This window comes from Marinagarivorans cellulosilyticus (assembly GCF_021655555.1).
Taxonomy (GTDB): domain Bacteria; phylum Pseudomonadota; class Gammaproteobacteria; order Pseudomonadales; family Cellvibrionaceae; genus Marinagarivorans; species Marinagarivorans cellulosilyticus.
In genome coordinates this window covers 1-461,373 of the sequence record NZ_AP023086.1, presented here as the reverse complement: position 1 = coordinate 461,373, position 461,373 = coordinate 1, and the positions used below count along the sequence as shown (strand labels likewise).

The window sequence follows — 461,373 nt, the reverse complement described above, 5'->3', positions numbered from 1 at the left end:
TCAGCTGCTCGACAACACGACGGAAATCAGCACCTGTACGGTCCATTTTATTCACGAAAACCATTCGCGGAACTTCGTACTTATTGGCCTGACGCCATACGGTTTCTGTTTGGGGCTGCACACCAGAGGAGCCACACAATACAACAACCGCACCATCTAGCACACGGAGCGAACGCTCTACCTCAATTGTGAAGTCTACGTGGCCAGGTGTATCAATAATATTGATTCGATGCTCATCAAACTGCTGCGCCATACCCTTCCAAAAACAGGTAGTCGCGGCTGAGGTAATAGTAATCCCCCGCTCTTGCTCTTGAGCCATCCAATCCATCGTCGCGGCACCATCGTGCACTTCGCCGATTTTATGTGAAACGCCAGTATAAAAAAGCACTCGCTCCGTTGTTGTGGTTTTACCCGCATCAACGTGCGCACAAATACCAATATTGCGGTAACGCGAAATTGGAGTTTTACGTGCCACTATGCCGTTCCTCAGAATTCTTATAAATAATTAGTTTGACTAAAAAATAAGCCAGATAAACAACGAAAAGGCAGCAAAAATAGCTGCCTTTTCGTTGCAAACACAACATAAAGCTTAGAAACGAAAATGCGAGAACGCTTTGTTCGCTTCAGCCATACGGTGTACGTCTTCACGTTTCTTAACTGCTGCACCTTTACTTTGAGATGCATCAATTAGCTCACCCGCTAAGCGGAAAGCCATAGACTTTTCACCACGACCACGCGAGTAATCAACCAACCAGCGCATAGCCAAAGCTGTGCGACGTGATGGGCGAACCTCAACAGGCACTTGGTAAGTTGCACCACCAACACGGCGAGACTTAACCTCAACCATAGGGGCAACATTTTCTAATGCTTCTTGGAAAACTTCCAATGGGTCCTTGCTGGTTTTTTCAGCAACGACATCTAAAGCACCATATACAATGCGCTCAGCGACAGATTTCTTACCGCTGACCATTACGTGGTTCATAAACTTAGCCAAAGTTTGATCTCCAAACTTTGGATCCGGAAGAATCTCACGTTTTGCGACGACGCGTCTTCTTGGCATATAACTACACTCACTTTAATTCAGGTTTGCCTGAGACTAAACCACCTAGATGGTACTAGCTCAGCCTTACTGGATCTTAAGACTTAAAAACGTTAAGCAACCTTATTTAGGACGCTTGGCACCGTACTTAGAACGAGCTTGTTTACGATCTGCAACACCAGAGGTGTCAAGCGAACCGCGAACAGTGTGGTAACGAACACCTGGCAAATCTTTAACACGACCGCCACGAATCAAAACAACACTGTGCTCCTGCAAATTGTGCCCTTCACCACCAATGTAAGAAGTCACTTCGTAGCCGCTAGTTAAGCGAACACGACAAACTTTACGCAAGGCAGAGTTTGGCTTCTTAGGGGTTGTGGTGTAAACGCGGGTGCAAACACCGCGACGCTGAGGACAGTTTTGCAACGCAGGAACGTCACTCTTCTGTACTTTACGTTTTCTCGGCTTACGAACCAACTGGTTGATCGTTGCCATGGAAAAAACTCCAAAATAAATTACGCTGCAATTAAACAGCTATTAAACAAAAACGGGTGCTAATAACCCGCCCGCAAAATGCGGGTGGCGCATTCTAAATGCGCCACCCAGCAAGGTCAAGCAGTGATTGCCTGAAAATTAATCATTACTTGAGCGCAGCGCTTCTGTAAGTGCGGCTTCAACTTCCGCTGCACTAACTGTCTCTGTAACAACTTCCTCAACTTGCTCACGCTTACGACGACGCTCTTTGTGATAAGCCAAACCGGTTCCCGCAGGAATAAGTCGACCCACAACAACGTTTTCTTTCAAACCGCGCAAGGTATCAACCTTACCGGTTACCGCAGCCTCAGTAAGTACACGTGTGGTCTCCTGGAACGATGCCGCCGAAATAAACGACTCTGTTGCCAAAGAGGCCTTAGTAATACCCAACAGCTCACGCACATAACGCGCAGGCTGCTTGCCTTCAGCACGCAGCTTTTCGTTTTGCTCAAGCACGCGTACAAATTCCGCCTGTTCGCCCTTAACGAAGTCAGAATCACCCATTTCTGTGATTTCAACTTTGCGCAACATCTGGCGAACAATAACCTCGATGTGCTTATCGTTAATTTTTACACCCTGTAAGCGGTAAACGTCTTGGATTTCGTTGGTGATGTAATCTGCCAACGCCGCCACGCCCTTCAACCTTAAGATGTCATGCGGGTTAGATGGGCCATCTGACACAACCTCACCCTTAGTTACCGCTTCACCTTCGAACACGGTTAACTGACGATGCTTAGGAATCAGCACTTCGTAGTGCGTAGAGCCATCTTCCATTACTTCACCATTTGGTGGCGTAATAACAAGGCGGCGCTTACCTTTAGTTTCTTTACCGAACGATACCGTACCGGATATCTCCGCCAAGATTGAAGGCTCTTTCGGTTTACGCGCTTCAAACAAGTCGGCAACACGCGGCAGACCACCGGTAATATCACGCGTTTTTGAACCCTCTTGAGGAATACGCGCAATAACGTCACCAATGCTAACCATATCGCCATTGGCCAAGCTCAAAATCGACTTGTTTGGCAGCATGTAGTGTGCAGGCTGGTTAGTGTTAGGCAAGTACAATTCATTGCCTTCGGCATCAACTAAGGTCACAGCAGGTTTCAAGTCTTTACCGGCAGATGGACGCTCGGAAGGGTCCATAATCTCGATTGACGAAAGACCTGTGATCGCATCTTGCTGGCGACGCACAGATAACCCATCTTCCATGCCACTCAAAATAACCTTACCGGTCATTTCTGTAATGATGGGGTGAGTGTGCGGATCCCATTTCGCAACAATAGCGCCACCGGCAACTTCAGCACCCTCTTTCGCACTAATTACGGCACCGTAAGGAATCTTATAACGCTCACGCTCACGGCCAGTAGCATCGGCAACAGCAATTTCGCCCGAGCGCGATACCGCAACCAAAGAGCCATCTTCACGAGATACAGTTTTAATGTTGTGTAAGCGAATAGTACCGTCTTGCTTAATTTGAACATTGTCAACAGCAGACGCTCGGCTAGCCGCACCACCAATGTGGAAGGTACGCATCGTAAGCTGTGTGCCAGGCTCACCAATTGACTGTGCAGCAATAACACCAATAGCTTCACCCACATTGGCACGATGCCCGCGAGCCAAGTCACGACCGTAACACTGCGCACAGATACCATGGCGGGTTTCACAGTTAATGGCAGAGCGCACGATAACTTCATCGATCGCCATATGCTCTACGCGCTCAACCCATTTCTCATCGATAATGGTGCCCGCAGGTACTAGGATTTCATCGCTACCTGGGCGAACAACATCCTGCGCGATAACACGACCCAAGATACGATCACCCAAAGATTCGATGATGTCACCACCCTCAATTACAGGCGTCATGGTCAAGCCGCGGTCAGTGCCACAATCTACTTCTGTAATAACAACGTCCTGTGCAACATCCACCAAGCGACGCGTTAAGTAACCCGAGTTAGCCGTTTTTAGTGCGGTATCCGCAAGCCCCTTACGAGCACCGTGCGTTGATATAAAGTACTGAAGTACGTTTAGGCCTTCACGGAAGTTAGCGGTAATGGGGGTCTCGATGATCGAACCATCTGGACGCGCCATCAAACCGCGCATACCGGCCAACTGACGGATCTGAGCTGGCGAACCACGAGCACCTGAATCGGCATACATAAATACCGAGTTGAATGAGGCTTGCTTCTCTTCTTCGCCAGCTTTATTAATCACAGGCTCAGTAGAAATACCTTCCATCATCGACTTCGCCACTAGATCGTTAGCTCGCGACCAAATATCGATAACTTTGTTGTATTTTTCGCCTTGTGTTACCAAACCTGAAGCATACTGGGTTTCGATTTCTTTCACTTCGGCTTCAGCACGACCAATAAGCTCGGCTTTCTCATCCGGTATTTGGAAATCATTCACACCAATCGATGAGCCAGACTTAGTTGAGAAGTCGTATCCCATGTACATTAATTGGTCTGCGAAAATAACTGTCGCCTTAAGACCAACAATGCGATAACAGAAGTTTATAACCGTTGAGATCGCCTTTTTAACCATGTTGCGGTTAATTAGTTCGAAAGGAACGCCGTCGGGAACAATTTCCCACAACAAAATACGACCTACAGTAGTCTCAACAAGTTTTTTGGTCTCTTCCGTTTCGCCATCTTCACTCATAATAATGTCGTTAATACGACATTTAATGCGCGACTGAAGATGCACCTTACCGGCGTAGAATGCACGCGATACTTCTTGTGCATCAGAGAAAGCCATGCCTTCACCTAAACCATTTACGCGCTCACGCGTCATCCAGTACAAGCCCAATACCACGTCCTGAGAAGGCACGATGATAGGCTCACCTGATGCTGGCGATAAAATATTGTTGGTAGACATCATCAAAGCACGCGCCTCTAGCTGCGCTTCGATAGTCAAAGGTACGTGAACCGCCATTTGGTCACCATCGAAGTCGGCGTTATACGCCGCACACACGAGAGGGTGCAATTGGATAGCTTTACCTTCAATAAGAACAGGCTCAAACGCTTGAATACCCAAACGGTGAAGCGTTGGCGCGCGGTTAAGCAACACAGGGTGCTCACGAATCACTTCATCAAGAATATCCCAAACAACAGGCTCTTCGCGCTCTACCATTTTCTTAGCGGCTTTAATGGTCGTCGCTAAACCGCGCAACTCAAGCTTACTGAAAATAAAGGGCTTAAATAACTCAAGTGCCATCTTCTTGGGAAGACCACACTGATGCAAACGTAGAGTAGGACCGGTCACAATTACAGAACGACCAGAGTAATCCACACGCTTACCAAGTAAGTTCTGACGGAAACGACCCTGCTTACCTTTGATCATGTCGGCAAGTGATTTTAAAGGACGCTTGTTAGAACCGGTAATGGCGCGACCGCGACGACCGTTATCTAACAGCGCATCAACAGACTCTTGCAGCATGCGCTTTTCGTTGCGCACGATAATGTCTGGAGCATTAAGGTCTAATAGGCGCTTCAAGCGGTTGTTACGGTTGATAACACGACGGTATAAATCGTTAAGATCCGAAGTCGCAAAACGACCACCGTCCAATGGCACTAACGGACGAAGATCTGGCGGAAGAACCGGTAAAGCTTCAAGTACCATCCACTGCGGCTTATTGCCAGAGTTGATAAAGGCTTCAACCAACTTCAAACGCTTAGAAAGCTTTTTAATTTTGGTTTCGGAATTGGTGTTCGGAATTTCTTCGCGCAACATTTGCGCTTCGGCATCCAAATCGATATCCATCATTAGGCGCTGAATAGCTTCGGCACCCATTTTGGCATCAAAGTCGTCACCAAACTCTTCCATCGCTTCGAAGTATTGCTCGTCTGTCAGCAATTGGCCGCGCTCAAGCGTGGTCATGCCAGGGTCGACAACAACATAAGATTCGAAATACAACACGCGCTCGATGCTACGCAAGGTCATATCAAGCAGCAAACCGATACGGCTTGGCAATGATTTCAAGAACCAGATATGCGCACAAGGTGCTGCGAGTTCAATGTGCGCCATACGGTCGCGACGCACTTTCGCCAAAGTCACTTCAACACCACATTTTTCACAAATGATGCCGCGATGCTTCATGCGTTTGTACTTACCACACAAGCACTCGTAATCTTTTACTGGGCCAAAAATCTTGGCACAAAACAAGCCTTCACGCTCAGGCTTAAAAGTACGGTAGTTGATGGTTTCGGGTTTTTTAACTTCACCAAATGACCAAGAGCGGATCATTTCTGGTGATGATAAACCAATACGGATACCGTCAAACTCGTCCGCTTGCCCTTGGTTTTTCAAAATGTTCAGCAAATCTTTCAAGGTGTTTCCTCCAGTGGGTGCCTTGCACAGTGGGTTGACGCTTACGCCAACCCACCACCGTTTTAGGGGTCTACTTTATTTAGTGTCCAAATACGGATTACGAGTCGTGCTCAAGTTCAATATTGATACCCAAAGAGCGAATCTCTTTGACCAATACGTTGAACGACTCAGGCATGCCAGGCTCCATGCGATGATCGCCATCCACAATGTTTTTATACATTTTGGTTCGACCATTCACGTCATCCGACTTAACCGTCAACATTTCCTGCAGGGTATAAGCAGCACCATAAGCTTCAAGTGCCCACACTTCCATCTCACCAAAACGCTGACCACCGAATTGCGCTTTACCACCCAGCGGTTGCTGAGTAACCAAGCTGTAAGAACCGGTAGAACGTGCGTGCATCTTGTCATCAACCAAGTGGTTAAGCTTCAGCATGTACATGTAACCAACCGTGGTATGACGCAAGAACGGATCGCCAGTACGGCCATCATGCAACTGCATTTGACCAGAATCAGGAACACCCGCTAAACGCAACAGTTCTTTGATTTCGCTCTCTTTGGCGCCATCAAACGCTGGCGTAGCCATAGGTACACCGGCACGTAAGTTCTGAGCCATTTCGATGATTTGCGTATCGCTGAACGAAGCAAGGTCTTCTTTATCTTTGGCAATACCCGACTTGTTGTAGATTTCCTCAAGGAAAGCTCGGATTTCAGCAACAGCGCGCTGCTCCGCCATCATGGTATCGATTTTTTCGCCCAAGCTCTTAGCCGCAAGACCTAGGTGCATTTCCAGCACCTGCCCAACGTTCATTCGAGAAGGAACACCCAGCGGGTTCAAAACGATATCAACAGGAACACCATGTTCGTCATAAGGCATATCTTCAACCGGCATAATTACCGAGATAACACCTTTGTTGCCGTGACGGCCGGCCATTTTATCGCCCGGCTGAATACGACGCTTAATCGCCAAGTAAACCTTAACAATCTTGAGGACGCCGGGCGCCAAATCATCACCGGTTTCCAACTTGCCTTTTTTATCTTCAAAACGGTCATCAAGCTCTTTACGACGCTCGGCAAGGCTTTCTTCGGCGCGGTCGATTTGCTCGCTTAAAGCGTCCTCATCCATACGGATTTTGAACCACTCTTTATTCGGCAATTCGTTTAGCTGCTCATCGGTAACTGGGCTGCCTTTAACAACACCTTTGCCGCCAGCTGCTACTTGACCAACCAATGCTGCACGCAGACGCTCAAAAGTTGCTGCCTCTACAATGCGGTACTCTTCGTTTAAGTCTTTACGAACCTGGTCGAGCTGAGACTTTTCAATGTCGCGCGAACGCTGGTCTTTTTCGAGGCCGTCACGGGTAAAGACCTGAACATCGATAACAGTACCCTTTGTGCTAGTCGGCACACGCAATGATGTGTCTTTTACATCACTGGCTTTTTCACCAAAAATAGCACGCAGTAGTTTTTCTTCTGGCGTTAACTGGGTTTCACCTTTAGGTGTTACCTTGCCAACAAGAATATCGCCAGGGCCAACTTCAGCACCGATATAAACAACGCCAGACTCATCAAGCTTAGAAAGCGCAGACTCGCCCACATTAGGAATATCCGCCGTAATTTCTTCTGAACCCAACTTAGTATCACGGGCAATACAGGTTAGCTCTTGAATGTGAATGGTTGTGAAGCGGTCTTCTTGTACAACGCGCTCACTTACAAGGATTGAATCCTCAAAGTTATAACCATTCCAAGGCATGAATGCGATACGCATGTTCTGCCCCAGAGCAAGCTCACCCATATCTACCGATGGCCCATCGGCTAGAATGTCGCCGCGAACGATGGTATCGCCAGTGCGAACAATCGGGCGCTGGTTAATACAGGTATTTTGGTTTGAGCGGGTGTACTTAGTGAGGTTGTAGATATCAACACCGGCATCACCGGCTTCAACCTCTTCTTGCGCCGCACGCACAACAATACGACCTGCATCGACGCGATCAATAACACCGCCGCGCTTAGCAACAACACACACACCTGAGTCAGAAGCAACCTTACGCTCCATCCCCGTTCCCACTAAAGGCTTTTGCGCCTTCAACGTTGGAACAGCTTGACGCTGCATGTTCGAACCCATCAAGGCGCGGTTAGCATCATCGTGCTCAAGGAATGGAATTAGTGACGCAGCCACCGATACAACCTGACGAGGCGACACATCCATATACTGAACATCAGATGGCGCAACCAAGGTAAATTCATTCATGTGACGAGAAGAAACTAGCTCGTCAATTAAATTACCGTTTTCATCTTGGGTTGCTGATGCCTGTGCAATAACGAATTTTGATTCGTTAATTGCAGAAAGATATTCAATTTCATCAGTTACTTTGCCATCAACAACTTTGCGCACCGGGCTTTCTAAGAAGCCGTAGCTGTTAGTTCGCGCATAAGTTGCCAACGAGTTGATCAAACCAATGTTTGGACCTTCCGGCGTTTCAATAGGACATACACGACCGTAGTGAGTCGGGTGTACATCTCGAACCTCAAAGCCTGCACGCTCACGCGTTAGGCCACCAGGCCCTAATGCAGAAACACGACGTTTGTGGGTAACTTCTGAAAGCGGGTTGTTTTGGTCCATAAACTGCGACAACTGGCTAGAGCCAAAGAACTCTTTAACCGCTGCGGCAACAGGCTTGGCGTTGACCAAATCTTGCGGCATTAAGCCTTCGCTTTCAGCCATAGACAAACGCTCTTTAACAGCGCGCTCTACACGTACCAAACCAACACGGAATTGGTTTTCGGCCATCTCGCCCACAGAACGAATACGACGGTTACCTAAGTGGTCGATATCATCCACAACGCCTTTACCATTACGGATATCAATCAAGGTTTTTAATACCTCAACAATATCTTCGCGCGATAAAGTGCCTTCGCCAGTTTCTTCTTCACGCCCCAAACGACGGTTGAACTTCATGCGGCCTACCGCAGAAAGATCATAACGCTCTTGGCTGAAGAATAAGTTCTGGAACAAAGCCTCTGCCGATTCTTTAGTCGGTGGCTCACCTGGGCGCATCATGCGGTAAATTTCTACCAACGCTTCTAGCTCTGTGCGCGAAGGATCGCTGCGCAAAGTATCAGATAAGAAAGAACCGCAATCGAGATCGTTGGTGTACAAGGTTTCAACATCAGAAACACCTGCCGCAATTAATTGCGCCATCACTTCTTCAGTGATTTCAGTATTACATTCAACTAAAACTTCACCAGTGCTCTCGTCGATAATGTCTTTCGCTAAAGCACGACCCAACATGTAGTCGGAGGGGACATCTAGCTCTTTAACATTCGCTTTTTCAAGCTGCTTGATATGGCGCGCAGTGATACGTCGAGTTTCCTCAACGATTACATTGCCTTCTGTATCGCAAATATCAAACGAAGCTGTATCACCGCGTAAACGCGAAGGTACTAGCTCAAGCTTCAAACCACCATCTTCTAAAATACGGAAATTACTGGTCTCAAAGAACATATCCAGCATTTCTTGCGAGCTATAACCCAAGGCACGCAACAAAATAGTTGCAGGCAATTTACGACGACGGTCAATACGCACAAAGACCAAGTCTTTAGGATCAAACTCAAAATCTAACCATGAACCACGGTAAGGAATAACGCGCGCAGAATAAAGCAACTTGCCTGATGAGTGAGTCTTACCTTTATCGTGCTCAAAGAACACACCAGGGGAACGGTGTAACTGAGAAACGATTACGCGCTCAGTACCATTGATAACGAATGTACCGTTATCCGTCATGAGTGGAATTTCACCCATGTACACTTCTTGCTCTTTAATATCTTTAATTGTTTTTGCGCTGGATTCTTTATCGTAAATAATCAAGCGTACTTTTACGCGCAACGGCACAGCATAAGTTGCGCCACGCAACACACATTCGTTGACGTCAAATACCGGCTTACCAAGCACGTAGCTCACATATTCAAGAGCAGCGCTGCCAGAGTAGCTTACGATTGGAAATACCGATTTAAACGCGGCATGCAAACCCATATCCAAACGCTTTTTGGGCGCGGTATCAATTTGCGTAAATTTTCTGTATGAATCGAGTTGTATTGCCAGGAGGAACGGCACATCCATGACGTGCGGCAACTTGCCAAAATCCTTGCGGATACGTTTTTTCTCAGTATACGAGTAAGCCATCAGATTTCCTCAGCTTTTCACGGGGATGCAATCTTTGCGAGACACGGGGAGGGTGAACTCCCAATTCACACTAATAAGCGCGAATATCAAATATCAGTTCCATTCTACAAACTCAAACACACTAGTCTGCAAACGGAAAAAGGCCAGCAGGTAAATTACCTGCCAGCCCTGCGCCAATCAGAGATTGGGCTTTAACTTCAAACTTACTTAAGCTCGACAGCTGCACCAGCAGCTTCAAGTTTCTCTTTAGCAGCTTCAGCGTCTTCTTTAGAAATACCTTCTTTAACAGCAGCAGGTACGCCGTCAACGATTGCTTTAGCTTCTTTCAAACCAAGGCCGGTGATTTCACGAACAGCTTTAATGGCGTTAACTTTCTTATCGCCAGCAGCGGTAAGGATAACGTCAAATTCAGTTTGCTCTTCAGCAGCACCGCCAGCGTCGCCACCAGCAACAGCAACAGCAGCTGCAGCGCTAACGCCAAATTTTTCTTCCATTGCAGTAACTAATTCAACAACGTCTTTAACAGACATTTCAGCAATGGCGTTTAAGATATCTTCTTGTGAGATAGACATTTTTCAAGTCCTATTCTTACGTGAGCTTTAAGCTCGGATAATTTTTTAAAAAACTCGGTAATTCAAATCGATTAAGATAATAAATTAAGCGGCTTCTTGTTCTTTTTGATCGCGAAGTGCTGCAAGAGTACGTACCAACTTGCCAGCGGCTGCTTCTTTCATAACGCTCATGAGTTTCGCAATAGCTTCGTCGTATGTCGGTAAAGATGCCAACAAATTGATATCAACTAATGCACCCTCAAAGGAGGCAGCTTTTAATTCCAACTTTTCATTTGTCTTAGCGAAGTCACGCAAGATACGCGCGCCAGCACCTGGGTGCTCGCTAGAAAATGCAATAATAGTTGGACCTACGAAGCTCTCAACGAGACACTCGTAGTCAGTGCCTTCAACCGCGCGACGAGCCAAGGTGTTGCGAACTACGCGTAACCATACGCCATGTTCACGAGCCTCTTTTCGTAGAGCCGTCATCTGACTAACAGTAACGCCACGTGAATCGGCTACTACTGCAGAAAGAGCGCTCTTGGCAGCCTCTGAGACTTCAGCAACAATCGCTTGTTTGTCTTTAAGCCCTAATGCCACGGGATTTCTCCTGGTTAATGACGGGAATGACCCCATCGTTTTGTACCAGCTCAAATGTTGCCATTTGAACCCTATGTCGGCGACAACAGGTTCAGAATTCTGAACAGGGTCCACCATCTGCGTAGGCTTTGCTTTGCTCAATTAAGAGGTTAATGACACACAAGATTGTAGACTAAGATTTGCATCTTGCCTTAATTCTGCTACCACTAACTTCACCTACGGTCTTTGACGACCTAGCCTAAAGGCTAGACCCCAAAGTTTTTTGCGCCCGAGGGCGCTACGCTAAAGCGCTATAAAGAGTTACGCTTCGAGAGACGAGGCATCCAAGGTTAAACCTGGGCCCATTGTCGTGCTCAAAGAGATTTTCTTCACGTAAACGCCTTTCGCAGAAGCTGGCTTTAACTTTTTCAAGTCAACCAATAACGCTTCTAAGTTTTCTTTTAATGCGTTTGCATCGAAGCTCAATTTACCGATGCCACCGTGAATGATGCCGCCTTTGTCAGCACGGAAACGTACTTGACCTGCTTTAGCATTCTTAACAGCTGTTGCAACATCAGGTGTTACGGTACCGGTTTTAGGGTTTGGCATAAGACCACGAGGACCTAATACTTGACCTAATTGACCAACAACACGCATAGCCGCAGGGTCGGCGATAACAACATCAAAGTCCATCATGCCGCCTTTGATTTCTGCTGCTAACTCGTCCATACCAACAAATTCAGCGCCAGCTTCTTTAGCTGCGTCTGCGTTAGCACCGGAAGTAAACACTGCAACACGCACTTCTTTACCAGTACCGTGCGGCAAAGTTGTCGCGCCACGAACAGATTGGTCAGATTTACGTGGGTCAATACCCAAGTTAATTGCCGCTTCTACGGTTTCAGGAAATTTAACTGCAGACAATTCTTTTAACAAAGCAACAGCTTCGTCGATACCGTACTGCTTAGTTGAATCAATTTTTTCGTTGATAGCGCGTTGGCGCTTAGATAACTTAGCCATTATTAAACCCCTTCAACATCCAAACCCATGGCACGAGCAGAGCCCGCGATAGTACGAACCGCTGCGTCCATATCGGCAGCAGTCAAGTCCGGCGCTTTAGTTGTAGCAATTTCTTCCAACTGCGCACGCGTTACAGTACCCACTTTCTTAGTATTAGGGTTGCTGCTGCCGCTGGTGATGCCAGCTGCTTTCTTCAACAAGAAAGATGCTGGTGGAGTTTTCATCGCAAAAGTGAAGCTCTTATCACTGTACACAGTGATAACAACAGGTACTGGAGCGCCAGCTTCAATATCTTGGGTCTGTGCGTTAAACGCTTTACAGAATTCCATGATATTTACACCGTGCTGACCCAAAGCAGGACCAACTGGTGGACTTGGGTTTGCCTTACCTGCGCCAACTTGCAGTTTAATATAGGCACTAATCTTCTTTGCCATTTTCAACTTCCTCTAGTTATGGGTTAAACGCCTCAATTAAGTAAAACTTAACGTCATTGGCTCCCCGTTTGTGGGCTTTTATTACGCAAAAAAAACGCAATGCCCAGAGACACAAAAACCCCCACTACCCAAAAGGTAGTGAGAGTCATAAAAATTCAGCTTTTAAATCAGCTTTTCTCGACCTGCCCAAACTCCAATTCAACAGGAGTCGAGCGACCAAAAATAAGCACCGCAACGCGTAAGCGGCTTTTTTCGTAATTCACTTCTTCAACAACACCGTTAAAGTCATTGAACGGACCATCAGTTACGCGGACCATTTCACCCGGCTCAAACAGCGTTTTGGGCTTAGGCTTATCAACAGAGTCATCAACGCGCTGAAGAATTAAATTCGCTTCTTTTTCCGTAATAGGCGCAGGCTTATCTGCCTTGCCGCCAATAAACCCCATAACGCGCGGAGTCTCTTTAACCAAGTGCCAAGCTTCGTCGTTTAGCTCCATTTGAACTAAAACGTAGCCGGGGAAAAACTTACGCTCAGACTTACGTTTTTGGCCATCCCGCATTTCAACCACTTCTTCAGTGGGAACAAGGACATCACCAAAATGCTCCTGCATACCTTCAAGCTCAATACGCTCTTTCAGTGCAGTTGCAACTTTCTTTTCGTAACCTGAATAGGCGTGTACCACATACCAACGCTTTGCCATGGGGAGAAATGTCCGTAGTTAACCAATAATAAAAGAGGCGATTTTTCCGAATAGAGCATCAAGCCCCCACAGGAGAATAGCCATCACGAACACAACCACTAAAACCATTAACGTCGTTTGGTTAGTTTCTGGCTTAGTTGGCCAAACCACCTTGCGCATTTCGATTTGGGCTGACTTCAACAGTTCCCAAAATGCAGCACCCTTGGCTGTTTGCAAAGCGACGAACGCGGCGGCCAAACCCAAAACAACCATTGCCAGCACACGATACAAAATCGCGAACTGATCGGCGTAATAAGAATTACCCACCGTGCCAGCAGCAATAATAGCGATAACAACCAACCATTTAAGGCCGTCTAGCTTATATTGTGGAGACTCTGCATTTGTACTCATGGTTTCTCTCTTCCTACGAAAGTGCGTAATACACAGAAAGGTTGAAACTTGCATTTCAACCTTTCGCGCCGCACGCATTCGTGCAAATAGTGGCAGGCCAGGAGGGACTCGAACCCCCAACTTTCGGTTTTGGAGACCGACGCTCTACCAATTGAACTACTGGCCTGTATCACTCATCACTAGAGCGTATTCTGTGATGAGGGTGTGAATTCAGTGCTCGATATCATAAGCCTGAATATCACAAAGGCCAGCGAGCCTTTAACTCTGCTGACCTTTATAAGAAAAAGTGGAGCTCATAAGCGGATTTGAACCGCTGACCTCACCCTTACCAAGGGTGTGCTCTACCAACTGAGCTATATGAGCCTTTGTTCACACTAAGTAGTATGGAGCGGGCAGCGGGAATCGAACCCGCATATTCAGCTTGGAAGGCTGACGTTCTACCACTGAACTATGCCCGCACAATTAGGGCCCACCGCGCGCTCAAAGCAATTTGTAACCTAGGCGCTACACTGGCCATCTGGCCGCAAGCTAAGCTAGCTTAATGGTGCAGGGGGGTGGATTCGAACCACCGAAGCTTGCGCGTCAGATTTACAGTCTGATCCCTTTGGCCACTCGGGAACCCCTGCACTTATACTTACCAAGCAATAATTGCTTAACAGCAAGCTTAAGCACCTTACTGACATTAGCCAGTAACGGCCTGCGAAAATGGAGCTGGCGAGAGGAGTCGAACCCCCGACCGGCTGATTACAAGTCAGCTGCTCTACCAACTGAGCTACGCCAGCATTCCTACCCAAAACATCAAATGCTTTGGCCTTCGCAACACATTAAGAGCTGCCTCTCAATGTGGAGGCGGGATTCTAGTGAATGTTGTTATGAGAAGCAACAGGCAATTCACATTTTTTTTCTATTATTGTCACGTCAGATTTATTTTTGAGCATTCTGGGCAAAATGCCTTCACCAACGGCATCCAACTGTTCTTTGCTCGCCGTTATCCAGCGCTGATTGACGCTGCGCGTATACGTATCCATTGTCGCCTCCCAACCGGCAGACCTAACTTCTGCTTCTCGGTTTTCCGCAAGCTCTAGCCGGCTAAACAATCCTAACGATATGCCATTTTTGCGCTCACCCTTATGAATGAGGTAGCTATCAATGCCTTTACTTTGCAGGGCGGCTAACTGGGCTTTCGCCTCCTCTTTCGAGCCTAACGGCGGCAAATAAACCCAATAACGCAGATCGCCCGTCGCTCGCGTCACGCGCTCCGATGCCACTATATTTAAACCCTTAAGGCGCCGCAGTAGTACATCGCGATCAGCATCATCAGCTAATGGGCCCGCCCAATAGCAAACATCACCACTATGCGTTACCTCATCAAAGGCCAGCCCAGAGGGGCTTGAAATCTCCCTCGAGGAGTCCAGCTCTTCTAATAAAGTAATTGAAGGGGAGTTATCGACAACGGGCTTAGGCAAGCTCGGTACTGCTGAAGGTTTTTTCTGCGGGCTGGGCAAAGCCTCTGCAGAGGGTGGCGCAAAGTAACGCCACGAAAAAAAAATCGCATTCATTAATACGAGGGATAAAAAGACCCACCTCACGCCAACACCTAACCTTATTGCCCCTCTTAAAAGCACTCTATCGCTATATCAGGGTAATGCAATCGCCAACCCGTCTAGAACGGGATTACTCACAAGAGACACTCTAAATTTGTGCTCTTGCGCACACATGGTTAGCATAGCCTGAGCATCCCCACCGGCTAAGATAATCCGCGCCCCAAGGCAGCGTGATGCGACATGATTTATAAAGCCCCGCAACAAAACCGCAACGCCCCCATCAACACAAGTTTCTGTCGATTGGCCAAGTGCAATATCAAGTAATTCCCCCGGCACCCGCGGGGTAAGCAATACATTTGCCACATCGCCATACAGCGATGCCAGCATACGCTCGCGCCCTGGCGCAATAAAGCCTCCTAAATGCTGTCCATCTTGGGCCACCCAATCAGCCGTCAGAGCACTACCCGCGCTCACCGCCACGAACTCATCACCCACCGATTTAAAAGCAGCCAGCATTGCTAACCAACGATCCACCCCCAAGCGGCTCACATCCTCGTAACACACCGCTAAACCGGCATAGTTACGCTGCACGCGAGCCAGCTCGATATCTATCCCCCAACGCTCACGCACCGCAGCGGCAAAACACTGCAGTACATCGGCGCCAGCCACACACGCCACTCGCACCCGCGTAATAGCTGCGCCACTATATTGCCACGCTTGGGGTAATGAGCGGGTTGACTGCACATAAATTCGACTGTCACCTTGGCAGCGCCACTTCGCATTAGTATTGCCAATATCGACATCAACAATCACGCACTCACCTTCACAGAAACCTCGCCACCATTTAAAACCTGCTCTCCCTCGTCGGTTTGCACGATAAGACCGCCGCCCTCGGTTAAGCCCACAACAGTACCTTGAACCAATTGCGCGCCAGTGGTGAATACCAGCTTGCCCGCCAAGGCATTACGCAACAACCACGCCTCACGATAAGCGCCGAAGCCTTTGTCTTGATAACTCGCCAGCATCAGCAATAACTGTTCGATAAGCGCTGCAGCCAGCGGATTGCGCCCGGCTCGATACCCCAAACCGGCAAGGTCAACCCAAGCCTGATCAATATCAGCCCCACCCCCAACCGGCATTGCCACATTCAAACCAACACCGATTACCGCATGGCAATCACCATTTACGTCGCCACCAATCTCAACCAACACACCACCAAGCTTTTTACCATCCACCCAGAGATCGTTAGGCCATTTAAGCTCAACATCCGGCACACCAAGCGCCGCCAAGGCATCAGCAAGCACAACGCCTACCGCAAGGCTCAACCCCTCAAGACAGGCAATACCCTGAGTAAAATGCCACCGAACGGATAAATAAATATTGGCAGCCAGCGGGCTCACCCAAACACGCCCTCGCCGCCCTCGTCCGGCGGTTTGCTGCTCGGCTAATACTGCCGCACCACAAGGATAACCTGGGCCGGCAATAGTCGTATTTGTCGAAGCTGTTTGCGGTAGCACATCCAGCCGAGAAAGAATCACTCGCCCGGCCTCTGACATATATTGTTGAATCAAATCCGCGCAGAGCAAATCAAGCCCTGCAGGTATGCGGTAGCCCTGCCCCTTAACCGACTCCACCGCCAAGCCCGCCGCCTCTAGCTGTTGAATCATTTTCCAAATGGCTGCGCGACTCACCCCCAAGTGCTGCCCTAAAAGCTCACCCGAATGGCTTTGCCCGTCGGCCAACAACGTTAACAACCCCCAGGGTAGGCCAGCCATTATTCCGCACCACTAAGGTAGGCGCGTCGCAGCCTATCGCCCAAACGCGTTAACACTTCATAGCCAATCGTGCCGGCAGCCGCGCCTTGGGCATCGGCAGATATGTAGTCGCCTAGAATTTCAATTTGACCGTTCTCGACATCGCCCTCAACCTCCGTTATATCAAAGGTTAATGTGTCCATAGAAACGCGCCCGACCAAGGGGACTCTTACGCCATTCAAACGCCCAACCATTTTAGGGAATGCCGCCCGAAAAATGCCATCAGCATAACCACCAGCAACAACGGCTAACCGGCGAGGGCCACTTACACAGGCCTCGGCACCATAGCCCACATAGTTTTCGCCACTGACATTACGCGTTTGCAATATTGGTAGCGCAAGCCGTACCGTGCTGCGCATGGGGTTTTTTGCTTCGGGGGTAGGGTTCAAGCCGTACAAAGCAGCGCCTGGGCGCGCCACATCGAAGCAGTAGCGCTCACCTAAAAATATGCCCGAGGAATTCGCCAGCGATGCTTTAATTTGCGCATTAACCTTGCGCACCCGCGCTAACGCTTGCTCAAAGCTAGCCAACTGCTGAGCATTCAAGGGGTGATGGGGCTCGTCAGCACAAGCTAGATGACTAAGCAGCAACCCCACCTGCTGCCCCCAAAACGCAGGGAATGCCTCCAATAATGCCGGTAACGAACCAACATCCACCCCCAAGCGATTCATGCCGGTATTCAGCTTTACGGCACAAGGCTCGCCCGCATGTTCTTTGGTGAAGCTTGCCCACCTGCGCACCATAGCTTCAGAGATAAGCACGGGCCGAAGGCGAAAATCCAAGCACTCCTGCTCGCTGCCGGCTTCAACCCCCTGCAGCACATAAATGCACACGCGCGAGTAGCTTTGTAAACAGCTGCGTAAGAACGCCCCCTCGCTGACATTCGCCACAAAAAAAGTACGGCAGCCAGCAGCAGCTAGGCAGCCGGCCACCTCCGCCATACCCAAACCGTAAGCATTGGCCTTAACCACAGCACCGCACTCGCGGTTTGCGCCCAACCGATGCTGTAGTTGCCGCCAATTATCCGCGATCGCACCAAGATTAATAGTTACTGATAGCCGTGAGCTCACACCGCCTCCTATATCGTTAGGCGCGTATTATGGCACAGGGCATGACTTAGATAAGCGGCAAATACCTGTTAACGCAAACACCAAAAAGCAATAGCGTGCGCAGGTAAATAATGGCTTAGGGGCGCAACAGGGAATGACGACAAAGCAGGCACTCGACCCTCTTCCAAGCGTGCTTTTTTACCGTTGATGCGCACTTTTTTACTGGTGAGCTTTTTCGCGGTAACTGTGTACTGAGCCACCACCTGCCCAAACGAGAACTCTCCCGTCATATCGACTTTGCAGGCTTTGCCCGACAAATTAATTAGCAGTAAGGTGCGTCCATTGCCCCGCTTTGCGCTATGGCAATAACTGCGCAGCTGCGCATGCGGGCTAGCCACATCAAACACATCCACCCCCATTAGCTGCTGCCACAGCCAAGTCAACCAGTAATCTGGCCTGGGCTTAAGTCCTGTGCGGCTGAGCAAGCCATAATCTCCACCTACAAGGCTTTGCCGAATCATCACCTCTTGCCCATGGCGCGCGCCCAAACCTAACTGATCTGCCCACCAAAAGCACGAGGCAAAACGGTCTGATAGCCTAGGCTCCCCACCACACTGAGCGGAGCCTGTTTCCCCTGTCCACAACTGCGCATTTGGGAAAAAGGCGTCCCGCATTTTTTTAAGCTGCAAGCAGTATTGCTTATATTCGTTTAACGCTTTGGGGCGCAACATACTGCTTTGGGTGGCGCGCCGCGTACGCACTGGCGATCGCCGGCTTTGGAAGGGGTAATAATGCCAATCCACAATATCCAACTTCATACCGCTGGCTTGGCACAATTGCAAAAACTTGTGCGAAATATTCGAAAAGGGCTTGATGGTCTCCCCTAAACGGGGCCAAAAGGCGCTGCCAGGGCCGATAATTTTGGCATCGGGAAGTAGGTGCTTTACCTCTGTGCTAAAAGTCAGATAATCATCAGCCAATTTACTAGCGCGCGGCTGAGACGATAGCCCATGAAAAGCCCAGTAGGCATTGAGCTCATTGCCCAATTCACACACATGAATGTGGTAGCCCTTGCGGTTGCTGTAGACCAATAAATCCAACACCTCGTTTGGGCACCAGCCGCCATGCTCCTTGCGCTTAAACAAACCGTACTTAAAGGTAAACGACAATTTAAGGTCGTGTCGCGCGATAAAATCGTGCAGACGATCCCATATTTGATGGGTTAACACCAGCGCACCGGGCTCATCCTGAGGCGCACGAAAGTAGTGGATTTTATCGGCCTCTGAACCACCTATTCTTAAGTATGCCGGCCCTAGCGCTCGCGTTAGGTTGTCTAGCTTTGTTCCGACCAGCTGAAAAGGTAAAACCTTTTGCCCACCCAAACCACCGATAACTTTATGGCTACCCTCCCACCATTGGCCACCAGCCAGCACTGAAATATCAATAGAAAAAGAAACATAGCGTTCATCCACTCGCGCCACAGGCAACATACTGCAAAGCGCAACCGGTGCGGGCTTTACCACCGTCGACTGACGCCAAAACGCATTAACCTGTAAGCGAGCAAGGGGGGCGAGCAAAAGCTTTAAAGTTGAGCCAGCGCCACTGAGCTTACGCCAAAGGGTAAAAAGAGGAGCCTGATAACGAGCAAGAGAAAAAGCCATAACGTGAAAAAGCACCAAAGCTTAGAACCTCGAGACCGTAACCGATAACTATGACACTTTAATCACAAGGTATAATTAATCACGAGGTACCGTTTACACACAAGGTACGGTTTAATCACAAGGTACACTTTAACCACAAGGCACAATGCAATTGAAAATCACTGGGTTTGATGAGCACCCGACATGTAGTAGCGAACCTTTTGTAGCACAAAGTCTTCATCAATGGGCTTAGGGATAAAATCATCCATACCAACCTCATCGCATTGCTGACGATCTTGAACCGCGATGCCCGCCGTCACAGCCACTATCGGCACATGACTACGCAAGCGCCCGCGAATTATCCGCGTTGCCTCCAAGCCATCCATTACCGGCATTTGTATATCCATTAACACTAGCTGGTAAACATCGGGGCTGGACTCCATTGTGTCTACAGCCTCTTGGCCGTTGTTCGCCACATCCACGCGGTAACCAGCATCCTCAAGTATGCACAAAGCAATTTCCTGATTAAGGCGATTGTCCTCTACCAATAAAATACGCTCGCCAGCTTTGCCGTTGACCGACTGCGATGCATTGGATTTTCCAGCAAGACCTTCCACCACATCCAACCATTCGTGCATAAGTACAGGCGCTTGCACACAAGTAACGTTTACCAACTGCTCGCGGACTGACGCTATATGCACAACGTCTTTTGAAGCCACCACTGCAACAGGTAACTTTTCGCTGCCAGCTTCTGCTAACCAATGCGCCAGCTGGCCAGATTCAGCCAAATCACAGCTAGCATCTATAACCAAGCCGGCTATTGGGGTTTGCCCCAACTGCAGAGATAGCGGAACTCGGTTATCAATACGGTGAATCGCCACACCCAAAAAGCGCAATGCGTTTTCGGTAATTAGCGCATCGCCCTGCAGCGACACCAGCCCTATAGCAGCTTCTACATTCGAAGCCCTGGCCGCTGGAGCATCTGATAACACAACCGGCAGACTCAAAGTAAATACACTTCCTTGACCTAAAACGCTTTCTACATCAATGGTGCCGCCCATTGTTTTCACCAAGCGATAGGCCAAATGCAAGCCCAAGCCCGCACCTCCATAAGCGCGGGTGTTCGATACATTTTGCTGGGTGAAGGGTTCAAAAATATCACCAATGAATTGCTGATCAATCCCCACGCCCGTATCGGCTACAGTAATCGTTAGCGAACCAACATCTTGCTCGCCTAGCGTAAAATCCATCTGTACGTGTATTTCACCCTTTTGCGTAAATTTAAGTGCGTTGCTCAATAAATTAACAACCACCTTTTGCACATGATGCTCCGCCATTAGCAACTTTGGGGGCACCGTAGGGGCAATGCTGTAACCAAACTTAATGGGCTTTTGTTGCAGCTGGCTGGCCGCCTGTTCGACAACATCGTCAAGTAGTTGATGGCTCAGAACATCTTGCTCGGGCAGCTCAACAATGCCGTCTTCTAAGCGGGAAAGCTCAAGCACATCGTTAAGCATTGTCATAAGTTGCTGGCCAGCATCGAGCATGCTTTGCACTTGTAAGCGCTGGCTTTGATTCAGCTCCGATTTTAATAGCATCTGACAAAAGGCCAGCATGGCATTCATTGGCGTCTTAACTTCGTGACTCATATTGGCAACAAAAGCACTTTTTACTCGGTTGGCCTTTTGCGCACGATGCCGGGCGTCACGCTCCTGCCTTGCCAGTAGCTGGTACTGCTCTTGTAACTTTTTACTTTTTTCAAGCTCGGCCTCTAAGGAACGCTGGGCCTGCGCACCCACAATTTCGGCGGCTATACGGCCAGAAAACACCGAGAAAAGCGTTTGTACGGGCTCTGGGTGTGCGATGGGCTTTTTAAATAGCGCAACAATTAACCCAAAAACACCGCCATCAGGGGCAAATAGCGGGGCACCTATGTAGCCCTGCACCCCTAGCTCGGCCAACATATTGTCCTCGGGGAAGGCATCGCAAACCCCCGACGTATGAATACATAAATTTTGCTCTACCACGCCTTGACAGGGCGTACCCAATAAAGCGTATTGAATGTTATCGATAATGCGCGTCCCCTCGCACAAACAAAGGGAATCGGCGCGTGTAAAGCTTGCGTCCACCAACCCCACAAAGGTGTAATCAGCCTGAATCGTTTCTGCCAGCAACGGCGTTATGCGCTCAATAAAAGAGTTACCGCGAAGCGTTTCTACTTGCTCCAATATGCGCACAAGAGTCGACGAAAAATGCTGCTTATCGCTATCGATCACACTGGCTCCACTTATTGCTTCGTGCGTAGGTGTATGATTTGCCATAAAAAAGAAACCTCTTCATTCTTTTAGCTTAGCCCAGCCTCCCTTCCCGCTAAGACTATCTGACTCTTAATTCAACAATTACGCATGCCGTTAGTTATAACGCTCCCCTCCTGATTACAGTTGGGCGTATACTGAACTTTTTTTCAGTTTTAGCGGAGATTTTTCGTGCCAGAAACCAGCCCGCAAGATATTCAGTGGTTCCGTCATTCAGCACCTTACATTCATGCGCACAGAGGCAAGACTTTTGTATTGATGTTGCCAGGCGACTGCATTAGCCAACCCAACCTTGGCAACGTCATTGCTGATATCGCCCTGCTTGATAGCCTCGGTATAAAGTTAGTGATCGTGCATGGTGCGCGTTCGCAAATCGATAGCAAACTATCGGAGCATGACGAGACCTCGTTAATGCATCACGGCCTTCGCGTGACCCGCAAAGAAGATATGCCAAAAGTGCTCGAAACTATTGGTGCTACACGCCTGCAACTAGAGGCCAGTTTCTCGCATGGGCTGCCAGACTCCCCCATGTACGGAGCCAAAATCAAAGTGCGCGGCGGCAACTTTGTCACCGCCAAGCCGCTGGGCGTTATTGACGGGGTGGATCTTCAGCACACAGGTAAAGTCCGAAGCGTCGATACCCAAGGCATTCAAAGGATTCTTGCCGACGGTGGCATTGTGTTGCTTTCGCCGCTGGGCTATTCCGCCACAGGGGAAATCTTTAACCTTAATTTCGCCGATGTTGCTGTTCACACCGCCCTAGAACTAAAAGCCGACAAGCTTATTGCCCTAAACGACGACGGCCCTATTCGTGATGAAAACGACCAAATCTATAGAGAACTTACGCTGCTAAAAAGTGAAAAGTTCTTATTACGCCAAAAAGCGGCAAGCAATTCAAACAACACTTATTTTTCGTTGAAGGCCTGCCACAAAGCTTGCGATGGTGGTATTTCAAGAGCACACGTCATCTCCTCAAACGAAGACGGCGCCTTACTCAAAGAGCTATTTACCCGCGACGGCTCCGGCACAATGGTCTACCGCGACAGCTACGAAACCATTCGCCGCGCACGCATTGATGATGTGATGGGCATACTCAATTTGATTGCACCGCTAGAGCACGAGGGCATTTTGGTTAAGCGCTCGCGCGAACTTCTAGAGCGCGAAATCCATTGCTTTACCGTCATGGAGAAAGACGGCGTGGTCATTGCGTGTGCCGCGTTATACCCCTTTAGCGACCAAGAGTCTGGCGAGCTTGCCTGCATGGCTGTGCACCCAGACTATCGCCGCGATGGCAAAGCCGCCAAGCTACTCACCCATATCGAGCGCCAAGCCCTAAAGCTTGAGATTAAAAAACTGTTTGTACTCACCACACAAACAGCGCATTGGTTTATCGAGCAGGGGTTTGTTGAAACACTCACCAGCAGCTTGCCTGTCGAGCGCGCAGCACTTTACAACTACCAGCGCAAATCCAAAGTGTTCGTCAAGAGTTTGTCCAGTAAAAGCTAACAATGCCGGCGCCGCTATTGCGCCGCAACCACCACTGATACCTGCGATTTAAACGCTTGGCGCGTAAATGCGCGCGCCAGCGGCAATCATGCTAAATGCGTCTAGACTGAAGCTATAAGGATTAATTTATTCAGTCACGCGGCGGGCGTGCCCCTAAGGCACGCGTGTTGTAATACGTAAGGCGCGCACATGAAAGCACATACACTCGACCTTGGACAAATATCCCCAGACGACGTCAAACAGATTGATATCGTTAAAATCTTCTCCAACAAGAAGTGCTTAGTGGCCGATGACTTTCCTGAAATTCGCGGCTCACTAAAGCGCTCGTTACGCAGTTATGGCGCCGAGCATGTCGATACCGCCGCCGACGGCACCGAAGCGGTGAAACTTTGCTCTACCAACAAATACGATATTGTTATTTGCGATTACAACCTAGGCACCGGCAAAGATGGCCAGCAAGTCTTAGAGGAAGTTCGATTTTTGCGCGTGCTTTTAATGACAAGCCTGTTCGTACTTTTAACCGGCGAGCAATCGCGCGAAATGGTACTAGGCGCCCTCGAATGCCAGCCCGATGACTACATCACCAAGCCTTATACCGAGCAATCTTTAAAATCGCGTCTTAACCGCGCCATTATTCGCCACGAAGCACTCATCTCCATCAAGCAGGCCATTGCCGACGGCAACTACCGCAAAGCGCTCGAAGGCTGCAACGAAATGATTGCCAGCGGCAGCCGCTACGCTAAAGACTGCATTAAAATGAAAGGCCAGCTGCTTTTTTTACTGCGCGAACTTAAAGAAGCAAAGTCCCTTTACGAAAGTATTTTAGGCAAACGTCCCATGGTTTGGGCCAAGCTTGGTCTAGGCAAAACCCTCGTTGAGCTTGGCGACCTCGAAACCGCCGAAGACTTAATGGAAGAAGTGTTGCAAGAAGACGAGCGCTACATTGAAGCCCACGACATGCTGGCTGAAATAAACGTCAAACGCAACGATATGCTCGGCGCCCAAAAAGCGATGGAGCGCGCCACACATATTTCGCCCAAGTCAGTCACCCGTCACCGAGAACTTGCCGAACTTGCCGACATTAATCACGATGATGACGTTTCGCTAAAAGCCCATCAAAGCGCAATTAAGTGGGGCAATAATTCCTGCCATGAATCAGCCCAAGACTATTTTAATTTTGTCCGCAAAGTTGCCGACACCACAAAAGGCGATAAAAGCACAGAATCCAAGCAATTAATAAAACAAGCCAATACCTTTTTAGATCGTGCGCGCAAACGCTATGGCAACTCGCCAGAAGTTGAAGCGCAAGCATTAATGGTGGAATCACAACTTGCCGTTAGCATGGGCAACAAAGACAAAGCCAAAACCATGGCCGATAAAGCCACAAAACTTTATAACAATGTGCGCGCGCCATCGGTAAATTCCAGTTTAGAATTTGCACGAACCCTGTACGCTATGGATGAAGAAGAGCAAGCTCGTGCCATTTTAACCTCTGTTGCTGCAAGTAACCCTAAAGATAAAAAACTACTGCGGATTATCGATGGCATCACCGGCGAACCCATTAGTGATGAAGGTAAAGGGCAAGCGGCAAAACTCACAAAATCGGGCATTAATGCCTACGACGAAAAAGATTTTGAAGCCGCCATTGAAGTGTTCAACCAAGCATTGGCAAGCTACCCCAAGCACATTGGTCTAAACCTTAACCTTGTACAAGCCATTACGGCATTTGATGAAGAAAACGGCGCGACCCACCAACACGAAAAAGTATGCCGCCGCTGTTTACGCGCTATTGGCGACTTAAAGTCTGACCACAAACAATTTAAACGTTACGCATATATCCAAAAACAGCTCAGTAAGCTTTACCCTAACTTACTAGCCAGCATTTAATTTATCGGGTAAATTTAATCACACTTAATATGGCGTGTTCGCAATCACTCAAATAGCCTTCGCCAAATAAATTAAAGTGATTAAGCTGGTGATAAATATTATATAACACCTGTCGTTGCACAACTTGTTCAGGCAGGCTCAAGGCTTGCGACGCGGCTATTGCATCTTTTGTTGATGCCCCCGCAAGTAAGCTGCGCGCATGGTTATACGAGTTATAAAAGTCGGCACCAAAGCCACCAAAAAGCCGCGTGAACGCGATATCGGTTTCTGGGTCACCATAATAACTAGCGGGGTCAAAAATAACAGGTTCCCCCGAAGCCAAATAAGCCTTATTACCACCCCATAAATCTCCGTGTAATAATGCTGGTGCTGGGTTGTGATGATCAAGCAATGCATCGCTGGCAGCAATAAAATCATCCACATATTTTGACAGCACATGCCCATGGCTACTTTGAAGCGCCATCGCTAATTGCGGCAGCAAGCGTTGCTCTCGCCAAAAAGTAGCCCAGCTTTCGCACCAAGTATTGTGCTGTACATTGTGACCAATAAAATTATCAGCCGCCCAACCAAAGCGATCACTACTATGCTGATGCATTTGCGCTAACTGTCGGCCAAGTGCGGTTTCATCGCCGCTAGTACTCAGCTCTAGCCACTCCAATACCAGGTAACAATAGCCTTCGCACTCTCCTGTACCGAGTACTTCCGGTACTTTTATGGCGCAGGCCTGCTGCAGTGCCGCAAGCGCATAATGCTCTTGCTCTAAGAGGTTGGCATAGCGCGCGTGGTTACACTTAATAAAAAAGTGGCTATTGTCAGCCAATACAATTTGATAACAATGGTGAATATCACCGCCGCCAACCGGCGCCGCATGCACTATTTTTACTGGCCGAGTAAATACTTGCTGCAACAACTGTGTAAAAAACGGCATATCGTGATTAACTTGGGCCACGCTCTCACTCCTCTAGCAATTGCTTATGCTGTTCTCCCTTATCCTTGATCAGCCCTTCTACGGCTTTTGCTTTTTCCAGTGCCTTTAGCTGGTGCGCAGGAATTACCCCTGTTGGCTCTGGTTGCTTAGCACACCCTATAAAAGCGACGACAAACAATAAACTGGCACATTTATAAACCATCACAACTCCTTAAACATTGGCTATTAAAAGAGGGTCATTTCAGCAAAGGCAAGTCACGCAACCTTACCTATACTACAGTTAACACTTTAGGGCATTTTACTACAGCCCTATTCAATTACTTACAAGACACTCAATCACTGAGCCAACATGTTTAGCACATTATTTCGCGAGTTGCGCTATTCCGTATTCACACTTTTGCACTTTTTTCACCGTGTAAAAGTGAAGCTAATGCTCAAGTTTTTGGGTTATGCCGGTAGCGTCTTTACCTTTGGCGTTGTGGGTATCAGCATCTTCGAGCTGCACACTAACCCAGCATTCCAACATATTGGCGATGTGATTTATTACGTAATTAGCACGATGTCGACGGTAGGATTTGGCGATAAAACCAGCATTACCACCGGCGGCAGAATCATCACCGTCATGATGATTCTCATGTCACTCGGGTTAATCGCCCTATTTTCAGCCTTAATGGCCGCGCTATTCATTGAAACCAAGCTTAGAGAGGAGATGGGGATGAATCCAATCAAGACAAAAAATCATATTCTGCTGATTGGCTGGAATATGAAAGGCCGGAAAATCATCGAACGCCTCCATAACGACCCGCACCACAAAGGAACAGAAGTCGTCATTATCGCCGACCTCGATAACAAGCCGATTCAAGACGATGCGGTCTTTTTTGTCCGCTATAAAAACTTACTCGACACGCAAATGTTATTGCGCGCATCAGCAGATACAGCACAGAAAATTATTGTTTTGGCAAATTACGAACAAAAGTTTGGTGCCGACGCATTTACTACAACCCATTGCATGCTGGCGAGAAAGGTCAATCCAGAAGCACAAATTATTGTAGAGATGTTAAATATCCACGCCCGTGAATATTTTGAAATTGCGGGCGCCAACGACATTATTGGCGTAGGAGAACTGGGAGGGTTAATGATTACCGAGGCATGCCTTGGTAATCAATCCGATGTGTTAGCCGTATTAGATAAACTAAAAACAGGTTAAGGGCCGCAAGCGCTGGCCGATACAAACGTTGAAAATATCATTCGCTAAGCCCCCTTAGGTATACCTCAGGGGGCGGCGGCGATTACTCTTTATATTTACCCTGTAATACCTTTTTAAAGAAAGCCCCCTGCTCGGTAGGCTCAAAATCCCAGTTTTTAATCATGGTCGGTGACCACTCAGGATCGAACGCCCATACCGTCCAGGATATGCCTTTTTTCGCTAAGTACTTAACGATATTAGGCCCGTAGGTGTGATCATTATTAATGGTTGGCACATGAGCACCGTGTTCATTTTCGTTTGCCCAGCCAATTTCTGTTGCAATCATTGGCGCGCGATCGGCCACAAAACCCCAATGCTCTTCCCATAAGCGAAAGAATTCCTCGCGCGATTCGTTCTCAGGCTTAGCCTTTTGTGGATAAGGGTGCGCGGCATAGGCAATGTTTTCGCGCTCAAAAGGTTGCGTTCTTACTGGCGTTAAATCGTAAGCCCAGTTAAACCCAGCAACCAACGGTATGACTTGTTTATCGTACGCTTGAATAAGGTCAATCATCGCTTCAACTTGGGTCTTCCATTGTGCCCACGTAATGCTGCCCAAACTATAATCGCCATTGCCTATATAGTTATGTGTCGGCTCGTTAAAAAGCTCATAAACCGCTACCGTTGGAACACCTTTATAGCGAAAGGCTGTTTTTTGCCAAAAGTCTTGTGTCTGTTGAAAATCGGTAACGTACATAGGGTGCTGGAACAAACCAGAATGCAAATTGCCAATAGAATGCCAATCGATAATTAAATACAAGCCTAATTCGTTTGCCCAAATAACGGCTTCATCCAACCAAGCGTAATATTGCCCTGGGCCGTGCTTAGCCCAAGCCGCGGGGTGAATGGGTAAGCGTATTGTATTTGCGCCCCAACGTTTTACTTCTTCAAACAGTGCTTTATTCCACTGCCCTTGCTGGGCCAGTTTGTCGGGGTCGGCAACGTTGACACCTTTAAAGAAAAAAACGGCGCCGTCTTCGTCGACAAATTTGTTGCCTTGAATCGTAATAGCACTTTGCTTTTTAGCAAGCAAACTGTGCTCGAAAGGTTTGGGGTAGCCGCCTTGCCACCAGCTGGCTGAAAGGTCAGCCCAAGCCACCGACGTTAGCAACAAGCCAACTAATGCTATTATTTTTTTCATGTTATTTCCTCGTGTCGCTATTTAGCGTCAAAATATACAACCAGCAGCTTAAGAAGTGTTGCCTGACACCACAAGCCATAAAACAGTGATCAAAAATAGCAGACACACAAATGGGATACCTTTTGCTGCGGCTCACAACATATACTCTATGGCGTCAAGCTACGCGCTATTTGCCCGTTAATAAAAATCAGGGCACCCGTATTCTACATTCGCAGCAGGCATTCATACATTTGTATTAATCGATAAAGAAGTGCGCGACAGAAAAATGTCATTTATGACTATTTGTTTAGAACACTGATTACTTTATATTTTTTTTTGGCACACTGGGGTTTCAGCACACTTTAAATACCGTTGATCTAGAAACGCGCATCTCGATAATAAAACATGAAAAACAATGCGCGTGTTTACCTTTTAAATGCACCGCTAGTCGCATCGCAGCTGCGTTTAATTCTTGATTAGGATTTAATGCAATTAACCCGGCAACAGGTGACAAAGGGCCTATGCTCAACACGTGCGACAACAAAGGAATTTGCCCGCCGACATAAATAGTACTCATCAGCATTCACGGGTACTTTTACAGTACCTCTCTCTGTACTCGGATGGCACATAAGAGCAATAAACCGCAATGACAGATGTAAACCACCAACAAGCCTCAAACTACAACGTAAGCAGCATACTAGAGCGCCGAGCAGCCCAATTAACACTATTGGCTCTGGGCGGGGCTGTTGCTATTGGGGCGGTTACGCTTGTCGAGCAAAACTGGCTGCCACTGTTTATGCTCTTAGCCAGCTTGCCCTTTCTGGGAGCTTGCTTTTGGCTTGCACAAAAAAAACAAACCAAAGCCGCCTCTGAACTACTGATTTGGACACTTGCCACCCTCGCGCTCTCTATACTTTGGGTGTCTAATGGTCATTACGACTCTGGCTTGATGGGCTTGCCCTGTATTCTTATTTTTGCCGCCATGGTCGGCAGCCGGCGTAGCTTTACCATTTTACTGATCGTTTTTATTGCGAATATCTTTGCCATGGGCTATGCGCAACAAAGCGGGCTATTGACGTTTAATAACTCTTTTAACGATGCCACACGCCCCGTCACTACGGCCATTATTCTGTTGATATCTGGGTTAGCGGTGCGCCTTCTTATTAACGACTACGTGAATACTATTCACAACCTCAATAGTGAAAACGTCAAGGTACGTGAGTCTGAAAAAGCGATTGCCTTTTTAGCCAACCACGACAACCTTACCGAACTCCCCAACCGAACACTGGCCAGCGACCGCTTCGAGCAAGCCGTACAGCGCGCGGCACGCACCCACTCCGATAAAAAAATCGCACTGATATTTATTGATTTGGACGACTTTAAAGCCATTAACGATTCGCTTGGGCACGAAACCGGCGACCGTTATTTAGTTGCCATTGCCGAACGCTTGCGCGATGCCACCCGCGCCAGCGATACCGTCTGCCGGTTGGGCGGCGATGAGTTCCTACTCATTTTAGAAGGGCTATCTGATGAGCGCGATGTGTCTAACATTGCAACAGTTATTCAAGAGCGCGTATCGCGCCCCGTAATTACCGGCCAGCATAAATTGGTTTGCAGTGCTTCGATTGGTATTTCTGTTTACCCCAACGATGGCGAGCGTTATGACGAGCTAGTCAAAAAAGCCGATATCGCCATGTACCGTTCGAAAGACCTCGGCCGCAACACATTCCACTATTACAACTCCTCGATGAACTCCGATGCCCTAGAGCGAATGCAGCTGCTAGAAGATTTGCGTACTGCATTAAAGGACGACGAGCTTTATGTGGAATACCAACCGATTGTTCTATTAGAAACCGGCAAAATTATCGGCGCCGAAGCATTAGTGCGCTGGCAGCACCCCAAGCGCGGCCTGATCCGCCCAGATATATTTATTCCCCTTGCCGAGAAGTCGGGCTTGATTGTAGATATCGGCGCTTGGGTACTAGAACGTGCCTGCCGCGACATATCCGGCCTACAAAGCAAGTACTTTCCCGAGTTCCGGGTAGCCGTTAATGTATCGACCATTCAGCTCAAACGTGACGATTTCAAAAAACGCGTCAAGAAAATATTAGCTGATGTGCCAATCTCGCCAAACTCCCTCGAATTAGAAATTACAGAATCTGAACTGCTGTCGGACTCGCCCGAATTTGATGAGTCGGTAGAACAACTTAAGCTAATGGGCATCAGCTTGGCCATCGACGATTTTGGTACCGGCTATTCCAACTTGGGCTATGTGCAAAAAATCAAAGTCGCCAAACTGAAGATCGACCGATCCTTTGTACATGGCATAGAGGGCAACTCAGACAACCAGGCGATCGTTCGCGCCGTTCACAACATTGCCGATGGCCTAATAATGAATACGGTTGCAGAAGGCGTAGAAAATGCCGAAGAGCTCCTATTTTTAAAAGAGCTTGGCATTACCCACGGCCAGGGCTACCTGTGGTCGCGCCCGGTTTCCATTAAATCGTTGATTCGCCTACTACAGGATGCGGCCTAGCCATCGGTTTTGTCCTCTGGCTCGAATGTTATTAAGTCACCGGGCTGGCACTGTAAAAACTCGCACATTTTTTCGAGGGTACTAAAACGCACTCCGCGCGCCTTACCCGACTTAAAGACCGAGATATTCTGCTCGGTAATGCCAACATATTCCGCCAGCTCTTTAGAGCGCACTTTGTTTTTAGCCAATACGGCATCTAAGGTTACAACAATAGGCATTAAATAATTTCCGCGTTTTCTTCGGCAAGCAATATAGCTTCTGTAAAAACCCATGCAATCACCGCAAACACGGCGGCAAAAAGTAATAGCAACAATTCATGGCTGCCAAAGCTTACATTCAGGGCCCGCAAACCTTCTGGGTTATTCCAAGTTGCCACAAGGCTTAGCGCCGTATTACTCAACATGCTGGCCACAACCGCGGCTAACAGGGCCAGCGCAAAAGCAAGCAGGTGGCTCACCGTACTGGCGGTAAAGTAAACACTGCGTGCAAATAGCTGAAACAAACTAAACAACCGATATAAGCCGTAGCATAAAACCACTAAGGGTACCGCCACCAAAGCACACACAAGCCCCCACTGCACAGCAGAGAAATCACCAGGCACAACAATCAAACCCCGCTGCGTCCCATAGGCCTCCAAGTGCATAGGTGCATGTATCAGCCCCCAAATCGCACCGCCAATTAATGCCAACACTATAAGTACACATACCAGTTGCATGGCCCTGCAAGTTAAAAAAACGCGTTTTTGCAGTGTTTGCTTCACGCTGAACCCTCCACGGTTAAAAACCTTATTCAAGCATATAGGTCAAGCCAAAACAACATTTTATTATCGTAAAACGATAACTTATTATTGAATAACAATCATATTCAACTAAAAGGATTAGCCATGCTCACGAACACCCGCCGCTCCAGTTTGTGCAAGGCCTTCATTCAAAGCCGGTTATTAAGCGCCTTTATCATCATGCTGGCAGCACCAACAACTGCCCAAGCTATGCCTTGGCAAGAACTGCAAAAGGAGATTTACAATATGGAAAAGGGCAAAAAAATCGACAAAGTCCAGATGGCCAAGCTTGTTGCCACAATGGATACCACGATGATTTACACCCGCGCACTCACGGCACAAGGGTTACCCGCTCTTATTTGCGTACCCGAAGGCACGCCAATGCAACTAAAAGATGTTTTATCGATTATCACTGGGCAGGCCAAAAGCCAAAAAGCCAAGCCTAAAACTCCGGTAGGCGAATTGCTAATCCGCGGATTCGCAGCACGCTATCCGTGCCAAACAACACAGTAGCATCACATATAATCTTCAATAAACCACGCCGAAAAAGCGTGGCGGCCGCTAACACCGGCCTTTTTATAAACGGCTGATGCCTGCTGGCGAACCGTCTTTTCTTTGGTTTCTCGCAGGCTCGCGATCTCGGCTAAGCTAAAGCCCTTTAATACTAAAAAACCGATATCGTGCTCGCTTTTGCTTAACCCCCATGCATCAAACTGCTCTGCAATCACTTTTGCAAAAGCAATACGGCCATCCTTTAAAGACTCACTCGCTTTTTCTATTTCTTGAGCAGCCGTCGCTAACTCTCGTTTGAGACCGGCGATTCGCTTAGATTGGCGGCGAACGCCTAGTAACAAATTGGCTACCGCAATTAAACACAAAAAAAGCACCACTCCCTCTTGTGCCATATGCTCAAAACCCGCACCTTCGCTATGGTCAACTATCAAGTCGGCAATACTCATAACACTTAACAATGTGAGTAAGGTAACGATGAAATAACGGTGTGTGAAAAATGCCTGCATGCCTAGCTTCCAAATACGTGGCGACTGATTCGCTATTTTATGATGGTACATATGCCCTATAAACGCATATTATGGGCTTGGCATGTGTTTATCCAGCATGCGTGCTATAGCGCTTTACGCTTATGCCGTCATAATTGGCCCGAGCTACGTTAGCTTGTTACTTTGCTTTATTACGAATAGAGGCCTTCATGCACAAGCCATTTATTGCCCTTGCACTTTCATTGGCAGCCAGCACATTGGTGGGCTGCAGCTCGCTAGGCGCCAAACCCTACCAACGCGGCACCCTCGCAAAAGATACAATGCAGCTCGATCACGATGCCATTACAGCAAGCTTCGACGATCATATTTACTTCAGCAAAGAAGCCAGTAGCGGTGGCGCAAGCTTTGGCGGAGGTGGCTGCGGATGCAATTAGATAAAACTAACAAGCCAAAAAGCAGCTGCACATCACGATACAGACACGCTACAAAATTGGGCGTAGCTGCAGGCCTAGCCCAAGCCACTACCGCATTACTCGGCACAGCCCCTGCGTTAGCCGGCGACAAAAGCTGGGACGTAGATACCGCAGTGCTCTACTACAGCGAAACAGATCGCGTTACCGCCGTAGAGCCTGTGATTAGCGCCACTAAAAAGCTCGAAGGCGACCGCTTTTGGAATATAAAACTGGCTATTGACTCCCTAACAGGCGCCACCCCCAACGGCGCCTCGCCTGCCGACGAAGTGCAAACTTTTTCAACGCCCTCTGGCAAAAACACCTACCAAACACCCGAAAGCGAGCTACCGTTAGACGATGTATTTAAAGATACCCGCGCCGCGCTTAGCACCCAATACACAGCACCACTGAGCGATACCTTGAGGTTTTCTGGCGGTATTGCAGCATCGCGCGAATACGATTACCAGTCGGTTGCTCTTAACGTCAATATTGCCAAAGACCTTAACCAGCACAACACAACGCTATCTGCCGGTTTAGCGCTTGCCGGCGACAGGATTAAACCCGTCGGCGGTAAGCCGATTCCGCTATCAGAAATGACTATCGGTTCGAACGGCAATAAAGAGGGCGAAGACGATAACAAAACCGTGACAGACCTTTTACTGGGTGTCACTCAAGTTATGTCCCCAAGGTGGTTAGTCCAGCTGAACTACTCATTCAGCAACCAAAGCGGCTACCTTAACGATGCTTACAAAGTTGTTTCATTATTGGATAGCGATGGCGCACCGCAAGGCTATGTTTATGAATCGCGGCCTGATAAACGCACCAAGCACAGTATTTTCATGCGCAGCAAATCTCATCACGGCAAAGATAATATTTTTGATATTTCGTACCGTTACCACACCGATGACTGGGGCATAGATTCGCACACCATCGATACCCGTTATCGCTGGCAGCTGAACGAGCACCATTACCTTGAGCCACATCTCAGGTATTACCAACAAGCCGGCGCCGACTTTTACGTGCAAGGCTTAGATGCTTCGCTAACTGAGCTTCCTGCCAACATCAGCGCCGATTCCCGTTTAGGCGAGTTCACCGGAACTACCTTTGGCGCGAAATACGGTTACCTATTTGGCGACAACAAAGAAATTAACTTGCGCATAGAACGCTACAAACAAACAGGCGAACACCAAACCCTACCGGGCAACCTACAAGACAGGCACAATACCTTCCCAGATCTAGATGCCATTATTGTTCAAGTGGGCTACTCGTTTAAATTTTAAACCTACCATCAATGTATTCATGCTCAGCTATAGGACTCCCAATCACAGACAACACGCTACACTTACATCACAATGACTGCACCTAACCGCTCCATTCACTTAACATTGCGCAAGCCCTTTTGGCTGGCGCAATTTTCCGCCATGGCGTGCCCCTGCGAAGCCTTAATTGCTGTAGACGATAAAACCCAAGCCAGCCAAATTGCACAAGTCATTGCCACCGAAGCCTGGCGTATAGAAGACAAATACAGCCGCTTTACTAAAACGGGCATTACGGCAGCCATTAACAATGCGAATGGCCAGCCTATTACACTAGACGACGAAACCACAGCCCTCTTCCATTATGCGCAACAGCTTTATGAACTTAGTGATGGGCTGTTTGATATTAGCGCTGGCGTACTAAAAAATATTTGGGCCTTTCATCAGAAAAAAACAGCTGGCCAGCAAGAATTACCCAGCCAAGCTTCGATTCAAGCCGTATTACCTTTAATTGGTTTAACAAAAGCCAAGCTCACCGGCAATACGCTTGCACTGCCCAAAGGAATGCAAATTGATTTTGGCGGCATAGGTAAAGAATATGCCGCCGACAAAAGCCTGCGCCTTGCGTTAGAAGGCAATGCCAGCAATGCCAGCACTGCCATACTCGTTAACTTAGGTGGTGATTTAGTGGCTAGCCAATCCTTACCGAAACGTCCATGGCATATTGGTTTTAATGATACAAAAGCCGATAACAATTTAACCGCAAGCGAGCGCCTTACCTTTCAAGACGGTGCCGTTACCACCAGCGGTACAAGCCAACGGCAGTGGGTTATCGATGGCAAAAGTTATAGCCACCTACTCAACCCCAAAACCGGCTGGCCAGTGCTTAACCCACCCAAAGCGGTTACCGTAGCCGCCCCAACATGTATGCAAGCCGGCATGCTCTCGACACTCATCATGCTACAAGGCGAGCACGCTGAAACCTTTGCCCATAACGAGGCTATAAAGTGCTGGATTACCCGTTAGCATCTTAAACCTAAAAACCGCAGTTGAACCATCAAAGTCTACGCATCCCCTTGGTGCACCTGACGCGTGATAAAAATGATTCATCACCAATAAGGTGACTACACATTTTTACTACACACCATGCACACCAACGGAATACGCATCTTTTTGACTCTCAACTGCGGTTTCTAGGTTAAAAAGTGCAATATCGTAAGAATATGAAGTACCCCTAATAAATCTAATGGTTTATTTCTTTGCGTGATGTCGCATTTCCCCTTATAAACAATAGCGCTTTGTTTAACGACTATTGATCTATGTCAATAGGTCGGGCACCATCAGAGTCAGATTTTCAGGGTTTAGGGCGCATAGTTATGGCAGACACTCAAGTTCTTACACTTGGCATTGATGTGGGTTCAACAACGGTCAAACTTGTTGCCGTTGATGCGAATAGCCAAGAGATACTTTGGAGCAATTACCAGCGCCACGAAACCAAGCAGGCCGAAAAAGTCCTAGAGATGTTAACGGCGGTTTGCGCCGAGCTACCGCAGCTAGACCTTAGTCAAACCCGCCTTTTTATTACCGGCTCCGGCGCTGGCCCCATCGCACCACATATTAATGCCAAATTTATTCAAGAAGTAAACGCCGTGACCATGGCGGTAGAAAACCTTCACCCCGATGTTGGCAGCGTGATTGAACTAGGCGGGCAAGACGCCAAAATCATCATGTTTAAAACCAGCGAGAAAACCGGCGAAAAGCGCGCCACCACTTCGATGAACGACAAATGCGCATCCGGCACCGGCGCCACCATCGATAAATGCTTTATTAAAGTCGGCATGCCACAAAGCGATATTGCCAAGCTAACATTCGACCCCACCAAGTTGCACCACGTTGCTGCAAAGTGCGGTGTATTTGCAGAGACCGATATTGTTAACTTAGTGAAAAGCGGGATTCCTTCTGCCGAGATTATGTGTTCATTAGCCGATGCCATCGTAGGCCAAAACCTGTCGGTGCTAACGCGTGGTAATACACTCAAGCCCAAGGTTTTATTGCTGGGTGGCCCCAATGCTTACCTTCCCTTTTTACGCGCTTGCTGGCGTTACCGCATACCCGAAACCTGGGAAGAACGCGGTTTTGATTATCCAAAAGATATTCCGCTAGAAGAGCTTATTTTCGCCCCCGATAATTCAGAATATTATGCTGCCTATGGCGCCGTTTTATTCGGCTTACACGAAAAAGACACCCAAGCTTGCGGTACTTTGGCCAAACTGGAAGATTTTATTAACAATGGCCGTAAAGCGCAGTTAGGCGCAGGCGCTGGGCCTGGCTTAGTGGGCAGTAGCGATGAAGCCAGCCAATTTATCGAATTGTATTCAGCCCCAACATTTAACCCCATCAAGGCTACCAGTAATACGATTCAAGGTTTCATAGGCTTAGATGGCGGGTCGACATCCAGTAAATGTGTGTTGGTCAACGCCGACGGCGAAATTTTGCAAAAGGTATATCAGCTATCTAAGGGCAACCCGCTTGAAGATATGAAGCAAATGTTCATCCAGCTAAAAGACTGGGCCGATGAACAAAAAGCCACACTGGATATCCAAGGTTTTGGCGTAACCGGCTACGCCGGCGACGTAATGGAAGCCGCATTAAAGGCCGATGCCAATATTGTAGAAACCGTTGCCCACATGAAAAGCGCGCAACATTACTTTGAGGATGTTGACGTCATTTGTGACGTTGGCGGGCAAGATATCAAAGTCATGTTTATGGAAAACAAAGTCATTAAAAACTTTCGTTTGTCCAATTCCTGTAGCGCCGGTAATGGCATGTTGTTACAAGCCATGGCAGACCAATTCGGCGTACCCGTTACCCGCTATGCAGAGACAGCCTTTAAAGCCGATTTATCACCCGAGTTCAGTTATGGCTGCGCAGTATTTCTAGATTCCGACCGCGTTAACTTTCAAAAAGAAGGCTACAACGGCGAAGAACTGCTCGCGGGTTTAGCACTAGTATTACCTAAAAATATTTGGCAATACGTTGTACAAATCCCCCGCATGGCAGAGCTGGGCCGCGTATTTGTTTTACAAGGCGGCACACAAAAGAACCTTGCCGCCGTAAAAGCCCAAGTCGATTACATTAAAGAGCGCGTACCTAACGCCGAAGTACATATTCACCCCCACACCGGCGAAGCTGGTGCATTAGGTGCAGCCTTTGAAGCCATTCGCGTTGTACAACGCGAAGGCCATTCGCGCTTTATTGGCCTAAACGAAGCCATTAACCTGCATTACACCACCCGCAACGACGAAGAAACCCGTTGCGATTTCTGCCCTAATAATTGCTCGCGTACTTTTATTGATGCTGATGTAGGCGATGTAAAACCCGTACGGTATATTTCTGGCTTTTCCTGCGAAAAAGGCACCGTTGAGGATCACGATGCACTGCGCGCATTAAACAAAACCCGCCGCGAAAGAATGCGCGCGTATCCTAACCTTGTCGATTACGAAGCAACCTGGGCTTATAAACGTTTATATACCCCGGAGGAAACACCTGCAGCGGGCACCTTGATCGACGATATAAAAGTTTCGCGTACGTTATTTGGCGGCATTAAACACAAGCCTATTCAACGCGCCTTTATTCGCTCGTCCGAGGAAGCACACAGCCACCGTCAAGACATTCGCATAGGCATTCCAAAAGCACTCAATATTTGGAGCACAGCACCATTTTGGCGAACCTATTTTGAAGCCTTAGGGGTAAAACCGCGCAATATTGTATTTTCTGACGATACCAGCGAAGAACTTTGGCAAGCCGGCGGCAAGTATGGCTCTGTCGACCCTTGTTACCCAGCCAAAGTCGTGCAGGCACATATTCATAATTTACTATTTGAACACCATGTAAAAAAGCCGCTGAACATAATTTTCTTCCCGTCCATTACCCACATCCCTACGTTTGTAGAGCAAGTCATGGATACCGCCTGCTGCCCCATTGTGGCCGGCACACCGAAGGTTATTGGCGCTGCATTCACCAAAGAGCAAGACTTCTTCGCACAACGTGACATCACCTACATTGATACCGCGGTAACGCTTCAGGAGCCCTTATTATTAAAAGATCGCATGTTTGAGGCCTTTAAAGAACAACTTCAAATATCGGAAGATGAAAATAACTTCGCGGTTGATCAAGCCTTTAATTCGCTCGATTATTTTGACAAGCACATGCAAGAAAAAGGGCGCATTATCTTAGATGCCGTCGCCGAGGAAAACCGCATCGCGCTGCTAATGACTGGCCGCCCTTACCACAACGACCCAGGAATGAACCACGGTGTACTGGAAGAATACCAAGCTATGGGCTATCCCATTTTATCCATGCGATCTATTCCAAAAGATAAAGACTATTTAACGCCTTATTTTCAGGACGACCTGAATAAAAAGTTTGTAGATTCACCACTAGAAATTCACGACATCTGGCCAGAAAATTACAGCGTAAACAGCGTACAAAAAGTGTGGGCAACCAAGTTTGCAGCACGCCACCCCAATGTAGCGGTGCTAGATTTATCCAGTTTTAAATGCGGACACGACGCCCCAACCTATGGCTTGGTAGACCGGATGATGAGCGCTAGCGGGTCACCCTATTCAGCGCTGCACGATATCGATGCCAACAAACCTTCCGGCTCTATAAAAATTCGCGTTAAAACCTACGGCTACACACTTAAGCTAGCAGAAGAAAAACTGGAAGATAACGCAAGAAAAAGCCTTGAGCATGAGTTACAGACGATAAATAAGCGTTTGGACTTTTTAGCGGTAGCCCCAGAAAAAATAAAGCAAGATTCACTATTTAAGGCCGAGCTCGAAAAATGGCAATTCGCCAAAGAACAAATACTGGCCAAGCTACCACAAACCGAAACGCCTGAATTAAATCCCCAGCAAGCAAGCACACCCTCAAAACCCAAAGCTCCACTTTATATTGATGCTGGCACTTCCAACCTTATCACCGCTGTTGAAATCGACTAGGAGATTACACCATGAATATGCAACAAACCGTTGACACACATTCATCCACATCAGCCATTGCGGACCTAGACGGTAACCTTAGCGCAGAAGATTATTTAAAACATGTGGATGGTGAAATTAAAGCCTTTGAAAATTCGCAAAATAAAGGGGAGGCAACCGAACACTGGCGAGACAAAAACCCCACGACCTTTACCGCATCACAACGCGCACACACCACGGTATTGCATGCAGGCCTAACCATGGCGCACGATTTATTTATTCAATCGGCATTTAGAGGATTAGGCTATAAAGTTGAAGCCATGGAAGTACCCGATACCGATGCACTACAGTTTGGTCGTGAATTTGGTAATAGGGGCCAATGCAACCCCACCTACTTCACGGTGGGTAATTTGGTTAAAAAACTCAAACAAATGGAAGCCAGCGGCATCAGCAAAGAAGACATTATTACCAAATATCTTTTTGCCACCGCAGGCTCTTGCGGCCCCTGCCGCTTTGGCACCTACGTAACCGAATATCGCAAAGCGCTACGCGATGCCGGCTTTGAAGGTTTTCGCGTTATTTTATTCCAACAATCTGGCGGCGCCAAACAAGCCACCGGCGAAGACCTAGGCTTAAAAATCGACAGTAAATTCTTTTTAACCTTCGGTAAAGCGGTAATAATTGGCGATATTTTAAATGCACTAATGTACCGCATTCGCCCTTACGAAGTTAACGAGGGCGAAACTAACGCTGTTATTGCAAACGCCAAACAACGGATAGCCAAAGCCTTCGAAACCCGCAAAGGCTTATGGAAAGCCCTTTGGCAAACTCGCAAAGAACTCGCAAAAATAAAAGTCGATAAATCCCAAATAAAACCCCGCGTCGCCATTATTGGTGAGTTTTGGGCCATGACGACAGAAGGCGACGGCAACTACAAAATGCAAGGCTTCCTCGAGAAAGAAGGCGCCGAAGTTGAGATTCAATTAGTTACCAACTGGATTTTATATTTATTCTGGTCCGCCAAATACGACACCCTACAAAGGCTAAAACTCAGAGGCACCGATAAAAACCTTAAGCACGATACCAAAGGCAGCAAGTTCGCCTTAGAAGGCGTAAGTATTCGCAAGCGCTTATGGGGCCTAAAAGCCGTAGAGCTATACGTACGCGGCCTATTTTGGACCGCCTCAAAAGTTGTAGGCCTACGCGATTACCACCTCCCAGATATGGACCACATCGCCGAAATCAGCCACGCATTTTACGACAACAACCTACGCGGCGGCGAAGGCCACATGGAAGTGGGCAAACTTATCCACAACGTAGTGGATAACACCATGACAATGACACTCAGCATAAAACCCTTCGGCTGCATGCCCTCCAGCGCCGTATCGGACGGAGTGCAATCCCTCATCACCGAAATGTTCCCACAAGCGATATTTTTGCCGATTGAAACCAACGGCGATGGCGCGGTGAATGTCTATAGCCGGGTGCAAATGCAGCTGTTTAAAGCTAAACAATCGGCGGAAAAAGAGGTGATGGCCGTTCTTGAAAAAGCCGGCATAAGCAAAGAGCAGTTTGAGCAGCAGCTATCGAATAGCAATATAAATACCCCACTGCATCGCAGCCCGCATGCGGGAAGTTGCTCTGTGGTGGATGTGGCAAGTGAACTAAGCAGCAACACTGGTTTGCTCACCCGTTTGCGCAATCGACTTAGACGCACACTTAGCACCGAAAATGCGCAAAAGCAAACGTTAGGAATTGTCGCCAATGTCTCGCGAAGCTATAAGAACCGGCATAAGGGGCAGACAGAAGATGTGGTTAAGATAGTTTCGCCGGTTTAGTGGGCTGCCATTTGAAACCTAATCGAACCGCACAGTGGGGTTCGATTAGTGAGGTTTCTCTATTGCCCTTTAATAAAGCCCTTCGAAAGACCTATGATCTCTAGCTTACAATTGTTATTTTTTGTATTCCATACTCAATTCCGAAGTTTTGAGCGCTTGACTTGCTCAGCAGGAACCTATTTAAAGGGTGCCGGTTACAATTCACGCTCCGAGCTTCCCCATGCAAAGCACAATCAATGCCTGAAGAGCAGCAGGCCGGCAAAGCATCTGCCCTTCGACAACAAAAAGAACAAGCCCCCCTATCGTGCTCATTCAATTTCTTCCTGCGCTACCACCTATATCGATCAACTTTTCGAAGCTCTGCGAGAACTTACAGCCTCCGCTAAAATTTCAAGGCCTCAAAAACTATGGCTAACCACTGTTTTAATGGGTATCGTTATTACACGAAAGTTAAACTGGGCGGTGATTGAGGGCAGCAAGCTCAATGAGTATCGCCAAGATGGATTGCGCTGGATGTTCAGCCATTCAAAAATGCCTTGGGAAAGCCTAATTTCTGCAAGCACTAGAGTATTGATCAAACATTACAGCATCACTTCCGGAACATTAACAATTGATGATAGCGACAAGCTGCGTTCAAGTAACACCCCCAGAATAGCCCATGCTCACAAGGTAAAAGATAAGTCGGCGGGATGTTATGGCAAGGGCCAATAATTTATTTTTATGCTCATTGTCACGAACACCGTTACTATCCCTATAGATTTTCTACTTTACACACCCGACCCGGCGTTGAGCGCTTGGCGACAATAAAATCATAGGCTTAAAAGGCAAAAAGTACCAGCAAAAATGCGTCCAAAGAGACCGAGCCCAAACTTAAGCCACCCAACACCCAACCAAAGAAACCTTAGCGCTTGAAATGCTAGAGAGCTTTTCTCGGAAGTATCCAGAGGTTAATGTTAAAATTATCACCGCCGATGCACTGTATGGTACCGGTAGTTTTATGGAAAAAAGCAATCAATACTTCCCTCATTCACAGGTCGTTACTCAACTCAGAAAAAACCAATCGGTACGCTGCAAAAATGGTTGCTGGGCGTCCCTTAAGTCGTACTTCTCTCGCAATGAGGGTGTTGAGGTTTAGCTTATTGTAAGAGGTCGGATAAGTAAAAAAGTCAATATGCTCGGGCATCGATTAGAGGTGAAAGCGCATGGAAAAAGACGTTTTGTTATTGCCTTAAAGTATGAAGGGGAAAGTGAATTATGCCAGGTTCATTTTATCCATAAAGTGGCAAAGAAATGTGTCCGGATCTATTGACCAGAACAGTTTGCCAGCAAATATTGCTCAAAACCTCTTATCATTCTCACTAACTCCAACAAGCGTTGCCCCTCTATACTTACCGCATTCCAATGTATTGAAAAGAACTTTATATTCCGCCCAGAAACGAGCAGGGTCCTCATCCCGCCAAACGCGAACAAGCATAGAGTACCTTTCATCGTTAATACCAAGCTCATTCGATAGCTCAATAATAAACCACATAAACTCATTTATTTCTGTACTTGAAGAGTGCCGCAACCAGCAACCAGCACTCTCTAACAAGCCCTTCAGCATCTCCTGTTGCACCGAAATATTTCCATATTTTATAGCCATTGTGTAACCGCTAATAAACCCAGGATCTTTTGTAACAGCTATTCTTAAATTATCTATCGCTAAATTTTCTTCGCCCATTCGATTTAAAAAATAAGCCCTGTAATAGTACGGCAGGGGTGTAAGTGGACGAGAATCAGCATAATCATTTGCAACCCTCAACCCATAATCAAGAAGTATCTCTTGCTGCCCACTTCCCCCGGTAGCTTCCAGCAACCCCATGAGTATATACGTAGAAGAAAACTCTTCGCCAGCATCTAGAGAGGCTATAATATTAGCATATAGATCTTTAGTGTTTTTTTCACCATACTCAAAAATATAGTATTTAACAGCATATAAGACGTAAGCAAACACTACACTGAAATAAAATATGCACAAGCACCTAACCAACCATTTTGCATGCGTTTGCAAGCTCATACTGAATGCCACGGGTTTATTAAAGTAACCTAAACTAGCACCCAGTAAAAACGCCAATACCGGCACATATATAGAGTAGTTGACCAATGAGAAGGCTAGAATTACGGTCGTAATTACTAAGTGAGTTCCCGCTTCATTAGTCAACCTATCTCGGGAACTAATCACCTTAATCCAACTTAATAATAGCCACCCAAAAAGCAATGCATACACCACAAAAAGCAGAAGCCCGCCTTCTAGTAAAATCTGTATTGCATCGGAATGAACGAAGTCCCCAGAGCTTACAAACTCGCCCCGTACAGAAGGATACAGCAAAATAAAACTGCCGATACCAGCTCCAAATAGCCACTCAATGAGCGTGAAATCAGAGAATAACTCTATAGTCCCTATGTATATTGGAATTCTTAAACCAAGGCTCGCAACTGAGCTTTGAGAAAACCCTGCACCCTCACCAATACTCACAGAATGAAACCACTGAATAAGCAAGATAGCTATAGCGGCAACAATTGCACTGAAAATTAGATTATTAAAAGATACTCGCCAACCGAACGAAGCTCGATCCAGCAACACCTGGCCAATAAAGGCACCCACCATTAATAATATTGCTGAACGAGAAAAAGCGGCAGCCAACCCCAGCAAAAAAACAAACAAACCGGCGTAATATACTACCCGAGAAAAACGACATTTGGCACACGTCACACTCCAGGCCAAAACACCCAATAGTGTAAAGACTGCGGCAACATTAGCATCTTCAAAAAATCCGTCTGCGCGGTGAGAATAATGCTTAATAAAAGCGAAATCGAATAGGATAACTAAAGAGCTTACGAGCGAAACAAGACATAAAGAAGGTAGTAAAAAATTTTTCGCCGTGTCTGACACAGACAATACTAGGTAACCTAGCACCATCAATACAAATGGAAAAATCGCAACCAAAGGAATCAATGAATCGTTATAAAGATAATTATGGCCAATCCAAAACGGGGCACCTAAAAAAATAGTTACACAAATCAAATCTAGCCGGCATTTCAGCTTAGCTAGCATCAATCCAATTAACATTATAACAAGGGGCGGGATATAAGGCTGTTTGCCTATGAATACTGCAGCCAACCAAATAGAGGAAACAAGCAGAAGCAGAAAAAAAACGGAGTGAGCGCTCACCTTAGACATAGCGTGAACGCCCAAAAAAGTGCATTTCAAGAATCGCTAGTTATTAGCGACAGTTTGATGGTCTGTAATTTGAACTCAAGTTTCCACCAGTGCACGTCCATGAAAGAGAGTTAGACGCGGGCGTGCCAGCAGTCAAGGCAGTCCCGGATGCCGTTGGAGTAAATATCATCGTTGCATTAGCACTGACTGCGGAGCCGAAGGTTATTGTAATTGCGCCGGTTGACGAGTTAATTGCAACACTAGTAACACTTGCTGTCGCCGTAGGAGCAGTCCACCCAGCAGCTAAAGACGATGCCCCTGCGGCGGCGTTCTCGGCAACAGTTACTTTTGCTGCCGCAGCAAAGCCAATACCTTCGGTTACTCTCGCCCTAATTGTATAATCTTGATAGGCGGGCAAAGCGACTGCAGCCAAAATACCGATAATAGCCACAACGATCATTAATTCGATTAGGGTAAAACCTTGTTGTACTTTCTTCATTGTTACACACCTCAAATAGTGTTTTTAGGGGTAAGGGTGATTAGGTCTTACAAGTTATATGCCAACCATGCATACCCTACACACAGGACATTTGCGGGGCTCTGGTTGTCGTTTCAGCACACACAAGCGACGCAATTTGTAAGCCGTGGACGTAAAACGGCAGATTTAGCCAAATAGACATCCCACCGCAGACAGTTATCAAGACTGTAAAGCGGCATGCTAGCAGTAGCTATAACCAGAAGAGCGATCATTTCACTTTAATATAACCAGCACCCCCTGAATGAACTATGTTAATCAAACACCCACAATGTAAAGGATTATTCTATGACCATTAAAACCTTATCCCACTGCGTTGCTAGCATACTTTTAACGTCAGGAATACTTTCAACCACCGCCTACGCTGCCAGTACAGCGAAAAGCACTGCAACAGAAACCACCTCTAATCAAACAGCCAACCGCGTCAGCATCAACTCCGCCAATGCCGCTGTGCTTGCTGAACACCTTATTGGAATTGGCCCCTCAAAAGCTGAGGCTATTGTTGCATGGCGATCAAAAAATGGACGATTCAGTAATATTGAGCAACTGCTGGAAGTTAAAGGCATTGGCGCCGCTACGCTTAATAAGAACAAACATCTGATTACGCTTTAACAAAAAGCTAATATTCACCTACACATTGATTAAAGGTTTTTGGGTAGCGCTATCACGCCCAAAAACCTCTGCGTAACAACACCTTTCCCTGTAAGCTATTTATTTCCATTTCATTATCCTCTAGACTGGGGCAGATATACCTGCCTTAACGTGCAGGGCTGCAATGGTGGCCTACAATGGGTATGTGTCTTTTGTAGTTAAGATGTGACGCCAGCTAATAACATAATAAACACAAGAATTAAGCAGCATGAATACTCCAACACTCAGCGGTCTCACCAAGCGATTGATTCGAGATGAAACCATCACCAGCGAAGTGGCTCAGCAAGCAACGGCAGCAGCACACGAAAGTAAACGCCCACTCCCCTTGTGCCTTATTGACGCCGGCGCCAAAAGCCTAGACATTGCCGCTGCCGATGAGTTCGGTTCGCCACTACTAAACTTAGGCAGCATCGAACTAAATCCAGCGCTTAGGGAAGTAGTCGACAAAAAACTGGTCGAAAAGCACTTTGCCCTACCAATATTCAAGCGCGGAAACCGCCTATTTATTGCAGTAGCAGACCCAACCAACCTACATGGCTTGGACGAGATTAAATTCAATACCGGCTTAAGTACAGAAGCTATTGTCGTCGAAGCCGATAAACTCGCCGTAGGTGTTGAAGCATTCCTGAAGGATTCCGAAGAGGATATTTCCGAAAGCCTTGGCGGGCTTGATGATGACGACCTTGACCTCGAGCTTGAAAACCCCGACGAAGCAAAACCCGTCGAACAGACTAACGACGTAGACGAAGCGCCCATTGTTAAATTTGTGAATAAAATCCTACTGGATGCTATCAAAATAGGCGCTTCCGATATTCACTTCGAACCTTACGAAAAAGCTTATCGCGTTCGCTACCGCACAGATGGAATACTAAAAGAAGTCGCAAGGCCCCCAACAAACCTTGCATCTAGGCTTTCTGCTCGACTAAAGGTCATGTCTCAAATGGATATTTCTGAGCGCCGCATTCCGCAGGACGGTCGCATTAAGATGAAAATATCCAAAACCCGCGCCATCGATTTTCGCGTCAACACGCTTCCTACACTATTTGGCGAAAAGATCGTACTAAGGATTTTAGACCCCTCAAGCGCCAAGCTTGGCATCGATGCACTAGGCTATGAAGATGATCAGAAGAAGCTTTACCTAGATGCATTGAAACAGCCACAAGGTATGATTTTAGTGACAGGTCCTACGGGGTCAGGGAAAACAGTTTCACTTTATACCGGCCTGAATATCCTCAACACTAAAGAAGTTAATATTTCTACAGCCGAAGACCCTGTAGAAATTAACCTTGAAGGCATTAACCAAGTCAACGTCAACACCAAAGTAGGCCTTGGTTTCGCGGAAGCTCTTCGTTCATTCTTACGCCAAGATCCCGATATTGTGATGGTAGGGGAGATTCGAGACTTAGATACAGCATCAATTGCCATCAAAGCGGCGCAAACCGGTCACATGGTGATGAGTACACTGCACACCAATAGCGCACCCGAGACATTGACTCGCTTACTCAATATGGGTGTACCGACCTTTAACGTCGCAACAACCGTTAGCCTTATTATTGCTCAGCGCTTGGCTCGACGCTTATGCCCAAGCTGCAAGCAACCGGACGATATTCCCAAGCCCATCCTTGAAGAGGAAGGCATGATGGATATAGGCATCCCACCAGAAGAATTTGAGCTTTATAAGCCCATCGGTTGCGATAAGTGCACCGACGGCTATAAAGGTCGTGTCGGCGTCTATGAAGTTGTTCGCATTACTCCAGCTATTTCTCGCATTATAATGGAGGGCGGCAATTCCATTGAGATTGCTGATGCCGCAAAGAAAGCTGGCTTTAACGACCTTCGCATATCTGCGCTTCGAAAAACAGCTCAAGGGCTAACCAGCCTTGCAGAAGCTAACCGTGTTACCAAGGATTAACCTATGGCTACATCCAGCACAAACCAAGTATACGTTTACAAAGGCGTTGACAAAAAAGGCAAAAAAATTCAAGGCGAAATATCTGGCAGCAGCCCTGCTATCGCAAAAGCAGCTCTCCTAAAGCAAGGCGTTAAGGCCACTAACGTTCGAAAAAAAGCCAAGCCTTTATTCGGGGACGGAGGTAAAAAGATAACCCCTCAAGATATTGCAATTTTTACACGACAAATGGCCACCATGATGAAGGCCGGTGTACCGCTAGTACAAAGCTTTGACATAGTATCTGACGGCGTTGACAATCCGTCATTAGCGAAGCTAATTAAAGCTATACGGGAGGATGTTGCAGCTGGCGGAGGGTTTGCCAACGCACTAAGAAAACAACCCAAATATTTTGATGATTTATTTTGTAACCTAGTTGAATCTGGCGAGCAATCAGGCGCGTTAGAAACCATGCTACATAGAATTGCAATCTATAAAGAGAAAACAGAGCAGCTTAAAGCCAAGATAAAAAAGGCACTGACATATCCAATTGCAGTAGTCGTTGTTGCCGTGATTGTTACCGGCATCCTCCTAGTTAAAGTCGTACCACAATTTGCTGAGACCTTTAGTAGTTTTGGCGCAAATTTACCCGCGTTTACCTTATTTGTATTAGGGCTGTCGAATTTGGCTCAAGAGTATTGGCTCCACTTCCTTGGTGTTGTTGGTGTCAGTATTTTTATATTTAGCAAGCTAAAACAAAGCAATAAGAAATTTCGCAACTTACTCGATAGGCTGACACTCAAACTTCCTATTGTTGGAAAAATTGTTTACGAAGCCATTATTGCGCGATTTGCGCGCACATTATCTACAACGTTTGCCGCAGGCGTTCCATTAATTGACGCATTAACCTCCGTAGCCGGTGCAACGGGCAATAGCATTTACGAAGATGCGACCATCAAAATTCGCGATGAGGTTTCAACCGGCACCCAATTGAACGTTGCGCTACGTCACGCAAAGGCATTCCCCTCAATGCTTATACAGATGGCGTCCATTGGCGAAGAGTCTGGCGCCCTAGACGAGATGCTCGATAAAGTAGCGTCTTTTTATGAGGAGTCGGTTGATAATATGGTAGATAACTTAACTAGCTTACTTGAACCTATGATTATGGCAATTCTAGGCGTATTAGTAGGCGGCCTACTCATCGCCATGTATCTCCCAATATTCCAGCTAGGCAACGTCGTTTAATGTCACTCGACCAATTCGTATCCCTCCATCAAACTGCGCCATGGTTCACTCTTGGCGTTGTTTGCATTTTAGGTTTAGTTGTCGGTAGTTTTTTAAACGTGGTTATTTATCGCATCCCCGTTATGCTTTTTAAGGAGTGGAAGGAAGCCTGCGATGAGATGATTGCGAACCCGGCAGAAGCGCCACTACCAGAAGGTAAGTTCAACCTCGCCATCCCCAACTCTCGCTGCCCTAAATGCAATAGCGCAATTAAGCCTTGGCAAAACATCCCCGTTGTAAGTTTTTTAATACTTAAAGGCGCCTGCGCTAAATGCGGGGAGAAGATTTCAACCCGCTATCCGCTAGTCGAGCTATTTACAGGCATTGCAAGCTTGATGGTGTTGTGGCTGCTTGGCGTAACGCCGCAGGCCGCTATGGCACTGATATTAGTCTGGGCGTTAATCGCGCTAACAATGATTGATATCGACCACCAGCTGCTACCAGATAACCTCACCTTGCCACTTATGTGGCTGGGCCTGCTGTGCAACCTAAACGGTCTTTATACCGATCTAAACAGCGCTGTTATTGGGGCTATGGCCGGTTATTTAAGCCTTTGGAGCGTGTATTGGTTGTTTAAGCTTGTTACCGGCAAAGAAGGCATGGGCTTTGGTGATTTCAAACTACTGGCTGCGCTTGGCGCTTGGATGGGCTGGGAGCAGCTGCCCGTCATTATTATTCTCTCCTCACTGGTTGGCGCTGTTTTTGGTATTGCAGGCATGATTATGGCTGGCAAAGATAAAGAGTGGCGCATTCCTTTTGGCCCCTATTTAGCTATCGCCGGTGCTATTGCATTTTTTTGGGGTGACCTAATTACCGAGAAATACCTTAGCCTTTCAGGCTTAAGTTAAAACCTGTGATAGTAGGACTTACTGGGGGTATTGGCAGCGGCAAAAGCACCGTCGCCGGCTTGTTTTCTAAGTTAGGTATTGAATGGGTTGATCTGGATATTGTGGCGAGGCAAGTCGTCGAGCGTGGCGAGCCGGCTCTTACAGCTATTACACAACGCTTTTCAGCCACTATCCCCAGCATTCAAAACGCCAACGGCGAGCTTAATCGCACCGCGTTACGCCATTATATTTTCCAGCACCCCGACGAAAAAGCGTGGCTAGAAACCCTGCTCCACCCGCTCATTCAAAAACGCAGTCAAATGTTGCTCAGCAAAACACAATCACCTTATGTACTATTAATAAGCCCGCTCCTTTTCGAGAAAAACACGCCTACCGACAAAAGCATCAGCATTGATGTTGACAAAGCCACTCAAATATCGAGAGCAACCTCCCGTGATGGCAACACGCCAGAACAAATCAAACGCATTATGGCCACCCAGCTATCCCGACAAGAGCGCAACCAGCGCGCCGATTATATTATTGATAATTCACACAGCCTTAGCGATACCGAACGACAAGTGTATGCTATTCACCAAATGCTAATATCCCTCCTCTAGCGATACCATCAATTATGACAACGCCATCCATCCCCTGCCCAACCTGCAAAAAAACAGTATTAATGAACGAGCAATATCCGCATCGCCCGTTTTGCTCCAAACGCTGCCAACTTATTGATCTTGGTGAGTGGGCCGCTGAGAGTCATCGTATTGCCGGAAGCCACAACGACGAAGATATTGAGCATTGGTCAGAAGGCGAACAACAATAGTCCAGCCCAGCAAGCCAAAAGAAAAAGACACTGATATTCCCAGCATTTAAAAGAGATTGGCGCCTAAGATTTCTTTTCCCGCGCCATGGCAGTGGCATTTATTGTAAGGTCGTGCAAAATAGCTAACCTGTTCGAAACTGCGCAACACAGTTATGGCTGCATTTAAAATAAGTCATTTCTCTTACTGCGCACCAAAGCCTAACAATACACCTGCTACCGCTGGGGATAAAAATGCCACTTAGGAAATCTCAGACACTTGCTTTCGTTATTAGCAGCCTTGCCGTCTACGGCTTGCCCGCTATAGCCCAAGACGCACCTGCACTTGAAGAAGTTTTAGTGACAGCCACAAAACGCGAGCAATCACTTCAAGAAATCCCGTTATCTGTTGCTGCCGTAACCGGTGAAAAACTCAATGATACTGGCACCAAAACGCTGGCAGACCTTACCACCTTAGTTCCCAATATTCACTTTACTCAAACAGGCCTTAGTACCCAAATGCGGATACGCGGGATTGGCTCAGATAACAGCCAAGGCTTTGAGCAATCGGTTGGCGTATACAGCGACGGTATTTTCCGAGGGCGCGCACAATTATTTCGCGCCCCCATGTTTGATATGGAACGCGTAGAAGTGATGCGCGGCCCACAAAGCACTCTGTTTGGTAAAAATAGTATTGCTGGCGCCTTGGACCTTATTACAGCCAAGCCGACTGAAGAGTTGACCGGTTACCTTACCGGCAGCTACGAAACCGAATTTGGCGCGAAAGAATTAACAACGGTTGTTTCTGGCCCGCTAACCGATACTCTGCGTGGCCGCATTGCATTAAGAAAGCTCGACGACCCAGGCTACTTTGAAAACACATTTAAAGGTACAGACGAGCCGGAGCAAGATGTAACCTCTGGCCGAATCAGCCTAGAGTGGGAGCCCAATGACCAAACTCGCATTTTATATATCGGTGAAAAAAGCGAATTTGATACGCTAGGTCGGCCCATCGAAATAACTAAAGACTCCCCCTCGGTTATCCCGCCAAGCACCCCTGGCTTAGGTGTGTTCAACGGCTTTACCTACCAGCAAATTCTCCCAGCGTTAGGGCAACCAACGTTTGATGCACAGCAGGACTATAAACGCCAAACTAACGACGCAGAGTTTAGTGAGAACAATACAAGTTCACATACACTGCAAATGGAATGGGACGTTAACGGTTATACCATTACCTCTTTGACCGGCGGCGTAGGTTACGACTACAAAGAAAATTGCGATTGTGACTTTACTGCGGCCAACATATTCAACTTAGGTATGGAAGAAGACTATTCACAATATAGTCAAGAAATACGTATTGCCTCGCCACTGGGCAAAACCTTTGATTGGATTGGTGGCGTATTTTTTCAAAGCTACAACCAAAACTTTAGTGACCTCCTTCGCGTACCAGGTAACTCAACGGAGTCTGCAGAAAACTCAATACTACCCGGACTTGTCGCTGGCGCTACGCCATTAGCGGCCTACGAAAAGCAATATCAAGCCTCCCTAGAAGCCGGTAGAGATGAAGCTTTGGCCAGAATGGACGCGCAGAGTGCTGCCGATCAAGTCACCGCCCTAATTCCAGTAACAACTGCCGAATTTGCCAACACCGGAGTACAAAGAAACTTTGAACAGGATTCGCGAGCACAAGCTATTTTTGGCCAAGTCACATGGAATATTAATACCGACTTCAGAATGATTTTAGGCGGCCGCTACACCAGTGAAACCAAAAAAGGACAAAAAGCTGTTCAAATTATGGACTTAGCAACTAATGATGTCTATAGCAGTGAAGGCGTAGCGCTACCGCCAGGCCTTCTCCCGCCCGCGCTTTATGCATCTGATAGCTTTAAAGTTAACGCGCATGACATCTCCAATGTCCGCAGTGAATCAGCCTTTACCCCGCTTGTGATTGGCCAATGGGATATCAACGAAGATACTAGCGCTTATGCGAGCTATACGAAAGGCTTCAAGGCAGGCGGCTTTGATCCGCGCTCGAATACACCTTTTGCGTTTGAGTTTGATGAAGAAAAAGCGACTGCGTATGAACTCGGCTTTAAAACAACAACATGGCAAGATCGTAACGAGATTAACGTAGCACTCTACTTAACCGATTATGAAGACTTACAAATCAGCCAGTTTGACGGTGCTGTTAGCTTTAACGTGGGTAACGCCAAAGAAACACGAGTGCAGGGCTTGGAAGTTGACGGCCGCGTTGCCATTAGCAACCACCTTGTCGCTAGCTATGGTTTATCGCTACTGGATTTCGAATATAAAGATTTCCAAAACGGTAACTGTTACTTCGGGCAAGCGGGGCAAGACACTAACAGCGACGGTATAAAAGAGTGCGATTACACCGGTAAATCAGGTGTCTATACTCCCGATTACACCGTGAATTTCGGTTTCGATTATCGCCGTAACTTAAACTCAGCGCTGGAGTTTGCCGCAATTCTTGACGGACAATTTGTCGATGGGCATCAAGTGCACGTCAACCTAGACCCTGCAGGCGAAATCGACGCTTACACCATGCTAGGGCTGCGCCTACAAATCGGTGGCGAGCACTGGAGCGCTGCAATTCTAGGGAAAAATTTATTAGACGAAGCCGTTCTAACATATTCGGCTAACGCACCATTGGCCGAAAGTACCTTTGCGACGAACACTTTTTACAGTTTTGTAAATCGCCCTCGCACTGTCGCACTCGAGGCATCCTTTAAGTTTTGAACAAGCCTAATCGCTGCCTGCACACACACTGCAGGCAGCGTCTTTCTTTAAGGTAAACTCGCGCCACTGAGCTTTTAAGCCATCAAAAAACTGCACCCTTCCAGCTAACACGCTACCGCAACCAGCCAATAATTTTATCGCTTCCAAAGCTTGATAAGCCCCAATAACGCCAACAACCGGCGATAGTACCCCAGCCTGTGAGCACGTTAGATCTTGCTCCCCCACAAAACCATACAAACACTGGTAACAAGGAGCATCTTTTTGTCGGCTATCGAAAACGGCAATTTGCCCTTCAAAACGAATCGCCGCACCAGAGACCAGCGGCACCTTTTGCTCAACGCAGGCGGCGTTGATGGCACAGCGGGTGGTAAAGTTATCGCTGCAATCAATCACCACACTCGCCTGCGCCACTTGCTCACTAAGTGCGCCACCCTCTAGGCGCCGATCAATAGTCTCTATGCGAATAGTAGAATTTAATGCCTGCAACTGCTCCTTAGCGGATGCAACTTTAGCGCGACCGATGTTCGCCTCGGTATGAGCAATTTGTCGCTGCAAGTTACTGCCATCGACAACATCATCATCAGCCAAAACAATACAGCCCACGCCCGCCGCCGCTAAGTACATAGCAACAGGGGAGCCAAGCCCGCCAACGCCAACGACCAACACCCGCGCATTTTTGAGCGCTAGCTGGCCTGCAACATCAAACTGGGGCAACAATATTTGCCGGCTGTAGCGTACAAGCTCATCATCACTTAAGGTATTTGTCACGAACGGTAAGCTCCCGTTACTCTTGAATTGCCGCCGTAATCTTTACGGGTTTCAACACGTTTAAAACCTGCCGCTAGCAACAAATGCTGCACATCTGCAGCCTGCTGCCAACCGTGCTCCAGCCATAGGCTACCAGCGGGTTTAAGGATGTTTAACGCTAGCGCGATTATCGCTTTTATATCAGCTAGCCCTTGCTCTGGTGCCACTAACGCGGCTTTAGGTTCAAAGCGAACGTCGCCTTCGCATAAGTGGGGGTCGTTTTCATCAATATAAGGCGGGTTGCTCACGAGTAGATCGAAAGGTTGCTGGCACGTAACTTGAGCTAACCAAGCCGCATCCAACCAGCTGCCTTGGCTAAAATGAACACGCTCCAAACCCAAGCGCTTTGCATTCGCCTTCGCCAAGGCCACAGCGTCGGCGCTTTGATCTACGCCTTTAACCGCCGCATTTGGGCGCTCAGTTGCTAGCGCCAAAGCAATTGCACCAGTGCCGGTACCAAGGTCGAGCACCCGAGCAGAATCTTCAGGCAAATGCTCTAGCGCAACTTCAACTAACACCTCGGTATCCGGTCTAGGGATTAACGTAGAGCTATCTACTGCCAAGTTTAAAGACCAAAACTCACGCTGACCGGTAATATGGGCAACGGGTTCGCCGGCCTCACGGCGCTTAAGCAACTTTAGGAAGCGCTCGGCCACTGCGCTATCTAGCTCGCGCTCCGGCCAAGTATAAAAATAGGTACGATCAAAACCAGAAACCGCGGCCAACAGTAGCTCAGCATCCAAACGCGGGGAATCACTCACCGTGCTTAATCGAGCGGCAAGCCGCAGCGCTTCAGAAATCGTCATAACTGCACCGTCTTTTGCGCGACTTTTTATTCCGCTAGTGCCGCGAGTTGATCGGCTTGATATTCATTAATTAGCGGCTGCACAATATCGTTTAACTGGCCCTGCATAACTTCATCAAGCTTGTAGAGTGTTAGGTTGATCCGGTGGTCTGTCACGCGCCCTTGCGGGTAATTGTATGTGCGAATGCGCTCCGAGCGGTCGCCACTACCGACAAGGTTTTTGCGCTCATCCGACATTTCTTTTGCGGCTTTTTCTTCGGCACTGTTGGCCAGTTTAGAAGCCAACAAGGACATCGCTTTCGCACGATTTTTATGCTGCGAGCGTTCGTCTTGGCACTCGACCACAACCCCCGAAGGAATGTGCGTTAAGCGAATGGCGGAATCTGTTTTGTTAACGTGCTGCCCTCCGGCACCACTTGCCCTAAAAGTATCAACGCGTAAGTCGGCCTTATTGATTGAAATTTCGGCCGTTTCGTCCGCTTCAGGCATTACCGCTACCGTGCATGCCGACGTGTGAATACGCCCTTGCGACTCGGTCGCCGGTACGCGCTGTACGCGGTGGGCACCCGATTCAAACTTAAACTTGGAATACACACCAGCACCCACAACGCGGGTGATTATTTCTTTAAAACCGCCGTGTTCGCCTTCGTTTTGGGAAATTACTTCGATTTGCCAGCGCTGCGCCTCCGCATAACGGCTGTACATGCGGAACAAGTCACCCGCAAAAATAGCGGCTTCGTCACCACCGGTTCCTGCGCGAATTTCCAAATAAACGTTTTTACCGTCTCGTGGGTCTTTAGGCAGTAAGAGCTTTTGCAGCTCGGCCTCTAAGGGCTCGACTAAAGCCTGTGCAGCATCCAGCTCTTCTTTCGCCATTTCGCGCATTTCAGGGTCAGATTCATCCAGCATCGCACGCGCCTCGTCCATGTCCGCTTGCACACCCTCGTAGCGCTCAAAGCACTGCACAACAGGCTCAAGCTCAGCGTATTCTTTCGAGAGTTCTCTAAACTTATTTTGGTTGCTGATGATTTCATTCTCACCCAGCAACGCGCCTACCTCCTGGTAGCGTTCGGTCAGGGTCTGCAGTTTTTCCAGAATACTGGGTTTCATGGTGTCTCGCTGTTTTGGTCTTCGCTGCCCTGCGCTGGTTTGTTAGGGTCACCAACATCAAGGTCAAATAAGGTTTGAAAGGTATTTATCACATCAAAATCCCCGTCTGCACTGGCTTTTCGCAATTGCGCGGTTGGGGTATGCATAAGTTTGTTACATAGGTTTCTAGCCAACTGATTTAGCACGTCAGCCGGGTCGCTACCCGCTTGCAGCGTTTTTATAGCTTTAGCCAATTCAGCTTCGCGTAGCTCATCGACCACCGAGCGGTAAGCTTTTACCGTCGCTACGGCATCAAGGCTATTAAGCTCCTGCTGATAACGAATAACGCCTTCATCGATAATTTCTGCCGCTATTTGTGCAGCTTGCTCACGTGAGCGCATATTTTCGTCGATAACTTCTTTTAAGTCATCGACGGTATACAAATAAACATCCGCTAAGTCGCCCACTTGCGACTCGATATCACGCGGCACGGCTATATCCACCATAAAAATGGGCTTATGGCGGCGCTTTTTCAACGCAGACTCAACCGTACCTTTCCCTAACACAGGTAAAGGGCTAGCGGTTGAAGAGATAACAATGTCCGCTTTATGTAGGTGATCGGGAATATCCGTCAGCAATATGGCTTCACCATTGAACTGCTGCGCCAGCTTGCTAGCGTTGGTTAAAGTGCGGTTAGCCACAATAATGTGCTTCAAGCCCTGCTCGACCAAGTGGCGCGCAACAAGCTCGATGGTTTCACCGGCACCTATTAACAATGCCGTATCATTTTTAAGGTCTGAAAAAATTTGCTGCGCCAAAGAAACCGCGGCATACGCAACAGATACTGGGTTTTCGCCAATGGCTGTTTCAGAGCGAACGCGCTTGGCAACCGAGAACACTTTATGAAATGCACTGTGTAAACCACTGCCCAAGCTACCAGCATCATTGGCTGTTGCGTAGGCTGACTTCATCTGCCCCAAAATTTGCGGCTCGCCCAAGACTAAAGAGTCTAAACCGCTGGCCACCTTCATCATATGGCGGGCAGCTTCAACACCTTCATGGGCGTAATGGCAGGCCTCTAAAGCGCTATAGCCGGTATTGTGATATTCGGCCATCCACTGCAATAACTCGGCATGCCCTACATCACCACCACCGGTATCGGCATAAACTTCCGTGCGATTACACGTCGATAATATCGCTACCTCTTTAATGCCTACAGCCGCAACTGCCGCCCGCAGGGCTGCCGTCATCTGTTCTGGCGAAAAGGCAACAGCCTCTCGCACTTCTACAGAAGCAGTATTATGGTTTATTCCCAATGCAATCAGGGTCATACGGTAACGATTCTTGTGGCAGTACAAAAAAGCAACGAAACTCTCACACTGTTGTAATTAGCAACATAGGTACAACAAAGCGACAATCAACGAGCAAAGCAGGACATTGTCAGCGTTCAAGCGCAGGCTGACAAGTAGTATGGTCGCAAATTGTGGTTTGCCAACAATTTTGCTGCAGCGCAACAACACCTTGGGCCAGCGCAGTCAGCGAAGTCATCTATGCTTTAACAGCTATACCTTAACAACACGCAGCACGAAACAGCCCATCAGCTGGAACCAAATAACATTTATTCAACCAACTAGTATGCAAGCCGCTCGCGGCCTCGATACAATGCCAATTCCTAAGCGATTTGACTGTCCATGAAATTACGCCAACAACATCCAGCCAGCCCCAAACAACGCTTTTTGTGCAACACCATTTGCGCCACAATGGTTCTGCTATTAAGCGGCTGTGCCAGCAACCTGCCGGTAACACAAGAAGCGCCCAAGCCCCTCGTTATTACTGAGCTACCGGCCAAACCCTTCGATACCGAAACACTTTATTCTTTAATGGTAGCCGAGCTTGCTGGTAGCCGAGACAGGCTCGACATAATGCTCAACAACTATGTCACCCAGGCCATCGAAACCCAAGATGCCGGCATCACCGAGCGCGCAGCTCACCTCGCGAATTTTATGCAAGACCCCGTAGCCACGCAGCAAATGGCCACTCAATGGGCTTCACTTGCCCCCGAAAATGCACAAGCTAGGTACATGGCTATGGCTTCGCTGTCTGATGCAGGCAGGTACTTCGAAGCATTTGAGCATGGCAAATACCTTATTAGCCATCAACACTTCCCGCATGGTTTAGATGCTCTTGCGGTAAAAGCAACCAGCAGCAACGCCAGCGACGATACCGTAAAAACACTGTTAAAGCTCTACAATGCATTACTGGCCAACCACCATAAAGACGCTGAGCTCACATTGGCGGTAAGCTTTTTAGACTACAAACTCGATATACTCGACAGCGCCATGGGCAACGCCCTGCAGGCACAAATCCTCAAAAGCGATTACGAGCAAGCCTACCTACAAGAACTTAGAATACTCGGTAAAAAAGACGCTAACGCAGCACAATTACGGCTCGCGCAAATAGTGGCGCTATTCCCTGACAACCAACGCCTGCGCCTTCAGTACGCCCGCAACCTCACACAAACGAATCTCGCCGAGGCAGCTATTCAATTTGAAGAGCTACTCAAGCAATCGCCTGGCGATGGCAATATTCAGCTCGCACTTGCACTTACCTATTATCAGCAAGAAGACCTAGAGCAAGCCAAGAAACACTTTTTACCGCTAGAACACGCCGCCGCACAAGAGGCCACAGCCAACTACTACCTAGGCAAAATTGCACAACAACAAGAATCACCGCACGATGCGATTCGTTACTACAGCCAAGTAAAACCCAGCAAAGAATTTTTGCCCGCTCTAGCCCGCGCAGTTGACTTGATGCATAAAACCGAGCAGCAAGACCTCGCATTACAGCTAATTGCTGGCCACCAGCTATCTGCGCAAGCAGAGTTCCAAGAGGGCCTAAGCCTGTTACTGGCCGACCACTACCGTCACATTGGCAACCAGCAACAAGCCGAGCGCGCATTTGACGAAGGCATCACCCGCTTTCCTCGCTCGCAAACACTGCTATTTAACCGGGCCATGTTTTTAACAACATTAAACCGGCTTGAAGATGCTGAGCGCGACCTTCTCACGGTTATCGCTATAGACCCGAATAATGCCGATGCGCTCAACTCACTCGGCTACATTCTTGCCGACGCCAATATTCGCTTGCCTGAAGCCATCTCTTATATTGAGCGCGCCTTAGCCATAAACCCCAACAACGCGGCAGCCATTGATAGCCTAGGCTGGGCGCTTTACCGGCAAGGCCAGAATCGCTCGGCCATTACACACTTGCGGCAAGCGCTCAAGCTTATGCCCAACGACGAAATTGCCGCTCATTTGGGCGAGGTCTTATGGGTAGAGGGGCAACAAGAAGAGGCATTGGCGGTTTGGAAGCAAGGCCTGCAACTACAGCCCAACAGCCGCTTCATTATGGAGCGTCTCAAGCGCTTCCAGCTTCTCGACGACGTGAATTCATAAGGCAACGCCATGCGTAAACTCCTGCACCTCTCACTACTTGCTTTACTGTTAAGCGGCTGCCAATCCTTTACCCCAAGTAGCACACCAATTACCGGCAACAACCTAAAAGCGGCAAAGGCGCACACAGCAAAGCTTAATCAGTTCAACCGCTGGAAAGCATTAGGGAAAATAAAAATCACCGTTGATGACCAACCTCACAGCGCATCTTTTGAATGGCAGCAATTTAAAGACAACTACGCGATTAATTTTTTTGGGCCTTTTGGTTATGGCTCTAGCTGGCTTAGGCGCACCTCAAAAGGCGTGACGCTTGAGTCACCTGAACATCCCATACAATGGGCACCCACACCCGAGCAACTTTTACAACAAACTGTAGGTTGGCAAGCACCAATTAACGAACTGCAATATTGGATTAAGGGGCAGCCGGCACCAGCAGCCATTATCGACAAAGTCACCACGACGCCAGAAGGCGCGTACAGCGCACTTACTCAGCAAGGGTGGGATATTCAATTGAGCCGCCACCAACAATATGGCGAGCTATCACTCCCCCACAAACTCATTGCCTCAAGGCAAGGGTTAAGCGTGCTGATTATCATCAAGCAGTGGGAGCGAAAATAGTGCTTACACTGCCCAGCCCCGCAAAACTCAATTTATTCCTGCATATTAATGGTCAACGGCAAGACGGCTACCACCAATTGCAAACCGTTTTTCAGTTGCTAGATTACGGTGATACTTTGGCCTTTAGCCCTCGGCCTGACGCCAAAATTGTTCTCACCCCAGAAATTCCAGGCGTGAGCACTGCCGACAATTTGATTGTGCGGGCTGCCGAGCTATTGCGCCACGCCACAGGCATTAACCTAGGCGCCAATATTGAACTTCAAAAACGACTCCCGATGGGAGGGGGCATTGGCGGTGGCAGCTCTAATGCCGCCACAACGCTACTAGCCCTGAACCGCTTATGGCAAACAAAGCTCGACTTGCCAAGCCTTGCCAAGCTTGGCGTGCAACTTGGCGCCGATGTGCCAGTTTTTGTACTGGGCAATAGCGCTTGGGCCGAAGGTATTGGCGATGTGATTTCGCCCGTTGATTTAGCCGCCAAGTGGTACCTTGTCATTCGCCCACATGCTCACATATCAACCGCTGAAATTTTTTCGCAAAAAAAATTGACAAGAGACACGCCCATCATTAAAGTAGCGGCCTTCCTTGAGGGGGGCGGTAAAAACGATTGCCAAGACGTAGTCTTGGAGCGTTATCCACAAGTGAAGGAAGCGGTTGATTGGCTTAACTTTTTTTCGCCAGCTAAGCTTACAGGAACAGGAGCATGCATCTTTGCAAGCTTTGATTCTGAAGCGCAAGCGAAATCGGTTTTTGCTAACAGACCTGAACATCTGGAAGGCTTTGTGGCCAAGGGTGTAAACAGATCACCGCTACACACCGCCCTTTCGAGATTAGATAGTGTTACTGGGGTGTCGCCAAGTGGCTAAGGCAGCAGGTTTTGATCCTGCCATTCGCAGGTTCGAGTCCTGCCACCCCAGCCATCTTCCAAAGCTTCCTGCCGCAAACTCTCATTAGTCATTCGTTCCACACTAGGTTTACAAGGTGACTCACGTGCCTGATTTAATGGTTTTTACCGGCAATGCAAATCCAGCGCTTGCCAAGAAGCTTGTCGACCAACTGGGCATCCCCCTTGGCGACGCCACCGTCTCACAATTCTCAGACGGCGAAATTTCCGTAGAAATCAACGAAAACGTACGCGGTCGCGACGTTTTTATCGTACAGTCAACCTGCGTACCCACCAACGATAACATCATGGAACTTCTGTTCATGGTGGACGCACTACACCGTGCATCAGCAGGTCGCATCACTGCCGTGATCCCCTATTTTGGCTACGCCCGCCAAGACCGCCGAGTTCGCTCTGCGCGCGTACCTATTAGTGCACGCATTGTTGCCGACATGATGGCCACCGCCGGCGTAGATCGCGTACTCACAGTTGACTTGCACTCAGAGCAGATTCAAGGCTTTTTCGATGTCCCCGTAGATAACGTCTACGGATCATCTGTTTTATTAAGCGACATCGAGCAACAAAACTTCGAGCACCTCACTATTGTATCGCCCGATATCGGCGGCGTAGTTCGAGCCCGCGCAGTCGCGAAAGAACTCGGTGTTGATCTGGCCATTATTGATAAACGTCGACCAAAAGCCAATGTAGCAGAAGTCATGAATATCATCGGCGAGGTCGAAGACCGCACCTGCTTATTAGTTGACGACATGGTCGACACTGCAGGCACGCTCTGCAACGCAGCAGCAGCACTCAAGACCCACGGTGCACGCAAAGTTATTGCCTATTGCACACACCCGATATTGTCGGGCCCCGCCGCCCAGCGCATTAGCCAGTCCGCCCTAGACGAGCTTGTCGTTACCGACTCAATCCCGCTAGACGACGGCGTGATTGAAACCGCTAAAGTACGCCAGCTGACGCTTGCCCCCATGCTAGCTGAAGCCATGCGTAGAATTAGCAACGAGGAATCTTTAAGCGCGATGTTCCGCTAAGCGATTACTGAAAGTATTCACTTAAAGAGCATCACAACACAGCGGTCGTCAATATTGGCGACCTTTTTTAGTCGTAGTGCGCAGGTCGCGGCGCACCACTTTAATTTTGAGGATACACCCATGTCTACTGAAGACTTTACTCTTATCGCATCTGTTCGCGAAGACTCAGGGAAAGGTGCGAGCCGCCGCCTGCGTCGCGAACAGGGTTTGCTACCCGCTATCGTATACGGCGGCGACAAAGCCCCACAAAACATCACCCTCGAGCACAAAGAGCTTGTTAAGCACCTTGAGCACGAAGCCTTTTATTCGCACGTTATCACCTTAAAAATTGATGGCGCCGAAGAAACAGTGATTTTGAAAGACTTGCAACGCCACCCAGCAAAAGCTGTTGTTCTCCACGCCGATCTCCTTCGCGTGTCAGAAAACAGCAAAATCACGATCAACGCCCCTCTTCACTTCATCAACGAAGCGACTAGCAAAGGCGTTAAACAAGGCGGCGGCATTGTGAACCACACAATGACTGAGCTCGAAATTTCTTGCTTGCCAAGCGCACTACCTGAGTTCATCGAAGTGGACTTAGCCGATGTTGACGTAGGCGATACCGTACACATCTCAGACATTAAACTGCCTGCTGGCGTAACATCTGTTGCATTAAGCCACGGCGCCGATCACGACCTACCCGTTGCTTCAATCAGCAAACCTAAAGGTAGCAGCGACGACGCAGAAGAAACCACCGAAGAAGCATAAGCTTCGCAGAGCTGACCACAGTGAATACACCCGTTCAGCTCATTGTGGGCCTCGGCAACCCGGGCCCACAATATCAAAATACTCGCCACAACGCGGGCGAAGACTTTGTGAGCGAGCTCTGCCAGCAGCACAACGGCAACCTTGCAAATACACCGAAATTTTTTGGCCACAGCGCACGCATTAGCGTGAATGGACACGATGTTCGCCTGCTGATACCAACAACCTATATGAATCGTAGCGGTCAAGCCGTTAGCGCCATCAGCCAGTTTTACAAAATCCCCACCGAAGCTATTCTTGTCGCCCACGACGAGCTCGATTTGGCACCCGGCGTAGCGCGCTTAAAAATCGGCGGCGGCCATGGTGGGCACAACGGCCTGCGCGATATTATTAGCGCACAAGGCAACAACAAAAACTTTGCTCGCCTAAGACTTGGCATTGGCCACCCAGGCAACGCAAAACAAGTGGCCGACTTTGTGCTCAAGAAAGCTCCAAAAGCTGAGTTCGAGCTAACCGAAGCATCCATTAAAAATGCACTCGCCGTTACCGACGATATAATTTCTGGCCAATGGAATCGTGCAATGAAAAACCTGCACACCCAAGCCTAACAACCTTCAACCACCAAGCCTTATAGGATCTCACCATGGGTTTTAAATGCGGCATCGTTGGCCTACCCAACGTTGGAAAATCGACTCTTTTTAATGCGCTCACCAAATCCGGCATCGCCGCTGAGAACTTCCCATTCTGCACAATCGAACCCAACTCAGGCATTGTCCCCGTCCCCGACCCCAGACAAGACGCCATATCGGCATTAGTAAATCCTGAAAAACAAATCCCAACCACCATGGAATTTGTTGATATTGCAGGCCTGGTCGCGGGAGCCTCCAAGGGCGAAGGGCTTGGCAATCAGTTCCTAGCCAACATCAGAGAAACCGACGCAATTGCTCACGTTGTGCGCTGCTTTGACGATGAAAACGTCATTCATGTAGATGGCGCAATCAACCCAGAAAGCGACATCAACACCATTAACACCGAACTTGCTTTATCAGACCTAGAAAGCGTAGAAAAGGGCATTCAACGTTACGCAAAGCTTGCCAAAGGGCAAGACAAGAACGCAATGAAAATGAAAGCGCTACTGGAAAAGCTTTTGCCCCACCTCAATGAAGCGCTTCCACTTCGGGCAATGACACTGAGCACAGACGAGCTGAAAGACTTAAAAAGCATGAGCCTGCTCACCCTAAAACCCACCATGTACATTGCCAACGTACAAGAAGATGGTTTTGAAAATAACCCACACCTCGATAAAGTGAGAGCGATTGCGGCAGAAGAGAACGCCGCTGTGGTTCCGATTTGCAATAAGCTAGAAGCAGAAATTGCTGAACTAGAAGCTGACGAAGTTGCGGAGTTCCTAGAAGACCTAGGCATGGAAGAACCCGGCCTAAACCGCGTCATTCGCGCAGGCTACGAACTGCTCGACCTGCAAACCTACTTTACGGCAGGCGTAAAAGAGGTTCGAGCATGGACCATCCCTGTTGGCGCAAGCGCACCGCAAGCTGCTGGCAAGATTCACACGGACTTTGAAAAAGGCTTTATACGAGCAGAGATTGTAGGCTACGACGATTTTATCGCACACAAAGGCGAAGCCGGCGCAAAAGAAGCCGGCAAGTGGCGCCTCGAAGGCAAGGATTACATCGTTGCCGACGGCGATATAATCCACTTTCGATTTAACGTTTAGCACAAAAAAGGGCGCCAACTTAGGCGCCCTTTTCACGTCACCAGCAAGATCTAAACACCAAACATACCTGCCAAACGCTTACTCTTTAAAAAACCAAACAAACCTTTTGCCTCTGCCGTGCGCTGAATATACTCATCACATATTCTCAGCACATCCACATCATAAGCACCAGGCTCGAGATCCTGCGCAATTTCGATCCACTCAACCTCTGTAGAGGTAAGCTTGCCAGCATCAATTTTGACCTGCTTTTGCTTATCGTCACCAGCCATATCCAAGTAGACAGGCTCACTAAGCTCGCGTTTATACGGATCCATCACCACCATCACGTGAGGCTTCAGGCGGCGCTCGAAGTTCTGCTCGACCACCACAGCCACCTCACCGGTATTCAACTCAACGAGCGTACCCGTTGGATACAAGCCAATAGCTCGAATAAACTCAACAACGAGATCCCCCTGAAAAAGACTGTCGCGGCCATCGTACAATTGTGCCACAGCCCTAGAGGGCGAAAGCGGGTACTTCTCGCCACGAGGGTTGGTCACCTCATCATAAAAGGTCACAACAGCTGCAACTCTACCCAACAAGGGTATTTTTTCGCCCCGCAAATGCGCCGGAAAGCCAGACCCATTGATGCGCTCTTGATGCGTTTTAACCACCGATATAGCTCGCGGAGAAACATCCGGAACTTGCTCTAAAATCTCAACACCAAGCGGAATAAAGCGCTCGTACTCAGCCTGCTCAGAAAGGGAACGCTCTTTCATGGCTAACAGCTCATTACTTAATCGCGTTTTGCCCACATCTTTTAGCAAAAGCCCCATCGCCAATACTTCTAGATCCCCCTTAGACAACCCCATATGGCGCCCAAGCAGAATACCCCATACAGCCGAGCGCACAGCGTGACTATAGGTGTGCTCATCCTTCTGCTTAACGCGGGTTAACCAAGTAAAAGCATCAGGGCAGCGCAATACACTACCAACCATTGCGCTCGCGGCGCGCTTTGTATCCAAAATAGCGCCTGCGGCATCACCGCCATTCAGCTGCTCAACGATTTGCGCCACCGCGCTGTACACCTCACGATGAAGCTCTCTAGCACCCGCCATTTCAGTGCGCAAAGTGGTGCTCACGGGGTACACATTAGCTCTTGTCTTCAGCGCAGGCATAGTAACCCTATCGGTGGCACTCGCCTTAACGGCCGGCTTATTACTCGCACGCGCGGTCGCGCTTAGGGTTTTAAGCCCTGCCTTAACCGGTCGCGCGCCCTTTAGTACATCAATGTAGATGTGATGGCAATGCGACTTGAGTAGATTGATCTCGTCCAGATCACGAACATAGAAGCCCTGCAAAGGAAAAGGCGTTTGCGTCCACGGGCGATCCAATCCCGACACAAACATGCCTATTGTCACTTCACCGACATCTATCTTAATTTGTTTAACGCCCACAGGCTTATCCTCAACAACAATATAATTTCACTTATGCATACGCAGACCATAACATCCGTTCGATTATAGGCCCGCCAGCAGGTGTTGATAATAACCCAATGAACGTTTTTTAATCAATATCTATTATTTTTGTCACTAGATGACACAAATCAGCATGTGAGTTACTTATCATCATGATACTGAAAAGATAACTCGTGCACGCACTCAATAAAGGCACCTGCATTCGCGGGGTCAACCTCAGGCGTAATGCCGTGCCCAAGGTTAAAGACATGCCCACTGCCATGACCGTAATCGGCCAAGATTTTGGCCACTTCCTGACGAATACGCTCAGGCTTTGCGTATAAAATAGATGGATCCATATTGCCTTGCAAAGCCACTTTATCACCTACTCGACGCCTAGCGTCAGAAATCGGCGTAGTCCAATCTAGACCTAAGGCATCTGGACCTGTATCCGCCATAGCCTCTAACGACTGCCCGCCGCCCTTGGTAAACATAATCACCGGCACCTTGCGGCCATCGTATTCACGGATCAAACCATCGACTATTTTTTGCATTGGCTTTAGCGAAAACTCACGGTAAGCATCATGAGCCAAAGCGCCGCCCCAGGAATCGAAAATTTGCACCGCTTGCGCGCCCGCTTTAATTTGCTCGTTAAGATATTCGGTGACCGAAATTGCAAGCTTATCAAGTAAAGCATGCATCAAGCCTGGGTCGTTGTATGCCAAAGCCTTTGCCTTGCGAAAATCTTTACTAGAGCCACCTTCCACCATATAAGTAGCCAGCGTCCAAGGGCTACCAGAAAAGCCAATCAACGGTACTCTACCGTTTAGCTCCTTGCGAATTGTGCGTACCGCATTGGGCACATAGGGCAGATCCTGCAAGGTATTAACAATAGGTAATGCATCCACATCCGCGGCTGTCGTCACTGTTTTTTTGAATTTTGGCCCTTCACCCGTTTCAAAATATAAGCCTAACCCCATTGCATCTGGAATGGTAAGAATATCGGAAAACAAGATTGCAGCATCCAGCGGGTAGCGTTCAAGAGGCTGCATAGTGACTTCACATGCAAGCTCAGGATTCATGCATAAGTCCATAAAGCTGCCAGCTTTGGCCCGCGAAGCACGATACTCAGGCAAATAACGGCCAGCTTGTCGCATCATCCACACAGGCGTTGCATCTACAGGTTCCCGCATCAATGCACGCAAAAAACGATCATTCTTTAATTCAGACATTCCAAAACCTTATTCTTTATTGATTTGTTCGGTACGCATCTACCACTACGCACTTAAAAGATAGTCGCTCGTTATACAACTGCCCCGTCGTTTTATAAAGGTTGTTTCGATATAAAAGCGAAGTTAGGGCCAAAAAAAACCGGCAAACGCCGGTTTTTAATATTTTTGATGGCAGCCAACGCTAAACATCCAAATAATCTAAGATGCCCTCAGCGGCTTCGCGACCTTCCCAAATGGCAGTAACCACCAAGTCTGAACCACGCACCATATCACCACCAGCAAACACCTTAGGATTTGTGGTTTGAAACTTAAACTCTTGCTTCTCTGGTGCAATTACTGTTTGCCAATCCGTTAGTTTCACACCGTTTGTCTCGAACCAAGGCTCAGGGCTAGGGCGGAAACCAAAGGCGATCAGCACTACATCAGCGGGCAGGATTTCCTCACTGCCAGCAATAGGCTCTGGCCTACGGCGGCCACGCTCATCGGGCTCACCCAACTGCGTTGTAACCACTTTTACACCTTCGACTTTGCCATCACCAACAATACCCACTGGCTGGCGATTAAATAAGAATTCAACCCCTTCTTCGCCAGCATTTTGCACCTCACGGCGCGAACCAGGCATGTTTTCTTGGTCCCGTCTGTAGGCGCATGTCACGCTTGCAGCACCTTGACGGATAGACGTGCGGTTACAGTCCATTGCGGTATCGCCACCACCAAGAACTACCACGCGTTGACCTTTTACACTGATGAAATCTGCAGGATCCTTCTCGAAGCCGAGGTTGCGATTAACATTTGAGACCAAAAACGGCAACGCATCATGTACACCCGGTAAATCTTCACCAGGAAATCCACCTTTCATATAGGTGTAAGTTCCCATCCCCATGAAGACAGCATCGTACTCTTCAAGTAGTTGCTCCATGGTAATGTCAGTGCCGACTTCGGTATTCAAGCGAAATTCAACTCCCATATCTTGGAAGATTTCGCGACGGCGAGTCATTACCGATTTTTCGAGCTTAAATTCAGGAATGCCGAAAGTTAAAAGCCCACCAATTTCTGGGTACTTGTCGAACACAACAGGTTTGACACCATTGCGAACCAAAACATCAGCGCAACCCAACCCCGCAGGCCCTGCACCAATCACCGCGACTTTTTTGTCAGTCCAAACAACTTTAGACATATCTGGGCGCCAGCCCATCGCAAAAGCTGTATCGGTAATATACTTTTCAGCATTACCAATTGTTACCGCACCAAAACCATCATTCAGCGTGCAAGCACCCTCGCATAAGCGATCTTGTGGGCAAACTCGCCCGCATACTTCGGGCAAAGAGTTGGTCTGATGAGAAAGCTCCGCGGCCTCGGTGATATTGCCCTCAGAAATCAACTTAAGCCAATTGGGAATGAAGTTATGCACAGGGCACTTCCATTCACAATAGGGGTTGCCGCACTCTAAGCAGCGGTGCGATTGATCTTGAACCTCTTCTTCATTGAACGGCTGATAAATCTCAACAAATTCCGCTTTGCGGACGTCAATGGCTTTTTTAGCAGGGTCTTGTCGTCCCACATCTAAAAATTGAAAATTGTTATTTAAACGCTTACCCATAACGATATCTCAAATAGCTACGGCCCAGCATGCTGGGCACTGGCTGATTATTCTCCGCGCGAACCCAGACTGGTCAGCAAACCTTGCAAGCTAGCAGCCTTAGGCTTAACAAGCCAAAAGCGCCCAACCATATAGTCAAACCGGTCTAGGATATGCTGACCCCATTCACTTTGAGTTTCAGCAACAAATTCATTGATAACACCACGAAGGTGGTTTCGATGCGCCTCAAGCGACTCGGTATTAACGCGAACGATGTCAACCAACTCATGGTTATAGCGATCAACAAAAGTATTGTCTTCATCCAATACGTAAGCAAAACCGCCGGTCATACCCGCACCAAAGTTAAGGCCGGTTTTACCGAGCACAGTAATCACGCCGCCCGTCATATATTCACAGCAGTGATCCCCAGCGCCCTCGACAACGGCAAAGGCACCAGAATTACGTACACCGAAGCGCTCACCCGCCCCACCAGCAGCAAATAACTTACCGCCAGTAGCACCGTACAAACACGTGTTGCCGACAATGCTGGTGTCCTGCGTAGCGAAGCTAGAGCCTTCCGGCGGGCGAATAACCAGCTTGCCGCCAGCCATGCCTTTACCCACGTAATCGTTGGCATCACCTTCAAGGCGCATCTCTAAGCCGCCGGCATTCCAAACACCAAAGCTCTGGCCAGCAATACCTTTTAAGTTCAACTTAATCGGTGCGCTATCCATACCCAAGTTGCCATAACGCTTAGCGATTTCACCACTTAAGCGCGCACCTATAGAGCGGTCACAGTTGGTAATGGTAAAGTCGAACTCACCACCGGTTTTTGCCTCAATTGCTGGCAACACTTTCGCCACCATTAATTCAGCCTTTTTCCCTTCATCATAAGGCGTGTTGCGCTCGACTTGACAGGATTTTGGCTTGCTCTTAATGAAGTCGTCAGTGTAGATAATTGGCGCTAAATCTAATTTCGAGTGCTTAGAAGTGGTACCTTCAATAACCTCTAACAGGTCAACTCGGCCGATCAACTCGGTAAGCGAACGCACACCCAATTTCGCCATCCACTCGCGGGTTTCTTCGGCCACAAAGCGGAAGAAATTCATCACCATTTCTACGGTACCGATGTAATGGTCTTTGCGCAGCTTATCTTGCTGTGTAGCAACACCCGTCGCACAGTTATTTAAGTGGCAAATACGGAGGTACTTACAACCCAGCGCCACCATCGGCGCAGTACCAAAGCCAAAGCTTTCAGCACCCAAGATTGCCGCCTTAACCACATCAAGGCCGGTTTTAAGGCCACCATCAGTTTGTACACGCACTTTGTCACGCAAATCGTTCGCACAAAGCGTTTGATGCGTTTCAGACAAGCCAAGCTCCCAAGGAGAGCCTGCATGTAAAATAGAGGTCAGCGGGCTCGCTGCAGTACCACCATCATAGCCAGAGATGGTAATTAAATCGGCGTATGCTTTTGCAACACCCGCAGCAATCGTACCGACACCCGGTCGCGATACCAACTTAACAGAAACAAGTGCACCCGGGTTAACCTGCTTAAGGTCGTAAATTAGCTGGGCTAAGTCTTCGATCGAATAGATGTCGTGGTGCGGCGGCGGCGATATCAAGGTAACACCAGGTACCGAATAACGTAAACGCGCAATTAATTCGTTCACTTTGCCGCCAGGAAGCTGGCCACCCTCACCAGGCTTAGCGCCTTGGGCAACCTTGATCTGCAATACTTCGGCATTGCTTAAGTAGGCAGGGGTAACGCCAAAGCGACCCGATGCAACCTGCTTAATTTTAGAGACTTTGATCGAGCCGTAACGAACTGGATCTTCGCCACCTTCCCCGCTGTTAGAGCGCCCGCCGAGGGTGTTCATTGCTTCGGCCAAAGCTTCGTGGGCCTCTGGCGATAATGCACCTAGCGACATACCTGCCGAATCGAAACACTTGAACAGGTTCTCTACGGGTTCGACCTCTTCAAGAGGTACAGGCTCGATATCTTTGCGGATAGCCAGTAAGTCACGCAGCGTCGCAACAGGGCGCTCGTTAATTAACTTGGCGTAATCGCGCCATGCTGAATACTCACCCGTTTGTACTGCGGCATGTAACGCCTGAACCACATCAGGGTTGTAAGCGTGGTATTCATGGCCATGTACGTACTTAAGAATGCCGCCATGGTTAATAGGCTTACGCGCTTTCCACGCTAGCTTAGACAAAATCTTTTGATCGACCTCTAAGTCTTCAAAGCTAGCGCCTTCAATACGGCTTGGCGTGCTATCGAAGCACAAAGACACAACTTCGCTACTCAGGCCAATCGCTTCGAACAGTTGCGCACCGCGATAAGACGCGATGGTTGAAATCCCCATTTTCGATAGGATTTTCAACAAACCTTTATTGATACCTTTGCGGTAATTTTTATACGCAGTATCAACATCGGTTAATAAGTCGCCCGATTCAATTAGGCTATTAATGATGTAATAGCTCAAGTAAGGGTATACAGCGGTTGCGCCATAACCGATAAGCGTCGCGATATGATGCGAATCGCGTGCGGTTGCCGTTTCAACCACGATATTGGCATCACAGCGCAACCCCTCGTTAGTTAACCGCTGGTGGACTGCACCTGTAGCTAATAAAGCATGAATAGGCACCAGCCCTTCTTTTAAGCCCGCATCGCTTAGCACAATGATCGCTTGCCCAGCTTTAACACCGGCAACGACATCATCCACTAATTTTACAAGTGCAGATTTAAGGTCAGTTTTGTCAGCATCATAGTGCAAGCTATAAGATTTTAGCGGGTACTTTTTGCTATCAACATCAGCTAAAACCCTGAATTTATCAGGAGACAAGACGGGGCTACTTAGAATAATGCGCTGAGCATGGGCCTCAGTCTCATCAAATACGCTCAGCTCACGTCCCAGGCAAGTTTCCAAAGACATCACTATCGCTTCGCGTAGCGGGTCTATCGGCGGGTTGGTTACCTGAGCAAATTGCTGCCGGAAGTAGTCATACAAAGAGCGCTGGTGCTGTGACAGTACGGCCATTGGAGTATCGTCCCCCATTGAGCCTACCGCTTCTTGGCCACCTTCGGCCAGCGGGCGCAACACCAAGTCACACTCTTCAAAGGTAACTTGGTTCATCTTCATGTAGGTTTTGACTTGCTCATCCGATAAGCTATCTTCCGCTTTATCGCGCGCTAAGCTCGACTCAATACGCGTTGCTTGCTCGTTTAACCACTTGCGATAAGGCTTGCTGCTTTTTAGCTGCTTATCGATATCCTCGGTATGGAAAAGCTCACCAGTTTGCGTATCAACAGAAAGCATTTGCCCCGGCCCTAAACGACCTTTAGCAACAACATCTTCCGGCGCGTAATCATAAACACCAACCTCAGACGCTACCGTGATTAAATCATCTTTAGTAATCACCCAGCGCGAGGGGCGCAAACCGTTACGGTCAAGCGTACATACCGCGTAGCGGCCATCAGTGACCACTAATCCAGCAGGGCCATCCCAAGGCTCGATATGCATTGAGTTGTATTCGTAAAACGCTTTAAGGTCTTGATCCATCGTCTCGACATTTTGCCAAGCCGGTGGCACAAGCATTCTTACTGCGCGGTGCAACTCCATGCCGCCAGTCAGTAGCACTTCAAGCATGTTATCTAAGCTTGAAGAGTCAGAGCCGGTGCGGTTAACCAAGGGCGCAACTTCATCAAGGTTAGGCAGTAAATCATTTTGGAATTTTGGTGTTCGCGCCAATGCCCAGTTGCGGTTGCCAACAATGGTATTGATTTCACCATTGTGAGCCAACATGCGAAACGGCTGCGCCAATGGCCAGCGTGGCAATGTATTAGTTGAAAAGCGCTGGTGAAAAACGCAGATAGCCGTTTCCATCCGTTCATCACCCAAGTCGATAAAGTACTTAGGCAGATCAACAGGCATCATGAGGCCTTTGAACGATACAACCGCGCTGCTCAAACTAGAGACATAAAAGTCAGCATCTTGAGCCAAGGCTTTTTCTATACGACGGCGCACAAGAAACAGCTTAGCGTTAAAAGCCTGCTCATCGGTTTCTGTTGTATTAACAAAAAGGTGAAAGAAGTCTGGCTCACTTTCTTTTGCAATAGGACCCAAGCAGTCTGAGTTAGTTGGCAGTTTCCGCCACGCGACATCACTTAAGCCTTCGCGCGCCAATTCAGCCACAATCACTTGCTTAGCAGCACTAGAGCGGGTTGCATCTTTCGCAATCATGAATGCGCCAACACCATACAGCGCGCTTAATTCAAAATTAGCATCTGCTTTTGCAACCGTACGCAAAAAACTGTCTGGCTTCTTGATTAATAGACCGCAGCCATCGCCTGTTTTTCCGTCGGCAGCAATACCACCACGGTGAGTCATGCAGGTCAACGATTCAATGGCGGTCAGCAACAACTTATGGCTAGCTTGGCCCTTCAGGTGGGCAATCAAACCAAAACCACAATTGTCTTTAAACTCATCTAACCGGTACAGGCCAGTATTCATAAGCAGGTTCACTTCACTAAGTTGTTAATACATCGAGCCGGATCGCCAGTCAAAACTGTGCACTAACGCGGCATCGGCAGTGGGTTTAACCGGCAAGTGTCGCATCGACTCTTCGATACTTAAGCTCACCGCAGTAACAGCCCCGATTGTCAGTCACTGATACCCTTTCATGTTTGCAATTGTGCGAACGATTATTCATCGCACATCTATCACCACCTCACTAGAGAGGCTGAGCTATGCGACTTTCGCGCCAATATTCCATATGGCGAATGGCAGCCTCAAATGCAACATTTTTGCTGCCAGAGACAAAAAAGCCCCTAAAGAAAGGGGCTTGCCTGATAAATGGGCGCTGAATGTTAACGGTTAAGACTCAAATTGGCAAGATCAGCGCACCTTAACTGACGAACTGCTTGGTGCTATTGCCCTCAATTAGGGCGATTGCTGTTTATATGCTGCTATCTCTAGCCGAACCGCAGCCATACTTTTTGGCCAGGGCCCCGCTTTTAATTGCCCGCTGGGCAAATTACTCATTGCCGCCAATGCTGAGTCTTTATCTGCGTAGTAACCCTCAACAACAACAAACCAGCTTTTACCTGAGCGCAAAGAGCGGTATATACGCAAAGATGATCGATTACGCTGACCATTGACAAACTCTTCTAATGCTGGCAACGACTTAGCCGCTGACACTTGCAAAACATAGCCTGTTGGCGCCATAGCCATTAACTCTGATTCATCCTCAGTCAAACCTTCTATTTCAGGCTTAGGGCGACTGGGTTTAACCGTCTTAGCAACTTTTGGCTGTACAGCCACTTGGGGCTCACTTGCCGTTCTGACAGGCTTAGGCGCCGCCTGTACACGCCCTTCACTGGCCGAAACATCTACGCTAATTGGCACCGCATGTTCGGTCACGCTAGTCGCGCGACTCGATGAGGATTTAGCCTCTTCCATTTCAGAAGTAGTGTTTACTTCGGCAGCACTCACCTTTTCAACCGGGGGTACCTGAGCAATTGCAGCAGCGTCTAATTTTGCCACAGACGAAGATGAATTAGCCTCAGCGGCCAATGAGGCTTCAACTACTGGCGCATCCTGAATCGGAGCCAATGGACGCTCTTTCGCGCCCTGAGATAAAAACCCCCAAGCCAGCGCTGCAATTAATGCAATTAAAGCCAACACATGCCAAATAGGCAGCTTGCTCCACCAAGCTTCTGCTTTAGCGGCAGCCGCCTCTTGCCAAGCCGCTTGCGCTAGGCGCAGAAGCTCCCCAGGCCTGCCAGAGGATTCATTCCATAAGGCGCATACTAAATCATCATCAAACGGGAAGGGTTGCTCGGCATGCGTACCCGCAAACTCTTCAGACAGTAACTCTGTAGCATCCGTGAGTGACAAGGCCGGCAAAACACAGTCGCGAACCTCTACATCAACAAGGTTAAGCGCATCAAGTCTTTGCGCCGTGCCAGGCTCACCAATAAACACCAAAGCCAAGCCCACTTCGGTATCGACTCCGCCTTGAAATACACTCGCCAAAGCCGCAAGGGCTTGGTCATCAAAATTATGCGCATCATCGATGATTAGAATTTTGCGTGACTGCTCGCGCTTCAGCTCAGAATCATAGTGGCGCAAAGCAATAATAGATTGCCCTACACTTTGACCATCTTTGACGTCAACACCCAAGGAGGTAAGCAAACAATCAAAGACCTGAGAAGTAGGCAGCCCTGCAGGCAAGGCCAATACGCCACAACTAACATCTTCAGGCAAGCTGGCGGCCATTCGATGAGCAAACACTGTTTTCCCTGAACCCGCTTGACCATCAACAACCTGTAAACCACCGGAGAATTGTGCCAAATGCAATAACTGCCTCATGACACCTTGCCATGTCGGCGGATTAACAAAACTTGCCCCTCCAACAAAAGGCATCGGCGCCTCAACTGCGCTAGACATGATGTGGTCTCCTTAATGTACAGGTGCAAATTAAATTCATATTAACCGAGCGCACTTAACTGTTTATCTAAAATATCGGCATCAAAGTCGGAGGTTACCACAGCCTGCCCCAACTGTTTGAGCAACACCAAACGCAACTGGCCATCCAGCACCTTTTTGTCCACCGACATGCCCGAGACAAAATCGCTCTTTGACATAGATTCTGGCGGCAAAATAGGTAGCTTCGCTTTAGCTATAAGGCTTAGAGATCTATCATAATCAGCTTGGCTAATCCAACCTTGGAGGCAGGATAGCTCGCAAGCCATTGCCATGCCCGCGCCAACAGCCTCACCATGAAGCCATGCGCCATAACCTTGTACATTTTCTATCGCATGTCCATACGTATGACCAAGGTTCAAAATCGCCCTAATGCCGCCCTCACGCTCGTCCTGCGCGACAACTTCCGCCTTGATTTCACAACTGCGATAAATAGCGTAGGCCAAGGCCTCTGGCTCACGGGCCAATAAAGTTTCCATGTTGTCCTCGAGCCAGCCTAAAAACGCAATATCAGCAATAAGGCCATACTTGATAACTTCCGCCAAACCTGCAGATAGCTCTCGCTCAGGCAAAGACTGCAAGACGTTAATATCAATAAGAACAGCCTTGGGCTGATAGAACGCGCCTATCATATTTTTGCCCAATGAGTGGTTAACGCCAGTCTTACCGCCCACAGAAGAATCAACCTGAGAAAGCAGCGTTGTAGGCACCTGAATGAATTCAACCCCCCGCTGATAACAAGCAGCAGCAAAGCCAGCCATATCGCCAACCACACCGCCACCCAAAGCAACAATCAAGCAACGCCGATCAAAGCGCTGCTCTAGCAAAGCATCAAAAACTTTATTGAGTGTTTCCAGGTTTTTAAATTTCTCGCCATCGGGCAATAACACCGATTGCAGTTTTTGCGGAGGGGCATCCAAAGCTTCAAGCGTCTTCAGCAAAGTAGGCAAAATGATCTCGCCAAGCGTTTCATTCGAAACAATCATCACTTGGCGATTCCCAACAAGCGACTGCCAATGCGCAGTCGAAGACAGTACATTTTCGCCAATCACAATGGGGTAGGAGCGGTCTTTCAGGTTAACAGTCAGTGTACGTTCGGTCATAGTCTAGGCCCAGCAATCATAAAAGGCCCAAAATACAGGCCATCAAAACGCTGAGCATGCTAAGCCGTTTAGCACATCAAAGGCAAGCTAAGCCTCTATTTGGGCGCATATCTGATGTACAACACCCTTCGCGCCACGCACATCAGTCATGATATTAGCGTGAGCGGCGGCCTCGTACAAAGGAGCTCGCAACTCGAGCAACTCTTTAATTTTTGCTTTTGGGTCTTTAACTTGCAACAGCGGGCGCTTTTTGTCTTTGCTCGTTCTTGCAGTTAATTGCTCTAAAGAAGCCTGCAGAAAAAACACCCTCCCAAGCTTTCGCAGCAACGCAATATTTTCTGGTTGCGTCACTATGCCGCCCCCCGTTGCAATAACCATTGAGGCATTTTCTTCAAGCAAGTCGCGCAATACTGCCGTCTCCCGAGCGCGAAAACCCTCTTCACCTTCCACATCAAAAATCCAAGGGATATCAGCCCCTGTTCTATCCTCAATTACCGAATCAGTATCGACAAAGCTAAAACCAAGTCGGGAGGCTAATAGCCTCCCGACGGTAGATTTGCCGGCCCCCATGGGGCCGACAAGAACAATATTAGAATGTTTACTCATTAGTTATTCGTCAGTGTGCTCGACATAATACGGGGGGTAACAAAAATGATGAGCTCTTTCTTATCCTCGCTCTTGGTATCTTTACGGAACAGACGACCAAGCACGGGGATATCACCCAGCAAAGGAACTTTAGATTGCCCAGTCACAACGTTATTTTGGAAAATACCACCTAACACTACCGTTTGACCATCAGCAACCAATACCTGCGTATTTAGCTCAGTCACATCAATCGTCGGAATACCAGCATTGGTCAGCTCACCCACATTATCTTGGTTAATCTTAAGATCCATAATGATGTTGTCATCGGGCGTAATTTGCGGAGTAACATCAAGCTTCAATACTGCCTCTTTGAATGCAACCGTAGTTGCCCCACTTGCAGAAGCCTCTTGATAAGCGATTTCGGTACCGCTTTCAATCGAGGCTTGCTGCTTATCACCGGTGATTACTTTAGGTTGACTCACAATCTCAGCGAACCCACTTTCTTCAAGAGCTGAAATCTCAAGTCCCAGCAATACATCGCCAGATACCACTCCCATCGTAAAATTGCCAAAGGACTCAATAACTCCTAGATCCACAGCTCTTGAATCAACATCAGTTATTGTCTCACCATAATCATCAGGGTCATTGTCACCCAAACTATAAACAGTGCCCGCCTCACCATTAGAGTTATTAAACAGTTCATCCATTTTCCCGCTATAGCCTATTTGTCCATTTTTGAAACGACTCTGGGAGGCAAAGTTTATTCTCGAGCCTAACTCTTTTCTGAAGTTATTATTAGCAATTACAATACGAGCTTCAATCATAACCTGCCTAATAGGCACATCAATTTGCTCAATTACTCGACGAAAATCATTAATCTTCTCTTCAGTATCCGTCAAAATAATTGAGTTAGTACGCTCATCAACAATTGCATGCCCCCGATCAGACAAAATAGTGCCCGTTGAGTTTCTTTGATTACCGCCACTACCGGACTGCCCACCAAGACCACCTTCTGGGATAAACAACTCGAATAATTCTCGAGCATTGGCGTAGCGTACGCGAATATACTCCGTACGTAATGGCGCTAACTCTTCTAACTGTTTCTGAGTAGCCAGCTCTTGGCGCTCACGCTCTGCAATTTCTGCCGCTGGAGCCACCATCAAAACATTACCCACCTGGCGCTTATCCAAGCCCTTAGTTTTTAGCACCAGCTCCAATGCCTGATCCCAAGGCACGTTATCTAAGCGTAAAGTAATGCTGCCTTTAACAGTGTCACTTGCCACTAGGTTTAGATCGGTAAAATCAGCAATTAACTGCAATACAGAGCGTACTTCGATGTTTTGGAAGTTAAGCGACAGTTTTTCACCTGTATAAGCAAATTTAGCGCGTTTCTCTTCTATCTCTGCCTTCGTTAGCGGCTTAATACTAACAACATATTCATTGTCGGCTTGATAGGCCAAGTAGTCATATTCGCCATTGGCATCAATTTTTAACACTGTACGCAAGCTGCCAGTAGTTGCATCAATCATCTGCACCGGCGTTGCGAAATCAGTGACATCTAGCTTCCTGCGCAGCGCGTCAGGCAAGTCGGTCTGTAAGAAGCCAACCTCAATACCACCGGCAACCTCTTCAACATCAATACTTACACCTGGATTGCTGAGCTGAACAATGACTTTGCCCTCGCCAGCATCGCCACGACGAAAATCAATATTCTGAATTTCAGAAACGGATTTATCGAAGCGATTCTTAGGCTTGGCCAATACAGGCGAAGCTGCCGTTGCAACAGTAGACTGAGGCTCAACCGCAGCCAAGGCTTTTGCAGAGCCACCTACTTCCATAACAAGATCAGTACCTTCAACTCGCGTGGCGTATGGCTCCAGGGTGTTCATATTAACAATCAGCCGAGTACGGTTGCCGCCAGCTACCACAACAGCGCTACTTACGCTTCCCATATCCATATTAAACTTTTTCTGCGCTAGTGCGTTTTCAACATCAGCAAAGTCCAGCACGATGCGAGCAGGCTGCTCAATGGTATAGCCTTGCGGGCTAGATGGCGCCTCATCAAACACCAAGCGGATTTCAACGCGATCACCTGGCAGCTCAGCAAACTTGACATCTTGAAGCTCACTTGACCAAGCAAGTGGAGTCATCATTAAACCGGATAGAACTCCAGCAATTTTTCGGTATTTTGTGAACATGCCAGTTATTCCTTCTCAGATAATTTTATTGTTCTAGGACGTTGGACCCAACCACCTAAACCATCACCGACAATCTCTACAAGATTGAGCTGAGTAGTCGTGGCAGCAGTAATCTTACCGTGGTTTTTACCAATATAGTTATTTACTGTAACCCGGTGAATGCCCCCTGTAGGATCTTTCACCAGAGCCCAAAGGGCCCCATTTTGTTCCAGAGTGCCTACCATGGCAAGCGAGTCTAAGTTAAACGACTCAAGAAAATCTTTAACCCTTAGCGGGTCAGGCTTTACATCAGGGTCTCTTGTACCCTCAATTGTCGTGACAATCACAGGCTCGTCAAATGGGCTTCGCATCGCCGTAGCGCCATAAATAAAAGGATCAAACGTTCGAACTGGAGGCAGAGGTTCAATTGAACCCTCAGGCCTAGCTTTCACCTCATCAATATAGCGGGTTAAATCAGCAGTATCTTTAGAAGACACACAACCCGATAACAGTAACGCGATGGACGGTAGCAATACTTTTCTAATTAACATAAATATCACTCCTGATCCTTGTAGCGGTATGTTTTTGCGACAACATCCATACTCAGGTTTGAGCCGTTTTTATCTCCATCTCTTTTTATGGAAAAATCATGCAGTGTCACAATGCGCGGCATACCCGCAATACCGCTCACAAATGCGCCAAATTCATGGTAACCGCCAGACACTTTAATATTGATGGGTAATTCTATATAAAATTCAGCAGGTTTCTCTGGTTGCAACTTCACACTCTCGATAACTAATCGGCTTTGAGTGCCTTTTTCATCGATATCATCAACAAGATCAGGCACCTCAGTATCATCGGGCAGCTGTTTTTTGAGCGCTTCAAACGAATCTTCCATTTCTGCAATTTGCTTGCGGTACTTATCAAGGTTGGCAGCCTCAAACGCTTTCCCCTCAAAATCCTTCTTCAGAGTAACCTCACTTCTCTCAGCAGACTCCAATTGAGCATTCTTATCCTTAACAACCCCAAAGAAGGTACCTACAATTATCACCACCACCGCAGCAACCCAAATAAAGATCCTGCCACCCAAAGGCCAAACGCCAACCCGCTCCCAGTCGAGCGCCGAAACATCAAAACCTTGGAGCTGTTCAACTAACTCATTTAAATTTGCCATACACCCTCCCCCTACTTATTTTTATTGTCTTCGCCAGAAGGGACAACAGTATTTAATACTACAGAAAAACGCACAGCCTGCTCACCATAAGCAGGGTCTGCCGTCACAGATTTAAGGTTGGATTCAGAAAACCACGTGGAGTTATCAATGTTACGCATCAATGAGGCCACTCGGCTATTGGACTCTGCCACGCCATCCAAGGTAATGCCGCGCCCCTTTCTGACCATTGACAAAATAAATACGCCATCAGGGATAGCACGCACAAACTCGTCAAAGTAACGCACAATAACAGGCCGCGTTCCCTGAAGATCTTGAATCACACGCATACGGGAAATCAAATCTTCACGCTTTCGCTTAAGCTCTTGAATCTCCTTAACCTGCTTATTTAAAACTGCAAGCTCATCCTTAAGGAGCTTGTTTCTGTATTCTTGATTATCAATGGCGCCATTAACCATGCTAATCCAGATAAATGCCGCTATACCGGCCAAAATACAGACAAAAACAGTATGTGATATAAACTCTTGCTTTTTCTCGCGGCGGTACTCTTCGCGCCAACTGAGTAAGTTAATTCTTGCCATCTTAATCAAAGCTCCTTAACGCCAAGCCCGTCACAATCATTAATGAAGGAGCATCATTAGCCAATGCAGCAGAATTCACTCTCGAAGACACCGACATATTAGCAAAAGGGTTTGCAACCGTTGTGTGGGTTTCAAGCTTATCTTCCACCATGTCAGATAAACCATCCATTGAAGCAACGCCACCGGCTAACAAAACATGATCGACCTCATGGTACTGGCTCGAGGAGAAGAAAAACTGCAACGAGCGCGTAACCTGCTGAACCACACTATCTTTAAAGGGTTCCAACACCTCAGCCTCGTAATCATCAGGCAAGCCCCCTTGACGCTTAGCTAAACCAGCCTCCTCTTCAGACAAGCCATAACGGCGCTGAATTTCCTCTGTAAGCTGCTTGCCGCCAAATAACTGCTCGCGAGCATAAACAATCTTGCCCTCAACCAATACACTCAGCGTAGTCATTGTTGACCCTATATCAACAATAGCAATCACTTTATCGTAGGCTCCGTCAATTTGGTCTGCTTGCAAATCAAAAGAACGCTCAAGGGCATAAGCTTCAACATCGACAACTTTTGCAGTAAGCCCAGCCAACTCCATAACCGCTTCACGTGTCTCAACATTTTCACTACGGCAAGCCGCTAGCAGAACGTTGACTTGTTCAGGAGATTTTTCAGAAGGGCCGAGAACATCGAAATCGATTGAAACCTCTTCTATAGGGTAAGGAATATACTGATCAGCCTCCAATGAAATTTGCAATTCCATTGCGTCGTCAGTTAAACCAGCCGGCATTTCGATGGTTTTTGTGATAACAGCCGAACCGGGCACTGCCAGTGCGACATCACGCACTTTGGTACGCGCTTGCTGAATCGTTGCTTTCACAACCTGCGCGACAGCATCGACATCACTGATATTTTTTTCAACGACAACCCCCGGAGGCAGCGGCCTCACAGAGTAGTTCTCCACACGATAGCTATCGCCATGCTTGGTGAGCTCTATCATTTTTACTGTCGTCGAGCTGATATCCAAACCGAGCAACGGCTTGCTTTTTTTGCTTAGAAAGCTGAGAACACTCATTTTAATATTCTTATCCGCTATTGAGCTGCTGTTAATGTTATAGCACTTGAGTTCGCACCTGCAACAGTACTCGACCTATGCAGAGATGTAAAAGGCTATATACTGTGAAGCCTTCGTACATCATAGCTAACCCTACAACGACATTTGCTGTCGTTTATATCCGCAAAGACAATGCTTAAATCATTATTACGTATTATTATTTGGCTCGCATTGACCTTGGTCGGCGGCACCACCTTAAGCTTAGCAGGGATGTTCCTATATCTCAGCCCAGCATTACCTTCTGTCGAAAGTCTTCGGGAGGTCAAACTCCAAACCCCGCTAAGGGTTTACTCAGCCGATAACAAACTAATTGGTGAATTCGGCGAGCAACGCAGAACTCCCATTCGCTACCAAGATATTCCCGAACGCTATATCGATGCCCTGCTTGCAGCAGAGGATGAAGAATTCTACTCCCATAACGGCGTATCAATAAAAGGGCTTATGAGAGCCGTTTCACATTTATTGATCACCGGTGAAAAAAAATCCGGAGGATCGACCATTACCATGCAGGTTACCCGCCACTTTTTTCTCAATAAAAAGAAGCACTTCAAAAGAAAGTTCAACGAAATTTTGTTAGCCCTGCGCATTGAAGAAGAACTAAGCAAGCCCGAAATTCTCGAACTTTACGTAAATGTAATGTTTATGGGCAGTCGAGCCTACGGCATCCAAGCCGCGGCAGAAACGTATTACGGAAAAGATATAGCCGATTTAAGCACCGCACAACTTGCAACATTGGCAGGGCTTTACAAAGCGCCTTCGATTTGGAATCCACTGAGTAACCCAGAGCGCGCCAAAGAGCGACGCGATTGGATTCTTCATCGCATGGCCGAGATAGGAAAAATTGACAACGACACGTTAAATCAAGCCTTAAGCGAACCTGTCACCGCACAATACCATCGCCACCAGCTGGATTTTAACGCCCCCTACGTAGCTGAGGTCGCCCGCCAACAGGCTATTAACTTGCTGGGGCCGAAGGCTTACACTGACGGCTATAGCGTCTACACATCGATCAATAGTGAGCGACAAGCCAGCGCGCAGAGCGCAATTCGCGCAGGCCTAAGCGCTTACGATAGACGCCACGGTTATCGCGGACCAGAGCGACGAACAGAAGCCACTGACCTCGAGCAACAATTAGAAGCCCTTGAGCAACGCCCTCTCGTTTACGACTTAACACCAGCCCTCGTATCCAAAGTCAACGACGACGCCATTGAGGTTTATTTTTCTCGCAACGAAACAGCAACGCTATCTTGGGCCAACCTTGCAGACGGGTTACGGCTGTACAAAAGTGAGAACATCACCACTCCAGCCCCAGAAACACCGCACGCCCTGTTTAAAGCTGGCGACATTATTCGCCTTCAAGCAACCACTAACGGCTGGACACTAACCCAAATTCCCGAAGCACAAGCAGGGCTCGTCTCAATTGATTCGTTTTCGGGTGAAGTGGTGGCGTTAGTCGGCGGTTACCATTTTGGGCTAAGTAGCTTTAACCGCGTTATTCAAGCAGAAAGACAACCAGGCTCAAACTTCAAACCGTTTTTATACACTGCCGCCTTAGAAAACGGCTTTACTCCAGCGACTCTTATCAATGATGCACCGGTGGTTTTTGACGATAACGAACTAGAAAGCACATGGAGGCCAGAGAACTCTAGTGGAAAGTTCTACGGCCCAACTCGCTTGCGCAAAGCACTTTATTTATCACGCAACTTGGTTTCCATTCGCGTATTGCGCAACGTGGGAATCAATAAGGCCATAAAAGATATCGCACGATTTGGTATCGACCCCGAAAAACTCCCCAGGGACCTCTCTCTAGCGCTGGGCAGTTATGCGATTACACCGTATGACATCGCAGCCGGCTATGCCACATTTGCCAATGGCGGTTACAAAGTCTCACCATTCATAATTGATAGCATCGTCAATGATACCGGCGAAGCCATCTTCCGTAGCGCGCGCTCAAATGTTTGCTTAACGCAACCCTGTATGAATAACGCGCCTTTCCAATTTGATAGAGACGCTTTCAGTTTAACTACGCGCACCCAAAAAATAACCCGAGCAACACCCGAATTAACCGAAGCACCTCGCGTGATCAGCGAAGAAGTCGCCTACCTCATGGATTCTATGCTGCGCGACGTCGTGCGCCGCGGCACCGCGACCAAAGCCAAAGTACTCAACCGCGAAGATCTGGCGGGCAAAACGGGCACCACTAACGGTCCGACTGATGCATGGTTTTCAGGCTATGCCGGTGGGCTTGTCACCACAGCCTGGGTGGGCTTTGACGATAACCGCAATTTAGGGGTGAGAGAGTTTGGCGGTTCAGCGGCGCTACCGATATGGATAGATTTCATGCAGGACGCCCTTGAAGAGCGTCCGATATACCGTCTGCCACAACCGGCTGGCATCGTTTCTGTGCGCATCAACCCTGAAACAGGTGAGCGCGCACGCATCGACGACCCAGATGCCATATTTGAGGTCTTCAGGGCCGAAAACGCCCCGCACCCAAAGCAAGAACAACAACAGAATATCCCCAGCGATGCCATTCGGTATCACGAGGAGGTGTTTTAAGCTCCCGCCCTGAGGGCAGCTATTCGATCAGCTAACGGCGGGTGCGTAGCCAAAGCACTGCCAAAGCGTTTAGAAAAACCACTCGTGATCCCAAAAGCGCTTAGGCTATCTGGCATGGTGCTCTTAGCTTGGGTTTCCTGCTGCAAGCGTTGCAGTGCCGCAACCATTGCACCAGAACCCGCCAACTGCGCACCGGCAATATCGGCCCGAAACTCACGCCGGCGAGAAAACCAAGCCACGATCATGCTCGCCAATATCCCCAGTACCATCTCGGCAACGAACGTTGCGATATAAAACCCAATACCGTGACCGTTGTTATCTCTGCTAATGGCGCGATCTACAACATGACCAATAATACGCGCAAAGAACATGACAAATGTATTCACCACACCTTGAATCAGCGCTAGCGTGACCATATCGCCATTCGCAACATGACCAATCTCGTGCCCCATCACCGCTTGCACCTCATCACGCGTAAAGCGGTCGAGCAAACCACGACTCACCGCTACCAAAGCAGCATTTTTATTCCAACCCGTCGCAAAAGCATTCGATTGCTGAGAGGGAAAGATGCCTACCTCCGGCATGCCAATGCCCGCTTTTTCCGACATCTGTCGAACCGTTTCAAGCAACCAGGCCTCTTCAGCATTGCGCGGTTGCTTGATGATGACTGTTCGAGTACTCATTTTCGCCATCCACTTCGATAGCAAAAGAGAAATTAGCGCACCAGAAAAACCAAATACAGCACAGAAAGCCAAAAGGGCCTGAAGGTCTAACCCGCCACTTTGATCGAGATAGCGTCCAACCCCTAATAAATTCAGCGTTAAACTCGCCACCAAAATAACCGCTAAGTTGGTCCCCAAAAAAAGCGCAATCCGCATCATGATCAATAACCTCACCTATTTTTTAGCCCGAACCATTTCAGGCTAAACACTTCATACCGCAAGCCAATATGGTTGCGACTAACAAAAACTCAAGCCAAAAAAAAGGCCGCAAAAGCAGCCTTTTCTTCAAATATTCAAACCAATTACTTTGCGCGTTTACGCTCATTTTCGGTTAATAGCTTTTTGCGCAAGCGAATGCTTACCGGTGTTACTTCAACCAACTCGTCATCCTCGATAAACTCTAAAGCTTGCTCTAATGTGTGCTTAATAGGCGGCACTAGCGTCAAGGCTTCATCAGTACCCGATGCACGTACGTTCGTTAACTGCTTACCCTTAATGGGGTTAACTGCCAAGTCGTTATCACGCGAGTGAATACCAATGATTTGACCTTCATAGACATCAATCGCATGCCCCAAAAATAAGCGGCCCCGGCTTTGTAGGTTAAACAACGAATAAGCTGCTGTTTTCCCTTTGACCATACTGACAAGCACGCCGTTTTGGCGACTCACAACATCACCCATTTTCACGGGACCGTAGTGGTCAAAGATACTTGTCATAATGCCCGAGCCAGATGTCATGGTTAAAAACGCACCACGGAAGCCGATCAAACCACGCGAAGGAATAATAAACTCAAGGCGTACACGCCCTTTGCCATCAGGCTCCATATTGGTCAGCTCACCTTTACGCAAGCCAATTTCTTCCATAATAGAGCCCTGATGCTGCTCTTCCACATCAATAACAACTTGCTCAAAGGGCTCATGAATTTCGCCATCAACGTCCTTCTGAACAACTTCTGGACGGGAAACCCCCATCTCGAAACCTTCACGGCGCATGGTTTCAATGAGTACAGACAAGTGAAGCTCACCACGGCCAGAAACAATAAACTTATCGGGCGTATCACCAGGCTTAACGCGCAATGCTACATTGTGGATTAACTCTTGATCCAGACGGTCTTTAATATTTCGCGTAGTAACGAACTTACCTTCTTTACCCGCAAAAGGTGAGTCATTCACGATAAACGTCATACTAACGGTTGGCTCATCAACACTCAGTGCTGGCAATGCTTCTACGTTTTCTGGGTCACACAGGGTGTCTGAAATGCTTAAGCCATCGATGCCGTTGATACATACGATGTCACCAGCCTGCGCAAGCTGAGTTTCAACCTGATCTAAACCCAAGTAACCTTTTACGTTTAGTACCTTGCCTTTGCGCTCTCTGCCATCAGCGGATTTCACAATCACCTGCTGGTTAGGCTTAAGCGTACCGCGGGTAATGCGGCCCACACCAATAACACCTACATAGCTATCGTAAGCTAGGGCAGAAACCTGCATTTGGAAGGGGGCTTCAGGGTCTACTTTAGGTGCCGGGCACTGATCAACAATCATTTGATACAAAGGCGTCATGTCTTCGGACATTTCTTCTGGGTCTAAACCAGCAATACCATTCAGCGCCGAGGTATAAACTACAGGGAAGTCTAACTGCTCCTCGGTGGCACCAAGAGCATCAAACAAATCAAAGATCTGATCCATAACCCAATCAGGCCGCGCACCTGGGCGGTCAATTTTGTTGATAACAACAATAGGACGCAAACCTTGTTCGAAGGCTTTTGATGTAACAAAACGTGTTTGCGGCATTGGCCCATCGACGGCATCAACCAACAAACATACGCTGTCAACCATCGACAGTACGCGCTCCACTTCACCACCAAAGTCGGCGTGACCAGGGGTATCCACGATGTTAATGCGGTAATCATTCCATTGAATAGCTGTATTTTTAGCCAAAATGGTAATGCCGCGCTCTTTTTCTTGGTCGTTAGAATCCATAACGCGCTCAGCACCTTGATCCTTACGGTCGAGGGTGCCAGACTGCTGGAGCAATTTGTCTACTAGCGTGGTTTTGCCATGGTCTACGTGGGCAATGATGGCAACATTGCGCAAATTATCTATCACAGAACACCTCAAGGAGTGTAAAAAAAGGACTGACTTTCGGTAAGAGCAGCTATGCTTGCTCTTATATGAAATAAAAGGAAGGATCTAGAGCGTTTTTCCGGCGCGCATTATAGCTATCTATCCGCGCCGGCGATAGCCACCATCCGACCTTTGTCGCATCTCTCTTAAGGTATGTTTGACAATCTCGTAAATTCACCGAATACTTGAGCTATTACTAGGCCAGAGTCTGGCGTGGGAACCTACAATAACGAACAGCGCAGAAGCGCTAACCCTTGGAGACACCAAAGTCATGAAAAAGCTATTGCTGATCGCCCTTTCTACCTCTCTGGCCATGGGCGCTAACGCTGCAGATGAACGAAAGTTTTACGCCGGCGCAGCCGGCAGTTTCTGGAAAGTGTCTGACAAATCAACCGGGGACACTAATTTTAATCTGTCTTCTTTAGAGGGGGCATTCGGTTATGAAGCTCTGCCATGGTTAGCTGTAGAAGCGAGATTCGGCTTCGGTGTAGAGCGGCAAACTGAAGACTTAGGCGGCAACTACTCATCCGAAGTCACTATCAACGATCCAGACTCAACGACAACGCCTCCAGAAACAATGGAGGCAATTCGGTACACAGAAATACGCATGCCCATCAAGGCAGAGCTCAATTATTACGGTAGCATTTACCTTAAGCCACAAATGAAAAATGACGTGGCAGTGGTTTATGGGCTGATTGGCTACACAATGTTTGATGCAGACTTTAGTGAAGCAAGCTCAACCTACCAAGGCGACTACACTGGAGATATTAATGACCCCGCAACTTGGTCTTATGTTGAGGGCTCAGGCAACACAACCACCAATGAACCAGTCGAATATTCTGAATCAGAGGGCTCTTTTTCTATGGGTGTGGGTGTAGGTTTCTATTTTAAAGACCGCTATGTATTTAACATAGAGTATAAAAACCTAGTTCAATCATTACCTGTTGGCGATAGCGATACGACCTTGAGAATTAACGGTGTCACACTCGGAGTCAACTATAGCTTTTAAACCGTGATAATGGCAAAGCAACAAAAAAGCCCTATGGGGCTTTTTTGTTGCCTGTGTAAAAGCTAGCCAATCTAAATCACACAACGATACGTAGCTAGGCAACAAGTCAGGAGAAACTTATGCGCAATAAAATCACCGCTCTCATCGCCCTGTTCGCCATCACAGCCACGGCAGGCGCCAGCGAATGCCCAGAGGCATTTGATCAGAGCCTTCGCAAACTCCACAGCAAAGAAAATGCAAATCTCTGTGAACTTCATAAAGAAGGCAAGGCAACGCTGATTGTGAATACTGCTAGCCACTGCGGCTTTACTAAGCAATTCGCAGGCTTAGAAGAGCTTCACAAACAATATGGTGAAAAAGGCCTGGTAGTCATTGGCTTCCCAAGTGCAGACTTCAAACAAGAAGAGAAAAGCGAAGAAGGTACTGCGCGAGTTTGCTATGAAAACTACGGCGTTACATTTGTTATGTTCGAACACACAGCCGTAAAAGGTGAAGCTGCGAATCCAGCCTTTAAATACCTTGCCGCCAAAACGCAAAAGCCAAGCTGGAATTTCAATAAGTACCTTATCGATAGCCAAGGCAATGTTACCCACTACGGCAGCATGACAAGCCCAATGGATTCAAAACTTGAAAAAGCCGTGCAACAATCACTTAGCTTTTAAGTAAAGGCACAGCAGCGCAATGATATCTATGGCTATGGCCAACCAAACATGCCGCCATCGTTGCGGCGCTGCACTTCACTTTTCCCGCCTTTATCTTCTAGCATGTCAAAGTCCCTCACCTTACCGGCGCCCCCACTCACATCACACGCGACCCAGTATTCACGCGTATCGGCAGGGTCTGGACCAGCCTGCATTGTGGCTGTAAAAAAGACCTTATAGACACCTAAGCGCTGCTCCCAGCGGCTAGAATGACTATCCATGGTTAAGCGCTTTAAGCGCGGCCCGTAGCGCTCAGCAGTAAAAGCTTGGCACTCGAGCAATGCATCTGTGAAGGTCACATTGCGATAAACTTTACGCCCACCGGCAGAAAAGTGCTGCATATAAAACCACGAAGCCACAGCCACGCTAATAATCACTAACGCCATAGCTAATGCGGTTCGTATGTTCTGATTAGCCTTTTTTGCACGAACCATAAGCGCCTTTTGTTGAAGAGGCGCTCAGGTAGCCGCCTCACTAATCTGGACGATACACCGCCACATTACGATGCCCCTCATCCTTCAAATAAGATGCATGCAGCTCACTCATTACACCGCGGTCACAAAACAGCAAATACCGCTTAGTGGCATCCAGCTTAGAGTAAGCCTCATTTAGATTATAGAAGGGGATCACAAGCGCTGCCGGATCGAGGACCAATGGCTTTATTTCGATTTCTTCAGGGTGGCGAATATCAATAACAACATCGCCTTCTAGCGGCTGCGCAACAGAATCGACCTGCGCCTGCCCTTTTTCGACATCCGCCATTACAGTGTCAATTAACTGAGCCTTAGCGTTTTCTAACGCCTCTTCGAGCACGGACATATCCATGGCCGCCTCCGCCTCCTCAACCTTATGCAAGCGTAATGAGGCCGATGGTTTAACAGATATCACGCCGCAATACTCAGGAATACTTGCCGCCAAAGCCTCGGCCCCTATATCGCGAGCCACATCAATAATGTCGCCCTTATTCATCAGCGCTAAAGGCCTTAAAACCAGCGCGCTGGTCGCCTGATCAATGCACTTTAAGTTGGTCAACGTTTGGCTTGATACCTGCGCAACCGCCTCACCTGTCACCAACGCCTCCGCCTTCGCTCGCTGAGCCACCTGCTCGGCAGCCTTTAACATTAATCGCTTTAGCACAACCCCCATACACGACGGGTCCACTTTTTCGAGAATTTCCTTAACGACTCCCTCGAAAGGTACGGTAATAAACTTAACCCGGTGCGACGACCCAAAACGGTGCCAAAGGTAATACGCCATTTCTTTCACCCCCAGCTCATGCGCTTTGCCACCGAGGTTGAAAAAACAATAATGCGTTCGCAAACCACGCTTAACGCATTGATAGCTCGCGACAGTTGAATCAAAACCACCCGAAATAAGTGAAATCACATCGCCTTGCGTGCCAATAGGAAAACCACCTAAGCCCTGATGCTTATCCTCAATAACGTACAAAACATCATCGCGAAGCTCAAGCTGCACCGTGATATCAGGGTCACGCAGCTTTACCCCTGCCGACTCAAAGTTTTGATTTAATCCGCCGCCGACGTATTGCTCTAATTCAGTCGAGCTAAAGGCATGATTCCCTGTGCGCTTGGCTCTTACACGAAAGGTATGCCCCTTAAGTGCAGCCCCCCATATAGAGGCTGTATCCTCATAAATCTTGTGCAGGTCACCCGCTTCAAACGTGCGTACACGGGCAAAGTTAGCGATACCTGGAATACCCGACAATAAACGGGTCATCGCTAAAGCTGTGGCATCATCCTCATGCCCCCGAACGTTAACATCCAGCTTATCCCAATCTTGGCGAACACGAGCAGAAGCAAACTCCCGTCGCACAATAATCCGAATATTATCGGCCAGTTGCCGAGCCATTCTTTTTCGGACAGAAGGGCTTTTAATCGTTATTTCGGGGAACAAGCGAATAATAAAATGCATAATAATCACCAAAATGATGCAAAAAATACAAAATGCACCAAATAGATACACTTAATTTACGAAGAATGAATACCTGCGCCGGAGTTTCAAGCCCCTGCGGCCAAACGCTTATTATGGCATACAACTTGCCACTCAACCGCCACCTGTTGTCTCTTGCTAATTCCCCCATAAACACTTAGATTGTGCGGCCGAAAGCCAGTGATAACTCGCCCTGACTTTTTAATACTAAAAATCCCGTTTGGACCATTACGGAGGCCACCAAATGTCAGAGAACACTCTGAATCTGATAAAAGAAAACGAAGCCCGCTGGGTTGACCTGCGCTTCACCGATACCAAAGGTAAAGAACAGCACGTAACCATTCCTGTTTCTGAAGTGGACGAAAGCTTCTTCACCGAAGGCAAAATGTTTGATGGCTCTTCTATCGAAGGCTGGAAAACTATTAATGAATCAGACATGATCCTTATGCCTGATGACGATGCCTCTTTATTGGACCCATTCACTGAAGAGCCTACCGTTATCGTTCGCTGTAACATTGTTGAGCCTGCTACTGGCCAAGGTTACGAGCGCGACCCACGTTCTATCGCAAAACGTGCTGAAGAGTACTTGGCTTCTACTGGCATCGGTGACACTGCATTCTTTGGCCCAGAGCCAGAGTTTTTCATCTTTGATGACGTAAAATGGGGCGCTGACATGAGCGGTGCTTTTTACAAAATCAATTCTGAAGAAGCAGCATGGACCAGCGGCCAGAAAGTAGAAGGCGGCAACTTAGGTCACCGTCCTGGCATTAAAGGCGGCTACTTCCCAGTACCTCCCGTCGATTCACTACACGACATCCGTGGTGCAATGTGTAACGCAATGGAAGCCATGGGCTTAACCATTGAGGTTCACCACCACGAAGTAGCAACTGCTGGCCAGTGTGAAATCGGCGTTGGCGCAAACACTCTTGTTAAGAAAGCTGACGAAGTTCAGGTTCTTAAATACTGTGTTCACAACGTTGCTCACGCTTACGGCAAAACTGCGACCTTTATGCCTAAGCCTTTAGTTGGTGATAACGGTTCTGGTATGCACGTTCACCAGTCTATTACTAAAGATGGCACTAACCAGTTCGCTGGTGACGTTTACGCTGGCCTTTCAGACATGGCTTTGTACTACGTTGGTGGTGTAATCAAGCACGCTAAAGCTTTGAACGCATTCTGTAACGCCTCTACCAACTCTTACAAGCGTTTGGTTCCAGGCTTCGAAGCACCAGTAATCTTGGCTTACTCTGCTCGTAACCGTTCTGCTTCTATCCGTATTCCTTACGTAACATCGCCTAAAGGTAAGCGTATCGAAACTCGCTTCCCAGACAGCACCGCTAACCCATACTTGTGCTTCGCAGCCTTGTTGATGGCTGGCCTTGACGGCATCAAGAACAAGATCCACCCTGGCGATTCAGCCGATAAGGACTTGTACGACCTTGAGCCAGAAGAGTTAGCAGAATACCCAACTGTTGCATCTTCACTAGAAGAAGCGTTGGATGCATTGGATAAAGATCGTGAGTTCTTAACCGCTGGCGGCGTATTCACTGATGACACGATCGATGCTTACATCGAGCTTAAGAAGCAAGATGTTGAAGCCATCAACATGACAACTCACCCAGTTGAGTTCGAATTGTACTACAGCGTTTAATCTGCACTTCGCAGCTAAAACGACTAAGGGCGCCATTAAGGCGCCCTTTTTTATGCTCGCGCGGGAAGCTTTCGCTCCCCGCCCTGTCAACGCTACCTAGAAGCTAACGCCTTTCCGTACGCCTCAGCTTTATCGCCTACAATCAAATGCAATGCATCGCCAGCTAGCTTCATAACGCCGGTAATGCCCAAGTCGCTTAACGTGGATTCGTCAACTTTCGAAGCGTCTTTCACCTCTACCCGCAAGCGCGTTTTTGCAAAGGCATCTAGCTGGGTCACGTTACCTTGCCCACCTAGCGCAGCCAATATGGCCGCGGCTTTTTCAGCGCTATCGGCATCCACTACAGTCTCGGCAATATCAGCAGCTGCCGGAATATGGGTGGGTTGATTACCTGAACTCAGCTCAGCTTCTGGCCCCGCGGTTTCTAAGTAAATTTCCATATCGGTTTTCAAGTTTTCTGATGGTGGGCCAAAAATAGCCTGCGCATTATTGCCCACGGTCACTACAGCCGTTGCCCCCAAGCCTTTTAACTGCTGCTGATTAACTAACCCCATGTCCACCACACTAACGCGTAAACGGGTAATACAGGCATCCAGCGCAGTAATATTGCTCTTACCGCCAAACGCCAGTACTAAGTCTTGTGCAATACCACCGGCACGATCTTCGCGCTCTAGCTCTGCGGTATCTAACTCACGCCCCGGTGTTTTTAAGTTGAAGCCAACAATGGCAACTCTGAAAGCCACGTAATACACCACCGCCCAAATCGGACCCAGAACTAAAAACCACAACGCGTTTTGCGAGGGCCCGAAAAGAATCAAAAAGTCCTGCAAACCGTGCGAAAAGGTTGTCCCGTGCTTAATACCCAACTCAATACACAACATGAAAGCCGCAGAGCATAGAACCGCATGAATCAAATACAGCACTGGCGCCACAAACAAAAAAGCCAGCTCAATCGGCTCAGTAATGCCGGTAATAAATGATGTTAGCGCTGCTGAAATCATAATACCGCCCACTTTCACCCGGTTTTCCGGTTTCGCGGTATGCCATATCGCAATCGCAGCTGCAGGTAAGCCCCACATTTTAAAAAGAAAGCCACCCGCCAAGTTACCGGCTGTTGGATCGCCCGCAATATAGCGCTGTATTTCACCCTTCACGACTTCACCCGTATCAGGGTTAACAAAGCTACCCACTTCAAAAAAGAACGGGCTATTCCAAATGTGATGTAAACCAAAAGGAATCAGCAAACGCTCTACAAAACCATAAATGCCGAAAGCCATTATTGGGTTACCTTTCGAGGCCCATTCGGAGAACGTCTCAATCCAACCTCCAATCGGCGGCCAAACCACACTCATCACGCCACCCACCGCAATAGCGGTAAAGGAAGCAATAATCGGCACGAAACGTTTGCCGGCAAAGAAGCCCAAGTAAGCCGGCAACTGAACTCGGTGATAGCGGTTAAACAAAAACGCCGTAACACCGCCCGATATCATGCCGCCAAAAACGCCGCTATCGATCGATTGGATACCCATAATACTTTTGGTTTCGTAACCGAGTGCACCGGCAAAAACCCCCAAAGACGCCAACATAACCGCATAAAACAGCGCGGCAGCAAAACCAGCCACACCATCATTTTTAGCCAGCCCCATTCCCACACCAACAGCAAACAGAAGCGGTAAATTACCAAAAATAGCGCCGCCGGCCGCCTCCATTAACTGCGACACTACCTGCGGCAAAATCGCGTAATCCGCAGCACCAATACCCAGCAATAAGCCAGCAGCAGGCAATACGGCCACGGGTAACATCACCGCCTTACCAAATTGTTGCAACATGCCAAAAGCGGCATCTAAAAATTTCATAGTCGTTTCCTCTAATGGAAATTTTATTATTTGAATAAGGTTTAGTGTTGCTTATGTGCCAATAGCAATTCGCGCACTTGCGCCGCGCTGCCTACGCGCAATATTTTTTGGGCTAGCGCCTCACACTCGGCAATATTTTGATCGCGCACAGCAGCCTTTATGCGCGGCACAGACGATAAAGAACCACTCAGTTCATCAACGCCCAGCCCTAACAATACCGGCACTGCTAGTGGGTCGCTTGCAATCCCTCCGCAAACGCCCACCCAAGTATTGTGCTTATGCGCGCCCTCTACAGCGCGACCAATCATGGCTAATACCGCAGGGTTTAATGGGTCTGCCGATTTGGCCAATTCGGGGTGGCCGCGGTCAATTGCCAGTGTGTACTGGGTTAAATCGTTTGTACCCACAGAAAAGAAATCAACATGCTCGGCAAATTGCTCTGCTAGCATCGCCACGCTCGGTACCTCGACCATAATGCCTATGGGTATCGGCTTAACTCCCAGCGCCACGCGCTCTTCTTCCAGCAAGGCTTTCGCTTGAAGCAAGTCGTCTAAGGTGGTAACCATAGGGAACATGATATGGATGTTGGCCAATCCACTGGCCCGTAAAATAGCGCGCAGCTGCACCCTAAACATCACTTGGTTTGCTAAGGAAACACGAATGCCTCGCATCCCCAAAAAGGGGTTTTCTTCTTTCGCGATTGGCAAATAAGCCAGCGGCTTATCGCCGCCAACATCCAAGGTACGAATAATAATATTTTGATTTTTACCAAAGGCCGCTGCAACCTTGCTGTAGGCCTCAAATTGCTCGTCCTCGGTAGGTGCCTGCGTGCGCTGCATAAATAGAAACTCCGAACGCAGCAGCCCAACCCCCTCAGCACCAAACTGGCCTGCATTTTCGACATCAGCCACGTTGCCAACATTACACACCACTTCAATATGTTTACCGCACTGGGTTTTCGCAGGCTCTGTTGCCACCATAAGCGCGGCTTCATCAAGAATGTCTTCTGCTTCGCGCTCACCCACTAAGCGATCGACTTCTGACTGCGCAGGCTCGATGTGCAACATGCCATCATCGGCACGCAGCATTACCGGCAAGCCATTGGCCAATGACAACGCACGCTTATCCATGCCGGCAACAGCGGGGATATTTAAAGAGCGCGCAATAATAGCGACATGGGACGAGGCCCCTCCCGTTGCAGTGCAAAAGCCAAGAACCCGCTTAGGATCCAACTTGGCAGTATCCGATGGTGTTAAATCATCAGCAATTAAAATTACATTGTCAGGAATAGTCCCACTTTGCTCCGCATCGCCTGTTAATAGCGAAAGCAAGCGGTGGCCAACATCGCGCATATCCGTCGCGCGCGCCGCGAGCAATACATTTTTAAGTTTGCTCAACTGCTCGGCTTGCGCCTCAAATGCGCTATGCCACGCCCAAGCTGCACTTTTGCCTTGAGCAATTAAATCGAGCACCTTAGTTGCTAGCTCTGGGTCTCCAAGCAACTCACGATGGGCGCTAAAAATCTCACGCTGCTCGTCACTAGCCGCCGACTGCGTTAATGCCTGTAAATCAGCATCGGCTTTGGCTTGTGCTTGGCTAAAATATTCTTGCTCTAGCGCTTTGCCTTCGCCTTGCTCTTGCAACGAAATCTCTGCCCGTTGTAACTGCCACACCTGCCCCACTGCAAGCCCAGGCGAAGCACACACGCCGAACAATTTGCCATCGTCTGGCAAAACAACATCATCTACCTTTTGCGCTGGTGCGTTATTTTGTGAAGCTTCGGGAGCCGATATTGGCTCACACTCTTCACCCAAGCCGCTATTGAGAAGGGCAGTTAACGTTTCTATCGCCTGCTCTGCATCTTCGCCGGCCGCCGATAAATACACGCAATCGCCACGATCTAACTCCAAGCCCATTAAGCTCACCACACTTTTAACATTCGCGCTGGCGCTCCCTTTGTGCAAGGTAATAGCACTGGAAAAAAACTTGGCTTTGCTTGCTAAAGTTGCGCTTGGGCGGGCATGCAAGCCTTGGTGATTAGGAATAAAGACTTTAGCCCCAGTAACTACCGAGGCGGCATCGCTGTGTGCAACATTAACAGGCGCTTTAAGCTTTAAAGTTAAAACTGGCGTAGTGCCTGCAACCGCTGCGCCTTTGCCATACTCCAATCCGCTAAGCAGCTCACCGTTGGTGATTAATATTTGCGTTAACAAGCTCGTCGCTTTAGTTGCGACATAATCTGCATCAAAGCTCAGCAGTAAATCACCAGGCACTACGTTATCACCCTCGGCCACGTGCGCTGTAAAACCAACACCCTTTAAAGCCACCGTATCAATGCCTACATGCATTAATATCTCTACCCCTTCTGGCGTTTTTAAAGTCACCGCATGACGCGCGCGATGAACTTGTAAAACAACACCGGCGCAAGGCGCAATTAGCTCCGAGGTTATCGGATCAATACTAATGCCATCGCCAACCATCTTTTGTGCAAAGACTGGATCTGGGACCTGTTCCAGTGGCACCATTGGACCACTCATTGGCGCCGTAAGCGTCAATTCCTGAATAAGCATGCAACCCCCCGTTCATACTTGGATTGTTATTGTTATGATTGGCGGCAACCATAGCCGGTGCCATAAAACGGCGCAAGGCACAGGCACTAGAATCGCTGAAAACTAAGGCATAAATAGGTTAAAAAACACATGGATACGCACAAAACTATCAAAACCTACCGTTCGCTGGCTGTCTTTGTTTTACTCTTTAGCCCAGTTAACTACAGTGCCGATACTTTCGCTGCGGTCTATAAATATCAGGACGCCAATGGCCGCTGGCAATTTAGCGATAAACCACCTAAAGACAAAAAAACAAAAATAGAAACGCTTGAATTCGAAGCCGCGCCAGAAAACCCTTTCGAACTTAAGTTTGATTACCGCATACACAATAAACAGCACATTGCCGATGTGCTCAACCCGTTCCATATTCCAATTGAGATACAGGTTAGCTTTGAAGAATATTCACAGCTTGATACAACCCTAATAGTACCGAGTAATAGCCGCGAAACCATTTATTCGGGCGCTGCGCCTACGCCACATTTTACTTACCGTTACGTATGGGGCGACCCCGCAAAAAAACCATCGCTAGCGAATTACCGGCTCCCTGTTCGCTCACCAAGCAAGCATTACATATCACAAAGTTTTCATGGCCAGTTTTCACACCACACACAACCCAGCCTGTACGCGGTTGACCTTGCGCTACCCATTGGCACCGATATTGTCGCCGCGCGTGAAGGCACTGTAATACACGTAAAAGATGATTACGCCTTTGGCGGCGCGCGCACCTATTTTTTGGATAAGGCCAATACGGTTTCGGTATTACATGAAGATGGCAGCTACGCCACTTACGCGCACCTACTTATGGGTAGCGCAGCAGTAAAAGCCGGGCAAACCGTGGCGGCGGGTGATATGTTAGGGCAATCGGGTACTAGCGGCTATTCCACTGGGCCACATTTACATTTTGTAATTCGCAAAAACGCTGGGTTTAAAACAGAATCTATTGCGTTTAAATTTGAAGACGCTCGCGGCGCTTTTACCCCACAGCGCAAACAAAAAATTTGCCCCTGCCCATAAATGGAAAAAGCCAATAGCGCGGTAGGCGCTATTGGCTTTTGGCTAGTACTCACTCATTTATTGTGTGACGGTGCAAACCTCAACGCTCACATCATTCACTTGAGCGGCTAGCTCGCGATTGGTTTCACCACCATAGCCACCAATACTGACATAATAATCATCGCAACCAACAAATTGATAAACCGGATACCATTCTTGCGCACAGCTGTAGGCGGTATTATTCGCTGCCAAACGCTGCATTACGGCAACTGGTGGAACTTTATCATTTAGGGTAGCTGCGCAACTGCCACAATTAGGGTCTGTCCAAGCTCTATAACTATTTGCCAAACGTATCCATCGCGTATGGATCGACCAATAAGAATGCTCGTCAGTGATTAGCTCTGCGTGATTAAAACCAACATCAGACGATGTTGCCAGCCCTTCCCATGGCGAACTGATTTGAATTTCAGGCCCAGAATTAGTACTGCGGCTCGCATCAACATGAAACAAGGTTTCTACATCGTTGCCACTGCCACTTGTAGCGCCTACAAACTTAGGAACAGGCTCATTGCCGTGCAATACATTTTTCAAATATAACCCGGCCAAATCTTCGCGATAAATTGTGGGACCATTACTTTTATCTTTAACCACTTTATTTTTAAAGCGCAACAAATCACCCACTTGCGGCGTAGTGCCATCCCAATCGACACAACTAATATCGACTTCTGGTGGAGGTGGAGGTGGCGGAGAAATAGAGTCCGTACTGCGGGCATAATGATCGTAAGGGTTACCCGAATAGGTAAATTTCAAACCAACATCCGCTGCACTTTTGATACTTAAATCACACTTATTTTGACTTTTGTAATAATCAAAAGACTTACAGATAAATTCAGATTCATCTTCACAGGCTGTTTTGCACTGTTCAACCGACACGTTGGTTAAATGCCGGTTGTTATAACCGCTAATGGCCGCCTTTGGAATACGAGAAAAGTCTGTTGTTTTAGCATAGTGATCGTACGGGTTACCAGAATAGGTGTATTTTAGCCCGCCAACATCCTCTGCACTTTTGGCGCTTAAATCACAAGCATTTTGATTTTTATAATAATCAAATGATTTACAGCTAAAGCTTGTTTCTGTAACACATGCATTTGAACACTGCTGTACAGAAACTCCCGTTAGATGTTTATTATTGTAACCGCTAATCGCAGAGTTAGGGATTTTAACAAAGCCGGCGGCAGAAGCCGGCATTACAATAAACAAAGACGACGATGCCAAAAGGCTCGCCACTAAACTTTTCCCATTTTTAATTGCAAACTGGGCATTAATCTTCGGCATAACGTTTCCTCTAATGTGGTGTGTTGGCTTGTATAAACAAGTTTCAACAGATTAGTTCACCAACAAAAAAACGTTATTACCGCACATTACAGCATTAGTTTGTCGAGGCGGATTAATCCCACGCTAATGCTTTTTTAATAACAGGGGCCAAAATAGCGGCAGCCTGCTGGTGGTATTGCACATTGGGGTGCCAGTCGCAGCCGAGCTGCTCCAACGCAGGTTTAGGTAGCACCACATAATGAACCTTGCTATTTGATGCATAATTTTTTTGATGGTAACTGCGATACAAATCCACAATGACTGGCATTGAATTGTCTGCCAATAAAAAGATCGGCGTGTCACCGTAATATTGCGTTACTCGATTGATTAAATCAGTGAGTGCCTGTTGAAATACAATATGATCAGGGTGCGGCTCCGTACTAAAGTCATTTGTGCCAAGCTTAATAACAACCGCATCTGGCTGCCATTGCGTAAAATCCCAAACGCTATTTTCATCATGGAAAAGCACACGACCGTACAGGCTAGGCATTGGCTCGTCAGACACACGGTTTTTATCGCCGTAATTGCGCACCAAGCCACGGCCCGATACCGCACTCATATGCGCTTCGGCCTCTAATGCAGAGGCTGTAAGAGCAGCATAAGATAGCGCATTGTTTTCATAGGGTCGCAGGCTATCGCACTGCGTCGATGTTCCCTCGTTACCGTAGCCTACCGTATAGGAATCACCGATAAATTCTATTTTCCGAGCTTTCAGCGCGGGCTTTGACAATAGCTCAGCTTGCGTATCAAGCGCTAAACCGCGAAAGGTTGTAACCCCAAAATGAGGATCATTACGGCGCTGAATAATCACTTCGTGCGACGTTGAATTAGCACTACTCGGTAACGCGATGATATGCTCTTGTATGCCAGCATCAGGTCGCAATATTTGCAAAACCTCACCATTAACTACAATATTGTAATCACTTCCGCCGCCATCCATAAGTAACGTAAACGCACTGCCTTTTATTGCAAAGCGTATTTCAACACCCGCCCAATCGAACCGCATTGCGCCATCTTTATATTGCATACGGCCACTATAATGAATGCGGGGATCACTCGCTTTAATGACATTGATTGAAGAAGCCGACATCGTTTTGCTTTCGCTTTTATTGCCTGAAAATGAACTACAAGATACAAGAGCAGTGGCCAATAGTATTAACGGTAATACGCGAGATATTATTTTCATATTCAACTCTGTTAAAGATTATTAAAATATTACCCTTCAAATTCTAGCTTAGAACAATGCGCTTACCACCCAAACGGGCCGACTCCAGTGCACCTTCCACAACACGAATATCCATTAAACCGTCTAAGCCCGGCACCATAACAGGAGAATTTCCCAGTATAGCGGCTGCATCATCATCCATTTGCTGGGCTTGCTGATTAGCAATCGTTTTATTCAGCAAAATACCATCGCTGGTTTTGCCTTTTACACCGCTGTAGCTTTGCATAGGGTCTAATTCATACCAACCTTTTGTGGCAGAAACCTTTAAAAGGTTGATATTTTTACCCACGTGGCACTCACATTCAGCGCTAATTCCACTGGGAAATTCTAAAGTGAATACACTGCTTTCGTCGCAGCGCTTAAAAATATCTGGCCTTGGCGTAACGTGCTTGGCGGTAATTGCAGTAGGCTCTAGACCTACGGCGTAACGCGCAGCATTAATGGGGTAAACGCCCATATCGTACATAGCACCGCCACCACGGGTGCGATCCATGCGCCAATGCAATGGGTTTTCAGATCCATTACCGGCATAACCTGCCTGCGCAACAACCGACTTAATCGCACCGTATGGTTTTTTCTTGGCGTAACTGATAACTGTGCGGGTATTAGGCTCGTGTTGCAAACGGTAACCTATACTCAGCTTCACTTTATTTTTTTCACACGCTGCAATAATATTTTGACATTGCGTAACATTCATCGCCATTGGTTTTTCACACCATACGTGCTTGCCGGCATTTGCTGCAATCACTGCATATTTTTCGTGTAAATAAGTTGGCACAACAATATACACAACGTCAATATCTGGGTTATCCGCTATTGAGTCTAAATTGTCGTAGTGATAAATATTTTTATCTTTAAGATTATATTTTTTCTTCCATTCAACCACTTTTTCTGGGCTGCCACTCACAATGCCACGTAACTCACAGTGCGAGGTTAACTGTAATGCTGGCGCTAACAAATCGCGACTATATTGCCCCAAACCTACCAGCGCGACACCCAACTTTTTCCCTTTACCAAAAGCAAACGCTCGGTTAGATAACGCCGTGGCGCCCAACAGTGTTGCACCGTTAATAAAGTTTCTTCGTGTTGCCATAGCAAGCTCCTCACAATTTGCGGTATTCGATTAAGGCATCATACCATTAAGCGCGCAAACGACTTTTCAGCGCGCATCAAATGAATAAAACTACAATACAGCTAAATACCACCAACCGGCCGCTCTATTTCATACAAGGCATCATCAATAGTTTCTAGCTTTGCCTGTAAGACCGCACGCGCATCTAAAATACCTTGATTGTAATAGTAAGCTCCCACTTCTTCTGAGAAAAAATCCAATAAGAATTCAGCATCAAATTGGCCAATATCTTGCCGAAGCTCTTCCTGGAAATACAACTTAATCTTCTTAACGATATCGGCTTTGCTATCTGCTGATAATTTAATAATTTCAGACAAAGAATTACCCTTTCGCTATTAATGCTTGTAATACGGTTAAAAACGCCGTCACCGATGCTATAGGCGCCGACTCTTTCATTGTGTGGTAACCCGAGGTAGGAATTTGCAAGGTGGAGCCATCAACTAACCCTTGCGACGCTGAAATAATGCGCCCCATCTCCGTCGAACCCAGCGAAGAAGGTTCCTCGCCACGCGCAATTAATATTTTATTATGCGTCTCAACATAGGCATCTTTGTATAGCACGCTATAACCCAAGCGCTCACAATGCTGTTGCAACGTTTTTGTTAACGGGGTATTAAACTCGGCGTTCGCATCTTTATTACGCAACACCAAATGCTGGTGCTGTGCGGCTTTAAAGTCTGGGAACGGGCTGGTATCAACCACGATTAACTGGTTGGTCGAGCCGCCAAAACGCCTGAACCACTCCAACAAATAACGCCAACTTTTGCCCGCCTCTTCTTGTGCTGTAAAGAAAGCTGTGCCCTCAAACCCTAGCTCAAACAAATAAACTAAAGCTGCCACCGTAAGCACATTATCTAACTGTCCGACTAGTGCGTGCTCGTCCTTGTATAACTTATCGCGAAACGCAATTGGAGTTCCGGCAACAACATGCTCTAAGCCCTCCAATTCAAAAATAAGGTTATTGCGGTATTCACAGATATAGGCGTTGGTGATTTTACCTTTGCCACGATACGCACCTGACCAAGGCTCATAGGCATATACATGGTTATCATTGAAGCGCGTAGCAATTTTTTTCATTAGCTCTTCGCTAATGGAATTGCCCAGCAAATCGGAGCGGGCCCCTGCAACAGAAGCCGCATATTGGAATTCATTTGGCCCGGTGCAGATCAAACCATGCCGATCAGCGTGGGCCGATAACATTAACGAATGAGGTTTAGCGCCTTGGGCCACCAAAAGGCCTTCGTACCAAGTGACCTTCGCGCCACGCTCTTCTAGCTCGCGCTGCAAAACTCGAAAGAAAGCGTGTTCCGCACCGACCACACTCGGCTCACGCAATAAAGTCGCTAATATATCGATAAAACCACCGGGCAGTGGCGAGAATGCAGAGGTCATTCAGTAAGCTCAAAATGGAAAAATGAAAGATGCACGCCTAAATGCATTTTAAACAACGCAGCAAAGCACGCTAGAATGCGCGAGTTTTGCACAGCATTCGCAAGCATACAATCAAAAAGTATCGCGCTCTTTACAAGCTAATAGTAGCCTAGGAGCAATACGGTTAGACGCCAGCCTATGAAGTTCCGTAGAATGCGTGCAAGCCTTGGGAGTACGCTATGCAGTATGAATTCTCTAACAGTATTAATTCAATTCCAGCCAGCCAGTGGCAAGCCCTTTGGCAAACAGATTACCCCTTTATTCAGCATGGATTTTTAGCGGCACTAGAAGATAGCAATTGCACCGGTGCCAAGTCCGGCTGGCAGCCCTACCACCTTAGCTTAAAAGAAAACGGCGCGTTAATTGGCGCTATGCCGCTGTATGTGAAAAGCCACTCCTACGGTGAATACGTTTTCGATTGGAGCTGGGCCGATGCTTACCACCAAAACGGTATTCACTATTACCCTAAACTGCTTAATGCCATCCCTTTTACCCCAGCAACAGGCCCGCGCTTTGCCGTACGCGATAACCACGCTATGCAACAAATGCGTGCGGTAATTAACGAGCAGCTTGTAAGCAACCGTTTTTCGGGCTTTCACTCGCTATTCCCTAGCGCAGAGCAAGCAAGTTTACTTGCCAAGGAAGCAGCGCCCACAGATACCAGCAGTAGCTTACAGCGGCGCTTAGGGTGCCAGTTTCACTGGTTTAACCACGGCTATTCTGACTTTGATGCCTTTCTATCAGACTTTAGCTCGCGTAAACGCAAAAACATAAAAAAAGAGCGAGCCAAAGTTTACCAGCAAGATTTTGTGATTACGCGCACCACGGGCACACAGCTAACCACGCAAGACTGGCACGACTTTCACCAACTTTATCAACGCACCTATCAAAAGCGCAGCGGCCACAACGGCTACCTTAATAGTGATTTTTTTCAACGCCTTGGTGAAGCCTTGCCACAAAACACACTTTTGGTTCGCGCTTATCAGCAAAGCCAGCTAGTTGCGGCCGCGCTTTATTTTTACGACAGCCAAACTCTCTATGGCCGTTATTGGGGTGCCACCGAAGAATTTGATGGCTTACACTTTGAATGCTGTTACTACCAAGGCATTGAATTTGCCATCGAGCAACAGCTACAGCGCTTCGACCCTGGGGCACAGGGTGAACACAAAATTCAACGCGGTTTTGTGCCCGTACTCACACAATCGTTTCATCAACTGGCACATCCCGAGTTCAATCACGCGATTAGCCAGTTTTTAGTTGAAGAAAAGCAACACAACCGACAGTATTGTGCCGACGCCCGTAGCTATCTACCTTTTAAAGAAACCCTAGAACTACCCAGCCCGAATATACTCACAGGGGCAACGGCATAGCGCGCATCACCCACTTCGATATAAGAGGAATATTTATGACAGCCACTCAACCAAAAAGCCTATTAAAAGCACTGTTACTTGGTAGCGTTATTAGCTCGCTCGCATTTGCGCAAAGTGTAGCCGCAGACTGGCGCATTAATAATGAAGCCTCCGACATTCAGTTTGTGAGCATCAAAAAGGGCAACATCGGGGAAGTTCATCACTTTGGTGAACTGGCAGGAACCTTTACCAAGGCCGGAGCCCTGACTGTGAATATTTCCTTAGCCTCTGTCGATACCGGTATCGATATTCGCAATACCCGCATGCAAGAGCACCTATTCGAAAGCGCAAAATACCCACTAGCAACCATTAGCGCTCAGATAGACCCGACATTACTCAAAGGCCTAAAAGCCGGCAAAAATAAAACGCTACAGGTACCGTTTGAACTTAACCTGCACGGTAAAAAAGTCAGCTTAACTGCACCTGTCACAGTAAATGCGCAAAAAGGTGGCAGCTTGCATGTGAATACCACCGCGCCGATACTGCTTAACGCGGCCGACTTCGGCTTTATTCCTGGTATTGATAAACTCAAAGAGCTTGCCGGCCTAGATTCCATCGCAAGTAGCATTCCCGTTACTGTCCAACTATCACTCGAGAAATAACGAGCCAAGGGTCAATGATGCAAATATCATCCACCGGTATCCCCCGCAATTTAGCCATGTTTTTGGCTTATCTGTTTAACTGGATTAGCGGCATTATTTTTTTACTAATAGAAAAGAAAGACGCAGAAGTACGCTTTCATGCCGCGCAATCTGTTATTTTCTTTGGTGCCTGCAGCATATTGGGTGTGCTACTGCCCGTTATTCCATTACTAGGGCCACTTAGCTTACGGATTATTGGCCTTATCGCCTTAGTCGTTTGGTTGATTCAACTAGTAACATCATTACTGGGGCGGCCATTTAAGCTGCCTTTTGTGAGCACGTTTGCAGCAATTTTGGTGATGAAGATATAAAAAAAGGGCTCTGAAATAAGAGGGTCTTCTCCGCTTTAGTGAGGTAAAAAGAGATGCTAAGACCCGCCATATCCGTTGAAATGTAAGGTTCTCACGCCACTACACTTAAACGAATATATGAGCCTTAACATCTCCAGCAAAATTTTGAGCCTTCCTGGTCAGCGTGTCAAACAAGTTCAGCATGACTTGGCCCTGCAAAGATTGACTATACACTGCAAGCGAGACCGTCGTTATAGAGCGATTGACCCGTCAAGTAATGAGGCGGCCAACATCAACCGATACTTGCGCAGAACGATCCGTGATGTCCCTTTGTGTGGCTTCGAGTGCTATTTGGAAGTTGAGCTCGCTCAAGTTGTGACGACTTGCGGTAGGCGTCTAATGGAGGCTTGCGAATTTGTCGATACAGGCAATCGCTATACTCAAAGATTTTGCCAGTTGGTGAGCGGATTGTGTCGCCATATGAGTATCAGCACGGTCAGTCGGCACCTAAAGCTACGATGGGAAACGGTGAAAAATATGGATAAATTTCACCTAGAGAAAACGTTGCCTGCACTTAATCCTGAAAAATTAATTGACTTAAAATATCTTGGGGTCGATGAAGTCGCTAGAGCCAAAGGCCATGATTATATGACGGTGATTTATGACATGGAATCCGGTCATTTAATTGGCGTTGAGACAGGCCGTAAAGCCGAGGTGTTGACAGCGTTTCTAAAGCGCTTACCAGCACAAACCGCTGAAAACATAGAGGCGGTAGCCATGGATATGGGGCCAGCCTATCAAAAATCGGTACGCGAATGCTTGCCTAATGCTGACATTGTTTTCGATCGGTTTCATGTGATGCAAAACTACAGTAAAGCCATGAGCAATCAGCGTAGGATCGAGTTCAGAAAGGCGGATCGCGCAGGCAAAGAGCAGCTTAAAGGTACCCACTACCTGTTGTTAAAAAATGCCGACAAGTTAAATGATAAACAAGCCAATAAACTCCAGACATTGCTCGAAAATAATTCCAATATCAATACACTTTATATACTCAAAGAGCAGCTCCAAGCTTTGTGGAATGCAGGGAATTATGACGCCATGATGAATGCATTGGAGCAGTGGTGCGACATCGCGGAACAGACGAATATGCTCTATCTCAAGAAATTTGCAAAGTCACTAAGGAAGCATAGCGTAGGCATTTGTAACTACGGAAAACACGGGCTGACTAGCGCCAGAATTGAAGCCGGCAATGTCAGCATTGGCATGATTCGCAAGCGAGCAAGAGGCATCAAGGATACCGAGTACTTCAAGCTAAAAATAAGGCAATCATCGATGCCTGACGAGCAATCCATGTTCTATGGAAGCCACTAGATCACCTCACTAAAGCGGAGAAGAGCCAAATAAGAGCCCTTTTCTTTTTACAATAAGGCTTTAGCTTTGCCGCTTGCGCAGAAATAACTTGGAGTTTTCAGCTCCTGTAGCCAATAATGATATTTCTTTATCGGGTACATATTCATCCAAAATCGTGGCTAACAGCGCTTCTGTCATTGGCTTTTGCACATAACCGTCCACATCGGATTCAACACATTTATCTTTAATTTCTTCTGTGTAAGGCTCTGAAGACACCAAAATTATTGGTGCTTTGTGTGGGCACGCATCCGAATTTTTCAGGTTATTAGCAATGTAAAAGCCACTAATACCCGGCATATTGATATCTAAAAAAATAAGATCGTAGGCGGTATCTAGTTTATCCACAATATCTAAGCCGCGCGCCTTAAATACCTCGCAGCCAAACTCTTCTAGCATGTTTTCTATCAGCGCAGCCTCTACGCGGTTATCCTCGGCTATCAGCACTTTGGCCATATAATGCTTGTGTACTCCCATAACACCCACCTCTAATTCAACGCCTGTTTCTATGAGTGTAGCCAAGCTAGCTAGGCGGCTAACCAGCTTCCGACAAAAGGTAATTAAAGTCGATACGAGATAGATCGAATTGTTCTTGTAACTGTTCCGTTAAAACCAAAAGCGTCTCAAAACTGCCTTCTTCCGAGCGAGCGAGCGATTCAATTTCTCGGGCTAAGTCCGAAACCGTAAAAGCCCCCATCTGCCGACTGGACGATTTTATTGTGTGCGAAGGTACAACAAGCTGGCTGTAATCCTTTGCCTCTAGGCCTTCTTTAATTTGCTCTAGGTAGTTCTGTGTATCTTCTAAAAAGTATTCAATCATCGTAGGGAAGCGCCGTTTCATCATAGACTTGGCCTTAACCACCGCTGCATCATCCAAGTACTGCAGTGCCAGCCCCGTGCTTTGCTCTTGCGGAGCAGCCTCACCTTGCGCTGCACTGTCGTCAGCGGTTTTAGCTTCACCGATTGGGCTGGCTGGGCTTGTGGTCGGTGCCAAAGGCGCTGGGGCTGCAGCGTCTTTGGGCCTACCAGGTGCCTCCTTAGGCATAGGAGCCTCTTTAGGCATAGGCGCTTTTTTAGGGGTAGACGCTTCATCCTGCTTTGCTTTCGCCGCTTCACTATTAACCGCTTCACTATTAGCCGCCTTGCTATTAGTCACATTGCGATTAGTAGCAGGTTCGTCGCGCTCTACCTCAGAGGAAACTACATTATGCGTATCGAGCGATAACGACATATCAAAGCCATCGTCTTGCATTCCTAACATGGGCTTTTTGGGTTTATCGCCTTCGACCGGCGAATCGACATCGGCAGGCTGCGCCGCAGCTAGTAACTGACTGTCCTTACCCTCAGGTGCCGCCACAGTATTTGACGTATTTTGAGACGTCGCCGAAGCATCGTCGGCAATAATCGACGATGCAGTCTGTTTAACAGGCTGGCGATGCTGGAGCCATTTGCTCATTGTTTGCTGTAAGTCTTTTTTGCGTACTGGCTTAGATAAATACGCATTCATGCCAGAATCTAAACAGCGCTCTTTATCCCCAACCATTGCGTTGGCTGTTAAGGCAATAATTGGCAGCGTTTTACCAATGGTTTGGGGTAATGCACGAATCGCCTTTGTTGCTTCAAAACCGTCCATAACAGGCATCATGCAGTCCATTAATACCAAATCAAAATGCCGCCCGCCGCGAATCGTATCCACTGCAATTTTTCCATTTTCGGCGAGCGTTACCGTCGCACCAAAATCCAATAGCATATCTTCAGCTAAAGCGGCGTTAATACGGTTGTCTTCGACTAATAGAATTTGTGCACCATCTAAATGATTAACATTGGCCGTATAGGTTCGCGTTAGAAGCTCGCTAGGTGCACTCGGCGCAGCTGTTTTGGCGGGTGATTTTTGGGTCGTTAGGAATTCGGTGAATAACTCTGTATCTGCCGGAAAAGAAAATATCCCGCTAAAACCTTGCTCTTTTAAACCCTGCGCTACCTGTTCATCATGTTTACGCGTAATGCAAACGGCAGGTATTTTATCGAATGCGGTATACGCTTTGGCGGTTTGTATCATTTTACTAGGTGATGCAGCCTTCACAAAATAATCAATCGCCAGTAGCGAAACAGCACCACCTAAGTTCATCGTATTAGTCATCAATTCATGCGATGTCACACAAACGACTTGCAAGCCACTCATACCTAATTCAGCTAAAACATTACCTTTAAACTCTTTATCGTCGCAAACAAAAACGATAGAACCCGAATGGCTTAACGAGGCCGGTGATTCTACACGCTGAATATTGTCGGCAAGGTTTAACGGTATTGTAAAGCTAAATGTAGCACCTTCGCCTAATACACTTCCAACGCGAATACTGCCGCCCATTAGCTCTACCAATTTTTTACAAATAGATAAACCTAAACCTGTACCACTGAATAAACGTTTAGTACCGCCATTACCTTGGACAAACTGTTCAAAAATAATAGACAATTTAGATTCTTCAATACCAATACCGGTATCTTCGACAGAAAATTTAAGGGCTAAATCACCTGTACCCAATGGCTCTGCTATATCTACAGTTACAACAATATAACCCGACTCCGTGAATTTAATGGAATTACTTAATAAATGATAAAGAACCTGACGAATCAAAGAAGAATCGCCACCGACCTCATGAGGCACGCCATCTTCATAACGCATAATTAGCTCTAGGCTTTTAAGCTGTGCGCGCTCTTCCATTATCTGAATAAGGTCTTGAGTTAATTCAAATAAATTAAAACGTGTTAGCTCTACTTGGGTATCACCAGTTTCCAAAGAGGAATAACCAAGAATGTCATTAACCACGTCTAGCAAGGCATCTGCAGACGACATAATCGTCTTAACGTAAGATTTTTGCTTGTTATCTAGCCGCGTAGAATCCAAATTTTCGCCGGCACTAATAATACCGTGCATCGGGGTTCTAATTTCGTGGCTTACGCTGGTTAAAAATTCGGTTTTAATCCTATTTGCTAGCGCAGCTTGTTCATAGGCCTGCTCTATATCATTTTGCAGTGGCCGCAATATATAAAAGAACATCGCCAGTGCAAACAAAGCAAAAACAACGACCAAGTAATGCCAATAACTTTGATTTTGCCGGCTAACTACATCCCCCAAGTGTTGATAGTAGCGCGTTACTGTTTTGTGTAATCTGTCATCAACAATTTTTTGGTACCTGGCAATAATGTCTATATGACGCTTGACATCATTTTGGTTATCGCTAGATAACTGCGAGAGTTTATAAGCCGAGGCAACATACTCCCTTACTAAAAAACTCGTCGAATGTTCGCCATCAAAGTACATACTGCTAATTGCGTCAGGGACAATATCTTTTTGTGCCTGCAAACTTGTATTAATAAATTCTAACTGGCGAGCTAAATCTCTAAGCTCGTTGCGCGCGTGGGATGTGTTTAGCTTACGGGGCAGCGCCGCCACATCTCCAACATAACCCGGTTCCGTCGTGTTATTGTCTCGCCGAGGTACGATATTGCGGTCGAAATACTGAGCCAATACAGAGATATGCTTAACAACGGATATTTGCTGGTTTAATTTATAGATAGATTCCGCATTGCGTTTGTTTTCTACCGCCTGTAATGAGGAGTACATAAAAATGGAAATAACGAGCGCAGCCGACACACCAAAAAGCACAACCACTTTAGACCAAAGACCGTTATGACCAACAGATGGGAACCAGGCTTTATACATTATTTAAGCGCCCCCGATGTAATAAACGCCTTTGTACCATCAAAAGCTTTAACTAACTTTTCAATATCCTGCTGTATTTCTTCAAGGCCTGTAGATTTCTTAGCATAGGTTTCTATATTTTTAGCCAGATCACCCACAGCACAAAAGCCTAAGGTATACGATGACGACTTCAACGGATGTGCATTTTCACGAATACGGTGGAAGTCTTGCTCGGCAAGACCTGAACAAATACATGCTAAATACTCTTCGCTATCTTCGATATATTCCCCCAAAATGGTATCAAACTTTTTCTTAAACACATTTTTGGTCGCGTCAAATGTTGCCTTATCCACCAACTCGTGTGATTGTTCTACTTTGTTTTCGAATACTTTTACTGAACTCTTATCATCAGACTTGCGATTAATAGAAGCGTTTGAAGGCGCCTTATTAATGCGAATTAATGCGCTAGCCGCATTAGCAGCTTCAGTAGCTCCCTCGCCAATAGGCGGATAGTCTTTTGAATCTTCTGGTAAGGTAACAACAATTTCGTTATGCAAAGACTGGATATATTCTTTCGTTTGCGTTGCAGTTTTAATCGAGGCCTGCAATAAGCCAGCAAGAATATCTGTGCGGCTAATCTTCTCAGCATGTAAATCTAAAGCAGCCTGAGAAAAACGGAGCATCTCACGTCTCAAACGTAAAAAACCAAAAGCCTCACAAACAGGAATAACAACCTGTGTAGTTTCATAAATAACACGCGCAGATTGTGACCGGAATTGTCTTTCAAGCAATTGCAAGCTCTTCTCTATGTCAACAATATAACGCTCCACGTCAATGCCCGCGCGGCTACTAAAAGCGAGCACTCTAGAGAACTCTTCATCATCGATTAGGTTATCTATATCTTGCTCACCCGAATGGGGCTTAATGGATATCTTGCTGCTATCAACACATTTAGCCAATAATGTTCGCAGCTTTTCTCGCTTTATCGGCTTTGTAATATAGTCATCCATGCCCGCGTTAAAGCAGCGCTCGCTATCGCCCTTCATTGCGTTTGCTGTCAATGCAATAATAGGGGTTGCACTGCGGTGGGCACTGCGTTCGAAGTGGCGAATATGGCGCGTGCTTTCAAAGCCGTCCATGATCGGCATCTGGCAATCCATTAATACGGCATCAAAACGAGCCTCGCGGAAACAGTCTAAAGCTTCCTTACCATCAATACACAATACGACTTCACAACCGAACTCATTTAATATTTCTGTGGTTATTTGCGCATTAACACGGTTATCTTCAACCAATAGTATTTTTACGCCCTCAAAATATACTAAGTCATTCTTTTGATTAATAATAAAATTGGGAATAAGTACCGATATCTTACTGACAAGTTGATTCTTTAACGATTGCTTATGAATAAATAAGTCAATACCGGCATTAACGGCATGAACATTATCAACAGCTACATCCCGCGCTGCCGTAGCGATTATAGGCGTATGACGTGCAGCCATTTCAGCCTGCATTTTTCTGAAAGATTTAGCTACATCAATACCATTAACGACGGGAAGCTCAATATCTAAAACCATTAAATCTACAGCGTGGTTCATGACATACTCAATAACAGCGTCGCCGTCACAAACCCTTACTACTTTACAACCGGCTTCTAAAAGAATCGTTTCTATAAATTTATAATGGGTGTCATTTGCTTCAGCAACCAAGATTTGCGGGCCAGCCAACTTGAAGTGACTAGCGCGATTATTAGAGCTTCCCCTAATTTCATCAACAGTTAAAACATTAGCGCCAGCAGTTTTCCCGGACAATATTGTTAACTCAATTAATGCCGTTAACTGTCTCAAGCGTATCGGTTTTTGAATATATGCCGATATACCCAACTTGGAATATACCTGTTCATGCTGCATGTCAGCGCTAATATCACTTAATATTATTATAGGCGGCGCGCTATCAACATACGTTAGTCCTATATTTTCAGCTAACGCACAACCATTAACCATAGGCATATTTTCATCAATTAATATGACATCAAATGGCTCGCCTTTTTCATCAAACCTACCGACTAGCCGAATTGCTTCTTTTGCGCTGCTGACACAGCTTACACGCAAACCAAAATAGCGAAGTGCTAGCTTTATATATTCTAAAAAATAGGGGTTATCATCAATAACTAACGCATGCAATCCTTCTAGCTTTTCAGTATTTTCGTGTACTGCCTGTTCTTTATCAATTGTAAAATCTAACGTAAAGCTAAAAGTAGACCCTTTACCCTCGACACTTTCTACATGAATTTCACCACCTAATAGCTCAACCAGTTGCTTGCAAATAGCCAAGCCCAAACCTGTTCCACCATATTGGCGAGTAATAGACGATTCGGCTTGAGTAAAACGCTCGAAAATCTTTTTCTGGGCACTTTCAGAAATACCAATACCGGTATCGACTACGGAAAACCGCAATTTCTCTTTCGCATCGTCACTAACGCTGCAACCCAATGGCTCCACTTCTATTAAGATATGGCCATTGTCGGTAAATTTAATTGCATTATTAACGAGATTGTTAAGCACCTGCCTAAGGCGGCTAGGATCACCAATGACCACCTCAGGAATATAAGGCGATATCGCCAAGATAATTTCTATATCCTTTTCATTCGCTCGCATCGTCATTAAATCTGCGACGTCTTCTATTTCGGCATACAAATTAAAAGGTATCGATTCTATTTCTAACTTTCCAGATTCAATTTTAGAAAAGTCCAAAATATCATTAATAATTGCCAGCAAACTTTCTGATGAGCGCAATATAGTACTGGCATAATTCTTATGCTTTTGTTTTTCTAACGATTCAAGCAACAGCTCGGTGGTACCGATAATGCCATTCATGGGCGTTCTGATCTCATGGCTCACCGAAGCCAGAAAATCACCCTTTAGCTCGTTGGCCTCATCGGCCTTGTTTTTTGCCTTGAGTAGCGCATGCTCTTTACTGCGCATATCTTGCAACAAGTGGTTAAAAGCCGCAGCTAAACGCCCTATTTCATCATCTGAGAAATGTGAAGCCCTGATATGAAAATCATTGCTCTTTAAGAATTTTACAACTGAAGAGCTTAGCTCTTCTAACGGGCGGGAGATAATAAATCGCAACCTTAACAACATTAAAAAAGAAACGATAAAAAACACCACCACTAAACAGGCTGCCACAATCAACTGCCTGTAAAGTATGCCATTTTCATATCCATTAGAGGCCTGAACATACAAATAGCCCTCAATCTGGCCATCGACGTTATGCACCGGCTCTACAAATGCCAACTCGTTAGCATGGCACTCACTCTTTAATGATTTAACAACAATCATTTCTTTATTAAACAAACAGAACGCCTCAACATCCAATGCTTGCTTAAACGAATCAACCGTACGCTCTATAGCCGGTAAGTCTATATTCAATAGCTGATCAGCCAACGGCACTTCAATCAATCGAGTAAGCGTCTTAGTTGTTTCGTGATGAAAATGATTTTTTAGTGTTACAGCCTCTATGTAAACAAAAGGCAGAGAAATCAATACACAAAGTACAATGGCCAGCACAAAAAGCAGCTGCATTTTGCCCTGCACACTTAAACGCTTCTCTGCTTTTATGGCTCGCTTAAGCCAGTTGTTGCGATCCTTCTCTGGCACGCGAATTACCAATCAATATCAGAATCATTAGCAACAAACGCGGTAACTTCGTTGCCCGCATCGTTATACGATATTTTATCGAAGCTCATGGAGTGGGCTTGCGCAATGCCTCGCCCATGATTTTCTAATGCACGAGAAGGGTCAACTTTAATGTATTTACGCCAATCAAAACCGTTGCCACAGTCTTTGATTTTCAAATAGAACCCATCCTCTTGGCGTTGATACAAAACCTCAACACTCTTGTTTTTATGTTCAGGGAATTCCGTTCTTCGCAAAACCTCATCGCGCCAAGTACCACTTTTAATCAACCATGTTTTCTCATCATAGCCAATGCCTAAATTTCCGTGCTCAACACCATTAATGAGTAGCTCTGCAATACCGGTAACCACTTTTTCTGGCTGGGGATAACAATTTGCCAAAAAGCATGCAAGGTCTTCAGCTTCTGGAATAGTACGCAATTTAAACTGGCATTTGCGAATAAGATTAAAGCTGGACTTATGGTGCTTTAATTCCTGATTAAGCAACTTTTGTTGCGATATATTGCGCACAGCCGCAGAGATAACCGACGCCAAAACTTCTTCGTCGATGGGCTTTGTTAGGTAATAATACACCCCGGCATCGATGCCTTCTCGGATTTGCTCCGCTCGATCAGATCCTGTCTGCATAATGACGGGGATATTCTTTAATAGCGGGTCGTTTTTCATTAACGACACAACTTCCAAACCATTCATGCCTGGCATTTCACGATCAATAACAACAATATCAATATCAGCGCCGTGTTCCTGTAACGCGGACCATGCTGTTTTTCCATCGTCCGCGGTTGTAACATTGTGGCCTAGATCTTCTAATTGCGTTTGTAACATCATACGCATAGAACGGTCATCATCCACTGCCAATGTATTGATCGTTACACCATTAGGAATTGCAGATGCCGCAAGGTTAAAAGATTCCATATTAATTACCTTTCTGAAAATGCCGTTTTAAGTGATAAATGAATAGGTTTAAATAGATAAGAAAGAATAGTCTTTTCTCCGGTAATAATGTCGCCAACAACAGTCATACCAGGAAGAATCGTATTTTGTTGCGCATCGTGCCCCACATAGGTTTTTGCTAACCCAATGCGCACTTTAAAATACGGTTCTCGCTTTTCGTTCATAAATGTTGTTGCAGAAACATAATCTAACGTTCCCGACACTGTGCCATAGCGTGAGAAATCAAAAGAGCTGACTTTCACACGTATCGGCTGCCCCACTTTAATATGGCCAACATCCTTGGGGGAAACTTGCGCTTCCACAATAAGCTTCGCACTTAAGGGGACTATTTCTAATAGCGCTTTACCGGGTTCGACAACACCGCCAACGGTATTAAGCTGTAAGCCTTTCACCACTCCTTTTACCGGCGCCCGAATGGTTAATCGATTGACGCGATCTTCTAAGCGAATTAGCGTTTCTTGTATTTGATCACGCTGGGATTGCAATTGATCCAACATCGAATACGCTTGGTCTCGAGACTTAGACCCAAGTGATGTCAAGCGGCTTTGATATTCGGTCAAAGACTCGCGAGCTTGCCCTAAAGCCTCTTTAGACTCTTTTAGATCACCTATTAATTTATGGTGGTCTTGCTCAAACTTGATATACGTTAGCCGCGATGCATAGCCTTTATCGAGTAATTTTTTTTGAATATCCCGAGCTTCGGCGGCCAATGCTAAGCTTTGCTTGGCGTGCTCTATACGATGCTGTAATTTTTCTATTTCAGACTCTTTTTGTGTTATTTGCTGGCTTAACACGTCCTCTTCCTGCGCAATAGACTGGCGCATTTCATTATAAGTACTGGCTTGAAAATTAAGCTCTTCCTCGGTTAACTTGGCGATATGGCTAAAATCTAGATCGCGCTTTTCAACAAACGCTTTATAGCGCTCTATTTGAAATTTAATAGACTTCATCTTTTTTCGCGTTTCTTCTAGATTCTGCGTTGCCGCCGTATCTTCTAGCTTAATTAGAACTTGATGCTGATCGACAAGGTCACCATCGCGAATCAAGACTTCTTTAACCAACGCCCCTTCTAAATGCTGAATAATTTGGGTATAACCACGCGGAACCACCTCTCCAACAGCACTCGTCACTTCACTAATTTTTGTAACAGCAGCCCAGATAAAAAAGACCAGTATGGCGGTACTAATCACTAACATAGTAATACGCACCATATGCGGATTAACCGCTTCCTCTAGCTTTACCGATTGCGGCATGTAAGCCAGCTGCTCCTGCTCGCTTTGCGAGAGCTGGTGCTGCCTTAAGTATTCTTTAATAGATATAACCATACCGTTACGCAGCTGCAATACACAGTCAGCGTTACCTCCGCGACTTAAAATACATATAAAGTTACCCTTCTATTTAGTCTAGTTAAAAAAGCTAGGCCTAGCTGGCAAACACAAAAAGGAATAGCCTTCTTTACATGCCATTTTGAAATAGGGTTATATCGATATTAAGTTTTTGGTTATATTGAAGGCATATGTAGTCAGGCTTAAAAATCAGCCCGCTTTATCGCTATTATTTTGGCAAGAATGCTAATGGAGGCAGGTATACAGGCCTACTTGCCTTTATTTATTACCAAAGCGAATAAAAAGGGCACACCAAAAGGTCAACCCTAGAATGGCTAAATTAGATGCGCTAGGTGTTGCTCTTATTGATCGCCTCTATAATTAAATCAGGGGAGCCCACCATGGGAAAATCTCCGGTGGAAAGCAAGACGACTGTATCGGCCATTTTTATGTAGTCTTCGCGGTGGGTTACTAAAATTACTGTGCGGTGCCCTTTCCAGCGCTCAATTGTCTTGCGGAAGGCATCGCCCGCACTACTGTTTAGCAATGCATAGGGTAGCTCATCGAACAACATAAGCGAGGTATTCTTGATGTAGGCCCGCGCCAAATTTAACTTATACGACAACCCTGAAGGCAACTGAAAACCATCGATGCCTATTTGCGTTTCTATCCCTTGAGGTAAGGCACAAATTTCCTCCCATGCATCTACTTGGTTTAACGCTACTTTAATTGCTTGCGCATTGACTAGTGGATCAGCCATACGTAGATTTTCTGCAATGGATCCGTTAAAGAAATGCGGGATTTGAGGCACGTAAGCAATATTTTTACGAAGGTCGATTAAATCAAGTTGGCGAATATCTAAATCGTCAATTCTAATATTTCCGGTTTGCGGTTTATAAAACCCGTTTATCAGTTGAAGAATTGTCGATTTACCCGAACCATTACCACCAGTAACGGCAACCAAATCACCAGGTTTTGCATTAAAGCTAAGACCGGTAAATACGGGGTCACTAATTTTACTATAACGCAGGCCCACTTTACTAAAACTAACATGCCCTTTTAATTCGTTAATGCGCGTATGCGATGCGGATTCTTGCGCCTCGGTATTAATTGCCATAAGGCGATTGACTTGATCCACCGAGTTACGCACTTGCTCGAAGCGGCTCATGGAATTACACAATATTTTAAAGGGCGTTAACACTCGCCAAACTAAAAGTGTGGTAGCGATTAATGCACCGGTAGTGATCTCGCCTGCCAAAATACCAATAACCCCAAGATAGATAATAGTAAGCCCTGCCGCCACAAACAACGCGTGCGATATTGTCTCGATACGTGCAGATAAAAAAGCTGTATTAAACGCCGATAACGATGCTTTGCCCGATACTTTTCGATATTCTTCAATCCATTTTTCACCGATGCCGCTAGAACGAATACCATGCATTTTTTGGAAAGTTTCAAATACCATTTGCTGGCGAAGCGAATGGTCTTTACCCGACAACTTAGTGGATGTTCTTAGCGATGTATTGGTAAAAAACAACAGGACTAAGTACAGCATACCAATGGCTAAAGGCACCAAGGCCAGTTTGCCAGCAATAATCGCAATGGCCAATAAAATGATAAGGGTAAAAGGCAGCTCTACAATGGCTAAAAATAAAGGTCCATTGAAAAAATCGCGAATACTTTCAAAAGCCCGGATACGTGAAATTTGTGCAGATACCGATGCGCGCTCGGTAAACGTTATTGGCATTAGCACCAATTGGGAAAATATATGGTTACTGACGATAGTATCTACCCGCGAGCTAAACCAAGATAATGCTCGCAGCCGCACCATACGCAATACACCTTCGCTGGCTAGCGCTAAGAACGCCCCGACAATCAAGGGCATTAATGTTTCTGGTGAATGCAAGCCTATGACACGATCGTATACCAGCATCACAAAAAGCGGGGCGGCAATGGCCACTAAATTAATCATAATACTGACAGAAAACACCTGCCAGAATAGGCTTTTAAAACGTTCGAGCAGCGCCCTAAACCAAGTAAACCCCGATGCCGCCATATACTCCGGTGTTAACGGCTGTGGCGATTCCGATTCTTTCGTAAAGACATACGCCTTGCCTTTGGGGATTACACTACTATTAACCGTCATGACGCGTTCAGCAGAACAGTCATAAATGGTAAACATTAAATTATCGTCTTGCGAATGCGAACCCAAGATCACGACAGGTTGTGCACCATTGAGTGTGCTATTCGCTGCGGCGTCAGTAGAATGCGTATGCGGCACATACAAACATGGGAAAAGCCGTTTATTTATAATTGGCGCATCAATAGTGATTTCGTTAGCCAAATAACCTAAGTTTGCAATAGCGTTCATGACATCAATTACATCTATATCACGCTTTGTACTTGGCAAATAATCACACAAGGTGCGCTCGCTTATCGGCAGGTCTAGCTCTACCGACAAACACACAATGGCATTTTCATAACAGCGGCTCAAATCACTCGAGTCAGATAACCACCCAGCAGCACGCAGCTGCGATAGCATAATCTCGATTTGATGCGCTTTTGTTATCCACGCTTGATCATTAAATTCCAAAGCCGCATTCATAAACGCAACACCTGATAAGGTTTAACATCATGCAGCTTACTGTCATCTACAAAGCGTCGCTCTTTTAGCTCGCCATTATCGAGAACATAATCCCGGTCAGATAGATGCAGTATGTTTTTATCGTCGCTCACTAAAATAAGTGTGACTCTATTTTTTAGTTTCGCTAAAAGCTTGTAAACCAGATGATAGCCTTCTTTATCCAGCCCTCTATCGGCATTATCAAACAGTAATATTTTGGGTTTTGCGGCCAATACGCGCGCAATGGCTACACGCTGCTTTAACCCTGGCGGAATGGCATCAGAGCTTCCACCTTCTAACATGGTATCGAAACCCGCCGGTAATTTTGCGATTTCTTTATCAATACCTAGCAGGGTCGAAATTTGATTAACGTTATCCGTGGTATTTAAGCCAAAAGCCGTTAGATTTTCGGTTATTGTGCCTTTAAAAATAGCGCCATCCATTGGCAAATAACCCAAGTGTTTGATAAGTTCTTCCGGTGGATGCAAGTGTGCCGCCACGCCATTAATTAACACCTCACCTTGCTTGGGCAGGTAAAGCCCGGACATCAACTTAAGCAATGTTGTTTTTCCGCAACTATGATCCCCCGAAATAGAAATAGCCGCACCGCGCTTTAAATTAAAGTTAATACCCCTAAGCAAGTATTTATCGTTTTCGGTGTAGGAAAAATGTAAATTGTTAACCGCGATGGAACCTTCAATAACCGTCATTGATTCTTCCGGTGCACGCTTTATTTTTTTAGAGGTAAAGATGCTATTAACTTGCTCGCGGCAGAGTTGATAATCCTGAAAACGCGTCCATATAGACAACGCTTTTTGTACTGGGCTCATTATTCGGCCAGATAACAACACGCAAGCAATCAAGGTACCCATTGTCACCTTGCCAGAAAGCACCATAGGCGCGCCAAAGGCAATCATGGAGACTGTCATCACTTGCGTAAATAGCGCGCTATAATTACTGGCCGTATTTGTTGCTTTAGATAAAAAATAACTGTAGGTACTGGTTGTTCGCTGCAGCTCCTCATATTTGCGCTGAAGCTGGTTTTCGTGCCCTAGCGACTTTGCCGTATGAATACCCGTAAGCACTTGAATAAAAAAGCTCATGCGCTTTTCATCGGAATCGTCGCGCTGCGATAAGATAGATTTTATTTTTTTACCTAAGGCCCATGCCAATAACGCAAATATGCTAAGTATCATGATAGGTACAACAACCAAAGAGCCTGCCAGCACAGCAATTAAAATGATGTATATCGCTACAAAAGGTAAATCGATTAATGTAATAAGAGCTTGGCCGCTGGTAAATTCACGCATGCGCGATATTGACCCCATGCGATGCAAGTGCTGGCTTACATCTTCTTGCTCCACCTCAGATAAATCGGAATGAAGAATATGACGCAGCGCATTACAACTTAGCGCATGCTCGTATACCGCGCTGCTCCAACTCACAATGTAAGAACGCGCCAAACGAATAAAACATTCCAATAATACGGCAATACTTACACCCATCGCTAAAGCGTTAAGCGTACCCATATTCTGGCTGACCAATATGCGGTCGTACACTTGCAGTGTTGTTACCGGTAAGCTTAACGACAATAGGTGTATCGCCAAACTCGCGATGATTAAAGTATTGGTTTTATTCTCAAATGTAATATCGGGGTGCTTGAGGTACTTAGCATCAACGGGGTGAAGAATAGCCCCAAGATACCGCCTTGCAGTCTCGTATTTATTTTTTAGATGTATGCCTGCATAGGCCATTCGAGCAACCCTTTTTAACAGGGGCAACACGCCACCCCGCCTAATTATATTTTCGCTTCTTTAAGCATAGACTCTGGGCGGAACAATGTTAGACGATAATTAATGGCGCCCTTAATGCGTTTAAGAAAAACAGCTTTGTAATATGCTCTAATGTATTTTTTTCATTACGCGAAGTATTACACTCACCTTTTTAGCCGCTTGATGGGGGTTAAGGCCGGTTATGGCAATCTGGGCATCCGAACGGTTGTAAGAATCCTGAAAATATTCCATATCGGTATAAATGGATTTCAAATAGCGCGCGGTTTGTTCTTTATTTAACGTTTTTTCTTTGGGGTTTGATTCTTCATCAAAGAATATTAGGCGTTTCAAGATGTTTTCTGGCGCATCGAACAGGGTAATCTTTGCGCATGTCTGCGTTTTTATGACATCCCAGTAGGCCTCCATAAAACCGCTGGGGGGCATGGAAATAACAGCTTCTTCGCTTTCTTTTTGCGCCAGTAAATACACTAATGCTTTAGCCGCTTCTACACGGTACTCTCGCATAATGGGTTGCGGCGTAAAGGGCGGATCTTCATGCCATGAAAGCGCTCTACCTCACGATCCATATCAAAGAAAGGGCGCTCTAATTGCTCGGCTAATAATGGGCCGACTGTTGTTTTACCTACGCAACTCACACCACTCATAAATACGCGCATACCTCAAAACGTCCTTATTCACTCGCCAACGGCCTAGAGAAACTGATCATCACCATAATCATCAAGATCGTCATTATTTAAGAAGCCATCATTATCATCCAGGTCGAATTCATCGTCGTCCTGCTGCCCGCTTCTTCCTCCCGAGCCGGAATCATCACTTGTTGCCTCAACCCAACTTACACCATCGTCGTTGCTAAATTCGTCGTCGGCCTCTTCGTCAACCTCATCTAGCCAACTATTGCCCGAACTGCTGCCATCAAGTGCTTGCTCTTCGTCTGGCTGGCCCCCTTTTCGCTGCGCGGCGATACCCACATTGCCATCATCGCTATCGCCTGTATCACTGCTGTTTCCATTGCCATTACTCCTTCCGTTATCGTTACTCCTTCCATTGTCATTACTACTTCCGTTATCGTCACTATCACCGTTGTCGTTACTGTCTCCTTGTTCAGAGCCAGACCCATTATTTTGATTTGCAACATCGGCATCAACGTCTATTACGCTACCGCCATCATCCGCATCTTCATCGCCACCTAATACATTGGGGTCTAGGTCTAAAAGGTCATCTTGGCCACCCAGGTCGTCGCCACCTAAAATATCAACATTGACATCAACATTATCCCCATCCTCGTTATTGCCAACGTCAACTTCTACATCCAGTAAGGCGCCATTGTTATCATCCTCGTCTTCGCCATCACCAAATACATCGAGATCTGCTCCAATTAAATCTGCATTCGCGCCACCTTCTGCGTTTTCATCATTCCAAACAATACGCTCGATATTATCGATATTGATGCGGGTGCCTTCGTCTAAGCGAATTTCACCGACGGCGTCATCGCTTAATACTATTTCGCCATTGCTGGTCGAAATGACCGAGCCTTGCGAAAGGTTTACCGTGAAATCATCTGCTGATGTGACTCGGCTTACATCTCTTAGGTCGATGGTGTCTGTTCCGTCGCCGCCATCCACCGTATCGGTGCCATCGGCGCCGTGGTACGTAAAGGTATCGTCGCCGTCGCCGCCTTCAAGGGTATCGTTACCGCCATCACCGCGAATGGTATCGTTACCGGCGCCGCCATCGATGGTGTCTTTACCGAGGCCGCCATCAATATTATCGTCGCCATCACCACCGTAAATTTCGTCTTTGCCGTTGCCTGCGGTAATGGTGTCGTTACCGTCCCCGCCCTCGATGTAATCGTCGCCATTGCCACTATCAATAGTGTCGTTGCCATCACCACCGTAGATGTCGTCTTTGCCGTTGCCGCCTGTAATTGTGTCGTTACCGCTGCCGCCGTGCAGTTCATCATCGGCATTGCCACCGTCGATAATGTCATCGCCGCCTTCGCCATAGATGGTGTCTTTGCCATTGCCGCCCGACAAATTGTCGTTGTAGTCGGTGCCGGTAATGTCATCGTTATGATTGGTGCCATCAGTGGTAACGCCACCTGAGCTTTGCTCATCAATATCATTAACGTTAATAGTGAAGGTTTTAGTCGTGGCGCCGCCACTGCTATCGGTGACTACAACCTCTACGTCGAGGGTTTGGGTTTGCTCGTAATCAATATCGGCGTCGTCTTTAACGACTAACTGACCATTCACAATCTCGAATGGGCTGTTTTGGTCTGCAATTTGATAGCTATGGGTATCACTAGAATCAGGATCTATCGCTGCAAGATCGCCGACGATAGTTCCACCTTCTGCATTTTCATCAACACTATTACTGCTCAGCGAAACATCCGGCGCATCATTGCTGCCGGTCACCGTAATCGTAAGATCTGCAGTACTGGTTTCGCCTTGTTCGTCGGTGACGGTGTAAGTGACTGTGACTTCGGCGGTTTCGCCTTCGGCGAGGTTGTTATGGGATTCGTCGGGGTTGAAAACGACTTTGCCATCAACAATACTCACGCTGCCTGCACCGTCGCTAACTTCTGCGGCTGTTAAGCTCAATGTGTCGCCCTCGGCGTCGGTGTCGTTGGCCATAACATCAAAGGCCACTGCACCACTCCCTTCAAGGGCGCTGCCGGCATCATCGTTTGCAACTGGGGCAGTATTTTCCTCTTCCGAGAAGTTCACAGTAAACGTTCGTACTGTGCTGGCACCTTGCGGATCGGTACTGAGTATTTCTACGTCAATACTCGTGGCGTCGCCGATATCCGCATCATCTTTTACGACTAGCTGATCATTTTCAATAACAAAGGGCGATTCAATCTCACTCACAACGACGGTTTGTTGGTCAATAAAGTCATTCCAAGCGCTGTGGCTAGAATCAACAACCTCTGCATTTTGAACTAACGAGTGCTCATTTGAGCCGATACGTATGTTCGAGAAGACCATTTCAAAGTGCACTTCATCGGCAACAAACAGGTCGCTATTGGGCGGCGCTTGGTAGTACTCAATATCACCAGTCACCTCATCTCTTAAACCGACGCTTTGTGTTTCGTCGGTGGTATTACGAATACGCCAAACCGTATGCGTATCGCTACCCCATTGGCTTTCGAGGCGACCAACAGCCGCTAGGCTGAGCGGCGTATCGTCAGCGCCGTTATAACTGGCAGAAAATGCGCCATCGGGGTCGTCATGCAACGCTTCGCTGACGGCAGCGGTTTCGTTCTCGGTGAGAATCTGGTACTGATGGGTATCGCTCGTATCGGGGTCTAAGGTCGAAAGGTCGCCAACCACTGCACCTTGGTAATTGTTCTGATCTACATTGCTGTCACTCAGTTGAATCTCAAGTGGTGCATCATTAGTACCGGTGACCGTGATGGTCAGCTCAGCGGTGCTCTGCTCGCCATCAGGGTCTTCGGTTGTATAACTCACCGTGACTTCAGCGGTTTCGCCTTCGGCCAAGTGATTATGGCTTTCGTCTGGATTAAACACGACTTTGCCATCAACAATGCTTACGCTGCCAGCGCCATCAGTGATTTGTGCTTCCGTTAGGCTGAGGCTATCACCATCGGTATCGGTATCGTTAGCGAGCACATCAAACGCCACGGCACCGCTCCCTTCGAGTGCATTGCCTGCGTCGGCTTGCGCATCAGGCGCTTCGTTATCGGAGGTGACCGTTAATGAAGCACCACTACTAACAATACTGCCATTGCCATCGCTCACATTAAAATCGAGCTCAAGCTCACCATGGAAATCTTGATCTGGGGTGACCCTAAAGCTGCGCTCACCCGTTGCAGGGTCAATTACGACCGTCACCGTTGCGTTATCGACCGTTAGGTTTTCTACGCTCAGGTCATCACCGTCAGCATCGCTCGCATTGGCCAGCAACGCCGCTTCTGTTATCAATACTGCGGTATCTTCACCGGTGGAGAATTCAAGAGCGCTGTCGGCGTCGATGACGACTGGGTCATTAACCGGTGTAACGGTAAAATTCAGCGGCGCTGTAGACGTTGCAGTATCGCCGTTATCACCTTCTCTACTCGTTGCCGACACGGTTAGGTTAACTTCGCCATTGAAGTTTTCAGCGCCTTGGAAGCTCAAGCTGTCTAAGTCCCAGCCGGTCACATCCGCGCTATTGCTATTTTCATCAGCAGTAAACGTATTTTGCCCGTCGGTTAATACTGCGCCTGCCGGTATGTCGCCAATGCGTATTTCGCTAATTACTTCATTGCCATTTTCATCAACTATGGATACATCTAGGTTTAGCCCTACCGGCTCATCTTCTAAATGAATTTGCTCCACTTTTACAAGGTCAAGTACGCCACCCACCGAATTGTCATCAGGGGCATCAAACTCTAAGCGCGGGTTATCGGTAGTGGCCGTGAGTTGATAACTGAAGCTTTCCCAACCGACTTCATCAGCTGAAATTGAATCAATCAGTTCACCTTCAAAATATACGTCGATTTGGCTATCGGCACCTTCGCTGTTTAGCCGCGCAGAATAGTCAAAACTCACCTCAACGGTTTCACCGGCCTGAATATTCAAATCTTGGTATAAATTAGACTCATCACCGTGATTCGCCTCCAACTCAATCACATCGCCACGGCCATCATCAAAACCGGTATACACATGATCTGGGTTATGATTTTCAACATAGTTGTTGGCGTTATCTGTTTGCCAATCACCAATTGGCGTATCGCCATTTAGCTCTGTGATAATGCTAGCGTCGGTCGATACGTTAAGCGCTGGCGCATTTGCCTGTACATCGTTAAGTTCGATAGTGAAGGTTTTGGTTGTGCTGCCATTATCAGAGTCGGTTACCGTGATATCGACATGAACAGATGTGTTGTCTTCATAATTTAAGTCTGCGCCATCTTTAACCACTAACTGGCCACCAATGATTTCAAATGGGCTATTTTCATCGGCAATAGAATAGCTATGGCTATTGCTAGAATCGGGATCAATCGCCGCAAGATCCCCGACGATAGTGCCACCGGAAGCATTTTCATCAATGGTATTACCATTTAGGGTGACATCGGGGGCATCGTTGGAGCCGGTTACGGTGATGGTTAAATCGGCTGTGCTGGTTTCGCCGTGCTCATCGGTGACGGTGTAGCTAACGGTCACATCCGCAGTTTCGCCTTCGGCGAGGTTGTTATGAGATTCATCGGGGTTGAAGACGACTTTGCCGTCCACGATTGAGACCGAGCCTGCGCCGTCGGTAACAGACGCTTCGGTTAAGGTCAGCGTGTCGCCATCTACGTCGGTATCGTTAGCCACCACATCAAATACTGTAGCGCCATCGCCTTCAGTGACTTCACCCGTATCGGCCACAGCCACAGGGCCATCGTTGGAGCCGGTCACGGTAATGGTGAGATCGGCCGTACTGGTTTCACCGTGTTCATCCGTAACGGTATAGCTCACAGTCACTTCAGCCGTTTCGCCTTCCGCTAAGTTGTTATGGCTTTCATCGGGATTGAAAACGACCTTGCCATCAACAATGGAAACCGAACCTGCACCGTCAGTGACGGAGGCTTCGGTTAAGGTGAGCGTGTCGCCATCGGCATCGGTGTCGTTGCTAACAACATCGAACGTCGTCGATCCATCACCTTCGGTCACCGCGCCGGTATCCGCAACGGCTACGGGGCCATCGTTGGAGCCGGTTACGGTGATTGTTAAGTCCGCCATACTGGTTTCGCCGTGCTCATCGGTGACGGTATAGCTCACGGTCACATCGGCGGTTTCGCCTTCGGCTAGATTGTTGTGACTTTCATCGGGGTTGAAGACGACTTTTCCATCGACTATCGAAACAGAGCCGGCGCCATCGGTAACTTCGGCACTGGTGAGTGACAAGGTGTCGCCATCCACATCGGCATCGTTAGCCACTACATCAAAGGTCGTAGCGCCATCACCTTCGGTGACCGCACCGGTATCCGCCACTGCAACAGGGCCATCGTTGGAACCGGTCACGGTAATCGTGAGATCAGCCGTACTGGTTTCGCCGTGTTCGTCGGTGACGGTGTAGCTCACGGTCACTTCAGCGGTTTCACCTTCAGCGAGGTTGTTGTGGGATTCATCGGGATTGAAAACCACTTTGCCATCAACAATACTCACGCTGCCGGCGCCATCAGTAACAGACGCTTCGGTTAAGCTCAGCGTGTCGCCATCGGCATCGGTGTCGTTGCCAACAACGTCAAACGTCGTCGAACCGTCGCCTTCGGTCACAGCGCCGGTATCCGCTATAGCGACAGGACCATCATTGCTGCCCGTCACGGTAATGGTTAAATCAGCGGTGCTGGTTTCGCCATGCTCATCAGTCACGGTGTAGCTCACCGTCACTTCAACGGTTTCGCCTTCCGCCAAGTTATTGTGGCTTTCGTCTGGGTTGAAAACGACTTTGCCATCAACAATGCTCACACTGCCGGCGCCATCAGTCACTTCCGCACTGGCGAGTGACAATGTGTCGCCATCGGCATCCGTATCGTTAGCTACGACATCAAACGTCGTCGAGCCATCACCTTCGGTAACTTCACCCGTATCGGCCACAGCCACAGGGCCATCATTGGAGCCGGTCACGGTAATGGTGAGATCGGCCGTACTCGTTTCGCCATGCTCATCCGTAACGGTGTAGCTGACCGTGACTTCCGCCGTTTCCCCTTCGGCGAGGTTGTTGTGAGATTCGTCAGGATTGAAGACGACCTGGCCGTCAACAACGCTCACGCTGCCAGCGCCGTCGGTAACTTCAGCGCTGGTAAGTGAAAGTGTGTCGCCATCCACATCCGTATCATTAGCCACGACATCAAATACGGTGGCGCCATCGCCTTCGGTCACCGCGCCAGTATCGGCTACAGCGACAGGACCGTCATTACTGCCCGTCACGGTAATGGTGAGATCGGCCGTACTCGTTTCGCCATGCTCGTCAGTCACTGTGTAACTGACTGTCACTTCCGCCGTTTCACCTTCGGCTAGGTTGTTGTGAGACTCATCGGGATTGAAAACGACTTTGCCATCGACGATGCTGACGCTGCCTGCGCCATCGGTGACGTCCGCACGGGTCAAACTTAAGGTATCGCCATCGGCATCAGTATCGTTAGCCACCACATCAAACACGGTGGCGCCATCACCTTCGCTGACTTCGCCGGTATCCGCCACTGCCACAGGGCCATCGTTGGAACCGGTCACGGTTATGGTGAGATCCGCCGTACTGGTTTCGCCATGCTCGTCAGTCACGGTGTAGCTGACGGTAACCTCTGCGGTTTCACCTTCCGCCAGGTTGTTGTGGGATTCATCCGGATTGAAGACGACTTTGCCATCCACAATCGAAACTGAGCCGGCGCCGTCGGTCACTTCGGCACTGGTCAAACTTAAGGTATCGCCATCCGCATCGGTGTCATTCGCTACTACGTCAAATACAGTGGCGCCATCGCCTTCGGTAGCTTCACCCGTATCGGCCACAGCGACAGGGCCATCGTTGCTGCCCGTCACGGTAATCGTGAGATCCGCCGTACTGGTTTCACCATGCTCATCAGTGACGGTATAAGAAACGACAACATCAGCCGTTTCACCTTCCGCCAAGTTGTTATGGCTTTCATCCGGATTGAAGACGACCTTGCCATCAACAATACTCACGCTGCCGGCGCCATCGGTCACTTCGGCTTCGGTCAGCGTTAATGCATCGCCATCCGCATCCGTATCGTTAGCGACCACATCGAAGGTCGTTGAACCGGCACCTTCAGTCACCGCGCCAGTATCGGCCACTGCAACAGGGCCATCATTCGAGCCGGTTACCGTGATAGTCAGGTCAGCCGTACTGTTTTCGCCGTGTTCGTCGGTGACCGTATAACTCACGGTCACTTCAGCCGTTTCGCCTTCGGCTAGATTGTTATGGGACTCATCAGGGTTGAAAACGACTTTGCCATCGACAATGCTCACGCTGCCGGCACCATCGGTCACTTCAGCTTCGGTCAGCGTTAAGCTGTCGCCATCGACATCAGTATCGTTGCTAATAACATCAAACGTCGTCGATCCATCGCCTTCTGTCACGCTGCCAGTATCAGCCACAGCAACAGGACCATCATTACTGCCGGTGACGGTAATCGTTAAGTCAGCGGTGCTGGTTTCGCCGTGCTCGTCGGTGACGGTGTAGCTCACGGTCACTTCAGCGGTTTCACCTTCCGCCAAATTGTTATGGCTTTCGTCTGGGTTGAAAACGACTTTGCCATCGACAATTGAGGCTGAACCGACGCCATCGGTGACTTCGGCGCTGGTTAAACTGAGCGTATCGCCATCCGCATCAGTATCATTCGCTACTACATCAAATACAGTAGCGCCGTCGCCTTCGGTAACTTCACCCGTATCGGCCACGGCTACGGGACCATCGTTGGAGCCGGTTACGGTAATGGTGAGATCGGCCGTACTGGTTTCACCGTGCTCATCAGTGACGGTGTAGCTGACCGTCACTTCCGCGGTTTCACCTTCGGCCAGATTGTTATGGGATTCGTCGGGGTTGAAGACGACTTTGCCATCGACGATTGATACGGAACCGGCGCCGTCGGTCACTTCGGCACTGGTCAGTGAGAGCGTGTCGCCATCCGCATCGGTATCGTTAGCCACGACATCAAACGCAGTCGCACCATCGCCTTCGGTCACTTCACCCGTATCGGCCACGGCTACCGGACCATCGTTGGAACCGGTCACGGTAATGGTGAGATCCGCGGTGCTGGTTTCGCCGTGCTCGTCGGTCACGGTGTAGCTTACCGTCACATCCGCGGTTTCGCCTTCAGCGAGGTTGTTATGGGATTCATCGGGGTTGAAGACGACCTTGCCATCAACAATACTCACGCTGCCGGCGCCATCAGTGACTTCAGCGCTGGTCAGTGAAAGTGTGTCGCCATCTACGTCGGTATCGTTGGCCACCACATCAAATACAGTAGCGCCATCGCCCTCCGTCACGGCCCCAGTATCGGCAACAGCCACAGGGCCATCATTCGACCCGGTCACGGTGATTGTTAAGTCCGCAGTACTGGTTTCGCCGTGTTCGTCGGTAACGGTGTAGCTGACGGTCACTTCGGCGGTTTCACCTTCAGCGAGGTTGTTGTGAGATTCGTCAGGGTTGAAGACGACTTTGCCATCGACGATGCTTACACTGCCCGCGCCGCCGGTCACCGTGGCTTCGGTTAAGGTGAGTGTGTCGCCATCTACATCGGTATCGTTCGCCACAACATCAAAGGTTGTAGCGTCATCACCTTCGGTGACCGCACCGGTATCCACAACCGCAACGGGACCATCGTTTGAGCCGGTCACGGTAATCGTGAGATCAGCCGTGCTGGTTTCGCCGTGTTCGTCGGTGACGGTGTAGGACACGACCACATCGGTGGTTTCGCCTTCGGCTAGGTTGTTATGGGATTCATCAGGGTTGAAGACGACTTTGCCATCTACGATTGAGACGGAGCCGGCACCATCGGTGACTTCGGCGCTGGTCAAACTTAAGGTGTCGCCATCGACATCCGTATCATTAGCCACGACATCAAACGTCGTTGAACCGGCACCCTCTAGGGCAGCTCCCGTATCAGCTACGGCCACGGGACCATCATTGGACCCCGTCACGGTAATCGTGAGATCGGCCGTACTGGTTTCGCCATGCTCGTCGGTGACCGTATAACTCACGGTCACTTCGGCGGTTTCGCCTTCAGCGAGGTTGTTATGGGATTCATCGGGGTTGAAAACGACTTTGCCGTCGACAATGCTTACGCTGCCCGCGCCATCAGTCACTTCGGCACTGGTGAGAGAAAGCGTATCGCCATCGGCATCGGTATCGTTGGCGACTACGTCGAACGTCGTCGAACCATCGCCTTCAGTTACGGCGCCAGTATCCGCTACGGCCACAGGCCCATCATTGGAACCCGTGACGGTTATGGTGAGATCGGCGGTACTGGTTTCACCGTGCTCGTCGGTAACCGTGTAACTCACCGTTACTTCAGCCGTTTCGCCCTCGGCCAGATTGTTGTGGAATTCGTCTGGATTGAAAACGACCTTGCCGTCAACAATTGACACGGAGCCGGCACCATCAGTCACGGAGGCCTCGGTAAGCGTTAAGGTATCGCCATCGACATCAGTATCGTTGCTAATAACATCAAACGTCGTTGATCCATTACCTTCGGTAACAGCGCCGGTATCCGCTACAGCAACAGGGCCATCATTACTACCGGTCACCGTAATGGTGAGATCCGCCGTGCTCGTTTCGCCATGTTCGTCGGTGACCGTGTAGCTGACGGTCACGTTCGCGGTTTCGCCTTCCGCCAAGTTGTTATGCGACTCATCAGGGCTAAAGACGACCTTGCCATCTACGATTGAGACGGAGCCAGCACCGTCGGTAACGGAAGCTTCGGTTAAGGTCAGTGTATCGCCATCCGCATCAGTATCATTCGCAACGACATCAAAAGTTTTAGCGCCATCACCTTCAGTGACCGCACCGGTATCCGCAACCGCAACAGGACCATCATTCGAGCCCGTCACGGTAATCGTTAAATCAGCGGTACTGGTTTCGCCATGTCCATCGGTGACAGTGTAAGAAACGACAACTTCAGCCGTTTCACCTTCCGCCAAGTTGTTGTGGGATTCGTCGGGATTGAAAACGACTTTACCATCGACAATGCTCACGCTGCCGGCACCATCAGTCACTTCAGCTTCGGTCAGCGTTAATGCATCGCCATCCGCATCCGTATCGTTAGCGACCACATCGAAGGTCGTTGAACCGGCACCTTCAGTCACCGCGCCAGTATCGGCCACTGCAACAGGGCCATCATTCGAGCCGGTTACCGTGATAGTCAGGTCAGCCGTACTGTTTTCGCCGTGCTCATCGGTGACGGTGTAGCTCACTGTCACTTCCGCGGTTTCGCCTTCGGCTAGATTGTTGTGAGACTCGTCGGGGTTAAAGACGACTTTGCCGTCCACGATTGAGACTGAACCGGCGCCGTCGGTCACTTCGGCTTCGGTCAGCGTTAAGCTGTCGCCATCTACGTCGATATCGTTGGCTACTACATCGAACGTCGCTGAACCGGCACCCTCAAGTGCAGCTCCCGTATCAGCTACGGCGACAGGACCATCATTACTGCCCGTCACGGTAATCGTTAAGTCAGCGGTGCTGGTTTCGCCGTGTTCATCCGTAAGGGTATAGCTCACGGTCACTTCAGCGGTTTCGCCTTCGGCTAAGTTGTTGTGAGATTCATCAGGGTTAAAGACGACTTTGCCGTCAACGATTGCGACGGAACCGACACCATCGGTGACTTCGGCACTAGTCAAACTTAGTGCGTCGCCATCCGCATCGGTATCGTTGGCAACTACGTCGAACGTCGTCGAGCCATCACCTTCGGTCGCTTCACCCGTATCGGCTATGGCTACAGGACCATCGTTGGAACCGGTGACGGTAATCGTGAGATCCGCCGTACTGGTTTCGCCGTGCTCGTCAGTCACGGTGTAGCTAACGGTCACGTCCGCGGTTTCGCCTTCAGCGAGATTGTTGTGGCTTTCGTCGGCGTTGAAGACGACTTTGCCGTCCACGATTGAGACTGAGCCTGCGCCATCGGTGACTTCGGCACTGGTCAAACTTAAGGTATCGCCATCCGCATCGGTATCGTTAGCTACGACATCAAATACAGTAGCGCCATCACCTTCGGTCACATTGCCCGTATCAGCCACGGCCACAGGGCCATCGTTGGAACCGGTCACGGTAATCGTGAGATCCGCGGTACTGGTTTCGCCATGCTCGTCCGTAACGGTATAGCTGACCGTGACTTCCGCCGTTTCCCCTTCGGCGAGGTTGTTGTGAGATTCGTCAGGATTGAAGACGACCTGGCCGTCAACAACGCTCACGCTGCCAGCGCCGTCGGTAACTTCAGCGCTGGTAAGTGAAAGTGTGTCGCCATCCACATCCGTATCATTAGCCACGACATCAAATACGGTGGCGCCATCGCCTTCGGTCACCGCGCCAGTATCGGCTACAGCGACAGGACCGTCATTACTGCCCGTCACGGTAATGGTGAGATCGGCCGTACTCGTTTCGCCATGCTCGTCAGTCACTGTGTAACTGACTGTCACTTCCGCCGTTTCACCTTCGGCTAGGTTGTTGTGAGACTCATCGGGATTGAAAACGACTTTGCCATCGACGATGCTGACGCTGCCTGCGCCATCAGTGACTTCTGCACTCGTCAAACTTAAAGTATCACCATCGACGTCGGTATCGTTAGCCACCACATCAAAGACGGTGGCGCCATCGCCTTCAGTCACATCACCCGTATCGGCAACCGCCACAGGGCCATCGTTGCTGCCCGTCACGGTAATCGTTAAGTCAGCCGTACTGGTTTCGCCGTGCTCGTCGGTCACCGTGTAGCTGACCGTGACTTCCGCGGTTTCGCCTTCGGCCAGGTTGTTATGGCTTTCGTCGGGGTTGAAGACGACTTTGCCATCGACAATGCTGACGCTGCCTGCGCCACCGGTGACGTCCGCGCTGGTCAAACTTAAGGTATCGCCATCGGCATCAGTATCGTTAGCCACCACATCAAAGACAGTGGCGCCATCGCCTTCGGTGACTTCGCCGGTATCGGCCACAGCGACAGGGCCATCATTACTGCCGGTCACGGTAATCGTTAAGTCAGCGGTGCTGGTTTCGCCGTGTTCATCGGTGACGGTGTAGCTCACAGTCACTTCCGCCGCTTCCCCTTCGGCGAGGTTGTTATGGGATTCATCGGGGTTGAAGACGACCTTACCATCAACAATACTCACGCTGCCCGCGCCATCGGTGACGTCCGCACGGGTCAAACTTAAGGTATCGCCATCGGCATCAGTATCGTTAGCCACCACATCAAACACGGTGGCGCCATCACCTTCGCTGACTTCGCCGGTATCCGCCACTGCCACAGGGCCATCGTTGGAACCGGTCACGGTTATGGTGAGATCCGCCGTACTGGTTTCGCCATGTTCGTCAGTGACGGTGTAGCTCACGGTGACTTCAGCCGTTTCGCCTTCGGCCAGGTTGTTATGGGATTCATCCGGGTTGAAGACGACTTTGCCATCGACAATCGAGACAGAGCCGGCGCCATCGGTCACTTCAGCGCTAGTTAAACTTAATGTATCGCCATCAGCGTCGGTATCATTCGCAACGACATCAAATACGGTTGCGCCGTCGCCTTCAGTGACTTCACCCGTATCGGCCACTGCTACGGGACCATCATTGGAACCGGTGACAGTAATGGTGAGATCCGCGGTGCTGGTTCCGCCGTGCTCATCAGTGACCGTGTAGCTCACCGTCACTTCAGCGGTTTCGCCTTCAGCTAGGTTGTTGTGGCTTTCGTCAGGGTTGAAGACGACTTTGCCATCTACGATTGAGATGGAGCCGGCACCATCTGTAACGGACGCTTCGGTGAGCGTTAGTGTGTCGCCATCCGCATCGGTATCGTTGGCGACTACATCAAATACGGTGGCACCATCACCTTCGGTAACTTCACCCGTATCAGCAACGGCCACTGGGCCATCGTTCGAGCCAGTCACGGTAATGGTTAAATCAGCGGTGCTGGTCTCGCCGTGCTCGTCGGTGACCGTGTAACTGACGGTCACTTCAGCCGTTTCGCCTTCCGCTAAGTTGTTATGGCTTTCATCGGGATTGAAAACGACCTTGCCATCAACAATGGAAACCGAACCTGCACCGTCAGTGACGGAGGCTTCGGTTAAGGTGAGCGTGTCGCCATCGGCATCGGTGTCGTTGCTAACAACATCGAACGTCGTCGATCCATCACCTTCGGTCACCGCGCCGGTATCCGCAACGGCTACGGGGCCATCGTTGGAGCCGGTTACGGTGATTGTTAAGTCCGCCATACTGGTTTCGCCGTGCTCATCGGTGACGGTATAGCTCACGGTCACATCGGCGGTTTCGCCTTCGGCTAGATTGTTGTGACTTTCATCGGGGTTGAAGACGACTTTTCCATCGACTATCGAAACAGAGCCGGCGCCATCGGTAACTTCGGCACTGGTGAGTGACAAGGTGTCGCCATCCACATCGGCATCGTTAGCCACTACATCAAAGGTCGTAGCGCCATCACCTTCGGTGACCGCACCGGTATCCGCCACTGCAACAGGGCCATCGTTGGAACCGGTCACGGTAATCGTGAGATCAGCCGTACTGGTTTCGCCATGCTCGTCGGTGACGGTATAGCTCACGGTGACTTCCGCGGTTTCACCTTCGGCCAAGTTGTTGTGAGATTCGTCAGGATTGAAAACAACTTTGCCATCAACAATGCTCACGCTGCCGGCACCATCGGTAACGGACGCTTCGGTAAGCGTTAGTGTGTCGCCATCGGCATCCGTATCGTTAGCGAGTACATCAAAGGTCGTTGCACCGTCGCCTTCGGTAACCGCGCTAGTATCAGCAACGGCCACTGGACCATCATTAGAACCTGTCACGGTAATGGTGAGATCCGCAGTGCTGGTTTCGCCGTGCTCATCGGTGACGGTGTAAGAAACGACAACTTCCGCGGTTTCGCCTTCAGCTAGGTTGTTATGGCTTTCATCGGGGTTGAAAACGACCTTGCCGTCCACAATCGAAACTGAGCCGGCGCCGTCGGTGACGGAGGCTTCGGTCAGCGTTAAGGTATCGCCATCTACATCGGTATCGTTCGCGACGACATCAAATACAGTGGCACCATCGCCTTCGGTCACGCTGCCGGTATCCGCAACGGCCACTGGACCATCATTGGAACCGGTGACAGTAATGGTGAGATCCGCGGTGCTGGTTTCGCCGTGCTCATCGGTGACCGTGTAACTCACCGTCACTTCGGCGGTTTCACCTTCGGCCAGGTTGTTATGGGATTCATCAGGATTGAAGACGACTTTGCCGTCCACGATTGAGACGGAACCGGCGCCATCGGTGACTTCGGCTTCGGTCAGCGTTAAGCTGTCGCCATCTACGTCGGTATCGTTAGCCACTACGTCGAATGTCGTTGAACCGGTACCCTCAAGTGCAGCTCCCGTATCAGCTACGGCCACAGGCCCATCATTGGAACCCGTGACGGTTATGGTGAGATCGGCGGTACTGGTTTCGCCGTGTTCATCAGTCACGGTGTAGCTCACGGTGACTTCCGCGGTTTCGCCTTCGGCTAAGTTATTGTGAGATTCATCTGGGTTGAAGACGACCTTGCCATCCACGATTGAAACAGAGCCTGCACCGTCGGTCACTTCAGCATTAGTTAAAGTGAGAACATCACCATCCGCGTCAGTGTCATTGGCGACAACATCGAATGTAGTCGCACCATCACCTTCGGTCACTGAGCCGGTATCCGCCACAGCGACAGGACCATCATTACTGCCGGTTACGGTAATCGTTAAGTCAGCCGTACTGGTTTCGCCATGCTCGTCCGTGACGGTGTAGCTCACGATCACTTCAGCGGTTTCGCCTTCCGCCAAGTTGTTATGGGATTCGTCAGGATTAAAGACTACCTTGCCATCAACGATTGAGACGGAACCGGCGCCATCGGTAACCAAGGCTTCGATCAAAGTCAGCGTATCGCCATCGGTATCCGTATCATTCGCGACGACATCAAAGGTTGTAGCACCATCGCCTTCGGTCACTTCACCCGTATCGGCCACGGCTACGGGACCATCGTTGGAACCGGTCACGGTAATGGTGAGGTCGGCCGTACTGGTTTCGCCGTGTTCATCCGTAACGGTATAGCTCACAGTCACTTCAGCCGTTTCGCCTTCCGCCAGATTATTGTGGCTTTCGTCTGGATTAAAGACGACCTTGCCGTCCACAATTGAGACAGAACCTGCGCCATCAGTCACGGAGGTCTCGGTAAGCGTTAATGTGTCGCCATCAGCGTCGGTATCGTTGGCTACTACGTCGAACGTCGTTGATCCATCGCCTTCGGTCACATTGCCGGCATCCGCTACAGCGACAGGACCATCATTGGAACCTGTCACGGTAATGGTTAAATCAGCCGTACTCGTTGCGCCATGCTCATCAGTCACGGTGTAGCTGACCCTGACTTCGGCGGTTTCGCCTTCGGCTAGGTTGTTATGCGATTCATCGGGATTGAAGACAACTTTGCCGTCAACAATTGAGACTGAGCCGGCGCCATCGGTGACTTCAGCACTAGTGAGTGACAAAGTGTCGCCATCGATATCGGTATCGTTGCTAATAACATCGAACGTCGTCGATCCGTCTCCCTCAGTCACGGTACCAGTATCAGCAACGGCCACTGGGCCATCGTTCGAGCCGGTCACGGTAATGGTGAGATCCGCCGTGCTCGTTTCGCCGTGTTCATCGGTGACGGTGTAGCTGACGGCCACCTCGGCGGTTTCACCTTCAGCGAGGTTGTTGTGGCTTTCGTCTGGGTTGAAGACGACCTTGCCATCCACAATCGAGACTGAGCCAGCGCCGTCGGTAACTTCGGCACTGGTCAAACTTAAGGTATCGCCATCAGCGTCGGTATCGTTAGCCACTACATCAAATACAGTAGCGCCGTCGCCTTCGGTCACTTCACCCGTATCGGCCACGGCTACGGGACCATCGTTGGAACCGGTTACGGTAATCGTTAAATCCGCCGTACTGGTTTCGCCATGCTCATCAGTCACGGTATAGCTGACGGTCACTTCGGCGGTTTCACCTTCGGCTAAGTTGTTATGCGATTCATCGGGATTGAAGACAACGTTGCCGTCCACGATTGAGACTGAACCTGCGCCATCGGTGACTTCGGCACTGGTCAAACTTAAGGTATCGCCATCCGCATCGGTATCGTTAGCTACGACATCAAATACAGTAGCGCCATCACCTTCGGTCACATTGCCCGTATCAGCCACGGCCACAGGGCCATCGTTGGAACCGGTCACGGTAATCGTGAGATCCGCGGTACTGGTTTCGCCATGCTCGTCCGTAACGGTATAGCTCACGGTCACTTCGGCGGTTTCGCCTTCAGCTAGGTTGTTGTGAGACTCATCGGGATTGAAGACGACTTTGCCGTCAACTATCGAAACAGAGCCCGCGCCGTCGGTGACTTCAGCACTGATGAGTGACAAAGTATCGCCATCAACATCCGTATCGTTAGCTACGACATCAAACGTCGTCGAGCCATCACCTTCGGTAACTTCACCCGTATCGGCCACAGCCACAGGGCCATCGTTGGAACCGGTCACGGTAATGGTTAAGTCCGCGGTGCTCGTTTCGCCGTATTCGTCGGTAACAGTATAAGAAACGACAACATCAGCGGTTTCGCCTTCCGCCAAGTTGTTATGCGATTCATCGGGATTGAAGACGATTTTGCCATCAACAATACTCACGCTGCCGGCGCCATCGGTCACTTCGGCTTCGGTCAGCGTTAAGCTGTCGCCATCGACATCAGTATCATTGCTAACAACATCAAACGTCGTCGAACCGTCGCCTTCGGTCACATTGCCAGTATCCGATACAGCGACAGGACCATCATTACTGCCGGTTACGGTAATCGTTAAGTCAGCGGTGCTGGTTTCGCCGTGCTCGTCAGTCACGGTGTAGCTGACAGTCACTTCGGTGGTTTCGCCTTCCGCCAGGTTGTTATGGGACTCATCGGGATTGAAAACCACTTTGCCATCAACAATACTCACGCTGCCGGCGCCATCAGTCACTTCGGCACTGGTGAGAGAAAGCGTATCGCCATCGGCATCGGTGTCGTTGCTAACAACGTCAAACGTCGTCGAACCGTCGCCTTCGGTCACATTGCCAGTATCCGATACAGCGACAGGACCATCATTACTGCCGATTACGGTAATCGTTAAATCCGCCGTACTCGTTTCGCCGTGTTCATCGGTGACGGTGTATGAAACGACAACTTCCGCCGTTTCACCTTCGGCTAAGCTATTGTGAGATTCGTCGGGATTGAAGACGACTTTGCCGTCTACGATTGAGACGGAACCGGCGCCATCGGTCACATCAGCACCGGTGAGTGACAATGTGTCGCCATCAGCGTCGGTATCGTTAGCTACGACGTCGAACGTCGTTGAACCGGCACCCTCAAGTGAAGCTCCCGTATCAGCTACGGCGACTGGGCCATCATTACTGCCCGTCACGGTAATGGTTAAATCAGCCGTACTGGTTTCGCCATGCTCGTCGGTGACCGTATAACTCACGGTCACTTCGGCGGTTTCGCCTTCAGCGAGGTTGTTATGGGATTCATCGGGATTAAAGACGACCTTGCCATCAACAATCGAGACTGAACCCGCGCCATCTGTAACTTCAGCGCTGGTAAGTGAAAGTGTGTCGCCATCAACGTCGGTATCGTTGGCGACTACGTCGAACGTCGTTGATCCGTCGCCTTCCGTGACGGCACCGGTATCCGCGACTGCGACGGGACCATCGTTGGAGCCGGTTACCGTGATGGTGAGATCCGCTGTACTCGTTTCGCCGTGTTCGTCGGTAACGGTATAGCTGACCGTCACGTCGGCAGTTTCACCTTCGGCTAAGTTGTTATGCGATTCATCGGGATTGAAGACGACTTTGCCGTCCACAATTGAGACTGAGCCGGCGCCACCGGTGACTTCAGCACTTGAGAGTGAAAGAGTGCCGCCATCGGCATCCGTATCGTTAGCTACTACATCAAATGTCGTCGAACCGTCGCCTTCAGTCACTGAGCCAGTATCCGCTAAGGCGACAGGACCATCGTTAGAACCGGTTACCGTGATGGTCAGGTCAGCCGTGCTGGTTTCGCCATGCTCGTCGGTGACCGTGTAACTCACGGTCACTTCTGCGGTTTCACCCTCAGCGAGGTTGTTGTGAGACTCGTCAGGGTTGAAGACGACTTTGCCATCGACAATCGAGACTGAACCCGCACCATCTGTCACTTCAGCGCTAGTCAAACTTAGGGTGTCGCCATCTACATCGGTATCGTTGGCTACTACATCAAATACTGTAGCGCCATCGCCTTCGGTCACATTGCCGGTATCGGCGACAGCCACAGGCCCATCGTTCGAGCCGGTTACCGTGATGGTCAGGTCAGCCGTACTAGTTTCGCCGTGTTCGTCAGTCACGGTGTAGCTGACGGTGACTTCCGCCGTTTCGCCTTCGGCGAGATTGTTGTGGCTCTCGTCAGGGTTGAAGACGACCTTGCCGTCGGCAATCGAGACAGAGCCCGCGCCGTCAGTAACAGACGCTTCGGTCAAAGTTAATGTGTCGCCGTCAGCATCAGTATCGTTAGCCACGACGTCAAATACAGTGGCGCCATCGCCTTCAGTTACCGCGCCCGTATCCGCTACCGCGACAGGACCATCGTTACTGCCCGTCACGGTAATCGTCAGATCTGCCGTGCTCGTTTCGCCATGTTCGTCGGTGACGGTGTAGCTGACCGTAACTTCGACGGTTTCGCCTTCGGCGAGATTGTTGTGGCTTTCGTCTGGGTTGAAAACCACTTTGCCCTCAACAATGCTGACGCTGCCGGCGCCATCGGTAACGGAAGCTTCGGTTAAGGTCAGCGTGTCGCCATCCGCGTCAGTATCATTCGCCACCACATCAAATACAGTGGCGCCATCGCCTTCGGTCACATTGCCGGCATCCGCCACCGCCACTGGGCCATCATTGGAACCGGTGACAGTAATGGTGAGATCGGCGATGCTAGTTTCACCGTGTTCATCGGTGACGGTGTAGCTGACGGTGACTTCGGCGGTTTCGCCTTCGGCCAGATTGTTGTGAGACTCGTCGGGGTTAAAGACGACTTTGCCATCGACAATCGAGACGGAACCCGCGCCATCGGTAACTGAGGCTTCCGTAAGCGTTAATGCATCACCATCCGCATCGGTATCATTCGCGACGACATCAAATACGGTGGCGCCATCGCCTTCAGTAACTTCACCCGTATCGGCCACGGCTACGGGACCATCGTTGGAGCCGGTTACCGTGATGGTCAGGTCAGCCGTACTCGTTTCGCCGTGCTCATCGGTGACGGTATAGCTCACGGTCACTTCAGCGGTTTCACCTTCGGCCAAGTTGTTGTGTGATTCGTCGGGATTGAAAACGACTTTACCATCGACAATGCTCACGCTGCCGGCACCATCAGTCACTTCAGCGCTGGTCAGGCTTAACGTATCGCCATCAACATCGGTATCGTTGGCTACTACATCAAAGGTCGTTGCACCATCGCCTTCTGTAACAGCGCCAGTATCCTCCACAGCAACAGGACCATCATTCGAGCCAGTCACGGTAATGGTGAGATCCGCAGTGCTGGTTTCGCCGTGTTCGTCGGTGACGGTGTAGCTGACGGTCACTTCGGCCGTTTCGCCTTCAGCGAGGTTGTTATGGGATTCATCAGGGTTAAAGACGACTTTGCCATCCACGATTGAGACTGAACCGACGCCGTCGGTCACTTCAGCACTAGTGAGTGACAAAGTGTCGCCATCCGCATCGGTATCGTTAGCTACTACGTCAAACGTCGTTGATCCGGCGCCCTCAAGTGCGGGCCCTGTATCGGCAACAGCAACGGGACCATCATTCGAGCCGGTCACGGTAATCGTGAGATCGGCCGTACTGGTTTCGCCATGCTCGTCAGTCACGGTGTAGCTGACGGTCACGTCCGCGGTTTCGCCTTCAGCGAGGTTGTTATGAGATTCATCCGGATTGAAGACGACTTTGCCGTCGACAATCGAGACTGAACCTGCACCGTCGGTAACGGAAGCTTCGGTTAAGGTCAGCGTATCGCCATCGGCGTCGGTGTCGTTCGCGACCACATCAAATACAGTGGCGCCATCGCCTTCAGTCACCGCGCCCGTATCCGCCACAGCAACAGGGCCATCGTTGGAACCAGTCACGGTAATCGTGAGATCCGCCGTGCTCGTTTCGCCATGTTCGTCGGTAACGGTGTAGCTGACGGTGACTTCGGCGGTTTCACCTTCGGCTAGATTGTTATGGGATTCATCCGGGTTAAAGACGACTTTGCCATCAACAATACTCACGCTGCCGGCACCATCGGTAACGGAGGCTTCAGTTAAGGTGAGAGCGTCGCCATCGGGGTCGGTATCATTGCCGACCACATCAAACACAACCGAGCCCGCGCCTTCAAGCGCTTCACCAGCATCCTCAAGGGCTACGGGGCCTTCATTCACATCATCAACATTAATGGTGAAGGTTTTGGTCGAGCTGCCGCCGCTGCTATCAGTAACTTGGATTTCGACATCAATCGTGGAGCCTGCCTCGTAGTCTATCTCGGCACCTTCGGCTACGACCAATTGGCCATCGACAATTTCGAAGGGCGATTCTCCGATGATTTCATAGCTATGACTATCGTTTGAATCAGAGTCAATAGCAGCAATATCGCCGATGATAGCGCCAGCTTCGCTGCCTTCTTCGATATTGACGGGGTTATTCAGTACAACTTCGGGCGTATCGTTAGTGCCCGTGACGGTAATTGTCAGCTCAGCGGTACTGGTTTCGCCGCTAGGGTCTTCCACGGTATAGCTGACCGTCACATCGGCGGTTTCACCTTCGCCTAGATAGTTGTGGCTCTCGTCGGGATTAAATATCACTTGGCCATCGGCAATACTTACGCTGCCTGCGCCGCCGGTAACCTCTGCACTAACCAGCGATACGCTATCGCCATCCGCATCGGCATCGTTCGCGAGCACATTAAAGCTGACGGCGCCTGAGTCTTCAGTGGCAACGCCGCTGTCGTCGTTCGCTTGCGGACGACGATTTTCTGTAGGATCTGTAGGATCTGTAGGATCTGTAGGATCTGTAGGATCTGTAGGATCTGTAGGATCTGTAGGATCTGTAGGATCTGTAGGATCTGTAGGATCTGTAGGATCTGTAGGATCTGTAGGATCTGTAGGATCTGTAGGATCTGTAGGATCTGTAGGATCTGTAGGATCTGTAGGATCTGTAGGATCTGTAGGATCTGTAGGATCTGTAGGATCGGTAGGATCGGTAGGATCGGTAGGATCGGTAGGATCGGTAGGATCGGTAGGATCGGTAGGATCGGTAGGATCGGTAGGATCGGTAGGATCGGTAGGATCGGTAGGATCGGTAGGATCGGTAGGATCGGTAGGATCGGTAGGATCGGTAGGATCGGTAGGATCGGTAGGATCGGTAGGATCGGTAGGATCGGTAGGATCGGTAGGATCTAGATCATCTTCTGGCTCATCCTCTGCTACATCATCCTCTGCTACATCATCTTCTGCTACATCACCCTCTGCTACGTCTTCACTTTCGTCATCCTGAGCTACTTCTTCCGCGCTACCGTCATCAGCCCCATCGAGCGTTTCTGGCTCGCCCTCTTCTATATTCTCGTTGGCAGTTGCTTGATTAGCTTGCGGCTGCCCATTATCGAGCTCCGCCTCACTATTTGCTGGCGACGCTGCGCGGCGATTATTACTGTTAACTTCGGGCTCGCTATTCGCCTCTTCGCGCGGAAGGTTTTGCTGCTGAATGTCGCTGGCGCTTAAAGTTTCATTTGAATCTTGAGCTCGGCCTGCCGCAGCATTGTCGTCGCTCTCTACGTCTTCAATAAATTTTGATGGCTTATTTCGAACCCGCTCGGTTTGCTCTAAGTCTTCAGTACTTGCCCCGCCCCGCTTACTCTCGCTTTCGGCCTCGCGCTCAAAGCGGTCGCCATAGGTTAGGTTACCGGCGGCAATGGCGCCTTCATCGCTGGCATCGGCATCGGCAGCTTCGCGCTCTTCGGCATCCAGGTTTACCCCTTGCTTGTCCTCCTCAGCAATAAACTGATCCAGCGCATCTTGCTGCTGTTGTTTTTTATTCTTGGGATCGTTCGTATCAGCCATTTCAGCAACCCTGATTAAGTCCAGCCACAACAGACTGGCGCATAAATAAACTTACACCTACCTATGTAGGCTAGTTCAGAGTTGCAACCAAAGAAGCAATATTTTTGAATAGAAAATGGCGAATGGCAGCCATTGGAGCATATAAAGAAAAATATTTAATGCTAATTAATTAAACACCCTACCAAGCCAATAATTAGCGTCAAAAAATAATCTATAAAATGAAAAGATGATTTTTCAGCCTTTAGTTATTCAACTTATTGACGGCTTCGATAACAGAATAATCACCTTTTTCAAAAGCCGCGATATTGTTAAAAGTCACCGTCGCAATTTTTTGCAATGCTTCGCGGGTAAAAAAGGCTTGATGGCCGGTAATAATCACGTTGGGGAATGTGGTTAAACGGGCGAAGACATCGTCTTGAATAATCGCATCGGATAAATCCTCGAAGAACAGTTCGGCCTCCTCTTCGTACACATCAATGCCTAAATAACCTAAGTGCCCCCTTTTTAGGCTATCAATCACCGCTTGGGTATCGATTAAACCGCCACGGCTCGTATTAACCAACATAGCGCCCTTCGGCATTTTGGAGAGAGACTCGGCATTTACAATATGGTGTGTTTGCGGTGTTAAAGGACAATGTAAAGAGACGACATGGCTTTGCGCCCATAGCTCCTCTAGCGTTACGTTCTCGGCGCCATTAACTGGTGCTTTAGCTGGGTCGAATATAATTACGCGGCAACCAAAGCCCTGCATTATGCGAATAAAGGCTAAGCCAATTTTTCCCGCACCAATCACCCCTACCGTTTTACCATGTAAGTCGAACCCCATTAAACCGTGCAAGGAATAATCGTTTTCACGAATGCGGTTATGTGCCCTGTGTATATGGCGGTTTAAAGTCATAATCAAACCTACCGTATGCTCTGCCACAGCATAAGGGGAATACTCTGGCACCCGGGCAATGCAAATACCCCGTGCTGCTGCCGCTTCGACATCCACATTATTAAAGCCCGCACAGCGCATTACAACCAACTTAATATTTAGCTCTGCTAAACGTTGCAGTACTTCTGCATTAACAATGTCGTTAACAAAACAACACACCGCATCGCAACCTTCAGCTAAAACGGTTGTTTCCGGTGTTAAGCCCGCTTTTAGATATAACAAATCGTGGCCAGGATTTAAGGCATCAAAAAATACATGGTCGTAAGGTTTGCTACTGTAAAATGCTATTTTCATAATTACCTCACACAATAAACACAAAATCTAACCAACACTCACACATCAATCACTGTTGTCGGTGCCACCTTGATTTAAATATTTACACATGGCCTCGTGCGGGTTCTCGCAATGGTAAATTTCACGGTATAACACCAACTCTTCAGTTTTTACATCAACCAATTGCTCGGCACCGTAAAACACGTAAAAGCGCGCATCATCATATTGATACTGGTAAACCCCATGCGGTTCTTGCTCTAGCACCAACCACTGCGCCTCGTTAGCATGGCAAGCATTCACCGTCACCAAAGTATCGTGCGCCAACTTCACCACCACAAAGGCTTTAGGCGCAGACATAAAATCGCGCTCGCGCTCGTAGGCAATATAAATGGCGTCATCAGTTGCCAGCGTGGCTAGGCTTGCCGCTGGCTGCGTGCAAAAAAGTGGTAAGTCTGTGGCAATCATGATTCACTCCCCTTTTCGTCTTCGTCGTTATTTTGTTGTTCAGCAGGGTTATTACTTACAGCATCCAAGCGTAAAAAACCATCGTCGTCTAAGCTGCCCATTAACCCTGTATCTAACCAAGTAATATTATTTACACAATAACAAGGGGATTCCTCCCCAATGTACCCCAGCATAACCTGTGGCCCAGCTACCCATAAACGCCCTAGCATACCTGTAGCCACTTCGGCTTGGTTGGCATCAACAATTTTTAAGCTTGTACCCGGCAAAGGCATACCCAATGTTTGCGCTTTAGTCCCCACTTGAACCTTCCAATTATGGGTGTCCATTGCGTCTGGAATATTACAACTCACCACCGGCGATGCCTCGGTAATACCAAAACCGACAAGCACCGGTAAATTAAATTTAAGCTGAAATTGCTGTAAAACATCGGGGGTTAAACCCAAATGGCTACACACTACTGCACGCACACTGCCTAGCATTAGCGCATGGGCTTTATCGTGTTGGCTTAGCTGCTGCAATACCTGTGCACTCACAAATAATAACGTTACATCATTTTGGCTAATAGCACGGGCATCGGCCACGGGGTTAGCCACCGGTTGCGGCACACACGCAATACCTTGTAGCAGCGGCATTAATAAATTTACAGTCAAACCATAGGCTTGATGCAATGGCATATTCGCCAAGGCAATATCATCGGGCTGTGCATTTAATACATCGGCTAGTTGTGCAATATTTGCTTGAATATTTTTATGGCTTAAATTAATGGCGTGCTCTTGGGTAAAAATAGCCACCGCTGCATTTTCTGGCGCTACTTTATTAAGCGACAACCAGCGCAATTTCCAAGTTGGTGTCCAGCGGCTATAAAAAGCCGTTAAACATCGTTCAAACCGTGTGACATGGAGCTTGTCCATATCTACAACTGTTACGCTATTGCTTAGGCCTGTCATTAAATCTTTGGCGATATACACGGTGTTACATTCTATTTTTTCTAACTGCTCGGCCAGTATTGCAGGCGGCAAGGCGCCATCTAAATTCGCAATACGCTTACCGGCAATAAACGCCGCCATATGTAAAATGGCCGCATCTACCGTAGGCGCCATCATTACGCCAATGGTCTGCGTTTTATGTAAACGCAGGCGGCGCGCCCAAATTAACGATAAGCTCAGTGCTTGGTAGCCCGTTAAATGGCCGCCATCGGGGTAAATCAATAAAGGTTGGCGCCCGACTTGTTTAGCGCGATTAATCCAACTTTCGCCCAGCGCAGGTTTTTGATCAATAAAGGCTTGCCACGTCACTAGCGATAAATCGTACACGCGCCGCTTTAAAATATCAGCTGTCGTAGTTTTAGGTAAAGGCTCGCCAAAGGCACATATTAAATTACGGTTTAAACCGCGTTTTTGCGATTGTTTAAAATGCTCGCTCGCGCGCGAAAACTGGCTGCCCCATAAACCCCGCAAATAAAACGGGACAATCACAACAGCGTCTTCGCACAACGCAGCGGCGCGTTCAAAGCCTTTTCTAAATTCGGCTAAGTGGCCAGTGCGGCTAATAGTACCCTCAGGGAATAAACATACCACTTCGCCTTGGTTTAAATACTCGGCAACCTTTTCGATAGAGCTTTGCGCACTGCTGCCCTGCGCTATAGGAATACAGCCCATTAAATCTAAAAAGCGCTTAAGGTACCAACGCTGGTAAATACTTTTTAACATTACAAAACGCACAGGCCGTGGGCTGGCCAATTGCAAAATAGCCCAATCGATCCAGCTAATATGGTTACCCAACAACAACACGCCGCCCGCCGAGGGCATATGCTCCAACCCTTGCACATGCACCTTGTAACGGCGCGAAATTACACTGGCTAATGCAAAGCGCACAAAGGCTTGCGGTAATTGTTTAAGGGTATAAATACTGCCAACCAGTGCCACTAACACCATTAACTGCAATAAGGTTTTGCTACTAAGCCCCATTAAGGCAAATACAACGGTTAAGGCCAAAAAGCTTAACATCGCGAGGTTTTGCACCCAATTATTAGCCGCCAAGGTACGGCCTAATGCATCACCTTTTGCGTTAAATTGAATCAACGCATTAAGCGGCACAATAAACAAACCACCGCTAATACCAATCCATAAAAAGCACCCGGCAAACGCCCACATGCTATTTAAGTGCGTTAGCACAATAAGGCCGCTCAAAATGCCTAACGCCCCAACAGGTAATAAACCAAGCTCTATATAATTACGCGATATTTTGCCAGCCGTTACAGAACCAATGGCAATACCAATACCCGTACACGCCAATACGGCCTGCACAACCAAGGTATTCAACTCGCCCGTGGTGGCTTTTAAAAACGATGGGAAAGCCGCCAGCAATACCTGCCCTATGGACCAAAACATAGCTAGCCCAATAACGCTCAAACCAATTGCGCGGCTATGGCCTAGAGGTTTTAAGTCTTGCCAGAATAGCCGGCCGCTAAAAAATGCTTTTTTATCGAAATGCGCTTGTGGGCTAGGCGTACCCACAGCCGGCAAACGGTACATCATCACCAGCTCGATAACGCTGTTAATTACCAGCAGCCAACCTACAGGCGCAATGGCACGAAGAATGTCTGCTTCATTAACGGGGTTTTCTGGGTACAGTAGCTCAAAGACAATGGTATACGCGAAGCTACCGGCCAAAATCGCCACAATGGAAAGTGCCGATATCGCGCCGTTGGCTTCGCTCAAACGCGCCTTACCAAATAGCTCTTTGATGTAGCCGTACTTTGCGGGGGAATAAATAGCCGATTGCGCCGCCAGTAAAAACGTCATGGCAAAGGCCAGCTCAAACATACCTAAGTAGTAACAGGCGGTAATGCACAGCGTTAATACCACCGCCGCCCAGGCGCTCATTTGCATGACGCGGCTTTTGTAGAACTTATCGGATAAAAAGCCTGCTGGGCTTAATAACAATAGGAAAGGCAGCAAAATCAAGCCGTTGACGATTGCCGTTAAAATGACTTGTTCGGCACCGTCGTAAAGCTTGTATACGGTATTTTGAATAACGATTTTGTGGCCCAAATCCACAAAGGCATTCAGGAAGGCCGCAATAAAAAACGGAATAGCACCGGCAAAGTGACGAAGTGATTGCTGCGAGTTAGAAGGCATAGTGATGAACGCGTTTACAGTCCGAAGGAAGCGCCATCATCGCGCAAACGAGAAGTTGGGTCTAGCACCGTAAAGTACTAGCCCCTATTCATCGACTAGGCTGTGCGCCAAATACAAACGGCCAGCGCCAACCAACCGGCAATAAAGGCCAAACCACCCAGTGGCGTAATGGGGCCAAGCCAACGCGGCCCGCCCAATGCCAGCCAATACAAACTACCGCTAAACAAAACAATACCCACCATAAAAGCAACGCCCGCCACCTTGCCTGCGGTATTTACACCCATGCCCTTCAGCAGTATCGCCAGCGCCAATAAAGCCAATACATGCACAAAATGGTATTGCACCGCCGTATGCCATATTTGCAGCGCGGTGGCACTAAGGCTTTGTTTTAAAGCATGCGCGCCAAAGGCGCCCAAAGTAACCGCCAGCGCACCATTAATAGCCGCAAAGAGTAAAAAGAGTTTAACCATGGATTTCTCGCTTAAGTAGTGTGACCAAGCCATGGATAATACCGCGAAAAGGCGGCGCCAAGGGCACCGGCGGGCGAGTTAGTTACTGTTGTGGCTCTAAATTGAGTTTGGGTCTTTCCAGCCTGCTGGTATTTACCATCCTGGCTGGGCCGTAGGGTTTGTTTTAAACGAGTGACTGTCCATACTAATCTTGATAAAGCCTTAGCTAATAAGCCCCTGGATAAAAAATCTTCTTAGTGAGTCTGTCTCGTATCAATGCTTCCATAACGCGTAAGAACTCCTGAGGCTGTTTTTCCAAAAGGCTCAATCGATCCACATATTCGCTAACCATACCTTCAATTAAAAAGTACACCATGTCTGCACCGTGTAATTTATAACGCAATTTTTTCCATGTGGTCGGGCATTTTTCGTTTAAGGTTCGACTTGACTTGGCTGCCGTTCCAATAAGACCCTGTGCCTTTAATAGGATTACGAGGGCTTTACCTAGCCCTCCCCCTGTGGATTTTGCGGCTTTCTTCAGGTGTACTAGTCGACGCTTTAGGCTAAATGTCATGGCAGGGTCGGACATGATTTTTTTGGAAATCTGAGTGGCGATTGCAGCAGATATAGCAATAGCGAGCTTTTTACCCATTTGCTTTCCAGCGATCCTTTTCCCTTTGTCTTTGAGCGCAGCAACAGCTCTATCAAGATCTTCGGACGGAATGCGATCAAATACACCTTTCGTTCCAGCCCTGAGTAATGTGGTTTTATCAATATTGTTAAATATAAACGCACCTGACTCTAAAGCCTGTTCCAGTACCCATTCAGGAATAACCGAAATATAGTCATTTATAATTGTCGTAGCTGCCTGCATTAGGGGGTTATCTAAAACACTAATATCAAATTCGACAATGTTTTTATAGGTTGTTTCGATTAATTCCAGTATGGCTAAGTTTTCACCGCCCACATCAGAAAACCGATCTGCACCCATTAAGTGTAAACCCTCTGCCGTTCTTTCCACGCCTGCGGCAATGCTCTTAGGCTTCTCAACTGCTTGATGTTGAATACCGTCGGCGACCCCTGCAACTGACGGGCTTATTTTGTCGATAAGTAAAAGTGTTTGATTCCAAGTAGCCGAGGGCCGAAACGTTCGGTAAGAGGGGCCGTGACAGCCAAAGCTACACTCCTGCCACTTTTTGTGAAGACTTGTCCCCCTATCAAAAAAATCAATATTTGAATATTGGCTGGCTCGCTTACCCTTTAGATATTTTTCTACACCCAGCTCACTAATTAATTTTCCGTTATAACCACTCATAATGCTTCCTTACAAATCTAGCTGTAATGATTTTAATACTGGTTCCAATTCCTCTTCTATAGCCACTTTATCTTCGGCGGTAATAAGCGACATAAAATAAATGTCTTTCGTATTACTTGGAATTTTCACCGAATAAAGTGTCGTGATTTCAGGCACACCAGCAAATTGAGATGTGATGTTCGTGATAATGACATCGTAACCAGCAACTTTCTTATTTAGTCTGTTTATTTGTGTGTCTGTATTCAAAATATTGGGCTGCGTTTTTTTCAAATAGAAATCAATAAAGTCCTCGAAACTAGACGGTTTACTTTGAACATAAAAAGCCACAAAAGAAATATCGCCCAAGCGAAAAATGATTTCCCGTTCACCAAATAAAGAGTCGTTCGTGTCTTTTGAAAACATCCAACTCTCAGCCGGTACAACGCTAAATCCTTCGCTTTGGTAGCGATTCTCTGCGTTTTGATCCGAGCAAGCGTTTAGAAAAAAGAGAAAAAGGGCAGTTAAATGGCAATATGAGAGAAGTTTCGGCATGTACGATTACATTCCATCGATTAAAAATACAGCAACTCAAGTTGCATCGATCATAGCATGCACAAATGAGCCAAGGCAATCGTCGCCAAATTTAAAGAACTGGTGCCAAAAATTAGGACGCCCAAAACTCGATAAACGGTAAGACAATCCCTTAACTCATCACAACTAGAGGGCCACGCCCCCTAACTTAAGCCCCCCTACCCCTGTAAATAAATGCGGCCCAAGCAATGTTCTGGTCAACTAAAGCCGGCCGCGTCACTTTAGTCTTTTACGCCATTAATTTGCGCTTGCCACACAGCCTAAAAAACAACAAACCGCATAACGTCAACAAAAGGTTAAAACCTACTCCCCCGCCTAATATGCTCCCTTGCGAGCTACTTGATGAACTTGCCAGCTCGCCGCTGGAAGAATTACTAGTACTGCTCGCCACACTACTTACAGCAGAAGAGCTACTATCGCTTGAACTCGAGCTTAATGAACTGCTATTGGCTGAAGGTTTGCTTTCACAATCTGGGCAGTAAATTTGGTATTTGCCACTTAAAGCCAACATGGCAAACATATAAAGACAGCCATCGTAGTAGCGATATTTACCGGTGGGTATTGGGGTTTTCCAAAAGGCTTCTACAAATTCCCAAGCGGCAGGCTCGTTCGAGGCTAAACTGGCCAGCGCATTCATGGCCACTAAGCCCGGCGAGTGGTCGGCATTATTTTCATAGGGTGTGCCATCCAACTCATACAGCGAAGAATAAGAATCTACACCTTCGCTCATAAAAAAGGCCTGCAGTGTTTCTGCATAGGTATTTTGCCAATCGTCTTTTTTCCACCAGTAATAATCCATTGCTGCATTACCCACCGTGCGCCACGCATCGTATTGAAAAGTGTCCTTCCAGTTTTGATAATCCCCGTGGGGGCTGCCGTCAAAATAGGCGTAATCGGGGCTAAGGCCTGTATCGGGGTGTACCGTTGTTTTCAAAAAGTCGCGGCTAGATTGGGCAAGCTCCAACCAAAAAGCATTGTTGTCGTCCGCCCAGCGGGCCCAAAGCTCGTAAAAAGCGGGCAAGTGGTATGAAGGGTCTGTCCAGTTTCTATCGGACGGCGTTGCTGGCGAAAACACCACTTGCATCTCGTTGTGATCAAACAAGCTAAAACTTTCGAGAATGCCACCATTGGCATAACGCGTTTGGCCATTATCGAACATGTCGTCCAGCAATATATTGGCCTGTGCGTTGTAGTCAAATAGCGCCTCGCCGTCGCCCCAGCGGTGGGAAGCAAAAAACAATGCCGTCGCCATATATTCTTCGCCGTCTGGGGCGGGGTTTTTATCGCGAATTTGGCCATCGGTCGTCACCTGCCAAGCATAATAACCTTTCATATCGCCTTCGCGATTTAACGAGTAGGTATTGGCCCATTTCCACAGGCGATCAAAATCTTCTTTTCGATCCATCAATACCGCCATCATCATGCCGTACGACATACCTTCGCTGCGCACATCGTTATTGCCGGTATCCCAGATATAGGCCATGTCCTCGCCCACGGGAATAAACAATGCTTCGTTTTCTAAATCTTCACTGTGAAACAACTGGTCATAAACCGCATTAACGCGGGCCTCGACCTCTTCCGCAGTTAAGCCCATTTCGACAAATAGATTGCGGTACTGCTGGGATTCAAAAGCACCTTGCGCAGGGAGGATGGGCGGTGGCGGTGGCGGCGGAATATCACCAAGGCGCTCAAGCTGAAATGCATCTAGCAAGGTATCGTTACTGCCATCATCGGTTTCTAGCACAAAGCGCAGCTCGCTTTCACTAGGTGCTTGCGTTAGCTCAAATTCCAACGTTTGCGATGTCGCGCTGGTGCCACTAAAACCCGGCGTGCCTAGGCGCTTACCACCTAAATAAACCCCAACCCGCGCCGTAGAATCATTACTGCTGGCGCCGGTTACCGTTAAGGCAAACACCCCAGGAATACCCGATAGCGCAGCAACGGTAGATACACCGTCACTGTTGCCATAAACGCCAACACCTTCAAAAGGCTCGTCGATTAAGCCCGTATGGCCACCCAATAACGTGCCATTTTCAAGTTCAAATTCTTGCAAAACTTGGCTATGCGCAAAGCTGCTACATAGTGCAAGGCTTAACAAGCCACACCGAATGAATGCGTATTTCATTATTATTTTCCCGCCTGTGTAGTTGTGACAAAACTCTCGGTTTGAAAGCAACCTAGGTCTAGCCATTAGAGTACGTTCAGGTTAGGGCGAGATAAAAACAGGAGGTAAACCATTTCTTGCTTGATGTGCAGCAATTTTTAAGCGGTAGAGGGTAAATGTGACGGGGTTGTTGAGTCATGCGGACTATTACATCCAGAAAAGGCCCCCACTCGTTAGAGTGAAGGCTTTACAGGGTTACCCAATTGGGTTGCTTTTAACGGCTCAGCTTTGTAACGGGCCTATTACTGCACTTTTACAAACTGCCATTGCTGGTTATCACCGCCGTGACAATCCCACTGGTGAATTTTTGCTGGCACATTAGGGTCTTGGGCATAATCTAAACATTTGCCGCTTGCTGCAGCGCGAATCTCAAAGAAGCCATTTCCCGTACTTGTGACTTGAAAGCTTTGATTCGTATTGCCGATGCACCCCCACTGCTGCATTTGCACACCATTAGCAGTATTACCAGCGGGTACGTCTAAACACTTCCACGAATGAGTTGCCGTGAGCTGAACGCCTGAGCCATTTGCGATCACATACCAGTGCTGATTATTATTACCGGCATAATCCCACTGATGAACAATGGCGCCATCTTCTTGGCTAAAGCCGCTGACATCAAGCGCTTTACCACTCATCTTGTTAATCAGGCGATAAGTTGTATCCATAGCGATCTGTGTGAGCCCTTGTGAAGCCGAAGAACTGCTTTGAGCTGATGATGAGCTTGGAGCTGACGGCTCCTCTGGCGAAGCAGCATCACATATTTCTGTCGCGCTACCCCAGGAATCTACGCGAATTTTAGTCGCAGTACTGGACGGATCAACATACAAATAAACGGTGCCCGTTAGATTCAGTGATGTATGGGCACCATTTGGCACCACGAAGTCCTGCTTGCAATCAGAGACATCCACAATCACTTCACCACCAAGCCACGTACTCAGTTTGATATCAGCACCTGCACTCGAAACCACTTTCAAGCACTCACCGCCAGCAATCGTATAGTCAGACCCTAGCTCTACTGCCACAGAATTTGAATCGTCACATACGCCACCCGAAGGCTGAGCAGACGCTTGTGAACTCGATGCGGCGACTACAGTGGCTGATGCAACCGTTGAATTATAAAACTGGCCTGCCGTATCGCGCACTTTTAGCCAGTAATAATAAGTCGTACCGGCTTCGCCGCTTGAGTCAAGGTAGCTTACCGTCTGCATGTTACTAAAGTTTGCAATGCGCGTACGCCCTGCTGTGGTTGAGTCCGTGTCGCGATACAACTCGTATTGGTTAGCATTCACATTGCTTGTAGACCAGCTAAGGCTTATACCCTGTTCACTGGCACTAGCTTGCAAGCTAAGCACTGGCGCTGGAGCAGACATTGACGCTTGTGCAACGTCTGAATTATAGAATTTGCTCGCATTATCACGCACCTTTAGCCAGTAGTAGTACGTCTTGCCTGGCTCTACGCCCGTATCTTCAAAGCTTGCCACATTCATATCACTAAAGATGGCGATGCGCGTGCGGCCAGAAGGGTCTGCGTCGGTATCGCGGTAAACCTCATATTGATTGGCGTTGACATTCGTTACGCTCCAGCCGACACGAATACCATTATCAGACGCTGCGGCATTTAGCGAAATGGCAGCAGCCTGCGGCAGCGCCGTCACATTCACCGTTAGCTCCGGCGATAAAGTCGCAATGCGGCCGGCATTGTATACAGCACGTGCATACACGCGGTGCAGGCCCGTCGCCGTTGGCGTGTAACTAGCACCGTAAGGCGCATTCGTTAAGGTCGCGACAACATCATCATCCACCACATACTGCACTTCGGTAATATCATTAAGGCTGGTCGAAATATTTAATGGAATGCTCGCGCCGTTAATCGACTGGCCATGTACCAAACCACTTAAGTTTATAGGGTTAGCTGCAGGTGCAGCCGCGCCTTCAACGCCATCAATTTGCTTGAGGTAATCAACTAGCGCAGCTTTATCATTAGCGCTCAGCAAACCGGTATCTGTTGTGCCGGCATTTAGGTGAACCTCGTTTTCGAGTACCTGTGACAAGCTCTGAACTGAGCCATCATGTAAGTACGGCGCTGTATCCCAAATACCGCGTAAAGTGGGTGTATCTAAGCCACCCAATACACCACCTAATCGCGAACCAGACGCATCCGACAAAGTGCCCACATCATGGCGGTTACCTTGCGGGCTATCGGTAAAGTGCTCGCCACCGTGGCATTTGTAGCAACCCTTCGCATTAAAAATCGCCTTGCCTGCTTCAGCATTATCACGGTAATCACCGTTCCATTTGCGAAACGGGCTCTGCGGGAACCTCGCCAACGATTCTACGTAGGCATTCATAGCATCAAGCGCTGCAGACTTGCCCGCTTTGGGGTAACCCAAGGTTGTATTAGTTTGGCCAAAATCCTCAACCGTCATAAAACCTGAGCCTAAGAACGCAAAGCGAATATCGTGTTCAAAATCGTGAATTTCGTCGAAGTTCGCTGACCAGTGCACGCGGCCATGCCCAGTGCCTGCACGGCCTTCAAGGGTAGTGGTATTGCGAAGTCCTTCGCCACGGTCAGTAAAATCGCGGGTACGGCCATCGTGGCGGCCATCGGTATGACAAGATGCGCAACTCATGTAGCCATCCATTGACATGCGGCTATCACCGGCCGAGTAGAAAATACGCTTGCCTTCAAGTACTTGCGCACTGAGTTTTTCATTGCTCACCGTGCGGGCCTCACTTAGCTCTTCAAACGATGACGCTGAACCACCACTGCCCGTAAATAAAGTGATACGGCTAACCGAGCGCGATAAAAAGTTATGGGTAAATACATCGCCATTATCTGCCACGGCAATACCCTGTGGCGCGGCACCCATATCGATTTGATCAAGCCCTTGCATGTTAGTCACGTTGTATGCCGACAAGCGGTTGTTGCCTTGGTGTGTGATATAAACAATATCGCCGCCACGGCTAAAATCAATTGCACTGGCAATTTCAGCGTTATCAATATCGAATTTTGAATTAGGGACTTCAGCGTTTTGTGAAATATCAATTTTAGCAATGACCGAGCGCACGGTATTTTGGAAATTACCGAAGTTACCATCGAGTGTTATACCGCGATAGGTATTGTCTTTTTTACCTGACACCCAAGCAATATCAGTACCTGGGGCAATGGTAATACCCATTAAATAATTCATTACACCGCGCGAACCGGTATTGGTATCGAGCGAAGTCGTGTCGGCAGCAATTTTAATGGTAGCGGCCAAAGTAAAGTTAGTTAAATCAACTTTATACACATGCGCTTCGTTTTCCGGTGAAATAAAGCGCGTTGCCAATAAGGTTTTACCATCGCTGGTCATCGCCATTGCGCGGGTTGTCGAGCCAACCGATAAGGTATTAATTTTATTGCGTGCAGCGCGATCATAGCGCAGCACATTCCCACCGCCTTCTACCGAAACATAAACATATTGCTGATCTGGTGAAATTAAAACACCGTAAGGCTTAGCGCCTGGGCTCATTTGAGTGACAGTTTGCAAGTGGTTGCCATTGCTATCGAGCACACTTAACGAACCATCATCATAATTGGCAACCCAAATTTCGCCATTACTGGCAATCGCTAAAGTACGCGGGTCATTACCGACTGGTTTTTCGAATATTTTTGCACCCGTGGTCGCGTTAATTGCCGTAATGGTGTTGTTGTCTGGGTTGACATTCAGTACACGGTTATTGGCTTTATCAAACACCACCGGCGACGTTTTATAGTGGTGTGTTAAGCCTGCCGCCTCAACAACCATTTGAATCACTTTTGTATCTTTATTACCAAAGTTATCAACGGCCTCAACGTTCACGTAATAAATACCAGGGGCGCTATAGCGATGGCTAAAGTTATCGTTGCTACCCGTACTTGTTGTGCCGTCTCCCCACTCAATATTAAAAGTCAGCGGGTTGCCTTGCGGATCTGACGCTTCAACCTCAAGCCCGACAGTATTGTTTACATTCACAACATTGCTCGAAAGCTCAATACCATTAATTACAGGTGCCTGATTACCGCCCGACAATGCATTACCTGTAGAGAAATAAAAGCTGTATACCTCAGCTAACCCATTGCCAGCCACATCTTTAACACCATCTTCACGCATATAAAACTCGTAAGTGGTATCAGCCTTTAATGGCTCTTTCGGGGTAACGTTAATAGTGCCGTTACTCCACCAGCTCACGTGCGCCGGTACGATGTTACCGTCCATTTTACGAATCTGAAAATTGGCCTCATTAACCGTATTAATATCTAAGGTTTCGTGAATTAAAACACCAATACGCGAGTTTACATGCAAGCCGGTTGCACCTGGTTGCGGCCAACTAAAGCCCACTTCTGGAGGGCGGGTGTCTGGCTGGCTTTGGTCACAAAAAACTTTCGAAGTGCCCGTACGGTATTGCCCAGAACCTACCAAAATATTACCGATAGGTAATAGAAACTCACCGTAAGCACCAGGGAACGAAGCCACCTCTTCAAAGGTATTCATGTCGACTTTTGCTTCGCCGACATACATATAATCGTCTTTAAAATTGGGGTAGCGCATGCTCGGGCCAGAATAGTCTTTTGACGAAACATGCACGAGATTAGTGGGGTCAGAATAATCAATTACGTCAACCGAACGCTGAAATCCGGTATCGCCGTTCATGGCATTAACAATGTAATGCTTGTACATCGGCATAGTGTCGTAGGCACGCCCTAGATCCCATTGGCCGCCAAAGGCAAAGCTGCGCTCACGAATTTTATCTAATAATTTAGGGTTGGCCGGGTCAGCAATATCGTAAACACCCACGCCAAAACCCGTTAGGTTATCGCCGCGCACAAACAGTAAGTTACCCACCATATTCACTCGGCCTTGAAAGCCAAGATCATCAAGCACGTTAATTTCACCAATTTTAGGGTTACCAGGCTTGCTAACATCGTGAATGGTTAATACAGGTTTATTGTCGAATTGATACGCTGAAGGCACATTGCCAAAACCAATCGGGTAAAAAGTAATAATTTCTGAATGGTGGCCATTTGAAGCGTCGCCCACCATAAAGGCTTCGTCAGTACCATCAACAATAGAGTCTCGCGAAAAATCTGGCACATCATCAAGGCGCGTTTGATTCATACCCGCCCAATTAAAGCCAATAATATTACCCACCCCCATATAATGGTGGTGCCCTGCATTACCGATATTCTGATCACCACCCACCTGCTTAGGATTACGAGGGTTTGTGAGGTCATAATTGCGCGTTACGCCACTAGCATGATCATGGCTAATCAAATAATCATTATGATAAAGCTGCACCATAACGCGATTATTGTTGTCAGGAAGCGTGCTTAAGAGCTCCCCTTCGGTACAGGTGAATGAACTAAAGTCCAAACCTGCATTGGCAGCTAGTGGGGCAGCGCCGACCAAAAGGGCCAGACGCTTTAGCGTTTTTTTGAATTTGCGCAAAGAAAGTTGACTCACAGGTACAGCTCCTAACCTAACCCTAAAAAGGGCATATCAATTCAGCGAGCTTGAAGAGTACAGAGAAGATGTTTTACGCGCAAAAAGGTTAACATAATGCGCCTATAGCGAAATATTCTATTTTTTCATTGAAAGCAATGTTTTGCTTATAGCGTTCTATAACATCAAAGCATAACCTGCCAATAAACCAATGTTTATGCACTATGCACTTACTTTCGATTATTAAAAACTGAGCTTAATAACCCATAAACATTATCAATAACTTTTTTTATAAACCACCAAATGTAAATACAAAAATACGCCTAAAGGTGCGCCAATTAAATGGCGTTTTTTATAACATTAGGCATCAATGAAAACGCCTTATAAGCCCATGGATAACAAAAAAATCTAAAAAATAATTTCTGACGACAACATATTTTTTTAATTTGACAACGCATCAAAACATACGGGCATCTCTAAAAATCATGTTTTGGTTTCAAAATTAAAGACTAATTGGAGGAGTACACCCCTGTTCTGGTCAATAGATCCGGACACATTTCTTTGCCACTTTATGGATAAAATGAACCTGGCATAAATGCCAGAACCCTTTTACCCATAAAGCGCCTCCTGTTGTAAATGTCTTCGCTCATATGCAGCGGGCGACAAGTCGTCATTCGCCGAGTGAAGGCGATCACTGTTGTAATATTTCATATACAAACCCACATCTTTTTTCATAGATTTTCGAGAGTGCATTGGTACTTTAAAAAGCCAGTCGTGCTTTAAACTGCCAAAAAAACGCTCAACAACGGCATTATCCCAGCAGGCGCCAACATCCCCCATTGAAGCGCGAATGCCATGGCTCTTCAGGAGTTTGCCAAAGCGCTTGCTTGTATATTGAGAGCCGCGGTCGCTGTGAAAAACCAGCCCTTTTGGTGGCTGCCTTATTGCCACCGCACGATTAATTGCCTCGCAAATTAGCGACGTGGTCATGCGCTTATCTATTGCCCAGCCAACAATTCGCCGGGAATATAAATCCATAACGACCGCCAAGTACATCCAGCCTTGAGTCGTTTTCAAATAGGTAATATCACCAGCCCATACTTGGTTAATTCCCACCGGATTGAAGTTTTGATTCAGTAAATTATCGGCAACACCCGCGCGCTCATCGCGTTTGGTCGTAACCTTGTAAGCCGTGCGCTGCTGCACTATAAGCCCCAAAGACTTCATGCGACGCCGCGTTTTTCCACGGCCAATTGTAATGCCTTCTTCGTTAAGCTTTTTGGCTAGCTCGCGACTGCCTAAGCTGCCCCGGCTTTGATCAAATAACGCCTTCATTCGCGAATTTACATGCAGATCTTCGGCACTGATCACAGGCTTGGGGCGTTGTCGCCAGCTGTAAAATGCTGATTTACCAACTTTCATTACACGGCACAGTAGTCGTACCGGGAAATCCGCCGACCTCTCATCAATAAAGCCAAATTTCACTTCATTTCTTTCGCGAAGAAGGCACTCGCCTTTTTTAAAATTTCTTTCTCCATCCGCAATTCTTTAACTTCTTTTCGCAGCCGAACAAGCTCTGCGCGCTCCTCGCAACTGGGAGCGACTCCGGTCTTTTGGGCCTCCTCATTGTCTTTCCAGCGATAGAGCAAGTTAGCCCTTATGCCCAGCGATTCTGCCGCTTTCGCTACCGAGTAACCCTCATTGGTCACTAGGGCAACGGCTTCTTTTTTGAATTCTTGGGTATAGACTCTATTTGTACGTTTTTTGGTCATATCAACACCTCAATCTGCTGAGATTATTATCTCTTATTGATGTGTCCGGTTCTATTAGACCAGTACACCCCTAACTTGCATAAGCATTAACCTAGAAACCGCAGTTGAGAGTCAAAAAGATGCGTATTCCGTTGGTGTGTATGGCGTGTAGTAAAAATGTGTAGTCACCTTATTGGTGATGAATCATTTTTATCGCGCGTCAGGTGCACCAAGGGGATGCGTAGACTTTGATGGTTCAACTGCGGTTTTTAGGATTAACCAGCACCTCTGTTTAGAGACCGCCATAGGTAGCACCTATAATCCACACTTATGACCCACACTTATGACCCGCACTCATGACCCGCGCCCGAAAAGCACAAACCTTAGGCTATAAACGTGGGCCGTGCCGCAGTAAAATTTTTTGGATACAACTTGCTTTAATATCCACCCTGGCGCCAATTTATGCCAGCTTAGCGGGACAACCTAGAGGGATACCAATGTTATTAACTTAGCGGCAGCCGACAATTTTCCTGGACTCGCTCAAGCCAACCCATGGGCGCCGATATTACAACCAGCCACAACAAGTAAGTAGCAGGCATAAAAAAACCGCCTTTCGGCGGTTTTTGTAAATTCCAGCACTTAGAGCCGTTAAGCTTCCATAATGCCTTTAAGCTTTTTCATGGCGTTTTTTTCAAGCTGGCGAATACGTTCCGCCGAAACACCATACTGTGCAGCCAAGTCGTGCAGTGTTGACTTGCTATCGTCATCTAACCATCGCTGCTGCAAAATATCGCGGCTGCGCTCATCTAGCTGCTCTAAAGCAGACTCTAGATTATTAACGCTGGTTTTCTCCCAGTCTGCCGCTTCTACCATGCCAGCAGGGTCGTAGCGTTTGTCTTCTAGCATGTTAGCCGGTGCTAGGTACGCGGTAGATTCATCGTCGTCATCCGCACCGGCATCAAAACCAGCATCAAACGCCGATAAACGCCCTTCCATATCTTGCACATGCTTAACATCAACGTTTAAATCTGCCGCTACAGCTTTGGCTTCATCGTGCGTTAACCAGCCCAAACGTTTCTTTTGACCACGCAAATTGAAAAACAGCTTGCGCTGCGCTTTGGTGGTGGCAATTTTCACAATACGCCAGTTGCGCAGAATGAACTCGTGAATCTCGGCTTTGATCCAATGCACCGCGAAGGAGATCAAACGCACACCTTTTTCTGGGTTGAAGCGCTTAACAGCCTTCATTAAGCCGACGTTACCTTCTTGAATAAGGTCGCCTTCGGCCAGACCATAGCCAGAATAAGACTTGGCGATATGCACGACAAAGCGCAAGTGAGCCATTACTAACTTACGCGCAGCCTCTAGGCTTTCGCGGTAGTAAAGATCCTCTGCTATCTCTTGCTCTTCTTCGGCCGTCAGTATAGAAAACTGATTAATCGACTGAATATAAGCATTAAGATTTTGTCCGGGAGCAAGCAAGTCAATACGTTGCAAACTTGTACCCATAATGTGTAAACCTCCAAATAATTTTGCGAGCTGAGTGTAGCACTCATTTTTAAACTCTGCCAAGCCTTACATGTGTCAAATATCACAGGTATGCAAGCCTTATGGCTTCTAGCTTTTGCGGCCGATTTGAGTATACGCCACAAAAGAAGTTCCCGATTAACAACGCTAATATATAGCCGGCTATTGGCGCGAACGTTCGTTTAAATCCTAAACCTATAACGATAGAAGTAATGGTTATAGTATTCACAATTGAATAACAAGTCGACCGGTCATATAATTCAAACCAAGGTCAACTGCTACAATGCAAACCACTGATATTTCGGGTAAAACGGTAAGCACACCATGAATAAGCGCGAAGACAAGAAAGAAGCCATTTTATTGGCCGGCATGGATGTGATGAAAGCTGCCGGCTATAACGGCACCAGCGTAAAAGACATTGTCGATGCAGCCGGCGTACCTAAAGGCTCCTTCTATAACTACTTTGAAAGCAAAGAACAATTCGCCCTTGATGCCATCGAGCATGCAAGCGCAGAAGGTCGCGCCAATGCCGCAGCCCTACTAGAAGACACAGCACTAACACCACTGGTACGGCTAACGCGATTCTTTGAGTCCGGTATTGAGTGCGCCACCAACAACGAATACAAACAAGGCTGCTTCCTCGGCAACATGTGCCAAGAAATGGCCGATACATCTGATGATATTCGCAACGCACTCGATCAATGCCTTAATAAGCTTACCCGCATGCTGGCAAAGGTTATTCAAGAAGGCCAACAAAGCGGCACCTTTAAAAGCGCCCAAGACGCCCAAGTTATGGCCGAATTTTTATTTAATGCTTGGGAGGGCACCCTAATGCGCGCCAAAGCCGCCAAGTCCTGCGCCCCATTACAAGCGTTTAAAAGTATGTTGGGCACTGTTTTAAACTAAAAGACGCACTCACGATTTACTTTATTAAGTTATAAGTCGCTTTAGGGCAGCCCAAAAACAAGACGACTGGTCAACTATAAAAAGACGACCAGTCACCTAGAGGTAAGCATGCACAACCTTCAACCCAAAGTACTGACCAAGCTTCACGCCATCACGTTGCTGCTAACTGCATTGCTACCGCTCTTTGCCTTAGCGCAAGAAGCGAATATAAACACCCCCAGCGCACTACCCAGCACCACCCATGCTGAACGCTGGGGGTTCTCGTATGAAAACGATTTATTTGTACCGGGCGGTCGCGACCAAGATTACACCTACGGTATTAGCTTAAGCTATTCAAAAGCGAGCTTACTAGCTGCTGCATCTCACACCCCACTCGACCACTTAAACCGCCTTTTTCACGTCACCGAAAAAGGGCACAACGGGGGCATAGAGGTAGGTCTTTATGGCTTTACTCCGGAAGATATCACTCAGGTATCCCCTACCCCAGGGGACCGCCCTTTTTCTAGCTTGGTTTATTTAAGCACGTCAGCGGTTCAACTCAACAACCACCGCGATACCGTAATTCGCTCCCAATTAACCTACGGCATATTAGGCCTAGGACTTGTAGGCCAAGTGCAAACCAAAACTCATGAGTTTTTAAATGGTGATATACCTAAAGGCTGGGATAACCAAATATCGGAAGGTGGCGAGCCCACCTTGCGCTACAGTGTATCCCGCCAAAAATTACTCAATAGCACCATTACCCATACCGAATGGCGACAAACCCAAACCATATCAATCGGCTATATTACCGAAGCAAGCTGGGGCCTCAGCTTTCGCACCGGCAACCTTAATTCACAATGGCATACCTTTAACCCAGAACTCGCCAGCTATGCAGAGTCCTCCGCCAATATTCATAAAAGCTGCAACGAATGGTTTTTTTGGGGCGGCGTATCGGTAAAAGCACGCGCCTATAACGTGTTTTTACAAGGCCAGTTTAAAAGCTCTGCAGTGACTTATAGCAGCGATGAATTAAATCACCTTATAGTGGAAGGCTGGCTAGGTTTTACCAAAGCGTTTTCCAACGGCTATTACGCTAGCTACGGATTACGCGGGCATACATCTGAGGTAAAAACAGGGGTTGGGAACCGCAGTGTTTTGTGGGGCGGCTTTTTGCTGGGGAAGCGTTTGGAATTATAATAACAGAAGCGGTATTTTAGATAAGGCCATTCACATTCGTAGCGCTAAAAAATTTAAGCATGGCTTTAATAATCGAAAAAAATAACATATCCAACCATAAGAAATACAATGATGGATACGTTACCAAGATTCACTTGTGCACCCAATTTAAATATCTATACTCCGATCCGCGCCAACGATGGCGCTAAGCATAAAAGACAGGATGTCGCACTTACTCACGGATAGAGAACCCCCTTCTATATTCTTTATACCTTCGTGTTTGAGCCTTCCTGTTTTTAAAAATTGTTCGTCAGTTTTTTTAATACAAGGAGTTTTAATATGCGATTCACGCATAAAGCCGTTTCAGCCCTACCTTTAGCCCTTGCCGTGGCACTAGCAGGTTGTTCGAAAGATGAAGATGCAGCCGGTTTTTTTGGAAAAAGTGGCGCCCCAAATGACGTTGTTAGCCTTGGCGGTGCAGCAGATTTAGGCGAGCCCCCAGTCGTTACTATTGGCGGAGCAACAACTGTTGATGAAGGCAGTGAATTTGCAATTAAAGCAACGCTTGGCGAAGCACTGACACAAACATGGAGCCAAGTTTCTGGCCCAACAATTACAATTACAACGCCAACAAAGTCTAATTTAAATTTAGTAGCGCCCAAAGTTAATGAAGATTCTGTCGCCGTATTACGCTTAACCGCAGTTAACGATTACGGCGTAACAACCGCAGATGTTCGCATTAATATTAACAATGTTCCCGTTGCACCAACAGCTTTTGCTGGTGACGACATTACCGTTTTAGAAGGTGCTACGGCGTCAATACAAGCAACCGCATCGGTTGTTGCAGGCGAACCCGCCGTTAGCCAATACCGCTGGGAACAAATTTCTGGCCCGAGTATTACACTTGATGACAATAGTGCAACGCCATCTTTTACTGCGCCGGAAGTTGCTGTGGATTCTGCGGCAGTATTTCGATTTACCGCCATTGGCGCCATCGAAAGTACACCCGACGAAGTAACTATTAATATTATCAACAAAACGCCTACCGCCGACGCAGGCACCTTGATTGAAGTTGTTGAAGGCGAAACCTTTACTCTAGACGGCAGCGCATCTTTAGCCAATGGAGACCGCCCTATTTCACAATATGTATGGCGTAGTGAAAATACTGACTACCCAGTGACTAATGATGATGCCACCGTTGCAACACGCACACTTACAGCTAAGGGTGTAGATGCGAACCAAGAACTTCAGTTTGCTTTGAGCGTAGCCGATGGTACCGATACTAGCGCAGAAGATTTTGTTACCGTACGCGTTTTAGATGGCGGCGACAAACCCGTTGCCATTGCTAGCGACATTACCGTTCCTCAACAAACGCCTGTTTCTTTAGATGCAACACCATCAACTGAACCACAAAATAGAGCACTATCTTTTAATTGGTCACAAGTATTAGCAGACGGTGAAAATGCCATTGATTTTACCGTTAGCGATGATGGCTCTAAAATTAATTTTACATCGCCTTCTATTGATGCCGATAAAAACTTAACCTTTCGTGTAACAGCATTTAACGGCTTTAACTACTCAGATCCAGAAACAGTTACCGTAAAAGTAATCGCCGAAGAAGTTTACAGTGGTGAGCGCGTTAAGTTAAAAGGTAACCCTTATACCGTTATTGGCGACAAATTAGACCTAGGCGTAACGCCTTACAGTATTGAGGTTGTCGGCAATCACGCCTACATCACTTACCATGAACTTAAGAAAAATGATGCGGGCATTCAACCTACCGGCTTATTAGTTGTCGACATATCTGATGACAGAGCACCTAAAGTTGTTAAAGATTATCCAGTAACTTGGGATGGTCGAGAAAACGTAAGTACTGTACAGCTACGCTTAGCTGTAGATGCCGAAGAGAAATTCGCTTACATCGTCGAGAAGAATTTATTAGGTGCCGATGGAGATGAAGCCACAGGTGTTTTACGCATTGATTTAAGCCAAGCGCCTGTAGATGTTAACAATGGTGTGCAGCTTCAAAAAGCCACTGAAGATTCTGATGGCGAACAATTTTCCGATATCGTTTACCGTGGTGGTGAATTATATGCCTTGGAATACAGCGATTACGGTGCCATTTACCGCTTAACAACCAACGCCGAAACCGGCGCTAGCGAATTTACCTCGCTCTGGGCAGCCACAACCGGCGCTACCGACGGCAACATGGGAACACTTGATGTTAGCGCAGACGGTAAAGTCGCCGTTGTTGCTGATTTATACGATATCACCGTTATCCATTTTGCTGATGATGGCTCTGTTGCGGCAGAATTCGAAGTGGAAGCCACTCAAATGAACTCTGGCGCTAAAGGTCGCCTTCATGTTGCTATTGAAGAAGGCGGAAACGCAGCCTACCTCAGCTTCCAAGCGAAGTTTAGCGGCACCAATGTGCAACCTGCTAACGTCTACTCAGCAGTAGAAAAAATTGACGTACGAAATGTGGCAGACGGGGAGCGCTTAGCCAATTTACGTTTTAGTTCACCAGATCAAGCGTTAGGCTTAGTCACTCAAAACGGAATGACATTTGTCGCATCAGGTCAGCAAGGTTTGCAATTACTCGATGGGAATAATGCGGAAAAATTATCACTCAAAACGTATTACCAAACGCCGATGCGCGCAACAGATGTTAGCGTGAACACTCTTGGTCAACGTGCATATATAGTGGGCGATCAATCACTAAGCATTGCAGACCTTTCAAGCCAAGACACTCCCGCCATGGCGACCAATTGGGTTGAAGAGTATTTCGAAAATGTTCAAGCAGGCCAAAGCCCTAACCCTCCACTTTCTGCCAGCGATGTTGAATTAGTTGAGGTGCCTAACGTAGGCACCTATGCAGTAGTCACTCAGGCTCGCAGCGATAAAGGATCTAATTTATTATTTTTAGACTCCCTCGGCACCGACATCTGGTCTATCAATACACTCGATTATTCCAGCGTTTATAAAATTGAAAACAAATTGCGCCTTAAAGAGTTTCAGGGCGATATATACACACTCTATAATTCATCGGGTAATAGTGGTGCTTATCGCATTAAAAATGAATCAATTGCGTCTGCGACACCAGTTCTAGAAAAGTTCTCACCTGATAACGCTTACGACATTGCGTTTATCAATAATGAGATCGCATATTTAAATCAAGGTAGCCGCCATAAACGCTGGTCTGTCGTGGATGCAAAAGAAGCTAGTAGTGATGGCATTCTCTACAATGTATATTTTTATGCAACAGAATTTAGCGCATCAGGTAATCGAATACTGGGCGCAGGCAGATCTACAACCAGCACAGGAAGACAAGGCTGCTGGGTGGGCGATGCAACAGGAAAGGGTACCACCTTTTCTCAACTCAGCTTCGAAACGCCGGACCTCAGCGTAGTACAAGCTGCAGCCATTACCAATAGCCAACGGACCTGTTTTGCTGGATTTGGTTATGATTCAAAATTAAAAACCGTCGCTGATCGCGATGATTACCGAGCTAAAGCCCCCTTCGGTATTTTAGCTGTCGACTTCTTGAAGCCGATTGATCAAATTGACTCAGATCCAGATAGTCAGGTTGAAGATTGGCAGGACTTAATTGATCCTGCCAGCGTTGCTCGCCAAGCAATTTATACTTTGCCCGATAATCCGGAAGAAATTCTACCAAAGGGTAATCGTTTATACGTAGCTAACGCCACCTTTGGCGGTGTGCAAATTTTGAATGCATCCGATCCGACCAACTTAGTATTGGAAGGCGTTTTACACACTGAGGATAGCGCTCAAGGTTTAGATGTTACTGCGGATCAATCACTGGTTATTGTTGCCGACGATAATATGCGCGGTATCGTTCAAATACCGATTGAGTTCCCAACCATCGATCGTACCGATAACGATGCGGTAACAGCATTGCTCGATAACGCTAGCGCTATTGCCAACGCCGATGCTCACGCCATTGAAACACAAACACTAACTTTCGATATTGACTGGACGCGCGAAGAGTACGACCAAGTAACCTGCTATGCCACAACCGATACCCAACAGTGGGGCAACGAAACTTGCGTAGCAACAATATCTGACGGTACCGATGGCGACGCAACATCAGCAACCCTCACATGGACATTACCGGCAGGCGACATCGACCAAGAAATACGCGTTGCCGTTGGTAATAACATCGAATTCTTATCCAGCACTTTCCAAGTGTTTGTGGATAAAGAAATCGTAACGCCATAATTTAATCCCGCGGGCACACGTAGGACGTGAGCCCGCCTTTAAAACCCTATTTAAATGTTTTACTCAAAAGGAAGAAAAATGAAAAAGTTATTAGCCGCATCATTAGTTGCGTTAGCATCATCCAGCGTAGCTGCTCAAGATTACCAATATGAAATTGGCGTAGAGTACGAATCGAATGATGCAGCCAGTGCGGCAGGAATTTTAGGCCAAGGGTTCTTTAGCAAAGTAGAAACTGAAGGGCATGCACTAAGAGAATCAGCCTACATGGAGCGTAAAAGCAACATTTATGCATCTTACGTAAATGAAGATTACGACGCTGGCGGCAGCGAAAATGCCAGCAGCATTGGCGGCGAACTTTACATCCCAAAAGCTTACTTATTTCTTGGTGCCCAATATATTAGCGCAGGAGATGGCGACTGGGGTTTAACACTTGGCGTAACCCCAGTAAAAGGCCTACGCATTACCACCCAATACTGGGACGAGCCAGGCTACGATTTCAACCTACAAGGTAAATACGTAGCAGACCTAGCCGGCGGTGATGCCATCAATATTGAACTTGGTTATTACGATGGCGAAGTGGATGATACCGTTAGTCTAGAGTTTGATTACTACTTCGGCCCTAGCTTTAGCTTAGGCGCTATTATTGCCAACACAGTTGATACAGATTACACAATTAAAGCCGAAAAGTTTTTTGCCGATCGCTTTAGCGTTAACGCAAGCTATATGTTTGGCGAGTATGATGATACTTGGGGTATTGGTGCAGCAGTAAGATTTTAATCGGTACCTTCCCATGAAAAATAAAAAGGGCTATATTATGTAGCCCTTTTTAAATCTGGCCGTCATACAGGATTAAGGCTTCTTCCCCCGAAAAGACCCAATCCCTTCAACAACACCCACAACCAAGCTACCAGCCAAAAAACCCAATACCGCTGTAACTAACGCTGGCACAATTAGCCCCAACAACCAAGCCACCGGTAAATGGTGTGCCCATTGTTCTATGTGGTGCATATGCTCAGCAGCCATTGGGATGCCATGAATTAATATTCCGCCACCAACCAAAAACATGGCCGCGGTTCCAAAAATAGATAAAAAGTGCATTAACTTAGGTGCAGCCCATAAAAGAAATTGGCCTAACTTGCGGGCAAGACTGTTTGTTTTTTGAATTAAATACAAACCAGCATCATCCATGCGCACAATAGCGGCAACGGCGCCGTAGACGCCCACGGTCAGGAAAAAAGCCACAACACTCAATACCAGCGCCTGCATCCCCAAACTCGCTTCGGCAGCAGTGCCTAATGCAATTACAATAATTTCAGCGGATAAAATAAAGTCGGTGCGGATTGCGCCTTTAATTTTATTTTTTTCGAATTCAACAAGGTCGACTGTTTCATCGGCAACGGCTTTTACCACCTCTTCTTGATGTGCCTTTTTATCGTCTTTATGGAATAGCGCATGGAGTACTTTTTCGGCGCCTTCAAAACACAGGTAAGCACCGCCTAGCATTAGCAGTGGGGTAATTAGCCAAGGGATAAGCGCGCTTATCGCCAACGCGGCCGGCACCAATAAACACTTATTCAGCATCGAGCCTTTGGCTACCGCCCACACAACGGGTAGCTCTCGGTCTGCGTTCACCCCCGTCACTTGCTGTGCGTTTAGTGCTAAATCGTCACCCAACACACCGGCCGTTTTCTTGGCGGCAACTTTACTCATTAGCGCAATGTCATCCAATAACGCTGCTATATCATCAAAAAGTGCAAAAAAACTGCTGCCAGCCATAAATCTTCCTAGAATAAGTGAGTGAATCGAGCGCTAAACAGCACCAACCGGCATGCACAAGGGCGCTATATGCTAGAATGCTGCCCCATTTTCACTCGTGCGAGAACAGCTACCATGCATTGCCCATTTTGCCAAACGGCCGATACCAAAGTCGTGGATTCTCGCCTTGTGGCCGAGGGCGGTCAAGTGCGACGCCGGCGCGAGTGCCAGCAGTGTAAGGAGCGCTTCACCACTTTTGAGGTGGCCGAGCTGCTTTTGCCCCGCGTTATCAAGCAAGACGGCTCCCGCGAGCCATTCGATGAGGAAAAACTACGTGCCGGCTTGCAGCGCGCGCTAGAAAAACGCCCAGTCAGCATTGAAGACATCGAGGCTGCAATTAATCAAATTAAGTACTTTTTGCAGGCAATGGGTGAACGCGAAGTCGATTCACGCATTGTTGGCGAAAAGGTCATGGAAGTCTTGCGCCAACTCGATGGCGTGGCCTATGTGCGCTTTGCTTCGGTGTACCGCAGCTTTAAAGATATCGACGAATTCCGCGCCGAGTTAGATAGGCTAGAAAAGGACCCCAGCCAATGAATATGACGCACGGCGACCTCGATTGCATGAACCGGGCCTTGCAACTGGCAGAGCTCGGCATGTACACCACCACACCCAACCCCCGCGTTGGCTGCGTGATTGTGGCCGAAAATGGCGACCGCGTTGGCGACGGTTATCATTTACGCGCAGGCCAAGGCCATGCAGAAGTTAACGCTTTAGCCATGGCCGGCTTAAAAGCGCGCGGCGCCACCGTTTATGTCACGCTAGAACCCTGCAACCATCAGGGGCGCACAGGCCCCTGCAGCCAATCCTTAATTGATGCTGGCGTAGCCGAAGTCGTTTACGGCATGCAAGACCCAAATCCCCTTGTTGCCGGCCAAGGCTTACAGCGCCTGCGCGATGCTGGCATTACTGTGCGCGGCCCTCTGCTCGAAGAGCAAGCGAAGGCGCTAAACCCAGGTTTTATTAAACGCATGCGCACCGGCCGCCCTTACGTGCGCTGTAAACTAGCAATGAGCCTAGATGGCCGCACCGCAATGGCCAGCGGCGAAAGTCAGTGGATTACCGGCAGCCACGCTAGGGAAGACGTACAAAAATTGCGCGCGCGCAGCTGCAGCATTATTACCGGTGCAGGCACAGTACTCGCCGACAACCCCGCATTAACAGTACGCAGCCCCGCCCTTGGCGAGCACCCGCGCCAGCCACTGCGCGTAGTGGTAGATAGCCAGCTTCGCACCCCTCTAGATGCCACAATTCTGCACGACAGTACACACACCGCTTTTGCCTGCGCACAAGACGTAAATCAGCACGGCAAGGCCGCGGCTTGGCCACTGCGCCAACACAACACAACACAAGTAGACCTGCGCGCACTGATTGAAGCACTCGGCAACAAGCAACACAACGAAGTGTTAATTGAAGCGGGCCCGACACTGGCAGGTGCTTTTTTGCAGGCCGGCCTCGTTGATGAAATTGTCGTTTATATGGCAGGCAAACTTATGGGTAGCACTGGCAAACCGCTATTTGAGCTGCCCATTAGCCAAATGAGCCAGAATATCGCGCTCAACATCATCCAAATACAACCAGTAGGCGCCGATTGGCGTATTGTGGCAATACCGCACAATACCCTCGACCCACTTAACCCACCGCTTTCGGAGTAGTCGCCATATGTTTACTGGCATTGTCGAAGCCCTTGGCACTATCGCCGCCGCGCAACCTAAAAACGGCGATTTGCGCTTACACATTCAAGCACCCACGCTAGACTGGAGCGACGTGGCACTAGGTGATTCTATCGCAACTAATGGTGTGTGCTTAACAGTGGTAGAGCTTAGCGGCAATGGTTATTGGGCCGATGTATCCAACGAGACTATTAAGTTCACCACCGTAGCCCAATGGCAAGTCAGCAAAGTGGTGAACTTAGAAAAAGCCCTTACCCCGCAAACGCGCTTGGGTGGCCATATCGTCAGCGGCCATGTCGATGGCATTGGTGAAGTCGTTAGCCGCAAACCCGACGCCCGCAGCGAACGCTTCACGCTGCGCGCGCCCAAAGAGCTAGCAAAATATATTGCCCATAAAGGCTCTATTACTGTAGATGGCACCAGCCTTACCGTAAATGCCGTAAACGGCTGCGAATTTGAACTTAACATCGTGCCACATACGCTTGAAAAAACCGTTATTGGCCACTACCAAGTTGGCAGCACTGTTAATTTAGAAGTAGACGTTTTAGCGCGCTACCTAGAGCGCTTAATGCTTGGCGAAAAAGCCGCCGAAGGCAAAGCCACACTCACAGAAGGCTTTTTGGCCGAACACGGTTTTATGAAGTAAGCCTCATGAAACCTTTTTTATCGACATTATTCACAACCGCACATACAACCACACTTACAATCACCCGAAGAGGCAAGCAGTGGACTTAAATACCCCCGCCGAGCTAATTGAAGATATCCGCCAAGGCAAGATGGTTGTTTTGATGGATGATGAAGACCGCGAAAACGAAGGCGACCTAATAATGGCTGCCGAGCAGGTGCGACCAGAAGATATTAACTTTATGGCTAAGCACGCACGCGGGCTTATTTGCCTAACCCTAACCGAAGAGCGCTGTCGCCAATTAGAGCTGCCTTTAATGGTGCGCGACAACCACGCTGCCCATGCCACTAACTTTACGGTGAGCATCGAAGCGGCGACAGGCGTAACCACCGGTATTAGCGCCGCCGACCGCGCGCACACTATTCGCACGGCAGTAAAGCGCGGTGCCACGCCTAAAAACATCGTACAACCGGGCCACATATTCCCGCTGATGGCGCAAGCCGGTGGGGTATTAAGCCGCGCAGGCCATACTGAAGCCGGCTGTGATTTAGCCCGCCTAGCCGGCTTTGAAGCCGCCGGTGTTATTGTGGAAATAATGAACGACGACGGCAGCATGGCGCGCCAAAACGACTTACTCGCCTTTGCCAAAGAGCACAACTTAAAAATTGGCACCATCGCCGACCTTATCCAGCACCGCACCATAGAAGAAAAAACCGTACACTGCACAAACGAGCGCCAAGTGCATACGGAATATGGCGAGTTCACGCTTAAAACCTATATCGACAAAGCTCGCAGCGAACACCACTTTGCCTTTGTATTGGGTAAAGTCGAAGCCGACAAACCCACTTTGGTGCGAGTGCATGTAGGCTCTACCGCGCGAGATGTTCTTGGTATTCAGCGTGCCGACGAACTCGGGCCAGATGGCAATAAGTCGTGGAGCTTTCACGCCGCCATGCAAAAAGTGGCCGCCGAAGGTGCCGGCGTTGTGGTGTTAATTTGCCACAGCGAAACCACCGAAGAAATCGAAGAAAGCATCGACTGGCTCATTAGCGGGCGCACCCAACGCCCCAAAGCCGAGCTGGCTTATAAGCAAGTGGGCACCGGCTCGCAAATACTCAAAGACTTAGGGGTGAGTAAAATGCGCCTACTTAGCGCGCCCTTTAAATTTAGTGCGCTATCGGGCTTTAACCTCGAAGTGACCGAATACATTCAACATTAAACACGCCAAGCGGCGTGCACAACTTAAGAGAAAACCTCATGAACATTATTGAAGGCGATTTTAAAAATTCCGACGGCAAATACGCGCTATTGGTTAGCCGCTGGAATAGCTTTGTGGTTGAACACCTCAAAGACGGCGCAATCGATACCCTTAAACGCCACGGCATTGATGAATCCAACATCGACATCATCTACGCCCCTGGCGCTTTTGAATTCCCCATTGCTGCGCAAAAAATTGCGGCCGGCGGTAAATACGATGCCATTATCGCCTTAGGCGCGGTCATTCGCGGCGGCACCCCGCACTTCGATTACGTAGCGGGTGAGTGCACTAAAGGCTTAGCGCAAGTTTCTTTACAGGCAGGCCTGCCCATTACTTTTGGCGTATTAACCGTAGACAGCATCGAACAGGCCATCGAGCGCAGCGGTACTAAAGCTGGCAATAAAGGCTGCGAAGCCGCTAGCACCGCCCTCGAAATGGTTTCTTTACTAGGTAAGCTTTAATGTCCCAGAACCCTATGCCCGCTTTGCGCAGCAAAGCACGTCACTACGCCATGCAAGCGCTATATCAATGGCAGATGACGAAAATGCCGCTTAATACCATCGAAGCGGAGTACCGCACCGATAACGACATGAGCAAAGTTGATGTGGATTACTTGCACGAGCTTATCCACAACGTGCCGGCCAACATCAGCATCATCGAAACCGACTTTTTGCCGCACCTAACTGACATTACGCTAGAGCAAATCGACCCAATCAGCTTAGCTATTTTGCGCCTTTCTTGTTACGAGCTTCGCTTTCGGTTAGACGTGCCCTATAAAGTAGTAATTAACGAAGGGCTTAACTTAGCCAAGCGTTTTGGCGCTACCGATAGCCATAAGTTTATTAATGGCGTACTCGATAAAGTGGCTCCGCGCGTGCGCGAAGCCGAAGTTAAAGCACAGGGTAGACGCAACTAAGATGAATGAATTTGCGCTGATTCGCCAACATTTTGCCAAGGCTATCGTCAACGATGATGTTGCCCTTGGCATTGGTGACGATTGCGCATTACTGATCCCTCCATCGGGCAAGCACCTAGCGGTTTCGATGGATACTCTGGTAGCGGGCACTCACTTCCCTGAAGGAATGGCCGCCAAACATATCGCTACCCGCGCACTAGCAACCGCTTTAAGTGACCTTGCCGCAATGGGCGCAGAAGCTCTGTGGTTTACACTAGCGCTAACCTTGCCTAAAGCCGACGAGCCGTGGGTAGGTGAATTTTGCGAAAGCTTATTGCATTTTGCGGACACCCATAACTGCGCGCTAGTGGGTGGCGATATCACCCGCGGCCCGCTTACCGTTAGTGTGCAGGTTCACGGCGCCGTAACACCTAATACCGCGCTAAAGCGCAGTGGCGCCAAACCCGACGACATCATTTACGTTACCGGCAGCCTCGGCGACGGCGCAGCAGCCCTAGCAGTATTGCAGCAAAAGTTCACCGTGCGCCGCAGCTCGCAAGACTATTTACAACAGCGTTTTTACCGGCCAACACCACGGCTGCAAGAAGGCCAATTGTTGGTAGGCACTGCCAGCGCAGCCATTGATATTTCTGACGGCCTACTTGCCGACTTAGGGCACATTTGCGATGCCAGCGGTGCAGGTGCCTTGGTGAATGTTAACCGGCTCCCTATGAGTGAGCATTGGCGCAGTAGCGTAAGCCTCGATAAAGCGCTGGATTGGGCCGTGAGTGGTGGCGACGATTACGAACTGTGTTTTACCGTACCGCGCGAGAAAATCAACACCGTCGAAGAGTGGATTAGGCAAGGCCGCCTAAAAGCTACCGCCATTGGTAAAATCACCGCAAACGCAGGTATTTTTATGGTTAACAACGGCAAAACGCTAGAATTCGATGTAGAAGGATACAAGCACTTTGACTAACGCTCAGGCTGCAGGCCCCTTCCGTACTGACGCCAAAGGCCGCCCGCAGCCCACCTTTCGTCAGCTGCTGAGTAACCCTATTGCCCTGCTGGCCTTTGGTTTCGGTAGCGGCCTGGCACCTAAAGCACCCGGCACAGCTGGCACACTGGCCGCGCTGCCAATCTTTTACTTCCTTGCCGATTTACCGCTCTATACTTACATAGGTGTAATACTCATAACCTTCGTCATTGGCATATACCTGTGCGAGCAGGCGTCCAAGTGGTTGGGTGTTCACGACCACGGCGGTATTGTGTGGGATGAATTTGTCGGCATGTGGATAACCATGATTGCCGCCCCCGCAGGCTGGCCGTGGCTAATAGCGGGTTTTGTGCTGTTTCGCTTTTTTGACATGCTCAAGCCATGGCCGATAAGCCTTGCCGATAAACACATACATGGCGGCTTTGGCATTATGGTTGATGATGTTTTTGCAGGCTTAGCTGCTTTGGGCTGCCTACAAGCACTGGCCTACTGGTTGGCTTGACGCTCTTAGAGTGCCATGCCGTATTCGCTGACTACATATTGCGAGGGCTTCGTGCGCCGTTTTTGCTTTTATCTGAGTGCTGCATTATTGATGTTGCTGACCAGCCACAGCCAAGCCAATACCCATCGCGTGACTGTTAAAGGCCTGTTTGCAGGTAGTGCTGTGCTAGAAGTTAACGGCAAAGCGCATATGCTAAAAGAAGGCGCCAGCACGCCAGAGGGCATCACGCTATTGCGTGCAACCAGCAAGTTTGCCCAAATAGAACAAAACGGTGAAATTAAAAAGCTGGGCCTTAATCGCCAAGTCGGCGGTAGTTATGCGGCATCCGAGCCTGCTAGCGTTAGCCTTACCCGCCAGCCCGACGGACACTTCTTTTCCTCAGGCCGCATCAATAATCGCTGGGTAGAGTTTATGGTCGATACGGGAGCAACCAGTGTTACCCTAAATTCGTTCACTGCCGACCACTTAGGTATTGCCTATCTCGATGCTCCAACCGTAGAAGTTGCAACCGCACAAGGCAACACACAGGCTTATCAAGTTATACTAGGCTCCGTGGCTGTTGGCGATGTGCTACTGACCAACGTGAGCGCTTTTATTATTGAAGGCCGCTTCCCACAGACTATATTGCTAGGCAATACGTTTTTAAGCCGGGTTGATATGCGCACCCATAACAGCGCCATGACTCTGCAAGCGAAATACTAGCCTTTGTTATTACTCTTTTTTTTAAGGCCACCGAGTGACCATTACCTACGTCGACACCTGCAAACTGCCTACCCCGTACGGCATTTTCAATATGCACGGCTTTGCCGACAGCGTTAACGATAAAGAACACGTCGTACTCACCATGGGCGACGTCACCACAGAAGCCCCAGTGCTTGCCCGCATCCACTCCGAGTGCTTAACTGGCGATTCCCTATTTAGCTTGCGCTGCGATTGCGGTGCCCAGCTGCAGGCGGGCATGCATAAAATCGCCACCGAGGGCCGAGGCGTTATCTTTTACTTGCGCCAAGAAGGTCGCGGCATTGGCTTACTCAATAAAGTAAAAGCCTACCACCTGCAAGATCAAGGCTTAGATACCGTTGAGGCTAACGAACAACTGGGCTTTGGCGCCGATATGCGCGACTACAGTATTTTAAAACCGATGGTAGAACACCTCGGGATACAGTCCGTAAAACTGATGACCAACAACCCCCGTAAAATTGCCGCCATGAAAGAACTCGGGCTACAAGTCACCGAGCGCCTAGAACACGAAACCGGCCGCAACCCACACAATGCGCATTACTTAGCGACCAAAAAAGGCAAGCTTGGGCATATGTTGGATGGGGAGTAACGATCTTAATAAGCTATGTGATGGTCAGGGGAGAATAACGCCCCTATCGGCTTGGCCTAATTGTTACGTCTTGTATAACCAAACTCTTAGGCACCGGTTGCTGCGATAAAATACGCTTTGACTTCCCCGTACCTGTTATCTGTACTAGTACCTTTTCATCTTTGGCCCACACAAAATGCGGTATATCTTTAGGCTCTGTGAAAACACTGCCCTCAGGTAATTTTTTGAGTTTGGTCTCGTCATAAACATCACCATAACCAACATACAAAGACCCTTGCAAGATAGTGATTACACGCTGGTCGGTATGATAATGCGGCTCGCTTTTATGGCCTTTAGGGAAGGCCACACGGTAAACATACATATCACTTGTACGCTCTTCGCCGGAAACAGCCGCGTATTGAACACCGTTATCTAGCCCGCGCCAATTTAGCTCGGCAGGCGCAATACGTACTGAAGCAAAGCCTCCTGCCAACGCTTGGGCCGCTATTAGGCCTACCGCCCCCAAAACTCCTGTAAATAAACGTTTAATAATATTCTCCTTTTTCGTCCTTGATAATGTCTTCATTAACTAGCAGTCACTCAAACTAACCTACAGGCCATAAAATCTGCGGCCACGATAGGAATGCAGCAGGCAAGCATAAGCTGTCACTGAGCTTCGGGCAAGTAAAGGGAAGTCTAATTAGTCTCGCGGCTCCGATTTCGAGCCAGATAAAGGTCGGGTTGCCGTTAACGCAGACCAAAGCCTTTTAAAGCGTTTTTCTAGCTTGAGCTCTAAATTATGCATGTGTCGATTAAGTCGAATGCTTTTGCTACGATATTTTTGCAACAGCAATTGAGCCCGCGGGCTGACGCACAACAAAATAGCGCCGTTCGCCGCGATAATAAAAATGCCGACAGGAATGGGAGATAGCAGCGCAACAAAGCCAAGCAATAAGCCTACCGATGCAAAAGCAACAATCAATAACCTCTTTACTTTATCCACCGTTCCCCCAATAACAAAGTTTCTGACACCCAGCCCAACAACATAGCGGCAATAGATGACGAGATTAAGTCTTCGCATCACTTAACTTAATAAACAACCATTCTTACAGTTATTTTCACACTGTCATCAGCTATTCAGAAAAGCGTCAAATCAGTGCAATACAAGCTCTGCACGCTAGCGTCGAGTTTTACACTCACACCACCTCTGCGTTTGTTCGTCACACGCTATTTCACCCCACACCTAGGAGTACACCATGCTCGCAGCATTTAAGCGGTCATTGCCACAAAAATTACAGCCTCACCTTCCCGCGCTTATTGCTATCGCTACATTACTTATTCTTAGCCTTAGCAGCCAAAGTACACTCGCCGATAAATGGCAAAAACATTATAAGAAAAATCAACCAAGCCTTACTCAACTTGGCCCACGCCCTTTTTATTTAGTAGAGGACATGGACAAAGGCAAACTTAAGCGACAACTAAAATCTTGTAAACGCGGCCCGTTTTATAAAACTGACTTTTCTATTGGGCACCGCGGCGCGGCCTTACAATTTCCTGAGCATACGAAAGAATCCTACCAAGCGGCCGCACAACAAGGCGCTGGCATTATCGAGTGCGATGCAGCCTTCACCAAAGATCGTGAATTAGTATGTCGCCATTCACAATGCGACCTACATACCACTACCAACATCCTCGCCATTCCAGAATTAGCCGAAAAATGCAGCACACCTTTTTCACCAGCCAATCCATTAACTGGCGAAAAAGCATCGGCCAAATGTTGCACTAGTGATATCACGCTAAAAGAGTTTAAGACGCTATGCGGTAAAATGGATGCCAGCAACCCAAATGCCGAAACACTCGAAGAATATATGGGGGGCACTGCCGACTTTCGAACAGACCTCTACGCGCAATGCGGTACCGTATTAAGCCATGCCGAAAGTATTCTATTAATTAACAAACTAGGCGCAAAATTCACACCCGAGCTTAAGTTTCCTTCCGTAGAAATGCCCTACGAAAATAACTACAGTCAAGAAGATTACGCCCAGCAATTAGTTGACGAATACCGAAACGCACGTATCTCACCCAAAAAAGTATGGCTACAATCGTTTAATTATAACGATGTTCTATACTGGGTTAACAATGCCCCGCGCTACGGCAAGCAAGCTGTGTACCTCGATGGCCGCTATAACGACCCAAGCTTCGAGCCATCGCTGGCCGACATGGAGCGCATTAAAGCTGATGGTGTAAATATTATTGCGCCGCCTATATGGATGCTATTAGAAACCAGCAGTAAAGGGGAAATAATCCCTTCCGACTACGCCATATTTGCAAAAGCTGCGGGCCTGAAAATCATCACCTGGACACTTGAGCGCGATGGGCCGCTAAAAAATGGCGGCGACTGGTATCATCAATCCATTAGCGAAGTCATTAATAATGATGGCGATACCTTCAAAGTACTTGATGTACTAGCGAAAGATGTGGGCGTGATTGGCGTGTTTTCAGATTGGCCTGCGACAGTCACTTATTATGCCAACTGCATGAATCTTTAACTGGTACACGGCTATAAGCCAACACTCGTTAGCTTATAGCCACTTTAAGCACCCCAAAGGCCAACCTATCTCATCAAAAAAATAAATGTGTTACACGTAAAATTTACAATGACAGTAAATTTTACTAAAGAATTAAACAATTAAATCGCAAATAGATCGCTTAGCAGTAATCCAGCTGGCCTGCCCCCCTACAAAACTATCCCCACGCTATTTAATTCCAACTATTTTTATTGTTGGCACACCACCTGCAACACCTAGAATAACAACTTACAATGGTTGTATGAAAAACGGATTAATTTTCGTCTGAGGTATTTAATGTATAGCTTCCACATCAATCGTTGAATGTGGGTCTGAGTTCTAACAACACGAGGAATTATCATGAATAGCGATCAATTTGAAGGGCAGTGGCATCAATTTAAAGGTGGCTTACAAGCCAAGTGGGGCAAGCTAACCAACGATGATGTCGACAGAGTGGAAGGTAATCGCGAAAAACTCGAAGGGGAGATTCAATCTAAGTACGGGAAATCAAAAGAAGAAGCCAAGAAAGAAGTTGATGACTTTATCGATAGCCTTTAACACCAAGGCTTATTTTCCTAGAGTCTAACAATACCCTTAAAACTTATTGTTAGACTTCCTTGTCTGGCACCATTTTAAGCAAGCCTTTTAAGGCCTTAAAGGCGCCGCTATGCCTATCTAATATTACTCGAATTCGCTAGGCCCATTTACGCGACGTACGCCATTTGATAGCTCAAAGCACGCTATAATAGTCAAATGACGTCATTCACAGAGCGCAACATGGTACTGGTAAAAATTTTAAAATTTGGCACGTGGTTAATGGTCGGCAGCCTGTGCGTATATTTGGCAGGCTGTAACCGCGATAAAGCTTTTAGCTGGATAAATCCGCCAAGTCAGATGATAGAAGGCCTACAGCATCACGTTGTTTACAGCCAATACGAAAAGACCGAAATGGGCTTATCCATTTTAGTGCCCGCGGAATATCAAAACACCCCCAACAAGCGCTATTCCGTGGTGTACTATTTACACGGTTGGGGCGGCAACGAAAGCAGTGAAATTAACGACATTCAAAAGTTCATTCAACGTATACCAAAACACAATAATGGCATGCCAATAATCGTATATCCCAATGGTGGACGAAGCGGTTATTTTGGATCTACAGAAAATAGAATCATCAAAGAATTAATTCCTTACATCGACAATAACTTTAAAACCATGGCATCACGTGAAGGTCGCCATTTACTGGGATTTTCTATGGGGGGTACGGCAGCCCTACGCTTAGCGTTAAAATATCCGGACCTATTCACCAGCGCTGCAAGCTTAGGCGGCCGACTTTGGCAAGGTGACGAAAGCCTAACCGAAGCTATTGATGTTAATCAACATAAAGTCAAAGCCTTTAAAACACGGTTATTATTTGTGCAAGGGGAACAAGATGGTCCGGATCAGTTCCATGCCGTTACCCGTAAATTAAGCGATTTAGAAATCCCCTTCAAAGCACAAATACTGCCCAACACCTCACACAACTTAACAAGCTACCTTGAGCAATCTGTTCTTTTCTACACCTTCTAGAAAAGCTAATTATTAAGGCATAAAGTCGGACTACCCCCCAAGCCTTAAGCCGGCGACAAAAACGGATAATCGGTATAACCCTCTGGGCCAGTGCCATAAAAGGTGTTTGGGTTTGGCTCGTTAAGGGGGGCTTTTTGAGCAAAGCGTTTTACAAGATCTGGGTTGGCAATATAGGCCTTACCGAAGGCCACTGCATCCGCCTTACCTTGCGCCAACCACTGGCTCGCCGAATTCAAATCAAAACCTTCGTTGGCAATATAATTACCACCAAATAACGTTTTAAGCTTGGGCCCTAAGCTATCATCTGCGGCGTGCTCGCGGGTGCAAATAAAGGCTAGCTCACGTTTGCCTAATTGCTCTGCAACATAGCCAAAGGTTTCGGCAAGATTATCATCGCCCATATCGTGCGCATCGGCGCGCGGCGCCAAATGCATACCTACCCGCCCAGGCACCCACACGTTTAACACCGCATCAGTAACGTCCAACATTAAACGCGCGCGTTTTTTGAGCGAACCGCCATAGGCATCGGTGCGCTGGTTAGTGCTGCTCTGCAGGAATTGATCTAATAAGTAGCCATTGGCACCGTGAATTTCTACGCCATCAAAGCCTGCTTTTTTGGCATTTTCGGCACCCACACGGTAGGCCTCGACAATAGCCGGGATTTCATCTGTTGCGAGTGCCCGCGGGGTTTCGAATGCTTTTTGCGGACGTACAAGGCTTACCGTGCCCGCAGGCTGAATCGCACTCGGCGCCACCGGCAGTTCGCCATTGAGGTAAGAAGAGTCTGAAATGCGCCCAACATGCCACAGCTGCAGCAATATAGTCCCGCCTTCGGCATGAACCGCATCAGTCACCCTCTTCCAGCCTTCTACTTGCTCATGCGACCAAATGCCCGGCGTATTCGGGTAGCCAACCCCCATAGGCATTACCGAAGTGGCTTCGCTAATAATCAGGCCCGCACTGGCGCGCTGGCGATAGTACTCGACCATTAACGCACTCGGTACACGCCCTGGCTCTGCACGGCAGCGCGTGAGGGGCGCCATAATAATGCGATTGCGAAGGTGTAAATCCCCCATAACGATCGGGTCAAATAACGTTGTCATGTTTGCTCCTAGTAGTTTTAGAAGGTTAAAGCCCTAAACGGTATTGCACACGCACAGCATAAAACACATTACGTTTTTAGCATTAACACAAAAATACCTCGGTTATCGCCATATTACGCAGCAAAGGCGCCATTGGTCGCATCACGAAAGAGATCTTCGCCACCATTGCCTATGCTTAAAGTCGGCAACCCTGCAAGCAGCATGAATGAGCGCAGGAAATAAAGACGTTAGATGAATAGCAAGCAATCTACCGCGACGCCCCTAGATGCGAGTAACATTATGAAACTGTTGATATTAACGCTGCTAATGCTCAGCCTCCCCTCGTACGCCTGTACGCTCGATGGCATTTGGAAATCCCACAAAAAAAGGACCTTAGCTGAGCTATACGGCAGCAGAATTACCAATAGCGAAAAGATGAAGCTCGCCAAAGTGTATGGCAAAGCCGTTATTGAATACAGCAATTGTAATACCAAAGTGGTGAGGTATAACGGCGGCACAACAACGAGCACATTTGAAATTATTGAAGATTCTCACGACTCCGTAGTGGTAAAAGATGTTCCAAGCGGTGATATGACATTACTCGTGAAATACGATAACTGCTACAAAATACCCGTCAAAGGAATGGCGTTTTACGAACATTATTGCCGGCAGTAAAATCAACGTCGCCGGCGCTAATATAACCATCCTAAATAGTTAAATTTCAGCTAAAGCCCCCCCTAAAACTTTTGCACTAATAAACCGCTCTCGCTTAATCAGGCGCTTCCATTTTACTACGCTTATTTTGTATTTTCTCAATAGCTAATTTCTCTTGATCCGTTATAAAATCCAAAAAATCACTATCGCTAACAAAGGCGTTACCCGCTACAGAGTTTGCATTCTTATCTCTGTTAGAAAATAAATTATTCTTATGCGGATGATTAGATAAGTTTACCTTTACAGCTGGGCTTTCCAGTGCCAATTTCTTAACGCGTTTCATACTCTCAATAAACTTGTGAGCAAGGTCCGGCTTTTGAAAATTTACGCCATGCCCACCCACCACAAATGCCCTATATCGCTTAGTGCCATCTTTCACCATGAAATCGATAGATAAATCACCCTCCGTATGCCCATGTGTAATATAAAATTTAAATTCAGTATCGCCGACAAGAATACGAGAACTGTCTTGTGCAAAAGATGTTACAACAGGGGGTAAAAATATTTTATCCCCGTGGCTTTTGAGCGCTTGAGATTTGGCTAGCTCAAACCCTTTTTGGGTCATAATAACTTTGGAGCTATGCAAGGCCTGAAGAAATTCAGCACCGCCAACATGGTCAGAATGACCGTGGGTTACAATAATATGCGTTACACTTTTATTGTTTAGGCCTAACTTTTTCAGGTTAGCGGGTATCCACTGGCTATAGGGGAAATCTAGCGTATCGATAATCACCAAGCCCGCCGAGGTTTCCACAACATACGAGGAAACCCACTTGTCGCCGATATAATACACATTGTCAAACATTCGGAATGGCTCGACGTACCCGTTATCACTCGTCATGTCTGGCACGCGTATTTCAGCGAATACAGCCATCGGAATAATCATAAGAACCATAATCAATTTATTCATTCAAGTTTCCAAGCAAAAACTATAAGTGTGAAATACAGTGCTGAGCGCTTAAGCCGGCAGCCCCTTGCAAAAAGCCGGCGGACTAACCGCCAATCGCCCAACTAAACTGCAACATTTTGTAATTAGGTGACGCTTATCTAGTTAATAAGTGCCGTGAGCATAGTATCTTCCCTGTAATACACTCACATAAAAAAAGGCAAGACCATGAAGACAACTCAGTTATTATTGTATCGGGTATTTTCGTAGGCTTAGCGGCCTGTGATGGCGCGCCCATTAATGAAAACAGTAGCTCTGCTGGCGCAGTTCGCTTGAATCAACAGCCTCATCAAGCAGCACACCCATTGTAGTACCGCCAGTAGCTTCTTCGAGCAGTTCATCGTCTTAGGGATTGGCGAGTGCCCGCCAGGCTTTGACTTTACCCCAGAAGTGGCCGTTATGGATATCGAGCTACGCTTAGATGACAATAATTACACTTGGGACGGATTTACCCTAGCCGTAATTATGCCACGCCTAGAAGTCGCGCAAAGCAAGCACGAAAAAGCCCGTTCAAAATGGGCTTTTTCGTTCAGTCTATTTTCCAAGGCACATGCCTGTAGCCTGCCCTATGTAACACTCAATAGCTACGTACAATCTTTTGAAGTGCGGGCAATACAAGGGGACACGCTTGTAAACTTAACGCCCTACATGGCGGCAACAAATACCAGTGAAAGCGGCAGGCTTATTGCTGGAGATAACGACTCCGGTACAAGTCACCCGTTAACAGATTGGAATGGCCTTGCTAAACAGACTGAGTCGGGCAAGGCTCCAGTAGTTACTATACCGAGGATACGGAACTAACGCTGTCTTTTAACAGTGCCCCGCCAATTCTCGGTGAATCATTTATTTTAGAGGTAGAAGCTACATTTAATGACGGTTCGGCAATAACCCGCAGGAGCGACTCGATAACTTTAAACGAGCAATAAACGACTACAAAACCCAAAGCAGCCGGCGTGTTCGCTCGCATAAAAACCTTACGCATATAGATCTACGAGCGCGCCTGCTGAAAATAAGCGAAGGCACATTCCATCAAAACACACTTGCAGTACTTAAGGGCCGCCCAACATATCGAGCGGCTTTGACGACACAGCGTTTAAAAAATACCAGGGAAATCTACTGAGGAGTTAGTGGGAGTTGCACGGCGCGAGCTCCAGTATTGAAATGCCAAACCATCTTCTAATTGGTAAAGATCATAAATAGCAGTTGTTTCACCATTCACAGTGGCTTCAGCCAAGACAAAAACAAAATCGCCATCGGCAATTACATGGTGAATTTTCTTGTACTCTCGACTCTCCATACGCCCTGAAGAATCTTGCGATAACGAAATACCTAAATAGTCTCGCGACAAAAGCCTACTTTCATCTAAATAAGTGCCAACACTTAACGTTGTTATGTTATCGCCTCCTGGAATCAAAACATCCTCGTATAGTGATGTAATCTGTTCACGATTATAGTGTGTCTTCTCTGCATCAAGAGTAGTGAAAACCGAACTACCAATACTCGCCGTAGCCTGGCCCCCATCAGAGTCCCAATGCTCAATGAATTTCCCATCGTCTAAGCGGAACATATCAAAAATAATGCCTGTGCCGCCATAACGCCCCAAAACCAGAGCTAAATCGCACTCAGCCCACACGCCATATATTTCGTATTCAACTGAACCCAAAAAACTCTGAAATACATTTCTAAAATTTTCTACACCGCTTTGCGCGATTGGATTATGTTGAATATAAGGGTCTTTCCAAAAGCGATCGATAGCACTCAGGTCCTTTTGAATAAAAAATTGCTCTAGGGCATCACGTGCCGCGCTGCGATTCACTTGCGCTAGCACATCGCTGCAGCGCGCCTGAGTAGAAGAACTTGAATACTGGCTTTCAGTACTAGAACTACTTGCTAGGCTACTACCTATTGCACCTTGAATAGAGCTTGCAGATTCCTCCGAAGAATAACGGCTCCCCCCATCACAAGCAGCCAGTACTAAGCAAACAGCTGCACCCCAAATTGCATACTTCATAAGTCCCCCCCAACTATTGTTTTATTAACCCGCTATTTAAAATTACCGCAACAACACCGCCATATAAAATTAATGGGCTTAAACTGCAGTTATTTCCATAAACGATTAAATCAAGCGCTAAACACTAACGTGCGTACAACCTGCATAATAATGTTAGAGCGTCAAAAAATAAGGACCAGCGAGCAGATTCGCTCAGCAAGCATAAAACGCAAAGCTTAGAGGCAAAAGGGTATAACTGAGATAGCAAGGAGAATAGACGCAGTTACGGCTCTGCTTTATTCACTGATTTTAATACGTGCCCTAAGGGCGCCTAGAAAAACAGTAATTTTTGTGAGAGCAAGGACGGTAGTGGCTGCTTAGAATAACGCATCGGGACAGGAGTCCCTTATTAGACATTGCACAATGTCGAGGAGCAGTTATCGGGGAGAAAAATGTCGTGAAGCAAAAAACAGTAAGCCGCTATCGCGGAAAAGCGCATTTTTAGAAGTGCCCTTAATAAAATTTTTGTCGATGAAGCTGCACCAGTGATCCGAGTCTAACGGTGGATTACTTGATTCCCCGCGGATCCCAAGTTTAAATTCAACCACCGAGCGCCACTCCAATGAACCTAAATCTGGCCCATGACCTTGGCCATCAGTAATACCCATCGCCTCCTCAACTAACGAAAACCAATCATTAGTGCAATGCGACACAGGAGCTTTATTTTCGCTAACGCATGCACAAGATGCAGTAACTAAAAGTAAGATGAAAACGCTGAATAATTTCACACTGCCTCCGCATAAATGCATAAAATCAAAGTATCACCAAACCTAACACAAAATTAGGCAATTACCCAAAGCTCCCCCAAAAATCACTATAACTACACAAATCTGAATTTCGCTAAGGTTGCTTTTCCCCTCCATAGCAAGCGCTACACTCAGCACCCCAACGCATTTTTGCATAAAAGAACTAGGCTTGAACTGGAGCAAAAAAATTCTGGATACCAGTACGACCCCCTCTGGTAGGCAAATCGGTCATGTAGGCGACCGGATAACTCTGTTTCTCGCGCAGCCTCCCGGTAACTGAAAACAACGGCATAGACCCGCTTCATTTTCGAATCGGCAATTTCAATCACCTCCGTACGCGGCAACTGCGAGTTCAGCAAAAAACACCACCGTCAACCAAAAGTACTTCATCCTTAACCAAATACAAAAAAAGGCGCCTGATCGTATCAGGCGCCTTTTAACTATTGCGTTTTTCTATTGCTTGGAGAGCAAAGCCGCGCAGAGCGCGCTATAGATTATTGGCAATCAAGCGGTAAGCGAATCTTCCGCTCGCCTAAGTCAATCTTCACTGCAGTTGCGCCATTACCACCGGCGCCTGCCCAGCAGAATAGCTCACCAACACTATTGGTTGCACAAGCCGCATCCTTGGCACCATTAATTGCGACGATATCGCTAATTGAGTTACCGCCTGTGGTTTTAATTTGGGTAGGAATACCACTGCCACCACCGGCGGCTTGGTCATTACTTTCACCAGCGCAGTAAACCGTCTTGTCTGCCATTAACCAGCAGTTATGCCATTGGCCACCAGCCGTTGAGGTAGCGCCGCCAGGCAATACCACCTGCGTCCAGCCACTCACGGGGAACTCTTCAGCAGGAGCACCTTGACCGCGACCAATGGTGCCACCGTCTTCGCCCCAGCAGTAAACACGGCCAGTATCAAACACGGCGCAGAATCCCATATCGGTGCCAGCGACACTGACCACTTTGCCATCAGGCTTGTTGGCCGGCAGACTTGCAGCAGCGTTACACACTAGCGCATCGTTGGTATCGATTGCACAGCAGCGGCTAGAACGACCACAGTTCAAATAAGTATATGAACCACTACCACCGAAATCGACTTTTGCGGCATTGCTACCGTTACTGCCACAAAAGGCCTCACCAGTATCATTCAAGAAGCAAACATTTGCGCCGATATCAGTGGTAACCGATTCGATCACTTTACCCAAGCCCTCAACCAACACCACATTGCTGCCTGCATCAGTACTTTGGTACTTACCACACTGCACATTACCGCTCGTCAGTGCGTAACAGATGTCTGAAGAATAACTACCTGCCGATACCGCAATCGCGTTATTTACGCCACCGATAAAATCGGCTTTACCTTCATGAATTTTGGCCACACCACCATCGTCAGTCACTACAAATATTTCGTGCTGCGAAGTCGAGCCTACACCTAAGCCGCTGTTAAGTGGGCAGTAACCATTTGCGAGCGGGCCAGTTTGATCAGGCTCAAGCGGTACAACAGGCGCAGGAATGAACTTTTCAGCAACACAGGCAGGTAGGTCAGTCGAGTTTTCACCGTTGCCATAATTGCCGCCAAAGTTCATCGAGGCGGTGGCACCTGCAGCTAAATTAGTGCCTGTCACTGTTACAACAGCACCAGAAATTGCGGTATTCAATTCTCCTTGCGGCTTGTTGTACAGCTGGTTGATATTCGCAGGGAAAGTCAGTGTCGCGGTCCACTTTTCCAGTGCTGCGCCCGTGGTATTAGTGACAACCACTTTGTTCACCTCAAAGCCGCTGCCGTATAGGTTGTGGCCGCTTGATGGGACATCACAGTCAATAAGTACAGGCTCCGACGCCTCTGAGCTCGCCGACGACGAAGACTGAACAGAAGGCATTGATGAGCTGACGCTGCTGCTAGAAACTGCGCAGCTATCGACGACATCCCGTACATTTGTCGCTACTTCTAAGTAATAAGCCACATCTTCGGCGCACTCTGCATCACTATTGGTACACGAGTCCAAGTGATTACTCATTGCACTTAAAATGTAGTTCGCTAGTGATGGGTCATCAGTTTTACCATAGGGCGGGCTGGCCACTTCGATAGCTCTAGCGGCCATGCCGAGCGTAGCCCCCTCGGTAATGCCGCCGTGGCAAAAAGTACAATCCCCACCGTAAACCGCTTCGCCATAATCAAAGCGTGCTTGATCAAGCTCTTCACAGTCAGCAACACTTGAGCTGCTCATAGCCATACTTGATGAGCTAACCACCGAGCTTGAAACCTGCGAGCTGCTCATCGCGCTGCTAGAAGATTCCACCGAGCTCGATGAAACCACCACAACCGATGAAGACTCCGAAGAAGCGACCTCTGACGACAAGCTTTCACTTGAACTGCTTACCGCCACTTGCGAAGAGCTAGACACGGGCTCGCTCGACTGAGCTGAACTACTAGAAGGCGATGTAGGCTCTGCTACACACGCCGATAACACTAACGACGCAGACGCAAGCAATAAACTGCGCCAGTGGCTAGCAACCCCTTGATGAATAATTTGTTTGGTCATAGTTACCCTCGAGAATTTTCACATTTTTTTATTCTAAAAACCGCAGCTAAGAGCAAAAAAACTTTAATGGTTCAACTGCGGCTTTTAGGTTTATTCATTCCGCACTCATCGAGCAGCGCAAATTGTTTAAAATTTGGACGGAATTTTAGAGGGTATGCACACCGTTGAACAAGGAAAGGCGCATCAAAACAAAATTAAAATACAAAGTTTAGATGTACCTCACAATAAAACGAATACATTGTGATAAAAATAGTGGATTTTTAAAAATGAAAAACGAAAGGCATGAGCGCTTCTAAAGATAGTGATTTGCCGCGAGGGCAGGGACAAGTAAAAGCTCCCACCTTGCCTGCCTTCAGCACACTAGGCAATAAAGTACCGCTCAACCCTCTGCATCGATTCAGGAGGTAGAGCGGTGCCCAATCATTTAACCCACCATTGATCAAGCTTTTCTGCACAGGGCTTTATGGAATCACAGCGGCCAATACAGTGGTGAAAATCGGTTTCGATGCGGGGCATATTTTCTAGCCATTCATCGCAATTAATTTCCAAACGCTTGAGTATTTTAGGTGATGCAAGTGCGATGGCGCCGCTCTTATTGGGTAGAATAGCTCGCCCCATCCAGTCGATGAGTTCAAGATAATCGCGCCAGTAAAAGGGAATAACACCTGTAGAGCGCTGCCCTTGGTCTAAGGAATCGGCAGTGGGAAGGTGATTCTTTTTAGGCGGTTTGCAGAAATTGGCCAACCTAATGGGCTTTTTGTCTTTAGCTTTTTTAGCGGGTTTATTCAAAGACTGAATGCGCTGCTGAATAGCCGTAAAATCACTGGTTTCTGGTAGCTCCGCCATGCCGGCGCGCACGGGGTTTAAATCGACATACGTCATGCAGGTAATAATTGCCTGCTCGTCGAGTAAAGCCTGGCTTTTAAAGCGTCCCTTATTTACACGGAAGTAATGTATGAAGGTTTTTCAGGAGCACAAAACCTTTCCCAGAAACGGCCAGTGTATTTATCGTCGGCACACTGATTTTTCTCCTGCAAAATTGAGTACGACCTAAATCCCTTTAGGCCTTTAGCTAAAAACGACTTAAGCATAAACGACGTGCAGGGATGCATTAATGCTGCGATGGCAGGATGCCATGGAGCGGCCAGCTAATGTCACATAAGCGGCTTCGCCATTCAGCGATTAGCTCATCGGCCTTCCATTGTTCCGCATCACTCAACGGTTTATTTTGTAACACCTTAAGGGTTAAATCATGGCCTTTAAATAACTGCATCCAACGCCGAATAACCGTTTTATCACTCCACCCTGCTGCTTTTTCCGCATCAATATGCAGTACCAAGTGATAGTGATTTGACAATACTGCGTATGCTGCGATGTCTAGCGCAAATATATCCCCAAGTTCAGCAAGTTTGTCCGATATCCATTCGCGACGATGCTCATAGTTTTTACCGCTGTATTTATCTTCGCCCATGAGAAATGAACGTTTAATACAGCGTGAGCAAATATGGAACCAGCTAGTTTGATCTAAAGAGATCAATGTTCTACGCGCTTGAGTCATAAAAAATTCAGTAATCAATACTATCCCGCACTCTTTCGATATCCTCTCTTTCGGCTCTCTTTCCTCCGCCTAGGTTTTGGATGCCCTATATTTTGTTATTTTTTAGATTTTATTTTTACGGGACCACCCCAAAAGACTTCCAGAAAAAGTTATAACTGAGATCAAATATTACTTAACAAAGACAGAGACAATACACACCAACATTTGAAGGATATTTTCGAAACGACTAACACAAGGAAGCATATCAGGCGTGAAAAACACAAAATCATAAGCCAAAACAAACCAGCCCCCCAATCAACAACACACTATAACCGTCTAAAAATATATTCTAAGTATAGAAATACCACAATCAATAACCACTTCAAAAATAACTTAACAGTCAAAATGACACATACCAAAAATTAATTTGACAGGAAAAAAGTAATCCAAAAAAACCTCTTAGGCGACAAAAAAAAGATAAATATCCTTTTAAAACACATCAACCAGCTGACAAACATTCACCAGTGCGGCACTTGAAGGTATAATTCGTTCGCGGGTTACATTCCAAGTATATAAACCCTGAATTTAAATCCGAGATATATCACTATGAACATATTCATAGTGATAAAGCGTGAATTCATTAAGGATAATTTAGTAGGCAAAATAAATTCAACACCGATAGTAAATATTTTTTCATATATTCTTTTGTATCTTTTGCTAAGAGGTAGCAGCAAATGAAGGTTTCCTATTTTTCATCGATTCTCGCACTCAAAATTGCATTAGTTAGTTCGCTCACCATGGCAGATAGCAGTGCTTCAGAATCAAGCCTGGGGTGTGAGCCACCAACAATACCCACCCCCCAATGGACGCACTGCGCCAACGAATATGGTTTAGGCCAACCTAATAGCTGTAATTTCTCAGGTCTTCGGCGTGTCAGGTTTGGCAATGGATCGCAATGGGTTGAAAAAAACGAATTCAACCAACACCTCGCCTCCAAATGCAATAGACGAAACTTTCCCAGCGCTGATTTTGATTGGACTGAAGGGCCTTATCGCTGCGAGTATTCATCCGTAATTGTCAAAGAGTCCATATCACCAGCCGAAAACTGCGAAAGCAGGCACGACTGCAACGGGTTTAGCATGCAGATGCCCGCAGGAGCCAACGGTGCCAGCGTCGAAAAGCTAGGCCGCGGCTCAGAGCCTACGCCAAGTGATCACGTAGGGGCGTTTAGAACGCTATGCACATTTTCACACTTTGCCTACAATGACCCCCTTGTTCACCCTGGCATCCCTGGGCGCAGCCACCTACATGCTTTTTTTGGCAACACATCTGTCAACCACAATACAGATCCATACCTTCTAGCTGATTCAGGGGATTCAACATGTAGTGGAGGCACACTGAACCGCTCTGCATATTGGGTGCCCGCACTACTCGACATGAAGGAGAAACGCCCGCTCATACCCCATAAATCAATTTGGTACTACAAAGGAGGATACCAAGGGCTAGCCAAAGCGGGATTTGATAACCTCCCAAAAGGCTTATCAATGATAGGCAGAGAATACTACTGGTCCTGCAATGACAACCCCGAGATAAAACACAAGTCCATTCCGCAGTGTAGTGCGGGTTCAGTAGTTACGCTAAGAGTCTCTTTCCCGCAATGTTGGGATGGCATGAACACATGGCTACCAGATGAGTCGCATGTAACAAATCCTGTAAATAGGGCTTGCCCAGCCAGCCACCCCAAGGCCGTTCCTCGGATCACATTGAACATCCAGTATATTGTCGAATACGAAAATCAAATAGACAATCTTATGCTCGCATCGGACATGGGCAATAATGCTCCAGGCTCAACGGCTCACGCCGATTGGATAAATGGTTGGAATACAGATATCAGCGCCGCATTTATCGAAAACTGCCTAAACTCACTGAATGACTGCCGTGCCAACCTGATCGGCAATAATGAATCCTTAAGATAGACTACCAACTTTCAAATAGGGCCCCTGTGATAGACCCACGGATAGGTCGATCACAGGGGCCTCTCTAAAAATTAGTTTTGAATACGCCGAACGTTCAATTGATTTTTTTCCAAACGATGCGGGTGAGAATCATAATCCTAGAAACCGCAGTTGAACCCACCAAAGTATGATTTAGTGAGGTCGCGGGCTCTTAAAATTTATGCAGGGAGAAACGACGGGGCTGCCATACTGACCTTACCGTTTTGGGCGAGAATTTTTCCATAATAACCGGATAGATAAGCGTGCTATTCAACACCATGAACTTTAGCGGTTTCTATCAGTGAATGCAAAATTGCGCTAGCACACACCACTAGGGGCATTACTGAATAGCTAACTCTTACCGCCAACCACAAACTATTTTATCGCCCACATAAAAGCGAGGCATCAACAACTCTAAATCACTCCCATAAAAAAAGCCCGCAAAGAAGATTTGCGGGCTTAAATTTTTTACCGTTGTGCTAGTAACTGATCAGCGGCATCTAAATGCGGCTTTATCTGCCATTTCTGGTTCTACTTGAATATTGGCAAGGCGTATATTTAATTCGCCATCGGTAATAAAGCTTAGGGCTTCGGTGACGTAGTCCATATCTAGGCCGGCTTTTTCAAAACATAGGACATCAACCGATAAACGATTCCACTCGTTGATGGGGGCTGCATTTACTTTCATGGTGATGTCGATTTTGTGGCTTTTTGAGGTGTCGCCCAATTGTAAATACACGGGCTTTTCGGCCTTACTTAAGCGGTAAATATCAAAAGCAATAATCGAATTATTTTCGACGTGGCCGCTAAATTTAACCGGAACATCTTTAGTGCGTAAGCTTACTTGGCCCCAACCATTGCCTTGCCATTTAACGTCAACGGCGTCGCCTTGGGTTTCTTGGTCGGCTTCGGACAAGGTAATTGTTTTACCATTAATTAAACTGCTTTGGTAAAGCACTTGCTCGCCTTCGGCTTCGACAAATAATTGCCAAGGGTCGCGGGCGCGGCCTTTGAATAATGGGGTATTCATGACTAAGCCATCCAATGCATTACCGGCATCGGCATTTAATGTCGGTACAGGCTTGCCTGGTTTGGCATAACTTAGGCCATAGCCAAATGGGAATAGCGGGTCGTAATCGGCATTGCCAACGTTCACTTCGTATTGGTCGGCATATTTTGGCCAGCTAAGCGGTAGCGTGCCGGTAAAGTCGTATGCGGCTTTGCCTGTTTTATCGCTAAACATTAAATCGGCTAAAGCGGCGCCTTGGGAACCAGGCAACCAAGCGGCAATAAAGGCATCGCTGGCATTTATTTCGCGGTTTAGCCACAAAGGCCGGCCAGAAATAAATACGCTAATCACTTTAATGCCATCGGCTTTTAATTTTTCCATTAACAAAGCATCGCTGTGATCACCAGGCTGCCAAGCTAAGGTTTTAATATCGCCTTGCCATTCGGCGTAGGGCTTTTCGCCAAACACCATAATTGCCACATCGGGTTTTTGACTGTAATCGCCTTTGGGTTTTAATTCTACTTTACCGCCCGCGGCTTTAACGTGGCTTTGAATACCTTGCCAAATAGACTGCCCATTGGGGAAGTCTGCGTTGGTGGTGCCAGTGCCTTGCCAAGAAATAGTCCACCCCCCAGATTGACGGCCAATATCATCAGCGGCGGAACCCACCACTAATACATTGCTGCCAGGGTTAACCGGTAGGGCTTTATTGTTGTTTTTTATTAGTACAGCCGATTCGCGCACTGCTTGGCGAGCCAATTCAAGGTGTTCCGGCGCACCGAATAAAGCTTTGTTACCCGCCAATTTGCGAGCAGAAGGTTTAGGAGCATCCATAATGCCGGCGCGGTATTTACTGCGTAAAATGCGCGTTACGGCATCGTCTATGCGGGCTTCGGGAATAACGCCATCGCGCACTTGTTGCACGGTGTTTTCGATAAAGCTTTTCCAGTGTTCTGGCACCATGAACATATCCATGCCGGCCATCACCGATGCTGGGCAGTTATCTGGCTTGCAGCCGGGCACTAAGGCATGACTGTTCCAATCGCCAATAACAAAACCATCAAACCCTAAACGGTCTTTAAGTACATCGGTTAATAAATATTGGTGGCCATGCATGCGCGTGCCTTGCCAGCTACTGTGCGATGCCATAATGGATAACACACCCGATTCGATGGCCGTAAAGTAGCCTGGTGCGTGAATATCGATAAGCTCTTGCTCGGTAGCAAGGTTATCGGCGCGGTCTACGCCATCGACGGTGCCGCCATCGCCAATATAGTGTTTGGCCGTTGCCAATAAACGGGTGCCATCCATAAAGGTGCCGTCTTTAACGGAGCCCTGTAAACCTTCCACCGCCGCCTTACCCAGCTTGGCCACTAAGGCGGCATCTTCACTGTAGCCTTCGTAAGTACGGCCCCAACGGTCGTTGCGGGTTACAGATATTTCGGGTGCAAATGTCCAGTCTTTACCTAAAACCATGGTTTCGATGGCAGTTACTTCGCCAATTTTACGCACCAGCTCCGGGTTATTTGTAGCACCTAAGCCCACGTTATGCGGGAAGATAGTCGCGCCAATCACTTTGTTGTGGCCGTGAACCGAATCGGTACCCCAAATAAGGGGAATGGCTAAACCGCCATCACTGGTGTCGGTGGCGGCCTCGTAAAAGGCATCTAATTTGGCAAGCCAAGCGTCTACACTGGCAAACTTGTCGCCGTCCAAGTAGCTACCGCCGCCTTCCAATACAGAGCCTAAGTGATATTTTTTGACATCCTCGGCGGTCACAAAGCCAATTTCGGCTTGCGTCATTTGCCCCACTTTTTGCTCTAACGTCATTTGGCTAACAAGCTTGGCAACCTTTGCATTAATAGCGGCTGTTTGCTTGTGGTCGAATGGCGACTTTAACGTTGGCCATAACATGGGGTTATATTCTTGGCTGGCGGGTTTGTTGCTAGCGGCTTTGGCATCTGACTTTGCAGGTGTATTACCGCAGCCGGTAGTGCATAAAGCAGCAACCACTAAGCCGAGTAATAAGCGTTTGGGGGGCAGCGCGCTTTTCATGGGCGTCCTCTTGTATTGTTATCAGTTTTTGAGTCGGGCGAGTATAACAGGGGAAAACCAAGCGCCTACAGCCCACTAAATGATGCGCGCGCCAATTCGCAGATCTTCAATACCGCTTAGCGCACACTCGCAGCGCGACTGGGCACACAGTTTTGCCGCCACAACAGCTTCGCGGGGGTTCACTTGATATGCATCAACAAGTAAACGCCCGCACGCTTGGTAGGCTGGGATCACTCATACAGGGGCACACAACGTTGGGCGAAACTATGCGTACTGAAATTATAGAAGCACTAAATACCGCAAGTAAGCTGATTACCTCGCAACTGGATTTAAAAGACTGCGCCTCGCACGGCGAGCCGATTCTAAAAGAAGCGCGCTGCCAGCAGTGTTTGCAGCTGTCGGCTTGTAGTTGGCGCTACCATTCGCTGGTTGAGCGCAGCAACAACGTTGATGCCAGTACTGAAGAGCTGCAAAGAGATTTTGCGCTGGCCCAGCTACTGTTGCAGCAAGCTGTCGACCAGCTCAGCTTATCGCCAGATGATCACGATGAAGCTAAAGCGTGGTTACTTAACACGGCATCGTTAAAGAGCAGCGGCGTAGACGATCTTAACTAAGGGGCGGGCACTAAATAACTTGCCATTTTTGACTTCCTGGGTGCACGCTTGCCTTCGTTGGAAATATTTGCAATAGCCAGCTATTACGCCATATTTTCGCCTTGCCAAGCAAGCACCCACAAACCCAAATTCCAGCAACTTATTCCGTGCCCGCCCCTAAGCGTTCTGTTTGTGCCGTAAAAACCACTCGACCACGACCAAATTCACTGCCAAACCACCCCAAATCACTGCGGCAATAATAGTGTCATTTAAAATGCCGGTAATGCCCACCCAGGGAATAATCAGCAAGCGCTGAGTAGCTGGGCTTAACATTGCCGCTACAGCACGCATCATCCAGGCGCGGTGGCGCGCAATATCCCGCCGCAAAATAGCTTTTACACTCAAGATTAATGAGCCAAGCAGCACTATGTTATGCGCCAAAATACCTAAGTACTTCATGGTGCCACCAAAGGCGGGGTAAAAGTGATTCATCCATAAGCTACTCGCACCAGCGCCAAAGGCACAAAGTATTAGCACGCGCCCTGCCCAACGATGCCATAAAGGGTAACGCCGACGAATAATGCCTGCAAATTGAAACGGCGCGATAAGATTAAAGATGGTGCCACACACAATATGTGTTACCACCGGCCAAGGCATGGCAAAGTAGTGTAAGGCTTGATCCGGCGTAGGGGCAGGCGGTAGCCCTTGGCCCAAACTGTATAACTGCAACGCACCAAAAATAACCGAAACACTGCCGAGCATTAGCAGTAAAAACGGTGTAAGCCATTGCCGTGAAGTAGCCGAGGGTGAACCAACTATAGTAGTCATAACGCAAACCTAACGCAGTAAAGAAGTCACTACCACTTTGGCGCAAATAAGCATGGCAACTGTTGACTAGGGTCAGCGCGGACTCGCTGTGTCTTTGCCTACCCGCACAGACACCCAAACCACGCCCGCACTAGCATTGCGCGGGCACATTTGCTTATATGCAAGATTCATCGCTACCCAACAAGGAACACACCACGTGGCCGATACTGCCGTTTTAGCAATTGTGATGGCAACACTAGGGCAGGTATTGCTGAGCCTATCGCTACTATTACCGCGCGCGCTTCATACGCAAACATACTGGCCGCTAGCGGCTTTTTTTATCCTGAGTGGCGTGATGACAGCAGTGCCAGCCGCGGCGGTGTTTTTACCTGCATGGCAAACGCATTTAGTGGCACTGATGGCGCCCGCCTTTTTGTTGCAGGCACCGGCACTGTGGCTTTATGTGCAGGGCTTAACATCACCTACACCTTGGCGCTTTAATTTGAAGCACGCGTGGCATTTAGTACCTGCGGGCTTTGGCGCCGTTACAGCGATTACGATATTAAGCCTGCCACCTGCCACGCGTTATGCGTTGTTTCTCTCTGACCAAGCCGTTAATACCCCGCTTGCCGATGCTGCGTCTTTTTGCGTGTTGCTTTGCCTTTTACTGTGGCTGGTGCAATCAGGCATATACCTGTGCAAGATGGTTAAGCGCTTAACGACCTACCGCCAGCAACTAAAAAACTTATTTGCCAGTAACGAGCAACGTGAACTCGGCTGGCTTAGCCTCCTGCTAACCATAGCCGGCAGTACTTGGGGGGTATCGCTACTGATTATTATTTTTGGCGTTATGGAAAAAGACACCGGCATAAGTAATAAGGTACTCGTAAGCTTGTACTTCTTACTGATTTGGTCGCTGGCGACATGGGGGCTTCGGCAAAAGCCCGGGTTTGAAGGACGATACCAACCAACAGAACCTACCATAAAAAAACAGCCGCAAGCAGAACCACCAAAGCCCAGCGCAAAATATGAGCGCTCCGCTTTGGGGGCAGAGCAAGAAGCCCGCATCGCACAAAAAATACAAATCGCCATGCAAGAACAACAGCTTTACCTAGACCCTGCGCTATCGCTCCAAAAGCTGGCCCAACACCTTGCCATTACGCCGCATTATGTGTCGCAAGCCTTAAACAACAACCTGCAGCAAAACTTTTTTGACTATGTAAACCAATGCCGCGTCATACATGCCAAGCCGCTAATTCTAGCTGGCGAAATGACGGTTATCGATATTGCCTATACCGCTGGTTTTAATGCTCGTTCGTCGTTTTACAAAGCGTTTAAACGGGAAACAGGGCAAACTCCGACGGAATTTAGGGCTAAAAGTTAATGCAATGTTAGGGTCTAGGCTTAACAGCTATAAACACCCCCAACAAATACCCCAACACCCAGTAACGGCAAGCACACTGGTAACTTAGCTCGCACAGCAGCAACGTGCCCAGCAATAACAAGGTAGGCTCTGCCATGCCTAGGGCTTGCTCTTTTAAAATCCATAGGCCAAGAATAAGCACCGTTTGATGCACAATGTAATAGCAAAAAATGCGCTGGCGCAGCGGCCTAAGCCAGGGGTAATCCACCACAAGGTAACGCGCGCCCAAGGCGAGTACCGCCAATAACCATAGCCAGCGGTTAGCCGAAAACACAAAGCCTTTTGCCGCTAAAACGCCCTCTGCCAGCTGGCCACTAAACACGGCTGGCAACTTACCCACATACATTAGCACCAGCGCAAAGCTAGCGCTTGCCAACAGCAGGCTTGGCAATATTAAAGTTGGTAAACGCTGCCATAACTGGGGCCACACAACCCATAAGGTGCCCATACAAAACGCCAAACCATAACTGGCATGACTAAACCAATCTCCAATAAAAGCGTAATTTTTGGGGTAGGCGGCATATAACCATTCACCAATAAGCCAATACAGTAACGCTGGCACCACAAGCAACCCCGCATAAAGCCCCCATTGGCTTAAGCGATGGTTTAGTTGCCAATAGCGCGCCTTAAACGAGACAACACCCGCAACAGCAACCGCGATTAGGCTGTAACACAGGACGTAAGGTAAAAACCATAGGTGGTTCCACGTCCATGGTAAAGCTCCCATGCGACCATAAACAGCCGGTAGCTCACCAAAGGGGTTAAGGTATTGCAGCAGAAAATCGCCATAGCCCATGCTAGCAATAAAACCTTTGTCTTTTAGCTCCACAAAAACCTGTGGCGCCACCCAAATAAACACTCCAGCCAGCAGTGGAATACCAAGGTGCACGATACGTAACCGCCCCACTGTTAGGGTCGGCTTGCGCTGCAGCATAATGGCCACTGCCATGCCGCTTAATACAAATAGTAAATCCATACGCCACTGGTTGCTCCATAGCATAATGCTTTGCAGCCAAGGGCTTTGGTAATGGCTTTTAATATGCCAACCCCAGTCGGGCACATAGGCCATACCTAAGTGGTAAAGCATTAATAATCCAAAGGCTAAAACCCTAAGGGCATCAATGGCGACAAGGCGTTGGGGTGGGGGTGGGGAGTTTGGCTCCGCTTTTTGGGTCATGGTCTCGATCTTTTAAGCAAAATAGAGACGCTATGCTGGCCTAACAGGCGGTAATCCTTTAACGCTAAGTGACTGATTATTATAAAATTGTGATAAGCGGCAGGGGTCTTCTCCGCTTTAGTGAGGTAAAAAGAGATGCTAAGACCCGCCATATCCGTTGAAATGTAAGGTTCTCACGCCACTACACTTAAACGAATATATGAGCCTTAACATCTCCAGCAAAATTTTGAGCCTTCCTGGTCAGCGTGTCAAACAAGTTCAGCATGACTTGGCCCTGCAAAGATTGACTATACACTGCAAGCGAGACCGTCGTTATAGAGCGATTGACCCGTCAAGTAATGAGGCGGCCAACATCAACCGATACTTGCGCAGAACGATCCGTGATGTCCCTTTGTGTGGCTTCGAGTGCTATTTGGAAGTTGAGCTCGCTCAAGTTGTGACGACTTGCGGTAGGCGTCTAATGGAGGCTTGCGAATTTGTCGATACAGGCAATCGCTATACTCAAAGATTTTGCCAGTTGGTGAGCGGATTGTGTCGCCATATGAGTATCAGCACGGTCAGTCGGCACCTAAAGCTACGATGGGAAACGGTGAAAAATATGGATAAATTTCACCTAGAGAAAACGTTGCCTGCACTTAATCCTGAAAAATTAATTGACTTAAAATATCTTGGGGTCGATGAAGTCGCTAGAGCCAAAGGCCATGATTATATGACGGTGATTTATGACATGGAATCCGGTCATTTAATTGGCGTTGAGACAGGCCGTAAAGCCGAGGTGTTGACAGCGTTTCTAAAGCGCTTACCAGCACAAACCGCTGAAAACATAGAGGCGGTAGCCATGGATATGGGGCCAGCCTATCAAAAATCGGTACGCGAATGCTTGCCTAATGCTGACATTGTTTTCGATCGGTTTCATGTGATGCAAAACTACAGTAAAGCCATGAGCAATCAGCGTAGGATCGAGTTCAGAAAGGCGGATCGCGCAGGCAAAGAGCAGCTTAAAGGTACCCACTACCTGTTGTTAAAAAATGCCGACAAGTTAAATGATAAACAAGCCAATAAACTCCAGACATTGCTCGAAAATAATTCCAATATCAATACACTTTATATACTCAAAGAGCAGCTCCAAGCTTTGTGGAATGCAGGGAATTATGACGCCATGATGAATGCATTGGAGCAGTGGTGCGACATCGCGGAACAGACGAATATGCTCTATCTCAAGAAATTTGCAAAGTCACTAAGGAAGCATAGCGTAGGCATTTGTAACTACGGAAAACACGGGCTGACTAGCGCCAGAATTGAAGCCGGCAATGTCAGCATTGGCATGATTCGCAAGCGAGCAAGAGGCATCAAGGATACCGAGTACTTCAAGCTAAAAATAAGGCAATCATCGATGCCTGACGAGCAATCCATGTTCTATGGAAGCCACTAGATCACCTCACTAAAGCGGAGAAGAGCCAGCGGCAGGCCACTGTGACGGGGCTGCGGCCCTTGCCCTTAGGCTTCGGGCTTACGCTGGCTAATCGTCGTTAACAGCAGTACAAAAAAGCACAGTACCAAGTTAAACAGTGGGATTTGTAACGCCATAGGCATAGAGTAAATAATCAGTACGGCGGGTATCCAAATAAGCCAGTTAGTCACTAAGGTTGTGGGTATTTGCAGAAAAAAGAAATCGCGATTTAACAGGCCGCGTAAACGGGAAAAACTAAAGCCGGCTTCTTTCCATGCGTAGCCAATGGCCATGGTGGGCGCAGCCCAAAAGGTGCCGTAAATAAACTGGTCGACCAATGTTTTTTTAATGAGCGTTGGCCAATCGGACCCAGTACCAAACCAATGTGCTTGCGCACTGTAGAACAAGTCGACCTCTACTCCCTTATAGGCCCAAAAGAAGACATAAAACAGCAGAATAGGCAGCACTGCACTGCGTACAAGGCCTGTAAACCACAGGTAAGCAAAGGGAATTAAACCGCCAAAAATTGCCGTGGCAACCAGCGAATAGCCCCAACCATAACTGAGCTTTAGCTCTGCAAAGGCATTAAATACCGGCGCCGCTGCCGGCCATTTAAAATAGGCCAGCGCCAGCGCTAAGGCAAAAATTTGCAAGCATATACCCGGGATGAGGTTTTGTTTTAACGCTTGTTGAATGTTTACAATAAGTGGCTTCATACCGTAGCTTCAATAATGTTTGGCGTGCAATTTACCGCTAAATGACCAAAAACGGAAATAAAACGAATGATGGAAGCCTCTGCAATTCAACGCCGCCTTAGCGCACACTTTTTGTCTTACCAATGGCTGTGGGCGCCATTGCTGCTTTTAAGCTGGCTAAGCGTGCACTTGGTACTTAATACCACCACAACGCTTATGGAGGCGCGACGCGCTGGCTCTTCTTTGCCCCTGTGGGAGCCACTGTGCTGGGAGGCAACCAGCATCATTGTAGTCGCCCTATTAGTATGGCCCATAGCACAGCTGCTAAAACATTGGCCTAGGCAATGGGCTTGGTATTGGCAAGGCTTATTGCATTTGTGTGCACTGCTATTATTTTCCGCTATACACGTCAGTGCCATGGTGGCGTTACGCAAACTTTGGTATATCGCCATGCACAGCCATTACGTTTTTGGCGATTGGCGTTATGAGTTTATTTACGAGCTACGCAAAGATGCCGTCGCTTATTTATCACTGGTTATTATCATTAGTGCCTATCGCTTTATTGTTCGGCGTATTCAAGGCGAATCGAGCTTATTGGCCAAAACCGAAAACACCACTGAAATCATGCCCGATAAACTACTCGTAAAGAAGCTTGGCAAAGAATTCTTGATTGCGGTAAATAGTATTGATTGGGTCGAAGCCGCCGGCAATTATGCCAACCTACACGTCGGCGAACGCGTATTTCCTATGCGCATCACCATGACGCAGCTCAGCCAGCAATTACCGGCTAACCAATTTGCCCGAGTTCACCGCTCGAGCATTGTGAATCTAAACCAAGTCGCGCATATAGAAAGTCAAGACGCCGGTGATTACGCATTGACACTCAAAAATGGCATACAGCTCACACTATCGCGGCGCTACCGCGACGCGTTTAAAGAGAAGTTGAGTTTGTGATTGCGGCAAATTACAGGGTATTGTTACACGCCTCTCTTCCTCACTCATTTGATACCCTATTTGTCCCAACCGAGCCGCACCAGTGATTATTCGATTATTACAACTTCAAGATGCCGAGCACATGGCACATTACTACCAAACTAACAGCGCCCACTTCAAACCGTGGGCGCCCTCTCACCCTCATGGCTTCCACACCGCGGAAGCTTGGGCAGCTCGAATACAAGACTATATAACCCAGCAAAAACAAAAAAGCTTCGCCTACTTTGTCGCTTACCAAGCCGACTGCCCTAAGATTCTTGCTCACTGCACCCTTTCGCAAATTTATTATGGCCCGCTGCAGGCTTGTTATATGGGCTATGGTGTAGCGGCCTGCGCGCAAGGTACCGGCACCATGCGCCGAACTTGTAAAGAAGCTATTCGCTATGCCTTTGACGAGCTTAATCTAAACCGCATAATGGCTAACTATATGCCCCACAACAACCGCTCGGCAAAACTGCTCCAGCGGCTTGGCTTTCAAAAAGAAGGCTTAGCAAAAAATTATTTGAAGATTGATGGGCGATGGGAGCACCATGTGTTGACATCGCTGGTTAGAACTTGACCATGTGGTATTCCACCGCACAACTAGTCGTCCACACACCCATCCTAGCCACACCTAAGCCAATGCCTTTTAGGAGGACCAACACCCAAGAAATTTTGTTAACATACCCCTATGATGCATAGCTTGCGCTAAGCGAGCATAATCTAAAACCCACTTATAAAGACCCCTCAATACAGAGCCTGTACCGATATCTTGCATGGCTAAACAGCGCCTTATTTAGGCAATTTATAAAAACCTAGCATCCATACTTTGCATTAGAGATAGATGAATGAAGTACAGAGCAGAGATAGACGGCTTACGAGCTGTTGCGGTTATTCCCGTCATCCTTTTTCATGCGGGCATTAGCGGCTTTTCAGGCGGCTACGTTGGTGTTGACATATTTTTTGTTATTAGTGGTTTTCTTATCACCACCATCATTATTAACGAACTCAATGATAATTCGTTTTCGATCGTTAACTTCTACGAACGCCGAGCACGGAGAATTTTGCCAGCACTTATGGTTATGCTGGCGACCACATCGATTGCGGCTTACATATTAATGCCTGCTACGCTATTGAAAAGCTACTCCGATAGTGTTTTCTCTGTAGTTACCTTCCTTTCCAATGTTTACTTTTTCTTAACCAATGGATACTTTTCGACCGCGTCCGATGAAAAGCCCCTGCTTCACACATGGAGTCTCGCTGTCGAAGAGCAATACTACGTATTCTTTCCCCTTTTGATGCTTTATTTAGCCAGTACTGCACGCTGGAAAATAGTAACGCTATTAGCCGGCATATCGGTAGCTTCTTTATGTTTATCAGAGTACTTATCTATACGACAATTTAAGGATGCCAATTTCTATTTAATTACTAGCCGAGCATGGGAGCTATTAGCCGGTTCACTGCTAGCATTCTACCCCCGAACAACGGCTGGCAATAAGCCTAAGTTTGACGAGATAATGGCCGGGATTGGCTTATTATTAATAATCTACAGTATTATTTTTTATACGCATAAAACACCATTCCCTGGGGTTTATGCCATTGTTCCCGTATTAGGAGCCGCATTAATCATACGCTATGCAACAAGTACCACTCTTGTAGGTAAACTGCTTTCGCTAAAACCTTTCGTCTGGATAGGCGCAATATCTTATTCGCTCTACCTTTGGCACCAACCTCTATTTGCATTCTTAAGAATGAAATTTCAACACGAACCCTCTATTGAGCATTTCAGTGTTGCCATTGTATGTACATTTATACTTGCTTAGGCATGCTGGAGATATATCGAAACCCCGTTTAGAAATAGAAAGAAATACAATCGAAGAGCTATTTTTAGTTACTCGATTGTTGCTTTATCTTTTTTTGGGGCGCTTGGCCTCACAGGCTCCTACTTTAAAGGCTATGAAAATAGATTTTCAGCTCCGACCTACCCAGCAACTACGCTATATAGCCCAAAACGTAACGGATGCCATACATCCGGAGCCAACTACCTTAAGCCAGACAAGTCCTGCCAATATCAAAACGGCAATCTCAAATGGGCCGTATTTGGTGATAGTCATATTGTTGAGCCCGCATACGCCCTGTCTCAACAACTAGAATCAAAAGGCGAAAGCCTACTCCACCTGAGCTTTAGTGGCTGCCCGCCGGTATTGCTATATGACGGCGGCCGCATCGGCTGCACCGAGTGGTTTCGAGAAAGCTTAAGCCATATACAAAACAAGAAAGAAATTGAGAATGTGCTAATTGGCTTTCGGTACACACCATTTATTTATGATGCTGAACATTACATTAGAAAACACCCTGAGCTATTTCCAGAAGGTAATATAGACCCTCGAGAAATATACTGGAAAAGCCTACACGAGGTTATAAAACGGCTGCAACTGTCAGGTAAAAAAGTATTTGTACTATTCCCAATCCCAGAACTACCTGTTGACATAGAAAAAATAACGACACCGTTTTCCATATTTCATAAGCAATATACTTACGACCTAGCCAACACTATTCCTATTGATGAATACGAGGCGACTAATGCGTTTATTTTAGACAAACTTAACCAGCTGCCTTGGTCGGAAAACTTGATAGCCGTTAAAACTATAGACTCACTGTGCGGCGACTATTACTGCCCTGCAATAAAAAATGAAAAACCCCTGTTTTTTGACAGCAATCACTTAAGTATTTACGGTGGTGAAATCATCGCCAAAAGCATCATGAATCTGCAGTAAGCAAAATTTCAATCATAGCCACTCGGATTTACTTTAGGGTCGAAAAAATATGCAACTAATAGACTACCAGCGCTTCAAAAATAATATCGCATTAATAACTGAAGATAATATCGAGATTTCTTATTCCAAATTAGAAGAGCATGTTGACAATTTTATTAAGGCAATGGGTTCAGAGGCGGGTCTAATTCTTATTGAGTGCAGCAATGACCTTCGCCCTATTATTTGCTACTTAGCGTCACTAAAAATTGGCATGCCGGCGATGTTAGTAAACCCTAAAGATGAAATAAATATCCAAAGCATTTTATCTACCTACCCGATTAGCTATCATTATTCAAAATCTTCTGGCGTATGGAAGTTATCAACACCAGAAGCTGACTCAACCGTTTCGGTACACCCCGACCTTTGCGTAGTACTATCGACATCTGGCAGCACTGGCAACGCCAAACAAATTAAACTTAGCCAAAAGAACATTATCTCAAATGCCGAATCGATCGCCAGCTATCTGGGTTTGACCGAAAAGGATAGAGCGATTACAACACTGCCCTTTAACTATTCGTACGGCTTATCAGTCATCAACTCCCACTTAAGTGCTGGCGGCTCTGTTGTTCTTAGCGAATCTACGGTTACAGAAGAAAAGTTCTGGGAATCTTTCAAGCAGCATGAATGTACATCATTTGCAGGGGTCCCCTATATTTATGAACTATTAGAAAGGACAAATTTTCAGACACAAGAGCTCCCTAGCCTGCGTTACTTTACCCAAGCGGGCGGACGCCTTTCAGCCGAAAAAGTAAAGCTTTTTAGCCATTTAGCTAAGAAAAAATCTGCAGAATTTTATGTGATGTATGGGCAAACAGAAGCAACAGCGCGCATGGCCTATCTACCGCCTGAGCTAGCAGCAGATTTTCCTGATTGCATTGGTGTTTCGATACCGGGGGGTGAATTTAATTTACTAGACGATAAAAATCGCACTATCACAGAAACTGGAATTGATGGTGAGCTGATTTATCGTGGACCAAATATTATGATGGGGTATGCCACTAAAGCTTCGGACCTACTCATAGATGAAAAATTAGATACTTTAAAAACAGGGGATGTCGCACAAATTAATGAAAAAGGCTTATATCGCATAACCGGCAGAATAAATAGGTTTATCAAACCCTTTGGTATCAGATTAGGTTTAGATGAGCTAGAGAGTACCTTTGAAAACGAAGGGTTGTCGTGTTTATGCACAGGCAACGATGACGAGTTGTTAATTGCTGTTAGCGATACCGCATTGCAAAATCAAGTAATGGCAAGAGCATTGGAGCTAACTCGGTTACCTGAATCTTGCGTGCGGGTAGTTATCGCAAGTGAGCCACCGCGCCTCAGTAACGGAAAAGTAGACTATAAGACACTTCAAGTACAATTTCCAAAAGTAGAACCGACTTTAACCTCAACTCAAGGGTCTATACAAGATCAACTAACTGCCATTTACAAAGCACGCCTAAATATCAATGACGTGAGCCCGCAAGACACGTTTAAAACCTTGGGAGGCAGCTCGTTAACCTATGTTCAAACCAGTTTAGATATTGAAAAGGCACTGGGTACTGTACCTGATCACTGGGAGACGCGGCCAATCGATGAACTAGCAACGCTCGCGACGAGCAAAACGGGCAGGCGATGGGTGTCTAAATTAGAATCCAGTTCCGTTGTAAGGTGCTATTCCGTGTTAGCTGTAGTTATCAACCATGCAGGGCTATCATTCATGGCTGGTGGCGCCGCATTACTGTTACTAGTAAGTGGATTAAATTTACTTCGCTTCCAATGGGAAGCATTACTTAACGGTAATACAAAATCCTTCTTCAAATCAATGACCATTAACGTACTGCTACCATATTGGACCATTCTAATCATACTCCCCATACTTAAAGGAGACCCGATTAATTTTCCAGCCATTTTCTTGGTTATGAATAACATTCCCGATACAGGAGTTGTCCCTCTGCCGGCCTGGTTTATTTGTGCCTTAGCACAAAGTATTTTTATTACTGCATTACCAATTATGTATAAACCACTGCGTAATTGGGTAAGGGATAATGGTTTCTCTTATGCTGGCATATTATTGACAATTGCAATTGCAGCACGCGTTATGGATCAATACTTCAAATGGGGTGAAACTTATGGGCTTTCAGGCAAAGAAATTACATGGTGTTACTGGTTATTCGCTCTAGGCTTTTTGGGCTTTGCAGCAACGGAACTAAGACAAAAGCAAATTGCTTCTGCCTTAACAATTTTTCTACCGATTATATTTTTCCCTAACGATCTTTCTAGAATGATAACTGTTGCTCTTGGTGGATTGTTACTCATATGGTTCCAGAGTATTAACATACCTTCGCTCCTAAAACCTATGATCGCGTCAATTGGCGGAGCAAGCCTTTTCATCTATATGTTGCATTCAAGGGCCCCAATAGACAGCTTTAGTGCCGACTGGCATATTGATATAGCACGTATTGCTATCGGTGTTGCACTTGGCTTAGTCGGCTGGAAACTTTATGAGCTATTCTTAATTTGCTCCCGCCAGGTGATCAAAAGATGGATGAAAAATTAATAATTCTATTTGAATCTCATCACTAACAATTAGCACTAAAAACGTAGAAAGCCACCTTGGCTATTCTGGTCGATCAGCTGCGGAATAATGCTGGCTAATGCGTTTGCTGCTTCGTTTTTATTTAGGCCAAGCGCACGCGAGAATGCGCTGATTTTATGTTCACCGAGTAACGACGATAGTTGATCTGCAGCTAGGGTTTGGTTGCTATCGTCGCTTAACCACGACATGGCTAAAGAAACAACATTGCCACCATTCATCGCTATGCGTTCAATCAATGCGCCTATATCAATATCGTTACCGTGAACGGGCAATAAACTTTTTAGGGCATTCATCACCGAGTGTTCATCGGCATTTATTTTTCCAGAAAACCGAGCAATAACCAAAGTCGATAGTGATTGAATCATGTTCATAGCTGTTCATCCTTTTACATTTCGCGTTTAGCTTAGCCTACTAACACGTATTACAAACTAAAGTGAAGAATCCGTGAATTTATAACGTTAGCATTTGCGCATCAAAAAGCTCTATTGCGGCGCGGCTAAAATTAAAATTTTGGCGAATAAAATATAATGTTTTAAGTTCGGGCTCTGTCACAGACATTCCATCTTTGGCGCAAGTAATAAGACTCAACACCTCTTTTTTAGATAGCTCGCCCTCTCCTCGCCCAGTGGTATAAGTGGTTGCTAAATCTAGTAGTCTTTTTTCGTATCTTTCGCCATTAATTGACACATAATTCATCAGTGTTCTCCTTGACAATATAGGCTTTAAAATTTTTATCTATCTACTTAAAAAATATTTAAAACGCTATAACTTCGCCCTTACCAGAATGAAGTTATAGCGAGTATTCGAGATGTTTGGTCAATACATCTCACCAGGACTCGAATAAGGTAGAGGCTTACGCCTCTTTTGCGACATGCACATCCATTTGTGGAAAGGGTATTTCAATACCTGCAGCATCAAAACGCTTTTTAATTTTTTCGTTAGTATCGAAATATAGCGGCCAATAGTTTTCGGTTTTTGTCCAAATGCGAAAGGCGAAGTTAACAGATGAATCTGCAAGTTCGGCTAAACCAATGGTGATGCCTTTATCGACAATAATGCGATCGTCACCTTTTGCTATGGCGGTGAGTTCTTTGCGCACTAAGTCAAGATCTGCGCCGTAGCTAACGCCCACAGTAAAATCTACTCGACGTTCAGGTTGTGTTGAATAGTTAGTGATATTGCCACCCATAACTGAAGCGTTTGAGATAGTTACGGTTTTGTTATCGCCTGTAGTTAGAATGGTAGAGAATATTGAAACCTCTTTAACAACACCCGATGCACCACCAGCTTCTACAAAATCACCTAATTTGAAGGGGCGGAATAGTATTAATAATACGCCTGCGGCAAAGTTGGCAAGCGAACCTTGTAAAGCAAAACCAATAGCTAAACCCGCAGCACCAATAATGGCCACAAAAGAAGCTGTTTGCACGCCGAGCTGGCCCAACGCTGCAATAATCACCATGGTAAACATGGCGTAGTACACTATATTTTTAGTGAAGCTAATAATAGTAGCGTCTACATTGCGTGACTTCATGCCTTTTTCTAATAACCCAGCAATCCCTTTGGCAATCCATTTACCAATTAAATAGACGGCAAATGCCAATAATATTTTTACGCCATAAGTCACTATTATTTCTGGCGCACGTTGTAATAGTTCTTCAATATTCTCGTTCATACCTCTGTCCTATAAAATTTTATGTATTAGTAAAAATAGCCACTGATGGACATCAGTGGCTAAATGTTATGGAGCTATCGTCTGTGTTGTGGCGCTAACAACCGCTTCTACTCGGCGGTTTTGTGAGCGGCCTTGTGCCGTAGAGTTATCGGCTACCGGGGTTGACTCGCCCAAACCTTTAGCGCTTATACGGCTCGCATCGATGCCTTGTTGTTGTATTAAAATATTGGCAACGGCTTGCGCACGCTTTTGGGATAGGGCTTGGTTATAAGCCGCGCTGCCGCGATCGTCGGTATGGCCTTCAATCACAACATTGGCTTTGGGGTATTCACGCATAAAAGTCGATAAGGCTTTTATTTGTGGATCGTTAGGATTTAAAACAGCAGCCGCGTTATTTTCAAACTGCAGTTTAAGCGTGACTTTGCGATCGGTGGTTAGCATTTTGTAACAACCGTCTGCATTCACTTTGGCGCCAGCTTTGGTATCTGGACAGGCATCTTTTGCGTCTTCAATGCCATCGTTATCGCCATCTAAAACCACCTTGCGAGAAGGACAACCGGTATTATCAACTTCGGTGTTGGCCGCCGTGCCTGGGCAGCTATCGATGCGATCTAATACGCCGTCGTTGTCACTATCACTATCGGTTACGGTTGTTTTAGACGATTTACCGCCCAACAAAAAGCTTACGCCTAAGTTCATTGCCGCTTGCGTTGCATGGGCATCGAGGTGGTGAATTAAGCGAATATCCGAACGCAATGCAACAATGTCGTTGAACGCATACTTAACACCCATACCCGCATTTACGAGGGTGTCATCTACTTTTACGCCTTCGCTGGCAAACTCGCTAATGCCCGCGCCAAATACCGCATAAGGCTGTGCTTTTTCGGTTTGATCTAAGTGGTAAAGGGCGTCTAAACGCAGGTGCTCTTCGTCTACTTCACCAACACCATTGGCAATATCTGGCTTGCTTACAAGGTAAGTTAGCTCGGTGGCCCACGGGCTAGCAAATTGGTAGCCGGCGCCTAGGCTTACTGTGCTGCTATCGTCCAAGCCTTGCTTACTGGCGTTGTGGGTGTGGTAGCCCACTGAAGGCGTAATGGTAAAACCGCTGTTGTCGTGCACGTTTTGGCTGACTGCCTGATTGGAACACAAGGCGGCCAACGCTATTGCAGCAACAATTTTGCGTTTGCTAAGGGCTTGCGGGCTAGAAATTAGGTTGCTCATGGTCTGTCTCCATCAATGGGGCGTCCGTAATCGGTGACGCCATTATGGGGAAAGGCCCAAAAAAAGTGTGTAAAACCCTGTAAAATCTGGTTTTACATTTCGTTTTCGGTAAGAAAATCTAGCGCTTGTAACGGCAGCGTGCAGGCGATGCAACAGCCCTTGTTCGGGGCGCTTTGCAATGTTATGCCGCCACCGTGCTTAGTGATTACCGTTTTTACAAAAAATAAGCCCAAACCCGCCCCACTGCTACCAGCAAGCGGGTTGCGCGTGAAGCGCTCAAAAGCTTGAACTTGCTGCGCCGCATCCATACCCGCACCAAAATCTTGTACGCTTAGCTGCACCTTGGTTGCGTCACGGTTATCGCGGCATAACTGTAAAACTACCCCCTTTGGCGACGCGCCATATTTAATGGCATTGGTTAATAAATTAACCACCGCCCGCTGTAGCAGCTCATAGTCACCCTGCACCCAAAATTCTTCGCCAACATAGTTGTGCTGCATGGGGCAATTTTGAGTTTTTGCAAAAGGCTGTACTTGTGCAAAAGCATCTTCACATACGGCCAATAAATCGCACATCGCCGCTTTCTGCACTGGGGCAAATTGCTCGGCTCTATTTAGCTGTAAAAGGCTTTCGGAGTATGCAAGGTTGCGGTTGGCATAACGCTCTATGTCGCTTAGCAATGCTGGCATATCCGCAACATTGCTGCCGGCATCGCGTTGGTGAGCAATTAACGACAAAATAGACACCAGCGGCGACCGCAAATCGTGCGATATGAAGTTGAGTGTCTCTTCGCGTGCGCGCTCGCTAGCTTTAAGGGCAGAAATATCCGTGAGCGTCAGCACCCCCGCAACAATGGCTTCGAAGCGATTAGGCAACGTAATAGGGCAACGTTTAACCTGCACAAAAAAAGTTGTAGCCGCACTTTGCGCTTCGCAGCGAATAACCGCATCGCGCGCGAAAACATCAGCAATGCTGGCAGGCCAATCTGCCGGTAAGCTTAGGTGCTGATTTAAATCTTTTACATCGCTACTGTGCCACTCGGGCAGCCACGTCTGCGCCAATGTATTGGTGAGATAACAGCGGCCTGTATCAGCAAAAATAATGCAGCCTTCTTGCAGCCCAGAAACACTCTGCTGCAACAGCTGGTGCGCGGCCTCTTGCGCCATTGATACCGAATCCAATTGATTAACCGTTCGGGCAACGGTATCGCTCGCCATTAACCAAGGCGTATAGGGTTGAACAGGTGTTGCCTTCTTTAATAAGCCCGATGCTTGCGCTGGGTGTTGCAAGCGAAGGGCTAAGGCGCGCTGTAAATAGGCCATGGCTAGCTCTAAGCGCAACCAGCTCCACAGCGGGTAAAACAATAAGGTGGCAATAATAACTGGCGCTATGGCCAACCAACGATGGCCCCATACCAATAAAGCAAAGGCGAACGCACACTGCAACCCTACCAAGCTTAAGGTAGCCAGTAAAAAGGGCCTAGGTGCCAATAGCGATAGACCACCGAGCACTAACACTAGAAATGCGGCGATAACGACCAAGGTAATGGGGCCATGTAAGCGCTGCACCAATGTACCGGCCAATAAATGATGGTGTATTAAGGCGGTAATTTCGACTCCCGGCATGCGACCCACCGGGGTGGTTAGAATGTCGTGTACGCCAGCGGCAGTTGCGCCGACAAATACCGTTTTCCCATTAAAATAGTGCGCTGGTAAATGCCCTGCTAATACATCGGCATAAGAGACAACCGGCACGCGATCACGAGGACTAAAAGGAATAAAATTGTGATAATCGCGGTATATCCACAAAGGGGACAAAGGCCCTTGCTGACCTGCGCGCGCGCCCGGCAATAACGTATTGGCAGGCAATACAGCGGCACTCAAATGCGGCCACGCTGGCCCACCTAAGCCTTCGCGCGCATAAAACGAACGACACACGCCGTCGTAATCGCAATCGACATGCGCATGGCCCACCGCTTTAGCGGCACCAAACAGTTGCGCGGTAGGCAACACCTCTAACAATTGGCCTGTGCTACTTAGCGGCTCTATCGACAAAGGTAAAACAACACCGCCGTGGCGCTGCATAGCTTGCGCTAGGGCTAAATCTTGCGCGGCAATACTGGCATCTGCAAATAACACATCAAAAACAATGGTCTCGACCTTGTAGTCAGCGAATAAGGTAATTAACTGTGCATGTAAATTACGCGGCCAAGGCCAGCGCCCCAGCTGTTCAATACTGTGCTCGTCAATGGCCACAATCACGCTATTATTTGCAGCCGTTGCTGGGCGCAATTTCTGGGCGGTATCGTACAACAGCACATCCAGCGCCTTTAACCACTGGCCTTGGTAGGCGGCGGCCGCTAGGGCCGCCAAAAGTACCGGCAGCAGTAAATGCCCAAGCCACTTAAGCCCCGCCGCCTTAAAATTGCTTAGCATGCACAGCAATCCTTTTGAAAATCTCCATAAACACTTTCATTTTGCGGCTACAACGCCAATAAAACGAAAAATAACACGGTCGCAATAATGCCTTCGGTGTTTTGCCACTTCACTTGAATGGCCTCGCTCGGGTTGCCTAAACGCTCTTGGGCATCGAGCGGAATCACGCGAATATATTGGCCTTTATTGTCTGCCGTTAGCGGCAATTCGGTCACGTTGGTATCGGCCAATATCACAGGAGCCGTGAAGGCGGCATCCTCGCTCACTTCCACCCGATAAGCCACAGCGTTAGGCACCGCTTGCCATATAAGCTGCTTGCTTTGAATACTCAGCGCTTGTGCTGGCCGCAAGGCTTCAGCAGCGCATAGTTCGCGTACCGCTGGCATACCCTGTAAGCCCGAACTATCAATGGCACTTACGCGCGCCGAAAAGCATTGGCCTTGCGCCAAGGGCAGCAACCACGCCCCTTCGGTACTGTAACCGCTAGCAATAATTTCTTCGGCCGCCGATGGCGCTAACAGCTCGATTTTATAACGGCTAGCCTCGGCTGCAGGATGCCATGTGAGGGTATAGGGTAAAACGACATTCTCGGCATCGTCGAACCAGGCCACTGGGGCCAATAGTGCTACTGGCTTGCCCAAAGGCTTACCCTGCTCTACCCGCAAACCAAAGCTTTGCGGTAATACCACACGCTGGCGCTTGTTTGCTTGTGGCGGGTTTGCCACTTCGATATTGCCTTCGAATACTTCGCTGCGCATTTGGCTGGCATCGGCGCTTACTCTAAAATCGGTACCGCGCACCGCCGCGATAGCCGAAGGTGTAGACACACTAAAGTTAGAGCGCGGTTCGCGCTTGGGCACCCGCGACTTAGCCGCACCAGACAACAAGTTTAAGCGCGTATTGACCATGCCGGTTTGCTGGTGCCGTGTGAGTAAATCCATTACGACTTGTGATTGCGGCTCCAGCACCAAAGTAGCGCCATCGGCAAATTGCAACGTTGCCGAGCTGCCCTCGCCAGTTTGCACCTGCGCGCCCATCGGCAAAGCATCCCCCACTACAGCTGGGCGTGCCTGCTGGTTGGCTAAAGCCAGCTGCACGTTGCCGGCCACATAAATCACATTGGCCGGTACCGGCTGAGCTTTAAGCCACGCCACGGGAAAACGAATACGCGTACCCGGCGCCAGCGATGGAGGGTAACCAACGCCATTGTATTCCCCAACTTCCATCCAGCACGCTTTATGGGTGGTATAGGTTAAGCACAAATCCCATAGGGTGTCGCCGGGCTTAACGGTATAAACCCAATCTTTGGCGGTGGCTGTAGCGGCCGCCAAAACGGTCGATAAGGTAAATAAAAAGAGCACTAAGCGCTTTTTGTTGAAAAAAATCATAGTTTTATCCGAAGTAAATAACTGTGCAAAGAACGGTAGAGATAAGAAGAACCAACGCGATTAGGCATCAAGCTGAAGCAAGCGATAACCGTGCTGGTAAATATTTTTTATGCCATAACCCAGCTCTGGCCCAAGCTTTAAGGCTCGCCTCACCCGGCTAACATGCACATCTACGGTGCGCGTATCCAAACCGGTATCTATGCCCCATACAGCTTTTAATAGATACTCGCGCGATAGTACTTTTCCCAAATTTTGAAAAAGGCACAATGCCACGAGGTAGTCTTTGCGGGTGAGCTTTACTAACTCGCCATGGCTGCTAATGGTTTGCTGCTGTGTATCAATCGTTAGCGGGCCAAAGCTCATCAGTGCACTGGTTTCAGCAATGCCAGCACGGCGCCCTAGTGCCGTAATGCGCGCAAGCAATTCGGCCTGCCGCACAGGCTTAGTCAGGTAATCATCGGCACCGGTTTGCAGTGCGGTGACAATATCGGCTTCGGTATTGCGCTGGGTAGAAAACAAAATGGGAATTTGGCATTCGTATTGAGTGCGTAATATGGATAACACTTCTAAGCCTGATTTATCCGGCACCTGCCAATCTAAAATGGCCAAATCCAATGCATGCTGGCTATAGATACCTAAAAAATCATCACCCGATGCCGCGTGCTGCACGTGATGGCCAGCGGCTTCTAACCACGAAATAAGCAACTGAGCTTGGGCAGGGTCGTCTTCTAGAACGCCGATAAGCATAAGAGGTCTCTAAAGGGGCATTGAACATGCAAAAATACTGCGCAACTATAACGAAATACGGCAGAGTATTCATTACATAAACACCGCGAGATTATAAGCTTTAACAATGTGCGGGTAATTTTAAAAACACAGAACCTGTATCCGGAATCACACTACCCTACGTGTCCCACTATTATTACTTCGCCACAAACCATAAGGAGAATAGACAAACCCGATGATACACATCATTTTTTATGCGCTGGGCACTCATGGGGATATTGACCCAATGATCGCCCTTGCAACAGAGTTAATTCAGCGCGGGTATCGCGTGAGCTTTTTGTCTAACGATTACTTTAGCTCGGTAATATCTGCCTCTGGGTGCGAGTTTGTTTCGGTCGGTACCCAAGCGCAGTACCACCAAGGTAATAGTGCGCGCGCGTGGAAATCAGATAACTATACGGATAATTTTGAATATTATCATGCTCCCGCATTTGAACCGGCATTCGAGTTTATTCAGCACTTACCTGCAAATGAGCGTTCGTTAGTCATCACTTTGGGTAATCACAATGGTGCAGGTGCAGCCGCAGAAAAATTTAGTATCCCTCACATAAAAATTATTTTATCACCTAATCTTATTTTTTCTGCCTATGCAGCTCACGCCCCACTGTGCTGGACGATTCCTACCAATGTGCCAAAATTTATTTTGCCTTTTATTTTACGCAGGCACCGTAAAATAAAATTTTTAAGATTCTACAAAGGGCCTCATGCGGCACAGTATATGGCGACCCGCAAACGTTTACAGTGCCCCTTAAAGTTTCAAAAGCAATCGAAAGCACTCTTACAAATAGGCTTCTTTCCACAATGGTATAGCAGGCAACAGCGTGATTGGCCTGCCAATTTAAAACTAGTAGGCTTTCCCCTTCAAAATCGCCCCGACCTTGATGCCCGAAAACAATTTGACACATTTATTAAACACTTAGGTGCACCCATAATTTTTACAACAGGCACAGGAGTACAAGAGGCATTTGCGCTTTGCAAAGAAGGAAGAAGGATATGCGAGGCACTGCAAGTGCCGGGCATTTTTGTCGGGGGCAACCAAGGTATAGAGGCACTGCAGGGCGCCACACTGTGCGTACACATGCGCTATATCGATTTTGATTATGCGCTACCTAAAGCACTGGCGGTTATTCATCACGGGGGAATAGGTACAACAGCACAAGCCATTAAAGCAGGAATACCGCAGTTAATTCGGCCACTTAAGTATGATCAACCCGACAACGCCAATCGTATTTATAAGTTGGGCCTAGGTACATATATTATGCCTGAGCACTTTACGGCAGAGAATGCTATACCACGACTTAATTCGATGTTAAAAAATTCAAAAAAATCACAAGCACTGCCTTATTACGCGGAAGATGTAAAAAATAGCCGCGCAATTATTAGTGCTTGTGATTTAATTGAGAATACGTTGCCGAGCTAGTTTAAGCAGTGTTTTTACCCTAGGCACAACAGTGTATACCTAGATCAGAAATGTACTACTTAACTAAAAGTAATTTCTAAAACAATTCGCAAAGTATTAGCCACATGTGGCTTCGGGGTCAAGATAATACGCGGCATGTTTGCCATTATTCCGGTACAAACCCATCATATGAAAAATCCATGAGCCTTTGCGTTTTTTTGCCACTTCGAGCGGTTGCCCAAATAGATTCTCACCAATAAAATCAATACTTGCACGATCATACGGCGGGGCAAAAGGGCTTTCGCCGGGTGACCCGTGAACGGGGTACGAAGTAAATAAACAGCTGTTTAACTTATCTATCTCGGTACTATTATCAACGACAAATTTAAGCGTGTCACCTGGATCAAGTATGTCTGGCATGGTGTCCGGTGCTAAGGTTTTCTTCTCTGTTAAATTGGTAACCTGAAAATCTACATTGGTGACCACCTTTTTCTTATTTTTCTTATTAAATAACAACGCAAAACTATAATCGGCCATTGTCTAATCCTTCTTGATGTTTGGGTTAATTAAAAAGCACCACTGGTGCGACGCAGTTCGAGTAAGTCGGGCTCAGCCTCGATGAGTTTGAGCGGGAACCCCAGCTCAACAGCCTTGATCAGAGTCGCTAGTGCCGCATTACGCTCGCCAAGCAGCTCGAATGCTAAACCTGCGCGGAAGTGGACAGTAGCATCTTTGGGCGCAAGTGCAATTACACGCCATAACATTGGCTCTGCTGCATCATTGTCGCCCAAGCGGGCCAGATATAATGCCATCCGTGAAATCAAAGTGGCATCTTCGGTTCTATGCTCTAAACGGGGTACCAGTAGATCACGCGCTTTAATGTAGGCGTTTTTCGCCTCCGCTTCGCGCCCGGGAATCCAGCGCAAGGTATCCGCCAAATTGGCCCAAGCCAAATGGCTGCCGGGGTTACCCTTATCCGGCGATATAGCTGCTTCAAACGCAGCGGCCGCCCCTAAGTAATCGCCGCGTATGAATAAAGCATTACCGAGGTTGCCGTACAATGTGGCACTTGAGCGTATTTGTAAGCCTTGCTGTAAAATCTGCATAGCTTCATCAGCGCGATTTTGTCGCTCTAACGCGATATAGAGGCTGGCGTAAGCATAAACAGCATCTGGTTGCCGCTCAATACTTAACCGAAAAGCTTCTTCTGCTTTGGAGTAATTGTTTTGATCAATATAAATAGTGCCTAGCTCATCAGCAAAAAAGCGCTCTTTAGGGAATTGCTTAAGCCCCTGCAGAGCTAACACAATGGCTTCGTTATAACGCTGCGCAGAGCGCAATGCAGAAACCTTTCCGCGCCATGCAAAAATGTTGGTCGGTTCTAAAACTAGCGCTCGGGCAAAAGCATCAAAGGCTTGGTCGTGCTCGGCTTTTATTGTGAAAACATGGCCCATAGCAATATGAGAAAACCCGAGCTGTGCATTTAATCGCATCGCTTGTTGTGCGCTAGCATCAGCTTTTTGCAACCAAATAGGGTCTTCGCTATCTCCGCTGTAACGGTAGCTATACACCAACGATAAACCCGCGACTGCAGCCGCATTACTAGGGCTGTGCTCTAGAATAATATTAAAGCTTTTCTCTGCTGTCTCTAAGCTGCCTGGGCGATCGAATAATTTAAGGGCCTCCAGCCCTTTGCGCAACTGCGCTGCCTGCGAATAGGGTTTGGCAACCTGCGAAGGAGAACTTGGGGTAACAATCAGCGCTGGCGTGTTCGGCTGCAAGCGCCACAATAGAAAAAAAGTAAGAGTAAATGCGATCAATAAACTGAAAATGACAGTCTTTTTTTGGCTATGAAAATACCGCTGCATGGGCACAAGACTAGCCCATTTTTTTACTGTGGCCGAACTAGCTGTTCCGGAATTAAAAGTGGCATGCGCTTGAGAAGTACTCGCCTGCGGATAACCCGAAGGCTGGATAACAGCGGAGTTAGGCGCTAAAGCTTGCGTATCATTATTCACATCATCATTAGTTACCAACAAACGACTTAAGCATTCAAATTGTGTTGCCACCCAATGAGTATTATCTGGACGGCTATCGGGCTTTTTGGACAATAGTTGCCCAAGAATCTCGGTAATGGCCGGTGCAAGGTCAGGGTTGTGCTTGCTCGGTGGTGTAGGCGGTTGCGAGATTATGCGCTGCATCATCTGCAACTTGTTACTGGTATCGCCAAAGGGGTGCGCGCCGCATAACAATTGATAAGCTAAAATTCCGAAAGAAAATAAATCACTTTTAAACGTGATGGCATCACCAACGGCTTGCTCTGGCGACATCGCACAATAGCTCCCCGCTATATGATCTGTAAGCGCCGCATTGGTTTCTTGTGATTTAGCAATACCTAAATCACTTATCTTGGCTTGATTAAGTTTGCTTATTAGAATGTTTTCGGGTTTTAGGTCGCGGTGGATAATGCCCGCGTCGTGGGCAACAGCAAGACCTTGTGCAATTTGTACTAGCCACGTCATACGCTGCGAAAGAGACACTATATGTTCGCGCAGATGAATGTGTAGGTTATTGCCTTCGACAAACTCCATCACAAGTGCCAGCTGCTCAGGCGTTTCAATAAAGTCGTATATTTGAACAATATTGGGGTGATTTAGTTTTGCGAGTAAAAAAGCTTCACGCTTAAAACGCTCAATGTAGCACTCCTCGAAGAGTTCACTGCGCAAGCACTTAATGGCAACTTGCCGCTGTAACCGAGTATCACGCGCAAGATACACCAACCCCATACCACCACGCCCTAGCGGCGAAAGTATCTCGTATTGATTTAGTAGGCGAGGAGCTTGATGGGCTTGCGAGTTCACCATGGCTTTTCACTCATACGCTCAACTCTGGCTGAACAATAGAGCTTGCCTTTGGCGATTGCTCAATGATTTCACCACCTTTATATACTTTAAATCTGTCGCAGCCGATGCGTAGTTTGCCGCCTCGGCGCTCCAATAAACTATTTTGCACCTGCGCATGCGGCAGTATATCGGACAGCTGTTTACGGGCGCGATAGATATAGATATTCATGTGAGTATTATCCACACCCAGCTCTAGCGCAAGTTGCTCGGCATAAACCCATCCCTGGCTATTACAAGCAAGCCCGCGCGCTATGTCCTCTAAGCGGTGGCGCGCCAACAGAAAAAGTAAATAGTGGTGACTGCGCTCACCCAAATCAAATTTTTGCTGGTCTCGCTGCAAATATAACTGCGTACTTTCTTCATCCAAACTTAAATCAAAGACAAACTCAAATTGCGATATTTTATCTATAGATTGCATCCGGGCCTCGGTAGGACCATAGACTTGTGCGCGAATAAGCCGCCATTGCTGATTATCAAAGGTTACTGCGTCATCAGCGTTGAGTAATCGTGTCACTGGCTCTTCGTGCCCAGTAACCGGCTCTAAATACCATTGCTGATCCTGCAGGAACAATGTGAGTTCTGGGTTCTCTTCCTCGGGCAATAAATGATAACGCGCTAACACTACTGGTTGTGGTACTTGGCTATCGTTTAACGGCCAGAGCATATCTGCCGGCGGGCTAAGATCTAACACCTTAAACGCTGGGTCATTAGGCTCAGCTAAAGTAATATCATCACCCAGCACCAGCGGGCGGCTAACACCCTGAGCAAGAAAATCACCATTAACATATGTGCCATTAAGGCCTAGATTTTTTACATGCCAATGCTCATCACGCCACTCAATCGTCATGTGTAATTTAGAGATATAGGGGCGGTCTAGGTGAGTATCGACAATACTCGCCAACCGGCCAACGGTGTGGTGCGGCGCAAGAGGGATATAACGTTGTGTGTTTGCATCAAATAAAAATGCCATAGGTCATCCAGGTATAAAGTCGATACTGACGCTCGGATCGAGGGCTATCCTGGTCTGCCCTAGCAATCACAAAGTTAAACCGCAAGGCTTAGAACATCCTTAACAAGTAAGCTTTAGCGCGAGGCGCTAGATTGCCACAATAGCCGGCTAGTTTCACCCACTACGCAACTGTACACGGTATTTAAACTGTGAATTAAGTGGCCAACTATCCCACAAGCCAAAAATAACCGTTTTAACACCGCACGAAGTCACTCCCCGCCCCCATCAAATAAAACAATCGTTTTAACTAAGATTGCAAATACTCGGCTGATCTAAAAACACAAAAGCTATAACTTTAAACTCTACCTACAGCGCCGTATAGCCCATTAAATAGCGCTTGGCGTGCCTATACTTTGATAATCCATGCACACTTAGGGGCACCGCTAAAAATGCACTTTTCCTGCGATAGCAGCTTACAAGTTTCTCCTGTAAAACCTGTATTGCGTCCATTCATAGGCATTAGTTCCGCCCTCGACCAAAACGCCAACCGCGTTTTGAGTAGCCAATGGGCAATTCGTCGGGGTGAAGCGCATGGATGCTTTGGGCTCGTTACCCCACGTAAACTGCGGCTTTCAGCTTTGGCTTCCTCCGCGGCGAGTTCCTGCGCCGTTCTAATAAGGTACACCCTGTACCAGTGCGTGGCTCTACCGGCTGAATCCATTCAGTCGTCTGGGCGGCATATCCTTGCTGTTATAAAAAACTTACTATTTTTAGAGATGCCGCTAGCGTTACTTATTCAATCCGTTAATCGTTTTACTCGCCACTTTACAAGGCCTCTCCATATTTGGTTTTAAGTATAACCACACACAGGTAATAACTATTAGGTATGGAGTAATGTTTAAAGGAATACATACACAAATAGTATTCGCACTGTGTGCATGCTGGTGCAGCCTTGTGTGCGCAACAGCTATGGCGAAAACCGCGCAGCCGCCGCTGCGCTTTGACCATCAGGTATTCGACCACGGTGCCGATGTAAGACGCTTAGGCGGCATTAATCGTGTAATACAAGACCACCAAGGTTTTATGTGGTTTGCAGGCTCTTCTGCTGGGCTGGGCCGTTATGATGGCTCTGTTTTGAAACTGTACCAACATGACCCTAACGACATTACAAGCGTGCCCGATAACTTTGTTTGGGATATAGCGATTAATAGCCAAGGACACTTATGGGTTGCCACCGGCCGCGGTATTTGTGAATATAAAAGAGAAAGCGATAGCTTTTACTGCCCACAAAGTTTTGCGGGTAGTAAAGCTGTAATCCGTGGCGCCAGCGCATTATTATTTGACGACCAAGACCGTTTATATGTGGGAACCCACACCACACCTTACCGCATTGACTTCAACAACAATACACTACAAGAATTTGACCTTAGCACTCGCAATGGTGAAATGCTTTTAAATAATACCGTATGGGATATAGAGATAGGCCCAAATGGTAATATATGGTTCGCCATAAGCAGGCTGGGTATTGTAAGACTTTCACCTTCCGCCAAGCACGCCGAAATTATCCAAACATCCTGCAAAAAAAAAGCAGCACAACAGACCACTTTCTATACGCTGGCTTTTGATCACAGCAACCACCTTTGGGCAGGCACAAACGGGGGCGGCTTATGCTGGATCGACCCGACCAATAACGCGCATGAAAAAGTATTTTGGCCAAACACCTTATTAGGCGGCAGCCATAATGCTGTGGTTCGAGATTTACACGTAAATAATAAAGGTGAAGTTTGGGCTTCCGTTGGCCACCAAGGTATATTGGTATTCGACCAAAACAAGCAATTACTTGCACACCATACCCACTCGTCTGGTAGACCATCGTCTATTCAATCCAATCAAACTCGCAGCGTATTTGAAGATAAAAATAACGACATGTGGATAGGCCTTTTTCCTTTTGGGGTCGACTTTATCGACCGTTCACGCGAACACATAAGAACCTATAAAAATAACGCAATGGACCCAAAAAGCCTAAGCAATAATGCCATACTCACTGTTTTTGAAGATAGCAAAAATAGCATTTGGGTGGGCACTGAATTTGGCCTAAACCGATTAAATAACGACGGAACATTTAAGCGCTTTATCGCTGAACCTGGGAACCCTCATCGCCTACAAGCCAATGCCATTTTGAGTATTGCTGAAGATCAAAATGGTTTTTTATGGGTAGGTACTTGGAGCGGCGGCCTCTATCACTTTGACCCCGACAGTGAAACATTCAAGCACTATGGGCCACAAGCCAACAACCCAAACAGCCTAGGCGATTCGTTTGCTTGGGGGGCTTTTATCGATAGCAAAAACCGTTTGTGGGTAGGCAGCGAAGGAGCGGGTTTACAGCAATACCGCAAAGACTCCGACGATTTTGTACATTATAAAAATAATAATGGCCAAGACAATGCCATCAGTAATTTGTATGTACTGCATATTACTGAAGATAAAAAAGGGGATTTATGGTTAGCCACTTATTACGGGCTAAATCACTTCGACCCAGAAACCAAAACATTTACCTCTTGGCAGGGCGACAAGGATGACCCGACTAAACTTAGCAGCTCCATTATTAAATCGTTGTTATACAGCACTGATAATTACCTCTGGGTTGGCACACACGATAACGGTTTAAATCGTTTTGACCCGAATACGGGCGCAGTTTTACGAATTGGGCTTGATGAAGGGCTGCCTTCGTCAACAGTATCGAGCCTGCTAGAAGATAACGCCGGCAATATTTGGGTAGCAACCAGCAACGGTTTAGCGCGCATTCACCCAGAAACATTTAAAATAAATATCTATTCAGAAGGCGTTGGGTTAGCGGGCATTAATTATAATCGTAATGCGACACTCGCCGCGCGTGATGGCACGCTTTATTTTGGATCGACCGAAGGGCTTACGGCAATGGCGCCTAATGCTCTTACATTAAAAGAAAGTTGGCACCCTATACATATCACAGAATTCAGAGTTTCGAATAAAATCATTAATATTGGTAAAGACTCAATATTAAAAGAAAGTACACTAACCAGCGATAACATTACACTTGAGCATTCCCACGGCATGTTCTCGTTAGATTTTTCTGTTTTGAGCTATCGCTTTCCAGGTAATTACGAATATGCCTACCAACTTGAAGGTTTTGATAAAAACTGGCTTTATATTGGCCACCGTAATACCGCAATCTATACCAACCTTAATCCAGGCACTTACTCTTTTAAAGTAAAGGCACGCGTACCGGGGGAGCAATGGCAACAACGCGCTAGAACATTAACATTGGTAATCACACCACCGTGGTGGCGAACTTACTGGGCATATTGCCTATACACCCTACTATTTTTGGGTTTTATTTATGGCATTTATTGTATTGGCCGGTTAAAGCGTACATCCGATAATTATCGCCACCTTGCTGCTACCGACCCTTTAACCGGTATTTATAATCGCTCAGGTATTTTATTGGTGGTAGAGGCCTTACGGCAAAATAAAAACAATGATAAAACTCAAACCCAAGCAACATTGATTATCGATATAGACCATTTCAAAAAAATAAATGATACCTACGGCCATGCCGTTGGCGACCAAGCTATACAACACGTTGTCGATACGCTACAAAAAAATATTCGCAAAGAGGATTATTTAGGGCGCTGGGGCGGTGAAGAATTCATAATTTTAGTACAACTAGCATCGAAAGTAGCACTACAACAATTCGGCGATGATCTATGTCATGCAGTAGAAAATACCCCGATGCAACTCGACAATGCCACACCACTACAGCTAACAGTTAGCATTGGCGGTGCACTGCATCACACAAACGAACCTTTTGATAGCACCTGCCAGCGGGCCGACGAAGCACTTTATGTCGCTAAAGAATCTGGCCGTAATCGATTTTGTGGCGCCAACGACTAAAAACATCCGCTTTAAGCTAACGGAGTTCTAAGAAAGAACATTCATCAGCAGCTAACCACCACTTTTTTGATCTAGCTCGTCATTCCACAGTGATTGCTGGGTTATAAACAGCCTGTATCCCCAAACAACCTTTATGGGCATCTCTAAAAATGCACTATTTCCGCGATAGCGGCGTCAGCTCCGTCCTCGAGTCCTCATTTACACCACGTAAACTGCGGCTCTCTGGGCGGTGCTTCCTTGCTCTCACGCAAAAATTACTATTTTTAGAGGTACCCCTATGCGCTACCAAGGTCTATAGGTATTTTATGAAGTTTTTAACTCCCTTATTATTACTGGCCAGCCTTGCCGGTTGCGCTGGGGGCCCTCAAAGCTCTAGCTCTAACAGCAATAGCAGTTCTGGTACTGGCGAGAGCGTCGCCCATCAGCCCGAAGACCTTAGTTTTTGCTTAGCCCCTGCCGGCATTGTACTCACTGATATTGCCAGTGTAGTGGAATGGATTAACGCCATGCCCAAGCCGCTCACACTAGCCTGTTTTATTGCCAGCTTACCTCGCCCGCTTACCTACAATGCCACCGTGAGCACCTTTAGCGCACAGCCTTCGGTCGGGCGAGAGAACCCGCGTATTTTTATTAAAGAAGATAAGCTGTGGCTTTCCTTTGTGCCCCAAGAGCGTTCGCTATTAATAGAGGATTCTGTCACCGGAGAAACATCGTCTATTTGGGACCCAGATAATATTCAGCTGTTAGAGTTAAGCTACGAAGTGGAATCTAACCGTTTATTGCAGCAGTCGATTAAAGCCGAATTGGCATTTCCTGTTTTAGAACAACTTCCTGAAAAGGCGCCTTATGAAAAAGTGCCTATGAATACCACACGCACAGGCAGTATTTGCGGCGATTGCCACGGCAGTGAAACCATTGTGGACAGTATTGATGACATACCTGTGTTTCGTTCTACTATGTTGCGCAATACAAAAGCCGGAGAAGTAAGCCATGGCTACTTAGTCAACCAGTACTTGTCTTGTGACCCAGCCATAAATACTGGAGCAACGGCACAAAACAACGAATGGTATCGCTGCCAAATGCTAGAAGCCTTTTTAGGTCAAGGCTCTATGCTGTGGTCTAGCTTTCCAGAGGAAATATCTACCTTATAACTGACTAAGCCATAATGGGGACAATCTACCCTAACGTTGCATTAGATTTTGAGTTCAGGAGCTTTTAGAGTGGTATTTATAGCGTTGAACGGAGATTTTTTTGGATTGATACTAGTCACTCTAGGTGAGATCCAGAAAAATTGAGTACGACGTTAGAAATACTGCTATAGAAGCAGCGAAGCGATCCTGGTCCATAAGTTAATGCAACGTTAGGGTCTAAAAGGCTCCCATTTATGATTCACTACTCATCCAAGAAAACCGATGCTTTAACCGCTGTGTTCTTAATGCCGTTCGGGCTACGAAGCAATAGCGTACCCCAATCGCTAAGGGCATTGGGATTAAAGTTTTTAACAATATCTAAGTCTGTACAACAATCACTATTCCCCGACCAAGACCAACCCAAGTAGCCAATCTTTTGGGCTTTAGCTACGCGCAATATCGAACTGGCATCAACATGCTCACCTTGATGGCTAGCGCCGAACTCGCCTACAATTAAGGGCAAGTTTTGCTCGTTTAAAAAACGGGTCACATAGCTGTTAATTTTATTGTAATCCTGATAAACCTGATACATATGCACGCTAAATAACGTATTTTTCAGGGTGTCTGCGGCCGCTAATTGTGCTGCGTGCGACAGCATAATTTCGTTACGGTCTTGCCCCCAATTAGGGGCATCGACAATTAATGTATGCTCAAGCCCTGCCTCACGTAACGTTTTTATGGCTATTTGATGCTCCTTAAGCCAGAGCGCCTTAGGAGCGCCGTTGCCAAAAGGTTCGTTGGCAATATTAATTAGCGCATAGCTTTCTTCGCCCTGCAGCGCCTCTTTTATGCTTAGCCAATAGGCTGTAACTTCGGCAATTTTAACGGCTGATTTATTATCGCCATAACCCGTTGCGTCGTGTACCTCTAATACACAAATAAGGTGATTTCGCTTACAAGTGCTAATGACTTTTTTTACATCATCTTAGGAATTGCGCGCCCATTGGGCTCCGCTGGATAAAACCACGCGTACCGTATTAGCGCCCGCATTTGCAATATCCTCAATCGCCGATAAGTTCAGAGGAAACCACGCGTGGCCATGGTTAACACCGCGCATAATAAAAGGCTCACCATTAGCATCTAATAATTGAGTACCCTTAATAGAAAAGCCGGCATAGGCATTACTACATAGCCATAACAAGGCGACGCAACATGTGCACCATAATCGTTGCCAATTGGCTCGAAACCGTTGTTTATTCAATATAATTTACCCAGTAGATTGGCTAGACAAAATATGGGTATCGTCATTGTGAAATGACAATACCCATAACAGCATAGTCCCTAGAAACACACTTAACACCCTAAAACCGAAGAGAGTGGCTGCTTGCAAACGCATAACCGCTTATGCCTTTGCTATATGCCCATTCGACTAAAACGGCACCTCACCATTGCTCTCCTCCGGCAATGTCCAATCAGATATTCCCTGCATACATGCCATCCTTGGCAATAAAGCACCGCCCAGACGACTGAAAGGATTCAGCGGGTAGAGCGGCGCAGGAGCAGCATGTCGAGGAGCGAAAACCTGTAAGTCGCTATCGCGGAAAAAGTGCATTTTTAGAGATGCCCCTTAGCGCAACAACACCGTCACGGGTAAAGCTACTCGCGCCTAAACTTAGCTAATACCAAAAGTAAGGCGGCTCAGTCGTCACCTCTGGCTGGTTAGTAACGCCTTGATTATTGTCATCAACTAAGCCATAAAACAAACGATTATTTTTACTCGAGTAGACCTCTAAATCACCTTTATACACAGCACTACCAGAAGCCGTTAAGTTGGCGCCGAACCAGCCCATAGGGTAAAACGTAGAATATACACTAGCATTATCAATAACATTGAAACTCGCTGCACCGTGATGTGGATTAGGCTCGACACCTAAAACGGTTAACGCCCCCACAATCGCATTATCGCTAACCTCGCCATTAATAATGGTCGCATGATCTTCTATGCGGGCATTGCCAGCCACACGGCCACCCAAAATTTTTGCATAAGGCCCAACATACACCGAAGCAGGAGTAGCCGACGGCGCGCAACCACCGCCATTAGAATGCCGAGCGGTTCCTTGTGGGCAAGGCGATAATTCCCCATTCACAAAACCTTGAGGCCACGCGCCATTAATTTCAACCATATAAGGGTAACGGTAAATACTTGGGTAAGGTGTGCCGTCAGCCGGCTGTTGCCACGTAATTTTTTGATACTGTGTTGGCGCGGCCAACACCACTAAAAACACATGCTCACTGCCAGTTAAACAAAAAGTTAACTCACCCTTACTCGCGCTTTGCAGTTCACTATAACGAGGATTTTCTAGGTTAGAATCTGTTGCCACTAAACCCCAGCGCCAGCCAGAATTAGCACCATCTTGCTCGACGCCTCGAAAATCAACGGTAACAGTTTGCGCGCCGTCTTCTGGATACAAACGGGTAACATTGTAGCCCCAGCGTTGCGGAGCCCAATAATACGGCGAACTAAATCGGCGACTGCTTTGCCAATTATTATCCAATGCCTCAAGTTGTGTTAAACGTAAACGGCGCTGGCTATAGGCCGTATTGTTAGCTGTGATTGGGCCATAATTGCGGCGATAAATCGCCCCCTGATCGGCACCATTGGGGTCGCGATAATCCCAAGTCACATTGTGCAACGCCCAGTCACCAAACAAGTCGTTTAGTTGTTCAATATTCCAACCCTGGTTAAACATTAATTTTTGAAAGGGGTCGCGCTGACCTGCGGGTGCCTGGCTTGTCCACATGGCATTTACAGTACTTGGGCAATGTTTATCTTTAATGTATTCAAACAATTGCCAATTGCAGTAACGGTTACGGGTATTGCCATAATGTAAATGCGCGCTATTTGCTAGCATCTCAGAACAATGCACTTCATCTTTAAAAATTTGATGCGGCATCCAATTGGCATGGCTTTCGTAAATCCAACAATCGCCACCACCAGGGCTATTACAGTCGGCAAAAGCTGGCGTTAAGGATTGCACGCCATGCATAAATTCATGCGCTAAACCCCATTGATCTTTGGCTGCGCTGGGGCCAACCCACATACCGGGAATACTAGTACCTTGGTAATCCCAAGCACCGCCCCACAGCGGAAAATCGTTATCAAAATGAATTGTGGTTTTATATTTTAGTTCCGACTGACAGTAGGGTTCTGGGAAATTAATCGACGAATTAAAGTATTTATCCCAAATCATTTCCAATGTATTAGCCGCACCTTGCGCCCCAGCAATATCTATATCGGTACCGTCTTGCCAATAAAAAGCGAAATGCTCGCTTTCATAGCGCAATGTTTGGCCATCACTCCCCTCAGGGGTTACCTGCCAAGTGCCGCCGATGCAATCGTTTGTAGATATTGTGGGGCAGCTATCTGCCCACTGGGTTTCTGTACTGCCAGCATCACAGGCTTGTGCAGCACTGGACGATGCCGCAGACGATGATGGCAGTGACGAAGACTGTGTAGAACTTACCGTCGACGACGATGTGGACTCTGTAACTTTTCCGCCAACACAGGCCGTAAGAATAAAAAATGGACTAAGGCAAAAAGCAACACGTACTAGCAATGAATTCTTAGTCATAACTTAACTCACCTGTGTGTAGAAAAATAATTTTACATTCGCCGTCTAATAAATACGTATTAAATAGCTAAAACAAGTTCAGGCTCTGGGGTGCTGCAAGACATTGGCTCTTGTACTGTCGGTGGCAATAATGTCCACTCGCCCTCTCGATCTGAAGCACCATCTAATTCGCTTTCAACAAGGGACCTACGTTCCAATATAAAATTGCGAACTTTATCAACTTCACGTTCATCGGCGTTTACAATACCCGCTAAGGTATTAGCCATAGCAATCAACCCACTTTCATCCCATACGGTATCTAAAATTTCTAATAACCGAAGGTCGTAATTTGCACGAAACTCTGCAGATTGCCACAAGCGCTGAATTAACGAATTACCCAAAAGAATTGAAGCTGGCGTATTATCGTTACTAGTAACAATATATTGCTTTCTAAACGTTTGATCAGCCCCCCAAGGGATAAAATACAACAGGTTATCGTCAGGGTTGTGATAGAAGTAAACATTATTCTGGTAACCAGTAAAACCATCTGTGTGGCCAACAAGCGCCTCAATAGCGACGAATGTGATGAGGTAATCCATATTAATCACTTTGGCCATTTCTGCCCATAAGTTATCATCGTTGGCATTCATAGCATTCACCACCGCAACTAATTCTGCGCGGTCGGTTTCATCTTCATTAGTTTTAGCTTCAATATATTCAATGCGCGATTCAATAAAAGCGCCATCGCGCTGAATTTCGTATAAGTTGCCAGATTTATTGCCAAAAGTACGCTTTAAAAATGGCTTTTTAATGGCCTCTACATGGGAATAAACACCAAGGCTTTGCCCCTCGACAGATACGTTTGCAAAATTGCAACGTGGTGCATGTATGCCCGCAAGGTTAAATATGTGGTATGCCAAACACTGTTTAATCGTAGATGCGTCTTGTTTATTGTTATTCAGCGTAAAGCGTTTTTCACCAAATAGCTTGCGTCCATCGTTGCCTTCACCTTTTTCAAGGTTAATTTTTAGACTAGGGCGATTAGAGTCAACAGAGCCAAAGGTGCCTTTTTTCGTGATATTCACATTTTCTAGAAGGTGCCCATCAATAGACGCCGCACCATAAAATTCACTGTATTCAAAACAGGGGTCGACAGGACCAAAACCGCCATCAATACGCCCCAAATTACTCTCGCGCCGCAAACTGTCCCAATCGCCATCAGGAAAAGACAGCTCTATATTTAGCACTTTATCTTGCTGAAATAAATCTTCTTCCATTGGTTCAGGTTGTGCCATATCGGCATCGGAATCAATATCAGTGCCACCACAAGCCACCAAGCCCAACGTTACCATGATCAACAGCAATGCATTGCGATAAGGTCGTATTGTTACCTCTTTACAACTTTTTATAATTCCTAATAGCGCCATGAAAATTCCCAATAAAATCGGCAATTATACGTTTTAACGTTATTTAAAATGTGACGGAACGCGCCTTCACTCACTACCATTCAAAGGCGGTTAAATAACCATCACCATGACAACATAAATACATAATTACATTAACGGAGCCCCAGCCTAAATGCGTTAATCTAATCGCCCACTTCCGTATTGCCCTGCAACGCTTAATATAAACCTAAAAACCGCAGTTGAGAGTCAAACAGATTGTAAAATACCAAAACCAAAGCCGGCACTTACGCAATAAAAAAATATGCCTAAGGAAGGCCCAAACGGCCCAGAAAATAATACGACGGTTTGCGACCGGCTCGTTCAATATTTGGGAGAAGCTCGAGCCTCCTGAACAAATACCCCAACCAAAATAGGCGCCCGCATAGGCGCCTATTTAAGCCACTATTACTAATACCTAGGCCAGCCCTCATTATCCCAATTTAAGGCACTAATCAACACCGCAGCAAATTGGTTTTGAGAGGCAGGGTAAGCGTGGCGGATAATAAGGTTGGTATTAATAATATCTTGCCCGCCGGGGCCGATCCAAACATCATTGCCGCCATCAAGCAGTGAGCCACCGCCATTTAACATATCGTTGCCATTTTTATCCAGATACGGGCCGGTAATTTTTTCCGAGCGGCCGTAAACAATATGGTAGGTGCTATCTACGCCGGCGCAACAGCGGCCAAGCGAAACAAATAAATAATAATAGCCCTGCCGGTAAACCACATCAGGCGCTTCGATACCGCCATCTTTACTGGCAATGGAATAAAGTTGGCCCACCGGCTTCATCGAAAGTGGATCAAGGCGGGTCAGTTTAATGCCCGAGTTCCAAGAACCAAACGTCATCCAAGGGTCGCCATATTCATCCACGGCTAAGTCGGCATCAATAGCGTTGAAATTATTCGAATTGTTGGAGCTAATAGCCAAGCCTTCATCGCGCCAATCCCCCGCTGCCGCACTAGTCGCCGACAGCAATCCAATGGCAGATACCCGCGAACCAAAAGTGGACACTGAATACCACATCCACACGCGGTCACCGTAACGGTCAATTTCTGGCGCCCACACATTGGCAGGCTCCCAATCGGGTACGTAATTGCGCCACCACGAAAATTCACCGGGCAGAATACGGCCGGTATCGCGCCAATTTCGGCCATCGTTTGATGTTTTTGAACCGATCCAGTCGGCGGTAAAATACTGGTACCAAGTGCCATCTTCTAAATACAAAGTGGGGTCGTGGGTAAAGGTATCGCCCGTCATCTCCCAGTGGTTTTCTGCCCCGTTAGTTTCCGATTTATCCTCTACGGGGCCATCGACAGCCCCTAAAAAGTTTAACTGCCAAATTTGGTTGGCCGCGCCAGTCGGGGTGTTTTGTTCAATATTGGCGCCATCATCCGCACTGGCGGCCACAGTTAGTGCTTTTTCACTCAAACGGTTAACCAGCTGTACCGCGCCATCACCTAAATCCAAAATACGCCAAAGCTGCGAATCCCCCTGCCAGTAGTCGTACTGCACCACATTGGCAGCATTGGCGGTGCTCTGCTCAAAAATCTCTAACGCCTTACCGCTTTGAACGCTCACGATCGAATAATAACCTTCGATCACCTCGCGAATAATCCAGCGCTGGTTTGGGCCGCCCAAGTCAGGCCACTGAATCACATTCGCGCCATCGGCATTCGACGCATTGGCCACCTCTAACAATTTACCGCTTAAGCGCGATGCCAGTGTGTACACACCGCGCTCAAGCTTAGCGTCCACCACGCTAGCGGCACTCGAGCGCGGCACGCTTGATGATGAAGAAATACTCGAAACACTACTAAAAGTATTGCTAATAGACATGGCGCTGCTGGCTAAGGAAGCGCTAGGCACAGAACTAGCCGCCGCTAACGCACTGCTGCTAGCCAACGTACTACTGCTCGACACCGCAGCGCTACTGGGGCTCTCAGTTTCGCCGGTACAGGCACTGATTGTTGCGGTTAAAGCACCACAATACGCTAATCGCGTTAGTAACTGGCATGCCTGCGCACTCAACATTTTCATAAAGCCCCTTAATTATTTTTTACCGCTCGGCCCAGGCTGACTAACACGTGCTTTTTTGGCAGGGTCGATGTATTCACACAGGCTAACCACTTTTCAGCCAACCCCAATACGGAAATAGGAAGGGCCATCATAAGAGTAATGGCCGAATAAATCTGAGGTGCGTGTCGCCATTTACAGCGCTAATAATGTACCGCCACCGGCCCATACATTATTAAAAAAGGCACCAAAAATTCCCGCCAAAGGCACGCAAAAGAAAAGCTAGCTACAAATACTGATATTGCGCATTGCGTCTTATTTTTACTTTAAAAAAAGGCTTACCCCTGCGTTTATCAAGCAAAAACTAAGCGCAAACGCCCCCGCATTAATCCCGCTTTAAAATTCGTACCCAACTTAATAACGGATCATCATCTATACCAGTATTGGCGGCGCTGCGAAGCACGTCGACGGTAATTTCGCCCTCTACATTATCCAAAACTTGGCTAAGTACGGCCTGCCCATTAATCACAAAGTTTTGCTCGATTAATTGCCCGTTGATTAGAATATCCTGTAACCGGTTGACGTTATCCCAAGGGTCATAAAAACCGAGTAAAACTTTATAGCTGCCTTTTTGGAGCAATTCAAAGCGGTATTTTAAACCTTGCCCAGCTTGATCTTGCTCGTCTGTCCGTAAAGTGCGCCATACATCGCCACCTTCGTCTTGCTCCCAAGTCGCTGTGTTCTCATACCCCCAAGCTAAGCCACTGTCTGCATCCCGATTAAATGCTTGATCAGCTATGGAGTTAAGCAGGCCAGCCGGATGTTCTGCGCTGGTAATATTTCCCGCATTCACAAAATACTGCAATGTATAGGGTTCTGCCGGTAATGTTGTATTGCCAGAAACCAAAGTAACAATGCTGCGCGCGGGAATATTCACGGTGCTGCTGCCATCGACTATCTCATAGGCGGTCAGGTCATCGTTAGCCGAGGTTACATAGGGAACCCACTCGGAAACGGCATAATCGCTATTTAACAATTGCATCGCCACGTTTTGGTTTTGCTCGCTATAATTTACGAATACCAACACAACACGGCCAGATTCCGCATCGTGATAAGCAGATGCCATTAGCGACTGAGCCTGCTGCTCATACGATAATTGATCGTCCCGTAACAACGCTACGCGATTCATACCTGGGCGAATAAAACGACTATATTGACCGAGTGCCCAAAGGGTTTTGCTGGTTTGATAACCTTCGTTTTCATTTTTACTGACATACACCAAGCCATCGTTATAATTATAAGCAGACACCGCCAGCCACCATTGCCACGAGGTTGCATTGGCCAGTGTTAAGTCGTGATGAATGACCCTTGCGGTATAAAGCGCAGGCTCTATGCGTTTAACATCTCGGCTGCCCGCAACTTCTGGGTTATCCTCTAAAACGCAATATTCCGACATCCAAAATCGGGTACCCGGGTAACGACGTAAATTATTAGCTATTGCTTGGCGCGTCGAAATTAAAGTGCTTACCGGCCAAGTGGTAAAGTAACTATGGCCTGCAATTTTATTGGCCACACTATTCAGGTTATTTACGCGATTAACACTGCCATTATCAAAAAACTCTGCCAACTGGTTGCCGCGCTGGTCTCGGTTTTCATAAAAGAAATTAAGCTGGGCCGCTTCGGGAATTTCGATTTGCGTATTAATGCCCTGTGCAGTAATTGCTGAATCCAGCGATTTCACCAGGTTTGCAATTTCGCTATTGGTATAGGGGTTACCTTCCTGGCCATTACTTTGCGCCCAATTCCACTGGGGTTCGTTAACGGGGCTAATGTAATCGAAAGCAATATTGGGGCCCTCGGGGTTGGCGAAGTATTTCCAGACATCCACTAAAAATTGCGAAAAACGGTCTACATTATTTGCCGGTAAATTACTGGTGCCTCCCCCTTCGCCAAAAGCATTGCCATTGCGTGTTAGGGATATTGGCGGGCTATTGGAAAAAGCCACGTAATGTTCTACGCCATGCGACTTTGCCAACTGCATAAACTGCTGCTGCCCTTGCTGCTTACTCCAATCATAACTGCCATTTGCGTTTAAAAATGTTTCGGATCGTCGCCAGGTATCGCTAATATTATTCTGGCTTGCGCTACCGGCGCCGATATTAAATCGCCATAGCGATAAACCAATACCCGCTGGATTATTCGCATCATCCAGCTCCGTAGAAAATAACAACTTGGCAATATCCGGGGCGCTTTGCCACAACCCTACATGCTGAATACTCCAAGCATCCGATGCCCCAAAACTTTCTATTTTTTGCTCAGTTGATGTTACATCAATGGTAAAGGTCACATCCGCTGCTTGCTGGCTAGTGAGGTTACCGCCAAAACCCGGCGCCACAAGTGGCAAGATATCTTCCGCCACAACAGGTTCTTCAACCGTTACGGATGAAGCACTGGATGAGGCCAAATAAGCCATACTACTGGAGGAATAATCACTAGTCGCACTGAATGAAGATGCCCCCTCTACAGAAGAGCTACTGTCATTGACAATAACCTGGCTAGATACCGCACTGGAGCCTCCGTCACAAGCCGCAAGCAACGCAACTAAACTGAGGCCTGAAATTACCTTACCGATATTTTCAGCGAAAAAATAATGCAAACCTGTGTATTGCTTCATCATGAAAAGAGCCTTTGTTGAATAATTAAATAATGCGCCGGCAGGTGCCGCACGCATATGATGCCTGTCGCAATCTTATCGAGCATCCTCAATATAATCGGCTAGAGCTACACCTTGCGCACGTAATTCGTTTGCGATTAATTCACTAATTTGTACCGCGCCGGGCGTATCAAAATGGGTATGATCGTCGCAGAAAAAATTACCCACGGCGCCCCCCGTATTGGCCGAAACACCTCCTCCGGCTACTGGGCAAAATGCCAGTTGGTTATATAAATCGGTGCCTAGTTTATGTAAATCTAAAACCGGTATATTCAGCTCTTGCGCGGCAGAAAATGTTTCTGTTATAAAACCTCTGCTAGCCACAGCGGTACTGCCGCTGCACCTCACCGCTGGTGCCGGTGTAATAAATACGGGATGCGCGCCGCGTTTAATGGCCTCGTTAGCCATATACAAATATTCTTCTTTAAAAGCATTACCGCCAACATGCCTTGGGCAAGTACGCGAGCCATCGTTAATACCAAACTGAATCAATAAATAATCACCAGCCTGCATTTGCGATAACGTAGTCACCCAACGGTTTTGTAATACCGGAGAGCCATCGTTATTTGTCGCTATTCGACACTCACCATTACTGGCCATTTGATCAGAAACATCATAAAGCCAGGTGCGCACGCTACGCCCACCAACGGCATAATTTTGCACTGTCACTTTGTCATTAAAATACTCGCCAATGGTTTTCCCCCATCCTACCGGGCAAGGCGTGCGACCATTGGCTACGGTTGAATCGCCAGCAATCCATACGGTTATCGGTGGGAGTTTAGGACACATACCTGCAGCGACCGTTTGCGCACCGGTAATACTGATCGAATCGATATTGGCCAGCCCTGCAGCTTCCAAAGCCTCTAGGGTAATAATATTTACTCCCGCAGAGAGAAAAAGGCTTGCCTGTTCACTTTGCCATTCGGCCCAAGCCGTGGTCGAAGAAAAATCTAAAGCCGCTGTTTGTTCACCGGCAGCAAGGCGCGCTGGCCTTGGCTCGGCACTGCCATTCGCGTAGCGTATCGCAATGGGATAATTACCCGCGCGCTCCAGTGTTATGGCCCATGTCAGTTTTACACCCGCCGAATTTACACCGTTGGCATAACCAGGCCCTTCATAACCTTGGTGATCCGATTCAATCACACCACTAAATTCACAAAATGCGCGATCGCCTTCTTCAATGGTAGTCACCACGGTATTGCTTACTGAAGACGAACTGGCAGGTACCTGCGAACTGCTTACCGGTAAAATGCTCGAAACATTTGCAGCGCTAGACAGACTTGGGGCGCTGCTAGTACTCGAAATAGCAGTCGAACTCGCAAGGCTGGACGAAACTACCGAAAGTGATTGCGATGAACTACCTACCGAATCCCCTCCGCAGCCCAATAACCCCAAGCTTAAACCAGAGCAAAATAATAAGGTCGTGTAATTTTTCATCTTTCTTCTCTCGATAGTAATCTAGATTGTAAATTTTTAGTGCGCACTAGGCCGAATACCCTGCGTATTTCTATTATTTTTCAGCCTTCATTTTATGCGTAAAATGTGGATACAATACGGAGAAAAATGGGGAGGCTTACAATTTGTGAAGTTCGACACACTCGATAAATGGTTTTAGCTTTCAAAAAATAAAATTAATCTATAAGGCAATACCTCAAACGGTCTTTTGATATAAAAATATCGACGCAATAGACAGAACTAAGAAACGTAAACAACCACCTCAAAATTATTATATTTATTATCTACCCAAAGTTAAAAAGAATTATTGCTAGCATTTCTAGCATAAAACCCTACTAAACCCTAACGTTGCAATAGATATTGAGTTCAGGAGCTTTAACCTAAAAACCGCAGTTGAACCATCAAAGTCTACGCATCCCCTTGGTGCACCTGACGCGTGATAAAAATGATTCATCACCAATAAGGTGACTACACATTTTTACTACACGCCATGCACACCAGCGGAATACGCATCTTTTTGACTCTCAACTGCGGTTTCTAGGTTTAAGAGTGGTATTTATAGCGTTGAACGGAGATTTTTTTGGATTGATACTAGTCACTCTAGGTGAGATCCAGAAAAATTGAGTACGACGTTAGAAATACTGCTATAGAAGCAGCGAAGCGATCCTGGGCCAAAAGTTAATGCAACGTTAGGGTAAATATTAGTAGGGATTTTATTATCGGTATCTGGCCACTATTTCACTACAGACTATTGAGGTGATATTGTTAACGAATCCAAATTAGGCGGGCCGTCTGGGCTATTACCAATAAGGGTAATGGTATTTTCTCCTGCCGTTAAATTAAAGGTTGTGGCTTCTGTTGCCCATGAAGTCCAGCCGCCTGTCGTCGAAAAACTGGGGCCATATATTTTAAACTCACCATTAACCGCTAAATCCGTAGGGCGAGCCGCAGAGCCACCGTTAGCAAAACGGAATGCTGCATTGTAAGTACCATCGTTTGGCACCGAAACAGTAAATTCTATGTATGTATGCTCGTCATTACTGCCATTCACATACCCTGTTCCCGTATAACCAGTATGCTCGTTTTCTACAACCGCATTATAAAAACTTTGATTTTCGGCTTGATAAGCTACCCCGTGCACTAACGGGTCTATAGTCACTGTTAATGCATCAATATTTGGTGCACCTGAATTTCCAGCACCAATCATACGAATGGTATTACTGCCAGCCAATAAATTCACACTAAAGCTTTCGGTATTCCATGTCGCCCAAGACCCTGTTGGAGTAGATGACAACTGCGGCAATTTAAATTCACCATTTATAGACAAATCTATAGGCCGATTGCTACCAGTACCATTAGCATAATGCGATGCCAATGAATAATTGCCATCACTAGGCACCTCTACAGTGAATTCAACATAACTACCTGCTACGTTATTAGTATTCACATAACCTGTACCAGTGTAGCCCGCATTGGTGGTTTCAAAAACCGCTTGCGACCAAGTTTGCTCTTCCGCTTGATAAATCACATCAGCAGCACTAGCCGGCATAGCCAAGCAAGCCGCTATTGCTGGAGCCAACAATAACGATGTACTTTTAAATATTATTTTAGAGTCGTTCATTTTAAGTCCTTAATAATTTAATGTATTTACTAGAATGTGCTTACTAAACAGCAACGACAAAAACATCCCAGCCAGATCAGTTTATAGCAACCAACCTTGGCTGGGCCTTTAATCAACCGATTACCTACGGTTGGTTAATTCTTTTACAAAAGAATTAAGGTGTGCGCTAAAAGTCCTAGCGTGCCATATTTAAAACGTAGTTAATAATGAACTACCACCCCATCCATGTTGAGTATCGAGATATTGATATACTATCCAGCAACAACAAGTGGCTGCTATTAAAGGGTTGATATTGCGATCCGTAGATTCTGATTCTAATTTTATCGTGTCCTTGTTCGGCCAGAGCATTAAAATCGTAGCTCGCTTGCTGCCAATCTGGTGATCTATGGTTTGAAACGCTGCCTTTTCTAATCCAATAGTCAAAGTGCCAAATACCGTCTATCTCTACATCTAAATACAATGAACCAGAACTCTCACCGTTTATAAAATATTTGAAATATAACTGTGCATCTTCCGGGTCAAAAAAATCACTTTCAAAAATAGCTGAACCTCCCCATGGATTCGGGTCAATCCTATAAAAATACTCGCTACGCGTATTAGGCGGGCGAGGATAGTTAGCTAGCTCCCAGCGGCCACTTCCTGTTTGCCCTAGAGTTAGATTACTTGCTATGTCAGCGATATCGATAAGCACTAAGCTGGGCGTTAGTTGAACTTCTGCATTCACACTAAGAAAATAATCCCTTGGATAAGACTCAAACCCCGAAGAGGTTTCGTGCATAGCACTAATATAGTAAGTACCGGCACTCAATTGCCGCGTAATTCTTGCGTCGCTAGCTGAGAGAGGAGAATTGGTGTTGTCTGCTATTACATTATGGCTTGCGTCTGTCAGAGTCAGCCGGGCATCGGCTTCATCAGAGATCATATCTATTTGAATTTCTTGGCTTTCGGTCAGAACCATCTTATACGTTTGTGAATATACAAATGCAGCCTCACCAGCACCCAAGGTGCCATTCACCTGCTGTATTCGTTGTGTTGCGCCGACAGCGCATTTATTTTGTGGCGAGGTGGCGATTGTGTTACCTCTTGTGCGCTGGTCGGAGCACTCGCCATTAAAGCTTTCGGCAACACCTAAAGAAATACTTGAGGCTTTGGGTAGGTGTGTTTTTAATTGCAGCCCAATGTTGCCATTATAGGCAAGCTCTTCCAGCTCGGGATCTAATACACCGGTTGCCTGATCGCTGTTATAAATTAACCAGTGACTACAACCGTTGCCTGAACCGACACCGATTCTGCCGAGTATGTTTTTGTCAACAATTTGCCTGTCGTCACTATAAATGGCTATAGGCTCCCCCTCTAAATAACAATCGGAGAAGGTGCTGTTTAAAGCAGTATTTCCTGCCAATATATTGTTGTAAAACGACCATCTCTCAACGCTTTGCTGCTGTTCAAAATACAACCCACCACCCTCAACTGATGCATGGTTAGCATAAATAGTTGAATGGGTTATACCTGCAGCACCGTTAAATCCATTAGCAATATATACTCCTCCACCCTTTTTCGCTGAGTTATTAGTAACAGTAGAAGCATAAAGCCCCGTCTCGGCTTTGGTGTATATTGCACCCCCGTGGCAACCGTGATTGTTTTCGAATGTACTTCTATAAATTTCATAATCACTGCCGTCGGCGGTAATTGCCCCGCCCCAAAACTTGGGCTCTGGCTCACCGGAAGGAGGACATGCTTCAGCGCTGGAATATTCAGCAGTGTTATTGTAAAAATAGGAATCTGTAATTGACTGTTGATCGCCGGCATAATGCCAAAGCGCAGAGTCACTATTACCCGTGAATATAGAATGCTCGACGATCAGCTTTCGGCCGATAAACCTTAGTCCCCCACCACCTAAATTATCCGATGGGTTACCATTTTTAAAGGTTACGCCCTGAACGTAGAGAGTTAAAAGCCCGCTTGCGCCTTCACCAGGATTATTTTCATTCGCTCCATCCGCAATAGCACTAAAAATACGCGTTTGATCTTGACCATCTAAAACAAAAAATTTTGCACGATCAAGGGCTCTACGATCTGAAGCTCGCTCGATATGTGCTGAATAGGACTCACCTGCCCTACTACTATTGGGGTTGTTTGATACACGCCCAGCACCAACCAAGCGTACCTTACCTTTTGTCAGCGTTAATGGGCTGGTGAGGTAATAGGTTCTTTCTTTAAGCTGAATTTCGTGCCAATTGTCTTCATCCGCTTCTGCTGCATTGAGGCAGTCCTGTAGGGCGGTTATGCTATCCGCGTAACAAGTTTCTGCGGCGGTATAATTCGCTTGCAATCCTGCACAGGCCAATAGGCCAGTAGCGGCAAAACCCCTTAATACAGTTTTTCCCTTTAAAAAAAATTCTTTTTTATAAATACTATCGATCATTTTTTAACTCCTTGTTATTAAATTAAAGTACCTCTTAAGTTAAACCAATAGGACGCGCCTTAGACTACAAACGTCCACCCTATTTATTCTCGTACTTTAAGGCTTGATAAGCCCTAATTAATAAAGAGATTATCTGCACTATGCTGCACGAAAAATCCACGCAAAATCCTTAAAAATCTAAACGCATAAAAACGGTACTGTCGCTACCTAGAGCTGCCCGAAGCATGGGTTAGCAATGCTGCAATAACATAATCCCGCGCCGGTATATCCGGTGGTAAATGAGGTGCGATCTTTAGGCTAATATCATTTACACTTAGCTTTCCATCAATGAAGGCGAACACACTATGAACTTCGCGGCTTGCCGACGCCGGGCATTGAATATGTGCCGGTATAGGTAAATGAGGCAAGAGGATCCATGAATATTTTTCCTTCGCGCTGCGCTCTAACTGATTATTTGCTTTTCGCGAGGAAAATAACCATATTTGCTCCACCCTATAGCGGCTACTGTTTGGGCAGTAAAGGTACGGGGTGGAATACGATTGATCAGACTCTATTGTAAAGCCGGCAGTTTTTACCAGGCTTCTAATTTCATTAGCCCCGTACTTTTGCTCGATGGGTGTATTGGGGCCGTAAAGTAGAGGGCCGCTGTTTATCCAAAGCCCTCCTGGTTTCAGTAAGTAATCTAATAGCCCTAAAAAATCCCTAACATCTTCACCGTTAATATCAATAAACCAAGGCGTTACGATTAAATCGAAGCTGTGTTTTTTGAGCGGAACACTCCAAGCGTCCGCCATCAGTGGAAACCAGGTGTCAGCTAAATGTGTATTTTTTGGGATGGGAGATAAAGGCCAGTAACGCGTCTGCTGAGAGTCAATTGGAGCGTGTTCTTTGCATTCAGAAAACTTCATGGGGGAAAGCTTTTTGATCATCTTGTCAGCAATCAAACTCAATAGCGGGTTCATATCAAGCGCAACAGTAGCCTTTGGCTGAAGGTGCTCATGAATATCCCAGCTTAGCCGCCCAGCCCCAGACCCAAGGAATAAAACATTATCGAAGGCCTCTCCATTATTGAGAATTTCAATTATTTTACCGGATGCAAGGTTGTTTTCCGTGTTTTCGAATTGCGCTATTTCTTGATCACCCCAACACCAGTCTCTAAGAAATAACTCATGATATTGCGCAAGTCGACCTACCTGCCTAACGTCGCTATTCGCATTCAAGGCCGGACTAACGCCTACAGACTTAAAAAGATCGATGATTGATTTCTGACTGTAGGTATTGGATTTAGCGTGCTCGTCCATTCTACTTTTTGTTTCGTCAACCAAATACGGAAGCTTTGAAATCGAACGTATGCCGTCGATACTTTTTTGCCCTTGCTGCTGAAGTAAGCCCAGCTGTTGCCTCCAGTTTTCAAGCTCTTCTATACCATTCTCAAATATACAGGGTATACCCCCGAGCGAAAAATAGGTGGTTAAGCATCTGGGACATTTAAACGTTTTTTCGCTTATTTTCGCTGAGAAATCACTGCCGCAATTCGGGCAACAAATTAAGTCAATAATGCTATCTATGTAGCCTTCATTTTTCATTGAGTAATACCGACCTGAGGCTCCATAAGCCACTGAAAGCTAGCGGGAATTAATAAAAATAATTAGTTTTTTAGAATGGATGAGTTACTGCTCTTTGAATAAGTATATTTTTATCTAAAATCGGTGCCTCTAAACTGAGACACCGATTACTTTTACTATCTTAAAATACCCGCCAATGGCCCCGAGTTAGGCCTATTACCCATACCATTATCCATAATGCCAAAGGCATGTTTAATACTGGTTAACAGCTTGGCGTGGTCTTGGCGATTGCCACGACCAAAGTCAATATACTGACCAGAATCCACGCCCATATTGCGCCCGCCGATCACTAAATGAGGAACATTGTCGGGGCTGTGGCTATGCGCAATACCCATTTCTGAGCCCCACAAAATAATTGTGTTATCCAGCATGGTGCCATCGCCTTCTGGGATCGCTTTAAGGCTATTAGCAAGGCCCGCTAACTTTTCTGACCATAGTTCACACATCCACATCCACTCGCCGTAATACCGGTGATTGGTGCTACTTGCTTGGTGGTGAATATGATCGTGCCAGCTATCGCGGGTCATGGTACCGGCTCTAAAGCCGCGCAGACGATTGTAGTGATCACCCGAAAAGCCCACTTGCATGGTCATAACGCGAGTACGGTCGCATTGAAAGGCAGCAGAGGTCAGGTTCATCAGGTTAGTTACACCATTAACTAACGACTGTTCTTCTCGAACCGTGTTTCTGTCTCCAAAGAGTTCGATATCTTCACAGATTCTGACTTGACTTGGCGGCTCAATATTGGCTTTAAGCTCATTCGATAAGGTTAGTAGTGAGTCAATATGTTGTTCGAGTTTGGCGCGCTCGTCGTAGCCCAAATAACTTTGAATTTTTGTTAAATCTTCTTTAGCTACATCAAAACATTTGAGTCGTTGATCCAATGAATTGGATTGCGCGCCCGTGACTGTTGTAGGGCTGGCACCATTAAAAATTCGATTATAATTGGCGCGAGCAGACTCCTCTGGGTCAATCCGGCGGCGAGGGCCGGTGTACGTCATCAGAGATCGCATGTCATTATTTCGGCCGCCATATAAGCCTTGAGCAATATACTCAATCGGTGCAGCGTCCGCCTGGCCCCGAAGGCTTCTAGCAATAACCTGATCAAGCGTGATATCACCGTCATCACTACCCGCCGCGCTATAGGCGGTTACCATTCCTCGCTCGTGGTGGTTACCGCGTGAGGTAGAGTGCCGCATATTCTGTAAAAAAATACAGTCGTCTTTCAATGGCTCAAAAGCGGTATTGGGCCTGCGTAAGTTGTAGTTTCTGCCGGGGTTTGTCGGGAACCATTGCGGTACAAATGAGCCTGCTGCGTTAAAGATAACAAAACGTTTGGGCTGATTATTTTGTGCAAACAAGTTTCTGGATCTTAATAGTGGCGCCAAGAGTAAGCTGCCTGCCGCCGATTTTAATAGTTCTCTTCTTGGAAGTTTATACATAATAATTATCTCTCTTCAGAAGCTCCGCGAACTGGCGCGGAGCTAAGGGAATATGTTTAGCGCGCACGAGTTAAGATGCTTTCGTGTGTTAACAGCCCAACAATCACATCACGAAGACTGTCGTTAACTTCTAGATTGCCTGCTATCAATTCGGTCAGGGCTCTAGGCGTTTGGTCTGAATCCATGCCGCGGTAAAACTGATAGGCGTGCGATACAAAACACTCTCTGACTTCTGGCTGATTAGAAAAGGCAGTACTTAGTTCATCTATACCGTTAACAGGCATGTCGAAATCCGTTAAGTAAATCTCCCCTGAGGCATCAATATCGCCACCATTGTCAACCGTGCGGTAACGGCCACAGGCGTCCATATGCTCCAGAGTAAAGCCCAGTGGATCCATTAATTTGTGGCATCCGCTACATGCGGCATCCGTAAGGTGCGCTTGAAACACGTCGCGATTAGTTATTACGTTCGGAGCGGATCCAACTTCGCCCAACATGGGAACATTAGCTGGAGGTTCTGGAAGCTCCTGGCACAATAGTCGCTTGCGCATAATGACACCGCGCATGACTGGAGACGGCGTTGAATACTGTGCGTGCCGAGCAGCAAATATGCCGCTACTCAGCACACCTTTACGCTGCGGGCCTACGCCGGCAGGATCGTTATTGCTTAGGTAGTACTCGCGCAGCGCACCAGTTGGCTCGGGTAGTGCAGCCGTAAATAGCCCCTCTAAGCTACTATTGATAGTCGCGTTAGACCTTAAAAACTGCTCCAATTCGCCCTCGATGGCGTCTTTTGCTGCGTCAAAATTACCGCAAGCCACGTCGGAATGCTCGACACCGGGCCACTTGCCTTCGTCCACTAATAACCAAGCGCGAATAAAGCTGTGTAGGCGTTCTGTAACGTCAGGCTGGGTTAGCATCTCGTTAATCACAAGGCGAATCGAGGCGATTGAATTTAGTTCGCCATCTCTCGCGGCTTGCATTAGCTCATCTGTTGGTGGTTTGCCTGTAAGTGCATAAGAAATAAGGCTGGCAACTTCGTAGCCGGTTAACTGCGTTGTATCGCCTTCAACTATGTTTGCGTTGTTGCCTATTTCCGTGCGATATAAAAAGAAGGGCGAATTGAGTATGCCGACAATCACTTGGCGGTACCGGTCTAGACCCGTAACATCTTCTGCCATAACGAGGTAGCGGTCCGCTTCTTGGTTGGTTAAATCTTTACGGAACGCTCGCGAAGCAAAACTGCGCGTAAACTCAGTAATACAGGCCTCTTGCCCTAGGTTACAAGGGCTCATGGCGCTGAGTTGTGCTTCACTTAAGCCGCTGGCAATCGCCTCACTTTGCTCGAGGAAATAAAGGGCGGTTGGCTGTGACACAAATAGATGATCAGAGCTTGTGTAGTAATGCTCATCATCAGAAACATCGGTAAATCCTTCCATCCAGCCATAGTTAGACGGTAAACCTAGTAGTTCTGTCAGTGTGGCGCGGTATTCGGTGGCAGTAAGAAGCCATGCGCGCGTTTTGGTCGGTGCGATGGGTTCTGCCGGCCTTTCGGGGTTAAATTGCTTTTTCACATAGTAGGCGATGTAAGCCGCACATTCAGCGTCGCACGCTGATGGATCCTGTTTAGGCATGGTTGATTCAATTATGTCGGCCAGTGCATTGTGGTCACTGCAGAATGTACAACCGACGAGACCCTCATGGTGTGCTCCAACGCCATCATCATTAATACCGTGGCAATCTACGCAGGCAAGCGCCTCGTCTTCATAGAATTGCTTACCGATCAGAAATGGATTTTCAGCCGGAGCCGTAACACCAAACATGGCACCTTCTACACGCAGGCTATCAATCTGAGCACCACTTTCGCGCCGAAGCAGTTTGAGGGTATAAGTTTCGCCAGCGACGGCATTATTCCAGCTACCCAGTAATAGCTCCTCGAAGCCGTTTGTTGTGCGGCTATTTTCCATTAGCCACTCGTCTGACAAGCCCTCGATTTTAATAAAGAAACTATCGCGCTCCTCGTCGCGTAAATTAAGCGTGGAATAAAGTGCAATTGTGGTATCAGAGGCTGTAATGGTGTAATGCGCCTGTCCTGTTGCGTCGTCAACCGCATCGTTATTTCTTACGCCTTCGGCAACAATAAAGGTGCGCTCGCCTTCGCTTTGCACTTCAAACGGAGCGAACATCTCTTGGTTTTCGTGAGCTTCAGCTTCTATCGTGGGACTAGTGGTAACTACCGGATCGGAATCAAAAATGAAACCACCACCCGAGGAGGAGCTAGCAACTACGACTGGGGTTGATGACACCACCGGCGCACTTGAAGTGGCCTGACTTGAGACTGCCGGCATGCTATTTGTGTTGCCACTCGGGGTAGAACTGACGGCATCGCTTGAACTTGCAACGCCCCCATCGCATCCCGCTATCGCCATTGCCGCGGCTGCCAGCAAAATATATTTATAACTTTTTTTGATCATACAATTCTACCTTTATTAGCATTAATAGATCCGACATACCCTGCTGGTCAATATGTACACTCGCAGTACGACAATGCCTTTATTATTTTTCGAGCTATGCAATAAATTGATATAGCTCCCAGCGGTTCAAAGTTAATCTGTAAAAATAGCCACACCACTAACCCTCAACTTGTGGCCGCTTACAACAATGCTAACGCTGACTTTTCCGCTAAACGTATTAAATTCCAAAAATAAAGTTTTAAAACTTAAACTTTAAATAAGAGCTGTGATGTAATTCCGCAGCTATCGTAAAAAAGGGTCTTCTAAATTCTGCCTAGCCGGTGTAGTAAAAGTTAGAACGAGCCGCCGCTTAAGAGGAGGCTGTCGTTTTATGATTTTTATAACTACTTGGCGTGCAGCCATATTCTTTTTTGAAAAGCGTTATAAAGTAGGACGGGCTGCCATAACCCACCCCATCAGCCACATCTGCGACGCTTAAATCATCATCGTGAAGTAAGCGTGCCGCTTCAGCTAAGCGTAACTTATTCAAGTAAACACTAAAGGTAAAGCCATATTCATTCTTAAGAATTTCATTAATTTTGGCTCTATTCGCAGCCGTTGCAGAAGCCACCATTTCTATATTCAGATCTGGGTTGGCATACTCTGTTGCTATATAGCTTAAAACTGCATCTTTGGTCTTGTTGGTGCCAGTCTGGTTCACTCGAGGCAACTGCTGGTAGGGTGCAAAGACTGGTTCCTTTTTCGCATCATCTGTTATTCGCAGAGCAGCACTATTCACCTGTAATGTTTTACGCAACTGCAATCCCCAGCCCAACACTCCAAGCCAAATAATCGCAAACACGCAGCATGCGACAGTGATCATCTGCCAATCACGTCCTTCTAATACAGCCGAATAAACAGCCACGCCTGATAAAGTTTGGCGGGGACTTTGCGGCGAATTGTGAAGAGCAATACCCACAACCTTGTCTAGATGGTATTGCTGATCAGACAAGTGCAAACCATTTTGTATTAACCACCAATCCGGTGTTGTAAGGTTGTCTAGCTCAATCACAACCCGCTGCTTGCCCTCATGGCACTTAAAGAACACACCTGAATTTCTGTGGGTCATAAAGTGCCCTACCTTCGTAAAGCCAGCTTCAAAGGTGTACAGGGTAAAGGACAGTACATTTTTGGGGTCACAGGCCACCATTAGGTTTAAGGTTTTGTATTGCGACCAATCGACATATTCAGACGCGCCATCAAAGCCCGCAAATTCAAGCGTAAAAGCAACCCAAGGGTGAGAATACGCCTGAGGTAGCCTAAAGTTAAAACGCAAGGCCGGAGCCACCTCTATTACATTGAGTTCAGAAGCACCACCGCTTTCCTGATCAGAAACGGATGAAAACGTCCAAGGGTAAATATTTTTATCTGCAGATAACAAAGGGATGTAAACCTTAGAATAATGCACAGCAATATAAAGCCCCGCCGCTGTTACAAAAAAACTGATCAACAACGCTTTGCTTTCTTTTTTAGTAAGTTTGAGCATTTTTATTACTCATATCAAACGACATTTACAATTCAGTATAACCGAGCTTTAAAGCTTTTTTTTTGACCACCTAGACGAAATTTATTACAAGAAATTGTAAAATTTCTATTAAGTGATTAAACGCACAAAGCATTATGATTAGCCACTAAAAGCTATAGAACTTTTCAATACTTGGAAAGTTGAGAGAATTAAAACCAGAAATACAAAAAAATATTTATTATTTTATTATTATGTGTAAACACGAAACATCTAAAAAATAAAAACACCACACACATGTATGTGTGGCGTTTTTATTAAACAATTAATGGCAATATATTCCCCATTAATTACATGTATTATCTCTTCCCCCTGTTACAGTGATGTCCCAACTAGAATTATCGGCACAAGGGGATTCTCTCACATCGGTATTACTCACCCGAACATTGGAAACAGTAATATCGCTGGTGTTCGGAAATTCATTTCGCGCCGCAATGCGGAACTCACCACCGCCATTAATTGTGCCGCCATTAATGGTAAAATTATGGCAGTTCTCTATTAATATTGAATTATTACCATTGTCGGCTAAATCGATTTCGTCAATAACAACGCCGCCTGAGTTAGACACACAGAATATTCCGCGACCGCCACCACGAGAAACCACTTTACCTACGCGAATATTAGTCGGCCAGCCACCATTAATTCGGCCATTCGTATTGGCGAAGCGCATTGTGGCATAGCCAGTACCGTTACCGGTATTTTCGCCATCGACCAAACCAACTTCGGCATTACGGGAATTGTTGAGTAATAATCCTGCATAAGCTGTGTTGCGCGCGATTATGGTGCCAATTTTTAGGCCATCAACATTCCACGTTTCCACTCCATGGTTACCGGTATTTTCAACATGAATATAATCCATTTGCACGTCGTAACTTGGGGCTAGATCGCGCTCAAATCGAATACCCAAAGCGCCTGCTCCGCGATCAAATATAATTTCAATATTGCCCAGATGTAAATTGCGCATTCCGGCGAAGTGAAGCCCAAAGTAAGGACTACCTGTCATTTTCAAATGCGGAATAGAAACATTTTGCTCGCCAATAGCCGTCACAGCACCGCGACCGCGAACATCACCAACATTCATCGTGCCACAGACTTCAAAAATAATATTGCTGGGTAAATCAATCCAGTTATCGCCGATATCGCCATCCGGCATTACCGTAACGCGCTCTTGGGTGCTTCTGTTGTTATTAAGGCTGTCTATAGCGCGGCTTATGGCATCGTAATAATTGCCTCCAACATTACGGCCATTGACGGAATAATTGCCGGGGCCACCGGTAACAATCGCATCGGGTGTACCCGCACCACAGTCGGCAGAATTGGAGGGCTGGCTATTACTGTAGGGGCCTACGTCAATTAGCTCCCACTGCTGAGCCGCATCTGTGGATCTTGCGTATTGAGTAATGCGCGATCCAGCAACCGGCGAGTTAGACTCCGGCGTAAGCGCTTTAGCAGATAACCGGTTAACCAGATGAATATATCCATTTTGAAGATTTAAGGCCTGGAACTCTTGGTTTTGCCTATCGTTAGCTTCCCACTGAACAAGGTCGGCACCATCGTTGGTATTGGCCTCAAACAAATCGAGTGCAAGCCCGGAATGACGAGCAATTAGGCGGTAGTAGTTATCGCCGGTCGATTCAAAACGGAATTGCTGGCTTTGCGCATCGCCCCGTGCGACTTGCACTAAAGCTGCGCCCTCACTCTCGGCGTTATTTTGGATTGCCATCACCAAATTATTAGTGCGATTTTGCAGGGCAAACCAACGGCTTTCGTTAACGGCTATTGGCTCTGGCGCTGGTAATGGGCAACCCGCAGCTGCTACCGCGTTACCAGTTACCGTTATTGCATCAATATTGGCTAAACCTTGGTCCGAGGTACTCACCAGGCGAATAGAATTACTACCATTTCTCAAATTGACATTAACACTCACCGTTTGCCAATTGATCCATGTATCGGCCATAAAATTAACGCTACCAACATTCACGCCGTTAATTTCAATATTCGCCTCGCGACCAGCGCCGCCATTGGCAAAGGTGAATTGCACCTCGGCCTGGCCACCAGACGAGGTGATTTCCCAACTAATATCAGCGCCTGCCATATTCTCGGTATTTACATAACCTGCGCCATTAAACCCAGCATGCGCACTTTCGATCTGGCCATTAAATCGGCAAAAGCCTAAGCCTTGCTCTTCAATGGAAATAGTTGTGTCATTATTAACGCTTGATGAACTTGCAATCATTATCGAAGAGCTTGACGGAATGTTCGCCAAGCTTGAGCTGCTGGTAATAACCGCTACGTTCGAACTAGCAATACTCGACATTGTATTAGATGAAGAATCTGCTACAGAACTCGTCGTGCCCACACTGCTCGTAGTCGTATCGCCAGTACAAGCCGCCAAGCTTGTGGCAATACTGAGTAAAACCATTTTTTTAAACATTTGGACCCCTCCTGTTAATAAAATAAATACAAATACCGATTAAAACGACGCCAAAGTCAGGGGACATCACCAGCCCGCTTAACATATTTAATAAAGCTCACGGTACATATTCCCCATGAGCTTTATGTTTTATTGGAACCTCTAAAGATTTTTTAGGTGATCGGTCAATGCAATATTTTGCTGTCTAATCGCATCTACAATCATTTTGGCAAATAGGTCAGCACCCAACTCATTGGAGTGCGTGCGATCGTTATCGACAAAATAAGTTTGCGCGGTAGATTGACCAACGCTTAACGCCCATTCACTGGATAGCTGCATAAGATCAATAAAGGCAACGTTGTGCTCGTTCGAAATACGCATTAATTCATTGCGCACATTAAGGCCACCGTAAATGTGCTGCGAACCCAACGAGGAACCCGTGTTTCTAACCATAGGGCTGATTAATACCGGCGTGGCTCCCTTGGCTTTAATAGCAGAAACCATACCGTTAATGCGTGAACGGTAAACCGATGCAGACGTTGTTTTGTCGTTATGCCCCAGCTGAATCAGCACCCAGTCGTTCGCTTTAAGGTTGCGATTAATTAAATTCCATAGGCCGCCGCCATCCGTGCGGAATGCTGCGGTACCCTCACCAGAGTCTGCGTAGTTTTCGACAGAGATAGCACTATTAAAATACTGCGGTATAAATTGCCCCCAGCCAGTAAAACGTGAACGAGGATTTTTGTTTAATTGCGGCTCTTGGTCAGCAACAGTAGAATCTCCGGCAATAAACAATACCGTTGGGTTATCAACTTTTTTAACCGATAAGCCATTTAAAATGGCTGCATTTTGATTAAGGCGTAAATTTAAGCCATCAATACCCCGGTCAACATTTTGAATCGGCTGCCCTTCCGGGGAACGAACATTTACTAGAAAATCAACACAGCCACCATTCGATATCGGCGTACTGATCATTTTTCGTCTTGCCTCGGCGTAAACGTCTAAATTACCGCTGAATGACTCATCAATTTCCATAGCCACATGATAATGTCCTTCATCACCACCAAAAATACACTCCGCAGGGTTACCGTTGCACGACATCAATGCAGCTATATCGACATCGGCGGTCCCACTGCAACTAACCACAGGTTCAGGACACTCACCACCCGATATACCATTACCGATAGCGCTTAAATAATTAATATTGGCAAGCCCAGCCGCGCTATTGGCTATTAGCCGTATTTCGTTTTCGCCCTGTGCCAACTGTACGATAGCGGCTTCGCTCTGCCAGGCATCCCAAGCTTGTGTCGGGGCTAGGCTTAATGTTGCTGCGGCTTCACCATTCACACTTAAAGTGGCTGGGCGTTCGGCATCGCTGCCATTGGCAAATTGAATATTAAAAGTATATTCGCCCACAGTGCTCGCATTTACTTGCCATGTTATGGCGGCATTTTGCGCATTGCTGCCATTAAAATAAGCGTTGCCGGTAAAGCCTAAATGCGTTGTCTCTAACACACCGGCGCCGCCACAAAATGCTGCGCTGTCGATATCAAACAATACTGTATCCAACGCAACACTTGAACTTGCCGCTGCGCTACTTGGCACCGATAAACTGCTGCCGGCCGGCACAATACTGCTCGCTACGGAACTGCTGCTAACAGCAACGCTGGAAGATTCTGCATCCACCTGCTCGCCACTAGAGGCTTGCTGATTACCGCCATCACAAGCCGCAAGCCCAAGAACCAGTAAAGGTAAAAATAATAACTCTACACGTCTTATTTTATTATTCATTGCTGTATCCGTTGAGTAATGTTTAGTTTTAATATCGAGCCAAAAGAGCATTCTTTAAACAAATATTGCAGCTAATTACAAATTTCAGGCGCACGAACCCTATATTCAAAATCCCAGAAAGAATTCTAGAACCTTAAAATTGGTTAAAGATTAAAGTGCTGTAAGCCTTAAAAAAACCAAGGGGTTTAATCCCCCTGGCATACCGCTTAAGGGGAGAGCGTAATTGTTACTGCCGCTGCGGGCATTGTGTAAGTGTCTACTGAATTGCGAGATAAACTTTGGCCATTATGGTACCAACCGTTAAAACCACTACCGCGGTAGCGTAATGTCACCCTTGTGCCCTCTGGGTAGGCATAACCTTTTGTAACCAGTGCATTGCCATTGCCAGTTACAGTCAGTGGGTATGTTGGGCGCAATGCTGCGGCAAGCTGTTTAAAATCGTCACGGTTTTTTTGTTGCTCTATTTGTAGCGCCGCTAAACGCGCCATTTCTACCGCACCCATTTCTTGGAAATGCACATTATCTGACTTGTCAGCATTTAATGTTGAATAATCATTTCGGCTTACATTCATGTACATAAAATAGGTGGAATAGTCTTCGCCTACACTTTCTAAGAACTGTGTCGCAGCGCCATCGAGATCAATCAAGCCAATGTTTAAGCTTCGTGCTAATTCACGCGTTACTACCGGGTGCTCATGATATGCCTCATAAATACCTCCGTCCCTCCACGCATTGCGCACTACCGTTGAAACAAAGAAAGGCGTCGCCCCTAAGGCTTGTGTTTCTCTTGCAAAACGGGTCATGTAATCTTGGAATGTACCGTCAGCTGGAGCATAACGATTAGGGTCTGATCTATTGCGATCGTTAATACCGAACTGAATAAATACAAAATCGCCAGCTTTAATATCTCTTTTTACATCGTTCCAGTGGTCGTTATAAAAGCTTTTAGAGCTGCGGCCACCCAATGCACGATTATCAACGGTAATTTTATCTCGATTAAAATAGGGCTGAAATACTTGCCCCCAGCCTGTTTGCGGATAGTAACCTGCGTTGTAGTTCGATACTGTTGAATCGCCGATTAAAAATACGGTGGCTTTAGGGTAGTTATTTTCTGGCTGCGCACTAGTGCTGGCGCAACGGCCAGGCTCTGGATCAACAATGCCATTGGGTACAACACAGCTGGCTTCATTTTCCCAGCCCCAACCATCGCCATCAGGGTCGGTTGCATTATCTTGCTGGCAATAAGGGAATCCGTTTTGCGCAGTACCACAACTGGTATTGTCACCGTCCATTACAGCTGTGTCGTTAAATTGGGCGTCAATACGGGTCGCTTGATTTGGCATAGTCCAATGCATTAAAGCATCAGTACCCAAACGATTTCCGCTTTGGAACCAGGCATTAAAGTAATTATTACCGGAGGGTAGCGCTTTTAAGGTAATCGGTGCGCCCGCAGGGTAAGTAGCATTACGCGATACTAAACCCGCACCGCTTACCGTCGCTGTTACGCTGAATGGCAAAACAGGCTTTAAGTTACCCGCCAACAATTGCATATCGGCACGGCTGCCAATTTCTCGCACACCTTCGGCAATTAGGCCCGCCATTTCAACCGCACCCATTTGTTGAAAATGCGTGCCGTCATTACTGCCATTAGGGTAATTAGAGTATTCGCCTGCAGGCAAAATCATAAACAAATAACGCGATGCGTAATCTGGCCCTACTTGCTGCACTAACTCAAAGGATTTTTGGTTTAGATCAATTAATGCAACATTATTTGTTTGCGCCACCGCTTTCATGGTGCCGGCATAATCATTACCCGACTCGGTAAAAACATTACGCAATACATTATTGCGATAGGCATTCATAACCATCGGCGTCACTAGAACAGGAATAGCACCCTTGGCTTTAGCCTGGTCGATATACATTTGTAAATAATCGCCATAATCATCTGTGGGCGTATAGCGCTCTGCTTTACTAAAGTCGCGATCGTTGTGGCCAAATTGAATAAAAACATAATCACCGTTTTGTAATTCATCAACCACGGCTTGCCAACGGCCTTCTTGATAAAAACTACGCGAGCTTCTGCCGCCAATAGCATGATTAATAATTTGAGTTGCACCATCAAAATAATGCGTGAGTACTTGTCCCCAGCCAGTCATTGGGAAAACATTATCGCGATAAGTAGAAACGGTTGAGTCGCCCACCACATACACTTTAGCCGCCTGGGGCTGACTAGTAATCGGGGGCACAACTACAGGAGGCGCATCCGCGCAGGTGGTTAGCTCTAGGTTGTCAACGGGCATTGTAATACTATCGATATTAGCTAAGCCTGCACCAGTGGTAGCCGTTAATGCTAGGGTATTTTCGCCTTCCACTAGGTTGACATTAAATGTCACACTGTCCCATGTCGCCCAAGCTGCAGTGCTATTAAAGTCTAGCGTTTCGCCGGCAACATTATTTACCGTCATTATTGCCGGGCGAGCATCGGCACCGCCATTGGCAAAGCGAATGGTGACCGCGACAGTCTGCGCGCCTTGGGCGCTTAACTGCCACTGTAATTTAACGCCATTTTGGTTATCAACATTAACGTAGCTTGCACCTTCAAAGCCGGCATGTGTTGACTCGAATATTCCGTTAAATGCACATAAGCTATCGCTGCCTTCTATAACCTCTTGCAGTATGGGCTCTGCCGCCAGGCTGCTAGAGCTTACCGGCACCGAGCTTTCGGCGGCGGCTTCTGAACTGGCGTTACCTGTGTTTGACGAACTACTTACAGGGTTTGATGATTGCGCCGCTTCAGAAGATGCAGGCGTTATGCTTTCGCTACTGGTAGACGACGTTGGGGTATCGTCGGCAACGCAGCCTATCAATAGGCTACTAAGTAAAAGAACTTTTAACCAGTTCACAAAATCTCCGGGGTTAACTTGTTTCAGTTAATTTTTATTTCTTATATTTAGGGCGCCGCTAGTGCGGAAAACTACCTTTTAGAGGCGCCCTTTATTTTTTATTAACACAGCGATCAGGTACATCGATAGTCTGTTCATTATTGGTAAAATCACTATCGTCTTTCACGTACCAAACAGCCACGGAAATATGTTTCATTTGTGTAATTTCAAAATCGCTCTGCCATTTTAATACTGGCGCAGAACGTGTAAATTCTTGTTGTGGATCTATGGCCTTTAATGCTATAGGCTCTTGACGCTCACTCGTCCCGGCATTTTTAATTATAATCTCTACGCCGTTATCTTTTGACCAAGCGTTTTGGTCTAGCGCAATTCCTGTTTTATTAAATAGTTCTAGCTTTAGCTTACAACTTTCTTCATCTATGCTGACATGGTTAATAGCCACATCGGGTGCAAAGTATTCAATAGCCTCGCCAGCTATTTGCCCCTCACCCACCTTGCAATCCATAGCACGGGTTAGGCTGTCGTTACGCTGGTTAAAGTCGCCAAACTCAGTCCCGTAATTAATGCTTACAGTCACTGGCTTTGTGTTGTTAGCAAAAACCGTTTTCGACTTAATAACAAGCAAGTCCTTATCGCTGGACAACAGCTTTTTTTTATCCAGTTTGGTAACCGAGGCCGAGGCCTCTTCCTGCTGCCCTTTAGTAATTTTTAGCGCCGCAGGCTTCCGGGAAAAATAAAAATGATCAGGTAATTCAGCGCCAGTATTTCTAATGGCCACATTTAGATGGCATTTTTTATCGAGCCAAACATCTTCAATGGCGAAATCGACATAGGCATGAGCGTTAGCGTGTGACGCAAAGCCGCCCAATATGAGCAAGCATAAAAAGTGAAGCACTTTAATAGAGACTTGTTTTTTGCGTGATAAAAAAAACATTGTGATGTTCATACAGCAATACCACTCTTTTACAAAGAGCACCCTATAACCCACGGCTATAGAGCGCCCTATCAACATGACCTATTACAAGCTACGGACAATTACCCGCTAAAACACCGGTGTGCCATACACTTAAGCGATCAATATTAGCAAGGCCATCGGCGCTATTAGCCGTAAGGGTTAATAGATTATTGCCCGCCGTTAAACGTACCTTTACGGTTTCGGTTTGCCAGTTAGTCCAAGTAGTTGTCGAACCGAAGGCAAGGCTTGGCCCTGCTGTGCCATTAACGCTTAGGCTTGCAGCGCGATCGGATGCGCCGGCGTAACGAATACTAATTAAGTAGTCATCCGCTTTTGGCACATCTAGTGCCCAAGTCACATTGGCACCTTCGACATTATCTGAGTTTGCATAGCCGGCTGTACCGGTATAACCGCCGTTAGTATTTTCGATAACACCGGCTACAGAACAAAAGCCCGCTGCATTTTCTTGAACTTCTAAAATAGGCTCAGAGGGTGCTTCAATACGTTCACCGGCATAATGCATATTCGGTGTTGGCGCATCAGGCATATCGTGCCCTAAGAAAAAGCCGGTATGGGGAGGCTGGTTATAGGCTACGTTTTGCCATGCAATGGCCACACGGTATTGCGAATCGTGCATTAAGGTATAAATGCGATGATCAGTCGGTACTATTGTTGTGGCAACAATCAGCTGACGGTTATTCTTATTGCGCATAATAATTTCTTCGCGCCAATCGCCGAGAATATCCGCCGATAATGCTGGCGTTGCTTTGGTGCCGTTATTACTGGCCCCGCCAAATACTGCATCAGCATTAAAAATGCGATTATTTCGGCCGGCACGGTGGTCCCATTTATCAATGGTGCTACCGCTCATTAATTCACGCAGTAAATCGCCGTCCCACCAAATAGCAAAGTTAGTACCGGGGCGGCCAGGTAACACTTGACGGTCCGCTGTTAAAGTATTGCCGCGCGAACCAAAAACCTCGACTCCGGGGTGATCTGGGTTTACATCAGCGGCTACACCGCGACCGATATCACCCGAAACATTAGCAGAATATAAAATGCGACCGGTTGCACCATCGTGTACTTCTACGCCGTAGTCGCCGTAGCAGCTTTCACTTTCGTGCACCATAAATACCTCAACCCCAGGGTTGGATAAATCGATATCGGTTACGTGTAACGCATCGCCGTGGCATAAGCGGGTGGAATACAAGCCAGTACCATCGTCATCAATTGTCGCAGCGCCGTACACCACTTCATCACGACCATCGCCATCGACATCGGCAATACTTAAGCTGTGTGCACCTTGGTATACATACTCGGGGTTTGGGCCGCCAGGGGTTTTAGCAAAGAAGTCCCAACGGGTGGTAAATTGACCATCTTTCCAATCTACCGCTGCGATTTTGGTTTGACCTACACCATTGTAATCGTAGTATCCGCGCGCCCAGATCATGCTTGGGGTTTCACCATTAACGTAAGCAACACCCGCCAAATAACGATTCGAGCGATTAAGCTGCCGACCTAAGCTATTACCGCCCCAGTCTGCTAACCGACCGCGCTCGTTCGGGTAGGTTGTGCTTGCCATGGCAACACCGGTTTCACCATTAAACATAGTGAGAAATTCCGGCCCAGTGCCAATATGGCCACTTACATAATGGTCTTGATTGGCTCTACCTATTAAGGTGCCGGCACTATCGCGCGCACCATCAGATGTTCGCACGGCCAATTCGGCCTTGCCGTCACCATCAAAGTCGTACACCAAAAATTGGGTATCGTGCGCACCGGCGCGAATGTTCGGCCCTAAATCAACCCGCCATAAACGCTGGCCGCTCAACTTGTAGGCATCGATAAAAACTTTACCGGTGTAACCAAACTGCGAGCTGTCTTTCTGGTTGGAAGGGTCCCACTTCAAGACAATTTCGTATTCGCCATCACCATCCAAATCGCCCACCGAGGCATCACCGGGCGAATAGCTGTAAGAGTCGCCACTTGGGATTCTATCGGTGGGTGGTGGCGTTAAATCAATAGCGTGGTACTGCTGTGCCCAAACACCCACTTCCTTGCTAGCACTGCCTTCGGTGCCGTTATTCACAGCCCGCACGCTGTATGTGCTGTTTTGTGCGGCGCCGCGGTCTAAATAGTTGGTTGAGGTGGTAATAGGCGTAGCGTTAACTTTCTGACCGTTGCGGTAAAGGTTGTAACCTGTGCTTTTGGGCTCGTTACCCCACATGCGCCAGCTAACATATACGCCGTCGCCCGTTTTAACGGCGACTAAACCACGGTCTAGCTTTTCCATTTGTTTGCCAGACATTGCCTGTACTACAGGCTCAACATGATTACCGCGATCAATATCGGCTACAGAGCTCGAGCTTGCCGCTACAGAGCTGCTCACCACAGGTGCCACGCTAGAGCTCGAAGCAATGACCGGCGCAGATGACTGCTGCGCTTGGCTGCTACTCATAGCCACTTGGCTACTGCTCGTCGTCGGCTCGCCAGTACAGGCTGCCAATGCAGCGGCGGTACCGACTAAAGCGATTTTTCTGAACATGACGTGGATCCTCAATTATGTAGTTATCAGTTTTCTAGATTGATTTACTGAAGCCTGTGATGCGGCCAGCACCCTTAGCTCCTGCTTTTAATCGACCCATAGCGCCCTTGCCCCAAAAAAAAGGGGGAAAGAGCCGCATGCAGCTCTACTCATCAATTACTGCCAGCTAAATACGCTTCAATAACTGATTACCACCCAAAAGCCATAAGGTTTGTACATCGTTGGCTGACCAATTAAGGCCTTACCTACTACCACCGCCAAAATGTAATCGATTACATAGCTGTAATTTACAGCAGCCACCAATCATAAACCGTGCACTTTGCACATTTTAACCAAAAACATACCGAAAAATATCCTAAACCTCTTGAATAGTAGTAATTACATATAAGCCCTCGCTGGCAGTCATCAGCGGTCTTACCGATAAAATGCAAACGGTTACACTCTGACAGGCCAGCGGCAGGCCAACTGGGCGCAAAGAAATATCAAAAGCTAAATGCTGCTTTATTCTAAGAGGTAAGCTAAATGCACCCGCAATGTGCGAGGCTCAAATACATGATAATGGTGGTCGGCCACCGGAGCTGACTCGTGCGCTAACTGCGATTGGTAGAAATACTCAACATCATGGTCATTAGAATCTAGCAGGTTAAGGATATCTGCCGTAATAGTGAAATTCTGCGCCATCTGGTACCCCATGCGCAAATTCAGTAGTGTACTAGCCGGGGCCGTCTCACCATCGTCTAAGGGGTAATCGCCAAAGTAGCGCAAACGAAGGTGGCTATATAAGTCATCGCTCCACTGCGTGTGCAATCCAGCACTGATTACGCTTTCAAGCGCACCGGGAATTTTTTCACCGCGGCCAGGGGTATTTAAACGCGCATGGGTATAGGCGTACTCAAGGTCGAGATTCCAGCGCTCATGCAGCGAATAATAAGCCGTTGCCTCTATACCCTGACGCCGGCTACCCACGCCCGTATCTTCGGTAATACCTTCATCACCTACAAACAGTAGCTCTGAGTCAATATCTAACCGCCAAAGTGCTAGCGATGCATTTAGCTTATCGGCCCTGTAAGCGCGTACCCCCAACTCATAGCCCAAGCTATCAACCAAAGGATCAACAGGCATTAGCGTATCACCGGTAGTGGGGTCAGCTTGAATTGTAGTGCCGCGCGCATCGTTGGAGTGAAACCCCTGCCCAATACTGGCATAGGTTTCGTAATTGTCGTTTAACACATAAATAAGATTAAAAGACGCGCTGACAATATCGTCATTGGCTTTACCTGCATTCTGCGCCAGCGTTGTTTCGTCTTTGGCTGCAATTGGGTCAACCGCAAAATTAAAGCTGTCGTAGCGCACCCCCATAACACTGCGCAGTTGCCGGCTCCATTGCAGAGTATTCTGCCAATAGCCACTGATACTGTATTGATCAACACTATCGGCCCGCACCACCCCCGTGCGCTGCCGTGCCGCCGAAGAGTACAAACCCACTTCACTAATATCGTCAAAGCGGGTTTGCAGCCCCACGGTATTACTTGTGGGCCGCCCTAGAAAATCGCCTTCGCGGGAGTAAGCCACATCCCCGCCGTAGATCATCCTGTCATCAATTTGCTCAAACTGATCGCCCTGCGGCGATGTGTAATAGGTAAAATTGGACCACAGCGACATTGCATAATTGATCGCATACACATTGGCAACCCACCGGTTGTGGTGATCGCCTTTTTGCCAACGAGCCGAAAGGCTGTAGCGGCTGGATTCGCCGCCTAGCGTGGTATCTAGCGAGCCTAGCTCAGAAATAATGCCGTCTTGCACCGCGCGCGCAGGGATTTGATCGGCAGAATTCCATTGGTTATCGTAGGCCATGAACGTCAGGCTTACTTGATGGCTAGCCTGCCCCCAAACCTTCTTTAACCACGCATTGGTTTTATTGACGTCTTCATCCACATCATCCCAAGGGCCCTCGTAAATTTGATGCTCTAAACCATAAATTAGCTGATTAGCGGTTTCACCAATCACTAAACCGCGCCCGTAACCATAGCCGCCCAAGCTAAGCGCCAATTGGTTAGCGTTCAGAGTTGTTGCGCTGTGTATGGTGGACGAACCCGCACCCGAGAAATCGCCCACCTGCGAATAATAAGCGCCTTTTTTGTAATCGATAGAACCGACTAATTCGGGAATAATAAAATTAAGATCGGTATAGCCTTGGCCGTGGCCGTGGCTGCGCATGTTTACTGGCATCGAATCTACGAAAGTCGCAAAATCGGTACCATGATCAAGGTTAAAACCGCGCAAAAAATACTGATTCGCCTTGCCACTACCGCTATGTTGCGTGGCCACCATGCCGGGCACCAGCTCTAGGATTTCGCCCGTGCGCAAAATTGGCCTCATCGCCAATTCCTCCTGCGACACACCGCCTTGCGATGCCGACATCGCCTTATCGATTAAGTTAGCCTTGCGGCCTTTAACAACAACTTCCTCTATGATCGCTACGCCATGCGCAAAAACCAAGTCAGTGCAGCAGGTTAAAACAAGTAGCGAAGCACTCTTAAAAAAACGCATTTATCACCTATCTTCAAATACTTTACGGGCTTCAAGCTTTGCTCTTTGCCACAAAATGACCGCGGCGCATCTTCTAAGGCGAAATGATAACGTTTACACCGCAATTCATTAGCACCCCCAGAAAAAGCCATTACCTGTATTTTTACGTTATAAAACTATAAAACCCTCGGAACATCAGATTTTTTACCTGTTTATTCAATGCTTGCAGCCCAAACAGGCCCGCATAAACGTTAGCTAGCGCAGTATTCTACCTAAATGAAAACGGTTACATTGCGAGAGGAGTAACAACCCCATCACAAATAAGCAGTATTTTAGGTTAAAAAATGATCATTACGAGGAAAATAACCATCTCCCCGTGCACGTGCTAGGCTTATGAGAAGGTTTGAGTTACATTCATTTTTATTTGGACGGTAAACCTTGGCAGACTATGGCCAGTATTAAAGATGTTGCTCGCTTAGCGGGTGTTTCAGTGGCAACCGTATCGCGTGCGATAGCCATTCCAGAGAAGGTCTCTGAGAAAACACTAAAGAAGGTAAATGATGCGGTGGCCTTATCGGGCTACCGTCCAAACCTGCTCGCGCGCAATTTCCGCTCTTCTCGATCATTTTGCATCGTTGTGATGGTGCCAGATATAACCAACCCCTTTTTCTCACAAGTGATTAAAGCCATAGAGGATCGCGCACAGCAACGCGGTTACGCCGTACTACTTGGCGATACCCGCGACCAAAATAGCCGCGAACAAGAATATGTGCACCGAGTGGAAACCCGCCTAGCCGACGGCCTAATACAGCTTCGCCCCAACGAAATTCACGTTGACGGCGACCCACTACCTATTGTGTACGCCTGCGGTTGCGAAAATGTCCCCAACTGCAGCGTAACAATTGATAACACCCTAGCGGCCAAAAAAGTGGTGGACTATTTAGTATCGCTGGGCCATACCCGCATTGGCTGCTTAACAGGGCTACGCGAAAACCCGCACAGCATGGAGCGCCTAGCCGGCTACCGGCAAGCGCTAGAAGCTGCAGGGCTAGAATATTCCGAGCAATACGTGAGCGAAGGCGACTTTACCCTGGGTTCCGGCCAAGACGCTGCCAAAAAAATCATGTGCCAAGCCAAACCGCCCACGGCACTTTTTTGTATGAGTGACCAAATGGCAATGGGCGCCATACAGGCGCTGCAAGCACAGGGCGTTCAAATTCCACAGCAAGTATCCATCGTTGGGTTTGATAACATCGCCTACGCCGAATTTTGGCACCCGACTATCACTACCGTATCGCAACCCGCCGAAGAAATGGGCAAGCGCGCCGTCGACATGCTGGTTTCAATTATTGAAGGTAAAGAGTTCACACACGAGAGCAAAATATTACCTACCCAACTTATTGTGCGCGATAGCAGCGGCGCCGCGCCCAAAGATCCAGCCTAAGTATGACCCAACCTAGCTAAGACCCAACCTAGGCAAGATCCAACCCAAGCAAAGACCCAACCTTAGCAAAGACCCTAGCAATAAAATATCGCCCTTCCCCCGCGAAAAAAACCGCAACAACTTAGTTGCGGGATACACCCGTCTTTAGAGCAAGAAAACATCGCGATTGTGCAACAGCGCACAGTTATTTTTACCTGCGCCTATTTGCAAAGTAGAGGATATTGTATTTGTGACAATCTACTCACTTATTAAGAACACACCGTTTGATATTTTAATTATGGTGCAATCAAGGGTATTTATTACAAATAAAAGGGATAAAAAAGAATAATAAACTGAAGCTATATTCACAAAAGGTGTATTTATATTCGAAAATAAACAAATGGGCGCCTCTAAAAATAGTAATTTTTGTGTGAGAGCAAGGAAGCACCGCCCGGAGAGCCGCAGTTTACGTGATGTAAACGAGGACTCGAGGACGGAGCTGACGCCGCTATCGCGAAAAAAGTGCATTTTTAGAGATGCCCAAATGCTTATGGCAGTAGCTGCCTTAGGCTGTCTCGCTATTGCGGGCTGCTCGGGGAGCCCTGCTGGATCAGCTTCTAGCGAAAATGTCAGCCAAGCGTCCACTTTAAGCTCCGCCTCAAGTTCTGCCTCTGCCGTTAGCTCATCGCAAGCAAGTTCAGAGTCCTCTAGCGAACAAAACACCGCGCCTTCACTGCTAACCAGCGCAAGCATGGAAGACGGCCCGAATTCTGTTGGTAATGTTAACGATGGCGACCTAGGCACCTATTGGGCCGCAAACGGACAAGGCCAATGGTTACAATTCCAAGTAAACCCCGCGAAACCGCTAGGTGGCATCTCTATCGCATGGCATAAAGGTAACGAACGCGAGGCATATTACGAAGTACTTGCCAGTGACAATGGCCAAGATTGGTACACGGTTGTTGCGCGCACCGAAAGCAGCGGCGGGCTGAGCCAGACAGATGTGAAATTCCACACTCAAATCGATATGCCCTTTATTCGCGTTGTCGGCTATGGTAATTCGGGCGGCTCTAGCTGGAACAGCATTACAGAGGCCAGCCTTCTATTTTGCGATGATTACGCTTGCGCCCCAAAGTGCGATGCCTACCCCGCCTGCATTTCAGATAATGCTCCGGCCACATCTTCTATGTCCTCCAGCACAAACGCTAGCACCTCTTCAGTGGCAAGTTCTGCTGCCCCAGTAAACCCAAATGCAGCTTACCCCGTCGAAGTAGTGCCCGATATTGCCCGCTGGAAAATCACCTTGCCGGTAGACTCAAATGGCAATGATAGCTCTGGTGGCAGTAGCAAAGACGACATAAACCACAATGCGGATGAAATTAAAGATGAGCAGCTAGAGATGCTCCTTCGCGAACCTCACTTCTTCGTCGAAAATGGCGAAATAGTTTTTAATGCGCATTGCGCAGGGGCAACCACCAGCGGCTCTAGCTATCCTCGCTCGGAATTGCGGCAACGTGTAGGCGGTGGCGATAACTACTGGTCCGTAGATGATCTTCAATACATTAGCGTTGATTTACGCGTAACCGAAACGCCCGTGCACAAACCAGAAATTAGTGTTGTGCAAATTCACGGCCCGGAAGATGAACCGTTGCGCGTTCAATATAGCGCCAATAGCCCTGGTGGCATTTGGTATATCTGGAACGAAACCAATAAAGTCTACCTAGACCCAAGTAAGGATAACTTTGAATATAAATTGGGCCAGCGCCTGCGCGTGGATGTCACTGTAGAGGGTGGTCGCATTTATCTTTATCTTAAAAACCTAGACAACGGACAAACCTATGCAAACGATTGGGAATCCAGTGATTCGACGGGTTTCTTTAAAGTCGGCGCCTACACACAATCTTCAATTTACCTACAGTCCATTAAAGGCGATGACGCTCAAAACGAGCCTGCAGATGCTGCCGGTGAAGTACGCGTCTCGCGCATACACTTATTTGAAACTTACGAAGGTGAAACAACCGGTGTACGACCAGGCGAAAGCAATAATACCGAAACGCCCGCACAAGAAACCGGAGCAGACATCCCATCTGTTATTACTAATGGCACCCTCTTTGACTTAGAAGGTGGTGCGCAAAACCTGAGCCCTTTAATCAACAATAAAACGCTACAGTTTTTACCGTTGGTTGCGCAGCACACAACATCTGGCGGCAATGGCTTGCGCCATGAATATAAAATTAAGAGCAGCGAGCGCGTTGATTTTTTTGCGACTTACGAAAAATTTAAGGCCACAGTAAAAGTTGAAATGTCCAATGGTGGGAAAACCATTATTAGCCAAATTCACGGTGGCGTTGATGTGACAACGCTGCTTAAAGTGTTCGTAGCCGACACTAACGAATCTGGCTTTGAAGACAGCCAAGCTAGCAATGGCATATTCGACGTTTACGCGCGCATTCAAGTGAGTAGCGATGAAGACAAAATGGCACTGGGCACTATTCGCAGTGGTGAATCATTTGACCTCGAGGTAATTAACAATCACGGGCTAGTAACCATTACTGCCTTTGGCAAAACCTTTGAGCGCAATTCCGTTGACGATGGCCTGGCATACTTTAAATTTGGCAACTACCTTCAGTCGCAAAACCCCAATGGCAGCGTTAAGTGCGGCACGCCAGGCGATACTCAATCGATGCTTGATTGCTATGCACAATTTGGTATTCGCAATGCAATAGTCACCATGACCGATGTAAGCTACGTGCGAATGTAGTTAAGGAATGAAACAGGTATGCAAGGAAGCACAGCATCCTTTTCGTTAAACAAACTTATAGCCTACGCCATATACAGTTTTAATAAAATTTGTCTTACCGGAAACATTGATTTTTTTCCGAAGGTTTTTGATATGGCTATCAATGGTTCTCTGGTAATGCTCCAAGTACTTACCGTGGGCGCTAGTTAATAATTGCTCACGACTGAATACGGTGGTTGGTTGGCTTAACAGCATTTGTAGAATTTGAAATTCGGTCTGTGTTACCGCCACCTCATTGCCAGCCACGACAAGCCTATAGCCGTCCAAAATTAAAGTAATACCCTCGTAGGAAATAGCATTTTCTGTCTTAGGTTTCGAAACACGCTTTAATACAGCCTGAACTCGGTACATTAGCTCTTTGGGGCTAAATGGCTTGCAGACATAGTCGTCGGCGCCTGCTGAAAACCCCGCCAAGCGATCAGACTCCTGAACCCGAGCGGTAAGCATAATAATAGGTACTGTTGAAAATTGGCGTATAGCCTGGCATACCGCAAGCCCCTCCATATCGGGTAGCATCACATCAAGAATAATTAAATCGGGCTGCATAGTTTTAACACTATCAACTGCAGCTGCGCCGAGCGCTTCTTGCCTATAACCATACCCCTCTGACTCGAGATACTTGCAAATAGCATTCGATAACCGCATTTCGTCTTCAACAACTAGAATAATGCTTTTCATAATTCACAACTTATTGAGTTGCCATAGGGCACCTCTAAAAATAGTAATTTTTTTGTGAGAGCAAAGAAGCACCGCCCGGACGACTGAATGGATTCAGGAGGTAGAGCGACGCAAGGAGCCAAAGCCGAGAGCCGCAGTTTACGTGGTGTAAATGAGGACTCGAGGACGGAGCTAATGTGCATGGATGGACCGAATACAGGTTTTGCAGGAGCGAAAACCTGTAAGCCGCTATCGCGGAAAAGTGCATTTTTAGAGATGCCCCATAGTTAATCGCACTAAAAGCCCGCCATACTGACTACGCTCAGCTTTTATTTGCCAGTCGTGAGTAATAACAATTTTTTTACAAATCGCAAGCCCCAACCCCGCACCACTACCGCTACGCGAAGGGCTCTCGCGATACAAACGGTCAAATAGTCGATGTAAAGAGTCATCAGATACACCAGGGCCCGAATCCTCGATTAAAAGCTCACTATATTCTGAGTATTGCACAAAGCTAACCCATACCGTACCACCAACTTCAGTATATTTTGCACAGTTATCAAATAGATTGTGCAGCACTTGCGTAACTCTATCGCTATCACCTATAACAAGTGGGCTAGTCTCTTCGGTAGAAAAATGAACGGTTAGATCTCTGCGCTTAAATTTATGATCAAAATGCATTAGCTGGAGCTTTAACAGCTCAATAAAATCAAAAGGCGCTTTAACGAAACTAAGGCCCTCTTCATCAAGCCTAGATAATTCGTGCAAGTCCTCCACCAAGCGCTGTATTTGCAATACGTCCTGCTTCAAACTTGATACCGACTCAATATCACATTTCGTTAAATTATCGCAAATAGCCGATATTTCAGCAATTAATATAGCTACAGGCGTTCTTAATTCATGAGCAATATCACCGAGCCACTGCTTTTGCCGCTGTTCAAATAAATAGAGTTCATGAGATAGCGCATTAAAACTATTGGCCAGCTCTTTAAGTTCGTCACGGCTATCGACTTCAATCGAATTTAAATAGTTTCTTTTTGCTATTTCTTTTGCACCTACGGTCAACTTCTTTATTGGCGATGTTATTTGATGGGATAAAAAAATGCTGACCAAAGATGCAATAACACCACCAATAATGACCACCCAAAACATAATATGCATTTGCTGCTGATAAAAATAATTAGCCAATGGTAATGCATTAACATTAATTGTACCCACGCCCACCCAGCCAACAACTTGACCTTGCACTTTTATTTTTTGGTAATTGACATCCTGAGTGGCAATCTCCGCCGGTATAACTACATTCTTATCTTTATCCAATAAAGTTGAACGCTGTAAAAAGGTACCAAAAGGAAATTCCCATTTCGGTTGGGGCGCCGTAGACTTTGCTGCCATTTCATCGACATACGTCCTTTCTTCTTCTGTCATTCTTTGTCTAGCTTCTTCTATTCGCGCAAAGAAAACTGCAAAAAACCTTTCATTGATTATTTTCTCCCAAAGCTCTGGAGAAGCCACAAGGACATCCCAATTTCCATGCGAGGTATGGTGTTGACTAAGATCTTCGGCTAAGAATTCTATAACGTCATCATCAATACCATTGAGCGCATCACTAAACATCGAACGGCTACTGAAATAACTAAAGGTGGAAAATAAAATCATCAAAAAAGCAATAATACCCAAATTAAGGCTGATGATCTTATAGGCAATTTTTATTTTCATCGTAAACCTTTACCGTATCGCATTAAAGTTTAAAAACCACCATATCGTTTTTTATATTGGCGCGCTTAGCCTCTAAACCTCAAAATACTTATCAAGCATGTGAAAGAGTTCAATATTTTTAGCTCATCGCCATTTGCATTGCTGGAAAAATCAACCCCAAAACCCAGCGCCAAAAAACACACTTTCTCCACATTATCCATATTTTTTATCGTTATAGTAGATTTTACTTGGCTGAGTATTGCTAGCGCCCGCATTACTGCTTGCCGCCGAGAAAATTCACGACTAACTACAGGGCTTATTATGTCATTCAATTCCACACCATATCGTACACAGCCATTTATCCTTTGGGTGTGCGCTTGCGTAATATTTTTTACTGGCTGTGTCGCATCAGAACCGCCAGTGGAATCTTCGTCAAGTCAAACTGAATCGAGCGCTTCTTCAATAGCACCCAGTATCTCTTCCTCTAGCGAATTTTCGTCAAGCACTAGCCCTTCTGTTGAAAGCTCATCGTCTACAAGCTCTAGTGTAGCTGGCCCAGAATTAATTAGCACACGCCCAAGCGATGGAGCAAAACAAATTAATGTTGGCGGTAAGTCCCGTAGCTACAATATGTATGTGCCTACAAGCTACCCTACCGATAAATTAGTACCGCTGGTTTTACGCTTTCACGGCTTAGGAGGTAATGGCGGCCAAGAGATTTCCACAACAGGCTATCGAGAAATGGCAGATCAAGAAGGTTTTATTCTTGTTGCACCTTCGGGCTCTAACGGTTCATTTGGTGGCGCATGGAATGTTGGAACATGCTGTACCAGCGACCGTAGCGTAGATGACGTTGCTTTTGTGAAAGCAATTATTAACGATGTCAAAAATGTAGCTAATATTGATGACAAGCGTATTTACGCTACTGGTTTTTCCATGGGTGGCGGCATGACTCATTATTTAGCCTGCCATGCATCAGATATTATTGCAGCCTTCGCGCCAGAAGCCTTTGATTTATTAAAAGAAAATGTGGGCCAATGCAGCCCATCACGCGCAGTGCCATTGCTTAGCCAGCGCGCCACTAACGACAATTTGGTTATTTATAACGGCGGCGAAGATTGTCTGACAGGTGTTTGCATCAACTTTTTAGGCGCAACAGCCACGAATGATGTTTGGAAACAAAAAAATCAATGCACCAACCAAAGTCAGAATAATAACGGCTGCCAAATTAATACCCAATGCACCGATGGTGTTGAAGTAGGCTTGTGTACAACGAATAGTGGCCACTCGCCAGAAAGTGCGCAAAGGGGCTGGGATTTTATGAAAAGGTTTACCCTGCCTTAACCTACAACCCAACGACTAGCTGCGCGCATACAGGGCGCGCGGCTGCTTTACCTTTTTTGAAAGTATTGGTTACACCTATTAAGTATGCTTTTACTAGGTATATAGCTCACAGTAACTAAGAGTTCCACCGCTCTCCCCCTGCTGCATATTCCCCCCCCTGCCAACACAGTATTTCCCGCCAAACATACCAACACAAACACTAGCACCCGCTAATGCGCGAGTTCATGAGGTATTCAGCTAACACGATTAGACTATACTCTTTAACCTTTACGTCTACATTGTGAATTAACAACGGAAGCGCCTGAATGAATTCATTAACCCGAGCCGCCCTTATTGTTGTAAGCGCTCTGCTTATTAACGGTTGCGCCAGCATGAATAAAGACCAGTGCCAATTGGCCAACTGGCAAGCGCTAGGTTTTCAACAAGGAAACCAAGGCAAGAGCATGGCGCGCTTTAATACTTACCAACAAGATTGCGCCAAGCATCAAATTAAAGCGGACTTTAATGCTTTCAAAACCGGCCATGAACAAGGCCTACAAACATACTGCAATTTCGATCAAGGCCTAAACACTGGCAAGCAAGGTAAGGATTACAATGCAGTGTGCCCGCGCAGCCAATTCCCTACCTATGCGGAAGGTTATCGCTCTGGCGTTAATCGCTTTTGTAACTACAGCAACGGCGTAAAAACCAGCGCGCAGGGAAACGCAACAAACCCAAACTGCCCGGCAAGTCGGTATCCTGAATTTCATCAGGGTTTTACAGCAGGCCAAGAACAGCAGCAGCTTAAAGGGCATATCCATAGCCTAGAAGATGACCTAGACAATACCCAACAAGCAATGGACGATGCCAGCGAACACATCAGCGCCGCCGAAGCTATCATTATTAGCGATACCAGTACTTCCGATTCTCGCAAGCAAGCTCTAGCAACAATAAAATATTACAAGAAACAATACCAACAACTAGACAGGGATTATCACGAACAACTCGATGCCCTCGAACACGCTAAACAAGAGTATGAAACGTTACTTAAGGTACAGCAAGGCGTTGCCCAATAGATCATGCACAACACTCTTCAAACCCAGCACCGCTTTAACCCCGCAAAATCGATTAACTTAGCACTTTAGTCGTTAAATTTTGACGACATCTAAATTTAACGGTAACTTAATCATATCAATAATGTTGCCACAATTTAGGAGGCTCGTATGGAAGTCATAAAGGGTACCGCGTCTCGCGTTCGACATAGCTCGGAAGTCACGAGAAATTCCAACGACAATTCAACCTCTACAACTTACGTTTCATTATTTTTTTTAGGCCCGCAACAGGTTAAAATTCGCTCTAACGAACCCTCTGCCATTAATGAAAACGATATTATTGCCGTAGCTGGAAAAATTAGGGGCAAGTTCTTTAATGCCTATGCGTACAAGAATATTACTTGCGCAACTGAAGGAAATGAAGGCCTCTGGATGAATATCCTATTTGGCATTATAGCGCCAGTAGTAGGGTTGAGCGGTTATTCCGCATTCTCAGACCCATCACTGGGTGCTGGCCCCAAGCTGATTAGCTTGGCTTTTGTGACTGTTGGGCTGTATATGCTTTTCAAGGCAACTCGGGTGCTAAAGGCTATAAAATTATTAAAGCCCTACAACTGAAAAAATTTAAAAAACCTATAGGGCATCTCTAAAAATAGTGATTTTTTGTGACAGCAAGGACAGAAGTTGCTCCTAGCAACTTTCTGCATTTCCTCCATCCGTGGCAATATCATTAACTTAGCGGCAGCCGACAATTTTTCTGGACTCGCTCAAGCCAATCCATGGGCGCTCCGCACAGCCCCCCCAATAAACTCGTATCACTTCCCCGCCTTTCGTAATGAATAATATTCTCTTATTCCATTTCGTCACTTTTGACTACTCCACCGTGATTGGACGAATATCATAAGCTAGCTAAACTTATTACATACCGATTAACAGGGTTCCGTATTGATGCCTTGTATGACCAGCATGCTTTATGGGGCAGTTTTATGCAGGTTCCAGTAACCTTTAAAGCCGTTTTTCTGGGCGCATTAGCGTCTTTAACGTGCATTCTTGCGGTGGACCACTTACCAGAACGACGTACAGCCATTTATCCCGCCCCTAACCTGTCTGCGCACAATTTTGTAGAGCCTACCGCGTCCGGCCAAGTCAGCTGGACAAACGAAGAAAAGCTCCACTTTCAATGTAATATGATTAGCCAAGAGGGCTATAGTAACTGTGGCATTAATATCAGCCTAAAAAACGACGATAAGAACTTCGATTTATCGGAGTATGATGCCATTTATCTAAAAGCCAAGCTCGATAGCCCCGAAAAGTGGTTAAGGCTTTTTACGGATAGTTGGCTAAACGAATATTCAACAACCAATGCAAATGCCATTCAAATAGCCCAAGCTCTAATTCGCGCCACCGACCTAACGCAAGGCGTTACGATCGATTTACGCCGGATCAGCATACCCGATTGGTGGATTCAGCGTTTTACTGATGCCCCCATCAAATATACCTACCCACACTTTAGCGAGACCACAGCTATTGGGCTAGTATTAGGCGCGCCAATGGAATTGGGTGCGCATGATATTAAGTTAGAAGAAATTGCTTTTGTAGGCAGGTTAATAACAGTAGAAGAACTTTACCCGATTTTATTGGCAGCGTGGTTAGCTGCATTTTTGCTATCTGTTTTGCTGCGTTTTATTACTATCCAAAAGCGCCTTGCGCAAGAACGGCTCGCTACCCAAACACTATCGCAAGAATCAGAAAAATATAAAAAATTATCGATGACAGACCCGCTAACCGGCGTATTAAACCGCAATGGTCTGGAAGCCGCGCTCAGTGATTTTTATAAGGACTTACAAGAAAACGAGCAAGTCACTTTACTTGTTTTGGACCTAGACCATTTTAAAAACATTAACGACAAGTGCGGCCACGATATTGGTGATTTAGTGTTAAAACGCACAGCAAAAACACTGCAAAACAATATTCGCCAAAGCGACTACTTAGCACGCTGGGGCGGCGAAGAATTTATTATCGCTGTACGCAATACTGAGGCCACTGGTGCTTTGATCTTAGCCGAAACATTACGCCAAAGAATAGCCGCCCTAGACTTTGCCATAGACCCATCACTTAAAGTAACAATTAGTATTGGCATAACAACTTTTAGCGCAAATGATGAATTTGAACAAGCCTTTAAATGTGCCGACGATGCCTTGTATCAAGCGAAACATAAGGGCCGCAATTGTGCTGTGTTAGGGCAAGAGATAACCGCAAAGAAAAAAAAGCTCGCTTAATTCACAAAACAGTCGTGAAGTAAGCAAGCTTTTGTCGTAGAAGTAATTCGTAAACATTCGTGCTTAGTGCCAATACACCAAGCGATAATTGTTGTTTACTCGCAAGCGCTCGGGCTAGAAAGCGTGGCACCCACTTTACCCTGCAACAAGCCTTTAACCTGTGATGCAGGAACAAGTAGGCTTTTATACTCATAAGGAGGCTCAAACGCTGGGCCGCCATTACCCGCGGTATCACCGCTGGTGTTTTCGAATATATTCATGCCTCGCAATTCAGACTTACCACCGCTGCGTTTGTGCACAGGGTGTTTAATGCCAATAAAGTGGTTATTTTCTACCAGTACACGGCACTGTTTGCCCGCAGAAATCCCATTATCAGACGCCATGCCATCTTTGGTGAATAAGTTGTTCACTACGTGAATATCACCAAAGCGACAGCGCGGCTGGCGCTGGGCAACACCACGAAAATGGTTAAACATCAAAGTAATATTCAACTTGCCTACGCTTTGTGGTTCGTTATCGGACGATGCCACTAAGTTAGAGAAGTTGTGACCACCGTTGTTGGTATATCCAAATATATTCCAAGTAAAGGTGACGTTATCGGCGCCTTTTACCACATCGGCATTACCATCTTGGCCGTTCCAGAACTCACTGTGATCGACCCAAATATTCTTGGAAGCACCTTCAATAACAATGTTATCCCACGCTTGATCAGAGCTAGAACCGGGCCCCTTAATAACAATGTTTTTAATGATGACATTCGATGCATCTTTAATTTGGATAGGCGCCTTAAGCTGCGTACCTGGGCGCATACCAATAATGGTTTTATTGGATTTAACAATTAAGCGGTCCCCGCTGCGGCCAGACCAGCCACCACCTAAAGTGCCATCAATATAAATAACGCGGGGCGAACCATCGCCAGCGTACTTTGAAAGGTCGGCAAAGCTTTTAACTATAATCGGTTGCGCATTACCGCCACCTGTTACGTTAAACGGTGTACTGCTACGCCCTTTGCGCGTAGCCCAACCCATAGCCTCACACTGCGCAGGTGGTTCGCCAACACCTACAGAACCGCTAGCGCTAGAAGACGACTGCATCGCACTAGAAGATGCAACACCGCCGCAATCACCAGCCGATACACCAGCCCCTGTTACCGTTAAAGAGTCGATATTGGCCAAGCCTTGATCGGACGTGGCCGTGACTTTAATGTTATTTAAGCCCTGAACAAGGTCAACCGTTACACTTTCCGTTGCCCAATCTGTCCAGCCGCCGGTATTCGCTAAGGTAACGGGTTGGGTTCCATTAGCGCCACTATTAACAGATAAGTCCCCTGAACGCGGATCACCACCATTGGCAAATCGGAATTCTAATGTCGCAGGGCCACTTGTCTGCGCATTAACTTGCCAGCTAATCGATTGGCCTTCGGCGTTATCTGTATTAGCAAAGCCATCGCCGGAAAAGCCCATATTGTTACTATCAATTGTGCCATCTACAGCACAAAAACCCGCTTGGTTTTCCTGCAGAATAATAGTATTCACATTGCCGCTTTCGCTAGAACTGGCAACGCTACTACTGGAAGGAATGATTACGCTGGAAGAACTTACAACCGGTGCAGCACTACTACTAATTGCAACACTTGAAGACACCACAGGCGCACTGCTTACCGCTGTAGCCGACGAGCTACCAGGCTGCTCGACTCCACCATCACAAGCACTTAGCAGTGCCACTGCACTGGCCAGCACAATACCACTGGCCAACCGCTGGCCCAGATGCCGTTTTTTGTTGCAGATCATCAGTTTTAACTCCTCAAGCGTACACTTTTTATGGGTTTTTAAGTACGCCTAAAACAGCATTACAGCTGATTCAGCAGGCTTGCACATACTCATGCACAATGCCTTTTAAGGCCGAATAGCCGATTTCAAGGCGCGGTAATAGCGCGACAGTAACTATCTTTAGAGATTAATTCTCCCTACAAAACACACCCAATAACCAGTATTGTAATATTCTGAGAGCCGCATTTAGGCCAACGCTCTAAAGCACCCGAACCGTAAAGGCTCTAGGGTTTACAAGGCTTTAAAAGATAATAACCACCAAAACTCAATGTTGTGATGCACAACAAAGGCAAAGTGTGATGCAAGGAAACAAAGCAGCTAAAATCGTATTCATCAATAAAGCACACCACAAGCCATCACACGGCTGAGCACCACCAATACCATGACTACAGACCCAACATTAAAATACCGAGAGCAACACAAGCAACGACTCAGCTACATGCCTTGGCTTTATTGGACACTCAAACCCAAGCAGCGCGCGTGGGCGCACGCTTGGCAACAAGAATGGCAGGCCTACCTGCAAGATATGGAAACCGTCGTAATTACTGGCGACTGTTTTATTTCACCAGACGCCAAACTATTCGCCGAGCGCGGCCGCCCAATTACAATCGATAGCGGCAGCTTTATCGGCGCAGATGCCGTTCTACACGGCCCCATAAACATCGGTAAAAATGTTGGTATTAATCATCACGTTACAATGGATGGCGGCAGCCAAGGCATAACAATCGGCAATAACTGCCGCATCGCCGCCTATTGCCACTTTTACGCCTTCAACCACGGCACCGCCCCAGAGCGCACTATCGACAAGCAACCGGTAAACTCTAAAGGCATAACATTAGAAGACGATATTTGGCTGGGGGCGCATGTAGGGATTGTAGATGGCGTAAAGATTCACAGCGGCGCAGTTGTGGGGATGCAAAGCGTGGTAACACGTGATGTAGCAAAAAATACTGTAGTAGCCGGTAACCCAGCGCGGTTTATTAAAAATCGAACCTGAAGTTTACGAATGTCTTATATTTCTATACCCAGCTTGATATAAGCAGAGCGTCCACTAACCTTATCCGCGTAGCCACCAAGGTCTGCAGCACGAAAAAACGCATCGTCAAATAGGTTTTTGACGATCAACTTAATATCTAAGTCATACTCACCGATCGCGACAGCATATGATAATGATGCATCTACCGATTGATAGGCATCGAGTTTACTCATTTCCAGAGAATCTAATGATCGATCAGACACTCCATAAACTCCTAACGTTGCTTCCCATTTATTAGGCAACGTCCAGTGATTAAAAATACTCCAAGAAATATCCGACACATGAGGCACAGTAATTCCCTGATCAACCCCAACAATCCTATTGCTCAACAGTGTCAAATGCGACAAAACTCGCCAGTTTTTATCTGAATCATAACTTGCATCAAACTCTAAGCCGGTGACATTATGCTGAAATGGCCCCCGCAATATACGAGCTCCGCCCTCAACCTCTAAATCATAGACATTATATTTTTTAATATTAAAAAATGCTGCTGACCAAACCAATGATCCACCAAGGTCCAATTTCTTAATGCCAACCTCCCACTGTTGAGCGACTTCTGGGTCTTTCGAAAAACGTCTAACATCATCGAACAAATATTGAATAGCAATTGATTCACTATAATTTGAGAATATTGAAAGTTGATCTGTAGGCTGAAATACAAGGCCAAATTGAGGAGAAATATCACTAACATTCCCCACTAGCCCTAACACGTCATCCGTAATGTTTCTTTGCTCTCCTATAAATTTTGACAACCTCCAACCTAAAGAACTCATCCAGGCGCTATTCCAGCGTGTATGTAGCTGGGCATAAAGGCCATAGTCATCGCGTAACACTCGGTACTCTTTTAATTGGACACTCGAAGAAACGTTATTTTCTTCACGCGCTAACCATATATTATACAAGCTCGCTTCTGGCGAATTATCACTAATAGTCCAATCCAATGGCTCAGCGACTCTGTATTGATTCAGCGTGAATAACTGATACAAGTCTTGATGATAAAGGTCGACCCCCAAAATTGTTCTATGCTCAAACCCAAGGTAGTCAAAACTTCCAGCTAAAGATACGTTTATCGATATATCCGTTTCATGCTCCGCCTGATCCTCTAATAATGTAATTTCAGGTATGACATCACAAGGGGCGCCGTCACAGCTTGTACGTATAGCGGAAGCTGCTAAGCGGTTAGCAATATGATGAATGCTGATTCGAGCTTCATCGAAAGGCCGCGACAACAAAACGTCGCGATCAAGTAGCAGGTTTTCATCGGTTCGCAGGCCTAAACGCTGCTCTTCTTGCCATAAATAGTTTCCGCTCAATCGCCATTTCTGACTCGGAAAATAGTGAAGCGACGCGTTTAACAATCCCGTGCTTGATTCAAAAGAAGAATTACCGCAGGGAGAGAAAAGTTCTTCATCCGATAGCACCAAAAACCCACCACTAGGGCTAATTGCAAACCGGCTGCCTGCATTGTCATGCTTATAATCTTGACGATGGTAACTGAGTAAACTTGTGAATTTATCATGTGATTTTAATTCGGCTGTTGCCATTATATCTTTTCGGATTTGCTGATTATATAGATCATTAGCTCCACGATATTCATGAACCCCAACCAATCTTATTGGTACGCTTGCTTTCAATAGAGAAGTGCTATTTATGTCCACAACGGTTTCTGCGTAATCACTTCCCCCTACCGTTGTATTAACTGCAGCTGAGTCGTCACTACTCGTAGCCGAACGAATTACATTAACTACGCCTCCAGCACCAGATTGGCCATAAAATAACATTGAAGGCCCTTTAAGCACCTCAACTTTATCCAACAGCGCAGGCGTAAGCTGCATTGCAGTACGATCACTTAATCGAAAGCCATCCATATAAAGGCTTTTCCGGCGATAGCCTCGAATATGATAGTCATCATTAGTTCCCCCAAGACCATGCGCTTTTGTGGCACCGCTAGAATACTCCAAAAGATCTATTAATGACTCAGGTTCAAGATCCCCAATAAAGTTTTTACCCGCCACATTATGAAAACGACTAGAATCAAAATGAGATATACCATTGCGGTCAAGACTGTTTATCAAAAGGGGGTATCGATTGGGTATGCTTTTTCCAACAACAATAACTTCTTCCGATATTGCTTGAGCTACTGCTGGCTGAAAAACGGGTTGTATAGGCTCAGGTTGATTTATAGGCAGAATTAAAAATGTATCTCGGTCGACCGAGTACGATAAAGTGACTGGTGCCCGCGCGATGATAAGCGACAATGCACTGCCAATATAATAGCTCCCCACAATGGGGGTTGCCAAATAGCCATTCAAATGTGATTCTTGTGCAATGATCGTAACGTCTGCTTGCAGAGCAAATTCAATAACAGCCTGAATCAAAGGCTGAGTTGGTATATCGACATAAACCTCCCGAAATTCATTAGCGGAAATATAATGGGACGCAAGAAGCATATATAAAGCAATAGCAGCTCGACATACGTTATCCCAATTAGACTTTAGCATAATTTACAACAGGCTTAGTCTTCAGAGGAAATCCAAATATAACTACCATCAACCAAATTTGAGAATTCATCTGCAACTAGATAATTATCTACATTAAGTCCAATATATATATCGGGCTTCCATACATTCCTCAGTAAAAATGCATTTTCGCCTACCTCACCTTGAGGAACTACAAGCCATCGAGCACTGCTCCATCCCGATTCAATTGCTCCGCTTTCTAGATCTCCATTCTGTATATGTAAGAACTGATCAGGTTTCCAAAGGCTTCTAACGCGATAGCTATTCTCACTTGGCTCAATCACCCAGAGCGCACTTGCCCACCCCTCCAATATTGACGATACTTTTAAATCTCTTCCAGAATCACTCGGCTGGATATTTACAAATAGGCGTTCGTCTGTAAAACTTCGAATTTTGATGGTCTTCAAATCCGCAGTAGTCCACCGCTGATTTAGCCCGTGAGTACACGGCCAAATATTTATAACCCGACCGTTTAAATGCAAATTATTAGCAAATATATCCAAACAGTAATCTTCATTAGCTATATTTTTAATTGCCCCTGTAAATTCATCATAAAGCCATTGCTGATGATCGGCATCAGAACATTCCTTGGCAATCACCTCAATACCGCTCAAATATGCTTCCCCCAACCCCAAGCAAAGCCCATTAGTCGATCTAATTTCGCCTTCTCCACTAAAAAACCAACGCTGATTTGAAGCTTTAGGAGCACAATCCCAAGAATTGATTTTAGCTTCATCAGAAACATCTAAATAATCAAGAGAGTCCATATTTAAACATTTACCGATCGAGGAAACGATAAAATTAGCACTCTCGACGCTAGAACTCGAAGATGTACTTGAGCTGGAAACAATCGAGCTCCGCTGATCGCCCAATGAAACACCACCACGATCACCTTGTCCGCACCCCACCAATAGCAATGCAGCAACCGCTAAATAAACTTTCATAAAGGGACTCTATTCACCATAAATCAAAAAATTATTATTGGCCATTTCGCGCCACTTCAGGTTCGCAATATCCGCGATTGCGCTGACCGCGGCCTGCGGGCTATCCAATGATACGACCCCCACGATAGATACATCCAGAACAGAGTTATCAACAGTAATTACAGCATTCAGCGCATCTTCTAGCTGTGAAGTTGCATTAACCAAGCTATTACCATTAAAGACTAGCTTACCCTTACGCCACGCAAGTAAAGCTTTTGCATCAATTGATTTAACCGGTATTCCTTGTTGTTGCCCCAAAAAAGAATGTTGCTGGTTTGCAATTAGAATATCTTCTTTTTCCGCCTGTATTGAAGCAACGCCAACCTTGCCTTCCAGTACCGTTATCACGCCATTATTACCATCAAGTTCAACAGAAAATTGTGTACCATGCACTTTTACAGCACCAAAATGCGATTGCACAATAAAAGGAGAGGATGAATCTTTCATTACATCAAAGTAAGCTCGCCCCGAGTCCAAAGTAAAGGTTCGCGAATTATCACCTAAAGTGAAACGCCCTCTAGCACCGGCTCCCAGCATTACCTGAGAGCCATCTTGCAACAGTATTTCTTGATAACCAGAAATGGCTTCAAATGTGTTAGTAACTTCTAAATTTTGATAGTTGATGCTTATCCATGCAAATGTGAATAGAACACAAAGAGTCAGAGCTCCCGTCCACTGCCAGCGTATAAACGAATATCTGTCATCCTTAGTAGAGCGATAATTACGAATAGCCTCGCCAGCCACCCAAGCTCTTTCTGCCTTCAAGTAAGCTACTTGATTTTCAGCGGACGACTCAAGCCATAGAAAAAACTTTGCATGTTCTGCTTGGCCTAAACTATTATTATTTAGCTTAATAAGCCATGCAGTTGCTTGCTTTTGTGCTGGCGTCTCTAACCATTTGCGCCATACTGTCCACTTACTCAACATCGATAGCATCTCTTAGTAATGACAAGACTTTCATCATGCGCTTTTCAACCGTGCTCAATGTCACATTTAGCTCCTCACTAATTTGCCTGTAACTTTTTCCATCTACACGATTTAATAAAAACGTTTTTCGGTCTTTTTCTGATAACTTGTCTAAAGTTTTGTACACACATTCAACATCTGCCGTAGCTAAAAACTGGCGCTGCAGGCAGGGGGAGGCCCCATCCAGATCTAACGATGCGATATAGTCATCTTGATAGCCTTGTCGCCGAATTCGGTTCAGCGCTAGGTTAGATGCAGCTCTAAAAAGGTATGCCTTAGGGTTCTCAATAGCCCCGATATCTTCTACATCAAGAATTTTTTGAAATGCATCTTGTACAATGTCATCCGCATCATCCCCAACCCCATACTTAAGTCGTAAGTGTCCTTTAATACTTGCGTAACAAGTACCAAATAGTGCTGCTATACTTTTATTTCTAGACATACTATGCGCGCATAGTTGATTGTGGGCGCATAGTATCAAGGTATCTACACCTGAGGAAGCTTATCCCTTAAATCAATCAGCCAACTGCAAAGCTCCTTGGACTATTTGCGGGATAGAACTAAATAGTCCATTTACACCACGTAAAACATAGCTCGACAACTACTTAAAACGATCCATTAGTAGCTGTGACTTGAAGAAGCTACGTTTAATGCTTTTTGGCATTGGTCTTCGCAACTCTCCTACACTGGTTATTAGTAATAACACGGCAAGTTTTACATTTTGTATAATAAGAACTCTAACTTGAAATTGAAATATTTTAATTTCGTACCTAGCTAGCAATCAGGTCACTTGGATGTTTACCACTAAGACTTAAAAAATATTTGAGGTATTCACGTTTATAAATGTCTAGGTAAATAAAGTTACATTATTTTGTAGCTTTAAGCTGAAAAGTGGTTTTGTATAACAACAAGTTAGGGTATTAAATATGGAATTATTTAAAAAGTACATACTACCAACAATGGTATTAGGTAGTATGTCAACAGGAGCGCTTTCGGAGCCTCTAAACTTTGTAGATTTTAATCAAGAAGGGGATATTCAATTCAAGTCCATTGCAATTCCAGTCAACTTTCAAGACGCCGTAGATCCAATGGATGCTGCGGACAAACAAGCAATTGACGATGCCCTAAATAAGCCTGGTTATAGTGGGCCCAACGGTAACCTACTAGGCTCTGTTTACGATTACTTTCAGGATATGTCGCATGGAAAGTTGCACGTAACTCATGAAGTAGTCGACCCCATCACCGTCAGTATAGCAAGCGGTAATAGCAATACCAAAATGACATGTGGTGACAATACTCAACGTGACCCACTATATTGTGCACTTGAAGAAGCATTAGCAACCGCCATACAAAAAGACCCCAACCTTTTTGATGGCATGAGCGTTGTAGAAAAAGACGGGAAAGTGGAGTTAGTGTCTTATTTATTTATCACTTCAGACAACGTAGGGCAAGATTTTGGCGGTAGTACTCGTCATTACCAAGATGACATGTCCGCAGGTATTACTGCTGCAGGCGCAGTAAGTGCCTCTCAAATTAGCGATAGTAATGGCGTAGTTAGCGTTAATACAGTAACCCATGAGCTTGGCCACAGCATTTTTGAATGGCCCGATATTTACGCCACTTGCGCCATATACGACGCCGAAGAGCGTAAATGCAAAGAAACTCACGGGATGTCACGGCATGCCTTAATGTCAAGCGGGTCAATAAACGGCAATCCAAGTCCCATCACCCCCTATTTTCGAGCAACTAAGAAAATTTTTAACGGGACTATAATTGAAATCGACCCGTCATACAGTAAAACATATAAGCTCAATTACAATTCGGGTAAAGCCTTTAAGATATACAACCCTGATAACATCAAAGAGTTCTTATCAATTTCGGCTGTTAATAGTACCACCAATGACTTCTTTAGTACTGGGCTAGGTACAGGCTTAGCTATATGGCACCATACAGAAAAGTCATGGACTCAGGGAAGGCCGTCCTCAGAGATATACCCCTCAAAAGACCCATTTTCAGCGATACACTATATCGAGCAAGCCGACGGTCTTTACGAGTTAGATCAATTACGTAATAACTCTGGCGCTGACGCCGGGGACATATTTTCAGAAGGCGATGAATTCCCTGTCCCTTCTTCATTTCGCGACATGACTTGGTGGGATAGTACAGCCTACAATTTCACGATAGGTAATATTCAACTTAAAAACGAGTACATTCTATTTGACATAACCCCAAAACAGGAAAGTCATATTTCCGCAAAAAGTTATAACAGCGACTCCAGTATTGGTCCATTTATACACAGCCCTGAATGTGACGATCAACCTGACTGCTATGACTACTTGGAAAACACTTCAACTCTATGGAATGCAAGTGAAAACGCCGATGGACGGCTAAAATATACTTTTATTGCGAACGCTGAGTCAGTTAATTTCTCTGCAGTTGTAGATTTTAATAATAATGGAAATGACAGCTTTTTTTATCGTCTATCAAATGAAGAAAGCTGGCATACACAAAACAATGCCCAAACAAATGGCTTTGCACGCTTAGATATACATACTTGGAATAATCTGACTCCCAAACAAGAGTATGTATTAGAAATACAGAGAAGAGAAGACGGATCTAAACTCTCGGGACTCACCTTAAATGGAGCTTCATTTCTTCAGGAGTCTCCGATTGTAATGGCTGCAGACTTCCAGAACCCTAACAGCAACACCAATTTTGAAATTCAACCGGATCACATCACATATCCAAACAATGGTCAGAACCGAATTAATACAAGCGATTTTGATAAGTATATAAGCTACAGTTTTATAACTGACGATGAAGGCATTGTAAGCCTAACAGCTTTTGCCGACCTCCCCAACGAAAGTGATGACAGCTTTCATTACCAGATATCTAACGTTGACCAAAACTTTAGAAAAATTAATAACCATTCAACAAATGGGTTTAGCCCCATCACCTTATACAATGCCATTCAGCTATCTCCCAATTCTCGCTACCAGTTAAGAATTGTAGAAAGAGAAGACGGAGCTAAAATCTCCGCATTCCTAATTTCTGGAGGAAAATTTATAGCATCTGAACCGTACCAGAAAGACAACCCTGTTACATCTCATGTCAACGGCCCCAAACGCATTATTAATTATTGGAAACAACATACAGCAATTAATAATCAAGCTGGGCTAGATGCAACGACCTATGAATCAGGCTGGTGGAGTGCTCGCTGGACGTTAGAGTATGCGGGTAAGGGCTTATACAGCATCAGAAATAGCTGGAAAGGCACCTACCTGCAAATTAATAATGATACGTTAGAATTGGCTGCTGAGCCCATTGGCGGTAATGCTGCCTTATGGAAATTAGTGCCCGGCTGGATTACTTCAGGTCTAGGTCGTAACTATAGGTTACAGCACTCTTCTGATGATACAAAGTTTCTTCACTTCGAGGGTGAGGTTTTTCAATATGGTGAAGCAGAAGAAGACTGGCATAGCTCTTATTGGCTAATAAATGATTTTGATTAAATCATAAGCACTATAAATCACATGAAAAATATCGTTATAACTATTTAAAACATTTTTAATCACCAAAAGGGAAATCGCATGGCATACATGCGATTTCCCTTAGCGATAATCACTACAAGCAATATTAATTCAATGATGATAAACATTTTATTTACAATCTACCGTAAAACCTCAAAGGTTTTGAATAAAAAATTTCATTCTAATCGAGGTTTTAAGTAGGCGAACTGCCTCAGAGTAAAATCCACAGTGAGGCTATTTAGTGTATTTTCACTACATTTTTTTAATCAAGGAGTTTTTTATGAACATTAAGGCTTTGCTTTTACCATTCGCTTTCCTAAGTGTTGTACAGACTGTATCTGCCGATCAGCTTTTAGCTTCCAGCGAATCCCACCCAGAAACTGATGCAGCGGAATGTGAATGGAATGTAATAGGACTATCAAGTACCCCGCCAGATTTCCAATTTCCAAATGGAAGTCAAACCACAGTTTATGGTCTAGATTGCGATAACGGGCCGACCAGTATTGTTGAAATGTCTGAAATGCTCGCACCTGGGGTTGGATTCTCTTGCGTTTTAAGTGGCCCCAAAGAAGGATATCGATTAGAAGGGAATTCTTGCCAATCGTTTGCTGTTTTTAAATCTGAAGCCAACGAAGACAACTCTCCAGCGGAACCTTTGTCAGGCCTAAATCGGATTACGAACCTATGGAAACCTGATCAAGTGGTTAATGTTGAACATTCAGATGTTGCAGTAAGCAATGCTCCGAATGACTGGTGGAGCTCGCATTGGATCTTTGAAAAGACAGGTAACTATTACCGCATCAAAAACCGATGGACAAACGAATACTTGCATATGCAAAGTCATGCACTCGAATCCGGCCCTATTTCTGATGGTTGGTGGAGCGCGCAATGGACTCTACAAGACGGCTCTAATAACGGCCAAACAATTTATCGAATTCGTAATCGCTGGTTACCTGACGCATATCTAAACATTGAAAATGGTAGTTTAGAAGCAGGGGCTATTGAGCAAGGATGGCATAGTGCTTGGTGGTACATTGATAACCTTTAGATGTCACGAGTCACAAGAAGGACGGACTTAAGTTAACTCATGGAAAAGAGAAGTACTAATAGGAGCTAATTTTAGCTGTCTCGGATATAAATACTTTCGCACTATGCGCACAAATTTCAGTTTGTACGCATAGTACATTCATATCTAAAATTTTCTGTATCTCAAAAAACAGGTTAGATCAGTACAGTAACGAACAACATATACTATAAATTAGTAATAATGCTACTTACCTATATACAAATAGCATTATCAAATAATTTAATCAGTCCAAATCATGTTAAAGACACACAAAATAGAGAACACCCAAATAAATATGGGTAATTGATGCACTATCGCTCTTCGCTGTCTTAATAAGTAAATCCAATAATATTTTACAGCTGAAAAACTAGGAGCTATCAAAAGCATATCCTCTGTAAATCTAACTAGTCGCACTTACCAGCATTATTCAATAACACCAATAGTTTTCACACCCTTCAGCATATACAGAATAGAAATAGAAATAGAAATAGAAATAGAAAAAATATATGGAGAATTAACTAAAATGAAAAGTAAACTTACAGCCTCGTCAATTTTATTTTTTTCAGCATACCTACCTTTCCATGCTTACTCATTTCCTGATAGTTCGGGAGATGGAGATAGATCATATACAACAAATTTTGATGATAGCAATTTAGTTAGCATTATTGGGGTCAAAGAACAAACTCAAGCACCACTGATTGATATGAATGGACGCATGCTATTTGAGGCCTACCCTAACTGGAAAGACAAGATTCCGGCTTTCGAAAGATTATTTGAGGAAGCTATAACACCGATCAATTGGCAATATAGTGAAGGGTACCTACCAATAAGTCAGTATACTTTTCGCATTCCAGATTTTTCCGTTACTGTTGAGATATTTTCCATCCCAAAAAAATTTAGCTCCGTTGTAAATTGGGAAGGAGATTTTGCTATTGTTTATGCAAGAGCAAGATTGAGCTACCTAGGACAACAACAAAAATTCTCATCTATTCCTATCTTCAATACAGGAATGACCCCCATCAATAGCACGTCCCAAAACTGCTCTGAATCTAGCTGCATAATTGGAGTTACTCGAGGAGGACGATATAATTTTGATTTCGCTATATCGAGCGAACGTTTGACAGGTCCAAGCAATGGAAGTCATGACTTAAAGGCATCTGAAGTTCAGGATATAGCTGGTACATTTGATGCAGCTAAAACTAATCTAATTGATACTTGGAAAAGGGCTCTATCCGGGCTTCCTGAATTAATTTTTCCAGAAACTGAGAAAAATTCTGAACATCTAACTAACTCGATGAAAACAGCAGCTGTTCAATTCAATATTACTAGAGACTTCAACCAACTTGATGAACCAGATCTCCACGAAAAAAATCGCCAGATAAAAATTGGAGAAAACGGCTATGACTATGTCTATGATCATGATGCGCAAGGTATTCTAGCCAGCGCTATAGAGTTAGGGTTGGTAGAAATGACAGAAGCGGAAGAACTACTCCGTAATTTACCGGCTCAACGGTCAAGCCATGACTACTTAGATTCCCTAGGTAAACTTCCATGGGTTGCCGCAAAATACGTTCACAAGTTCGATTCTAACCCTGAATTAATTAAAGAATTAACTTTCGAGCAAAAATATCTAGGCGTTAACGGCACGGCTAAATCCATTAGCGAGTGGACTCACTATTTAATAGATACAAAGCAAGACTCTACAGACGGGCTAATGGTTCACTCTAAGTCTACAGATGAGATACTCCGATCGACTGTTGATAATTTCGCTACATTATTAGGCCTAAAAGCTTATGCCTACCTATGCGCTATGATTGGAAAAGGTAGCGAAAAACAATGGGCGGACAACGAATACATGAAGCTTTATGGAAATCTAACCACAAGGCTTCTAGCAATGGTAGAGAGTAAAGATTTTGATGACAGATATCTTTCAGCCTCTATTGATACCCTAACTGAAAACAAACCATTTGACAGCTCTGTACCAGGTTTCGATAACGCCAACTCATATGCATCCTTTTTCTTTGGGAGAATGTATGAAACTTTCCTATTTGGAGAAAATTTCATAGAGCTTAGCCCACTTATTGACAACACTCTAGATATAGGCTTATCAATGGTGGATCAAAAAGACCTATATCTTGATGAGAATAACAACTGGAATGGTAATTTTGGGCGATACCAAGAGGGTTGGACAACTTCTGGTTATAACGCTGCTTACGCTGAAGGTTTTTTGTTAGGTAAAGGAAAATACCGCTCCTCTTTCTATAATGCCTTTAATTATCTTATGAATTATCAGAGTGGCCCCTACACTTGGTTCGAAAGCATAGGTGTAGCTCAGGATCAGGGCGTAGCTATTAATAGTATAACCAATAGCGCAGCGTCTGGTCATGGCTCAGCGCCCCACATGTGGAGCTCAATGAGCCAAGCTCGGCTTATGCTGATAACACTAATATCTCAAAGCTACGATGATCGACTATGGCTGGGAAGAGGTGTACCTAATGAATGGTTGGATAAGGGGGGATTCGGCGTCAACGACTATACAACAACAAGTGGTAACAAATTTAACTATTTAATCACAAAAAATAGTTCAACCAAAGAATTCGAACTCACATTTAGCGGCGATGTACCAGCAGATATAATCGTCAGCCTTCCTATCTTTACAGAATTTGATCCGGTAGTTATTCAATATTCGGGACAACCAGCTAACTATACGCAGCTAGCTACAGTCATAGACGTAGATTCGGACGGATTTAATGAAATTAGGATTAGTAATCAATTTCAGTCGAACTCAAAAATTAAATTTTTATTACAGCCTAAGAGCGAATACATTGGTGATGCTAATCGTTCAAGACTACGACTATCTGAAATAGGGATGGATATACGGAAGACAGATGTGATACATATGGAACACGTTGTCGGGAGCGGACCAATCAAAGTCGGTAAACTTACGCCAGATCCGGATGGAAGTAATTTTTGGCATAGCGCCATGTGGGTATTAGAAAAAATTAATGGGCACCCGGGCTATTTTCGTATTAAAAATTACCATACCAATCGTTACCTCCATGCGGAGGAGTCTGGCGAAGCGATTAACGCGGATCTAATATCAGCTACTAATTCATCAGGATCTGAACTGTCAGGCTGGCACTCTGCTCATTGGTCAGTAGACCTAGCGGAAGATGGAAGGCTTCATATTAGAAATCGTCACCGCAAAGCCTATTTGAGTATTAACTCCCTAGGAAACTTAAAGTATAGTTCCACTGATTACCCGAAATTAGGATGGAATCTTGACAAGGTCAATGGTGATAACTGTACTGGTCTAATAGAACCGGACACATCAATAAGAGATAATAATCTCAGCAGATTGAGGTGTTGATATGACCAAAAAACGTACAAATAGAGTCTATACCCAAGAATTCAAAAAAGAAGCCGTTGCCCTAGTGACCAATGAGGGTTATTCGGTAGCGAAAGCGGCAGAATCGCTGGGCATAAGGGCTAACTTGCTCTATCGCTGGAAAGACAATGAGGAGGCCCAAAAGACCGGAGTCGCTCCCAGTTGCGAGGAGCGCGCAGAGCTTGTTCGGCTGCGAAAAGAAGTTAAAGAATTGCGGATGGAGAAAGAAATTTTAAAAAAGGCGAGTGCCTTCTTCGCGAAAGAAATGAAGTGAAATTTGGCTTTATTGATGAGAGGTCGGCGGATTTCCCGGTACGACTACTGTGCCGTGTAATGAAAGTTGGTAAATCAGCATTTTACAGCTGGCGACAACGCCCCAAGCCTGTGATCAGTGCCGAAGATCTGCATGTAAATTCGCGAATGAAGGCGTTATTTGATCAAAGCCGGGGCAGCTTAGGCAGTCGCGAGCTAGCCAAAAAGCTTAACGAAGAAGGCATTACAATTGGCCGTGGAAAAACGCGGCGTCGCATGAAGTCTTTGGGGCTTATAGTGCAGCAGCGCACGGCTTACAAGGTTACGACCAAACGCGATGAGCGCGCGGGTGTTGCCGATAATTTACTGAATCAAAACTTCAATCCGGTGGGAATTAACCAAGTATGGGCTGGTGATATTACCTATTTGAAAACGACTCAAGGCTGGATGTACTTGGCGGTCGTTATGGATTTATATTCCCGGCGAATTGTTGGCTGGGCAATAGATAAGCGCATGACCACGTCGCTAATTTGCGAGGCAATTAATCGTGCGGTGGCAATAAGGCAGCCACCAAAAGGGCTGGTTTTTCACAGCGACCGCGGCTCTCAATATACAAGCAAGCGCTTTGGCAAACTCCTGAAGAGCCATGGCATTCGCGCTTCAATGGGGGATGTTGGCGCCTGCTGGGATAATGCCGTTGTTGAGCGTTTTTTTGGCAGTTTAAAGCACGACTGGCTTTTTAAAGTACCAATGCACTCTCGAAAATCTATGAAAAAAGATGTGGGTTTGTATATGAAATATTACAACAGTGATCGCCTTCACTCGGCGAATGACGACTTGTCGCCCGCTGCATATGAGCGAAGACATTTACAACAGGAGGCGCTTTATGGGTAAAAGGGTTCTGGCATTTATGCCAGGTTCATTTTATCCATAAAGTGGCAAAGAAATGTGTCCGGATCTATTGACCAGAACAAACTTATAGATAATAAGCGCTTGGGGGCACACTGATAGCCTTTAGGTTTCACTACTAACTAGAAGAAAGGAGTTAAAATTAACTTTTCGGAAATTACAATAGTTAATAGAAAGTAATTTTAGCTAAACGCCTTCGTACTATGCGCACAAATTTCAGTTCGAACGCATAGTACGAAGGCGTTTAGCAGCTTCTACTTCATAAAAAATATTAGATCGCGTCGGTAGGCATAAGATATAAAGTAGGACAATTAAACTAGGAAGCGCATGAACAAAAATACTACAATTTTAACTCTTTACTTACTAATCTTCTGCGGGCCTTCTTATGCAGACTTTTGGGCTGGCAGTAGCCGAAACTTATCCCTATCTGCACTGGGCAACAAAGTGGCTGTTGCTTGTCACAATTGCTATTCTCCAGATGATAGCAACGTAACCCTATCTCAAGCCCTACAGCAAATTCATCAAGGGCAAGCTGCGGACGCTGATTTAATTGAGATCGACCTCGTCGCTCATAATGGTAGCTGGGTTGTATCACACGGAACAAATATTGGGCCGGATTATAATGATGTGTTTAGCGATAATACTTTCCGCAATGGATCGGCGATCCCCTTTATTGAAATCAAGACCAACTTTAGCCAACAGGCTTACGCCGATATGCTGGTTAACACCATCAACACTTATGGGTATTTAAACACTGGCGACCTAGTCATTATTCGTTCTTTCCATAGTGCTGCACTCGATAAAATAGCAATAGCACTAGAAAATATAGACTCAGCTCGATCAAGCAGGGTACGCTTAAGTCGCTTGTATCAAAATAAGACGTACAGCAGTCTTTTGGACTGGCAAAAAAATATCACCGAGATGTCGAACAAATACCACATGGTAGAATTCAATAGTAAAACAAAAAACTTAGTAAGCTTAATCGAACTCGCTAAAGCCAAGGGCTTAGGTATTAACTTATGGACCATTCGTGACTACGCTGAAGTATTTGCTGCCGCCTACCGCGACAGTGTTGATGCGCTAACCATAGATAGCGGTAGCGGGCGAAATCGAGAAGATAACATCCGACTAGCTAAATCTGTTGTAACAGACAATACTAATTTGCTTTATTTCAACATGGCGAAGCAAAACTTCAACCAGACAGATCACCTTCACTTCTATGATCGCAATCATTCAATGTATAAATATCGCCATTTATCTAATTCTCCCGAATGGGAATGGTTAGAGAACATTGGCGAGGATCGTTATGGCGGCTCGCTAGTGCTCAACAAAAATGATGCCGAATATATTAGATTTTATGACCGCGACAATAATACTAGTGAAGGGTACTTTATATACGCAGTTGTGAATTTTGATTCTTTCTCAACTAATACTACACAAGCCATTGTGAATAAGTCTGACTCTGGCGGTTTTGCATTGGAACTTAATGGAGGCAGCCTCCGCTTTGGCGTTCACGTCGAAGGTACTTATCATTACGTAACCCATCCACTAAGCGCTTTAAATGGTACAGATGCTTATCAAATTATTGGTGCTTACGATGGCAATGGAGGCGTAAGGATGTGGGTCGACGGTAATGAAGTTGGCTCTCCACCGAACATTAGTGGCACCGTAACACCAAATAACTCCCCAATTGTAGTCGGAGCAGACCCTCAAGGACCCGACAACCAACGCTTCTTTTTTTCCGGTAAGATTCAAACTGTTAGCGTTCAGAGCTGGGGGCATCATTAATAATATTTACAAATACATGTCTGATACATACTCTACCCTCAAGACATTGATGGACTGAATATAAAATGCGCTTAGGGCTTACGTGCCCCCACTTACCGCCAATGATCGGCCCTACGCCAACGTCCCAAGCTATTCACTTTATAGCTACCTTCACAACAAAGCCTTATACTCGCTGCCCATACCCGCAATTGTAAACGAGAATCAAGGACCACTATGCAAGTTAACGGCAACATAGAATTTAACATCACCCAAAAAACCGCTAAAACCGTGGTTGCGCACATGCCAGTTCAAGCGGGCATTTTAAATCCTTTTGGCATAGTAAATGCCGGCGCTATTTTGTGGTTTGCTGATGTTAGCGCCTCTATCTTGGTATTAGAAGGTACGACAATGAGCGAAGGCATGGCAGGGTTCCCGCTTGCCATTAACTTAAATGCCAACTTGGTTGGCAATAGCAAAACAGGCACTTTTATCGCCAAAGCTGAATTTGTAAAAAAGGGGCGTACTGTGAGTGTAGTAAGAACCCTTGTCACCGATTTAGACGGTAAGCTAATCGCCGAGGTCACCACCAATCATGTGCTCTCTAAATAGTTAGCTATGAACGCATGGGTGAACCATAGCACCGCAATGCTGTCGAGGTAGCTGTTCATATCATCAATAGGCCCTATCCATGAAACGTGTTGCTCTTACTTTAAGCCTATCGCTTGCCATGTTATCTCAAACGGCTTTTTCATCCGAGGTCGTAAATACCCTAAGTTTTGAAGTCACACCCCATAAAAATAGCCAACTGCATTGCCAAAATGATGACAATATAAAGCCTGAGAAAAGTGATTTTGAACTTGTCGACTATACGGCGATGAGTTCGGAAATCGGTGAACGAGTGATCTTAGTGACACTTAAAAACCGATCTACAGGGCAACGAATATTTAACCACAAACAGGTTATTGCCATACTCGGCGACTGTACGCGCAAGCATCCCCAAGCCATTGAGCAAAAATTTGCCGGTGGCGAAATCATTACCACGCAATTACATTTTGGTTACAGTAAGTACCCACTCCTTAAGTTACTCACCAGCGACAACCTCAAATAATAGCAGCACATACTACAGGCCCTACTCTGCGACAATTTGTCGCACTGACATTCCCCCTGCCACACCTATACACCTTACTAACAACTCACAAATAACTTGTGTTAATTTTCAAAACCGCCATATTAGGTTATGCAAGTAACCACAACTAAACCATTACCAATGGTTTAGTTACACACTACGCGACGCGTTGGGCTTTTATAGTGAAAAAATTTAAAATAATTCATCGGACACACTATGAATTTTCTAGTAGCGTGCAACTACTACCACATACATTGCGTTTGCGCCCAAGGGAGGGCCACGAGCTGCGCATTGAATACTCAAAGCTTGACATCACACCACTGGTATCGCTGCGGTGGCAGCGTGATGTCGAGGGCAACTGTATATCCACTGCAAGTTTTAACACCAAAACGCAAAGCTTAACAATAAGCAGCGAAGTTGTTATTCAGCAATACGATTTACTTCCTCACGATTTTTTAGTTTCCAACTACGCCGTTCACTACCCTTTTAATTATTCACCTGAAGATACAATACAACTATCGCCTTACCTACTTAACCCAGCAGAACCACGCTCAACAATTATCGATAATTGGATAGCCGAACTAAAAAGCACTAGCCACAAAGAAAAATTTCAAACATTTGAATTATTACTGCAATTAAACCAACGCATTTATCAAACGGTCTCTTATCGCATAAGGGAAGAAGAAGGCGTACAACCGGCAGAGCAAACACTCGCATTAGGCTCTGGCTCGTGCCGTGATTGCGCAAGCTTATTTATGGCCGCAGCAAAAGCTTTGGGTTTTGCTGCACGCTTTGTCAGTGGTTATATTCATTCACATGCGGCTATAGCGCAATCGGGCTCTACCCATGCGTGGGCAGAAGTTTTTATTCCAGGTGCTGGTTGGAAAGGTTTTGACCCCACCATAGGTGATATGGTGGGCGCAGACCATATTGCCGTAGCCGTAGCACGCTTACCCGAATCGGTTCCGCCAGTAGCAGGAAATTTTTTTGGCAATCCAGGCTCAAAAATGGATGTCGACGTCTGGGTTACCGAAATAGAATAATTGCCCCATATTTGCTTTATGGCGCCCTAACATTCACAACGTAAAGTTTTGTAAAGTACTGAACTGGCGGTTAATAACAGAATCCTTATAGCCCTTAAACAATTAAGACCGAATAATTTTAGGATTCTTTATGGATAACACTTTTCGCCTTAGCGGAGCCATTATCGCTAGCACTTACCTGCTTACCGCTTGCACGAGTACCCCCAGCCCCATTAACGAGCATTTTAGCAGCCATATTTTTTGCCAACGATAATAAGCAATTCACTTATAGTTTACAGTACCCTCGCCAAAGCGATAAAAGTGAAAAAGGAAATGGACTAAAACAGAAAAGGCCGTCACCCCGCAGAGCTGAAGGTAACGAATTAGCCACAGAGGCCGATCGCCAAAAATTCCCGAATGCGCGCACTGGCGCAATACGCGAAAGCACCTTTCCGGCTTTTATTGCATTACCAAAAACCGAAACACAAGCCCCTAAAACGATTGTAAAACCTTAGCAATAGCCATTTAGGCCCTTAAGGCTGGCTCTAGATTTTTATTAGTACCCTATTTTGTTAGTACTATATTTTCGTGAGTACTACAGCCGTACCGTATACGAGAATTTCAGACATACCCTGAGATATAGCACTGGTTGTAAAACGAATATTGATTACGGCGTTTGCACCTTTGCCTTCAGCCTCTTTAGCCATACGCTGTATCGCTTTATCCCGGGCGTCCGATAACATTTCGGTATAGCCGGCTATTTCACCACCAATCAATGTTTTAAGCCCAGCCATAATATCCCTACCCACATGCTTAGACTGAACAATACTACCATTCACCAAACCGATGGATTCGGTAACTTTATAACCGACAACGTCTGTCGTATTTGATAAAATCATTGCCTCTTTCTCCATAGTGTATTTTTTGGGTGTCTAAAATCATAAAGGGCATCTTTGAATTTTACTTCGGCGCTAACCTGAGGTCATCAAGGCGCATTAAAATTTCGGCTTTACGCGTTTTTGCTACCTCTAACCATGACAAGTTCTCCCTTGCTCCGATAATTGCATAAATTGAATTTAATCCCATACCCTTCATAGGCTTTATCTTTGCGTATAGATCATAAGGATCAATCGCCATAAAATCTTCGACTGAATGAATTTCAACTTCAGCTAATATCTCTTCACTTCGGGGGCCAAAGCCATTTAAGGGCATCTCTAAAAATGCACTTTTTCCGCGATAGCGGCTTACAGGTTTTCGCTCCTGCAAAACCTGTATTCGGTCCATCCATGGACATTAGCTCCGTCCTCGAGTCCTCACAAATTGGAGGATCAATTTGCACAGCTTGCTGCCCGCAGGGTGAAGCGCAAGGATGCGCTGAATGATTTACACCACGTAAACTGCGGCTCTCCGGGCGGTGCTTCCTTGCTCTCACACAAAAATTACTATTTTTAGAGATGCCCTTAAATCACGAAGCCTTTTGGGCGGCTTTGGGTAATCATTTTTCATGGTTATTAATGTGTCTCGGTTTCTAATAGTCGGCGAGCCGGCCTTGCTTACAATCAGCGACTTAAGCCTTTACTCTAAATAGGCACAATAAGAGGAATTAAGGCAATTCACTAGCCCCTGCCGCGAAAGCTTTCCATTGTACTGCTTTACTGCCAGTCCTATGACACAAATAACCGCCACCACTTTCTAAGTGCCAACTTGTGGCATTAACTGTTATTTATCCATGCTATTTATCCCATTCTTGAACTTCACCCACTAACCACTGCCGTAAATTGGAACAAGGCTTGCGTAGGGTCTACCATGGTGGTGTGTCGAGTGCTTTTTTGCTCTATTTAAGTATCACATAGCAAAATTAGTGCGCCGCACCGCGCCAAAACAGTGCTTCCGAATTTTTATTTTATTCGGTATTTGAAGGGAGGATCATGTCGGACTTCTGGCAAAAGACCATCTCATCGGCGCAAGTAATACGCCGAGAGCTACATCAATATCCCGAGCTTGGCTGGCAAGAAAATCGCACAGCTGAGCGTATTCGAGCGGAATTAACACAACTGGGAATTCCCTGGACGGTATGTGCGCAAACTGGCACCGTGGCCAAGTTAACACCGCGCAACATCACCAATAGTAATAACTCCAGCCACCCACGCATTGCCTTGCGTGGCGACATCGACGCTCTGCCCATTGACGAAAAAACCGGTAAAGTCTATCAATCACAACACACCGGTTGCATGCATGCCTGTGGCCACGATGGCCATACCGCCACCCTGCTAGCAACGGCCAAATGGTTAAAATATTGTGAGGATCAATTACCCGCGCCTGTTACGTTAATTTTTCAGCCGGCAGAAGAAGGCGGCCACGGCGCCAAAAAAATGATCGAAGATGGCGCATTGAAAGGTGTGGATCAAATATTTGGTTGGCACAATTGGCCCGCTATAGATTTTGGCAAAATGCTTTGCCCCGATGGCATAGTAATGTGCGGCAACGGCACCTTTACACTCACAGTCAACGGCCGTGGTGGCCACGCCAGCCAACCAGAGCTATGCCGCGACCCCGTACTTGCGGCCAGCGCTATTACCATGGCTTTACAACAAATTATTAGCCGCAGGCTGCCGCCGCAAAAAGCCGCAGTGGTTAGCGTAACCTCTATAGAGGCACCCAGCGCCGCTACGGTTATTCCACAACAGGCCATTATTGGCGGCAGCATTCGCATCCCCGATCAAAGCACCCGCGAACAAATTAACGAATGGATTACTGATATCGCCGTGAGTACCGCCCGCACTTACGGGGTAGAGTGCGAAGTCAATATTCAACCCCGCTATGGCGCCACCATTAACCACGCCGCCCAAGCGCTGCAAATGCGCCAACTTTGGCAGCAACTGCATACGCCACCGAACAACTGCGATTTGCCACAAAATACTGATGCCCTAGAGCAAAACCTGCCTGCACCGATTATGGCATCGGAAGACTTCAGTTATTACTTGCAGCAAATTCCAGGCGCATTTGCGCTAATTGGGGCCGACGATGGCCCCGACCATCAAGCACCTTGCCACAGCCCGCACTACGACTTTAACGACCGTTTAATCGAAAAAGTTACGCGCCTGTTCGCACAGTTAGCCGGTGCGCCGGCGCCCAATAGCCTCACCCATTCAAACCACAACAGCATCAATACACTCAGTTAACACTGGCACTGCAAAAAGGGCGCGGCACCTGTTTAGTCACGCCTTATTTTTTACACAACGAGGAGACAAGTATGAGCATATTCGAGCAACGAGAATCCGATATTAGAGCCTATTGTCGCGTCTACCCGGTGGTGTTTGATAAAGCCATTAACGCGCGCCAAACCGACGAAGACGGCAAGGAATATATCGATTTTTTTGCAGGCGCAGGCGTGCTGAACTTTGGCCATAACAACCCGCGCATGAAAACCGCCATGATTAACTATCTGCAAAACGATGGTGTTTTACACAGTTTAGATATGCACACCACCGCTAAGCGGGCCTTTATGGAGCGCTTTGTAACAACCATTCTCGAACCGCGCAACATGCCCCACAAACTGCAATTTATGGGGCCAACCGGCACCAATGCGGTAGAGGCTGCTTTAAAATTAGCGCGCAGGGCCACCGGCCGCAGTGACATTGTGGCTTTTACCAAAGGCTTTCACGGTATGACCTTAGGCTCGCTTGCGTGCACCGCCAACCAATACTTTCGCGGCGCGGCGGGCATTCCGTTGCTGCATGTAGAGCATCAACCTTTTGGCTGTGAAAAACCCTGTAGTGGCTGCGAAATGGGCTGCGGTGTAGCCAATATAGAAGCACTGCGCGGGCAATATAGCGATGCCTCCAGTGGTATTAGCCCACCAGCGGCATTCTTAGTGGAAACCATTCAAGCCGAAGGCGGCGTGAACGTTGCCCATAAAGCGTGGCTAACGGCGTTAGCCCAGCTAGCGAAAGACTTTGGCAGTTTACTGATTATCGACGATGTCCAAGTAGGCATTGGCCGCACGGGTTCATTCTTTAGTTTTGACGATTACGGCATAGACCCGGACATTGTGTGCCTAGCCAAAGGCATTGGCGGCATGGGCACCCCTATGGCGGTAAACCTGGTAAAACCCGAGATTGATCAACACTGGTCACCTGGCGAGCACACCGGCACCTTCCGCGGCCAGTCGTTATCGTTTGTGGCTGGTGCCGAAATGCTCAGTTACTTTGAAGACGACAGCTTTATGGACGAGGTAAAAGCCAAAGCCAAAGTGATGGCTGGCGCCCTTGCACCGCTAGAAAAACTGAGCGCCGTGCAAGTGCGCGGTAAAGGCATGATTTTAGGCTTAGATGTGGGCAACGGCGAAAATGCCAAAGCCATTGTTAACCAGTGCTTTGATAAGGGCTTATTAATTGCCAGCTGCGGCACAGGTGGCCGAGTGGTTAAGCTGATACCGCCGCTGACCATTCCCGACAGCGACTTACAAGAAGGACTGGATATTCTAGTGCAAACCGCACAAACCGTTTTGGAGGCCGCCGCATGAAAAAACGCGATGATATGACCTTCCCCTACGAGGAGTACGAGCGCCGAATTTCCGAGCTACGCAGCCGCATTGCCGAGCGCCACTTGGATGCCGTGGTAATCACCGACCCCGAAAACATCATGTACCTAACCGATTACCAAACCACCGGTTACTCGTTCTTCCAAGCGCTGGTTGTGCCCTTAGAAGACGAGCCCTTCATGATTACCCGCGCATTGGAGGAATCCAATATTTTTGCCCGCACCTGGGTGGAGCGCACACGCCCCTACCCTGATACCGGCGATGCCGTGCAAATGCTGGTCGATGCACTGCGTGAATTTGGCCTATCGACTAAGCGCATTGGTTACGAGCGCAATAGCTACTTCTTCCCCGCCTACCAGCAAGACACCATCCATACCACCCTAACCGATGCCAAGCTACTGGACTGTTTTGGCATTGTAGAAGAAGGCCGCATTTGCAAATCGGCACTGGAAATAGACTTAATGCGCCGCGCCGCCACCGCGACCGAAGCCGGCATGGAGGCAGGCATAGCCGCTTGCCACGCCGGCGCTACCGAAAACGAAATTGGTGCCGCCATTAGCGCGGCCATGTTCCGCGCAGGCGGCGAGCCACCGGCGGTAATGCCCTATGTTACCTCTGGCCCGCGCACCATGATTGGCCACGCCACATGGGAGGGCCGCGTGGTTAAGCCCGATGAGCATATTTTTTTGGAAGTGGGCGGCTGCTACCGCCGCTACCACACCGCCATGATGCGCACCGTGGTATTGGGCCAGCTGAGCGATTCCATGCACAAGGCGCAGGAGTGTATGAAGTTAGCGCTCAATACCATGCATAACTACATTCAGCCAGGCATGACGGTATCGGATGTGGACAACATGATCCGCAATATTATTTCCCATAATGATGTGGGCGCACGTTTGGTAACGCGATCAGGTTATTCCATTGGCATCGCCTTCCCACCCAGCTGGGACGAAGGCTATATATGCAGCTTAAAACAAGGCGACGGCACCGTTTTAAAAGAAGGCATGACGTTTCATGTTATCCCTTGGATGTGGGGGGTTGATGGCGACAAGACCTGCGGCATTTCCGACACTATTCATATTACCGCCGACGGCTGTGAATCCTTTTTTACTATGGATAGGGACTTTTCCGTAAAACCTAACGAAGCTAGTGCGATGGTTCAACCTAACCCTACTGCCAGCAATATAGCTGGCAGCCCGCAAGGCTTGCCCGCAAGCAGCATTCAATCCAGCCCCAGCGCCAGTACTCAGGCTGTAAATACAAAAGCTACCGCTAGTAAGCAGCAAATTAAAGCCGCTAAACATGCGCACGCTAAAAGTTAACGCAAGCAGCCCAACCCTAGCCAACAGCGCCGTGAATAAGCGGCGTTTTTATCACCCTAAAACCGATAATCAACGAGGTGACTATGAATCAGGCACTGATTGCAACCAATCCATTTAACGGCCAAAAATTAGCCGAATACCCTACGTTAAATAGCGTGGGAATCGACGAAAAAATTTCCCAAGCCAATAACGCGTTTAGCCACTGGAAAAACACCACCTTTGCCGAGCGCGCCGAGGTATTGCGTAATGTGGCCAAAGCCCTGCGCGACGCCAAACCTTTGCTGGCCGAATTAATGGCAAAAGAGATGGGCAAGCCCGTAAAAGAGGGCCTAGCCGAAGTGGAAAAAGCCGCGTGGTGTTCTGAATATTACGCCGAGCACGCCGAGCCTTACTTGGCGACCGAAACGCTACCGTCTGATGCCTCTAACAGCTATGTGTACTATCAACCGCTAGGCACGTTATTGGGCATATTGCCGTGGAACGCGCCGCTGTGGCTGGCAGCGCGCTACTTTGCCCCAGCGCTAATGGCCGGTAATACCTGCGTGTTAAAACACGACCCCAACGTACCCGGTTGCGCACAAGCCATTGCCGATGTCTTTGCGAAGGCTGGCGCACCCAAAAATATTTTGGTGAACTTACCCATTGCCACACCGGCTGTCGCCGAGGCTATTCGCCACCCTGCGGTGCAAGCCGTTTCGTTTACCGGCTCCGCTAAAGCGGGGGGCATTGTTGCCGCCACGGCTGCCGCCGAGATTAAACACGCGGTATTAGAGCTAGGCGGCTCAGACCCCTTCATTGTATTAGCCGATGCCGACTTAGACACCGCCGCCGACATCGCCACCTTGTCGCGCATTATTAATGCCGGCCAATCGTGTATTGCCGCCAAGCGCATTATTGTTGCCAGCGAGGTTTACGATACGTTTATCGGTAAATTAAAAACGCGGTTAGCTGCACTAAAGCTTGGCGACCCACTTTTAGAAGACACCGACATAGGCCCTATTGCCCGCAACGATTTACGGCAAAACTTACACCGCCAAGTGGCCGCCACCGTAGCAGCGGGCGCCAACTGTTTACTCGGTGGCGAAATACCCGAAGGCGAAGGTTATTTTTACCCGGTCACGCTATTAACCGACGTAACTGAAACCATGTGCGCGTTTAAAGAAGAAACCTTTGGCCCCGTGATGGTGGTGATAAAAGCCGATTCACCCGAGCACGCCTTAACACTCGCTAACGACACCGAATACGGCTTGGGCGCCGGCGTATGGACGCAGGATGTAGACCTAGCGCTCAAGTTTGCCAAAGACCTAAATGCCGGCCAAGTCGCCATAAACGGCATTGTTAAAACCGACCCACGACTGCCCAGCGGCGGTATAAAAAAATCGGGTTATGGCCGCGAACTCGGCCCCCACGGCATCAAAGAATTTGTGAACGCCAAGCAAATTTGGATTAAATAACCCACCCAAAAACCTAAGGGGCTTAACCCGCTAACATTAAGGGCACCTCTAAAAATAGTAATTTTTTTGTGAGAGCAAGGAAGCACCGCCCGGAGAGCCGCAGTTTACGTGGTGTAAATCATTCAGCGCATCCTTGCGCTTCACCCTGCGGGCAGCAAGCTGTGCAAATTGATCCTCCAATTTGTGAGGACTCGAGGACGGAGCTAATGTCCATGGATGGACTGAATACAGGTTTTGCAGGAGCAAAAACCTGTAAGTCACTATCACGGAAAAAGTGCATTTTTAGAGATGCCCATTAAGCCCCCTACTTCCAGCCGATAATCCAGCTTTCTGTTTTAAGCAGGCGCCAGTCTATATCGAAACTTCGTTTAGTCATTACAGCTTCAATAACACAACGCTCTACCGAATTTTCGTCCTCATCAAAAACGACCTTCACCACTATAAAGTGCTTTTCTTTATTGATGGGATGCACGGCAGTCCATTTACTGTTCAGGAGTTTTTTAGGATTTATGATATTCATGGTTTTGCATTTTGGAGAATTGGGGGTTCTTACTCCGTAGCGCCTTAATCAGATGAGTTCATCCGGCATGGTCCCGCGGTGCTAATTCGGTGTCGCACAATACTCTCGCTTCTCGCTATATCAACATGTCAACATGTCAACATGTCAACATCTTAATCCGAAAGCATTCCTCTAAGGTTTTATATAGCCAAATAATATATGGATTGGAGATACTTTTTCTGCATCGCGCGTACTAACTAACAATAACCATGCTGAACTTTATTCCCCATGATCACTAAAACTCTAGGAGGCCCCATGGCCACAAACCTTCACAACGAGCATAATAATCCGACAATATTTACGCGCATTCCTAAAGGCACATCACTTACCGATAAATACATTCAGGCTAACGTTGTTGGTACCTTTGAGCCTTACCGCTGGCTGTTACTAGCTTTTAACGACTTTTACAAAGCACCTTTTTTATCTCTATTTTTTGGAGCGGTATTCGCGGTTATCCCTGCACTTATTTTGCATTTCGCCTACAGCGCAGGTAACTGGATGTTTTTATTACCCGCATCGGCTGCTTTTGCACTTATCGGCCCAGCATTTGCCACCGTACTTTATGATATTGCATGGGAAATAGAAAAAGGTCATAAACCCAGCTTCAGGCATAGTGTAAAAATGCTAGCTAGAAACCCCGCAGGGGAATGGGGTTTTGCTTTTGTTTTACTGGTATTGATGATTGCATGGATGAGACTAGCGGGTATTATTTATGCGCTTTACCCAGCCCACTCAAGCCCAAGCCTAGAGGAATTACTTCCCTTTTTAACTTTAGGGACTCTAGCCGGCGCTGTGCTGACTATTGCAGGATTTTCCATATCTGCTTTTACCCCGCAATTGCTCTTAGAGCGCCGCTTAGACATGATGACTGCTATGGCAACTTCAGTTAACGCCGTTCGTAAAAACGCTAAGGCAATGGTATTTTGGGCATCGCTGGTATTCGGATTAATTATGATTGGTTTTCTGACCAAAGCAATTGCATTCATTATCATTATGCCGTTACTAAGCTTTGCTAGTTGGCATGGCTATATCGCTATAATAAAAACCAAAGCACCGCGAAGTTTTGAATAGGAAGCTTTGAATAGGAAGCTTTGAATAGGAAGCTTTGAATAGGAAGCTTTGAATAGGAGACTTTGAATTCGCCAGATTATATCCAACGGGGTAACCACCTCCCCGCTGGATATCCATATTATGCTACCCTCTACAATATTTTTATATTTGTATTATCGAAGTGAACCTTAAAGTCTTAATAAAATCAAAATTAGCTGATCGCGCGTTAAAGCCTTTGCGTGAGGAGTTGAGTGCACTAATGCCCCAGGGCATATCATTACTGGAGGTAGGCTGCGGCACCGGTAGTTTCATGTTGCGCTGCTCCCCCCAAATAGCTCACGGGCTTGGCGTAGACCTTAACGCATCGATGGTCGACTACGCCAACAAACAGCGCACGGCACACAACATTAAAAACGTACATTTCGAATGTGTTAACGCCTTACACATGGCCCCCTCGTCGTTTGATATTGCCAGCAGCACGCTATGCCTACACGAACTCGCCGAAAAAGATGCCTGCCAGCTATTAAGCGCAATGCTAAAGACGTCCAAACAAGTCATTATTGCCGATTACGGATATTGCAAATCATTAGCTGGGAGGTGTGCCATTGAATTAGACGAAATGCTGTCAGGCCATTATCGAAACTTTAAACTCTACCAAAAAAAAGGCGCCATCCCCGCTTATGTCAAGCAAATAGGTGCCCGTATTGAGCGCGAGTACGCCAGTGATATTGAGGGTATTTATATTTGGGTCATTCAAGGTAAAATTAGCTAATCACCCCACCTGTAATCAGGGGCATTGAAAGAGCACATTGAACCACCCAATACTTGTTGATGCATTCCTTTTATATTACATAGCGGCTTACGCTCAGCAAACAAATCCATAAATTAGCAGCACTCAGAATATTCAGGGCACTACATGTCGTTAGACTGGAAAGAGCACAACAATGCAAACCCACAGGCACCTACCAACACGCCAGAACATTTAACTTACCTTGCCCTAGCGCACGAGTACGACACCAAGGGGCTAAATTTGGCTGTGGCTTGTAGTATAGATAAAGCGGTGTCACTACTGAACGATAATATCAATGAGCACTCACGTTACTTTATTTTCGAGTGGGATATTACCTGTTCGGTATTAACTATTGTGGTAACCGATAATAAAAAAGAAAATGATTCAGCCAAAGTCGTTCAGTGTTGCTTTACCGCATTAGACAATAAATTGAAGGCCGTAAAAAATACAGCGTTAAGCGAATGGGAAAGTGAAGCAAACCGATATGCAGAATGTATGAAAGATACTATTCGAGATTACCTCACCACCTGCCACAGCTTCTTTAGTTATTCATTAGTCGCTGTATTTCACAGCGAAGGCCGCAGTAACAGTGTATTGCTATAGCGCAAGAGCATGATTCCCTTTATGAATCCTGACGTTGCGTTAGTAATCAAGAACTACCCCGCGGCCATAAAACCTTATATTATTCAATTAAGGGCTTTAACTTTTAAAGTCGGCAATTCAGAGGGAATTGCCGACTTGCAAGAGTGCCTAAAATGGGGCGACCCTAGTTACACATCTAAACGTGGAAGCACTCTGCACTTAGGCTTTACGTTAAACCTAGTGCTTTTTCACCGGTTTTAATTCAAGCACTAACACATCGTGTGAGCCGACTTTGCGCGTTAAAGTTTTTGCCGTGGTACCTTCGTTTTTACCAGACCATAAGTTTTTAATGGTAAATTCACCACGAATGGCTCGCTCCATACGCGGCCATTCAATGCTGATTTTTTGCGCGCTATCGGCAATATTTAATACCGCAACAGCCCATCGCCCTTGGGTTAAAGGTTTAATCCAGATTTCGTATTGTTGCGGTTGAATTTTAAAACGCCAAGCTGCAATGCCATCAGCATCTTGGTTTAAAGCAATCACAGGTTTGTGGGTCAATATTTTTGTAACTTCGGCATTCATGCTGCGCAAATCATTACCGGCAATTAGCGGCGAGTTGATCATGGCCCACATCGTAAAATGTGACCTGTTTTCAGCCATGGTTAAACCTGGGTTGCCCACTTCCAGCATATCAGCATCGTTCCAGTGGCCTGGGCCTGAATATTGCCCCATGCCATCTTGCCCCACAACTGAAGGCTTTAAGTTGTGATATCGATCTAAAATTGTTTTAAAACCATGCGACCATTCTTGCGAGCAATTCCAGCAATCGTAAATATCACCGGATATGCGCCATAAATGGCCAATATCTTGCGCCCACTCCCACGGCTGATTATCGCCCCACTCGCAAATTGAAAACACCACTGGGCGCTTGGCGGCATAAAGGGCATCGCGCATCGTTGTGTAGGCCTCTTGGGCATTTCGGGTGCCGGTTGCGCACCAATCGTATTTGAGAAAATCGATACCCCATGCGGCAAAGGTTCGCGCATCTTGATACTCATGGCCTTGGCTACCAGGGTAACCGGCGCAGGTGGTTTTGCCCGCATCACCATAAATACCCAGCTTTAAACCTTTGCTGTGAATGTAATCGGCAAGAGCCTTCATACCATTGGGGAATTTTTGTGGGTCAGGTACCAAATAGCCATTCACATCGCGTTCGCGCAGTGCCCAGCAATCGTCGATAACCACATATTCATAGCCTGCCGCCATCATGCCATTACTCACCATGGCATCGGCGGTTTCTTTAATGAGGCTTTCACTCACCTGGCATTCGAACGTATTCCAACTATTCCAGCCCATAGGTGGTGTTTGCGCCAACCCGTCAAACTTTAGTGCAAACGCATTAACCGCCAACGCCCAGCCAAAGCACAGCCCCAAAATCCACTTCTGCACATTTCTCATTATGTATTTCACCCATTGCATTCAAATTTCACAGAACATACTAAATAAACTAGCATTACATAGTTGAAAGAGTACGCGTGTGTGCATAAGGAGGCAAGTAGATTGGGCATCGCCGAAGTTAAGGCTAACTTAGCTGCTAGCTGCAACTGGTTTAGGGCGTCTCTAAAAATAGTATTTTTTTGTGAGAGCAAAGACAGAAGTTGCTCCAGGCAACTTTCTGCATTTCCTCCATCCGTGGAGGTCAAGCACCGCCCGGACGACTGAATGGATTCAGGAGGTAGAGCGACGCAGGAGGCCAAAGCCGAGAGCCGCAGTTTACGAGCTGTAAATCATTCAGCGCATCCTTGCGCTTCACCCTGCGGGCAGCAAGCTGTGCAAATTGATCCTCCAATTTGTGAGGACTCGAGGACGGAGCTGATGCCGCTATCGCGGAAAAAGTGCATTTTTAGAGATGCTCTTAGGTTTGATTAAGTACATTAGTGGTATTGCAAAGGGGCCGAGCAGCGCCAAAGCCATATCCCACCCTACAAAAAGCTTGCAACCACGCGACCTTGCAATGTAATAACAAAGCGCCGCGCTAACGAGCCATACAGAAACTAAAAGATATGCGGTCATCGGTTTTACGTTTACATGAATGCTAGAAACTGAACATCATTGTAGCCCATACTGGCGTCATATTGATGCATGCAGCTGTTCAATGCGATGCTAGCTTATACGCCGCACACTATCATTGTCGACACTAGCCCATTCGTGAAAGACATCGGCGATATAGTCCGTTAACTCAGTCTCACTTAATGTCGGCGGAATGCAAATATCCTCTGCCCGCCGCTTTAGGCCGTTACTACAATAGCAAGCAAGCCATTCTCCCTTAACCCTAACGTTGCATTAACTTTTGGCCCAGGATCGCTTCGCTGCTTCTATAGCAGTATTTCTAACGTCGTACTCAATTTTTCTGGATCTCACCTAGAGTGACTAGTATCAATCCAAAAAAATCTCCGTTCAACGCTATAAATACCACTCTACAAGCTCCTGAACTCAATATCTAATGCTACGTTAGGGTTAACACGAGAAACATCCAAAATTTTTCGACCAAATATATCAAATTTCATACGTTGTAGATTTCATTTTATGCGATGAATAATCCAAATAGCCTGCCACAAATTGCCAGCATTCAAGGCTACCACTGAAATACGGGAAGGGTAATAGTGAGACTAAATTGGCCAATTAAAGTATTTATTATCCACAATGTGGTTTAGCGGGCCAACCGCCGTAAAAAATAGCTCAGTTTAATGTTAAAAATAGATGCCGCAATTGTCTATTTTCGATTCTTTGAATATTTATTATAAACAGGATTATCTACTCTTTATTTACGCAAAGATCTTTCCAGCAATAGCAGTCTAGCCAGACTGGGTTAAGCACACTATGATGCCTAACCCAACGGGTAAGAATACAGCACCGTACTCTGAACATCAGCATCTCTACACAGTACAAAGGAATGTCGTACTAGGGATTTAAGCAAAAATGAAAACTATCAAAAAAATATCTACATCTAAAGCCAATGGCCATTCCACGGCATCTAAACAACTATTGATACCCAATATCGAATGCTATCGTAAGCCTCATGCATTAGCGCCATTTAGGCGCTTGCAATTTATCGCGTGTATCTTTGCAGTTATATGGCTAATGGTGAGTATTTTTACCAGTGCAAAAGTCATTGATAATAATTTTCAAAAATCAATCAGCGAACAACAACAAAAAGCCAACCGCGAAGCGACCTTTATTGCACAACTTATTGATAAAGAACTGCATACGGCAGAACAACTGGCCATTACGCTCTCGCACGAAGCCGATATTCTTACGCATTTACAGAGTACCAACAAGCATGCGCAACTACTCAAAGATATGGCGCCTGCACAACGACAGGAATTCCTAAAGCAGCACCCGCCGACAGCAGCCGTTAACAATCTTTTTGGGCGAATATCAAACGATGTAGACTTAATGTCAGTATTTCTTTTAGATGCGAGTGCAAACTGTATTGCCAATAGCTATTTAACTTTATCTAAAACATACAAACCAAAAGGTTGCCTAGGGTCTAATTACGTTAATCGCCACTATTTTCAGCAAGCAAAAAACGAAGGGCACGGTCGACAGTTTGCCGTGGGTAAAAAAATACCAATCCCTTCGCTTTTTTTTGCTCACGCGTCAATAAAAGAAGAAATATTTATTGGCACGGTAGTTGTTCGCTTAAATGCCAACAGGCTTATGGATGGGCTTAAGCTTTTAAGCGCCACAACGTGGGTGGTCGATAACCAAGGCATAATTATTAGCAGTACCGATAAATCCTCCATTTTCAAACATATCGGCGAACAATTCATATCCAAACCACCCCCAAAGGAACTGCAAGATACCTATGCACTGAATACCATAACACAGCTTGGAATTAGGCCTTCAGCTATTAATAGTCACCTATTAAACCTATGGGACATTAACAACCAGACCATGGTTATTGCGCGCATAAATACACAAGGCCAAGATTTTAAAATTTGGCATGCCATAGATGTCAAACAATCAGTTACTTTAGTAAAACAAAATTGGTATCTAGCGGCCACCATTATTATTGCCGGTTTACTACTAATTTTAATGGTAGAGCGCGCAAGTGATTATCACCAACGCAGTTTATCGCATTTAGATAATTTAGCCCGCGTGAATCGCACACTAGAAAAAGCCTCTAGCGAGCTTTACGCTATTGCAATAACAGATCACCTTACACAAATTTCTTCCCGGGGCTATTTTTTACAGCGCCTTGAGGAGGAAGTCGCTCGAGCGCACCTAGAAGAACGACCGCTATGTTTATTGCAAATTGATATTGACCACTTCAAAAAAATCAACGATTCACTCGGCCATGCCGCCGGTGATGCAGCTATTTCGCATATGGCAAACCTATGCCGTGAAACAATACGCGATGCAGACCTTCTCGGCCGCATGGGCGGAGAAGAATTTTCGATAAGCCTAATTGATTGCGATATAAACAAAGCGATGCACCTAGCCGAACAGCTGAGGCATGCTTGCGAGCACAGCGTACTTAATTTTAACCACCATACTATTCGATTCACTTGCTCAATAGGGGTTACCTGCCTTAACGCAAAGCAAGCACCGGACGAGCTACTAACCGCGGCAGATAAAGGCCTTTATATGGCAAAGAATTCTGGCAGAAATTGCGTTAAATATAATTCTAATGTACCCACCTAAACTGGCAGCAAAGGGAGCCAATAATCATACAAAATAACCAAACTCCACACCCAAAAGCCGCAGCTAAATTATCTGCATAAAAATTAAAAACCAACAGCGTTTCGTATTTACTACACGGTTTATTAGGGTAAAACAACCTTATAGCGAGAAAACACCGTTTGCCCTTCGCTTTTAAAATAAATAGGAAAGGTTTGGGTAACTTGCCGAAAATCGACATGATTCTGCACTTGCATGTGTAGATGCGGCTCGCCGGTGTTGCCGGAATTCCCCAGTGCTGCAAGCTCATCGCCCTCGGCAACCCAATCGCCTACAGCAACTTTACCGCTGCCATGCTTTATATGTGCAAGCAATAAAAATTGTGCTTTCGCCACCTGAATTACAACGTAATTTCCCACCGGCATTTCTGCATTGGTAGTACCAATCTCTTGGTCAGGATAGTCGAAATACGTTGCCACAACTTCTCCACTTATTGGAGCATAAAGTGGCATGCCGAAACTGGTAAAAGCCGAAAGTTCTTTTTGTTTACGCGCATTTCGATTGTACTCAACGGCAATTAAATCTGCAGCATAACGTTGCCCCTTAAAAAAGAAGTGGTGATTATATAGTGGGCTAAACCCTGCACTCAAAATTAACGCGGGCTGATGAAGTGGATTACGAAGAGTAATGGCATTGTCAAAATGCGTTTTTTTATTAATTAAAATTAAAAAAATTATTACAAAACAACCCGACCCCATGACAATCGCCTGAGGCCAATTAACCCTAACAGTCGGAATCCAGAGCAGAGCAATACTCATAAGTGTAAGGATAACCATTTGCGTTTTTATCCACGCCGCAGTGGAAGGCGGAAATTGAAAGGCTATAAATCGGTCTGTAATGAAAAATAAAATTACAATAAAAAACATTGAGCGAACAATATTGGGCAGCCAATAATGGACATCAGTCCACGGCCAATTTTCAAATAAAAATTCACCATGCAGATAAGCAAGATATAAGCGAACTCCCTCTGTCACTAAGCGGGCCAACAGGTAAACATATAGTAAGTTATAGAAAAGGCCGGAAGCGATACCACCGATAACAAATAATGCAAGTAACACGGCCAGTGTAATCTCATAAATAAACATGCAGGGCTCTCCTTGAAGAGCATATATTTAAGGCCACCTCTAAAAATACTAATTTTTTTGTGATAATGACGACCAATTTCTTTTCAAACCCCACAAATGAAGCAAGCCAATGCTCATACAAATAGCCGAGCTCCAAAACCAAAAGGCAATGCCTAAATTTTCTACATAGGGAGTTGAAACCAACAACGGAATAAAAGGCCCGTAAGCACCGCGAATGCAGTACACAGCAGCAATTAATACAAGACACGATCGCAAAAAGGGTAAACGAAGGATAAGGCCTGCCCCCGATAACGCATATAGCCCCCAAGCTATTAAAATACTTGTAATAAATAAGGTAACTATAATTGGGTACAATTTTCCATCTTCTGCCATTTGCGCCAGCTCCTCACCGGCGCCAAAAAATCGATACCAATCTGGCCCACCAAAAATAACAGCAACATGTAATAACGCAGCAACCATACTTAAACTACCAGCCGCAATTAATATTTTACAAGGCGACTTCATCTCCCCCCCCCTCCTTCTGTTTGATTGAATATTTTTTACCACGACTTAAGGGCACCTCTAAAAATAGCAATTTTTGTGTGAGAGCAAGAAAGCACCGCCCGGAGAGCCGCAGTTTACGTGCTGTAAATGAGGACTCGAGGACGGAGCTAATGTCCATGGATGGCCTGAATACAGGTTTTGCAGGAGCGAAAACCTGTAAGCCGCTATCGCGGAAAAAGTGCATTTTTAGAGATGCCCTTAATTGAATTTACAAATAAGTACGAAAAAACCGCATAAGTCACCCTATGCGGTTTGCGGGGCCTGCTAGTGAATAACAGGCTTAAGGTTATAGCGTTTTAACGCTCGTTAATACGTGGGCCAGCTTCTAGGTTTTCTGGCGCAAAACCTGTGCTAATGGCAACGTCTAGCTCTTCTAACACATCAACGAAGGCTTCTAAGCGCGCAGGGATAAATACATCGCGAAGCGCTGGTGAAATATTACGCTGCTCGTCAACATGGACAAAACCTAGCGTATTTGGCCAACTATCAATAATGCTGCCGTCGCTTAAGCGAAATGCACCAATAGCGTTCGGTGCGGTTAAACCAAAGCTCGATGGCTCGTGGCAACCGCCACAGGTCATTGCCGTTGCACGATTTAATAGCTGATCAACCGTTAGCGGGTTGCCTCGTGCATCCACGCGACCTTCAAGTTGGGTTTGTAAATCTAAACCGAAAGGCGTGAACAGGTTATTACCGAAATGACCACGGAAATCATTCTCGAAAAACGCGAAGCCACTGGCATGGCTTTGACCATTATTAAAGCGATCGCTCACGGGGTTAGACAACATCACAATATCGTCTTTTAACAGTGGCTCAAGGTTGCTGGCAAATTCCGATTGAAAATCGGCCGCAAGCTCAGCTAACGCACCACCGACAAATGGCAGCTCGGGGTTAAAAAGCTCGCCAAAGGGATTTTCGTTGACCCGCACCGGTAAGGCAACAACGGTACATTCACCTTCAACGGCGCTATCACAGCGGGTTTCTAGGTCGTACTCGCGCAGCATCCACTCGGGCGTCATAAATTGGTTAGTACGAATTTGACCTTGGCCCTCAGATAAGTTGGCCACCGAAATAACCGGTGCAATGCCTTCTAAGCCTTCCATAAAGAAGCGGTTAAGTTCGATACCGCGAGCAATAGGATCAAGCCCCGGCATGTTTTGCCAATGACGAATTACTGGCTCACAACCGCGAACATCACCCGGTGTTGGGTTAGGTACGCGCGCCTCTACAATCAAGAAGTTACGCTGAAAATCGTTGCGACCAAACACAACACGGTGCTCACCGCAATCTTGCCAGCCGGTGCGCAGCTCTATGCGGTTGACCAACGCTAGTGTGTTATAGCGTGTCATTTCAACAGCCACTTCGGCATCGCTCATAAACGCCACTTCACTTTCCGCGCGGTCACACGAAAGCTCAAAGCCGTTAATGGGCACACAATTAATATCGCTATCGATGGCCGATACGCGACGTTGTGCATCCCAAAATTGGCGGAATAAGCCTTCGCCTGTTCCGCGGCCTTCAGAAGCTAACTGTTGAAATACACCACTTAACGTAATACCACTGGCATCAATGGTTGCACCATCGCGAATAAATACAGCATCGACCGAAGAGCTTTGTGGTGGCTCAGCGCCGGTACGGGCTTCTACAAAGAAAGTATTGCTGCGGTTTCCGTCGGGCAAACCAATAAACACAGGAATGAAAAACTGCGTTTCGTTCGGGTCAAAAGCTTCAACCAGCACCGTTAACAACTCAGGCGTTTGATTAATAACCTGAAAGCGTGGATCAGCGAAGTCCAGCTGAATGCTTGCACCTGGCGGCAACTGCTCGTTAGTGATCAAACTAAACAAGTGCACATCAAATGCAACCAAACCGATACCCGGTGGGAATATTGGGTTAAATACAGCAGGTTCCGCGCCAATAATCTCGATTGCTGGGCCTACTACTGGGCAACCTTGCCCATCAACTTCTACGCCCCGCGGGGTACCTGGGCATAAATCGAGTTCATCCGGCACACCGTCATTGTCGCTGTCATTGCTACAAAGTGCTGGATCGATAAGGCACGGGTCTGGCTCGGTAATTGGGCAACCTTGCTCGTCGACGGGAAAAGGAGACTCGATAATGCACTGGTCTGCAAAATCGGGCGTGCCATCGCCATCAACATCAAAGGCGAGTTCAGGGTTGAAGTCGGTAAGTACATCTTCAAGGTCTGGGCGACCGTCAAAGTCAGAGTCTGGATTGAAGCGGTCTGTACCGAGTACGTCTTCTTGGTCGTCTAAAATGCCATCACCGTCAGAATCGATCTGGGCGAACCAGTTACTAATATCCATCACTTGTACAGGGTTTAAATCCTGCAGTAGTTTTGGCAAGTTACTAATCGCGGCATCAATATCGCCTTCCATTACATTGCGGTCAAAACCTTGTAAACCCAGCGACATTAGGCTGGTGGTTTCACCTGGGCGCAGCACAATACGGTAAGTAATGCGAATATCATCGCCCTGCTGGACTGCCGCAATAGGTTGCAGTGCGGTTTCACCGTTAGACCAGTTGAACACATGCCCTACCATTGGGTCGCCTTCAAAAACTGGCAAGCTAGAGAAGCTGCTAGAGCTTGAACTAGAGCTAATTGGCGGGAAGATAATAATAGGCGCACTCGAACTCGAGAAAACCACTTCACTTGAGCTTGAGCCAAAACTGGGTTCGCTGCCAGCAGAGCCAATAAAGAATTCACTAGAACTTGTTGGCTCAGGAAAAACAAAGCTGCTACTTGAACCAAACTCTGGCTCGCTAAAGCTAGAACTGGTCGGAATAAACGGCGCACTAGAAGCAGACCCAAACGATTCACTTGTAGGGAAGCTAGGCACACTACTGGTGCTGCTTACACTACTAAAGCTAGAAGTGCTGGAAGGAATTGGGAAGGGGAAAGGTATTGAAGAGCTGCTAGAACTCGAACTTGATGGCAAGAAAAAGCCATCATCAGTAATAATGTATTGGTCGGTCACATCAAACACTTGGTCGCCAGAGCTAGTCACCAGTACATTCGTCCCGCCATCTGAACCTAAGTTAGTCGACAAGGTAACTTCGAGTACCTGTAGCTCGCTGGTGGTATTGGTGAAGCTATCAATAAAACGTGCAAACTTGGCGCCCTGCGGTACAGACACATGCCGGCTAACTTCAATACCAGGCAGCATATTACGGTTAATCAGCGCTACGCCTCGGCCATTATCATCAAAACGCACTTGCTCTTCGAAGAACTGCAAGCCATTCACATTCAGTACAAAACCACCATCAAAGGCATCGTTGGTACCATCGGCAATTTCACCACCGTTAAAAATATCCCAGCGGAAGCCATGGCCATCAGTTAATACCAGCGGCAAGCTTGGTGGCCCAAAGCTATCATCGCTTGGGTCAAGCGGGTTAGTGCCTGAAATGACTTCGTCAAAATCGCTCACACCACCGAAGTCGGTATCTGGGTTCAGCGGGTTAGTGCCAAAAACATTCACCTCTTCGCCATCGGCAAGATTGTCGAAATCTGAGTCTGGGTTGAAAGCGTCTGTGCCAATTTCAAACTCTTGCTCGTCGGTTAAGCCGTCAAAGTCGCTGTCGTTTGTACCAACAACCGGGCAACCGTTAGGGTCAACCTCTTGCCCCAACTCCGTGTTTGGACACTGGTCTTCAATGTTGATAACGCCATCACCATCTTGATCTTCAAAATCAGGGATGGGTAAACAACCATTTGGCTCTACGCTACCAAAAAGCCCAAGAAATTCTGCTGGCGTAAACGGGCATTCATCCGCAAAATCAGGCACGCCATCATTATCGGAATCCTCCAAAATCGCGCAACCATTGCCATCAACCGGCGTATTTGGCGGCGTCATGGGGCATTCATCGAATTCATCAAAAATGCCGTCACCATCGCTATCGCTAGGGCGCTGGCTTTCTGAACAGCCTGCAAAATCGACCTCTTCACCCAGTGGTGTATCGGGGCATTGGTCTTCAAGGTTGATAACAGCATCGCCGTCTTGATCGTCAAACTCTGGAATCGCAACACAACCATCGGGCGTAATGCCGAAAATGTCGCGAAAATCTTCTGGTGTAAACGGGCACTGATCTAGGTTATCGGGTACACCATCGTTATCGCCATCACCAAAGACTTGGCAACCGTTAGCATCAACTTCGACCCCAGCTGGGGTATCTGGACACTGGTCAATGGCATCTTCAATACCATCCCCGTCGCTGTCTAAGTTGAGGGTATCAGTGAACGCGAAGAAGGCTTTGTCTTTACCGCAAGCACCTTTTAATAGCGCCCGCGTACCATCTGCAGGCGCTAGGTTGCCGCGCTCGGGGTGAATACACAGGCCAGATTCAATGTGTTTTACGGCACCTTTTCTAGTGTGCTTAAACGCCATTTTCGCACCGCCACAACGTGGTGCCAGTTTGATGCGGTCCAGCGCATTCACATCATTTAATGGGCCTTCTGGTTTGATACAGCGGCCAGATACGACATGCTGAATACTGCCGTTATTGAGCCAACGATAGCGCTGTTCAGGCAAACCTTCACAGCTATTGAATACAACTTGTGTACGCTTATTGGGGTCAAAGGGGTTATTAGTTGGGGAGAGACATTTACCGGAGCTTTCTTGAATAAGAAAGCTACCGTCTTCGGCGGTTTGCGCTTGAGACGCAGACGCATAAACCGCCACACTGCACAAAGCAGCGAGGAGCAAAGACTTACGTTCCATAATGGTGTCCTTAGTAACTTATTAAGTTATCGGTGGTAACCTGATGTCCTTGAAGTCCACTCAGGCTGCGCAGACTTTACCTGTCAAAAAAATATAAAAACAGCTCGAACTCTCAAAAATTACAATTCATTAACATAACCATTAAAAAAGAGGTTCTACAGTAGTTAGGAAATTGGCGGGCCCCGCCGCAACGCACACATTAAAGAATGCATTGACCAAGAGCCGCTAAATTATGCATAGATAGGGCAATAAAAGACCGCCCCCCTATAAAAATACATTTTTATATTCCGAAAAGGTTATCGGCTGGCCGCGGTTACTAACATAGCAATCCCCCCTAGCCCGCAAAATTGCCCTCTACACACCAGTATCCTTGGTTCGTCAACGCTATCTAGTTGTTTTTAATATAGAACGGCGTAAATGGACCTATAGGGCATCTCTAAAAATGCACTTTTTCCGCGATAGCGGCTTACAGGTTTTCGCTCCTGCAAAACCTGTATTCAGGCCATCCATGGACATTAGCTCCGTCCTCGAGTCCTCATTTACACCACGTAAACTGCGGCTCTCCGGGCGGTGCTTCCTTGCTCTCACACAAAAATTACTATTTTTAGAGGTGCCCTATAGAAATTTGTAATTTTCAGAAGAATTAAAAAAATATTGTAAATATAGGAAGAAGAATGCAAAGCGCAGTTAGCATGTAGTTAAATAAAATTAAGGCAGCGCCATTCCCTAAAAGACATTTAATTGCCCTAGCCCATGAAATAGAAAATCCACACAGAAGCGGCCCTATGGGGTATACGCGCTATGGCTTTGATTTACGCATTTGCATCAAGAGCACCGATGGGCATATATGCTGGAAACAAGGTACTGCATCACATATTAATAAAAGCTTGCCTATCAATAATCACCACAATCTACATTTTTAATGCGACATTCGATGTGAGCAAAGTTTACTGCCGATATTTCTAACGCCGTATTGCACCCTGGCGTAGTTTTGCCCACCCGCGGGGGCTAAAACTAAATTTATTTCACCGGATGCGCTTTCGCCCCTGCCGCGAGCGCATATAGGTAGCTCTAAGGTGCTTGATAATGATTAAAACAATAAAACAGTCATTACGTAAACGCAGTACACCGCTTACGCGCTGGCTAGTAACTGGGCTTGTTGGCATAAGTGCATTAGCCGCCCATGCCAATAACCCTTTGGTTTCGCATGTGTACACAGCAGACCCATCCGCACGCGTTTTTAACGACCGAGTGTATGTGATTACCACGCACGACCCCGATGGCTCTACCGACTATGGGGAGCTGCAGGATTACTTTTTGTGGTCCTCCGACGACATGGTTAACTGGCAGGATCACGGCATTATTTTTGGTACCCAAACACATACGAGTTGGGCCTTTGGTGCCTACGCGCCAGACTTATTCGAACGCAACGGCAAATACTATTTAATATTCCCGAATGTCACATCCGGCATTGGCATTTTAGAAGCCGACCATCCCGAAGGGCCTTACGTGGATATCAAAGGCTCGGCCGTAATTAGTAAGCAAAACACCCAAAATGCCGATGTGGAATGGCTATTCGACCCCGGTGTATTAGTGGATGACGACAACGCTGTTTATGTGACGTTTGGCGGTGGCGGGCCAGGAGAAGCGCGGATAGTTAAACTAACCGACGACTTACAAGGCCCAGATGGCCCGGCCGTAACGGTGGATGCTCCCAACTTTTTTGAGGCCTCGTATATTCACAAACGCAACGGCGTTTACTATTTTACTTACTCCAAAGACTATACCGGTGGCGCACCCACCATCGAATATATGACCAGCGATAGCCCCATGTCGGGTTACCGCCACCGCGGCACCGTTATCCCCCAACCTTGGGATAATTACAGCGGCAACAACCACCATTCGTTTATCGACTATAAAGGCAAATCTTACGCGTTTTATCATAACCAAACTGTATGGTCGAACGGTCCTGGCAATGGCACCGGCAGTATCTATCAGCGCTCCATGAATGTTGACCTTCTAACCTACAGCGGCGATGTTATGAACCGCATTACGCCAACGCGCAACGGCCCACCACAAATACAAAACTTCGACCCATTTCGCAAAGTAGAAGCCGAAATTATCGACAAGCAACAAGGCATAGAAACCGAGCGCAATGCCGATGGCAGCATGCATGTGCAAATGGTTAACAACAGCTGGTATAACGTATCTGGCGTCGATTTTAGTGACGGCGCTAATTTGATTCAGGTTGAAGTTGCCGCAAACGCTGCAACCACACTTGAAATTCGCACCACCTCAGCAAACGGCGCCCTTGTGGGTACAGTGCAAGTGCCTGCCACTGGCGGCTTGAATAGCTTCAGCACCATTACGGCCTCACTTAATGGCGTTAACGGCATTCAAGATTTGTACTTTGTAGCTAAAGGCCGGCTTAACTTTAACTGGTATCAATTTACTGGCGAACCGCAAGACTGCGGCACCGCCGAAGGCACGCCTGTTTGCTGCAATATTACCGCAGATGTTGATCGTGATGGCTGGGGCGAAGAATGGGGCGCTCAGTGCCGCGTGACAGAAAACACCGAAGGCTATGCGCCGTTAAACCCTAGCACTGTAGCCGCCGCCATTAATGTCGGCGGTGGCGGCGATTACTTCAACGATATTTATTATCAGCCAGATGTTTACCGCACAGGCGGGGAGGCCAACAGCACCGCAGATGCCGTACTCGACGCCGCTGGCAGTAGCGTATTCAACAGCGAGCGCTATGGCGATATGCAATTCAACATACCCGTAGCTAACGGCACTTACTCGGTCGACTTACACTTTACCGAAATGTACTGGGAGGAAAATGGCGAGCGCGTGTTTGATGTAAACCTAGAGGGCGAAAACGTTATAGCGGGGTTGGATATTTTCCAACAAGCCGGTCACGACGTGGCCTACAGCCAAAGCTTTGATGTGACCATTAGCGATGGCGAGTTAAATATTGCCCTCACTACCGTTACCGATAACGCCACCTTAAGTGGAATTTTAGTACGCGCAAGCTCGGCGGCTTCATCAAGTGCACCGGCAAGCTCCAGCAGCCAAAGCAGCGCGCCTTCGCCGGTGGTAAGCTCAAGCTCACTGGCTGCCAGTAGCTCTGAAGCAAATAGCGAACAAAGCAGCGCATCCTCCACCGCCAGCACCCCGGTAAAACTAGGCGCGCTGAATATCGCGGAATTGCTAATAGGGCTAATGGTGCTATGGGGCGCAGCATTATTACGCGCGCAAAAACACCGCAACACTCCCTCTCGAATTAAAGGAAAAACCGGTAACCGGTAAGCTTTTGAGGGTTTAATTTATTGGTGGATGGTGGGGTTAAAAAACAGCTAAAGCGCAGCGATGCGCTTTAGCTGCTTGCGACCTACTCCATCCTTACGCTATTCGACGCAACTCAGCAACAGCCTCTTCAGGGTTTTCATGCGATGGCAATGATTTCATAATTAACATGAATTTGAGAGCGACTAGGAAGGCATATTATTTACGGGGCATATATGGAGCAGGACAAAGTGGCATAATTATCCAAAGTTAAAACATACTTAGATGACGAGCCAAGTACCTAGCAACTGCTCGTACACGCTCGACACCCCGATAATCACTGTGAGTCAGTACCCACAAACTGTTGATTCCAACCTCTTCCACAGTGAACAACCGTTTTATATTCCCTTGGTCAAATTCATCTGGTAAAAGAGCGAGGCCATGATTATTTTGGGCTAGATAAAACATTGCCACTAGATCGTCGGTGTTTATTGTAATATTTGCGCTATATAGTCTCTGAAGCCAAGTAAAGGCCTTACCTCGAGATAGAACACCTGACCCACCTATTAGCCTATGCTCACTCAGCTCGCTGGGTTTCGTTGGCGTTCCATATTTTGACAAGTAGCCGTAACCACCATATACGCCCCATTTTATATCCCTGACCTTTTTTCCTATAAAGCTGTCAGGAGGTGAGCTGGTGACCCGAATTGCAATGTCTGCCTCTCTAGTATTCAAACATAGCGCCTCATTTGACACCAACAGGTCCACATCAATATCTGGCCTTTCTTCTTTGAAGTTTTCAATAAGAGCGGGTAAATAACCATATGAAAAACTAGTGGGTGCGGTGATGCGAACTCTCGATGCTTCACCTGTATCTTGAAAAGCTAAAGTTCTTTCAATATCACCAAATGCTCTATAGGCATCCCGCGCTGGACCGATGAGAGACTCCCCTAGGTCAGATGCAATATATTCACCATTTTTACGAATAAAAAGCTTCCCGTACTCCTTTTCATAGTTTGTTAACCGCCTAAACAAGGTCGAATCACTCATACCTAGCTTCTTCGCTGCTGCCGGAATATTCTTCTCTTGTAGTAGCGTTAAGTATAGCTTGATCAAATTCCAATCCATAGGTCCACGGTCCTTCAATTTTGAAAACTGAATTCTCATTCTTACATATTGAATAAGCTTGAACAATGATCGTACGATGGACACGTAACGCAATGTTACTTAAATTAATTTCATAGCATTAAAACGAGAAATATATGATTGGATATACGTCACTTGGCACAAACGATCTAAATAGGTCAGCTTCTTTTTACGATCAAATATTTGAAGGCCTCGGTGGTAAACGGACATATGAAGTTGAAGACTTCGTTGTTTGGGGGAAGGACCCGACTCAGCCTATGTTTTCTGTCCATAAACCGTATGACGGAAAATGCGCAACGGTTGGCAACGGAGTAATGATAGCTCTTGTTTGCAGTTCTAAAAAACAAGTAGACGACACCTACAATCTAGCACTTAAACTGGGCGCTTTGGATGAGGGCGGACCTGGTGAGCGAATGGATGGTTTCTATGCTGCATATTTTAGGGACCCTGATGGAAACAAGTTAAATACTCACTATTTCGGTAATTAGATATGAGCAAGTCAATTCTGACCTTATCCGCGAAAAATAGGCTTCGATTTAGGCACCCTTCTCGTAGATCTTTTTTACTAGATACTGAACTTACTCTGCAACTTTACTCACAATGTCTCTGACTCTCTTGACACCTATAAGCTGTAGAAAAATGATTAGAGGCCCCAACTTTCTTGATTCAGCTCATTAATTTTAGCTTTGACCAACAGTATCGAAGCTACAACGATTAGCCTTTATTCAATTCAAGGTGGGCCGTTTACTGAGCGCTTGGTATTCCGGCGAAATTAAGTGCACGTGCCTACACTTAATTTCGCCGGAACTTTACTATTACTGTTTGACCATGCCATGCATCGTAAGCCAGCTAATAAAGGCATTAAACCAATCGGTGCTTGTTGTTTCTTTTGGATACATTCCAAAACCGTGACCGCCCTGTTCATAAAAATGGAACTCCACAGGTTTTTCGGCTTCGCGCCAACTTTTGATCAGCCCAAAATCAGTATCGGAGAATAAAGGATCGTCGGCCGCTAGCACGGCAAACAGCGGTGGTGCGTCTGCGGGAACCTTTACGGAATACAGCGGGCCGTAAATGTCGCCAATGAATGCAGGCTTAGCAGTTTCACCAACAATGGCAGTGGCAATGGTGAGCATTCCACCCGCAGAGAAGCCAACCATACCAATGCGTTGTGGATTAATTTTCCATTCAGCGGCCCGGCTGCGAATCAAGGCAAAAGCGGCCTCGGAATCCTCAAGCTGAGGCGCTAGGCGAACTTTCATTTGCTTCGGCTTTAACGGTTCACGTCGGCCGCTAGAGTCTGAAAACATCTTCGCCATAGAACGTTTAAATGCGGCCATGTCTTGCGGTGTTTGGTTCAGGCGGTATTTAAGCACGAATGCGGCGATACCGTGTTCGTTAAGGGCGCGGGCAACATCCCAACCTTCATTCTCCATCGACAGTGTGCGAAAACCACCGCCGGGAGCGACGACAACCGCCGTGCCATTAGCCTTGGCTGGGTTTGGTAAAAACGGCGTAAGTGTGGCCTGCGTTACGTTACGGGCAAACCGGCTGCCATACTGCGCATGCCATACCTCTTGCGCTGTCGCGCCGGGAAGTGGCGGCGTGGCGAGCTTAATTGCACTTGGTTGATCAGGCGTAGCGATAGGCGTCATTTCCTGATCTGATTCAGCACGAGCTGGCGCAGCTAAAAGGTAAAGCATCGCTAAAATCAGCGCTTGCCAAAAACTTGCGGCCATAATAAATGGCGATTTTTTAACGTATTTCATTTTTTTATTTCCTTTAAATTCGACCGGCTTTGCCAATGTTAGTGTGGCTTCTGCCAAGTGAAATTTTTGTGGTTATTAAGCGTGCATTATTGTTTCGAGGTTCTGACAATAGGCTTGATTGTCCCATCCTTATTAAAATAGACGCGATCAATCGCCACTGACCTTCTATAGCTGCCACCATCAGGAAGATCAGCGTTGTGATAAGCGAGGAAAGTCCCACCCTTAAATTCAAACATTGCGGGGTGAATAGTCGATGTGCCAGGCAATGGCTCCATAATTACCCCTTGGTATTTCCAAAGGCCCGTTGCCGATTTGCTGGTCGCGTAGGCAATGCTTTCTGGGAACCCAGCTGCATATACCAAATAATAAATGCCATTATGTTTTGACACATAAGGTGCTTCTTCAAAATTTGGAAGCGTTTTAACCGCGTTTATCTTGACGTTGCTCAGATCGCGGTTTTGCATTTTCCCTTGCGCATCTAAAGTATATTTTTCACCCTTTAAATGAATTAAGTCATTTTCAAGCTCAACCCACCATAACTGTTTGTTTCCCCAGTAAAGGTAAGCTCGGCCGTCGTCGTCAATAAACACAGCAGGGTCAATATTTCGCCAGCTATGATCTTTATATTGAGCGGTTTCTTCGAGCATAATCATTGGCATTGCTCGCGGATCCTCGAAAGGCCCCTCGGGGCTATCTGATACCGCTACGCCAATCGCAAAGCCAAATTCTCCATTAGTCTGCCCACCTTCGACGGTGACATAAAAAAAGTATTTTGACTTGCCCGATGCATCTTTTCGATGAATTACGTGATGCGCATACGCGTTGCCGGTTTTGTCACTGCCTCGCGCCCAATCAAAGTCTGAATAGCGAAGAACTGCGCCCTTATTTTCCCAGTTAATTAAATCGCTGCTAGTCCACAAGCGGTAGTCGTACATCCTGTAATCATTAGTACCCAAAGCCTGTTCGTCGTGGGTTGAATAAAGGTAGACCGTATCATCCTTAACCATAACGGCGGGATCTGCGGTATAAATAATGTCACCAATCTTGTTGGTTGGATCTTCTGTGTCGTATCTGATGATCGGGTTATCAAATATGGTAGGCAGCGGCTGCAAATCTGCCGACTCACCTCCTTCTTTATAATTACTGCAGGCTAAGAATGACGGCAAGAAAGCGCACAGAAATATAAGCGGTATGTATTTCATAGTAATTATGACCCAACCCTTTTTATTAATTTAAGTAATGGTTTACGCGAATTCAAACGGATTATCTAATTGGCTGTAATGCGAACGTGCGCCGCCCGTTTAAAGGGACTCGCAAGGAGCAAAAGAAGCTTTGTAACCTTGCTTGAGTGTAGCTATCGAACTGCAAGCCTCCTTTCCCCTCATGTAATCATATTATCATAATACAATATGCGCATTCAGAATTGAGTTATCCTATTATTTTTATATTTTTTAAAACCGATATGAAGATACGACAAAGCCTTTACAGGAAAATCATTAAGGTATCAGAAATGCGGTAAATAAGGATTTACGGGGCTGGACTTACGGAATACCCAATACTGATTTATTTAAAGGGTGATTTGTATGTGGGGTGAATAGACATCGCTACATAATCTGCAGTATCTATTGAGAATCTATTTCCTGATTCCGCCGATTGAGCTACGACATACATGGATGTGTTAATACGGCCTACTCACGAGCAGTGCATCCATGCCAGTGTTCGTAGCTTTTGCTACTGAATTAATTCAGCCTATTAAGGACGGCCGCTTAATACAACGCGAGCAAACATGGCGCGCGCTTAACCTGAAGAAATCGTATTACCGGCTTCAAGGGGTTGGATGATCCTCTCTTCATACTCCGGAGTTGTTCAAACATAGGAGCAGCTCACAAATTTTCAACTCTTTCGAAATGACCCCGCTGTCAGCCCCATTCAAGTGCCTTTTTCAAATTAGTGTCATTGCAATTAAATAATCACACGTTAGATTGTTACCTCACTTGGCAAGGGCACGGCTATTACTGAGTGAAGCAACTGACCATAGAAGTCAGGCAGAGTGGACCATACGATAAATTATTCCTTCATCGACAAAAGAGGCATATATGAAACCCATCAAGACAATTCTCGCCAGCGCAATTTTGGCGTGTAGTACCACAACAATGAGCTACGCTTTTGACAATGGTGTAAACCCGACTTACGAAGCTCCTAAAGTTAACCGCGCCCCTAAAATTGATGGCGTTGTCGATAACAAACTATGGGACGCGGCGCCATGGCGCGATGTGGCTTACACCATTATTGATAGTGCAAGCGCGGGAGACCCGGCACCAGAAGATATCTCGGGCCGCTATAAAGTTGTTTGGACCCATTCAGCTATTTATTTACTAGCAGAGATTAGCGACGATCGTTTATCAGACGATTACCCTAACCCTTTTGATAACTGGTGGAATGAAGACACTCTTGAAATATTTATAGATGAAGATAATTCCGGTGGTTATCACGGCTGGGAGCCTGTCGCAGGCGACCCCATGGCCGAACATAATGCCTATGCTTACCACATTGGCCTCGATAACCAAGCATTAGATATAGGCCCCAATGCCGATTTAGAAGTTGGCCCGCAAATGTATCCAGAACATATTACTGCCCGCTGGAAGCGAGATAACGACAGCCATAAAATTATTTGGGAAGTCAAGATTAAAGTCTTCGATGATACTTATTTACCGGGCATGAACCCAGCGCAACTCGCGATGAGCCGCCAATGGTTACATGCAGGTAAAACATTAGGGTTTATGGTGTCGCTAATAGATGCCGACGGTACCGACCTTGATAACAACGGTGGCCAAGACCGCGAATACTTTTTAGGCGATGTGGATGTACCAGTATGGCAAGAAGCCGACGGTGGCTTCCCAATGCCAGACTGGATGGGCAAAAACCGCGGTTGGGTTGATGCCAGTGTATTTGGTAATTTGAAGTTAGTGCGGTAGTACTAGAGGGGCGCTATAGGCGCCCCTTTTTGACAGGGCTTAATTGGACCTATTAGCGCTAACATGTAACACAGGTACTACAGAGCGATTGGCTGGCAGCACTAAACATCACACGTGCGCTGCACCTCTACCCCCCCCCCCCTTCACGTTGCAGATGGTATACATATTATCGATTTGCACGATTTATAGAGCTCTTTAAAGTGACTGCCTATGTGGGTGGTTTTTATCCGTTTAAAAGCACCCAAAGAGAGTCTAGAATAATACAGGCTCCCAATTTAATGGTTCGACTATGCTCTGCCGATCTTTTACACGTACTTCACTCGTCAATATTTGCGCATTGCTGCTAATTCAGTTTAGCGGGGCCACTTTAGGGCAGGGTAAGTCCCTCGCTCAAACCCCATTACCTAAAGCCAATTCGCAGCTTAATGTACCTGGCTTAGGGCCGTGCGACGATTCAAAAGATCGCACCCTTCACTACAACAATGAGCAGCCCATCACGGTGCTTGTGCATGGCTGTCATGGTTCTGCCGCTCGTTTTAAAGCGCTATCGCAAGTGTTGGCGTTTCATGGTCAGCAAAGTGCGTGTTTTAGCTATGATGATCGAGATGACCTGCAAGAGAGTTCACGGGAATTAGCCGATGCGGTCGAGCAGCTAGGTCAGCACCTTGGCGGCGAGCCCATCACGGTAATGGGGCATAGTCAGGGTGGGCTTATTGCTCGTAAAGCATTTGTGCAAAGCAACGATAAGGCATTGCCAGTGAGTACGCAGGTTAATCTAGTCACGATTTCGGCCCCCTTGTCGGGCATTGCGTCAGCCCGTTTTTGTGCCTACCCCGCGTTACGCATAGGTACGCTGGGTATTAATGATCTTATTTGTTGGGCAATTAGTGGCGACAAGTGGTTTCAAATAACTTATGCCTCCGATTTCATTCAGGCGCCAGGCGTCCTGTCGTCTAATGTTGCGCGATATTTATTAATCAGCTCCGATGAGCGGGGAACGTGTAGGCGAAGAGACGAAAAAGGGCGGTGCCAAGAGGATGACTTTGTGTTCTCGCTAGAAGAGCAGCAATTACCCAGCGTGGAAGGGCTGCGCCCAGAAACGATTCAACTAGCTGCGGGGCATGTCGAGATAGTAGGTAACGATGGCGTTAAACCTGTGCAGCTAATCAATGCTTTGCAAAGTGCTGGGTTTATCCACCACACAGAGTCATCATACAAGCAAGCTTTTACAAACTTACTAGATGAGCTTTACGCGGTGTCTGAGGAGTGATTTGCGTCTGCTTTAATTTTACATGTTCCGAGTTTTTAACATCGCCAGAACGCGGCAGCTGTGTAGTTAATTTGTAACTATTGAGCTATCTGCAGAATTGAGTGCTAACTGATCATTTCCTAGGCCGCTCAAGCCATCCATGGGCACTATACACGCACTCCCGGCGCGTGAATGCCTAGAAAACAATCAATCAGCCCTCTGGGCGAACAATATTTTTCTATAGCTGAATAGTTACGTTAATTTTTTATGGCAGTCTTTTTAGCCATAAAACAAGCGACGGAAAAGTTGCTCGCTATTGCTGATTTTGTATGATTAACGTCTCAAACACCGACGCAGCTTTGCTGCGCCCGAGTGCTTTGACTTGTTAACCCTTTGCCGAAAAAGACTCATGGTAAGTAACGCTTCCTTGAGGTAAATCACCGTTAAATACCATAGCTTGGAAATACTCAGGCGGCACACCAGGAAGTACTAAACCTTCTCTAGGCTTAAAGCCAAAACGATGATAATAGTTTGGATCTCCAAGTAACACGCAACCTTTTGCATTTATATTCTTTAGCTCTTGGATAGCGGCATTCATTAGCTTCAAGCCAATACCTTTACCCTGCTTACTCGGAAGAACTGAGATTGGGCCAAGACCATACCAACTATCTGTACTGTCAGAAATAGTAACCGGAGAAAGCGCCACATGCCCAACGATACTACCTTTATCTTCGGCAACTAGTGAAATTGATAATGCGCCTGATTCACGAAGCGCTTTAACAATATACTGCTCAGTATTATCCGTGTGTGGCGCATCAAGAAAAGCGGCAATAGTAACCTCATGGATGTTTTGAGCATCCCTTGGTTGTTCTTTACGAATACTAATGCTCAATCGGATATCTCCTTGAGGGTTAACGCCCGTAGCAGGCGCATTTATGTAGGTGTTTTTTGTGTACCAGCGTAGCGCCCGGCATGAAAAAAAACGCCGGAATAAATGTCGCACGGCCTACTCTTGTCAAATGGCACTTTGACGGACCGTTGATTGATGATGGAGCATTTTCCAACCGTTAACATTTTTCACCCAAATAGATGTACGATATGAGCCAATACCTGAAGTATTTGCTTTGTATTTTGCAAGAATGCAATCTCCGCTTAGATTTATAAATCTAAAATCATTCAGCTCATAAATTACAGATTTTGAGCTAGGAAGAATGTTTAGAATATCTCGTTTACTGTAGACCTTGCCGGAACTCCCAAACTCCTCAAAGTCATCTGAGAGAAGTTCACCTAGTCGATCCTTGTTCTTTCTTGTTGCCACATTTACGAGTTCTAACTCCAAAGACTTTATGATGTCGTGATCATCCATACTCATGCCATTTAACGCCCCACATAAGGGGCCGTAACGTAGTTGTTTTTTTGTTGTAGCATAGCGTGAAACAACAACAAAACAACGCAGTGAAGGTCCAGCCGCGAAGCGGCGAGCCTTGATGTGATTGTTAGGCAATTTCCTTGCTACGCATACACCTACTTTCATAAGTGTCAAAACTACCTTTATATTTAATTAACCTAAGAAAATACTCTGTTACTATATCCCTACAAGTTGCATAGATTGAAAATTGTTCGTCGTGAGATAAGTGACTTAAACCTGAATGCACGATTTCATTTCGGAGGTTTTTTATTTCTGTCAGACTAACCTCCATACTGACGGATTCGAACATTTCTTGAAGTAACGTCTTAAAATAGTACTTCTCATTGCTCGACGTCCAATAATAGCCACTCTTATATTTGTAACTTTTCGATTTAGCATAAGAGGATTTCAAATTTTCTAACAAAACAAACAAAGTAGCTAGCTTCAGTTCTATTTGGAGATTTTTCACTTCAGGAGTATTTAGCAGATCAACCACAACGTTTAATGCTCTTTTCTCATAAATTTCCGAGTAAGTATCAAAGCTATATTCTACTAACTGCTTTATATGAGAACTATTAGCACAACAAAAAGGTGGTCTAAAGTAATGATACGCACCTCGAACATTCCAAACATGTGATTTATTTGTGCCCTCTATATTCCAAGAATAAAATCTAACTTCTGAACATATTGCAAAAGAAAGTAAAACACTAATCTTTTGAACAACATCTACGACATGCTCAACATCTTGTTCCTTTATACCTTTGACCACCAATTTTGTAGATTCAATAAATTGACCTTTTAAGTCACTCTTTTTTGCATTAATAAAATCTGGCTCTTGATGAATCTCAATAGCCAGGCCAGCAACAGACAAGCAAATTTTATTTCTCACCCAGCCGCCAGCTTTGGCATCTGTTGTTTCTATTCCCAGAGCTAAAAAATTTGAAAGATAACAAACTAAGTTCATTTTAACTCCAAGTTGCATAACAGTTTATTAGACCGAATTATTCCATCTATTTCATCAGAAGCCAACATTAGCCTCCCCCCCTGAATCCCATGCAGCAACGGCTCTGTAAAACTGCACTTGTTTTGTGCATAAAAATGCGGGATTCTTCTGTGGCTGTTTACCTGAACTACAGAATCATGTAAAAACTGGACATAAAAATAGTTTATAAAGCGATTTATAGGCCCCTTTAGATGCGGCATGTAAACAGGTGACGGTACTGCGTTATTTTCATCAGGCGCCTCACTCTTGCGATGTAATGCCTAGAAAAGGCTTGCCTCCAAAGCCAGCCAACACTACCCCTCCAGCAAGGTCTCTAAACCGACCCGCGCTTTGCTAGGCACAAATTCTACAATGCTGTAATCGGCTATGCCGGCTTTATAAAATGGATCTTCTTTGACGATGGCTTCTATAATCACCCGCCGGCTTGCGCGTGCGATAATTGTGCCGCCGGTGCGTGGTTTTGTTGCCCCCGATATAACAAAAATGCCATTGCTGTAGTATTTATCGAGGTAGGTGCGGTGGGCTTCTAGGTGCTGTTCAACCAGCGAAAGGTCAACCTTGTAGGTTATAGAGATAATAAACACGGCTTACTCCATTAGGCAGCGGCGATTTTTTGTTAGTGTAGCAATATCATATTTTATCTGCGATGGTTATTGAATTATGAACTATTCGGTCCTAAAATAGCTAGCAATAGGTACCTTTTATGGCAACACAAACACAAGCTGGACCCGGCAGGCCTTTAGCCTTTGACCCACAGCAGGCATTGCAAGTAGCGTTAGAATTGTTTTGGCAGCAAGGTTATGAAGCCACATCAACAGCACAATTAATGGCTGCCATGGGCATTTCTAAGAGTAGCTTGTACCAAACTTTTGGCTCTAAACACGATTTGTACAATGCCTGCCTAGAGCAATATGGCGAGCTTACGGCCAACTACATGCGCTCCGCATTAAGCCAAGCCGCGTCGCCTAAACAGTTTGTATTGGACTTAATTACAGGTACTGCCGCACAAGCGGGTGCAGCAGATATGCCCAGCGGGTGTTTTATTGTTAATACCGCATGCGAATTAGGAGCGCACCACGAGTTTAGCGGCGCGCTATTGCTAAAACGGCGAGACAAGGCTTACCGCATTATTTTAGATGCCGTAAAGGCCATGCAGCAGTGCGGCGAAATCGGTAAGAAGAGGCAGTGTGATGCATTGGCTCGCCAAATTTTTGCTTGCATTTGCGGCATGAAGGTAATGGATAAAATGGCGTTTAGTGCTCAAGAACAAAACTGCTGCGTTGAAATGGTACACGCGCTACTTGAATACGAATAACCTAAGAACATCTCTAAAAATGCACTTTTTACGCGATAGCGGCATCAGCTCCGTCCTCGAGTCCTCATTTACACCACGTAAACTGCGGCTCTCCGGGCGGTGCTTCTTTGCTCTCACATAAAAATTACTATTTTTAGAGATGCCCGTAAATCAATATTTACCCGAGCGATGCTCGGGTTTATTTTCGTCAATATTGAACCGATTGGTTCAATATTAAATACCACTAAGAGGACATCACATGGAAGCCCCCATATCTACCCCAAACTACGGTACCTTAGATTTTGCTAACCATACCGCGCTTGTGACAGGTTGTAATCGCGGCATTGGTTTTGCGCTGGTGAAAGCCCTACTACAAACCCCCATTAAAAAAGTGTATGCAACAGCGCGTAACCTCGCCGCCATGCCCGATTTGCAACACGAAAAACTCGAAGTACTTGCGCTGGATATTACCGACCCTGCATCAGTAAAACGTGCAGCCGATATTGCCAACGATGTCAGCCTATTAATCAATAATGCCGGTATAGCCACAACTTACGGTTTTAGTAATAGCAATAACCAAGATTTAAACGCGGATATGGCAACCAACTATTTTGGCACCTTGAATGTTATTCAAACGTTTTTGCCGGCCCTAACAGCCAGTAGCCAACAGCAAGTACCAGCAGTAATTGCCAATGTAGTAACCATAGGTGCTTTTGCTAACCTTCCAGTATTGGGCAGCTATTGCGCCGCTAAAGCAGCGCTATTTTCGGCATCACAGGGCTTGCGCATAGAACTGGAAAACACTCCTATACAGGTGCATACCATTAACCCAGGGCCCATCGATACCGCCATGGCAAAAGATTTTAATGGCGATAAAACAAGCCCAGAAGATGCTGCCAATGCAATATTGCAAGGCTTAAAAGCAGGCACGCAAGATATTTTCCCAGACCCCGCTTCGCAAGCCATGTTTGCAGTATGGCAAGGAAACTATAAAGATTTAGAAGCCATGTTTAGCCAAATGAATCAGCAAGCCGGTTAATATTTTACAATCCATAAACCTTCTAGCTCGGGGCTAACGGGTGGATCTGGGATTTCATCTAAAATCATTAGGCATTGGGTCAATTTTTGCCCCAATGCCGATTCTTTTTGCGCCATTACAAATTGCCAAATATAGCGCCTAAGCTTTTCGATATGAAATAACACCTCTTTATCCATAAGGTAGGCGCGTTCTATTTCGCGATAATGCTCGGTAAGTTTTTCACTGTGTACCAGCTCCAAGAAACGTACGTAACCTTCGTTAATAATTTCTGAGCGTTCGATTGTAGCCACAATATGAATCATGGAATTTTGCAACAGATGAATGGCCCTATTGCCATGGGTATAACCAAACGACGTTAAATACTCTCGTAAGATATCGGTGCAAGCAAGGGTATAACCCAGTGAGCATTTCACCGTATCAATAAATGCGGGCATAACCTCTGCGGGTACGGCTGGCTCTTTGCTGGTGGTAGGCTCCAATAACGAAATAAGCACGCGTCCAGCCTCGGCATAGCGGCTATCTAAATTCACTTTAATTACGGGGATCAAATCGCCAAGCGTGCGCTGGCTTTTATTGTGGTGTTTACGATAAACGGCATACACACTGTCAAGCAATTGGATCAGCTGCCCCCAAGAGGAAATATCCCGTGCTATTTTACCTTTCGGGTAACCTGTGCCATCGGGTAATTCATGGTGATCAGCTACCGCGGCACTTACATCGCGCGGCAGCCCTTTCACCAAAGATAATATATTACTTCCAACCTGTGTGTGCGTTTTAACCTCCAGCCATTCTTGGGCCGTAAGTTTTCGCTTTGCTGCGGGTATTTCAGGGTTGATATGCAACATGCCTATATCGTGGCACATGCCAGCAATAAATAACGAACCAATTTCTGGCCCGGCCTTATTCATTTTTTGGTAAATAACAGTACTTAACCAAGCGCAAAAAATGGATTGCCGATAGGTTGCGGGTAAGCGTACACGCATTACACTAAGGTGCTGGCGCAAAATGGCGTAGCGGCACAATAATTTACAACACGCTTTAACAACGTTTGCATCTAAATGCGCTTTAGCAATAATTTTTAACGAGTCATCATCATTGATGGTCGACATAATATCTAAGTACAGCTGTTCGGCGGTTAGCTCGTTACCTAAAGAAACCACAGCAAATACTGGCAACTGTATTTCAGAGGCATCCAACGCCATTAAGGCAACATCGTCCATGCGTAAACCGCTGTCGCAGATTGGCTCACCAGAGCTACTCTTTAACGCCATATTGGCATACACCGGGTTTTCGTCACCCAATGCCACTAAGTGCGCAATATAAGCATGCTCAAACGCCATCAAAGATTCTGTAGCAGGTACTGGCGCACCTTGAACCGATGTATTGATATGAGCAGAAGCATTCATAGCTGTTATATCTCACAAAATATTGCACGTTAAAAACCGCTAGCTTATGCCATTTAAAGCGCATAGATACCAAAACACTAAATAGCATAAGCCACAACAACTTATAACATCCCAGTCTAAAAACCGGCTAGCCGTAAAGGGTTATGGGAATTAGTGGTTTAAAATAACAGTTTGAAATTGTGTTTAACCAGCCTTTTAACGCCAAGTGGTTGTTTTACACGCTCAGTGGTAACCGTTAAAAAACTCTATTTTTATAGAGTTTTTATTGAGGTTTTACTGTGGGATATAACTAAAAGTTTAATTGAATGCAGGCAGATCTGTCTGCATAAAAGTTGTATTGACTACAACAATGCACTTATGACGAAAGCTGGCCAGCCTGCTTGGGCGCCGGCAGAAAAAGGGCAAACAGTACGGCGATGGGGCCAAATACGCTGCCTAATGCAACCCATAAACTAGGGTTCAAATTGCGCTTGCGGGCGATGCCGAAACACACCAACATACAAATCAAACTGACAATAAAAAGATAACCAAGCATGTGTTGTCGCCTCTGTGATTGTTTTAATGCTAACTTTCCGCAGCTCCAACCAATTATATACCTAAAACCTAGCCTGCGGGGCAAGCTAGGTTTTAGTTTAGAGCATAAGCACTATAAAGGTGCCTTTAACAAAAGCGGTAAATATTCGAGGCTTTTGCTAGGCGGCCTGGTGCTCCTTTTGGCTAATGCTCTCGCCTTCCGTTTTAGCATCCACAACCTCGCCATTTTCGAGGGCGCGCGATGTACTGTGGTTAATTGGGATGCTGCGCGGCTTCATCGCCTCGGGCACTTCTTTGAGTAAGTTAATAGTCAGTAAACCATTACTTAAATTAGCGCCTTTCACTTCGATATGATCGGCTAAATTAAATTTTCGTTCAAACGAACGGTTGGCAATACCTTGGTGTAGGTAAGTTGCTTGTTTATTGGCGGTTTTTTTACCGCGCACGGTCAGTACGCCCTTTTCTACTTGGATATCTAAATCCTCTTCAGCAAAGCCTGCCAAAGCCAAGGTTATAGCATAGTGGTTCTCTTCCAGTACTTCGATATTGTAAGGGGGGTAACCCGTACTTACTGAGTCACTTTTTAAAGTGCTATCTAATAATGCTGCCAAACGATCAAAGCCAACACTGTTACGATAAAGGGGGGTTAAATCAATTGAGTTCATAGTCTATTCTCCGAAAAGCAATAATTTAATAAGAACAATATGTACCTTAACGCACTGCTAGAGTCTCGCCGGTACGCTTTAAATATGTGTTCTCTTTTATCGCTTTCAAGGGATATTTTTAAAAAACATTATTTAAATCCCCACCCCTTGAAAAACACATTGCGGCCACAATATTAAACTGATGCCAGATTGCCAACAAAACCTGCAGGCATAAAAAAAGCAGCTATTATCGCTGCTTTTTATTACCTACCCTAAACTGACTAGAATAATGAGCCGTAATTGGTATCTAACTTAAAGCCCACCTCTACAGTAAAGGTATTGCTGTTAGGTGTACCCCGTGTGTTGCTGATATCTACCCAATCTTGGCTATACGATAACTTTACAAAAGCCGATTCCCCCATGGCCGCGCGCACACCAATACCAGCGCCATAACGCCATGCGGTATCTGAATATGTGGGTTGTACAACATCGCAAATATAACCCCACCACGGGTCCCACCAACATCCACCGGTAGGTGGGCGAGAAGCAATATTGGAATTAATATAGCTCCAACCTAAACGGCCACTAACAAAAGGGGCTATCTTCCCCTGGGTAAAATAATATTCCCCGCCAAATGTAAAATTGAAACCATCATACACATGGGAGAATTGCTGCGTGTCTTCGTCTTCTAATTGTCGCGTACCAACATATTGCGCAGAATGCCAAGAGGTATCAATGCGCCAAGATATCTGCGGTGTATAAAAGTAGTTAAAACCAAAACCAAAACCGTGGTCTTTAGAGACGTCAGCAGTAGCCCCGCCATCAAACTCAATTAAACCGCCTTGGTTATAGGGAATAAAAAAGGAAAATTCCGAATCCCCTGCCTTTCTGAATTGTTCCGCATGGCTAGTTAAAGCCATGCCATACAACAGACATAAAGCTAATATTAAACGCATAGTATTTTCTCCGGTTTTACAAAAAATATTAATTACACGGCAGGCTCGCAGCCTTCCACTAAAATAACATGACTGGTAGTGCTACTATGGCGCAACGCAAATAGCGGCTGCGCTTCTGGGTCACTCAAAAAGGATTGTGCATGCTCTTTTGATGGGAATTCCAAAACTACCACTCGCGACGGCTGCCAATCGCCTTCCATTACCGTCGGCTCAACGCCTTTCACGATATATTTACCTTGGTGTTTGGCAATGTAAGCGGGAATAACCTCCGCATAGTGTAAGAATTTTTCCAGGTGATGAATGGTTAAATCTAAAATTAAATAGGCTTTCATTCCGATACCACCTCAGGGCCCACTTTAGAGACCGAAAACTGATTATTTAAAACACGCACTTCGCGCTGCGGGAAAGGTATAGAGAAGCCATGCTCTTGCAGGGATTCTAATATCATTAATAACAAATCGCCACCTACACGATTAGGCCCATCATCGATACCTTCCATCCAGAATTCTACAAACATATTAATACCTGAATCGCCAAAGCTGTCTATTTCACAATCAGGTTTTTCTTCTATTGGTAAATCATCATCACTAAGTACTTGGGGATGGCTTGCCACCGTAAGCTTAATAATATCAACTAGCTTGCGAATATCGGAATCATAAGCCACAGAAAAATCAACGCGGTAACGTTGCTTTTTATTTTTATGCGTCCAGTTAGTAAAGGTTTCTACAATAAACTTTTCGTTTGGCACCATTATATCTTTGCCATCGTAAGTTTCTAATGTCGTGGAGCGCATATTCAACTCACGAACGATACCCGTTCTACCATCGTCAAACTCGACATAATCACCCAACGATACCGAGCGATCTAAAAGAATAATAATGCCAGAAATAAAATTAGAGGCAATGGCCTGTAAACCAAAGCCCAAGCCTACACCTACCGCACCACCAAAAACCGCAAGCGCCGTTAAGTTAATCCCCATAACTTGCAGCAACACTAGGGATATAGCAACAAAAACACCGACCTCAAATAACTTAGCGGCAACTTCTTTTGTGCGGAAGTCCAAGTGCTTTTGCCGGCGGATAATATTTTTACCCGTACTATTAGAAACTCGACCAAGCCAAAACAGTAGCGAGCCAAATATAAACACGCGTGCAATACCATAAGCGGAAATATCAATGTTACCGATGCTGATCGAGATAGATTCAAGTATGGCAATTAACCCCGCTAGGGCGCCCACCATGTGCAAGAACAAAATAGGAATACCAAACCACCGCAATATATTGGCAACCGCAGGGCTATTTACAAATTCTTGTATAAATGAATTGAAAATAAGCAATAAAGCAATAGTTAAAGCAGCCTGCATGAGCCAGTGCTGCTGAATAGTAACACTGGTGATTTCGATAGAAATGCGCAAAAGACAAATCGCGATAAGCGGAAAAATAAAATTGCCCACTTTGCGCCAAAAACTGCGCAGCGGATGGCCTTTTACACCATCATCTGGCTGCTTTGCAAAACGGCTATGCTTGCGAATATGGTAGGCCATCACAAAGGCCAATAAGTAAATACCCAATACCACACCAAGCTGGATATAGGTTTCTGGCTGGGATAAGCCTTCGATAACACCCGTTTTGACTTGCTCGATGAGAGCCTGAAAGTTACCCTCTGCCATGTTTTTGCCTTTTTGATGTGGAAGAAATAGCTGCCAAGTATGGCGTTATTTTAATGCTCAGGTATTACATATCGCCTAGCGCGCTAGTCTATCATCGAGCGTTGCAACCACTATCATTTATCGAACATTAACGCCAAGGGACTTTACAATGACCACACCCACTACAGGCTATGTATCGGCCGAATATTTGCAGCGTATGGCAGTGATTGCTCAAACAATCAAACAGGCCAACCACAAAAAGATGAGCATCCAGCGAGGCGGTTGCGTATTAGATGTAGGTTGCGGGCCAGGCATCGACACTCTGGCACTAGCGCAATGGGTTGGCCCAACGGGTAAAGTAATAGGCATTGATACAGACGCCAACATGCTTACCATTGCCAACGACAAAGCCCGCGAGCAAGGTAGCGATGGCTTTGTTGAACACCAGCAAGGCAGTGCCGATAGCCTCCCTTTTAGCAACGATTATTTTTCAAGCTGCCATGCAGAACGTTTATTACAAGTCTTGCCACCTACACTCGCCGCGCCTGTTGTTAGCGAGCTTAAACGTGTCACACAACCACAAGGCCGCGTCGTGTTAACCGATACAGACTGGGGCAGCTTTTCCATTAATAGTACCAATACCCAGCTAGAGCGGACCCTCGTACAATTTTTTGCTGAGCAGCTACGCCCAAATGGTTATGCTGGGCGCCAGCTATTTGGCTTAATGCACAACAATGGCTTTAGCAACATTGATATCGAGGTGCACCCACTTGTCCATAACACGTTAAAGGCCGTGCCGTTGGAATGGCTCTATAAAGAAGCCAGTAAGCAACAAGTGGCCTCACAAGAAGCGTTAGAGCAATGGTGGCAAGAAGTTCAGCAGCAAAGTAACGAAGACAGGCTATTTTGCACCGTGAACATGATCGTTGTTTCGGGCCAGGCATAACACAAAAAGCCTCCTGTAGTAAAAACTACAGGAGGCTGACCCAATAACAGTAATTTGTGTCAAATCCGGGGTTGTTGTGCGCTTTGGGCTTTTTTAACGGCACCTGCAATGTTCCGCTAACAGCCTCTGTAATTACCGGTGCGCAGTGAAGGGGCCACTGACTTAAGCCAGAACAACACCGTCATATTGTTCTAGCCACCGAATATTAAGCGCATCCAATGCTGGCATGTCTTGCTAAGGCTTGTCTATTACACAATATTACACCTCGCTTAGCGGTTTCTAGGCTAAACACCAAGCGCCGACATTGCACTGCCATCAATCCCCTTAACCACACCCAAGCTAATATTCACTGCTGCCTCTTGCCCTTTAGCTTTGGGACTATTTAAGCCATTCATAGATACACCCAACTGTAACCTTGTTCTGTTTAAATAACGACCCAACAATGGATTCATTAGAGTATTATTATTATGATCGGCAGAGAATAACGCTTCTCAAGCTAGCGCTACACAAAAATTCTTGCTGCAAATGTAGAAATATCGCCCCCTCCACAAAATACTCATAAACAAGAAGTTGCCATTGTGGAAAAAGTTTTTATCGTTCTCTCGTATTGGCTACGTGTTTTTTAGCCCTATTCAGTCATCTGCAAAATTGCGCATTAATTAATCAACCTCTAAGCCGTTCAAGCCAGCCGAAGGCACTATGCAAGCGCCCTAGCCCGTAAACGTCTAGAAAACAATCAATCTGCCTTATAGGCGAACAATATTTACCCCTGAACAGTTACGCTTTTTGAGCATAATAGGGGCAGCGATGCAGGGCAGGCTTGGGATTATCTGTGCGCGATAATGTACTATTGGCAGCAATTTATTTGCCTCACCGCTTATCGCGGTACCGTTTAATTTAGGTTTTGTTATGTCTTCGTCCAATACCCCTTCTACCGCGCCGTTAGTACTCGTTGATGGCTCGTCTTATTTATTTCGCGCCTATCACGCTTTGCCTCCCTTAAATAATTCTAAGGGGCAACCAACCGGTGCGATTAAAGGTGTTATCAACATGATGCGCCGCCTGCATAAGGACTACCCAAAAAGTACTGTTGCCGTCATCTTTGATGCCAAAGGCAAAACTTTTCGCGACGATATCTACAAAGAATACAAAGCCAACCGGCCGCCAATGCCCGATGACTTGCGCAGCCAAATTGCACCTATCCACGATATTATCCGCGCTATGGGCCTGCCCCTTATTTGCATTGAAGGTGTAGAAGCCGATGATGTGATTGGCACCTTGTCTCGCATTGCCACCGAACAGCAGCGTGACGTTGTGATCTCTACTGGCGATAAAGATATGGCCCAGCTGGTCAACCAGCATGTCACCCTTGTCAATACCATGACCGACACCGTGATGGACGTGCAAGGCGTTAAAGATAAGTTTGGTATTCCACCCGAATTAATTATCGACTTTCTCGCTTTAATGGGAGACAAAGTCGACAACATTCCCGGTGTACCTGGCGTTGGAGAAAAAACAGCGCTCGGCCTATTGCAAGGCTTGGGTAGTATCGAGGATATATACCAGCGCCTTGACGAAGTCGCCACCCTAAGCTTTAGAGGCGCCAAAACGATGGCGAAGAAATTAGAGGCTAATCGTGAATCTGCCGACCTTTCTTATTTACTCGCCACCATTAAGCTCGATGTTGAATTAGATTTCGACCTTAACGATTTACACAACGCCCCAGCCAATGCTGAAGCACTAAAAACTTTTTTTATCGAATACGAATTTAAAAGCTGGGTTAATGAGCTAAATCAAAATGATAAAGACCCAGCAGCTTCCACAAGTGATACAGGCTTAAGCAATGAGCAAACCTTAGCCGTACCCGCAGAAGATATCGAAACCCAATACGATACAATTTTAGACAAAGAAGCGTTTGCACACTGGCTAGCAAAACTACAAGTAGCCCCCCTATTTGCTTTTGATACAGAAACCACAAGCTTAGACTATATGCAGGCACAAGTTGTGGGGGTTTCTTTCGCTGTAGAACCCGGCAAAGCCGCCTATGTGCCTTTTGGGCACGATTACCTTGGCGCACCAGAGCAACTAGAGCGCGACTGGGTGCTTGAGCAACTGCGCCCACTATTAGAAAACGAAAATACGCCTATTGTCGGGCAGAATTTAAAATACGATGCCAATGTGTTGAGTAATCACGGGATTGAACTTAAAGCCATTAAGTTCGACACCATGCTAGAAAGCTATGTGTCTAATTCGCTAGGCCGGCACGATATGGATACGCTAGCACTCGCCCATTTAGGCCACACCAACATTAGTTTCGAAGACATTGCCGGCAAAGGCGCTAAACAATTAACATTTAACCAAATTGAATTAGACAAAGCCGCCCCCTATGCCGCTGAAGATGCCGATATTACTCTGCGACTGCATTTGGCGTTATGGGAAAAGTTATCGTCAGCGCCTGAGCTACTTAGCGTCTTTAATACCATAGAACTTCCCTTAGTGAAGGTATTGCACAGCATAGAACGAAACGGCGTGCTACTAGACGCAGCCGTATTAAACCAGCATAGCCAAGAGCTTAGCCAACGCTTAGATGAGCTAGAAAAAGAAGCTTTTAACCTTGCAGGCCGCGAATTTAATTTATCGAGCCCCAAGCAGCTGGGCGAAATATTTTTCAACGAGCTGGGATTGCCCGTCTTGAAAAAGACCAAAGGTGGTGCGCCTTCAACAGCCGAAGAAGTACTGCAGGAGCTCGCCCTAGATTACCCGCTGCCCAAACTTATTTTAGAGCACCGCGGTTTAGCAAAGCTAAAATCGACCTATGCAGATAAACTCCCCAACATGATTGCTCCTGCCACCGGCCGAGTCCATACCTCTTACCATCAAGCGGTCACAGCTACTGGACGCCTGAGTTCGAATAATCCTAATCTGCAAAATATTCCCATTAAAAATGCCGAGGGCCGGCGCATACGAAAAGCTTTTGTTGCGCCTAAAGGCTATAAAATAATTGCTGCGGATTATTCTCAAATCGAACTTCGCATTATGGCGCATTTATCTGGGGATAAAACATTACTACAAGCCTTTAACGACGGGAAAGATATTCACAGCGCCACCGCCGCCGAAGTTTTTGGCGTACCATTAGAGGCCGTAGAACCACAGCAACGCCGCAGCGCCAAAGCCATTAACTTTGGTTTAATTTACGGCATGAGCGCATTTGGCCTTGCCAAGCAATTGCATATTGGCCGCGCAGAAGCACAAAGCTATATCGATTTATATTTTGAACGCTACCCAGGCGTTAAATCGTATATGGATAACACCCGCGTTGATGCCGCCGATAAAGGCTATGTACAAACATTAGCAGGGCGTCGTTTGTACCTACCAGAAATTAACGACCGCAACGGCATGCGCCGACAAGCCGCCGAGCGCACCGCCATTAACGCCCCAATGCAAGGCACCGCTGCTGACATTATTAAAATAGCGATGTTAAAAGTTCACGACTGGCTACACCAAACCCAGCAACCCGCCAAAATGATTATGCAGGTACACGACGAACTGGTTTTTGAAGTAAAAGAAGAAATAGCCGAAACGTTTGCCGCGCAGGTGTGTGATTTAATGAGCCAGGCCATGACATTAGATGTACCACTATTAGTCGAAGCCGGTATTGGTGATAACTGGGATGAAGCTCATTAAGGAACTCAGTGAATAAAGCTGAAATAGCAGGCTTTATTCACTTGGATTAACCCCGTTAATACTCCAATGCTACCTCGTATGAGGTAAATTTGCGTACGTTGATTACACCGTTTTCAAAAATCAGATACTGCCCTTTAATGCCTGTTAGCACATCACTAAGCACAGGCTCTTTATCAAAATTATACGATTTTACCTTTTTAGGGAATTCGGTAATTGGGTATTGAATAGTTTGGATAGCTTCTGATAAAGGTTCTATAGCATCGTCGCCATGCTCTTGTGTTATTTGTGCAAGGCTTTGCTCTACCATTGGAATCAATTCACCGGCCTTAGCGGCTAAATCAACATCATCGGCATTGCCTTTTAACATCGCTTGCCAATGTGTTTTATCAGCAACCAATTTAGCCAACGCTATTTCCACTAAGCCAGATATATGCCGTGACTTTACCTTAAAGATGGGTAGGCCTTGCGTAGCCCCTTGGTCTATCCAGCGTGTAGGCAGCTGGGTATGGCGTGTAATGCCGACTTTAATGCCGGAGGTATTCGACAAATAAACATAGTGCGGAATAAAACAATTTTGTTCGCCCCACTGCGGCTCGCGACAAGTGCCCTGAGCATAGTGACAGGTCTCTGGTTTCATAATGCACATATCGCAACTTGCCAGTTTTTGCATACAAACGTAACAATGCCCTTGTGCATAACTTTTTTTAGTTTTTTTATTGCAGTTACTGCAGTGAATACTGCCGGTATAGCTTAACGTCAATGTTTTACCAATCAATGGGTTAAGCGCTATACGTTGATCACCAATAGGGAGCTGATATTGCACCGCGCATTGGTCATCGAGGGTTGCGTGCATTTTTTCGAGGGTACCTTGAATCATTCTATCGCCATTACCATACTGTATTAAAATGACAGCCAATATTTACCGGCCGCCTAGAAATCATACCAATGGGTAATTTTAACAGATTCAAAGAATAATACGACTGAGCCTTAAGAATCGACTGGCTCAATCATCTTTTTGTAAATATTGCGCCTTCATGCGTTTATACCAATCAACACTGAACCACAAATGTTCATCCTCTAAAGGCATTGAGTTTTTTAGAGCTAAGCGTTCAATGCTAAAAACGCGCCTGTGTTCTATATTTAGGGGCTCTATTTTTGATAAAAATGTTTCGAAAAATATTCTATCAAAACGTCCATCTTGGATAATAGTGTTTAACCCAGATTCAATCGCAGCTTTTAGTTCTGTATTATCCTTGTGAACAAAAAAGTAATAGGCCGAAGGGTACTGTAATATCACCCCTTTCTCTATCTTTAATCCTTCACCATATTTATGGTGCTCCTCTACAATTTCGACAATTGAACGAGGAAATGCGTCGACCCGCCCTAAGTCCACCATTTTAAATAGTCCAGCCCAATTAGAAGACCCTTCAACTCTAAGCTGATTATTTTTTAATATCTCGATATCCGCCCAATCATGCCCTTGAATAAATAAATACCGCTGAAGATCTTCAATAGTTTTTACCTGATCAAACTCAGGCTGCCTGCCATCCTTTATTAACAGCGCTCGCCAACCAATAACACCTTTATATAATGGGATCTTAATTGCTTCAACTTCGGCTTCGCGCTCTACGGTGGTATTAAGCCAATGTACGTCATACTGTTTAGCCTTCAAAAACACTACGCTTCGGTTCTCGCTATAAGCCGGAAAGTTAATACTCTCTATCTCGTGCTGCCACCCTGACTCAGAAAGGGCCATCTTTAATATCTTTACGAAATATTGATCCCGTTCTGAATAATAGGGGTGCTGAACCGCAGGATATCGAACCGTTAGGGTTTGTGCTAGCGCACTATTACCAATTTGCATAGAGGCAAGAACCGTAATAACCATTACATATAAGTAGGACTTTATAGCCGATATTTTGCAATAAATCATATTAATCACTACACCAATGAAAATTAGCACTACTATTTACAGTGTGCAGTCATTTTTAGCATTCTAAATAACTGCCTTAGAAGAAATAATGCAAATATCAGTAGAGCAAAAAAGCAATAATGGATATCTTTAATATACCCTTTTTAAAGGTAGCATCAGCAAAGACTTCTTTAGCTAAAAGCTTGCTGCGTGTAACCCTTACGCTCTACTTGAGCCTAGCGTTTTTATTAACACTAGGCCAATTAATATTAGAATATAAGAACGAAAAGGCACGCCTGAGTAGCGAAGTAGAAAATGTCATTTTGACTTTTAACCCAATCATATCAAAGGCGCTGTGGAACGTAGACGAAGAACAAACGCTTGCCTCACTACAGGGTATGTTAAATATCAATCATGATATCAAGCATATTGAGCTTTTAGACACAAATAATAATGTTTTACATAAAACATCACAAAAAATTCATAAGAAAGAGTACTTAACCAACAATTCTATTATATCTCGTTTTATTTTTGACGAGTATAGCTACCGCCACAAAATCGCTTACTCCAATGAATATATTGAAGAGCAAGTCATTGGAAACTTGGTACTAAAGAGCAATTCCATTGTTGTATTTAATCGCGCAGCACACACGTTTGTTATAACTATAATTAGCGCAATATTTAAAACCTTACTTTTATGCATTATTTTCTATCTGATTATTAATCAGCTTATTGGAAAACCACTAGAAAGAATAACCAAAATAATGCGTAATTTCAAAACTCAAGACAACCAGATATTTACAGATAACGAAGACCTTCTTTCACGCGACGATGAACTAGGCGTGATGGTTAAAACGTTTCACGCCATGACACACTCTTTAATAATAAAAGACAGAGATTTAAATGCCTACTCGCAAAGCCTTGAACAAAAAGTTAAAAGCAGAACCTATCAACTAGAAAAAGCTTCTCAGGCAAAAAGTGAATTTTTAGCGGCTATGAGTCACGAAATTCGTACCCCCATGAATGGAATTTTGGGGCTGATTAATCTTCTAGGCGAAACACCTCTTTCTCATGATCAACGCCAATACATTGATATTATCGAAAAATCGGGGGAATCATTAATACATATTATTAATGAAATACTCGATAACTTGAAGATTGAGTCTAACTCCATTGAAATAGAGAATGTTGAGTTTGACCTAGAATCAACCCTGAATGAGAGCATCGCCCTATTTTTAGAAAAATCTAGAACATTAAATATTGAAACCCTTGTTATCTATTCTCCTACATGCCCAAAATTTGTTATTGGGGATCCAACTCGAGTCCGGCAAATTATCATTAACCTACTGGGCAATGCTTTTAAATTTACACAAAAAGGCAGTATTATTTTACAGGCCCAATGCGACGATGCGGAAGAAAACCACATTACTATATCGATTAGTGATACGGGCATAGGTATTAAAGAAGCGCTTTTTGAACAACTTTTTTTACCCTACGGCCAGGCAGATAGTTCTACCACACGGCTGTACGGCGGGACTGGTTTAGGGCTATGTATTTGCAAAAAGCTTGCAGAACTCATGGGAGGCTCTATAGGTGTTAGTAGCGAAATTCATAAAGGCTCTACATTTTGGTTTAAGATTCCACTCCCCCCCGCCAAGAATACAACACCACAAACACTGCCTACAGACGCCCACCAAGCAGAGCGTAATATTTTCTTATTTTTTGAAAATGACAAATACGAAAGTCATATAGAAAACCTGCTTTTACAGAACAACTTAGCCGCTAAGGTTATTAGTAATTACGATAGTCTAATGGAAAGCATTGAAATTCATGGCAGTAATGGCACTTTTGTTATTGGCCATAACAATGAAAAACTATCCCAATTACTAGTCACACTCAACCATTCAAATTTTAATGATCAGTTTAAAATTCTACTCGTGAATGCAGTCCCGTCAATTTTAAATAATTTATCCAACTTAAAGAATTCTGTAACCGTGTTACCATTACCGTTTAGCAATAATACTTTAATTGAAACTATAAAAAATGTAAGCAATGGTACCCCAGAAATCATATCGAAGAATAAAACTTATAGCTCCTACCCTAACTTAAGTGCGTTGAGCGTTATCGTGGCAGAGGACAATCCTGTTAATCAAATAGTTATCAACGGGTACCTTAAAAAATTCAATATTTCTGCAACTGTGGTGGAAACCGGGGAGCAGGTGATTAGCGCGTGTTCTTCACACCCAAACACATTTGACTTAATACTTATGGATGGGGAAATGCCTGAATTGGATGGCTGGGAAGCCACAAAACAAATACGCGCACTTGATGTTAAACGGCCAAATGACCTACCGATTATAATTATTGCTTTAAGCGCGCACGCAATGGAAGATTATAGAGTTATTGCTAAAAATGTTGGTATGGACGGCTTTTTAAACAAGCCACTAGATAAAGAACAGTTGGAAAAAGTATTACTAAATGCTTTTAACTCGCTATAACACTACAATTAATGCTTACTGATTTTCTATTGGGCATCTCTAAAAATAGTAATTTTTTTGTGAGAGCAAGGAAGCACCGCCCGGAGAGCCGCAGTTTACGTGGTGTAAATCATTCAACGCATCCTTGCGCTTCACCTTGCGGGCAGCAAGCTGTGCAAATTGATCCTCCAATTTGTGAGGACTCGAGGACGGAGCTAATGCCCACGGATGGACTGAATACAGGTTTTGCAGGAGCGAAAACCTGTAAGCCGCTATCGCGGAAAAAGTGCATTTTTAGAGATGCCCTATTGCTGCAAGCGCGTCACTTCTTCTAGCTGAATAACCCGCATACGGCAGGCTTGAATTTTGGGGATTAGACCCTTGATAACCGTTTTGACCAATGCATTTTCGCTGAGCGCCGCTGTTACTTGCATCATATCTAGGGTTACTGTTTCTACTTGTTCTAACTGCTTAAGCAGTGTGTAGTCATGATCTAAATTACCATTATCTTCTAGCTCTATATAAGTATGGTGCAACTTACCCCCAAAGGTATGCCCTTCTTCTGCTCTGCCTGTTTGCATAATAAGGTAGGGTTGCAAATACGCTTTTGCCAAAACGTGACTTTGCGCTAGCTCATCAAATGCTTGGCGAAAATCTTCATGTTCAACCTTTTTAGAAGCAATACGATAAAATTCAATGCCATCATTTAACGCTTGCACTAACGACTTTAACGGAACCGCTGATGAATTAGGCATAACTTAAAATCCTCTAAAAATACTCAATTTTTTGTGAAGGCAAAAAGGTACCGTCTGAGAACTGAAATCGCGTAGGGTCAGCTATCGAAGAATATGATGCCGACATCGCGAAGAAAGTGCATTTCTACACGCCCCCTTAGCTATAAAGGTACACCCTGAACATATTACGCACTATGCATGCTGCATACCCATAACAAAAAATGCAGCCGCTAATTTCAATTCATTATAAAAATAAGTATCCTAATCCACTTAGTGGCGCATCAGGCTACCCATTAACAGCTTTTAGTTATTAGGCCAGTTGGCGAGCTAAAGTCTGGCTTTGTACGGCGCACAATAATGATTCATCACAATTGAGTACTGGAAATTTTAGATACTATTAATTCCTTAAAATTAGCTAAAGGGCCGACCAGCAGCCCTTAGACTTTTGACTAACAAGCAATGTCGTTAATCTGCGTTAGGCCCAATACTCGTTCGCGACACTTTTTCATTTGCGGCATTAACCCTTTAATCACCATCGCTACCATGGCATTTTTAGAAACCGCTGCCGTTACTTCCATCATATTGAGCGTGATATCTTCCACTTCACTTAGCTGCCTTAACAAGGTGCGATCGTGATCAAGGTTGGTTGAATCTTGCATCTCTATATAACGGTGGTGCAATGCGCCACCAAACGTATGCCCTTCCTCTGCAGCTCCCGTTTGCATCACAAGGTAAGGCTGCAAATAAGCCTTAGCTAAAACGTGGGTGTCGCCCATTTCCTTAAACGCTTGACGATAGCTTTCATTCTCCGCCTTTTGGGCGGCTGTGCGATAAAACTCTATGCTATCGTTTAAGGTTTGAACCAAAGACTTTAAGGGCGCTGCGGCAGTAGTATTCATAATATTTTCTCTTTAAATACGCCTCCTTCTGGGAGGCAGTCTTTGTGGGTGGCTGATATGCCAATGCATTAAATGTGATGCAATAGACACACCAAAAGAGAATTGCGTCACATTTTGTCACTATAGACACGGCTATTGGCAGGCAGAACCTCTTTGGCGCCACGCGCGCACCCTGAGTACCGCTTAGCGCCAGCACAGGTGTAAATATAATCGACACATAGCAAGAGTTTTCATCGGAATACAAAAAACATAACCAATAAGGAACTAAGCGCCGTTAGGTGACTCTTAACCCATAACGCGCCCCTTCAAGCGCTGCCAAGTTAACCTTGGCCCCCGATTGGATGTAGTATGACGACCCAAGATTGCCCCGCCTAGCGCGGGGATTTTTTTGCCTATTGGCTTTGCTTCTGCCAAAAGTAACCTACCAAAACCTTGCCTAAAAGTTACATCCTGTTACAACTTAACCTGCCGATTTTGATAAACTCCGCAACGTATTTTTATACTGCCCTGCGCCCAACAACACGCACATTCCACAACACTGGAACAATTGGACAACTACGTCTAGGAGACAAAGCAATGCCCGCGCTCCCCCAGCTCTTACTCAAAACCGTTATTGCATTTACTCCGCTCACAATAGCGATAAACTCAAGCGTATTTGCCGCAGAGCAACCAGCTGCAGCACCTATTGAAGAAACCATAGTGCTAGGCGAGCGAAAAGGTGACTTCACCATTATTACGGAAAACGCCCAGAAGCTGGTCGATGTACCCGGCGCACTTGGCGATCCACTTTCGGCAGTATTTAGCTTGCCCGGCGTCGTGCCCAGCGGCGAAGGTGGCGAACCTGCGGTGCGAGGGTCTTCGCCGGCAGATAACCTATATCTTGTCGACTTTTTACCGGCTGGGTATGTTTTTCATAACTTCTCCTCTTCCATATTCAGTGAATATATTCTGCAAGATTTTCAAATGTATTCTGCCGGCTTTGGCCCAGCGTTTAGCAATGTTACCGGCGCTGCTTTTGATATCACCCTAAGAGACCCAAAAAACCAGCGCATTGGCGGCACGGTAGATTTATCACTCTTGCGCTCAGGTATTTTTCTTGAAGGTGGCGTTACCGAAAATTCAGCTTTCTATTTATCTGCGCGCAAAAGCTTGATTCATTTAGTGGTACAAGAACAATCTAAGGAAGATGCCGAAGAGGAAGGCGAAGGCATTCGTGTAATCGAAGCCCCCCAAGATGAAGACTACCAATTCAAATACGTTTGGGATGTGAGCGATCAGCATCAAGTAGCTTTTTCGGCCAATGGTGCTACAGATTACGTTGAAGCTGAATTAACACGGCAAGCCGACTTTGTTGCTATTAATCCAGACTTTGCCGGCAATGCCAAAATAAAACAAGATTACGATGGCCAGCATGTTAGCTATAAATACCTTGGCGATAGAATAAGCCAAGTAAAATTGGCCGTCGGGCGCAATAATTTAGGCAGCGAAACCTATTGGGGAGACAATTACCACAGTTTTTTTGACACCGAAAATACAATAATAAAAGGGGAATTGGATTATGCACTTACCGATGCCCACACACTCACGTTCGGTGCTCAATTAACCGATGGTGAGTACACGCTAGATTATGAAGGAATTTTGTTACTGTGCTCTGAAGATAAACAAGACCAGTGTAGCTCTGCCGAGCGGCGGCGTATTTCAGAAATCGCCAGCCTCGATATTAAGGAGCGTAGTTTCTACATCAATGACTCTTGGTTAATTACCGAGCGTACACGGCTAGATATAGGCGCACAGTCATACCATAACGACCTAACTAACGAAACGCTCACGCTCCCGCGCTTTGCTTTGGGTTATCAGGCTACCAGTACATTAGAAATTAATACACGTTATGGCCATTACGCTAGGCTTCCAGAAATAGAGCTTGCGTTTCCCTCTGTAGGCAACCCCAATTTACCCACCGCTAAATCAAAACACAGTGTGCTTGGCTTTACTAAAGAACACGATGATGGCTGGAATTGGAATTTAGAGCTTTATTATAAAACACTATCAGACCTTGCTATTGCAGATAATGACGGCGATTCTGGCGAGTACTATATTAATGCCCTAGAAGGTAAAGCCAGCGGTATTGATTTACTAATCAATAAAGACATGACCGATAACTGGTACGGCTGGCTCGCTTTAAGCTATGGCAAGAGCGAACGCACGAATACGCTAACCCAGGAAACACGCGACTACTACCTAGATACACCCTGGCTTGCCACTTGGGTTGTTAATTATGAATTTATTAAAAACATGGAAATAGGTTGGCGCTGGAGCGCCCGTAGCGGCCAAGCTTATACACCAATTATTGGCCTAGACGAACGCGAAGATGGCGTTGTTGTACCAGTGTATGACGAGCCCTTTTCAGATCGCCTACCTACATACAGCCGCTTAGATATACGCTACAAATGGGACTTCCAAATTGGCCGATTCCCATCGGCGTTAATTGTCGATGTGATTAATGCACTTGATCAAGAAAATATCGAAAGCCGCAACTTAGATTACGATAAAATTGAGGACGCCGATAGCCCAGTCGTAACTGAGGATAATGCAGGCCTCGGCATCCTACCCACGGTAGGCTTTAGAATGAGTTTTTAGAGGCCCCGTTTAATCTACTTTAACAATTCATGGTCACTGGGTAAGGTACGCGAAATCCATAACGCGAGCTTATGTCGCATAAGCGGTTCCGTTTCTTGCCCTTTTGCCAAGGGTTGAATGAGCTTATCGTGCACGAGCAGTTTATATAAATAGGTTATTTTCAACTTTGCCGAATCCGTCGCCTCAAATTCCCCTACGCCGCGCTTTTTCGCATACACGCCCCCAACTCTTAATGCTTCTGTCACTAAAGCAGCTTCATTATTGATCTTCTTCATATTATTAGCTCTGTTTTAAGTGAATCGCCTATTTATGACTCTATAATGCCATAACATATATTGGCAAGGCAGCTCTTGTGTCAGAATACATCAAAACTTCCTGAGCAAGGCGAATAAACTGCTGGCCGTATAGGACAAATGGTTTAGGCACAGGTAAAGATAGACTTAATTTATGGCATGATCACCGACTCAGCACGAGCTTACAGCGTCTATGATTTATTTTATTCTTACAATTTTGATCTTGGTTTGCTCTTTCGCACCCCAGCTGTGGGTAAAATTTACTCTCAGAAAATATAGCCACACCCTACCCGGCATGCCTGGCACTGGCGGCGAACTGGCAAAACACTTGCTAACCCGCTTCGAGCTAATAGACACCAAAGTTGAAAAAACAGAAGAAGGCCACGACCACTTTGACCCTCAAGACAACGCTGTACGGCTTAGTCCAAGCCTTTATGATGGAAAGTCTTTAACGGCTATTGCCGTTGCGGCACACGAAGTGGGCCATGCGATACAACATAATCGCAATGAAAGGGTTTCCCAGCTGCGTAAAAAATACATCCCGTTGTCTATATGGCTCCAAAAGCTTGGCACAATTATCCTTATTGGATTGCCTATTATTACCGGTGTGTTGAAATCGCCAGCGGTTTTTGCCGTGGCAATAGGGCTGAGCCTTATATTGCAAATAGCTGCTGCATTAACCTACTTAATTATTTTGCCAGAAGAATGGGATGCCAGCTTTAACAAAGCATTACCTATTTTAAAACAAGGGCAATACGTCCCTACAGAATACGAACCCGCCATAGAAAAAGTGTTAAAAGCGGCCGCCCTAACCTACTTTGCAGCAGCCTTAGCTAATGTTCTTAATATCGGACGTTGGTTTATGATTTTAAGGCGCTAGGGCTTCACGGGTACCCAGCTCACGGGCGAGCTACCAATCTTTGTTCAGCTCCCGCCAAGATTCACGCCTATCTTTAAGTTGTTGGTCACCCAAATCTATCTCTTGTAATTCACCTTCGTTACTTTGCGTTAAGCCTTCTTCATCGGGTTGTTCATAATAATTATCGCCTAGCTCTATAGCCTCTGGTATGGCTTCACCCATATCATCGTCGTCGCCAACCGTTTTATCTTTTTCTGTTATGGCACTGTGCGCCGGCGATAGGCCATTAAAGAACTCCCGCTGGTAAAGCCTAGTGCTGCCAACATCACCAGAGCAAATATCATCGCTAGGGGTAAATACGGTAAACAGTAAACTCGTAGAGTACTGCGATGCTTGGCCAATATTACGTGCCGAACCATTCGAAAAGTCTAACCGCCAGCCGCTGGTATCAGCTACAACTCCGGTAACATCATCATTCGTTTCAACCGCCTCACTGCCCTGTAAAAACACCTGCTTACCGTCATAGGTCAAAACTTGGCCGTTGCTGTAAGTTTGAATATTGCTAACGTCAATGAGTTTTTTTGCATCTATCGCATCGCCAGTAATATTACCGTTGGCCCCGACCTTTTCTTTTAAACCATAAAAGCTATTTTGATCGGCATAAGTACCATCGGCATCATGGAAAAAACGACCCGTGCCAGCAAAAACCCAATAATTATAATCAGAATCAATGCGGGTATAAGGTGCAGCAGAAAAAGCTTGCCCCGTGCCACTTAACATTACGCTATCGCTTGCTGTTATTTTTGACCCTAAAGGGGATAAATTAAGCCGGCGCAATTGACCGTCAGGCGCATCCATTCTGCCCGATACCAAACCATAATATATGGCGTCATCAGTAAAATCACGATTCCAATCGGTTACCGTAACACCACCGACAAACGAGTCAGCCACACCGGTATCAATGGTCATTAATGTGCCGGCTTTAAAATCATAAAGAAACACTTTTGCTGTTTGATCGCTTACCGCATTTTTTTGCGCGGTATAGCTGGCGGCTTGATCGGCACCTTTAGGGCCAGAACCAAACGTAAGGTACCAGTTATTAACGCCACCGTCGTATTGACCGGTTTGCGCATTAGGGCTTCGCACTTTAACAACATCCACATTACCGGTGGTATAACCTAGTGCAGGGTTTGTAATTTCAGCAATTAAACGTGGCGGTGATTCAGGGTTGGTTACATCTAACACAACATAAGCAGAACGCATAACTCGTTTGTTACCGTTTTTATCTTCCGTTGTAATAAGCCCACCACCAAAACGCATTCCTGCAACTAATATAGTGCCCCAGCCGCCAGGGTGGTCGTTATCATCTGCAAAAATATTAACATCAAACGTTTGTACTTTACCGTCAATATATGCAACATGCGGGTAGTTATATTCCGTTAACCAACGTAAATGCGGCAATAAATTATACGGAACATACGCCCATAATTCAGACCCTAAAGGATGCTTATCTGTCGCATAAGAGATTTCGTCATTATTAAAATAGCCCGCATTAAAAGCGTGCAACATGCCATCATTTGCAGCGGCATATACCATCGTACGGCGGTTGCGATAATGTTTTCGATAAGCACGGTAAGTTGTATCAGAAAACTCAACATCGTAGCCCACCTTAGGGGGACCAACAATAACAGGCGAGGCATTGGCTATATCACCTAATAACCATTTTTCATCACCATCAACGTTATCAAGTAAATCCGCTTTACGGGAGCGAAAACCCAGCCGGTCTTCACCGCGAATATAATTAACGACTTGCTCTGCATGGTCTGAGTTTTTACCTACTAAATAATAATTATCACCCGAGAAATTATCGGCTGTAAAAGGAACGACGGCAGCATTACTTGTAATAAGGCCGTCGGCATCGTTATCAATAGCCGTCAATATATGGCGTTGCGTCGTTGCCGCCTGAACATAAGTACGCTGCTTTGTAGGGTCGGTAATATTTGCGAGTTGCTTATGTGCGCTCCATACAGGTTTTAGATCGTGTAGCGCAATTAAACTACCTTTTTTACCACCACGCGAACCATCCTCATTGGCAATGTAACGCTGTGCCATCATCGTTTTTGTTTCGGGTTCAAACTCAACATCAATAATATTATCAGCCAAAGTTAATCGACCATTTTGATCTGAATCTTCACGCACGCGATTGTATTGATCCATAAACATACCGTTAAGCGTGCTTACCCACGATAAATCATTTCCTTTATAGCTTAAACTTGGATAGAACAAGCTTTGCAAATACAGGCCAACGCCGTCGCTAGCATTTGTCACCACGCTCGAGCCTGTGCCCGAAGCCGCAGAGTCCAATATTTCTGCCAACGCTCTATCGAACTGTAACTCTAAATATTGCGGATTATTAACATTATGATAATTATCGGGAATGCCATCGGGAGTGGGTGCGCCGGTATAGTTATCTTTGGTATCCCATTCATCTTGTAAATCGGGAATACCATTATCGTTTTTGTCTGTAAAGCCGCCATACTTGGCTGCATAAAATAGTGGTTGCTCTAAAAAACTAGCTTTACCTTGATCCAACGTAAATTCTTTGGAGTTCCAACGAAAATCAATAGTGCAATTATTACAATCGCCCCCACTAAAACCATTGATACCAGTTAATACATGGTAACCGTTACCGGTACCACTAAATTGGTCGGCGCCATTCAATTTTACTGATGAGCCAACACCATCAATAATAAAACCAAACCCCATTTTTGCATCAGTAGATTTTTTTAGCACACGCGACTTCACCACTAACCGCGTTTGCGTTAGCTCATAGGCAATAATGCCATTCAAATCTTGGTCAAAATCACCACCTTGCTCACTATCTTCCCAGGTCACATACATTAATCCGGTAAAAGTGCCATCCTTATCATCGTCGTTATGCGCTTCTATCACTTTAAAATCAACAATAGCGCAATTGCCATTAAGGTTATTATTTCGACAGGCGGGAAATATTGTTATTTTTTTATTCTTGTTATTTATTTGTGGAATTTCTATTTTTGGAATAGAGGGCGCCAAAGAAAACCCAAAGGTATTTACCGTTTGTTCGCCATCGACTTCACTGTTTATATCATTATTTTTAGCATAATAGGCTAAACCCGATGAGTAATAAGAACCATTTAAACGCGGGGCATCAGGGCAAGTACCACGCACAGATGCCAAAGAAGTTACTCTTTTAGCCGTACATAGCTCGTCATTAAAAAACCCATAGGTTTTTCCGACAAAATAATTTCCGCCAGAAATGCCCTCTTGGCGCCCTAATTCGGACGTTAAACGGTTGAGGTCAACAAAGCTCGCACCAATGTCTGATGGGTCTACATTATCGCCATCATAAGAGATGGTACTACTGTTAAACGCCAATACATTAAGGTTACTGCAATGGTTATCTTCCTTAACGGCCTTCTGCCATTTAATAACGCCTAAATCAGGTGATACAAAGCTATCATCCGCAACATAGCTTGGTGTAGGTTCTTGACCGGAAAAATACCGATATGTTTCTAATAAGATTTCGGCAAAAGGGTTCCCCCAATTGGTACACCGACCGTCATTGTAGTAAGTTAACCCCCAAGGGCATCCATCATAATCATAAGTGCCTACCCTTTCTGTACTCTCGTCTTCAGACGGCTGATAAAACCAATTGGCTAAGCGCAAGCTATTTAGCGCCCTGATAATACCGCCGGATGTCGACATTTTTTTAATTGATCCATTGGTACTAACATTTATCTCATCGCCAATAGATCCAATATTTTTTCGCAATACCCCCCCGGACTTATTTTTTTTGTAACTACCGGTCATTAAACCAAAAAGTATTTCGCCATTTTGGCCGTATTTTTGCAAAATACCAATTGGCTTCGAATTGCCATCAGGGTAAGCCATGCAGCCTTCTCGCCCTAAGTTGCTTTTTCCGGTGCACACTTTAACCCGCGCAACATAATCAGACATTTTTTCGTTAAATGTTGAAGGTGCATCGTGAGATGCATAAATACCAATACTCTGTAGGGCACCTCTATCACTGTTAATACTCGGAACACCACTATCAGGCAATTCATCGCGGTACAAACACTGCCAGCGCTCGCCCGCCGGCCAAAATGAGTGATTGCCTTTTGCGGCCCGAATTAATGGATCCGCTTTACTTTCGTGGGAGCGAACACCAATAGTGGTATCGACGGTGGTATTACAAAAAGTAATGCCAGAATCGACCGCATTTTTCCCTACCTTAAGACTGCCAAAAGGTGTTAATTTACCGAGGTCTGTGCCATTGTAATATTTGGCAAAACTGTGGGCGTCATTCGGTAAATGGGACCGCTCTAGCACCGTGGATGTGGACGAATCGACCGAGCGAAAACCGCCGTATAATATTTTTCTAACAACATCAATGCGCGTCATAGATACCCAGTTTAAAAAATTTCCGCTCCATTGATCAGACGCACCTTGGTTGCAATAGTAATCGTCCGTTGCTGGTGTATCGGGCTCAAAAACATTATTACTGTATTTGTAGCAAGTTTGGCTTTCAAAATAGCCCATGTATTTAATATTCTTGCTATAGGTTAAATCTGCAATGCCATCGCCATCAATATCGTAAAAATCGTTATACGCTTTAAAAAACAACTGATGGTCTGACGACATACTTAGCATTACCATCGGCGGGGTATTATTACTTGATGTGAACGGTGGAATACTTTGGTAATCGATGGCATTTTGTGCCATTGTTGACATCGATAATAGTATCGATGTCATCATGTATGTAACAGCGGCGGCAATACCCGTACTATACTTTTCCATTTGTTACCACTCCACACATTAAGCCGCAGAATCTAAATTACTTATGATTCTTTCACTATGCGATAGGTTGACTGTAAAACCACTGTTGCTCTACTTGCATTACCACTGGCCATAGCGGTAATGCGATAAAGCGGTTTGAAATTTTCGTTTTCGCTCGTCGTTGCCGTTGCCCCTTGTGTTGAAAAACCTGTACCTAGCTCTGCACCCACATTGGTAAAGCATAAGAATTCAATAATATATTTTACTGGTGTGTTTAACCCGGCGATGTTAATCGTTGAATGCCGGCCTGCCGTTGCCCATACATCTAATTCGTTATCGGACCAAAAATCCTTTTGATCTTTACTTTCAGGGTCAGAGATATAGCATTGTGCTCGCTCTTGCGAAGGATAATATTCACCAGAAAAACACAATCCATTTTTACACTCAGTATTAAAACAATCTACACCACTGCAATTGCTATAGTGGCTTGCCAAAGGTGGTGGATTACTGGATAACTGCTCTTCGATTTTTAGCAATGCGGTTTCCACGCCCTCGAAAGCAACACTGCGATCATGTGCACTAGAAACCATTTTCAGCTCCAAGCCAGAGCGCTGCATACTCGTTACGCCAATAAGGGTCAACACACCCAGAATAATAAGGCTTATTATCAATGCCGCTCCTTCTTGCCGCTTCATGTGTTTTGATTCCTAATCTGAATCGTGGTGCTAACAACTTGTCGCATAAATAAACCCAAATAGTCTATGCCGTTAAAAACGACCGTCTGAGGATTTGTAAATACAGGCGCTTGCGAAATCAAAAGCATGTCTATTTTTACGGTAATTACACGTTCCCAATCATCACTATTAATTACGCCGTCGCTATTAACGTCCATTTCAGCGGCCTTTCGATATTCATTAATTTCGCCGTCTTGGTTAGTATCAACCCCGTAAAGAAATTGGATATTTTCTACCCCAGTTGCGAGCTCTTCGGTGCGCGTGGTGATTGCCCCACCATCCACCAACATAGATTGCCGTTTAAGTGCAGGGGTACCTGGCAATAAACTAGATTCACCAATAAAATAGGCATTAGAAATTAGCGGCATAATGCGTGCCCCCGCTAAATAAGAAGCACTTGGTAACATTCTTGGACAGTTGCTACCACTGCAGTCACCGCAGCTGTAACGCCCACGCAATACATCATTACAATTATTTTGGCTAACGCCATGGCTAAGGGTATATGCGTTATCGATTTTACTGGCCGTAAACAACGCACTAAAGCGGCAAGTTCCGTCAACTAACGCGAGGGGTTGATGCTGTTCAAAATCGTGATTAGTCCACAGTGTAATTGTGTCTGTAATTGGGTTTTGTGAGCGCACTAGGATTTCCTGCTCTGATTCACCGCGACGAATTAATAGTGAATCTGTTTTATCTTTAACTAAAGCGCGGTATTGAACTGGAAAATCATTGGCTGAGCTATCGCCATCAAAACCCTTAATACCTGCAGTGCCAATAAAACCCATTACATCGTGGGTAATCACATTCACTTGATCGGTATTATTATTTGCGCAACCAATGTAACCGGCCATGCGGATATCGCGGCTTAAAACATCCAATGCGAAACGCGCATTTTCTTGAATATAAGAAATTTCTTGGTGGTCCAACTCACTGCGCTTACTGGTCATAACAACCTGAAAAACACCATTAAGAATAATCAATCCAATAAGCATGGTGACCATAAGTTCAATCAAAGAATACCCTAGGGCTTTCACGCTGCTCGGTAACTTATTGCAACTAAACATAATTACAGGCCTGCCTTTAAGGTATATGTTTGCCGCTCATTGTCGAGAGTTTGCTCTGTGGATTTATCTCGCTGTTTATCCATGGGGATTAAGTCAAATTCCAGCGTTACAACATAAGTCGTACCGTCGTACGCAATGCCGCCCTTACCTGCTGGTAATCGCTTGGCGACTTTTTCCTGCCATGCGTTTATATCCCAATCTTTTAATTGGCTATGGCTGCAATTAGCATTAACAGCCGAACAGTTTTTCGCAGTTGATGAACCATCACCTAAGGCCACTTGATAGCTAGCCGCAACAGTTTTATTAGCACGAATACTTTCCATAATTTCTTGCGCTAAAAATACCGCTTGCGAGTAAGAATAAGCTTGATGGTTAAAGCGAACTGCCTGCGTCTGCATACCCAGCACCCCCATCATGCCTACCCCCATCACAAACAATGAAATCATCATTTCTAATAGGGTGGCACCACACATTCGCTTAATCGGCTTAACCATAATTAAAATACCAATGTCCTAGCGATGATTACCCGCAGGACAAATTATTCACCGTTATATTGCCAAAGCCGTCATCAAAACGACTTTCGTGAATGCCATCGTCGCCACTTAAATCACGTGTTGTCATGGTGCGGCCACTGCGCTCTATAATTAGCCCGCGGGCATAAGCTATATCACCCTCGGGCTCGCACACCGTAACGAGTGCGCGTGTTTTATTTAAGCTAAAACCTTGACTGTTAAAACTAAAAGCATCAACTGCCGCGTTATCCTCTTCGCTTTGCACTGTTAAGGTGTAATTACCTGTATTTGAAAAACTGAGCACGACTCTTTCGTCTTTTTCGCGCTTTGCATTTTGCGCAACACCGCTATCGCCTTCGCCGTTATCCAAAAACACAATCCAGCCATCGTTCCAAACGCCACCGCATTTCGCGCCATCATTGCTAGCGCACAAAGTCGTTACACCATTGCGCGAAGCCGCTTCACTGCGCGCCGTTACCACTGCAGCCGCAATACGGCTCTGCAGGCTTTGGACGTTATTACGCTTAATAAACCCTTGATAAGAAGGCACTGCCATCATCATTAAAATTGCCGAAATCACGATAACAACCATCAACTCAACAATTGTGAATCCGGAATAGACCCTACTCATAACAACTCCTGCATAACGGCTCCATAGACGCGCCTCAAGCCAGGGCGCGAACAAATTAAGGGCTCAACAATGACGCCTATGCAATAAACCCTAGCGTATTTAGGTGCGATCAGTGAGTGGGCACAAGATGGACGGGAGCGCTTATTAGACTGACGGATTCGTTATAACCGCCGAGCTTTTAATTGAGATTTTCTTGGATCAGAAAGTAGCTAAAACAAAGAAACGAACGGTCGATTGCTGAGACCGGTGAAATGCGGTTATTCGAATTCCTTTCAAAAACGATACAGCGATATTGATTTTGTTATTAAGTGGAGGGCTTTTTCTGGCTTCGGCGTGCCCTTATTATTTTAACGCCTCAGATATATTTCAAATATGGTAAATAAATAACCAAATAAATTATTATTTTAGTTTTTGATATCAATAGCAAACAGCGATATCAATTTCTACCAGTTTTATCACCATACTATAGTTAATTCATTGCGAAAAAAGTGCTTAAAAAACCATTATTGGACATTCATATTTGCAGTAAAAAGGCGCCTTTTTATCACTTTTTAGGCTCGATATTGAGTGCCACTTTTTGCGCTCACTTTTGCCGTTTTAGCCGCAACCCCGCGTGACACCTGTGTCATCCCCTTGGCGATTTGTGCCAATGTTCTCAATTCTTAGAAAATAGTGAATTCATAGGGCAAAACACCCGCATCGATCACAACGGCATACAAAAAGTAGATCTATTATGAGTCGGTAATTTGTGCACCTTTCCACCTTAAGCAAGGTGCATCATTAAGAAGTACCAAATTTGGCCATATGAAAGAGGAAGGAATAATGCGCAAGATTGTGCCTTTAGCACTCGCGTCTGCAATTATGACGGCGTGTACTGGAACCGGCGACCCCGGATCTTCAAGTTCAAATGATGTTACATCGTCATCGAGCAGCCAAGCCACGCAAAGCAGCACTGCTGCTATTTCGTCGAGCAGCGCACCCACTACACCTAGCTCAACAGCAACATCATCTTCGGCCCCCTCTACCGGCGGCAACCTTTACACCGACTTTGTTCCCGACGCACTAAAAGGTGCCGAGCGCTACGAAGCCATGATCTACGATGGCTTTGCCTGTTCGACCTGCCACGGTGCAGATGCCAACGGCACAACACCGATCGACTACCAAGGCCTCTCTGCTCAAGAGATGTTCACCATTATTAAAGACGAGATGCCAACACAAGTTGGCTTACCTGAAGAATGTGTGGGTCAATGCGCTGCCGATATCACCGCTTACTTAAAAGGTTTAAACGGTGGCGAGCCACAAGGTAAAGTTTCTTGTGATACCACCAAACCTTTAGGCTACTCGCCCCAAGCGTTGCGCTTGCTAACTTTGGATGAGTACCAAAACTCTATTGAAGACTTACTTGGCATCACCACCGACTACCGCTCTAAAATCGTTATCGACTCCGAGCGCGGCGGCTTCCCGAATAACTCGGCTACCCCTGTGGACGATAGCCGCGCGGGTAAGTACTGGTCGGTTGCCGAAGCCATCGCCAACGAAGCGATCGAAAACGGCCAACCCTTCGCCTGTACTGGTGGTTGCTCTGATAAATTTGTTGAAGAATTACTACCGCGCATTTTCCGCCGCCCCATTACAGAGGCCGAGCGTTTACAGTACTTTGAAATTTTTGGCAGTTCTGCGCCAGAAGAAGGCTTGCAGCTAGCGATTATTGCAGCGCTTACCTCACCTCAGTTCTTGTACCGCTCTGAGCTTGGCCAAAAGGTTTCTGACATCCTCAGTACCGAGCCGATGTCTTACTACCGCCCAGATCCAAGCTCGCAAATGCAGGTTGCTATTGGTAACCAAGGCGACGATGGCTTTTCTCGCATCCAATACTACTTAGATAACAACGGTGCTCCTCGTTATACATGGACGGGCAACGATATTGTATCTTTCCAGATTCGCGCTTCCCAAATTAACGGCAGCTACCCCTCGATCATTATGAAAACGGGCAATAAAGAATATCCCGTTGAGGTCACCTCAGATCGCCCGCAAAACATACGCATTAGCATTAAAGATGCTGCACCAGGCGACGGTTATATCGGTTTCCAAACGTCAAGCGACCAAGTGTATATCAGCACTATCACCTTTGGCGCAGCGAAGCTCTATACCCCATCTCGCGGCGATGAAGAAAAAATGAAGTTAGCGGACCCCGATAGCTATGTATTAGACCCATTCGAGTACGCCAGCTTCTTGTCCTATACCTTAACGGGCTCTGCGCCGGATGATATTTTATGGAATGCCGCCTCAAACGATGGTTTGCATTACGAGGATCAAATTCGCGCCCAAGTTGAACGCTTAATTGATACCCCGCGCGGTCGTCAACGCATTGGCGAAATGGCCAGCTACTGGTTTGATACCTACAAAATCACAGGCTCGCTGTGGGACCGCGACAGTGCGCTCTTCCCTAACTACACCCCAGAAGTGCGTGAGTCTATGGCTGAAGAAGTACGTCAGCTTTTCCAAGAAATTGTTTACCAAGATCGTCCATTCGAATCTTTCTATGGCGGCGACTTCACGGTACTGAATAAAGCCTTGTCGGATTACTACGGCATTGCCTCGGGCTCTTCAGGCAACAACGACTGGAAAGTGGTTGAAAACCTAGAAGAACGCGGCGGCGTACTCACCTCTGGTGCCTTTATGACCTTGCACGCACTACCAGAGAAAACACGCCCTATTATTCGCGCCGTACGTGTACGTGAGCAAATGTTATGTCAACACATTTTGCCGCCACCGCTATTAATTGAAGACCGCGAAGAACTTAAAAACCGCGTTAACAGCGAATTTGAGCAAGGCGGTATGACAACCCGCGAATACAACGAAGGCATTACCGATGCCCGTTCGTGCGATGGCTGCCACAAATACCAAATTAACCCACTGTTCGGCATGGAAGACTTTGACCAAGCCGGCCAATGGCGCGATACCGAAAAAGGCTATGGCGGCGTGCAAACGTTGGATGTTGATATCGCCGGTATTTTGTACGGCACACAAAGCCCCGACGATACCGATTCCATCCCATTCGCCGGTGCTAAAGGTTTATCTAAAGTGGTTGCTACATTACCCGGTGCCAGCGAGTGCTTGATCGAAAAAGGCTTCCGCTTTATTTCGGGTATGCCTTTAAACAAAAAGGGTGTAGATGCCGTCGCCACTGAACAAGCATTAACCGATGAGCAAGCGTCCGACTTCGCTTGCGCCGCCGACAAAGCCCGTACGGCCTATACTGCCGAAGGCAGCAGTGCTAAAGCCGCTATTACCGCTTTAGTGATGCAAGACTTACTACGCTATCGCAAAGCAAACTAAGCACGCGGCATGGCCCAGGGTACTGGGCCAATTTTGAAACAGTTTTATTAAAGGTATATAGGAATGACTACTGAAATAAGAAAATTCAATAGCACACGCCGCAGGTTTCTCGATATGGTATCGAAGGCAGGCGTTTCTTCTGCGCTTTGGAAAGCCTCCCCTTTTGTTGGCGGCGCCATGATTAACCGCGCAGCCCAAGCCGCTGGCGAAACCAAACGCTTTATTGCTTTTAGCTACCCGGCTGGCGCACCGCAAGGCTCTTGGTTGCCTTCAAGCCCAGGCTCAATGAACCAATGCACGCAGCCACTACTGGATGTTGCACGTTACTGCCAATTTAAACTCGTTAACGTTATTGGTGGTGGCCACGGCGCGGCGCATGCTGCAATGAACATTGGCTCGCGCGACAGCTTTGATGTTCAGATGGCACGCCTTATCAGTGCAGACACCCCCTACCAAGGCCTTAATTTAGGCGTGCGCTGTACCACCCCCACCGACCTTATCGGCCGCCGTGGTGGTCAGCCCATCGTGCCAGAAAGCGACCCGCAAGCCGCTTACAACCAATTGTTTGGTGGCCCACCTCCGGGCGGCGCAGCACAGGCTTTGTACCTTAAGCAAAAATCGATTCTCGATACCAACAAGGCGGCGCTTGACGAGCTAATGAAAAAGCTCGGCTCGGAAGAAAAATCCCGCTTAGAAACCCACTTTGCAGCGCTCGAGCGAATCGACAAGCGCCTTAACGATGCCAGCCAATTTGTCCCGCCAGCAGGCTGTGCCGATCCACAAATGGCTTCGCAAAACGCTACCGACAATGCCGGCGGCTGCAAAAGCGAAATTATGCTGATGTCCGATATTGCCATTACCGCCATGAAGTGTGGCTTAAGTAACGTGGCCACTATTCAGCTGGACGATAGCCAAAGTAACTGGCGCTACGAAGGTAGCTTTACCGAAGCCCACCACCAAACCTGCCACGGCCGAAGCCGTAACGATGTAATCACCATTACCCGTTACATTAACGAAGCCGTTGCTTACACCATCAAAACCCTTGCCGAAACAGACGACCCAGCAGGCGGCAAGATGATTGATAATACCGTCTTCCTACAAGTAACCGACCAAGACGGCATTAGCCACACCACAGGCGGCTGCCCGAATATTCTGGCAACCAATATGAGCGGCTTCCCATCCGGGGTTGGCGGTGGCAGCTCTAACCGCGCCTTGATGAACGACATTGCTCAAGGCTTTGGTTTAGGCGGCTTACAAAGCTCTGGCCATATGACGGACATTATGAAAAACGAGAACGTCGTTTAAAACGACAGCGCTAACGCTGTTAATGTAAAGGCCTAGCTGCTCTGCGAGCACTAGGCCTTTTTTATTCGCTTAGCGCATTTATCGCGCGCGGCCTTAGAGCGCCTCTAAAAATAGTAATTTTTGTGTGAGAGCAAGGAAGCACCGCCCGGAGAGCCACAGTTTACGTGGTGTAAATGAGGACTCGAGGACGGAGCTGACGCCGCTATCGCGGAAAAAGTGCATTTTTAGAGATGCTCTTAGTTTAATCCGCCGATAATAGACTTTACCCTTACAGTGCAGTATCACAACAATTCAACCCGATGAGCCTATTACTATGAGAAGCGGCCTTATACTTTTAGCGTTTTTGCTAACAGCCTGTGGCGGGAATACCGCAACGCCCCCTTCTAGCAGCGAAGGCAACGCTAGCAGTAGCGCTAAGTACCCACACCCCCTAAACGATACCGGCACAGATTACTGCCGCAATGCCAACGGGTTCAGCGTCTATTGCCTAGTCGCTGGCGTGCAAGATGGCAATACTGGCCGCGATTTTCAAGCTAATACCCGCACACTCCACAAAACAGGCGATGGTCCACAGGGTTTTGATTGGTCCAAACTCTCGATGACCGGCACCCCAACCAACGAGCCGCAATGGGCCTGTATTCACGACAATCACACCGGCTTGCGCTGGGAAGTAAAATCGGGTGATGCCAATAGCCCACACTACGTCGGTTTAAAATATTCGTGGTTTGATGACGACAACAGCCGCAATGGCGCAGAACCCGGCCTAGAAAACACCGACGATTGCAATGGCATTGCCTGTAATACCAAAGCCTACATTGAAGCGCTAAACGCCATGGCCTACTGCGGCAGCAACCGCTGGCGCCTACCGACGGTTAATGAGCTAATGAGCCTTGTGGTTTCTACAAACTTGGACCTCGTCGTCGATACCGACTACTTCCCCAATACCAAAAACGACCAATACTGGAGCAACCAAACCTATGCCCCCGCGCGGTTGCGGGCTTGGTATTTATACTTTAGCGACGGCAGCACTGGCAGCACCATTAAAGAGGCGCCCAACTACGTGCGCTTAGTCGCCGATGGAGAATCGCTATGAGGTTTCGAACCGTTAAATCCGCGCTCGTTTTATTCGCCGTTAGCTGGCAATCCTGCGCCTTTGCTACCTGCCTAACCAGCTTGCAACAACAAGCCCCTACAGAACGCTACACACTGAATAACGCAACGGCTATCGATACCCATACCGGTTTAATGTGGCTGCGCTGCCCACTCGGGCAACAATGGGCACCCGTTAAAAACCGCTGCGAGCAAGACACCAGCCAACCGCTCGCCACCACATGGGGCGAAGCCGTAACACTGGCAGCTAGTGCTGAAGCCGGTGGTTTTAACGATTGGAGGCTACCCAACAAATCCGAGCTTAGCTCGCTTGTCGATCGCGCCTGCACCGGCCCAGCAATTAATGAGGCGGTGTTCCCCGGTACCTTAAATTCAGGCTATTGGTCCAGCACCCCCGGCCGCCGAGAGGAAGGTTACGCATGGCATGTCGATTTCACCACCGGCATTATGCTGCCGCGTGAGATTGAAGCTGTGTTTGGGATTTATTTGGTGCGAAGTATTTGAACCTAAAAACCGCAGTTGAACCATCAAAGTCTACGCATCCCCTTGGTGCACCTGACGCGCGATAAAAATGATTCATCACCAATAAGGTGACTACACATTTTTACTACACGCCATACACACCAACGGAATACGCATCTTTTTGACTATCAACTGCGGTTTCTAGGTTGAATGGGCTTTACTCAAGCCCACCCTACTCGTTGACTGTAATAGCCAAGACCTAAGCTGAAAGAAATAATGGCTAGGGTTCGGCGTTAGTGTTGTGGGTGTCCTCGATGGCATTTGTCAATTGGCATGCGGGATGGTTTGTTTGCAAACGCTCGCTTAGTTCAATACCTATCTGGTGCTACGACCAATTACGTCGGTGCTCGAAAAATCATTAACGGCCAAGACCATGCCAGCCAAATTGCTAAAACAGCCACGGACCTTGAGCAGTTAATTTTCGCATCTACGCAAAGCGCTATCATTACTCCTAACTTTAAACAAGCCTATGCCCACTATGCTTAAGATCATATCGCACCTATTCGCAACATTAATCACCACAACCGCCTGCGCACAACAACTCGCCAGCGAACAGAAAAGTACTGTCACTAGCAAGCCGGACCTTAATAAATTTTTGTTTTGGCAAAGTAAAATCGACAGGCAGGGATGCACTGGTGACGTTGAGGCTCCAGATGAACGGCTAATACGGATCGTTGATTTAACTGCCGATAGAAAGTTATTACAATTTACATGTGACTTCGGCGCTTATCAGGATTCTTACCAAAATTACATAATCGACTCTGCTGGCAATATTCTAGAAACACTTAGTTTTATGGTACCAAGTGAAGATAATTACAAATTACTTAAATCTTCAAAGGTAACTTGGGGCAGTATGATTTTAAATACAGAAAATGAACTTGAACTACTCTATCTATCCGCGGGATCAGGAGCCTGCGGCTATCGCGCAACATACAAAATTGACGCGGTATTATTAGGCACTAGCACTGCACCCTTGGCGGTATATGGCGATATGAATTGTTATAACGGTGAGTTGGTACCAAACTGGCCTAAACTTTCATTGCCCGACTAAACCTAAAAAACGCTCTGCTCTTTGTTAACGGCGTTTAGATGGGCACACACTCTGAATTGTAGCTCCACGTTGGAAGCATTGCTATATACCGCACTTATCATCGAGCAAGACAGCCGACCCTATCAATGTCATTAACTTAAGGCAAGTTAAGCGGTAGGCGGTGATTTTTCAGGACCCTCACGCGCCGGGCCTTACAGGATAGTAAGGGGGAGAAAACGCAGGAGCATGTTTTCCAGAGCGCGTGCGGAGCGTCCATGGATTGGCTTGCTTGAGCGAGTCCAGAAAAATTGTCGGCTGCCGCTAAGTTAATGACATTGCCAACCCTATAACTGGTACCACAACCACCTACGAGTGGGCGCCCACGAAGAGCAACTCCCAAGCCACAATAATGAGTGACTGTCCCTCGTTGGGACTTTTTAGACTCCTGCCCTGATCGCTGGGGTCGCTTACTCATGAAGCGTCGGGCACCGCTATCATCAAACTGTCTTGCAGCCTTTCTACAATCTTGCTACTTAATTACCCCAGAGGAGCAAGACATGCCCAGCCTCCCCCCGTTTTCCACGACACAATCCGATGGTGAATTAGCCAGCCTGCTCGATACCCTTAAAGGTTTGCAGCAGCATTTGTTGCGTGAAGAAGCGAAGCAGCAGCGCTCGATTGATCAAGTCCACCCTAACTACACTGCCAGCGCTAAAAACCTTGTGCATTACCTGGCACTACGCCAGCTGGACTTGTCGGAGCTTCAACACCAGCTAGCGCAGCTGGGGCTATCTTCTCTCGGTCGCTCAGAGGCACACGTGATGGCGACTTTGAATGCGGTGACTTCCCGTGTTGCCGAGCATTTAGGTGTTGCGGTTAACTCACAGAGTGGTTTTACCAGCTATAACGTGGGTAACCAAAAGCTGGAAGACAATACCCGGCGTTTGTTTGGTACTAAACCCAGCGAGCGCGATACCCGCGTGATGGTGACTATGCCGGCGGAGGCTGCCGAGCGCCCTGAGCTTATCGCTTCTTTATTGATGGCGGGCATGAATTGCATCCGCATTAATTGTGCACACGATAACGCGAAGACCTGGGGCAAGATGGCGGATAACTTGCGCTTGGCTAAACAGGCATTAGCGTCGCAGTCGGCATCGGCACCTGAGTGCAAAATTGCTATGGACCTGGGTGGCCCCAAAATTCGCACGGGTGCCATAACACCCGGCCCTGCAGTGATTAAGGTTTCGCCCAAGCGTGATAAGTTTGGCGGCGTATTGGCGCCAGCCCAAATCTGGCTGAGCGCCTCTGAGCATGCCACGACAGATTACACGCGGCCAGAGCGCGAACCTTGTGCGCACGTGCTAGTGCCCCACCATTGGTTACAAGAAGTACAAGCATTAGCAGGTAAGGCAAAGGAACCTAAGTTTGGCAAAATCACTCTGGTGGATAGCCGTGGCGCTGACCGTCGCTTAACGGTGACGAGTATTGCGCCGGACGGCATTTGGGTGGAGTGCTTTAACACAGTCTATTTCACTAACGGGACTTTCCTCAATTACATGCAGCATGGCGAGCGCCTGTGTATTGGCGAGTTAACGGATATACCACCGCTTGAGCAAAATGTTGTGGTACACAAGAGTGATGCACTTTGGTTATTGCCAGCTGGTGAAGTGGGTGCGCCAGCACAATATGCCAATGGCCGCTGTATTCGCGAGGCTGGTGTTAGCTGTAGCTTGGCAGGTGTGCTGAATATGGTGCGTACCGGTGAACCTATTTGGTTTGATGACGGCAAGATCGGCGGTGTATTTGAGGAGGTGAGCCCCGAGCGAGCTTTAGTCCGCATTACGCACGCCAGTGCTAACGGCAGTAAAATCCGCTCAGATAAGGGCATCAACTTGCCACAAAGCCAATTAATGTTGGGCGCGTTAACGTCTAAAGATATTCGTGACTTAGCGTTTGCGGCCAACGAAGCCGATATCGTGAACTTGTCGTTTGTGAATTCACCTAACGATATTAGTGAGTTATATGCTCACCTGGATATTCATACGCAGGGGCGTGAAGTAAAACCTGCGGTGGTGCTTAAGATTGAAACTCAAAAAGCTTTCGAAAATTTACCCGCACTTTTACTCACCGCAATGCGCTACCCAAATACTGGGGTGATGATTGCCCGCGGAGATTTAGCCGTAGAATGCGGTTTTACGCGTTTGGCAGAATTGCAGGAAGAGATCCTTTGTATGTGCGAAGCGGCTCATATTCCAGTGATTTGGGCCACCCAAGTATTAGAGAGTCTCGCTAAAAAAGGTCTGGCTTCACGGGCTGAGATTAGTGACGCCTCTTTAGGGCATCGCGCGGAATGCATTATGCTTAACAAAGGCCCGCACATTCAAAGCGCCGTACAAACTCTTGTTGCGATACTACGCCGCATGCAAGCGCACCAGCGCAAGAAAGCATCGGTACTCTCGCAGCTGCAAGTCGCCAAAGGTTTTGCCGGCCGATTGGATGAGGAGCTGCTTGAGACGAGCTAGCTTTTTAGAGGCCAAGGTCGCGCTTTCTAGTAATCATCTAGTAATCTAGGACACCGATAGTAATCTAGGACACCCAAAAATAGTAATCTAGGACACCCAAAACGCCGCACTGCCCCAGATAATCGTCGGTGTTATGGGTGTCCCCGATTATTCTTACTCTTACATACCTTTTGCCAATCTTGCTTTGTAAATTCCCAAATTTCGTTTTCTAAATATACTGGATCGACAAATGAAGCCGGCTCTGATCTGATATATTTAGCACCAGTTTTCTCTTTTATTCTTCTCGATTGAATATTACCCTTAGCATTCGAGAAAATAAGTGTATCAAAATTTAGCTGTGCGAAAGCATACTCCGTGATAGGGGCTACAGCTTCAGTCATAATTCCCTGATTCCAGAAAGGCTCCCCCAGCCAAAAACCCCTATTTTCGGGCTTCCCTTCTCGCCATAGATCTACAGCTCCGATTAATTCATTGGGATTTGTTTTTAAATGGATGCCCCATACCCACTTATCTATCCCTTGCCTCGGCACTACCTGAGTATTGATAAACCATTCAACGCCTTCATTGGGGTAAGGCCAAGGAACTGCCGACGACAAGTGCTTAATCACTTCATAATTAACGAAGTACTTTTCGTAAGAAGGTATATCCTCTTCCGTAACTTCAGTCAAAATTAATCTATTGGTAGTAAAAATTGGTAATTTCATATTGATAGCAAGCGCCGCAAGAAGCAGCCGTAGTGTAGGTGTTTAATTTGTACCCGCGTAGCAACCGGCACAAATTAAGCACCAGAACGATGGTCTGCTTGCTAGCTTGGCTATGAGCTTAGTCTTTTATTATAGAAAACCATACCCTCGCTTATTCCATACTCATTCTTTTGGTAGAAATCAGCCGCAGGAAATCCTTTTGCGGTAGCCAAGTATGCGCCTATCACGCCATGAGAAATAAGGCCCTCCTCCAGAAATTTTATTAATCTAGCACCAATACCAGATTTTTGAAGATCTTTATCCACGCACATTTCACGAAGGTAGTACAATTCCCCATCACAGAAAGGCTCTTTATTACCCAACACAAAACCAACCACCCTCCCAGAATTATCTTCAGCCAGAACACCATAGAAACCTTTAGACTCAAAAAAATGATGCAGGCGAATATAAGCCCCTCCGGAGGTCCATGGTTCACTCCAAGGTTCTGATGAGAAAACATGTGCAAAAACACCAGCACAAGACTCCAAATCATTTATTTTAATACTACGAAGATTCATTCTTGGATTGACTCATAACGCTTCAATCAGCTGACACGTTAGCGGTCGACTGCATTGATTTATTAAGCTTTTCGCCTTGCTCGAGCAAGATAAGCATTTCTTTCGCTACCAATGCAGCAGGTGGCAAGAACATTGTTGACACTATGCGCGCATCTATGATGACCTCATGTTTATCGGCAATATTGTCTTTATTGATTGCAAGTGCACCATTTTTACGAAGCTGATCTTCAACGAGAAATGGCAGCAAAGTACCCTGCTTAGCCCAAGACTTCTCAGCCTCCGTCGAGTTAGGAAAGCCCGCAACTCGCTTTCCCTGAACCAAAAACTTGCCATTTTTTAGTTTTACATTCGCGAAAGCGCCAGCTCCGTGTCCACTACTCCCGATCACTCCGCCGCTTTCATAAATTTCCGCCATTATATCAAGTAGCTTTTGATTCGAAGCCACGTCAAACAACGTTCCGTAGCCCCCACCTATAAAGACAGCAGCATAATCCTCAGGGTTAACCTGATTCGGATTCAGTGAGCTATTAGCTCTGTCCAAAAAGCCTTCATACTTTATTGTGTAACTGCTGATACCAAGAGGGTCCATCATAAATGGCACCACTCCTCCGGCCGGAGAAGCAAAATCGACTGCATAGCCATGAGAAATAAAGATATGGTACGGAGGCGCGTATTCCCAAAGGTTATTTCTAGCATCATGCTTATCAGGATCTCCCATATTCTCGAGATTCGAGGCAATGATCAGAATCTTTTTGGCGTCGCCTGCTTGGGCTGGCAGAGCAAACCCGATAAAGATGATGCCTAATACCAAAAATAAATTTTTCATGTTCACTCCATTGATTCAACTTATGCCCAGAATTAGGCTTAACACCTGACTGTGGCGACGTAGTGTAATTGGCTTTTATTTCGCTTAACCAACACAATTAAACAGCTATTTACAGGACATCCAAAACTAATTTGTTTAAAGTGTAATGCCCACCGACGAAAGGCCTCAAACTGTAGATATCACGATTAAGTAATAATACAATTTTTTTCGAAAAAGAGAAGGTTTTGCTATTTACAGGACATCCAAAACTAATTTGTTTAAAGTGTAATCCCACCGACGAAAGGCCTCAAACTGTAGATATCACGATTAAGTAATAATACAATTTTTTTCGAAAAAGAGAAGGTTTTGCATGGGGTGATGTCTATTAGACATCAACTATGAATCCACCAACATAATGGGGGCTGTGTCGCCCGTTCAATGAAGTGGTATCTAACAACCAAACAATCGCCGAGCGGCGCCCAACCCTTTAACCCAGCATTGATCAAGCTTTTCGGCGCAGGGGCGTATCGCATCACCACGGCCAATACAGTGGTGAAAATCGGTTTCGATACGGGGCATATTTTCTAGCCAGTCATCGCAATTAATTTCCAAACGCTTGAGTATTTTAGGTGATGCAAGTGCGATGGCGCCGCTCTTATTGGGTAGAATAGCTCGCCCCGTCCAGTCGATGAGTTCAAGATAATCGCGCCAGTAAAAGGGAATAACACCTGTAGAGCGCTGCCCTTGGTCTACGGAATCGGCAGTGGGAAGGTGATTCTTTTTAGGTGGTTTACAGAAATTGGCCAGCCTAATGGACTTTTTGTCTTTAGCTTTTTTAGCGGGTTTATTCAAAGACTGAATGCGCTGTTGAATGGCCGTAAAGTCACTGGTTTCTGGCAGCTCCGCCATGCCCGCGCGCACAGGGTTTAAATCGACATATGCCATGCAGGTAATAATCGCCTGCTCATCGAGTAAAGCCTGGCTTTTAAAGCGCCCCTCCCAGAAACGGCCAGTGCATTTATCTTCCGCGTTTGCGAGTCGTGCGATATGCTCATTTAAACAACGCATAAACCAGCTAATGCTGCTCAAACGTTTACGCCACTCAGCAACAAGGTCATCGACAAGATATTGCTCTGCTTCATTGATAGGCTGATTTTTTAACACTTTAAGGGCTAATTCATTTCCTTTGAATAACATCATCCAACGTCGAATAACCGTTTTATCACTCCACCTTGCTGCTTTTTCCGAATCAATATGCAGTACCAAATGATAGTGATTTGACAATACTGCGTATGCTGCGATGTCTAGCGCAAATATATCCCCAAGTTCAGCAAGTTTGTCCGATATCCATCCACGACGATGCTCATAGTTTTTACCGCTGTATTTATCTTCGCCCATGAGAAATGAACGTTTAATACAGCGTGAGCAAATATGGAACCAGCTGGTTTGATCTAAAGAGATCAATGTTCTACGCGCTTGAGTCATAAAAACCTCGGTGATAAACACTACCTAGTCATTTAGGTATAGCCAATCACCGAGGTTTTTGCATTACCGTTTATCGGGTTTTGGATGTCCTATCTTTCGTTATCTCCTATCTTTCGTTATCAACATCCGCGACTATCAGCTTTTTCGTCTCGCCAGTGTTATCAATATTGCCGAATATGGTCGCAGTCGCTTCGTTGACTGATTAGCGATCCAACCCAACAGTTGAGTTGAGGTTTGCAAAACCCTTAACCCTGCCCTCCCCGACACGCTTTGCCGCGACTGCCTGCTCGTCAATCGTAGCGTTAACTTTTTGACCGGCTACTTATTAACTAACTTTAAATGTAACAAGCCCGCCACCACAGAACCAATCATTATTGGATAAAGCGCAGCGTGGCTACCGAGAACTGAGTCCTCGCGATCGCGGTTTAATGATTTAAACCTTCAATGTCTTGAACAAAGATTTCGTAAAGGCGTTGTCATTCATCTTTTGGTAATGGTCAGCTGAGTGTGCTGCCTTACACCGTCGATTTAGCCAATTCATAACGATTGAGAACCCGAGCCACGTGCTGTGTCGGCGCTCTCGCTGACTCTGTGATAGCGCCCTTTAACTGTGCCTATTTATTATAATTTTTCTGTGCCTGCACCCATAGTGTCCGTACGCGTACCCTGCAACGGTTGATCAAAATTATTCATTTTGCGGAGTCCCTGCTATGGAAAAAATTCCCGCTGTGCATATACAGGAGATGCCCCCAGTAACGCTGCAGGAGGGTAAATTTCACGTACGGCTGACTAAGGGTTTCTATCAAAACCTGCGACGTTTAACCAGCTGGCCGCTCCTTGCGCTATTTTTTGGCGCAGTCTGGATTCAGCATGACGGCCAACCCTGGATACTCTTTTCTTTCCACAAAAGTCATATGACGTTATTCGGTAACCCCCTGTCTTGGCAGGAGCTGCCTCTGCTAGCGGGCTTGATGATCGCTTGCGCTTTTTTACTGTTTTTTGTCTCTGTGGCATGGGGGCGGGTTTGGTGTGGCTTTGCCTGCCCGCAAAGTATTTGGACTTGGCTTTTTATCCGTATCGAAGACTTTACCGAAGGCAAAGCCAGCAAGCGAGCCCGCGAAGAATCAAAACCGTTTACATTAGCCCGAATATTGCGACGCGCAGCCAAGCATATACTGTGGATGGCGCTAGCACTGGTGACCGCGACGACCTTTAGCGGGTACTTTGTACCTATTCGCGAAATAGTGGGCGGTGCGCTTGACGCCAACTTATCAATAACCACCGCCAGCTGGATTGCAATAATGGCGGCATTAACCTATTTAAATGCCGGATTAGTCCGCGAAAAAATCTGCTTACACGCGTGCCCTTACTCGCGATTTCAAAGCGTAATGTTCGATAACGACACCAAAACCGTGAGCTATGACGCCCTGCGTGGTGAGCCACGGGCAAACCGACGTAAAGGAGAGGCGAATAGCGGAGATTGTGTTGACTGCGAGTTATGCGTGCAAGTGTGCCCCGTAGGCATCGATATTCGCAATGGTTTGCAAGCGGCCTGCATTGACTGCGGAGCCTGCATTGATGCGTGTAATACTGTAATGATGCAGCTCGATCGACCCAAGGGCTTGATTAGATTCGCCTCGGAAGCGGAGCTTCAAGGTAAAAAAAGTCCGTTTATACGGCCACGGCTTGCCAGCTATGCCGCCGTACTCGCCGGTGCTTTTGCGGTAGTTTTTTACGGCTTCACAGACACTGCGCCGCTTAACGTCGATATAAAACGCGACCGAGGCTCCTTGTATAGAGTCGTTAATGGCGACACCGTGTGCAATGTCTATTTGGTGCAAGTCGAAGGCTATATTGAGAATCAGCGGCGCGTGAATATTTCAGTCTCTGGCGAAGGGGAATTTCAACTATTTGGCCCGACCCAGATAATACTTGCCGCAGATGACCCGTACTGGCAACCCTACCGCGTTTGCACTAAGGCAACGAGCAAACCTAAACAAGAGATAATCTTTACCTTTAACGCAGGTGCGGTATCGACGTCAAAGACAACAAATTTCTTATCTCCTAAATAAACATTAATGTTTTTAACTACGCATGCTGGGGCCAATTTATATTGGGCTCCAGCATTTGCGTCAACGCTCAGTGGTTGTGCAATAAACAACGACGTAGGTGGCAGCAAGCCATTAAATCATTAACTAAATGATGATCAGCCCCCGCAAATTTAGCTTTGTAAAATAACTTTATGTTTATGGTGGTTCTAGAATACTGAGCAAACATTTGCCGACGCCATTTATCGCGCCTAAGCGTGCGAGACAAGTGTTGGTGTATCACCTTAAGGTCAACAAGTGTCGCCAATAAAAAGGTACGGAACATTGACGTTGCGTACCTCTATCGCATGAAAGGGGAAATAGATTTTAACGGTTTAGTTGTCGCCCGTGGCGCTGCGACGAAATCTAGGTTGAGGGTGGGTTACAGAGCGCGCATAGATTTTATCAAATACCTCGAGCCCTTTTAGCGCATCACAGACGGGCTTGTCTTCCCTAACCTTAAAGGAGGAAAAGCCACAATGTCGCATCAAAGAAAGCTGGTCGCGCAAAACATCACCCACGGCGCGCAAGTCGCCTTGAAAATGGTAGCGGGTTCTTAGCACGGTCGCTTGGCTGTACGCCCGGCCATCGCGAAAGCTTGGAAACTGCAGCGCTATCAGCGGGATTTTAGCCAACTCATTGACCAAGATAGCGGGGTCGTCATCGGGCGCGAGCACGACGCCATAATAGTTTTTCGCACGCGCTCTATCGGATGCGCACTGCTGCCATCGCACCCAGCTGACCACAGCGTTAATGCCTTCGGGAATAACCTCGTCATCTAAGACGAGCTGCCAATGATCATTTGGGTCGTAATGGGCTGCGCCATTAATAATGCTAATTGTATTGTCCATTAATTGCCCCCTCGCGTTTGGTAAACACGGTCTTTAAATGGCGTTAAACCGATACGCCTGATCGTATGAATAAACAGCTCGTCATTGTCGCGGTAATCGAGATAAGTTTGTATTAGCCGATCAATAGCTCCCGGCACCTCTTGCGCGCGAAACGCAGGCCCGATCACTTTACCCAAAGAACTGTCCGCACCTTGTGAACCGCCAATCGTGATCTGAAAAAACTCTTCATCGTTTTTGCTAACACCGAGTATGCCGATATTACCGATATGATGGTGCCCGCAGGCATTCATACAGCCCGATATATTCACACTGAGCGAGCCGATATCATGTAAAAAATCTAAATCAGCGAAGCGCTGTTGAATAGCGCTAGCGAGAGGTAGCGAGCGCGTATTGGCCAGTGAGCAATAATCCCCGCCGGGGCAAGCAATGACATCGGAAAGTAAACCAATATTCGCTGTCGCTAGGTTCAAACCCTTGAGCGCTTGCCAAAGCAGGTACAGTTTTCGTTTAGGAATATCCGGCAATACAAGGTTCTGTTCATGCGCAACGCGAATTTCCGAGAAGCCATATTCATCGGCCAAATTTGCAAGTGCTCGCATTTGCTCGCCGGTGACATCCCCAGGTGGCGTATCGGGGCCTGGCTTTAATGACAAAACGACGGCGGCATAGCCTGGCACCTTGTGACTTTGGGTATTAGTTTTTACCCAGTTAGCAAAGTCCGCATCCCGAGCCATCCAAGCGCCGTACTCTAAATCGAGTGCGTCGAGGTGCTGATAGCGGCCATGATTAAAATCAGCACTGACCCGCGTGTATTCTTGCTCGGTGAGCTCTGCGGCACTATCACGAATTTTCTCCCATTCGGCTTCGACTTCTTTAGCGAATGCCTCAACGCCCAGCGCTCGTACTAGGATTTTAATTCTCGATTTATATTTATTATCTCGCCTGCCATAGCGATTATAAACGCGGAGTATCGCCTCAACGTAGGTGAGTAGATGCTGCCAGGGCAGCGCTTCTCGAATGACTTCATTTAATATAGGCGTACGCCCTAAGCCACCGCCGGTCATAACCCGCAACAGCATCGCGCCGTCGTGGCCACGGTACAGATACAAGCCAATATCGTGCACGCGAACGGCGGCACGATCTGAGGTTGATGACGAAATGGCAATTTTGAATTTGCGCGGTAAAAACAAAAATTCTGGATGGTTGGTAGACCACTGCCGCATGATTTCCGCAAGCGGCCGAGGGTCAATAATTTCGTCATCTGCAACGCCGGCAAACGCCTCGGTGGTAATATTGCGAACACAGTTGCCTGAGGTCTGAATGGCATGCATATCGCTCTCAGCCAACAGCGCTAATATGTCTGGCACTTGGTTAAGATCAATCCAGTTAAATTGAATATTTTGCCGGGTGGTGAAATGGCCATAGCCCCGATCGTAAGTATCGGCCACCTGAGCGAGTGTGCGCAGCTGATGGCTTGAAAGTGTACCGTAAGGTATGGCGACCCGGAGCATGTAGGCGTGGCGCTGAAGGTAAACACCATTTTGCAGCCTGAGTGGTAAAAACTCCTCTTCGGACAATTCACCACTGAGTCTTCTTGCGACCTGATCGCGAAATTGCGCAACGCGAGCCTGAACCAATGCTCGATCAAAGTTATCGTAGTTATACACCGACTGTCACCTCTACATGGCTAAATATCAGCCATTACGGTAACGAAATTATGCCGTCCAGAGCAGGCGCAAAAAAATGAAATTCGATAGGCACAGATTACCGAGAGAGTGTAATAATGAGTGCTTGTCCTGAAACCTGCGTTTCTGGATGAGCACTAATTAGCTTGCATCAAGGAGTAATTGCGAGAGACAAGCCAGCGCTTTTGCTCGATCCTCGGTCCACGGGTGGGCATAACTAATCCGCAGGCAATTACGAAATTGCCCCGAAATTGAAAATAGCGGCCCGGGCGTAATAATAATGTCATCGGCTAAGGCGCGAGTGTATTTTGCTTGGGTATCGACGCCTTCAGGCAGCTCGACCCAAACCGCAAGCCCGCCCTGAGGGGTGCTGACTCGCACGTCGCCGGGCCATGCCTGCAGCGATGCGATAAGGTAATCGCGATTGGCTCGAAGATAACTGCGCTGGCGGCGTAAATGCGTTGTAAAACTACCGTCCGCCATAAAATCTGCAACGCCCTGCTGCAAAAATCGACTGGTCGCCAATTGGCTCACCAGTTTTAAATGCAAAATTTTCTCGTGCCAGCGCGCCCCCGAAATCCAACCCAATCGCAGATCGCGGGTCAGGCTCTTCGAGAAAGAACTACAGAGGATGACCCGGTTATTAGTATCCAATGCTTTTAGCGGGTCTGGCACTCGCTCCAGTGCAGTATCTGCATAAATGTCGTCTTCAACGATCGCTAAGTCATACTCGTCGGCCAATTGCAGAAATCGTTGCCGAGCACTCAACGGCATAAGCGCGCCGCTGGGCGTTGCGAATGAGGGCGACACGACACAGGCGCGAACCGGCCAGCGCTTGAGCACCTCTCCCAGTGCATCGATATCCATACCGGTTAAATCGGAGCTTGGAACCTCGACGACTTGTAAATTTAATTGCTCAAGCAATTGCAATACGCCATAAAACCCCGGGGATTCAACCGCAACCACTTCGCCTGGCTTGCAGCAGGCCATAAGCGCGAGAAACAGCGCGTGCTGGCAGCCCGAAATGATGCACAGCTGTTCAGGCGATACGCTCCAGCCTCTTTTAATATTGTGTTGCGCCAGCTGCTCTCGCAGCCCCGCATCGCCTGCGGGTTCATCATAATATTGATAGCCGCTGCCTTTTTGGCGCCTAAGAGAGCGCCCAATGGCGCGGTTTAACGCCATCACACCCGCTGGCACTTCGCCGGTTGGCTTTTGCGGTAATAGATCAAAAGCCGCACTGCGCTTCATGATGTCCAGTAATAAATCGCTAATGTTTGCTAGCCGTGGGGCTTCGATACGCGCACGAGACTGGGGGCGCTTGACTGCCGTTGGCTGAAGGCGAACGAAGTAGCCCGCCTTGGATTTGGCCTCCACTAAACCCTGAGCCTCTAACCGCGACAGCGCGTGCAATACCGTTGCCTTGGAGACGTTTTGTTGCTTGCACAGCTCGCGAATCGAAGGAAGCTTCTCCCCCAGCCCCCAGCGCTGTTCTCTGATGCCTTGCAGCAACCAGTTTTCCAGTATCTGGTAACGATATTCAGATGAATTCAAGTCTCTGCCCTTCAGCCTATAAATGATATGACGCGTGCTTGTAGTGGTTTATTCTACCGCTAATGTCCAAGCGGTGGCCGCTAAAGTGGGGCCGCGGGGTGGATACGAGCGTCTGCGTCGCACTTGTTAGGCCAACCTAGTGATTTGTTTAACAAGCGCTGCAAGCGAATCTTCTCTAATTGAGTCATCTATTCTCCATTAAGATCCGTTCCTATTTTTTGCGTATAAAAATTCCATCCGTATTCGCTGTGCGAAACGATGTTGTTCCTCTCAATCAATGACGTTAGGTTGTTTGATATCTGATTTTCTGTTGCAATACTATTCACGCTTTAGATAACAGAGCAGCGTAGCTTGGCCGACGAAAACTGAGCCCTATTCATCAAAGAGAAACAGCTATTTACAGAGCTATTTACAGGACATCCAAAACTAATTTGTTTAAAGTGTAATGCCCACCGACGAAAGGCCTCAAACTGTAGATATCACGATTAAGTAATAATACAATTTTTTTCGAAAAAGAGAAGGTTTTGCATGGGGTGATGCCTATTAGACATCAAATACAAGCCCACCAACATTAATGAGGGCTGTGTCATCAGTTCAATGAAGTGGTATCTAACAACCAAACAATCGCCGAGCGGCGCCTAATCCTTTAACCCAGCATTGATCAAGCTTTTCTGCACAGGGTTTTATGGAATCACAGCGGCCAATACAGTGGTGAAAATCGGTTTCAATACGGGGCATATTTTCTAGCCAGTCATCCACGCCAATTTCTAGACGCTGTAATATTTTAGGCGATGCAAGTGCGATGGCGCCATTCTTATTGGGCAGAATAGCTCGCCCCGTCCAGTCGATGAGTTCAAGATAATCGCGCCAGTAAAAGGGAATAACACCTGTAGAGCGCCGCCCTTGGTCTACAGAATCGGCAGTGGCAAGGTGATTATTTTTAGGTGGTTTACAGAAATTGGCCAGCCTAATGGACTTTTTATCTTTAGCTTTTTTAGCGGGTTTATTCAAAGACTGAATGCGCTGCTGAATAGCCGTAAAATCACTGGTTTCTGGCAGCTCCGCCATGCCGGCGCGCACAGGATTTAAATCAACATACGTCATGCAGGTAATAATCGCCTGCTCGTCGAGTAAAGCCTGGCTTTTAAAGCGGCCCTCCCAAAAACGGCCAGTGCATTTATCTTCCGCGTTTGCGAGTCGTGCGATATGTTCATTTAAACAACGCATAAACCAGCTAATGCTACTCAAACGTTTACGCCACTCAGCAACAAGGTCATCGACAAGATATTGCTCCGCTTCATTAATAGACTGATTTTTTAACACTTTAAGGGCTAATTCATTCCCTTTGAATAACATCATCCAACGTCGAATAACCGTTTTATCACTCCACCCTGCTGCTTTTTCCGCATCAATATGCAGTACCAAATGATAGTGATTTGACAATACCGCGTATGCTGCGATGTCTAGCGCAAATATATCCCCAAGTTCAGCAAGTTTATCCGATATCCATTCACGACGATGCTCATAGTTTTTACCGCTGTATTTATCTTCGCCCATGAGAAATGAGCGTTTAATACAACGTGAGCAAATATGGAACCAGCTGGTTTGGTCTAAAGAGATCAATGTTCTACGCGCTTGAGTCATAAAAAACCTTAGTGATAAACACTACCTAGTCATTTAGGTATAGCCAATCACCGAGTTTTTTGCATTACCGTTTATCGGGTTTTGGATGTCCTATCTTTTTTGTCCCCAAGTTCAGCAAGTTTGTCCGATATCCATTCGCGACGATGCTCATAGTTTTTACCGCTGTATTTATCTTCGCCCATGAGAAATGAACGTTTAATACAGCGTGAGCAAATATGGAACCAGTTGGTTTGATCTAAAGAGATCAATGTTCTACGCGCTTGAGTCATAAAAAACCTCAGTGATAAACACTACCTAGTCATTTAGGTATAGCCAATCACCGAGTTTTTTGCATTACCGTTTATCGGGTTTTGGATGTCCTATCTTTTTTTTTATCTTCACCCATGAGAAATGAGCGTTTAATACAACGTGAGCAAATATGGAACCAGCTGGTCTGATCTAAAGAGATCAATGTTCTACGCGCTTGGGTCATAAAAAAACCTCAGTGATAAACACTACTTAGTCATTTAGGTATAGCCAATCACCGAGTTTTTTGCATTACCGTTTATCGGGTTTTGGATGTCCTATCTTTTATCTTCTACGCGCTTGAGTCATAAAAAACCTCAGTGATAAACACTACCTAGTCATTTAGGTATAGCCAATCACCGAGGTTTTTGCATTACCGTTTATCGGGTTTTGGATGTCCTATCTTTTGGTTGAGCCATTTTTCCTCTGACTATTCAAAGATATAGCTGTAAGCTTCATTCAGCTTTGGATAGTCTGTTGTTTCTAGCAGTGCATGCTCTTTCTCTAGAAAATGCACCTTTCCAAACTGTTTCATTTTAGAGAGCTTTTCTGAGTCCATGCCACATAGAAATATCTGTGAAGCTTTTGGTGTGTTGTTTACTATTAGCGAGACTATGCTCTCGTAGTGGTCAGCAGCTTGTTCATGTTGATTTGGTGTATCAATGACTAGAGGACTTAGAACCTCTTCACTATACAAACTTATAAGATTGTATAGGCTTAAGTAGTAAGCCAACATAGCTCTTGTACTTTCCGCAGCACCTCCGCTTTTTGCAACTTTTGCATAAGTTTCTGGAGATTTTATATTAGAAGTGTTTACACCAAATGCTTTGAGCTTGGCTATATAACTAGGGAAAAGCTCAAGAAATTTTTCCTTAACTACTTTTCTGTGTTCTTTAGCAGCATCGTTTCTTTCTTTTCCAAACTTTTTCTCATCAGTCTCCAAAGAATAGAACTGCTCAAGCTTTATGTTTTTGCTGATATTTACTTTGTGTGTCACTGAATGAGCGGCGACGGAGTCAAGAATGTTTTTAAACGTTATTGGCTTGTCAGATTCATCATTTTTATAATACTTATCATTCAATGCTTCTATCTTATCTCTTACATCCTTTAATTCTTTTTCTTTGCTTATGACGGCTTGTTCGGACTTTTTTAACGACTTTGAAAGTCGCATAGCTACTTGTTCAGCTTGTTCTTTGTCTTTTAGCAGAGAAAACCTGTTAACTAGTGTGTTGTCATGAATAACGCCACAGGTCGGGCATTCGATTTCATCATCATTTTCTTCTGCAAATTCATAATCCCTTTCCAACTCACTCACAGCTTCATTTGCAATAGCAAGCTGACTTTGGATGTGGGCTTTATCTGCTCTTAGTTCTGCGAACTCCTCGAAAACCAGTTCCTGCTTGTTATGCAAGTCAAGGATTTTGTATTTTAACTCCTCCTCTATTTCATCAAACTCTTCTAAACTTACAGTAGTTTCAATGCTAGGAACGAAATCGCTAACTATAGATATTGCTGTTTCATATTCATCTATTTTGTTTTTGACTATTGCCTTCTCTCTTTTTTTCTCATAGATATTTTCAGTTAGATCAAAAAAGTCTTTTTTTATCATTCCTGAATGGTACTGAATTATATGCTTTTTCCAGTCTGCAAACTGCCCAAGCTTATCAAATGACACCCATGCATTTGACCAGCTTTGTTTCTGATCTATGTAAAATGGTAAAAAGTAAAATGCTGGAGGAGGAATGATCACCTCGTCGTTGTTTCTCACTGGCAGTAGGGCATTAAAATTTACAATTTCTGAAATTCTTTTCGAGAAGTCACCTGATACGCCTACATAGCTTTGATAGCTCTTTCCATCTTCCGAGATAAAAAATCGTTTGTCATCTCTTGCAATCCAATATGGCTTACCATCAACTTCAAATTCGACAATGGTCTTGCAGCATAACCCATTCCACTTGTCATCAAATCTTGGGTCACACCCAAAACACCAAAAGAGACTTTTTACTACAGATGATTTACCTACGCTATTTTCATCGTCGGCTAGAATCAGATTGTATCTGTCTGAGAACTCTAATTGTTTGGCTTTCTTTTCTAGATTGCTTATTATTGTTAGTTTTTTGAACTTCAAGGTTCTCATGTGACTTGTTCCTTAGATTCCTGATAAGCCTTTTGTATGTATAGATTTCATTATTTAATTTCATGAGATTAGCTCATATAAAAAAGCACCTGAGAAATCTTCTCTAATTGGGAAGTAACTTTCCAACAGGTCCTTCTCTTTATTTAACACATATTCTTCTAACTCTTTGGCAGTTGAGAAATCATCAAAACTACTTTCAATTATTTTTTTCATAATCGAAGATACTTTATGTAGTTCGGCATCACGACTGCTAAGTTTAGCTGTATAATATCGATTAAAAGCACTTACTATTTTTCGCCGTTTTAGCGAGCTCAAACTATATTCGGTTTTTAATATATCTAAGAGCTCTGTAGTAAGGTTTTCATCAGGCTTTATTTTTATGTGTTGGCTTATTATTTTATCTAACTGGCGACTTGTAACTGCCTTTTTCTTTAAAGATGTTTCCCACTCTAAATAATCAAAGCTATTTTCCCCTTTTCTTTGTAAGTCGCGTATTATGCAGTCATATATAGAACTCGAATTATAAGTGCAGCCAGGGCTGTGTTTATTTATCAGTTGACTGATCTTCCCTTCAACAACAAGATCAAACCCTTTCTCAGGAAGACTAGGAATAATAAAAGCCAATTTATTTTCTAGAATTTTTTCTTTATCGATCTCAGAAATGCTCTCAAGAATCTTGGCTTTTTCGTCCTCTGTTAGTAAGCCAACTTCTATAACTTCTAGTGAGAAGCCATTCTTATGAAAGTCAAAACTAAAGCCGCCAGTTGAAACAAAATTAACACTTGATATTCTGCCTGAGAACTGTTTGTTGCATACGCTATTTGCAAGCTTTTTCAATGGAGATACTGAATCTTTCTTGTCTTTTGAAAGCGAACTAACTGTTGATTTAGATGAGATTTCTTTAATTTGATTAAACTCAAATAACGCAGATTCACCATCTAAACTATTCGCTAGTGTCACATCCTCGTGCTCTTCAACAAAAATCGCATATTCATTACCTTCACTATGTTCATCAAGCATTCTGCAGAATGCCCAATGGTATTGGTAATTATATTTCCTAAAGGTCTCACTTCCGGCTTTTTCTCTTTTAGCATCCAGACCCAAAGGATTAGCATGGTTTTTAGATTCCTTTTCCTTCATAACTGTTCCTTTGGAAGTTAATGTACTGAAAATTTCGGGATACTCAAAACGTATAACGCCCGTAACAGGCAAATTTATGGAGGTGCTTTTTTTGTGGCAGTCTTTTCGCCACAAAAAAAGTACCGGAATAAATGTCGGCCTGATTACGCTTGTTAGCTGAATTAATAGTCACAAACACAATCTCTAGCCTCTGTTAGCCTTTTAATTAATTCATCTACCTCAGCTATTGTGTTCCTGTGTGAATCTGGCGTTATGTCAAAAATTTTTTCTTTCCCTGACCGAGTCACCATTCTTAATTTGAGGCGTAGCGGGTCAGCCTTGTCAGTTCTACACTGGCCATGAGCCATAGCATTTCGCAGGGACTTAAATTTCTCAACTTCGTTTAATATTTTTTTTAAATTAGAATCCTTGGCTGATTGTCCAAAAATAGGAATCATGGCTCTAACAATTTCGATTTTATCTTGTGAGGTAAGGCCGTCACGATCAAGTATCAGCCTTCTAAAATCATCTTCTTTAGAATTCATATTTCCAATAAAGTACTCAGAAATAATTGCATTGACCTGATCTTCCAGTGCAAGTGCACGATGCGTTAACTCACCTGTAACAAATACATCGAATTCCTCTTGCGTTAAATCTTCATAATTCATTGACACTACTCCGAGCAGCTAACATTATATTCTGCGTCATGGTCACATATAGGAATATGCCTACATATAGACCTTTATGTCTACAACTATACCTAAATGGCTATATATAGCCATCTCCCAACATCAAACTCGTGTCTATATCTAGACATTTACCGACACTGCCTTACAGGTAATAACTAAACACCCAGAAGCGGGTGCCGGTAGTAACCTCTGGGGCCGTCACAAACAGGAGGTTTGTGCAGAGCTTACAAGGAGGTATTCACAGCGAGCCCCAGGGGTTACTACCGGCACCGATCAGGCTGACGCAAAGCACCCCAAGCCTATCCCATCCGCAAAAAATAAAATATTACCCAATATTACGCCAAAAATAATTCAGGACATATATGGTCGCTAAAATATGTAGCTTGTGAGTGGTTGTTTTGACAAAAGTATTAAGTTTCGGTTATAGGACTCGCGCCACGGGCATTACCGTGCCGCGCAAAATCGAATCTGTATTTTGAGTTTATTTGGTGCGCAATCAATAATTAATAGGTTTTTTTTAAGCGCGCTGTCATTCAGCCCGCCAACCATTAAGCCCACAAAGCCGCCGTCAACTTGTGTAATAACTGGTTGGGGTTGGCGCCGGCCCAACGTTTAAAGGATCGCCTAAAGCTCGCCGTATCGTGAAAGCACAATCTATTCGCTACCTGTTCACAACTTAGTTTTTGCTTGGTTAATAAATAGAGCGCGTGCTGTAAACGAGCGCTATCTAATTGTTGCTGGTAATGGCTGCCGTGCTTTTTTAGTTTTCGCTTTAAGGTGGCAGGGCTAAAATTTAACGCAGCTGCCAATGCATCTAAGTTTGGGTGCCCTTCGACATTACTCAGAATAAAATGTCGAACCTCTTCCAGTAACGCTTGCTGCGCGGGCAATTTTTGCAACTGCTGTTGCGTTTGGGCTAATGCAACTTGCTGGGCCGATACTGTTGATTGCTGCCAACACTGCACTAACCACTGCCGCGGAATACACATTACATCAAAGGGCTGATTAAAGTGTACTTCCAGCCCCAAATGCACCCAGTACTGCTCTAAAAATTCGGGCGCATCATGACGAAAATAAAATTTCCACGGTAATTGCTGATTCGCTTGCCTTCGGCTAAAAGCGACGATAGACACCATGCTAGCCACTAATAAAAAAGGGTAGTTGGCAGCCGCACCAAAACTGTCTTGCCAATAAAGGTAACCGTGATGTTCATCAACCACTAAATGCGGCGTAATCACCGGGGATAATACTGCCTTGCCAACAATAAAGGCTTCTAACGCTTGCTGTAGATTATTCGCCAATTTTAATGCTAAGCTCGCGCCGCCTTGCGCACCCGGTAACCAGCGCTGGCCCAATAAAAAAGGTGTGTCATCACTATTGAGCAGTACACAGGCATTTTGAATAAGTTTTAAATACTGCTCAGCATTCATTAATACCGAATCACTAAGCACGTGCTCCAAAAACAAGCCCGTACCATTTAATAAACGGTGCGAATCAATACCGCGCTGTAAACATACATCCACCAACACACTTGGCTGCCCACTAGCAGCTATAAATTTTATATCCCGCTCTAGCCAAGTACTCATTACTAGGCTCGCAATGCGATTGGCTGTTTGCTATTGGTCAAAGCAATATTTAATCGTTGTAAAAGCTGTTGTTGATCCTCGTCGCCAGCTTTTACAACCGCCGTTGCGGCCTTTAAATACAACCGCTCGCCAACGTTTTGGGTTTTATAAGCAAAGCACTCTATGGATTCTGTAAGTTCTGCGGCCATTATTTGCGCTTGTTTTTCGCTAGTACTCGGTAGCAATATTACAAAGCGATCACCAGCTAAACGGCACAATAAATCTTGCTGGCGTAAATTCAGCAATACAAGCTGGCTTACTGCCTGCAATACCGCATCGCCTTCACTGTGGCCATAACACTGATTAATAGCATCAAAACCATTCAGGTCGAACGCTATAAGCGATAACGCATCGCCCTTTTGTTGGCTCTGCTTTAAGCAAATTGCCAACTGCTTTTTTAAATAACGCGCGCCGGCTAACGGGGTTAAATGATCAAACGCTAAGTGCTCGCGAAACAAACGTTCGCGTTTTTGCAGCTGCGCGCTAATTGCCAATTGCTCATGGTGCCAGTGGTACAAACCATAGGTTAAGACCAACACACCAATTACCATCGGCGCCGACTCCAGCCAGTGATCCCAATAAAAAGCGTCGGGCAATGCTATAAATTCATCTAGGCAATCGGCCCACCACGCTAAAAACATAAGCCCAAGGCCAGTGGTTAATAGCTGCGTCACTCGGCCAGCTGGCCGACTCTTGAGCATTAAACACAGCCATACAAATGCCAGCACACAACTACCACCTTCACCCACAACATCCGCCGCCGACCACTGCCCCAACGGCTTGAATTCACCCGCCATGGCATAGGCCACCAATAGCCCGCAAGCCGTGCTAACCAGCAAAAAAATCGGCAATAAATGGAGTCGGAAAAAATTAGGCATAAGTTTGTGATCGATGGGGGAATCGCGTAAGGAGATCAAAGTTTAATGACTTTTTAATGACAAAACCGCCAACAAATTAGCTCACACCAATTGCAGGAAATATTGATGTTTAGCCCCGTTTATTGACGCCGGTACGCCATTACCCGCGAAATACCGAGGCGTTAACCAACCTACCGCCATGGCCAGATAACAAATCAGATCACCCCGCCGCTGCAAACGGGCAAAAACACCACACCAACCGCGGCAATAAAAAAACTGTCACCGAATCGTCACTTTAGCTTTTTAGCATCGCCGGCATTCGCAGCGATGAATGCTGCCTTCTCCCAATGCCAAACCGGAAACCAACATGACGATTTACCGCAAAACACTACTGCAATTTAGCCAAAAACGTTTTTTCAAAAGCTTGGCGGTAGCCACCACTGGGCTGGCGAGCTTTTCAGGTACCAGTGTATTTGCCGATACAGACCATACCGCTAACGCAACGAACAAAGCGCCGCTTTTAGAGCAAACCTTAGTAATTGGCCAAGGCGCCAGCATGGATAACGCCATTCAAAAGCAGCGCCAAGCGGATGCCATAAAAAGCGTTATCAGTGCCGATGCCGTTGCCCAATTGCCTGACGATAACGTTGCTGAAGCCATGCAACGATTACCCGGCGTTACCATCGAGCGCGACCAAGGCGAGGGCCGGTTTGTTAGCGTGCGCGGCTTGGGGCCAGACTTAAACAGCGTCAGCATCAACGGGGCAATTATTCCATCCCCCAATGCCGGCAGCCGAGCGGTCGCACTGGATGTTGTACCTTCGGAATTGGTCCAAACACTGTCTGTCGTTAAGGCCGCCACCCCCGATATGGACGCCAACTCACTCGGTGGCAATATTGAGGTTGAAAGCTTATCGGGCTTTGACCACCAGGATAGCTTTTTCACCGCCAAGGTCGAGGGCGGCTACGATTCAAACGTCGAAAAAACCAGCCCTAAAGTTTCGGGCGCCTACAGCAATCGCTTTGGTGGCAGCCAAAAAGATACCTTTGCCATTGCAGCAGCCATAAGCTGGCAAGACCGCGATTTTGGCTCTGACAATATTGAAACCGGTGGTGCTTGGGACGGTGATCAACTTGAAGAACTCGAACAACGCGACTACCAAATCAACCGCGAACGCTTAGGCCTTGGCCTAAACCTCGACTATAAATGGAGCGAAAACAGCAGCGTTTATTTGCGTAGCCTGTACAGCGAATTTTCCGATACCGAAACCCGCAATGCCGCCGGTTTAGAGTTTGAAGACCCGCTAGCCGTTAACCAAACCGGCCCCGCTGAAGGCTGGCGCGAATTAAAGGAGCGCAAAGAAACACAAAAAATTCAATCGTACGTTATCGGTGGCGACTGGAAGCGCGGTAAATGGACTCTTGACGCGCAATTGGGTTTGAGCAAATCATCAGAAGATACACCAGGCCATATTGCTGGTGCTGGCTTTGAAGGCTCCGATAGCTTTGGCAATACCGGTTTTAACACTACCCGCCTACCCGTTGCCCAAGCCGACGAAGCATTTTATAACGCCAACCAATTTGAGTTAGACGAAGTTGAATGGGCCGAACAGTACACCAGTGATAACAACTCTAGCTTTAAGCTAAATGCCGCACGCCAATACGACCTTAGCGGTTGGGATTCCAGCGTTAAATTCGGTGGCAAATACAGTACTCGCGAAAAAGATAACGATACTACGGTATGGAAATATGATGATTTTGAAAGTAATGGCATCGAGGCAGAGCAACGCTTATTAAGCTACCACCAAGGCCCAGACGTGGACTACAGCTTAGGCCGCTATGGCCCCAGCATAGAAAGCTTAGGCTTGAAGCAAATAATTGCCGGAATGAGCGCCGACGACTTTTATGACGAAGAGGAGTCGCGCATTGAAGACTTCGTTATTCAAGAAGACCTGGCCGCAGCGTACATCATGAATACCATGGATAAAGACCAGTGGCGAATCATTTACGGCGTACGCTACGAAGCTACCGAGCTTAACGCACAAGGCACTCAATGGGAGGATGACGCCTATTCACCACGCAACATAGATACCGACTACGATCACTTGTTGCCCTCTATTCACGTACGTTACAAAGCCGGTGAAAACACACAATTTCGCGCAGCTTGGACCAATACAGTCGTCCGGCCAACCTTTGACCAATTAATGCCTGGCTTTGCTGTTGACGACAACGAAGCTGAGTTTGGTAACCCAGAGCTAGAAGCACTGGAGTCATCAAATATCGATTTTGGTATTGAACACTTTTTAGGCCGAGCCGGTATCTTGTCTGCTTTTGTGTTTTACAAACAAATCGATAACTTCGTTTACGAAACCGATGTTTCGAGCCAATCCCCCTGGACCGAATACAGCGAAGCCATCACCTATGTGAATGGCGATAGTGCCGATTTATACGGTTTTGAATTAGCTTGGTCACAGCAACTGGTCGACTTGCCCGCGCCATGGGATAACCTGCTAATGGGCATTAACTTTACCAGCAGCCGCTCTAGCACCGAGATAAACAATGGCAACGAAACCCGCGAGATCGACTTGCCCTACCAAGCCGATATGATCGGAAATGCATTGCTTGGGTGGGAAAACGAAACCTTTAGCATTCGCTTAACGGCCAATCACAAATCTAGCTACCTACAAGAAGTCGCCGTCTTAGATGGCGCACCTTTCGATTTATATTTAGATTCGCAAACCTTTTTGGATTTGGGTGCTCACTATTACATCACCCCGCAGTTACGCCTAAGCGTAGAAGCTAAGAATATGACTGATGAAGCCTATTATGTTTACACCGGGAACAAGCCCTTTAACGCGCAGTACGAAGAGTATGGCCCAACTTACAAGCTGGGCATTACCTTTACTGCTCGTTAATTAAGGCTGCGCTGCCGTTTTGACATGAACTGTTTTGACATCAATAACGATGCAGCACGAACACTATGCGAGTGGTAACACTCGCTTCTTTTAGCTGACCGAATACCTCCATTATGAAATTGCACAACTCTCTTTTTAGCCACTTTTTCTTAGTGATCACTTTGGCGTTAGCCGCTTGTTCGCAGCAGCCAACTGGCCCACAAGCCACTACCCAAATACCCCATGGGCAGGCCCCAAAAACCACTGCAGTCGCTTGGCAGCCAGCACATATTGTGGCCAATCAACAAACCGCTATTTTGGCTTACCACGCCTTAGCGAGTAACGGTGAAAACCGTTTTAAGCTGGTAAGTCACAGCCAAAATGGTATGCAAGTGCTTACACACAAAAACCAAGTTGTTGCCACCTTGGCCGGTACTTTTGATAGCTTAGACCAGCGTTTGCTACCCAACAGCACCGAACAATGGTTGGTATCAGGCGTTGATACGACAACGCAGAAAGTGGTACTTAGCGTTTTTACAAATAGCGATACCAACTTTAGCCAACCCATCTCGCTGCCCAAACGCGACTTTGCCCTAGCCGGTGCTTGCTTGTATCAAAACGAAGGTAACAGCTTTGTTTTTGTCGTGGGTGAAGATGGCTATGGTGAACAATGGCTGGTCGCTACGGGCGGTACACTTTTAAATAAAGCCCAGCGTATTCGGGCTATTCCCATGCCACCGGAAGCAGAGTACTGCCAAGCCGATGATGCCAGCAGTACACTGTTTGTGAATGAAGAAACTGTAGGGCTATGGGCTTACCCCGCCAAAGCCGAAGCACAAACCCGCCGCCAACCCGTCGCCCTTGTTGCCCCTTTTGGCGCACTGGCGCAAAGCGCAGGGAATATGGCTGTTATTGCTGGCGGCGTTGCTATCCTCGACCCAGACGCTGCAGCGCTGCAAATTTACCAACCCGTAAACGAAGGCTGGGCACTCCGCCATAAGTTTTCACTCGGCAACATCAGCGACCCAAAACAACTTCATTTACAGCTGGCCGATAACCACATTACCGCGCTGGTGCGCGATGACGATGCCGGCGCTTGGTTCCAAAGTACTTGGTTACAAAGCACTTGGATTCAAAGCAGCCTGCCTTTTACTACACCGTACAGCAACCAAAGCAAGGCCACATCACTCAACCCAACAGCGTTACCCATAGTTTACCCGCAAGCTGAAACCGCTCCGGTTGCGCACCACGGCGATGCCGCCGATGACCCCGCCATTTGGATTCACCCAAGCAAACCTTCGCAGTCGCTCATTTTAGGCACAAATAAAAAAGCCGGTTTGCAGGTATACACACTGGCCGGCGAACAGGTCCAATCGCTGCCGATAGGCAGGCTCAATAACGTGGACCTGCGCAGCCATGTAACAGTTGGCAACAGCGGTAAAAAAATTAGCATTGCTGCCGCCAGCCATCGCGATCACAACAGCATTAGTTTGTTTACCATTAACAATAATGGGCAGGTGGCATTCCACAGCGACGTGGCCACGCCCATTGCCGAAATTTACGGCCTGTGCCTTTACCAACCCAATACCCATGAGCTTTACGCTTTTGCTAATGGTAAAGACGGCTTGGTGATTCAATACCACATTGCGGTATCTGAAAAAGCGGGGAATATTCAACTCGCAGGTAAAGAAGTGCGACGCTTTGAACTAGCCACACAACCCGAAGGCTGCGTGGCCGACGACGCCAACCAACAGCTCTTTATTGGCGAAGAAGACGTTGGGGTTTGGCGCTTATCCGCGAACCCTGAAGGCTCGGTCAAACGCGAAATGATTTTGCCCGTTGGCGACACCTTGAAAGACGATGTAGAAGGTTTAGCCTTGTATAACGACAAAACTCGTAATCGCCCTTTGTTGGTTATATCCAGCCAAGGCAACGATAGTTATATTGTAATGGATAGCCAAGCCCCGTATACCATACGCACTGTATTGCGGGTGGGTATTAATGCAGCACTGGGTATTGATGGCGCCTCCGAAACCGATGGCTTAGACGTAACATCGGCAAATTTGGGCGGCCCTTGGAGCGAAGGCTTTTTAGTGGTACAAGACGGCCACAATCGCATGCCCGAGGAACCACAAAACTTCAAGGTTATCCCTTGGAGCGAAATCGCACCTTTATTGAAATAGTTTAAGGCACGCAATTATGACAACGCGAAGAAAAGTACTCAGCCACGCGATGGTCGCAATGGCAACAGCTCCAAGCCTTAGCCGTGCCACCACAACAAAACCTGCTGTACCCAACTTGGACGACACGTGGCTAGACGAAGCCCATCAAGCCACTTTACCCAAAGGCACCACCTTAAGAATTGTTGCTAAATCTAGCCAGCAGCCTGCCGCTAAATCTAATTATTTATGGCACGGCGCGCCCGATGGCGGCGCTTGCTTTAGCACCCCAGACGGCGGTTGGATTTATGTTTCTAATAGTGAAATGCCAAATAACACCGGTGGCTGCGGCGCCATTCGCTTTAATCAAAAAGCCGACATAGTCGATGCCTACAGTATTTTACAAAATACGACTCGCAATTGTGCCGGTGGCGTAAGCTTATGGAATACCTGGCTAAGCTGCGAAGAAACGGACACAGGCCTTGTGTACGAGTGTGACCCGTTAGGCCAAAAGCCAGCCCGCGCACTGCCAGCGCTGGGGAGTTTTAATCACGAAGCCGCTGCTATGGACCCTACAACCGGTCACGTCTTTTTAACCGAAGATAAACCCGACGGTTGCCTTTACCGCTTTACCCCTAAAAAGCCGGGCGATTTAAGCCAAGGCACTTTAGAAGTGGGCGTTATCAAAAACAAAGCACTCACCTTAACCTGGCAAGCTATCCCCGACCCTTCAGCAAAAAAACTGCCGGTACGCTACCAAATAAAACAAGCGGCTCGCTTTCGTGGCGGTGAAGGTATTGTTTACCACAATGGCTCAGTATTTTTTACCACCAAAATCGATAACCGCGTATGGTCGCTGGCCTTAGATAATTATTCGCTAGGTGTCGTCTATGATGCTTCACATTTTTTAAGCCCAGTATTAACCGGCGTCGATAATATTGAAGTCAGCCAAAATGGTCAGCTACTTGTCGCCGAAGATGGCGGCAACATGCAAATCGCCGCTCTTACACCCAACGGCGGCGCCGTTCCATTAATTACACTGCACAACCAAAAAGCTTCCGAAATTACCGGCCCCGCCTTCAGCCCCGATGGCAGTAAGTTGTATTTTAGCTCCCAAAGAGGTTTTAACGGAAAGTCTGAAAATGGCATTACTTATGAATTGAGTTTGCCTTGGAATGCGCAGGTGAGTTAACCGGATAAACCGCAGTTGCACCATCAAGCCTACACAGCCCCTTGACGCATCTTTTGACTCTCACCGCGGTTTTTAGGTTAAAGGGCCTCTTTAAAAATAATGATTTTTAAAGACGCCCAATACACTAAAGGGCATCTCTAAAAATAGTAATTTTTTTGTGAGAGCAAGGAAGCACCGCCCGGAGAGCCGCAGTTTACGTAGTGTAAATGAGGACTCGAGGACGGAGCTGACGCGGCTATCGCGGAAAAAGTGCATTTTTAGAGACGCCCTAAATCCTAGCTTCAAATATCCGCTCGCCAGACTGTCTGTCCCTAATAATTACCCGATTAACGTCTATCGCTTTGCCATCTTTATACAATGGAATTATGAGCGGCCATTCGATACGGCCTGTTTCCGCCACCCATTGGTAACGATTATTGGAACTGCGGTGAGGTTCGGCTTCGCTATAGCCTGGGTTGTTAACATAAAAGCGATGTTCTTTTGCACCAGTTAAAACAACCTCCCAATCGCCACCCTGCCTAACAAAGACTTTAGGCGCTGCCGAGCTGATCCGTTTAGATTTTAAGAGTCTTGCGTCCTGAACTTTGCCTTTATCAAATTCAAAAACAATAGTGAGCGCAGCCACTTTTTGATAACTTTTGGCTGGTGCCGCGGGTTTAGGGGTTGTGTTCACTACAATTTCTGGCGGAGTGCTAACACCATTGTTATGCGTGACCTGGGCCAACACCCCCGTAGCGATAAATATTAAACTGGCCAATACAATTATATTTTTCATCATCGTTCTCCTAAGGGGCTGGTGGAACAGTGTAGCTCCAACGGCCTGGAGCAAAAGTCGCTGGCGCTGAAACTCTGGGTGCGCCGAGTGCTTGGTAGGCGTTATCCATCACGACCCAATCAGCCGGGCCAGATTCCCAGACTTCATTGCCTCCGTTAAGCATAATTAAATTACTGTTAATGCTGCCTTGCGAGCGCCACCAAACAGAACCATTACGCGAAGACGTAAAAGACACGCAGTTGCGCCAACCGGCATTATTAGCATCGTTATTACACGCCGCTTGGCTTGCATACAGTACCGGCCGCACTTCTGAATAAGAGCTATCGCAGCAGTATTCGTCCGGTAAACCAAATAAACCGTGGCCGGTTTCGTGAACAATCGTGCGGAAGCTGGTTGGCTCGGCAGTTGCTCTGCCACCACCGCCACAATCGCGTAATTCATTGCGGTGCATTAATACCCGCTGATCGGCAAAGGCGGCATCGGTATTCACTTGATTTGGCCACACCACGGTTGGGCAACGGAAATTACCCTCGGCATCGGGCGCCCGCGCTGTAACACTGCCAGTTTCTGTCATGTAATAATAATTAAGGTGAAACAAACCATTAAAATACGCTTGGTTTTGCCAGTAAGCGTTTTCGATAACATCGGTCATATCATCAACAAAGGCTTGCCGGTTAGCCGTAACCGATAAATCGCCATAGGAAGTATCAGGTACAAAAACGATATTAAAAGCTTTATCGGTATCGTTTTGTGAAATATACAATTCATACACCGTTGCACCTGAAAACGGCGTATCGTCTTCGCTTACAGTACGATTAATTTCGCACCCTAAATTGCTGATCATCGATACCGCAGTACCGATTATTATGATTAAAAAGCGTTTCATGCTTGCCTCCCATTTAAGCTGCCGGCACTTGGTTGTGCCACAATCTAGTGTTAGCGATAAACACAATAGGCGCAGTGAAATATTACCCAACGGTTTGTGTGGTATTCACAAATAATTAGAGCGCTTTAGGGACGTTCTGAACGGATAAAGCAGGAGCGGTTAAAGCAAGAGCGGATAAGGAGGATGGGCCCGTTAGCTAATTCGAGATGTAAGGCTTAATTTCAGATAATAGCGTTTTACGATTAACTGGCTTCGACAAAAACCCATTACCGCCCATCTTTTGTGCGGTAGTTTTATCCGTTTCTACCTCACGGGCAGTTACAAAAATCACTGGCAGTTGCTGCTCGTTAAAATTCCGGCGCAGTGCTGCACAGGCTTCAAAGCCGTTCATTTCAGGCATCATGATATCCATCAATACCAATACAACCTCTGGGTTGGCGCGCAACTGCTCCAAAGCAGCTTTGCCGGTTTCAGCTTCAATAACATCGTATTCAGCTTTAAGCATGCCGATTAATACCATGCGATTAATGGCTTCATCATCGACAATCAAAATCAGTGGTTTTGTATGCGATGCCGCTTCAATAGGTGGCGATATAACAGCACTCGGCTTATCGGCAGGCTGGGCTACACTGGCAACGCCTGTTGTGGTTTTATCGCGAGTTATTGGCAGGGTAAAGCGCACTCGCGTACCTTCACCCTTATTTGAATGCACATTTATCTGGCCGCCGTGCAGCTCGATCAGTTGTTTGGTAATCGATAATCCTAAACCTATGCCACCTTGCTCTTCACCATGGTTGTAGCTTTTGTGATTAAGGCCATCAAAAACGCGCTCGATAATATCGGCATCAATACCTAGGCCGGTGTCTTGTACCTCAAGTGTCATTGTGTGCTGATCAAAACTATTTTTAAACGTAATGCGACCTTCTTGCGTGTATTTAATGGCGTTGCCAACAATATTTAACAAAATTTGCCGAAGCCGATTGGCATCGGCATAAATATTTGGCGAGCAGGGGTTAAGCTGATTAAGAATTTGAATATGCTTAGGAATGGGCAATAGCAATAATACTTCGCTTGTCACCTGCAGTATATTTAAAGGCTGGCGCTGCAGCGTTAAGCTTTGCGCTTCGAGTTTAGAAAAATCCAAAACATCGTTAATAGTGTTTAACAAACGTTTGCCACTGCTTTGTATATTCTTAGCACTATGCAGTACGGTATTGTCTTGCTGGCGTTCGCCATAATCCACCAGCTGCTCTGCCAACCCCAGCACACCATTTAACGGCGTGCGAAGCTCGTGTGAAGTGTTAGCAAGAAATGTATTTTTAAGCTTGGCGACTTTTCTAAGCTCCGTATTTAACGCCCGTTCTTGGGTTAGCTCTAACTGTTTTTGTTTATGTTTATACAACATGGCCAACAAGGCTAATAACACCAAACCGTAAATGCTATACGCCCACCACGTTCGCCATGGCGCAGGTAAAATATGCACAGGCAGGGCAATTTCATTAGCGCTGGCTAGCCCGTGTTCATCCACCGCTTTTAACCTAAAAATATAACGCCCAGCAGGAATATTGGTATACACCGCACGAGCACTGCGCGTAGCAGCCCCCCAATTATCTTCTAACCCTTCAAGGTAATAACTAAACTGGCTAAATTTAGCTGTGCGCATATTTAAATGCGCAACGCCAAAACTAAACGTTGTGTGCTGGTGGTTTAGCGTAAGCTGCTTAGTTTGGCTAATGCTTTGCCGCAATAGCGCGTTTTGTGGGCTGGGGTGTACCGCTATATTGTTTACCTGCAAGCTTTGAACAATAACGGGGCTGGGCTTTGCCGCAGGAGCAAAGCGCTTTGGGTTAAATACCGTTATACCACCAGAGCTGCCAATATAAATATACCCTTGTGGGGTGATTAAGCTTGCATTGCGGTTGTGGTTATTATTCGCTACACCATGCTGTTTTTGGAACATGGTTACCTGAAAAGTCTGTGGATTTATACGTGCAATGCCGTTTTGAGTGCCCGCCCATATTTGGCCTTCTGTATCTTCAACAAAACTACTCGCCACAGCCGATTGCAGGCCAGAGGCGGTGTTAATTAAAGTAATAAACGAACCATCGCGATGGAACACATAAATCCCCTCGCCTTGCACCCCTACCCATACGCGCAACAAGCTATCCATAAATAAGCTGGTAATGTTGTACGCGGTATTGTTATTTGGTGGTTTATCGGGTAGTGCAACATGCTTTAATGTTTTTTGGCGTTTATTTAAAATAGATAAGCCATCCATTGTACCCAACCACAAATTACCTAAGCCATCATCGAGTGTTCTATAAATGTAATTAGACGGTAAGGTCGCTGGGTTTTTATCATCACTTTGGTAATGCTCTAATACTTTGCCGTTGCGGTCTAATTTAAACAGGCCCTCAAATAGGGTGCCTGCCCACAGGTTATCTTCGTCTAGCAGTATGTTCCAAATAAAATTAATACCAGTAGCACGTATGGACTTTTCTTGAATGGTTTTATTGCTAAAGCTTTTTGATTGCGAATCAAACGTAATAATGCCGCCCTGAGTCGTGCCCAACCAAAGGGTGCCTTTACTGTCTTCTACAACCGAAAGAACAGTATCGGATACCAACCGGCCTTGCGTATTCTCTGTGGTATAAACCGTAAATTGTTGGCTTTTGGGCTCAAAATAATTTAGCCCTTTTTCAGTGCCCACCCACAGCCCACCTTTTTGGCTGGCCGCTAACGCCAATGTGCCATTGTGGCTTAGGCTGCTTTTATTGGGCTGGTACTTCAAAGTAATAAAATTACTTTTGGCGCGGTTTAAATGATTTATTTCAGAGTTAAAAGTACCCAGCCAAATGTCGCCTTGGTTATCTTCGTAAAAGCTGCGCACTTGATTCGAGGAAATACTGTGGGCGGCATAAGGGTCGTGCCGATGAAAAACAAACCGCTGGCTTGGTTCATCAAAAATGGCAATACCTGCGTTATCGCTAGACAGCCAAATTTCACCATTGCGGCGCTCGAATAACCGCCAAACAGACCTAAGCCCTGCAGAATATTTTGGGTTTTGAGCATGGTTAAGAAAATGCACACTACCGTCTGGATCTAACCGAATAGGCGGGCGCACCATAGAGGCCAACCAAAGCCGCCCTTGCTGGTCGCGCAGCATATCGAATACACCAGCACTACTTAGTGCTTGGGCATGAGCCGCGGGCACGGGATAAGGCGCATAATCGCCTTGTTGTGAGTCCAGCCTATAAAGACCATCGCTTAATGTGCCAACTAATAGGCGACCTTGGTCGTAAAGCAGCGACTGAACACGGTTAGTAGCCGGTTTTTCGTCAGCATTGCGCGACGTGAATAACTGCAAGGTTTGCCTGTCTGCCGATATCGCAACAACGCCTTGTTCGGTGCCTATGTACAAGCGGTTATTCGGGTCTAGCGCAACAGAGGTAATGCTCATATTTTTAACCCATGCCGGCGCATTCGGCGGGTTAAAACGGCTAAAGCCCTCCCTTTGCTGTTCGTACACAAATAGCCCGTGCCGTGTCGCTACCCACAATTGATTATTGTGATCCACCAGCAAACGTGTGACTTCGTTACTGGCCAGCGCAAATAGCGTGTTTTCTTGCCGTTGAAATATCCGAAAATTGCGACCGTCGTAACGCGCAAGACCGTTGCTGCCCCCAAACCACATATAGCCTTGCGCACCTTGGGTAATGCTCTGAATAATACCAATGCGGTCGCCTTGAAATTCAAGCTCTTCCATGGAGATTGTGTCAAAGCGTATATTGGTTTCGGGGTAGCCCTCAAAAATGGCGTAGCTGGGCACAGGTAATACCACCAACGCGCAGGCTAAAGCCCCCAGCCATGCGTTAAGCCGCCGGAGACAAAGCCGCGCGCACAAGTGGCGGATATGTAGGATAAGAATATGCATACATTTGTAGCATGAGTGTTAGCTGGCTTTTATAAGCTTAGCTGACTACAGCCAATTCACCGTCGAGCGTGGCGACAAACTGCATCACGAAAATCCGCGCGCGGCGCACAAGCCTGTGCTTGCGGGTTTGCCTTTCGGGGGCAATGCCTTTACCTTTTGCCCCACCACAACTTTGTGCCCTTTTTGATTGATAGGTCCCTTAAGCCATGCTCCGCCAGCCACCACACCACCTACTTGCCTGCCCCACCTGCCAAGCCGATACCAATAACGGCTTTACCCCAGAGCAACAAAACTGCACAGCTTGCGGGCAGCAATTTTTTGATTTACAGGGCATGCCCTGCTGGTTTGACGTAGGCCTTGCCCAGCAGCAGCTATGGGAAAGCCTGTATGCACTCGCCATAAAAAGCGGCCAAAATAACCTAGAGCGCAACCGCCAGCGCAACCTTAGCGATATGCTACCCAGCAGCGTTAAGCGCATTCACAATATGGATGCCGTTAATAACAGCATTGTTGAAGCCATGGATGTATTGCTCAACGATATGGGGCTGAATAAAACCGTGCACCCCGAGTTTGCCAATTACGACCCTTCGCGCATGCTGCAATACTTTGAATTACTGCTGCGCGACTGGGCTTGGGACGGCGCGCAACACCAAGCCGAAAGCGAGAATGCCCGCGAGCTAGAGCGTATAAGCGCCGCCCATAAAGCCATAGATAAACCCTTAGGCGATACCTGGGTAATTGGCGCCGGCGCTGGCCGCTTAAGTGCGGACATCCATCACCACCTTAAACCCAGCCATACCATAGCGCTGGATACCAACCCCGTACTTATTAGCTGCGCCCACCGCTTGGTTGCGCAACAAAAACCCTGGCAACTGCCCGAAATTCACCCCGGGCCGCAGCTGGGCATACCACTCACCAAAGTCTGGCCGATGAATGCCCCCAGCTATACCAACATGGATACTTGGTACGCCGTAGCCGGCAACGCGTGGCGGCCACCGCTTAAACAACACAGCTTCGATACCCTCATCACCCCTTGGTTTATGGATGTGAATGGCCGCGAGGTGCGCGATTTAATTGGCCAAGTACAAAAATACCTAAAACCCGGCGGGGTGTGGATAAACACCGGGCCACTGTTATACGGGCCAGACATTACCGACATGCACCGCTACAGCCACGAGGAAATAATCGAGTTGCTAGAAGTGGCCGGCTTTGAGGTAATTTACCAAAATAAAGTGCAAAGCCCGTATTTAGATACACCACTTTCCGAAGAAAAACGCATCGAGCAAATTTGGACCTTTGCCGCCGTAGCCCCTAGCGAATTCCCGCCCACCTATGCCGATATAAACCCACCGGCATGGATTGTATTACCCCACCTACCCATCCCCACAAACCAAACCTTCAACACCCACGGCAACCCCGTGCTGGAACATTTAGTAGCGCAAGTAAATGGCACAACCTGCATTAACGACATCGCCGATATTATGCGGCCAAACCTTGGCGAGGATAAGAATCCGCTGGAGGTGGTGCGGGGGGCGTTTTTGGAGTATTTGTTGAAGTAAGACTGCAATATCGAATGGACAAAAAAAGAGCCTGTAGTGGCTCTTTTTAGTTCGAGGAGACTTGATTACAGTCTAAGACGGAATCTTTTTCGGTTTTTTTGGCTTCGATCATCGGCAGTAACCGCTATCTTTCACGAGCAACACCTAGCCCCTAAATTTGTGAGCTTGATATTCGCTAGCACCGCTGTTAATGATGGATGCGGTCTCTAGGATGACTGTCAATGTGTTGTTGGCCAACCCTGTAAATGATTTAGGATAATAGCTATGTGTGCTATGCCCGTACCCGTTCGCTTATTTCATATAACAGCGATAGATAATCTAGCCGCTATTTTTAGCGAATCAGCATTACTTTGCAAAACGCTCTCTGACACTAAAGGGTTGGGCTACCACAATATTGCCCACGCAGGAGCGCAGGGCACACGGGCGGGCAAAGCCGTTATCGACCCTCCTGGGGGCGGTATTCACGATTATGTGCCCTTCTACTTTGCTCCACGCTCACCCATGTTAAGTGCCATTCACCATAAACAAGTTGCTGGCTGCCCTTATCGCCAAGCCGACATTGTGTATTTCGAGCTGTTAGTGCGGCAGGTGGTACAAAAAGGGGCGGAGTTTGTGTTTTATGACCGCAATGCCACAAAAAATTATAGCGTTGCCTATACCGACCCACACCAGCTAAAGAACGCCATTGATTGGGAGCTACTCACTGAGCCGCCAACTCTAGACGGCTTCTGTAAGTTCTTTCATGATCGCCATGAGCCAGCCAAGTACTTGGACCGCCGAGAGAAGCGCCAAGCAGAATTCCTTATAAAAGATTCGGTTCCGGTTAGTTGGTTTACCCGCTTAGGGGTGATAGATAACCATAAAGCGAGCATTGTGCAGCAAATGGCCAACGAGCATGGCGTCAACCTAGCAGTAGATGTAATGCCTGATTGGTATTTTTAAGCCAGAGCCAAAGCACGAATATGATGAAAGGGGCTCGAATCTTTTATTAGCGGCGGTACAATGAAGCGCCTGTTACGGGTTGTTGATTAATATGAAGGCCAAAGATGACGATAGTTTCGACCAGTGGTGATTTACTCAAGCAACAAGATGTTGATGCCATCATCAATACGGTTAACTGTGTCGGTGTGATGGGCAAAGGCATTGCCCTGCAGTTTAAAAAGAAGTGGCCTGCCAATTTCAAAGCCTATGTAGCGGCCTGTAAAGCTGGACAAGTGAAGCTTGGCTCCATGTTTGTTCATGATTTAGGTAGCCTTGCCACCCCACGTTTTATTATCAACTTCCCCACTAAAGGGCATTGGCGCAGCCCATCTAAGGTTGAGGACATCCAATCAGGCCTGGAAGATCTACTTAAAGCTATACAAGAGCACCCCATTCGTTCAATCGCCATGCCGCCGCTGGGTTGTGGTAACGGTGGCTTGGCATGGCGGGACGTTCGACCACTGATTGAGCAAGCGTTTGCTGAAGAGCCTGATATTGAAGTTAGGCTGTTTGAGCCTCAAAACAATACAGCCCCTACACATTTAGAGGTGAATACTTCAACACCTAAAATGACACCCGGACGAGCGGCCATATTGGCACTGCTTGAAACCTACCAAGCACGTAACTATGGGCTATCTAAAATTGAGGTTCAGAAGCTAGCTTACTTTTTACAAGAAGCCGGTGAAAACCTTCAGCTGCCGTTTGTTAAACATAAGTTTGGCCCCTACGCGGACAACCTGCGCCATGCACTGGATAGAATGGATGGCCACTATATTCACGGGGTTGGTGATGGTGTTGTTGAGTCCGAAATTACACCGGATGAAAACGCTCTGCGCGAAGCGAAGCGTTTCTTGGGTAGTTCTGAGTCGCAAATTATTGAGCGAACCCGTAGAGTCGCTGATTTGATTGAAGGCTACCAGTCGCCTTTTGGGATGGAACTACTCGCCAGCGTGCATTGGGTCGCTACCCGTGAGGATGCTACCAATACTGACGAAGCCTTAGCCAAAGTACAGTCCTGGAACCCTCGTAAAAAGCAGTTAATGAAACAACCCCATGTTAATGCCGCCTGGCAGCAGCTGGAGTCATTGGGGTGGTTAGTCCACTAAAAGGCTGACCCTTCCTTGCTTTTGTTAAGCACGATGATCTGCTCATTACTATTCGTTATAAGCTTGTAAACTCCGCCTTCCCGAGTGATTCGTTAGAAGTCGTGCGGCAGGCGTTTTTGGAGTTTTTTTGAGATGCTTAACCAGTAAACTGCGCACAATAAAAAGAGCCTAAAGGGCTCTTTTTATTGTTTAACGATTGCTCCCCCTAGAGAGCAATAAACTTAGTCACAGCCGATACAGATTTGATCCAAATTGCTCGTTGGTATTTGATTAGGGCTTGGTAGTTGGCTGTGGTAGGCAAAAAGGTATAGCCCTAATTTTTGTATTATGGGTGTCCGTAATTATTCGGGACGTGCTGTTTTCCCGCATCCGACTCCTCGGTCGTACTCGCTCTCGCAGTGCAAAACATTCATCCTACTTACCAACATACCCTATTCCTCGGTATTGCTTTACATACCGGTTTTGGAGAATTCCGATAGGCCGTCACACGCTTGAGTCTTGCCCACGTTACACTCTTGCGACCACTGCGTCGATGACGTGCATGGATGCACTAATACTGCAATCGCAGGATGCGAAAACGCAGTGCCAGCCACTTATACAGCTTACCCACCACGTAAAAGTAAACCGCATACACATCGCCATTATTACCCACCAAACCAAAATAGTTGTAGTGCCTCCCCTAGCTTTTGAGTAAGCTTCTCTAGAAGTACCGGCGTTCGTTTATGCCGATTCATCTTGATAAAGTCACTCAACGCATTTTTGACTGATTGTAGCCGTTTTCGTGAGGTTCGTCTAAATACATGAGGCTTACCGGCCTTGTCATAGCGCCAGAGAAACTCGTAACTCAGAAAGGTAAAGTTGTTCTTTAACGTGGGTGAAAACCGGCTGAAGCGAATAAGGTTATTCTTTTCAGGGCCAACTTGTAAATGAAACGGGTCCGCGAGGTCATTCGTTTAAAGCAATATGCGTTGGCCACTGAAAAAACATATTGTCTGAGTAAAAGGGGACGGAGGGATTATTTTATAACCAAGAAGGGGCCGGAAAAATCTGTCTGGAGCAGATTTAGATAGCCGCTTTCAAGGCTAGCCCGCAGGGCCGAGCACATGGATGCGCGAGTCACTTGAACGGTTTATCGCCACGACGGCGTGTATACCAAAATTGCAGGAGCAAATTGCGGTCAAGTCCAAATCTAAGCGCTACGAAGAAACCAAATCAGATGGCAAATTACAGGGGTAGTTTGAAATAGTGGTGCCCGGGGCCGGACACAGTATTCCTAATTAAAGCAATATGTTAGGGAACTTCAGTCGCAGTGAGTGCTGGGTTGTGCCAGGGGTAATTCCGGCACAGCTATTGTAAGGAAAACCTGCGTACCATTCAATTCCTGTTCGAGAATGGGACTTAAAACCGCACGACAGTATTGCATTGACATTTGTACCAATTGGTATAAACTGTTAACTGTCTATTAACTGTTGGAGTATTTAAACGTGCCTTGGGAAAAAACCTTTGATCTCGATGATGCCATAGATCGTGCGACTGACGTATTCTGGGCGAAAGGGTATGAGGCCACATCTCTTGCTGATTTACTTAAAGCCATTGGTATCAATAAAGGGAGTTTCTATAATGCATTTGGCAGCAAGAAAAAAATCTTTATGCAAAGCTTGTTGAAATACGAGCGTGAACAGCGTCGCGATACCCTTGCTGAATTAGCATCATTGAAAGATCCTGTATCGGCGATTAACAAACTTTTTGATGCGTTGATAGAGCAAAGTCTGACAGACAAAGACAAAAAAGGCTGCTTTTTGGTGAATACCGCTTTGGATTTACCTAATCATGATAGCGATATTGAGAAGGCAGTTAAAAAAGGACTAAAGGACACAGAATCTTTTTTTGAACAACAAATTACTTTAGGCATTCAAACAGGCGCTATCCCTGAACATGTCGATCCAGAAGTGGACGCTAAAGGACTTTTAACGCTTCTCGTTGGTCTTCGCGTACTTGCGAGGGGTGTATTCGACCAAAACAGTCTCTCAGCGATCAAAACGCAAGCTATCGGCCTTATTCAATAAGCTGCACTTTCTATATATTCAAAAAGGTATGGATACCTCTTCAAACCGATGACCTTCATTCCCCCCCATTAGAGCCATTAAAAGGTATCTGCTCCATCATCTGCTACAGCTTTTCATGGGTAAAATCATAAGTTTGCCCACCAAATATTGGCTTTTAGTTAAATCTATCCCATTGATTTAATTAGATAATTATCTTAAACAAAATTTAATTTAAAAATTGTATTGACCTATCGGTATAAACAATCTAATATTTGTTTATACCAATCGGTACAGTCAAACAAAGGCAGCGAGATCTGCCATTTTTTTGATCCCTGTTTGTACCAATTGGTTTAAACACTTAACCGCTAACTTTTGGAGAACAACTGATGACCTCTTTCACAACACATACTATTGAATCTGCACCTGAAGCCTCAAAGCAATATCTACAGGACGCCAAGAATGCGTACAGCTTTGTCCCTAATCTACTCGGAACAATGGCCGAATCTCCCGCCTTACTTGAGGGCTATATGTCACTCGCAGGCATTTTCGACAAAACCAACCTTTCTGAAACCGAACGTCAAATAATTTTAATGACCAACAACCGATTAAACGGTTGCATTTACTGTATGGCGGCTCATACATCTATTTCCCAAATGGCAGGCGTTAAAGCCGATGTGATTGAAGCACTGCGTAACAACACACCCATTGCCGATGCAAAACTCGAAGCGCTACGCACCTTTGCTGCGGTAATTAATGAAAGCCGAGGCTGGCCAACAGAAGCTCAAGTGAACGCTTTTCTTGATGCGGGCTATACACAGCAAAATGTACTTGAAGTAATTCTGGGTACAAGTCTCAAAGTCATGTCCAACTACACCAATCATGTGGCGGAAACGACTGTCGATGCCGCTTTTGCACCGAATGCATGGTCGCCAAAAAGCGAAAACGCAGCTTAATCATTAACTCAACGATGCATGGCTATGACGCATTTTTCAAATTAATAACATGCTCTGTGGCCAAGCAGATTAACTAGAGGAGAAGCAAACTCATGTTACTTTCACTTTTAAAAAAATCAGTAGTTACCGTAGCAGCTATTGCCGTTTCAACAACAGCAATACACGCTCAAGAAACAAATCCGTATGAAGGTTTTAAAGTACCACCTTTAGAAGTTTCATCTGAATTTAAGTATGAGCACAAGTTCACTAACATTCTGGGTTCTAAAATAGCTTATGTTGATCACGGCAAGGGCGATCCCATTCTTTTCTTGCATGGCCAACCGACCTCTTCTTATTTGTGGCGTAACATCATGCCGTTTATGGAAGGTAAAGGCCGCTTGATTGCGCCCGACAATATCGGTTTTGGAAAATCCGATCAGCCAGATCTTGATTATACCTTTGGTGATCACTACCGATATTTTGAAGCCTTTGTTAAAAAACTAAAGCTGAAAAATATTACGCTGGTGGTTCACGATTGGGGTTCTGGGTTGGGGTTGCATTACGCGGCACAAAATCCAGGCAATGTAAAAGCGATTGTGACAATGGAATCGATCATTGCGCCATTGATTCCTGCGACAAGTTATGACGCTATGCCTGCTGATTTAGGAAATTTCTTCCGTACTGTTCGGGATCCAAAGAAAGGCCGTAAATTGCTTATCGAAGATAACTATTTTGTCGAAGGTGCATTGCCCGGTTTTATCGTTCGCCCACTAGCGAAAGAAGCCCATGATGTTTATCGCGCTCCCTTCAGAACAGAGAAATCACGGATTCAGGTTAATCAATGGCCCAATGAAATGCCTATCGGCAAAGTGCCGCAAGCCACTCACGATATTGTGACAAACTATAACGCCTGGTTAGAACGCACTAATACGCCTTGGTTATTTCTTTATGCAACACCAGGTGCTCTGAATACACCGGAAGCGGCGGATTACTGGACGAAACGCGCAAAGAATATCGAGACCGTCTATATCGGACATGGCCTTCATTATGTACAGGAAGATCAACCCTTCGCTATCGGACGGGCTATTGCTGACTGGTATCGTCGTTTGGACAAGTAACAAATGATGTCTTGGATATTTTCGGCTCGCGCCTGTTTTTACGATGAAATATGTGTTCGAGCCTATCCATTCACTTAACTATTTAAGATAACCCTTTTATAGAGGAACGAAAAATGACTATTGAAACAAACAACATTATTGCATTGATTACCGGCGCTAACAGAGGTGTTGGCAAAGCCATCACTGAGGGCTTGTTAGACGCTGGAGCTAAAAAGGTCTACACGGCTGTTCGTAACCTTTCATCCCTGGAAGCACTACAGGAAAAATACGGAGATCGTATTGTACCCGTTGAATTTGACCTTTCACGCAAAGAAACAATTGATAAAGCTGTTGACGTTGCGACGGACGTAAATCTGGTCGTTTCCAATGCAGGGGTTGTGCACTTGTCTTCACCTCTGGATGACAATGCGCTTGAAGGATTAAAAATACAAATGGAAGGGAATGTATATCCACTTATCAACCTTGCACAAGCCTTTGGCCCTATTCTAAAAAATAATGGTGGCGGTGCTTTTGTACAAATGAACTCACTGGCGTCCATCAAAAACTTTTTACCGTTCACGGGGTATTCAGCCTCTAAAGCAGCTGCATATTCAGTGACACAAGGTTTACGAGAAGCATGGACAGAGCAAGGCACTCAAGTTATCAGTGTTATTGCAGGCCCACTTAAAACCGGTATGGCTGACTCTGCCGGTATGGGTGATGGTGCGCCACCACCAAGTCTGGTTGCTGACGGTGTTCTTGCAGCACTTAAGTCAGGGGATTTCTTTGTTTATCCCGATCCTATGGCCCAACAAGTAGCAGAAGTCTATCGACCTTATGCTCAAAACGTGTTGGAAATTGTTCAGTAATTTTAATTAAAGAGGAATGAAATCATGTTACTGAATACACCTATTTGTGACTTCGGGTGGAAAGCACCCGATTTCACACTTAAAGACCCAGATGACAACAGTTACACCCTATCTGAACAACTCGGTGACAAAGGCTTGTTGATTGCGTTTATTTGTAATCACTGTCCTTATGTGCAAGCTATAGCAGATCGATTTGTTGATGATGTCAAAGAGCTTCAGGCACAAGGTATCAATGTACTGGCCGTCATGTCCAATGATTACCGCTATGTTGAAATTGATAGTCCACCCTTTATGAAACGCTATGCGAAAGAAAAAGGGTTTACTTTCCCTTACTTAGTCGATGAAGATCAATCGGTAGGACGTGCTTACAATGCTGTTTGCACCCCTGACTTTTTTGGCTTTAACAAATATGGGGAGCTGCAATATCGAGGCCGTATTGATGATGCAGCTATGGGTAATCCAAGCAATCGTACTAAAGAGCTGGTCAACGCAATGAAACAAATTTCGCAAACCAGAAAAGGCCCCGAACATCAAACCGCGAGCATGGGTTGCTCGATCAAGTGGAGCTAAGATCATGGCTGACATCGATTTATATACCTGGGCAACGCCCAATGGCTGGAAGGCATCGGCAACACTTGAAGAGCTTGCACTGCCTTACAACTTAAAACCGATTGATATTAACGCTGGCATTCAGAAAGACCCAAGCTATATCGCCATCAATCCCAATGGCCGTATACCGGCCATTGTGGATCACAGTGCAGGTGGTTTTGCTATCTTTGAATCCGGCGCGATTATGATTTATCTCGCAGAAAAAACGGGAAAACTTTTGCCAACGGACGCTAAGGGGCGTTCGCGAGTCATCCAGTGGTTGATGTTTCAAATGGGTGGACTTGGGCCAATGCAGGGGCAGGCAAATGTGTTTTATCGTTATTTCCCCGAAAAAATACCGGCAGCGATTGAACGTTATCAGAAAGAAACTCGCCGACTTTACGAGGTGTTAAATACGCAACTTAAAGACAGCGAGTATTTAGCGGGTGATTTTTCGATAGCCGATATTGCTAACTGGAGCTGGACACGCATTCATAACTGGGCCGGTGTCTCTATTGATGAATTGCCGCATTTACAACGGTGGTTAGATCAACTGGAAGCTCGCCCAGCGTTAATTCGAGGTGCCGCCATTCCAGACCCAACAGACTACAACAAACCAGCCAAAACGGATGAAGAAAAGGTTTCAGGCATTCAAAGTATTCTGACGAAGTAATTGTAATTAGGAAATTGATATCCTGGATTTGCCATTATTTAGATGCCCGAATCATACAACCATAAGGCTAAGAAAATGAATTTTACCAACTCGAAAGGCAGTGACAAACAGATTCTGTCACTGCCTTATAACAACACTGTAGACAGTTTTATGAGGCTATAAGCCCGTAATCACTCAGCTCCTCGTATGCATTAAATACTTTAATCGATTTCAGGTTTACACCTAACCTCTCAAAAACTCTTAAGAGCAGATGCTGGTTGGACTTTCGTCGCTTCCAGCTCGCTATCGATATGACCGATTTCTCAGCCGTTTGTTTTTTATCTCTATCCTCAATTTTTAATAGATTTAGGGCCGTTAATGACGCATTGACCTGATTATTGATGGCCTCCGAACGGCGTGATTGGCAATGTGTCAAGCCGGTGTATTGTTTAGCATCCCTGAATAAAAATTCGATTTGAAATCGAGCCCTGTAATACGATAATAATCTCAGTGCGTCTAAATTTTTATCTGTCGAGAACAATATCGCTCTTGTCGATGCGGCTGAGCCCGACGATCGAAGAAGCACTACACGTACCTCACGCTTCAATGAAACGCTATACGCGATGGTGCTGTATATTTCAGTGCTATTTTCATAGGATCCAATGTACTGAAAGCGCGATAGATCATTTTCAAAATTGATTTTCCCGTCGTATTGTTTGGGGCGCCCGCAGCCCGAGTACTTTCCCCGATAAAGCCATTTTAAATTTGCATCGACTCGTAGCTTGCCGACCATGTGCAGCCCTGTATTCACAATCCTGTTCACAAATTTATACTTGCTATAAAATGAATCAGCGGCTAGATACTGAATCTCTAAACGCTTCAATTCATCCGCCATGTCGGCAACATGATCAGCATAAAGATCGGCGCGTGTTTTACCTTCTGCATCGATGGTTTGCCGCGCATCAATCGAGTAAGCCGTATGGCTTTTAATATTCACTGTGCTAATGAGTGACGTTTCTAGTCCTCGTTCACTAGCACCTTGGGCACCGTTATAAAACCACCCTAGCCCCTCTGTCTTTTTACCTGACTTGTTCATGAAGCTCGCGTCAATGGCTGCAATATTTTCCTGCGATCGCCCCAATGAATGCAAGAGTAGCTCTGTGTTGAATTGCGCAAATGGAAAATCACGTCGATACCAGCGTGCGAATCGCTTCTCACTCATATCGCTATAGCGACTCATATTTCTGAATGTCGCCCGACCGTGAAATACAACCAATGTGGCGAGCAGGCCGGTCATAAATACACGTTGAGGCTTATTGATGCTAGGCATTAAACTGAAAATAGTGTTTACTAGGTCTGTCATGGGTAAATCTTGTGGGTCGTTTGATGTCAGAAACCAAATTATCTCAAAATTTATCCATGACACCTAATAACATAACAAAATTCTATTCCCTTCCTGGCGACCCTACATGACTACTTTCGGCCTATTTGGGTGCTTAAAACTGTCCGAAGTGTTGTTATAAGAAGGAAACAAACACTTGAAGGGACAGTCACTCTAACGCACCTTATGTTTATGCTTTAACTGGCTCGGCACTGGGCTTTGTTGGCCTCTAGTCAAAGCCTGCCACGCCAGCATGCACAACGTGTTTTGGACCGCCCCGTTATTGGCGATTCTAATCTGGTATGGTATTCAACTCGCGTAGTACAGCTACCCACTAGCCGCTGTGCCATTTGTCTGGCCTACGCTTGGCCCACAGATCTCACATAAACTCGTTCACACACCTATGCTCAGTCAACTATTAGCTATCCTTGCACCACTGATTATTGCCGTGGGTGCCGGCTTTGTTTGGGGTAAAACTCAGCCCAATTTTCCCTCTGAGTTTGTATCGCGCTTGGTGATGAATATTGGTACACCCTGCTTGATTATTAGCGCCATGGCCAAGGTCAATGTAGCGCCGTCGGTGATTGGCGAGGTGGCGCTGGCAAGTGCGCTGGCCATGTTACTAACGGGCTTGGCCGCCGCTGTGATTATTCGCATTTGGCGTCTGGACTATGCTACCTATTTACCGCCGGTTATCTTCCCTAACAACGGCAATATGGGCCTGCCGTTATGCTTATTTGCATTCGGCCCGACGGGGCTGGCCTTGGCCATGGGCCCGTTTATGGTCATGATGATAGCCACCTTCACCGTGGGGCTGGCGCTTGTGGTACCTAAACAGGGCGGCACAAATCGGCACTTGGGGGCCATATTCAAGCAGCCGGTGCTATACGCGATGGCGCTATCGGTGGCGCTGATGCTAACGCAAACGGCCTTACCGCGTTGGGCAAGTAACACGGTCGATTTGTTAGGCGGCATCGCCATACCCTTGATGACGTTAGCACTGGGGGTATCGCTCGCCACCCTTAAAATTCACTCGTGGCACCGCAGCGTGGTATTTAGCGGCTTGCGCATGGGCGGCGGCCTATTGGCTGGGCTAGTTAGCTGCCAGCTATTGGGCCTAACCGGCCTCGCCAAAAATGTAGTCCTTATTCAAGCGGCCATGCCGGTGGCAGTTATCACCTACCTACTCGCGTTACGCTACAACCACCATCCACAAGAAGTGGCCGCTATGGTCGTCGTTTCCAATGCACTGGCTTTTGTGTGTTTACCGTTTCTGTTGATGGCGATTTTGTAGGCTTGTGGGGGCGTCTTAGGGAATGGCCATTCTAGGGCTGTAGTGGTCGTTTAATCTGTTTAATACTATTGAGCGTACAGGTTACCCATATCCGCTTAAACCGTGTTGCTCAGTCTGCGGCGGCTAACGAAAACAGGAAAACCGAAAATGGTATCGCTATGAAAAACCTGAACACCCTATTATTGATCATTTTAATCAATGGATTTTTTTTGCCATCAGCACTAGCCCAAGGCATAAAGGCCGCGATGGTGCCTTTGCCCTCGGTTGACGATTTTTCAAAAGGTGAGGATGGCTGGAGCCTAGGGCTAGGTTTAGGTGTTGAGTATGAAACCGCCTACGAAGGGTCAGACGAGTTTGGGGTTGAAGTTCAGCCTGCTGGAGGATTGCAATGGCGCAAAGGTGATAACATTTTCTTTTTTGCCGGTGAGGCACTTGGTTGGCGTGGCGTTCGTGCAAATACTTGGTTATTTGAAGCGCTCGTAGGGTTCGATGAAGGGCGCAAGGAAAGTGACTCTGACGAAGGTTGGTTGGATGGCTTGGGGGATCAAGAAGAAGGGGCAGAATTGGTGCTGCAAGTTCGTCGCTCTTTCGATTCCGATTGGCGCTATTGGCTGGTGGGGCGTGTCGTGACAGGTGGTGACGGAAACCTTGGGTTGTTTGGGCTGGGGCGCCGCTTTGGTCAGCAGATCGACGGCACCGGGTCTGAACTTAATGTTGTTCTGGTTGTTCACGACAGCGAATACGCTAATAAAGGTTTCGGTATAGACGCAGATCAAGCGGCTGCTTCCGGCTTAGATGAGACAACGCTAGACAGTGGATTACGCTCGCTGGGAATTGATTACACTTATCGTCATTATATTAATGAGAATTGGCAGATTCAGGGCGAAGCACTTTTTGAATATTTTAGTAGTGATGTTCGAGATAGCCCAATCGCGCGAAGCAACTACGAGGCCGAAGTTGGCATCGGCTTTATTTATCTTTTCTAGGCGAATTAGAGCGGTGATAACCTGAGGCCCCCAGAGCTCAGGCAAATAGCTTTCGGACAAACAGAGCTAAACCACTAAAAAGCACGCATAAAAAAAGAGCCCAATGGGCTCTTTTTTTATTGTTCAACAATTGCTCCGCTAGGGGAGCAATTACGGTATAAATTTATTCACAACCGATGCTGATCTGGTCGAAGCTGCCTGAAGGTATTTGATTGGGGCTTGGATGCCTCAATACGTCGTTGTAGGCCAACTCACCGTCAGCCCATAAAGCACCTTTTTGGGTATCTGGATCAACCATCCACTCTACACAAACCCACTTATCTACCGCGTCGTAGTAGCTAAATTTAGTTGGGGATTCAAGCCCGCCTTCATTACCATTAGCATCGACATTGAGGATATATTTCATTGCGGATAGATCGTTATTAGCTAAGTTAGTATCAACAACACGAGCCGCATGGCCGGGGGTTAGAGGCAATAGCTCAACCAATGTAATGTGCAAATAGTTGGTAGTTTGTAAATCCGCACTCATTTGGTAATACATACGGCCCCAATGCTTACTTGGAATACCGGGATAAGTGATATAACCAGAGCTGCCGTAATCCATCCCCTGCGCTTTAAGCGCTTTTGAACCGCTGCGGGCTTTAGCAGTATCTACTACTGGCGACACCCCATCGTAGCTCCAGCCACTGGGAATATCACCTTGCTGAACATCTTCAAAGTCCAAGCAAACGAAGTTATCGGTACCGTCACAAGGGTTAGGTGGAACGACAATTTCGCCTTTAGCGCCATCAACACTGGTCACCAAAATACCACTTAACGTAGCAAGGTTTGCTGAAGCAGTGAATTCAATGGTTAGGTTGCCGTCAGTCACTCCTACATCATTAAGCGAGTAAGTAATCGCCTGTAAGCGGCCATGGGTATCAAATAAGTCCACGTTATTCATTATTGTTTTGTTTTCTGCAACTGCAGACATCAAGCGGGTTCCAGCCGCTTCTGCATACTCTTCTGCAAAGTATAAGGTAATGTTGTATTCGCTCGCTGTTACAGGTAATTCAAAGGTGAAGTTACCATAGCGCTGCGATTGGAAAAGGGCATCTTCATCTGTACCGTTAATATTTGCGGTAACAGTGTTAGTGCCGTTGGTTGCGCCAGCCACTTGTGGGCTTAATGGACCCGCAGGTTCATAAGTTACACCATCGAAAGTGGCCGCAGCTGTACCACCTACGTTAATGGCATACACTACCTTGGCATTATCATTTGTCGGGGCAGACGATGAGCTGACCGCGACGGATGAAGAGCTTGAAGACTCCGTGTTATCAGCACACCAATCCCAACCTGCTGCATCATACAAATAAGCTGCAACAGCTTCCGATTCCTGTTGAACCGAGTTTGCCCCCAGCAAATAGGCACTCATATACTTCGCAATAAACACATCGAGTTCTGCTTCGCTGTGACCATCTTTTTTATGTTCATATGGCGCATCGATAATATTGATGGGCGTATTGACATCAGTAGCAGTACCGCTTGGCGAACCATGACAGGTTGTACATTTAAGAACTGCACCACCGGTATAGTTACGAGCACCTTCCTCGATAAGTGCATCACAGTTGTTGGCTTCGCTAGAAGCCGCAACAGAAGAGCTACTCATTTCACTCGATGAACTTGGCACAACCACAGCGCTACAACGGATCAAAGCTAGAAACCTTGAAAATACGTATTTTTACTTATACTTTAAACACCGAATATCCTGTATAAATCCCTCATAAATAACAAGCAGGGCCCTTAATACAATGAGATTGTCGACTATTATTTTTGCACTTTTAGCCTTCACAGTTTGCGGCTTAAGTGGCTGCCTAGGTAATCCTTGTGGAAAAGGCCCTGAAGATCCGGATCATATCGCTGGAAGAATCGGTAAAGTTGCGATCTACAACGCCCCAAAAGCCCCAAATTCAATTGAAGCCATTGCATTAGGCGAGACTATAGCGGCACATGACTTTATCATCGAGCTTCGGCTAGAGCCTAAAGATGGCTCGGCAAGTAGCGCGGGCTACTTGTGGTCGAATATAAACCTCAGCCTTTTTGCTACTGCGCACGCATGCTCTCCCTATGTACGCTGGGCATACCGTGACCTAACCTCATTGGACATCATGAGTAACGCTGACTTTTCTGATCGCTACCCTGCTGGAACTCGGTTAAATGATTTATTTAAAGTCGAGTTTTATGTCGGGAGAGATGTCTACGGCATGAACATTGACGACCTGTTAAATCCACTCAACCCACGAGACCGACGACCACTAGAGTACATGCAGCTCAAGTTAACGGTAGCCCCTTCGATATCATCATCGCATTTATTTACTATTGTGATTGCTGAACACCCCCCGATTAGTTTGGATGAGGTAACATTTGATGTTAAGTGATATGGAGAGAAAGCCAGCTGACAAGAGCGTTTTTGCAACGCAATTTTATTGCCGTTACCTCGCTATTTTTGTAACCGTTGCTTTAGCTTTTAGCTGGGTAACACGAGTCGATGCGCAGCAAACTACGCCATCTGTTTGCAAGGGCGATTACCGCCTTCTGTCCGACGGCAACATCTCCGCCGAAGAAGAACTTGCCAATTGCACTATCATTGATGGGTCATTACGTATTAATGACGCTAAATATCAATCGTTAAAAAGCCTTGAAAACATTACTCAAATAACAGGAAGCTTAACAATTTATGATTCGGAGTCTTTAGGCTTGAGTTTTCTATCGAACTTAAAGAGCGTTTTAGGCAGCGTGTTCATTTACAACAGAGAAATTATTAACCTTGCATGGCTAAGCTCACTCGAAGAAATTGGAGAGTCATTCAGTATTCGATCGTATGCCCCAAGTAGATTTAGAAGCCTAGACGGGCTCGAAAATCTTAAATCCGTCGGAACAATTAATATAGTGGACTACCCAGTACCCATTTCACTTAAAGCTTTTACCAATGTTACAAAAATAAAATCAATTAATTTAATCAACAACAGTCAACTGGATTCTTTAGCCGGCTTTGAATATTTAACGTCTCTATCCGGTGATTTGATAATTAAAGGTAATCCCAGCCTTAAAACTCTAGACGGTTTTAGTAGCCTCACGACTGTGGCAGGTAAAGTTAACATTAACGGAAACGCTCAATTAGAAGACTTAACTGGGCTGGGTAGCCTAACGCTGGCAACAACAATCATTATCGAAAATAATAAAGTGCTCGCATCGCTTATGGGATTAACGGAGCTTAAGTCGGTAACGTCTTCGTTTAATATTTTACGTAATCCACAAATCACAAGTACGCTAGGGTTGGCCACCCTCCAAAATATTGGAGGGGAATTACTCATTCATAACAACCCCAAATTAACCAGCCTAATTGGTTTGGAGGGACTCGATTCGGTAAACAACTTAACGCTTACCGACAATCTAGCGCTTACTGATATATCGGCATTAAGTTATCTCACAGGGATCCAATCAAAACTTCAACTCCAAAACAATAAGAGCCTTGCCAGTTTAAAGGGATTAGAAAATATTTTGACACTACGTGATTGCTATATTGATAACCACCCAGAGCTAATCGATTTAGCTGAATTGAAAAATCTATCCACTGTATCTAACAATTTGAGCTTAAGGAGCAACTTAAATCTGCAAGACATAAGCGCACTACAAGGCATAGCTTATGGCGGAATGCTGTTACTCAAAGGAAGCCCATTGATAGAAAATCAATCACTTTAGCTTGAATTGCCCGTGTCGGATTCTGGTTTTTAGCATCAAATCTACGCCATATTCATCGCTTACGCTTAGGAGTTAAGTTGTAGTTTAGGTCAAATCACAACTTAACGAATGCTGAATTAATAAGCGAGGACACGCACTCTTCAAAGCCCTACAAAAGCATAAGGAGCTCAACACCTAAAACAACCGCTATTTGACTCGCCGACTAACATTATCTAGAGGGCATCTCTAAAACAGTAAAAGCAGAGCAGGCACGTCAAGAAATATAAAGAATAATTGGGAACACCCCAGTCACTCCCTTTCTGAAGAACGCCAAGATCAGCCTGCAGCGGAAAATGGATCTATACGGCTCAGCCGGCGACGAAGTGCTAGAAGTCTATCGGAAGAATAAAACTAAAAACGACAATGAAATTATTGAATTGATGACCGATAAAATTCTCGAGCTAGCCAAGCAAAATAGACATGTATCGTTGCATTGCGTGCCCAAGCCAGATTATGAAAAACTGAATGTGATTGATATAGGCTTAAACTCGACAAGAGCTGTGAATAAAAACTTTTCTCTCCAGAAATTCACCAACGCTTTTAAAGCACTTCAAAAAGAAGGCTATGTCACTAAATTTATTGACGAAACAAGCAAAAGTAACTCCTGCTGGCACCTTGAGATCAAGCCTAACGGGAAAGCGATATCCGAGTATAACAAGCGCACAATTTTACAGCCAATTCGTTTTATTGATGGGGTTAGAGGAATATGCTAAATAAAGCCACACTGTATTTAATGCTGACATTGTTGCCCATAAATGCATGTTCTGCTCAACCCGTTCAAAATGCCCAAGCGAAAGACTGCTCCTATCCGCATGCCGTTATAACCTCAATTGATTCAATCGATAATGCCAGCGTGCTCCCCGAGGTAAAAGGTAGCGACTCCTCAAGTTTAGAGCACACTGTCACTCACACTATCGAATACAAAAATGGCGACATTGCTGTGCTTGAGCAAAAATATTGCTCCATATATAACTTCGAAGTTACATATCGTATAAAGCAATTGACTAAGCAAAGCTTTACAGCAGCACTTAGTAATATCGACCAACTCATCCCGAAAGTTCAGCAAGATTACCGCTTGATAGCACCACTCGATATGATTGTCGATCGCGAAATGAATGAACATCAATTATCGATAGAATCCGCTTTCACTCGTGGTTTGCCGCAAATGGCTGCTAGGTCAGATAATAGCGTCGAGCACTTTATCCGCTTTCAGCCTGCGACAAGCGGCAACCCAACCACCCTGACTTTTTACTTTGGCCTCGGTGGATTATAAGCTCAATCTAATTTAATAAACTGGGACAGGCGCGATAAAAAGAAAGGCTGCTATCGCTATAGGTTTACGTGCATCTTCGCTAATATTATCGTAGAAATAGCGCCAGTGGCGTAAATGTAATAATCCAAAAAAAAGAGCCCTAAGGGCTCTTTTTGGTTTTCCAAGCTTAGACTAACCTAGGTTAGTCCAGCAGGAATCTTTTAGTCACAACCGATACGAGTGGGACCAACTACAACATCATCAATCCAAACTGTATTCCTAGCACCTTTATAAGTACGCATACCGATGCGGATCTGGTCGAAGCTGCCTGAAGGTATTTGATTGGGGCTTGGATGCCTCAATACGTCGTTGTAGGCCAACTCACCGTCAGCCCATAAAGCACCTTTTTGGGTATCTGGATCAACCATCCACTCTACACAAACCCACTTATCTACCGCGTCGTAGTAGCTAAATTTAGTTGGGGATTCAAGCCCGCCTTCATTACCATTAGCATCGACATTGAGGATATATTTCATTGCGGATAGATCGTTATTAGCTAAGTTAGTATCAACAACGCGAGCCGCATGGCCGGAGGTTAGAGGCAATAGCTCAACCAATGTAATGTGCAAATAGTTGGTAGTTTGTAAATCCGCACCCATTTGGTAATACATACGGCCCCAATGCTTACTTGGAATACCGGGATAAGTGATATAACCAGAGCTGCCGTAATCCATCCCCTGCGCTTTAAGCGCTTTTGAACCGCTGCGGGCTTTAGCAGTATCTACTACTGGCGACACCCCATCGTAGCTCCAGCCACTGGGAATATCACCTTGCTGAACATCTTCAAAGTCCAAGCAAACGAAGTTATCGGTACCGTCACAAGGGTTAGGTGGAACGACAATTTCGCCTTTAGCGCCATCAACACTGGTCACCAAAATACCACTTAACGTAGCAAGGTTTGCTGAAGCAGTGAATTCAATGGTTAGGTTGCCGTCAGTCACTCCTACATCATTAAGCGAGTAAGTAATCGCCTGTAAGCGGCCATGGGTATCAAATAAGTCCACGTTATTCATTATTGTTTTGTTTTCTGCAACTGCAGACATCAAGCGGGTTCCAGCCGCTTCTGCATACTCTTCTGCAAAGTATAAGGTAATGTTGTATTCGCTCGCTGTTACAGGTAATTCAAAGGTGAAGTTACCATAGCGCTGCGATTGGAAAAGGGCATCTTCATCTGTACCGTTAATATTTGCGGTAACAGTGTTAGTGCCGTTGGTTGCGCCAGCCACTTGTGGGCTTAATGGACCCGCAGGTTCATAAGTTACACCATCGAAAGTGGCCGCAGCTGTACCACCTACGTTAATGGCATACACTACCTTGGCATTATCATTTGTCGGGGCAGACGATGAGCTGACCGCGACGGATGAAGAGCTTGAAGACTCCGTGTTATCAGCACACCAATCCCAACCTGCTGCATCATACAAATAAGCTGCAACAGCTTCCGATTCCTGTGGAACCGAGTTTGCCCCCAGCAAATAGGCACTCATATACTTCGCAATAAACACATCGAGTTCTGCTTCGCTGTGACCATCTTTTTTATGTTCATATGGCGCATCGATAATATTGATGGGCGTATTGCCATCAGTAGCAGTACCGCTTGGCGAACCATGACAGATTGTGCAGTTAAGCGGCGAACCACCGGTGTAATTACGTGCACCTTCCTCGATAAGTGCATCACAGTTGTTGGCTTCGCTAGAAGCCGCAACAGAAGAGCTACTCATTTCACTCGATGAGCTTGGCAAAACCACGGCGCTTGAAGAAGCGCTCGACATTGCAAGCGAGCTTGACGACATTGCGCTGCTGGAGCTTGGGGTTTCACTCGAAAACGCAACACTACTATCAGTGCCAGCAGATGCGCCTGGCGGTGTTGTAGTGCCTGTACACGCAGCGCTGAGTACAGCGGCGGCGATTATCGGGAGGGTTTTACGCATAATGGGCCTGCATTCATTATTGTTGTCTTGGCTTCGCACTGCTGCGAAGAGGTTTTGACCTTATATTCTAACGCTTAACATGCCCCGTTAAAGTGAACCATGCACAGCGCATACTGTGACAAAGCGCTAGGTTGCAGCATAAAAACACGATGCAATGGCACAAAGCCCCATTGCTCCCAACGTTTATAAAGCATTAAGCGTGGGGCCTATGTGTGTTCTTTTTTTGCATTGCGCAAGCGGTAAACGCTAACTGCGCCCCTAAAACATCAAAAATACTATCAACCCCATATTATTAATTGATTTTACCTATACAAAAAAAGCGCCTATTCTAAACCTACAAGTTAATAAACAACCCAGAGGCCAAACCATGAAAAATGTCCCTAACGTTACTTTTAAAACCCGCGTTCGCGATGCTAGCATTCAACACGAAAACCCCTTTCGCTGGCAGGACGTAACCACCGCCGATATCTTTGCTAACAAAAGCATCATTATTGTTGCACTACCTGGCGCCTTTACACCTACCTGCTCAAGCACCCATTTACCAGGCTACGAAGCCAAATACGACGAGCTAAAAGCGCTAGGGGTTGATGAAGTCTATTGTTTAAGCGTGAACGATGCCTTCACCATGTTCCAATGGAGCAAAAACCTCGGTGTAGAAAACATTAAAATGCTACCCGACGGCAACGGCGACTTCACACGTGGTATGGGTATGCTGGTTAAAAAAGAAAACTTAGGTTTCGGCGATCGCTCTTGGCGCTACAGCATGCATGTTGTGGATGGCGAGGTTCGCGCCCAGTTCATCGAACCCGGCTTGATGGATAACTGCCCAGACGACCCTTTTGAAGTCAGCGATGTGGATACCATGCTAGGCTACCTAAAAAAGGCTTAATATATTAACCGCTGCGCTACGAGGGGCTTCGTATTAGCCCCTTTTCTCATACACTCAAATTCATACACTCAAAGCAAAATTTTAAGGACCCCATATGACTTATGACTACGACTTATTCGTAATTGGTGCTGGCTCGGGCGGCGTTCGGGCAGCACGCATGTCAGCAAGCTACGGAGCCAAAGTTGCCATTTGCGAAGATAAATACATGGGCGGAACCTGTGTGAATGTCGGTTGTGTACCCAAAAAATTGTATGTGTATGCGGCGGAATATTCTAAACAAGTTAAAAACGCAAAAGGTTTTGGTTGGTCCACACAACCACCAAGCTTCGATTGGGCCACCCTACGCGATAACAAAAAAGACGAGATCAAACGGCTTAACGGCATTTACGAAAGTATTTTAGGGTCAGCCAATGTCACCCTCATAGAAGGACGCGGTAAAATTATTGATGATCACACCGTTGAGGTTAACGGCAAAAGCTACTCGTGCGAGCGCATTCTTATCGCTGTGGGCGGCTGGCCTTTTGTGCCAGACTTACCCGGCCGCGAACATGTGGTTTCCTCTAACGAAATTTTTGATTTAGCCACCTTCCCTAACGATATTGTGGTTGTGGGTGGTGGTTATATTGCCGTCGAGTTTGCAGGCATTTTTAACGGCTTAGGCGCTAATGTTCACCAGCTTTACCGCGGCGATTTATTTTTGCGCGGGTTCGATCAAGAAGTGCGTGAATTTGCCGCACAAGAAATTGCCAAGCAAGGGGTTGATCTGCAATTTAATACAGATGTTACTGCCATACAAAAACAAAGCGATGGGCGCTTAGCTGTAACACTTAACAATGGTAATACCCTTATTACCGATGCAGTACTTTATGCCACTGGCCGCAAACCGCATTTGAATAATTTATTCGCTGATGGCATCACGCTAAATTTAGCCAAAAGCGGGCACATTGCCGTTAACGATAAATTCCAAACGTCCATACCCAGCATACTCGCCGTGGGTGATGTTACTGGTGGTATGGAGTTAACGCCGGTCGCGCTAGAAGAAGGCATGACACTAGCCAAACATTATTACAATCAGCAACCGTGTGAAATTGACTACAACAACATTGCTACGGCTGTTTTTTGCCAACCCAATATTGGCACCGTCGGTATGACAGAAGAACAAGCCCGTGAAAAATACCCCAATGTGCAAAAATACCGCAGTGAATTTCGCGCGCTTAAACACACCCTTAGCGGCTCAGACGAGCGTACTTTAATGAAGCTGTTAGTCGACGGTGACAGCGATAAAATATTAGGCGCTCATATGGTGGGGCCGGATGCCGGTGAGATTATGCAAGGCTTGGCTATCGCCATAAAAGCTGGCGCAACAAAAGCGGTATTTGATGCAACAGTTGGCATTCACCCAACCGCCGCAGAAGAATTTGTGACTATGCGACAACCTGTTTAATAAAGGCTTAAGCGAGGCTAAATGTCCTGTTGCTCTAATACGCCACCCGAGAAAAAACCACCAACCAGCGGCTGCTGCGGCAGCCCCGCGCCAGTACAAAGCTCTTGCTGCGATACAAAAGCCCCGCGAGATTATTTGTTGTGGGGTTCTTTATCGTTGGTATTAACCTTGTACCTTGCTAGCTTTTTTAATTTACCGGTTACCTGGCTACACCATGCCGCGCACAGTGTTTTTGAATTGCTTAACACAATGGCATGGGGCATTGCTTTTGGCGTATTGATGGTTGCAGTGCTAGCAAAAGTACCACGCGAATGGGTTATGGCCATTATGGGTACAAATGCTGGCTTTAACGGTTTACTGCGGGCCACTGCCGCAGGCGTGCTATTAGATTTATGCAGCCATGGCATTTTGATGGTAGGGGCCAAACTGTACGAGCGCGGTGCTAGCTTGGGCCAAGTGATGGCTTTTTTAATTGCCAGCCCTTGGAATTCATTTTCGCTTACACTGATTATGGTGGCATTAATCGGCCTGCAATGGACGCTGATATTTATTGTTTTATCACTGATTATTGCCGTCGTTGCCGGTTGGTTATTTGATCAATGTGTATCTAAAGGCTGGCTGCCAAGCAACCCAAATACCCAAGATTTACCTGCCGATTTTGTCTTATGGCCAGCCTTTAGAGCATCGGCCAAAAAATTTAACCCGACATTAAAAGGTACGCTCAACTTCTTTTGGAACGGGGTTAAAGAATCGCGCATGGTAATTCGTTGGTTGCTCGTTGGTGTTTTATTAGCGGCCGCTATTCGAACCTTCGTGCCAGAAGACATCTTTAGCAGCTATTTTGGCCCAACACTATTAGGCTTAGCCATCACCTTAATTGCCGCAACGGTAATAGAAGTTTGCTCGGAAGGCTCGACCCCCATCGCTGCAGATATTTTTAATCGCGCAAACGCACCGGGTAATAGCTTTGCTTTTTTAATGGCCGGTGTCGCTACCGATTACACAGAAATAATGGTGATTAAAAGCACAACGCGATCATGGAAAATTGCGCTATTTTTACCTTTGCTAGTTTTGCCACAGGTTGTGCTTTTTGCTTTGTTACTTAATGCGGTTTAATCAGGCACCACTACGTGAAATTCTTCATAGTTATCAACCAATAAAAACGCATTCCACAACATTTGCATAGATGGCGGGAATTGCGTTTTATGCTGTGCAAAAGCCGCACGGCGCTGCTGCTGGTGGGCGCTAACATCAACCTGAACGTCTATACGCTCATTATCGATTGGTTGTGCAATACGAAACGGCTGCTTCATGGCTGCGGCAACATTGCTCGCTTGCTCGGCACGGGCTTTTGAAACAGCCACTTGCCATAATTGAGCACGCAGATTATTTTTTACTATTGGTTGGCTTTGCTGCCAGCGAGAAAAGGCATCGGCCGTAATAGTAGCTACTGCTGTATGATCTGGATGCCCAGTAACACCATCGCTGCCAAAACTAATCACTAACTGCGGGTTCTGTGTGTTTAATGTTGTAACTAATTTATTGGTAATAGCGCTGCTATTGCTAACAAGCTGAGTATCTGGAAAACGCCAAAAAATAGGAGCCGCCTTAATCGACAATACTTTTAATGCCGCAGTAACTTCTGCTTCACGCTCTTGCGCAAGCGTTTGACCCGACAGTTCTCGACCAGAACGGTCTGAACCGGCATCACCAGAGCTTACATAAACCACATTAATCCTGTGCAATTGCGCTAGGCGTGCCAAAGTGCCACTTAACCAAGTTTCATCGTCAGGGTGCGCGAGTACAAGCAATATATCTTGCGGCTTAGCTTCTGGCGATAACATACGCTTTGCCACAGTAGTCGCTTTATTACTCATAGCTGCTACATTTTTCGCATCAAGGCTTTTACAACCACAACAAGCTGCTGTTATCGCAGCTACCAGCCATGCCACAGCGATTTGCGCTATTTTGTTCATCTTTTTTCCTGGTAGTAAGCACAAGCCTATTTTTCACGAAGTGCTGGCGCCTCAAAAGAAATCCCCCCCCAACCCGATACCATAAAATTCCTAATATTCGCATGGTCGCTACCTTCGGGGTTGTCTAAAACATCTTTTCGATAATAATCACCAAAACAGGCCAGCGTTTGCGCTTGCGTTAATTGTTGAAGCTGGGCAAAGGAAAAAAGTTTACACGAGCCCTCATTGCTACCCGCTGCATTAACCACATCGCCATTGGTAAACGCTGTTGGCGTGTAGCTGTAATACTGCTCAACGGCAGCCATTGTTTGTTGAAAGGTCACCGTGTCTGGTGCTTGTTTAATTTGCGTTAATAAATTTTCAATAGTCATATAAACCCCATAAATTGTGACACCTGTGTGACAAAACAGCGCCAGTTATATTAATTATTTGTGAAAGAAGGTTTTAAGCACTCATTAAGGTATTTTTTGTGACAGCCCTACGATTCCAATCATTGCTTAATATATGCACGCTCAATTAGAGTTGTTTGGACAGAAAAACAAGGACAAAGGACTACCATGAAGCAAATAGCCACCCACTTATATACATTACCCCAATGTCTTCACGGAACCGTAGCGACATTGCTTTTAGCCGCACCGCTCGGCTTATTCCCTATTAGCGCAACGGTGCATGCAAAAGACACTCTAAAGACACCCACTGAATTTGCACTCGATGCACTACAAGAGGCTTGTGCACCCTATGCTTCTTCTGCACAGCAATCGTTAGAAGCTGCCGATTTGGCACTGTATTGTTTAAGTACCGGAGAAACTATCGCGCTGCAAGCCGCAAAAACTCCGCAGCAACAGCAACAAGTCAAACAAACCGTTGCGCAGTGGATTGAAGAATTACAGCCTTCGCTTGCCTTGTACGAAAAGCACTGACTAGCCAATAAGGGGCCGCGGCCCCTTATTGCTTGGTTTTAGTGGTTACACACCGCCTAAACGCGCCAACTGTTCTTGGGCGGCTTTGCCTACGTCTCCTTGATCAGATGCGGCAACGTTGAAATATTTTTTGGCGGTGCTTTTATCACCTTCTTGCAAAGAGATTTCGCCTAAATAGTAGTTTGCCTGTGCAGTGGGCAATAGCCGTAAGCTTGAGGCAAGGTATCTTTTGGCATCCGCTTTATTACCAATTTCTTTTGCGCTTATGCCAGCCATTAATTGTGGCAAAAAATAGGTTGGGTTTTTCTGCGCCGCTTGAGTAAATAATTGATAGGCATTTTGCGGATCTTTTTGCGCCAATAACAGTTGGCCCTTGGTAATAAAAAACAATGCTTCTTTAGGTTGTTTTTTTATCGCTTGGTCGATCATGTCCAGCGCTTTGCCTAAGTCTTTATTATTGGCATATTTAATAGCTTGAGCTTGTAAGTCGTAAGCTACTTGGTCTTTGCGCAATTGTCGCGTGGCGGCATCAAAAGCGGCTTGGTTGCGTTTACCTGTTTTACCCGCCGCATAACCAGTATTGCGATTTACCCGCTCGCCAGAAGGTGGGTGGCTAGCGAAAAGGTTGCTCATAAAATCGCCATCGTTACCATTTTTTAGAGCAAGGAATTTTTCCTGTAACTCAACAGCCGCTTTAGGGTCGTAACCCAAACGCTCCATGTATTTAATACCGTGTTCATCGGCTTCTAATTCGTCATCACGGCCGTAATGCGCATTCAACGCGCCACTACCGTATTGGCTGCCCATCATGATCAAATCACCGTATTGGGTATTTTGCGCAACAGCTCCCAAGGCCACGCTGCCCATGCCTATAAATGTTTGGCGCGTCATTTGTGCTGCAGAATGCCCCGCTGCTGCGTGCACAATTTCGTGCCCGATCACTGCCGCCAACTGGGCTTCGTCATCTAGCATTGATATTAGCCCGCGGTTAATCGCGACTTTGCCACCAGGTAGCGCCCACGCATTTGGCGTGCTGTCGTTAAGGACGACAAATTCATAAGGCAACTCAGGTTGATCGCTCACCTTGGCGAGGCTTTGGCCGAGGCTAGCCACATAACGCGTTAAGCCTGGGTCAACGGTATACTGCCCGCCTTGCTGCTGCTGATACGGGATGTAACTCTTTTCGCCAGTAGCAATTTGCTCGCTAAGCGGCATTAATACAATTTCCTTATTACCCGTTACAGGGTTAGTAGCTAGGCAGCCAGTCAGTACAATAGGGGCAGCCAATAGAGCAAGAATGCGCATGTGATTCTCCTAAACAGAAGTCATAATTTGTATGGAATGCGAAAAAATAGGCGTGAAGTGTAACAAATGTTCAGCCTATTGCCGTACATAGGAAAACGATTTATACAAACCACTGTTTGCCCGGTTCTATTAGGCCAGCACAGTTTTTTCTAGGTTATGCAACGTTTTTTCTCAATTATGGTCCGGAACCTCTGCCATACTTAATTGCCAGACTCGTGCATCATATTTACCGAATGCAAGGCAAAGGACCCCGATTAATGCAAGCCAAATTTACCCAAGGTTCAATATTCAAGCATGTCAGCGTGATGACATTCACTTCAACAGCGGGTTTGCTGTCGTTGTTTTTGGTCGACTTGGTTGATATGTATTGGTTGAGCTTGCTTGGCGAGATCGAGCTTGCCGCCGCTATTGGCTATGCCGGCTCTATTCTCTTTTTTACCATGTCACTGTGTATTGGCCTTTCTATTGGTTGCGGCGCCCTCGTGTCTCAATCGATTGGCAGCGGGAGTATTCAGCAAACTAAGCAATTGGTTGCTCATATCTTTGCCGGAATTTTAGGCATTTGCATCATCGTGGCTTTAATTGTGTTCTTTGCTATCCCTTGGTTGCTGCTTTGGTTAGGCGCTACCGATAGAGCCCACGAATTAGCGCAAGCCTACCTAACAGTGATTGTCCCAAGCATGCCGCTTATGGGCATCGCCATGGCCTGCAGTGGCGTTATTCGCGCGCTGGGTCACGCGAAAGAATCAATGTATCTCACTTTGCTGGGTGGCTTTGTGAATGCTGTTCTGGACCCAATCTTTATTTTTGCTTTAGATATGGGCATTGAAGGGGCTGCTACGGCAACCGTTTGTGCGCGCCTGACTATGGTGAGTTATGGTTTACAGCGTGTTTTTATCGCCTATGGTTTACTCGATACACCTCACTGGAAAGGCTTTGTAGAAGATTTTAGGCATTATTCGCAAACCGCACTTCCCGCCGTCTTAACGAACTTATCCACCCCGCTAGGGGTTGCTTATATCACCGCTGTAATGGCCCAATTTGGTGATAGTGCGGTTGCCGGCAATGCCATTATTAGCAAGCTGCAGCCTCTGGCTTTTGCTGGTATTTTTGCGCTTTCTGGCGCCATTGGTCCTATTGCAGGGCAAAATTTAGGGGCTAAATACTTTGACCGAATTTTACAAACACTCAAAGACAGTATGTTGTTTATCTTCGGTTACTGTGCCGTTGCTTGCTTGGCCCTGTTTGTACTCACCGAGTTTATTATTCAGGCATTTAATGCAGAAGGCGAAGCCGCAGTGCTAATACGCGTATTTTGTTACGGCTTAAGCATCACCAGCTTATTTAACGGCATGACCTTTATGAGCAACGCCTTATTCAATAACCTGCGCATTGCGCCATGGGCTACGGGCTTTAATTTTGCTAAAGCGACCGTATTCACTATGCCTTTTGCTTCGCTCGGCGGGCAATGGGGTGGGCCTGTGGGGGTTTATTGGGGTGTATTGCTGGGCGCAGCTATTATTGGAATTGCTGGCGTAGTTGTAGCCTACTGGAAGATTAAACGTCTAAAATAGCGCTCTTTATAATAGTAACGCCAATACGGGGTTTCACCATGGCATCCTTACAAGACCAACTTTTAAATGCTGGGCTCATCGATACCAAAAAGGCCAAGCAAGCTAAAAAAGACAAACGCAAAAAAGCCAATGTCGATCGCCGCAGCAAAGAGGTACAGGTAGACGAAGCAAAGGCCGCAGCAGAAGCCGCCAAAGCCGAGAAAGTCGCTCGCGACCGCGAACTTAATCGCCAGCGCGAGGAACAGGCCCAACAAAAAGCCATTGCTGCGCAAATAAAGCAGCTCATTCAAAACCACAGCAAAGCCAAACTCGAAGGTATTGGCGAAGTTGAATACAACTTTACCGATAACGGAAAAATCAAAAAAATGATGGTGTCTACCACCGTGCAGCGGCAAATTATTAATGGCGTTTTAACCATTGTAAACTTAGAAAACAGCTACCACCTTATTCCCGCTATGGTCGCCGATAAAATAGCGCAAAGAGATGATTCATGCATTGTGGTGAACAATGTCACTACGGAAGAACAAACCGATGAAGACGATCCGTATAAGGATTACGTCATTCCCGATGACATAATGTGGTAAACGCTGGAGCGCTGTAAATATAGATTAATACTGTGAAATATTCTCGCCGAAAATTAATTGCACTCGCCTTACTGCTGATTACAGCTTTAGCGAGTGCAGTTATCTTCTATGCGACTGCAAGCACTAAAGCCGATATATGCGCGCAACGCGGGGGGCAATTTAATACAACAACAGGTATTTGTAGTTTTAGTAAAACAAACCCATAACTTACTTATTATCGCTATGAATAATGGTGGGCTTCGCGTCGTTCTTCGCTATTTTATCCAGGTAACCCATTAAAAATGCAGAGGCAACAAACGTCATATGCATAATGACATACCACTTTAGCTCTTCTGATTCATACGCATCAGCACCCATAAATATTTTGAGTAAATGAATGGACGAAATAGCCACAATACTAGCTGCAATTTTAGCCTTTAACGAGGAGGAGTCCATTTTTCCTAGCCAGCTCAGCTTTTCTTCATCATCGTTAATATCTATACGGCTAACAAAATTTTCGTAGCCGCTCATCATTACCATAATCAACAAACCACCTACCATGGCGATATCAATTAAAGACAGGATCACAAGAATGAGATCTGCTTCTTTAATGGTAAAAATATGTACCAAAAGGTGAAAAACCTCTTCAAAAAACTTTATGCCTAGCGCCAGCACCGCCAAGCTTAGACCAAAATAAATAGGCGCTAATAACCAGCGCGAGCGGTAAAGAAGATTTTCAAAAAATTTTTCCATGGGGCAATCTCAAAATCTTAAACAAACAATAAATTAATCAAAAATAATATTGCACAGCTATTTTTGATACGGATCGGGTTGATCATATAAACGCTTTTTAAAACGTTTATATTCCCACTGATATTGGGCCGGTACCGATCGAACACAATGTTCAATACCAGCGCTTAATGCATTAACGGCTAATTGCTCATCATCGCTGTGAATATCTGCAGGGGCTTCTTCAACAACAATTTCAAACCCCCCTTTTACACGCTTGGCATAAGCGAACAAGGGCTTACAGCCGCTTTTTTTAATGAGTTTATTGGCCAATGTCATGGTAAAGGCGTGATGGGCCATAAACGGGGCGAATAAACCAGAAGCATCATCTTTAGGGGTTTGATCAGGTAATATCCCTGACATACCACCTTCCTTTAAGACTTTTAAAATAGTCATCAAGCCTTTTCTATCTGTGGCCACTAAGCGGGCATTGCAACGGGTGCGCACTTCTAATAACACCTCATTCATGCCAATGGCATTAGGCTTTTGGTACATATTGGTCACTTGGCCCAGTGTGGCTAAGTAATAATTTAACACCTCCCAATTACCAATATGCGGCGCCAGAATAAGCACACCTTGACCACGCGCTTGCGCCTCTTTAATTAGGTGCTCTCCTATGCGCTGCGTTATTCGCTGCTCGACCCAGCTAGGCGATCGCGTCCAGATAACGGCTGTTTCCAGTGCTAAACGGCCTGTTTCTAATACACTCGCGTGAACCAACTGCTTTTGTTCTTGAGCAGATAACTCTGGCAAGCAATAGGCAATGTTTTGGGCTGTAGCAACGGCCATGCGGCTCTGGGTTAATAAGGAGAACCGCCCAGCCAATGCACCTAAACCTCTCGCCCACGGCAACGGTAAACGACCTATAACGGCAATAACGCCCTTTACCAGTCGAGTTACTGTTTTTTCGGATAACGAGGGTGGGGAAGTCATATCGAAGACACTATTGGCAAAAGGTACATTCTGCCAAAAAAATGGAGCCTAGGTAACGAATATATCAACACCCCCCTTAATAACCCCCCTCTAATACAGAAGGGCATAAGGGGGGATGCGCTGTTGCTAAGTAGCTAAAGCGCGAGCTGTAGCCCTTAAAGAACCGCTTTAGCCGCAGCGTAATCAGGCTCGTTTGCTATTTCTGGAACTAATTCGGTGTGCAATACCTTACCGTCTGTATCCAATACGATAATGGCACGCGCCGTTAAACCAGCTAATTTGCTATCGAGCAGCTTTAGGCCGAAGTCTTCAGCAAAGCTAGAGCGAAACGCCGAAGCCGATACAACATTGCTTAAACCTTCGGCACCACAAAACCGCGCCATGGCAAAAGGAAGGTCTTGTGACACACAAACAACAACGGTATTTTCCAGCGCACCGGCTTCTTCGTTAAAAGTACGAACAGATTGCGCACACGTGGGGGTATCTACACTGGGGAAAACGTTAAAAATAACGCGCTTACCCGATAAGTCACCGTAGGTTAAATCACTAAGGTCAACATTGCTTAGGGTAAAAGTAGGCACAGTAGAACCTACTGCAGGTAAATCGCCATTAGTATTAACCGGTGTGCCTTTAAGTGCTGTAGTCGCCATAAAATTTTCTCTTGGGTTGGATGTATTAATCAGACTGAGGGCACGGAGTATCGCAGCTTTTGCGGTCACAAAACACCGGTGTAAAATGGGGGTATTCATCCAAGCAGGCCCGCCACAGCCTATTGCTATTTATTACTGAGAAAATCATGGCTAACTTCAACACCCACTTACAGTTTTCCACTATTGGCAGCGGTTTGCTCAGTACACTGTTTTTAAGCACGCAGCACATTACGCCTTCAGAGGCAGTGCTTTGTTGGCTGGCCGGCTCAGTGGGCGGAATTTTGCCCGATATAGACTCAGATAATTCACATAGCTTATCTATTCTATTTGGTTTGTTAAGTGCGATTGCCTGTGTATTAACCACTGTGTTTGGCGTTTATCACTGGCCGCTATTATGGGTTTGGGGCGGCTGTGCCGTCGCTTTTTTGGCGATGCATTTTGTGGTGCGCAATATCTTTGAAATTTTTACGGTACACCGCGGCGTTTTTCACTCGGTGCTGGCTGGCCTATTTTTTACCTTTTTGGTCACAGCCATTACTGCTCAGCTTGGCTTAAGGGCTTCCGGCTGTTGGTTTATGGGCTTATTTACTGGCTTTGGTTATTTTTTACATTTGTTATTGGACGAGATCTACGCCGTCGATTTTATGAATAACCGGCTTAAGCGCTCTTTTGGCACCGCATTAAAGCTCTTTGATTACGACAACTGGAAAAGCGCGTTATTTATTGGCAGTGCTACCGTTATTACGGCCTTTTTCCTGCCAACAGCCACGCGCTTTTCCAATATTGTTTTTAATACCGAAACCTATACCCTATTTGCGCAAAAGATAATGGGCTAACCATTAACAAAAGTGGGCGCCTTGCGCGCCTACAAATACGCTGTAAAGCGATTGGCTTGCCGTCATAAAGAGTCGGTTTCGGTGTTTGCCGCCAAAACAAATGTTCGAGCAAATTTCAGGCAAAACGATTTGACCAATGCGCTCGCCATCAGGCGCAAAGATATGGACACCATCATAACCTTCACCAGCCCAACCAGCGCCCGCCCAGATATTGCCGTCCACATCGCAGCGAATACCATCCACAATGCCTTTTTGCTTGCCTTTGGCCGTAAGTGTGTGGCGGCGGCCATTTTTTAAGCGTGCGCCATCAACATCCCATACCTTAATTTCACCAGCCGCTTTGGCGTAATGCGAAACGCCAGAATCAGCGACATACAGTTTTTTGTAATCGGCTGAAAAACATAAGCCATTGGGCTTATAAATTTCGTCTGTTACTTTGCTAACAGCACCTGTTTTATCATCAATACGGTACACCGCTTCTTTTTGATAGGGCTGTGGCGAACCGTTATTAGCGTTAGTCCCTTCGTAAACCCCTAAGCTGCCATAGCCTGGGTCGGTAAACCACACGCTGCCATCTAGCGGGTTTACCACAATATCATTCGGTGCATTAAAGCTTTTGCCATCAAATTCCGCCGCTAACACCGTTATGCTGCCATTCGCTTCATAGCGCACAACGCGTCGCGCTAAATGCTCACACACCAGTTGGCGGCCTTGTAAGTCGAAGGTATTGCCATTGCTAAAATTAGAAGGCGAACGAAAAGCATGCGAAACATGATCATTTTCTGTGGTTAAACGCAGTTGCTCATTGCTGGCAACATCGCTCCATACCACGTAGCGCCCCACCGCATTCCATGCAGGCCCTTCTGCCCAGCGCATACCGGTGTGCAGACGCTGTATTGCCGCATTGCCAATGCGATAACCAAAGCGTTTGTCTAACGAAATAATATCTGGGTCTGGGTAACGCACGGGCGAAGCGCCGGGCTGATAACGATCACTATTAGCCAAGCTGCTCGCAGCGCCTAAGGTCGCCATACTGCCAACGGCAGCCTGTTTCATAAACTGCCGGCGCGAAGGCGCTGAATGTGGTGTCTTTGTCATAAGGGTTTAAGCCTATGTAAATAAAGTAGGTAAGGAGAATTTATCGGCGCTTACCATATCAAAGCCCTAGTGGCTCCGGTAGCGAGTTAATACAGCCGCCGAGTTAAAGCGCTGAATGAAGATACCTTTTATGACCTATTTTGCTTCTGCGGCGCCCAAACCAACAATTTTGCTAGCGTTACGCACAAGTTCAGGGATAATCGCCCCACTTAAAATACATCCGCTTAACCCCCAGCAAATCAATCGCCACTGGCATTGACGCCTGACTTAGCTATTCTCAAGTTACACAACTTGGAAATACCCTCATTCACGACGCATGCAGGCTTACCATCGCCTTAATAAGTACCCTTCTTTTATGATTAGATACAAACAAGACATACCCGCCATTTTTTTGGTTTTAGCACTTTTTGCCGCGCAGCTCGTATTGTTCTTTTGGGTTGATAACCTCTATGTTATTGCAGCTTGCGCACTGTTAATGGTTGTTGGGCAAGGCTCTGCTACCGCGGTTAACCACAACCACCAGCACCTACCCATATTCAAAGCTGGCTGGTGCAACCGTGCCTTTGAGATTCCGTTGTTTTTTAATACCGGCTGCGGGCCTTGGGCTTGGGTGCTGCACCATACCCTAGGCCACCATATGAACTACCTCGATGGCCATGAAGACACCTGCTCTTGGAAGCGCAAAGATGGCTCGACCATGGGCGCCACTGAATACACCATTGTAAATACCCTCAAGATTTACCCCGAAATTTTTCGCGTGGGCAAACAACACCCTAAAATCCTCAAAAAGTTTACCTTTTGGCTAGTGATATGCTGCGCACTCTTGGCCGCACTAGTGATAGCTTCGCCGCTTAAGGCGCTGATTATTTTTGTTATTCCAATGGTTATTCAGTTGTTCTTATTGGTTTATGCCACGGTGGACCACCACCGCGGGCTAGACACCCAAAACCCCTACGAAGCCACCCGCAACGACGCCACCAAAATCAACAACTGGTACGCTTGGAACTTGGGCTACCACACCGCACACCATGTAAAGTGCGGGCTGCACTGGTCTAAATTGCCGGCTTTTCATGAAGAAATTCGGCAAAAAATACCGAGCGAGTTGGTGCGGGTGGTTTAGGCCTAACGCCCCATATTGGTTTACACATTCATATTGCGCGCCCAAGCTTTGCTTTTTGTTCTGGCTGTGCGCGCTGATTAACACCCCATCAAGCAATCCCCCCACAATGTCGCTATAATCACCGCCTTTTGTTTTTACCTCATTAGCTAGGTGACTTTGTGACTCTTTCGACTACCGCGGCCAACCCCGCAGCGACATTTCAAGGCTTGATTTTAGCCCTTCAAACTTACTGGGCCGAACAAGGCTGCACACTAATGCAACCTTTGGATATGGAAGTAGGTGCCGGCACCTTCCACCCCGCTACGTTCCTGCGCGCTATAGGGCCAGAAACTTGGAACACCGCTTATGTGCAACCTTGCCGCCGCCCAACAGATGGCCGCTATGGCGAAAACCCCAACCGCTTGCAGCACTATTACCAATTTCAGGTCATCCTGAAGCCGTCACCAAACAATATTCAAGAGCTGTACTTAGGCAGCTTGCAAAAGCTGGGCATCGATACCAATGTCCACGATATTCGTTTTGTAGAAGATAACTGGGAATCCCCCACTTTAGGCGCGTGGGGCTTGGGCTGGGAAGTTTGGTTAAACGGTATGGAAGTCACCCAGTTTACTTACTTCCAGCAAGTTGGCGGCATTGAATGCTACCCCGTGAGCGGCGAAATCACCTATGGCCTAGAACGCTTAGCCATGTACTTACAAAATGTCGATTCTATCTACGACTTAGTGTGGACCATTGGCCCCGATGGCACGCCAGTAACCTACGGCGATGTATTCCATCAAAACGAAGTGGAAATGAGTGATTACAACTTCAACCACGCCAATGTGGATTACCTGTTCACCACCTTTGATGAGTGCGAAGCGCAATCGGCCAAACTCATTGAAGCCGGCTTGCCCCTGCCCGCTTACGAAATGGTTATGAAGGCCTCACATGCTTTTAACCTTCTGGATGCCCGCCAAGCTATATCTGTAACGGAGCGCCAGCGTTATATTTTGCGCGTAAGAACGCTGGCCCGCGAGGTAGCAAACGCTTACTTACATACCCGCGCCAAACTCGGCTTCCCCTTGGCGCCTGCGCACCTACGCGAAGAAGTACTCAATAAATTAGCCGCAGAGGATAAAGCCTAATGAGCCACGCATTTTTAGTTGAATTAGGCACCGAAGAGCTACCACCGGTTGCCCTTAAAAGCCTGAGCAAAGCGTTTACCCAAAGTATTTTGAGCGGCCTTAAAGCAGCCCATATCACTTTAACCAGCCATACACCGTTTGCCGCACCGCGCCGTTTAGCTTTATTGATTGAAGGCCTACCCGCCACCACACCACTCGAAGAAATTACCGCTTGGGGCCCGCCCACACGCGTTGCCTTTAAAGATGGCGTGCCGACTAAAGCCGCAGAAGCTTTTGCCAAAAAGAATGGCCTCGACGTGAATAACTTGCCAACAGGCATGGACGGCAAAGAAGAAAAGCTTATGCACGCAAGCCAAAGCGGTGGCGAGCCTACAGCCTCGTTAATGCCAGCATTGGTCGAAAAAGCCTTAGCCGGCTTGCCCATTAGTAAACGCATGCGCTGGGGAGCTAGCCGCACCGAGTTTGTTCGCCCGGTGCATTGGCTAGCGATGCTGTGGGACGATACCGTGATACCTGCCAACATACTGGACTTAGACGCGGGCAATACCAGCCGCGGGCACCGCTTTCACGCCAACCGTGAGTTAACACTCACTCACGCCACAAGCTATGCCGGTAGTCTGCGTGATGGCTATGTAATGGCAAGCTTTGAAGAGCGTAAAGCCTTAATTGTCGAGCAAGTGAAAGCCGAAGGCGAAAAGCTAGGCGGCGTTGCGGTTATTAGCGACGAGCTATTAGACGAAGTAACGGCACTTAACGAGTGGCCTGTGGCTTTAGCCGGCAGCTTTGATACCGAGTTTTTACAAGTTCCTGCCGAAGCGCTGGTTTCCTCTATGGCGGAACACCAAAAGTACTTCCACGTGGTGGACGCTAGCGGCCAGTTAATGCCCAACTTTATCACCATCGCCAATATCGAAAGTAAAGACCCAGCACAAGTGATTGCCGGTAACGAAAAAGTGATTCGCCCTCGCCTTGCCGATGCGGCCTTCTTCTTCGAAACAGACAAGAAAACCCCGCTGGCAGAACGCCGCGAAAAACTGCGCACCGTGACCTTCCAAGGCAAGCTTGGCAGTGTGTTTGATAAAACCGAGCGCATTGCCGGCTTGGCAACCTATATGGCCGAGCAGCTCGACTTTGATACCAGCCTAGCTAAGCGCGCAGGTGAGCTCAGCAAAGCTGACTTAGTCAGCAGCATGGTGTACGAATTTACCGACTTGCAGGGCATTGCCGGTGAGTACTACGCTAATAACGATGGCGAACCGGCCGAAGTCGCCAAAGCCATAAGCGAGCAGTACTTACCTAAATTTGCTGGCGATGCCTTGCCTACGACAAATTCTGGTGCATTAATTGCCCTTGCCGACCGCATCGATACCATTGCCGGTATTTTTGGTTTAGGCCAAACGCCATCGGGCAGCAAAGACCCATTCGGCCTGCGCCGTGCCAGCATTGCGGTGCTACGTATTTTGGTAGAAAAAGGCTACAACCTCGACCTAAAAGCGCTGCTTGAAAAAGCCGCTAGCCAATACAATGCTGCTATCGATGGCGGCCTACCCAAAGGCGAAGCCACTGCCGGTTTAGCGCTGGACTACATGCTAGAGCGCTTTAAAGCGTGGTTTGGCGAGGCCAATATTCCACCAGAAGTATTCCAAGCTGTTAGTGCTAAAGGGCTAACCACCCCGCTGGATATCGACAACCGCGTTAAAGCGGTAGATGCCTTCCGGCAGTTACCCGAAGCCCCGGCGTTGGCCGAAGCCAATAAGCGTGTTTCCAATATTTTGGCTAAAAACGGCGCCCCCTCGAATACCGTGGATGCCCAGTTGCTGGAATTAGAACCCGAAAAAACCTTAGCCGCCGAAGTAGCCAAGCTGGCCGAAGAAGTCGCGCCGCTATTTGCTAAGGCCGATTACACCACAGCCTTAAAAACACTGGCGCGTTTACAAAAGCCCGTCGATGCGTTTTTTAAGGACGTGATGGTAATGACTGACGACATGGCTGTGCGCAATAACCGTTTGGCGCTATTACAGCAATTAGGTAACCTATTTGGCGAAGTTGCCGACATTTCGTCGCTTGTAGTGAAATAAATAGCTACGTTGCTTTTAGCCGAACACTCGCCATTAACGCGTGTTCGGCGCTAACCTTACTCATAGCACCATCAAGGGTTTTTCATGCTAGCGTTAATCCGCACGTCAATTTTTGTGGCCGTTTGCACTGTACTTACGGTGCTATACGGCACTGCCTCGCTCCTGCTCGGGGGCTTATCGCAGGTTACGCGCCACCGTATTATTATTAGCTGGTGCCGCCTTGTGATCGCCTTGGCGCGCTGGATTTGTGGTGTTAAATACGAGGTTATCGGGCGTGAAAACCTTAAGGGGCTAGATGCGCCGATTGTTGTTTTATCTAAACATCAAAGCACTTGGGAAACGCTCTACCTACAAATATTGTTCTTCCCTGCCTCAACGATTTTAAAAAAGCAGCTTTTAGATATCCCGTTTTTTGGCTGGGGGCTTCGCGGCTTGCGGCCCATCGCCATAGATCGCGACAACCCACGCGATGCACTGCGCCAAGTTAAAGCCGGTGGTATTCAAGGTATAAAAGATGGGCTGAATATTATCCTCTTCCCTGAAGGCACCCGTATGGAAGCTGGCGAACGCGGTAAATACGCCCGCAGCGGCGCCGAAATAGCCATAAATAGCGGCGCAAAGATTATCCCTATTGCAATGAATGCCGGCCTGTACTGGCCTAACAAAAGCTTTAAGAAGTACCCCGGTACCATTAGGCTTGTTATTGGCCAAGCGATAGAATCGGCCGATAAAACTAGCCGCGATCTCACCGGCGAAGTAGAAACTTGGATTGAATCCACAATGGCAACACTGCCTACACAACGCTAGCTACCCGCAAAACAAACTATCAATTTATTCGAGGTATACCATGCAGAACTTTTCATGGCCAAGTTTACTCATCCGCATTGGTTTTGCATTTGTGCTGGTGTTTGTTTCATTTAACCCTACCGGTTATTCTTACTTTCACTGGTTAAAGTCCGTTTTCCCTTCATTAACCCCGTATGTTGCCATTGCAGGCATTGGTTTGATTATTGGCTGGGCCATGTTTATTCGCGCAACTTTACGCTCTTTAGGCCCCGTGGGTATTGTGCTTGCCGTGTTATTACAGGCTTGCCTAGTCTGGTTATTTATTGATTTGGGTTGGCTTGATTGGAAGAATATGAACGTTATGGCTTGGCTGGCGTTAATTGTTATTTCCATTGTTTTAGGTGTTGGTATGAGCTGGTCCCACATCCGCCGCCGCTTAAGCGGCCAAGTGGACACCGATGATGTAGACGATCAATAAACACTGCGTTTTAAGAACAAGCATCGAGCATAACAAAGACGAATAAGCACTTTTTGCGATAACGCCGTTGCTGGTCTACCCTCTGGTATAGGTTTACGTGTTTTATAGACACACAAATACTAACCCACCTAGAGAGAGCAACATGCTGACCCGTTTTTTAGTGCTTAGTACCACATTACTCTTGCTCGCAGCTTGCGGTGATGGACAGTTATCCGGTTTAGATAACGCCGAAATCGCAGGTAAGCGCGATGAATGCGTAAGGCAAAACCCAACCTCACCTGGCCGCGTTACCGCCTGTGAGAACATACGCAAAGAATGCGAACGCCGACGTAAGAATGGCAATTATGCTTGTTAGGGAAAAACGCTAAGACATACACCACCTCAAGCTCCACCCTTTAATAAACCGTATTCTAGTGATAAGAGTACGGTTTTTTTGTTTTTACTCGTCTACATAAACCAACAAATAGGCATAATACCGCGCAAACAATCACAGGGAATCTTCACGACATGCAATACACGATAAAAACCTTTGCAAAACAAGGCGCCTTAGCCGCTCTATGTATAGCCATTTTCGGCTGTGGCGCTGGCTCTTACGATAGGAATCAACAAGTCAGTATTCGTGATAAACACACTATTGCATATAGCGTAAATGCCGAAAAGCGCCTCCACCCTCGCTTACTACTGCAAGGGCAGGTTAATAATTTTAAAATTACAGATAGCCAAGATTTAATCAGCAACGGCTACAACCTAGACGTTGTTCTTGCTAACAATACGCTATGGGAAGGGCCCACAAAACTCAACCAAGAAGTGAGCTTACGTGATGCCGGCCTTGTATTACTGGCAAGCCCTGTAAATAACGAGCATTTAGAGATTAACCTTGGTGGTGGTATTCGCTATTTAGACGGTGACTTAGACCTAAGCACAGCGACACAACAAGAAAACATCGAACTGGTTAGCAAAACAGGCTTATCTATAGATTCATACGTTAAGTATAAGTTTTCACCCGTTTTAGCTTTTAGCGCTGGCGCAACCGGCGGGCATTTCGAAAGCGATAGAAGCTCAATGATGATTAATGCGGGATTACACTGGACCCCCATTAAACACCTACAATTTGATTTCGGTTTTTTTTATTACGGTTACGAGAATAATATTTCAGACCGAAATAGCAGCACCAGTGATTACCAACTTCAATCGCGCCGTATGCGTAAAGATTTTGACGAAGATAACATAGCTTCTTGTAACGATGATATTCCTAACCCATCTTGCCCAGAAGGTAATTACGACTCTGCAGTACAAGTAGAAACGCGTGGTTTAAAAGCTGGGGTTACTTTTGCTTTTTAGCAAGCAATAAGCAGCTGTGTTAGAGTCTTTATTTATCTATAAAACACTCAGCTATGAACATTGTCTTTCTAGATCGGGCCACAATTGGCCCATCGGTTCAATTTCCAAAACCGGCTTTCAATCACAAGTGGGCCGAGTATCCGCAAACCACTCGCGAACAAACAATAGCTCGCTTGCAAGGCGCTGATGTTGCCATTACCAATAAAGTGATTATCGACAAAGCCGTTTTAGATGCATGCCCCACATTACAATACATTGCTGTAGCAGCCACGGGCATGAATGTCGTCGATTTAAACACCTGTGCCGAGCGCGGTATTACCGTAGCCAATGTTAGCGACTACGCCACACAAGATGTTGCCGAACATGCATTTATGTTAATGCTCGCGTTAACCAAACAAGTAAAAGCTTATTCGGCCGCATTGGCGCAAGGCCAATGGCAAGCCAGCAAGCAGTTTTGTTTCTTTTTAGACGACCAGCCCCCCATCTCAACCCTGCGCGGAAAGGTATTAGGCTTAATAGGCACCGGCAATATCGCGCAAGCAACAGCCAAAATAGCGAAAGCCTTCGCTATGGAAGTTATTTATTACAGTCCAAGTGGGCGCACAGCCGTTGGTAATGTAAATTGTGTAAGCCTTAATGAACTATTAGCAATATCCGATATTATTTCTATTCACTGCCCACTCACCGAGCACACGCAAACATTAATTGGGAAAAAGCAGCTAGCGTTAATCAAACCTAGCGCTCTACTTATTAACACCGCGCGCGGCCCAATTGTTGATATCAATGCATTATTGAATGCTTTACACAATAATAAGCTTGCCGGCGCTGGCCTTGATGTTTTACCGGAAGAACCGCCCACACAAAGTTCCGCCATTATGCAAGCGCTAGATAACCCGCGCTTAATAATAACGCCACACACCGCATGGGCTAGCCATAACGCAATGCAAAATCTCGCTAACCAACTGATTAAAAAGCTGGAGGCATTTGTTGCAGGCCAACCAGCCTCAGATTAAAAATGCGCTCTACTTTTTGGCTTATGGTTTATTTTTTAGATTTTCTGTGGTGCTAGTTAGAAAAGTACTGCCAATATCAGCCCAATACTCCATTAGCGATAACGGCAATCGCCGCAGATAAGCCCAACCATATAAATATTTTTGTTTTTTGCCACCACTCCTGGGAAAACATATCGTCACCAGAGTGCCGGTGATTAGAAAACAACCAGTACTTGATGCTTTCGGAAAAATCCTCAAACCCTTTGAACATCAATAAGTAAAGTACCGCAGCTGCGATAATTCCAGCAATTATGGCCCCTGCTCCAAGATCAAATAAGCCAAAAATAAAATGCTTACTTTCTTCCATAGTTAAATCCTTAAAACGTTTTTATTGACTTCTACGTGTATTGGGTACCCCTCGAGCGAGGTCTTAACCAGTAACCGTTTTTGCTAATAGCGTGAAATCCTACGCGACTCGAACAAGAAAATACACAACCTTAGGTCCACACTAAGCATAAAACACACATTCTAATTTCTAGAGATAGCTGTAAGCACTGTATAATCGCTACTTTTGACTGAGTTTCTCTCCAATGAGCTTTTTGGCACAGCTGCACGCACAACAAAATACCACAACGACCAGTAATGATAGCGCGCTACAGCTTTACTATTTGCTGCGTATTCAAGATGCGCCACAACCACATGCCCTACCGCGGCTAGAGCTACATTTAATTGTAGCTGAAAGCGCTGGCAGCAACCCAGAGACAACCGCAGCTAATATTAATAAGGGCAAGCCATATACCCCGCAAAACCAACACTTAACATTACCGCCCCCCTTTATACACAATGCCGACAAATCCATTTTGGAGTATTTATTAGCAGAGCCTACTCACTCAGGTTGGCCTGTACTACAGCGTAAAAAGCTAAATTTTTTTTGGCAACAACTGTGTGCGACAGAGCGAGTTTATTTACAACAACATGCGAACGCTAAAGCACTTAAAGTTTGCCCAAAGGAAGCCGCCACATCAGTTTTGCAGTGGCAGCAATTAACAAACGGAATGCAGCAGTTATTACCCGAAGCATTAGAGAACAAGCAGCTTTTTCAAAGTATAGATGAGCTGTCAATATTTGCATTGGCCCTCACGCCAACACAAGCCAATATTTCACGATGTGAATTAGCGCTTAAAATTAGTAGTGTGGAAGGTGTTACTAATCAAGCTATATCCTCAGAACAAGAAAACGAAATAATTACGGCCCTAAAACCATTAAACTATTGCTTAAACGCAGACGATACCCCAGCATTTTTAGATAAATACAATAATCACTGGAATACCTTGAAATTACCGCTTCCCACTCTGGCATCTGCAACTGTATTAGATACGCAAGTACGTGGTGGTATTCATTGCGATAATATTTACCATAGCGGTAAAAATACCGATGTTATTAGTTTAGACTTTGTTTATATCAGCAAAAGCTATTGCACTTGGTTTAACGATAAAGACCCAGCCGCACACTATGTAGTATTAAACAATGAGCTTTTCACTATTCGACGCAAGCCCGAGCTAGAAAAAGCCTTTAAAAAACAGTTTATAAAAACCTGTAAGCCTTTCGAGCCAATATCGCTTGGCTTTAGCACTACACAAGATGTTATTTGGCAACAGTTTTTTCTTAAAGAAAAATCAGTACTGGATAAAAGCGGCTTTATCTTTCGTATTAGCCATAATTTTAAACGTCACTACATTCAGGCCGATGGCTGGCTCAGCGAATTAACTAAAAGCAATAGTGGTTTTTTGCAAGTCGACCTATTTTTGCAAGTACAAAACGAAGATGGCAGTAAAGAAAATATCAACCTGCTTTCTTTATTGGACCAAATTCAACAATATAACTTAGCTAATAGTACTGGCGATATACAGCTAACGCTTAGCGATGGGCGAATTATTTTAATGCCAGGGGAGCGCTTAATATCACTCACCGAAGAATTTGGTGACTTATTAACAAGTGGGCGCGGCAGCCTTAGCTTTCACCCCAACCAACAATCACGGCTACAGCAGTTAGAAACCCTGCTACCCGAAGGCAGCCACTGGCAAGGGGATATGGAAGCTTTAGATATCAGCCGGCAATTAAAGCAGCCACCCACTGTAGTAGAGCAAGCCGACTGCGGGGTTAACGCCACCTTAAGGCCCTACCAATGGCTGGGTGTTTGTTGGGTACAGCACCTTAAAAACTGCCGGGTTAACGGGTTACTCGCCGACGATATGGGCTTAGGTAAAACGCTACAAACGATTTCACACCTAAGTTTAGAGTTTGCCAATAACCCACAACAGCAGCCTGCACTGGTAGTTGTGCCCACTAGCTTGCTGCACAACTGGTTTAACGAATGCACTAAATTTGCACCGCACCTTAAGGTTTTAATTCATCACGGTACAAGCCGCAAGATGTGCTACAAAGATCAACCCCATCATATTCTACTAACGTCCTATCAACTCATTATTAACGATGCGGTTTTTTTCGAGAAAGAAGAATTTAGTTGGTTAATTTTGGACGAAGCCCAAAATATTAAAAATCCGCGAACAAAAACGCATGTCGCCATAAAAAATGTGCAGGCACATAATAAGTTGTGTTTATCGGGCACACCGGTTGAAAACAACCTTGTCGAGCTGTGGGCTTTGTTGAATTTTTTAATGCCTAATTGCTTGGGCAGCCTTAACGACTTTAAATTTCATTACCAAAAGCCGATAGAACAAGAAGGTAACGGTAAAAAAATGGAGCAGCTATTAAATCGGATATCGCCCTTTATGCTGCGCCGAACCAAACAAGCAGTGGCTAAAGATTTACCGGAAAAAACTGAAATACTACAAACCATTGATTTAGGCGAACAACAAACGCAGTTTTACGAAAGTATTAAAAGTAATACCTGGCAAGAATTACAACAAAGTTTAGAAGGCACGGAAAACCAAGGTGAGCAACAGCTGTTTGTTTTAAGCGCATTATTAAAATTACGCCAAGCCTGTTGCGACCCAGCCCTACTAGGTGATACCACCATTCCTAGCGCCAAACGCCAACACTGTATAGAAATGGCAACAGAACTTGCAGCCGAAGGCCGAGGGATTTTAATATTTTCGCAATTTACCAGTATGCTCGATATTTTGGCAGAAGACTTACAACAGCTGGGGATAAAATACGGCTTACTCACAGGCAAAACGCAAAATCGACAAGCGCTTGTGGATAAGTTCCAAGCCGGTGAATTTCCCGTATTTTTAATTAGCTTAAAAGCCGGTGGCGTTGGGCTAAACTTAACCCGTGCCGACACCGTAATACACTACGACCCTTGGTGGAACAGCGCCGCCGAACAACAAGCCACCGACCGCGCCCACCGCATAGGGCAAAAAAACGCCGTATTTGTATATAAGCTAATCGCCGAAAATACCATCGAAGAAAAAATCGCAGCATTACAGGCGCGTAAGGCCGAACTCGGAAACACAATTAATAACCAAGCTCAGCAGACAGGGACTAAGTTTTCGATGAAGCTGGAAGAATTGTTGAGTTTATGGGCTGAGGAGAAATAGCCTTTAAAGTTATTTTGTAGATGAGTAAGCATCATAGCTAGGCTCCTTGATCTTATAACTTCAATCATAATAATTTTATATTTATGATTCTTTATGCGTAACCATCAATATCGATATTAAATATCAGAGCCCTTTATGACAGCTAAAGCCAATTCACTTTCTGTACTACTATCACTTTGGCAGTTTATGCGGCCCTACAGCAAAACATTACTTTTCGCTGGGCTGGCACTGGTATTTACCGCAGCAATTACATTGTCGATTGGTCAAGGTGTGCGGTTATTAATTGACGAAGGTTTTGTGGCCCAATCTAGCGATGCGCTAGCCAATGCTGTTGTGATAATTATTGGCTTGGCGTTTTTAATGGCGCTGGGCACTTATACGCGCTTTTATTTAGTATCGTGGTTGGGCGAGCGGGTAGTGGCAGACCTGCGCAAAGCAGTATTTGACCATATTATTACGCTGCACCCGAGTTATTTTGAAACCAATCGAAGCGGCGAAATTATGTCACGCTTAACCACCGATACTGCCTTGCTGAAAAATATTATCGGTTCGTCTTTTTCGATGGCACTGCGCAGTGCACTGACCTTTATCGGTGCGCTAATACTTTTGTTATTCACGAATTTAAAACTCAGCTTAATTGTATTAGTTGGCGTTCCGCTGGTACTACTGCCCATATTGCTTTACGGCCGCCGCGTGCGAAAACTATCAAAAGCCAGCCAAGATTCTATTGCCGATGTAGGCTCTTACGCTGGCGAAATTATTCAGCATATTAAAACGGTACAAAGTTATACCCAAGAGCCACACGAAAGCCGCGCTTTTGCACGCGAAGTTGAAAACGCTTTTGCCGTCGCTAAAAAACGCGTGCGCCAACGCGCGTTACTAATTGCCATTGTAATATTACTAATGTTCGGTGCTATTAGCGGCTTACTGTGGGTAGGTGGTAACGATATGATTGCCGGCCGCATGAGTGGTGGTGACCTAGCCGCCTTTGTATTTTACGCTATTATGATGGGCTCTGCCGTGGCGACTATTTCAGAAGTGTATGGCGAATTACAACGGGCCACAGGCGCTACCGAACGCCTTATTGATTTACTGAGCGTTAAAACATTAATTCCCGTTCTAGCAAATAGTAAATATGCCGTTAAAGATAAAACCATAAATAACCCTTTAACCAAGGGTTCATCAGAAATACCACTCTTGGCATTTAATAATGTGAATTTCCATTACCCCTCGCGGCCCGATACACCCGCTGTATGTAATTTAAATTTACACATACTCGAGGGTCAAAGCTTGGCGCTGGTTGGCCCTTCCGGTGCGGGCAAGTCAACGCTGTTAGAATTGTTGCAGCGTTTTTATGACCCAAGCCAAGGCAGCATTACTTTAAACGGCACAGATATTCGCACACTCGATACTGCCACCTTGCGCCAACACATAGCTGTAGTACCACAAGAACCTGCACTTTTTACCGAAAACGTTTGGTACAACATTCGCTACGGCAAACCCGATGCCAACGACGGGCAAGTTATTGCGGCCGCTAAAGCCGCCAATGCGCACGAGTTTATTGAGCAATTACCCGATGGCTACAATAGCCACTTGGGCGAACAAGGCACGCGTTTATCTGGCGGCCAAAAGCAGCGGCTAGCCATTGCCCGGGCCATATTAAAAGACCCCAAAATTTTGCTACTCGACGAAGCCACCAGTGCACTGGATGCCGACAGCGAACACCGCGTACAACAAGCGCTTGAAGTACTAATGAAAAACCGAACCACCATTATTATCGCCCACAGGCTTGCCACTATCTTGCATGCCGATTCCATTGCCGTGCTTGAGGCTGGGCAGTTGGTGGCTCAAGGTAACCATAAAGCCTTACTTGAGCATTCACCATTGTACAAGCACCTTGCCGATTTACAGTTTCAGGAGGCTCGCATTTAAAAACCGGCTATACCAAGGCATTAAAATGCCGATATGGCAATGCTTGAACACAAATCAAAAAATAGTAAGCATTCACTTACAGCAGAAAACCTACACATCCGCGGCTAAAACCATTAACATCTGCCACTCGCAAATACCTAAATCAGAACGCATTATGATAAACATCGCCGCTGTTGATAACTTTTTAGGCCAACATGGCCAGTTTAATTTATTAGATTGGCTATTAGAAAACGGCCATCTAGCCTACAGCGATTACGAACAATGGCGTTATGGCAAACAGGCCACACTAACCCCGCTTATTAAACTCGATAAAAAACAACTGATTGAGCTAAGCGGCCAAGCCAACAAATTATGTAAAAAATTAAAACTGTGCGAAGAAGATCAAACTTATTTTGCATGGGATGGCCAGCAACAAAAACATTTACGCATTGATAGCGATAGCGTATTGCAAGATGCTTTTTGTAAAAAGTGGCTGCGGGCACAAGATGTACCGCAACTTGATTTATTTATGGATAACTCGGCGATAGTTACCGAAAATAAATTGTGCGACGCCCTAGCCAACCGCCAGTTTGATATTGCTAGCGCACTGATTAAAGAACTTACCACTTTAAACCCCAACAACAATAAATTGGGCGGCTACCAAAGCTTATTAATTTACAGCCAACATATTACCCAAAACACCACTATTCCAACCGAGGCCATTGCAGCAGAACTTGCTGGCCTGGAAGACGAAGTATCGCCACTGGCGCAAAAGTTACTTCAACGTGGTGCAAGGGATTATTTAGCCGTAGCCTGGAAAAGGCTTGCCGGCAGCTTAGAAAACGTAAGCTACGATGCAAGCACGCCTAAATTACACACCAGCTATGCCATCGCTCAAATTCCCGATTGGCAAACAGTAACACGGCAATTATTAAATGAGGCTTTAACCTACGAACACTGTGAATTACTCGTTCGCTTAGCTAATGCTTTTTATTATTTAAACGATCAAGCTAAATCTCAATTTTGTTGGGCCTTAGCCTTTGAACGCTTCCCACAAGATGCCGAAGTTATTGTAGAAAAAACAAAGCCAATCAGCGTACTGGCCTTATGGGAAAGTTTTTGTGATTTGAACGATGCTTGGCCCGATGTGTTTTTCTCTGGTTTTATTCTTGCCAGCGAACCTGCGCTTATTTATCAAGCGGAATACTTCCCAGGCTTTAGCCAATCTACTACTCAGCTAGTAGCCGATCTAATGACTAAAAAACTGGCCGGTGACGACGAAATTAGCGCACGGCAGAATATACAAAACTATAGCCCTGCGTTATTGCGTATGGTGATGTCGGTTTAACTACCGCCTCACGAAATTTAAAGCCCTCAATTGCTGCACGCCAAAAGCCTGCAGCTTTTCATTTAGAGACGATAATTAATAACATCCATAAATTTATCGTCGATGATGAAACGACAAAACAGCCCTCCTCAGCCATCTTGCCGCGATACTCCTAGAAACCATAACTTAGCTTGCAGCGAATAGAGATTCTTGAGCCTAATAGCACACCTACCGGGGCATACATCTTTACCCTGTATTTAGGGCCCAGATCTAAGGGATACGCCACCTTCATTGGCTTAAAAAGCCAATACACCACTGTCGAATTTTTTAACACAATTACGTAAGTGTGACACACATCACTAAAAAATAGTGACGCGACTCACAATATACACAGCAAAACTGTCAATTTTGATTACTTATTAGCCGAATTTTGAGGTGTGATGCGCCAAAGTAAAAGACTTTATTTTATTGGCGTGATTCATGCTATTTGCTGTTCGTCTCGTGCGAATGGTTCGGGATAAGCCGCACATTAGACTTCGCTTGAACGATTCAAATGGGCACAGTTAATAGAGAAGAGAAGCAGCCCTGTTAGAGGACGTAATAATGAACACTTTTTTAAACTTTTTTGTAAGCCTAGTTTCTGCCAAGCCAGTATACGAGCATTGCTATCAAGCACATGAGATTGAACGCTTCTTTCTGGAGCTGAATACCCTATTCAAGCTCAATATCAATGTTGCTCAGGCAATGGAATTCGTTGCCTCACTACAACCCGAGCAGTTAGGTAGCACAACGTTAGATGCAGTGTTTTGTGATTGCCCACACACAGTAAAGTTTGACTGCGAGCGCCGAAGCGATGGTCTCACAATACGCTTTAAATCGGCGAGTATGCCACTTGACCACGCTATTAATTCACAATTAAAAGAGTTTACGCCTTCAGCTACAGTGGCTGAAATGGAGTTGGCGCACGCAGGCTAAAAGAATATTTAAAATTAAATTCGTGCCTTCAATCGCTGAAATTAGTTAACGCTTGGGGCATATCGGAAGTAGCGATAATCTTGTCCTTTTTTATAAAGCTATTTATAGCTCGCTAATGACCGACTGAATTCTTGCAAGTAGCTCGTCAAAACTGGGTTGTTTTTGATAATACAGCGCGGATGTTGATTGGTAGTTGGATGCGTATAATTTTCGTGTTTCAGAGTCTGACAGCAAAAATGCTTCGTTTTCAGCAATCGGGATTTGAATGTCGGCTCTGGGAAATCGCTTTTGTTTATGCTCTTGGTAGGCTTTAGTACCTATGAATGACCTTACGCCCTCGCTTTCTAGCAGGCAGTAAATATCATAGTAATGGCGCATGAAATTTTTTGGCATGCTGCCTTGTTGTTGCTGATTTCTAAACTTCGTAGCAATAGTTTGGAGCTTTTCTACGAAGGTGTATCCAGGCTCATAGCAGGCAATATCTTTGGCTTCATTATCGATAATGGGCATTTTATGCGTCTTCGCAAAATCAAGAGCCCACGAACTAATGGAAACTTGCTGGTTGGGCGTCACCGTGTCAAACCCAACCTCCAGTAATACGCCGTCTTTCACGCCTTGAGATATTGGGTTGAAGCTACTGTATTTTAAACGAATGCCAGCGCTTCGATAACGAATGTCATCAAAAGCAATTTCTCTGACAACTTCATCAATACCGTCAATGGAAATATCTTGTGCTAGCTGATCATAAAATGCCTTTCGGCTTGCGCAGTGTTGGTCTTTGTCTTGATTTTTACCGGTAGCTACCTTGGGCTCTTCTGGCGGCTCAATGCGAATATCAATATCTTCAGAAAAACGATGAATAATGCCGAAGCCCTTGGAAAGACTGGTGCCGCCCTTTAGCTCAAATCGGTAGCCTTGTGCTTTCAGCCCGTACAGTGAATGCATGATCCAGTAATCTTTTTCAATGAGGTCTGGAGCAATGCCTTTATCCACTGCAACAGAGCGGATAAGTTCTTTGTAATCTTTATGTTTATGCAGGTAAATAGGCGGCATTTATCTCAGCCTTGTTATTTAGAGAGGAGAAAAGTTTTTTTGCGCGCACACTACCAAAGCGCTGCGCATTTTTTTGAAGCAGGGATAGATCCATATCAGCAGCAAGGTTCAATGCTCGGTCTAGTACAGGCTTCTGCTCTTCGGCTAGCTTATTCACATTGTTGACGAGGTCTACCAAAAGAAACTCTCTGGAGAGCTTTCGAGGGAAATAGGGCTTCATTTGGAAGTTGAAGGTTAACCCGCCTAAGGTGAATTTTCCGTGGCGCTTGCGGTTATAAACGATCAGTTCGTTATAGAGTTGCGTAGTGCCTGCCCCCAGAGCGTTGTATGAGTTAGGAGAGAAAAGCAGAAAGTCTTCAGACTTCAAAAAAGCTCCAACAAGCTTGTGCTCTTCAGGAGCGGCTTCACCAAATGAAGTTTTCTTGGGGTAGGCATAAACACCCTGCGAAACCTTCTTGAGTGTACCGTCTTTCACTAGCTGTCGTAGGTGGCGATCAACAGCATTGCTCCACTGTGCTAAGTCTGCTCTACGATAGACTTGGCCTGGCTTCAGATGTTTCTTGAGTTGCTGTAAGGCTGACATAGTGGATCCCCTAGCATGTAATGGGCCTATTCAAAGATACCAGACGAGCTAAATGTATGCCAATATTTTTATTTAAAATTCATGCATATTACGACCAGTAGCCGCCGGATGCGTCTCAAAGCCCCCCTTCTGTAAGTCGTTGATTGCAGGTGTAAGTAGACCTCCGTTGACGTGATGCTGCTGTGGCCGAGCATTTTTTGCAGCAAGCGGAGGTTCGGGCCGCTGCGTGACATCTCGGTGGCTGCAGCGTGCCGTAGGATGTGGCAAGCGCCTTTCTTGTCGATACCGGAGCGTTGCACGCATTTGGTCAACATATCGGTAACTTTATGCGGTTGTATGCGATTACCGACTTCGGTCAAGAGAGCGTCGTCAGACTGCAGGTTGGCTAACTTGGGCCTTAGCTCTTGAAGGTACAGCGTCACCCACTCCTCTCTAGGCTTGATAGGCACTACGCGGTCACGGCTGTTTTGCCGTCACGTATGGTGATAGCGTTTTGCTCAAAGTTAAGCGCCCTGATATCAAGCCCAACCAGCTCCTTGCGCGAATGCCGGTAGCGTGCTCGTTCCACCCAATAAAACGGCCCGATTCTAGAGAAAGCTTTACTTCACTATTACCTAGGTAGTTGTCGTTTACGCAGTGACCAGTGTTATAGCCGAATGATATGAACTCTCCCTTGGCGAAATCCCCAGCAACGCTTATACTGTTTATACATACAGTATTTGTGAGAGTGCTATGTCTGAGCCAAATTCACCAACGAGCAATGAGCGCCTTGCGCGTGCTTTGGCGCGTGTGGATATATGGCGCGGATTTAAGTTAGATGCTGCAACGGCCACTACCACTGAACCCACCGGTTTTACAGCACTAGATGCAACCTTGCGCAATGGCGGTTGGCCAGAAGACGGGCTTATTGACTTAGCTTTGCAAAGCAATGGTAGCGAGTGGCTATTATGGTTACCTTGGCTACAAAACCAAATGCGCGCCGGCCACACCATCGCGCTGATTAATCCACCGTGGTTACCTTATGCATCCAGCCTAATACAGTCCGGTTTGCTACTCGACCAGCTATTAATTGTGACCCCGCAAACTACCGCCCAGTGGCTGGCGTGTTGGCGTGATGTCGCCCAAGCCAAGGTGTGCAGCGGCGTTTTTGCTTGGGCGAATACGCTTAGCTATCCAGAGTTGCGCAAGTGCCACTTGTTGGCCAGTGAAGCTAAAGGGATCTATGCGATACACCGCCCTTGGCTTAGCCAGCGCCAAAGCTCGCCCGCCGCACTGCGCTTGGGGCTTGGCTGGCAAAACGGGGCTTTGCAATGCCAATTGCTTAAACAAAAAGGCTGTGTGGCTGGGCAACAGGTGCCATTGCAGCCGCCAGCCAGCATTGCCGCGCTGTGGCAAGAATTCTCACCCAATACACAGCCAGCAACGGCAAACAGCACCGAACACGCTCCGCGCTCCAATGTACTCGCATTCAACCAAGATAATGTACAGGTACAAGGTTAATGTCATCACAACCGGCTTCACTGTGGTTAGCGGTGCACTGTTTGCACTGGCCGTTAAGGGCACTGTTAACAGCGTCAAAACCAACAATGCCATTAGCCAATTTCGGCTCTGGTGAACAGCCGCTTGCCGTCGCAGATCAACTCCGTATTTGCGCCTTTAATGAGGCCGCCGCTGCACAAGGTGTGACTTTGGGCATGCCTAGCGCTGTAGCCTCGGCACTGATGAATGCACCACTGCTAACGCGCGACCCCAATTGCGAAGCTGCACTATTACACCAACTTTGCGAGGCGTGTTATGCCGTAACACCCTACGTAATTCCCGCGAATCAGCTTTTGGGTGAAGGCACTAACGGTGTAGCGCTTGAGGTATCGCGCTGCTTAAGTTTGTTTAATGGCTCAAGCGGTATAACCCAAGAAGTACATAAGCACTTACTAACATTAGAGATAGAAGCCCACTGGGCGTGGGCACACACTGCCGAAGGCGCTTGGTTACTAAGCCATACAATTAACCGCCCTACCCACCGGCCACCAGCAGGAAGCGAGCAAGCACGAGAGGCACTCGGGCAACTTTATGCCCTGCCTATCGGCGATATCATAACGCTGGGTGAAGACCGCAATCGTCTTCAAGCAATGGGGTTTAACCGGCTTGGCGAGCTATGCCATACCGCCAGCGAATGGCAAGCCATTAAAAAACGCCTATCGACTAGTAGCATCGATTACCTAGAGGCCGTGCTTGGCAACGAAGTACAAGCCTCGCTGTTTCAATCGCGGCCGGCGTATTATCAACAGGCATTAACATTTTGCGAAGGCCTCGATGCCGATTACCCCATCAGCACCATTGAGTGGCTGCAAATACTGGTCGAAGCGCTACTGCAGCGGCTCGCCGAATTTTTAATCGCCCACCAGTGCCAAGTTCAACATTTGCAGTGGCGGCTGTATAACATTCAGCACGAATCGCACACGCTGGAAGTACACCTCGAGCGCGTATTTAGCGATACCACCTTGGCCGCTGATATTACCCGTATTCACCTCGAGCAACAGGGCTTGCCCTTCGAGGTTGATCGCATAGAACTGCACTGCCCTACTCTACAATCACTGCAAGCGAATACTCAACCCTTGTGGGCTGAGCCCAAACAGCAAAACCGCGAATCACTCACTCGCCTTGCCGCTAAATTGCAAAGTCGCATGGGCGATGCAGCGTTTTTTAAAGTGAGCTGTAAAGATGGCATTTTGCCGGAAGCGTGTAGTCAGAAAATCCCCGTGCTGGAAAAAGCCAATTCAGAATTGCCTAGTGGCATCAATCATAAACACCGACCACTGTGGTTAGTTGAACCGCCGGCCTCTGTGAATATTAAAGCGGGGCAGCTCTATTGGCAGGGCTTGCTCCAAATTATTTCCCAAGCCGAACGCATTCAAACCCAGTGGTGGCAAAAGGCAAGTGCTCGCGATTACTACATTGCTAAGCGCGATGATCAACAATTGCTATGGCTATACCAAGACCTTCATCAACAACGCTGGTATGTACACGGCGTATTTGGCTAAACCCGTTAGCGGGTAAATTGATGAGGAGTGATTATTCATGGTGCCATTGTTCTGCCAAAGTAATTTCAGCTTTTTAACGGGCGCATCACACCCACATGAGTTAGTCGAAGCTGCAGCCTTGTTGGGTTATTCGGCTATCGCCATAACCGATGAATGCTCGCTAGCGGGTATTGTTAAAGCCCATGTCGCCGCTAAAGAGCGCGGTATTGATTGTTTAATTGGCAGTTATTTTCAGATGAGTTCAGGCGCCCGAATCATCGCAATTGCACCAAGTACCGAAGCCTACTGTGAATTATCGGGTTATATTTCTTTGGCTCGGCGGCGCATGCCTAAAGGCCAGTACGAGGCGCACTTTGAGGATTTACGTTTTCGCCTACAACACTGTTTAATCATTTGGTTAATAAGCCCCAATCAGCTTTGGCGTAATAGCCAAGCGAATCAATTTTATAAAGCCTTTGGTACACGTCTTTGGTTCGGTTACGACCATCGCTTAGAAGGGTTTAAAGCCAATTGCCTTGCACCGTGGTTAGATTGGGCGCAAAACAATAATATCCCTATTGCCGCCTGCCCACATATTTTAATGCACATCAAACAACGTAAACCTTTATTAGACACCCTATGGGCTATTCGCCATAACAGCACTTTGGAATCTATGGGTTCTGCGTTAGCCAGTAATGCAGAAGCGGTACTTAAAAAACCGGAAGATTGGCAAACCTTATACCCTGAGGAATTTATTGAACAAACGGTTAACATCGCTTCACACTGTTATTTTTCGTTAGATAGTTTGCGCTATCAATACCCTAAAGAGGTCGTACCTAAAGGCATTGATCCAGACAGTTATCTACAACAATTGGTTGAACAAGGTTTTAAAAAACGCTGGCCAGATGGCGCACCTAAAGATGTCGAGCAACTGGTCAATAAAGAATTAACATTAATTAAAGAGCTGAACTACGCCTACTATTTTTTAACCGTCTACGACATTGTACGCTTTGCTAAAGAACGCGGTATTTTATGCCAAGGGCGTGGCTCTGCAGCTAATTCGGTCGTATGTTACTGCTTATTTATTACCGAAATTTCACCAGGGCAAATTAACGTACTTTTCGAACGCTTTATTTCTAAAGAACGCGACGAGCCACCGGATATTGATGTGGATTTTGAACATCAAAGGCGCGAAGAAGTGATTCAATATATTTATCAAAAATATACCCGCGAGCGCGCTGCGCTAGCAGCAACCGTTATTACCTATCGTGCACGCAGCGCAATTCGCGATGTTGGCAAAGCCTTAGGCCTAGATGCGCCACTTATCGAGCACTTAGCTAAATCATTAGCCTGGTGGGATCGCAAGGCCGACTTAGAACAACGCATTCGCGCTGCGGGGTTTAATGAGCAAAGTGCCTTAATGCCGCTGTTTTATAGCTTAGTACAACAGATTTTAGGTTTTCCTCGTCACCTATCGCAACACGTCGGTGGCTTTGTTATTACCAATAGTAAGCTCGCCGATTTAGTTCCCATTGAAAATGCCAGCATGCCAGAGCGAACGGTTATTCAATGGGATAAAGACGATATTGAAGCTATGGGTTTATTAAAGATCGATGTACTAGCGCTCGGTATGTTGAGCGCGCTGCGTTTATCATTAAGTTACATCGATAAGCTTCGCCTGCCCATTAATGGCATCGGCCCAATAGCGCCAGCAATGCAATTACACCATATTCCAAAAGACGACTCACACACATATAACATGTTATCAATTGGCGATAGTGTTGGCGTTTTTCAAGTCGAATCCCGTGCGCAAATGGCCATGCTGCCACGGCTTAAGCCCAAATGTTTTTATGATCTGGTGATTCAAATTGCCATTGTCAGGCCCGGCCCTATTCAAGGCGATATGGTGCACCCGTATATTCGGCGCCGCAATAAACTAGAGCCTGTTGTTTACGAAAACGATGCTGTTGCAGCGGTATTAAAGCCCACTTTGGGTGTACCGATATTTCAGGAGCAAGCCATTCGCTTAGCGATGGTGGCAGCGGGTTTTAGTGGCGGCCAAGCCGACCAATTGCGCAGGGCCATGGCCAGCTTTGGTAAAAACGGCCGCTTGCTACAATTTGAAACGCGTTTTATCGAGGGCATGCTAAACAACGGTTACAGCCGCGATTATGCCGAGCGTTTATTTAATCAAATAAAAGGCTTTGGCGGCTACGGATTCCCAGAGTCACACTCTGCCAGTTTTGCGCTTTTATGTTATGCCTCTGCTTGGGTGAAACGCCACTACCCCGAGGCCTTTTATTGCGCATTATTGAATAGCCAGCCAATGGGCTTTTATTCGCCCTCACAATTAATTCAAGATGGTATTCGCCACCGTATTCGCTTTTTACCGGTCGATGCTAATTTTAGTGACTGGTCCCATCAAGTGGTGCCCTACCAAAAAGGCTGGGCTGTACGTCTGGGGTTTTTAAAAATAAAAGGTTTTAGCGAAGTTAGCGCTAAAAAAATAATTGCTGCGCGACCTGAACATTTATTTAATAGCCTTAGCGCATTTAAACAATTAACCGGCTTAACATCGGCGGATATAGAACGCCTAGCTAAAGCGGATGCCTTAGCCAGTATTACCGGTAATCGACAAAAAGCACTGTGGCAAAGCGGGGCATTGAGCCAAAGCGCAGACGATTTATTTTATTCTCACAGCAATGATGCAGACCATATATTACCCACAGTCGCCGAAGCACAGCATATTCAAGCTGACTACCAAATGCTTGGCTTTAGTTTACGCCGCCACCCGATGGCGCTATTACGCAACCAGCCAAGCATACGCCGCTGTAAATCATTTGCAGAGCTTAGCAGCATTAATCACGGTGGCTTCGTGCGTGTTGCAGGTATTGTCACCGGCCGCCAACGCCCAGGCACCGCTAAGGGCACTGTATTTTTAACGCTAGAGGATGAAACAGGCAATACCAATGTGGTGGTATGGAAGAACACACAAAGTGTTTTTCGGCAGGCGTTACTGGGGGCTAAATGTTTAATAATTACTGGGCGGTTAGAACGCCAAGGCGATGTAACCCATGTAATCGCAGGGCGTTTAGAAGACTGCACTGGCCTGTTAGAAAACCTCGCGGTTCGCTCTCGGGATTTTCATTAACCGTGAAAGGATTCAGAAATAATTACTAAGGAACAACGTGAAAATATTTGCCGTTTTGTTTTAGGCATAAAAAAACCCGCAGCGTTTTTTAACGCTACGGGCTTGGGTTTCAAAAAACTAAAATCGATTAAACATCCAAATTAGAAACATTTAATGCGTTAGTTTCGATAAATTCACGACGCGGTTCCACATGGTCGCCCATAAGGCAAGTGAATATTTGGTCTGCACCGATGGCATCTTCAATCGTTACTTGCAACATACGACGGCATTCTGGGTCCATTGTGGTTTCCCATAATTGCTCGGGGTTCATCTCACCCAGCCCTTTATAACGCTGAATGTTATAACCACGCTTAGACTCCGCCATAATCCACTCTAGGGCTTGCTTAAAGTTAGCTACAGGCTGTTTACGCTCGCCACGGCTAACATAGGCAGTGTCTTCCAATAAACCATCTAGTAACTCACCCAGCTTAAGCATGTTTTTGTAATCGGGCGATTCAAAAAACTCTAAACCAAAACGCGTATCTTCCGCTAAACCGTGCGCCATGGTATTCAATACAGGGATAAAGATATTGCGCTCTTTATCTTCTTGTACTGTTAGGTTGTAAGTGTGAGTTTTACTAGCAGCATTAATAGGGGTAAGGCCTTCTTGAATAACGCTAACCCAAGCTTCTACCGCTGAAGAATCGCTTAATTCCTCGGCGTTTAAGGCTTTAGAGTGTACGAGTAACTCGAGGATTTCCTGTGGATAGACTCTGGATAAGCGGTCGATAACTGCCATTGTCTTACGGAATTCCACCACTAAGGTCTCTAGTTGTTCACCCGGCACAGCAGGAGTATCTTCAGCAACATGAAGCTCTACAGACTCGATAGCGGCATTCGTTAAAAACTGCTCAAGTGCGGCCTCGTCTTTTAGGTATTGCTCTTGTTTACCCTTACTGATTTTATACAGCGGTGGCTGTGCAATAAACACATGGCCGCGCTCTACTAGCTCGCGCATTTGACGGAAGAAGAAGGTCAATAATAGCGTTCGGATGTGAGAACCATCCACGTCAGCATCCGTCATGATGATAATGCTGTGGTAACGCAGTTTATCGGGGTTAAATTCTTGCGCTCCGATACCACAACCCAATGCCGTAATAAGCGTACCGACTTCTGCAGACGATAGCATTTTATCGAAGCGGGCTTTTTCTACGTTAAGAATTTTACCTTTTAACGGCAAGATGGCTTGGGTTCTGCGGTCGCGGCCTTGTTTGGCACTACCACCGGCTGAGTCCCCTTCCACTAAGTATATTTCTGAAAGGCTTGGATCTTTTTCTTGGCAGTCTGCAAGCTTACCAGGCAAGCCTGCTATATCGAGCACACCTTTACGGCGGGTAAGGTCACGGGCCTTTCTGGCGGCTTCCCTAGCGCGGGCAGCTTCCATCATTTTGCCAACAATAAGCTTGGCTTCTTGTGGGTTTTCTAATAAAAATTCGTTAAACGCTGCGCCCATTTCCTGCTCTACAGCGGTTTTTACTTCGCTTGAAACCAGTTTATCTTTAGTTTGCGAGGAGAATTTAGGGTCTGGGACTTTTACCGAAACGATAGCAGTAAGGCCTTCACGGGCGTCGTCACCAGTTGTGGCAACTTTTTCTTTTTTAGCAAAACCTTCAGATTCAATATAGCTATTCAAGCAGCGTGTTAACGCACTGCGAAAGCCCGCTAAGTGAGTACCACCATCGCGCTGCGGAATATTATTGGTATAACAGAAGATGTTTTCAGTGAAGGTATCGTTCCACTGTAGCGCAACCTCTACGGCTACACCGTCGTCATGCATTTTAGTGAAGTGAACAACCTTGTTTATTGTCGATTTATTTTGGTTTAAGTAATCAACAAAGGCCGCCAAACCACCTTCGTACTCAAATGCTTCTTCCTTACCTGTACGCTCATCGTGTAATACGATGCGAACACCAGAATTAAGAAACGAGAGTTCACGCAGGCGTTTTGCCAGTATTTCGTAGTGAAATTCGATATTTGTGAACGTCTGATCAGACGGTTTGAAGTATATCTTGGTGCCCTGCTGGTCTGTTTCGCCAATAACTTCCAAAGGCTTTGCAGGAACACCGTGGTGATAGGTTTGCTCAAACACTTGACCTTGGCGGCGAATCGTTAAGCGTAAAGTTTCTGACAGGGCATTAACTACCGATACACCCACACCGTGTAAGCCACCAGAGACCTTATAGGTGTTATCGTCAAACTTACCACCAGCATGCAGTACAGTCATAATAACTTCTGCGGCTGATACACCCTCTTCGTGCATTTCAGTAGGAATACCACGGCCATTATCAGAAACACTAATGGCATCATCAGGGTGAATAACGACACGAATTTCTGAACAATGCCCCGCTAACGCCTCATCAATTGAGTTATCGACGACCTCAAACACCATATGGTGTAAGCCTGTACCGTCATCTGTATCGCCAATATACATACCGGGGCGCTTGCGTACTGCATCAAGCCCTTTAAGGACTTTAATACTGGACGAATCGTAATCTTGTTGTTCTGCCATGATGGCGTTCTCCCTCAGGTGTTAGGGGTTACACTCGTTAATCTCGCCATGTTTCACGTGAAACACCTTGCAAGGTTTATTATTCATTTTATTCTTTAGCCTATCCATATCTTCAGCATATATGCCTGTAACAAAGACCTGTGTATCTAAGTCTAACAACCAATTAGCTAGGCACTGTATATGCTGCTGATCCAGTTCAGCCGGTAAATCATCAATAAGTAAAACACTGGGTTTATTCATTAGTTGCTGGAATATTTGTAATTCCGCAAACATGAAAGCCGCAATCAGCGACTTTTGCTGCCCACGCGATAGAACCTCTGCCGCTGCTTGCTTATTAATTAAAACTTTTAACTCACTTTTATGCGCACCACAGGTGGTATAACCGTACTTTCGATCCTTTGCGTAACTCTCTGTTAAGGCCTCACTTAACGTTTGACCTTCTGTCCAGCCCCGCTGATACTCAATATCTACGCGATACTCTTTGGGTAAATTTATGTCGGGTATCAGAGTATCCACCTTATCCAAGAACGGCTGTAAACATTCTTGCCTTAATGCATCAATACTAATACCTAAACGATTTAGCTCTATATCCCATGGAGCAAGCTCATAACCGCTTATTTTATCACGTCGTAGCAGGCTATTGCGCTGCTTTACTGCCTTTGTGTAATCTCGCCACAAAACACTGAACTCATGTTTCACGTGAAACACAAGCCAATCAAACATTCCCCGGCGAACCTTTCGCGGGCCATCCAGCAAGTCGAAAGACTTAGAGTTAATAACCTGCAAAGGTAGCAATGAAGCTAAGCTAGCAGATGAATATACTGGTGAACCATCAATTTTAAACGTCGATTGTCCTCTTTGCGGCCTGAGCACTCCAACCTTACTCGCTATACCAGACTGTTGAGCCACCTCAGCAAAAACAGACATGTGGGGCTGTTCGTGCTGGATAAGCTGGCGATAATTAACTGTTCTGAACGAACGGCCATGCGCCAGCAAGCTTATAGCCTCTAATAAAGAGGTTTTGCCGGAGCCGTTTTCACCATAGAAAAAGTTAAACCCCTCAGATAACTCAAGCTCGACATTGGTAAGATTTCTAACGCCGTTGATCTTTAGTTGAGTAATGGGCATTGGTAGGTATGACTATAAGAGGAGGCCTTCTTGGTAAAACTAAGCCGCAGCTTAGCTTTGCCAAGAAAGTAAATAGGACAATAAGCCGTTAAAAATTGGATAACTAAAGGCGCATAGGCATAACAACGTATACCGAATCTGTGTTTTCTGGATCTTCTATCAATACACTACTGTTGGTATCAGACAGGGTCATCTTCATTTTGTCGGAGTCGATAACACTCGAAACATCTTGAAGGTAGCTTACGTTAAAGCCAACTTCGAGATCACCGCCTTCGTAATCAACCGATATTTGCTCTTCGGCTTCTTCTTGCTCTGGGTTATTTGCAGTTACCGTTAGCATGCCGCTCGTTAGTACAAAGCGTACACCGCGGTACTTTTCGTTAGCCAAAATAGCTGTGCGGGTAAATGCTTGGCGTAGCGCTTCACGCTCGCCCATTACAATTTTATCGCCGTTGCGCGGTAATACACGCTCGTAATCTGGGAATTTACCGTCGACTAACTTGGATGTAAAAGTAAAGTCGGCGGTATGTGCACGAATATGAGTAGCCCCTAATACTAGCTGAACACTGCCTTCTGGCTCGTTCAATAAACGGGATAACTCCACAACACCTTTGCGTGGCAATATGGCCTGCTTAACATCGTCAAACTCTACGTTTACCGCACGGGTACACATGGCTAAACGGTGGCCATCTGTTGCTACAGCGCGCAAAGAACCGCTGCGTAGCTCCCACAACATGCCGTTAAGGTAATAGCGGACATCTTGTTGCGCCATTGCAAAACCGGTGCGCTCGATTAGGCGTTTAATCTCTTTTTGTTGAGTATTAAAAACTAAGTCGTCTGCGCCTGGCTCTACGGCCGGGAATTCACTGGCTGGCAAGGTGCTAAGGTTAAAGCGGCTTTTGCCACAGAACACATTGACCTTTTGATCTTCTAAGGTGAAGTCGATAGTTGAGCCATCGGGTAAGTTTTTGCAGATATCTAAAAACTTTTTAGCGGGTACGGTGATCTCACCGGTTTCGGCAACCTGCTCTACTTTAACGCGGCCAACGATTTCTACTTCTAAATCGGTACCGGTTAAGGATAGGTGGTCGTCTTCTAACACTAACAAAACATTGGCCAGCACTGGCATTGTTTGCCGGCGCTCAACAACCCCCGCGACTAATTGCAACGGTTTTAACAAGGCATCACGTGCGATAGAAAATTGCATGATGAGATCTCTTTAAAGGTTTAATTCTTTAGTTTCGGGCTTAGGTCGTGAGCGTGCGCAATAGATTTTTAACATCTTCTGCTATATCCGCATCTTCTTCCAGCAGCTCTTTAATTTTACGGCAAGCGTGTAGCACTGTGGTGTGGTCTCGGCCACCAAAGCTTTCGCCAATTTCAGGCAAGCTATGGTTAGTGAGATCTTTAGCTAAGTACATTGCCACTTGGCGAGGCCGCGCAACAGAGCGACTACGACGCTTAGAGTGTAAATCGGACACTTTAATCTTGTAGTACTCGGCAACCACCCGCTGGATATTATCAATACTCACCAAACGATCTTGCAGGGCCAGCAGGTCTTTTAGAGCCTCCCTGACAAGGTCAATACTAATAGGCCTTGCTGTGAACTGGGCGTGCGCAATAACACGCTTCAGAGTGCCTTCTAGCTCACGTACATTAGAGCGAATGCGCTGCGCAATAAAAAAGGCCGCATCATTAGGCAACAGCATTTGTGCTTGGTCTGCTTTGGTTTTAAGAATCGCCACCCGGGTTTCGAGTTCGGGCGGCTCGATAGCCACCGTTAAGCCCCAGCCAAAACGCGATTTTAAGCGCTCTTCTAAACCGTTAATTTCTTTGGGGTAGCGGTCACAAGTGAGAATAATCTGCTGGCCACCTTCCAATAGCGCATTAAACGTATGGAAGAATTCTTCTTGCGAACGCTCCTTACCAGCAAAGAATTGAATATCATCAATTAATAAGGCATCAACCGAGCGGTAGTAGCGCTTAAAGTCGTTAATCGCATTAAGCTGCAGTGCTTTAACCATATCGGCCACAAAACGCTCTGAGTGCAAATACACCACCTTGGCGTTGGGCTTGCGCTGCAGCAAGGCGTTGCCCACGGCGTGCATTAAGTGCGTTTTACCTAAACCTACGCCACCATAGATAAACAGTGGGTTATAAGAACCGCCAGGGTTCTCGGCAACTTGGGTTGCGGCGGCAAGGCCCAACTGGTTCGATTTACCTTCAACAAAGCTTTTAAACGTAAAGCCTGTATTCAAATGGCTACGGTGTGCCAAACCACCTTCGATGTCTTGTTTTTCTAAACGCTTACCTACCGTCTGTGGGTGCGGCGTGTCGTTGCGTAAACCGTTGCCAAAATGACCACCACCCATATGGTTTCCCATACTGCCTTGCAACGGCAATTGGTAAGGCTCTACATTTTGTTGTGGCTCTTCGGTGACGGTTATTGGCGCGCTAGAATTTAAACCGTAATCAGGGTCTTCGTTGAGGGTTAAGCGCTCTGCACTCGGTTCGAACTGGCTATTGCTGTTGGACTCGAACGGCTGATTGTAGCCTGTTGCAGGGCTGCTCTGAAGTGTGTCACCACCAAACCGAGGCTGCTCATCTGCAGAGCGAGTATCTGAGCGCTGTTGAGCTCCATCTCGGCGAAAGTGCGAAGCCGCTTGCCGGCGCGGAGCCACTTTTATACTCACTGGGCACTGGCCCGTGTTGCCATTCATTTGGCCAACAATTTCTTCAATTCGACGCAAGTATTTATCGTTCACCCAATCCAATACAAATCGATTCGGCGCCAATAAATTCAAACCCGCACTTTGCTCTGCAGGCTCAACACTTAATGGGCGAATCCATGTATTAAATAATTGTGCTGACAGCTCTCCTTGGAGTTGCTGACTACACTTTTCCCAAATGGAATTGGACAATGATTATCTCCGTTTCTTACATGTAAAAACATAAATCGGTTTTTACGATTTGCGGTATTTTCACGCTCTTATAATTAGATATGCGATGGCAGTTCTGTAT

334 protein-coding genes, 6 tRNA genes and 4 pseudogenes (1 of these 344 only partly in view) are annotated in these 461,373 nt (G+C 46.5%); 151 read left to right on the top strand and 193 right to left on the bottom strand.

Annotated features, from left to right (window positions below; translation table 11 throughout):
- The 22 genes from fusA to MARGE09_RS01610 all read right to left on the bottom strand — a co-directional run.
- Window positions 1–475, bottom strand: partial view of an elongation factor G gene (gene fusA / locus MARGE09_RS01715; RefSeq protein ID WP_236985639.1) — the 5' end (the start) only. 1,628 nt of this gene lie to the left of the window's left edge; the window shows 475 of its 2,103 coding nt (coding positions 1–475); the start codon lies at window positions 473–475; its stop codon lies beyond the left edge, outside the window.
- A 114-nt stretch (window positions 476–589) separates the two neighbouring features.
- On the bottom strand, window positions 590–1,060 hold the full coding sequence (rpsG, locus tag MARGE09_RS01710) for a 30S ribosomal protein S7 (protein WP_236985638.1): 471 nt from the start codon (window positions 1,058–1,060) through the stop codon (window positions 590–592).
- Between the two features lie 102 nt (window positions 1,061–1,162).
- A complete protein-coding gene (rpsL, locus tag MARGE09_RS01705) occupies window positions 1,163–1,534 on the bottom strand; it encodes a 30S ribosomal protein S12 (RefSeq protein ID WP_236985637.1) in 372 nt (123 codons plus the stop codon).
- Between the two features lie 138 nt (window positions 1,535–1,672).
- Window positions 1,673–5,899, bottom strand: coding sequence for a DNA-directed RNA polymerase subunit beta' (gene rpoC / locus MARGE09_RS01700; RefSeq protein WP_236985636.1), 4,227 nt, complete (start codon window positions 5,897–5,899; stop codon window positions 1,673–1,675).
- Between the two features lie 97 nt (window positions 5,900–5,996).
- A complete protein-coding gene (gene rpoB, locus MARGE09_RS01695) occupies window positions 5,997–10,082 on the bottom strand; it encodes a DNA-directed RNA polymerase subunit beta (RefSeq protein WP_236985635.1) in 4,086 nt (1,361 codons plus the stop codon).
- Between the two features lie 203 nt (window positions 10,083–10,285).
- The gene (rplL, locus tag MARGE09_RS01690) at window positions 10,286–10,654 is read right to left on the bottom strand and encodes a 50S ribosomal protein L7/L12 (RefSeq protein ID WP_236985634.1); all 369 of its coding nucleotides are present in this window, start codon (window positions 10,652–10,654) and stop codon (window positions 10,286–10,288) included.
- Between the two features lie 84 nt (window positions 10,655–10,738).
- A complete protein-coding gene (gene rplJ / locus MARGE09_RS01685; RefSeq protein WP_236985633.1) occupies window positions 10,739–11,233 on the bottom strand; it encodes a 50S ribosomal protein L10 in 495 nt (164 codons plus the stop codon).
- Window positions 11,234–11,533: 300 nt separating this feature from the next.
- Window positions 11,534–12,229 carry a 50S ribosomal protein L1 gene (gene rplA, locus MARGE09_RS01680; protein WP_236985632.1) on the bottom strand — a complete coding sequence of 232 codons (696 nt, stop codon included), beginning with the start codon at window positions 12,227–12,229 and terminating at the stop codon, window positions 11,534–11,536.
- A gap of 2 nt (window positions 12,230–12,231) precedes the next feature.
- Window positions 12,232–12,663 carry a 50S ribosomal protein L11 gene (gene rplK, locus MARGE09_RS01675; protein ID WP_236985631.1) on the bottom strand — a complete coding sequence of 144 codons (432 nt, stop codon included), beginning with the start codon at window positions 12,661–12,663 and terminating at the stop codon, window positions 12,232–12,234.
- Between the two features lie 167 nt (window positions 12,664–12,830).
- Window positions 12,831–13,364 carry a transcription termination/antitermination protein NusG gene (nusG, locus tag MARGE09_RS01670; protein ID WP_236985630.1) on the bottom strand — a complete coding sequence of 178 codons (534 nt, stop codon included), beginning with the start codon at window positions 13,362–13,364 and terminating at the stop codon, window positions 12,831–12,833.
- An 18-nt stretch (window positions 13,365–13,382) separates the two neighbouring features.
- Entirely contained in the window at window positions 13,383–13,754 is a 372-nt protein-coding gene (gene secE / locus MARGE09_RS01665; RefSeq protein WP_236985629.1) for a preprotein translocase subunit SecE, read from the bottom strand.
- A 90-nt stretch (window positions 13,755–13,844) separates the two neighbouring features.
- A tRNA-Trp gene (locus tag MARGE09_RS01660) sits at window positions 13,845–13,920 on the bottom strand.
- A 121-nt stretch (window positions 13,921–14,041) separates the two neighbouring features.
- Window positions 14,042–14,117 (bottom strand) — tRNA-Thr (locus MARGE09_RS01655).
- 21 nt (window positions 14,118–14,138) lie between these two features.
- Window positions 14,139–14,212 (bottom strand) — tRNA-Gly (locus MARGE09_RS01650).
- Between the two features lie 84 nt (window positions 14,213–14,296).
- Window positions 14,297–14,380 (bottom strand) — tRNA-Tyr (locus tag MARGE09_RS01645).
- An 80-nt stretch (window positions 14,381–14,460) separates the two neighbouring features.
- Window positions 14,461–14,536 (bottom strand) — tRNA-Thr (locus MARGE09_RS01640).
- Window positions 14,537–14,611: 75 nt separating this feature from the next.
- The gene (locus MARGE09_RS01635) at window positions 14,612–15,343 is read right to left on the bottom strand and encodes an SPOR domain-containing protein (RefSeq protein ID WP_236985628.1); all 732 of its coding nucleotides are present in this window, start codon (window positions 15,341–15,343) and stop codon (window positions 14,612–14,614) included.
- 48 nt (window positions 15,344–15,391) lie between these two features.
- Window positions 15,392–16,111 carry a type III pantothenate kinase gene (locus MARGE09_RS01630; RefSeq protein ID WP_236985627.1) on the bottom strand — a complete coding sequence of 240 codons (720 nt, stop codon included), beginning with the start codon at window positions 16,109–16,111 and terminating at the stop codon, window positions 15,392–15,394.
- Window positions 16,108–17,073, bottom strand: coding sequence for a biotin--[acetyl-CoA-carboxylase] ligase (locus tag MARGE09_RS01625; protein WP_236985626.1), 966 nt, complete (start codon window positions 17,071–17,073; stop codon window positions 16,108–16,110). The genes MARGE09_RS01630 and MARGE09_RS01625 overlap by 4 nt, the downstream gene beginning before the upstream one ends.
- On the bottom strand, window positions 17,073–18,182 hold the full coding sequence (gene alr, locus MARGE09_RS01620) for an alanine racemase (RefSeq protein ID WP_236985625.1): 1,110 nt from the start codon (window positions 18,180–18,182) through the stop codon (window positions 17,073–17,075). Before alr ends, MARGE09_RS01625 begins: the two co-directional genes overlap by 1 nt.
- A 68-nt stretch (window positions 18,183–18,250) precedes the next feature.
- Window positions 18,251–19,822, bottom strand: coding sequence for a glycosyl hydrolase family 79 N-terminal domain-containing protein (locus MARGE09_RS01615; protein WP_236985624.1), 1,572 nt, complete (start codon window positions 19,820–19,822; stop codon window positions 18,251–18,253).
- A gap of 158 nt (window positions 19,823–19,980) precedes the next feature.
- Window positions 19,981–22,122 (bottom strand): ATP-binding protein, encoded by a 2,142-nt coding sequence (locus tag MARGE09_RS01610; protein WP_236985623.1) that lies wholly within the window; start codon window positions 22,120–22,122, stop codon window positions 19,981–19,983.
- Between the two features lie 165 nt (window positions 22,123–22,287).
- Here MARGE09_RS01610 and argA point away from each other — a divergent pair, with 165 nt between their 5' ends.
- Together argA and MARGE09_RS01600 are read left to right on the top strand one after the other, a co-directional pair.
- Entirely contained in the window at window positions 22,288–23,622 is a 1,335-nt protein-coding gene (argA, locus tag MARGE09_RS01605) for an amino-acid N-acetyltransferase (protein WP_236985622.1), read from the top strand.
- A 189-nt stretch (window positions 23,623–23,811) separates the two neighbouring features.
- Window positions 23,812–25,509, top strand: a complete 1,698-nt coding sequence (locus tag MARGE09_RS01600) for a tetratricopeptide repeat-containing response regulator (RefSeq protein ID WP_236985621.1) — start codon at window positions 23,812–23,814, stop codon at window positions 25,507–25,509.
- 1 nt (window position 25,510) lies between these two features.
- Here the strand turns inward: MARGE09_RS01600 and MARGE09_RS01595 are convergent, their stop codons facing one another.
- A complete protein-coding gene (locus MARGE09_RS01595; protein WP_236985620.1) occupies window positions 25,511–26,458 on the bottom strand; it encodes a fructosamine kinase family protein in 948 nt (315 codons plus the stop codon).
- A gap of 4 nt (window positions 26,459–26,462) precedes the next feature.
- The gene (locus MARGE09_RS01590; RefSeq protein ID WP_236985619.1) at window positions 26,463–26,639 is read right to left on the bottom strand and encodes a hypothetical protein; all 177 of its coding nucleotides are present in this window, start codon (window positions 26,637–26,639) and stop codon (window positions 26,463–26,465) included.
- 147 nt (window positions 26,640–26,786) lie between these two features.
- Here MARGE09_RS01590 and MARGE09_RS01585 point away from each other — a divergent pair, with 147 nt between their 5' ends.
- Entirely contained in the window at window positions 26,787–27,644 is an 858-nt protein-coding gene (locus MARGE09_RS01585) for an ion channel (protein WP_476703461.1), read from the top strand.
- 82 nt (window positions 27,645–27,726) lie between these two features.
- On the opposite strand, the gene MARGE09_RS01580 is transcribed toward MARGE09_RS01585, so the two are convergent.
- Window positions 27,727–28,821, bottom strand: a complete 1,095-nt coding sequence (locus tag MARGE09_RS01580) for a glycoside hydrolase family 5 protein (RefSeq protein ID WP_236985617.1) — start codon at window positions 28,819–28,821, stop codon at window positions 27,727–27,729.
- A gap of 625 nt (window positions 28,822–29,446) precedes the next feature.
- On the opposite strand from MARGE09_RS01580, the gene MARGE09_RS01575 reads away from it, so the two are divergent.
- Window positions 29,447–31,336, top strand: a complete 1,890-nt coding sequence (locus MARGE09_RS01575) for a putative bifunctional diguanylate cyclase/phosphodiesterase (RefSeq protein WP_236985616.1) — start codon at window positions 29,447–29,449, stop codon at window positions 31,334–31,336.
- On the opposite strand, the gene MARGE09_RS01570 is transcribed toward MARGE09_RS01575, so the two are convergent.
- Window positions 31,333–31,554 carry a helix-turn-helix domain-containing protein gene (locus tag MARGE09_RS01570; protein WP_236985615.1) on the bottom strand — a complete coding sequence of 74 codons (222 nt, stop codon included), beginning with the start codon at window positions 31,552–31,554 and terminating at the stop codon, window positions 31,333–31,335. The two genes, MARGE09_RS01575 and MARGE09_RS01570, sit on opposite strands and share 4 nt — an antisense overlap.
- The gene (locus tag MARGE09_RS01565) at window positions 31,554–32,051 is read right to left on the bottom strand and encodes a DUF2975 domain-containing protein (protein ID WP_236985614.1); all 498 of its coding nucleotides are present in this window, start codon (window positions 32,049–32,051) and stop codon (window positions 31,554–31,556) included. Before MARGE09_RS01565 ends, MARGE09_RS01570 begins: the two co-directional genes overlap by 1 nt.
- 168 nt (window positions 32,052–32,219) lie before the next feature.
- Here MARGE09_RS01565 and MARGE09_RS01560 point away from each other — a divergent pair, with 168 nt between their 5' ends.
- Complete coding sequence (locus tag MARGE09_RS01560) at window positions 32,220–32,627, top strand: hypothetical protein (RefSeq protein ID WP_236985613.1); 408 nt, start codon at window positions 32,220–32,222, stop codon at window positions 32,625–32,627.
- 2 nt (window positions 32,628–32,629) lie between these two features.
- Here the strand turns inward: MARGE09_RS01560 and MARGE09_RS01555 are convergent, their stop codons facing one another.
- Window positions 32,630–33,133, bottom strand: coding sequence for a helix-turn-helix transcriptional regulator (locus MARGE09_RS01555; protein ID WP_236985612.1), 504 nt, complete (start codon window positions 33,131–33,133; stop codon window positions 32,630–32,632).
- A gap of 188 nt (window positions 33,134–33,321) precedes the next feature.
- On the opposite strand from MARGE09_RS01555, the gene MARGE09_RS01550 reads away from it, so the two are divergent.
- The 7 genes from MARGE09_RS01550 to MARGE09_RS01520 all read left to right on the top strand — a co-directional run bounded on the left by MARGE09_RS01550 (window position 33,322) and on the right by MARGE09_RS01520 (window position 42,775).
- Complete coding sequence (locus MARGE09_RS01550; RefSeq protein ID WP_236985611.1) at window positions 33,322–33,546, top strand: DUF4266 domain-containing protein; 225 nt, start codon at window positions 33,322–33,324, stop codon at window positions 33,544–33,546.
- Entirely contained in the window at window positions 33,537–34,844 is a 1,308-nt protein-coding gene (locus tag MARGE09_RS01545; protein WP_236985610.1) for a DUF3570 domain-containing protein, read from the top strand. The genes MARGE09_RS01550 and MARGE09_RS01545 overlap by 10 nt, the downstream gene beginning before the upstream one ends.
- Before the next feature lie 72 nt (window positions 34,845–34,916).
- Entirely contained in the window at window positions 34,917–35,846 is a 930-nt protein-coding gene (locus MARGE09_RS01540) for an FAD:protein FMN transferase (RefSeq protein WP_236985609.1), read from the top strand.
- A gap of 350 nt (window positions 35,847–36,196) precedes the next feature.
- A complete protein-coding gene (locus MARGE09_RS01535) occupies window positions 36,197–39,823 on the top strand; it encodes a BadF/BadG/BcrA/BcrD ATPase family protein (protein ID WP_236985608.1) in 3,627 nt (1,208 codons plus the stop codon).
- Between the two features lie 11 nt (window positions 39,824–39,834).
- On the top strand, window positions 39,835–41,640 hold the full coding sequence (locus MARGE09_RS01530; RefSeq protein WP_236985607.1) for a hypothetical protein: 1,806 nt from the start codon (window positions 39,835–39,837) through the stop codon (window positions 41,638–41,640).
- 156 nt (window positions 41,641–41,796) lie between these two features.
- Entirely contained in the window at window positions 41,797–42,351 is a 555-nt protein-coding gene (locus MARGE09_RS01525; protein WP_236985606.1) for a hypothetical protein, read from the top strand.
- A 202-nt stretch (window positions 42,352–42,553) separates the two neighbouring features.
- Complete coding sequence (locus MARGE09_RS01520) at window positions 42,554–42,775, top strand: hypothetical protein (RefSeq protein ID WP_236985605.1); 222 nt, start codon at window positions 42,554–42,556, stop codon at window positions 42,773–42,775.
- 201 nt (window positions 42,776–42,976) lie between these two features.
- On the opposite strand, the gene MARGE09_RS01515 is transcribed toward MARGE09_RS01520, so the two are convergent.
- Entirely contained in the window at window positions 42,977–44,860 is a 1,884-nt protein-coding gene (locus tag MARGE09_RS01515; RefSeq protein WP_236985604.1) for an O-antigen ligase family protein, read from the bottom strand.
- 43 nt (window positions 44,861–44,903) lie between these two features.
- Window positions 44,904–45,338 carry a pilin gene (locus tag MARGE09_RS01510; RefSeq protein ID WP_236985603.1) on the bottom strand — a complete coding sequence of 145 codons (435 nt, stop codon included), beginning with the start codon at window positions 45,336–45,338 and terminating at the stop codon, window positions 44,904–44,906.
- 324 nt (window positions 45,339–45,662) lie between these two features.
- Between MARGE09_RS01510 and MARGE09_RS01505 the strand changes: the two genes are divergently transcribed.
- The 7 genes from MARGE09_RS01505 (at window position 45,663) to MARGE09_RS01475 (ending at window position 53,583) form a co-directional block, all read left to right on the top strand.
- Window positions 45,663–45,986 carry a ComEA family DNA-binding protein gene (locus tag MARGE09_RS01505; RefSeq protein ID WP_236985602.1) on the top strand — a complete coding sequence of 108 codons (324 nt, stop codon included), beginning with the start codon at window positions 45,663–45,665 and terminating at the stop codon, window positions 45,984–45,986.
- Window positions 45,987–46,233: 247 nt separating this feature from the next.
- On the top strand, window positions 46,234–47,937 hold the full coding sequence (gene pilB / locus MARGE09_RS01500; protein WP_236985601.1) for a type IV-A pilus assembly ATPase PilB: 1,704 nt from the start codon (window positions 46,234–46,236) through the stop codon (window positions 47,935–47,937).
- Between the two features lie 3 nt (window positions 47,938–47,940).
- On the top strand, window positions 47,941–49,158 hold the full coding sequence (locus MARGE09_RS01495) for a type II secretion system F family protein (RefSeq protein WP_236985600.1): 1,218 nt from the start codon (window positions 47,941–47,943) through the stop codon (window positions 49,156–49,158).
- Window positions 49,158–50,045, top strand: coding sequence for a prepilin peptidase (locus MARGE09_RS01490; protein ID WP_236985599.1), 888 nt, complete (start codon window positions 49,158–49,160; stop codon window positions 50,043–50,045). The genes MARGE09_RS01495 and MARGE09_RS01490 overlap by 1 nt, the downstream gene beginning before the upstream one ends.
- A 5-nt stretch (window positions 50,046–50,050) precedes the next feature.
- Window positions 50,051–50,641, top strand: coding sequence for a dephospho-CoA kinase (gene coaE, locus MARGE09_RS01485; protein WP_236985598.1), 591 nt, complete (start codon window positions 50,051–50,053; stop codon window positions 50,639–50,641).
- A 14-nt stretch (window positions 50,642–50,655) separates the two neighbouring features.
- The gene (yacG, locus tag MARGE09_RS01480) at window positions 50,656–50,850 is read left to right on the top strand and encodes a DNA gyrase inhibitor YacG (RefSeq protein WP_236985597.1); all 195 of its coding nucleotides are present in this window, start codon (window positions 50,656–50,658) and stop codon (window positions 50,848–50,850) included.
- Between the two features lie 231 nt (window positions 50,851–51,081).
- Entirely contained in the window at window positions 51,082–53,583 is a 2,502-nt protein-coding gene (locus tag MARGE09_RS01475) for a TonB-dependent receptor (RefSeq protein ID WP_236985596.1), read from the top strand.
- A 6-nt stretch (window positions 53,584–53,589) separates the two neighbouring features.
- On the opposite strand, the gene moeB is transcribed toward MARGE09_RS01475, so the two are convergent.
- From moeB to hemA, 4 genes are read right to left on the bottom strand one after another with little or no spacing between them, the layout of a single operon-like run.
- Entirely contained in the window at window positions 53,590–54,351 is a 762-nt protein-coding gene (moeB, locus tag MARGE09_RS01470; protein WP_236985595.1) for a molybdopterin-synthase adenylyltransferase MoeB, read from the bottom strand.
- Window positions 54,348–55,196, bottom strand: a complete 849-nt coding sequence (prmC, locus tag MARGE09_RS01465; protein ID WP_236985594.1) for a peptide chain release factor N(5)-glutamine methyltransferase — start codon at window positions 55,194–55,196, stop codon at window positions 54,348–54,350. The genes moeB and prmC overlap by 4 nt, the downstream gene beginning before the upstream one ends.
- Before the next feature lie 26 nt (window positions 55,197–55,222).
- Window positions 55,223–56,305 carry a peptide chain release factor 1 gene (gene prfA / locus MARGE09_RS01460; RefSeq protein ID WP_236985593.1) on the bottom strand — a complete coding sequence of 361 codons (1,083 nt, stop codon included), beginning with the start codon at window positions 56,303–56,305 and terminating at the stop codon, window positions 55,223–55,225.
- Window positions 56,302–57,615: a glutamyl-tRNA reductase gene (hemA, locus tag MARGE09_RS01455; RefSeq protein ID WP_236985592.1), complete on the bottom strand. Its 1,314-nt coding sequence runs from the start codon at window positions 57,613–57,615 to the stop codon at window positions 56,302–56,304. The genes prfA and hemA overlap by 4 nt, the downstream gene beginning before the upstream one ends.
- A gap of 360 nt (window positions 57,616–57,975) precedes the next feature.
- Here hemA and MARGE09_RS01450 point away from each other — a divergent pair, with 360 nt between their 5' ends.
- The 8 genes from MARGE09_RS01450 to ychF all read left to right on the top strand — a co-directional run bounded on the left by MARGE09_RS01450 (window position 57,976) and on the right by ychF (window position 64,765).
- Complete coding sequence (locus MARGE09_RS01450; RefSeq protein ID WP_236985591.1) at window positions 57,976–59,739, top strand: tetratricopeptide repeat protein; 1,764 nt, start codon at window positions 57,976–57,978, stop codon at window positions 59,737–59,739.
- Between the two features lie 9 nt (window positions 59,740–59,748).
- Entirely contained in the window at window positions 59,749–60,354 is a 606-nt protein-coding gene (gene lolB / locus MARGE09_RS01445) for a lipoprotein insertase outer membrane protein LolB (protein ID WP_236985590.1), read from the top strand.
- Window positions 60,354–61,220: a 4-(cytidine 5'-diphospho)-2-C-methyl-D-erythritol kinase gene (ispE, locus tag MARGE09_RS01440; RefSeq protein ID WP_420828080.1), complete on the top strand. Its 867-nt coding sequence runs from the start codon at window positions 60,354–60,356 to the stop codon at window positions 61,218–61,220. The genes lolB and ispE overlap by 1 nt, the downstream gene beginning before the upstream one ends.
- A tRNA-Gln gene (locus MARGE09_RS01435) sits at window positions 61,199–61,274 on the top strand. The genes ispE and MARGE09_RS01435 overlap by 22 nt, the downstream gene beginning before the upstream one ends.
- Before the next feature lie 82 nt (window positions 61,275–61,356).
- Window positions 61,357–62,286, top strand: coding sequence for a ribose-phosphate pyrophosphokinase (locus MARGE09_RS01430; RefSeq protein WP_275068751.1), 930 nt, complete (start codon window positions 61,357–61,359; stop codon window positions 62,284–62,286).
- Between the two features lie 120 nt (window positions 62,287–62,406).
- Entirely contained in the window at window positions 62,407–63,033 is a 627-nt protein-coding gene (locus MARGE09_RS01425) for a 50S ribosomal protein L25/general stress protein Ctc (protein WP_236985588.1), read from the top strand.
- A 20-nt stretch (window positions 63,034–63,053) separates the two neighbouring features.
- Window positions 63,054–63,638: an aminoacyl-tRNA hydrolase gene (pth, locus tag MARGE09_RS01420; RefSeq protein WP_236985587.1), complete on the top strand. Its 585-nt coding sequence runs from the start codon at window positions 63,054–63,056 to the stop codon at window positions 63,636–63,638.
- 35 nt (window positions 63,639–63,673) lie between these two features.
- On the top strand, window positions 63,674–64,765 hold the full coding sequence (gene ychF, locus MARGE09_RS01415; protein WP_236985586.1) for a redox-regulated ATPase YchF: 1,092 nt from the start codon (window positions 63,674–63,676) through the stop codon (window positions 64,763–64,765).
- 50 nt (window positions 64,766–64,815) lie between these two features.
- Here the strand turns inward: ychF and MARGE09_RS01410 are convergent, their stop codons facing one another.
- The 12 genes from MARGE09_RS01410 to MARGE09_RS01355 form a co-directional block, all read right to left on the bottom strand.
- Window positions 64,816–66,201: a cyclic di-GMP phosphodiesterase gene (locus tag MARGE09_RS01410; RefSeq protein ID WP_236985585.1), complete on the bottom strand. Its 1,386-nt coding sequence runs from the start codon at window positions 66,199–66,201 to the stop codon at window positions 64,816–64,818.
- Window positions 66,202–66,362: 161 nt separating this feature from the next.
- Window positions 66,363–67,433: a uroporphyrinogen decarboxylase gene (gene hemE, locus MARGE09_RS01405; protein ID WP_236985584.1), complete on the bottom strand. Its 1,071-nt coding sequence runs from the start codon at window positions 67,431–67,433 to the stop codon at window positions 66,363–66,365.
- Between the two features lie 181 nt (window positions 67,434–67,614).
- A complete protein-coding gene (locus MARGE09_RS01400; protein ID WP_236985583.1) occupies window positions 67,615–69,033 on the bottom strand; it encodes an FAD-dependent oxidoreductase in 1,419 nt (472 codons plus the stop codon).
- A gap of 47 nt (window positions 69,034–69,080) precedes the next feature.
- Window positions 69,081–73,529: a glutamate synthase large subunit gene (gene gltB / locus MARGE09_RS01395; protein ID WP_236985582.1), complete on the bottom strand. Its 4,449-nt coding sequence runs from the start codon at window positions 73,527–73,529 to the stop codon at window positions 69,081–69,083.
- 429 nt (window positions 73,530–73,958) lie between these two features.
- Window positions 73,959–75,467 (bottom strand): AAA family ATPase, encoded by a 1,509-nt coding sequence (locus MARGE09_RS01390; protein ID WP_236985581.1) that lies wholly within the window; start codon window positions 75,465–75,467, stop codon window positions 73,959–73,961.
- A gap of 41 nt (window positions 75,468–75,508) precedes the next feature.
- The gene (aroB, locus tag MARGE09_RS01385) at window positions 75,509–76,606 is read right to left on the bottom strand and encodes a 3-dehydroquinate synthase (RefSeq protein ID WP_236985580.1); all 1,098 of its coding nucleotides are present in this window, start codon (window positions 76,604–76,606) and stop codon (window positions 75,509–75,511) included.
- Window positions 76,607–76,693: 87 nt separating this feature from the next.
- Entirely contained in the window at window positions 76,694–77,212 is a 519-nt protein-coding gene (locus tag MARGE09_RS01380) for a shikimate kinase (protein WP_236985579.1), read from the bottom strand.
- Window positions 77,212–79,389 carry a type IV pilus secretin PilQ gene (locus MARGE09_RS01375; protein WP_236985578.1) on the bottom strand — a complete coding sequence of 726 codons (2,178 nt, stop codon included), beginning with the start codon at window positions 79,387–79,389 and terminating at the stop codon, window positions 77,212–77,214. Before MARGE09_RS01375 ends, MARGE09_RS01380 begins: the two co-directional genes overlap by 1 nt.
- A 5-nt stretch (window positions 79,390–79,394) precedes the next feature.
- Complete coding sequence (locus MARGE09_RS01370) at window positions 79,395–79,919, bottom strand: pilus assembly protein PilP (RefSeq protein WP_236985577.1); 525 nt, start codon at window positions 79,917–79,919, stop codon at window positions 79,395–79,397.
- 5 nt (window positions 79,920–79,924) lie between these two features.
- Window positions 79,925–80,542, bottom strand: coding sequence for a type IV pilus inner membrane component PilO (locus tag MARGE09_RS01365; RefSeq protein ID WP_236985576.1), 618 nt, complete (start codon window positions 80,540–80,542; stop codon window positions 79,925–79,927).
- Between the two features lie 11 nt (window positions 80,543–80,553).
- Window positions 80,554–81,120 (bottom strand): PilN domain-containing protein, encoded by a 567-nt coding sequence (locus MARGE09_RS01360; protein WP_236985575.1) that lies wholly within the window; start codon window positions 81,118–81,120, stop codon window positions 80,554–80,556.
- Between the two features lies 1 nt (window position 81,121).
- Window positions 81,122–82,189, bottom strand: coding sequence for a pilus assembly protein PilM (locus tag MARGE09_RS01355; RefSeq protein WP_236985574.1), 1,068 nt, complete (start codon window positions 82,187–82,189; stop codon window positions 81,122–81,124).
- Between the two features lie 171 nt (window positions 82,190–82,360).
- On the opposite strand from MARGE09_RS01355, the gene MARGE09_RS01350 reads away from it, so the two are divergent.
- Entirely contained in the window at window positions 82,361–84,787 is a 2,427-nt protein-coding gene (locus MARGE09_RS01350) for a penicillin-binding protein 1A (protein ID WP_236985573.1), read from the top strand.
- Here MARGE09_RS01350 and htpX read toward each other — a convergent pair.
- Both htpX and typA read right to left on the bottom strand, forming a co-directional pair.
- Window positions 84,784–85,668: a protease HtpX gene (gene htpX / locus MARGE09_RS01345; RefSeq protein ID WP_236985572.1), complete on the bottom strand. Its 885-nt coding sequence runs from the start codon at window positions 85,666–85,668 to the stop codon at window positions 84,784–84,786. The two genes, MARGE09_RS01350 and htpX, sit on opposite strands and share 4 nt — an antisense overlap.
- 143 nt (window positions 85,669–85,811) lie before the next feature.
- A complete protein-coding gene (typA, locus tag MARGE09_RS01340; protein WP_236985571.1) occupies window positions 85,812–87,617 on the bottom strand; it encodes a translational GTPase TypA in 1,806 nt (601 codons plus the stop codon).
- A gap of 289 nt (window positions 87,618–87,906) precedes the next feature.
- Between typA and MARGE09_RS01335 the strand changes: the two genes are divergently transcribed.
- On the top strand, window positions 87,907–88,644 hold the full coding sequence (locus MARGE09_RS01335; RefSeq protein ID WP_236985570.1) for an outer membrane beta-barrel protein: 738 nt from the start codon (window positions 87,907–87,909) through the stop codon (window positions 88,642–88,644).
- A gap of 119 nt (window positions 88,645–88,763) precedes the next feature.
- The gene (locus MARGE09_RS01330; RefSeq protein WP_236985569.1) at window positions 88,764–89,306 is read left to right on the top strand and encodes a glutathione peroxidase; all 543 of its coding nucleotides are present in this window, start codon (window positions 88,764–88,766) and stop codon (window positions 89,304–89,306) included.
- A gap of 32 nt (window positions 89,307–89,338) precedes the next feature.
- On the opposite strand, the gene MARGE09_RS01325 is transcribed toward MARGE09_RS01330, so the two are convergent.
- Together MARGE09_RS01325 and thiI are read right to left on the bottom strand one after the other, a co-directional pair.
- The gene (locus MARGE09_RS01325) at window positions 89,339–89,779 is read right to left on the bottom strand and encodes a hypothetical protein (RefSeq protein WP_236985568.1); all 441 of its coding nucleotides are present in this window, start codon (window positions 89,777–89,779) and stop codon (window positions 89,339–89,341) included.
- A gap of 40 nt (window positions 89,780–89,819) precedes the next feature.
- Entirely contained in the window at window positions 89,820–91,277 is a 1,458-nt protein-coding gene (gene thiI / locus MARGE09_RS01320; RefSeq protein ID WP_236985567.1) for a tRNA uracil 4-sulfurtransferase ThiI, read from the bottom strand.
- A gap of 262 nt (window positions 91,278–91,539) precedes the next feature.
- On the opposite strand from thiI, the gene glnA reads away from it, so the two are divergent.
- Window positions 91,540–92,946: a glutamate--ammonia ligase gene (gene glnA / locus MARGE09_RS01315; protein ID WP_236985566.1), complete on the top strand. Its 1,407-nt coding sequence runs from the start codon at window positions 91,540–91,542 to the stop codon at window positions 92,944–92,946.
- A gap of 92 nt (window positions 92,947–93,038) precedes the next feature.
- Here glnA and ptsG read toward each other — a convergent pair whose 3' ends face one another.
- Complete coding sequence (ptsG, locus tag MARGE09_RS01310) at window positions 93,039–94,802, bottom strand: PTS glucose transporter subunit IIBC (RefSeq protein WP_236985565.1); 1,764 nt, start codon at window positions 94,800–94,802, stop codon at window positions 93,039–93,041.
- 41 nt (window positions 94,803–94,843) lie between these two features.
- Window positions 94,844–97,372 carry a phosphoenolpyruvate--protein phosphotransferase gene (gene ptsP, locus MARGE09_RS01305; RefSeq protein ID WP_236985564.1) on the bottom strand — a complete coding sequence of 843 codons (2,529 nt, stop codon included), beginning with the start codon at window positions 97,370–97,372 and terminating at the stop codon, window positions 94,844–94,846.
- 129 nt (window positions 97,373–97,501) lie between these two features.
- Here ptsP and MARGE09_RS01300 point away from each other — a divergent pair, with 129 nt between their 5' ends.
- A complete protein-coding gene (locus MARGE09_RS01300) occupies window positions 97,502–98,425 on the top strand; it encodes a M23 family metallopeptidase (RefSeq protein WP_236985563.1) in 924 nt (307 codons plus the stop codon).
- Window positions 98,426–98,482: 57 nt separating this feature from the next.
- On the opposite strand, the gene MARGE09_RS01295 is transcribed toward MARGE09_RS01300, so the two are convergent.
- The 5 genes from MARGE09_RS01295 to MARGE09_RS01275 form a co-directional block, all read right to left on the bottom strand.
- Entirely contained in the window at window positions 98,483–99,739 is a 1,257-nt protein-coding gene (locus MARGE09_RS01295) for a PAN/Apple domain-containing protein (protein ID WP_236985562.1), read from the bottom strand.
- Between the two features lie 112 nt (window positions 99,740–99,851).
- The gene (locus tag MARGE09_RS01290; protein ID WP_236985561.1) at window positions 99,852–100,964 is read right to left on the bottom strand and encodes an SGNH/GDSL hydrolase family protein; all 1,113 of its coding nucleotides are present in this window, start codon (window positions 100,962–100,964) and stop codon (window positions 99,852–99,854) included.
- Between the two features lie 43 nt (window positions 100,965–101,007).
- A complete protein-coding gene (locus MARGE09_RS01285) occupies window positions 101,008–102,096 on the bottom strand; it encodes a Gfo/Idh/MocA family protein (RefSeq protein ID WP_236985560.1) in 1,089 nt (362 codons plus the stop codon).
- Between the two features lie 101 nt (window positions 102,097–102,197).
- Window positions 102,198–102,452 (bottom strand): DUF2164 domain-containing protein, encoded by a 255-nt coding sequence (locus MARGE09_RS01280; RefSeq protein WP_236985559.1) that lies wholly within the window; start codon window positions 102,450–102,452, stop codon window positions 102,198–102,200.
- Between the two features lie 4 nt (window positions 102,453–102,456).
- Window positions 102,457–103,527 (bottom strand): peptidase M42, encoded by a 1,071-nt coding sequence (locus tag MARGE09_RS01275; RefSeq protein WP_236985558.1) that lies wholly within the window; start codon window positions 103,525–103,527, stop codon window positions 102,457–102,459.
- Window positions 103,528–103,745: 218 nt separating this feature from the next.
- Here MARGE09_RS01275 and MARGE09_RS01270 point away from each other — a divergent pair, with 218 nt between their 5' ends.
- The 4 genes from MARGE09_RS01270 to MARGE09_RS01255 all read left to right on the top strand — a co-directional run bounded on the left by MARGE09_RS01270 (window position 103,746) and on the right by MARGE09_RS01255 (window position 107,277).
- Entirely contained in the window at window positions 103,746–104,936 is a 1,191-nt protein-coding gene (locus tag MARGE09_RS01270) for a GNAT family N-acetyltransferase (RefSeq protein ID WP_236985557.1), read from the top strand.
- Between the two features lie 35 nt (window positions 104,937–104,971).
- Window positions 104,972–105,577, top strand: coding sequence for a YceI family protein (locus tag MARGE09_RS01265; protein WP_236985556.1), 606 nt, complete (start codon window positions 104,972–104,974; stop codon window positions 105,575–105,577).
- Window positions 105,578–105,591: 14 nt separating this feature from the next.
- A complete protein-coding gene (locus tag MARGE09_RS01260; protein WP_236985555.1) occupies window positions 105,592–105,927 on the top strand; it encodes a DUF4870 domain-containing protein in 336 nt (111 codons plus the stop codon).
- Window positions 105,928–106,044: 117 nt separating this feature from the next.
- Window positions 106,045–107,277, top strand: a complete 1,233-nt coding sequence (locus tag MARGE09_RS01255; protein WP_236981837.1) for an ISL3 family transposase — start codon at window positions 106,045–106,047, stop codon at window positions 107,275–107,277.
- A 60-nt stretch (window positions 107,278–107,337) separates the two neighbouring features.
- Here the strand turns inward: MARGE09_RS01255 and MARGE09_RS01250 are convergent, their stop codons facing one another.
- From MARGE09_RS01250 to rpoH, 20 genes are all read right to left on the bottom strand, one after another.
- Complete coding sequence (locus MARGE09_RS01250) at window positions 107,338–107,790, bottom strand: response regulator (RefSeq protein WP_236985554.1); 453 nt, start codon at window positions 107,788–107,790, stop codon at window positions 107,338–107,340.
- 58 nt (window positions 107,791–107,848) lie between these two features.
- Window positions 107,849–111,037 (bottom strand): hybrid sensor histidine kinase/response regulator, encoded by a 3,189-nt coding sequence (locus tag MARGE09_RS01245; RefSeq protein ID WP_236985553.1) that lies wholly within the window; start codon window positions 111,035–111,037, stop codon window positions 107,849–107,851.
- On the bottom strand, window positions 111,037–114,678 hold the full coding sequence (locus MARGE09_RS01240) for a response regulator (protein ID WP_236985552.1): 3,642 nt from the start codon (window positions 114,676–114,678) through the stop codon (window positions 111,037–111,039). Before MARGE09_RS01240 ends, MARGE09_RS01245 begins: the two co-directional genes overlap by 1 nt.
- A gap of 5 nt (window positions 114,679–114,683) precedes the next feature.
- Window positions 114,684–115,631 (bottom strand): response regulator, encoded by a 948-nt coding sequence (locus MARGE09_RS01235; protein ID WP_236985551.1) that lies wholly within the window; start codon window positions 115,629–115,631, stop codon window positions 114,684–114,686.
- Window positions 115,632–115,636: 5 nt separating this feature from the next.
- Entirely contained in the window at window positions 115,637–116,995 is a 1,359-nt protein-coding gene (locus MARGE09_RS01230) for an HlyD family type I secretion periplasmic adaptor subunit (RefSeq protein ID WP_236985550.1), read from the bottom strand.
- Between the two features lie 349 nt (window positions 116,996–117,344).
- On the bottom strand, window positions 117,345–119,600 hold the full coding sequence (locus MARGE09_RS01225; RefSeq protein WP_236985549.1) for a peptidase domain-containing ABC transporter: 2,256 nt from the start codon (window positions 119,598–119,600) through the stop codon (window positions 117,345–117,347).
- Window positions 119,597–121,372 (bottom strand): peptidase domain-containing ABC transporter, encoded by a 1,776-nt coding sequence (locus MARGE09_RS01220; RefSeq protein WP_236985548.1) that lies wholly within the window; start codon window positions 121,370–121,372, stop codon window positions 119,597–119,599. The genes MARGE09_RS01225 and MARGE09_RS01220 overlap by 4 nt, the downstream gene beginning before the upstream one ends.
- A gap of 147 nt (window positions 121,373–121,519) precedes the next feature.
- Window positions 121,520–121,915, bottom strand: a complete 396-nt coding sequence (locus MARGE09_RS01215) for a hypothetical protein (RefSeq protein ID WP_236985547.1) — start codon at window positions 121,913–121,915, stop codon at window positions 121,520–121,522.
- Window positions 121,897–122,067, bottom strand: a complete 171-nt coding sequence (locus MARGE09_RS01210; protein ID WP_236985546.1) for a shikimate kinase — start codon at window positions 122,065–122,067, stop codon at window positions 121,897–121,899. Before MARGE09_RS01210 ends, MARGE09_RS01215 begins: the two co-directional genes overlap by 19 nt.
- A gap of 33 nt (window positions 122,068–122,100) precedes the next feature.
- Window positions 122,101–144,234 carry an Ig-like domain-containing protein gene (locus tag MARGE09_RS01205; protein WP_236985545.1) on the bottom strand — a complete coding sequence of 7,378 codons (22,134 nt, stop codon included), beginning with the start codon at window positions 144,232–144,234 and terminating at the stop codon, window positions 122,101–122,103.
- 241 nt (window positions 144,235–144,475) lie between these two features.
- Window positions 144,476–145,465 (bottom strand): 2-hydroxyacid dehydrogenase, encoded by a 990-nt coding sequence (locus tag MARGE09_RS01200; protein ID WP_236985544.1) that lies wholly within the window; start codon window positions 145,463–145,465, stop codon window positions 144,476–144,478.
- Between the two features lie 45 nt (window positions 145,466–145,510).
- Complete coding sequence (locus MARGE09_RS01195; RefSeq protein ID WP_236985543.1) at window positions 145,511–145,909, bottom strand: hypothetical protein; 399 nt, start codon at window positions 145,907–145,909, stop codon at window positions 145,511–145,513.
- Entirely contained in the window at window positions 145,906–149,049 is a 3,144-nt protein-coding gene (locus MARGE09_RS01190) for an MFS transporter (protein ID WP_236985542.1), read from the bottom strand. The genes MARGE09_RS01195 and MARGE09_RS01190 overlap by 4 nt, the downstream gene beginning before the upstream one ends.
- 95 nt (window positions 149,050–149,144) lie before the next feature.
- Window positions 149,145–149,552 carry a DUF423 domain-containing protein gene (locus MARGE09_RS01185; protein WP_236985541.1) on the bottom strand — a complete coding sequence of 136 codons (408 nt, stop codon included), beginning with the start codon at window positions 149,550–149,552 and terminating at the stop codon, window positions 149,145–149,147.
- A 172-nt stretch (window positions 149,553–149,724) separates the two neighbouring features.
- The gene (locus tag MARGE09_RS01180; RefSeq protein ID WP_236985540.1) at window positions 149,725–150,813 is read right to left on the bottom strand and encodes a cellulose-binding protein; all 1,089 of its coding nucleotides are present in this window, start codon (window positions 150,811–150,813) and stop codon (window positions 149,725–149,727) included.
- A 9-nt stretch (window positions 150,814–150,822) separates the two neighbouring features.
- Window positions 150,823–151,344, bottom strand: coding sequence for a hypothetical protein (locus MARGE09_RS01175; RefSeq protein WP_236985539.1), 522 nt, complete (start codon window positions 151,342–151,344; stop codon window positions 150,823–150,825).
- A 268-nt stretch (window positions 151,345–151,612) separates the two neighbouring features.
- Window positions 151,613–153,508 (bottom strand): glycosyl hydrolase family 8, encoded by a 1,896-nt coding sequence (locus tag MARGE09_RS01170; RefSeq protein ID WP_236985538.1) that lies wholly within the window; start codon window positions 153,506–153,508, stop codon window positions 151,613–151,615.
- Window positions 153,509–153,789: 281 nt separating this feature from the next.
- Window positions 153,790–159,030, bottom strand: a complete 5,241-nt coding sequence (locus MARGE09_RS01165) for an RICIN domain-containing protein (protein ID WP_236985537.1) — start codon at window positions 159,028–159,030, stop codon at window positions 153,790–153,792.
- Between the two features lie 588 nt (window positions 159,031–159,618).
- A protein-coding gene (locus MARGE09_RS01160) for an IS3 family transposase (protein ID WP_236983141.1) occupies window positions 159,619–160,781 on the bottom strand; the annotation gives its coding sequence in 2 pieces (ribosomal slippage) (window positions 159,619–160,532 and window positions 160,532–160,781; 1,164 coding nt in all).
- A 627-nt stretch (window positions 160,782–161,408) separates the two neighbouring features.
- Window positions 161,409–162,269 (bottom strand): RNA polymerase sigma factor RpoH, encoded by an 861-nt coding sequence (gene rpoH / locus MARGE09_RS01155; protein WP_236985536.1) that lies wholly within the window; start codon window positions 162,267–162,269, stop codon window positions 161,409–161,411.
- A 342-nt stretch (window positions 162,270–162,611) separates the two neighbouring features.
- Here rpoH and MARGE09_RS01150 point away from each other — a divergent pair, with 342 nt between their 5' ends.
- The 4 genes from MARGE09_RS01150 (at window position 162,612) to MARGE09_RS01135 (ending at window position 169,367) form a co-directional block, all read left to right on the top strand.
- Window positions 162,612–163,193, top strand: coding sequence for a TetR/AcrR family transcriptional regulator (locus MARGE09_RS01150; RefSeq protein WP_236985535.1), 582 nt, complete (start codon window positions 162,612–162,614; stop codon window positions 163,191–163,193).
- Between the two features lie 108 nt (window positions 163,194–163,301).
- The gene (locus tag MARGE09_RS01145) at window positions 163,302–164,372 is read left to right on the top strand and encodes a lipid A deacylase LpxR family protein (protein ID WP_236985534.1); all 1,071 of its coding nucleotides are present in this window, start codon (window positions 163,302–163,304) and stop codon (window positions 164,370–164,372) included.
- Window positions 164,373–164,690: 318 nt separating this feature from the next.
- Window positions 164,691–168,590, top strand: a complete 3,900-nt coding sequence (locus MARGE09_RS01140; protein ID WP_236985533.1) for a PKD domain-containing protein — start codon at window positions 164,691–164,693, stop codon at window positions 168,588–168,590.
- 78 nt (window positions 168,591–168,668) lie between these two features.
- The gene (locus MARGE09_RS01135; protein WP_236985532.1) at window positions 168,669–169,367 is read left to right on the top strand and encodes a putative porin; all 699 of its coding nucleotides are present in this window, start codon (window positions 168,669–168,671) and stop codon (window positions 169,365–169,367) included.
- A gap of 72 nt (window positions 169,368–169,439) precedes the next feature.
- On the opposite strand, the gene MARGE09_RS01130 is transcribed toward MARGE09_RS01135, so the two are convergent.
- Window positions 169,440–170,366: a DUF808 domain-containing protein gene (locus tag MARGE09_RS01130; RefSeq protein ID WP_236985531.1), complete on the bottom strand. Its 927-nt coding sequence runs from the start codon at window positions 170,364–170,366 to the stop codon at window positions 169,440–169,442.
- Window positions 170,367–170,480: 114 nt separating this feature from the next.
- Between MARGE09_RS01130 and nrdR the strand changes: the two genes are divergently transcribed.
- The 10 genes from nrdR (at window position 170,481) to ribA (ending at window position 177,685) form a co-directional block, all read left to right on the top strand.
- Window positions 170,481–170,942 (top strand): transcriptional regulator NrdR, encoded by a 462-nt coding sequence (gene nrdR, locus MARGE09_RS01125; RefSeq protein ID WP_236987432.1) that lies wholly within the window; start codon window positions 170,481–170,483, stop codon window positions 170,940–170,942.
- Window positions 170,939–172,060 (top strand): bifunctional diaminohydroxyphosphoribosylaminopyrimidine deaminase/5-amino-6-(5-phosphoribosylamino)uracil reductase RibD, encoded by a 1,122-nt coding sequence (ribD, locus tag MARGE09_RS01120; protein ID WP_236985530.1) that lies wholly within the window; start codon window positions 170,939–170,941, stop codon window positions 172,058–172,060. The genes nrdR and ribD overlap by 4 nt, the downstream gene beginning before the upstream one ends.
- 7 nt (window positions 172,061–172,067) lie before the next feature.
- Window positions 172,068–172,724, top strand: a complete 657-nt coding sequence (locus MARGE09_RS01115) for a riboflavin synthase (protein WP_236985529.1) — start codon at window positions 172,068–172,070, stop codon at window positions 172,722–172,724.
- 79 nt (window positions 172,725–172,803) lie between these two features.
- The gene (gene ribBA, locus MARGE09_RS01110; RefSeq protein WP_236985528.1) at window positions 172,804–173,922 is read left to right on the top strand and encodes a bifunctional 3,4-dihydroxy-2-butanone-4-phosphate synthase/GTP cyclohydrolase II; all 1,119 of its coding nucleotides are present in this window, start codon (window positions 172,804–172,806) and stop codon (window positions 173,920–173,922) included.
- A gap of 38 nt (window positions 173,923–173,960) precedes the next feature.
- Window positions 173,961–174,422: a 6,7-dimethyl-8-ribityllumazine synthase gene (gene ribH, locus MARGE09_RS01105; protein WP_236985527.1), complete on the top strand. Its 462-nt coding sequence runs from the start codon at window positions 173,961–173,963 to the stop codon at window positions 174,420–174,422.
- Window positions 174,422–174,877: a transcription antitermination factor NusB gene (gene nusB, locus MARGE09_RS01100; protein WP_236985526.1), complete on the top strand. Its 456-nt coding sequence runs from the start codon at window positions 174,422–174,424 to the stop codon at window positions 174,875–174,877. The genes ribH and nusB overlap by 1 nt, the downstream gene beginning before the upstream one ends.
- Window position 174,878: 1 nt before the next feature.
- Entirely contained in the window at window positions 174,879–175,835 is a 957-nt protein-coding gene (gene thiL, locus MARGE09_RS01095) for a thiamine-phosphate kinase (protein WP_236985525.1), read from the top strand.
- Window positions 175,828–176,355 carry a phosphatidylglycerophosphatase A family protein gene (locus MARGE09_RS01090; RefSeq protein WP_236985524.1) on the top strand — a complete coding sequence of 176 codons (528 nt, stop codon included), beginning with the start codon at window positions 175,828–175,830 and terminating at the stop codon, window positions 176,353–176,355. Before thiL ends, MARGE09_RS01090 begins: the two co-directional genes overlap by 8 nt.
- 51 nt (window positions 176,356–176,406) lie before the next feature.
- The gene (locus MARGE09_RS01085; RefSeq protein ID WP_236985523.1) at window positions 176,407–177,057 is read left to right on the top strand and encodes a retropepsin-like aspartic protease family protein; all 651 of its coding nucleotides are present in this window, start codon (window positions 176,407–176,409) and stop codon (window positions 177,055–177,057) included.
- Window positions 177,058–177,091: 34 nt separating this feature from the next.
- Entirely contained in the window at window positions 177,092–177,685 is a 594-nt protein-coding gene (ribA, locus tag MARGE09_RS01080) for a GTP cyclohydrolase II (protein ID WP_236985522.1), read from the top strand.
- A gap of 43 nt (window positions 177,686–177,728) precedes the next feature.
- On the opposite strand, the gene MARGE09_RS01075 is transcribed toward ribA, so the two are convergent.
- Together MARGE09_RS01075 and MARGE09_RS01070 are read right to left on the bottom strand one after the other, a co-directional pair.
- Window positions 177,729–178,250 carry a cupin domain-containing protein gene (locus tag MARGE09_RS01075; protein WP_236985521.1) on the bottom strand — a complete coding sequence of 174 codons (522 nt, stop codon included), beginning with the start codon at window positions 178,248–178,250 and terminating at the stop codon, window positions 177,729–177,731.
- Between the two features lie 114 nt (window positions 178,251–178,364).
- Window positions 178,365–178,745: a hypothetical protein gene (locus MARGE09_RS01070; RefSeq protein ID WP_236985520.1), complete on the bottom strand. Its 381-nt coding sequence runs from the start codon at window positions 178,743–178,745 to the stop codon at window positions 178,365–178,367.
- Between the two features lie 175 nt (window positions 178,746–178,920).
- Here MARGE09_RS01070 and MARGE09_RS01065 point away from each other — a divergent pair, with 175 nt between their 5' ends.
- The 3 genes from MARGE09_RS01065 (at window position 178,921) to MARGE09_RS01055 (ending at window position 181,797) form a co-directional block, all read left to right on the top strand.
- The gene (locus MARGE09_RS01065) at window positions 178,921–180,213 is read left to right on the top strand and encodes a glycerophosphodiester phosphodiesterase family protein (protein WP_236985519.1); all 1,293 of its coding nucleotides are present in this window, start codon (window positions 178,921–178,923) and stop codon (window positions 180,211–180,213) included.
- Window positions 180,214–180,591: 378 nt separating this feature from the next.
- Window positions 180,592–180,789, top strand: coding sequence for a CsbD family protein (locus MARGE09_RS01060; protein WP_236985518.1), 198 nt, complete (start codon window positions 180,592–180,594; stop codon window positions 180,787–180,789).
- Between the two features lie 195 nt (window positions 180,790–180,984).
- A complete protein-coding gene (locus MARGE09_RS01055; RefSeq protein ID WP_236985517.1) occupies window positions 180,985–181,797 on the top strand; it encodes an alpha/beta hydrolase in 813 nt (270 codons plus the stop codon).
- A gap of 44 nt (window positions 181,798–181,841) precedes the next feature.
- On the opposite strand, the gene MARGE09_RS01050 is transcribed toward MARGE09_RS01055, so the two are convergent.
- Window positions 181,842–182,900, bottom strand: coding sequence for an alkene reductase (locus MARGE09_RS01050; protein ID WP_236985516.1), 1,059 nt, complete (start codon window positions 182,898–182,900; stop codon window positions 181,842–181,844).
- A 279-nt stretch (window positions 182,901–183,179) separates the two neighbouring features.
- On the opposite strand from MARGE09_RS01050, the gene MARGE09_RS01045 reads away from it, so the two are divergent.
- A complete protein-coding gene (locus MARGE09_RS01045) occupies window positions 183,180–183,554 on the top strand; it encodes a hypothetical protein (protein ID WP_236985515.1) in 375 nt (124 codons plus the stop codon).
- Window positions 183,555–183,648: 94 nt separating this feature from the next.
- On the opposite strand, the gene MARGE09_RS01040 is transcribed toward MARGE09_RS01045, so the two are convergent.
- A complete protein-coding gene (locus MARGE09_RS01040) occupies window positions 183,649–184,503 on the bottom strand; it encodes an MBL fold metallo-hydrolase (protein WP_236985514.1) in 855 nt (284 codons plus the stop codon).
- 435 nt (window positions 184,504–184,938) lie between these two features.
- Between MARGE09_RS01040 and MARGE09_RS01035 the strand changes: the two genes are divergently transcribed.
- Window positions 184,939–185,340 (top strand): hypothetical protein, encoded by a 402-nt coding sequence (locus MARGE09_RS01035; RefSeq protein WP_236985513.1) that lies wholly within the window; start codon window positions 184,939–184,941, stop codon window positions 185,338–185,340.
- Between the two features lie 292 nt (window positions 185,341–185,632).
- Here the strand turns inward: MARGE09_RS01035 and MARGE09_RS01030 are convergent, their stop codons facing one another.
- The 5 genes from MARGE09_RS01030 to MARGE09_RS01010 all read right to left on the bottom strand — a co-directional run bounded on the left by MARGE09_RS01030 (window position 185,633) and on the right by MARGE09_RS01010 (window position 191,436).
- Window positions 185,633–186,550: a nuclear transport factor 2 family protein gene (locus MARGE09_RS01030; protein WP_236985512.1), complete on the bottom strand. Its 918-nt coding sequence runs from the start codon at window positions 186,548–186,550 to the stop codon at window positions 185,633–185,635.
- Between the two features lie 416 nt (window positions 186,551–186,966).
- Complete coding sequence (locus tag MARGE09_RS01025; RefSeq protein ID WP_236985511.1) at window positions 186,967–187,317, bottom strand: hypothetical protein; 351 nt, start codon at window positions 187,315–187,317, stop codon at window positions 186,967–186,969.
- A gap of 512 nt (window positions 187,318–187,829) precedes the next feature.
- The gene (locus MARGE09_RS01020; RefSeq protein WP_236985510.1) at window positions 187,830–189,878 is read right to left on the bottom strand and encodes a cellulose-binding domain-containing protein; all 2,049 of its coding nucleotides are present in this window, start codon (window positions 189,876–189,878) and stop codon (window positions 187,830–187,832) included.
- Window positions 189,879–190,298: 420 nt separating this feature from the next.
- On the bottom strand, window positions 190,299–190,760 hold the full coding sequence (locus MARGE09_RS01015; protein WP_236985509.1) for a hypothetical protein: 462 nt from the start codon (window positions 190,758–190,760) through the stop codon (window positions 190,299–190,301).
- A 229-nt stretch (window positions 190,761–190,989) separates the two neighbouring features.
- Entirely contained in the window at window positions 190,990–191,436 is a 447-nt protein-coding gene (locus MARGE09_RS01010) for a hypothetical protein (RefSeq protein WP_236985508.1), read from the bottom strand.
- 713 nt (window positions 191,437–192,149) lie between these two features.
- Here MARGE09_RS01010 and MARGE09_RS01005 point away from each other — a divergent pair.
- A complete protein-coding gene (locus MARGE09_RS01005; protein ID WP_236985507.1) occupies window positions 192,150–193,391 on the top strand; it encodes a DUF1996 domain-containing protein in 1,242 nt (413 codons plus the stop codon).
- Window positions 193,392–193,899: 508 nt separating this feature from the next.
- Here the strand turns inward: MARGE09_RS01005 and MARGE09_RS01000 are convergent.
- Window positions 193,900–196,473: a glycoside hydrolase family 3 protein gene (locus MARGE09_RS01000; RefSeq protein ID WP_236985506.1), complete on the bottom strand. Its 2,574-nt coding sequence runs from the start codon at window positions 196,471–196,473 to the stop codon at window positions 193,900–193,902.
- Between the two features lie 266 nt (window positions 196,474–196,739).
- On the opposite strand from MARGE09_RS01000, the gene MARGE09_RS00995 reads away from it, so the two are divergent.
- Window positions 196,740–197,087, top strand: a complete 348-nt coding sequence (locus MARGE09_RS00995; RefSeq protein ID WP_236985505.1) for a hypothetical protein — start codon at window positions 196,740–196,742, stop codon at window positions 197,085–197,087.
- Between the two features lie 156 nt (window positions 197,088–197,243).
- Here MARGE09_RS00995 and MARGE09_RS00990 read toward each other — a convergent pair whose 3' ends face one another.
- Window positions 197,244–197,894: a DUF2306 domain-containing protein gene (locus MARGE09_RS00990; RefSeq protein WP_236985504.1), complete on the bottom strand. Its 651-nt coding sequence runs from the start codon at window positions 197,892–197,894 to the stop codon at window positions 197,244–197,246.
- An 88-nt stretch (window positions 197,895–197,982) separates the two neighbouring features.
- Between MARGE09_RS00990 and MARGE09_RS00985 the strand changes: the two genes are divergently transcribed.
- Complete coding sequence (locus MARGE09_RS00985; RefSeq protein ID WP_236985503.1) at window positions 197,983–199,257, top strand: helix-turn-helix domain-containing protein; 1,275 nt, start codon at window positions 197,983–197,985, stop codon at window positions 199,255–199,257.
- Window positions 199,258–199,264: 7 nt separating this feature from the next.
- Here the strand turns inward: MARGE09_RS00985 and MARGE09_RS00980 are convergent, their stop codons facing one another.
- Entirely contained in the window at window positions 199,265–200,473 is a 1,209-nt protein-coding gene (locus MARGE09_RS00980; RefSeq protein WP_236985502.1) for an acyltransferase family protein, read from the bottom strand.
- 199 nt (window positions 200,474–200,672) lie between these two features.
- On the opposite strand from MARGE09_RS00980, the gene MARGE09_RS00975 reads away from it, so the two are divergent.
- The gene (locus tag MARGE09_RS00975) at window positions 200,673–201,905 is read left to right on the top strand and encodes an ISL3 family transposase (RefSeq protein ID WP_236981837.1); all 1,233 of its coding nucleotides are present in this window, start codon (window positions 200,673–200,675) and stop codon (window positions 201,903–201,905) included.
- 65 nt (window positions 201,906–201,970) lie between these two features.
- Here the strand turns inward: MARGE09_RS00975 and MARGE09_RS00970 are convergent, their stop codons facing one another.
- Window positions 201,971–202,639: a hypothetical protein gene (locus MARGE09_RS00970; RefSeq protein ID WP_236985501.1), complete on the bottom strand. Its 669-nt coding sequence runs from the start codon at window positions 202,637–202,639 to the stop codon at window positions 201,971–201,973.
- Window positions 202,640–202,705: 66 nt separating this feature from the next.
- On the opposite strand from MARGE09_RS00970, the gene MARGE09_RS00965 reads away from it, so the two are divergent.
- The 5 genes from MARGE09_RS00965 to MARGE09_RS00945 all read left to right on the top strand — a co-directional run bounded on the left by MARGE09_RS00965 (window position 202,706) and on the right by MARGE09_RS00945 (window position 208,951).
- A complete protein-coding gene (locus MARGE09_RS00965) occupies window positions 202,706–203,572 on the top strand; it encodes a LytR/AlgR family response regulator transcription factor (protein WP_236985500.1) in 867 nt (288 codons plus the stop codon).
- Between the two features lie 82 nt (window positions 203,573–203,654).
- Window positions 203,655–204,170: a GNAT family N-acetyltransferase gene (locus MARGE09_RS00960; protein ID WP_236985499.1), complete on the top strand. Its 516-nt coding sequence runs from the start codon at window positions 203,655–203,657 to the stop codon at window positions 204,168–204,170.
- A 268-nt stretch (window positions 204,171–204,438) separates the two neighbouring features.
- Window positions 204,439–205,413, top strand: coding sequence for an acyltransferase family protein (locus MARGE09_RS00955; protein WP_236985498.1), 975 nt, complete (start codon window positions 204,439–204,441; stop codon window positions 205,411–205,413).
- Between the two features lie 15 nt (window positions 205,414–205,428).
- A complete protein-coding gene (locus tag MARGE09_RS00950; RefSeq protein ID WP_338040768.1) occupies window positions 205,429–206,367 on the top strand; it encodes an SGNH hydrolase domain-containing protein in 939 nt (312 codons plus the stop codon).
- A 49-nt stretch (window positions 206,368–206,416) separates the two neighbouring features.
- Entirely contained in the window at window positions 206,417–208,951 is a 2,535-nt protein-coding gene (locus MARGE09_RS00945) for an AMP-binding protein (protein ID WP_236985497.1), read from the top strand.
- A gap of 35 nt (window positions 208,952–208,986) precedes the next feature.
- On the opposite strand, the gene MARGE09_RS00940 is transcribed toward MARGE09_RS00945, so the two are convergent.
- The 7 genes from MARGE09_RS00940 to MARGE09_RS00905 form a co-directional block, all read right to left on the bottom strand.
- Entirely contained in the window at window positions 208,987–209,361 is a 375-nt protein-coding gene (locus tag MARGE09_RS00940; RefSeq protein WP_236985496.1) for a YidB family protein, read from the bottom strand.
- 79 nt (window positions 209,362–209,440) lie between these two features.
- The gene (locus tag MARGE09_RS00935; protein WP_236985495.1) at window positions 209,441–209,686 is read right to left on the bottom strand and encodes a hypothetical protein; all 246 of its coding nucleotides are present in this window, start codon (window positions 209,684–209,686) and stop codon (window positions 209,441–209,443) included.
- 157 nt (window positions 209,687–209,843) lie between these two features.
- Window positions 209,844–210,665 carry a mechanosensitive ion channel family protein gene (locus MARGE09_RS00930; protein ID WP_236985494.1) on the bottom strand — a complete coding sequence of 274 codons (822 nt, stop codon included), beginning with the start codon at window positions 210,663–210,665 and terminating at the stop codon, window positions 209,844–209,846.
- A 66-nt stretch (window positions 210,666–210,731) separates the two neighbouring features.
- Window positions 210,732–211,889 (bottom strand): OmpA family protein, encoded by a 1,158-nt coding sequence (locus tag MARGE09_RS21615; RefSeq protein ID WP_275068740.1) that lies wholly within the window; start codon window positions 211,887–211,889, stop codon window positions 210,732–210,734.
- A 92-nt stretch (window positions 211,890–211,981) separates the two neighbouring features.
- Complete coding sequence (locus tag MARGE09_RS00915) at window positions 211,982–214,324, bottom strand: CHASE2 domain-containing protein (RefSeq protein ID WP_236985493.1); 2,343 nt, start codon at window positions 214,322–214,324, stop codon at window positions 211,982–211,984.
- Window positions 214,325–214,371: 47 nt separating this feature from the next.
- On the bottom strand, window positions 214,372–215,712 hold the full coding sequence (locus MARGE09_RS00910; protein WP_236985492.1) for a FecR family protein: 1,341 nt from the start codon (window positions 215,710–215,712) through the stop codon (window positions 214,372–214,374).
- Window positions 215,713–215,772: 60 nt separating this feature from the next.
- Window positions 215,773–216,459, bottom strand: coding sequence for a response regulator transcription factor (locus MARGE09_RS00905; RefSeq protein ID WP_236985491.1), 687 nt, complete (start codon window positions 216,457–216,459; stop codon window positions 215,773–215,775).
- 214 nt (window positions 216,460–216,673) lie between these two features.
- Here MARGE09_RS00905 and MARGE09_RS00900 point away from each other — a divergent pair, with 214 nt between their 5' ends.
- Window positions 216,674–217,918: a glycosyltransferase gene (locus MARGE09_RS00900; RefSeq protein ID WP_236985490.1), complete on the top strand. Its 1,245-nt coding sequence runs from the start codon at window positions 216,674–216,676 to the stop codon at window positions 217,916–217,918.
- Between the two features lie 96 nt (window positions 217,919–218,014).
- On the opposite strand, the gene MARGE09_RS00895 is transcribed toward MARGE09_RS00900, so the two are convergent.
- Genes MARGE09_RS00895 through MARGE09_RS00885 form a run of 3 tightly spaced genes read right to left on the bottom strand, consistent with a single transcriptional unit; the run spans window position 218,015 to window position 221,770 of the window.
- Window positions 218,015–218,434 (bottom strand): hypothetical protein, encoded by a 420-nt coding sequence (locus tag MARGE09_RS00895; protein WP_236985489.1) that lies wholly within the window; start codon window positions 218,432–218,434, stop codon window positions 218,015–218,017.
- Window positions 218,435–218,463: 29 nt separating this feature from the next.
- Window positions 218,464–220,761, bottom strand: coding sequence for a serine/threonine-protein kinase (locus MARGE09_RS00890; RefSeq protein WP_236985488.1), 2,298 nt, complete (start codon window positions 220,759–220,761; stop codon window positions 218,464–218,466).
- A 10-nt stretch (window positions 220,762–220,771) separates the two neighbouring features.
- Complete coding sequence (locus MARGE09_RS00885) at window positions 220,772–221,770, bottom strand: FHA domain-containing protein (protein ID WP_236985487.1); 999 nt, start codon at window positions 221,768–221,770, stop codon at window positions 220,772–220,774.
- 948 nt (window positions 221,771–222,718) lie between these two features.
- Here MARGE09_RS00885 and MARGE09_RS00880 point away from each other — a divergent pair.
- Window positions 222,719–225,682: a ligand-binding sensor domain-containing diguanylate cyclase gene (locus MARGE09_RS00880; protein WP_236985486.1), complete on the top strand. Its 2,964-nt coding sequence runs from the start codon at window positions 222,719–222,721 to the stop codon at window positions 225,680–225,682.
- Between the two features lie 305 nt (window positions 225,683–225,987).
- A complete protein-coding gene (locus MARGE09_RS00875) occupies window positions 225,988–226,833 on the top strand; it encodes a hypothetical protein (protein WP_236985485.1) in 846 nt (281 codons plus the stop codon).
- Window positions 226,834–227,074: 241 nt separating this feature from the next.
- On the opposite strand, the pseudogene MARGE09_RS00870 reads toward MARGE09_RS00875, so the two are convergent.
- From MARGE09_RS00870 to MARGE09_RS00840, 7 genes and pseudogenes are all read right to left on the bottom strand, one after another.
- Window positions 227,075–227,782, bottom strand: a pseudogene (locus tag MARGE09_RS00870) (glycoside hydrolase family 5 protein); the annotation flags it as partial.
- A gap of 15 nt (window positions 227,783–227,797) precedes the next feature.
- Window positions 227,798–228,013, bottom strand: coding sequence for a glycoside hydrolase family 5 protein (locus MARGE09_RS00865; protein WP_236985484.1), 216 nt, complete (start codon window positions 228,011–228,013; stop codon window positions 227,798–227,800).
- Window positions 228,014–228,488: 475 nt separating this feature from the next.
- Complete coding sequence (locus MARGE09_RS00860; protein ID WP_236985483.1) at window positions 228,489–230,444, bottom strand: DUF6055 domain-containing protein; 1,956 nt, start codon at window positions 230,442–230,444, stop codon at window positions 228,489–228,491.
- Between the two features lie 59 nt (window positions 230,445–230,503).
- Complete coding sequence (locus MARGE09_RS00855; protein ID WP_236985482.1) at window positions 230,504–231,850, bottom strand: CotH kinase family protein; 1,347 nt, start codon at window positions 231,848–231,850, stop codon at window positions 230,504–230,506.
- Window positions 231,851–232,276: 426 nt separating this feature from the next.
- Entirely contained in the window at window positions 232,277–233,908 is a 1,632-nt protein-coding gene (locus MARGE09_RS00850) for an RICIN domain-containing protein (RefSeq protein ID WP_236985481.1), read from the bottom strand.
- Window positions 233,909–234,269: 361 nt separating this feature from the next.
- Window positions 234,270–236,561, bottom strand: coding sequence for a glycoside hydrolase (locus MARGE09_RS00845; protein WP_236985480.1), 2,292 nt, complete (start codon window positions 236,559–236,561; stop codon window positions 234,270–234,272).
- 72 nt (window positions 236,562–236,633) lie between these two features.
- A complete protein-coding gene (locus tag MARGE09_RS00840; protein WP_236985479.1) occupies window positions 236,634–237,788 on the bottom strand; it encodes an SGNH/GDSL hydrolase family protein in 1,155 nt (384 codons plus the stop codon).
- Here MARGE09_RS00840 and MARGE09_RS00835 point away from each other — a divergent pair.
- A complete protein-coding gene (locus tag MARGE09_RS00835; RefSeq protein WP_236985478.1) occupies window positions 237,778–238,026 on the top strand; it encodes a hypothetical protein in 249 nt (82 codons plus the stop codon). The two genes, MARGE09_RS00840 and MARGE09_RS00835, sit on opposite strands and share 11 nt — an antisense overlap.
- A 774-nt stretch (window positions 238,027–238,800) precedes the next feature.
- Here the strand turns inward: MARGE09_RS00835 and MARGE09_RS00830 are convergent.
- The 12 genes from MARGE09_RS00830 to MARGE09_RS00775 form a co-directional block, all read right to left on the bottom strand.
- A complete protein-coding gene (locus MARGE09_RS00830) occupies window positions 238,801–239,673 on the bottom strand; it encodes a carbohydrate-binding protein (RefSeq protein ID WP_236985477.1) in 873 nt (290 codons plus the stop codon).
- A gap of 211 nt (window positions 239,674–239,884) precedes the next feature.
- Complete coding sequence (locus tag MARGE09_RS00825) at window positions 239,885–242,098, bottom strand: right-handed parallel beta-helix repeat-containing protein (protein WP_236985476.1); 2,214 nt, start codon at window positions 242,096–242,098, stop codon at window positions 239,885–239,887.
- Window positions 242,099–242,301: 203 nt separating this feature from the next.
- Window positions 242,302–243,684 carry a class I SAM-dependent methyltransferase gene (locus MARGE09_RS00820; protein ID WP_236985475.1) on the bottom strand — a complete coding sequence of 461 codons (1,383 nt, stop codon included), beginning with the start codon at window positions 243,682–243,684 and terminating at the stop codon, window positions 242,302–242,304.
- Window positions 243,685–243,839: 155 nt separating this feature from the next.
- Complete coding sequence (locus tag MARGE09_RS00815) at window positions 243,840–245,165, bottom strand: DUF1552 domain-containing protein (RefSeq protein WP_236985474.1); 1,326 nt, start codon at window positions 245,163–245,165, stop codon at window positions 243,840–243,842.
- Between the two features lie 56 nt (window positions 245,166–245,221).
- Entirely contained in the window at window positions 245,222–247,639 is a 2,418-nt protein-coding gene (locus MARGE09_RS00810; RefSeq protein ID WP_236985473.1) for a DUF1588 domain-containing protein, read from the bottom strand.
- Between the two features lie 349 nt (window positions 247,640–247,988).
- Complete coding sequence (locus MARGE09_RS00805; protein ID WP_236985472.1) at window positions 247,989–249,164, bottom strand: helix-turn-helix domain-containing protein; 1,176 nt, start codon at window positions 249,162–249,164, stop codon at window positions 247,989–247,991.
- 322 nt (window positions 249,165–249,486) lie between these two features.
- Entirely contained in the window at window positions 249,487–251,634 is a 2,148-nt protein-coding gene (locus tag MARGE09_RS00800; RefSeq protein WP_236985471.1) for an RICIN domain-containing protein, read from the bottom strand.
- A gap of 141 nt (window positions 251,635–251,775) precedes the next feature.
- Window positions 251,776–253,404: a GDSL-type esterase/lipase family protein gene (locus tag MARGE09_RS00795; protein WP_236985470.1), complete on the bottom strand. Its 1,629-nt coding sequence runs from the start codon at window positions 253,402–253,404 to the stop codon at window positions 251,776–251,778.
- A 206-nt stretch (window positions 253,405–253,610) separates the two neighbouring features.
- The gene (locus MARGE09_RS00790; protein ID WP_236985469.1) at window positions 253,611–256,307 is read right to left on the bottom strand and encodes a GDSL-type esterase/lipase family protein; all 2,697 of its coding nucleotides are present in this window, start codon (window positions 256,305–256,307) and stop codon (window positions 253,611–253,613) included.
- A 91-nt stretch (window positions 256,308–256,398) separates the two neighbouring features.
- Window positions 256,399–257,253, bottom strand: coding sequence for a hypothetical protein (locus tag MARGE09_RS00785; protein ID WP_236985468.1), 855 nt, complete (start codon window positions 257,251–257,253; stop codon window positions 256,399–256,401).
- Window positions 257,254–257,332: 79 nt separating this feature from the next.
- Window positions 257,333–259,807, bottom strand: coding sequence for a rhamnogalacturonan lyase family protein (locus MARGE09_RS00780; protein WP_236985467.1), 2,475 nt, complete (start codon window positions 259,805–259,807; stop codon window positions 257,333–257,335).
- A 501-nt stretch (window positions 259,808–260,308) separates the two neighbouring features.
- Complete coding sequence (locus MARGE09_RS00775) at window positions 260,309–262,360, bottom strand: TonB-dependent receptor (RefSeq protein WP_236985466.1); 2,052 nt, start codon at window positions 262,358–262,360, stop codon at window positions 260,309–260,311.
- A gap of 382 nt (window positions 262,361–262,742) precedes the next feature.
- Here MARGE09_RS00775 and MARGE09_RS00770 point away from each other — a divergent pair, with 382 nt between their 5' ends.
- A complete protein-coding gene (locus MARGE09_RS00770; protein WP_236985465.1) occupies window positions 262,743–263,783 on the top strand; it encodes a LacI family DNA-binding transcriptional regulator in 1,041 nt (346 codons plus the stop codon).
- Between the two features lie 523 nt (window positions 263,784–264,306).
- A complete protein-coding gene (locus tag MARGE09_RS00765) occupies window positions 264,307–266,523 on the top strand; it encodes a polysaccharide lyase family 7 protein (RefSeq protein WP_236985464.1) in 2,217 nt (738 codons plus the stop codon).
- A gap of 45 nt (window positions 266,524–266,568) precedes the next feature.
- Here MARGE09_RS00765 and MARGE09_RS00760 read toward each other — a convergent pair whose 3' ends face one another.
- A complete protein-coding gene (locus tag MARGE09_RS00760) occupies window positions 266,569–267,240 on the bottom strand; it encodes a response regulator transcription factor (RefSeq protein WP_236985463.1) in 672 nt (223 codons plus the stop codon).
- A 249-nt stretch (window positions 267,241–267,489) separates the two neighbouring features.
- A complete protein-coding gene (locus tag MARGE09_RS00755; RefSeq protein ID WP_236985462.1) occupies window positions 267,490–268,938 on the bottom strand; it encodes an ATP-binding protein in 1,449 nt (482 codons plus the stop codon).
- Window positions 268,939–269,238: 300 nt separating this feature from the next.
- On the opposite strand from MARGE09_RS00755, the gene MARGE09_RS00750 reads away from it, so the two are divergent.
- From MARGE09_RS00750 to MARGE09_RS00735, 4 genes are all read left to right on the top strand, one after another.
- On the top strand, window positions 269,239–270,261 hold the full coding sequence (locus tag MARGE09_RS00750) for a CE1 family esterase (protein WP_236985461.1): 1,023 nt from the start codon (window positions 269,239–269,241) through the stop codon (window positions 270,259–270,261).
- 305 nt (window positions 270,262–270,566) lie between these two features.
- Window positions 270,567–271,316 carry a DUF2799 domain-containing protein gene (locus tag MARGE09_RS00745; RefSeq protein WP_236985460.1) on the top strand — a complete coding sequence of 250 codons (750 nt, stop codon included), beginning with the start codon at window positions 270,567–270,569 and terminating at the stop codon, window positions 271,314–271,316.
- 147 nt (window positions 271,317–271,463) lie between these two features.
- Window positions 271,464–271,910 carry a hypothetical protein gene (locus MARGE09_RS00740; protein WP_236985459.1) on the top strand — a complete coding sequence of 149 codons (447 nt, stop codon included), beginning with the start codon at window positions 271,464–271,466 and terminating at the stop codon, window positions 271,908–271,910.
- A 368-nt stretch (window positions 271,911–272,278) separates the two neighbouring features.
- On the top strand, window positions 272,279–273,571 hold the full coding sequence (locus tag MARGE09_RS00735) for a GGDEF domain-containing protein (protein ID WP_236985458.1): 1,293 nt from the start codon (window positions 272,279–272,281) through the stop codon (window positions 273,569–273,571).
- 95 nt (window positions 273,572–273,666) lie between these two features.
- Here MARGE09_RS00735 and MARGE09_RS00730 read toward each other — a convergent pair whose 3' ends face one another.
- Window positions 273,667–275,361 (bottom strand): pectate lyase family protein, encoded by a 1,695-nt coding sequence (locus MARGE09_RS00730; RefSeq protein WP_236985457.1) that lies wholly within the window; start codon window positions 275,359–275,361, stop codon window positions 273,667–273,669.
- Window positions 275,362–275,782: 421 nt separating this feature from the next.
- Between MARGE09_RS00730 and MARGE09_RS00725 the strand changes: the two genes are divergently transcribed.
- A complete protein-coding gene (locus MARGE09_RS00725) occupies window positions 275,783–276,397 on the top strand; it encodes an acyltransferase (protein ID WP_236985456.1) in 615 nt (204 codons plus the stop codon).
- A 14-nt stretch (window positions 276,398–276,411) separates the two neighbouring features.
- Here MARGE09_RS00725 and MARGE09_RS00720 read toward each other — a convergent pair whose 3' ends face one another.
- The 4 genes from MARGE09_RS00720 to MARGE09_RS00705 are packed head-to-tail and all read right to left on the bottom strand — an operon-like array spanning window position 276,412 to window position 281,346.
- Window positions 276,412–278,937, bottom strand: a complete 2,526-nt coding sequence (locus tag MARGE09_RS00720; protein ID WP_236985455.1) for a TonB-dependent siderophore receptor — start codon at window positions 278,935–278,937, stop codon at window positions 276,412–276,414.
- Window positions 278,938–278,951: 14 nt separating this feature from the next.
- Complete coding sequence (locus MARGE09_RS00715) at window positions 278,952–279,899, bottom strand: RICIN domain-containing protein (RefSeq protein ID WP_236985454.1); 948 nt, start codon at window positions 279,897–279,899, stop codon at window positions 278,952–278,954.
- A gap of 9 nt (window positions 279,900–279,908) precedes the next feature.
- Window positions 279,909–280,865, bottom strand: coding sequence for a FecR family protein (locus tag MARGE09_RS00710; protein WP_236985453.1), 957 nt, complete (start codon window positions 280,863–280,865; stop codon window positions 279,909–279,911).
- Window positions 280,855–281,346, bottom strand: coding sequence for an RNA polymerase sigma factor (locus MARGE09_RS00705; protein ID WP_236985452.1), 492 nt, complete (start codon window positions 281,344–281,346; stop codon window positions 280,855–280,857). Before MARGE09_RS00705 ends, MARGE09_RS00710 begins: the two co-directional genes overlap by 11 nt.
- Window positions 281,347–281,830: 484 nt before the next feature.
- On the opposite strand from MARGE09_RS00705, the gene MARGE09_RS00700 reads away from it, so the two are divergent.
- The 9 genes from MARGE09_RS00700 to MARGE09_RS21535 all read left to right on the top strand — a co-directional run bounded on the left by MARGE09_RS00700 (window position 281,831) and on the right by MARGE09_RS21535 (window position 294,238).
- On the top strand, window positions 281,831–284,416 hold the full coding sequence (locus tag MARGE09_RS00700) for a metallopeptidase domain-containing protein (RefSeq protein WP_236985451.1): 2,586 nt from the start codon (window positions 281,831–281,833) through the stop codon (window positions 284,414–284,416).
- A gap of 298 nt (window positions 284,417–284,714) precedes the next feature.
- Window positions 284,715–285,482, top strand: a complete 768-nt coding sequence (locus MARGE09_RS00695; protein ID WP_236985449.1) for an RICIN domain-containing protein — start codon at window positions 284,715–284,717, stop codon at window positions 285,480–285,482.
- A 541-nt stretch (window positions 285,483–286,023) separates the two neighbouring features.
- Window positions 286,024–288,870, top strand: a complete 2,847-nt coding sequence (locus MARGE09_RS00690; RefSeq protein WP_236985447.1) for an RICIN domain-containing protein — start codon at window positions 286,024–286,026, stop codon at window positions 288,868–288,870.
- A gap of 1 nt (window position 288,871) precedes the next feature.
- Window positions 288,872–290,034 (top strand): IS3 family transposase gene (locus MARGE09_RS00685; protein ID WP_236983141.1). Its coding sequence is split into 2 segments (ribosomal slippage): window positions 288,872–289,121 and window positions 289,121–290,034, totalling 1,164 coding nucleotides; the frame shifts between segments, so codons are not numbered across the junction.
- A 342-nt stretch (window positions 290,035–290,376) separates the two neighbouring features.
- Window positions 290,377–291,837 (top strand): LamG-like jellyroll fold domain-containing protein, encoded by a 1,461-nt coding sequence (locus tag MARGE09_RS00680; RefSeq protein ID WP_236985446.1) that lies wholly within the window; start codon window positions 290,377–290,379, stop codon window positions 291,835–291,837.
- Between the two features lie 213 nt (window positions 291,838–292,050).
- Complete coding sequence (locus tag MARGE09_RS00675) at window positions 292,051–292,425, top strand: PaaI family thioesterase (RefSeq protein WP_236985444.1); 375 nt, start codon at window positions 292,051–292,053, stop codon at window positions 292,423–292,425.
- 79 nt (window positions 292,426–292,504) lie between these two features.
- On the top strand, window positions 292,505–292,924 hold the full coding sequence (locus tag MARGE09_RS00670; RefSeq protein ID WP_236985443.1) for a hypothetical protein: 420 nt from the start codon (window positions 292,505–292,507) through the stop codon (window positions 292,922–292,924).
- A 200-nt stretch (window positions 292,925–293,124) separates the two neighbouring features.
- Window positions 293,125–293,985, top strand: a complete 861-nt coding sequence (locus tag MARGE09_RS00665) for a transglutaminase family protein (RefSeq protein ID WP_236985441.1) — start codon at window positions 293,125–293,127, stop codon at window positions 293,983–293,985.
- Window positions 293,986–294,115: 130 nt separating this feature from the next.
- The gene (locus tag MARGE09_RS21535) at window positions 294,116–294,238 is read left to right on the top strand and encodes a hypothetical protein (protein WP_255711793.1); all 123 of its coding nucleotides are present in this window, start codon (window positions 294,116–294,118) and stop codon (window positions 294,236–294,238) included.
- 304 nt (window positions 294,239–294,542) lie between these two features.
- Here MARGE09_RS21535 and MARGE09_RS00660 read toward each other — a convergent pair whose 3' ends face one another.
- A complete protein-coding gene (locus tag MARGE09_RS00660; protein ID WP_236985439.1) occupies window positions 294,543–294,863 on the bottom strand; it encodes a YbjQ family protein in 321 nt (106 codons plus the stop codon).
- A 61-nt stretch (window positions 294,864–294,924) separates the two neighbouring features.
- Window positions 294,925–295,248, bottom strand: coding sequence for a TfoX/Sxy family DNA transformation protein (locus tag MARGE09_RS00655; RefSeq protein WP_236985438.1), 324 nt, complete (start codon window positions 295,246–295,248; stop codon window positions 294,925–294,927).
- 644 nt (window positions 295,249–295,892) lie between these two features.
- On the opposite strand from MARGE09_RS00655, the gene doeB2 reads away from it, so the two are divergent.
- The 4 genes from doeB2 (at window position 295,893) to MARGE09_RS00635 (ending at window position 301,283) form a co-directional block, all read left to right on the top strand.
- Window positions 295,893–297,146 (top strand): N(2)-acetyl-L-2,4-diaminobutanoate deacetylase DoeB2, encoded by a 1,254-nt coding sequence (gene doeB2 / locus MARGE09_RS00650; protein WP_236985436.1) that lies wholly within the window; start codon window positions 295,893–295,895, stop codon window positions 297,144–297,146.
- Between the two features lie 71 nt (window positions 297,147–297,217).
- Window positions 297,218–298,489, top strand: coding sequence for an aspartate aminotransferase family protein (locus tag MARGE09_RS00645; protein ID WP_236985435.1), 1,272 nt, complete (start codon window positions 297,218–297,220; stop codon window positions 298,487–298,489).
- Window positions 298,486–299,829 carry an ectoine hydrolase gene (doeA, locus tag MARGE09_RS00640; protein WP_236985434.1) on the top strand — a complete coding sequence of 448 codons (1,344 nt, stop codon included), beginning with the start codon at window positions 298,486–298,488 and terminating at the stop codon, window positions 299,827–299,829. Before MARGE09_RS00645 ends, doeA begins: the two co-directional genes overlap by 4 nt.
- Window positions 299,830–299,912: 83 nt before the next feature.
- Window positions 299,913–301,283 (top strand): NAD-dependent succinate-semialdehyde dehydrogenase, encoded by a 1,371-nt coding sequence (locus MARGE09_RS00635; protein WP_236985432.1) that lies wholly within the window; start codon window positions 299,913–299,915, stop codon window positions 301,281–301,283.
- Between the two features lie 304 nt (window positions 301,284–301,587).
- On the opposite strand, the gene MARGE09_RS00630 is transcribed toward MARGE09_RS00635, so the two are convergent.
- The gene (locus MARGE09_RS00630) at window positions 301,588–301,803 is read right to left on the bottom strand and encodes a TIGR02450 family Trp-rich protein (RefSeq protein ID WP_236985430.1); all 216 of its coding nucleotides are present in this window, start codon (window positions 301,801–301,803) and stop codon (window positions 301,588–301,590) included.
- Between the two features lie 294 nt (window positions 301,804–302,097).
- Between MARGE09_RS00630 and MARGE09_RS00625 the strand changes: the two genes are divergently transcribed.
- The 3 genes from MARGE09_RS00625 (at window position 302,098) to MARGE09_RS00615 (ending at window position 304,285) form a co-directional block, all read left to right on the top strand.
- Window positions 302,098–302,913 carry a DUF2189 domain-containing protein gene (locus MARGE09_RS00625; protein WP_236985429.1) on the top strand — a complete coding sequence of 272 codons (816 nt, stop codon included), beginning with the start codon at window positions 302,098–302,100 and terminating at the stop codon, window positions 302,911–302,913.
- Between the two features lie 160 nt (window positions 302,914–303,073).
- Entirely contained in the window at window positions 303,074–303,664 is a 591-nt protein-coding gene (locus MARGE09_RS00620; RefSeq protein ID WP_255711792.1) for a class I SAM-dependent methyltransferase, read from the top strand.
- A gap of 144 nt (window positions 303,665–303,808) precedes the next feature.
- Window positions 303,809–304,285 carry a hypothetical protein gene (locus MARGE09_RS00615; protein ID WP_236985425.1) on the top strand — a complete coding sequence of 159 codons (477 nt, stop codon included), beginning with the start codon at window positions 303,809–303,811 and terminating at the stop codon, window positions 304,283–304,285.
- Between the two features lie 216 nt (window positions 304,286–304,501).
- Here MARGE09_RS00615 and MARGE09_RS00610 read toward each other — a convergent pair whose 3' ends face one another.
- Together MARGE09_RS00610 and MARGE09_RS21695 are read right to left on the bottom strand one after the other, a co-directional pair.
- Window positions 304,502–305,725 (bottom strand): glycoside hydrolase family 27 protein, encoded by a 1,224-nt coding sequence (locus tag MARGE09_RS00610; protein ID WP_236985423.1) that lies wholly within the window; start codon window positions 305,723–305,725, stop codon window positions 304,502–304,504.
- 705 nt (window positions 305,726–306,430) lie between these two features.
- A pseudogene (locus MARGE09_RS21695) lies at window positions 306,431–306,589 on the bottom strand (DUF7661 family protein); the annotation flags it as partial.
- 657 nt (window positions 306,590–307,246) lie between these two features.
- Between MARGE09_RS21695 and MARGE09_RS00605 the strand changes: the two are divergent.
- Window positions 307,247–308,974: a sensor domain-containing diguanylate cyclase gene (locus tag MARGE09_RS00605; RefSeq protein WP_236985421.1), complete on the top strand. Its 1,728-nt coding sequence runs from the start codon at window positions 307,247–307,249 to the stop codon at window positions 308,972–308,974.
- A 122-nt stretch (window positions 308,975–309,096) separates the two neighbouring features.
- On the opposite strand, the gene MARGE09_RS00600 is transcribed toward MARGE09_RS00605, so the two are convergent.
- From MARGE09_RS00600 to MARGE09_RS21610, 3 genes are all read right to left on the bottom strand, one after another.
- The gene (locus tag MARGE09_RS00600) at window positions 309,097–310,095 is read right to left on the bottom strand and encodes a M23 family metallopeptidase (RefSeq protein ID WP_236985419.1); all 999 of its coding nucleotides are present in this window, start codon (window positions 310,093–310,095) and stop codon (window positions 309,097–309,099) included.
- A gap of 48 nt (window positions 310,096–310,143) precedes the next feature.
- Window positions 310,144–310,599 (bottom strand): hypothetical protein, encoded by a 456-nt coding sequence (locus MARGE09_RS00595; RefSeq protein WP_236985418.1) that lies wholly within the window; start codon window positions 310,597–310,599, stop codon window positions 310,144–310,146.
- A gap of 335 nt (window positions 310,600–310,934) precedes the next feature.
- Window positions 310,935–315,377: a thrombospondin type 3 repeat-containing protein gene (locus MARGE09_RS21610; RefSeq protein WP_275068739.1), complete on the bottom strand. Its 4,443-nt coding sequence runs from the start codon at window positions 315,375–315,377 to the stop codon at window positions 310,935–310,937.
- 1,086 nt (window positions 315,378–316,463) lie between these two features.
- Between MARGE09_RS21610 and MARGE09_RS00580 the strand changes: the two genes are divergently transcribed.
- Entirely contained in the window at window positions 316,464–318,689 is a 2,226-nt protein-coding gene (locus MARGE09_RS00580; protein WP_236985416.1) for a family 43 glycosylhydrolase, read from the top strand.
- A gap of 246 nt (window positions 318,690–318,935) precedes the next feature.
- Here MARGE09_RS00580 and MARGE09_RS00575 read toward each other — a convergent pair whose 3' ends face one another.
- A complete protein-coding gene (locus MARGE09_RS00575) occupies window positions 318,936–319,793 on the bottom strand; it encodes a LysR family transcriptional regulator (protein WP_236985414.1) in 858 nt (285 codons plus the stop codon).
- A gap of 134 nt (window positions 319,794–319,927) precedes the next feature.
- Here MARGE09_RS00575 and MARGE09_RS00570 point away from each other — a divergent pair, with 134 nt between their 5' ends.
- Entirely contained in the window at window positions 319,928–320,299 is a 372-nt protein-coding gene (locus tag MARGE09_RS00570) for a VOC family protein (RefSeq protein ID WP_236985412.1), read from the top strand.
- A 327-nt stretch (window positions 320,300–320,626) separates the two neighbouring features.
- Here the strand turns inward: MARGE09_RS00570 and MARGE09_RS00565 are convergent, their stop codons facing one another.
- Window positions 320,627–321,580 (bottom strand): alpha/beta hydrolase, encoded by a 954-nt coding sequence (locus MARGE09_RS00565; protein ID WP_236985410.1) that lies wholly within the window; start codon window positions 321,578–321,580, stop codon window positions 320,627–320,629.
- An 86-nt stretch (window positions 321,581–321,666) separates the two neighbouring features.
- Window positions 321,667–322,782, bottom strand: coding sequence for a glycoside hydrolase family 43 protein (locus MARGE09_RS00560; RefSeq protein WP_236985409.1), 1,116 nt, complete (start codon window positions 322,780–322,782; stop codon window positions 321,667–321,669).
- An 894-nt stretch (window positions 322,783–323,676) separates the two neighbouring features.
- Here MARGE09_RS00560 and MARGE09_RS00555 point away from each other — a divergent pair.
- Window positions 323,677–324,555 carry a sugar-binding protein gene (locus MARGE09_RS00555; protein WP_236985408.1) on the top strand — a complete coding sequence of 293 codons (879 nt, stop codon included), beginning with the start codon at window positions 323,677–323,679 and terminating at the stop codon, window positions 324,553–324,555.
- A gap of 289 nt (window positions 324,556–324,844) precedes the next feature.
- Window positions 324,845–325,825 carry a lipase family alpha/beta hydrolase gene (locus MARGE09_RS00550; RefSeq protein ID WP_236985406.1) on the top strand — a complete coding sequence of 327 codons (981 nt, stop codon included), beginning with the start codon at window positions 324,845–324,847 and terminating at the stop codon, window positions 325,823–325,825.
- Between the two features lie 364 nt (window positions 325,826–326,189).
- On the opposite strand, the gene MARGE09_RS00545 is transcribed toward MARGE09_RS00550, so the two are convergent.
- The 4 genes from MARGE09_RS00545 to MARGE09_RS00530 all read right to left on the bottom strand — a co-directional run bounded on the left by MARGE09_RS00545 (window position 326,190) and on the right by MARGE09_RS00530 (window position 328,799).
- Window positions 326,190–326,696, bottom strand: coding sequence for a GNAT family N-acetyltransferase (locus MARGE09_RS00545; RefSeq protein ID WP_236985404.1), 507 nt, complete (start codon window positions 326,694–326,696; stop codon window positions 326,190–326,192).
- Window positions 326,697–326,819: 123 nt separating this feature from the next.
- Complete coding sequence (locus tag MARGE09_RS00540; protein ID WP_236985402.1) at window positions 326,820–327,338, bottom strand: nuclear transport factor 2 family protein; 519 nt, start codon at window positions 327,336–327,338, stop codon at window positions 326,820–326,822.
- On the bottom strand, window positions 327,301–328,176 hold the full coding sequence (locus tag MARGE09_RS00535) for a hypothetical protein (protein WP_236985400.1): 876 nt from the start codon (window positions 328,174–328,176) through the stop codon (window positions 327,301–327,303). The genes MARGE09_RS00540 and MARGE09_RS00535 overlap by 38 nt, the downstream gene beginning before the upstream one ends.
- A gap of 332 nt (window positions 328,177–328,508) precedes the next feature.
- Window positions 328,509–328,799 carry a YciI family protein gene (locus MARGE09_RS00530; protein WP_236985399.1) on the bottom strand — a complete coding sequence of 97 codons (291 nt, stop codon included), beginning with the start codon at window positions 328,797–328,799 and terminating at the stop codon, window positions 328,509–328,511.
- Window positions 328,800–328,918: 119 nt separating this feature from the next.
- Here MARGE09_RS00530 and MARGE09_RS00525 point away from each other — a divergent pair, with 119 nt between their 5' ends.
- The gene (locus MARGE09_RS00525; RefSeq protein ID WP_236985398.1) at window positions 328,919–329,530 is read left to right on the top strand and encodes a TetR/AcrR family transcriptional regulator; all 612 of its coding nucleotides are present in this window, start codon (window positions 328,919–328,921) and stop codon (window positions 329,528–329,530) included.
- A 238-nt stretch (window positions 329,531–329,768) separates the two neighbouring features.
- A complete protein-coding gene (locus MARGE09_RS00520; protein WP_236985396.1) occupies window positions 329,769–330,548 on the top strand; it encodes an SDR family NAD(P)-dependent oxidoreductase in 780 nt (259 codons plus the stop codon).
- On the opposite strand, the gene MARGE09_RS00515 is transcribed toward MARGE09_RS00520, so the two are convergent.
- The 6 genes from MARGE09_RS00515 to MARGE09_RS00490 form a co-directional block, all read right to left on the bottom strand.
- Window positions 330,545–331,954, bottom strand: a complete 1,410-nt coding sequence (locus MARGE09_RS00515; protein WP_236985394.1) for an HD-GYP domain-containing protein — start codon at window positions 331,952–331,954, stop codon at window positions 330,545–330,547. The genes MARGE09_RS00520 and MARGE09_RS00515 overlap by 4 nt on opposite strands.
- Window positions 331,955–332,309: 355 nt before the next feature.
- A complete protein-coding gene (locus tag MARGE09_RS00510; protein ID WP_236985393.1) occupies window positions 332,310–332,489 on the bottom strand; it encodes a hypothetical protein in 180 nt (59 codons plus the stop codon).
- A gap of 157 nt (window positions 332,490–332,646) precedes the next feature.
- Entirely contained in the window at window positions 332,647–333,153 is a 507-nt protein-coding gene (locus MARGE09_RS00505) for an Hsp20 family protein (protein ID WP_236985391.1), read from the bottom strand.
- 260 nt (window positions 333,154–333,413) lie between these two features.
- A complete protein-coding gene (locus MARGE09_RS00500; protein WP_236985389.1) occupies window positions 333,414–334,088 on the bottom strand; it encodes an outer membrane beta-barrel protein in 675 nt (224 codons plus the stop codon).
- 32 nt (window positions 334,089–334,120) lie between these two features.
- A complete protein-coding gene (locus MARGE09_RS00495) occupies window positions 334,121–334,420 on the bottom strand; it encodes a DUF1330 domain-containing protein (RefSeq protein WP_236985388.1) in 300 nt (99 codons plus the stop codon).
- Window positions 334,417–335,757 (bottom strand): mechanosensitive ion channel family protein, encoded by a 1,341-nt coding sequence (locus MARGE09_RS00490; RefSeq protein ID WP_236985386.1) that lies wholly within the window; start codon window positions 335,755–335,757, stop codon window positions 334,417–334,419. Before MARGE09_RS00490 ends, MARGE09_RS00495 begins: the two co-directional genes overlap by 4 nt.
- A gap of 148 nt (window positions 335,758–335,905) precedes the next feature.
- Between MARGE09_RS00490 and MARGE09_RS00485 the strand changes: the two genes are divergently transcribed.
- Both MARGE09_RS00485 and polA read left to right on the top strand, forming a co-directional pair.
- Entirely contained in the window at window positions 335,906–336,682 is a 777-nt protein-coding gene (locus MARGE09_RS00485; protein ID WP_236985385.1) for a methyltransferase domain-containing protein, read from the top strand.
- Between the two features lie 909 nt (window positions 336,683–337,591).
- A complete protein-coding gene (gene polA, locus MARGE09_RS00480) occupies window positions 337,592–340,366 on the top strand; it encodes a DNA polymerase I (RefSeq protein ID WP_236985382.1) in 2,775 nt (924 codons plus the stop codon).
- Window positions 340,367–340,421: 55 nt separating this feature from the next.
- On the opposite strand, the gene MARGE09_RS00475 is transcribed toward polA, so the two are convergent.
- Window positions 340,422–341,243 carry a DUF2797 domain-containing protein gene (locus tag MARGE09_RS00475; protein ID WP_236985380.1) on the bottom strand — a complete coding sequence of 274 codons (822 nt, stop codon included), beginning with the start codon at window positions 341,241–341,243 and terminating at the stop codon, window positions 340,422–340,424.
- Between the two features lie 126 nt (window positions 341,244–341,369).
- Window positions 341,370–342,230, bottom strand: a complete 861-nt coding sequence (locus MARGE09_RS00470) for a substrate-binding periplasmic protein (RefSeq protein WP_236985379.1) — start codon at window positions 342,228–342,230, stop codon at window positions 341,370–341,372.
- A gap of 188 nt (window positions 342,231–342,418) precedes the next feature.
- Between MARGE09_RS00470 and MARGE09_RS00465 the strand changes: the two genes are divergently transcribed.
- Window positions 342,419–344,776 carry an ATP-binding protein gene (locus tag MARGE09_RS00465; protein WP_236985378.1) on the top strand — a complete coding sequence of 786 codons (2,358 nt, stop codon included), beginning with the start codon at window positions 342,419–342,421 and terminating at the stop codon, window positions 344,774–344,776.
- Between the two features lie 284 nt (window positions 344,777–345,060).
- Here the strand turns inward: MARGE09_RS00465 and MARGE09_RS00460 are convergent, their stop codons facing one another.
- Both MARGE09_RS00460 and MARGE09_RS00455 read right to left on the bottom strand, forming a co-directional pair.
- On the bottom strand, window positions 345,061–345,510 hold the full coding sequence (locus MARGE09_RS00460; RefSeq protein WP_236985376.1) for a DUF2383 domain-containing protein: 450 nt from the start codon (window positions 345,508–345,510) through the stop codon (window positions 345,061–345,063).
- A 428-nt stretch (window positions 345,511–345,938) separates the two neighbouring features.
- Window positions 345,939–346,388: a PA2169 family four-helix-bundle protein gene (locus tag MARGE09_RS00455; protein ID WP_236985375.1), complete on the bottom strand. Its 450-nt coding sequence runs from the start codon at window positions 346,386–346,388 to the stop codon at window positions 345,939–345,941.
- Window positions 346,389–346,964: 576 nt separating this feature from the next.
- Here MARGE09_RS00455 and MARGE09_RS00450 point away from each other — a divergent pair.
- Window positions 346,965–349,025 carry a TonB-dependent receptor plug domain-containing protein gene (locus tag MARGE09_RS00450; RefSeq protein WP_236985373.1) on the top strand — a complete coding sequence of 687 codons (2,061 nt, stop codon included), beginning with the start codon at window positions 346,965–346,967 and terminating at the stop codon, window positions 349,023–349,025.
- A gap of 14 nt (window positions 349,026–349,039) precedes the next feature.
- On the opposite strand, the gene MARGE09_RS00445 is transcribed toward MARGE09_RS00450, so the two are convergent.
- The gene (locus tag MARGE09_RS00445; protein ID WP_236985372.1) at window positions 349,040–349,300 is read right to left on the bottom strand and encodes a DUF5062 family protein; all 261 of its coding nucleotides are present in this window, start codon (window positions 349,298–349,300) and stop codon (window positions 349,040–349,042) included.
- A 211-nt stretch (window positions 349,301–349,511) separates the two neighbouring features.
- On the opposite strand from MARGE09_RS00445, the gene MARGE09_RS00440 reads away from it, so the two are divergent.
- Window positions 349,512–350,198 (top strand): zinc metallopeptidase, encoded by a 687-nt coding sequence (locus MARGE09_RS00440; protein ID WP_236985371.1) that lies wholly within the window; start codon window positions 349,512–349,514, stop codon window positions 350,196–350,198.
- A 30-nt stretch (window positions 350,199–350,228) separates the two neighbouring features.
- Here MARGE09_RS00440 and MARGE09_RS00435 read toward each other — a convergent pair whose 3' ends face one another.
- From MARGE09_RS00435 to MARGE09_RS00415, 5 genes are read right to left on the bottom strand one after another with little or no spacing between them, the layout of a single operon-like run.
- On the bottom strand, window positions 350,229–355,016 hold the full coding sequence (locus MARGE09_RS00435) for a pilus assembly protein (RefSeq protein ID WP_236985369.1): 4,788 nt from the start codon (window positions 355,014–355,016) through the stop codon (window positions 350,229–350,231).
- 41 nt (window positions 355,017–355,057) lie between these two features.
- Window positions 355,058–355,690 (bottom strand): pilus assembly PilX family protein, encoded by a 633-nt coding sequence (locus tag MARGE09_RS00430; RefSeq protein WP_236985368.1) that lies wholly within the window; start codon window positions 355,688–355,690, stop codon window positions 355,058–355,060.
- Window positions 355,687–356,742 (bottom strand): PilW family protein, encoded by a 1,056-nt coding sequence (locus MARGE09_RS00425; RefSeq protein WP_236985366.1) that lies wholly within the window; start codon window positions 356,740–356,742, stop codon window positions 355,687–355,689. Before MARGE09_RS00425 ends, MARGE09_RS00430 begins: the two co-directional genes overlap by 4 nt.
- Window positions 356,743–356,795: 53 nt before the next feature.
- A complete protein-coding gene (gene pilV / locus MARGE09_RS00420) occupies window positions 356,796–357,287 on the bottom strand; it encodes a type IV pilus modification protein PilV (protein WP_236985364.1) in 492 nt (163 codons plus the stop codon).
- Window positions 357,288–357,315: 28 nt separating this feature from the next.
- Entirely contained in the window at window positions 357,316–357,936 is a 621-nt protein-coding gene (locus tag MARGE09_RS00415; protein ID WP_236985362.1) for a GspH/FimT family pseudopilin, read from the bottom strand.
- Between the two features lie 822 nt (window positions 357,937–358,758).
- Here MARGE09_RS00415 and MARGE09_RS00410 point away from each other — a divergent pair.
- The 7 genes from MARGE09_RS00410 (at window position 358,759) to MARGE09_RS00380 (ending at window position 367,764) form a co-directional block, all read left to right on the top strand.
- Complete coding sequence (locus tag MARGE09_RS00410) at window positions 358,759–361,275, top strand: DUF1592 domain-containing protein (protein WP_236985360.1); 2,517 nt, start codon at window positions 358,759–358,761, stop codon at window positions 361,273–361,275.
- Between the two features lie 63 nt (window positions 361,276–361,338).
- Entirely contained in the window at window positions 361,339–362,580 is a 1,242-nt protein-coding gene (locus MARGE09_RS00405; protein ID WP_236985359.1) for a DUF1552 domain-containing protein, read from the top strand.
- 313 nt (window positions 362,581–362,893) lie between these two features.
- Window positions 362,894–363,673: an Lcl C-terminal domain-containing protein gene (locus MARGE09_RS00400; RefSeq protein ID WP_236985358.1), complete on the top strand. Its 780-nt coding sequence runs from the start codon at window positions 362,894–362,896 to the stop codon at window positions 363,671–363,673.
- Window positions 363,670–364,194 (top strand): Lcl C-terminal domain-containing protein, encoded by a 525-nt coding sequence (locus MARGE09_RS00395; protein WP_236985356.1) that lies wholly within the window; start codon window positions 363,670–363,672, stop codon window positions 364,192–364,194. Before MARGE09_RS00400 ends, MARGE09_RS00395 begins: the two co-directional genes overlap by 4 nt.
- Before the next feature lie 279 nt (window positions 364,195–364,473).
- Entirely contained in the window at window positions 364,474–364,698 is a 225-nt protein-coding gene (locus tag MARGE09_RS00390; RefSeq protein WP_236985354.1) for a hypothetical protein, read from the top strand.
- Window positions 364,691–365,263 carry a hypothetical protein gene (locus MARGE09_RS00385; RefSeq protein ID WP_236985353.1) on the top strand — a complete coding sequence of 191 codons (573 nt, stop codon included), beginning with the start codon at window positions 364,691–364,693 and terminating at the stop codon, window positions 365,261–365,263. The genes MARGE09_RS00390 and MARGE09_RS00385 overlap by 8 nt, the downstream gene beginning before the upstream one ends.
- Before the next feature lie 536 nt (window positions 365,264–365,799).
- On the top strand, window positions 365,800–367,764 hold the full coding sequence (locus tag MARGE09_RS00380; RefSeq protein ID WP_236985351.1) for a pyruvate kinase: 1,965 nt from the start codon (window positions 365,800–365,802) through the stop codon (window positions 367,762–367,764).
- A gap of 131 nt (window positions 367,765–367,895) precedes the next feature.
- On the opposite strand, the gene MARGE09_RS00375 is transcribed toward MARGE09_RS00380, so the two are convergent.
- From MARGE09_RS00375 to MARGE09_RS00360, 4 genes are all read right to left on the bottom strand, one after another.
- Window positions 367,896–368,468 carry a GNAT family N-acetyltransferase gene (locus MARGE09_RS00375; protein WP_236985350.1) on the bottom strand — a complete coding sequence of 191 codons (573 nt, stop codon included), beginning with the start codon at window positions 368,466–368,468 and terminating at the stop codon, window positions 367,896–367,898.
- 110 nt (window positions 368,469–368,578) lie between these two features.
- Window positions 368,579–369,025, bottom strand: coding sequence for a GNAT family N-acetyltransferase (locus tag MARGE09_RS00370; protein ID WP_236985348.1), 447 nt, complete (start codon window positions 369,023–369,025; stop codon window positions 368,579–368,581).
- A 22-nt stretch (window positions 369,026–369,047) separates the two neighbouring features.
- Window positions 369,048–369,851 carry a type 1 glutamine amidotransferase domain-containing protein gene (locus MARGE09_RS00365; protein ID WP_236985346.1) on the bottom strand — a complete coding sequence of 268 codons (804 nt, stop codon included), beginning with the start codon at window positions 369,849–369,851 and terminating at the stop codon, window positions 369,048–369,050.
- 429 nt (window positions 369,852–370,280) lie between these two features.
- Window positions 370,281–371,315: a transposase gene (locus MARGE09_RS00360; RefSeq protein ID WP_236985345.1), complete on the bottom strand. Its 1,035-nt coding sequence runs from the start codon at window positions 371,313–371,315 to the stop codon at window positions 370,281–370,283.
- 710 nt (window positions 371,316–372,025) lie between these two features.
- Here MARGE09_RS00360 and ccoG point away from each other — a divergent pair.
- Window positions 372,026–373,387 carry a cytochrome c oxidase accessory protein CcoG gene (ccoG, locus tag MARGE09_RS00355; protein ID WP_236985344.1) on the top strand — a complete coding sequence of 454 codons (1,362 nt, stop codon included), beginning with the start codon at window positions 372,026–372,028 and terminating at the stop codon, window positions 373,385–373,387.
- Window positions 373,388–373,737: 350 nt separating this feature from the next.
- Here ccoG and MARGE09_RS00350 read toward each other — a convergent pair whose 3' ends face one another.
- The 10 genes from MARGE09_RS00350 to MARGE09_RS00305 form a co-directional block, all read right to left on the bottom strand.
- A complete protein-coding gene (locus MARGE09_RS00350; protein ID WP_236985343.1) occupies window positions 373,738–374,253 on the bottom strand; it encodes a DUF934 domain-containing protein in 516 nt (171 codons plus the stop codon).
- Window positions 374,253–375,920 carry a nitrite/sulfite reductase gene (locus tag MARGE09_RS00345; RefSeq protein ID WP_236985342.1) on the bottom strand — a complete coding sequence of 556 codons (1,668 nt, stop codon included), beginning with the start codon at window positions 375,918–375,920 and terminating at the stop codon, window positions 374,253–374,255. The genes MARGE09_RS00350 and MARGE09_RS00345 overlap by 1 nt, the downstream gene beginning before the upstream one ends.
- A gap of 159 nt (window positions 375,921–376,079) precedes the next feature.
- A complete protein-coding gene (locus tag MARGE09_RS00340; protein ID WP_236985341.1) occupies window positions 376,080–377,492 on the bottom strand; it encodes an aminotransferase-like domain-containing protein in 1,413 nt (470 codons plus the stop codon).
- Window positions 377,493–378,101: 609 nt separating this feature from the next.
- On the bottom strand, window positions 378,102–379,136 hold the full coding sequence (locus tag MARGE09_RS00335) for a transposase (RefSeq protein ID WP_236985340.1): 1,035 nt from the start codon (window positions 379,134–379,136) through the stop codon (window positions 378,102–378,104).
- A gap of 71 nt (window positions 379,137–379,207) precedes the next feature.
- On the bottom strand, window positions 379,208–379,405 hold the full coding sequence (locus MARGE09_RS00330; protein WP_236985339.1) for a hypothetical protein: 198 nt from the start codon (window positions 379,403–379,405) through the stop codon (window positions 379,208–379,210).
- 446 nt (window positions 379,406–379,851) lie between these two features.
- Window positions 379,852–381,558 (bottom strand): coiled-coil domain-containing protein, encoded by a 1,707-nt coding sequence (locus MARGE09_RS00325; protein WP_236985338.1) that lies wholly within the window; start codon window positions 381,556–381,558, stop codon window positions 379,852–379,854.
- Window positions 381,559–381,618: 60 nt separating this feature from the next.
- The gene (locus MARGE09_RS00320) at window positions 381,619–382,698 is read right to left on the bottom strand and encodes a DUF4297 domain-containing protein (protein WP_236985337.1); all 1,080 of its coding nucleotides are present in this window, start codon (window positions 382,696–382,698) and stop codon (window positions 381,619–381,621) included.
- Window positions 382,699–382,859: 161 nt separating this feature from the next.
- Complete coding sequence (locus MARGE09_RS00315; protein WP_236985336.1) at window positions 382,860–383,345, bottom strand: hypothetical protein; 486 nt, start codon at window positions 383,343–383,345, stop codon at window positions 382,860–382,862.
- 569 nt (window positions 383,346–383,914) lie between these two features.
- Window positions 383,915–384,952, bottom strand: coding sequence for an AraC family transcriptional regulator (locus tag MARGE09_RS00310; RefSeq protein WP_236985334.1), 1,038 nt, complete (start codon window positions 384,950–384,952; stop codon window positions 383,915–383,917).
- A 2-nt stretch (window positions 384,953–384,954) separates the two neighbouring features.
- The gene (locus tag MARGE09_RS00305; protein WP_236985333.1) at window positions 384,955–385,830 is read right to left on the bottom strand and encodes a GGDEF domain-containing protein; all 876 of its coding nucleotides are present in this window, start codon (window positions 385,828–385,830) and stop codon (window positions 384,955–384,957) included.
- 349 nt (window positions 385,831–386,179) lie between these two features.
- On the opposite strand from MARGE09_RS00305, the gene MARGE09_RS00300 reads away from it, so the two are divergent.
- The 3 genes from MARGE09_RS00300 to MARGE09_RS00290 all read left to right on the top strand — a co-directional run bounded on the left by MARGE09_RS00300 (window position 386,180) and on the right by MARGE09_RS00290 (window position 392,092).
- Entirely contained in the window at window positions 386,180–388,762 is a 2,583-nt protein-coding gene (locus MARGE09_RS00300; protein ID WP_236985331.1) for a TonB-dependent receptor, read from the top strand.
- A gap of 113 nt (window positions 388,763–388,875) precedes the next feature.
- A complete protein-coding gene (locus tag MARGE09_RS00295) occupies window positions 388,876–390,924 on the top strand; it encodes a phytase (protein ID WP_236985329.1) in 2,049 nt (682 codons plus the stop codon).
- 16 nt (window positions 390,925–390,940) lie between these two features.
- The gene (locus MARGE09_RS00290; protein WP_236985327.1) at window positions 390,941–392,092 is read left to right on the top strand and encodes an alkaline phosphatase PhoX; all 1,152 of its coding nucleotides are present in this window, start codon (window positions 390,941–390,943) and stop codon (window positions 392,090–392,092) included.
- Window positions 392,093–392,360: 268 nt separating this feature from the next.
- Here MARGE09_RS00290 and MARGE09_RS00285 read toward each other — a convergent pair whose 3' ends face one another.
- The 3 genes from MARGE09_RS00285 to MARGE09_RS00275 form a co-directional block, all read right to left on the bottom strand.
- Window positions 392,361–392,870: a hypothetical protein gene (locus MARGE09_RS00285; RefSeq protein WP_236985325.1), complete on the bottom strand. Its 510-nt coding sequence runs from the start codon at window positions 392,868–392,870 to the stop codon at window positions 392,361–392,363.
- A gap of 7 nt (window positions 392,871–392,877) precedes the next feature.
- A complete protein-coding gene (locus MARGE09_RS00280) occupies window positions 392,878–393,753 on the bottom strand; it encodes a hypothetical protein (protein WP_236985324.1) in 876 nt (291 codons plus the stop codon).
- A 196-nt stretch (window positions 393,754–393,949) separates the two neighbouring features.
- On the bottom strand, window positions 393,950–397,582 hold the full coding sequence (locus MARGE09_RS00275) for a hybrid sensor histidine kinase/response regulator (RefSeq protein ID WP_236985322.1): 3,633 nt from the start codon (window positions 397,580–397,582) through the stop codon (window positions 393,950–393,952).
- Between the two features lie 311 nt (window positions 397,583–397,893).
- Here MARGE09_RS00275 and MARGE09_RS00270 point away from each other — a divergent pair, with 311 nt between their 5' ends.
- From MARGE09_RS00270 to MARGE09_RS00230, 9 genes are all read left to right on the top strand, one after another.
- A complete protein-coding gene (locus MARGE09_RS00270) occupies window positions 397,894–399,246 on the top strand; it encodes a carnosine N-methyltransferase family protein (RefSeq protein ID WP_236985320.1) in 1,353 nt (450 codons plus the stop codon).
- Between the two features lie 264 nt (window positions 399,247–399,510).
- Window positions 399,511–400,188 (top strand): type II toxin-antitoxin system toxin DNA ADP-ribosyl transferase DarT, encoded by a 678-nt coding sequence (gene darT / locus MARGE09_RS00265; RefSeq protein ID WP_236985318.1) that lies wholly within the window; start codon window positions 399,511–399,513, stop codon window positions 400,186–400,188.
- 104 nt (window positions 400,189–400,292) lie between these two features.
- Window positions 400,293–401,333 carry a type II toxin-antitoxin system antitoxin DNA ADP-ribosyl glycohydrolase DarG gene (gene darG, locus MARGE09_RS00260; RefSeq protein ID WP_236985316.1) on the top strand — a complete coding sequence of 347 codons (1,041 nt, stop codon included), beginning with the start codon at window positions 400,293–400,295 and terminating at the stop codon, window positions 401,331–401,333.
- Between the two features lie 1,484 nt (window positions 401,334–402,817).
- On the top strand, window positions 402,818–403,399 hold the full coding sequence (locus tag MARGE09_RS00255) for a TetR/AcrR family transcriptional regulator (RefSeq protein WP_236985314.1): 582 nt from the start codon (window positions 402,818–402,820) through the stop codon (window positions 403,397–403,399).
- 365 nt (window positions 403,400–403,764) lie between these two features.
- Complete coding sequence (locus MARGE09_RS00250; RefSeq protein WP_236985312.1) at window positions 403,765–404,331, top strand: carboxymuconolactone decarboxylase family protein; 567 nt, start codon at window positions 403,765–403,767, stop codon at window positions 404,329–404,331.
- A 92-nt stretch (window positions 404,332–404,423) separates the two neighbouring features.
- Window positions 404,424–405,428 carry a haloalkane dehalogenase gene (locus tag MARGE09_RS00245; protein ID WP_236985310.1) on the top strand — a complete coding sequence of 335 codons (1,005 nt, stop codon included), beginning with the start codon at window positions 404,424–404,426 and terminating at the stop codon, window positions 405,426–405,428.
- Between the two features lie 113 nt (window positions 405,429–405,541).
- On the top strand, window positions 405,542–406,276 hold the full coding sequence (locus tag MARGE09_RS00240) for an SDR family oxidoreductase (RefSeq protein ID WP_236985308.1): 735 nt from the start codon (window positions 405,542–405,544) through the stop codon (window positions 406,274–406,276).
- 24 nt (window positions 406,277–406,300) lie between these two features.
- Window positions 406,301–406,846, top strand: a complete 546-nt coding sequence (locus MARGE09_RS00235; RefSeq protein ID WP_236985307.1) for a thioredoxin family protein — start codon at window positions 406,301–406,303, stop codon at window positions 406,844–406,846.
- 4 nt (window positions 406,847–406,850) lie between these two features.
- Window positions 406,851–407,537: a glutathione S-transferase family protein gene (locus tag MARGE09_RS00230; protein ID WP_236985305.1), complete on the top strand. Its 687-nt coding sequence runs from the start codon at window positions 406,851–406,853 to the stop codon at window positions 407,535–407,537.
- 148 nt (window positions 407,538–407,685) lie between these two features.
- On the opposite strand, the gene MARGE09_RS00225 is transcribed toward MARGE09_RS00230, so the two are convergent.
- On the bottom strand, window positions 407,686–408,879 hold the full coding sequence (locus MARGE09_RS00225; RefSeq protein WP_236985303.1) for a transposase: 1,194 nt from the start codon (window positions 408,877–408,879) through the stop codon (window positions 407,686–407,688).
- A 421-nt stretch (window positions 408,880–409,300) separates the two neighbouring features.
- Between MARGE09_RS00225 and MARGE09_RS00220 the strand changes: the two genes are divergently transcribed.
- A complete protein-coding gene (locus MARGE09_RS00220; RefSeq protein ID WP_236985302.1) occupies window positions 409,301–410,191 on the top strand; it encodes an AEC family transporter in 891 nt (296 codons plus the stop codon).
- A gap of 158 nt (window positions 410,192–410,349) precedes the next feature.
- Window positions 410,350–411,177: a MipA/OmpV family protein gene (locus tag MARGE09_RS00215; RefSeq protein WP_236985301.1), complete on the top strand. Its 828-nt coding sequence runs from the start codon at window positions 410,350–410,352 to the stop codon at window positions 411,175–411,177.
- Window positions 411,178–411,340: 163 nt separating this feature from the next.
- Here MARGE09_RS00215 and MARGE09_RS00210 read toward each other — a convergent pair whose 3' ends face one another.
- The gene (locus MARGE09_RS00210) at window positions 411,341–412,870 is read right to left on the bottom strand and encodes a malectin domain-containing carbohydrate-binding protein (RefSeq protein WP_236985299.1); all 1,530 of its coding nucleotides are present in this window, start codon (window positions 412,868–412,870) and stop codon (window positions 411,341–411,343) included.
- Between the two features lie 97 nt (window positions 412,871–412,967).
- On the opposite strand from MARGE09_RS00210, the gene MARGE09_RS00205 reads away from it, so the two are divergent.
- The 4 genes from MARGE09_RS00205 to MARGE09_RS00190 all read left to right on the top strand — a co-directional run bounded on the left by MARGE09_RS00205 (window position 412,968) and on the right by MARGE09_RS00190 (window position 416,230).
- On the top strand, window positions 412,968–413,594 hold the full coding sequence (locus MARGE09_RS00205; protein ID WP_236985297.1) for a DUF5034 domain-containing protein: 627 nt from the start codon (window positions 412,968–412,970) through the stop codon (window positions 413,592–413,594).
- Window positions 413,584–414,918: a hypothetical protein gene (locus MARGE09_RS00200; protein ID WP_236985296.1), complete on the top strand. Its 1,335-nt coding sequence runs from the start codon at window positions 413,584–413,586 to the stop codon at window positions 414,916–414,918. The genes MARGE09_RS00205 and MARGE09_RS00200 overlap by 11 nt, the downstream gene beginning before the upstream one ends.
- A 332-nt stretch (window positions 414,919–415,250) precedes the next feature.
- Window positions 415,251–415,670: a hypothetical protein gene (locus MARGE09_RS00195; protein ID WP_236985295.1), complete on the top strand. Its 420-nt coding sequence runs from the start codon at window positions 415,251–415,253 to the stop codon at window positions 415,668–415,670.
- Window positions 415,664–416,230, top strand: a complete 567-nt coding sequence (locus MARGE09_RS00190; RefSeq protein ID WP_236985293.1) for a hypothetical protein — start codon at window positions 415,664–415,666, stop codon at window positions 416,228–416,230. Before MARGE09_RS00195 ends, MARGE09_RS00190 begins: the two co-directional genes overlap by 7 nt.
- 200 nt (window positions 416,231–416,430) lie before the next feature.
- On the opposite strand, the gene MARGE09_RS00185 is transcribed toward MARGE09_RS00190, so the two are convergent.
- Window positions 416,431–418,197, bottom strand: a complete 1,767-nt coding sequence (locus MARGE09_RS00185) for a malectin domain-containing carbohydrate-binding protein (protein WP_236985291.1) — start codon at window positions 418,195–418,197, stop codon at window positions 416,431–416,433.
- A gap of 367 nt (window positions 418,198–418,564) precedes the next feature.
- On the opposite strand from MARGE09_RS00185, the gene MARGE09_RS00180 reads away from it, so the two are divergent.
- The 3 genes from MARGE09_RS00180 (at window position 418,565) to MARGE09_RS00170 (ending at window position 421,646) form a co-directional block, all read left to right on the top strand.
- The gene (locus MARGE09_RS00180; RefSeq protein ID WP_236985289.1) at window positions 418,565–419,086 is read left to right on the top strand and encodes a peroxiredoxin; all 522 of its coding nucleotides are present in this window, start codon (window positions 418,565–418,567) and stop codon (window positions 419,084–419,086) included.
- A gap of 94 nt (window positions 419,087–419,180) precedes the next feature.
- On the top strand, window positions 419,181–420,530 hold the full coding sequence (gene gorA / locus MARGE09_RS00175; protein ID WP_236985287.1) for a glutathione-disulfide reductase: 1,350 nt from the start codon (window positions 419,181–419,183) through the stop codon (window positions 420,528–420,530).
- Window positions 420,531–420,551: 21 nt separating this feature from the next.
- Window positions 420,552–421,646, top strand: a complete 1,095-nt coding sequence (locus tag MARGE09_RS00170) for a permease (RefSeq protein WP_236985285.1) — start codon at window positions 420,552–420,554, stop codon at window positions 421,644–421,646.
- Here the strand turns inward: MARGE09_RS00170 and MARGE09_RS00165 are convergent.
- Both MARGE09_RS00165 and MARGE09_RS00160 read right to left on the bottom strand, forming a co-directional pair.
- Window positions 421,643–422,506 carry a PIG-L deacetylase family protein gene (locus MARGE09_RS00165; protein WP_236985284.1) on the bottom strand — a complete coding sequence of 288 codons (864 nt, stop codon included), beginning with the start codon at window positions 422,504–422,506 and terminating at the stop codon, window positions 421,643–421,645. The two genes, MARGE09_RS00170 and MARGE09_RS00165, sit on opposite strands and share 4 nt — an antisense overlap.
- 26 nt (window positions 422,507–422,532) lie before the next feature.
- Window positions 422,533–422,877 (bottom strand): HopJ type III effector protein, encoded by a 345-nt coding sequence (locus MARGE09_RS00160; protein ID WP_255711787.1) that lies wholly within the window; start codon window positions 422,875–422,877, stop codon window positions 422,533–422,535.
- A 186-nt stretch (window positions 422,878–423,063) separates the two neighbouring features.
- Between MARGE09_RS00160 and MARGE09_RS00155 the strand changes: the two genes are divergently transcribed.
- Window positions 423,064–423,426, top strand: coding sequence for a hypothetical protein (locus MARGE09_RS00155; protein WP_236985283.1), 363 nt, complete (start codon window positions 423,064–423,066; stop codon window positions 423,424–423,426).
- Window positions 423,427–423,471: 45 nt separating this feature from the next.
- Here the strand turns inward: MARGE09_RS00155 and MARGE09_RS00150 are convergent, their stop codons facing one another.
- On the bottom strand, window positions 423,472–424,731 hold the full coding sequence (locus MARGE09_RS00150; RefSeq protein ID WP_236985281.1) for a M48 family metalloprotease: 1,260 nt from the start codon (window positions 424,729–424,731) through the stop codon (window positions 423,472–423,474).
- A gap of 257 nt (window positions 424,732–424,988) precedes the next feature.
- Between MARGE09_RS00150 and MARGE09_RS00145 the strand changes: the two genes are divergently transcribed.
- Together MARGE09_RS00145 and MARGE09_RS00140 are read left to right on the top strand one after the other, a co-directional pair.
- Window positions 424,989–426,305 (top strand): MATE family efflux transporter, encoded by a 1,317-nt coding sequence (locus MARGE09_RS00145; protein ID WP_236985279.1) that lies wholly within the window; start codon window positions 424,989–424,991, stop codon window positions 426,303–426,305.
- A gap of 38 nt (window positions 426,306–426,343) precedes the next feature.
- Complete coding sequence (locus MARGE09_RS00140; protein WP_236985278.1) at window positions 426,344–426,889, top strand: DUF2058 domain-containing protein; 546 nt, start codon at window positions 426,344–426,346, stop codon at window positions 426,887–426,889.
- 207 nt (window positions 426,890–427,096) lie between these two features.
- Here MARGE09_RS00140 and MARGE09_RS00135 read toward each other — a convergent pair whose 3' ends face one another.
- From MARGE09_RS00135 to tpx, 3 genes are all read right to left on the bottom strand, one after another.
- Window positions 427,097–427,621, bottom strand: coding sequence for a TIGR00645 family protein (locus tag MARGE09_RS00135; RefSeq protein ID WP_236985276.1), 525 nt, complete (start codon window positions 427,619–427,621; stop codon window positions 427,097–427,099).
- Window positions 427,622–427,678: 57 nt separating this feature from the next.
- Window positions 427,679–428,590, bottom strand: coding sequence for a lysophospholipid acyltransferase family protein (locus MARGE09_RS00130; RefSeq protein WP_236985275.1), 912 nt, complete (start codon window positions 428,588–428,590; stop codon window positions 427,679–427,681).
- Window positions 428,591–428,745: 155 nt separating this feature from the next.
- Window positions 428,746–429,240, bottom strand: coding sequence for a thiol peroxidase (gene tpx, locus MARGE09_RS00125; RefSeq protein ID WP_236985273.1), 495 nt, complete (start codon window positions 429,238–429,240; stop codon window positions 428,746–428,748).
- A 59-nt stretch (window positions 429,241–429,299) separates the two neighbouring features.
- Between tpx and MARGE09_RS00120 the strand changes: the two genes are divergently transcribed.
- The gene (locus MARGE09_RS00120; RefSeq protein ID WP_236985272.1) at window positions 429,300–430,076 is read left to right on the top strand and encodes a metal-dependent hydrolase; all 777 of its coding nucleotides are present in this window, start codon (window positions 429,300–429,302) and stop codon (window positions 430,074–430,076) included.
- Between the two features lie 3 nt (window positions 430,077–430,079).
- Here MARGE09_RS00120 and MARGE09_RS00115 read toward each other — a convergent pair whose 3' ends face one another.
- Window positions 430,080–431,174, bottom strand: coding sequence for an SMP-30/gluconolactonase/LRE family protein (locus MARGE09_RS00115; RefSeq protein ID WP_236985271.1), 1,095 nt, complete (start codon window positions 431,172–431,174; stop codon window positions 430,080–430,082).
- A gap of 355 nt (window positions 431,175–431,529) precedes the next feature.
- Between MARGE09_RS00115 and MARGE09_RS00110 the strand changes: the two genes are divergently transcribed.
- The 8 genes from MARGE09_RS00110 to MARGE09_RS00075 all read left to right on the top strand — a co-directional run bounded on the left by MARGE09_RS00110 (window position 431,530) and on the right by MARGE09_RS00075 (window position 439,114).
- On the top strand, window positions 431,530–432,294 hold the full coding sequence (locus MARGE09_RS00110; protein ID WP_236985269.1) for a fatty acid desaturase family protein: 765 nt from the start codon (window positions 431,530–431,532) through the stop codon (window positions 432,292–432,294).
- 158 nt (window positions 432,295–432,452) lie between these two features.
- Window positions 432,453–433,418, top strand: a complete 966-nt coding sequence (gene glyQ, locus MARGE09_RS00105) for a glycine--tRNA ligase subunit alpha (protein ID WP_236985268.1) — start codon at window positions 432,453–432,455, stop codon at window positions 433,416–433,418.
- Complete coding sequence (gene glyS / locus MARGE09_RS00100; RefSeq protein ID WP_236985266.1) at window positions 433,418–435,496, top strand: glycine--tRNA ligase subunit beta; 2,079 nt, start codon at window positions 433,418–433,420, stop codon at window positions 435,494–435,496. Before glyQ ends, glyS begins: the two co-directional genes overlap by 1 nt.
- Before the next feature lie 84 nt (window positions 435,497–435,580).
- Window positions 435,581–436,303: a lysophospholipid acyltransferase family protein gene (locus MARGE09_RS00095; RefSeq protein WP_236985265.1), complete on the top strand. Its 723-nt coding sequence runs from the start codon at window positions 435,581–435,583 to the stop codon at window positions 436,301–436,303.
- A gap of 40 nt (window positions 436,304–436,343) precedes the next feature.
- A complete protein-coding gene (locus MARGE09_RS00090; RefSeq protein WP_236985264.1) occupies window positions 436,344–436,760 on the top strand; it encodes a DUF6524 family protein in 417 nt (138 codons plus the stop codon).
- Between the two features lie 142 nt (window positions 436,761–436,902).
- Window positions 436,903–437,115, top strand: coding sequence for a hypothetical protein (locus tag MARGE09_RS00085; RefSeq protein WP_236985263.1), 213 nt, complete (start codon window positions 436,903–436,905; stop codon window positions 437,113–437,115).
- A 152-nt stretch (window positions 437,116–437,267) separates the two neighbouring features.
- Window positions 437,268–438,101 (top strand): hypothetical protein, encoded by an 834-nt coding sequence (locus MARGE09_RS00080; protein WP_236985262.1) that lies wholly within the window; start codon window positions 437,268–437,270, stop codon window positions 438,099–438,101.
- A 53-nt stretch (window positions 438,102–438,154) separates the two neighbouring features.
- Window positions 438,155–439,114 (top strand): D-2-hydroxyacid dehydrogenase, encoded by a 960-nt coding sequence (locus tag MARGE09_RS00075; protein ID WP_236985260.1) that lies wholly within the window; start codon window positions 438,155–438,157, stop codon window positions 439,112–439,114.
- A 76-nt stretch (window positions 439,115–439,190) separates the two neighbouring features.
- On the opposite strand, the gene MARGE09_RS00070 is transcribed toward MARGE09_RS00075, so the two are convergent.
- On the bottom strand, window positions 439,191–439,460 hold the full coding sequence (locus MARGE09_RS00070) for a hypothetical protein (RefSeq protein WP_236985258.1): 270 nt from the start codon (window positions 439,458–439,460) through the stop codon (window positions 439,191–439,193).
- A 223-nt stretch (window positions 439,461–439,683) separates the two neighbouring features.
- On the opposite strand from MARGE09_RS00070, the gene MARGE09_RS00065 reads away from it, so the two are divergent.
- The 4 genes from MARGE09_RS00065 to MARGE09_RS00050 all read left to right on the top strand — a co-directional run bounded on the left by MARGE09_RS00065 (window position 439,684) and on the right by MARGE09_RS00050 (window position 446,869).
- On the top strand, window positions 439,684–442,656 hold the full coding sequence (locus MARGE09_RS00065; RefSeq protein WP_236985256.1) for a DEAD/DEAH box helicase: 2,973 nt from the start codon (window positions 439,684–439,686) through the stop codon (window positions 442,654–442,656).
- 135 nt (window positions 442,657–442,791) lie between these two features.
- Window positions 442,792–444,588 carry an ABC transporter transmembrane domain-containing protein gene (locus tag MARGE09_RS00060; RefSeq protein WP_236985254.1) on the top strand — a complete coding sequence of 599 codons (1,797 nt, stop codon included), beginning with the start codon at window positions 442,792–442,794 and terminating at the stop codon, window positions 444,586–444,588.
- A gap of 25 nt (window positions 444,589–444,613) precedes the next feature.
- The gene (locus tag MARGE09_RS00055; RefSeq protein ID WP_236985252.1) at window positions 444,614–445,915 is read left to right on the top strand and encodes a hypothetical protein; all 1,302 of its coding nucleotides are present in this window, start codon (window positions 444,614–444,616) and stop codon (window positions 445,913–445,915) included.
- A gap of 582 nt (window positions 445,916–446,497) precedes the next feature.
- Window positions 446,498–446,869 carry a hypothetical protein gene (locus MARGE09_RS00050; RefSeq protein ID WP_236985251.1) on the top strand — a complete coding sequence of 124 codons (372 nt, stop codon included), beginning with the start codon at window positions 446,498–446,500 and terminating at the stop codon, window positions 446,867–446,869.
- A 102-nt stretch (window positions 446,870–446,971) separates the two neighbouring features.
- Here the strand turns inward: MARGE09_RS00050 and MARGE09_RS00045 are convergent, their stop codons facing one another.
- The 3 genes and pseudogenes from MARGE09_RS00045 to MARGE09_RS21690 form a co-directional block, all read right to left on the bottom strand.
- On the bottom strand, window positions 446,972–447,922 hold the full coding sequence (locus tag MARGE09_RS00045; protein ID WP_236985249.1) for a nucleotidyl transferase AbiEii/AbiGii toxin family protein: 951 nt from the start codon (window positions 447,920–447,922) through the stop codon (window positions 446,972–446,974).
- Entirely contained in the window at window positions 447,900–448,505 is a 606-nt protein-coding gene (locus tag MARGE09_RS00040) for a hypothetical protein (RefSeq protein ID WP_236985248.1), read from the bottom strand. The genes MARGE09_RS00045 and MARGE09_RS00040 overlap by 23 nt, the downstream gene beginning before the upstream one ends.
- Before the next feature lie 68 nt (window positions 448,506–448,573).
- Window positions 448,574–448,960, bottom strand: a pseudogene (locus MARGE09_RS21690) (tyrosine-type recombinase/integrase); the annotation flags it as partial.
- A 277-nt stretch (window positions 448,961–449,237) separates the two neighbouring features.
- On the opposite strand from MARGE09_RS21690, the gene MARGE09_RS00035 reads away from it, so the two are divergent.
- Genes MARGE09_RS00035 through MARGE09_RS00025 form a run of 3 tightly spaced genes read left to right on the top strand, consistent with a single transcriptional unit; the run spans window position 449,238 to window position 454,676 of the window.
- The gene (locus MARGE09_RS00035; RefSeq protein ID WP_236985246.1) at window positions 449,238–450,005 is read left to right on the top strand and encodes a hypothetical protein; all 768 of its coding nucleotides are present in this window, start codon (window positions 449,238–449,240) and stop codon (window positions 450,003–450,005) included.
- Window positions 450,005–451,546: a Y-family DNA polymerase gene (locus MARGE09_RS00030; RefSeq protein ID WP_236985244.1), complete on the top strand. Its 1,542-nt coding sequence runs from the start codon at window positions 450,005–450,007 to the stop codon at window positions 451,544–451,546. The genes MARGE09_RS00035 and MARGE09_RS00030 overlap by 1 nt, the downstream gene beginning before the upstream one ends.
- A 37-nt stretch (window positions 451,547–451,583) precedes the next feature.
- Window positions 451,584–454,676, top strand: a complete 3,093-nt coding sequence (locus tag MARGE09_RS00025; RefSeq protein WP_236985242.1) for an error-prone DNA polymerase — start codon at window positions 451,584–451,586, stop codon at window positions 454,674–454,676.
- 127 nt (window positions 454,677–454,803) lie between these two features.
- On the opposite strand, the gene gyrB is transcribed toward MARGE09_RS00025, so the two are convergent.
- From gyrB to dnaA, 4 genes and pseudogenes are all read right to left on the bottom strand, one after another.
- Complete coding sequence (gene gyrB, locus MARGE09_RS00020) at window positions 454,804–457,224, bottom strand: DNA topoisomerase (ATP-hydrolyzing) subunit B (RefSeq protein ID WP_236985240.1); 2,421 nt, start codon at window positions 457,222–457,224, stop codon at window positions 454,804–454,806.
- Between the two features lie 21 nt (window positions 457,225–457,245).
- Window positions 457,246–458,352 (bottom strand): DNA replication/repair protein RecF, encoded by a 1,107-nt coding sequence (gene recF / locus MARGE09_RS00015; RefSeq protein WP_236985239.1) that lies wholly within the window; start codon window positions 458,350–458,352, stop codon window positions 457,246–457,248.
- Window positions 458,353–458,455: 103 nt separating this feature from the next.
- Window positions 458,456–459,559 (bottom strand): DNA polymerase III subunit beta, encoded by a 1,104-nt coding sequence (gene dnaN / locus MARGE09_RS00010; protein WP_236985238.1) that lies wholly within the window; start codon window positions 459,557–459,559, stop codon window positions 458,456–458,458.
- A gap of 40 nt (window positions 459,560–459,599) precedes the next feature.
- Window positions 459,600–461,255, bottom strand: a pseudogene (gene dnaA, locus MARGE09_RS00005) (chromosomal replication initiator protein DnaA); the annotation flags it as partial.
- Between the last annotated feature and the right edge of the window lie 118 nt (window positions 461,256–461,373).

Bases quoted from the DNA above. Each gene is read 5' to 3' on its own strand.
- rpsG (WP_236985638.1), bottom strand. From the start codon at position 1,060: ATGCCAAGAAGACGCGTCGTCGCAAAACGTGAGATTCTTCCGGATCCA.
- rpsL (WP_236985637.1), bottom strand. From the start codon at position 1,534: ATGGCAACGATCAACCAGTTGGTTCGTAAGCCGAGAAAACGTAAAGTA.
- rpoB (WP_236985635.1), bottom strand. From the start codon at position 10,082: ATGGCTTACTCGTATACTGAGAAAAAACGTATCCGCAAGGATTTTGGC.
- rplL (WP_236985634.1), bottom strand. From the start codon at position 10,654: ATGTCTATCTCACAAGAAGATATCTTAAACGCCATTGCTGAAATGTCT.
- rplA (WP_236985632.1), bottom strand. From the start codon at position 12,229: ATGGCTAAGTTATCTAAGCGCCAACGCGCTATCAACGAAAAAATTGAT.
- rplK (WP_236985631.1), bottom strand. From the start codon at position 12,663: ATGGCAAAGAAGATTAGTGCCTATATTAAACTGCAAGTTGGCGCAGGT.
- nusG (WP_236985630.1), bottom strand. From the start codon at position 13,364: ATGGCAAAGCGTTGGTATGTGGTACACGCCTATTCAGGTTACGAAAAG.
- secE (WP_236985629.1), bottom strand. From the start codon at position 13,754: ATGAGTACAAATGCAGAGTCTCCACAATATAAGCTAGACGGCCTTAAA.
- MARGE09_RS01625 (WP_236985626.1), bottom strand. From the start codon at position 17,073: ATGGCTGGCCTACCCTGGGGGTTGTTAACGTTGTTGGCCGACGGGCAA.
- MARGE09_RS01615 (WP_236985624.1), bottom strand. From the start codon at position 19,822: ATGGCTTTTTCTCTTGCTCGTTATCAGGCTCCTCTTTTTACCCTTTGG.
- MARGE09_RS01610 (WP_236985623.1), bottom strand. From the start codon at position 22,122: ATGGCAAATCATACACCTACGCACGAAGCAATAAGTGGAGCCAGTGTG.
- MARGE09_RS01600 (WP_236985621.1), top strand. From the start codon at position 23,812: ATGAAAGCACATACACTCGACCTTGGACAAATATCCCCAGACGACGTC.
- MARGE09_RS01590 (WP_236985619.1), bottom strand. From the start codon at position 26,639: ATGGTTTATAAATGTGCCAGTTTATTGTTTGTCGTCGCTTTTATAGGG.
- MARGE09_RS01585 (WP_476703461.1), top strand. From the start codon at position 26,787: ATGTTTAGCACATTATTTCGCGAGTTGCGCTATTCCGTATTCACACTT.
- MARGE09_RS01580 (WP_236985617.1), bottom strand. From the start codon at position 28,821: ATGAAAAAAATAATAGCATTAGTTGGCTTGTTGCTAACGTCGGTGGCT.
- MARGE09_RS01575 (WP_236985616.1), top strand. From the start codon at position 29,447: ATGACAGATGTAAACCACCAACAAGCCTCAAACTACAACGTAAGCAGC.
- MARGE09_RS01570 (WP_236985615.1), bottom strand. From the start codon at position 31,554: ATGCCTATTGTTGTAACCTTAGATGCCGTATTGGCTAAAAACAAAGTG.
- MARGE09_RS01565 (WP_236985614.1), bottom strand. From the start codon at position 32,051: ATGCAACTGGTATGTGTACTTATAGTGTTGGCATTAATTGGCGGTGCG.
- MARGE09_RS01560 (WP_236985613.1), top strand. From the start codon at position 32,220: ATGCTCACGAACACCCGCCGCTCCAGTTTGTGCAAGGCCTTCATTCAA.
- MARGE09_RS01555 (WP_236985612.1), bottom strand. From the start codon at position 33,133: ATGCAGGCATTTTTCACACACCGTTATTTCATCGTTACCTTACTCACA.
- MARGE09_RS01550 (WP_236985611.1), top strand. From the start codon at position 33,322: ATGCACAAGCCATTTATTGCCCTTGCACTTTCATTGGCAGCCAGCACA.
- MARGE09_RS01545 (WP_236985610.1), top strand. From the start codon at position 33,537: ATGCAATTAGATAAAACTAACAAGCCAAAAAGCAGCTGCACATCACGA.
- MARGE09_RS01540 (WP_236985609.1), top strand. From the start codon at position 34,917: ATGACTGCACCTAACCGCTCCATTCACTTAACATTGCGCAAGCCCTTT.
- MARGE09_RS01535 (WP_236985608.1), top strand. From the start codon at position 36,197: ATGGCAGACACTCAAGTTCTTACACTTGGCATTGATGTGGGTTCAACA.
- MARGE09_RS01530 (WP_236985607.1), top strand. From the start codon at position 39,835: ATGAATATGCAACAAACCGTTGACACACATTCATCCACATCAGCCATT.
- MARGE09_RS01520 (WP_236985605.1), top strand. From the start codon at position 42,554: ATGCTAGAGAGCTTTTCTCGGAAGTATCCAGAGGTTAATGTTAAAATT.
- MARGE09_RS01515 (WP_236985604.1), bottom strand. From the start codon at position 44,860: ATGTCTAAGGTGAGCGCTCACTCCGTTTTTTTTCTGCTTCTGCTTGTT.
- MARGE09_RS01510 (WP_236985603.1), bottom strand. From the start codon at position 45,338: ATGAAGAAAGTACAACAAGGTTTTACCCTAATCGAATTAATGATCGTT.
- MARGE09_RS01505 (WP_236985602.1), top strand. From the start codon at position 45,663: ATGACCATTAAAACCTTATCCCACTGCGTTGCTAGCATACTTTTAACG.
- pilB (WP_236985601.1), top strand. From the start codon at position 46,234: ATGAATACTCCAACACTCAGCGGTCTCACCAAGCGATTGATTCGAGAT.
- MARGE09_RS01495 (WP_236985600.1), top strand. From the start codon at position 47,941: ATGGCTACATCCAGCACAAACCAAGTATACGTTTACAAAGGCGTTGAC.
- MARGE09_RS01490 (WP_236985599.1), top strand. From the start codon at position 49,158: ATGTCACTCGACCAATTCGTATCCCTCCATCAAACTGCGCCATGGTTC.
- yacG (WP_236985597.1), top strand. From the start codon at position 50,656: ATGACAACGCCATCCATCCCCTGCCCAACCTGCAAAAAAACAGTATTA.
- MARGE09_RS01475 (WP_236985596.1), top strand. From the start codon at position 51,082: ATGCCACTTAGGAAATCTCAGACACTTGCTTTCGTTATTAGCAGCCTT.
- prmC (WP_236985594.1), bottom strand. From the start codon at position 55,196: ATGACGATTTCTGAAGCGCTGCGGCTTGCCGCTCGATTAAGCACGGTG.
- prfA (WP_236985593.1), bottom strand. From the start codon at position 56,305: ATGAAACCCAGTATTCTGGAAAAACTGCAGACCCTGACCGAACGCTAC.
- hemA (WP_236985592.1), bottom strand. From the start codon at position 57,615: ATGACCCTGATTGCATTGGGAATAAACCATAATACTGCTTCTGTAGAA.
- MARGE09_RS01450 (WP_236985591.1), top strand. From the start codon at position 57,976: ATGAAATTACGCCAACAACATCCAGCCAGCCCCAAACAACGCTTTTTG.
- lolB (WP_236985590.1), top strand. From the start codon at position 59,749: ATGCGTAAACTCCTGCACCTCTCACTACTTGCTTTACTGTTAAGCGGC.
- MARGE09_RS01430 (WP_275068751.1), top strand. From the start codon at position 61,357: ATGGTTTTTACCGGCAATGCAAATCCAGCGCTTGCCAAGAAGCTTGTC.
- MARGE09_RS01425 (WP_236985588.1), top strand. From the start codon at position 62,407: ATGTCTACTGAAGACTTTACTCTTATCGCATCTGTTCGCGAAGACTCA.
- ychF (WP_236985586.1), top strand. From the start codon at position 63,674: ATGGGTTTTAAATGCGGCATCGTTGGCCTACCCAACGTTGGAAAATCG.
- hemE (WP_236985584.1), bottom strand. From the start codon at position 67,433: ATGTCTGAATTAAAGAATGATCGTTTTTTGCGTGCATTGATGCGGGAA.
- MARGE09_RS01400 (WP_236985583.1), bottom strand. From the start codon at position 69,033: ATGGGTAAGCGTTTAAATAACAATTTTCAATTTTTAGATGTGGGACGA.
- gltB (WP_236985582.1), bottom strand. From the start codon at position 73,529: ATGAATACTGGCCTGTACCGGTTAGATGAGTTTAAAGACAATTGTGGT.
- MARGE09_RS01390 (WP_236985581.1), bottom strand. From the start codon at position 75,467: ATGTCTAGCGCAGTTGAGGCGCCGATGCCTTTTGTTGGAGGGGCAAGT.
- aroB (WP_236985580.1), bottom strand. From the start codon at position 76,606: ATGACCGAACGTACACTGACTGTTAACCTGAAAGACCGCTCCTACCCC.
- MARGE09_RS01380 (WP_236985579.1), bottom strand. From the start codon at position 77,212: ATGAGTAAACATTCTAATATTGTTCTTGTCGGCCCCATGGGGGCCGGC.
- MARGE09_RS01375 (WP_236985578.1), bottom strand. From the start codon at position 79,389: ATGTTCACAAAATACCGAAAAATTGCTGGAGTTCTATCCGGTTTAATG.
- MARGE09_RS01370 (WP_236985577.1), bottom strand. From the start codon at position 79,919: ATGTTAATTAGAAAAGTATTGCTACCGTCCATCGCGTTACTGTTATCG.
- MARGE09_RS01365 (WP_236985576.1), bottom strand. From the start codon at position 80,542: ATGGCAAATTTAAATGAGTTAGTTGAACAGCTCCAAGGTTTTGATGTT.
- MARGE09_RS01360 (WP_236985575.1), bottom strand. From the start codon at position 81,120: ATGGCAAGAATTAACTTACTCAGTTGGCGCGAAGAGTACCGCCGCGAG.
- MARGE09_RS01355 (WP_236985574.1), bottom strand. From the start codon at position 82,189: ATGAGTGTTCTCAGCTTTCTAAGCAAAAAAAGCAAGCCGTTGCTCGGT.
- MARGE09_RS01350 (WP_236985573.1), top strand. From the start codon at position 82,361: ATGCTTAAATCATTATTACGTATTATTATTTGGCTCGCATTGACCTTG.
- htpX (WP_236985572.1), bottom strand. From the start codon at position 85,668: ATGATGCGGATTGCGCTTTTTTTGGGGACCAACTTAGCGGTTATTTTG.
- MARGE09_RS01335 (WP_236985570.1), top strand. From the start codon at position 87,907: ATGAAAAAGCTATTGCTGATCGCCCTTTCTACCTCTCTGGCCATGGGC.
- MARGE09_RS01330 (WP_236985569.1), top strand. From the start codon at position 88,764: ATGCGCAATAAAATCACCGCTCTCATCGCCCTGTTCGCCATCACAGCC.
- MARGE09_RS01325 (WP_236985568.1), bottom strand. From the start codon at position 89,779: ATGGTTCGTGCAAAAAAGGCTAATCAGAACATACGAACCGCATTAGCT.
- thiI (WP_236985567.1), bottom strand. From the start codon at position 91,277: ATGCATTTTATTATTCGCTTGTTCCCCGAAATAACGATTAAAAGCCCT.
- glnA (WP_236985566.1), top strand. From the start codon at position 91,540: ATGTCAGAGAACACTCTGAATCTGATAAAAGAAAACGAAGCCCGCTGG.
- ptsG (WP_236985565.1), bottom strand. From the start codon at position 94,802: ATGAAATTTTTAGATGCCGCTTTTGGCATGTTGCAACAATTTGGTAAG.
- ptsP (WP_236985564.1), bottom strand. From the start codon at position 97,372: ATGCTTATTCAGGAATTGACGCTTACGGCGCCAATGAGTGGTCCAATG.
- MARGE09_RS01300 (WP_236985563.1), top strand. From the start codon at position 97,502: ATGGATACGCACAAAACTATCAAAACCTACCGTTCGCTGGCTGTCTTT.
- MARGE09_RS01295 (WP_236985562.1), bottom strand. From the start codon at position 99,739: ATGCCGAAGATTAATGCCCAGTTTGCAATTAAAAATGGGAAAAGTTTA.
- MARGE09_RS01290 (WP_236985561.1), bottom strand. From the start codon at position 100,964: ATGAAAATAATATCTCGCGTATTACCGTTAATACTATTGGCCACTGCT.
- MARGE09_RS01285 (WP_236985560.1), bottom strand. From the start codon at position 102,096: ATGGCAACACGAAGAAACTTTATTAACGGTGCAACACTGTTGGGCGCC.
- MARGE09_RS01275 (WP_236985558.1), bottom strand. From the start codon at position 103,527: ATGACCTCTGCATTCTCGCCACTGCCCGGTGGTTTTATCGATATATTA.
- MARGE09_RS01270 (WP_236985557.1), top strand. From the start codon at position 103,746: ATGCAGTATGAATTCTCTAACAGTATTAATTCAATTCCAGCCAGCCAG.
- MARGE09_RS01265 (WP_236985556.1), top strand. From the start codon at position 104,972: ATGACAGCCACTCAACCAAAAAGCCTATTAAAAGCACTGTTACTTGGT.
- MARGE09_RS01260 (WP_236985555.1), top strand. From the start codon at position 105,592: ATGATGCAAATATCATCCACCGGTATCCCCCGCAATTTAGCCATGTTT.
- MARGE09_RS01255 (WP_236981837.1), top strand. From the start codon at position 106,045: ATGAGCCTTAACATCTCCAGCAAAATTTTGAGCCTTCCTGGTCAGCGT.
- MARGE09_RS01250 (WP_236985554.1), bottom strand. From the start codon at position 107,790: ATGGGAGTACACAAGCATTATATGGCCAAAGTGCTGATAGCCGAGGAT.
- MARGE09_RS01245 (WP_236985553.1), bottom strand. From the start codon at position 111,037: ATGTATAAAGCCTGGTTCCCATCTGTTGGTCATAACGGTCTTTGGTCT.
- MARGE09_RS01235 (WP_236985551.1), bottom strand. From the start codon at position 115,631: ATGGAATCTTTTAACCTTGCGGCATCTGCAATTCCTAATGGTGTAACG.
- MARGE09_RS01230 (WP_236985550.1), bottom strand. From the start codon at position 116,995: ATGGTTATATCTATTAAAGAATACTTAAGGCAGCACCAGCTCTCGCAA.
- MARGE09_RS01225 (WP_236985549.1), bottom strand. From the start codon at position 119,600: ATGAATGCGGCTTTGGAATTTAATGATCAAGCGTGGATAACAAAAGCG.
- MARGE09_RS01220 (WP_236985548.1), bottom strand. From the start codon at position 121,372: ATGGCCTATGCAGGCATACATCTAAAAAATAAATACGAGACTGCAAGG.
- MARGE09_RS01215 (WP_236985547.1), bottom strand. From the start codon at position 121,915: ATGCGAGAGTACCGTGTAGAAGCGGCTAAAGCATTAGTGTATTTACTG.
- MARGE09_RS01210 (WP_236985546.1), bottom strand. From the start codon at position 122,067: ATGCGCGTATTTATGAGTGGTGTGAGTTGCGTAGGTAAAACAACAGTC.
- MARGE09_RS01205 (WP_236985545.1), bottom strand. From the start codon at position 144,234: ATGGCTGATACGAACGATCCCAAGAATAAAAAACAACAGCAGCAAGAT.
- MARGE09_RS01200 (WP_236985544.1), bottom strand. From the start codon at position 145,465: ATGAAAATAGCATTTTACAGTAGCAAACCTTACGACCATGTATTTTTT.
- MARGE09_RS01195 (WP_236985543.1), bottom strand. From the start codon at position 145,909: ATGATTGCCACAGACTTACCACTTTTTTGCACGCAGCCAGCGGCAAGC.
- MARGE09_RS01190 (WP_236985542.1), bottom strand. From the start codon at position 149,049: ATGCCTTCTAACTCGCAGCAATCACTTCGTCACTTTGCCGGTGCTATT.
- MARGE09_RS01185 (WP_236985541.1), bottom strand. From the start codon at position 149,552: ATGGCTTGGTCACACTACTTAAGCGAGAAATCCATGGTTAAACTCTTT.
- MARGE09_RS01180 (WP_236985540.1), bottom strand. From the start codon at position 150,813: ATGAGTGGTTATAACGGAAAATTAATTAGTGAGCTGGGTGTAGAAAAA.
- MARGE09_RS01175 (WP_236985539.1), bottom strand. From the start codon at position 151,344: ATGCCGAAACTTCTCTCATATTGCCATTTAACTGCCCTTTTTCTCTTT.
- MARGE09_RS01170 (WP_236985538.1), bottom strand. From the start codon at position 153,508: ATGAAATACGCATTCATTCGGTGTGGCTTGTTAAGCCTTGCACTATGT.
- rpoH (WP_236985536.1), bottom strand. From the start codon at position 162,269: ATGGGTACAAGTTTGCAACGTATTGACTTGCTTGCTCCCGGACAAAAT.
- MARGE09_RS01150 (WP_236985535.1), top strand. From the start codon at position 162,612: ATGAATAAGCGCGAAGACAAGAAAGAAGCCATTTTATTGGCCGGCATG.
- MARGE09_RS01145 (WP_236985534.1), top strand. From the start codon at position 163,302: ATGCACAACCTTCAACCCAAAGTACTGACCAAGCTTCACGCCATCACG.
- MARGE09_RS01140 (WP_236985533.1), top strand. From the start codon at position 164,691: ATGCGATTCACGCATAAAGCCGTTTCAGCCCTACCTTTAGCCCTTGCC.
- MARGE09_RS01135 (WP_236985532.1), top strand. From the start codon at position 168,669: ATGAAAAAGTTATTAGCCGCATCATTAGTTGCGTTAGCATCATCCAGC.
- MARGE09_RS01130 (WP_236985531.1), bottom strand. From the start codon at position 170,366: ATGGCTGGCAGCAGTTTTTTTGCACTTTTTGATGATATAGCAGCGTTA.
- nrdR (WP_236987432.1), top strand. From the start codon at position 170,481: ATGCATTGCCCATTTTGCCAAACGGCCGATACCAAAGTCGTGGATTCT.
- ribD (WP_236985530.1), top strand. From the start codon at position 170,939: ATGAATATGACGCACGGCGACCTCGATTGCATGAACCGGGCCTTGCAA.
- MARGE09_RS01115 (WP_236985529.1), top strand. From the start codon at position 172,068: ATGTTTACTGGCATTGTCGAAGCCCTTGGCACTATCGCCGCCGCGCAA.
- ribH (WP_236985527.1), top strand. From the start codon at position 173,961: ATGAACATTATTGAAGGCGATTTTAAAAATTCCGACGGCAAATACGCG.
- nusB (WP_236985526.1), top strand. From the start codon at position 174,422: ATGTCCCAGAACCCTATGCCCGCTTTGCGCAGCAAAGCACGTCACTAC.
- thiL (WP_236985525.1), top strand. From the start codon at position 174,879: ATGAATGAATTTGCGCTGATTCGCCAACATTTTGCCAAGGCTATCGTC.
- MARGE09_RS01075 (WP_236985521.1), bottom strand. From the start codon at position 178,250: ATGAAGACATTATCAAGGACGAAAAAGGAGAATATTATTAAACGTTTA.
- MARGE09_RS01070 (WP_236985520.1), bottom strand. From the start codon at position 178,745: ATGCGAAGACTTAATCTCGTCATCTATTGCCGCTATGTTGTTGGGCTG.
- MARGE09_RS01065 (WP_236985519.1), top strand. From the start codon at position 178,921: ATGCTCGCAGCATTTAAGCGGTCATTGCCACAAAAATTACAGCCTCAC.
- MARGE09_RS01060 (WP_236985518.1), top strand. From the start codon at position 180,592: ATGAATAGCGATCAATTTGAAGGGCAGTGGCATCAATTTAAAGGTGGC.
- MARGE09_RS01055 (WP_236985517.1), top strand. From the start codon at position 180,985: ATGACGTCATTCACAGAGCGCAACATGGTACTGGTAAAAATTTTAAAA.
- MARGE09_RS01050 (WP_236985516.1), bottom strand. From the start codon at position 182,900: ATGACAACGTTATTTGACCCGATCGTTATGGGGGATTTACACCTTCGC.
- MARGE09_RS01045 (WP_236985515.1), top strand. From the start codon at position 183,180: ATGAAACTGTTGATATTAACGCTGCTAATGCTCAGCCTCCCCTCGTAC.
- MARGE09_RS01040 (WP_236985514.1), bottom strand. From the start codon at position 184,503: ATGAATAAATTGATTATGGTTCTTATGATTATTCCGATGGCTGTATTC.
- MARGE09_RS01035 (WP_236985513.1), top strand. From the start codon at position 184,939: ATGGATATCGAGCTACGCTTAGATGACAATAATTACACTTGGGACGGA.
- MARGE09_RS01030 (WP_236985512.1), bottom strand. From the start codon at position 186,550: ATGAAGTATGCAATTTGGGGTGCAGCTGTTTGCTTAGTACTGGCTGCT.
- MARGE09_RS01020 (WP_236985510.1), bottom strand. From the start codon at position 189,878: ATGACCAAACAAATTATTCATCAAGGGGTTGCTAGCCACTGGCGCAGT.
- MARGE09_RS01015 (WP_236985509.1), bottom strand. From the start codon at position 190,760: ATGACGTATGTCGATTTAAACCCCGTGCGCGCCGGCATGGCGGAGCTA.
- MARGE09_RS01010 (WP_236985508.1), bottom strand. From the start codon at position 191,436: ATGACTCAAGCGCGTAGAACATTGATCTCTTTAGATCAAACTAGCTGG.
- MARGE09_RS01005 (WP_236985507.1), top strand. From the start codon at position 192,150: ATGAAGGTTTCCTATTTTTCATCGATTCTCGCACTCAAAATTGCATTA.
- MARGE09_RS01000 (WP_236985506.1), bottom strand. From the start codon at position 196,473: ATGAAAAGCGCGCTGCCCCCCAAACGCTTATTACTCGGCTTAGTGGTT.
- MARGE09_RS00995 (WP_236985505.1), top strand. From the start codon at position 196,740: ATGCGTACTGAAATTATAGAAGCACTAAATACCGCAAGTAAGCTGATT.
- MARGE09_RS00990 (WP_236985504.1), bottom strand. From the start codon at position 197,894: ATGACTACTATAGTTGGTTCACCCTCGGCTACTTCACGGCAATGGCTT.
- MARGE09_RS00980 (WP_236985502.1), bottom strand. From the start codon at position 200,473: ATGACCCAAAAAGCGGAGCCAAACTCCCCACCCCCACCCCAACGCCTT.
- MARGE09_RS00975 (WP_236981837.1), top strand. From the start codon at position 200,673: ATGAGCCTTAACATCTCCAGCAAAATTTTGAGCCTTCCTGGTCAGCGT.
- MARGE09_RS00970 (WP_236985501.1), bottom strand. From the start codon at position 202,639: ATGAAGCCACTTATTGTAAACATTCAACAAGCGTTAAAACAAAACCTC.
- MARGE09_RS00965 (WP_236985500.1), top strand. From the start codon at position 202,706: ATGATGGAAGCCTCTGCAATTCAACGCCGCCTTAGCGCACACTTTTTG.
- MARGE09_RS00955 (WP_236985498.1), top strand. From the start codon at position 204,439: ATGAAGTACAGAGCAGAGATAGACGGCTTACGAGCTGTTGCGGTTATT.
- MARGE09_RS00945 (WP_236985497.1), top strand. From the start codon at position 206,417: ATGCAACTAATAGACTACCAGCGCTTCAAAAATAATATCGCATTAATA.
- MARGE09_RS00940 (WP_236985496.1), bottom strand. From the start codon at position 209,361: ATGAACATGATTCAATCACTATCGACTTTGGTTATTGCTCGGTTTTCT.
- MARGE09_RS00935 (WP_236985495.1), bottom strand. From the start codon at position 209,686: ATGAATTATGTGTCAATTAATGGCGAAAGATACGAAAAAAGACTACTA.
- MARGE09_RS00930 (WP_236985494.1), bottom strand. From the start codon at position 210,665: ATGAACGAGAATATTGAAGAACTATTACAACGTGCGCCAGAAATAATA.
- MARGE09_RS21615 (WP_275068740.1), bottom strand. From the start codon at position 211,889: ATGAGCAACCTAATTTCTAGCCCGCAAGCCCTTAGCAAACGCAAAATT.
- MARGE09_RS00915 (WP_236985493.1), bottom strand. From the start codon at position 214,324: ATGCTAAGCAATTTTAAGGCGGCGGGGCTTAAGTGGCTTGGGCATTTA.
- MARGE09_RS00910 (WP_236985492.1), bottom strand. From the start codon at position 215,712: ATGATTTTTTTCAACAAAAAGCGCTTAGTGCTCTTTTTATTTACCTTA.
- MARGE09_RS00905 (WP_236985491.1), bottom strand. From the start codon at position 216,459: ATGCTTATCGGCGTTCTAGAAGACGACCCTGCCCAAGCTCAGTTGCTT.
- MARGE09_RS00900 (WP_236985490.1), top strand. From the start codon at position 216,674: ATGATACACATCATTTTTTATGCGCTGGGCACTCATGGGGATATTGAC.
- MARGE09_RS00895 (WP_236985489.1), bottom strand. From the start codon at position 218,434: ATGGCCGATTATAGTTTTGCGTTGTTATTTAATAAGAAAAATAAGAAA.
- MARGE09_RS00890 (WP_236985488.1), bottom strand. From the start codon at position 220,761: ATGGTGAACTCGCAAGCCCATCAAGCTCCTCGCCTACTAAATCAATAC.
- MARGE09_RS00885 (WP_236985487.1), bottom strand. From the start codon at position 221,770: ATGGCATTTTTATTTGATGCAAACACACAACGTTATATCCCTCTTGCG.
- MARGE09_RS00880 (WP_236985486.1), top strand. From the start codon at position 222,719: ATGGCGAAAACCGCGCAGCCGCCGCTGCGCTTTGACCATCAGGTATTC.
- MARGE09_RS00875 (WP_236985485.1), top strand. From the start codon at position 225,988: ATGAAGTTTTTAACTCCCTTATTATTACTGGCCAGCCTTGCCGGTTGC.
- MARGE09_RS00860 (WP_236985483.1), bottom strand. From the start codon at position 230,444: ATGACTAAGAATTCATTGCTAGTACGTGTTGCTTTTTGCCTTAGTCCA.
- MARGE09_RS00855 (WP_236985482.1), bottom strand. From the start codon at position 231,850: ATGGCGCTATTAGGAATTATAAAAAGTTGTAAAGAGGTAACAATACGA.
- MARGE09_RS00850 (WP_236985481.1), bottom strand. From the start codon at position 233,908: ATGAAAATGTTGAGTGCGCAGGCATGCCAGTTACTAACGCGATTAGCG.
- MARGE09_RS00845 (WP_236985480.1), bottom strand. From the start codon at position 236,561: ATGATGAAGCAATACACAGGTTTGCATTATTTTTTCGCTGAAAATATC.
- MARGE09_RS00835 (WP_236985478.1), top strand. From the start codon at position 237,778: ATGGTAGTCACCACGGTATTGCTTACTGAAGACGAACTGGCAGGTACC.
- MARGE09_RS00830 (WP_236985477.1), bottom strand. From the start codon at position 239,673: ATGAACGACTCTAAAATAATATTTAAAAGTACATCGTTATTGTTGGCT.
- MARGE09_RS00825 (WP_236985476.1), bottom strand. From the start codon at position 242,098: ATGATCGATAGTATTTATAAAAAAGAATTTTTTTTAAAGGGAAAAACT.
- MARGE09_RS00820 (WP_236985475.1), bottom strand. From the start codon at position 243,684: ATGAAAAATGAAGGCTACATAGATAGCATTATTGACTTAATTTGTTGC.
- MARGE09_RS00815 (WP_236985474.1), bottom strand. From the start codon at position 245,165: ATGTATAAACTTCCAAGAAGAGAACTATTAAAATCGGCGGCAGGCAGC.
- MARGE09_RS00810 (WP_236985473.1), bottom strand. From the start codon at position 247,639: ATGATCAAAAAAAGTTATAAATATATTTTGCTGGCAGCCGCGGCAATG.
- MARGE09_RS00805 (WP_236985472.1), bottom strand. From the start codon at position 249,164: ATGCTCAAACTTACTAAAAAAGAAAGCAAAGCGTTGTTGATCAGTTTT.
- MARGE09_RS00800 (WP_236985471.1), bottom strand. From the start codon at position 251,634: ATGTTTAAAAAAATGGTTTTACTCAGTATTGCCACAAGCTTGGCGGCT.
- MARGE09_RS00795 (WP_236985470.1), bottom strand. From the start codon at position 253,404: ATGAATAATAAAATAAGACGTGTAGAGTTATTATTTTTACCTTTACTG.
- MARGE09_RS00785 (WP_236985468.1), bottom strand. From the start codon at position 257,253: ATGAACATCACAATGTTTTTTTTATCACGCAAAAAACAAGTCTCTATT.
- MARGE09_RS00780 (WP_236985467.1), bottom strand. From the start codon at position 259,807: ATGTTCAGAAAAATCGCTTTAGTCGGTACCGCCGCTGCATTGGCAGCC.
- MARGE09_RS00775 (WP_236985466.1), bottom strand. From the start codon at position 262,360: ATGCGTTTTTTTAAGAGTGCTTCGCTACTTGTTTTAACCTGCTGCACT.
- MARGE09_RS00765 (WP_236985464.1), top strand. From the start codon at position 264,307: ATGCTTATGGCAGTAGCTGCCTTAGGCTGTCTCGCTATTGCGGGCTGC.
- MARGE09_RS00760 (WP_236985463.1), bottom strand. From the start codon at position 267,240: ATGAAAAGCATTATTCTAGTTGTTGAAGACGAAATGCGGTTATCGAAT.
- MARGE09_RS00755 (WP_236985462.1), bottom strand. From the start codon at position 268,938: ATGAAAATAAAAATTGCCTATAAGATCATCAGCCTTAATTTGGGTATT.
- MARGE09_RS00750 (WP_236985461.1), top strand. From the start codon at position 269,239: ATGTCATTCAATTCCACACCATATCGTACACAGCCATTTATCCTTTGG.
- MARGE09_RS00745 (WP_236985460.1), top strand. From the start codon at position 270,567: ATGAATTCATTAACCCGAGCCGCCCTTATTGTTGTAAGCGCTCTGCTT.
- MARGE09_RS00740 (WP_236985459.1), top strand. From the start codon at position 271,464: ATGGAAGTCATAAAGGGTACCGCGTCTCGCGTTCGACATAGCTCGGAA.
- MARGE09_RS00735 (WP_236985458.1), top strand. From the start codon at position 272,279: ATGCAGGTTCCAGTAACCTTTAAAGCCGTTTTTCTGGGCGCATTAGCG.
- MARGE09_RS00730 (WP_236985457.1), bottom strand. From the start codon at position 275,361: ATGATCTGCAACAAAAAACGGCATCTGGGCCAGCGGTTGGCCAGTGGT.
- MARGE09_RS00725 (WP_236985456.1), top strand. From the start codon at position 275,783: ATGACTACAGACCCAACATTAAAATACCGAGAGCAACACAAGCAACGA.
- MARGE09_RS00720 (WP_236985455.1), bottom strand. From the start codon at position 278,937: ATGCTAAAGTCTAATTGGGATAACGTATGTCGAGCTGCTATTGCTTTA.
- MARGE09_RS00715 (WP_236985454.1), bottom strand. From the start codon at position 279,899: ATGAAAGTTTATTTAGCGGTTGCTGCATTGCTATTGGTGGGGTGCGGA.
- MARGE09_RS00710 (WP_236985453.1), bottom strand. From the start codon at position 280,865: ATGTTGAGTAAGTGGACAGTATGGCGCAAATGGTTAGAGACGCCAGCA.
- MARGE09_RS00705 (WP_236985452.1), bottom strand. From the start codon at position 281,346: ATGTCTAGAAATAAAAGTATAGCAGCACTATTTGGTACTTGTTACGCA.
- MARGE09_RS00700 (WP_236985451.1), top strand. From the start codon at position 281,831: ATGGAATTATTTAAAAAGTACATACTACCAACAATGGTATTAGGTAGT.
- MARGE09_RS00695 (WP_236985449.1), top strand. From the start codon at position 284,715: ATGAACATTAAGGCTTTGCTTTTACCATTCGCTTTCCTAAGTGTTGTA.
- MARGE09_RS00690 (WP_236985447.1), top strand. From the start codon at position 286,024: ATGAAAAGTAAACTTACAGCCTCGTCAATTTTATTTTTTTCAGCATAC.
- MARGE09_RS00680 (WP_236985446.1), top strand. From the start codon at position 290,377: ATGAACAAAAATACTACAATTTTAACTCTTTACTTACTAATCTTCTGC.
- MARGE09_RS00675 (WP_236985444.1), top strand. From the start codon at position 292,051: ATGCAAGTTAACGGCAACATAGAATTTAACATCACCCAAAAAACCGCT.
- MARGE09_RS00670 (WP_236985443.1), top strand. From the start codon at position 292,505: ATGAAACGTGTTGCTCTTACTTTAAGCCTATCGCTTGCCATGTTATCT.
- MARGE09_RS21535 (WP_255711793.1), top strand. From the start codon at position 294,116: ATGGATAACACTTTTCGCCTTAGCGGAGCCATTATCGCTAGCACTTAC.
- MARGE09_RS00660 (WP_236985439.1), bottom strand. From the start codon at position 294,863: ATGATTTTATCAAATACGACAGACGTTGTCGGTTATAAAGTTACCGAA.
- MARGE09_RS00655 (WP_236985438.1), bottom strand. From the start codon at position 295,248: ATGGACCGAATACAGGTTTTGCAGGAGCGAAAACCTGTAAGCCGCTAT.
- doeB2 (WP_236985436.1), top strand. From the start codon at position 295,893: ATGTCGGACTTCTGGCAAAAGACCATCTCATCGGCGCAAGTAATACGC.
- MARGE09_RS00645 (WP_236985435.1), top strand. From the start codon at position 297,218: ATGAGCATATTCGAGCAACGAGAATCCGATATTAGAGCCTATTGTCGC.
- doeA (WP_236985434.1), top strand. From the start codon at position 298,486: ATGAAAAAACGCGATGATATGACCTTCCCCTACGAGGAGTACGAGCGC.
- MARGE09_RS00635 (WP_236985432.1), top strand. From the start codon at position 299,913: ATGAATCAGGCACTGATTGCAACCAATCCATTTAACGGCCAAAAATTA.
- MARGE09_RS00630 (WP_236985430.1), bottom strand. From the start codon at position 301,803: ATGAATATCATAAATCCTAAAAAACTCCTGAACAGTAAATGGACTGCC.
- MARGE09_RS00625 (WP_236985429.1), top strand. From the start codon at position 302,098: ATGGCCACAAACCTTCACAACGAGCATAATAATCCGACAATATTTACG.
- MARGE09_RS00615 (WP_236985425.1), top strand. From the start codon at position 303,809: ATGTCGTTAGACTGGAAAGAGCACAACAATGCAAACCCACAGGCACCT.
- MARGE09_RS00610 (WP_236985423.1), bottom strand. From the start codon at position 305,725: ATGAGAAATGTGCAGAAGTGGATTTTGGGGCTGTGCTTTGGCTGGGCG.
- MARGE09_RS00605 (WP_236985421.1), top strand. From the start codon at position 307,247: ATGAAAACTATCAAAAAAATATCTACATCTAAAGCCAATGGCCATTCC.
- MARGE09_RS00600 (WP_236985419.1), bottom strand. From the start codon at position 310,095: ATGTTTATTTATGAGATTACACTGGCCGTGTTACTTGCATTATTTGTT.
- MARGE09_RS00595 (WP_236985418.1), bottom strand. From the start codon at position 310,599: ATGAAGTCGCCTTGTAAAATATTAATTGCGGCTGGTAGTTTAAGTATG.
- MARGE09_RS21610 (WP_275068739.1), bottom strand. From the start codon at position 315,377: ATGGAACGTAAGTCTTTGCTCCTCGCTGCTTTGTGCAGTGTGGCGGTT.
- MARGE09_RS00580 (WP_236985416.1), top strand. From the start codon at position 316,464: ATGATTAAAACAATAAAACAGTCATTACGTAAACGCAGTACACCGCTT.
- MARGE09_RS00575 (WP_236985414.1), bottom strand. From the start codon at position 319,793: ATGGATTGGAATTTGATCAAGCTATACTTAACGCTACTACAAGAGAAG.
- MARGE09_RS00570 (WP_236985412.1), top strand. From the start codon at position 319,928: ATGATTGGATATACGTCACTTGGCACAAACGATCTAAATAGGTCAGCT.
- MARGE09_RS00565 (WP_236985410.1), bottom strand. From the start codon at position 321,580: ATGAAATACGTTAAAAAATCGCCATTTATTATGGCCGCAAGTTTTTGG.
- MARGE09_RS00560 (WP_236985409.1), bottom strand. From the start codon at position 322,782: ATGAAATACATACCGCTTATATTTCTGTGCGCTTTCTTGCCGTCATTC.
- MARGE09_RS00555 (WP_236985408.1), top strand. From the start codon at position 323,677: ATGAAACCCATCAAGACAATTCTCGCCAGCGCAATTTTGGCGTGTAGT.
- MARGE09_RS00550 (WP_236985406.1), top strand. From the start codon at position 324,845: ATGCTCTGCCGATCTTTTACACGTACTTCACTCGTCAATATTTGCGCA.
- MARGE09_RS00540 (WP_236985402.1), bottom strand. From the start codon at position 327,338: ATGAAAGTAGGTGTATGCGTAGCAAGGAAATTGCCTAACAATCACATC.
- MARGE09_RS00535 (WP_236985400.1), bottom strand. From the start codon at position 328,176: ATGAACTTAGTTTGTTATCTTTCAAATTTTTTAGCTCTGGGAATAGAA.
- MARGE09_RS00525 (WP_236985398.1), top strand. From the start codon at position 328,919: ATGGCAACACAAACACAAGCTGGACCCGGCAGGCCTTTAGCCTTTGAC.
- MARGE09_RS00520 (WP_236985396.1), top strand. From the start codon at position 329,769: ATGGAAGCCCCCATATCTACCCCAAACTACGGTACCTTAGATTTTGCT.
- MARGE09_RS00515 (WP_236985394.1), bottom strand. From the start codon at position 331,954: ATGAATGCTTCTGCTCATATCAATACATCGGTTCAAGGTGCGCCAGTA.
- MARGE09_RS00510 (WP_236985393.1), bottom strand. From the start codon at position 332,489: ATGCTTGGTTATCTTTTTATTGTCAGTTTGATTTGTATGTTGGTGTGT.
- MARGE09_RS00505 (WP_236985391.1), bottom strand. From the start codon at position 333,153: ATGAACTCAATTGATTTAACCCCCCTTTATCGTAACAGTGTTGGCTTT.
- MARGE09_RS00500 (WP_236985389.1), bottom strand. From the start codon at position 334,088: ATGCGTTTAATATTAGCTTTATGTCTGTTGTATGGCATGGCTTTAACT.
- MARGE09_RS00495 (WP_236985388.1), bottom strand. From the start codon at position 334,420: ATGAAAGCCTATTTAATTTTAGATTTAACCATTCATCACCTGGAAAAA.
- MARGE09_RS00490 (WP_236985386.1), bottom strand. From the start codon at position 335,757: ATGGCAGAGGGTAACTTTCAGGCTCTCATCGAGCAAGTCAAAACGGGT.
- MARGE09_RS00485 (WP_236985385.1), top strand. From the start codon at position 335,906: ATGACCACACCCACTACAGGCTATGTATCGGCCGAATATTTGCAGCGT.
- polA (WP_236985382.1), top strand. From the start codon at position 337,592: ATGTCTTCGTCCAATACCCCTTCTACCGCGCCGTTAGTACTCGTTGAT.
- MARGE09_RS00475 (WP_236985380.1), bottom strand. From the start codon at position 341,243: ATGATTCAAGGTACCCTCGAAAAAATGCACGCAACCCTCGATGACCAA.
- MARGE09_RS00470 (WP_236985379.1), bottom strand. From the start codon at position 342,230: ATGCAAATTGGTAATAGTGCGCTAGCACAAACCCTAACGGTTCGATAT.
- MARGE09_RS00465 (WP_236985378.1), top strand. From the start codon at position 342,419: ATGGATATCTTTAATATACCCTTTTTAAAGGTAGCATCAGCAAAGACT.
- MARGE09_RS00460 (WP_236985376.1), bottom strand. From the start codon at position 345,510: ATGCCTAATTCATCAGCGGTTCCGTTAAAGTCGTTAGTGCAAGCGTTA.
- MARGE09_RS00455 (WP_236985375.1), bottom strand. From the start codon at position 346,388: ATGAATACTACTGCCGCAGCGCCCTTAAAGTCTTTGGTTCAAACCTTA.
- MARGE09_RS00450 (WP_236985373.1), top strand. From the start codon at position 346,965: ATGCCCGCGCTCCCCCAGCTCTTACTCAAAACCGTTATTGCATTTACT.
- MARGE09_RS00445 (WP_236985372.1), bottom strand. From the start codon at position 349,300: ATGAAGAAGATCAATAATGAAGCTGCTTTAGTGACAGAAGCATTAAGA.
- MARGE09_RS00440 (WP_236985371.1), top strand. From the start codon at position 349,512: ATGATTTATTTTATTCTTACAATTTTGATCTTGGTTTGCTCTTTCGCA.
- MARGE09_RS00435 (WP_236985369.1), bottom strand. From the start codon at position 355,016: ATGGAAAAGTATAGTACGGGTATTGCCGCCGCTGTTACATACATGATG.
- MARGE09_RS00430 (WP_236985368.1), bottom strand. From the start codon at position 355,690: ATGAAGCGGCAAGAAGGAGCGGCATTGATAATAAGCCTTATTATTCTG.
- pilV (WP_236985364.1), bottom strand. From the start codon at position 357,287: ATGGTTAAGCCGATTAAGCGAATGTGTGGTGCCACCCTATTAGAAATG.
- MARGE09_RS00415 (WP_236985362.1), bottom strand. From the start codon at position 357,936: ATGAGTAGGGTCTATTCCGGATTCACAATTGTTGAGTTGATGGTTGTT.
- MARGE09_RS00410 (WP_236985360.1), top strand. From the start codon at position 358,759: ATGCGCAAGATTGTGCCTTTAGCACTCGCGTCTGCAATTATGACGGCG.
- MARGE09_RS00405 (WP_236985359.1), top strand. From the start codon at position 361,339: ATGACTACTGAAATAAGAAAATTCAATAGCACACGCCGCAGGTTTCTC.
- MARGE09_RS00400 (WP_236985358.1), top strand. From the start codon at position 362,894: ATGAGAAGCGGCCTTATACTTTTAGCGTTTTTGCTAACAGCCTGTGGC.
- MARGE09_RS00395 (WP_236985356.1), top strand. From the start codon at position 363,670: ATGAGGTTTCGAACCGTTAAATCCGCGCTCGTTTTATTCGCCGTTAGC.
- MARGE09_RS00385 (WP_236985353.1), top strand. From the start codon at position 364,691: ATGCTTAAGATCATATCGCACCTATTCGCAACATTAATCACCACAACC.
- MARGE09_RS00380 (WP_236985351.1), top strand. From the start codon at position 365,800: ATGCCCAGCCTCCCCCCGTTTTCCACGACACAATCCGATGGTGAATTA.
- MARGE09_RS00375 (WP_236985350.1), bottom strand. From the start codon at position 368,468: ATGAAATTACCAATTTTTACTACCAATAGATTAATTTTGACTGAAGTT.
- MARGE09_RS00370 (WP_236985348.1), bottom strand. From the start codon at position 369,025: ATGAATCTTCGTAGTATTAAAATAAATGATTTGGAGTCTTGTGCTGGT.
- MARGE09_RS00365 (WP_236985346.1), bottom strand. From the start codon at position 369,851: ATGAAAAATTTATTTTTGGTATTAGGCATCATCTTTATCGGGTTTGCT.
- MARGE09_RS00360 (WP_236985345.1), bottom strand. From the start codon at position 371,315: ATGACTCAAGCGCGTAGAACATTGATCTCTTTAGATCAAACCAGCTGG.
- ccoG (WP_236985344.1), top strand. From the start codon at position 372,026: ATGGAAAAAATTCCCGCTGTGCATATACAGGAGATGCCCCCAGTAACG.
- MARGE09_RS00350 (WP_236985343.1), bottom strand. From the start codon at position 374,253: ATGGACAATACAATTAGCATTATTAATGGCGCAGCCCATTACGACCCA.
- MARGE09_RS00335 (WP_236985340.1), bottom strand. From the start codon at position 379,136: ATGACTCAAGCGCGTAGAACATTGATCTCTTTAGACCAAACCAGCTGG.
- MARGE09_RS00330 (WP_236985339.1), bottom strand. From the start codon at position 379,405: ATGACTCAAGCGCGTAGAACATTGATCTCTTTAGATCAAACCAACTGG.
- MARGE09_RS00325 (WP_236985338.1), bottom strand. From the start codon at position 381,558: ATGAGAACCTTGAAGTTCAAAAAACTAACAATAATAAGCAATCTAGAA.
- MARGE09_RS00320 (WP_236985337.1), bottom strand. From the start codon at position 382,698: ATGAAGGAAAAGGAATCTAAAAACCATGCTAATCCTTTGGGTCTGGAT.
- MARGE09_RS00315 (WP_236985336.1), bottom strand. From the start codon at position 383,345: ATGAATTATGAAGATTTAACGCAAGAGGAATTCGATGTATTTGTTACA.
- MARGE09_RS00310 (WP_236985334.1), bottom strand. From the start codon at position 384,952: ATGAGTACTTGGCTAGAGCGGGATATAAAATTTATAGCTGCTAGTGGG.
- MARGE09_RS00300 (WP_236985331.1), top strand. From the start codon at position 386,180: ATGCTGCCTTCTCCCAATGCCAAACCGGAAACCAACATGACGATTTAC.
- MARGE09_RS00295 (WP_236985329.1), top strand. From the start codon at position 388,876: ATGAAATTGCACAACTCTCTTTTTAGCCACTTTTTCTTAGTGATCACT.
- MARGE09_RS00290 (WP_236985327.1), top strand. From the start codon at position 390,941: ATGACAACGCGAAGAAAAGTACTCAGCCACGCGATGGTCGCAATGGCA.
- MARGE09_RS00285 (WP_236985325.1), bottom strand. From the start codon at position 392,870: ATGATGAAAAATATAATTGTATTGGCCAGTTTAATATTTATCGCTACG.
- MARGE09_RS00280 (WP_236985324.1), bottom strand. From the start codon at position 393,753: ATGAAACGCTTTTTAATCATAATAATCGGTACTGCGGTATCGATGATC.
- MARGE09_RS00270 (WP_236985320.1), top strand. From the start codon at position 397,894: ATGCTCCGCCAGCCACCACACCACCTACTTGCCTGCCCCACCTGCCAA.
- darT (WP_236985318.1), top strand. From the start codon at position 399,511: ATGTGTGCTATGCCCGTACCCGTTCGCTTATTTCATATAACAGCGATA.
- darG (WP_236985316.1), top strand. From the start codon at position 400,293: ATGACGATAGTTTCGACCAGTGGTGATTTACTCAAGCAACAAGATGTT.
- MARGE09_RS00250 (WP_236985312.1), top strand. From the start codon at position 403,765: ATGACCTCTTTCACAACACATACTATTGAATCTGCACCTGAAGCCTCA.
- MARGE09_RS00245 (WP_236985310.1), top strand. From the start codon at position 404,424: ATGTTACTTTCACTTTTAAAAAAATCAGTAGTTACCGTAGCAGCTATT.
- MARGE09_RS00240 (WP_236985308.1), top strand. From the start codon at position 405,542: ATGACTATTGAAACAAACAACATTATTGCATTGATTACCGGCGCTAAC.
- MARGE09_RS00235 (WP_236985307.1), top strand. From the start codon at position 406,301: ATGTTACTGAATACACCTATTTGTGACTTCGGGTGGAAAGCACCCGAT.
- MARGE09_RS00230 (WP_236985305.1), top strand. From the start codon at position 406,851: ATGGCTGACATCGATTTATATACCTGGGCAACGCCCAATGGCTGGAAG.
- MARGE09_RS00225 (WP_236985303.1), bottom strand. From the start codon at position 408,879: ATGACAGACCTAGTAAACACTATTTTCAGTTTAATGCCTAGCATCAAT.
- MARGE09_RS00220 (WP_236985302.1), top strand. From the start codon at position 409,301: ATGCTCAGTCAACTATTAGCTATCCTTGCACCACTGATTATTGCCGTG.
- MARGE09_RS00215 (WP_236985301.1), top strand. From the start codon at position 410,350: ATGAAAAACCTGAACACCCTATTATTGATCATTTTAATCAATGGATTT.
- MARGE09_RS00205 (WP_236985297.1), top strand. From the start codon at position 412,968: ATGAGATTGTCGACTATTATTTTTGCACTTTTAGCCTTCACAGTTTGC.
- MARGE09_RS00200 (WP_236985296.1), top strand. From the start codon at position 413,584: ATGTTAAGTGATATGGAGAGAAAGCCAGCTGACAAGAGCGTTTTTGCA.
- MARGE09_RS00195 (WP_236985295.1), top strand. From the start codon at position 415,251: ATGGATCTATACGGCTCAGCCGGCGACGAAGTGCTAGAAGTCTATCGG.
- MARGE09_RS00190 (WP_236985293.1), top strand. From the start codon at position 415,664: ATGCTAAATAAAGCCACACTGTATTTAATGCTGACATTGTTGCCCATA.
- MARGE09_RS00185 (WP_236985291.1), bottom strand. From the start codon at position 418,197: ATGCGTAAAACCCTCCCGATAATCGCCGCCGCTGTACTCAGCGCTGCG.
- MARGE09_RS00180 (WP_236985289.1), top strand. From the start codon at position 418,565: ATGAAAAATGTCCCTAACGTTACTTTTAAAACCCGCGTTCGCGATGCT.
- gorA (WP_236985287.1), top strand. From the start codon at position 419,181: ATGACTTATGACTACGACTTATTCGTAATTGGTGCTGGCTCGGGCGGC.
- MARGE09_RS00170 (WP_236985285.1), top strand. From the start codon at position 420,552: ATGTCCTGTTGCTCTAATACGCCACCCGAGAAAAAACCACCAACCAGC.
- MARGE09_RS00165 (WP_236985284.1), bottom strand. From the start codon at position 422,506: ATGAACAAAATAGCGCAAATCGCTGTGGCATGGCTGGTAGCTGCGATA.
- MARGE09_RS00160 (WP_255711787.1), bottom strand. From the start codon at position 422,877: ATGACTATTGAAAATTTATTAACGCAAATTAAACAAGCACCAGACACG.
- MARGE09_RS00155 (WP_236985283.1), top strand. From the start codon at position 423,064: ATGAAGCAAATAGCCACCCACTTATATACATTACCCCAATGTCTTCAC.
- MARGE09_RS00150 (WP_236985281.1), bottom strand. From the start codon at position 424,731: ATGCGCATTCTTGCTCTATTGGCTGCCCCTATTGTACTGACTGGCTGC.
- MARGE09_RS00145 (WP_236985279.1), top strand. From the start codon at position 424,989: ATGCAAGCCAAATTTACCCAAGGTTCAATATTCAAGCATGTCAGCGTG.
- MARGE09_RS00140 (WP_236985278.1), top strand. From the start codon at position 426,344: ATGGCATCCTTACAAGACCAACTTTTAAATGCTGGGCTCATCGATACC.
- MARGE09_RS00135 (WP_236985276.1), bottom strand. From the start codon at position 427,621: ATGGAAAAATTTTTTGAAAATCTTCTTTACCGCTCGCGCTGGTTATTA.
- MARGE09_RS00130 (WP_236985275.1), bottom strand. From the start codon at position 428,590: ATGACTTCCCCACCCTCGTTATCCGAAAAAACAGTAACTCGACTGGTA.
- tpx (WP_236985273.1), bottom strand. From the start codon at position 429,240: ATGGCGACTACAGCACTTAAAGGCACACCGGTTAATACTAATGGCGAT.
- MARGE09_RS00115 (WP_236985271.1), bottom strand. From the start codon at position 431,174: ATGACAAAGACACCACATTCAGCGCCTTCGCGCCGGCAGTTTATGAAA.
- MARGE09_RS00110 (WP_236985269.1), top strand. From the start codon at position 431,530: ATGATTAGATACAAACAAGACATACCCGCCATTTTTTTGGTTTTAGCA.
- glyS (WP_236985266.1), top strand. From the start codon at position 433,418: ATGAGCCACGCATTTTTAGTTGAATTAGGCACCGAAGAGCTACCACCG.
- MARGE09_RS00095 (WP_236985265.1), top strand. From the start codon at position 435,581: ATGCTAGCGTTAATCCGCACGTCAATTTTTGTGGCCGTTTGCACTGTA.
- MARGE09_RS00090 (WP_236985264.1), top strand. From the start codon at position 436,344: ATGCAGAACTTTTCATGGCCAAGTTTACTCATCCGCATTGGTTTTGCA.
- MARGE09_RS00085 (WP_236985263.1), top strand. From the start codon at position 436,903: ATGCTGACCCGTTTTTTAGTGCTTAGTACCACATTACTCTTGCTCGCA.
- MARGE09_RS00080 (WP_236985262.1), top strand. From the start codon at position 437,268: ATGCAATACACGATAAAAACCTTTGCAAAACAAGGCGCCTTAGCCGCT.
- MARGE09_RS00075 (WP_236985260.1), top strand. From the start codon at position 438,155: ATGAACATTGTCTTTCTAGATCGGGCCACAATTGGCCCATCGGTTCAA.
- MARGE09_RS00070 (WP_236985258.1), bottom strand. From the start codon at position 439,460: ATGGAAGAAAGTAAGCATTTTATTTTTGGCTTATTTGATCTTGGAGCA.
- MARGE09_RS00065 (WP_236985256.1), top strand. From the start codon at position 439,684: ATGAGCTTTTTGGCACAGCTGCACGCACAACAAAATACCACAACGACC.
- MARGE09_RS00060 (WP_236985254.1), top strand. From the start codon at position 442,792: ATGACAGCTAAAGCCAATTCACTTTCTGTACTACTATCACTTTGGCAG.
- MARGE09_RS00055 (WP_236985252.1), top strand. From the start codon at position 444,614: ATGCCGATATGGCAATGCTTGAACACAAATCAAAAAATAGTAAGCATT.
- MARGE09_RS00050 (WP_236985251.1), top strand. From the start codon at position 446,498: ATGAACACTTTTTTAAACTTTTTTGTAAGCCTAGTTTCTGCCAAGCCA.
- MARGE09_RS00045 (WP_236985249.1), bottom strand. From the start codon at position 447,922: ATGCCGCCTATTTACCTGCATAAACATAAAGATTACAAAGAACTTATC.
- MARGE09_RS00040 (WP_236985248.1), bottom strand. From the start codon at position 448,505: ATGTCAGCCTTACAGCAACTCAAGAAACATCTGAAGCCAGGCCAAGTC.
- MARGE09_RS00035 (WP_236985246.1), top strand. From the start codon at position 449,238: ATGTCTGAGCCAAATTCACCAACGAGCAATGAGCGCCTTGCGCGTGCT.
- MARGE09_RS00030 (WP_236985244.1), top strand. From the start codon at position 450,005: ATGTCATCACAACCGGCTTCACTGTGGTTAGCGGTGCACTGTTTGCAC.
- MARGE09_RS00025 (WP_236985242.1), top strand. From the start codon at position 451,584: ATGGTGCCATTGTTCTGCCAAAGTAATTTCAGCTTTTTAACGGGCGCA.
- gyrB (WP_236985240.1), bottom strand. From the start codon at position 457,224: ATGGCAGAACAACAAGATTACGATTCGTCCAGTATTAAAGTCCTTAAA.
- recF (WP_236985239.1), bottom strand. From the start codon at position 458,352: ATGCCCATTACTCAACTAAAGATCAACGGCGTTAGAAATCTTACCAAT.
- dnaN (WP_236985238.1), bottom strand. From the start codon at position 459,559: ATGCAATTTTCTATCGCACGTGATGCCTTGTTAAAACCGTTGCAATTA.